The sequence below is a fragment of the Streptococcus mitis B6 genome, from assembly GCF_000027165.1.
In the GTDB taxonomy this organism is placed as follows: Bacteria; Bacillota; Bacilli; order Lactobacillales; family Streptococcaceae; genus Streptococcus; species Streptococcus mitis_AR.
In genome coordinates this window covers 1,380,133-1,841,505 of sequence record NC_013853.1, presented here as the reverse complement: position 1 = coordinate 1,841,505, position 461,373 = coordinate 1,380,133, and the positions used below count along the sequence as shown (strand labels likewise).

Sequence of the window (461,373 nt, the reverse complement as noted above, 5' to 3'; positions counted from 1 at the left end):
CGGTTACATGATTTCGAGCAAGAAGGTATTTTATCAAGAAAAGTTTTACCGACATCGCCTCCACAGGTTGAATATAAAATGACAAAAAAAGGTATTGCTCTAAGAAGTATCGTTGAAGAAATGAAAAAATGGGAGCAAACTTATAGAAATTAGATTGAATTTACATAATTTATTATTAATATTTTTCTATAAAATAGAAAATGTAATTCTGAAAGATTTGGTAATCTTGTTAATCAAAGCAACGTAAAAACCTAGTTCAAATGTGTGACTAGGGTTTTTTGGCTCTATAATTTTTGTCGTGGGTAAGACCATAGGTAAAAACAGGCAAAATAAAAAATCATCTAAATAGTAGTGTGAACTTTTCGGTACATTCTAGCTCATTTTTTTGATTTTTTGGGGTGAAATTCACACCATTCAACTGAAATTTATTCAAATTAGATGAAATTCTGTTTTCTGAAAAAGTTGGAAAACATTGATTTTAAGCATTTACTGAAGGTTATTCAAATCATAGTTTTTCCAACCAGGTCTTAAGAAAGCTCGTAAAGCATCACAATTTAGTAAACGTTAATCAATACGACTATATCAACGTTTCAAAGCACTCAAAAGTTTACCTTATGGGTGCTTTTTTCTATACTTTCTAAAAAAATTTGCCCTAAAATTACCCTACTTGTTTTTAAGATGTTGGTAGGCAACTTGTCCAGCAGATAATGGAACTATGTTTGAAGCATTAACATAAGTTTTAGTTGTAATTGTATCGCTATGAGTTAATGCTTCAGAAATGGCTTCTAAGCTCATTCATGCCTTTTTAGCAAGTGTCGCTCCTGTATGTCGTAATTTATGAGGTGTAGCATGTTTAAGTTCTGGATGACGACGTTTGACAGATTTCATTTTATTATTAAGATAGTCAGAGTGTAGAGGGCTATTAACATTACCCTTCATATCGATATAAGTAAAGACATATTGTTCATCGGATTGGATAATTCCAAACTTTGATAGTTCAGCATTTTGATGTTTTTTCCATATATTTTGTTAGGATTTGGGTAGAATCATTGATAACAGACTGTTACAAATCTAGTTAGCTGTATGATTTATGATTATCTACTTTTCTAGTAACCAATCTATGATATTTTTCTTCTCAATTCCATTGTAATTGGCTGTTGGCTGAATCGTATCCATTGTTAATAGATACTTGGGGAATTGATCTTTAATGGCTTCTAGTGGTCTAAGTTCTCTGTCTAGTGTTTCTGGAGCAAGTGTTGTTTCACTGACTTGATAATAAGCGTAGTGACCAAGATCAGTTACAACAACAAAATCAACCTCATACTTATCTAAATTACCAACATATACTTGTGAATATCTACGTCTCAATTCCAAATATACAATATTTTCCAAGATATGCCCAATGTCTTCTTTGTGGTCTGGTAATAAGAGATGTCGTAAACCTAAATCAACGGGATAATATTTTTCTAAGCGTTGCAATAATGCTCGACCTTTTACATCAAAACGTGGAACGGAATAAAAAAGTAAACTATCTGTCAAAGTTGTCAAATAATTTTCCAAAGTATTATGGGATATTGAAACATTTTGGCTGACTAGGGTATTGCGAATCTTATTTGTTGATATTAAGCTACCTGTACTACTGAGAAGGGTTCGGACAATGCGCTCAATAATCGTAGGATTTGGATTTCCCAATCTAGTGACAATATCATTTAACAGTATGGAGTTGTATATTCCTCTGAGATAGTCAATTTTTTCAGCGTAAGATGATGTTTGCAATAAGTAAGGGAAAGCACTAAAGAGATAATTGTTAAAAATTTCTGTTGTATTCAGATTCTCTGAGAGAGATTGACCTGATAGGTATTCTTCAAATGACAATGGAAGAACTTCTATCTCAACATACCGACCGGTCAAGTTTGTAGCTAATTGGCTACTCATAAAGTAGGCGTTTGATCCAGTCAAATAGAGGTCAACATTTGGTAGGATAAATAGACTATCTGCTACCAGTTCAAATTTTTCAACATGTTGAATTTCATCTAAAAAGATATAGTATGTTTTCTCCTCAACTAACCGCTCTTTTATATAAGCAAATAATGTTTGAAAATTTCTCAGTTCATAGTAACTCAAATCTTCGAAATTGATGGATATAATCTGATCCTCGTCTACCCCAGTTGCTAGTAACTCTTCTTTATAGAGTTGAAAGAGAACAGATTTACCAGCTCGTCTAACTCCACTCACAACTTTAATGATTTGGCGGTCACGATGTCTTCTTAAAAAATCTAAATAATGTGGTCTTTTAATATAGTTCATAATAGATACCTCAAAGATAGTATAATACAAATAGTAATTATTTTCAAATATTTAGAAATAATATTTAATTTATTTGATTATTTCTAAGTGTTTAGAAATAACATCTGGCACTGTTTAAATATCTTCAGGATAGAAAAAGAAATTGTCCAGGAACGAAGAAACTGTGTATTTGTTGCTAAACTGTACATTATCTTTATGATACAGTATTTCGTATTTTTCAATTACATAAGCTCCGAAAACTAAAAAAGTGATAACCCTTTGATAACCTCTCGATTTTTAAAAGGATTATATATGTAAAAATTGAGGATTTATCTCTTTAAATTACTTGATTTTAGTCATAATTCATCATAAATATCATAATGTAGAAAAAACCAGGTCTTAAGAAAGCTCGTAAAGCATCACAATTTAGTAAACGTTAATTCGAAAGAATTACTATATTTACACAGAGCACCTTTTGGGGTGTTCTTTTTTGTACTTTCTGATTTAATTAGATCCCTATCTGATATTTTCTAATTGAGGATAAAGTGGGAACTTATCTAAATAGATTTTTCAGAAAATTTTCTAAAACAAACATGATTTGTTTGACATTTGTTTGAAAATTCTGTAAAATGAATTATTATATCGCTAAAGGAGAATATATATGGAAAAACAGAAAACATTTTTTGGACATCCTATGGGCTTGTCCACCCTCTTCTTTACAGAGATGTGGGAACGCTTTTCTTACTATGGGATGCGAGCTATCCTACTTTACTACATGTACTATAGTGTGCAAGATGGTGGGTTGGGGATGGATAAGACACACAGCTGCAGCGGTTATGGCGATTTATGGCTCACTGGTATTTTTGTCCTCGGTTATCGGTGGTTTTGTCAGTGACCGCATTTTAGGAAGCCGTAAGACTGTCTTTTACGGTGGGATTCTGATTATGCTAGGGCATATTGCTTTGGCAACACCTTTTGGACAAGTGGCTCTCTATCTTTCTATTGCCTTGATTATCTTTGGTACTGGATTTTTAAAACCCAATATCTCAGATATGGTGGGGGGAATTTATGAGAAAGAGGATGATAGACGGGATGCAGGTTTTAGTATCTTTGTCTTTGGTATTAACTTAGGTGCCTTCGTTGCCCCTTATTTAGTGGGTTATCTAGGTCAGGAAGTTAATTTCCATCTAGGTTTCTCATTAGCTGCCGTTGGGATGTTCTTTGGTCTGGTAAAGTATGTTTTGGATGGGAAGAAATACCTGCCTGAATCAAGTCTTTACCCTACTGATCCACTTTCACAGAAGGACCAGCAGACCTTGATTAAACGCTTGCTGATTACACTTGTCATAGTTATTCTCGTGGTTATAGGCTTAGTCTTTACTCACCAGTTTAACGTGGATATGATTGTTAATATCTTTACAGTAATTGCGGTAATCATTCCAATCTACTATTTCTTCAAAATTTTATCTAGTCAGAAGATAACTGCTACTGAGAGATCCCGAGTATTTGCCTACATTCCTCTATTTATCGCTGGAGTACTCTTCTGGTCGATTGAGGAGCAGGGTTCTGTTGTTCTCGCTCTATTTGCGGATGATCAAACTCGACTTTACATTAATGTATTTGGAAATCAGATTCATTTCCCATCTAGCTTTTTCCAAAGTATCAATCCACTTTTCATTATGATTTATGTGCCGATTTTTGCGTGGTTGTGGGGGAAAATGGGTAAAAAGCAACCGTCCTCTTCTAAGAAATTTGCTTACGGTTTATTTGCAGCAGGTTTATCCTTCTTGTGGATGATGTTACCAGGGATGCTCTTTGGAATAGATGTTAAGGTCAGTCCTTTCTGGTTGATTATGAGTTGGGCTATTGTGATTGTGGGTGAAATGTTGATTTCGCCGATTGGTCTATCAGTCACTACTAAGTTAGCACCAAAATCCTTCCAAGCACAAATGATGTCTATCTGGTTCTTGAGTGATGCTGCTGCCCAAGCTATCAATGCTCAAATTGTAAAATTTTATACAAGCGAAACTGAAGTGGCTTACTATGGAATTGTTGGAGCAATTACGATTGTATTCAGTATCATCTTACTCTTCTACGTTCCACGTATTGAAAAACTAATGTCTGGTATCAAATAGAGAAAAAGTGTAATTTCTGTAGGATGCTAAAGTTAGGATAATTATTTATTCATGGGATTTAGTTCTGTATTGTGTAGGGCTAGGTCCTTTTAGTTTGATTAATACTCTTCGAAAATCTCTTCAAACCGCGTCAATGTCGCCTTGCCGTACTCAAGTACAGCCTGCGGCTAGTTTCCTAGTTTGCTCTTTGATTTTCATTGAGTATAAAACTCACGATGTTTCTGATTTTCCTAGTGGACATTTGTCTACTTTTTTTATATAATAAAACTAAACCAAATTGGTTGAGTTGTAAAAGTGACTCAACTAAAGATTAGTTTTTCTAAGGAAAATTATTTAAGACAAGGTTCTATACTAGGAGATGAAGTATGTATCAGCCAGAAAAACTCAAGGCTCGTAGGAAAGAGTTAAAATTAACACAGAAGGAAATTGCAGAGCAACTTGGGGTTAGCTTCCAGGCTTACTCGGCTTGGGAACGTGGAATCAAGGAACCGTCCAAGGAGAAGGTGTCCCAGCTAGAAAACATTTTAAAAGTCGCAAAAGGCTATTTCACTCAGATTGAGATTGTCCGTCTCTACCATAGCCTCTCCAAGCAAGGGAAGGAGAAGGTTGTTCTCTATGCTCGCGACCTGGCTCAAGAGGAACAAGTCCAGAAAGTGATAGCTATACCAGAGAGACTTTACGAGTACCGTGTCTACGAACGCATGTCTGCGGGAATCGGAGCTTCGGTCTACGATGATCAGAATTTTGATACGGTTTACTTTAATGAGGAACTAGCTCATGATTTTGCGTCATGGGTGTCTGGGGACTCCATGGAACCTAAATACCAAAATGGTTCAGTGGCTCTGATTCGAGAGACAGGATTTGACTATGATGGGGCGGTTTATGCAGTGGTTTGCAACAACCAGACCTATATCAAACGGGTCTATCGAGAGGAGAATGGTTTGCGTCTGGTCTCTATCAATCCTAAATACAAGGATATTTTCATCTCCTATGAGGAAGATCCTCGGATTGTGGGGATTATCGTTGGGAACTTTGTGCCGATGGAGGGATAGCCAATGGGCTACTTTGATTATTCCAGAGAGCCCAAAAGTGACATTGCCTTTGTCGATATGAAATCCTTTTATGCCAGTGTTGAGTGCGTGAAAAGGGGCTTACATCCGCTGAAAACCTCGCTTTGTGTCATGAGTCGCGCGGATAATTCCACTGGTCTTATTCTAGCCTCCTCTCCAATGTTTAAGAAGATTTTTGGCAAATCAAATGTTGGTCGGGCCTATGATCTGCCCTTTGATATCAAGACCCGCAAATTTTCCTACTATAATGCTAGAAAGCAGGGGCTACCGACTGACTCGGACTATGTTCGCTACATCGAAGATTGGGCCCAAGTGACCTTGATTGTGCCACCCAGGATGGACGAGTACATTGCAGTCAATATGGAAATCCAGCGAATCTTTCAAAACTATGGCAGTCCAGATGATATTTATCCCTACTCTATCGATGAGGGCTTTATTGATCTGACTAGTTCGCTCAACTATTTCATACCAGATAAGAGTCTCTCTCGCAAAAACAAGCTGGATATGCTTTCTGCTCGTATTCAGAGGGATATTTGGAGGCAGACAGGGATCTACTCTACAGTAGGCATGTCAAATGCCAATCCTTTACTGGCCAAGTTGGCTCTGGATAATGAGGCCAAGCACACTCCGACCATGAGGGCCAACTGGTCTTACCAGGATGTGGAAGAGAAGGTCTGGTCCATTCCCAAGATGACCGACTTTTGGGGAATTGGCAGGCGGATGGAGAAACGCTTGCATGCTCTGGGGATTTTTTCTATCAAGGAATTGGCAACCAGCAATCCAGACCAGTTAAAGAAAGCTCTGGGTCAGGCTGGTCTGCGTTTGTGGTTTCATGCTAACGGGATTGATGAGAGCAATGTTCATAAGCCCTATAAAGCCAAATCCAAGGGCTTGGGGAATTCTCAAATCTTGCCGAGAGACTACGTGAAGCTACGGGATATTGAAATTATTTTTCGAGAAATGGCGGAGCAGGTGGCTATTAGATTGAGAAGAGCGGGCAAGAAAACAACCCTTGTCTCCATCTATATCGGTTTCTCTAAAGAAGAGGTCAGACCGTCTATTCACACACAAATGAAGGTCGAACCGACCAATAATATAGCTGTCTTAACGAATTATGTTTTGAAGTTATTTCATAGCAAATACACTTCTGGAGCAGTCAGAAGTGTCGGTGTAAACTATTCAGGCTTTGTAGACGAGTCCTTTGGTTTGATATCTCTCTTTGATGATGTTGACAAGTTAGAAAAAGAAGAAAGGCTCCAGACGGCCATTGACTCCATTCGGGAACAATTTGGTTTCACTTCTCTCTTAAAGGCCAATGCACTGGAAGAGGCCTCTAGGAGTCTTGCTAGAAGCAAGCTGATTGGAGGACATTCTGCTGGAGGATTAGATGGATTACAATGATTGATCGTTCTTATTTACCTTTTCAATCTGCGCGAGATTATCAAGATCCAGGTATGCAGAAGTGGATGGGATTTTACCTCTCAGAACACACCAGTTCGCTTAGGGAAGAAAAAAATCGGGTTGATTTTTCTACGGATTTGGACCCAGTTGAGAAACTACATTTACTTTCTCAGCTTTATGTTAGCCAACTTAAGGGAAGTTTTGTGGTAAAGGAAAAGAAGCAGAAAATCACTATCGTCGGTGTGGTGAGAGAGTTATCACATCAGACTCTATCTATTAGGACAAACGAGGGATATAGGTTGATAGAGGTTGCAGATGTTCTCGAAATTCGGCTGTGGGAGGAGGGAGTTTATGACTAGAAAAGAGCTGTATGAAAACAAACTGCAGATGGATTATTTTTCAGATAACTATATTCGTTTTGAAGAGGATTTTCAAAAATACTCTGCCATGAACGTACCCTTGACTTTCTTGGTTGATGACATCCTACGAACCATGGCGATGAATCAGAAAAACTACTTTGTCTTAAACAAGGAAAATGCCAAGGATGGGCGGGAGCATCGTTTTTATTTTAGGGTGGTAACGGAAAAAGCGTGTCCCAGAAATAGGACCTATACATACTCAGGAGTCAAGAATAGCAGTCAGTAGTGCCTTGTCTGCTATGAATGTATCATTTTTACAACACTTCATGGTTCATATCATGGGGTGTTTTTCTATTTAAGTCAAAGCCCATCAAAAAATCTCACTATTCATCAGGCTAAAAGAAACCTAATCATAGTGAGATTGTGAATTATAGTAATTTTTGTATGGCCTCTTCAATTTGTTTTGGGTCTGTTTTTGAAGAGAAGCGTTCAAAGACCTGCCCATCACGACCGATGAGAAACTTAGCGAAATTCCATTCGATTCGTTTTCCTAGTGGGCCAGATTTCTGGTCTTTCAACCAAACATAGAGAGGATCTGCTTCCTTACCGTTGACCTTGATCTTGGCAAAACGTGGGAAGGTGGTTTGATAATGTAGGCTACAGAAGGTGTTGATTTCCTCTGCGCTGCCCAGTGCTTGTCCCATAAACTGATTGCAAGGGAAGTCTAAAATCTCAAAACCTTGATCTTGATAGCGATCATAGAGTTCTTGGAGCCCTTGGTACTGGGGCGTTAAACCACATCCAGTAGCAGTGTTGACAACCAAGAGAACTTTCCCACGATAGGCATTTAGTGGAGTTTCTTGATTGTCTTGGTTCAAGACTGAAAAATCGTATAGTGAAGTCATTGCTTACTTTTCTCCTTCTGTTTGGTATTTTTAGGAGTTTTTTCCTCCTGTAGGGATAGAAAGCCGTAGGTCAGGGTTCCAAAAATGCTACCGATAATCAGGCCATACATCAGCAAAGGAACACTTTTATCGAATTGCATGAGCAACTTCCCAAAATCTGAAAGGGACATCTGTTGAACGAAGACCTTATGAAAGATGAGTAAGGTAAAGAGACCAATCTGAATACCGATAAACACAATCCAACTCCTAAATTTGATTTGGGCTTTGCTGTAGGTTTTGAGGATGATTTCTGACTTGTCATCCTTTTCAAGATGAAGCTCTTGGACGGCTCTTTGAGCTTTTATACTCATGAACCAAATGAGTCCAAAATAGATGTAGGGCATAACATTTCGAACAATTTCTATAAAGCGTCCGAACAAAATATAGAATAGGAAGAGAATGAAGGAAGAGTAAAAGATTTGGACCATAGAACGGGCGCAAGCCTTGTAGATAACCTCTTGACGGCATTCATCAAAAGGCCCTTGGATGTGAAAGAAATTTCGAAGTAGGCGAGTGGTGAAGTCTTCTTTTTTCATGCTAGTAACCTCCTAAATGAGCGGTTTTTGATTGACTTCTTTAACGAGTTGATAGAAAGTATAGAAGTAAATCAAGCTAAAAATGATACAGGTTGTTAGAAATACTAGGTATCTCCAATCTGCAGGACTCCTTAAAAGTTGTGGGAAGGATACGAGGATAAAACAGAGAGATACGTTTAGAAGTCGTATTTTTTTGGATTGGATTTTCTGAAGTATTTGTCCCTTGTTCAGCAAAGGAAGAAATAAAAGGAAAATGATCAAGAAAGGACGCGTAATATGTCCAGAAACCAGGACGAAGGTAATAAATATGCTGACAAAAATGTGACTGAATAGTAAAGTTATTAGTGATTTCATAAGGTACCTCCTAATCCTCATCTTGATCCTTCTTAGCTTTAGCAATGCGACGGGAGATGATAATTTGTATAATCACTCCGAAGAAGAAAGAATGGAGAATACTTGAAAAAATATTTTTAAAAGCGAGAAGAGACTGAAGATAGTCCTGGCTCTCACCTAGCAGTATATGGAGAAGAGGTGTTATAAAAAATATCAATAGACCAACAAACAAACCCGCTTTCAGACCAGGGTAGTGTAGTTGCTTGCTTTCTTTCTCATTCAGCATATCTAGATCAATGGCTGTGATGCCTGTTTTCCTGGTTTGGGAGAGCACATAGAGAGCAGAAATCATCGAAATACCGAATATCACAAGGGGATAGCCGATAGCGACAATTTGCGGATATTTATAAGCAAGGAAAAAGGGAATAAGATTACCTAAAGTCATGAGGTAAAAGAGAATCACAAAGATTTTATTTCCGATACGGTCTGCCTCGCGTCGTTTGTGTTCATCAAGTGGTCCTGAAATGCCATAAATGCGTTTGATTAGTTTTTCAGTGAAGGTTTCTTTTTTCATGAGTTTGCTCCTTTTTAAAAATCATCCTCCCAAAAGAGACTATTGAGGTCAGTTTGGAGGCTACGGGCGAGATTGAGACAGAGTTCCAGGGTTGGATTGTATTTGTCGTTTTCAATCATATTGATGGTTTGTCTCGAGACACCGATATCCTTGGCGAGTTCGAGCTGGGAAATGCCTAGTTCCTTGCGAAATTCTTTCACACGATTCATCTGTTCTCCTTTCTGATTTATGTCGTATATATTTGACTACATTATATTCTTCTATGAAATAGATGTCAAGCATATTTGACATATTTCTTAAAGAAATCTTACTTTTTTTGACCTATTTGTCTGACTAGTGCAAGCTAGTCGGATTTGTGGTAAAATAGATAAGATATGACAAAAGAATTTCATCATGTAACGGTCTTGCTCCATGAAACTATTGATATGCTTGATGTGAAACCTGACGGTATTTACGTTGATGCGACCTTGGGTGGAGCAGGCCATAGCGAATATTTATTAAGTAAATTAAGTGAAAAAGGCCATCTCTATGCCTTTGACCAGGACCAGAATGCCATTGACAACGCACAAAAACGCTTGGCTCCTTACATTGAAAAGGGAATGGTGACTTTTATCAAGGATAACTTCCGTCATTTACAGGCACGTTTGCGCGAAGCTGGTGTTCAGGAAATTGATGGAATTTGTTATGACTTGGGAGTGTCTAGTCCTCAATTGGACCAGCGGGAGCGTGGTTTTTCTTATAAAAAGGATGCACCACTGGACATGCGCATGAATCAGGATGCTAGTCTGACGGCCTATGAAGTGGTGAACCACTATGACTATCATGACTTGGTTCGTATTTTCTTCAAGTATGGTGAGGACAAATTCTCTAAACAGATTGCGCGTAAGATTGAACAGGCACGTGAAGTCAAGCCAATCGAGACAACGACTGAATTGGCAGAGATTATCAAGTCAGCCAAACCTGCCAAGGAACTCAAGAATAAGGGGCATCCTGCCAAGCAGATTTTTCAGGCTATTCGAATCGAAGTCAATGATGAGCTGGGAGCGGCGGATGAATCTATCCAGCAGGCTATGGATATGTTGGCTTTGGATGGGAGAATCTCAGTGATTACCTTTCATTCCTTGGAAGACCGCTTGACTAAGCAGTTATTTAAGGAAGCTTCAACGGTTGAAGTTCCCAAAGGTTTGCCTTTCATTCCAGATGATCTCAAGCCCAAGATGGAATTGGTATCCCGTAAGCCAATTTTGCCAAGTGCAGAAGAATTAGAAGCCAACAACCGTTCGCACTCAGCCAAGTTGCGCGTGGCCAGAAAAATTCACAAGTAAGAGGAAAAAATGGTAGATAAGAAAGAAAAAACCAGTCAATTTTTGCAGAATCGTATAAAAAAATTCTCACGTGTGGAGAAGGCTTTTTATCTTTCCATCGCTTTTACGGCTCTCGTTTTAGCAGTGAGCATTATCTTTATGCAGACACGCCTCCTGCAAGTGCAAAGTGATTTGACAAAAATCAATGCGCAGATAGAGGAGAAGAAAACAGAGCTGGACGATGCCAAGCAGGAAGTCAATGAATTGATTCGTTCAGAGCGCTTGAAAGAGATTGCAGATAAAAAAGATTTGAAATTGAATAATGAAAACATCCGAACAGCGGAGTAAGATATGAAATGGACAGAAAAAATAACCCGATTTGCGATAAAAAATCGTAAATCTCCAGCAAAAAACCGTAGGATAGTTGGCAAGTACCTCAGCTTTGTAGCCGTTGCTCTTTTCGCCCTCTTTTTGGCCAATTTTGCGTATATTATCGCAAAAGGTAATATATTTGGTACCGACTTGGTAAAAGAGGCTAAAAAAGTTCACCAAACCACTCGAACAGTTCCTGCCAAACGCGGAACTATCTATGACCGAAATGGAGTGCCTATCGCTGAAGATGCGACCTCTTATAACGTCTATGCTGTTATTGATAAAAAATACAAGTCAGCAACGGGTAAAATTCTTTATGTAGAGGATTCGCAGTTTAATAAGGTAGCTGAAGTCTTCCATAAGTATTTAGACATGGATGAAGCTTATGTGAAAGAGCAATTAGCTCAACCAAATCTGACCCAAGTTTCCTTTGGTGCAAAAGGAAATGGGATTACCTATGCCAATATGATGGCGATTAAAAAAGACTTGAAAGATGCTAGTGTGGAAGGGATTGACTTTACAACCAGTCCTAATCGTAGTTACCCAAACGGACAATTTGCTTCTAGTTTTATTGGCTTGGCCCAACTCCATGAAAATGAGGATGGCAGTAAGAGTTTGTTAGGAACTTCTGGTCTGGAGAGTTCTTTAAATAGCATTCTTGCTGGGACAGACGGTATTATTACCTATGAAAAAGACCGTGTAGGAAATATCGTACCAGGTACAGAACTGGTATCGCAACAAACTGTGGATGGCAAGGATGTTTATACAACATTGTCTAGTCCGCTACAATCTTTCATGGAAACTCAGATGGATGCCTTTCTAGAAAAAGTAAAAGGTAAGTATATGACCGCGACCTTGGTCAGTGCAAAGACCGGTGAAATCCTCGCTACCACCCAACGACCTACCTTTAATGCAGATACTAAAGAAGGAATCACTGAGGACTTTGTTTGGCGTGATATTCTTTATCAAAGTAACTATGAACCAGGATCAGCCATGAAGGTTATGACGTTAGCTTCTTCTATTGATAATAATACCTTCCCAAGTGGAGAATACTTCAATAGCAGTGAATTTAAAATGGCGGATGTGACGACTCGAGATTGGGATGTTAATGGTGGTTTGACTACTGGTGGGATGATGACTTTCTTACAAGGTTTCGCTCACTCCAGTAATGTTGGAATGAGTCTACTTGAACAAAAAATGGGAGATGCTACTTGGTTGGATTATCTAAAACGCTTTAAATTTGGGGTTCCAACTCGCTTTGGCTTGACAGATGAATACGCTGGTCAACTTCCAGCTGATAATATTGTTAGTATTGCTCAAAGCTCATTTGGGCAAGGAATTTCAGTGACACAAACACAAATGCTTCGTGCCTTTACAGCTATTGCTAATGATGGAGTTATGCTGGAGCCAAAATTTATAAGTGCTATTTATGATACTAACAATCAGTCTGTACGAAAGTATCAAAAAGAGATTGTAGGAAAACCTGTATCTGAAGATACAGCAAGCTTGACTCGTACTAACATGATATTAGTTGGGACGGACCCTCTATATGGAACTATGTATAATCACCAAACAGGAAAGCCAATTATAACAGTTCCTGGACAAAATGTAGCAGTTAAATCCGGTACGGCTCAAATCGCTGATGAGAAAAATGGAGGCTACTTGGTTGGTTCTACCGATTATATTTTCTCAGTTGTGACTATGAATCCTGCTGAAAATCCTGATTTTATTCTTTACGTAACAGTTCAACAGCCAGAACACCTTTCTACACCTTGGTTTGGAGAATTTGCTAATCCTATTCTTGAACGAGCTTCTGCCATGAAAGATTCCCTTAACCTCCAATCTACCGCTAAAACGTTAGATCAGGTAACCAATCAAAGCGCTTATGCCATGCCTAGCATCAAGGATATTTCACCTGGTGATTTGGCGGAAGCCTTACGTCGAAATATTGTGCAACCAATCGTTGTTGGTACTGGAACAAAGATTAAAGAGACTTCTGTAGAAGAAGGAAAAAATCTTGCACCAAACCAACAAGTTCTCCTTTTATCGGATAAGGTAGAAGAAATTCCAGACATGTATGGCTGGAAAAAAGAGACTGCCGAGACCTTTGCTAAATGGTTGGATATTGAACTGGAATTTGAAGGTTCAGGTTCCGTTGTTCAGAAGCAAGATGTTCGGACTAATACAGCTATCAAAAACATTAAAAAAATTAAATTAACTTTAGGAGACTAATATGTTTATTTCTATTAGTGCTGGAATTGTGACATTTTTACTAACTTTAGTAGGAATTCCGGCCTTTATCCAATTTTATAGAAAGGCGCAAATTACAGGCCAGCAGATGCATGAGGATGTTAAACAGCACCAGGCAAAAGCTGGGACTCCTACAATGGGGGGGCTTGTTTTCCTCATTGCTGCAGTTGTGGTGAGTTTCCTCGTCGCTCTTTTTTCGAAACAATTGACCAATAATGTTGGTATGATTTTGTTTATTTTGGTCTTGTATGGCTTGGTTGGTTTTTTAGATGACTTTCTCAAGGTCTTCCGAAAGATCAATGAGGGGCTAAACCCCAAACAGAAATTGGCTCTTCAGCTTCTAGGTGGTGTTATTTTCTACCTTTTCTATGAACGTGGGGGCGATATGCTCTCTGTCTTTGGCTACCAAGTGCATTTAGGGATTTTCTATATTGTTTTTGCTCTTTTCTGGCTAGTTGGTTTTTCAAATGCAGTCAACTTGACAGATGGTATTGACGGTCTAGCTAGTATTTCAGTTGTGATTAGCTTGTCTGCTTATGGAGTTATTGCCTATGTGCAAGGTCAGATGGATATCCTTCTAGTGATTCTTGCCATGATTGGTGGTTTGCTTGGTTTCTTTGTCTTTAACCATAAGCCTGCTAAAGTCTTTATGGGGGATGTGGGAAGTTTGGCCTTAGGTGGAATGCTGGCAGCTATCTCTATGGCCCTCCACCAAGAATGGACTCTCTTGATTATCGGAATTGTTTATGTCTTTGAAACAACTTCGGTTATGATGCAAGTCAGTTATTTCAAACTGACAGGTGGTAAACGTATTTTCCGTATGACGCCTGTACATCACCATTTTGAGCTTGGAGGATTGTCTGGTAAAGGAAATCCTTGGAGCGAGTGGAAGGTTGATTTCTTCTTTTGGGGAGTGGGGCTTCTAGCAAGTCTCTTGACGCTAGCAATTTTATATTTGATGTAAGAATGGCACCCTGATGTTTCGGGGTGTTTTTGCTTTTTAAAAAATATTGGTCAATCAAAGTCAAAATCCTTGACCTTTTCTGACTAATGTAGTATATTATGAACGTAAGGTAAATGAAAGCCTTACTAGAACACTTATGCTCAATGAAAATCAAGAATAAACTAGGAAACTAACCGCAGGATGCTCAAAGCACAGCTTAGAGGTTGTGGATAAGACTGACGAAGTCAGCTCAAAACACGGTTTTGAGGTTGCAGATAGAGCTGACGTGGTTTGAAGAGGTTTTTGAAGAGTATAAAAAATATTGGTCAATTAAAGTCAAAATCCTTGACCTTTTCTGACTAATGTAGTATATTATGAACGTAAGGTAAATGAAAGCCTTACTCGAACACTTATTTAAAGTAAAATAGAAAGAGGTGGGGTCTATGTTTCATCTAGAAATCTTCAGAAGTAAAGATAGTCTACTCCTTCTTGAAAAAGAAAAACCAGAAATAGTACCTAGAGTAGCCATTTAGCTAGTCTAAATTTTTTAACACAAAGGTCAAAGATAGTCAATATCAGTAATCATAACTAAGTAAACAAAAAGAGGTAAAGAATATGAACAACAACTTTAATAATTTTAATAACATGGATGATTTATTTAACCAATTGATGGGGGGGATGCGAGGATATAGTTCTGAAAATCGTCGCTACTTGATTAATGGACGTGAAGTGACACCTGAGGAATTTGCTCATTATCGTGCAACTGGTCAATTGCCAGGAAATGCAGAAGCTGATGGACAAATGAAACAACCGGCATCAGGTATGAAACAAGACGGTGTCCTTGCTAAACTAGGTCGAAACTTGACAGCAGAAGCTCGCGAGGGCAAGTTGGATCCTGTTATCGGACGAAACGAGGAAATTCAAGAAACATCTGAAATCCTCTCACGTCGTACCAAGAATAATCCTGTTTTGGTCGGAGATGCAGGTGTTGGTAAGACAGCTGTTGTCGAAGGTCTAGCACAGGCGATTGTGAACGGTGATGTTCCAGCTGCCATTAAGAATAAAGAAATTATTTCCATCGATATCTCAGGTCTCGAGGCTGGTACTCAATACCGTGGTAGCTTTGAAGAAAACGTTCAAAATCTAGTCAATGAAGTGAAAGAAGCGGGAAATATCATTCTCTTCTTTGATGAAATTCATCAAATTCTCGGTGCTGGTAGCACTGGTGGAGATAGTGGATCTAAGGGACTTGCAGACATTCTTAAACCAGCTCTATCTCGTGGAGAATTGACAGTGATTGGGGCAACGACTCAAGACGAATACCGTAACACCATTTTGAAGAATGCAGCTCTTGCTCGTCGTTTCAATGAAGTCAAGGTCAATGCTCCTTCAGCAGAGGATACATATAAAATTCTTCAAGGAATTCGTGACCTCTATCAACAACACCACAATGTCATCTTGCCAGATGAAGTTTTGAAAGCGGCGGTGGATTATTCTGTTCAGTATATTCCTCAACGTAGCTTGCCAGATAAGGCTATCGACCTTGTCGATGTTACGGCAGCTCACTTGGCAGCACAACATCCAGTAACAGATGTTCATGCTGTTGAACGTGAAATTGAGGCAGAAAAAGACAAGCAAGAAAAAGCAGTTGAGGCAGAAGATTTTGAAGCAGCTCTAAACTATAAAACACGCATCGCAGAATTGGAAAAGAAAATCGAAAACCACACAGAAGATATGAAGGTGACTGCAAGTGTCAACGATGTGGCTGAGTCTGTAGAACGAATGACCGGTATTCCAGTGTCACAAATGGGAGCATCAGACATCGAACGTCTGAAAGATATGGCTCATCGTCTGCAAGATAAGGTAATCGGTCAAGATAAGGCAGTTGAAGCTGTAGCCCGTGCTATCCGTCGTAACCGTGCTGGTTTTGATGAAGGTAATCGCCCAATTGGTAGCTTCCTCTTTGTAGGTCCAACTGGAGTTGGTAAGACTGAACTTGCTAAACAATTGGCGCTAGATATGTTTGGAACTAAGGACGCAATCATCCGTTTGGATATGTCTGAATACAGTGATCGAACAGCCGTTTCTAAGCTAATTGGTACAACAGCAGGATATGTGGGTTATGATGACAATAGCAATACCTTAACAGAACGTGTTCGTCGCAATCCATACTCTATCATTCTCTTGGATGAAATTGAAAAGGCTGATCCTCAAGTCATTACCCTTCTCCTCCAAGTTCTAGATGATGGTCGTTTGACAGATGGTCAAGGAAATACAGTAAACTTCAAGAACACTGTCATTATCGCGACCTCAAATGCTGGATTTGGCTATGAAGCTAACTTGACAGAGGATGCGGATAAGCCAGAATTGATGGACCGTTTGAAGCCATTCTTCCGTCCAGAATTCCTCAACCGCTTTAATGCAGTTATCGAGTTCTCACACTTGACTAAGGAAGATCTTTCTAAGATTGTGGACTTGATGTTGGCTGAAGTTAACCATACCTTGGCTAAGAAAGACATTGATTTGGTAGTCAGTCAAGCAGCTAAGGACTATATCACAGAAGAAGGTTATGACGAAGTCATGGGTGTTCGTCCACTCCGTCGCGTGGTTGAACAAGAAATTCGTGATAAGGTGACAGACTTCCATTTGGATCACCTAGATGCCAAACACCTAGAAGCAGATATGGAAGATGGTGTTTTGGTTATTCGTGAAAAAGCCTAATACTCTTCGAAAATCAAATTCAAACCACGTCAACGTCGCCTTGCCGTACTCAAGTACAGCCTGCGGCTAGTTTCCTAGTTTGCTCTTTGATTTTCATTGAGTATAAGACAAAATTTTGAGAATAAAAAAGAAGGAGCCAGCTGAAAAACTGGTTCCTTTTTGGTACGACGGGCATGTCGTATATCTGAGGTGTAAGTCCTCCGTGGGCACCTGCTACCGGTGAACCCAATAGCGATTCCCAAGCCTGACTATCGTGAGGTAGCGGGGAGAGGAAGGGATAGCGAAATCGTGGCTCTACGAACAGGAACGTGATAGTAAGGCGTATATAGCGGATAAGGGGGCCTGAAACTCTAAAGTCCAAAAAGGTAGTCGTAACCTATATGCGTAAATCACGAGAGTAAACGAGGAAAGATGTACGACTTATCCCGTGAGGTCTCATGAGCGCTGAAAGCGTAGTAACAACGAATCATGAGAAGTCAGCCGAGCCCATAGTAGTGAGGAAGCTTCTGTAATGGAAGTGGAGCGAAGGGGTGAACAACTAATTGAAGTAATCCTACTTCACTTGTGTCTGTAAAACAAGCGGTCTGATAGAACTGGCCTCTGTCACGTATTGACTAGATGAAGGTTCACCAATATAAGATGTCCCTCAGGCACCAACACAAGAAAGGAATACGCACATGTCAAAATTGCTAGATAAGATATTATCACGCGAAAATATGCTTGAAGCCTATAATCAAGTAAAATCCAATAAAGGCTCAGCTGGGATTGATGGAATGACTATCGAAGAGATGGATGACTATCTCAGACAAAACTGGCGCCTGACTAAGGAGCTGATAAAACAGAGAAAATATAAGCCTCAACCAGTTCTTAGAGTTGAGATTCCTAAACCAAACGGAGGTATTCGTCAACTAGGAATTCCAACAGTTATGGATAGAATGATTCAACAGGCCATTGTCCAAGTCATGAGCCCCATTTGTGAACCCCATTTCTCGGATACGAGCTATGGATTTAGACCAAATAGGTCATGTGAAAAAGCCATCATAAAGCTCTTAGAGTACTTAAATGACGGCTGTGAGTGGATAGTGGATATAGACCTAGAGAAATTCTTCGATACAGTTCCTCAAGATAGATTGATGTCCTTAGTACATAACATTATCGAAGACGGAGATACGGAATCCTTGATTCGTAAGTATCTTCATTCGGGTGTTATCATTAACGGTCAGCGTCATAAAACGCTAGTTGGGACACCACAGGGAGGAAATTTATCTCCTCTCTTATCCAATATCATGCTTAATGAATTGGACAAGGAATTAGAAAAGAGGGGACTTCGATTTGTGCGCTACGCAGATGATTGTGTGATTACGGTCGGAAGCGAGGCCTCCGCTAAGCGTGTGATGTATTCAGTCAGTCGTTTTATTGAGAAACGGCTAGGTTTGAAAGTAAACATGACCAAGACTAAGATTACTAGACCAAGAGAGTTGAAATATCTAGGTTTTGGGTTCTGGAAATCATCAGACGGTTGGAAAAGTCGTCCACATCAAGATAGTGTTCGGAGATTCAAGCTTAAATTGAAGAAACTAACACAGAGGAAATGGAGTATAGACTTAACAAGACGTATTGAGCAACTGAATTTGTCCATTCGAGGATGGATAAACTATTTCTCATTGGGAAATATGAAAAGTATAGTCACCAGCATAGATGAGCGCTTGCGTACTCGCCTACGAGTGATTATCTGGAAGCAATGGAAGAAGAAATCTAGACGATTATGGGGATTGCTTAAGTTAGGGGTTCCTAAATGGATAGCAGATAAGGTATCTGGCTGGGGCGACCACTATCAATTAGTAGCTCAGAAGTCGGTACTTAAACGTGCTATATCAAAACCAGTCCTTAAAAAACGTGGACTGGTTTCGTGTTTGGATTATTACCTTGAACGACATGCGTTAAAAGTTAGTTGAACCGCCGTATGCCGAACGGCACGTACGGTGGTGTGAGAGGGGCTAGAAATTATCCCCTACTCGATTGTTTAGATGACATGGCGTTCAAAGGCATCATCTGAAATCCCTTGTTCTAGAATAAGTTTTGCCCATTCTTTAGCAGAAAAGAGGCTGTGATCCTTGTAGTTACCGCAAGATTCGATGGTTGTTCCAGGGACGTCTTCCCAAGTAGTAGTTTCAGCGATTTCTTTGAGCGAATCCTTGATAACTGCTGCAATCTCAGCGCTAGTATGACGTCCCCACATAATCATGTGGAAGCCTGTACGGCAACCAAATGGTGAACAGTCAATCATGCCGTCAATGCGAGTACGGATGAGTTTGGCCAAGAGGTGCTCAATAGTGTGAAGGCCGGCGGTAGGGATAGAGTCTTCATTGGGTTGCACTAAACGAATATCATAATTGGAGATGATGTCACCCTTTGGTCCTGTTTCTTCCCCAATCAAGCGAACATAGGGTGCTTTAACAATGGTGTGGTCAAGTTCAAAACTTTCGACAATAACTTCTTTTGACATGGTAAATCCTTTCAGTTTTCTCTTTTCATTATACCATAAAGGCTGCTCTTGAGACAGAGAGAAAACCTCTCCGAGGGTGGAGAGGTTGAACTCTTTACTTGCGATACAAGCGGTCGTATTGGTAGTAGGGGTCAAAAGTTACATTGATACCTAGTTTACGAAGGACATTCTTGTCTTCATCAGTCAAGATGATGGTTGAGTGGGCTTCGCTTCCTTTGAGATTGCCAAGTTCTTCCATAGCGCGGGCAGCGTCAGGATTTTCTGTAGCTGTGATAGCAAGTGCAATCAGGATTTCATTTGAATGCAGGCGTGGATTGCGGCTGCCGAGATGATCGATTTTAAGACCTTGGATTGGCTTAACAACTTCAGGCTCGATTAGTTTTACTTCTTTCGCAATGTTAGCTGATTTCTTGATGGCGTTGATAAGAGCAGCGGCTGTAGGGCCAAAGAGTTCTGAGTTCTTACCAGTGACAATTTCCCCGCTAGGCAATTCAAGGGCTAGGGCTGGTCCGCCAGTTTCTTCTGCTTTTTGACGCGCAACGACAGCAACCTTGCGGTCTGCAGGTGTGATACCGAGGTCGTTCATAAGCAATTCAATTTTCTTGACAGCAGATTCGCCCACTTTTTCGGCTTTGAAATCAAGAACAGTCTGATAGTAGCGACGGATGATTTCTTGTTTAGAGGCTTCGATAGCAGCCTCATTATCTGTAATAGCGAAACCAACCATGTTGACACCCATATCTGTCGGAGAAGCGTATGGAGACTCTCCTAGAATGCGTTCCAACATGCGCTTGAGCACTGGGAAGATTTCGATATCACGATTGTAGTTGACAGTGGTTTCTCCATAGGTTTGAAGATGGAAGGGGTCAATCATGTTGACATCATCAAGGTCAGCTGTGGCAGCCTCGTAGGCCAAATTGACTGGGTGATGAAGGGGAAGATTCCAAACTGGGAAAGTTTCAAATTTAGCGTAGCCAGACTTGATACCATTGATTTGATCGTGGTACATATTGGACATACAGGTTGCCAATTTTCCAGAACCAGGTCCAGGAGCGGTTACGACGATCAAGTTACGACTGGTTTTGATGTAATCGTTTTTCCCCATACCTTCTGGAGAAATGATGTGATCCATATCTGTTGGATATCCTTTGATTGGATAATGAAGATAAGAATCAATTCCGTTTTTATCGAGTTGATTGCGGAAAGCATCTGCAGCTGGTTGGCCAGCGTACTGTGTGATGACAACGGAGCCAACAAAAATTCCCAGTTCATTGAATTTATCAATCAAACGAAGAACTTCTTGGTCATAAGAAATGCCCAAGTCACCACGTGCTTTGGAATGTTCGATGTTGCTAGCATTAATGGCAATTACAACCTCGACTTGCTCTTTCAATTCTTGCAAGAGCTTGATTTTGTTGTCAGGCTCATAACCAGGAAGAACACGAGCAGCGTGGAAATCTTCTAACATTTTGCCACCAAACTCCAAGTAGAGCTTGCCGTCAAATTGGTTAATGCGCTCCAAAATGTGGTCGCGCTGTAGATTCAAATATTGTTCAGAACTAAAAGCTTGTTTTTTCATTTTTTTACCTCTGACCTCTATTATAATAAAAAATTGGAAGTTAGGAAACTATGGAGTTAAAAAAGGAATCAAAAAGATTAGGCAAACGCTTGCATAAAACTCTGAAAAGCGCTATCATAGACTATAGATTATTAAAATAATGAGGTAAGAAGATGCAAGAAAAGTGGTGGCACAATGCCGTAGTCTATCAAGTTTATCCTAAGAGCTTTATGGATAGCAACGGAGATGGAATTGGTGATTTGCCAGGTATTACCAGTAAGTTAGACTATCTAGCCAAGTTAGGTATTACAGCGATTTGGCTTTCTCCCGTTTATGACAGCCCCATGGATGATAATGGCTACGATATTGCTGATTATCAAGTGATTGCCGCTATTTTCGGGACCATGGAGGACATGGACCAACTGATCGCAGAAGCTAAAAAGCGTGATATTCGTATCATCATGGACTTGGTGGTCAATCATACCTCAGATGAACATGCTTGGTTTGTCGAGGCCTGTGAAAATCCTGATAGCCCTGAACGAGACTACTATATCTGGCGGGATGAACCCAACGATTTAGATTCTATCTTTAGTGGTTCTGCTTGGGAATATGATGAAAAGTCAGGTCAATACTATCTCCACTTTTTCAGCAAGAAACAGCCTGATCTCAACTGGGAAAATGAAAAACTTCGCCAGAAAATTTATGAGATGATGAACTTCTGGATTGATAAAGGGATTGGCGGTTTCCGCATGGATGTCATTGACATGATTGGGAAAATTCCTGACGAGAAGGTAGTCAATAATGGTCCTATGCTCCATCCCTATCTCAAGGAAATGAATCAGGCGACCTTTGGCGATAAGGATCTCTTGACAGTAGGGGAAACATGGGGAGCAACGCCAGAGATTGCCAAGCTCTACTCGGATCCCAAGGGGCAAGAATTGTCTATGGTCTTCCAGTTTGAACATATCTGTCTTCAGTATCAGGAAGGGCAACCTAAATGGCATTATCAAAAAGAGCTGAATATAGCTAAGTTAAAAGAGATTTTCAACAAATGGCAGACAGAGTTAGGAGTTGAGGACGGTTGGAATTCCCTCTTCTGGAACAATCATGACCTCCCTCGTATCGTCTCAATCTGGGGAAATGACCAAGAATACCGCGAAAAATCGGCCAAAGCCTTTGCCATCTTGCTTCATCTCATGAGAGGGACTCCTTATATCTACCAAGGTGAGGAAATAGGGATGACCAACTATCCGTTTGAAACACTGGATCAAGTAGAAGATATTGAATCCCTCAACTATGCGCGTGAAGCTCTTGAAAAAGGTGTTCCGATGGAAGAAATCATGGACAGTATCTGTGTCATTGGACGTGACAATGCCCGTACCCCTATGCAATGGGACGAGAGCAAAAATGCTGGTTTCTCAACAGGTCAACCTTGGTTGGCAGTGAATCCAAACTATCAAGCAATCAATGTTCAAGAAGCGCTGGCAAATCAAGATTCTATTTTTTATACTTATCAGAAGTTGGTTCAAATCCGTAAGGAGAATAGCTGGCTGATTCGAGCTGACTTTGAACTATGGGAAACAGCTGACAAGGTCTTTGCTTATATCCGTAAAGATGGGGACCGTCGATTCCTAGTCGTAGCTAACTTGTCCAATGAAGAACAAGACTTGACCGTAGAAGGAAGCGTCAAATCTGTCCTGATTGAAAACACCGCGGCTCAAGAAGTTTTTGAAAAACAAATCTTGGCTCCATGGGATGCTTTCTGTGTGGAATTACTATAAATATTTTTTGCAGAAAAATCTAAAATTGAAATCGTATAAAAACAAGGGAGGACTGTATTAAAGACAGAAATTCTTTGTTTTTTTATGGCTAAAATTTATAAACTTTCATTCTTAAAATTCAATTAACTTTACAAATTTTCACTATTTTGGTAAAATAAACATATGTTATAAAAACTAACATAAAGGAGAAAGAAGATGAATACCAAAAAGCGTGTCCTTGGTACAGGGTTGACTTTTGCGGCTGCTTTGCTTTTAGTTGCTTGCGGTCAATCAGGTTCAGATACAAAAACTTACTCATCAACCTTTAGTGGAAATCCAACTACTTTTAACTACCTATGAGACTATTACACTGATAATACAGTCATCATTACCAACCTAGTTGATGGCTTGCTTGAAAATGATAATCATGGGAACCTAGTTCCATCTTTTGCAGAAGACTGGTCTGTTTCAAGCGGCGGTCTGACTTATACCTATAAATTGAGAAAAGATGCCAAATGGTTTACGGCTGACGGTGAATAATACGACCCAGTTAAGGCACAGGATTTTGTGATAGGTATCAAGTACGCAGTGGACAATAAATCACAGGTCATTGACTTGATTCAAAACTCGATTAAGGGCTTGAATGACTATATTACAGGAGCGGATTCTGACTTTTCTAAGGTTGGGGTGAAGGTCATTGACGACCAGACTGTTGAGTATACTTTGGCACTTCCAGAGCCTTACTGGAATTCAAAAACAACGAATAGTATTCTTTTCCCAGTGAATGAAGAGTTTCTAAACTCAAAAGGGGAAGATTTTGGTACCCTATCTCCAGATAGCATTCTCTACAGCGGACCTTATTTGTTAAAAGATTTCACATCAAAATCATCAATCGAGTATGTGAAAAATCCGCATCACTATGATCATGACAAAGTATCAATTGAACACGTAAAATTGGCTTACTTTGATGGCTCAGACCAAGAATTGACCATCCGTAATTTTGAAAGTGGAGCTTATTCTATCGCTGGGGTTTATCCAAATAGTTCAAACTTTGCTAAGACCAAGGAGAAATACAAGGATAATATCGTCTATAGCTTGCAGGACAAGACTTCTTGGTATTTTAATTTCAACGTCAACCGTCAGGCTTACAATCACACTACTAAAACGACAGATGAGCAGAAGAAGTCAACTGAGACAGCTGTCTTGAACAAAAACTTCCGCCAAGCGGTGAACTTTGCCTTGGACCGCACAGCCTATTCTGCTCAGTCAAACGGTGAAGAAGCAGCTAGCAAGACCCTTCGTAACACTCTAGTACCTCCTACATTTGTCCAAGTTGGAGACAAGAACTTTGGAGAAGTAGTCGCTTCTAAATTGGTCAACTATGGCACAGAATGGTCAGGTATTAACTTGGCAGATGCGCAGGATGCCTATTTCAACAAAGAAAAAGCCCAAGAAAAATTTGCAGAAGCCAAAAAAGACTTGGCAAGTCAAGGTGTGACCTTCCCAATTCACTTGGATATAGCTGTTGATCAGACAAATAAAAATGCTGTAACTGGTATGAATTCTGTGAAACAGACCCTTGAGTCTGTTTTAGGTGCTGACAATCTTGTTATTGATGTTCAGCAACTCTCTACAGATGAGTACAATAATGTAGCCTTCTTGGCTCCTACTCCCAATGCAAGAGATTATGATTTAAGTTTTGATGGTTGGGTAGCGGATTATCAGGATCCATCTACTTACCTTAATCCTTTCAATGCAGAGGATGGATTCTATCTCAAGATTTTTGGTCTAGATGCCAAGGAAGATAAAGCTAAGATTGCTAGCTTGGGGCTTGATACCTACACTAAGATGCTCAAAGATGCAGATAGTGAAAATAAAGATGTAGCCAAACGCTATGAAAAATATGCTGAAGCACAGGCTTGGATGATTGACTATTCTCTGATTATGTCAGCCATGTCAAGCGGTGGCACAGCATCTGTAACCAAAGTAACGCCATTTACAAGAGGCTATTCATTGGTCGGTATCAAGGGTGATGGCAATAACTACAAGTACATGAAACTGCAAAAAGACACTGTGACAACCAAACAGTTTGAAGAAGCGAAGACCAAATGGAAGCAAGAAAGTAAAAAAACAATCGAAAAAGCTCAAAAAGAAGCAGAAAATCATGTTAAATAATGAGGAATAGCTTTTTAAGGAGAATCATAAAGACAAACATCAATTTTGGTGCTTGTCTTTTTAAATCACTCGTCTATTGAAAACTGAGAAATGATTTGTTTTGTGCTAAAATAAATTGAAACGAATACTGAATAAGAATCAAAGAGTAACTGGGAAGTTAGCTCAAAGTACAGCTTTGAGGTGGTAGATAGAACTGACGAAGTCAGCTCAAAATACTGTTTTGAGGTTGCAGATGGACGCTGATGTGGTTTGAAGAGATTTTCGAAGAGTATAATATCCTCTCTTTTGCTATAGTTAAGGAGATGTAAAGATAGATGATAAGGGAGAGACTATGTACGACTATCTAATCGTTGGTGCTGGGTTGTCTGGAGCAATTTTTGCTTATGAAGCAACCAATCGTGGAAAAAAAGTAAAAGTTATTGATAAACGTGACCACATTGGTGGGAATATCTATTGTGAGAATGTAGAAGGTGTTAATGTTCATAAATATGGTGCCCATATCTTCCATACTTCTAATAAGAAAGTCTGGGATTATGTTAATCAATTTGCTGAGTTTAACAACTATATCAACTCGCCTGTAGCTAATTACAAGGGCAGTCTTTATAATCTACCTTTCAATATGAATACTTTCTATGCTATGTGGGGGACAAAAACTCCTCAAGAGGTCAAAGATAAGATTGCTGAGCAAACGGCTCACATGAAAGACGTTGAACCTAAAAACTTGGAAGAACAAGCTATCAAGTTGATCGGTCCAGATATTTATGAAAAGTTGATTAAGGGATATACTGAAAAGCAATGGGGACGTTCTGCGACTGACCTTCCTCCGTTTATCATCAAACGTCTACCAGTTCGTTTGACTTTTGATAATAATTATTTTAACGACCGTTATCAAGGGATTCCAATTGGAGGGTACAACGTTATTATCGAAAATATGCTGAAGGATGTGGAAGTAGAACTTGGAGTTGACTTTTTTGCCAATCGTCAAGAATTAGAAGCTTCTGCTGAAAAAGTTGTCTTTACAGGGATGATTGACCAATATTTCGATTATAAACATGGTGAGTTAGAATACCGTAGTCTTCGTTTTGAGCATGAAGTTTTAGATGAAGAGAACTATCAAGGAAATGCAGTTGTTAACTACACAGAACGTGAAATTCCTTATACTCGCATTATTGAGCATAAACACTTTGAGTACGGAACACAAGATAAAACGGTTATTACTCGGGAATACCCAGCAGATTGGAAACGTGGTGATGAACCTTATTATCCAATCAATGATGAGAGAAACAATGCCCTGTTTGCTAACTATCAAGAAGAGGCGGCCCAGAATGATAAGGTCATTTTCTGCGGACGTTTGGCAGATTATAAATACTACGACATGCATGTGGTCATTGAACGGGCTTTGGAAGTGGTCGAGGAAGAGTTGGGACAATAATGCAAGGATTCTGTCATTTTAGAATCTTTGCTACTTAAGATTTTTAGAAGTAATACTCAATGAAAATCAAAGAGCCAACTAGGAAACTAGCCGCAGGCTGTACTTGAGTACGGCAAGGCGACGTTGACGTGGTTTGAATTTGATTTTCGAAGAGTATAAAGTCAACAAGATTCTTTTCTGCTTATCAGAAGAGAATCTATGTTGGCTTTTTTGGCATAAATGAACAATTTTATTTTTCAGAATATATCAAATATAACAAATAACTCTTAAAATTCAGAAAATTCTATTGACAGGACTTGAAAAAGAGTCTATAATGAATAAAAAACAAAGGAGAAGACTATGAAAACAAGAAAAGTATTGGCTCTTGCGGGAGTGACTTTATTAGCAGCGGGTGTTTTAGCTGCTTGTTCAGGGGGGGCAGGTGCTAAAGGTGAGCAGACCTTTGCCTTTACTTATGAGACTGAACCAGATAATCTCAACTATTTGACAACTGGTAAGGCAGCGACTGCCAATATTACTAGTAATGTGATTGATGGATTGCTTGAAAATGACCGCTATGGGAATTTGATTCCCTCTATGGCAGAGGACTGGTCTGTTTCTAAGGATGGTTTGACTTATACCTATAAAATTCGTAAAGACGCCAAGTGGTACACGTCTGAGGGAGAAGAGTATGCTCCTGTTAAGGCTCAGGACTTTGTGACAGGACTTCAATATGCGACAGATAAGAAATCTGAAGCTCTTTACTTGGTACAGGATTCAATCAAAGGTTTGGATGCATACGCTAAAGGGGAAAATAAAGATTTCTCTCAAGTTGGGATTAAAGCTCTGGATGACCAAACAGTCCAATACACTTTGAACAAACCTGAAAGTTTTTGGAATTCTAAAACAACCATGGGTGTGCTTGCGCCAGTCAATGAAGAGTTTTTAAACTCAAAAGGGGATGATTTTGCCAAGGCTGGGGATCCAAGCAGTATTCTCTACAATGGACCTTTCGTTTTGAAATCTCTAGTAGCGAAATCATCTGTAGAGTTTGCGAAAAATCCTAATTACTGGGATAAGGACAATGTGCATATTGACAAGGTCAAATTGTCATTCTGGGATGGGCAAGATACCAGCAAACCAGCAGAGAATTTTAAAAATGGTAGTCTTACAGTAGCTCGTCTCTCTCCTACAAATGCAAGTTTTGCAGAGCTTGAAAAAACGATGAAAGACAATATTGTCTATACCCAACAAGACTCGACTACGTATCTAGTGGGAACAAATATTGATCGTCAGTCTTATAAATATACTTCTAAGACTAGCGACGAACAAAAGACTTCTACTAAAAAGGCTCTCTTAAACAAGGATTTCCGTCAGGCTATTGCCTTTGGTTTTGACCGTACGGCCTATGCTTCACAAGTGAACGGTGCCAGTGGTGCAAGCAAAATCTTGCGTAATCTCTTTGTGCCACCAACATTTGTTCAAGCAGATGGGAAAAACTTTGGCGATATGGTCAAAGAAAAATTGGTAACTTATGGGGATGAATGGAAGGATGTCAACTTCGCAGATGCTCAAGATGGTCTCTACAATCCAAACAAGGCTAAGGCTGAATTTGCTAAGGCTAAGACTGCTCTTCAGGCAGAAGGCGTGACTTTCCCAATTCATTTGGATATGCCAGTTGATCAGACAGCAACTACAAAAGTTCAACGTGTCCAATCTTTCAAACAATCGGTTGAAGAAACCTTGGGTACAGATAATGTTGTCATTGATATTCAACAGCTACAAAAGGATGAAGTAAACAATATTACCTACTTTGCTGAAACAGCAGCTGGGGAAGATTGGGATATTTCAGATAATGTCGGTTGGGGTCCAGACTTTGCCGATCCATCAACCTACCTTGATATCATCAAACCATCAGTTGGTGAAAGCACTAAAACATATTTAGGATTTGACTCAGGGAAAGATAATGTAGCTGCTAAAAAAGTAGGTCTATATGACTACGAGAAATTGGTTACTGAAGCTGATGATGAGACTACAGATGTTGCTAAACGATATGATAAATACGCTGCTGCCCAAGCTTGGTTGACAGATAGTGCCTTGATTATCCCAACAACATCACTCACTGGTCGCCCAATCTTGTCTAAGATGGTACCATTTACGATGCCATTTGCCTTCTCTGGTAACAAGGGGACAAGCGATCCGCTCCTATACAAATACTTGGAACTTCAAGACAAGGCAGTCACTGTAGATGAATACCAAAAAGCTCAAGATAAATGGATGAAAGAAAAAGAAGAATCCAATAAAAAAGCGCAAGAAGAACTTGCAAAACATGTGAAATAAGATAAAAAGAAGTTAGTTATTCGCTAACTTCTTTTGGTTTATCGAAAATGAGTTGAAACCTCTCTTCACTTTCAAAGATTATGAAACTAATTTTTTTGTAGAAAAAATCCTGAGTTTTTATTCTCAGGATTTTCTTTCATCTCACTGTTGTGGTTGCTGTTGAACTTGTGGATTTTGTGGCGTTGGCTGTGTTGGCTGTGTTGGTTGTACTGGTTGTGTTGGATGCACAGTCTGACCAGCTTGTCCTTGATTAGGATCAGTTGCTGGAGCATTATTGGGTTGTTGACCAACCGTCGTAGTTGCCTGTGTAGTTGAACTTTCAGCTGTTGAGGATTGTTGAGTAGAGGGATCAGTCCATATTGGGCGAGCTCCATTTTTGAATACAAATTCCCCGTTTCTGAAAAGTCCGTCTGGCATCGTCCAGTCTTCTGGATGAGTATCTTCTGATAGATACGTTATCATTGAGCGATAAACTTTAGCTGCAACTAGGAAACGATCTCCAACGATAGGAGTTAAACGATTCGAATAACCTGTCCATACAGCCATAGAATACTTAGGAGTATATCCTACAAACGATTCATCTGGAGCTACGTAGCCAGTGTTTTTGATGTGTTTTTCAATCTCCTCATCCGTGTAGTTAGATGTACCCGTCTTACCTGCTTGTGGGAGCCAAGATATATAAGCGCCTCGACCTATACCAGAATATAATACTGTTTTCATCATTTCAGTCATCATGTAGGCGGTTGTTTCTTTCATGGCGCGTGTACCCTGATCAGAAAACTCTTTTGAACTACCATCACTAAAGATAACTTTATTGATATACATTGGTTTGTGGTAGATACCACCATTGGCAAAAGCAGCATAGGCAGCGGCCATTTTTTCACTGCTAGCACCATATTTTTTATTTGATTCAGTTGTATTACTTGAAATAGCGTTAGCATAGACCATAGTTGGGTAATCAATTCCTAGCCCATTTAAGAAAGTTTTAGCCTGGTCTAATCCGACCCTTTCAAGCGTTTCAACTGCTGTAACGTTACGGGATTGTTGGATGGCATATTGAAGGGTAATGTTTCCGAAATATGATTTATCCCAGTTGTGAAGAGGAATATTTGTACCTGGATAGTTGTAAGGAGCATCTTTAAGCATGTATGCTGTTGAGTCATAGATGCCATACTCAAGTGCGGGAGCATAGTCTGTGATTGGTTTCATGGATGAACCCCAGTCACGGTTGGTTTCCACCGCTTGGTTGGTACCAAATGAAACGTTACTTGCTTGGTGACGAGCTCCAAGTTGGGCGATGACTTTACCATTTGAAACATCTACGACCGTAGATGCGACTTGCAAATCATCGTCAGGGTAAGAGACGTATTGATCGGAGTTGTAGATATCCCACAGATGTTTTTGAGCTTCTTGGTCTACATTTGTGTAAACATCCATCCCAGTAGTTAGAAGGTTATAGCCAGTTTCTTGTTCTACTTGGTCGATAACTTCTTTGAGATAATTGTCCATATATGCTGGATAGCTATTGACTGATTTCAAACTTTGGAGTCCATCAGTAATAGGGGTATTGATAGCCTTCTCATACTGTTCGGCAGAGATGTAGCCTTGACCTTTCATCTCTGAAAGTACCAAGTTACGGCGGTCAAGGGCAGCTTCTGGATGAGAATAGGGATCGTATTGATTCGGAGCCTGTGGCATTCCTGCTAGTAGGGCAAGTTGAGGTAGTGATAGTTCTCGCAAATCTTTGCCGTAATAGTTTTGGGCAGCCGTCTGCATTCCATAGTTTCCGTTAGACATGTAAACTTTATTCACATAGTAGGTCAGAATTTCTTGTTTTGTTGCTTTTTGTTCTAATTGAACAGCCAACCAAGCTTCCTGGGCTTTACGTGAAATGGTCTGATCAGAAGTGGAAGTTGAGAAATAGGTCAACTTAATTAATTGTTGGGTAAGGGTTGATCCTCCCTGGAGGGAGTTGTTTTGTAAGTTACGTAAAAAAGCTCCTATAATTCGGATGGTATCGACACCGCGATGATCGAAAAAACGATGGTCTTCGATTGATACGATAGCCTTGACTAAATCAGTAGGAATTTCGTTGGCCTGAGCGTTTACTCGGCGTTCAGAGCCCAGATCGGCAATCAGTTCGTTTTTACTATCGAAAATCTTACTAGACGTGGTTGCGACTAATTTGCTCTCAGATAGGGCTGGGGCTTTGCTGACGTAATAGAGAAATATGCCTCCTCCCAGCATAACTGCTGTGATAAATAAAGTTAAGAAGCAGATACTCACATACTTAGCTATTCGCAGGATAGTTTGTTTGTTCATCTTGTTTTACCACCTAATAAATGTTCTTTGATAACATTGAGATAGGGAATTTGAGGGAAGGCGCCGGCCTTGATTTCATATCCATATTCTCGAATATATCCAAGTGGCATTGATTTTTGTCCCTTATCTTGATGATAGAAGCGAATCAAATCGAATGCCGGCAATAAGTAGGTTTCTTGCTGAGAAGAAAAGTGAAGAAGGACAAAGCAGATTCCTTGTTGGGCAAGGACTTGTTCCATATGCTGAATCTGATGTGGATGGAAATTTTTCATCGGAATCGCACGTTTTTGTTTTGTTTCCTTGGCTTCAAAGTCGATGTAATATCCCTTATAAACGCCAGAATAGTCCGTCGTTGAAGCTTGTCGAAAATAGGCTTCAACAATCTTGGCACGACTTCGTTGTGGATAGTCCACTCGTACGATTTGAATGGGAGTTGGTTTCTTGTGTATAACAGCCAAGCCCTGAGACAAATAGTAGTCGTTGGTAGCATTAATCATCTTTTCAAAAGACATTCCTCGATTTGCGAAATTTTTTGGTTGAGAAAGAGATGTTTGGCTTTTTTTTGATGAAATTTTATGAGGATAGTTGACCATATTTCTCCTTATTGGTACAATAACTTCACTCTATTATACCATAAAAATAGAAAGAAAGGTGTAAAAATGACTACAGCTTTAATTATGGGATATTCTAATTTTGACTTGGGTTTGTTTAATGAAAAAGATATCAGGTTAAAAATTATAAAGAAAGCCATTCGCCGTGATTTAGAAAGTCTAGCAGAAGAAGGGATTAAATGGCTGGTCTTTACAGGGAACTTGGGATTTGAATCTTGGGTGCTTGATGTCGCAAATGAAATGAAAGAAGAATATGATTTCAGCCTAGCGACCATTTTTGATTTTGAAACACACGGGGAAAATTGGAATGAAGCGAATCAGCTTAAACTTAGCCAATTTAAGCAGGTCGATTTTGTCAAATATGCCTATCCTAAATATGAACATATGGGGCAACTACGAGATTACCAACGATTTTTACTGGAAAACACGACTAGTTCCTATCTTTTTTATGATGAAGAAAATGAAACGAAACTAGCTTATTTTTACCAAAAGATGAAAAATCAAGAGGACTATTTTATAAAGAGATTAACATTTGATCGGCTAAATGAACTTGCTGAAAATTTTTCCGAAAATTGAAGCTTTGACCTTGATTTTTGTTTGGCTTTTTTTATATAATAATACTAGCAAGCGAGAATGGAGAGAGACATGTCAAGTATTATTTTTTCAGCGAAAGATATTTTTGAACAAGAGTTTGGGCGTGAAGTCCGAGGGTATAGTAAGGTAGAAGTTGACGAGTTTTTAGACGATGTCATCAAGGACTATGAAACCTATGCTGCCTTGGTCAAGTCACTTCGTCAGGAAATTGCAGATTTGAAGGAAGAATTAGCCCGTAAACCGCAAGTGAGTTCAGCCCCAAGTCCTAGTCACCCAGATCCAATTGATGTGGCAGCTTCATCTTCTATGACGAATTTTGATATTTTGAAACGCTTGAATCGTCTTGAAAAAGAAGTATTCGGCAAACAAATTTTAGACAATCCTGATTTGTAATTCAGGTCTTGTCACATGCAATTTTTGGATAATCGCGTGAGGAGAGTTGCTTCTCATGAGGAAAGTCCATGCTAGCACAGGCTGTGATGCCTGTAGTGTTTGTGCTAGGCGAAACCATAAGCCTAGGGACGAGTAATCGTTACGGCAGTTGAAATGGCTAAGTCCTCGGATAGGTCAGAGTAGGCTTGAAAGTGCCACAGTGACGGAGTCTTTCTGGAAACAGAGAGAGTGGAACGCGGTAAACCCCTCAAGCTAGCAACCCAAATTTTGGTCGGGGCATGGAGTACGCGGAAACGAACGTAGTATTCTGACTGCTATCAGCTAGAGCTATTAGTGGTAGACAGATGATTATCGAAGGAAGTGGTCCTAGTCACTTCTGGAACAAAACATGGCTTATAGAAAATTGCATATAGGTTGGGGCTGAGAAATTTTCTCAACCTCATTTTTTAAAGTGGACATATAGAAAGGTCTTGCAAGACTGTAACATGAAAAAAGAATTTAATTTAATCGCTACTGCAGCAGCAGGTCTTGAAGCTGTTGTGGGACGAGAAGTGCGAGAGTTGGGCTATGATTGTCAGGTTGAAAATGGACGTGTTCGTTTTCAAGGAGACGTGAGAGCTATTATCGAAACCAACCTCTGGCTTCGGGCAGCAGATCGTATCAAAATTATCGTAGGAACGTTCCCAGCTAAGACTTTTGAAGAGCTGTTTCAGGGAGTTTTTGCTTTAGATTGGGAAAATTATTTACCACTCGGAGCTCGGTTCCCGATTTCCAAGGCCAAATGTGTTAAATCTAAACTGCATAATGAACCCAGTGTTCAGGCTATTTCTAAGAAAGCTGTTGTCAAGAAATTGCAGAAACACTACGCCCGCCCAGAAGGTGTTCCTCTGATGGAGAATGGTCCAGAGTTTAAGATTGAGGTCTCTATTCTCAAAGATGTGGCAACTGTCATGATTGATACGACCGGGTCTAGCCTATTTAAACGTGGTTATCGTACCGAAAAAGGGGGAGCCCCTATCAAGGAAAACATGGCGGCAGCTATTTTACAACTTTCTAACTGGTATCCAGACAAGCCTTTGATTGATCCGACCTGTGGTTCGGGGACTTTCTGTATCGAGGCTGTCATGATTGCCAGAAAGATGGCGCCTGGTCTTCGTCGCTCCTTTGCTTTTGAGGAATGGAACTGGATTAGCGATCGCTTGATTCAAGAAGTGCGCACAGAGGCGGCTAAAAAAGTAGACCGTGAGCTGGAACTGGATATCATGGGCTGTGATATCGATGCACGCATGGTGGAAATTGCTAAGGCCAATGCCCAGGCAGCTGGTGTTGCAGGAGACATTACTTTTAAGCAGATGCGCGTGCAGGATTTGCGTTCCGATAAAATCAATGGTGTGATTATTTCCAATCCGCCTTACGGGGAGCGTTTATCAGATGATGCAGGGGTGACCAAGCTTTATGCTGAGATGGGTCAAGTATTTGCACCGCTGAAAACGTGGAGCAAATTTATCCTAACTAGTGATGAAGCCTTTGAGACCAAGTACGGCAGTCAGGCGGACAAGAAGCGCAAGTTGTACAATGGAACTTTAAAAGTTGATTTGTATCAATATTTCGGTCAGCGTGTTAAACGTCAGGAAGTAAAGTAGGAAGGAAAACTCATGAGTAAGAAAAGACATGATCGTCATATAACAGAACATCAAGAAGCGCAATTTGATTTTGATGATGCCAAAGAGCTAACGGTTGGAGAAGCCATGCTAAAAAATGAAGAGGTGGAAGCAGGTGTATTGCCTGGAGATTCTATCTTGGACAAGTATGTGAAACAACATAAAGATGAAATTGAGGCAGATAAGTTTGAAACGCGTCAGTTTAGCAAGGATGATTTAGTTGAAAAAGAAGGGATAGAAGAGATAGAGGAGACTCAGACTCTGGATAATTTACTTCAAGAGCTTCGTGAGGAAACAGGAGTAACTTCTCCAGCTTCAGAAGATGAATTGAGTCAGTTTGATGATTTAGAATTAACACGAGTTTCAGAAACTCCTCTTGTTGAAGCCTCTGAGACTGAAGATATTCCAACACTTTATCGAGTCACAGATAGTGAAGATGGAAAAAGTAAGAAGAAATGGGTGCTTTACGGTATTCTAGCAGCCTTAGTGGTTCTTATCCTTGGAACTGGTTATTATATTTATCGTCAGGTGGCTCGTTCGACCAAGGAAATCCAAACTTCTCAATCAACTACAAATACGCAGTCAGATGTGGAAGAATTCAATAATTTATATGATGCCTTCTATACAGATAGCAACAAAACGGCTTTGAAGAATAGCCAATTTGATAAACTGAGTCAACTGAAAACCTTGCTTGATAAGCTAGAAGGTAGTCGTGAATATACGCTAGCAAAATCTAAGTATGATAGTCTAGCGATTCAAATAAAGGCCATTCAAGATGTCAATGCTCAATTTGAGAAGCCAGCTATTGTAGATGGAGTTTTGGACACTAACGCTAAAGCTAAATCAGATGCTAAATTTACAGATATTAAAACTGGCAATACGGAGCTTGATAAAGTGCTAGATAAGGCTATCAGCCTTGGTAAGAGCCAGCAAACAAGTACTTCTAGTTCAAGTTCAAGTGAAACTAGTAGTTCAAGTTCAAGTCAAGCAAGCTCAAATACGACTAGTGAGACAAGCCCAAGTAGTTCAAATGCTGCCTCAAATGAAACTAGAAGTTCTCGTAGTGAAGTCAATATGGGTCTCTCGAGTGCAGGGGTTGCTGTTCAAAGAAGTGCCAGTCGTGTTGCCTATAATCAGTCTGCTATTGATGATAGTAACAACTCTGCTTGGGATTTTGCGGATGGTGTCTTGGAACAAATTTTAGCAACTTCACGCTCACGTGGTTATATTACTGGTAACCAATATATCCTTGAACGTGTTAATATCGTTAATGGCAATGGTTATTACAACCTCTATAAGCCAGATGGAACCTATCTCTTTACCCTTAACTGTAAGACAGGATATTTTGTCGGAAATGGTGCTGGACATGCGGATGACTTGGACTACTAAACAGTCGTTACAAAATTCTTTCTTTTCAAAAGTAAAAATGATAAAATAAAACAAATGAAACAAGAGGAGTGTCAAATGACAAAAGCTAACTTTGGTGTCGTAGGTATGGCCGTAATGGGTCGTAACCTTGCCCTTAATATTGAATCTCGTGGTTACACAGTTGCTATTTACAACCGTAGTAAAGAAAAAACGGAAGATGTAATTGCTTGCCATCCTGAAAAGAACTTTGTACCAAGCTATGACGTTGAAAGTTTTGTAAACTCAATCGAAAAACCACGTCGTATCATGCTTATGGTTCAAGCTGGACCTGGTACAGATGCTACTATCCAAGCCCTTCTTCCACACCTTGACAAGGGTGATATCTTGATTGACGGAGGAAACACTTTCTACAAAGATACCATCCGTCGTAATGAAGAATTGGCAAACTCAGGTATCAACTTTATCGGTACTGGGGTTTCTGGTGGTGAAAAAGGTGCCCTTGAAGGTCCTTCTATCATGCCTGGTGGACAAAAAGAAGCTTATGAATTGGTTGCGGATGTTCTTGAAGAAATCTCAGCTAAAGCACCAGAAGATGGCAAACCATGTGTGACTTACATCGGTCCTGATGGAGCTGGTCACTATGTGAAAATGGTTCACAACGGTATTGAGTATGGTGATATGCAATTGATTGCAGAAAGCTATGACTTGATGCAACACTTGCTAGGCCTTTCTGCAGAAGATATGGCTGAAATCTTTACTGAGTGGAACAAGGGTGAATTGGACAGCTACTTGATTGAAATCACAGCTGATATCTTGAGCCGTAAAGACGATGAAGGTCAAGATGGACCAATCGTAGACTACATCCTTGATGCCGCAGGTAACAAGGGAACTGGTAAATGGACTAGTCAATCATCACTTGACCTTGGTGTGCCATTGTCACTCATCACTGAGTCAGTATTTGCACGTTACATCTCTACTTACAAAGAAGAACGCGTGCATGCTAGCAAGGTTCTTCCAAAACCAGCTGCCTTCAAATTTGAAGGAGACAAGGCTGAATTGATTGAAAAAATCCGTCAAGCCCTTTACTTCTCAAAAATCATTTCATATGCACAAGGTTTTGCTCAATTGCGTGTAGCTTCTAAAGAAAACAACTGGAACTTGCCATTTGCGGACATCGCATCTATCTGGCGTGATGGCTGTATCATCCGTTCTCGTTTCTTGCAAAAGATTACAGATGCTTACAACCGTGATGCAGACCTTGCTAACCTTCTTTTGGATGAATACTTCTTGGATGTTACTGCTAAGTACCAACAAGCAGTGCGTGATATCGTAGCTCTTGCTGTTCAAGCTGGTGTGCCGGTGCCAACTTTCTCAGCAGCTATTACTTACTTTGATAGCTACCGCTCAGCTGACCTTCCAGCTAACTTGATTCAAGCGCAACGTGACTACTTTGGTGCCCACACTTACCAACGTAAAGACAAAGAAGGAACCTTCCACTACTCTTGGTATGACGAAAAATAAGTAGGTCTGCCATGGGGAAACGGATTTTATTACTTGAGAAAGAACGAAATCTAGCTCACTTTTTAAGTTTGGAACTCCAAAAAGAGCAATACCGAGTTGATCAGGTTGAGGAGGGGCAAAAAGCCCTCTCCATGGCTCTTCAGACAGACTATGACTTGATTTTATTGAATGCTCGTCTGGGGGATATGACAGCCCAGGATTTTGCAGACAAGCTGAGTCGGACTAAGCCAGCCTCAGTCATCATGGTTTTGGACCATCGTGAAGAATTGCAAGGTCAGATTGAGACAATCCAACGCTTTGCCGTTTCTTACATCTATAAGCCGGTTATTATTGAGAATCTGGTAGCTCGTATTTCAGCGATTTTCCGAGGTCGGGACTTTATCGACCAACACTGTAGTCAGATGAAGGTTCCAACGTCTTACCGCAATCTGCGTATGGATGTAGAACATCATACCGTTTATCGTGGCGAGGAGATGATTGCTCTGACGCGTCGTGAGTATGACCTTTTGGCCACTCTTATGGGAAGCAAGAAAGTTCTGACTCGTGAGCAGTTGTTGGAAAGTGTCTGGAAGTATGAAAGTGCGACCGAAACAAATATCGTGGATGTCTATATCCGTTATCTACGTAGCAAGCTTGATGTAAAAGGTCAAAAAAGCTACATTAAAACCGTGCGTGGTGTTGGTTACACCATGCAAGAATAGAAAAGCAGTTGCAGTTATGTAACTGCTTTTTTGAGAGTGTTCCATATGTTGACATATGGTTGGATCTTTGCTACAATCGGTTATGGAGGATAGGTCTAATGAAAATAATAAAAAAATTGATGCAAATTGCATTAGCAGTCTTTTTCTTTGGTTTGCTAGCAACAAGTGCAGTATTGGCGGATGATGCTGATTCAGAAGGCTGGCAATTTGTACAAGAAAATGGTAGAACCTACTACAAGAAGGGTGACATCAAAGAAAAGGCCTGGCGAGTGATTGATGGCAAGACCTATTATTTTGATCATGTATCAGGAGAAATGGTTGTCGGCTGGCAATATATCCCGTTTCCATCTAAAGGTAGTACAATTGGTCCTTACCCAAATGGTTTAAGATTAGAATCTATGCCAATGCCACAATGGTATTACTTTAATCAAGATGGTGTCCTACAAGAATTTGTTGGTAAGCAAGTTTTAGAGGCAAAAACTGCTACAAATACCAACAAACATCATGGGGAACAATATGATAGTCCAGCAGAGAAACGAGTCTATTATTTTGAAGATCAGCGTAGCTATCATACTTTAAAAACGGGTTGGATTTCTGATGAGGGACACTGGTATTATTTACAAAAGAGTGGTGGCTTCGATGCTCGTATCGACAGTTTAACGGTTGGGGAGCCAGTGCGTGGCTGGAACAATGATAACTCAACTTGGTACTATCTAGATCCAGAAACTGGTATCATGCAAACTGGTTGGAAGCAAATTGGCAATAAGTGGTACTACCTCCGTTCATCAGGAGCTATGACAACTGGCTGGTATCAGGAAGGCTCAACTTGGTACTATTTAGATGCTGAAAATGGCGATATGAAAACAGGCTGGCAATATCTCGGTAACAAGTGGTACTATCTCCGTTCATCAGGAGCGATGGTCACTGGTTGGTTCCAGGTCGGCAGTAAATGGTACTACGCCTATAGCTCAGGTGCTTTAGCAGTGAATACCACTGTAGATGGCTACTACGTCAATTATAATGGCGAATGGGTTCAATAATGAAAGAGGCGATTGTGAATGGAAACAATCGCTTTTTTTGTGAAAATATAATAAAATAGATAGGAGAGAAGCAATACTTGTATGATAAATAAGACGACTTTTTCGTCTAGCAAAAGGAAAACATGACAAAAAAAGTTGGTGTCGGTCAGGCACATAGTAAGATTATTTTAATAGGGGAGCATGCGGTCGTTTACGGTTATCCTGCCATTTCCCTGCCTCTTTTGGAGGTGGAGGTGACTTGTAAGGTAGTTCCTGCAGCGAGTCCTTGGCGTCTCTATGAGGAAGATACCTTGTCCATGGCAGTTTATGCTTCGCTGGAGTATTTGGATATCAAAGAATCCTGCATTCGCTGTGAGATTGACTCGGCTATCCCTGAGAAACGGGGAATGGGTTCGTCAGCTGCTATCAGCATAGCGGCCATTCGTGCGGTATTTGACTACTATCAAGCCTACCTGCCTCATGATGTATTGGAAATCTTGGTCAATCGGGCGGAGATGATTGCCCATATGAATCCAAGTGGTTTGGATGCTAAGACCTGTCTCAGTGACCAGCCTATTCGCTTTATTAAGAACGTAGGATTTACAGAGCTTGAGATGAATTTATCTGCCTATTTGGTCATTGCAGATACGGGCGTTTATGGTCATACTCGTGAAGCCATCCAAGCGGTTCAAAGTAAGGGCAAGGATGCTCTACCATTTTTGCATGCCTTGGGAGAATTGACCCAGCAGGCAGAGGATGCGATTTCACGAAAAGATGCTGAAAGACTGGGACAAATCCTCAGTCAAGCGCATTTACATTTGAAAGAAATTGGTGTTAGTAGCCCTGAGGCAGACTCTTTGGTTGAAACAGCTCTTAGTCATGGTGCTCTGGGGGCTAAGATGAGCGGTGGTGGGCTAGGAGGTTGTATCATAGCCTTGGCAGACAATTTGACACACGCACAAGAACTAGCAGAAAGATTAGAAGAGAAAGGAGCTGTTCAGACATGGATAGAGAGCCTGTAACAGTACGTTCCTACGCAAATATTGCCATTATCAAATACTGGGGAAAGAAAAAAGAAAAAGAGATGGTTCCTGCTACTAGCAGTATTTCTCTGACTTTGGAAAATATGTACACGGAGACGACCTTGTCATCTCTACCGACGGATGCGACAGCTGATGCATTTTATATCAATGGTCAGTTACAAAATGAGGCAGAGCATGTCAAGATGAGTAAGATTATTGACCGCTACCGTCCAGATGGTGATGGCTTTGTTCGTATCGATACTCAAAACAGTATGCCTACCGCAGCGGGCTTGTCATCAAGTTCTAGTGGTTTGTCTGCCTTGGTCAAGGCTTGTAATGCTTATTTCAAGCTTGGTTTGAATCGGAGTCAGTTGGCACAGGAGGCTAAGTTTGCCTCAGGCTCTTCCTCTCGGAGTTTTTATGGACCACTCGGTGCCTGGGATAAGGATAGCGGAGAGATTTACCCGGTAGAGACAGGCCTGAAACTAGCTATGATTATGTTGGTGCTAGAAGACAAGAAAAAACCAATCTCTAGCCGTGATGGGATGAAACTTTGTGTGGAAACTTCGACGACCTTTGACGACTGGGTGCGTCAGTCTGAGAAGGATTATCAGGATATGCTGGTTTACCTCAAGGCAAATGACTTTGCCAAGGTTGGGGAATTAACGGAGAAAAATGCCCTGGCTATGCACGCTACGACCAAAACAGCATCACCAGCCTTTTCTTATCTGACGGATGCTTCTTATGAAGCCATGGACTTTGTCCGCCAGCTCCGTGAGCAAGGGGAAGCCTGCTACTTTACTATGGATGCTGGTCCCAATGTCAAGGTCCTCTGTCAGGAGAAAGACTTGGAGCATTTATCAGAAATCTTCGGTCAACGTTATCGCTTGATTGTGTCAAAAACAAAGGATTTGAGCCAAGATGGTTGCTGTTAAAACTTGTGGAAAACTCTATTGGGCAGGTGAATATGCTATTTTAGAGCCAGGGCAGTTAGCCTTGATAAAGGCCATCCCCATCTATATGAAAGGCGAGATTGCTTTTTCTGATAGTTACCGTATCTATTCGGATCTGTTTGATTTTGCAGTGGATTTGACGCCAAATCCTGACTATAGCTTGATTCAAGAAACGGTTGCTTTAGTGGAAGATTTCCTGACTTATCGATGTCAAACTTTAATACCTTTTTCTCTAGAAATTCGAGGAAAAATGGAACGAGAAGGCAAAAAGTTTGGTCTAGGTTCTAGCGGTAGCGTCGTTGTCTTGGTTGTCAAGGCTTTACTGGCTCTGTATAATCTTTCAGTGGATCAGGAGCTCTTGTTCAAGCTGGCTAGCGCGGTCTTGCTCAAGCGCGGAGACAATGGTTCTATGGGGGACCTTGCCTGTATTGTGGCAGAGAAATTGGTTCTTTACCAGTCATTTGATCGCCAGAAGGTAGCAGCTTGGTTGAAAGAAGAAAATTTGTCGACAGTTTTAGAGCGTGATTGGGGCTTTTCAATTTCACAAGTGAAACCAACTTTAGAATGTGATTTCTTAGTGGGATGGACCAAGGAAGTGGCTGTATCTAGTGATATGGTTCAGCAAATCAAGCAAAATATCAATCAGAATTTTTTAAGTTCCTCAAAAGAAACGGTGGTTTCTTTGGTAGAATCCTTGGAGCAGGGGAAAGCAGAAAAAATTATCGAGCAAGTAGAAGTAGCCAGCAAGCTCTTGGAAGGCTTGAGCGCAGATATTTACACGCCTTCGCTTAGACAGTTGAAAGAAGCCAGTCAAGATTTGCAAGCTGTTGCTAAGAGTAGCGGCGCTGGTGGTGGTGATTGTGGTATTGCCTTGAGTTTTGATGAGCAATCAACTGAAACCCTAAAAAACCGTTGGGCCGATCTGGGGATTGAGCTCTTATACCAAGAAAGGATAGGACATGACGACAAATCGTAAGGATGAGCACATCCGCTATGCCCTTGAGCAGAAAAGTTCCTATAATAGCTTTGATGAGGTGGAGCTGATTCATTCTTCCTTGCCTCTTTACGATCTGGATGAAATCGATCTGTCGACAGAGTTTGCTGGTCAAAAGTGGGACTTTCTTTTTTATATCAATGCCATGACAGGTGGGAGCGATAAGGGTAAAGAAATTAATCAAAAGCTGGCTCAGGTGGCAGATGCCTGTGGGATTTTGTTTGTGACGGGTTCTTATAGCGCAGCCCTCAAGGATCCAACAGATGACTCTTTTTCTGTCAGGTCTAGTCATCCAAATCTCCTTCTTGGAACCAATATTGGATTGGACAAGCCTGTCGAGTTAGGCCTTCAGACTGTAGAAGAAATGAATCCTCTTCTCTTGCAAGTGCATGTTAATGTTATGCAGGAATTACTCATGCCTGAGGGGGAAAGAACGTTCAGAAACTGGCAATCGCATCTGGCAGATTATAGCAAGCAAATCCCTGTTCCTATTGTTCTCAAGGAAGTGGGCTTTGGAATGGATGCCAAGACCATCGAGAGAGCCTATGAACTGGGCGTTCGAACCTTTGACCTGTCTGGTCGTGGTGGTACCAGTTTTGCCTACATTGAAAACCGTCGTAGTGGTCAACGTGATTACCTCAATCAATGGGGCCAGTCTACCATGCAAGCCCTTCTCAATGCCCAAGACTGGAAAGACAGGGTTGAACTCTTGGTCAGTGGTGGCGTTCGCAATCCGCTGGATATGATTAAGTGTCTGGTCTTTGGTGCCAAGGCTGTAGGACTGTCTCGAACAGTTTTGGAATTGGTTGAAACCTACACAGTTGAAGAAGTGATTGGCATTGTCCAAGGCTGGAAAGACGATCTGCGTTTGATTATGTGTGCCCTTAATTGTGCCACCATAGCAGATTTGCAAAAAGTAGACTATCTTCTATATGGAAAATTAAAAGAAGCAAAGGATCAGATGAAAAAGGCGTAACCACCGCCTTTTTTCCATCTTCAGACCGAGGTGACTTTTTTGAATTGTGATAAAATAGAAGGGAGAGGATGAACCTATGAGAAAATTTAAAATCTTTTTATTTATCGAAGCCTGTCTTTTGACAGGAGCTCTGATTTTGATGGTATCAGAGCATTTTTCGCGTTTTCTGCTGATTCTATTCCTCTTTTTGCTTTTGATTCGCTATTACACTGGTAAAGAGGGCAATAATCTTCTTTTGGTGGTGGCAACCATTCTCTTCTTTTTCATCGTTATGCTCAATCCTTTTGTGATTCTAGCTATTTTTGTTGCGGTCATATACAGCCTTTTTCTTCTTTATCCGATGATGAACCAGGAAAAAGAGCAAACCAATTTGGTGTTTGAAGAGGTGGTAACGGTTAAGAAGGAGAAAAATCGTTGGTTTGGGAATCTCCATCATTTTTCAAGTTACCAGACTTGCCAATTTGATGATATCAATCTTTTTCGTCTCATGGGCAAGGACACTATTCATCTGGAGAGGGTCATCCTAACCAATCATGATAATGTCATTATCCTCAGAAAGATGGTAGGAACGACCAAAATCATTGTGCCTGTAGATGTGGAAGTCAGTCTCAGCGTTAACTGTCTCTATGGGGATTTGACTTTTTTCAATCAGCCCAAGCGAGCCCTCCGCAATGAACACTATCATCAAGAAACAAGAGACTATTTCAAGAGTAACAAGAGTGTCAAGATTTTCTTGACCACTATGATTGGGGATGTGGAGGTGGTCAGAGGATGAAAAAACAAGCCTATGTAATGATTGCTCTCACCTCCTTTCTGTTTGTCTTATTTTTCTCCCACAGCTTACTGGAAATCCTTGATTTTGACTGGTCTATCTTTTTGCACGATGTCGAAAAAACAGAAAAATTTATCTTTTTGTTGTTGGTTTTCAGCATGTTCATGACCTGTCTCTTAGCCCTATTTTGGCGAGGTATTGAGGAGCTTTCTCTAAGAAAAATGCAGGCCAATCTCAAGCGTTTGTTAGCAGGGAAAGAAGTGGTTCAGGTTTCCGATCCAGATTTGGACGCCAGTTTCAAGTCCTTGTCAGGTAAACTTAACCTCTTGACAGAAGCACTTCAAAAGGCTGAAAATCACAGTCTTGCTCAGGAAGAGGAAATCATTGAGAAGGAAAGAAAGCGGATTGCTCGGGATTTGCACGATACAGTCAGTCAGGAGTTGTTTGCGGTCCACATGATTTTGTCAGGTGTCAGTCAGCAGGCTTTGAAATTGGATAGAGAAAAGATGCAGACCCAGTTGCAGAGTGTCACAGCTATTTTAGAAACTGCCCAGAAGGATTTGCGGGTTCTACTTTTGCATTTGCGACCAGTTGAACTGGAGCAGAAGAGCTTAATAGAAGGGATTCAAATTCTCCTAAAAGAGCTTGAGGACAAGAGTGATCTCAAGGTTAGTCTCAAGCATAATGTAACGAAATTGCCTAAGAAAATCGAGGAACATATCTTCCGCATTTTGCAGGAGTTGATTAGTAATACCCTCCGCCATGCTCAGGCCTCTTGCCTAGATGTCTACCTCTATCAGACAGATGTTGAATTGCAGCTGAAGGTAGTGGACAATGGAATTGGTTTCCAGTTAGGGAGCTTCGATGAGCTGAGTTATGGACTCCGTAATATCAAGGAGCGGGTTGAAGATATGGCAGGGACGGTTCAGTTATTGACAGCTCCCAAGCAAGGATTAGCAGTTGATATCCGTATTCCCTTGCTAGATAAGGAATCATAAAGGAGTAAAGATGAAAATTTTACTGGTAGATGACCATGAAATGGTCCGATTGGGCTTGAAAAGCTACTTTGACCTCCAAGACGATGTAGAAGTTGTGGGTGAGGCGGCAAACGGATCTCAAGGAATTGACTTGGCATTGGAACTGCGTCCAGATGTCATTGTCATGGATATTGTCATGCCTGAGATGAATGGAATTGACGCGACCTTGGCCATCCTTAAAGAATGGCCTGAAGCCAAGATTTTGATTGTGACCTCGTACTTGGACAATGAAAAAATCATGCCGGTCTTGAATGCCGGTGCCAAAGGCTATATGCTCAAAACTTCAAGTGCAGACGAACTACTCCATGCCGTCCGTAAGGTGGCTGCTGGAAAGTTGGCCATTGAGCAAGAGGTCAGCAAGAAGGTTGAATACCACCGCAATCATATCGAGCTTCACGAGGACCTGACTGCGCGTGAGCGAGATGTACTTCAACTCATCGCCAAGGGTTATGAAAATCAGCGCATCGCAGATGAACTTTTTATCTCTCTCAAGACGGTCAAGACCCATGTGTCCAATATCCTAGCCAAACTTGAAGTCAGCGATCGTACCCAGGCAGCAGTCTATGCCTTTCAGCACCATTTGGTAGGGCATGAGGAGTTTTAGATAAGTATAACAGATTTACTTGTTGAGCTAGAAGCAACAAAAGATTCAAAAAAGGCAGGACCCATGGAAGCCTATATGCGCCATCAATTTTTCTTCCTAGGTATTGCGGCTCCTGAAAGCTATGCAGTCTTATCTAACGGAGAACGATTTACCTAAGCTTGAGCGGTTAGTCGTCACAAAATCCTGGTGGGATACCGTAGATATCCTAGATCGAGTAGTAGGGAGCTTGGTGTATGACCACCCTGAACTAGAAGAAATAATCTTAAAATGGAGCCTATCAGATAATATCTGGCTGAGACGGGTCGCTATTGACCACCAGTTGTTAAGAAAAGAGAAGACCAATGTTCAATTACTGGAAAAGATTCTGCTTCATAATTTGAACCAAACAGAATTCTTTATCAAGAAAGCCATTGGCTGGGCTCTGAGAGACTACTCCAAAATGAATCCAGTTTGGGTAGCAGGCTTCATTGAGAAAAACAAGGAAAGAATAGCTGACCTTAGTATCAAAGAAGCAAGCAAGTACCTCTACCATCATTGAAAAGCGCAGTCATTACTTGAAAAAAGTCGTCCATTTATGTTATAATAGACTGTATTTAAAAAATTTTAAGGAGAAATGACAGAATGTCTGTATCATTTGAAAACAAAGAAACAAACCGTGGTGTCTTGACTTTCACTATCTCTCAAGACCAAATCAAACCAGAATTGGACCGTGTCTTCAACTCAGTGAAGAAATCTCTTAATGTTCCAGGTTTCCGTAAAGGTCACCTTCCACGCCCTATCTTCGACAAAAAATTTGGTGAAGAGTCACTTTACCAAGATGTTATGAACGCTCTTTTGCCAAACGCTTATGAAGCTGCAGTAAAAGAAGCTGGTCTTGAAGTGGTTGCTCAACCAAAAATTGACGTAACTTCAATGGAAAAAGGTCAAGACTGGGTTATCACTGCTGAAGTCGTGACAAAACCTGAAGTTAAATTGGGTGACTACAAAAACCTTGAAGTATCAGTAGATGTAGAAAAAGAAGTAACTGACGCTGACGTTGAAGAGCGTATCGAACGCGAACGCAACAACTTGGCTGAATTGGTTATCAAAGAAGCTGCTGCTGAAAACGGCGACACTGTTGTCATCGACTTCGTCGGTTCTATCGACGGTGTTGAATTTGACGGCGGAAAAGGTGAAAACTTCTCACTTGGACTTGGTTCAGGTCAATTCATCCCTGGTTTCGAAGACCAATTGGTAGGTCACTCAGCTGGCGAAACTGTTGATGTTATCGTAACATTCCCAGAAGACTACCAAGCAGAAGACCTTGCAGGTAAAGAAGCTAAATTCGTAACAACTATCCACGAAGTAAAAGCGAAAGAAGTTCCAGCTCTTGACGATGAACTTGCAAAAGACATCGACGAAGAAGTTGAAACACTTGCTGAATTGAAAGAAAAATACCGTAACGAATTGGCTGCTGCTAAAGAAGAAGCTTACAAAGATGCAGTAGAAGGTGCAGCAATCGATAAAGCTGTAGAAAACGCTGAAATCGTAGAACTTCCAGAAGAAATGATCCACGAAGAAGTTCACCGTTCAGTAAATGAATTCCTTGGAAACTTGCAACGTCAAGGTATCAACCCTGATATGTACTTCCAAATCACTGGAACTACTCAAGAAGACCTTCACAAACAATACGAGGGAGAAGCTGAGTCACGTACTAAGACTAACCTTGTTATCGAAGCAGTTGCGAAAGCTGAAGGATTTGACGCTTCAGAAGAAGAAATCCAAAAAGAAATCGAGCAATTGGCTGCAGATTACAACATGGAAGTGGCACAAGTACAAAGCTTGCTTTCAGCTGATATGTTGAAACACGATATCACAATCAAAAAAGCTGTTGAATTGATTACAAGCACAGCAACAGTTAAATAATATTAATAAACAAAAATCCCACCTGCTTAGGTGGGTTTTCTTATGCGCTATTTTCCGAAAATCTCTTCAAACCACGTCAGCGTCGCCTTACCGTACTCAAGTACAGCTTGCGGCTAGCTTCCTAGTTTGCTCTTTGATTTTCATTGAGTATTAATAAACAAAAATCCCACCTGAATTGGTGGGTTTTCTTATGCACTATTTTCCAAAAATCTCTTTGAGGTCTGCATCTGTAATCCCAATCATGGCTGGGATGCTGTCCCAGTTTTCTTCTGTTAGGATGTAGGATGGTTCAGAGGTACTTGATGTGGCAGTTTCAGAGACCGCTGGTTGCTTTTCTTCCATATTTTCAATTAAATCACTGAAGCGTTCAACCAGATAGGTTTTTCGGGCAGTTCCGATATGTTGGGTAGCATAGTTGAAGGACTGTAATTCACCTAGTAAGATAAGCTTGCTTTTGGCGCGTGTAATTGCTGTATAGATGAGGTTTCGCTCCAGCATACGCCTACTAGCACTAGTGATAGGTAGGATGACAACAGGGAACTCACTTCCCTGTGATTTATGGATGCTCATGGCATAGGCCAGGCGAATCTTGTACCATTCGTTACGTGGGTAAGAGACCTCGTTGCCATCAAAATCAATGACAATCTCATCTTGCTTCGACTCGGTGTATTTACCAGGAATCAGGTCTGTGATGGCTCCTAAATCTCCATTAAAGACATTGATTTCAGCATCGTTGACCAAATGAATGACCTTGTCGCCCTTACGATAATGGCACTGGGGAGCTTCAAAACTGAGTTGATCTTTTTGTGGTGGGTTGAGCAGGTCTTGCATGAGCTGATTGATAGCGTCAATCCCTGCAGTTCCTCGATACATGGGAGCCAGAACTTGGATATCACGGGCAGGGATACCACTTCTTAGGGCAGCGCCTAAGATTTTTTCAATCGTAGCTGGAATATGGCCGCTAGCAATTTCAAAGTAGGAACGGTCTGCTTTTTTCTGGGTGAAATCAGCAGGCAAGATGCCCTGTCGAATCTGACTAGCTAGGGTAACGATAGTTGATTCTTCGCTTTGCCGGTAAATTTTTTCCAAGCGAGTCTGAGGAATCAAGGGAATATGAAGCAGATCCGCTAGAACCTGTCCAGGACTGACAGAAGGCAACTGGTCGCTGTCGCCCACGATGAGGATCTTACTGTTAGAAGAGATGTTGGAGAAGAGTTGATTGGCCAGCCAAGTATCCACCATGGAAAATTCATCTACGATGATAAAGTCAGCATCCAGATAATCTTCCAGATGACTAGTATCATCGTCGCCTGTCATTCCTAAATGACGGTGTATAGTCGCGCTTGGCAAGCCTGTCAGTTCATTCATACGACGCGCTGCACGACCAGTTGGAGCGGCGAGGAGAATGGGTAGGTTGCTTTTTTTCTTGAGGTCAAGTCCTTCTAAGAGGGCATATACAGCGATAATCCCATTGATAACAGTTGTTTTACCAGTACCAGGCCCACCTGTCAGGATAAAGACCTTGTTCTGAATAGCGTCGTAGATAGCTTGTTTTTGAATGCTATCATACTCAATCCCCAGTTCTTCCTCGACAGTAGCGATATGTTTTTTAATGGTTTCTAAATCATGACTCTTCTGTTTTCCTTTTTCAAGGATACGAACCAAGTGACTGCGGATGCCTTCCTCAGCGAAAAAGAGGCTATTATCAAAGATTTTGGTATCAATCTGCTGAACCTTGTCTTCTTCGATGAGGTAGGAGAGCTCTTGAGCTACTTGGCTGGGATCCAGTTCTACGGGGCGGGAAGATTCAAGGAGAGTAAGGGTTTGTTCTAGCAAATCCCGTGCTTCAACATAGGTGTCCCCTGTTTCCATACAGGCCTGAAAAAGACTATGAACTAGACCGGCGCGGAAGCGTTCAGGGGCCTGACTTTCGATGCCTAGTTCTTCCGCTAATTGGTCGGCAATGGTAAAGCCCAAACCCTTGATGTCCTCAACCAGCTGGTAGGGATAATTTTCAACCACATCAAGGGTTTCTTCCTTGTAAAAGTCTTGAATCTGAAAGGCTAATTTATTGGGAATGCCGTAGTTGGCTAGTTTGGCCAAAACCATCTCCGTTCCGTAGTTGAGACGGAGGGTGGAGACGAAAGACTCGCGATTTTTGGCAGAGAGTCCTGCGATGCCTTCTAACTTTTCGGGGTGTTGCAAAATTTCGTCAATGGTATTGTCGCCATAGGTGTCCACGATTTTCTGAGCTGTCTTGAGACCAATTCCCTTGAAATGGCTACTTGAAAAGTACTTGACCAAGCCCTTGCTAGTTGGTTTTGCGCGTTCATATCGGCTGATTTGCAGTTGTTCCCCATACTTGGAGTGCTGGACAATTTGTCCCCAAAAAGTATAGTCTTCTCCTTCAATCACATCAGCCATGGTGCCAGTGACAATAATTTCAAAATCATCAAAGTTTTCTGCGTCTGTATCGTCGATTTCTAGGAGAAGAATACGATAAAAATTGCTGGGATTTTCAAAAATAATCCGTTCAATGGTTCCTGAAAAATAAACTTCCATAAGATTCCTTTGCATAAATAGGTGAGAGTTAATACTCTTCGAAAATCTCTTCAAACCACGTCAGCTTCCATCTGCAACCTCAAAACACTGTTTTGAGCAACCTGCGGCTAGCTTCCTAGTTTGCTCTTTGATTTTCATTGAGTATAACTTTGTTTCTATCTTAATCAAACTGGAATAATCATATTCTCACGATAGAAGAAGAGGCTGAGATTGGTGATTCTCGGCCTCTTAGGTCTCTTAAAATGTTCCGATACGGGTGATTGGCCAGAAGCGGAATTTAGCTTCCCCTGTGATATCTTTTGCTTTGAAGGTACCTACGTGACGGCTGTCGCTAGAAACCAAGCGGTCGTCTCCGAGGAGAAGGTATTCTCCTTCTGGAACAGTAAAGCTAAAGTTGGTGTTATAGTTGACATCAACTGTGAAGGCTTGAGCTTTTTCCGCAATACTTCTAAAGAAGGTTCCTTTATTTCCTTCAAAGCCCTTGCCTGAGTAGGTGCTTTGGAGTTTGTCATCCTTGAAACGTTTGATATAGTCAGCTAGGTAAGGTTCGTCCGTCTCTTTATCATTGATGTAAAGTTTATCGTTTTCGTAACGGATAGTATCGCCAGGCATTCCAATCACGCGCTTGACGATGTCCTTATTGCCATCTTCCTCATGGGCCACCACGATATCAAAACGGTCAATAGGAAGGTGTTTGACAACGAAGAGAATTTCGCCATCCGCTAGGGTCGGATCCATGGAATGCCCTTCTACGCGGACATTACTCCAAAAAAAGATACGGCTCAAAGCTAGTAATGACAGAATCAGGAGGAACAATCCCCACTCTTTTAGGAAATTTTTAAATGAATTCATAACTTACCTTTCTAAGCGTTTTTTCGCTTTTTCAGTATTTTTAAAGTGCAGTTTGGCGCAGAAGTTGAGTCCCTGCATTCCATAGGCTTGCAAAATCTGGCTAGCCACCTTATCAGAAGCCGTCCCAGCTCCACTTGGAAGTTGGTAGCCTAATTCTCGACCAAGATTTTCAAGATTTTCTAGGAAAAGATCTCGCGCAATGATAGAAGAAACTGCGACAGCCAAGTATTTGCCCTCAGCCTTTTCTTCTAAGCTGATAGGATTGCTGAAACGATTGGCCTCTTGTGCCAAGTACTTGTCATAATTTTTAGCACTGGTAAAGGCATCAATCACAATTTTCTCAGGCTGAATGCCTTTTTGAAGGAGGAGATAGATAGCCTGATTATGGAGGGCAACCTTAACTGAAACAGCATTGTAGCGGTCTCCGATGACCTCGTTGTACTTGCTTGGTGAGAGAAGCAGTGCCTGGTGCTGGATTTTTTCCTTGAGGATAGGAGCAATCTGACGGATTTTTTGGTCGTTCAGAGTCTTAGAATCCCCCACACCGAGTTTTCGTAAGAAGTCATGCTGGTCAGGTGTGACAAAGGAAGCCACAACTGCAAGTCCACCAAAGTAGGAACCATTTCCCACCTCATCCGTCCCAATCAAAGGAAGATTTTGTCCGCTGGTTTCCTCTAGAACTTGATAGCCAAAGAAACGAGCATATTTCTCAGCTATTTCACCCTGAAGCAAGACCTTTCCAGAAGTATAGATAGAAACCGTTGCTTGAGGTAGTCTCAAAAAGTAGCGGATATAGGGATTCTTGCTGGGAGCCAGACTGGTTTGATAGTGTTCAAGAAAAGCCTGAATCTCCTTTTCGCTTGGTGTGAGTGTTATACTTGCCATAGTTTCTATTGTACCATAAAAGCAGGCAAATTTGTAAAAACTGACAAAATTAGTGAATTTTGGTATAATATCGTGAGGTGAATTTTATGGCAAATCTAAATCGATTCAAATTTACATTCGGGAAAAAAACGTTAACCTTGACAAGCGAGCATGATAATCTCTTTATGGAGGAAATTGCCAAGGTTGCGACAGAAAAATACCAAGCAATTAAAGAACAAATGCCAAGCGCAGATGATGAAACCATCGCTCTTTTGTTGGCAGTCAACTGTTTGTCAACTCAACTCAGCCGTGAGATTGAATTTGATGATAAGGAGCAAGAGTTAGAAGAACTCCGTCACAAGCTTGTGACTTGTAAGCAAGAACAGAGCAAGATTGAGGACTCCTTATGATTTCACTCCTTCTTCTATTGGTCTTGGCTTGGGGATTTTATATCGGCTATCGGAGAGGCCTGCTCTTACAGGTTTATTACCTGATTTCAGCCCTGGCATCGGCTTTTGTGGCTGGCCAGTTTTACAGGGGGCTTGGAGAACAATTCCATTTATTACTCCCTTATGCAAATCCGCAGGAAGGTCAGGGGACTTTCTTTTTCCCATCGGATCAACTCTTTCAGTTGGATAAGGTCTTTTACGCTGGTATCGGCTACTTGCTTGTATTTGGGATAGTCTATAGCTTTGGTCGTTTACTTGGTCTTCTTTTACACTTGATTCCTAGTAAAAAGCTTGGTGGCAAGTTGTTCCAAGTTTCAGCAGGTATCTTGTCCATGTTGGTGACCTTATTTGTCTTGCAAATGGCCTTGACCATCTTGGCGACCATCCCCATGGCAGCTATACAAAACCCTCTTGAAAAGAGTATCGTCGCAAAACACATCATCCAGAGCATACCAGTAACAACCAGTTGGCTCAAACAAATCTGGGTGACAAATTTAATCGGATAAAAAGGGCAGGAGTTTTCCTAGCCCTTTGTTTACAGATTGACTAGAATCTATCAGAATGTAAAAAGCTACCACACCTAGATATTCAAAGACAAGGAAATAAAGATGAATAAGAAAATATTAGAAACATTAGAGTTCAATAAGGTCAAGGCCTTGTTTGAACCTCATTTGTTGACCGAGCAGGGCTTGGAGCAATTGAGACAGCTGGCTCCGACTGCCAAAGCGGATAAAATCAAACAGGCCTTTGCTGAGATGAAGGAAATGCAGGATCTCTTTGTCGAGCAACCGCATTTTACCATTCTTGCAACCAAGGAAATCGCAGGAGTCTGCAAGCGGTTGGAGATGGGAGCGGACCTCAATATCGAGGAGTTCCTACTCTTGAAGCGCGTGCTTCTTTCTAGCAGAGAACTGCAAAGTTTTTATGCCAATCTGGAAAATGTCAGCTTGGAAGAATTAGCCCTTTGGTTTGAGAAATTACATGATTTTCCTCAATTACAAGGAAATCTACAAGCCTTCAATGATGCAGGTTTCATTGAAAATTTTGCCAGTGAAGAATTGGCTCGCATCCGTCGAAAAATCCATGATAGCGAGAGTCAGGTACGCGATGTCCTACAGGACCTGCTTAAGCAAAAAGCGCAGATGTTGACGGAAGGAATTGTTGCTAGCAGAAATGGCCGTCAGGTTTTACCAGTTAAAAACACCTACCGCAATAAGATTGCAGGTGTCGTTCATGATATTTCTGCCAGCGGAAACACCGTCTATATCGAACCCCGTGAGGTGGTCAAACTGAGCGAAGAAATTGCCAGTTTGCGAGCAGATGAGCGCTATGAAATGCTTCGCATTCTCCAAGAAATTTCTGAACGTGTCCGCCCTCATGCGGCTGAGATTGCTAATGACGCTTGGATTATCGGTCATCTGGACTTGATTCGTGCCAAGGTACGCTTTATCCAAGAAAGGCAAGCAGTCGTTCCTCAGCTGTCAGAAAATCAGGAAATTCAACTGCTCCATGTATGTCATCCTCTGGTCAAAAATGCCGTCGCAAATGATATCCATTTTGGTCAAGATTTAACAGCGATTGTCATTACAGGACCCAATACAGGTGGGAAGACCATCATGCTTAAAACTCTGGGCTTGACGCAGATTATGGCCCAGTCTGGTTTGCCGATTTTAGCAGATAAGGGAAGTCGTGTTGGTATTTTTGAAGAAATCTTTGCTGATATTGGCGATGAGCAGTCTATTGAGCAGAGCTTGTCTACCTTCTCTAGTCACATGACTAATATCGTGGATATTCTTGGCAAGGTTAACCAACATTCACTCTTACTTTTGGATGAGTTGGGGGCTGGTACAGACCCTCAAGAGGGAGCTGCCCTTGCCATGGCTATTCTGGAGGACCTTCGCCTGCGTCAAGTCAAGACCATGGCGACGACCCACTATCCCGAACTCAAGGTCTATGGTATCGAGACAGCCTTTGTGCAAAACGCCAGCATGGAGTTTGATACTGCAACTCTACGCCCGACCTATCGCTTTATGCAGGGAGTTCCTGGCCGAAGCAATGCCTTTGAAATTGCCAAACGTCTAGGCCTATCTGAAGTTATCGTAGGGGATGCCAGCCAGCAGGTCAATCAGGACAATGATGTCAATCGTATTATTGAGCAGCTGGAAGAGCAGACGCTGGAAAGCCGTAAACGCTTGGACAATATCCGTGAGGTGGAGCAAGAAAATCTCAAGATGAACCGTGCTCTCAAAAAACTCTACAACGAGCTCAATCGTGAAAAGGAAACCGAGCTTAACAAGGCGCGTGAACAGGCTGCTGAGATTGTAGACATGGCCCTAAGTGAGAGTGACCAGATTCTCAAAAACCTCCACAGTAAGTCCCAGCTCAAACCTCATGAAATCATTGAAGCCAAGGCCAAGCTGAAAAAATTGGCTCCTGAAAAAGTGGACTTGTCTAAAAACAAGGTTCTTCAAAAGGCTAAGAAAAAACGAGCTCCAAAGGTGGGAGATGATATCGTGGTTCTCAGTTATGGACAGCGTGGTACCTTGACTAGTCAACTCAAGGACGGCCGCTGGGAAGCCCAAGTTGGTTTGATCAAGATGTCCTTGGAAGAAAAAGAATTTGACCTTGTTCAAGCCCAGCAAGAAAAGCAAGTCAAGAAGAAACAAGTCAATGTTGTGAAACGAACTTCTGGTCGAGGACCTCAAGCCAGACTGGATCTTCGAGGTAAACGCTATGAAGAGGCTATGAATGAGCTAGATGCCTTTATCGACCAAGCCTTGCTTAACAATATGGCCCAAGTCGACATCATCCATGGTATCGGAACTGGTGTTATCCGTGAAGGTGTCACCAAATACCTACAAAGAAATAAACATGTCAAGAGTTTCGGTTATGCCCCACAAAATGCTGGAGGCAGTGGTGCGACTATTGTGACATTTAAAGGATAAGAAAAGCCTGAGGAAATATGTGGTTCCTCAAGCTTTTTTATTTTCTAGGTTAGACATCTAAAGGTTGTCCAGTGTGATTAAGTTGTGTGACAGTAACAAAGAAGTCCTCTCTCATTCGAGTCAGAAGTTGATTTGGATAGACCTTTTCAAAGTTATCAAGACTGGCAAAGATATGCTTAGCAAGCTCTAGACCTTTGATATCATCTTGTCTGAGAAAATTATTAGCCCGTTCCATAGAAAGACTAATCATCTCTGTCATCTTGGTACTCAGTAGAGGGAAGGCATTAATCACCTCCAGAGTCTTCACAGCTAGATTCTCAGCTTTATCATAGTAACCATTAACAGAGTAATGCTTGATAGCAGTTCTTAAGCAGGCAATATAGTAGTCAGCAGTACGGATTGAATGGTATTCAGTCTGTTTTTTTAGAGTATCTAATAAGTGGTAGAGTCTGTAGTCTAAAAATTCGATTGAAAAGTGAGGCAGGATAGATGAAAAGATATTGACCTCAATTTTATTCCAGTCGTCCAGTTCACTAAGATAGTTCTTGATATATTCTAGTTCTTGATAGTCTTTTGGAGTCAGAAAAGAATCGCCGATGATGTTTGCGATAGCAAATTTATTGACTACACGATTGGCGATCACATAGTGTTCAGCTATTCCAGGATTTTCCAAGGGTTGATTAATCAAGCTAAGGATCTTTTTAAATTCACGCTTATAGGCTAAATCAGCAATTTGAGCCTGTAATTTATGAAATTCAGTTGGGAACATCTGCGCTTTGAGACTATCAAAGGTCTCTTTATCAATTCCAATATTAGAAAGAATCTCTTCAAATTTTTGAATGGTTATTCGAGATTTCCCTTGCTCAAACTGACGTAAAAAATGTGGAGTCACTGTAGTACCAGCGGCTTCCTTCTGTGTAAACCCTCTTTCCTCACGGATGGCCTTATAGACTAATCCATAAATACTTTCATCTTGCATCCTAAATCTCCTCAAGTCCTTTTTTTCATTCTACCATAATTCTACCAGTTTTTAAGGGAATTTTTAGAAAAAAGTAATTATAGTTACGTTTTTTCGGGGGGGGGGGGGGGTAATTGTTCAATAAAGGTAAATATAAATACGCTTTTCGTAAATCGAGCGAAGGCTATGCTATACTGTAACCGTAAACAATAAAATTTTAAAGGAGATTGTTGATGATTAAATACAAAGAATTGGAAAGTTATATAGATGAATGGAGATATTATTCCGATGAGAATAATCCTAGATTGGATTTAGAATATTGCAAGACGAAAATTGTTGAAAAAGCAAAAGAGTTTGATCTTCCTTGTCAAATTGATGAAGAACAAATAAAACTCGGTGGTTTGTTTAATAAAGAGATTGAAGAATGTCTAGTTATTTCACACCCAAATCACCAGAAAGACTATGTAAAGTTTTGTTTTCGTTTAAAAAACCAAGGATCAGTACAGCTTCTGACTATAGATACTTTAGGTGAGAGTAAACAATTAAAAAAATACTATATATCAGAAGATAATAAAAGATTCAGGGAAGCAATTAGAGAATCGGACTTGTCATTGGGTCAGAAATTAGGAGCTCAACTTAGTAATTTAACAGTTAGCAGTCTTAGAACTTTGGGGAAAAATCAGAGCAAGATTGATGCAGAATTACAATACTGTGAGTTTTTAACAGAAATACTAACACAGTTTAAATCAAATAATGATTAGGAGTGAAATATGAGTAAAGCAATTGGAATTGATTTAGGAACGACTTATTCAGCAGTATCTGTATTATCAGAGACTGGACAACCACAAATTTTATTGAATCAAGATGGTGAAAATTTAACTCCATCTGTTGTATTCTTTCAGGATTTTGATGGGAAAGATGAACCACTTGTTGGTATTCAAGCTAAAAATTTGGCAGCAAGTAGTCCTGAAGCAGTTGTACAGTATGTCAAAAGACAAATGGGAAATCCAAACTGGAAGTTTGATTCTCCTAGTGATACTGTTTATACAGCAGAAGAAATTTCTGCAATCATTTTAAAAAGATTAAAAGAAGGAGCAGAAAATGCCCTTGGTGACAAGGTAGAGGATGTTGTAATAACTGTTCCAGCTTATTTTGATGATGCTCGTAGAACAGCAACGAAACATGCTGGAGAAATTGCTGGACTCAATGTTTTACGGGTTTTAAACGAACCGACAGCAGCTGCACTTGCATACGGTATATCAGCAGAAAAAAATGAGACAGTATTGGTATACGATTTAGGTGGTGGAACTTTTGACGTCACATTAATGAAAATAAAAGATGGCGAGTTTGATGTTATTGCCACCGATGGAGATCGTAATCTAGGAGGGTTTGATTTTGATAACGCCTTATCAATGATTATTGCTGAAAAGATGGAAGAACAGGGAGCAGAGGATATTTATACGGATGAACATTTTACTGCCTTACTTCGTGAAAAATCAGAGAATACAAAGAGAGGACTAACAACTGTAGAAAAAACAAATGTCTTTCTCGACTATAAAGGAAAAAGTTATAAAATTCCGATAACACGTGTAGAATTTGAAGAAGCAACAAAAAGTCTAATGAATCGTACAGAGGAGCTGTTAGATGATGTTGTTGAAGAATCTGGAATGTCATGGGATGAAATAGACCAAGTACTATTAATAGGTGGTTCAACTCGAATGCCAATGGTACAAAGAAAATTGGAAGAGAAAATTGGGAAGAAGATTGTATATTCTATTAATCCAGATGAAGCTGTAGCACAAGGGGCAGCTATTCAGGCAGCATTGGAAATCGCTAATAAATCAGAAAGTGCAGATGTTAGTGAAACAGTTCGTGGATTAGCAGAAAAGTTAGTTGTTTCGGATGTCACTTCTCAAGCTTTAGGAACTCTGGCTCTTTCGAATGGTGTGAAAAGAAATACAATTATTATTCCTAAAAATTCCAAGGTACCAAACAAGTACTCTGAGTATTTTTCAACAGTTGTAGATAATCAACAAAATGTGTTAGTAGAGGTTACTCAAGGGGATGACGAGGATCCACAATTTGTTACGGTTATAGGAGAGAGCACCATTAAATTACCAGGTGACTGGCCAGCAGGAACGGTTTTGAAGGTAACTTATCATTATGATGTCGATCAAACAGTATTTGTAGAGGTACATGATTCAGATAATCACTTGTTGGGGACTTTTGAGGTAGAGAGACAAGCAAATCTCGATAAAAGTGCTGTAGAAGTAGCTAGTCGTAAAATAAAAGATTTAACTATTGATTAGGGGAGGAACACAATGTCGGTCATAAACTATTATGAAGAGTTAGGGATTTCAGAAACAAGTTCATTAGATGATGTTAAAAAAAGTATCAAGTCAAATAGAAGACGCTATCGCCAGTTGACAGGTTCACCAAATATTGTTCAAAGATCAATGGCTGAGAGAAAGATGGAAGTCATTGCACAGGCAGAAAAAGTATTTGAAAGTGAAGAAACCAGACAAAAATATGATAGGGAATTAGAAGTTTCTAAACAAAGTTCTGAAGGAGTCCCTGATTCGACTCCAACTAATCATTCAAATTCAAGCTATCTTGATTCAGCTAGGCAGGCCTTCTATTCAGGAAAGAAATCATTAGCTTATTCCTACATCGAAGAAGCCTTAAAAATAAATCGAAATGATGCGGATGTTTGGTATTTCAAGGCTATGATTAGCCTTGAAGATAGAAAGTTATCGGATGCAGAATTAGCTATCAGTGAAGCTAATAGGTTGAGACCTAAAAATGCAGATATCTTATCCTTGTTAGGTGATGTTTATTGTGAAAAGAATCAGCAAAAGTTTGCAATTCAGTATTATCAGGAAGCTTTTGAACTATCTAATAATTCCTTTTATCTTTTGAAAAAGGGGAGATCACTATTTTTATTTGATCAGTATAAACAGGCAGTAAAAGATGTTCGATATCTGTATGATCATTATTTAGAAGAAAATAAAAATAATGAAGAATATATTTATTACCTTTTATCATGCTCTTATAGAGAAATTGGAGATAATGAGGAAGCCTATAATTTTGCAAGAAAATTAGTAGATGTTTCAGATTCACTAGAGCATAAACTACACTATGCAGGTATTCTATTTTTGAAATCTGAAGATGAGTGTGAGAATTATTTAGATACCTTAAACGAACGCTATGGTAACAATAAAGATTTCCAGCAAGTATATTTTAAGTTACTATTAGATATCACGATAGAGCGTATGAAAAAAGCACCTGATACAGACGTTGAGGCTTTCTTTAGAAAATATATTGATCGAACAAAATATGAGAATGAAGCAGTTCTAGATAATAAGGCGCGTGTTCGAATTGCAGAAGCTTACTTGGCCAAGGCACAAAGTTTAGGGATTGAAAATAAAATTATAGATAATGATTTTTACAATGAATTTATTGAAAATAAAAATTATATCAATTATGCCACAACACGCCATTCACAAGGTATGGGATGTCTCATGTTCATCTTAGTTTTTGCAGCCAATTGGTTTTTGAGTGGTTTCTTTGATAAGTTTGTAAATATCTTTTGGATTAGTAACGCATTAAGTTTGGCATTGTTATCAAATATTGTCTTGTATTACAATTACCCTAAAGGATGGCAAATAAATAGAAGAAAGAAAGGATAAAGTTTTTATGAGTGAAGAAGTATTGCATGAAAAAGTTTCGTATATCGTAGATAAAGTTGAAGATATCGAATCTTTAATTACACGCCGTTTATTGGAAGATAAAGCAAAAAATAGTCTGATTGAAGAACTGAAGCAGTATTTAATCTATAGACAGGATTTAGATAAGGGTGAGAAATTTGCTCCATTTATGAAACAGATTCTTCAAGTTATTGATCGTATTGAATCATCTGAAGAAAAATCAGATTTGCTTACTTCAATTGCTGAAGAACTGTTGCAAATTCTTTCATTGAATGGATTACAAGTTATTGATAATAGTGGAATGATTGACCCAAGTATGCATGAGGTTGTTAATACAGTAGCAGTTACTGATGAACAAAGTGAAAATAATATTGTTGAAGTATTGCAAAAAGGATATTTGTTAAATAACAGGGTTCTTAGACCAAGTAAAGTGACTATTGCTAAATAAGGTATTTTTTAGGAGGTGGAGAAATTGTTGCGCTTTTTTAAGCATCGCAGAAATATACTATATTTTATATTAGGATTTCTTTGGGGCAGAAGACAAAATGCTAAGATTTCTCCAGAACCACCTACTCTTTCCACACCCAAACACAGTGAACTTCCCAGTATTTCAAAGGCAACTCATAATGGTAAAATGACAGGATTTGAACCACAAAAGCTTAAGAATTATCAACTTTATCAGCATGAATTGATGTTTGGAGAACCTGGAAAAGGATTGAATAAATCAGGATTCGATGAATCTGCAGTTAATCTTGGTCAAGAGGGTGAAATTAATTTTGCGAAAGCATTACAAAAACAAGGACTTTTAGAAAAATTAGTTACCTTTTGGTCTGTTCATAATCTCAATTTAGAAGATGAAAGGGTAGATGCAGATATTGATTGTGTTATTGTTTCTGGATCTACAATTTGGTTAGTAGATTTAAAATTTTATGCTTCAGGAAATGTGATTTATAGAGAAGCGGATGGTTTATTGTACACTATAGATAGTGCTACAGGAGCTCAAATAGGTAGACCTAAAAAAATGTCCCCTAACATGTCTTATGCAGAAGAAAGCTTTTCCCATAAATTTGCAAATTTATTAAAATATTATTGCTTGGAAACACGTGTTGTCTTGATGCCTACCTATAAGGGTGCAGGTAGATTGGATAATGTCTTTTGGCCAGGTCAGATTAAGGCTGTTAGTCTAGAAGAGATGTTAGATGAGTTATCTAGGGAGGATAAGTTTAGGGATACAATTGGTGGACAGATGATTCGGCAGACATTTAATTTGCTTTTGAAACGCTAAATTATGTAAAAATAGTAAAGTATTTGATGTGATAGATTTTTTATATGAGTTATATTTCAAGAATAATATGAGCCGAATTGAATTTACTAGAACTTATACAATCCAGTAAAATATTTCTGAGGAAGTAGAAGTAAGTATTAGAAATTATTTTAATTAATATTTACCTACAAATTATTAAACAAATATAGGGGGGCTGCTTGAAGATTGTCATGGTTTTAAGAAATGATAAATTGAATGGATAGGAGAGCAGGAAGTTATATGAGAACAAACATTTTAAAATTAAGTCAATTCTTGAATATTTTCTATTTAAAAATTGCTTTACTAATATTCTCGTGCTTGTATTTTATCGCTCCATGGTTCATTGTATTAAAGGATTTTGAAACATATAAAGTTCAATATCCAGCTGTTATTGGAATAGCTGAGTTTATCGTTTTAACATCTTTCTTAATTTTTGTATATATTTTTTTACCTATCTTCTGTGTGATTTTTCTATATAAAATAATTGTGGGTAGTATTAATGTAAGACGCTGTTTGATACAGATAAAGAATTACAAATTCTATATGATTGTTTTGAATAGAATACCACTACATACATTTATGGTTTATTTTTCATCACTATTGTTATGGTTAATGTATCTTATAAAACCAGTGGATGTGAGTAATGCTTTACTTTTGCCAATTATCTTACCTCTTGAAAAGATAAATCCCTTCTATATGATTTTAGGATATTGGCTATTAAATAAGCGATGTGAATATCAGTTGCATCACTACCTTTATCCTGTAATGAGAGGGAGTTCTCATGACGGTAGAATTTATGCACTGCCAGAGGAACTTTTTATCTGGAATAGGAATAGAAGTCAAAAAATTGGTAAGTGGAAACGAGATAGAAGGTACAACACAACCACAAATCTAGTAGAAGCTCAAATTGGTTATAGTAAGTTTCCATTTTTTTTGCTGGCAACAAAATGGTCAGTAGATCCTTATGATCAAAACTGGACAATAGGAGAAAATGCATATTTGACGAGTAGGTGGAAATGATAAAATAGAAAATCTTTACTTTAATATGAGAAAGCCTAAGTCTAGCTTCCCTTTCATAAAAAGTTAGTCTGGAAATCAAATAAAGGTAAACATAAATACTCTTTTCGTCAATATGGTAAAATCCATACCATACTGTAACCGTAAACAATAAAAATATAAAGGAGATTTTTGATGAAAAAATACATTTTACTCGCTTCTGCTGTTTTAGCAGTGGGTCTTGCTACTACAACAAGTGATACAAATCCTTTCTTTGTATCAACAGTTAGAGCGGATGAACAAACGCTGACTACAGCTGCAAAATATTATATTCTTGTTCTGAAGGGTTCAGAAGTATTTAAAAATTGGAAGGGAACTGCTAATCGTCCCATTATTTGGGCCACAAAAACCACTCCAGAATTATCTTATTTCGAAGAATCTGCTCGTAATTATATAGCTCTTGAGAATAAGTCTGGTGCCAATTACATAGAGTGGAAGGGGACTGTAGAAGAGTTTAAAGAGGCTATTAAGAAGCTGACGGATAAAAAACCAACCCCAGATCCAACTCCAATTCCAAAATCTACAGTTCCATCTGGCTGGTCAGGTTCGTCCTACTACCAAAATGGTACTAAAGTTACCAGTAAGTGGATTTTCGATAAGAACTATAATTCCTACTTCTACCTAGATGCTTCAGGTAATTATGTTCAAAATGCATGGGAGGGTGATTACTATCTTAAGTCAGGTGGATACATGGCTAAGAGTGAGTGGATTTATGATAAGAGCTATGGAGCTTATTATTACTTAACCTCAGATGGCTACTATGCCCGCAACACTTGGGTAGGCAACTATTATCTCAAGTCAAACGGTAAGATGGCTAAAGGTGAGTGGATTTATGACAGTAACTACAGTTCTTACTATTACTTAACCTCAGAAGGTAGTTATGCTCATGGTACTTGGGTAGGTGATTATTATCTTAAGTCAAATGGTAAGATGGCAGTGAATGAGCGTACACCAGATGGTTATCAAGTTGATGGCTCAGGCAAGTGGATTAGTTCTGAGGGAACTCATACAGCAAGCAGTTCACAAGCAACATCATTAGGAATAAGCCTTTACCATGTTAATGATGCTATGACTTATATCGATATCGCTCTACCTAGCACTCCATCCTCATCTTATCAAGTAGCCTATGATTTTGCCTTAGTTGATGCAAATACAGGTTCAGTTTCTACACAAACTCAGTTTACTGTGACCTACAATCCAAGTTTACGTGCTTTTCAAACTCGTCACTTCTTTAGTGCAACTCCAGATGGAAGTTATCGCTTTGTTATCAAAGGAAAAGGACAAGATGGCAAGGTATACGATGGACAATCGGTTGTCTTTCGTGTAAAGAATCATCGTTTTGTCGGATAAATGAATGTTAGGTTTTAAACAAATAAATATTAAAAATAAAATAAAGGAAATGAATAACATGAACAAAAAGAAATTATTAGTATGTGCTTTGGCACTTTCAACAGTCGGAGTATTGTCAACTATTGACACAGCAGGAGTTCTACCTTTTTCAGCGCAAACAGTGCATGCAGAAATTACCAAAATTGAAAATCATAAGGTGGACTATAAAATTACACCAGGTGCAGAAAATAAAAGTATTTATGTGGATATGACTGTTGAAAATGTACCTGTAAAATATTCTGTATATATATATGCAGATATTGTAAATGCAAAGACAGGTCAAATCCCTAGAAAAGATACTTTCAATCAAGGATTTGATAAATCATCTGTTCCGATTACAAAGCAAGATTGGACTAATTTTGCAAATGTTCCAGATGGTGAATATTACTTACAATTTCATGGAGAAAGTAAAGAAGGAGATACCTTGCATAAGTTTAGTGGTAAATCAGTAATATTTACCGTTAAAGATGGAAAATATGTCAATCCTCTAGACTCTTCAACTCCTAAAGAAACGGAAAAACCAACAGCAACTGAAACTCCAAAACAATCTGCTAACTCTAACTCAGGTCAGACTGGCTGGTCAGGTTCTTCATACTACAAAGCTGGTGTGAAAGTGGTCAATCAATGGGTGTTTGATGTTCAGTACAATTCTTACTTCTACCTAAATGCTTCAGGAAATTATGTTCAAAATGCTTGGTCAGGCAACTACTATCTTAAATCAGGTGGTTATATGGCTAAGAGCGAGTGGATTTATGACAATAACTATCAATCATACTATTACTTGACAGCAGAGGGTAGCTATGCGCGTAATGCTTGGGCTGGAAGCTACTACCTCAAATCAGATGGTAAAATGGCTAAGAGTGAGTGGATCTATGATAGTAGCTATAGCTCTTACTATTACTTAACATCAGAAGGTAGTTATGCTCGTAACACATGGGTAGGCGATTACTATCTCAAGTCAAATGGTAAGATGGCGGTTAACGAACGTACCCCAGATGGCTACACAGTAGATGGCTCTGGTAAGTGGGTGAAATAGAACGATAGCTTGTTAGAGTTGCCTATAATAAATTGAAACGGAAAATAATTTGTTTATAGGCAACATTTTGATACAGTAAAAATAGCGAAAGGAATTGGCACATGCTGATTCCTTTCGCTTAGATAAGGGAGTAATATGAAAAAGTTATTATTAGCTACAACACTTTCACTGACACTAGTTCTAGGAGGGTGTCAGTATCTACCTTGGAACAAAACTATTGAACCAGTATCCGAGGAAGTAGCAAGTCCAGAGATAGATTACAGCCAATATAACAAGGTTCTCGATGACTATGAAAAAGTAGCAAAAGGCACCTTGACGACCGGTATGGAGGTCAATCCTCTGGCTAGTCAAGTGAAGTCTTCTCAAGGATTTTACACAGATGTAGTTTACCACAAGACAGATTTGAATAACGACGGAGTGGATGAACTCTTGATTGCTCTTGAAATGAAGAGTGGTGGGAAGAGTTTGCTGGATATCCGTACTTTGAAAGATGGAAAGGTGATCCGCCTGACCAATCAAGAAAATCGTTTAGACCAGATTGGTGAGAGAATGACAGTCGGTATCTTGCCAGACAATTCCCTACTCTATCGTGGGGCTGGTACAGCAACGAGTCACATCTATGCCCACTATCAATTTAGTGAAGATGGACAGTCTTTGGTAAAAGCTAAGGAAGCTCAAGAACTTGCAGATCTTGGGGTCGGTTCTCCCATTTCTCTGGAGACTCTAAGTTGGAAGTCTGTTTCAGATAAGATTCCTGGAGGGGCAAGTGCAGATAAGGGGAAACCAAGTGTAGATTATAGTCCTTATAATAGCATTTTGAAGGATTATGAATTTCTTCTAGACCATAAATCAGAAGTTAAGGATACTATCAATATAACCGCTAATATCTATGCAGGGATGGCAGAACGCAGTCAAGCCTTTACCTATGCAATGGTTGATATGGATAAAAATGGTATTGATGAATTGATTGTCTCTTCGAAAAATGGTAGTGAGATTTTAGATATTTTTACACTCAAAGATCAGAAAGTTATTCGTCTCACCAATGCTGAAAATAAAATGCAGATGCTTGGAACACGCTTTAAGGCCTATCTACTAGAAGATGGGAAGCTTTATACCCAGTGGAATCCGTTCGCAGGAGACCCACAGACCATTCATACCATTTGGAAGTTGAATAGTAGTGGGGACAAACTAGAGAAGGTTAAAGAAGCTAAGACAGAGGATGAAGTCAGTCCAGGTGCTCGAATGAATCTATCTAGTCTGACTTGGAAATCTGTAACAGAAAAATTTGTTGCAACAGCATCTTCAACTAGCAAAACTGCTTCTGGGAAAATGGATATAAATGCCATAAAAAATGGAGATTTTTCTAGTATTGAAGGAAGATGGAGTAATGGTCACGGAGGAGAAGACTTAGTCTTTAGTAAAGATGGCTTGATAGCGCCAGAGGGATTTAAAGTTGACCTTACAGAATCAGAATTGGTAAATGGTTTGTTGATAGCTCGCTATTCGGCCAAAGATTTTGGAGTCTTTATAAAGTTCGTACCAGCAGGTGTTAGAATACCTGATGGGACATCTATGGGTAAGGTGGTCACGGATGCTTCGGATATTAGTAAAGATCGAATCATCTTCCATGCTTCATTTCCGCTACATGGTGATCCAGAGCAATTCTTATATCGTGTAGACTAGGAGTGAAACAGATTCATTTAATTAACAGCACCTCACGCACATGGGAATGCTCAATCTTTTTCTACAGAGTCAAATAAGATTTTCCCAAAATCTATTGACAAAAGCCAACATTTTTTGTAAAATAAGAATCAATTAAATACCAACACCGAATGAAGTTTAATAGAAGTGGGAAATCGTTTGATTTTCCGTGACTGTAAATGGACGGAACTCTGGAGAGACCGTGAAGGCACCGAAGGGGCAAGGCAGGCAACTGCTCAAACTCTCAGGTAAAAGGACAGAGCTAGGATAGACCGCTTTTTAGCATTTATCTAAGCATTCCAGAGTACATGTATCTTGCATGTGCTCTTTCTTTTGGGGTTGAGAAGATAGGAGAAGGAAATGTTAGAATTGCTTAAATCAATTGATGCTTTTGCTTGGGGTCCACCCCTCTTGATTTTATTGGTCGGAACAGGGATTTACCTAACTGCCCGTTTAGGACTTTTGCAGGTTTTGCGTCTCTCTAAGGCCTTTCAGCTTATTTTTATCAAGGATAAGGGGCATGGGGATGTATCCAGTTTTGCGGCCTTGTGTACAGCCCTAGCAGCGACAGTTGGTACGGGAAATATTATCGGAGTGGCGACAGCTATCAAGGTCGGTGGACCAGGAGCTCTCTTTTGGATGTGGATGGCGGCTTTCTTTGGGATGGCAACCAAGTATGCGGAAGGTTTATTAGCTATTAAATACCGCACCAAGGACGACCATGGTGCAGTAGCGGGAGGCCCAATGCACTATATCCTTCTAGGGATGGGAGAAAAGTGGCGACCACTTGCTATCTTCTTTGCTATCGCAGGTGTCTTAGTAGCCCTATTGGGAATCGGAACCTTCACCCAATTGAACGCGATAACAGAATCTATCCAAAATACGACGACTATTTCGCCAGCTATTACGGCTCTCGTTTTATCTGTCTTAGTAGCGATTGCAGTCTTTGGTGGACTCAAGTCTATTTCTAAGATTTCGACAGCTGTTGTTCCTTTTATGGCTATCATTTATATTTTGGGGACTCTTACAGTTATTTTCTTTAATGTTGGTAAACTCCCTGCCACAATCGCTCTAATCTTGACATCAGCTTTTAGTCCTGTTGCTGCGGTAGGTGGATTTGCTGGTGCTAGCATTCGGATGGCTATTCAAAATGGTGTGGCGCGTGGTGTGTTCTCAAACGAATCTGGCCTGGGTTCTGCTCCCATTGCAGCTGCTGCAGCTAAGACAAACGAACCAGTAGAGCAAGGTTTGATTTCCATGACAGGAACCTTTATAGACACACTCATTATCTGTACGCTGACTGGTTTGACCATCTTGGTAACTGGGGTTTGGAGTGGTGACTTAAATGGGGTTGCCTTGACTCAGTCTGCTTTCTCAACAGTCTTTTCACACTTTGGACCTGCCCTCTTGACCATCTTCCTTGTGCTCTTTGCATTTACAACGATTCTAGGTTGGAACTATTACGGGGAACGTTGCTTTGAGTTTCTCTTTGGGGTTCGCTTTATCTGGCTCTACCGTGTGGTCTTTGTACTCATGGTTTTGTTGGGAGGATTTATCGAGTTGGATATGGTCTGGATTATCGCAGATATTGTCAATGCCTTGATGGCTCTGCCAAACTTGATTGCCCTCTTAGTCTTGTCGCCGGTCGTTATTGCTGAGACTAAAAAGTATTTTAATAAATAATGGAATCACACATCGCGTGTGATTTTTTACTTTCATAAGAAATTTCTATCGGTGCAATTTAAAATATATATTATACATGGTATAGAATCTGTGATAGACTAGGTTTCAACAACATGAAAAGAGGTTTTATAATGACAACATTTACAATCCATACAGTCGAATCAGCACCAGCAGAAGTGAAAGAAGTTCTTGAAACAGTGCAAAAAGATAACAATGGCTATATTCCCAACCTAATTGGTCTCTTGGCTAATGCACCAACTGCTTTAGAAGCCTACAGAACTGTCGGAGCCATCAATCGTCGTAACAGCTTGACGCCTGTTGAGCGTGAAGTGGTGCAAATCACGGCAGCTGTGACCAATGGTTGTGCCTTCTGCGTCGCAGGTCACACAGCCTTTTCAATCAAACAAATCCAGATGAACGATGATCTGCTTCAAGCCCTTCGCAATCGTACTCCAATTGAAACAGATCCTAAATTGGATACCCTAGCTAAGTTTACTTTGGCAGTTATCAATACCAAGGGTCGTGTAGGAGATGAAGCCTTGGGTGAGTTTTTAGAAGCTGGTTACACCCAACAAAATGCCTTGGATGTGGTTCTTGGTGTCAGCCTAGCAAGCCTCTGTAACTATGCCAACAACCTAGCCAATACCCCAATTAACCCAGAATTGCAACCTTATGCTTAATTCATATCTGATCACAAAATGAAGTCTGATACTCAATGAAAATCAAAGAGCAAACTAGGAAACTAGCCGCAGGCTGTACTTGAGTACGGCAAGGAGACGTTGACGTGGTTTGAAGAGATTTTCGAAGAGTATGAAATAATCGGACTTCGTTTTTTAATCCCTCATTTAAGCGCTTTTATGCTATACTGAAACTAACATGATTATTGGAGGTTGGTATGAAAAAACTCCCCTTAGTATTTTCTGGTTGTTTGCTAGGTTTGGCAGGAGCTGGAAATCTCGTTTTAGATACAGTGCCAGTTCTATCACATCTACTGAGTCTATCAGGTTTGATTTTGTGGCTATTCTTTCTGATTCTTCGTCTGCTCAATTGGAAAGAAAGTAAGCAAGAATTGACCAAGCCTCCTCTTTTGTCAGGAATGGCCACCTTTCCTATGGCTGGGATGATTTTATCTACCTATATCTTTCGCGTATTCCCTCATCTTCCTTTGGTAGCGCAAGGACTCTGGTGGTTTTCATTTCTCTTGGATTTGTCCTTGATTGCTGGTTTTACCATCAAGTTTGCCTGTCCGGGTCGTAGGGTTCCTGCGACCCCAAGCTGGACGGTTCTCTATGTAGGGATAGCAGTGGCAACCTTGACCTATCCTCTCGTAGGCATCATCGAAATTGCCTATGCAACCTTGAGTTTTGGTTTTCTTCTTACCTTCTATCTCTATCCCCTTATTTATAGCGATTTAAAGAAACAACCGCTCCCACTAGCCTTGCTTGGACAAGAAGGAATCTACTGTGCTCCCTTCTCTCTACTCTTGGCTTCTCTGGTTCGAGTAGGAGGATCCAACCTGCCGACTTGGCTCTTGATTGTCATGATTTTGGCTTCTCAATCCTTCTTTTTCTTTGTATTGAGTCGCTTGCCCAATATTTTAAAACAAGGTTTTCAACCAGCCTTCTCAGCCCTCACCTTCCCGACTATTATCACAGCTACTTCGCTCAAGATGGCTCAGGGACTCTTGAAACTTCCATTTCTGGATTATCTGGTATTGGCTGAAACTGTTATTTGCCTAATCATTTTGCTCTTTGTATTAGGCGCTTATCTGATTTGGTTACGAAAAAAGGTCTAGCTAGAAATAGCTAAACCTTATTTCGTAAGTGTCCGTACACTTACTGTGCTTGCTACAAAAGTCAAGCAAGCATTAAGCATTTTTCTAAAATTGTAAATATATTATACCATAAAATTCAAGAGAAATGAGAAAACGCAATTGACAAAATGTCAGTTGCGTGATATCCTTTAAATAGGAGGTATAAAATGAGAGATGTAAAAGAACCTGAAATACGACGTGCAGAGATTATGGATGCTGCAATGATACTCTTTATGGAGAAAGGATATACTAATACAACAACTCAGGATATAGTTGATAAAGTAAATATATCAAGAGGGTTGTTATATTATCACTTTAAGAATAAAGAGGATATCTTATATTGTCTTGTAGAACAATATTCAGATAGACTACTGAAAGATATTTATATTATTGCTTATGATGAAGATAAAACTGCCATAGAAAAAATCAGATCATTTATAGATGTTACAATTATATCTTCAGAAAATATTTCAGCAGAGGGTACAGTGCTACAAAAAACAATTGACCTTAAAGAAAATCAATATATGATAGATAAGTTATCCCATAAGCTTGTTGAAAAACTGACAATATATTTTGAAAAGATTTTAAATCAAGGAATAATGGAAAGAGTTTTTTCTGTAAAATATCCATTAGAAACAGCAGAGTTGCTTATGACAGCTTATGTTTTTGTTTCAAATAACATAAGTATAAGATATTTAAAGGAAGAACCTGTTGATAACTACTTAAATGCATTTAAGATAATGCTTGAACAAAGCTTAAATACGAAAAAGCTCTTTATTAATTAAAAAAGAATAGAATGTTTGCAAGGAGAATAATTTGCCGATAGCTACTGATACACAAGTTATCGGTTTTATTTCAAGGAATAACTGACAAATTGTCAATGGAGGTGGAAATTATGTTAGAGATAAAGAATTTTAGTAAATTCTATGGGAACAAAAAGGCTGTTGAAAACTTATCCATTTCAGTACAGTCTGGAGATATTTATGGATTCATTGGTGCAAATGGAGCCGGAAAAACTACAACGATAAAAGCGGTAGTTGGAATTCATGATTTTGAGAATGGAAGTATAACGATTGACGGGCATTCTATTAAAGAAGAGCCTGTTATTTGTAAGAAAATAATGGCATACATTCCGGATAATCCGGATTTATATGAACATCTGACAGGATTTCAGTACATCAATTTTATTGCTGATTTATTTGAAGTTTCTACTGAGATACGCAGAGAAAGAATTCAGAGATACGGCGATTTGTTTGAAATGACGAAACATCTTTCGGGAATGATATCTTCGTATTCACATGGCATGAAGCAAAGAACGGCGATTATTTCTGCACTGGTGCATTCTCCAAAGTTACTAATTTTAGATGAACCTTTTGTTGGACTTGATCCGAAAGCAACTTTTCTACTAAAGAAAATAATGCACGAATGCGTATCAGATGGAGGAGCTATTTTCTTTTCAACACATGTATTGGATGTTGCAGAAAAATTATGTAATAAAATTGCAATTATAAAAAATGGAAAGTTAATTGCGAGCGGAAATACAGAAGAAGTCAAAGGCAATAAATCTTTGGAAACTTTTTTCATGGAGGTGCAGGATAATGAGCAAAATTTGGATACTAATTAGAGCACAATTGATAAATTTCTTTCCGATCAACGAAATGAAAGAGCCGGGAAATAAAAAACAAAGTTCAATTGTTATTGCAAGTTTTGGAATAATAACTCTTGCTATATTTTTCTTTGTTTATAATATCATAACAGCCAAAACATTGGTACAACTGGGACAGCAGGAGTTGATACCGGCATATATGGTATCGGTATCAAGCTTTGCAATATTATTTTTGACAATATTTTATTCGAATGGGATTTTATTTGGCAGTCGTGATATGGAAAATCTTTTGTCATTGCCTGTAAAAAGTTCGGATATTATAAGCAGCAAGTTTATGTTTATGTATTTATTGAATTTTTTAATAGGATTGATGTTTATGCTTCCGGGAGGAATTGTTTGGGTGTTAAACGGAAGTTTAAATGTATTACAGATTATATTGTATTTTACTTCCATAATTTTTGTTCCGTTGATACCTATGTGTATAGCAGCATGTATGGGAATCGTTATTGTTGTTGCTTCATCTTTCTTTAAGAGAAAAAATGTTATTGCTTTAATTTTTTCATTTGCAATGATAGGGATAATTGGATATATTGCAGTGGCAGCTATGAAATCAGGTAATGAAAATGGTATTGGGATTATGCTTTCTAAGCAAATTACCGGATTGTACCCACTATCTAAGCTATTTATGGAATACTATAATTTTCCAATGTACATTGGAGTAGGATTATTTATTGTTCTTTCAATAGTATTTTTTTATATATTTGCCAAAATGGTTTCATTGAAGTATGGATTGCTTAATACTCTTGCTAAAACAACATCAAGATATTCTGATAACAAAAAATCTTATAATAGAAAATCAGTATTTTTTGCCCTATATAAAAAAGAAATGGGACTGTTTCTAAACTCATATATGGCAGTGTTGAATGCAGGTCTTGGTGTAATACTTTTATGTGTTTTTAGTATATTTCTTCTTTTTAATTCTTTACAACAAATAGGGGAATATTCGGGAATCGAAAATATTAATGAATATCTTTCGAATTTTGCTCCAATGTGTATTGCTTCAATGTTTTTGCTTAGTTGTCCGGCAGCATTTTCCATATCTTTAGAAGGTAAAAATGTTTGGATTTTGCAAAGTTCTCCTATTATGGTAAAAACGATTTTAAATTCTAAGATTGCAGTAAATCTTACGCTTCATTTAATTGGATATATTGTTTCTGTGTTTATATTTTTGCTAAAGCTTGATATGGACATTCTTCAAACCATCAGCTTAATAATTGTTCCTATTTGTTATTCCGTTTTTATAACAGTGATTGGAATTTCTTTGAATAAAAAATTTCCCAACTTTGAATGGGAAAGTGAGATGATGATAGTAAAACAGAGTATGCCTGTTATTGTATCTGCAATTATTGGAATGGCTGCATTAGTTATACCAATTCTTTTCCATTGGTTTTTGCATTTTTCTATAGTACCTACATTATTGGGAGTAGCACTTATTTTGCTCGTTATTGCGGGTGGCGTTTATATAAAAACTTGTAGATTAAATTTTTAGTTTAAGGAGGAGATGTTCTATGAAAAAAATTATTAAAAGATATAATGGTGTTTATTTCAATATTAAGTTTATTTGCAATATTTCAGGAATAAAAGATGATAGATTTAGTTAGAATATTTGATTCCCTATCAAATCCCATTAGAATGGATATTTTATTAATTATTTCTAATAAAAACACGAGTAGTTGCCTACTGTCGAGTTTCTACAGGCAGTGATGAACAACTTGTCAGCTTGCAAGCACAAAAGGCCCATTATGAGAGCTATATAAAGGCTAATCCAGAATGGGAATACGCAGGCTTATATTATGACGAGGGTATCAGCGGCACGAAAAAGGAAAACCGCTCTGACCTACTTAGAATGTTATCAGACTGTGAAACTGGGAGAATTGACTTAATTATTACAAAGTCAATTAGCCGATTTGCCAGAAATACTACAGATTGCTTGGAGATGGTTCGAAAACTGATCGACCTTGGGGTTCATATCTATTTTGAGAAGGAAAACATCAATACGAGTTCAATGGAGAGCGAATTGATGCTCTCCATTTTAAGTGGGCTTGCAGAAAGTGAGTCAATTTCCATTTCCGAAAATACGAAGTGGGCCATTCAAAGACGATTCCAAAACGGAACCTTTAAAATTTCCTACCCACCATATGGGTATCAAAACATTGACGGTCAGATGATAATAAACCCCAAGCAAGCTGAAATTGTGAAGTATATTTTTGCAGAGGTATTATCGGGCAAAGGCACACAGAAAGTTGCAAATGATCTTAATCAAAAGGGTATCCCTTCAAAAAGAGGTGGTCGTTGGACAGCTACTACGATTAGAGGGATTCTGACCAATGAAAAATATACTGGCGATGTTATTTTGCAAAAGACTTATACTGATAGCCATTTTAACAGGCACACCAATTATGGTGAAAAAAATATGTATCTAGTAGAAAACCACCATGAGGCAATTATCAGCCCTGAAGATTTTGAAGCTGTAGATGCCATTCTCAATCAGAGAGCCAAGGAAAAAGGAATCGAAAAACGCAACAGTAAATATCTAAACCGATATTCCTTTTCTAGCAAAATTATCTGCTCGGAATGTGGCAGTACCTTTAAAAGACGGATTCATTCATCTGGTACAAGAAAATACATTGCTTGGTGCTGCAGTAAGCATATCAGCAATATAACGGAATGTTCCATGCAGTTCATTCGAGATGAAGATATAAAGACTGCATTTGTTACGATGATGAATAAACTCATATTCGGTCAGAAGTTTATATTAAGACCACTTTTTCATGGGTTACGTAACCAAAACAATGCAGCGAGTTTTCGTAGAATTGAAGAGTTGGAAACTAAAATTGAAAACAACATGGAGCAGAGCCAAGTACTGACAGGTTTAATGGCCAAAGGGTATCTGGAACCTGCTCTGTTTAATAAAGAAAAGAATGCACTGGAGGCAGAAAGAGAAAGGCTTCTTGCCGAAAAGGATCAACTTACTCGTTCCGTCAATGGCAATTTTGCTAAAGTAGATGAAGTTGACCGTCTGCTTAAGTTTGCCACTAAGTCCAAAATGCTCACAGCTTATGAGGATGAGTTGTTTGAAGATTACGTAGAGAGGATTATTGTCTTTTCACGGGAGGAAGTAGGTTTTGAATTAAAATGTGGAATCACATTGAAGGAAAGGTTGGTGAATTAGATGGGTCACACACCCTATGGATATAGAATTGAAGATGGAAAAGCTGTTGTGGATGAAAAGACTTCTGAGCAGGTAAAAGAATTATTTTCCGGATACTTGGCAGGCCTTTCTTTGAAGGAAGCTGCTAAAAAAGCTGGGATAGATTGTTATCATGCCACAGCAGGTAAGATGTTGCAGAACAAGCACTACCTAGGCGATGAATTTTACCCTCCCATTATTGATGAGGAGACATTTGAAAAAGCCAGAGAAGAAAAACGAAAACGAGCAGAAAAGCTCGGGAGGATAAGGGAACCTAAAGATGAACCGAAAACGGATTACCCTGTAAAGTTCAAAGCAAAACCTCTGGTGCAAAAATATGAAGACCCATACAAGCAGGCGGAATATGCCTACAGTTTGATAGAAAGTGAGGTGTAACAAGTGGCAGTGAGTAGAAATGTCACAGTGATTCCGGCAATTAAACGAGTCGGAAATAATAAAACTAGTGAGAGCAAACCCAAAATACGAGTGGCTGCTTACTGTCGTGTTTCAACGGATAGTGAGGAGCAGGCTTCAAGTTATGAAATTCAGATTGAACATTATACAAACTATATTAAGAAAAACAAGGAATGGGAATTGGCAGGGATTTTTGCGGATGATGGTATCACAGGTACAAATACCAAAAAGCGTGAAGAGTTCAACCGCATGATTGAGGAATGTATGGCAGGAAAAATAGACATGATCATTACAAAATCCATCAGCCGATTTGCCAGAAACACGTTAGACTGCCTTAAATACATCCGTCAGTTAAAAGATAAAAACATCGCTGTATTCTTTGAAAAAGAAAATATCAACACCATGGATTCCAAGGGTGAAATTATGCTGACTATTATGGCTTCCCTTGCCCAACAGGAAAGCCAATCCTTAAGTCAGAACGTTAAGCTGGGCATTCAGTATCGATATCAACAAGGTGAAGTCCAGGTCAACCATAAGCGTTTCCTTGGATACACCAAGGATGAAAACAAGCAACTAGTCATCGACCCCGAGGGTGCAGAGGTTGTTAAACGGATTTATAGAGAGTACCTTGAAGGAGCTAGTCTTTTACAAATATCAAGAGGACTAGAAGCAGACGGTATTCTTACAGCGGCAGGCAAAGCCAAATGGAGACCAGAAACACTAAAAAAGATATTGCAGAATGAAAAGTACATCGGTGATGCCCTTCTACAAAAGACATATACGGTTGATTTCCTTTCTAAAAAGCGGGTCAAGAATAACGGCATCGTTCCCCAGTATTATGTAGAAAACAGCCATGAGCCGATTATTCCAAGGGAGCTTTTTATGCAAGTTCAAGAAGAGATGGTTCGAAGAGCAAATCTTCGTGGCCGCAAAGGCGGTAAAAAGCGAGTCTATAGCAGCAAGTATGCTTTATCGAGTATTGTTTACTGCGGACACTGCGGCGATATTTACCGACGGGTACATTGGAATAACAGAGGCTACAAGTCTATTGTTTGGAGATGTGTTAGCCGATTGGAGGAAAAAGGGTCTGAATGCACTGCTCCTACCATAAACGAGGAAACATTGCAGACAGCAGTGGTCAAGGCTATTAACGAGCTTTTGGCTAACAAAGAACCCTTCCTCTCAACCTTGAAGAAAAACATAGCTACTGTATTTAATGAAGAAAATGATAATGCCACCGATGATATTGAAGGCAAATTGGAAGAATTACAACAACAGCTTCTTATACAAGCAAAGTCCAAGAATGACTATGAAGATGTGGCTGATGAAATTTACCGCCTTCGAGAATTGAAGCAAAATGCACTTGCAGAGAATGCAGAGCGTGAAGGAAAAAGGCAACGAATCGCTGAAATGACTGATTTCTTAAATGAACAATCCTGCGAGTTGGAGGAATATGATGAGCAATTAGTAAGGCGGCTTATTGAAAAAGTTACGGTATTTGATGATAAGCTCACTGTTGAATTTAAATCAGGTGTTGAAATAGATATTGAGATATAGGATATCAGAAATGGCGACCAATTGAGAGGTGTTACTTCCTTGATTGGTGGCTTTTCTTATTTACGGATTGACTTTGACTGTGAATTTACGTATAATAATATCAACAATGTTGTTGATATTATTATTAATAAGGAGTGGACAACATGATTGATGTAAATGAGCTATTTTAGCAAAATGAATGGTAATTTAAAGGCTATTGAAAAGACTTCATCTAATCAGCAGAGGTATAAAAAGACAATTGATAAGTTTTAACTATCTTTTGTGAAATTAAAAAAATTATAAATATGTTGAGTAGAAGCAAAAGATTTGGCTTGGAATTTTTACAGCAGTGAATCGATAAAAGGAGCATGCTTGATGGTAGATAATATTATTAAATCAGTAGCAGAGAAATTATCCTCTCTGTCTTATATAGAAGGTATTGTTTTAGGTGGTTCACGTGCAAGGGGCACCCATACAGAGGATTCGGATATAGATATCGGCATCTATTACAATTCAGAATCATTTGACATAAATACTATTAATCAATTCGCTACAAAGCTGGATGATGAGCATAGAAATAACCTTGTTGTACCTCCCGGAGCATGGGGTGATTGGATTAATGGCGGCGGATGGTTAGTCATAAACGGGTATCATGTGGATTTAATTTTACGTGATATTAAACGTGTGGAACAAATAATGAAAGATACAGAGCACGGAATTGTTACTGCCAATTATCAGACTGGGCATCCCCATGGTTATATTAGTGCAATGTATCGAGGAGAATTAGCGATTAGCAAAATACTATATGCTAAGAATGAAAGCTTATGCGAATTAAAAAAACAGGCAGAAACTTATCCCAATGCTTTGCAGAAAAGTTTAGTTAACTTTTTTATGTTTGAAGCAGGGTTCTCTTTAATGTTTGTAAAAGCAAATTCGGGAACAGACGATAAATATTATATTGCGGGTCATGTTTTTCGTATAGTTTCATGTTTAAATCAAGTGTTATTTGCATGTAATAATGCTTATTGTATCAACGAAAAGAAAGCTATAAAACTGCTTGAAACTTTTGAACATAAACCTGAAAAATATACCGAGAAGGTAAATCATATTTTTGAAGTACTCGGTATCTCACTTTTTGAATGCTACGACATGACCGAGAAGCTTTATAATGAAGTGAATGAAATTGTATCGGAGATAAATAACTTTTTAAACGAGGAGAGTTCAGATGAAAGAAAACAAATATGATGATAATATATTTTTTCAAAAATACAGTCAAATGAGTCGCTCGCAGAAAGGACTGGCTGGTGCGGGAGAATGGGAGACTTTGAAAAAGATGCTACCTGATTTTAAGGGTAAGCGTGTGCTTGATTTAGGATGCGGCTATGGATGGCACTGTATATATGCGATGGAAAACGGTGCTTCCTCTGTAGTAGGTGTTGATATTTCTCATAAAATGCTCGAAGTAGCAAAAGGAAAAACCCATTTTCCACAGATTGAATATGAATGCTGTGCCATAGAAGATGTGGATTTCCCAGAGGAGAGCTTTGATGTAATACTAAGTTCGCTTGCGTTTCATTATGTAGCAGACTATGAGAATTTAATAAAAAAGATATATAGGATGCTGAAGGCTGGTGGCAATTTAGTTTTTACAGTTGAACATCCTGTTTTTACTGCTCATGGAACACAAGACTGGTATTATAACGAAAAAGGAGAAATACTGCATTTCCCGGTGGACAATTATTATTATGAGGGCAAACGGACAGCTATGTTTTTGGAAGAAAAGGTTACAAAATATCATAGAACACTGACCACATATCTAAATACACTGCTTTCAAATAGTTTTATAATAAATCAGATTGTGGAGCCACAGCCGCCAGAGAACATGATGGATATTCCGGGGATGGCGGATGAAATGCGACGCCCAATGATGCTGATTGTATCGGCAAAAAAGAAGATGTAATAATATAGAAAAAATAAACGAGGAGTATGTAAATGAGATCAGAAAAAGAAATGATGGATTTAGTACTTTCTTTAGCAGAACAGGATGAACGTATTCGAATTGTGACCCTTGAGGGGTCACGCGCAAATATTAATATACCTAAAGATGAATTTCAGGATTATGATATTACATATTTTGTAAGTGATATAGAACCGTTTATATCTAATGATGACTGGCTTAATCAATTTGGGAATATTATAATGATGCAAAAACCGGAGGATATGGAACTATTCCCGGCTGAAGAGAAAGGCTACTCCTATATAATACTTTTTGATGATTATAATAAAATAGACCTTACCTTATTGCCCCTGGAAGAGTTGGGAAACTACCTGAATGACGATAAATTGATAAAGATTATTCTGGATAAGGATGGAAGGATTCAGCAAGCTGTAGTTCCGACCGACATGGATTATCATATAAGAAAACCCAGTGCCCGGGAATACGATGACTGCTGCAATGAATTCTGGAACACCACTACCTATGTGGTTAAGGGACTGTGCCGTAAGGAAATTTTATTTGCTATTGATCATTTTAATCAGATTGTTCGCCATGAGCTGCTGAGAATGATATCATGGAAGGTCGGCATCGAAACAGGCTTTAAATTAAGTGTAGGCAAGAACTATAAGTTTATTGAAAGGTATATATCCGAGGATTTGTGGGAGAAACTTTTGTCCACCTACCGGATGGATTCCTATGAAAACATATGGGAAGCATTATTTCTATGCCATCAATTGTTCAGGGCGGTATCCGGTGAGGTGGCGGAAAGGCTTCATTATGCCTATCCGGAGTATGATAGGAATATAACAAAATATACCAGGGACATGTATAAAAAATACACTGGTAAAACCGGCTGCCTGGATAGCACATATGCCGCTGATATAGAAGAGAGGCGGGAACAGTGATTACAGAAATGAAAGCAGGGCACCTGAAAGATATCGATAAACCCAGCGAACCATTTGAGGTGATAGGTAAGATTATACCGAGGTATGAAAACGAGAATTGGACCTTTACAGAATTACTCTATGAAGCGCCATATTTAAAAAGCTACCAAGACGAAGAGGATGAAGAGGATGAGGAGGCAGATTGCCTTGAATATATTGACAATACTGATAAGATAATATATCTTTACTACCAAGACGATAAATGCGTCGGAAAAGTTAAACTGCGAAAAAATTGGAACCGGTACGCTTATATAGAAGATATCGCCGTATGTAAGGATTTCAGGGGGCAAGGCATAGGCAGCGCGCTTATCAATATATCTATAGAATGGGCAAAGCATAAAAACTTGCATGGACTAATGCTTGAAACCCAGGACAATAACCTTATAGCTTGTAAATTCTATCATAATTGTGGTTTCAAAATCGGCTCCGTCGATACTATGTTATACGCCAACTTTGAAAACAACTTTGAAAAAGCTGTTTTCTGGTATTTAAGGTTTTAGAATGCAAGGAACAGTGAATTGGAGTTCGTCTTGTTATAATTAGCTTCTTGGGGTATCTTTAAATACTGTAGAAAAGAGGAAGGAAATAATAAATGGCTAAAATGAGAATATCACCGGAATTGAAAAAACTGATCGAAAAATACCGCTGCGTAAAAGATACGGAAGGAATGTCTCCTGCTAAGGTATATAAGCTGGTGGGAGAAAATGAAAACCTATATTTAAAAATGACGGACAGCCGGTATAAAGGGACCACCTATGATGTGGAACGAGAAAAGGACATGATGCTATGGCTGGAAGGAAAGCTGCCTGTTCCAAAGGTCCTGCACTTTGAACGGCATGATGGCTGGAGCAATCTGCTCATGAGTGAGGCCGATGGCGTCCTTTGCTCGGAAGAGTATGAAGATGAACAAAGCCCTGAAAAGATTATCGAGCTGTATGCGGAGTGCATCAGGCTCTTTCACTCCATCGACATATCGGATTGTCCCTATACGAATAGCTTAGACAGCCGCTTAGCCGAATTGGATTACTTACTGAATAACGATCTGGCCGATGTGGATTGCGAAAACTGGGAAGAAGACACTCCATTTAAAGATCCGCGCGAGCTGTATGATTTTTTAAAGACGGAAAAGCCCGAAGAGGAACTTGTCTTTTCCCACGGCGACCTGGGAGACAGCAACATCTTTGTGAAAGATGGCAAAGTAAGTGGCTTTATTGATCTTGGGAGAAGCGGCAGGGCGGACAAGTGGTATGACATTGCCTTCTGCGTCCGCTCGATCAGGGAGGATATCGGGGAAGAACAGTATGTCGAGCTATTTTTTGACTTACTGGGGATCAAGCCTGATTGGGAGAAAATAAAATATTATATTTTACTGGATGAATTGTTTTAGTACCTAGATTTAGATGTCTAAAAAGCTTTAACTACAAGCTTTTTAGACATCTAATCTTTTCTGAAGTACATCCGCAACTGTCCATACTCTGATGTTTTATATCTTTTCTAAAAGTTCGCTAGATAGAGTTCTATATTAGAGATGTAAAGAGTTTTGGTGAAGAGGTTTGTGAGTATGGCTTTTATAACCAGGGTGCAATGAGAAGCACTAACAGCAGCTAGCTTAAGAACGCATAGGATATACTTTTTATGGAAGTCACAGAGGAGGAATAAAATTTGAACAGGATTAACAGAGTAACCTCTATTCTTATTCAGCTGCAATCAAAAAAAATAATTCCTGCCAAAGAAATTGCACAGCGATTTAATATAAGCTTAAGGACAGTTTACAGAGATATCCGGACACTTGAAGAAGCCGGAATACCAATTGGATCTGAGGCCGGAAAAGGATATTTTCTTGTAGAGGGCTTCCTACTTCCGCCGGTAATGTTTACAGCGGCGGAAGTGGGTGCATTGATTACAGCAGGGAAATTTTTAAATTGCCATGGAGATGAATCATTTATAAAGGATTTTGATTCAGCTATGTATAAAATCAAATCTATTTTGAAGCATGGTGAAAAAACTATGCACAGGAGTTGGAGAACAGTATTAACGTGTACAGCACATCTGGACAGAAAAATACATTGGCGGATAACGTTATTGCAGCAATTCAGACTGCAATCTGCAATAAAAGGGTAATATCAATTCAATATCCTGCATCAGGAGGGCAAGAACCGGAAAGCAGAATGATAGAGCCTATATCACTGGGGTTTTATGAACAGAACTGGTACTTAATCGGTTTTGCAGGCTAAGAAATGAATATAGGAATTTTCGTGTGGATCGGATTAAAAGCATTTGCATAGAAGAAGAGCTCTGTCAAAGCCATGATGGCTCTTTGGAACAAATATTAAAACAAATGCTTTCATATAAAAAACTATATAATGTAATTCTTAGAGCTGAAAAAGGGGAGACATACAATTCTATCAAGAACAGGTATTCTCTCGGCTTCCTTGAAGAAACCGATTTGGGAAGTAAAATGGAAATCGAATTCCAGACAGATTCCTTTGAGATATTGAGCAAGCAGCTGATTGAATATGGATCAGGCATTGAAATAGTCCAACCTGATGAATTAAAATGCATAACCCGTAAACACCTGGCACAAATTACGAATCACTGCCTAAACTTGATTTAGAGAAAGCGATTGGTCTGTTATGTATTTTTTGTAAGGTTTCATATCCCCTGCTGACATACAGCTGTCAGTGTATTATGATATTCTACTATCAAAAAGGAGGATTGAAAAATATGAAACCAAAGATAATTATGCACACACAAATTAGCCTTGATGGCCGCATTAAAGGCTTTGATAATCCGGAAGTTTACTACCAGGTTGCCGGGGGAATTCATTCGGATGCGGTGCTGTTTGGGTCCAATACTGTTTTTACTGCATTTGAAAAATATCCTGCTGAAACAGAGGCTGATTATGGAAGAAGTTTTAATTGATGATAATATGGTTTTTGATATTGATAATTTAAAAGGATTTCTTAATGATACCAGTTCATTTGGGTTTATAGCTAAAGAAAATAATAAAATTATAGGATTTGCATATTGCTATACACTTTTAAGACCTGATGGAAAAACAATGTTTTATTTACACTCAATAGGAATGTTACCTAACTATCAAGACAAAGGTTATGGTTCAAAATTATTATCTTTTATTAAGGAATATTCTAAAGAGATTGGTTGTTCTGAAATGTTTTTAATAACTGATAAAGGTAATCCTAGAGCTTGCCATGTATATGAAAAATTAGGTGGTAAAAATGATTATAAAGATGAAATAGTATATGTATATGATTATGAAAAAGGTGATAAATAAATGAATATAGTTGAAAATGAAATATGTATAAGAACTTTAATAGATGATGATTTTCCTTTGATGTTAAAATGGTTAACTGATGAAAGAGTATTAGAATTTTATGGTGGTAGAGATAAAAAATATACATTAGAATCATTAAAAAAACATTATACAGAGCCTTGGGAAGATGAAGTTTTTAGAGTAATTATTGAATATAACAATGTTCCTATTGGATATGGACAAATATATAAAATGTATGATGAGTTATATACTGATTATCATTATCCAAAAACTGATGAGATAGTCTATGGTATGGATCAATTTATAGGAGAGCCAAATTATTGGAGTAAAGGAATTGGTACAAGATATATTAAATTGATTTTTGAATTTTTGAAAAAAGAAAGAAATGCTAATGCAGTTATTTTAGACCCTCATAAAAATAATCCAAGAGCAATAAGGGCATACCAAAAATCTGGTTTTAGAATTATTGAAGATTTGCCAGAACATGAATTACACGAGGGCAAAAAAGAAGATTGTTATTTAATGGAATATAGATATGATGATAATGCCACAAATGTTAAGGCAATGAAATATTTAATTGAGCATTACTTTGATAATTTCAAAGTAGATAGTATTGAAATAATCGGTAGTGGTTATGATAGTGTGGCATATTTAGTTAATAATGAATACATTTTTAAAACAAAATTTAGTACTAATAAGAAAAAAGGTTATGCAAAAGAAAAAGCAATATATAATTTTTTAAATACAAATTTAGAAACTAATGTAAAAATTCCTAATATTGAATATTCGTATATTAGTGATGAATTATCTATACTAGGTTATAAAGAAATTAAAGGAACTTTTTTAACACCAGAAATTTATTCTACTATGTCAGAAGAAGAACAAAATTTGTTAAAACGAGATATTGCCAGTTTTTTAAGACAAATGCACGGTTTAGATTATACAGATATTAGTGAATGTACTATTGATAATAAACAAAATGTATTAGAAGAGTATATATTGTTGCGTGAAACTATTTATAATGATTTAACTGATATAGAAAAAGATTATATAGAAAGTTTTATGGAAAGACTAAATGCAACAACAGTTTTTGAGGGTAAAAAGTGTTTATGCCATAATGATTTTAGTTGTAATCATCTATTGTTAGATGGCAATAATAGATTAACTGGAATAATTGATTTTGGAGATTCTGGAATTATAGATGAATATTGTGATTTTATATACTTACTTGAAGATAGTGAAGAAGAAATAGGAACAAATTTTGGAGAAGATATATTAAGAATGTATGGAAATATAGATATTGAGAAAGCAAAAGAATATCAAGATATAGTTGAAGAATATTATCCTATTGAAACTATTGTTTATGGAATTAAAAATATTAAACAGGAATTTATCGAAAATGGTAGAAAAGAAATTTATAAAAGGACTTATAAAGATTGATTATATAATATATGAAAAGCTATTATAAAAGACATTAGTATTAAATAGTTTAAAAAAATGAAAAATAATAAAGGATTTTGAGAAAATCATAACAAGCCCGGAGGACCCCAGACCAATAGGAGTCATACCTGACAGCAGAGGTATCTTGAGAAGTCTTCATTGCTTAAGAAATCTTGGATATCTGAAGGAAATTGTCATTCTGGTATCAACTGCCACTCCGAAGGAATATTTGAATTATTTGGAGGAAAGGCATTACCCATATATTGTGTCAGGAAATGATCATGTGGACTATGAAAAAGCCTTTCAGATCCTGCATGAGCAATATGGGTGTAAATACATGCGGACAGACAGTGGCGGTGGATTAACCAACAAATTATTAGAAAACGGACTTATTGATGAAATCAGTCTTGTGATATCACCATGTTTTGTAGGTAATAAAGAAAAACAACTATTTGATAACCTTCTGTTATCTGAAAAAGTTAATTTGGAATTGCAGGGAACAGAGAATGCAGAACATGGCTGTCTGTCATTGCGCTATGCTGTGAAAAATAAGGATTAGTGCAGCATACTTTAAAAAGTGTCTGTTGGGACAGTGTCCTAAAGGAAGCATAAGCTCATGGCTAGCGGCGGTGTTAAAGTAACGGCACTCGGCCCCAATATATAGTTGATATGCCCCTAAGCCTTTGAGGGCAAGGCGGTCAACCGCGCCTTTTCCGGTCCGCATACAGTCGTTCAATGAGGGTATCAAGCTCGGCAATGCGGCGGTGCTTCTCGGTGGTTCGTTTCTTCGCCGCCGTTTTCGGCTAATTCTAATTGATCCGAACTGTAAGGATAAGCAATTATCCGGGGCTAGTTAAGTATCTTAGAGAGGAAGATAAAGATAAGTAAACCAATTTTAAAGTTGTACCGAATAAAGCCTTCAAGAGGACAACATGCTTTTGAAGGCTTTATTGCTTACAATTACTTGGATTGTAACGCAAAAGCAGGCACCAAATCAATGAAAAATAGCCTATCCAGGCGACTGTTTCAGAAATATGGGCTTCCGCCAAGGGGATACCAGTGGGGTGCGACATCTTTTTTGCCCACTCAAGGCATGTAGAGTCCATTGTTCTGTTGCGAAAAAGATAAAAAATCAAATCAGTTTTATAGAGATGTAAGTTGTTGATGATAACTTGCATCTTTTTCATATGTTAAGATTGGAGTGATAAGGATGATAAAAAATGATACATGTAGTGAAGATACCAGTTAAAAATAAAACGAAAGAAGTAGTAAGAATTACAGTATATTGTAGAGTAAGTAAAAATATAGAAGAACAACGTTCAGGTTTAAATAGTCAAATTGCATATTTTAAAGAACTTTCTAACAAAGTAATAGAAATCGATTTAGCTGAAGTGTATCACGATGTTGGAAGAAGTGGGTTAATAAAGAATGGAAGAACAAGCTATAAAAAAATGATTGTAGATGGATTATAAGGCAAATTTGATTACATTATTACAAAATCAGTTAGTAGGTTTATAATAAAGCATTGTAGTAAAATAAAAAAATATGATATATTTAGATTAGTGATAATAAAAAAAAGGAGCTAAAAATATGAGTTGTCATAGTATTGGGCATGGATTAAATTCAGTGTCTAAAAAGGTATTAGAGTTGTATGATGAAGGGAAAATTGAATTTAGTGTTGCGAAAGATTTATTATACACCACAAGAAATGCTGTACATTATTGTGATGGAAATACGTATGAAGCGATTGCATGTTTTGATGGATGTAGATGTGCTAGATGTTTAAAGAAAACAAATGAGTTATATGGTCTTTATGATGCATTAGATGAGTGTAGAGAGTATTATGATATTTTTAGCAATAAAGAAGATGGAGTATTATCTGGTGATCTTTGTAAGGATTGTTTTGATGAAATTTGTGAAAAACACCATTCGATTATCATAGAAGACGAAGTTGTATATTAAAAAAGTTTTACTCGATAATGGGTAAATCTTCAACTTTTAGCGGAATTATTAGCAGATAGTAATAATATACCTATGATATTTGTGAAGTTTAATCTTATATTTTCAATAAGGGATTACTATACACATTGCTTATCTCTTTTAATCTTTGATTCACGTTGAGAGTGTTGTCTTGATGTCAAGGGTTCAGAAGTAACATGTGAAAAAGGCTTGAAAATAGGTCATTTTAAAAATAGATTGTAATTTTTAAGTACATTGAAATCACGAAAATGCTTGTAAATCAGGGCATGGAAACATATCAATACGGACAGTGGAGTTGACAGAGTAGTAACCAAAATTGAAGGTGTGAACTGGTCTTTTAGCGATAAAATGTTTGTCTACTTTATAAATGATTTAGAGATGTATAGTAAGTGGGAATATTCAGGTGAAAGTGAGTTGCTTATGTTGGAATATAAAGAGGGCATACTATCTTTTGATAATATAATGCAATTCTATTTAGATAAAATGATGCGGGATAAGGTTATTGATTCAATTCCTTCATTTTTTCAGCAGTTACTTAGAATCTGTAAAAAGTTTAAAGCATTAAAAGACATTAGTAACGCATTTGGAAGGGATAAATTAATCCAAGTAACTAAAGAAAATATTTTAATAATATTCCATCAAGTCTGGCAAAGGTATTTATACAGGGAAAATATTTCTGTATTCAAAACTATGGAAAATGAGCTGTATACAATTTTCAAAGGAATGAAATGGAACAGTTTTATGAATAAAATAAAAGTATTCGTTCAGAAGCCGGAAGTAAAATATATCAATCTGTAACCTTTGCAATGGTGGAAGCATATTGGAATAAGGATAAAAGTATTATAGATAAGCAGGGTTGAGAGGAAGAGTCTGAGTATGGACCAGATTAATAGTTGAACTATCTAAACATAAATTGGCAGATTTCGGAATAGAATTTACTATTGTAAATCTTTAAAATATGCGTCAGTTTTATCTTGCTTTTCCAAAAACTACGTATTGTGTCGCGAATTGAGTTGGACACATTATCGCTTGCCTATGCGAGTGGAGAAACCCCGTGAATTTTAACGAATAAATTTACTCCACCATTATGTAATGAAAATACTTTTGTCATGGTGTATAAGGCCTTTATTTTACTGTATGTGGAGTCATAGCATTGCTATGTAGAGTTGAAAAGCCTGATAAACAAAGGCTTTCTTTTATTTATGTCTACTCAAAAATACTGCTTTCATTTGTATTTTAATAAAAAATTATGTTATGCTCGATATGGAATAAAAAACACATTTAAAATGGAATAGGAGAATGTCAAGATGAAGATTAATATAAGTACCATTATAGAGGCGATTGAAATGGCAGATGATAATTTTACATTTTTTTTATCTGATAAAAATAATATTTCTTTTAATTTTTTCATTTTACTGCACCACCTTTGTTTGAACTTTCAAATCAATCGCCTCTGTATAATGTTTCCACATTTCAGCATAACGTCCATTTTTCTGTATTAAATCATTATGTTTTCCACTTTCAATTAAGCGACCATTTTCCATAACAATAATTTTATTTGCATTACGAATTGTAGAAAGACGGTGTGCAATCATAATGACAGTTTTGTCTTGCATAAGTTTCTCAAAAGCCTTTTGTATCAAATATTCATTTTCAGGGTCGCTAAATGCAGTTGCTTCATCTAATACAATGATAGGGGCGTCTTTAATAATAGCTCTTGCGATAGCAATTCTCTGTCGTTCTCCACCTGAAAGATGTATACCTTGTGTTCCGACTACTGTATCATATCCGTTTGGTAATTTAGAAATAAAATCATGACACTGTGCCGCTTTAGAAGCTGATATGACTTGCTCTTTTGTTGCGTTTGGATTTCCCATGCGAATATTATCGAAAATACTTTGCTTAAAAAGAAATATATCTTGAAACACAAAGCTAATATGTTTCATTAAGTCATTAGTTCCAACTTCACGAACATCAACATTTCCTATTTTAATGCTTCCAGAGGTTACGTCCCAAAAACGAGAAATCAAATTAGCAATCGTACTTTTTCCACCACCAGATAAGCCGACGATCGCTGTTATTTCCCCTTGCTTTGCTTCAAAAGAAACATTTTTTATTGCCAGTTCATTCTCTTTTCCAGTATAAGAAAAACTAACATTATCGAATGTAACATTGTCATTATCAAAAGTCTTTGATATTTGTGTATCTTTTAAGACTGGAATATTAAATATTTCGTCCATTCTTGCAACATTTCCATTGATTTGCATAAACGATTCTGAAACATACATAATTTTGTTAAGTATACCCGCTACTGCTGGAACAAAGAGCAAATAGAAGATGAAAGTCATCAGAAATTCTTTCTGGTTTACTGCATTAGTACCAATTAAAATACCTACGGGTATAAGCACAAGATAAATATTGTTAATTATCGTTGTAAATGCAGGCATACAATTTTGCCAACCTAATGAAAATTTCAATACCCATTCTGTATATTGAGAGATTGCATGTTTTAACTGTTCAAATGAATTAGCTGTCTGATTAAAAGCCTTAACGACTGGCATACCTCGTACATATTCAACAGACGCATTATTCATATCTTCAAGAGCAATTTGATATTTCCCCATATTTTCTTTCATTGCCCCACTTCCATAACCCATAAACTGAACAATAAAAGCTAAAATAATACCAACAAGAGAAGCAATGCCGAATCTCCAATCAATAGCAAATAATAAAATAACCATAACAATCGGAGCAGTTACGGAAGCCACAAAATCAGGAAATTGATGTGCAATGAAACCCTCAACACTTTCTATATTTTCGTCCATGATTTTTCTTAACCGTCCACTTCCAATCGTCAAATGATAACCTAAAGGTATTTTGGTAATATGTTCTGCAAATTTAACCTTTAATTCATACAATGTTCCAAAAGCCGCAAGATGAGAACAAAATATCGCCAAAAAATACAACAAAATATTTGCGATAATTCCACCCAGAGCCAACCAGCCATACCCTATTACTTCATTGACATCTAAGCTATTCAAATTTGGATAAACTTGAAGAATAGAACGAATGATGAAGTAAACTGCAATATAAGGAATAAATGAAGCAATCGACGCTAAGGAAGAAAGAATAGCGGATATAAAAATCAGTCCTTTCTTATTTGAAGCCAGTTCCATACATCGTGCCAAGCCAGTTTTAGGCTTTACCTGTTTTGGCGTTTTCTTTGCCATAATAAATCCTCCTAACTAAAAAATGATGTAGTTAGCTCTTGCTAACATACATCATTTTACTTTTTATATTTATTTGCTTCTACTCCATAGCTATATATCTATCCAAAAAATAGCCCAAAAGTGTTAATTTTCTGCCTTTCGATAATCTTTAGGTAAAATACCATATACCGATTGAAATGCAATAGAAAATTTACTTGCATTACTATATCCAAGACTTAACGCAATATCATTTATTTTACGCTTTGAATTTCTTAATTCATTAGACGCTATATTCATCTTGTATTTTTTTATGTAAGAATAAGGAGTATCTCCATATACTTGTGCAAAGACTTTATACAGTAACGACAAGTTAATTCCTTTTTCATAAGCTAATTGTTCCAGAGATACTTTTTCTTCTAAATGTTCTGTCATATATTTGCAAACATCTTTTGTTATTTGTATATATTTTTTGTTGAAATATCGAAATTCAGTTTCTTCATTGCCCGACAGTTTGTTGATGAAATATAAAAATTCGATTGCTTTAACACGAAAATAGGTAATACTTTCCTTATCTTTAGCATTATAAAATTCTTCAAAAAGATGTCCTAACTCAAAGTCTGCATGACTTAAATATCCATTTTTATTTAACTTTAATCTTTCACTTATTTTGTCCATATCTAAGCAAAAATCATTTAGAATTTTTTGTGTATCTGCACTAAGGGCGTGTTTATCTATGACTAAGCTAAATGCGTAACATTTTTTTAGGGGAAAGGAAAAAGATATAGGCAAATGTTTAGTCCCCATAATACTGAAATATCCTTCTGACAAATAAAACATCTGATGATTAGAAAATTCACATTCATAACGCCCCGCTTGACAATGGACAATAGAAATTATATCAGGATTAAATTTTTGTGAGGGCATAATTTCATCTGTATAAAAATCAAGAAAACAAAGTGTGATACCGTCATAAAGATTATAACTTGTAATAATACCTTTTCCTTTACAGCCATAATCTATAATAACACAATCATTATCACTATCGACTAATTGTGCTTTATCTCCATACCAAGATTTATTAAATCTATTATCCATACCAATCATCTCTTTTTGTTAATCTATTCTAATTTTAATATTAACATATATCTGAAACGTGAGCAACGTTTTCTGCTTTTAGGGTAAAGGGGGCTATCTTTTTTTGATAACCCCTTAATACTTATCCTATAATCTTCCAGTTGCTATCCTTATGTAGCACAAGCTCATATTGCGATACCTGCGTTGCCTTTGTCTGATTATCAAGGAATTTCACAGCAACCTTGACTTTCACATTCTCCCCGTCCTTTGTAAAGATAGGGTTTATCAGTTCAGAATAAAGGTAATCTCTGCCGATAGGTTCAAGTACATTACCAGATACATAATAGGCAAGTTCTTTTTCTGTGGCTGTTGGGTACAGCTTAAAGAATGTTTCCAGAAATGCGGTAGCGTCGTTTACAGTATCAGCGTCTACACTTGCGTCTGCTTCTGGTGTCTTAGGCTCATAGTCTGATTTTTCGATTGCTGGTGCAAGGGTAGGGTTCTGAACGATTACCATATCCCCGTCAGCGTCTATATGGACTTTTACGGTATAGGTTGCTTTCACATTGCTTGTCTTTTCTCCCTCTTTTATCTGCTGATCTACTTCGTAGGTAGCAGAAAAAGTGTTCGTTCCCGATTGTTCGATACTCCATACAATCACATTTGTAGCTGTGGAGCTGGTCGGTATATCCGTTCTGATTGTATCAACATTCAAGTCCTGCAATTCCTTTGTCAGATAACCGCTGATTGCCTGCGTCCTTGCTTCGATAGCTTCTTTGCTGTTATTCCATGTGTAGTAGGACTTCGCAAAATTCTTCACGAAATTTTCTATCCCGTTGGTGTCCTGCAAGCAAAGTTCAATGATTTCTTTTTCATGGGTCGTGTGCTGGTCGATAGCAGTAAAATTCTTATACACTCCAAAGCTCACGCTTGCGATAAGCACCACCCACAACGCAATCACGGTTTTCTTATGTGTGCCTACCTTAACAGTACGCACCTTTTTTTCTTTTGGTTCTTTGATAGTTTCTGTCTGTTTCTTATTCTTCTTAAACATATTTTTCAAGTCCTTTCTATTGTTTTACTCGTCCTGCACCGATTAAGTGCTGTTGCCAGTAACTATTACTTAGGTCTGCATATCCTATCGGGTCGCCCGCATGGTACATCTGGTTATTTCCTACATAAATGCCGACGTGGGTTACATACGAACCAGCGTTATAGGTGGAATGGAAAAATACCAAGTCCCCAGCCTTTGCCTGCGAAAGCGGAAGATGTTGGGTAGCGTCATATTGTGCTTGTGCTGTTCTCGGTAAGGAGATACCAGCTTTTCCATAACACCATTGCATCAGTCCCGAGCAGTCAAAGGAAGTGTTGGGATTGCTACCGCCATACACATACTTCCAGCCTTGATATTTCAACGCTTCATTCATTACCTTTTGTGCCAGCTCTCCCGATACCTGCGGAACAGTTAAATACTGATTGACTAATTCCACATAGAACATATTTCCATAGCCATACCGCCAGCCCCCGTTCTTTGCAACGGCTATCGGGTTGGTGTAGGTTACTTTCTTTCCACCCGATTTCTCACGGGCGAAGCTCTCTGCAAGATTAAAGGTATATTTCTTTCCTTTTCCTGCCACATATCCCACATAACCACCGCCATAATTATAGGACTGTATCGCTACATTCAAGTCGTCGATACCTTGATTTTGGCAGGAAGAAAGCAGGGACGCAAAATATTTACACCCCTGCTTGATTGAACTTTCGGTATCTAAAGAGTTGGGTGGTAGTCCCAAACTTTCCGAACTCTGCATAACATCTTCTGCCGTACCGCCACTTTCTACTTGAATAATAGCAAGTAGCACATTGACATACTCGGAGATACCGTTTTCTCTGGCGTATTTTTCCACCATAGGCTGATGTTTCAAAACTTCTGCGGATAAATTCATAACCGTAATGCCAGAAGAAAAGTTGCTGTTTTCGTCGTCGCTGTCCGCACTAATGAGGACACCAAAGAACAGCACCAGAGAAAAGAGGATAGGAAACAGACTGCCAATAAGAGCGATATGTTTCAGTTTCATTTTTTCTTCTGTCCTTTCTTCATTACAAGGTTACGGTTCTTTTCGGTATGTTCCGTTGTACGCTTTGATTGTTCAAAGGTCTGTGCCTTTGTGGTACGCTCTGCTTTGTAATTCTGGTGTGTTTCCTGCGATACCACTTTTTCTACATTCTGCCTATGTTGCACCAGCGATTGAGTAATTCCCGTTACCGTCTGTAATGCTGGTATTACTGGAAGCCTTTTGAAGTTTCGCATTTCCGACATTCAGTTTCGTCCAGAATTGTCCCAATTCCTGCCCCTCGCCAGAGTAGATATAACCGCCACATTCATAGCGTCCTTTATTTTCTTTGACAAAGGCTCTAGCACCAGAGAAAACTTCGTCCTGCGTTGCCTTTGGAATTTCATCATAAGAAGCTCGCACGTTATCACATTGCCAGCCAAGATGTACGCTCAATCTCTGCCAGACTACAAGCTGTCTTAAAAGGTAAGCGTGATTTTTGCTTATTCCGCTGTGGCTGTCTGTGTACTGTTTCACATATTCGATAGATAAGGCAACGTCGCTTATCTGGTCGGCACTCATACGGGTGCTTGCGTCAGCTCTGGTCTTGTAGCCGTTCCTAAAATCTGTGTTAATGTCGATACAGTAAGCGTCCTCGCCCTCAACGGTTAAATGTCCCTCATTAAAGGTAGAACCAATCGAACCGTCATTCATTACTTTTTCAACGATACCGACACGCTCTTTTGACTCCGTCCAGTATTGCTTGCTTTCTGCATGAACGGGTGTCGTCGGTAAAGCAGTAACGACAGTTGCAAGAGCTAAGAAGCCCGTACACAATCGTTTTAACATCTTTTTCATAAATCTAATGCTCCTTTCATTTTGGGTAATAAAATAGCCGTCCAATAAGAACGGCTGGAAATAGAAAAGGAACGTCATGTTAGGCGTTCCATAGTCTATAGGTTATTCAATTTTTTCTTGTTTCAATACTGATGTGTTGTACCATATCTTTGCATATCTAGGAAAACTTGCGTATCAAGGCTCATTCGTTAGTAGTAAATAAGTAGTAAATTGATGTGTTTGTTTCCTTGAAAATGCTGATAGATACTGTATTTTAGCGGATAATCAGATTTTTATTGTGTTTTTAGATTAAAAATTTAACTGCTGGAGAAATAGCAAGTCATTTTAAATTAGAAAAAGCAACTATATCTTATCATCTATCTTTATTAAAAAAGAGTAAATTAATTACCGACAGTAGATATAAAAATTATATCTATTATTCAATTAATAGGGATACATTTGTAGAAGTTATAAGGTGGTTAGATAAATTTTAGGAAAATAGAAAGCTATTGACAAATAGAAAGGAGATTTGCCATGAAAAAAAGATTTTTGAAAGATGTATTAGTGCTGATAGGAATGATGTTTGTAATATTTATTATTTGCATATTTCTCCCAGAGAAAATTCCTATTCATTTCAATGCAAAAGGAATCCCCGATATGTTTGCTAATAAATATTAGACTTCCTGCGAAACTAAAATCCTAGTTCACGGTTGATAATTCCAGCAATCAAATTCATTCGTAATCCAAAGCGTTTACGTCGATTTCGATAGGTTGTTGAAAACATTTTAAACGTTTTTACTTTGGCAAAAATATTCTCAACCTTGATTCTCTCTTTAGATAGCACATGATTATAGGATTTATCTTCAAGAGTTAGTGGCTTAAGTTTACTTGATTTCCTCGGAGTTTGCGCTTGTGAATACATCTTCATGATCCCTTGATAACCACTGTCTGCCAAGATTTTACCAGCTTGTCCGATGTTTCTGCGACTCATTTTGAACAACTTCATATCGTGGCAATAGTTCACTGCAATATCCAAAGAAACAATTCTCCCTTGGCTTGTGACAATCGCCTGAGCTTTCATAGCATGACATTTCTTTTTACCAGAATAATTGGCTAGTTGATTTTTTTAGGACGATTGATTTTTACCTCTGTTGCATCCACAATCACCGTATCCTCAGCACTAAGATGAGTTTTTGAAATCGTAAAACCATTTTGAATAAGAGTTGCTTCAACCCATTGACTCCGACGGATTAAGTTGCTTTCGTGAATGCCAAAATCAGCCGCAATTTGTTCATAAGTGCGGTATTCTCGCATATATTGAAGAGTAGCCATGAGGAGGTTTTCTAGGCTTAACTTAGGGGTTCGTCCACCTTTTGCGTGTTTACGTTGATAAGCTGTTTTTAACACAGCTAACATCTCTTCAAAAGTAGTACGCTGAACACCAACAAGGCGCTTAAATCGTGCATCACTTAATACTTTACTTGATTCATAATTCATAGTTTTATTGTATCATATTTTTGTTTCGCAGGAAGTCTATTATCTTCTGTTTACTACGGTTATTCCGTATTCTGCTTATTGGAAATTCGTACGAGGAAGGAAAAATAAAAAGGTTAAGTGAATATGTATCCATATTTACAAATAACATCTGTGATAAGAGCAACTATTTTAAGAGGTAAGTATGTACCGGGGCAACAGATACCTCCCATAAGGACTTTAGCAGAGATGGAAGGATGTAATCCTGCAACAGTTCAAAAAGCTTTAAAAGTTCTTGAGAAACAGGGACTAATTGTTAGTCGTGGAAGTAAAGGATATTTTGTTATTGAAAGTGAGAAGAAAATAATTGAGTTAAGAAATGAGCATTTGAACAGGCTAACAAAAATATTGTTTGAAAAACTATATGTCTTAGGATTTTCTGATTCTGAGATTATCAAACTATTTGATAGAATAGAAACTAAAAAAAATGAATAAAAATCAATTATGTATAAAGAAGATAAAAATACTGACTATTTAGATTATTGATAAAATGGAGGAAACAAATATGAAAGAATCTAAACATCTAATGTTAGAAATACCAAAGAAACAAAACATTCCTCTTTTCAATAATCTCTATAGTAGATTATTGTTTCAGATGCAAGCTGAAACACGCAAGTGTAGCTAAAGAAGTATTCTTATTCTTACGTTTTAGAGGACGCAGGTGGACAGAAAAAGGCTCCACAATATCCATAAGGGATTTACCCACTACAAATATTATAGTGCCTATAATCTCTATTAACTCTTGCTTTTTCCCTTTCAGAATAAGGAACTTGACAAATTCATCGGACTCATTGAGGACAATCTAAAGCAGGTTCATCCTCTTTTTCAGACTGTCTTTAAAACCTTCCTCAAGGGCAAAGAGAAAATCGTCAACGCCCTTCAACTACCCTATTCCAACGCAAACTTGGAAGCAACGAATAATCTCATTAAACTTATCAAGCGCAATGCCTTTGGTTTTCGGAATTTTGAAAACTTCAAAAAACGGATTTTCATCGCTCTAAATATCAAAAAAGAAAGGACGAAATTTGTCCTTTCTAGATCTTAGCTGACTTCAACCCACTATAGTTGACAAAGAAGCATTTTTTATGGTTTGATAACTTCAGCGCCACCCATATATGGACGAAGTGCTTCTGGAATGGTTACAGAACCATCTGCATTTTGGTAGTTTTCAAGAATAGCAGCCACTGTACGTCCAACTGCAAGTCCAGAACCGTTCAAGGTGTGGAGCAATTTAACCTTGCCATCTGCTTCATCACGGTAACGGATTTGGGCACGACGGGCTTGGAAATCTTCTGTGTTTGAACAGCTTGAAATTTCACGGTAGGTATTTTGCGCTGGAATCCAAACTTCCAAGTCGTAAGTCTTCGCAGCTGAGAAGCCCATATCTCCTGTAGAGAGCGCAACGACACGGTATGGAAGGTTCAGTTTTTGAAGGATATTTTCAGCGTTGGCTGTCATTTTTTCCAATTCTTCGTAAGATTCTTCTGGCTTGGCAAATTTAACCATTTCAACCTTGTGGAATTGGTGCAGACGAATCAAGCCACGAGTATCACGACCAGCTGAACCAGCCTCAGAACGGAATGAAGGACTCATAGCAGTGAAGTAGATTGGTAGGTCTTTCCCATCAAGGATTTCATCGCGGTAGTAGTTTGTTAGAGGAACTTCAGCTGTAGGAATAAGGACGTAATTGCTGTCACTGAGTTCAAAAGTATCTTCCTTGAATTTTGGATATTGACCAGTACCAAACATAGAGTCATGGTTAACCATGTAAGGTGTGATGACTTCAGTATAGCCTTCTTTACCATGCTCATCCAACATAAAGTTGTAGATAGCACGTTCCAAACGAGCGCCGAGGCCTTTATAGAAGAGGAAGCGAGCGCCCGTCACCTTACCACCGCGTTCCCAGTCAAGGATACCAAGGTCTTCACCAAGATCCCAGTGAGCTTTTGGTTCGAAGTCAAATTCGCGTGGACTACCCCAACGGCGAACTTCCACATTGTCGTCTTCGTCAGCCCCAACAGGAACGCTGTCAGCAGGGATGTTTGGAAGAGTAGTGGTAAATTCTGTCAATTTAGCATCGATTTCTGCCAATTCAGCATCCAAGGCTTTGACCTCAGCAGATAGGGTTTGCATGGCAGCAATCTTGTCATCTGCATTTTCCTTGTTTCGTTTAGCTTGAGCAATCTCAGCAGAAACTGTGTTACGTTCTGCCTTGAGAGTTTCAACCTTGACCAAGATGTCACGACGTTTAGCATCGATTTCTTTCATCTCGTTTAAGATAGCAGCATCTACACCACGTGTAGCTAATTTTTCTGCGACAGCATCAAAATCTGTACGAATACGTTTGATATCTAACATAAGAACTCCTTTATGAAAAAAGCACACCCGACAAAGCGTTGGAGTGGCAGGGCCACGGTTCCATCCAACTTCACAGGTGTGCACTTGATTGTGTATGTAATTGTTACTAACGGTAGAATTTCACCTATCCCTCCTATCTGCTCGCAGCACCCGCAGACTTTCTGAAAGAAGAAGATAACCTACTTATCCGTTGCTATGATTATACTAAAGTTTCTACTTTTTTGCAAATAGATTTTTAAATTTTTGACTAATTGTCTGAATCAGGGTAGGAAGTTTGACAACCTTGTCATTGCCTAGTTTTTCGCGAGCAATTTTAAGAATGGCACCTGAATCTTTTGAAGCGAAGAGGAATTTTCCCTGATCAGTAAAGACTTCGAAGTGGCGACTGATTTTGCGACCAGTAACATTAGCTCCAATTTGGTTGATATGGCTCCAGGGAATCTGGATAAATTGTTCAACATTAACATCTGGGTAAAATTCCAGAGCCTGATCTCCGATAAGGAATTTCCCAACTTTCCCAGCTATAGAGAGGTAGGAGGTGCCTGTTGTATTGAGAAGCACTGTTTTGTTAAGAGATTGAGCCATGTCTAGTCTTCCTTGCTTTCACCGAAAAAGGCACTGTAGAGGGCTTTAATAGCTGCTTTTTCTTGGTCTTTATGAACAACAAACATGATAGAAACCTCACTAGAACCTTGAGACATCATCTGGATGTTAATTTTATTTTCAGACAGAGCGCGTGTTGCAGTAGCAGTTACTCCGATATGACTCTTCATCTTTTCACCAACAATCATAATGATTGAAAGGTCGTGTTCGATTTCTGCATGGTCTACTTCAGCCTTTTGAACCAACTGACGAAGGATTTCTTCTTCCTTGATAGGAGTTAGTTCGCGAGAACGGAGGATAATCGAAAGATCGTCGATACCAGTTGGCATATGTTCCCAACCGATGTTGAGGTCTTCAAGGATTTGCAGAACCTTGCGACCAAATCCAATCTCGCGGTTCATGAGGTATTTAGACATATTGATGCTGACAAAACCAGAGTCACCGGCAATTCCCACAACGGGGAACTTGTCACTACTATGTTTTAGAACGATACGAGTACCTGGATGATCAGGGTTGTTGGTATTCTTGATAACGAGAGGGATTTTTCCACGGTAGGCAGGAAGAAGCGCTTCGTCATGAAGGACTGAGAAGCCTGCATAGGCTAACTCACGCATTTCACGGTAGGTTAACTCAGGGATTGAGTGTGGTTGGTGAATAATACCAGGGTGGGCTGCAAAGATACCATCAACGTCTGTAAAGTTTTCATAGAGGTCTGCCTTAACACCGGCAGCAATGATAGAACCTGTAATGTCTGATCCTCCACGTGAGAAGGTACAGATTTGATTTTCCTTGGTAACTCCAAAGAAACCAGGAATGACAAGGACTTCATTTGCGTTTGTCAATTCTTCAATCTTGTCATAACTTGATGGAATGATGCGAGCGTGACCAGGTTCACTTGTGACTACAATACCAGCTTCTCGAGGGTGAACATAGCGTGCATCAATCCCATTTTGGTTAAAGTAGGCAGCAATCAATTTAGCATTGTTATTTTCACCGGCTGCTAGGAAAGTGTCGTAGAGAAATTCATTTTCATCAATAGGAAGAGTGGCTAAGGCGCGAATGCTTTTAGAGATTTTTTCTAAAACAGCAGGTTTTAGTCCTAGTTCACTAACCATAGCAGCATAGCGGTCGATAATCCAGTTTTGGCTCTTGCTAATATCGTTACCAGCAACATAGTCGCGGTAGTATTTAATCAAGGCATCCGTAACCTTAGTATCTTCAGCATTGCGTTTACCAGGCGCAGAAACGACCACAAAACGACGCTCTGAATCGCTTTTGACGATGTTTAAAACTTTTTCTAATTGACTAGCAGAGGCAAGAGAGCTACCTCCAAATTTAACAACTTTCATAAGAACTCCTAAAGTAAGTATTTTATACGATTATAGCAGAAAGAAGGCCTTTTTTCAATGAAGAAAATGAGATGCTTTCTAGGACAAGGCGAGACTTTCTAATCGGCTGAGACACTTTTAGTTGATTTTTTCTTGCTTTCTATTCCTAAAAAAGATAAACTTTGAAAATAAAATAATTTAATACTCAATGAAAATTAAAGAGCAAACTAGGAAGCTAGCCGTAGACAGTACTTGAGTACGGCAAGGCGAAGCTGACGTGGTTTGAATTTGATTTTCGAAGAGTATAAACTGCTTATAAAATAAAAAGGAGTCCCGATGGAACACATTATTTATCAGCTTGAAGAGGATTTGGCAATCCTTACCTTGAACCGTCCTGAGGTTGCAAATGGTTTTCATATTCCTATGTGTGAGGAGATTTTAGAAGCTCTGACTTTGGCAGAAGAGGATCTGGCTGTGCATTTTGTCTTAATCAATGCGAATGGCAAAGTTTTTTCAGTTGGGGGAGATTTAGTAGAGATGAAGCGGGCAGTGGATGAGGATGATATTCCATCATTGACAAAAATCGCAGAGTTGGTCAATGCTATTTCTTATAAAATCAAACAAATAGCCAAACCTGTTTTAATGGAAGTTGACGGTGCTGTTGCAGGTGCCGCAGCGAATATGGCTGTTGCGGCAGATTTCTGTCTTGCAACGGATAAGGCTAAGTTTATCCAAGCCTTTGTTGGCGTTGGCTTGGCTCCAGATGCAGGTGGGATTCATCTCTTGAGCCGCAGTATCGGTGTGACGCGTGCTGCTCAATTAGCTATGACAGGAGAGGCTTTGACCGCAGAAAAAGCTCTGGAGTGGGGGCTAGTTTACCGTGTTTCCGAAGCTGATAAACTTGAAAAGACGAGAGAACAGCTTCTTAAAAAATTAAGACGTGGTTCAAGTAATTCCTATGCTGCCATTAAGAAGTTGGTTTGGGAGAGCCAATTTAAAGACTGGCAGGATTACGCTACTTTAGAACTGAATCTACAGGAATCCTTAGCTCAAACAGAGGATTTCAAAGAGGGAGTTCGGGCTCATTCGGAGAGAAGACGGCCTAAATTTACAGGAAAATAAAAAAATACTTGCACTGTTCTTTGAAGTTTGATATAATTTTTTTGTCAAATGTTTTGATTGTGAAAGTTTTTTGAAAAGGAGGGAAAAGAGATTGGACTACCAACGAATTAATGAATATTTAACATCTATATTTAACAATGTCCTCGTTATTGAGGAAGTTAGCTTGAGGGGTAGTCGTTTCAAGGATATCTCCATCAAAGAAATGCATACGATTGATGTGATTGGGAAATTCCCAGACGTGACGCCAAGTCAAGTGTCAAAAGAGTTGATGGTGACTCTTGGGACAGTTACGACTAGTTTGAATAATCTCGAACGCAAGGGTTACATTGAACGCATTCGTTCAGAACATGATCGACGTGTAGTGCATCTGCATTTGACAAAGAAAGGTCGCTTGGTTCATAGGCTACATAAACGCTTCCATAAGGCCATGGTTGAAAAAATCATTGATGGTATGAGTAAGCAAGAAATGGAGGTTATGAGCAAAGGGTTGACCAATCTTTATCAATTTTTGGAGGATTTGAGATAATGGCTTTTGCAAAAATAAGCCAGGTTGCTCATTATGTGCCTGAGCAAGTGGTTACAAATCATGATTTGGCTCAGATTATGGATACCAATGATGAGTGGATTTCAAGTCGGACGGGAATACGACAAAGGCATATCTCAAGAACAGAATCTACTAGTGATTTGGCTACAGAGGTTGCTAAGAAACTGATGGCAAAAGCTGAAATCACAGGGGAGGAGTTGGATTTTATCATTCTAGCTACCATTACTCCTGATTCGATGATGCCCTCTACAGCTGCTCGTATCCAAGCTAATATTGGTGCTAATAAGGCCTTTGCTTTTGACCTAACAGCAGCTTGTAGTGGATTTGTATTTGCTCTTTCAACTGCTGAAAAGTTTATCGCTTCTGGTCGCTTTCAAAAAGGCTTGGTGATTGGTAGTGAAACCCTCTCTAAAGCAGTCGATTGGTCAGACCGATCAACAGCTGTTTTGTTTGGAGATGGTGCTGGTGGAGTCTTGCTAGAAGCTAGCGAGCAAGAGCATTTCTTGGCTGAGAGTCTCAATAGTGATGGAAGTCGCAGCGAGTGTCTGACCTATGGACATTCAGGTCTACATTCTCCATTTTCAAATCAAGAAAATGCAGATTCATTTTTGAAGATGGATGGACGCGCAGTCTTTGATTTTGCCATTCGAGATGTAGCTAAGTCTATCAAACAGACTATTGAAGAATCTCCTGTAGAGGCGACAGACTTGGATTATCTGCTACTTCATCAGGCTAATGACCGTATTTTAGATAAGATGGCTAGGAAAATCGGTGTCGACCGAGACAAACTTCCAGCCAATATGATGGAATATGGTAATACCAGTGCAGCCAGTATCCCGATTTTACTTTCAGAGTGTGTAGAACAAGGTCTCATCCGTTTAGATGGTAGTCAGACTGTTCTGCTATCAGGCTTCGGTGGAGGCTTGACCTGGGGCACGCTCATTCTTACAATTTAGGTAATCATGTGGTGAACACATTGTTATAAAAAACTATTTATTTTAAAGGAGTCCTATCATGGCAGTATTTGAAAAAGTACAAGAAATTATCGTTGAAGAACTTGGGAAAGACGCATCAGAAGTAACACTTGAATCAACTTTTGATGATTTGGATGCAGATTCATTGGACTTGTTCCAAGTAATCTCAGAAATCGAAGATGCTTTTGATATCCAAATCGAAGCAGAAGATGACTTGAAAACAGTTGGTGACTTGGTTGCCTACGTTGAAGAGCAAACAAAATAAACAGAATATAGATAGAAGGAGTAGGGAAACCCGCTCCCTCTTGTTTAGGCAATAGTTTGATTTTCAAATTATGACGATATCGAACTATTACGTAAGCAAGAAACGATGGAGGCACTATGAAAACGCGTATTACAGAATTATTGAACATTGATTATCCTATTTTCCAAGGAGGGATGGCCTGGGTTGCTGATGGTGATTTGGCAGGAGCTGTTTCTAAGGCTGGAGGACTAGGGATTATCGGTGGGGGAAATGCCCCTAAAGAAGTTGTCAAGGCAAATATTGATAAAATCAAATCATTGACTGATAAACCCTTCGGTGTCAACATCATGCTTTTGTCTCCCTTTGTGGAAGATATTGTAGACCTCGTTATCGAGGAAGGGGTTAAGGTAGTTACAACAGGCGCAGGAAATCCAAGCAAATACATGGAACGTTTTCATGCTGCTGGTATAACAGTCATTCCTGTTGTACCAAGTGTTGCCCTAGCTAAACGCATGGAAAAAATCGGTGCGGACGCTGTTATTGCAGAAGGAATGGAGGCTGGGGGGCATATCGGTAAATTAACAACCATGACCTTGGTGCGTCAAGTGGCGGCAGCTGTATCTATTCCTGTTATTGCTGCAGGAGGGATTGCGGATGGTGAAGGTGCTGCGGCTGGCTTTATGCTAGGGGCAGAGGCTGTTCAGGTTGGAACGCGTTTTGTCGTTGCAAAAGAGTCTAATGCCCATCCAAATTACAAGGAGAAAATTTTAAAAGCTAGAGATATTGATACCACGATTTCAGCCCAACACTTTGGCCATGCTGTTCGAGCTATTAAAAACCAATTGACTCGTGATTTTGAAAAAGCTGAGAAAGATGCCTTTAAACAAGAAAATCCAGATTTGGAAATTTTTGAACAAATGGGAGCAGGTGCTCTAGCCAAAGCGGTTGTTCACGGAGATGTGGATGGAGGCTCTGTCATGGCAGGTCAAATTGCAGGCCTTGTTTCCAAAGAAGAAACCGTTGAAGAAATTCTAAAAGATTTGTATTACGGAGCAGCTAAGAAAATTCAAGAAGAAGCCTCTCGTTGGGCAGGAGTTGTAAGAAATGACTAAAACAGCCTTTTTATTTGCTGGCCAAGGTGCCCAGTATCTAGGTATGGGACGGGATCTCTATGATCACTACCCTATTGTCAAAGAAACGATTGATCAAGCGAGTCAGGTACTCGGATATGATTTGCGTCATCTCATCGATAGGGAAGAAGCAAAACTTAACCAGACCCGCTATACGCAACCAGCTATTTTAGCGACTTCAGTTGCTATTTACCGCTTATTGCAAGAAAAGGGCTATCAGCCTGATATGGTTGCTGGTTTGTCTCTTGGAGAATACTCTGCCTTGGTGGCCAGCGGTGCCTTAGATTTTGAAGATGCGGTAGCCTTGGTTGCTAAGCGTGGCGCCTATATGGAAGAAGCGGCTCCTGCTGGCTCTGGTAAGATGGTGGCAGTTCTCAATACACCAGTAGAGGTTATTGAAGAAGTTTGTCGAAAAGCTTCTGAACTTGGAGTGGTTACCCCAGCCAACTATAATACACCTGCACAAATAGTGATTGGTGGTGAGGTGGTTGCGGTTGACCGCGCAGTAGAACTCTTGCAGGAAGCTGGTGCCAAACGCTTGATTCCTCTCAAGGTATCAGGTCCCTTTCATACTGCTCTCCTTGAGCCTGCTAGCCAAAAACTAGCTGAAACTCTAGCTCAAGTAAGTTTTTCAGATTTCACTTGTCCCCTAGTTGGTAATACAGAAGCTACGGTCATGAAAAAAGAAGACATTGCTCGACTTTTGACGCGTCAGGTCAAGGAACCAGTTCGTTTCTATGAAAGTATTGCGGTTATGCAAGAAGCAGGCGTAACCAACTTTATCGAGATTGGACCGGGGAAAGTCTTGTCAGGCTTTGTGAAAAAAATTGATAAGACAGCTAAACTAGCCAATGTTGAAGATCAGGCTAGTTTGGAAACTTTGCTAGAAAATAAGTAATCCCTTCTCCCATAAATACAAGAGGAAACAGGAGAAAAGAATGCAACTAGAAAATAAAAATATCTTTATTACAGGTTCGAGTCGTGGAATTGGTCTTGCCATTGCCCACAAGTTTGCTCAAGCAGGAGCCAATATTGTTTTAAACAGTCGTGGGGCAATCTCAGAAGAATTGCTTGCTGAGTTTTCAAACTATGGTGTTAAGGTGGTTCCTATATCAGGAGACGTGTCAGATTTTGCAGACGCTAAGCGTATGGTTGAGCAAGCTATTGCAGAGCTGGGTTCAATAGATGTTTTGGTCAACAATGCAGGGATTACCCAAGATACCCTTATGCTCAAGATGACAGAAGCGGATTTTGAAAAAGTGCTCAAGGTTAACTTGACTGGTGCCTTTAACATGACACAATCAGTCTTGAAACCGATGATAAAAGCCAGAGAAGGTGCTATCATTAATATGTCTAGTGTTGTTGGTTTGATGGGGAATATCGGCCAAGCTAACTATGCAGCTTCTAAGGCTGGTTTGATTGGTTTTACCAAGTCTGTGGCGCGTGAAGTGGCCAATCGCAATATCAGGGTTAATGCTATTGCACCTGGAATGATTGAGTCCGATATGACAGCTGTCCTATCAGACAAGGTAAAAGATGCCATGCTGGCCCAAATTCCCATGAAAGAATTTGGACAGGCAGAACAGGTTGCAGATTTAACCGTATTTTTAGCAGGCCAAGATTATCTAACTGGTCAAGTGGTTGCCATTGATGGTGGCTTAAGTATGTAGCAGAAGCTAGAGGTGAAAAAGATGAAACTAAATCGTGTAGTAGTAACAGGTTATGGAGTGACATCTCCAATCGGAAATACACCAGAAGAATTTTGGAATAGTTTGACAACTGGAAAAATCGGAATTGGTCCAATTACAAAATTTGATCATAGTGACTTTGATGTGCATAATGCAGCAGAAATCCAAGATTTTCCTTTTGATAAATACTTTGTTAAGAAAGATACCAATCGTTTCGATAACTACTCTTTGTATGCCTTGTACGCAGCCCAAGAAGCCGTTAATCATGCCAATTTAGATGTAGAGGCTCTTGATAAAGATCGTTTTGGTGTTATCGTGGCCTCTGGTATTGGTGGAATCAAAGAAATTGAAGATCAAGTGCTTCGACTCAACGAAAAAGGGCCAAAACGTGTGAAACCATTGACCCTTCCAAAAGCCTTGCCAAATATGGCTTCAGGAAATGTTGCTATGCGTTTTGGAGCAAACGGTGTTTGTAAATCCATCAATACTGCCTGCGCTTCATCAAATGACGCGATTGGGGATGCCTTCCGCTCAATTAAGTTTGGTTTCCAAGACGTTATGTTGGTAGGTGGTTCAGAAGCCTCTATCACACCTTTTGCTATTGCTGGTTTCCAAGCCCTAACTGCTCTCTCAACTACAGAGGATCCAACTCGTGCTTCTATCCCATTTGATAAGGACCGTAATGGGTTTGTTATGGGTGAAGGTTCAGGGATGTTGGTCCTTGAAAGTCTTGAACACGCCGAAAAACGTGGCGCTACTATCCTGGCTGAAGTGGTTGGTTACGGAAATACTTGTGATGCCTACCACATGACTTCACCACATCCAGAAGGTCAGGGAGCTATCAAGGCCATCAAACTAGCCTTGGAAGAAGCTGAGATTTCTCCAGAACAAGTAGCCTATGTCAATGCTCACGGAACATCAACTCCTGCTAATGAAAAAGGAGAAAGTGGTGCGATTGTGGCTGTTCTTGGTAAGGAAGTACCTGTATCATCAACCAAATCATTCACAGGACATTTGCTGGGGGCTGCAGGTGCAGTAGAAGCTATCGTCACAATCGAGGCTATGCGTCATAACTTTGTACCAATGACAGCTGGCACAAGCGAAGTATCAGACTATATCGAAGCCAATGTCGTTTATGGACAAGGCTTGGAGCAAGAAATTCCATACGCTATTTCAAATACCTTTGGTTTTGGTGGCCACAATGCAGTTCTTGCTTTCAAACGTTGGGAGAATAAATAAGTATGAATTTAAATGATATTAAAGACTTGATGGCTCAATTTGACCAGTCAAGTTTGAGAGAATTTTCTTATAAAAATGGGACGGATGAGTTGCAGTTTAGCAAGAATGAAGCGAGAATGGTGTCTGAAGTTGCAGCTCAAGTCGCTCCAGCGCCCGTTCTAGCAACACCAAGTCCAGTAGCTCCTTCATCTGCTTCAGCAGAAACTGTAGTGGAAGAAGTTCCTGCTTCAGCTGAAGCAAGTGTGGCTGCTGAGGGAGATGTTGTAGAAAGCCCACTTGTTGGGGTGGCTTACTTGGCTGCTGGTCCAGATAAACCTGCCTTCGTTTCAGTTGGTGATAATGTTAAAAAAGGTCAAACATTGGTGATTATCGAAGCCATGAAAGTCATGAATGAAATTCCAGCACCTAAGGATGGCGTGGTAACGGAAATTCTCGTTTCTAACGAAGAAATGGTTGAGTTTGGTAAAGGATTGGTACGAATCAAATGATCGATATTCAAGGAATCAAAGAAGCCCTTCCCCACCGTTATCCTATGCTCCTAGTGGACCGTGTGTTGGAAGTGAGCGAGGATACCATTGTTGCCATCAAAAATGTGACCATCAATGAGCCCTTCTTTAACGGCCATTTTCCTCAATACCCAGTTATGCCAGGTGTTCTGATCATGGAAGCCTTGGCGCAAACAGCTGGTGTGTTGGAGTTGTCAAAACCTGAAAATAAAGGAAAACTGGTCTTTTACGCTGGTATGGACAAGGTTAAGTTCAAGAAGCAAGTTGTGCCTGGAGACCAATTGCTTATGACAGCGACTTTTGTAAAACGTCGTGGCACCATTGCCGTGGTTGAAGCAAAGGCTGAAGTGGAAGGCAAGCTTGCAGCTAGTGGTACTCTTACCTTTGCAATTGGGAACTAAGGAGGTTCTCCATGTTTCGAAAAATTTTAATTGCCAATCGTGGTGAAATTGCGGTTCGTATTATCCGTGCGGCGCGTGAACTGGGGATTGCGACGGTGGCGGTTTATTCAACTGCTGATAAGGAAGCCCTTCATACTCTTTTAGCAGATGAAGCGGTTTGTATCGGCCCTGGCAAGGCAACAGAGTCTTATCTCAATATCAATGCGGTTCTATCAGCTGCAGTCTTGACTGAGGCTGAAGCCATTCACCCAGGTTTTGGATTTCTCAGTGAAAATTCCAAATTTGCAACCATGTGTGAAGAAGTTGGTATCAAGTTTATCGGTCCATCTGGTCATGTTATGGATATGATGGGGGATAAGATCAATGCGCGTGCTCAGATGATCAAAGCAGGCGTGCCTGTTATACCAGGTTCGGATGGAGAAGTGCATAACTCTGAGGAAGCTTTGATTGTTGCTGAAAAAATTGGCTATCCTGTTATGCTCAAGGCTTCAGCAGGTGGAGGTGGTAAAGGGATTCGTAAGGTTGAAAAACCAGAAGACCTCGTTTCCGCTTTTGAAACTGCCTCTAGTGAAGCCAAGGCCAATTATGGCAATGGTGCCATGTACATAGAACGGGTTATCTATCCAGCTCGCCATATTGAGGTTCAAATCCTAGGAGATGAGCATGGACATGTGATTCACTTGGGTGAACGAGATTGTTCTCTTCAACGGAATAATCAAAAGGTTTTGGAAGAAAGTCCTTCGATTGCAATCGGAAAAACGCTACGCCATGAAATTGGTGCTGCTGCTGTTCGAGCGGCAGAGTCTGTTGGCTATGAGAATGCAGGGACCATTGAGTTTCTGCTTGATGAATCCAGCGGTAAATTCTATTTTATGGAGATGAATACTCGTGTACAAGTAGAACATCCAGTAACAGAATTTGTTTCAGGTGTGGATATCGTTAAGGAACAAATTCGCATTGCGGCAGGTCAACCTCTGTCTGTTAAGCAAGAAGATATTGTTCTACGAGGTCATGCTATTGAATGTCGTATCAATGCAGAAAATCCAGCCTTCAACTTTGCTCCAAGCCCAGGCAAGATTACCAATCTCTATCTGCCAAGTGGTGGAGTTGGCTTGCGCGTGGATTCAGCAGTTTATCCAGGCTATACCATTCCGCCTTATTATGATAGTATGATTGCCAAAGTCATCGTTCACGGAGAAAATCGTTTTGATGCCTTGATGAAAATGCAACGTGCCCTCTATGAATTAGAGATTGAAGGGGTGCAGACCAATGCAGATTTCCAGCTTGACCTCATTTCAGATCGCAATGTCATTGCTGGAGATTACGATACTTCCTTCTTGATGGAGACCTTCTTACCCAAATATCAAGAAAAAGAATAAAATGACTTCAAGAGTTTAAACCGAAAAGGGGAATCAATGGCTCTATTTAGTAAAAAAGATAAGTATATTCGAATCAATCCCAATCGTTCGGTTAGGGAAAAACCTCAAGCTAAGCCAGAGGTTCCAGATGAATTATTCTCCCAGTGTCCGGGTTGTAAGCATACCATCTATCAGAAGGATCTGGGAAGTGAGCGTATCTGCCCACACTGTAGCTATACCTTTCGTATTTCTGCCCAAGAACGCTTGGCTTTGACGATTGATATGGGAACCTTCAAGGAATTGTTTACAGGGATTGAAAGCAAGGATCCCTTGCATTTCCCTGGTTATCAAAAGAAACTAGCAGCTATGCGTGAAAAAACAGGTTTGGATGAAGCTGTTGTGACAGGAACTGCTCTTATTAAAGGTCAGACTGTGGCTCTTGGGATTATGGATTCCAACTTTATCATGGCTTCTATGGGTACAGTTGTAGGAGAAAAAATCACTCGCTTGTTTGAGTATGCGACTGTCGAACAATTGCCAGTTGTTCTCTTCACCGCCTCTGGTGGAGCCCGTATGCAGGAAGGAATCATGAGTCTCATGCAAATGGCTAAGATTTCTGCAGCGGTTAAACGCCATTCAAATGCAGGTCTCTTTTACCTGACCATTTTGACAGATCCAACGACAGGTGGTGTGACAGCTTCTTTCGCTATGGAAGGCGATATCATTCTGGCTGAACCACAAAGTTTGGTTGGTTTTGCTGGGCGTCGTGTCATTGAAAATACAGTTCGTGAAAGCTTGCCTGAGGGGTTCCAAAAGGCAGAATTCCTACTGGAACATGGCTTTGTGGATGCTATTGTTAAAAGAAGAGACTTGCCAGATACGATTGCTAGCCTAGTCAGATTGCACGGAGGGAGTCCTAGATGAATATTGCAAAAATAGTCAGAGAAGCGCGTGAGCAGAGTCGCTTGACAACCTTGGACTTTGCGACAGGCATTTTTGATGACTTTATCCAATTACACGGTGACCGTTCTTTTCGTGACGATGGTGCAGTTGTTGGTGGTATTGGCTGGCTTGGGGAACAAGCTGTAACAGTGGTTGGTATCCAAAAAGGCAAGAGTTTACAAGATAACCTTAAACGGAATTTTGGCCAACCGCATCCAGAAGGTTACCGCAAGGCCCTACGGTTGATGAAACAGGCTGAAAAATTTGGCCGTCCAGTTGTGACCTTTATCAATACAGCAGGTGCCTATCCTGGTGTGGGAGCGGAAGAACGTGGTCAAGGGGAAGCTATCGCTCGCAATCTCATGGAAATGAGTGACCTGAAAGTTCCTATTATCGCCATTATTATCGGTGAAGGTGGTTCAGGAGGGGCTCTGGCTCTAGCAGTCGCGGACCGTGTCTGGATGCTGGAAAATTCTATCTATGCCATTCTCAGCCCAGAAGGTTTTGCCTCTATTCTATGGAAGGATGGCAGTCGTGCCATGGAAGCGGCAGAACTGATGAAAATCACTTCGCATGAACTGTTAGAAATGGCCGTGGTGGATAAGGTGATTTCTGAAGCAGGACTTTCTAGCAAAGAACTGATTAAGAGTGTCAAAAAAGAACTTCAAGCTGAGCTAGCTCTGCTTTCACTAAAACCTCTAGAAGAGTTGTTGGAAGAACGTTACCAACGATTTAGAAAATACTAAGAATGACTAAATGAGACTAGAAAGGTCTCATTTTTTATAGAAATATGCACTTCAGGTTAAAAAATTGACAGTTGAGGAGATGGACTATTAAATAGGCAAAAAAGATGTATACTGTAGATGTAAGCTTACAAAAATTTATTTTAAGGAGGTACTTGCAATGACAGGTACAGAAACATTTACAGTTCTTTCATCTGAGAACTTAGAGCAAACTTCAGGTGGTAGAATGATTTGGTTGGTTGATGATAGACATTGGGATTCGCCACATGCATATAGTTTAGCGACAGAATGGAGTACAATACTGACTCATGCGACTAGACGTGGTTCTGGTATTGGCTATTGATAAATTAAAGGGGTAAGTATGAAAAAACTAGGGCATTTAGGAGTATATATCTTACTGGTATTTCTATCAGTTTATCTACCAGAGTTAGGTGTTGTGCAAATCACTAAGTTTTTAGGATGGGGGATAGATGGCTATTCTGTCATTTCACTTGTTTGGGAACTAGTTCTTGTAGTCTTATTTGTCTGCTGGTTGAAAAAGAAAGAGATGCTCTATATTTTTGAGAAAAAGGGTTCAAAGAAGTCAAGATTCTTTTACCTTGTAGTTGGTCTAGTGGCTACTTATTTTGTTCGTCAATTGGTGGATGCTTTTCAGATACAGTATCACTATTTGGTTGATAACAAGTATATCTTTCAAGACCTTCTTTCGATTCTATACTCCAATAGGCAACCAACTTTTCTATCAACTGTTCTCAGTTTTAGTTTAACAGTAGTCGTCGCACCTATATCAGAGGAACTAATTGATAGAGGGTATTTTATGAATACCTTTTTCCACCAGTCCAAGTACTATCTGGATGTTATTCTATCTGCTCTTATCTTTGGACTTAGTCATTTGATCCTAACTCACCGAGATCCTATCAGTTTGATTATTTATATTCTTGTTGGTCTTTTCTTTGTTCTAGTATATCGATGGACAAAGAACTTAAAAATCACCATCCTGTGCCATAGTTTTTTTAACTTTCTCATTTATGCAAAACCCATCTGGATTTTTGTTTATAATTATGTCTATTACCACTTTTTAAGATAGTGGAAGCAAAGAAAACAGTGTTTGATATCTGTCAAACACTGTTTTCTATCTACTATTCTTCAGTCACAAATTGACTGAGCAGTCCGTTGATAAAGCGGGCTGATTTTTGATCTGAAAAATTCTTAGCGAGTTCAATGGCTTCATTGACTGCTACCAGCTGAGGTGTATCAAATGATGTGATTTCAAAGATTCCCAAGCGTAGTAAGTTTTTTTCGACCAAGGTCAAACGTTCAACTGTCCAGCCTGGCTTGAGGTGCTGGTTGATTTGTTTATCCAACTCATCTTTTTGAGTTTGAACACCAGAAACCAAGTTCAGAAGAAAGGCTGGGATTTGCACATCTGCATCTTCACGATCATGCGTGTAGGCAAAGTGACAAGCTGTTTCCACATCTGTGTCAAATTCAAGGCTCATAAGAGCTTGAAAAGCGCATTTACGAAGTTCACGTCTAGATTCTAATAATGGACTAGTCATTGAGGAAGTCCTCGTTAAATAGATCTTTCAACTCAGGTTTTGGTGTTTTATCTGGAACGATTCCTGCAACATGGATGTTGACAGCAGCAAGTTCCACATCAGCCATATCACGGACAGCATCTTTGACTGCTTTTTGAATAGCAAGAGCCACTTTTGGTACTTTCACACCGTACTCAAGATAGAGGTAGATGTCAGCAGTTAGTTCTTCGTTGCTTTCTTTTAAGTAGACGCCACGACCAAGAGAGAGTTTTGATAGGGTATCAGATACGGATTTATTTGAAAATGAGTGGACACCATCAACTTTAGCGGTTGCGATGGCAATGATTTTTTCAAGTACACGTGGAGCGATAACGATTTCGCCAAATTGTTCTTCAATTCCCATAGAATGACCTCTTTCTAGAGATTAGGCACGAGAAACGTAAGTTCCTTCTGCAGTGTTGATGATCAATTTTTGTCCAGCTTCGATGAAGTCAGGAACGTTGACAACAAGTCCAGTTTCCATAGTCGCTGGTTTACCAGAACCTGTAACAGTAGCACCTTTGATAGATGGTTGTGTTTCAGCAACTGTCAATTCAACAGTAGTTGGTACAGTTACACCGATCACTTCAGTTCCGTAGAATTGGATTTTCACATCAGAGTTTTCAAGGATGTAAAGCAATTCATTTTCAACGTTTACGACTGGGATTTCGTATTGGTCGTAAGTTTCAGTGTTCATGAAGTAGGCAGTTTCATCCATTTTGTACAAGTATTGAGCTGGAACAGTTTCGATAATAGCTTGTTCGAATTTTTCTTCTGGACGGTAGCTTGTGTCAAATGTAGAACCAGTACGGACATCACGCAATTTCATACGCATGATTGTGTTTCCTTTACCTGGTTTGTGGTGGCTAGCTTCCAAAACGCGGATCAATTTTCCGTCTGCAGTTTCAAATGTCATACCAGCTTTCAATTTGCTTGCTTCAATCATGTTTTTACCTCTTTAATAAATATTATTACTCTTCATTCTACCATAAAATCTTCTGGAAATAAAGCCAAAATAGTTAATGGGATTTGGTAGGGGCGAAAAAACCAACCTCAGGGCTGGTTTCTTTTACATATTAATCTTCTTTCAACTTCGCTAATTCTTGTGCAAGTAGTTTAAGGGCGACTTGTGGGTTGGCTTGACCTTTGGTTTAGCAAGTTCGTTAAAGAGTTCTTGATTGGCATTGAGTCTATTGAAAAGGTAAATCTCTTAATTTGAATGATTATTAAACTATATTATAACCTTTAAATATCATCTAAGATATACTTGTCGTTATTTACTAGCAGTTATCTTCTTTATGGAATGGTGTTCAATGAGCCACCCTACAATCCACCCCGTCGCTAGCAAGTAATTTTCGAAAGCACCGATAGCATTTATAGGAGAATGATACTCCATAAAATTGACTAAGTGATTTGTTCCTATTCCAATCCCACCGAAGATGAGAGCGAGAAGCACAATTCGTAGATAAAACCAATCGTACTTAATATTGACACCGAGAATAAGAATTAATACAGCTAGGTTCCATATTCCAATTTCTCGTTGCCAACCAGCAGAGATTCCGTACCCGGAGTGACTTCCCATGTATGATGGAAAGAAAATTTGTAGTATAGAAGCACCTAACATAGCGATGATGACTAAAATAAATAGCAATCGTAAAAATTTGTTCATTTTTTCTTCTTTCTAAAGTACTAAAGTAGAAAAAGGTATATAAAAAGTCTGTTATTCATCTTCTTTCAACTTCGCTAATTCTTGTGCAAGTAGTTTAAGGGCGACTTGTGGGTTGGCTTGGCCTTTGGTTGCTTTCATGAGGAAGCCTGTAAAGGCCTTATCTGCATTCCGTTTGCCTGACTTGAAGTCGGCAACTGCGGCTTCGTTATCGTCAAAGACTTGGTGGATAATTGGAATCAAGACAGCTGGATCTGAGATTTGGACCATACCTGCTTTTTCCACGTATTCACGCGCTCCACCGCCATTTTTGGCTAGATGGACAAAGACTTTCTTGGCAATCTTAGAAGAGATAGTGCCGTCTTCGATGATGGCAATCATTTCAACCAAGTTTTCTGGTGTCAATTCGATTTGTTCCAGTGTCTTGCCTTCAGCGTTCAAGAATTGAGCGACTTCGCCTTGGAGCCAGTTAGAGACTTGTTTTGCATCACCACCGAGGGCGACAGCTTTCTCAAAGAAGTCAGATGTGACTTTGTTAGCAGTCAACTGGCTAGCATCGTAGTCTGATAATCCAAGTTCAGATACATAACGTGCACGGCGTTTTTTTGGAAACTCTGGTAACTCTGTACGCATTTCCTCGATCCACTCATCTGAGATTTCAAAGAGGGGTAGGTCTGGTTCTGGGAAGTAGCGGTAGTCTGCAGCCCCTTCCTTGACACGCATGAGGATGGTTGCCTTGTTAGCTTCGTCATAACGGCGTGTCTCTTGGCGGATTTGACCACCTGAGCGAAGGATTTCAGCTTGACGTTGAACTTCGTATTCAAGACCTTTGCGAACGTTTGAGAAGGAGTTGAGGTTCTTCAACTCAGTTTTGGTGCCGAATTTTTCTTGACCATAAGGGCGAAGGGAGATATTGGCATCCACACGCATAGAACCTTCTTCCATCTTAACGTCAGAAATGCCAGCGTACTGGATAACTTCCTTGAGGGCTGTTAGATAAGCATAGGCTTCTTCAGGAGAACGCATGTCAGCTTCAGATACAATCTCAATCAATGGCACCCCTTGGCGGTTGAGGTCAACATAAGAGTAGCCATCTGTACCGTGGGTATTTTTACCAGCGTCTTCTTCTAGGTGGGCACGTTCGATACCGATTTTCTTAGTTGTACCGTCTTCTAGCTCGACTTCAATCCAACCGTTATAGCCGATTGGCTCATCAAACTGAGAAATTTGGTAGGCTTTGGGATTATCAGGGTAGAAGTAGTTCTTGCGGTCAAAGTGCATCTTTTTGTGGATGTCCATGTTGAGGGCAAGAGCAGCCTTGATACCGGCATCGACAACACCTTTATTGAGAACTGGCAGAACTCCTGGGAAAGACCAGTCAATCACATTTGTATTGGCATTTTGGTCATTTCCGAAGTGGGCAGAAGTGGGTGAGAAGATTTTTGAATTGGTGTTGAGCTCTACGTGGACTTCAAGTCCAATGACTGTTTCAAAGTTCATTAGTTATCACCTCCAAAAATCACGGGTTGTTGTTTGTGGTAGTCTGTTGTTGCTTCAAAAGCAGCGGCAGCTTGGTAAATGGTTTCTTCTGAGTACTTAGGACCAATCAATTGGAGTCCGACAGGTAGGCCTTGAGAGAATCCGGCTGGAATCGAAATTCCTGGGAGACCAGCTAAGTTGACTGGGATGGTCAATAGGTCAGCCAAGTACATGGCAACTGGGTCATGGTTGAGCGAATCCAAGTCATAGGCAACACTTGGAGCAGTTGGACCCAAAATCAAATCGTAATCCGCAAAGACTTTTTCGAAATCTTGGATGATGAGGGTACGGACCTGACCAGCTTTCTTGTAGTAAGCATCGTAGTAACCTGATGAAAGACTGAATGTACCTAGCATGATACGGCGTTTCACTTCTTCACCGAAACCTTGGCTACGGCTGTTTACATAGATTTCATCAAGGTTGGTTGCATCCTCTGCGCGGTAGCCATAACGGATACCGTCAAAGCGTTGCAAGTTTGATGAAGCTTCTGATGAAGCGATGATGTAGTATACGGCAACACCGTATTTTGAGTGAGGCAGGCTGACTTCTTCAACGATGGCACCCAGTTTTTCAAAGTGTTTGGCAGCATTCAGAATGGTTTCCTTAACTTCTGGGTCAATTCCTTCACCAAGGTATTCCTTAGGTAAAGCAATTTTCATACCCTTGATGTCTTGGCCGATTTTTGAAGTAAAGTCGGCGATGCGGACAGGAGCAGAAGTAGAGTCTTTAGCGTCTTCGCTGGCAATAGCATTGAGCAAGAGAGCATTTTCCTTAACAGTTGGTGCAAAAGGTCCAATCTGGTCTAATGAGCTACCAAAGGCAATGAGACCAAAACGAGAAACTGTTCCGTAGGTTGGTTTGAGACCAACGATCCCGTTGAAGGCAGCTGGTTGGCGGATAGAACCACCAGTATCAGAACCAAGTGACAAGCGGACTTGTCCTGAAGCTACAGCTGCAGCAGAACCACTTGATGAGCCACCAGGAACCTTGCTGTGGTCCCAAGCATTTTTAGTAGCGCCGTAGTGTGAAGTTTCACCTGATCCACCCATGGCAAATTCGTCCATGTTGGTTTTTCCAACGACAATCATACCCTTGGTTTTTGCATTGGCAACCGCAGTCGCATCAAAGATTGGCTCGTAGTTGTAGAGCATTTTTGAGGCAGCGGTTGTGAGAATACTGTTTGTAGAGATGTTATCCTTAACAGCCAATGGAATTCCTGAGAGGACATTATCAGCATCAATTCCAGCTTCATCAATAGCCTTAGCTTGCGCAAGGGCTTGCTCCTCAGCGATGGTGATAAAAGCGTTGATAGCTGTCTCGCGAGACTTGATATCTTCAAGCGTAGCTTGGGTTAATTCTGTTGCAGAAATTTCCTTAGAGACAAGGAGATTGTGCAAGTCTTCAATGGTTTTATTGTTGAAAGTCATTAGGCATCTCCTCCATCGTCTAGGATAGCTGGTACCTTGATATAGTAGTTGTCTTTTTCAGGTACGTTTTTAAACAAGCGATTACGGTCTGTTCCTTCTTCGGCCACATCAGGGCGGAGTACGGTCTTACGGTCAGCCATAGTCGTAGTAGGTGCGACACCAGTAGTGTCAACTTCGCCCAGCAATTCAACCATGTCAACAATCTTAGACAAGGTAGTCGCAAAGGCAGCAGTTTCTTCTTCAGAGAATCTTAATTTTGAAAGATTGGCAACGTGTGTTACCTCTTCTTGCGTAATTTTCATCTTGCATCCTTTCGTGAAATGATGATTTTTAGTCTGTTCTATTTTACCATATTTTCCTATAAATAAGGGAGGTAAAGCTGAAAAAAGACATCTGGCAAGTCAAGAAAGAGATTTTTAAAGAGACAAAAAAATAGCCGTCCTAACTTTGGCGAGTTAACGAGCTATTTTTTTAGTTATATAATTACAGCCACCGTCTTAAACGGCTCTGTGGGGTGTTGTTGACGCAACCCCTTTTTCTATGTTTATTGTAACATTTATTTGGGAAATTGCAAGTGGAGTAGGATGGTTAGTACCTAAGTGGGGCAATAGTTGAATAGTAGGCATTAAAATTGCTAGATAGTTTTTGTTTGTTGTTGATTAGCAAACTAAGATTCTTTGATTTTAATATGCACTCTTTTGGTATTCATTCCATAAAGCCTGAAGTTCAACTGCATTTTCTAAGACATATTGCCTTATCATTTTTAGGTCTTTTGCTTTTGCTTTACCATCTCTCAGTTCACCGTTCAGAAACATTGAACCCACTTCTTCTCCGTGGATATAAAAGTGGATATGCTCTTTTTGACCCTTATGGTTATGTTCGTTAGGACGAATTTCAATACCATGCTTTATACTCAATAAAAATCAAAGAGCAAACTAGAAAGCTAGGCGCAGGCTGCTCAAAGCACTGCTTTGAGGTGGTAGATAAGACTGACGAAGTCAGTTACATATATTTACGACAATCCGATGCTGACGTGGTTTGAATTTGATTTTTGAAGAGTATTAGGAAAGAATATTTAGGCATGTAGTAATCCCACGTAATCCTTCCATGTTTCAAGGTAGTTATCGCTATTCAACTCAATTTGTTTTTGAGCAAAACGAATGTCATAGTCTGCTAAGTCCAAATTTTCCAATACTTCTCCAGTTAGAATACTAAAGGTTCCAATTAATTCATCGTCATCATACATGCGTAAAATAGGGTTGCTTGGATTCTTGTAAATATCATCTTTTGTTACTTCTAAATTAGTTACACCAAATTCTTTGAACATGATTATATCTCCTTTTTGTTTTATTATATCATTTTTGCTAGAATTGTCACGATTTTCTATCTATTTGACTACAAGGAAAAGCTTTTATTCAATATAAAATAGAAATTGAAAAAAATGCTAAAATCCGATATAATGGAGTGTTGAAAGGAATGGTAAAATCCAATGTAAAAATCATTCTTAACTATTGAAACAAGAAAAATAGAGAATCAAAGAAAGAGAACTTATGAATATTCAAGAAGAAATTAAGAAACGTCGTACTTTTGCCATCATCTCCCACCCTGACGCGGGGAAAACAACCATCACTGAGCAACTGCTCTACTTTGGGGGCGAGATTCGTGAGGCTGGTACTGTAAAAGGGAAGAAAACAGGGACTTTTGCCAAGTCTGACTGGATGGATATCGAGAAGCAACGTGGGATTTCCGTTACTTCATCTGTGATGCAGTTTGACTACGATGATAAGCGCGTCAATATCCTCGACACCCCAGGGCACGAGGATTTCTCAGAAGATACCTATCGTACCTTGATGGCGGTGGATGCTGCAGTCATGGTTGTGGACTCTGCCAAGGGTATCGAGGCCCAAACTAAGAAATTATTTGAAGTTGTCAAACACCGTGGCATTCCCGTCTTTACCTTTATGAACAAGCTAGACCGTGACGGTCGAGAGCCACTGGACCTCTTGCAAGAATTGGAAGAAGTCTTGGGTATTGCGAGTTACCCGATGAACTGGCCAATCGGGATGGGGAAAGCCTTCGAGGGGCTCTATGACCTCTATAACCAACGCTTGGAGCTCTATAAAGGGGATGAGCGTTTTGCTAGTTTAGAAGATGGGGACAAGCTTTTTGGCAGCAATCCTTTCTACGAGCAAGTTAAGGATGATATTGAGCTTTTAAATGAAGCTGGGAATGAGTTTTCAGAGGAAGCTATCCTTGCTGGAGAATTGACGCCAGTCTTCTTCGGTTCAGCTTTGACCAACTTTGGTGTGCAGACCTTCCTTGAAACTTTCCTTAAATTTGCTCCAGAACCACATGGACACAAGAAAACAGACGGTGAAATTGTGGATCCTTATGACAAGGATTTCTCAGGATTTGTTTTTAAAATCCAAGCCAATATGGACCCTCGTCACCGTGACCGTATTGCTTTTGTCCGTATCGTATCGGGTGAATTTGAACGTGGTATGAGTGTCAACCTGCCTCGTACTGGTAAGGGTGCCAAACTGTCTAATGTTACCCAGTTTATGGCGGAAAGTCGTGAGAATGTGACCAACGCCGTGGCCGGTGATATTATCGGTGTTTACGATACAGGTACTTATCAGGTTGGGGATACACTGACAGTTGGAAAAAATAAGTTTGAGTTTGAACCGCTGCCAACCTTCACTCCTGAAATTTTCATGAAAGTTTCTGCTAAGAATGTCATGAAGCAAAAATCCTTCCACAAGGGGATCGAGCAATTGGTGCAAGAAGGTGCCATTCAGCTTTATAAGAATTACCAAACAGGTGAGTACATGCTGGGAGCGGTAGGTCAACTTCAGTTTGAAGTCTTTAAGCACCGCATGGAAGGCGAGTACAATGCTGAAGTCGTTATGAGCCCAATGGGTAAAAAGACCGTTCGTTGGATTAAGCCTGAGGACTTGGATGAACGGATGTCCTCAAGCCGCAATATCTTGGCTAAAGACCGTTTTGACCAACCAGTCTTCCTCTTTGAAAATGACTTTGCCCTCCGCTGGTTTGCGGACAAGTATCCAGATGTAGAGTTGGAAGAGAAGATGTGACTCAGTACCAACAATTGGAACTAAAGTTCCTAATTGTTGGACGCTAGTCGCTATTTGGCGAACTAGCTAACTGCCTCACTAACTGAGTTTTACAAATGAAATCGATTTGTAAAACTCAGTGTCGTAATCTAATAATCGGTAACTGCTCTGGCGGTTTACCTAAACGCTTCACTAGGAAAAATCCACGAATATTATCGATTCGTGGACTTTTCCGTCGTAATGGTAAGGAAGCGAACTAGCTAACTGCCTTACTAACTACGTTTGGCAAATGAAATCGATTTGCCAAACTCCGTGTCGTAGTTCAGTAAATGTATTTGATTGTGTAACAATCTAAGTAACTAACGCCAAGTTTCTATGGAACTTGGCTAGGCGCTCCACTAGTAAAGTTTTACGAATATTATCGATTCGTGTATTTTTCCGTCGTAACGGGTAGTGAGCGGTCTAGCTAACTGCCTCACTAACTGAATAAATTGAAAAATAGACTAGATAACTAGAAAAAACATCAATAGAATGCCTATGATTATAACCTAATCGTGGGCATTTTTGATAGGAGTTATAGAGGAGAATCGAGTTGATTCGAAGTAATTTCTTATGAAAATCTATTGTCACAAGACCTACTTAGATAATATTTTTGCATTACATTATGAATTATCAATGAAACAGGAATAGTCAAGTTTTTATATTTCAAAATATTTGAGTAGCAATGTGATATAAAAATGTATCAAATTCCTTGACTGTCGTTTGCACTTGGAGTATACTGTAAAAGTATAATTAAAATTGGGTGGATTGTCCACTTTAAGAATGTGACGAAAGGATAAATCATGTTTTTTAGACGTCAAAAAGGTGAGTATAGAGAAACCGATCGAGTGACACGGTATAAGTTAATAAAATCAGGAAAACATTGGTTGCGAGCTTCAACCTCTCTTTTTGGTTTGTTCAAGGTCTTGCGTGGTGGTGTAGATACATCTCAAGTTGCGACTGAAGTAGTAGAGGATAAAGTGAATCCGTCTATTACAGGTCTGGATATTATCAAGGGACTTGCCGCCACAGGGGCTGTTTTAGGGGGTGCTGTGGCTACTCAAACAAAAGTGTTTGCAAATGAAGCAGTAGCTGTGGAAAAAACACTAGAAAACCCCGATCTTTTGGTCACAAATGATACAGTAGTTTTGGGTACGACATCAGTAAGTAATTCAGAGAATTCTGCTAGCTTGTCTACTTCTTTGAGCGAAAGCACTTCGATGTCAGAATCTGTATCTAAGAGTTCGTCAGCCAGTGCTTCGATGAGTACTTCTGCAAGTGTCTCAGCAAGTACTTCTAATAGTGCTTCTACAAGTGCATCTGTCAGCAACTCTACTAGTATTAGTCAATCAACAGGTGAGCCGGGTAGTTTCTCGTTGGTGGCTAGTCTATCGGGTGAACAGAACACTTCTGCGACAGCAACTGACCGAGATGCTTCTGTATCAAAAGAATCAACTGGCCTTAAAATTGATTCTGCTCTACTAAAGGCAACTGAAATTGATGGGAAGGTTAGTGCGAGTGCTGCTCAATCAACTTCTACCACGACTAGTATTGTAGGAGTTACTGCTGGCGCTATCGCAACAGCGGAAGTTTCAGCTAAGCAACAGGACGAAAATCGTAAGAAGTTGACAAAACTTTCAGCTGAGATGGGTGAGTACCTAGCTAAAGCTGTTGGCTTACCAAATACTGACTCAGCTATCACTAAGGTCAACTCTGCGGTAACTGAAATTGAAAAAGCCTTGGCTGACCCGACTAGTGATTTAACAGCAGTGGTGCAAAAAGCAACCGTAGCTCGTAATTCCATTGCCAATGCTGTTTTGAGAGCCCATTCAGGTGCGCGTGATGCACGAAATGGGAAACCGATGTTGCGCGATGCTTCTCTTCGAGCAAGTTGGGCTCCTCAGCAGGGCGATGGCCGTATGAATGTAAGTAGTCCAACTGCTACTTTTGATAAGGCTACTGGTATCGCTACTTACACTATGAATGTCCATGCTGATAGTGCTTTGAGTCATGTCGGTGTAAAAATCGAAGTCGGTAAAGGTGGACATGTCCAAAGTGCGACCTTTAACGGTAGTTCAATGGAAAAAACATATGCACATGGTTCAGAGGCAGGTTTTAGTTATCGTCATGGCCAAAACAGGAACTTAGAGGGACAAGTTGTAGTAAGGGTTAAATACGATAATAATGTTCCGACTGCGACTGCCAATATGCAGGTTCAAGTAAGTTCTGCTCCTATTTATGAAAATACTCCAGGGAATGGTTCGGCAGTTCAATCGGCAAGTGTTCCAACTGGATATAGACAACAAACTACCAATACGAATACCAACTCAACATTCCGTTTTAATGTTACTGCCTATAAAGAAGTTTTTAATGGTGATGTCATTGGGGATAAGGTAGGTTTAGAAGGAGTAAATACTAATTCAGGCCGCGTTAAGTATATGAACATCGAGAATCGTGATGTAATTCCTGGGGTGAGTTATCTAGGTCCTAACAATAATGAAAAATTAAACAGACCAGCTGTAACTGCTCGATTGGAGGGAACGGTTGGTGGAAACAATGCTTCAGCTGAAGTTGGAAAAACATATGTTTATCGTTTTGTAGGAACTAATTATTCTGGTGCCCAAGCTTCTGCTAATGTAGGCTACTATATCAAAGGTTTCAACGAACGTCATGATATCCAAAGTGGTAATACTGTTCAGGTTTCTGATTTGGACCATTTGACACCAGATGAAGTTAAGGAAGTTTATAATAATTTTGTTGGAAAACAATCGAATTTAACTGATTTATCAAAAAATGGAGATCTTGCTCCAAATATTGCTGAAGCAAGTCAAACGACCAATCCAGATGGTAGCTTTACGCTGTCTTACCCTGGTACTAAATCTAAAATTGATGTTGCAACAGATGGTACCATCACGGTTACTTATCGTGACGGTTCTACAAGTGTCATCAATGCTTCTTTAGAGAAGGAAAAAATACCTCCAGTAATAACCGTTACTGCGACCCGTAATGGTAAACCTCTAGCTGCAGAAACAGGAGGTATAGCAGGAGATAAATATTACTATTATTATGCAGGTGATGATATCGGTTTTGAAATGAAAGCCGTAGATAATAAGGGAAAACTGAGTGAGTTTAAACTTGTAGCACAGGCTGATGGTAATAGACCAGCGTCAGAAATGGCTCAAAACATCTTTGGAGATAAAAATTATGGGACCGGGACAGCTACTTCTCTATCAGATCCAAATGGGAATCTCGTTGCGACTGAGTCTAATCCGGCAGTCATAACTGCAACTGGGCATATGAAAGATGATTTGACTTATGCTCCTAAAAATGAATGGCGCCGTAATGCAGTAGCAACAGATAAAGCAGGGAACGTTACGATTCCGGGAGATAACAGTACAGGAAACTTCTTTATTAAACAAGGCAAATTGGCGGATATTATGGATGGTGTAGGGCCTTCTGAAACTTTCCAAGTAGAAAATATCTCTCGATTGAACTCTCAAGAAAAAGATCGTATATTGGCTGCTGTTGAAAAACTAAACAATAAGAAGGAAAAGCGCATTGAATCCTTCACTGTTAGCGACAATGGTACAGTCACTATTACGTATAAAGATAGGACTACAGATACGGTAACTATAAAAGTGTCTGATAGTGATTATAAGAGTAGAAGTGCTTCTACTAGTCTAAGTAAAAGTTCTTCAATCAGTGCCTCAACGAGTGCGTCTAAGTCCGCATCGACCAGTGCGAGCAAGAGTACCTCAGTAAGTGCATCTAAATCTGCATCGACCAGCGCGAGCCAAAGTGCTTCAACAAGTGCGTCTAAGTCCGCATCGACAAGTGCGAGCCAAAGTGCTTCAACGAGCGCGTCTAAATCCGCATCAACAAGCGCAAGCCAAAGTGCTTCAACGAGCGCGTCTAAGTCTGCGTCAACAAGCGCAAGCCAAAGTGCTTCAACGAGCGCGTCTAAGTCCGCGTCAACAAGCGCAAGCCAAAGTGCTTCAACGAGCGCGTCTAAGTCCGCGTCAACAAGCGCAAGCCAAAGTGCTTCAACAAGCGCGTCTAAGTCCGCATCGACAAGCGCAAGCCAAAGTGCTTCAACAAGCGCGTCTAAGTCCGCATCGACAAGCGCAAGCCAAAGTGCCTCAACGAGTGCGTCTAAATCCGCATCGACAAGTGCGAGCCAAAGTGCTTCAACAAGTGCGTCTAAGTCCGCGTCTACTAAGGCAAGTCAATCCGCATCGACAAGTGCGAGTCAAAGTGCTTCAACAAGTGCATCTAAGTCCGCATCGACAAGCGCAAGCCAAAGTGCCTCAACGAGTGCGTCTAAATCCGCATCAACAAGTGCAAGTCAAAGTGCCTCAACGAGTGCGTCTAAGTCCGCATCGACAAGTGCGAGCCAAAGTGCTTCAACGAGCGCGTCTAAATCCGCATCAACAAGCGCAAGCCAAAGTGCTTCAACGAGCGCGTCTAAGTCTGCGTCAACAAGCGCAAGCCAAAGTGCTTCAACGAGCGCGTCTAAGTCCGCGTCAACAAGCGCAAGCCAAAGTGCCTCAACGAGTGCGTCTAAGTCCGCGTCAACAAGTGCAAGTCAAAGCGCCTCAACGAGCGCGTCTAAGTCCGCGTCAACAAGTGCAAGTCAAAGTGCCTCAACGAGTGCGTCTAAATCCGCATCAACAAGTGCTTCAGCCTCAGCAAGCACATCAGCTTCTGAGTCAGCCTCAACAAGTGCTTCAGCATCAGCAAGCACAAGCGCATCTGAGTCAGCCTCAACAAGTGCTTCAGCCTCAGCAAGCACAAGCGCATCAGAGTCAGCCTCAACAAGTGCTTCAGCCTCAGCAAGCACATCAGCATCTGAGTCCGCCTCAACAAGTGCGTCAGCCTCAGCAAGCACATCGGCATCTGAATCAGCGTCAACGTCTGCTTCAGCTTCAGCAAGCACAAGCGCATCAGAGTCCGCATCAACAAGTGCGTCAGCCTCAGCAAGTACATCGGCCTCTGAATCAGCGTCAACAAGTGCTTCAGCTTCAGCAAGCACAAGCGCATCTGAGTCAGCCTCAACAAGTGCTTCAGCATCAGCAAGCACATCGGCCTCTGAATCAGCCTCAACAAGTGCTTCAGCCTCAGCAAGCACAAGCGCATCTGAATCAGCCTCAACGTCTGCTTCAGCCTCAGCAAGCACATCGGCCTCTGAATCAGCGTCAACGTCTGCTTCAGCTTCAGCAAGCACATCAGCATCTGAATCAGCATCAACAAGCGCAAGCGAATCAGCAAGCACATCGGCCTCTGAATCAGCCTCAACAAGTGCTTCAGCCTCAGCAAGTACATCGGCATCTGAGTCAGCCTCAACAAGTGCTTCAGCCTCAGCAAGCACATCGGCCTCAGCAAGCACCAACTCTTCAAATTCAGTAAACCATTCGAACTCACAAGTTGGAAATAGATCTGAATCATCAGGTAAATCACAAAAAGAATTACCAAATACAGGTACTAAGTCATCAACTGGATCTGTGTTACTTGGAGCTCTAGCAGCTGTTACAGGTATTGGATTGGTTGCGAAACGTCGTAAGCGGGATGAAGAAGAGTAAGGATATCCAATAGATTTAGGTTAAACTAACTCGCGCACATAAATCATAGAAACCCCTTGGAAAAGTAGAATTTTCAAGGGGTTTTTACTATTATATAGCTGAAATTTTGACTAAAAAATTGTATAATAAATATAAGGAGAAAATCGCTAGTGAATGATAAAATAACGGTCATTGTACCGGTATACAATGTAGAAAACTATCTAAGAAAATGCCTAGATAGTATTATTGCTCAAACATATAAAAATATCGAGATAATTGTCGTAAATGATGGTTCTACTGATACTTCAGGTGAGATTTGTAAAGAATTTGTAGAAATAGATCACCGAATTATCTATATAGAACAAGAAAATGCTGGTCTTTCTGCTGCACGAAATACTGGTCTGGAAAATATGTCCGGAGATTATGTGACTTTTGTTGACTCGGATGATTGGATTGAGTTAGATTATGTAGAAACTCTATACAAAAAAATAGTAGAGTATCAGGCTGATATTGCAGTTGGTAATTACTATTCTTTCAACGAAAGCGAAGGAATGTTTTACTTTCATATATTAGGGGACTCCTATTATGAAAAAGTATATGACAATGTTTCTATCTTTGAGAACTTGTATGAATCCCAAGAAATGAAGAATTTTTCTTTGATATCTGCTTGGGGTAAACTTTATAAGGCAGGATTGTTCGAGCAGTTACGCTTCGACATGGGTAAATTAGGAGAGGACGGTTACCTCAATCAAAAGATTTATTTGTTGGCAGAAAAAATTGTTTATATCCATAAAGGAATCTATTCTTATCGCATCAGAAATAATAGTTTATCTAGGACTTGGACAGAAAAGTGGATGCATGCCTTGGTTGATGCCATGTCTGAACGTATCACTCTATTATCTAGTCTAGGATATCCTTTAGAAAAACATTTAGCTATTTATCGTCAGATGTTAGAAGGAAGTCTTTCTAATGGGAAGGTCAGTGGCTTAGAAGAAACTCCTACCTATAAAGAATTTGAGACAAAAAAATATCTACTAGACAAACTTGAAAAAACTAAGAATACACAAAAGAAAGCCATTGTCCTAGCGGCGAATTACGCCTATGTAGATCAAGTTTTGACTACTATCAAATCTATTTGTTACCACAATCGCTTCATGCGTTTTTATCTCATTAATAGCGATTTTCCTAATGAATGGATCAAACAATTAAATAAGCGTTTAGAAAAGTTTGATTCAGAAATTATTAATTGTCGGGTAACTTCTGAGCAGATTTCAAGGTATAAGACAGATATCAGTTATACAGTATTTTTACGCTATTTCGTAGCTGATTTCGTGCAAGAAGACAAGGCCCTCTACTTGGACTGTGATTTACTTGTAACGAAAAATCTGGACGACTTGTTTGCTACTGATTTACAAGATTATCCTTTGGCTGCTGTTAGAGATTTCGGGGGAAGAGCCTATTTCGGTCAGGAAATTTTTAATGCTGGGGTTCTCTTGATCAATAATATTTTGTGGAAACAAGAAAACATGTCCCAACGCTTGATAGATTTGACAAATGAGTGGCATGATAAGGTGGAACAGGCTGATCAGAGCATCTTGAATATGCTTTTTGAACATAAATGGCTGGAATTGGATTTTGATTATAATCATATTGTCATTCATAAGCAGTTCACTGATTATCAGTTGCCTGTAGGTCAGGATTATCCTGCTATTATTCATTATCTTTCTCATCGGAAACCGTGGAAAGATTTGGCAGCTCAAACCTATCGTGATGTCTGGTGGTATTATCATGGACTTGAATGGACAGAATTGGGACAAAATCATCATTTACATCCATTACAAAAATCTCACCTTTATCCTATAAAGGAACCGTTCACTTGTCTCATCTATACAGCTTCAGACCATATTGAACAAATTGAAACATTGGTTCAGTCTTTACCAGAGATTCAATTTAAAATCGCAGCTAGAGTCATGGTCAGCGACCGATTGTCTCAAATGACGGTTCATCCAAATGTGACTATTTTTAATGGCATCCATTATTTACTTGATGTAGATAATGAATTGGTAGAAACCAGTAAAGTACTTTTAGATATTAATCATGGTGAAAAGACAGAGGAAATTCTCAACCAATTTGCAAGACTTGGGAAACCTATTTTATCTTTTGAAAACACCAAATCCTACGAAGTAGGTCAGGAGGTATATGCTGTTGACCAAGTTCAAGCAATGATTGAAAAATTAAGAGAAATAAGCAAATGAAGAAAAATCATTTAGTAGGTGATGCACTAATCTTAACTGTTAGTGATCAAATTGAACAATTATATTATCTCCTTGAAAACTTGCCAAACATCTGTTTTCATATTGCAGCACCTGTCCAATTTTCCGAGAAAATTCGTAGCTTAGAAACGAACTATAATGTCCGTCTCCTAACGACTACAAATGAAGAACAGCTAAATTTCCTACTAGATACGTGTGACTTTCTATTAGATATCAATCACTTTCAAGAAGTAGATGCTATTGTATCAAGGTTTGTTCAGATTGGGAAACCTATCTTTGCTTTTGACAATACAGTCCATGGAAATCAAGGACAAGAAGTTTTTCTGTCAAGTACACCAGATAAATTGGTTTCTAGAGTGAGAGACTATCTGAATGAAGTCAGATTCGGCACCAATCATCAAGAAAAAATCATCCAAGATGGGACTTGGAATGTATTTCAAATCAATGATAAGGCAAACTTGGTTGTAGGAGCCAATGTCATCTGCAGAAATTTTGAAAATTTTCATGTTTCTTCTGGTAAGTTAATACTGCATGATGGTGTCTTTGTCAATAACTCCTGTAGTTTTAACTGTATGGAAAGAATTGAAATTGGTTCAGGTACCATGATGGGGGAGGGTGTTCGTTTTTATGATCATGACCATGTCTATACTGCTGAAAAAATTGAAAAGTGGCAGTGGACCACAGCTCCGATTAGAGTTGGAAGAGATTGCTGGATAGGAAGTAATGTCACGATTTTAAAAGGAGTGACAATTGGCGATAATACCATTATCGGAGCAGGTTGTCTCATACGCAATGATATTCCGGCAAACAGTGTGGTTTATAATGATGGGCATGTAAAAATAGAAAGTCGAAGATAAATTTTAATTTAGCAGTTGCAGGAAGTAGGATCCAAATAGTGTCATTAACTTAAGATGAAGGAACGACTTACTGGAATTAATTTTTATAGAAACAAGAAATATGAAATTACATTTAACGAATTTATACGGCATGGCTGGTGATAGTACGGTTATCTTAGCTCAGAATGCTGTTCAAAAGATTGCCAGCCAACTGGGATTTAGAGAAGTCGGTATCTATTTTTATAATATTGCTTCAGACAGTCCTTCTGAAATGAATAAGCGTCTGGATGGCATTATGGCCAGTATTTCAATTGGAGATATATTAGTTTTTCAGTCTCCAACTTGGAATGGCTTTGAGTTTGATCGAGTCTTGTTTGATAAGCTGAAGGATATGCAGGTGAAAATTATTTGCTTTATCCATGATGTCGTTCCTCTCATGTTTGATAGTAACTATTATCTCATGAAAGAGTATATGTACATGTATAACCTATCGGATGTTTTGATTGTTCCATCTGAGCAGATGAAAAAACGCCTGATGGAAGAAGGCTTGACAACCAAGAAGATTCTCATTCAAGGGATGTGGGATCATCCTCATGATTTATCCTTATACACTCCGACTTTTAAAAAAGAACTCTTTTTTGCTGGCAGTTTAGAGCGTTTCCCAGACTTGCAAAATTGGTGCCAAGATACGCTTTTGAGAGTATTTTCAAATAAAGGAGAAGCTAGTTCTAATGCTAGAAATCTGAGTATTGAGGGATGGAAAAAAGATGAGGAACTGTTACTAGAATTATCAAAAGGTGGCTTTGGTCTTGTCTGGGGAACTCATCAAAACGATGGAGAAAGTAATCAATACTATACTTTAAATATATCTCATAAGGTAAGTACCTATCTGACAGCTGGCATACCAGTCATTGTGCCAAGTAGCTTGTCAACTGCTAAATTTATAGTCGATCAAGGTTTAGGCTTTGTGGTGAATAGTCTGGAAGAAGCTCATGAGATAGTTGATAAAATGAATGTCGAAGAATATCAAGAAATAACGAATCGTATCAAGAGCTTTAGCTATCTGCTAAAAGAGGGTTATTTCACTAAAAAGCTACTGGTAGATGCAATCTATCACTTGGGAATTAATTAAGGAAATGAAATGAACAAAACAATTGTATTAGCTGGTGATCGTAATTACACCACGCAGTTAGAAACAACCATAAAATCTATCCTATATCACAATAGAGATGCTAAGATTTACATTTTAAATCAAGATATCATGCCAGATTGGTTCCGTAAGCCACGAAAAATAGCTCGCATGCTAGGGAGTGAGATTATTGATGTGAAGTTGCCAGAAAAGGCTATTTTTCAGGATTGGATCAAGCAAGCTCATATTAGCAGTATTGCCTATGCTAGGTACTTTATTCCAGACTATATACAAGAAGATACTGTGTTGTATTTGGATTGTGATTTACTTATTAATGATAAATTAGACAGTCTATTTGAGCAGGGTGTACAAGAACATTCTATCGCAGCGATTAGAAACGTAAATGGTCAAGGTTTTAATACTGGTGTTTTACTCATTAACAATAAAAAATGGCGCCAAGAGAAGCTAAAAGATCGTCTAATTGAACAGTCTATCCTAACAACAAAGGAAGTTGAAGAAGGTCGTTTTGAACATTTTAATGGTGATCAAACGATTTTCAATCAGGTCTTGCAAGATAATTGGTTAGAGCTAGATAGAGCTTACAATCTACAAGTAGGGCATGATGTGGTGGCTCTCTATAATAATTGGCAGGAACATCTAGCTTTTCATGACAAACCAGTAGTAATTCATTTTACGACCTACAGAAAGCCATGGACCACCTTGATAGCCAATCGTTATCGTGATTTATGGTGGGAATACCATGATTTGGAGTGGAGTCAGATTCTACAACACCATGTAGGAGAGTTTGAGCTAATATCGCCTCTAGATAAGGAATTTTCTTGCTTAACCTTAACGAATTCCCAAGATTTAGAAGGAATAGAGGAGTTAGTTACAGCTCTTCCAGATGTGGTATTTCATATCGCTGCTTGGACGGATATGGGAGATAAGCTAAAAAGATTAGCGATATATGATAATGTGAGATTGCATCCACAGATTGTTCCACCTGTATTAGATAAGTTGAAGAGCAGTGCAGATTTATATCTGGATATTAACTATAGTCATGTAGCAGGTACTATCTTAGAGGATATGAAACTCTTAGAAAAGCCAATTCTATCATTTGATACTATTGACCATGGGAATGCTGGTCAGCTAGTATTTAAAAAGAATGAAGTTTCAGTCATGGTTCGAGCAATTAAAGATTATCGTAGAGATGGAAAATTTCTAAGTTGTTATGAAGGTAGTGATTTCCATTGCTTAACTTTAACAAATTCTCAAGAATTGGAAAAAATAGATTATCTAGTAGAGAATTTTCCTATGGTAACCTTCCATATAGCGGCTTGGACGGTAATGGGACCACTCTTACATGAATTAGCGAAAAAATATAAAAATGTTAAGCTATATCCTGAAGTGAAAAGAGATCAATTTGAACAACTCAAATCTCAAATGGATGTTTATTTGGATATTAACCTCCACAATTCTACTAGTGAGGTTGTCAAGGAGATATCATTATTAAATAAACCAATGCTTGCATTTTATACTTCACAAAATGGGAATCATGGCCAGCATTTATATTCAAGTGAGCATCCAGAAAGGCTCCTTCAGGCACTTCAATCATTGATAAAAGGTGAGACTTTGGGAGAGCCAGAAAAGCCAATTAAAGTTATAGGAATTGATCAAACTCTGGATTATGTTATCAAAAATAAGTCTTCATTAGTTCGCTTTGGAGATGGAGAAGTCAATTTGATGTGGGGCTGGCCGATACCTTATCAAAATCATGATGTTGAATTGGCTAATCAATTAAAGCATATTGTAGGGTTGCAGAGTAATGAAAAACTAGTGGTTTGTTTACCTGACGCTTTTGAAGATCGTTTTGTCTTTACTTGGTGGGCTACACCATTCTGGAAAGAACATATGAATGTTTATATGGATTTTTATAAAGAGTTGTGTAAAGGTTCATGGTACGGCTCTACCTTTATCTCACGTCCATACATTGATTATGAAGATAAAAGCAAAGCAAAAGGTCAATTTGAAAAGTTAAAGAGCATATGGGAGAATCGAGACATTCTTATTGTAGAAGGAATTACATCTCGTTCAGGGGTAGGAAATGATTTATTCGATAAGGCCAAATCTGTGAAGCGGATTATTTGTCCATCTCATAATGCTTATTCTATTGTCGATAAGATTCAAGAGAAAATTATTAAACATGCTAATGGAAGACTCATTTTATGTATGTTGGGACCAACAGCCAAGGTTCTGAGTTATAATCTATGTCAGATGGGCTATCAAGTTTTGGATGTAGGCCATATTGACTCAGAGTATGAGTGGATGAAAATGGGAGCTAAAACTAAGGTTAAATTTTCTCATAAACATACAGCTGAACATAATTTCGACCAAGATATTGAATTTATTGAGGATGAAACCTATAACAATCAGATTGTTGCAAGGATTTTAGAATAACTTATAAGTATGATTAATAAGTTCTCAATTTTGATGGAACATTTTTAGAAAAATAAAGAAAATTAATGAGGGTATTTCTCTAAAAGAATAGATATTTTTTAATAAAAATGAGTCTATTATGAACAGGAATTTGATGGAAAATTTTCAAGATTTACATAGAGACTGCCCGACAACTATATTGCTAGATAAATAAAGATTTATTCTATAATTTTAAGATTGTAGGTGAAATGTATGGAATCTTTGATTAGTGTTATTATTCCAGTTTATAATACTGAAAGTTATATTGGAGTTTGCTTGGAAAGTCTTGTTAAACAGACTTATACAAATTTTGAAGTGCTTATGATTGATGATGGTTCTACAGATAATTCAGGAAGAATTTGTCAGGAATATACAGAAAGTGACTCCCGTTTTCATTACTACAGGAAAGAAAATGGCGGAGTTTCCTCTGCTCGTAATTTAGGGATTGAATACTCAAGAGGTGATTATTTAACGTTTGTTGATTCAGATGACTGGGTTGAGGAAGATTATTTAGAAGTTCTATATTCTGCTCTAGTATCCGAATCTGCGTCAGTTTCAATTTCAACATATAAAAGATTTTCTATGGAAGATAACACTTGGTATGTTCATTCTTTTCAAAGAGGCTATGAAAAACGAGTTTTTAATTACCTAGAGTTAATAAATGAATTAATTGATTTAGATTCATTCGATCATTCTTATCGTTTTGTAAGTGGAAAGTTAGTAAGACGAGATATTCTAGGAGATATTCGTTTTAATACTTTGACAATATTGGGTGAGGATATGGAGTTTTGGTTTAAAATCTATCTTATTTCACCCAAATCTGTCTATATCAATAGAGATAGTTATGTTTATCGAATAGCTGAAGGCCCGACGAGACATTTTAGTTTACTCAAGATCAGGTGTGATTTACAGCAGCGTAAAAATTTTATAGCTCTTCTTTTAGCTCGAAATATAGATGTTGGTCGATACGTAGATAGTTTTGTATCTCTGTTAAAATTTAGAAAAAAAGAACTTGAAGAAAAAAATCTATCAGAAACAGATACGATGAAATGGATTAAGGAAACATTATATTTACTTGATGAGTAAGTGAACAGCTTTAAAGTTGATCAAATAAAATCTATATGCTTTAATTTATGTAGGACAATAAATAGTGTTAGTTAGAATAAATGATAAGGATTTAAAATGGGAAATACCAAACGTGCAGTAGTATTTGCAGGTGATTACGCTTATATTCGCCAAATCGAAACAGCTTTGAAATCAATCTGTAGACACAATAGTCATTTGAAAATTTATGTGCTAAATCAGGACATTCCCCAGGAATGGTTTAGTCAAATAAGAATATATTTACAAGAAATGGGTGGGGACTTGATCGATTGCAAGTTGATTGGCTCGCAGTATACAATGAACTGGTCTAATAAATTACCTCATATCAATCATATGACCTTTGCACGCTATTTTATTCCAGATTTTGCAACAGAAGATAAAGTTCTCTATCTAGATAGTGATTTGATTGTGACTGGTGATTTGACCGATTTGTTTGAATTAGATTTAGGTGAAAATTATCTGGCAGCAGCACGTTCTTGCTTTGGAGCTGGAGTTGGCTTCAATGCTGGGGTTTTGTTGATTAACAACAAAAAATGGCGCTCTGAAACTATTCGACAAAAATTAATTGAATTAACAGAAAAAGAACATGAGAATGTTAAGGAGGGGGACCAATCAATTTTAAATATGTTGTTTAAAGAACAATATAACTTGCTTGAAGATAAATATAATTTTCAAATAGGTTTTGATTATGGAGCAGCTGCCTTTAAACATCAATTTATTTTTGATATTCCATTAAATCCATTACCGCTAATTTTACACTATATTTCTCAGGATAAACCATGGAATCAATTTTCTGTTGGACGTCTAAGAGAAATTTGGTGGAAATACTCTTTAATGGATTGGTCTGTGATTTTAAATGAATGGTCTTCAAAGGGTGTGAAGTATCCTAGTAAATCACAACAATTTAAGTTGCAATGTGTGAATTTAACGAATTCTTGGTGTGTCGAGAAAATAGATTACTTGGCGGAGCAATTGCCAGATGTTCATTTTCATATTGTTGCTTACACAAATATGGCAAATGAACTATTAGCTTTAACGCGTTTTCCTAATGTGACCGTATATCCAAATTCCTTACCAATGTTATTGGAACAAATATTAATAGCTTCAGATTTGTATTTGGATTTGAATCATGATAGAAAATTAGAAGATGCATATGAGTTTGTGCTTAAGCACAAAAAACCAATGATAGCTTTCGATAATACTTGCTCTGAAAATCTTTCTGAGATTTCATATGAAGGTATCTATCCAAGTTCCATTCCGGAAAAAATGGTAGACGCAATCAGATCTTACATGAGGTAGAGAATAGTATGAGAAAATCAATAGTATTGGTAGCTGATAATGCTTATCTTATTCCTTTAGAGACGACTATAAAGTCTGTATTGTATCACAATAGGGATGTTGATTTTTATATTCTAAATAGTGACATAGCTCCTGAATGGTTCAAATTATTGGGGAGAAAAATGGAAGTTGTGAATTCTACAATTCGCAGTGTATACATTGATAAAGAACTTTTTGAAGGTTATAAAACGGGACCTCATATTAATTATGCTACTTATTTTCGCTTTTTTGCGACAGCAGTGGTTGAATCTGAAAAGGTCTTATATCTGGATTCTGATATTATTGTAACTGGTGATCTATCTACTCTGTTTGAGATGGATCTTAAAGAATATTCTATTGGAGCTGTTGATGATGTTTATGCCTACGAGGGACGAAAATCTGGTTTTAATGCTGGTGTTTTGCTAATGGATGTTGCAAAATGGGAAGAAGATTCTATTGTTAATAGTTTATTGGAATTAGCGGCAGAGCAGAATCAAGCTGTTCATCTTGGGGATCAGAGTATTTTAAATATTTACTTTGAGGATAATTGGCTAGCATTAGATAAAACATATAATTATATGGTTGGTGCTGATACTTTTCGTCTGGATCAGGAATGTGAACGGCTAGATAATAATCCACCTGTCATTGTTCACTTTGCTAGTCATGATAAACCTTGGAATACGTATAGTATATCTAGACTGCGTGAATTATGGTGGACTTATAGAGATTTAGATTGGTCAGAGATCGCTTTTAAGCGTTCTAGTTTGAATTACTTTGAACGAAGTAATCAATCGCAAAAACAGGCTATGGTTGTAACTTGGAGTGCAGATGTAAAACATTTAGAGTATTTATTACAACAATTACCTGATTGGCATTTTCATGTTGCAGCCCCCGTTTATTGTAATAAAGATTTAACTAAATTGTCTGTCTATTCTAACGTGACTTTATATCAATCTATTCTTCACCAGAGAATCGATTGGTTACTAGATGATTCTAGTATATACTTGGATATTAATATGGGTGGGGAAGTCCTAGATGTAGTTACGAGAGCAAAAGAGAGAGGTAAGAAAATCTTGGCTTTTGATATAACACGTAAAAGTATGGAAGATGGAATCTATGAAGGCATTTTTTCTGTAGAGAGACCGGATGATTTAGTGAATAAAATGAAGAATATAGAGATAGAATAATGAGCGAATTAATTAGTGTTGTGGTACCAATATACAATACAGAGAAATATTTAGTGGAGTGTGTCGAGCATATTCTAAAGCAAACCTATCAAAATATAGAAATTATTTTAGTTGATGATGGTTCGACGGATAATTCTGGGGAAATTTGTGATGCTTTTATGATGCAAGATGAGCGTGTCAGAGTGTTTCATCAAGAAAATCAGGGAGCAGCACAAGCTAAAAATCTAGGTCTGCGTGAAGCTAGAGGCCAATATATTACGATTGTTGATTCGGATGATATTGTAAAAGAAAATATGATTGAAACTCTTTATCAACAAGTTCAAGAAAAGAATGCAGATATTGTTATAGGAAATTACTATAATTATGACGAAAGTGATGGGAATTTTTATTTTTATGTAACGGGGCAAGATTTTTGTGTCGAAGAACTATCTAGGCAAGAAATTATGAACCGTCAAGCAGGAGATTGGAAATTCAATAGTTCAGCCTTTATATTGCCGACATTTAAGTTGATTAAAAAAGAATTATTTAATGAAGTTCACTTTTCAAATGGTCGCCGCTTCGATGATGAAGCAACCATGCATCGCTTTTATCTTTTAGCGTCTAAAATCGTCTTTATAAACGATAATCTCTATCTGTATAGAAGACGTTCAGGAAGTATCATGAGAACGGAATTTGATCTTTCTTGGGCAAGAGATATTGTTGAAGTGTTTTCTAAGAAAATATCAGATTGTGTCTTGGCTGGTTTGGATGTATCCGTTTTGCGTATTCGATTTGTCAATCTTTTAAGGGATTACAAGCAAACTTTAGAATTCCATCAATTAACAGATACTGAGGAATATAAAGATATTTGTTTCAGATTGAAGCTCTTTTTTGAAGCAGAACAAAGAAATAGTAAAAGTTAAAATAAAAAGTTTGTTGTTTACCAGATCACAAACAATGAAGGTAAGGGGAGTATTTTGTGACTAAGATTTATTCGTCAATAGCGGTAAAAAAAGGACTGTATACCTTATTTCTACTGTTTATCTATGTATTGGGAAGTCGTATTACTCTCCCTTTTGTTGACTTAAATAGTAAAGATTTTTTAGGAGGTTCAACAGCCTATCTAGCCTTCTCAGCCGCCCTAACAGGTGGAAATCTAAGAAGTTTGTCAATTTTTTCTGTTGGATTATCCCCTTGGATGTCAGCTATGATCTTGTGGCAGATGTTTTCATATTCTAAAAAATTGGGGCTAAGTTCTACAGCGATTGAAATTCAAGATCGTCGAAAAATGTATCTGACCTTGCTAATTGCTGTTATTCAATCCTTGGCAGTTAGCTTGAGCTTGCCAGTGCAATCCTCCTACTCGGCAATTTTGGTTGTTCTAATGAATACCTTGTTGCTGATAGCAGGAACATTTTTTCTTGTTTGGTTATCAGATTTAAATGCTAGTATGGGGATTGGGGGTTCTATTGTCATCCTCCTATCCAGTATTGTTTTAAATATCCCTCAGGATGTTATTGAAACATTTCAGACGGTTCATATTCCAACAGGGATTATTGTGTTACTTGCTTTATTAACCCTTGTCTTTTCTTATTTACTTGCCATTATGTATCGAGCTCGCTATTTGGTTCCTGTTAATAAAATTGGCTTACACAATCGTTTTAAACGCTATTCTTATCTCGAAATCATGTTGAATCCTGCAGGTGGGATGCCTTATATGTATGTGATGAGCTTCCTGAGTGTACCAGCTTATCTGTTCATCTTGTTGGGATTTATTTTCCCTAATCATGCAGGGCTAGCGGCTTTATCAAAGGAATTTATGGTTGGGAAGCCTTTGTGGGTCTATGTTTATATTTCGGTCTTATTTTTATTTAGTATTATTTTTGCATTTGTTACTATGAATGGAGAAGAGATTGCAGACCGCATGAAAAAATCTGGAGAATACATTTATGGAATTTATCCAGGAGAGGACACTAGTAGATTTATTAATGGCTTGGTCCTTCGTTTCTCAGTCATAGGTGGTCTCTTTAATGTGATCATGGCAGGTGGTCCCATGCTTTTTGTTTTGTTTGATGAAAAGTTATTACGATTAGCAATGATTCCAGGATTATTTATGATGTTTGGGGGCATGATTTTTACGATTCGAGATGAGGTCAAGGCTTTACGGTTAAATGAAACCTATAAACCTTTGATTTAGGAGAATTTTATGTATTATTTTATTCCAGCTTGGTATGGTTCAGAAAGAACATGGCATACCAATATCACTCCATGGTATTTTTCTCATTTTCGTTTTGAATTTGATGATACTTTTCATCAGATTCGGATTTTTCAAGAGCAAGATATAGATTCTCGTCTATTAGTATTAGCTTACCAGCCTCATTTGCGTTATTTTTTACATAGGCATGGGGTTTTGGAAACAGAAACATATTCTATTTTTGATGTTATGCAAGATTTTCAGAATCCCCATACCCAAGTTTTAAGCATTCGAGATATTGAGTGGGATAATGACTGTGAATTTATTTATAGTCCCTTTACGATTATCGTTCAAAAAAATGGGAAGAAATTTGCTAAGGTTGAACATGGGGTTGAAGGCTTCATCAGTGATATACAGTATTTTGATCCGAACGGTCAAGTACATATGCACTATATCATGGATGACCGTGGATTTGTATCGAGTGTTATCTTTTTTGAAGATGGGCAAGCGGCCTATCAAGAATATCTGAATTCCAAGGGAGTGTGGCAGTTTAGAGAGCATTTAAAAGAAGGTGGACGAGTAGAAATCAACCCAATTTTTGGTTATCGTTTTAAAGCGTTTATCTATCAAAATATGGGAGACTTGGTGGCAGAATTTTTTGAGAATTATCTGCAAAATTATGTGAAGGATCAGGATATTTTTATGCTTCCTTCTCATCCTCATCATGATCAGCTGGTCTTAGACCGTTTACCTAGAGAAAATCCGAAACTGTTGAGTCTTTTTATTGGGCGTAATCCTCAAGATACCTTTAGGAATTTAGATTTAACTTTTGAAAAATCTGATTTGATTTTGGTGGATAGAGAGGATAGTTTACGATTGTTGCAGGAGTTGTATCCTGAACGAATGCATCAATTTTATCATTTATCATCTTTTGACACCCGATTACGATTGGGACGAAGCCAAACTAAGAAAGAATCCATCATATATTATCAACTGGATTTTGAACAGGGGATTGATAATCAAGCTCTACTTCAAGTCTTGTCCTTTGTCTCTGAAAATAAGGATACTGAGGTGATTTTTGGAGCCTTTGCTGCTAGTCAGGAGCAAATGAATGAGGTTGAAAGGATTGTTGAGTCTTTCATCCAAGAAAACATTCAATCCGAAAATCTGGGAAAGGCAATTGATTATGGTGATGCAGAAAATCCTCTGGAAGAAAATCAACACCAAGACTTACGCTTACAGTTTGTCAACTTGAATGATGAGTTGGATTTGATTAAGACATTAGAGTTTGTTCGTTTGATTGTGGATCTTAATAAACAACCTCATCTCTATACTCAAATAGCGGGTATTAGTGCGGGAATTCCTCAGATTAATCGGGTTGAAACTGTTTATGTAGAACATTTGAAAAATGGCTATTTACTTTCAGATGTGACAGAGTTTTCAACGGCTGCACATTATTATACAGATAGATTAAAAGAATGGAATGAAGCTTTAATTTATTCGATTGATAAGATTAAGGAGCACACTGGACAACAATTTCTTGGGAAATTAGAGAAATGGATAGAGGAGGTTAAAAATGTCAAAGGAACTTAATATTTTACAGATAGGACTTGCCAATTGGGGAAATCACTATGACATACCTGAAAATATGAGTTGGTATCATTTTTACCCAAACTCATCAAAAGCCCTTCGTGAAATAATTGACAAAGAGGATATTAGCCGTTTTCATGCAGTTTTAATAGAAGATGGTCAATATGCCAAAGACTTATTTTCCTTTGTAAAATATTTTGAACCTTATACTTTGTTCTATAACCAGAATCTACAAATAAATGATAGAGAGGTTGTGAATTTTCTAAAAAAACGATGTGCACAAGCAATTGATTTTTCAAGTCCCCAACAATTAATCAATGATTTATCAACCTCTCTCTTTGGTGGGGGATATGGGGATAAACTCTTTCCTTCGACGATACAAGTGAATCCAAATTTTACAGGAGCTATTTCTTATCAGGGATTGGATTATGTTAGTTTGGAAGGGGAATTTGGTGATACTTTTTCTCAATTAGCTTATTGGTCCTATAACATTATGGTTAGTAAAAATCTTCCTATTGAGCTGTGGCTTGAGTATGAAAAACAAGGTAATTGTGAGTTACGATTGGTCATTCGTAAAATATGGAGTGGTTCTGTTGATGATGTTTTTGAAGAGACAATAGTGACCGAAAATGACCTAGAGAATGCACTCATTATGGAAAATAAAGAGGGAGATTGCTATCTCGCAATATCTGTAGAAGCAAGAGGCCATGGAACTATCAAACTGGGTAATCTTCACCAACGTTGGAGTCGAAAACAATTTGGTAAGTTTGTACTTGGTGGAAATATCCTACATGATTCCAAGCGAGATGAAATAAACTATTTCTTCCATCCAGGTAATTTTAAACCACCTTTGGCTGTCTATTTTGCAGGTTATCGACCCGCAGAAGGATTCGAGGGTTATTTTATGATGAAAAACCTAGGATGTCCCTTTATTTTATTTTCTGATCCACGTTTAGAAGGGGGAGCTTTTTATCTAGGAACCGATGAGCTAGAGGGAAAGGTCAAAGAGACGATTGCTCACTATCTTGATTATTTAGGTTTTGATCGTAAGGATTTGATTTTATCAGGCCTTTCTATGGGAACGTTTCCGGCTCTTTATTATGGTGCTTCTTTTGAACCTCATGCTATCATAGTTGGGAAGCCCTTGGCAAACTTAGGAACCATAGCTAGCCGTGGACGTTTGGACGCACCAGGTGTCTCTAACTTAGCTTTTGATTGTTTAATTCACCATACAGGTGGGACAAGTTGGCAAGATATGACAGAGCTGGACCAGCGTTTTTGGAAAATCTTTAAACAAGCAAATTTTTCAAAGACAACCTTTGGTTTGTCCTATATGAAGGATGAAGAAATGGATCCTCAGGCTTATGAGAAACTAGTTACTTATTTGTGTAATACAGGTGCAAAGATTTTGTCTAAAGGAACTGCTGGACGACACAATGATGATACAGATACCAATGTTGCTTGGTTTATCCACTTTTATCGGATGGTACTAGCAAGTGGTTTTGGAAGGGAGAAAGAATGATTATCACACAGAGACAGTCCATTCATTGGGGAGAAGTTGGTGGGACTTATATGTACGGATCAACTGTATCTTATTACCCTGACAAAAGTGTCCGTCTGTATAATCCTCTATTGCCATCTGGTGAAATTCTTAAGACTTGGTTTTCTAGTGTCAATTATCAGGCTGCACGGACTCAGCCCCAGCTTCCCCTACTAAAAAGAAATCAGGAATATCAACTATCACTGGTTTTTGATTGTCAGCCTGAAAATGGGGTTTATACCAAGATAACTTTTTTTGACCGCTATGGTGATATTTTAGAAGAAAAGGTAGAAAAAGTGAAAGATTTCATATTTACTTATCCAGAAGATAGTTATACTTATCAAGTTTCTCTTTTAAGTGCTGGTTTTGAATCCTTAACTTTTTATCATTTTTCTATCAAGGAGATTAGAAGTGTTTAGACGTTTAGGTCAAGATTTCCAGCTTAGGAAAGTGAAAAAGATTTTAAAGAGGATCAATAGCTTAAAAGGCAAGATGTCCTCTCTTTCGGATCAAGAATTGGTCGCTAAAACAGTGGAGTTTCGTCAGCGTCTTTCCAAGGGAGAAAGTCTAGATGACCTTTTAGTAGAAGCTTTTGCAGTGGTGCGTGAAGCAGACAAGCGGATTTTAGGGATGTTCCCCTATGATGTTCAGGTCATGGGAGCTATTGTCATGCACTACGGAAATGTTGCTGAGATGAACACAGGGGAAGGGAAAACCCTAACAGCCACCATGCCGGTCTATTTGAACGCTCTTTCAGGTCAAGGTGTGATGGTTGTTACGCCTAATGAGTATTTATCAAAGCGGGATGCAGAGGAAATGGGCCAAGTTTATCGTTTCCTAGGCTTGACTATTGGGGTCCCATTTACAGGGGATCCAAAGAAGGAAATGAAAGCAGAAGAAAAGAAACTGATCTATGCTTCGGATATCATTTACACAACCAAAAGTAATTTAGGTTTTGATTACCTAAATGATAATTTGGCTTCGAATAAAGAAGGTAAGTTTTTGCGACCTTTTAACTATGTCATTATTGATGAAATTGATGATATCTTACTTGATAGTGCACAAACTCCTTTGATTATTGCGGGTTCTCCCCGTGTTCAGTCGAATTACTATGCAATTATTGATACACTGGTGACAACGCTGGTCGAGGGAGAAGATTATATTTTCAAAGAGGAGAAGGAGGAGGTCTGGCTTACTACTAAGGGGGCCAAGTCTGCTGAAAGTTTCCTAGGAATTGACAACTTATATGAGGAAGAACATGCGTCCTTTGCTCGTCACTTAGTCTATGCAATTCGAGCTCATAAGCTCTTTACTAAAGATAAGGACTATATCATTCGTGGAAATGAGATGGTATTGGTGGATAAAGGGACTGGTCGTTTAATGGAAATGACCAAACTGCAGGGAGGTCTCCATCAGGCCATTGAAGCCAAGGAACACGTGAAGTTGTCTCCTGAAACGAGGGCCATGGCCTCCATCACCTATCAGAGTCTCTTTAAGATGTTTAAAAAAGTATCTGGGATGACGGGGACAGGAAAGGTAGCAGAAAAAGAATTTCTTGAGACTTATAATATGGCTGTTATTCGGATTCCAACCAATCGTCCTAAGCAACGGATTGACTATCCCGATAATCTCTATGTGACTTTACCAGAGAAAGTGTATGCGTCTTTAGAATACATCAAAGAGTATCATGCTAAGGGAAATCCCTTACTCGTTTTTGTTGGATCAGTTGAAATGTCTCAACTTTATTCATCTCTATTGCTCCGTGAAGGGATTGCCCACAATGTTCTCAATGCTAATAATGCTGCGCGTGAGGCCCAAATTATCGCTGAATCAGGTCAGATGGGGGCCGTAACAGTTGCAACTTCTATGGCCGGACGTGGGACGGATATCAAACTTGGTAAGGGTGTTGCAGAGCTTGGTGGCTTGATTGTCATTGGTACGGAGCGGATGGAAAGTCAACGGATTGACCTTCAAATCCGTGGACGTTCTGGCCGTCAGGGTGATCCAGGCATGAGTAAGTTTTTTGTGTCTCTAGAAGATGATGTTATTAAGAAATTTGGTCCATCTTGGGTTCACAAGAAGTATAAAGATTATCAAGTTCAAGATATGACGCAACCAGAAATTCTCAAAGGTCGTAAGTATCGTAACCTGGTTGAAAGGGCTCAACATGCTAGTGACAGCGCAGGTCGCACTGCCCGTCGTCAGACCTTAGAGTATGCTGAGAGTATGAATATCCAACGCGATATGGTTTACAAGGAACGCAATCGTTTAATTGATGGTTCTCGTGACTTAGAGGATGTAGTTGTGGATATCATTGAGAGATATACAGAAAAGGTAGCGGCTGAACACTATGCCAGTCGTGAATTGTTGTTTCACTTTATTGTTACCAATATCAGTTTCCATGTAAAGGAAATTCCAGATAATCTAGACTTATCTAATCAGAAACAAGTCCGCTCCTTTATTCGACAAGTTGTGAATAGAGAACTCTCTGAAAAGAAGGAATTACTGGAACAACATGACTTGTATGAACAGTATTTACGACTCTCTCTACTTAAGGCTATCGATGATAACTGGGTGGAACAAGTAGACTACCTCCAACAGTTATCTATGGCTATCGGTGGTCAATCTGCTGCACAGAAAAACCCAATTGTAGAATATTATCAAGAAGCCTATGCAGGTTTTGAAACGATGAAAGAGCAAATTCGTGCGGATATGGTACGGAATCTCTTGATGGGGCTGGTTGAGGTCACTCAAAAAGGTGAAATCGTGACTCATTTTCCATAAGAGGAGACAATATGACAATTTACAATATAAATTTAGGAATTGGCTGGGCCAGTAGCGGTGTAGAATATGCTCAGGCCTATCGTGCCGGTATTTTTCGAAGTTTGAATTTACACTCTAAATTTATCTTTACAGATATGATTCTAGCTGATAATATTCAGCATCTGACAGCCAATATTGGTTTTGATGATGAGCAAGTGATTTGGCTTTATAATCATTTCACAGATATCAAGATTGCACCGACTAGTGTAACAGTGGCTGATGTCTTGGCTACTTTTGATGGTGTTGAAAGTTGTAGAGAAAAGAATGGCAAGGTTTTGCGTATCTTCTTTGCTGACCAAGATAAGTTTGTCACCTGTTATTTGGTTGATGAGGACAAGGACTTGGTTCAACATGTGGAGTATGTATTTAAGGGGAACTTGATTCGGAAGGATTACTTTTCTTATACGCGTTATTGTAGCGAATACTTTGCTCCCAAGGACAATGTTGCAGCGTTATACCAACGAACTTTTTACAATGAAGACGGGACTCCGGCCTATGATATCTTGATGAATCAAGGAAAGGAAGAAGTTTACCGTTTTAAGGATAAGATTTTCTATGGAAAGCCAGCCTTCATGCGTGCTTTTATGAAATCCTTGAATTTGAACAAGTCTGATTTAGTCATTCTGGATAGAGAGACAGGTATTGGACAGGTTGTGTTTGAGGAAGCACAGGCAGCGCATTTAGCGGTAGTCGTTCACGCGGAGCATTATAGTGAAAATGCTACAAATGGGGATTACATCCTCTGGAACAACTATTATGACTATCAGTTTACCAATGCGGATAAGGTTGACTTCTTTATCGTGTCAACTGACAGACAGAATGAAGTGTTACAAGAGCAATTTGCCAAATACACCCAGCATCAACCAAAGATTGTTACCATTCCTGTTGGTAGTATTGATTCCTTGACTGAGTCAAGTCAAGGGCGCAAGCCATTTTCATTGATTACGGCTTCGCGTCTTGCCAAAGAAAAACACATTGACTGGTTGGTCAAGGCGGTCATTGAAGCTCGCAAGGAAATCCCTAAATTAACCTTTGATATTTATGGTAGTGGTGGAGAGGATTCTCTGCTTAGAGATATTATTGCAACTCATCAGGCTGAGGATTATATCCAACTCAAGGGACATGCGGAACTTTCGCAGATTTATAGCCAGTATGAAGTCTACTTGACGGCTTCAACCAGCGAAGGCTTTGGTTTGACCTTGATGGAAGCTATTGGTTCAGGTCTCCCTCTCATCGGTTTTGATGTGCCTTATGGTAATCAGACTTTTATAGAGGATGGGCAAAATGGTTATCTGATTCCAAGTTCATCTGACCATGTAGAAGACCAAATCAAGCAAGCTTTTTCAACTAAGATTTGTCAATTGTATCAAGAAAATCGTTTGGAAGCTATGCGTACCCATTCTTATCAAATTGCAGAAGGCTTCTTAACCGAAGAAATTTTAGAAAAGTGGAAAAAAGCAGTAGAGGAGGTGCTCCATGATTGAACTTTATGATCGTTACAGTCAGGAAAGTCGAGATTTACATGAAAGCCTAGTAGCTACTGGTCTTTCTCAACTTGGAGTGGTCATCGATGCAGATGGTTTTCTGCCTGATGGTCTGGTATCTCCTTTTACTTATTATCTTGGATATGAAAAGGGAAAACCTCTTTATTTTAATCAAGTATCTGTTCCAGCTTTTTGGGAAATTTCAGGAAATAATCAGTCTGCTCGTATTGAGGATATGACACAGGAGAGGGCTGTCATTCATTATGCTGATGGAATGCAGGCGCGTTTGGTTAAACAGGTAGATTGGAAAGACTTGGAAGGCAGAGTACGCCAAGTTGATCATTACAATCGCTTTGGAGCTTGCTTTGCTACAACGACCTATAGCGCAGATAGTGAGCCGGTGATGACGGTTTACCAAGATGTCAATGGTCAGGAGGTGTTACTTGAAAACCATGTGACGGGTGATATCTTATTGACCTTACCTGGTCAGTCCATGCGTTACTTTACCAATCGAGTAGAATTTCTCACCTTCTTTTTACAAGATTTGGAGCTAGATAAGCATCAGATTGTCTTTAATACCTTAGCGACTGCTTTCTTGGTTTCCTTCCATCATCCAGATAAGTCTGGATCAGATGTTTTGGTTTGGCAGGAACCTCTCTATGATGCCATTCCAGGCAATATGCAGTTGATTTTGGAAAGCGATGATGTGCGTACTAAGAAAATCATTATTCCCAACAAGGCGACTTATGAGCGCGCTTTAGAGTTGACTGACGAGAAATACCATGATCAGTTTGTGCACTTGGGTTACCATTACCAGTTTAAACGCGATAATTTCCTAAGACGAGATGCCTTAATCTTGACTAATTCCGATCAGATTGAGCAAGTGGAAGCAATTGTAGATGCCTTGCCTGATGTCACTTTCCGCATTGCAGCGGTGACTGAGATGTCTTCTAGGCTCTTAGACATGCTTCGCTATCCTAATGTGGTCCTTTACCAGAATGCTAGTCCACAGAAGATTCAGGAGCTCTATCAATTGTCGGATATTTATTTGGATATAAACCATAGCAATGAGTTGTTGCAGGCAGTACGTCAGGCCTTTGAACACAATCTCTTGATTCTTGGATTTAATCAGACAGTGCACAATAGACTTTATATCGCTCCAGAACATTTGTTTGAAAGTAGTGAAGTTTCTGCTTTGGTTGAGACCATTAAACTGGCTCTTTCAGATGTTGAACAAATGAGTCTGGCGCTTGGGAAGCAAGGCCAACATGCAAATTATGTTGACTTGGTACGATATCAGGAAACCATGCAAACTGTTTTAGGAGGCTAACATGTCAGATGAAGATTTATTTTACAAAGATATTGAAGGTCGTATGGAAGAGTTGAAACAAAAACCGATCAAGAAAGAAAAAGAAACCCGAGGTGAAAAGATTAGTAAGACTTTTTCACTCATCTTGGGTTTAATGATTCTGATTGGTTTGCTCTTTACTTTGTTGGGAATTTTGAGGTAGGTCTATGATTGAAATACTGATTGTTTTAGCTATTGTCCTCTCTCTCGCTTTGATTGTATTGGTAACTATACAACCCCGTCAAAATCAACTATTTTCAATGGATGCGACCAGTAATATTGGTAAACCAAGCTACTGGCAGAGCAATACCTTGGTCAAGGTTCTTACTTTATTGGTGAGTTTGGCTTTATTCGTTTTACTATTAGCCTTTATGGTAATAACTTACAAATAAAAGAAAACTTCAGATATTCACCTTTTGTGATTGGTCTGAAGTTTTCTTTTTTATACTCAATGAAAATCAAAGAGCAAACTAGGAAGCTAGCCGCAGGCTGCTCAAAATACCGTTTTGAGGTTGTAGATAAGACTGACGAAGTCAGTAACCATACCTACGACAAGGTGAAGTTGTCGTAGTTTGAAGAGATTTTCGAAGAGTATTACTGTCCATATTTTTGGTAAAAATCAACTTTTACTTGGATGAAGGTTTTGGCTTCACGTAGGAGTTGGAGGAGCGTGGCGCGGGTTTCAAATTCTTCTCTTGTCTTGGGCAGACTGCGGTTGCGGAAGACTTCTAGATAGCGTTCAATTTCATCTAGTAAATCAGAAGCAGGATTGGTCTGGCTCAGTTGACCTGCAATTTTTGAAAAGAGTTGGGCCAAAATCAGGCTCTCACTGGCAGCTAGGTGACAGGTATTGATTTGCTGGGCCATATTTCGCAGAATGCGACTTTGTCGCTGTCTCATCTCAAAGTAGTGAATATGGTAATCAGTCTGGTGAAAGAGGTGGTCTGAGTGATCCAAATAGACCAGTCTGAGGGCTTCTTCCAAAAGGGTGTCCAATTCTTTAACCAACTGTGCTCGGTTGCGTCCGTCCCCTCTGGATAAATAATATTTGAAGCGCTGGAGAATATCTTTTAACTTTTCTTCTACCAATGTGTGGTAGCGATGAATTTTCTCTTCTCGTGAAGGCATGTAGAGATTGACCAGTAAAGCAAATCCTGTACCGATAGCAAAGAGAAGGCATTCGTTGACTAGGAGGTCTGGAGAGGTTGACTCTTGCACCAAGAGATGGCTAACCAAAACGCTACTTGGTGTGATACCAATTTCCCAGCCCATCTTGTAGGCTAGAGGCACATAAAGGGCTAGATAGAGGCCAAGGCTCCAGATATGAAATCCGCTCAAGTGAAAAGCCAGAACTCCGATAACCAAAGCTAGAAGCATGGAAAAGAGGCGATTGCGGGCCAGTTTTAAGGTACTTCTACGGGTATCGGATAGGCTCAAGAGGGCGATGATTCCAGCTGAAACAGCTGAGGAGAGATTGAGAAAATAAGCAAGAAAGCAGGCAAGACAGGTAGCTAAGATGAGCTTGGTCGTACGTTGGCTAATAGACATAAGAATTTCCTAGTAAGTTAGATAAAAGTTGAAAAGACAAGACCTGAGTAGGCTTGTCTTTATGTGTTATTTTTTACGGGCTGCTGCGTATTCTGCAACAGCAGTAAAGAGGACGTCAGTAGAAGAGTTGAGAGCTGTTTCACATGAATCTTGGATGACCCCAATCACAAATCCAACCCCAACAACTTGCATGGCAATATCGTTAGAAATACCAAAAAGACTACAAGCAACTGGGATAAGAAGGAGGGATCCTCCGGCAATACCAGAAGCACCACAGGCTGAGATTGCTGCTACCACACTAAGGACAAAGGCTGTCGCAAAGTCAACAGGGATTCCCAAAGTATTTACTGCAGCAAGGGTTAGAACATTAATGGTAATCGCTGCCCCGGCCATATTGATAGTAGAGCCAAGGGGGATAGAAACCGAATAGGTATCTGGATCTAGTCCAAGGTCGTGACAAAGTTTCATGTTGACAGGGATGTTCGCCGCAGAACTACGAGTGAAGAAGGCTGTCACACCGCTGACACGCAAACATTTCCAAACGAGTGGATAAGGATTTCTCTTCATAAAGAGAAAGGCAATCAATGGATTGACAACCAGAGCGACAAAGAACATGGTTGTCACCAAGAGGGCAAGCAAGATTCCATAGTTGGCTAGACTGCCGATTCCCTTATCAGAGATAGTTTTAAAGACAAGGCCTAGGATTCCAAATGGTGCTAGGTTGATGATCCATTCAACAATCTTGGAAGTCACATCAGCTATGGTGTTCAACAATTCTTTACTATTTTTGCTGGCTTCTCTCATAGCAATTCCGAAAACAACTGCCCAAGATAGGATTCCAATGTAGTTAGCAGTAACGAGGGCATTGACAGGGTTGTCTACGAGTTTAAGCAAGAGGTTACTGAGGACCTGGCCAATTCCATCTGGTGGTGTAATTTCTGTATTGGCACTATTCAAGGTAATCTCAACAGGGACAATGAAGCTCGCTAGGACAGCGATAAGGGCAGCGGCAAAGGTTCCCACCAAGTAAAGGAAGATAACCGTTTTCATGTTGCTATCTTGTCCTTTTTGATGTTGGGAAAGAGCGTTAGCAACGAGGGCAAAGACTAGAATAGGTGCGATGGCTTTGAGGCCACCAACAAAGAGATCTCCAAGTAAACCAATTCCTGAAATGTTAGGAAGTGTCAGTCCTAGGGTTCCTCCAATAAGCATACCAATCAAAATCCGTTTGATTAGGCTTGCCTTATTCCAAGTATGAATGAGTTTTTTCATAATAACCTCCTTAGTTGTGTAATGTTTATGATTATAGTATAAATATGAGCTAAAATCAAGAATTTTCTGTCTATTTTGGCTATTATTTTTGAATATTTATGGAGATTCATCACTTGTGAAAGTATGGTATAATAAATGAAAGGAGTTTTCTATGCAAGAATTTATTCAAACCTATCTCAATAAACTTGATATTACAGCGATTATCGAGAATATCTTAACCAAGCTACTTTCTCTTTTATTCTTATTTTTGATCTTTTATATAGCTAAGAAATTGCTCCATACCATGGTGCAGAGAATTGTTAAACCTTCTCTAAAAATGTCTCGTCATGATGTCGGGCGTCAGAAAACCATTTCACGTTTATTAGAGAATGTGTTTAATTATACCCTTTATTTCTTTTTGCTTTACTGCATTTTGTCGATATTGGGTTTGCCAGTTTCTAGTTTGCTTGCTGGAGCTGGGATTGCTGGGGTGGCTATTGGGATGGGAGCCCAAGGCTTTCTATCTGATGTCATCAATGGCTTTTTCATCCTCTTTGAACGTCAACTAGATGTGGGAGATGAAGTTGTTTTGACAAATGGTCCTATTACTGTATCGGGAAAGGTCGTCAGTGTCGGCATTCGAACAACGCAACTCAGAGGAGAAGATCAGGTTCTGCACTTCGTTCCCAATCGGAATATCACCGTCGTCAGCAATCTCTCACGCACAGACTAGACCTGTTATTTTAAGTAATTTGTGGTACAATAGAAAGAGTTTAATAAAGGAGAAAAGATGGTTTTAGAAAAGCAGTTGGGCAATGGTTGTACCTGGATAGACCTTGATGTGGATAAGATTAAAAATATGGAAGATCTTTCTGACATCTATGGATTGGACAAGGAAACCATTGAGTATGCTCTGGATAGAAATGAACGAGCTCATATGGATTATAACCGTGAAACGGAGACGGTAACCTTTATTTATAATGTTCTTGATTTAGAAAAAGACAAAGAATATTATGAAGCGATTCCCATGACCTTTATCGTCGAAAGACAACGAATGATTACCATCAGCAACCATAAGAATGCTTATGTCATTGATCAGATGTCAGCTTATCTGGATAGCCATGAGTCGCTTTCTATTTACAAGTTTCTCTTTGCTGGTTTAGAGATTATCAGTAACGCTTATTATCCTGTCATTGAAGAGATGGATAAAAGTAAGGACGAAATTAGTGCCTTGCTACGTCAAACTACAACAAAGAAAAATCTCTTCGCCCTCTCTGACTTGGAGACTGGTATGGTTTACTTGACAGCAGCAGCAAAACAAAATCGACTCCTCTTGGAACATATCCAGGGCCATGCTCTTTATCGGAGATTTAATGATGTCGAACGAGAGCAGTTTGATGATGCCATGATTGAAGCCCATCAGTTGGTGTCTATGACAGACTTGATTTCTCAAGTCTTGCAACAACTCTCAGCTTCTTACAACAACATCCTAAACAATAACTTGAATGATAGTTTGACAATTTTGACTATTGTCTCCGTCTTACTAGCAGTACTTGCGGTTATTACAGGTTTCTTCGGAATGAATGTTCCTCTACCATTTACAGAAGAGCCAAATGCTTGGATTTATATCTTAATGGCTAGCTTGATTTTATGGGCAGCCTTATCTCAATGGCTGAAGAAAATTACTAGAAAATAAAAGAGAAGGAGCCAGAATGGCGATTGAAAATTACATGCCAGATTTTGCTGTGGAAGCAGTCTATGATCTGACAGTCCCAAGCCTGCAGGCGCATGGAATCAAGGCTGTTTTGGTCGATTTGGACAATACCCTCATTGCTTGGAATAATCCTGACGGAACACCAGAGATGAAGCAATGGCTACATGACCTTCGAGACGCGGGCATTCGCATCATCGTGGTCTCAAATAACACCAAAAAACGCGTTCAACGAGCAGTTGAGAAATTTGGGATTGACTACGTTTATTGGGCTCTGAAGCCCTTTACATTTGGGATTGACCGTGCCATGAAGGAATTTCATTATGAGAAAAGTGAAGTGGTCATGGTTGGCGACCAGCTCATGACAGATATACGAGCAGCCCACCGTGCAGGCATTCGCTCGATTTTAGTCAAACCCTTGGTCCAACATGACTCGATCAAAACGCAGATTAACCGAGCTCGTGAGCGTCGTGTGATGCGAAAAATCACTGAAAAGTACGGACCGATTACATATAAAAAAGGAATTTAACTATGGAAGAAATTCTCTGTATTGGTTGTGGAGCAACCATTCAGACGACAGATAAGGCTGGTCTTGGTTTTACCCCCCAGTCGGCACTTGAAAAAGGTTTGGAAACTGGCGAAGTTTATTGCCAACGTTGTTTCCGTCTCCGCCACTACAATGAAATCACGGATGTCCAATTGACGGACGATGATTTCCTCAAGCTCTTGCACGAGGTGGGAGACAGTGATGCCTTGGTGGTCAATGTCATTGATATCTTTGATTTTAATGGCTCTGTCATCCCGGGCTTGCCACGTTTTGTATCAGGCAATGATGTCCTCTTGGTGGGAAATAAAAAGGATATTCTGCCTAAGTCAGTTAAACCAGGTAAGATTAGCCAGTGGCTCATGGAACGTGCCCACGAAGAAGGTCTTCGTCCTGTTGATGTCGTCCTAACTTCGGCACAAAACAAACATGCCATTAAGGAAGTCATTGACAAGATTGAACACTACCGTAAGGGCCGTGATGTCTATGTGGTCGGTGTAACCAACGTTGGAAAATCAACCCTTATCAATGCCATTATCCAAGAAATCACGGGTGATCAGAATGTCATTACGACTTCGCGCTTCCCAGGGACAACCTTGGACAAAATCGAGATTCCGCTTGACGACGGATCTTATATTTACGATACGCCGGGGATTATCCACCGTCACCAGATGGCCCACTACTTGACGGCTAAAAACCTCAAGTATGTCAGCCCTAAAAAGGAAATCAAGCCTAAAACCTATCAGCTTAATCCTGAACAAACCCTATTTTTAGGTGGTCTCGGACGTTTTGACTTTATATCAGGAGAAAAACAAGGTTTCACTGCCTTTTTTGACAACGAATTGAAACTCCATCGTACTAAGCTTGAAGGCGCTAGTGCATTTTATGATAAGCACCTAGGAACTCTTCTGACACCACCAAATAGCAAGGAAAAGGAAGATTTTCCAAAACTAGTTCAGCATGTATTTACCATCAAGGATAAGACAGACCTAGTTATCTCTGGACTCGGCTGGATTCGCGTAACAGGCACAGCCAAAGTCGCCGTCTGGGCACCAGAAGATGTCGCCGTCGTCACACGAAAAGCAATAATTTAAAATAAAATGGCTGAGCGAACAAAGTGAGCTCATAAAAAGATAGTTATTGCCGTGGTGTCTTGCCAATCGATAGATTGGCAAGGGGCACAATTGAGACCAAGGCTCAATTGTGAGGTCAGGAAATCCATTTTTCAAAGATGAGATCTTTGGGAAATTAGTTCCGACCGTCCCTCACCACCTAAAATAACTATCAAAAAACAAGGAAGAATATTATGTCATTAACATCAAAACAACGTGCCTTCCTCAACAGCCAGGCACACACTCTCAAACCCATCATCCAAATCGGAAAAAATGGACTCAACGACCAAATCAAAACCAGCGTCCGTCAAGCTCTTGATGCCCGTGAATTGATCAAGGTGACTCTTTTGCAAAACACCGATGAAAATATCCACGAAGTAGCTGAAATTTTGGAAGAAGAAATCGGTGTGGACACAGTCCAAAAAATCGGACGAATTTTGATTTTGTTTAAACAATCCAGCAAGAAAGAAAATCGCAAGATTTCTAAAAAAGTCAAAGAAATTTAACCCCCATACTCCAAACAACTGTTTTTACAGAGAAATAAAGGAGACTAGCCTATGGCAATCGAACTATTGACTCCCTTTACCAAGGTAGAGTTGGAGCCAGAAATCAAGGAGAAAAAACGCAAACAAGTCGGGATTTTAGGGGGGAATTTTAACCCTGTTCACAATGCCCATCTGGTTGTTGCGGACCAAGTACGCCAGCAGTTAGGACTGGATCAAGTCTTGCTCATGCCGGAATATCAACCCCCTCACGTAGATAAAAAGGAAACCATCCCTGAACATCACCGTCTCAAGATGCTTGAGTTGGCGATTGAGGGAATTGAAGGTCTATCCATTGAAACAATCGAGTTAGAGCGCAAGGGTATTTCCTATACCTACGACACCATGAAGATTTTAACAGAGAAGAATCCAGATACGGATTATTACTTTATCATCGGTGCCGATATGGTGGACTATCTGCCTAAGTGGTACCGAATTGATGAACTGGTAGATATGGTTCAGTTTGTGGGAGTTCAGCGCCCACGCTACAAGGCTGGAACTTCTTATCCAGTTATCTGGGTGGATGTGCCTCTCATGGATATCTCGTCTAGCATGGTGCGTGACTTCCTTGTCCAAGGTCGGAAACCCAACTTTCTCCTGCCTCAGCCTGTACTAGACTATATCGAGAAGGAGGGGCTTTACTGATGGCATACCAAGACTATATCAATTGCTCTCGCGAGGCTTTGTTGGAAAAAATGGCAGAGCTTCTACCTGAAAAACGTTTAACCCATTGCTTGGGTGTGGAGCGTGCAGCCATAGAATTGGCTCAGCGATTTGGAGTCGATACCGAGAAAGCAGGCCTAGCAGGCCTTCTTCATGACTATGCTAAAAAGCTGTCAAATCAGGAATTTCTAGACTTGATTGGCCGTTATCAGCTAGACCCTGACCTCAAAAACTGGGGCAATAATGTCTGGCATGGCATGGTTGGTATATACAAGATTCAAGAAGACCTGGATTTGCATGATTCAGAAATCTTGCGAGCTATTGAAATCCATACAGTTGGGGCGGATCAGATGACTGATCTTGATAAGGTTATCTACGTCGCAGACTATATAGAGCATAATCGTGCCTTTCCAGGGGTGGATGTGGCGCGTGAGATTGCAAGTCTATCGCTTAATAAGGCGGTGGCCTACGAAACAGCTCGCACTGTGGAGCATCTGGCTCATCAGGGATTCCCTATCTATCCCCAAACCCTTGAAACCTATAACGCCTTTGTGCACTATTTGAAAGAGGACTAAATGAAGACGGCTTTTATAATCATTGATGTTCAGAATATTTTAGTGGAAACTGGGTTCCAGACAAAAAGTCTATTGGAAAAAATTTCTTATTTACAAAATCAGGCTAGAAGCAAGAATATTGAAATTATCTATGTTCAACATATTGAGAACTCTGAAGCTCAAACATCAGAAGATTGGCAGTTATCTGCGCTTTTAAATCGAAAATCTGATGAAAAGGTCTTTCAGAAGAAGTATAATAGTATTTTCAAAGAAACTGGCTTAAAAGAATACTTGGATAAACAGGGGATTGAAAAATTAGTTTTATGTGGCATGCAGACAGAATATTGTGTGGATACCTCTGTCAAGGTTGCCTTTGAATATGGCTATCAGCTGATTATTCCAGAAGGTGCTGTCACAACCTTTGATGGGGATGACATTCCAGCAGAAACGATAAATGAATTTTATGAGGGCATTTGGGAGAATCGCTTTGCAGATGTCCTAGATTATAAAAATATTTTTTAAAAGAGGACTAAATGAACGAAAAAGAATTACTAGAACTAGTCGTGAAAGCGGCTGATGAGAAACGTGCGGAGGATATCCTCGCACTTGACGTACAAGATTTGACTAGCGTGACGGATTACTTTGTTATCACTAGCTCAATGAATAGCCGTCAGTTGGACGCTATCGCTGATAATATCCGTGAAAAAGTAGCTCAAGCAGGCTTTAAAGGCAGCCATATCGAAGGCGATGCAGCGGGAGGCTGGGTCTTGCTGGACCTCGGTGCTGTTGTCGTGCATATCTTCTCAGAAGAAATGCGTGCCCACTATAACCTATAAAAGCTATGGCATGAGGCGAATTCAGTAGATATTTCAGAAACTCTTGCTTAGAAGATGAACTCAGTTGCAGTCAACTGGGTTTCTTTGCTTATTTTAGAAAATTGATGGAAAGGTGAAGAGCGAGTGGTGTTTGCCATGGAGGCTCTTGGTATCATGATTATGGCGACTTATGAAACCTTTGCGGCTGTTTACGATGCTGTGATGGATGATAGTTTATACGACAAATGGACGGATTTTTCTCTGCGTCACTTGCCTAAGACCAAGGAGAGAAAGAAACTCTTGGAATTGGCTTGTGGGACAGGCATCCAGTCTGTCCGCTTTTCTCAATCTGGTTTTGATGTGACTGGACTTGACTTGAGTGGGGATATGTTGAAGATTGCTGAAAAGAGAGCTTCTTCAGCCAAACAAAAGATTGACTTTATTGAAGGCAATATGCTGGATTTGTCCAAGGCAGGTCAATATGATTTTGTCACTTGTTATTCGGACTCAATCTGCTACATGCAGGATGAGGTGGAAGTAGGGGATGTTTTTAAGGAAGTGTATAATGCACTTAATGAAGATGGAGTTTTCATCTTTGATGTGCATTCGATCTACCAGACAGATGAGGTCTTTACAGGCTATTCTTACCATGAAAATGCGGAAGATTTTGCAATGCTCTGGGATACCTACGAGGACGAAGCTCCTCACTCCATCGTGCATGAGTTGACTTTCTTTATCAAGGAAGAGGATGGGTCCTTTAGTCGCCACGATGAAGTGCATGAGGAGCGGACTTATGAGGTCTTGACCTATGATATTTTGCTGGAACAGGCCGGTTTTAAGTCCTTCAAACTCTATGCGGACTTTGAAGACAAGGAGCCAACAGAAACCAGCACCCGTTGGTTTTTTGTGGCGCAGAAGTAGGAGATTAGCATGACCATCACAGGTATTATCGCGGAGTTTAATCCCTTTCATAATGGGCATAAATACCTGCTAAATCAGGCTGAGGGGCTGAAAATCGTGGCTATGTCAGGGAATTTCATGCAGCGTGGAGAACCTGCTATCGTGGATAAGTGGACACGTGCTCAGATGGCACTGGAAAATGGCGCAGACTTGGTAGTAGAATTGCCCTTTTTAGTCAGTGTTCAGGCAGCAGATTTCTTCGGCCAAGGAGCTGTGGATATCTTGGCTAGGTTGGGTATTGATAGCCTCGCTTTTGGGACGGAGGAAATTCTAAATTACCAGAAAATCGCTGACTTATACACAGAGCAGGGGGCTGAGATGGAGAAATTTGTGGAAAACCTGCCTGATTCTCTTTCCTATCCACAGAAAACCCAAGCCATGTGGAAGGAATTTGCAGGTCTTGATTTTTCAGGCAATACGCCCAATCATGTTCTTGCTCTGGCCTATGTCAAGGCGGTTGCTGGACGAAACATCAAGCTGCATCCGATTCAACGTCAGGGCGCAGGTTACCATTCTGTGGATAAGGATGTGGACTTTGCCTCGGCGACAGCCCTCCGTCAGTACCAGTCAGACCAAGATTTCTTAGAACGCTTTATGCCTTCTGTTTCCCTCTTTGAGCAGGCCAGTAAGGTGAGATGGGATGACTATTTTTCTTTACTCCGCTATCAAATCTTGTCAAATCCCGACCTAACTACCATCTATCAGGTCAATCAAGAAATGGCTGTGCGCATTAATGAAGCTATTAAAACAGCCCAGTTTGTGGAAGAATTGGTCGAGTTAGTGACTACCAAACGTTACACCAAGGCGCGTGTCAGACGCCTTTTGACCTATATCTTAGTGCAGGCAAGAGAAAGTAATTTGCCAGAAGCCATTCATGTCCTTGGCTTTACCGAAAAAGGCAGACAACACCTCAAGTCTCTGAAAGGGCAGGTCAATCTAGTCAGCCGAATTGGCAAAGAACCCTGGGATGCCATGACTCAAAAGGTAGACCAGATTTACCAACTGGGAAATCCAAGTATAGCAGAGCAGAATTTTGGAAGAGTGCCGATTAGAATAGAAATAAACTAAGTCTACTGAAAGGTGGACTTTTTATTTTTTAAATTTTTGTGAGTAAGTTTAAGATAAAATTTTTTGGAAAATGACAGAATCCCTAATACAAAAGACAAAAACTCAGTAAAGAAATTTAGTATAGCAATTACAATTCTTGTCCCTTGAATCCGTTTTATGCTTATCATTTTGTGGTATAATCATGATAACATAGATTAAAAGGGAGATATATGAAAAATATAATGACGAGGATTCTTAATTTTTTTATGAATTTCAAATTATTGAAATATCTATTGAAAAGACCATCATGGAGTAGTAATGTTAGAATTGTAGAATGGTACAAAATATTTATAGCCAGTATATGGGTACTGTATCTCGCACTTGAGATTGAACAATTTAAACGCTTTGCTTTACCTATCTATAAATTTGTATCTAATTATAATTTTTTAAAAGATATTGTTTCGATTTTGTATATGAATCGTGTAATAATATTGTTAGCACTGACTATACCAACAATACTGTTCTGGTTTTTAGATATAATTTTTAAAAAAGTTAGTTATAAAAAACTGGATCCGGAGCTATTTCCGGAATATGATTTGGATGACTATCCTTATCAAACTCATCTAGTGGAGTTTTTAAATACTCCAGATTCTATTCATAATGTCTTTTGGCTGGATGGTTCTTGGGGGAGTGGGAAAACATTTTTTATAAAGACGTTTTTTGAAAATCAAATTTACAAAAAGAAAGAAATCTATTATATTTCCTGCTTTGGGATCAAAACAAGAGAGCAAGCCGAGAAAATATTGATCAATGAAATAGAAAAGCAATCAATACTCGGAAACTTAGACTTTATTCCACTTATTGGAGGAGTTTTTAAATGGTTCTTTAAAACAGTTGGAACGGATTTGATGAAGCAAGATTCTATCATTATTTTTGATGATTTTGAACGAGTTTCATATACAGGGAAATCTGCTAACTCTTCCGATAACCCTGCAGATTATAATGATTTATTAGGGTACATTGACTATCTTTCTGAAAATAAAAAGTTTAAAATTATTGTAATATTAAATAGTGAGGAAATTAAGTCAACAAAGGAGAATCTTATTGATAATAAATTTAAGCTAAATCAAAATCAAATGGTATCTACAGAAGAAGTCATAGATAACATTTTGGAAAAAAGTAAGTTGAAGAATGATTATCTTGGGCTTATTCTATCATTCGTTTTTAAAATTTATTATGTAGATATAGATGAGAGAGTTGTACAAGATAAAAATAATGATTCAGGAGTAAAAAAACCAAGTTTAAGAGAGTTCCAGAAGTCATTAGAAGAACTTTCAAATATAACTGATAATAAGAAGAAAGCAGACTACATTATCGGGTGGATGGATGGTTGGAAAGAAACTGATAGTATTCTAGTATTCTTTTTTGAATGTTATATGTATCTTAATGGGATAGATAAGTATGACAAGTTATTTGAGTCTGACGGATATTTTCATTTTGAAATGTTAGCAAAGATTGTAGATTTTAATATTGAGGATCTTATAGCAATTTCATATGGTTTTTCGAACGTAGATAGAAAATTATATAATAAGAAAAAGGCCTATCTTTCTCAACTTTTATCGTGTTTATGGAAGATAGGGCTAAGAAATTTATTTTTATCAAAAAAAACTAAGAAGGTATTTTATAGTAACTATAATCATTCTAGTTATGAAATAGAGGAGAGTCTAGTTGAAATATACTATGATGTTGTAGATAAGAATATAAAAGATGATTATCGAATTAATAACATAGAGAAATTAGAAGATCCAGAATATCAGAACTTTATAAAAAAATATCTACCTTTGGAATCAAGAAGACAAATTACAATTAATGATATTCCACTAGATAATTTAATACAATAGAGTTTAAAAGTAGATGGCTCTTTGTCTAACTTTTAATAGACACTCTTCATTTTAGGTTTGTGAAAATCACTTTTTTATGGTAGAATGTAAAGGAATGTATGTCATTCGGAATAACAATAAAATGAGGTAAAAACATGGAAATCATGTCGCTTGCGATTGCTGTTTTTGCCGTCATCATTGGTTTAGTCATTGGATATGTCAGCATCTCAGCTAAGATGAAATCATCTCAGGAAGCTGCGGAGTTGATGCTTTTAAATGCTGAACAAGAAGCAACTAATTTACGTGGACAAGCTGAGCGTGAAGCAGATTTACTTGTTAATGAAGCCAAGCGTGAAAGCAAGTCTCTTAAAAAAGAAGCACTATTGGAGGCCAAAGAAGAAGCCAGAAAATACCGTGAAGAAGTGGACGCTGAATTCAAATCAGAACGTCAAGAACTCAAACAAATCGAAAGTCGTTTGACAGAGAGAGCTACTAGCCTCGACCGCAAGGACGACAATTTGACGAGTAAAGAACAAACACTTGAACAAAAAGAACAAAGTATTTCTGATAGAGCGAAAAACCTTGATGCGCGTGAAGAGCAATTAGAGGAAGTCGAAAGACAAAAAGAAGCAGAGTTAGAGCGTATTGGTGCCCTGTCTCAGGCAGAAGCACGAGATATTATCTTGGCACAGACAGAGGAAAACTTGACCAAGGAGATTGCTAGCCGCATTCGCGAAGCTGAGCAAGAGGTCAAGGAACGTTCTGACAAAATGGCCAAGGACATCTTAGTTCAAGCTATGCAACGTATTGCTGGTGAATATGTGGCGGAGTCAACAAACTCAACGGTTCATCTGCCAGATGATACTATGAAGGGACGCATTATTGGTCGTGAAGGTCGTAACATTCGTACCTTTGAAAGTTTGACAGGGGTCGATGTGATTATCGACGATACACCAGAAGTGGTGACCTTGTCAGGATTTGATCCGATTCGTCGTGAGATTGCCCGTATGACTATGGAAATGTTGCTCAAAGATGGTCGTATTCATCCAGCTCGTATCGAAGAGTTGGTTGAGAAAAACCGTCAAGAGATTGACAATAAGATCCGTGAATACGGTGAGGCTGCTGCCTATGAAATTGGGGCGCCAAACCTTCATCCAGACTTGATGAAAATCATGGGTCGCTTGCAGTTCCGTACTTCATATGGACAAAATGTCTTGCGCCATTCGATTGAGGTTGCTAAGTTGGCTGGTATCATGGCGAGCGAACTTGGTGAAAATGCGGCTCTTGCTCGTCGTGCTGGATTCCTTCACGATATCGGGAAAGCTATTGACCGCGAGGTTGAAGGTAGCCACGTTGAAATCGGTATGGAATTGGCTCGTAAGTATAAGGAACACCCAGTTGTGGTCAATACGATTGCTAGTCACCACGGTGATGTTGAAGCTGAGAGCGTCATTGCAGTGATCGTCGCTGCGGCAGATGCCTTGAGTGCAGCCCGTCCAGGAGCTCGTAGTGAGTCTCTTGAAAGCTACATCAAGCGTCTCCATGATTTGGAAGAAATTGCTAACGGCTTTGAAGGGGTACAAAATAGCTTTGCCCTTCAAGCAGGACGTGAAATCCGTATCATGGTCAATCCAGGACAAATCAAGGACGACAAAGTCACAATCTTGGCTCATAAAGTTCGTGAAAAAATTGAAAACAATCTCGATTACCCAGGAAATATCAAGGTAACCGTGATTCGCGAGCTTCGTGCAGTAGATTATGCTAAATAATAAAAAACTGAGGTCAGAATAGAATCTGACTTCAGTTTTTTGAATAAATTATTTGAAATAATTCGTTATATTATCGAGGCGAAACCTCAATTGGAGATAGGTAGACTAAATCTTGAGTGGAGTTATAGTTTCCAATTTGTGCTTTTATATGTACATTTTGGCCTTTAGAAATATTTTCGCCATTAAAAGAGTTGAAAGCGGCGTTAGAAACTGTTGTTATATTTACAAATTTGAAGTTTGGCCCCGAAGGTGCTTGTTCTGCTCCTAAGTAATTTCCGACATAAATAAGCATATCGAATTTTGTTTTGTAATTTTTATAGTGTGCAATATCTGCTATGTGTCCATCAAATTCGATGACTTGACCTTTATATTTTTGAATAAAATTTGTTATGGTGCTTGAGTCATCAGTTTGCAATAGTGCTTTAAATTCCTCATTGTTTTCAGTCGTGATGACAGCTGATTGGGATGGACTTGTTGACGAGGTTTCGGTCGAGCTTGATGTGGTGTTAGTTGAACTAGAGGAAGCAGGCGTCGAACTTGATGATGTAGAGGATGATTCACTAGTTTTCTCGACAGATTTTTCAATAACGCTACTAGTTTCTGTAGATGAAGGGGGAGAAACAGTAGTTGATTTATCTGAGTTTCCTCCAAATAGAACTAAAAGAAGAATTATAAATGTTACAGCAACACCAGTTAAATATGGAATTAATTTTTTGAATTTTAATTCCATAGGGCTCAGTGGTGCGATTTCAACTTCAGCTTCTTTTTCAAAAAAACCAAATATTCCAGCATTTCCTTTTTCAATAATATTGATTTTCACCTCATTTTTTTGAGATTGAGTTCATATAAGCCATTTTCAATCGCTTCATCAACATTCTTTCCTTTATAAATTGGCATAAATCTCTCCTTTTTATACTAGTCGTTTCATTATCTCTTAAATAGAATAAAAAGGCAAGTATATTTTAAGGGGATACCTTGTATAGAACATAGATTATGCTAAATAAATAAGAAAGAGCAGTTGAAAAATTACTGCTTTTTTGTTACACTAGATAGAAAGACTGTAGAAGGATAGTTTGTGTAAAATGCTACTATCTGAAGGAAAATTTTATTTTATTTTTACAGACTGACTAAAAGGAGACACAATGGCAGACCGAGGCTTACTAATCGTTTTTTCTGGTCCTTCAGGGGTTGGAAAAGGAACGGTTAGAAGAGAGATTTTTGAGAGTTCTGAAAACCAATTTCAATACTCTGTATCGATGACGACACGCGCACAACGTCCTGGAGAAGTGGACGGTGTTGACTATTTCTTCCGTACTCGTGAAGAGTTTGAAGAGCTGATTCGTCAAGGACAGATGTTGGAATATGCAGAATATGTCGGCAACTACTATGGAACTCCTCTGACCTACGTCAATGAAACCTTGGACAAGGGAATCGATGTTTTCCTTGAAATTGAAGTTCAAGGCGCTCTTCAGGTCAAGAAAAAGGTTCCAGATGCTGTCTTTATCTTCCTGACACCACCAGATTTGGATGAATTGCAAGATCGTTTGGTGGGACGTGGAACAGACAGTGCAGAAGTGATTGCCCAACGAATCGAAAAAGCCAAGGAAGAAATTGCCCTCATGCGTGAGTATGATTATGCGATTGTCAACGATCAGGTGCCCCTAGCTGCTGAGCGTGTCAAACGTGTGATCGAAGCAGAGCACTTCCGTGTGGATCGTGTCATTGGTCACTATCAGGAGATGTTACCAAAATCTCCAACTACTCGATAAAATTTAGAAAATAGGTACAAGAAAATGATGTTAAAACCCTCTATTGATACCTTGCTCGACAAGGTTCCATCAAAATATTCACTCGTAATCTTGGAAGCAAAACGTGCCCACGAATTGGAAGCAGGTGCGCCAGCAACTCAAGGTTTCAAGTCTGAAAAATCAACTCTTCGCGCTTTAGAAGAAATCGAATCAGGAAACGTTACAATTCACCCAGATCCAGAAGGAAAACGTGAAGCTGTGCGTCGCCGTATCGAAGAAGAAAAACGCCGCAAAGAAGAAGAAGAAAAGAAAATCAAAGAGCAAATCGCTAAAGAAAAAGAAGATGGTGAAAAAATTTAAGGTTGGGGGGACTCAATCTTATTTTTTCTATTGCAAGAATGTACTGACAAGGAGGAGGTGAGAAGATGTCTATAGCTAAGATTATCGTTGATGTGCCCTTGATGCAGACGGACCAGCCCTATAGTTATAGGATTCCTGCGGAATTTGAGGGAATGTTGGAAGTTGGAATGCGGGTACATGTGCCTTTTGGTAAGGGCAATCGCCTGATTCAAGGGATTGTTCTTGGTTTGGAGTCCCAATTGGATGAAGAAGAGATGGAGCAAGATTTAAAAGATATTGCTGAGGTGCTGGATTTTTCTCCTGTTCTCACGCAAGAACAACTCTGGCTAGCTGAAGAGCTCCGCAAGTCCGTCTTTTCCTATAAAATCTCTATCCTCAAGGCTATGCTTCCAGGATTTCTGAACTCCAGCTATGATAAGATTCTCTATCCTCTGGCAGGTCTGAGTCAGGCAGACAAAAAGCGCTTGTTTGGTTCAGAAGATTCGCTTGCTTTTTCTTCTCTGGATTTAGCTAAGCAAGCTGAAATGATGCGTTTGACTAGAAAAGGCCTGCTTGGTCTGGAATATCAGGCAATTGATCAAAAGAAGATCAAGACCCAGTCTTGGTATGAGGTGAATCTTGCTCAATTAGAAAGTGTAGAGATTTCTGCGCGTGCCAAGAAAAAGTTGGAATTGAGAGACTATTTATTGTCTCATCCTGAGAGTGCTTCCTTGGCTAGTTTGTTAGAGTCCTACTCGCGGGAGCAAGTCAACTTCTTTGTGGAAAAAGGTGCTGTGACCATAGTCCAAAAGGAAGTTCAACGCTCGGCTTCTTATTTTGAAGGCATTGAGGCAAGTCAGCCTTTGGAGTTGAATCCAGAGCAAAGACAGGCGCGTGATGCGGTTGTCAATGCTATTGGCAGTCATCAGCCCCCCTTCCTCCTTCAAGGGATTACAGGAAGTGGGAAGACGGAGGTTTACTTGCAGATTATCCAAGGGGCCTTGGACAAGGGCAAGACAGCTATTTTGCTGGTGCCTGAGATTTCCTTGACTCCACAAATGACGGAGCGTTTTATTGCTCGATTTGGTGAGAAAGTAGCCATTCTTCACTCAGGTCTGTCCAATGGTGAAAAGTATGATGAATGGCGTAAGGTCGAGCGTGGAGACGCTCAAGTTGTTGTGGGTGCCAGATCTGCCATCTTTGCTCCGCTGAAAAATCTAGGTGTTATAATTATAGATGAGGAGCATGAAGCGACTTATAAGCAGGACAGTAATCCCCGTTATCATGCTAGAGAGGTAGCTATTTTACGGGCTCAGTATAATCAAGCAGCCCTGGTACTTGGTTCAGCAACTCCTAGTCTGGAAAGCCGTGCTAGGGCTGGAAAAGGTGTCTATCAACATTTACGTCTGACCCAACGCGCCAATCCTTTAGCTAGGATCCCTGAGGTTCAAGTAATTGACTTTCGAGACTATATCGGACAAAATGAGACATCAAACTTTACGCCTCCTTTGCTAGAATGTATCCAAGACCGTCTGGCTAAAAAAGAGCAGGTGGTTCTCATGCTGAATCGCCGTGGTTATTCTAGCTTTGTCATGTGTCGGGAATGTGGGACAGTAGATACTTGTCCCAACTGTGATATTTCCCTGACATTGCACATGGATACCAAGACCATGAATTGCCATTATTGTGGTTTTTCGAAGGATATTCCTCACGTTTGCCCCAACTGTAAGAGTCGCAGTATTCGTTACTACGGGACGGGAACTCAGAAGGCTTATGACGAGCTAGCAGAACTCTTTCCGCAGGCCCGCATTCTACGGATGGATGTGGATACGACTCGTAAGAAAGGTAGTCATCAAGCTCTCCTTGACCAGTTTGGTCGAGGGGAAGCAGATATTTTACTAGGTACTCAGATGATTGCCAAGGGATTGGATTTTCCAAATGTGACATTAGTCGGAGTGCTCAATGCGGATACGGCCTTGAATCTACCAGATTTCCGTTCTTCTGAGAGAACCTTCCAGCTCTTGACTCAGGTGGCAGGTCGGGCAGGACGTGCGGAAAAAGCTGGGCAGGTCTTGATTCAGTCTTACAATCCTCAGCACTACGCTATTCGATTTGCAAAAGACCAAGACTACGAAGGCTTTTACGCTTATGAAATGGGTATCAGACGACAACTTGGCTATCCACCTTACTATTTCACCATTGGCATTACCCTTTCTCACAAGAAAGAAGAAGAGGTGGTCAAACGTGCTTATGAAGTTATGAACATTTTGCGGTCAGGTTTATCAGAGACCAGTCACATTCTGGGGCCGACGCCAAAACCTATTGCTCGTACCCATAACCTCTATCATTACCAGATTTTAATTAAATACCGTTTAGAAGATGAGCTGGGGCCGACCCTCAACCAGGTCTTGGCCTTGACGCAAGAACGGGAAAATAGTGAGCTCCGTCTCAGCATTGACCATGAGCCACAGCAATTTTTATAAGAAGGAGAAGATATGACAAAATTAATCTTTATGGGGACCCCCGACTTTTCAGCAACAGTTTTAAAAGGGCTTTTGACAGACGACCGTTACGAAATTCTATCCGTTGTGACCCAGCCAGACCGTGCTGTCGGCCGTAAAAAAGTTATCCAGGAAACCCCAGTTAAACAAGCTGCCAAAGAGGCAGGACTTCCTATCTACCAACCTGAAAAACTATCTGGAAGTCCAGAGATGGAAGATCTTATGAAGCTAGGAGCAGATGGAATTGTGACTGCTGCTTTTGGGCAGTTTCTCCCAAGTAAACTCCTTGATAGCATGGACTTTGCGGTCAATGTTCACGCTTCTCTTCTTCCTAAACATCGTGGTGGAGCGCCAATCCATTATGCCTTGATTCAAGGAGATGAGGAAGCTGGTGTGACCATTATGGAAATGGTTAAGGAAATGGATGCAGGGGATATGATTTCTCGTCGTAGTATTCCGATTACGGATGAGGACAATGTCGGGACCTTGTTTGAGAAATTAGCTCTTGTTGGTCGCGATTTGCTTTTGGATACTTTGCCTGCCTACATTGCTGGTGACATCAAACCTGAACCGCAAGAACAAAGCCAAGTTACCTTTTCTCCAAATATCAAGCCAGAAGAAGAAAAATTGGACTGGACTAAAAGCAATCGTCAACTTTTCAACCAAATCCGTGGAATGAATCCGTGGCCTGTTGCCCATACTTTCCTTAAGGGTGACCGCTTTAAGATTTATGAAGCCCTAGCAGTAGAAGGTCAGGGCAATCCAGGTGAAATCCTTTCTATCGGCAAGAAAGAATTGATTGTCGCAACGGCAGAAGGGGCTCTATCCCTCAAACAAGTGCAGCCAGCTGGTAAACCTAAGATGGACATTGCTTCCTTCCTCAACGGAGTTGGACGTACATTGACTGTAGGAGAACGATTTGGTGACTAAAGTAGAAACGGCTAGAAGTTTAGCCCTAGCGGTATTAGAAGATGTCTTTATCAATCAAGCATACTCAAACATCGCCTTGAATAAGCATCTCAAGGGAAGTCAACTTTCGGTAGCAGACAAGGGCTTGGTGACCGAGCTGGTCTATGGAACGGTAGCCCGTAAACTGACTCTAGAATGGTATCTGTCCCACTTTATCGAAGACAGAGACCAGTTAGATAGTTGGCTTTATGTCCTTCTTCTCATGAGTGCCTACCAGCTCCGCTATTTGAACAAGATTCCAGATCATGCTGTGGTCAATGAAGCAGTGGAATTGGCCAAAGTTCGTAAAAAAGGCAGTGAAAAATTAGTCAACGCCGTCCTTCGTCGTATTCTGCGTGAAGGCTGGCCAGATATTGCTAGCATCAAACGAAAAAACAAGCGTGATTCCATTGCCTATTCTCTCCCAGTTTGGCTAGTTGCCAAGCTCAAGGAAGAATACGGAGAAGAGCGAGCGCAAGCTATCTTTGAAAGTCTTTTGGTGCGAAACAAGGCCAGCATTCGTGTAACAGACTTAGGACGAAAAGAGGAAATCCAAGCCTTGTTGGAGGCCAGTGAGTCATCCTTGTCTCCTTCTGGTTTGGTTAAGGAGCAGGGGCATTTTGCAGGCCATGATTTGTTTGCGGATGGAGCCATTACCATCCAAGACGAGTCCAGTCAGCTTGTTGCTCCGACGCTTGATTTACAAGGTGATGAGCAGGTTCTAGATGCCTGTGCAGCTCCAGGTGGAAAAACAGCCCATATAGCCTCTTATCTCACGACAGGTCAGGTTACTGCTCTGGACTTGTATGACCACAAGTTGGACTTAATCCAAGAAAATGCCCAACGTCTGGGTGTGGCGGATCGGGTTCAAACGCAAAAATTGGATGCCAGAAAGGTACATGAGTTTTTTGGTCAGGATTCTTTTGATAAGATTTTGGTGGATGCTCCCTGTTCAGGAATCGGTCTTCTGCGCCGAAAACCAGACATCAAATACAATAAAGAAACGGCAGATTTCGCTTCCTTGCAGGAAATTCAGCTAGAAATATTAGGTAGTGTTTGTCAAACACTACGCAAAGGTGGTATAATAACTTATAGTACCTGTACTATTGTCTCAGAGGAGAACTTTCAAGTCGTACAGGCATTTTTAGAAAGTCATCCTGAATTTGAGCAGGTAACACTAGAACATGAATGTAAGGATATCATGAAAGATGGCTGTATCCTCATCACACCTGAATTGTATGGAAGTGATGGATTCTTCATCAGTCAATTTCGCAAGATATCGGATTAGGAAGGAACTAACACATGGAAATTTCATTATTAACAGATGTTGGTCAGAAACGAACAAATAACCAAGACTATGTCAACCACTATGTCAATAGAGCTGGACGTACCATGATTATTTTAGCTGATGGGATGGGAGGTCATCGCGCAGGAAATATTGCTAGTGAAATGGCAGTAACAGACCTAGGTATAGCTTGGGTTGATACCCAAATCGATACAGTCAATGAAGTGCGTGAATGGTTCGCCAATTACCTAGAAATTGAAAATCAAAAGATTCATCAACTTGGACAAGATGATGCCTATAAAGGAATGGGAACAACTCTTGAGGCTGTTGCTATTATTGGCAATCAGGCTATCTATGCCCACATTGGTGATTCTCGTATCGGTTTGATTCGTGGAGAAGAATACCACCAGTTAACGAGCGATCATTCCTTGGTCAATGAATTGCTCAAGGCAGGTCAATTGACGCCAGAAGAAGCAGCTAGCCACCCACAGAAAAATATTATTACCCAGTCTATCGGTCAAAAAGATGAAGTTCAACCTGATTTTGGAATAATTACCCTTGAGCTAGGAGACTATCTCTTGCTCAATAGTGATGGTTTGACCAACATGATTTCAGGCAGTGAGATTTGTGATATTGTAACCAGTGATATTCCTTTGGCAGATAAAACAGCGACGCTCGTGCGTTTTGCTAACAATGCAGGAGGTTTAGACAACATTACGGTTGCCCTTGTTTCTATGAACGAGGAGGATGCAGAATGATCCAAATCGGCAAGATTTTTGCCGGACGCTATCGGATTGTGAAACAGATTGGCCGAGGAGGCATGGCAGATGTCTATTTGGCCAAGGATTTAATTCTAGACGGAGAAGAAGTGGCAGTGAAGGTCCTGAGGACCAACTACCAGACGGACCCGATAGCTGTAGCTCGTTTTCAGCGTGAAGCGAGAGCTATGGCAGATCTAGACCATCCTCATATCGTTCGGATAACAGATATTGGTGAGGAAGACGGTCAACAGTATCTTGCAATGGAGTATGTTGCTGGACTAGACCTCAAACGTTATATCAAGGAACACTATCCTCTTTCTAATGAAGAAGCCGTCCGTATCATGGGACAAATCCTCCTAGCCATGCGTTTGGCCCATACCAGAGGAATTGTTCACAGGGACTTAAAACCTCAAAATATCCTCTTGACACCGGATGGGACTGCCAAGGTTACAGACTTTGGGATTGCAGTAGCCTTTGCAGAGACGAGTCTGACTCAGACTAACTCTATGCTGGGCTCAGTTCATTACTTGTCACCTGAGCAGGCGCGTGGTTCGAAGGCGACTGTACAGAGTGATATCTATGCCATGGGGATTATTTTCTATGAGATGCTGACAGGTCATATTCCTTACGATGGAGATAGTGCGGTGACCATTGCCCTTCAGCATTTCCAGAAACCACTGCCCTCAGTTATTGATGAAAATCCATCTGTGCCTCAGGCTTTGGAAAATGTTGTTATCAAGGCAACTGCCAAGAAATTGACAGATCGCTACAAATCAGTAGCTGAAATGTATGTGGATTTGTCTAGTAGTTTGTCTTATAATCGTCGTAATGAACCAAAGCTGGTCTTTGACGATGCGACTAAGGCGGACACCAAGACACTACCAAAGGTATCCCAGAGTACCTTGACCTCGATTCCTAAGGTGCAAACACAAAGTCCGAAGCCACAGACTACGAAGCCGAGTCAGCAGGTTTCAGAAGACAATTACGTAACCAAGCCTGTTAAGAAACGAAAATTTAGAGTTCGTTATATGATTTTGTTGGCCAGCATTGTATTGGTGGCAGCTTCTCTTATTTGGATACTATCCAGAACTCCTGCAACCATTGCCATTCCAGATGTGGCAGGTCAGACAGTTGCGGAAGCCAAGGAAACGCTCAAGAAAGCCAATTTTGAGATTGGCGAGGAGAAATCAGAGGCTAGTGAAAAGGTGGAAGAAGGGCGGATTATCCGTACAGATCCTGAAGCTGGAAAGACTCGAAAAGAAGGAACGAAAATCAATTTGGTTGTCTCATCAGGCAAGCAATCTTTCCAATTGAGCAATTATATCGGCCGTAAATCAACAGATGTTATTGCAGAACTCAAGCAGAAGAAGGTTCCTGAAAATCTCATCAAGATTGAGGAAGAAGAATCAAGCGAGAGCGAAGCAGGAACCGTTCTCAGACAGAGTCCAGCTGCTGGAACAACCTATGATTTGAGCAAGGCATCAACGATTACCTTAACCGTTGCTAAGAAAGTAACCAGCGTTGCCATGCCAAGTTATACAGGATCTAGTCTTGAATTTACTAAAAACAATCTCGTTCAAATTGTCGGTATTAAAGAAGCCAATATTGAAGTTGTGGAAGTGTCGACAGCTCCTGATGGAACTGCTGAGGGTACAGTCGTTGAACAGAGTCCAAAAGCGGGTGAAAAGGTTGATTTGACTAAGACGCGTGTCAAGATTTCAATCTACAAACCAAAAACACCGCCGTTAACGTCATCATCAGCACCATCCCAACGTGGAAACCAAGGTTCTACTACAACACCAAGTCAGGGGAACCAACAAGGAAATCAACGAGGGAATGCACCTACTACTCAGTCAAGTAGTGAAGGCAACCACGAAAATTCACGTGATTAAACGAATCTTTGTCATGATTTCATGGCAAAGATTTTTTTTGACTCCAGATTTGTGATAGAATAGAGGGAGTTGATAAAAGGAGGCAAGCATGGAAGAATCAAGAGAATTAAATGCCGTAATCGATGTGATTATGTTAGCTGGAACCATTCTTCTCAAAAGTGGTTCAGAGATTCATCGCGTAGAAGATACCATGATTCGGATTGCGCATTCGCAGGGGATTGTGGATTGCAATGTTCTTGCCATGCCTGCCGCCATCTTTTTCTCCATTGAAAATACCAATATTTCGCGAATGAAGCGCGTAACCTCCTCTTCTTATAACATAGAAAAAGTCTGTGATGTGAACCAAATTTCTCGTCAGCTGGTTGGGGGGCAAATTGATTTAGAAACGGCCTTTAAGCAATTGACGGCCTTACAATCCCAACCCCTTCCTTATACTAAGTTGCAGGTAACTTTGGCTGCGACTTTTAGTGCTCCTTTCTTTTCAGTTATGTTTAGTGGAAATATCTACGACGCACTTGGGGCAGGAGTGGCGACCTTATTTGGTTTTGCCTTTTCCCTCTATGTGGAGAAGTTTATCCGAATTCCTTTTGTGACAGCCTTTGCTGGAGCCTTTGTCTTTGGGATGATAGCCCAGTTTTGGGCTCGCTACACAGGCTTTCCTTCAACAGCAGATTTGATTATAGCTGGTGCGGTCATGCCTTTTGTACCAGGAATTGCTTTGACCAATGCGGTTCGTGATATTATGACTAATCACATAAACTCTGGTATGAGCAAGATGTTTGAATCCCTGCTCATTACCCTTGCTTTAGGGGCAGGAACTTCTGTCGCCTTAGTATTGATGAACTAATATGACACTAACGACCTTTTTATTACAAGCAGTAGCAAGTCTTCTTGCCATTATTACATTTTTAATCGTACTCAATGTGCAACGCTCTATGCTTTTACCTGGAGGGATTTTGGGCATGGCTGTCTGGCTAATTTATCTTTTGCTCAAGGAACCGACCAATGTTATTGTGGCTACTTTTATTGCAGCCATTATCGGTTCTTGTGTCAGCCAGATTTTAAGTATTCTTTATAAGACACCTGCTGTGGTCTTTATCTTGGCCATCTTGGCACCTCTGGTTCCGGGTTATCTCTCCTATCGGACAACTGCCTTTTTTGTGACAGGAGATTACAGTCATGCCATTGCTAGTGCAACCTTGGTTGTTATGTTGGCTTTGGTGATTTCCATTGGAATGGCTAGTGGAACAGTGATTCTCAGACTCTATTCTCACTTACGAAAGCAGCAAAATAATTAGAATAATAAGGGACTTGATTTGGTGAATCAAGTCTTTTTTCTCTCTTTTACTGCCATTTGTGATAAAATAGTATAGAACGATTTTTTACATGAATGATAAAATAGAGGTAAATATGACAATCGGTATTGATAAGATTGGTTTTGCGACCAGTCAATATGTCTTGAAATTACAAGACTTAGCAGAAGCGAGGGGAATTGACCCTGAAAAATTAAGCAAAGGACTCTTACTCAAGGAATTGAGTATTGCGCCTCTAACTGAGGATATCGTGACCTTGGCAGCCAGTGCTAGTGACTCTATTTTAACTGAGCAAGAAAGGGCAGAAATTGATATGGTCATTGTGGCTACTGAGTCAGGAATCGACCAGAGTAAGGCTGCTGCCGTCTTTGTGCATGGATTGTTGGGGATCCAGCCCTTTGCTCGTAGTTTCGAGATTAAAGAAGCCTGCTATGGAGCGACAGCTGCCCTTCATTATGCCAAATTGCATGTGGAAAATTCTCCAGAGTCCAAGGTCTTGGTCATTGCCAGTGATATTGCCAAGTACGGTATTGAAACTCCAGGAGAACCAACTCAGGGTGCTGGCAGTGTGGCCATGTTGATTACACAGAATCCACGCATTATGGCCTTTAATAATGACAATGTGGCTCAGACTCGTGACATTATGGATTTTTGGCGTCCAAATTACTCAACAACCCCTTATGTAAATGGTGTCTATTCTACCCAACAATACTTGGATAGTTTGAAAACGACTTGGCTTGAATATCAAAAACGCTACCAGCTTACTTTGGATGATTTTGCAGCTGTTTGCTTCCACTTGCCTTATCCTAAATTGGCGCTAAAAGGCTTGAAAAAAATCATGGATAAGAGCCTGCCTCAGGAGAAAAAAGACCTCTTGCAAAACCATTTTGACCAGTCTATTCTCTACAGTCAAAAGGTGGGGAATATCTACACAGGTTCGCTTTTCCTTGGACTTTTGTCTCTCTTGGAAAATACAGATAGCTTGAAAGCTGGGGATAAAATCGCCCTTTATAGTTATGGAAGCGGGGCTGTGGCTGAGTTCTTCAGTGGTGAATTGGTTGAAGGATATGAAGTTTATTTGGATAAAGACCGTTTGAACAAGCTCAACCAACGAACTGCCCTGTCTGTTGCAGACTATGAAAAAGTCTTCTTTGAAGAAGTAGACTTAGATGAAACAAACTCTGCCCAGTTTTCTGGATATGAAAATCAAGATTTTGCTTTGGTTGAAATTGTTGACCACCAACGCCGTTATAGCAAGGTTGAGAAATAATGAAGATAAGTTGGAATGGATTTTTTAAAAAATCATACCAAGAGCGCCTCGAGCTGTTAAAAGCTCAGGCACTCCTTAGTCCTGAGAGACAAGGGAGTTTAGAGCAGGATGAACAGATGAGTGTGACTGTGGCAGACCAGCTGAGTGAGAATGTAGTGGGAACTTTTTCTCTGCCTTATTCGCTGGTCCCAGAGGTTCTCGTTAACGGTCAGGAATACACAGTTCCCTATGTGACAGAAGAACCGTCCGTGGTTGCTGCGGCTTGCTATGCCAGTAAAATCATCAAGCGTGCAGGTGGTTTTAATGCTCAAGTCCATGAGCGCCAGATGATTGGGCAGGTAGCCCTTTATCAAGTTGCTGATTCTGATCTAGCGCTAGAGAAGATTTCCGACAAGAAAGCAGAACTCTTAGAACTTGCCAATCAAGCCTATCCTTCTATCGTTAAACGAGGAGGTGGGGCGCGTGATTTGCATGTAGAGCAGATCAAAGGTGAAACAGACTTTCTCGTTGTTTATCTCCATGTCGATACCCAGGAAGCCATGGGTGCTAATATGCTCAACACCATGCTGGAAGCCTTGAAACCAGTCTTAGAAGAACTGAGTCAGGGACAGAGTCTCATGGGAATTCTGTCTAATTACGCGACCGATTCTCTGGTGACTGCAAGTTGTCGTATCGCTTTTCGCTACTTGAGTCGCCAAAAGGATCAAGGACGAGAAATTGCGGAGAAAATCGCTTTGGCTAGCCAATTTGCGCAGGCTGATCCGTATCGTGCTGCTACTCATAATAAAGGAATTTTTAATGGTATTGATGCCATTTTGATTGCCACTGGTAATGACTGGCGTGCCATCGAATCTGGGGCCCATGCTTTTGCCAGTCAAGACGGACGCTATCAAGGTCTTAGCCGATGGACGCTGGATCTTGAAAGAGAAGAATTGGTCGGTGAGATGACCTTGCCTATGCCTGTAGCGACCAAGGGCGGTTCTATCGGTCTCAACCCTCGTGTAGCTCTCAGTCATGAACTACTGGGAAATCCTTCTGCCAAAGAATTAGCCCAGATTATCGTGTCTATCGGTCTTACCCAAAATTTTGCAGCCCTCAAAGCCTTGGTGAGTACAGGGATTCAGCAAGGTCACATGAAATTGCAGGCCAAATCCTTGGCACTCCTAGCAGGTGCTAGTGAATCTGAAGTTGCTTGCCTAGTAGAGCGCCTTATTGCAGATAAAACCTTTAACTTAGAGACAGCCCAGCGTTATCTAGAAAACTTAAGATCATAAAAAAACTCAGACGGATTGGTCTGAGTTTTCTTGTGCTTAAATACTTTTTCCTGGCAATAATGTAACTGGTAAGAAGTAACCTGTTGTCGCGACTTCCTTGCCTTCGATCTTCTGCAAGAGGAGATCAACAGTGAGGCAGGCAATTTCTTCTAAGGGTTGCTTGATAGTAGCCAGTTGAGGGTAGTAATTCTCGATAAAGTAGGTCCCATCATAGCCGATGACTTTAAGCTCTTCCGGGACAGAAATTCCTAACTCTTGAGCGATTTTAATGACTAGAATAGCTGTCAAATCATCTGAAGCAAAGATGGCATCTGGTTTTTGACGGGTCAAGATATTTTTGATTTCCATTTCTTTTCTGACAGGAGAAAAGTCACTGGAAACATTGATAATAGGAGCTTTTGGGAGTACAGATGCAAAACCAGCGTGGCGCAGTCCCGTTGGCGAATTGGAATTGTCATTCCCTGTAATCATGATGATAGACTGGGCGCCTGTCTTAACCAAGGTTTGGGCTGCTAGGACCCCACCAGCATAGTTGTCAGAGGAGACGACAGGGATGTCTGGAGACAGGTTTCGGTCAAAGGAAATAATCGGCGCTGTTACACGATTGTAGTCTTCAATTCCCAAGTTGTGACTGCCAGAAATGATGCCGTCCACCTGATTAGCTTCCAACATTTCGATGTACTCGCGTTCCTTCTCAGAATCATGCTCACTGTTGCAAATGATGGTCTTGTAGCCATTTTTGAAGAGTTGGTGTTCCAGCTTATCAATCAATTCTGCGTAGAAAACGTTGGAAATATTTGGGAAAATCAGGCCGATTAACTTAGCTGATTTTCCTTGCAGACTACGAGCCAGGTTGTTGGGTTTATAGCCCAATTCTCGCATGGCTTCATTGACCTTTTGAATGGTTTTTTCAGATAGATAGCCTTTTTTATTGATAACCCGAGAAACGGTAGTAGGGCTGACGCCTGCGAGTTTGGCGACATCAGTTAGTTTTGCGACCATAATCTAATTCATAGTAAGTTCCAGTTGGGTTTCCAGACTTGATCAGGATACCATTTTGGTCCGCATGTGGGAAGACACGACCAGAAAATACTTTTTCTCCTTTATTGATGAAAATTTCAAAGACAGAGTTATCGATGAAGATTGTAGCAGTAGTAGCCTGATTATCGATTGGGCAAGAACGAGTTGTCCCAAATTCTTGAGCATACTGTTCACCAGCCTGGCTACGATCTACTGTCACTTGACCATTTACAAGGTCAAAGTTGATTGCAAGTCCCTTGCCTTCTTTGTCAGCAAGTAAGACAATCTCGCTCTGGTTATTAGCTTCCAAGTTGAGCTCGAGTTCGTAGGTGTTATTGGTTTGAGCACGGTTTGAGAAGACTTCTTCAGAAGCACGAAGGTCCTTGATAGCTGCGACTGGGTATTGGTAGAGTTTGCCGTCTTTGATAGTCAGTTCTTTGACCAATGAGAAGGTTCCTTGGTGGTCAAAACGGTCAGATGGGTAAGAAACATCTGGCAAACCAAGCCAGCTAACTGCTAGAGCACGTCCATCAGGAGCGTTGAAGGCTTGAGTTGCATAGGCTTCGAAACCATAATCCATGTTTTGAAGTTGAGATACATCTACCATTTTGGCGTTTTCAGGGTCAAAGGAAGCCCCAATTTTGTACATATTTGGATAGATATTGTCGTAGTCTAGAACTTTCTTATCCAATCCTTGTGGGCAGTAGAGAAGGACAGGTTGCTCTCCTACAAAGACTAGATTTGGGCATTCCATCATGTAGGCAGTGCGGTCGTTAGCAAAGTCAAGGTCGCCAACTGCTTGCCAGTTTGTGTAGTCGTTGTCCACAGCCTTGTAGAGACGGACGAAGCCTTTTTTCTCCAAGTCCTGTCCTCCGACGATAGCATAATATTGACCTTTAAAGTTAAAAATTTGCGGATCGCGGAAGTGGTCAGTAGAGTCTGCTGGCTGGTCAATCAAGATCTTGTCAATCTTCGTAATCTTGCCATCCTTATCCATCAAAGCACCGATCTGGTAAGGGTGACGGATCCAGTTTTCATCACGGACATTTCCTGTATAGAATAGGAATAAGTTATCGCCAAACTGCATGGCAGAACCAGAGTAGGCACCGTGGCTATCTAATGGAGTATCAGGCAAAACTTTGACTCCAGTTTCTGTGAAATGAACCAAGTTCTCACTTTCCAATTGAACCCAAGATTTCAAACCGTGGGCTGCACCAAAAGGAAAGTTCTGATAAAAAACAATCCACTTTCCATCAAAGTAAGAAAAGCCATTTGGGTCGTTAAGAAGTCCTGTTTTTGGCTCAACATGATAATGAGTATGCCATGGAGATTGTGCCATATTTTCTTTAATATTCTTAATTTCTTCTTGCGTCCAATCTTGATAAAGTCTGTAACGACGCTCAGTTGTCCATTCCATTCTTCTATTCCTCCAAAAATCTTATCACTTTTAATAGTAACCGTTTTCGGAAAAAAAAGCAAGACTTTTATGTTAAAAAAGAGAAAAAACTGTCAAACGTTTATCATAAAATAAATGCAGGAAATCAATCAAATTTTCACAAAAATATGAAAGAGAATGAAATAAAACCCTTTTAACCAAGATTTTAAACTTATTTTTTTAAGGAACACCTGATAAAACAGTCAAAATCAATCAATCTAAAGCGAGCAAACTAAGTGGATAGAATATTTTTTCTGCAAAACGCTTGACATATTTCTAAAACATGATAAAATAATAGTCGTAGGGCGAATAAAATCGCTTTCAAACAAGAACAAAATTTTATATAAGGAGATTTTTGCAAATGAACAATCAGGAAATTGCAAAAAAAGTCATCGATGCCTTGGGTGGACGTGAAAATGTCAACAGTGTAGCTCATTGTGCGACTCGTCTTCGTGTCATGGTCAAAGATGAAGGAAAAATCAATAAAGAAGTGATTGAGAACTTGGAAAAAGTTCAAGGTGCTTTCTTTAACTCAGGTCAATACCAAATCATCTTTGGTACTGGTACAGTAAACAAAATGTACGATGAAGTTGTTGCACTTGGTTTACCAACATCATCTAAAGATGACATGAAAGCAGAAGCTGCTAAACAAGGGAACTGGTTCCAACGTGCTATCCGTACTTTCGGTGACGTTTTCGTTCCAATCATCCCAGTTATCGTAGCGACAGGTCTCTTCATGGGTGTGCGTGGTCTTTTCATTGCTCTTGAAATGCCACTTCCAGGAGACTTTGCAACTTACACACAAATCTTGACAGATACAGCCTTCATCATCTTGCCAGGTTTGGTTGTTTGGTCAACCTTCCGTGTATTCGGTGGTAACCCTGCCGTTGGTATCGTTCTTGGTATGATGCTTGTTTCTGGCTCACTTCCAAACGCTTGGGCAGTTGCTCAAGGTGGTGAAGTAACAGCTATGAACTTCTTTGGTTTCATCCCTGTTGTTGGTTTGCAAGGTTCCGTTCTTCCAGCCTTCATCATCGGGGTTGTCGGAGCTAAATTTGAAAAAGCTGTCCGCAAGGTCGTTCCAGATGTCATTGACCTTTTGGTAACACCATTCGTGACACTTTTGGTTATGTCTATCCTTGGACTATTTGTCATCGGACCAGTCTTTCACGTTGTTGAAAACTACATCCTTATCGCGACAAAAGCGATCCTTAGTATGCCATTTGGTCTTGGTGGTTTCTTGATTGGTGGGGTTCACCAATTGATCGTCGTGTCAGGTGTGCACCATATCTTCAACTTGCTTGAAGTTCAATTGCTTGCTGCTGACCATGCTAACCCATTCAACGCTATCATCACTGCGGCTATGACAGCTCAAGGTGCTGCGACTGTTGCGGTTGGTGTTAAAACTAAAAATCCAAAACTGAAAACACTTGCTTTCCCAGCTGCTCTTTCTGCCTTCCTCGGTATTACAGAGCCTGCTATCTTCGGGGTGAACTTGCGCTTCCGTAAACCATTCTTCCTCTCATTGATTGCTGGTGCAATCGGTGGTGGATTGGCTTCTATCCTTGGACTTGCTGGTAATGGTAGTGGTATCACCATCATCCCTGGTACAATGCTTTATGTTGGTAACGGACAACTTGCCCAATACCTTCTTATGGTAGCTGTATCATTTGCACTTGGTTTTGCTCTTACTTACATGTTTGGTTATGAGGATGAAAAAGAAGTTGCTACTGAAGTAGCGACAGAACGTTTGGTCCAAGAAGAAACAACTGGTAACATTCCAGCAGCTCTTCAAAATGAAACACTTGTAACTCCTATCGTTGGTGACGTTGTAGCTCTTGCTGATGTCAATGACCCAGTCTTCTCAAGTGGAGCTATGGGACAAGGTATCGCTGTGAAACCTAGCCAAGGTGTGGTCTATGCACCAGCTGATGCTGAAGTTTCAATCGCCTTTGCAACAGGACACGCCTTTGGTTTGAAAACAACTAATGGTGCTGAAGTCTTGATTCACGTTGGTATCGACACTGTAACAATGAACGGTGAAGGTTTCGAACAAAAAGTTGCCCAAGGTGACAAGGTGAAAGCAGGCGATGTTCTTGGAACATTTGACTCAAACAAAATCGCTGCAGCTGGTCTTGATGATACAACAATGGTTATCGTTACAAACACAGCTGACTTCTCTTCAGTAGCTCCAGTCGCAACAGGTTCAGTTGCGAAGGGGGATGCTGTGATCGAAGTGAAAATCTAACCAATCCTCTCTAATGTGAAAACGAACAAATGACATGTTTGTTCGTTTTTGCTTGAATGGTAAGATTTACAGAGGAAAATCTAAAAAATAGAGACATTTAGACTTTCGAAGTATGCTATAATAAAGAAAATAAAAACAAGAGGTTTATCATGACAAAATTATATGGAAGCTTGGAAGCGGGCGGTACAAAGTTTGTCTGTGCTGTCGGTGATGAAAACTTTAACGTTGTAGAAAAAACACAATTTCCAACAACAACTCCAATCGAAACAATCGATAAAACCATTGAGTTCTTCTCAAAATTCGACAACCTTGCTGGTCTTGCAGTTGGTTCATTTGGTCCGATTGATATTGACAAAAACTCAAAAACTTATGGCTTTATCACAACGACTCCAAAACCAAACTGGGCAAATGTGGACTTGCTTGGTGCCCTTCGTCGCGCCCTAAACGTGCCAATGTACTTCACTACAGACGTAAACAGCTCTGCTTATGGTGAAGTGGTTGCCCGTAACAATGCTGGTGGCCGTATCGAAAACTTGGTTTACTACACAATCGGTACAGGTATCGGTGCAGGTGTTATCCAACGTGGTGAGTTTATCGGTGGTGTGGGTCACCCTGAGATGGGTCATTATTATGTTGCTAGACACCCAATGGATATTGAAAAAGAGTTTAAGGGTGTTTGTCCTTTCCATAAGGGATGTTTGGAAGGCTATGCAGCTGGTCCAAGTTTGGAAGCTCGTACAGGTGTTCGTGGGGAAAATATTGAACTCAACAACCCTGTTTGGGATGTCCAAGCCTACTATATCGCTCAAGCTGCGGTTAATGCGACAGTGACTTTCCGACCAGACGTGATTGTCTTTGGTGGAGGGGTCATGGCTCAACAACACATGCTGGACCGTGTCCGTGAGAAATTTACATCTCTTCTCAATGGTTACCTACCAGTACCAGATGTGCGTGACTACATCGTCACTCCAGCAGTCGCAGGAAATGGTTCTGCCACACTTGGAAACTTTGTTCTTGCAAAAGAAGTTTCAAAATAAAACAAAAATCCGCTTGGGAAACCAAACGGATTTTGTGGTTGAAAACAATATTTTTGAGCCTTTCCTTAAGCGATTACGGACGGTAGCGACTTTCTTCGAAATTCCATACCTAAACTTTGAGCCTAATGTCTCAAAGTTTCCGAACACCTGAAATCATTAGATTTCAGGTGTTTCTATCACGGCGGAAAGGCTAGGTAAGTCCTCGCCTCACTATCGAAAAATAGTTATGATTTTCATACCAAAGTATATTTAGTATCAAGCTATAGTCAATCTACGTTCTAAAAATCCGCTTGGGAAACCAAACGGATTTTTTACATGTCAAAGCATTTGCCAGAAAAAGTCTATAATATAGGTCAGACCGTAGGTATAAACAACGAGGGTAAAAGGCTTGGTCAGAATGATGATGGTCATATAGCGCTTGAAACTCATCTTGGTCAGGGCAGCCAGCATACAGAGAAAGTCAGCTGGACTAATGGGCCAAATCATCATAAAAATAAAGAAACGGTCAAAACGATTGCCCTTATCCAACCAGCCGATATACTTGTCATAGGTACGCTTGCTGACGACAGATTGGACAAAGGCGGCCCCATAGAGGCGTACTAGATAAAAGATAATGGCACAGCCAATGACAATGCCGATATAGTTGTAGATAGTCCCGATGATGTGCCCGTAGATAAAGACGCCAGCCACCGAGGTCAAGGCCCCAGGAATGATAGGGACGACCGTTTGTAAAATCTGTAAAAAAATAAAGAGAGGTGGACCCCAGATACCTGCCTGCTGGATAAAGGCAGAGAGGGTTTCCTTAGACTGTAAAATCCCAGCCTGATAAGCCCAAATACAGAAAATCAAACTCCCAACCCCACCGACAATCGATGAGATATTGATAACTTGCTGTAAAAGGGGAGAAACAGCTTTCATTTGTTTATCCTGTGACATGTAAACTCCTCATAGATAGTATAACTCTACTATACCATATTTTGGAGGAGAAAGGGGGAATGAGTCTTTTTGATGAGGAATGGATAGTGAATAGGCCTTCGAGACTTAGAATAACCGTATTTCCATAAATCTAAAAATATCCTGCTGCTGACAGCGGTGGTCAATGCTCAAGAGGAATATGACCAAGTGGAAAGTAAGGCGCGTACTCACAAGTCTGCCAAGGAAGTTGGCAAGACTAGACAACTCCGTACCGAACTTTCAACTAGCTACGACCTCTTTATGCGCTATACCGCAGCCAGTGCAGAAGCTTACCCTGAAAAGGAACACCTGACTCAACTACTCAAGGAACTCAATAGCATCCGAGATAGCAAGCGTCGTCTCATCACTAGCAACAAGAAAGATAAAAAGACCAAACCAACAGAACCAGCCCAAGCAGCAGGATAAAGACAACCCCTTAGAAGCGGATTTCTAAGGGGATTTTTGTGGCTTCGTGGTATAATTTTATTAGGAAAATTAAAAAGAGAAAATAGATTCGATGTAAGATAGAAAGGAAAAGAATGCAAATACAGTTAATAAATTATAATGGGCGTAATGAAAATAATTATAGTGTAACGAAGTGTAATTCATTTGGGGAGGCCCATTCATTAGATTCTTATGATTTAAATATTATCGATTTGACTAGTTCATCAATTTGGTTAAATCGTTGTTATAATAAGGATTTTGAAAAACTAGGTTGCGATAATGACTTTCAAACGCTATTAACTAGCGTTTGTCACTCATCTAAGACAAAATTCTTATACATTCTACCACCAAATATTAGCTTTAAAACGGAATATGCAACACCAATTAGAGGAAGAGGCAAAGATTTTTTGTCTAGGGAGCAACTTAAAGATATTATCAGGTATTTGGTTCATAATTTAGAAAAAGTTATACCAATAGATATTGATTTGTATTACGAAAAAACTCATACAAATTTGTTAGGTACCAAACTATCAGCTGATTTCTACTTTGACTCAAGAATGGGGGACAATTATTATGACGGTTATAATCTACCAGAGGATATGGCTTATTCAGATGGAAGCGAAAAATTAGTATTTGTATCACATGGCAAGTATTCATTAACCACTCTACAAGCTAAAAATAATGATGAATTATCAGTCTTAGTACAAAATGTTTTGATGGATGAAACCGAAGAAGAGGCGCCTGACTGGTTTCAAGAACTACATTTTTTTGATGATATTAAGCAAGATGAAGCTATACAAATAGAAAATAAAAAGATTGAAGAGTCTAAAGATAAAATAAACATTTCAAAAGAAATAATTCGTGAAAATAAACGTTTTGAATCAATTTTATTTAAATCAGGATCAGAATTAGAAGTAATTTTGAGTGAAATGTTAGAAATAATGTGTGATGTTCAAAGTGAATTTGAAGATAGAAAAAATGAAGATTATTCTTTCGAGAAAGATGGGCTTCATTACATTTTTGAATTTAAAGGTCTAACAAAAGATGTAAAAAAATCAAATGTTTCACAATTAGTGACTCACGGACATATTTATGAAGAAACAAAAGAAGTTGTTCCAGACGTAATTAAAAAGATAATCATAGTAAATCGATTTAAGGATATAAAACCTGAGGAACGGCTACCTGTTAGCAATAATGTTATTGAAGTAGCCAGTAATGCAGCTAATAATGTGTTGATAATAGATAGTCTTATTTTCTTAAAAATGTTTGAACAGTTTAAAGCAGGAAAATTAAGTTCAGAAGATATACTATCTCGTTTCCGAGAAGTCGGCTTGTGTGAACTAAATAGATAGAAGGAATATGGTTAAATCAAATGTTAAACAGCATGTTGTTCCTAAAAGTTATTTAAAACGATTCGGTAAGAAAAATCTTAATAATAAAGGCTATAATATAGCAGTTAAACAATTAAAATCTAATAAAATTTTTATAGATTCAGTTGATAATGTGGCGTTTAGGAAAAACTTTTATGACGTTAGTGGTAAAAAAGATTCTAAATATTGGGAGAAATTTTTCTCTAGCGAGATCGAACCGTTATATGGACCAGAGATGACCAATATAATTGCTTCGCTAACATTATCTCAAAAAAAGAATGATGTTTTAACAGTTTCTCAGATTCACTCGTTATCTAAAATGATCACTTTTCAAGTGTTAAGAGTACCAGGATTTTTAGAACGTAGGTTTGAGAATGGGAAAATTATGTTTGATGAGACAATCAACGAAACATCCGAACAGTTTGAATTACATCCTGAAATAATAAAAGGCATATTAGAAGATTTTGTAAATAATAAAAATGATTTTATAAGAGATATGACTATTCCATTAATTGCAGAAGTAGACAGACTGGAAAAATTTTCTAAGGTATTAGTTGATAAAATTTGGTTAATTTATTTCAATAATTCTAGTCTTCCTTTTATTACAAGTGACTCTCCAGTTGTGATGTATAATTTCATTAGAAATTCAGTTTCTTACGCTGACAACGGTGTAGGAAGAGATGATATATTTATCTATTATCCATTGTCCAGTAAAATTCTAATTAAGATAGTACCAAAGAAGTTTTTTGGTGGAAATATGAAAAATTTGAACAATACACTAGGATTTTTTTCAAATCATGATATTCCTTTTATAAACTCAGTTAATAATCTTCAAGCTAAACACGCTGAGAGACAGATATTTGTTCATCCAGATTCTATAGATTACTTAAAAACTATTTCTTATTTATAACCTAAATAACGCGTTATTTTCGTTTTATATAAAGATAACCCCCTCTCCCTCCCTGTGGCGAGTGGGTTTTCTTAAAATATGATAAAATAGAAAAGATAATACATTTAATAAGGAAAGTAAAAATGGCAAGTAAAGAAAATGCAGAACGCAAGGAACTGCATCGTAAGATTTGGGCGATTGCGGACGATGTTCGTGGTGCTGTAGATGGTTGGGATTTTAAGCAATATATCCTAGGTATCCTTTTCTATCGCTTTATTTCAGAGCATATGGCTGATTATTTTGACCGTGCTGAGCATGAGGCTGGGGATCTAGAATTCCGTTATGCTGAATTGAGTGACCAAGAAGCTGAGCAAGATTTCAAACCAGGAACAGTTGAGGATAAGGGATTTTTTATTCTTCCGAGTCAACTATTTGAAAATGTTGTCGAGAATGCCTCGCAAAATGAAAATTTAAACGAAGACTTGGCCAATATTTTCCAAGCTATTGAGAAATCAGCTATTGGCTTCAAATCAGAAGATGATATCAAAGGTCTGTTTGATAACTTGGATACACGAAGCAATATCCTTGGTGGAACTGTTCCAGAAAAGAATAAACGACTTTCTGACATTCTAAATGGTATCAATAGCATTAACTTTGGTAATTTTGAGGAAAATGACATTGATGCCTTTGGGGATGCTTATGAGTTCTTGATTTCCAACTATGCAAGTAATGCAGGAAAAAGCGGGGGTGAATTTTTCACACCTCAGACAGTCTCTAAACTACTAGCTCGCCTAGTGATGGTCGGCAAGGACAAAATTAACAAGGTCTATGACCCAACATGTGGTTCAGGCTCTCTCCTTCTTCAAATGAAAAAACAATATGAAGACCATATTCTAGAGGATGGATTCTTTGGTCAAGAAATTAATATGACCAACTATAACTTGGCTCGTATGAATATGTTCTTGCACAATATCAACTACAACAACTTTGATATTAAGCGAGGAGATACCCTTTTAAATCCTCAGCATCTGGAAGAAAAGCCGTTTGATGCTATCGTTTCTAACCCTCCGTACTCTGTCAAATGGGTGGGAGATGGAGATCCAACTCTGATAAATGATGACCGTTTTGCGCCAGCTGGTAAGCTAGCTCCTAAGTCAAAAGCTGACTTTGCCTTTATCATGCATAGTCTCAACCACTTGTCCAATAAAGGTCGAGCAGCTATTGTATGTTTCCCAGGTATTTTCTATCGTGGTGGAGCTGAAAAGACTATTCGTCAGTACCTAGTAGATAACAACTTTGTTGAAGCGGTTATTTCCCTTCCAGATAATCTCTTCTTTGGAACTTCTATCGCAACGACGATCTTGGTTTTGGCAAAAAATAAACTAGAGAACAAAACGCTCTTTATCGATGCGAGTAAGGAATTCAAAAAAGAAACTAACAACAATGTTTTGACGGATAGCAATATCGAACATATAGTTGAATTATTCTCTAATTATCAAAATGTTGACTATAAATCTGCTCTTGTTGGCAATGATGTGATTGGTTCAGAGCAGGATTATAACCTATCTGTTTCAACCTATGTCGAACAAGAAGATACACGTGAGAAGATTGATATAAATGTTCTCAATAAAGAAATTGCAGAAACTGTAGCCAAGATTGACCACTTGCGTGCAGAGATAGACAAGATTGTAGAGGAGCTGAGCCATGGCAAATGATGTGATTCTCTATAGGACAGATGACGGCGAGTCCGCTATTGAACTTCACTTGGATAATGGAACGGTCTGGCTGACCCAACAAGAGCTAGCTGAGCTCTTTCAAACTTCCAAGCAAAATATTAGTAAGCATATCAAGGCTATTTTTGAAGATGGAGAATTATCGGAAGAGGCAACTGTCAACTATAAGTTGACAGTTCAAAATGAGGGCAATAGAAGTGTTCAGCGAAATGTTGCCTACTATAATCTCGATATGATTTTGGCGATTGGTTATCGAGTTCGATCTCCTCGTGGCATTCAGTTCAGACTCTATGCTTCGACAATCTTGAAAGAGTATCTGATTAAGGGCTTCGCTATGGATGATGAGCGTCTGAAAAACTTGGGTGGAGGCTCTTACTTTAAAGAACTCCTTGAAAGAATCCGAGACATTCGCTCGAGTGAAAAAGTCTTTTATCGTCAGGTCTTGGATCTCTTTGCTACATCAAGCGACTACAATGCAAATTCACCAGAGGCAAAGAAATTCTTTGCGACGGTTCAAAACAAGATGCATTATGCTATTCACCACAATACTGCCAGCGAACTCATCTACAATCGTATTGATAGTGAAAAGGAGTTTCTGGGCTTAACTACCTTTAAGGGAGACCTCCCTACTCTATCTGAAGCAAAAGTTGCCAAGAATTATCTGACAGAAAAGGAACTCCGTGGGCTTAACCAGCTTGTATCAGGATATCTAGACTTTGCTGAAAGACAGGCAGAGCGAGAAGAAGTCATGACTATGGCTGACTGGGTAACACATGTGGATCGAATCCTTCTGGCTACTGGAGAAGACTTGCTGGACAATAGTGGCTCTATCTCTCGTGAACAGATGGAGCATAAGGTGGATAAGGAATATAAGAGCTACCAAGCCAAGACCCTTAGTCAAGTTGAAAAAGATTACCTCAAGGAAATCAAAAGTATTGAAAATCTAGCCAAGTAAGGAGGTAAGTGATGAACATCCTAGAAGAAATCCAAAACTGTCCTGTTGAGTGGAAAGAGTTGGGGGAAGTGGTTGATACTGTTACAAGTCCAGTAAAGCTAACTAAAAAGGAGTATCAAGTAACAGGTAGAATACCAGTTGTTGATCAGGGTGAACAATTCATAGCAGGTTACGCAGATAATGAAAAATATCTTGAAAAAGATGAATATATCATTTTCGGGGATCACTCAGAGCATGTAAAATATGTAGACTTTGCTTTTGTTCAAGGAGCAGATGGTTTAAAAATTTTGAAACCTAAAAGTGGCATAAAAGCAAAATATATATACTATTGCTTTTGTAATTTTTATAAGAAAGAAGGAAGCTATAAAAGACATTGGAGTAATGCGAAAATTACTCTGATACCTATTCCTCCCCTAGAAATTCAAGAAAAAATCGTGCAAATACTTGACAAATTCACCGATTATGTTACAGAATTGACCTCAGAATTGACCTCAGAATTGACCTTACGTAAAAAGCAATATTCTTATTTTAGAGATTATCTCTTGAACTTTGATGAAGATGGTTCGGGGGGGGGCGAACGATAAAGTATATCAGGTGGAGTGGAAGACTCTGGGGGAAGTTTGTGATGTGCGTGATGGAACACATGACTCGCCAAATAAAAAAGCTTTTGGTAAATATTTAATAACCTCCAAAAATGTCAAAAATGGTTCGATAAATTTTGATAGTGCTTATTTTATAAGTGAATCCGACTTTGATAATATTAACAAGAGAAGTAAAGTTGATATTGATGATTTGTTATTTACTATGATTGGAACTGTTGGAGAAATAGCTCATATTACTGAGGAGCCAGACTTTGCTATTAAAAACGTAGGATTGATTAAGACACAAAGTAGGATTTTAGCAAGATATTTATTACATTATTTACAGTCAACATATGCCAAAGATTATATTTCAAGTAATAGTAGTAAAGGTAGTCAAGTGTTTCTTGGACTTGGGAAATTAAGAAATTTTCCAATACCATATGTGGAACCTAAAATTCAATCTCGTATTGTTCAAGTTTTAGACAACTTTGATACGGTTTGTAATGACCTCAACATCGGACTACCCAAGGAGATTGAACTACGCCAAAAACAGTATGAATATTTTAGAGAAAAACTCTTGACATTCGTCGCCGAAGGCGAGTACACTGAGAGTAGAGTAGAGTAGAGGAGTGGGACAACTCCGCTATTATCAAACTTTTACAGTGGGTATTTGGACCAATTCGAGTGAAGTTGGGAGCAGTTGCAGAATATAGTCAAAAGAGGATTAGTGTGACAGATTTAACTCCTGAAACTTATGTTGGAGTTGATAATTTGTTGCAAGATAGAAAAGGGAAAGCAGTTGCTACATTTTTACCTGATCAAGGAAGTGTTACAACCTATAATCAGGGTGATATATTGATTGGTAATATCAGACCTTATCTCAAAAAAATTTGGTTTTCTAATCAAGTTGGTGGGACAAGTGGAGATGTCTTGACAATTCAAAATTCTATTACCCCTTGTATGGAAAATAAATATTTATATTATATTTTGTCAGATGATCGATTCTTTTATTATAATGTGCAATATTCAAAAGGTTCTAAGATGCCCCGAGGAGATAAGAAAGCTATTATGCAATATAAGTTTATATTGCCATCCATTACAGAACAAAAAAGAATCGTCTCCATTCTTGACAATTTTAACACCCTAACCAACTCTCTTTCTGAAGGTCTTCCAAAAGAAATCGAACTAAGACAGAAACAGTATGAATACTGGAGAGAACAATTATTAAACTTTACTAGATAAATTCTTGAATCATTTTGAGAAAGAATCTCAATTAATACAATAAAAGGAAGCATACTATGGTTGATTATTCAAAAGTACATGAAGTAATTGCGGAAACAAATGAAGGGATTCTCTTGGCTGAGTATCAACCAGAGTATCGTACAGATAGAGAATTTCAGTCTGAGGCAGATTTGGAAAGACAATTGCTTACGGATTTGGTCAATGGTCTCAATTATGAACGATTGGATATCCATACTCCTTCAGAGCTTTTAGCGAATGCAAAGGTTCAAATTGAAAAGCTTAATAAGGTTACGTTTACGGATGCTGAATGGCAACGTTTTGTAGTCGAGTATTTAGACTGTCCCAATGAAGGTTTGGTTGAAAAAACACGAAAAATCCAAGAAAATCATATCTATGACTTTGTCTTTGATGATGGACGGATTAAAAATATTTTCATCCTCGACAAGAAAAATATTCACAACAACAGCATGCAGGTTATCAACCAAGTGACGCAAGTGGGGAGTCATACCAACCGCTATGATGTGACCATTTTAGTCAATGGTATTCCACTAGTTCAGATTGAATTGAAGAAGCGTGGAGTTAGTCTACAAGAAGCTTTTAATCAGGTTCACCGCTATAGTAAGGAAAGCTTTAATAGTGAAAATTCTTTGTATAAGTATGTTCAGATTTTTGTGATTTCGAATGGAACTTATACACGCTACTTTGCAAATACGACAGCTCAAAATAAAAATCACTATGAGTTTACCTGTGAGTGGGCGGACCGTAAGAATAAGACTATTCACGAATTGGAAGATTTTACCGTTACTTTCTTAAGCAAGCGTGTCCTATTGGAAGTCTTGACTAAGTATTGTGTTTTTGATGTGGATAATACCTTGCTCATCATGCGCCCTTATCAGATAGCAGCTACCGAGAGTATTTTGAGAAAAATTCATTCCTCGAATGAGATGAAGAATTTTGGAACCATCAATGCTTGTGGCTATATCTGGCATACGACAGGGTCAGGGAAAACCTTGACCAGCTTTAAGACTGCTCGTTTGGCAACAGAGTTGGACTACATTGACAAAGTGATATTCGTTGTAGATAGAAAAGACTTAGACTATCAAACTATGAAGGAATATCAAAAATTCCAACCAAATTCAGTCAATGGTAGTAACAATACAAAAGAACTACAACGCAGTATCGAAGAAAATGATGATCGAATCGTTGTCACAACTATTCAAAAGTTAAATAAGTTTATCACTGCAAATCCTAATCATGAAGTCTATGCTAAGAAATGTGTCTTGATTTTTGACGAGTGTCATCGTTCTCAGTTTGGGAAGGCTCAAAAGCGCATTAAGAAGGCTTTTAAACAGTACGCCCTATTTGGATTTACAGGGACACCAATTTTCCCAGAAAATAGCTTGACGGGTGAAACAACGCAAGAAGTTTTTGGAGAACAGCTTCATAACTACGTTATCACGGATGCTATTCGGGATAAAAAAGTCTTGAAGTTTAAGGTTGATTACAACTATATCAAGCCTGAAATCAATAAGTATAGAGAAGCTGAAAAAGCAGTTGGCCGAGAGATTGATGAGAAGAAACTTAAAAAGATGGAGAAGGAGCTACTTCTACATCCAGAACGGATAGCAACCATCACAGAATACTTACTTCGCGTGTATAATACAAAAACACACCGAAATCAACACTATACTCATAAACAAAAACAATTGTCTGGATTTAATGCTATGCTAGCTGTACAAAGTATTGAAGCAGCAAAATTATACTATGAAGAACTCCAGCGACAACAAGCAGCTTTACTAGAAGCTAAACGCTTAAAAGTTGCAACCATCTTTAGCTTTGCACCTAACGAAGAACAGTCTGCTTATGGGGAAATTCAAGACGAAGAGCTAGAACCTCAAGATACAGCTATGCCTCTATCTTCTAAAGAGTTCCTTTCTAGAGCAATTGACGACTATAATCAAATGTTTAAGACGAACTTTTCGACAGATGGGAAAGAGTTTCAAAATTACTATCGTGACCTTTCCAAACGAGTTAAATCCAAGGAAGTGGATTTGCTGATTGTGGTCGGTATGTTCTTAACGGGATTTGATGCCCCGACTATGAATACACTCTTTGTCGATAAAAATCTACGTTATCATGGTTTGATTCAGGCCTTTTCGAGAACCAATCGGATTTTTAACAAGGTTAAACCTTTTGGGAATATTGTTTGTTTCCGTGATTTAGAAAAGGCTACGCAAGAAGCTATTAAGACTTTTGGAGACACTAATAAGCTTGAAATCATCTTAGAAAAAAGCTTTAGCGAATATATAGATGGTTTCGTGGATCAAGTAACGGGTATCGAGGTTAAAGGATATACTGCGGTTTGTCAGGAAATTCTGGAAAGATTCCCGAATCCGCAAGAAATTGAAACAGAGCATGATAAGAAGGAGTTTGTTAAGTTATTTGGTGAGTTGTTGAAGCTTGATAATGTTCTTCGAAATTATGACGAATTCCAAGAGATAGACAAACCTATTTCAGAAGGTTATCTTCAGGATTTAAGAAGTACTTATGTGGAAATTCGAGATGAATTTTTGAATCTTAAGAACTATGAAAAGTCCAAGAATTTGGATGTTGATCTTTCAGATGTTGAATTTGAGATTGAACTCCTAAAAACAGATGAGATTAATCTGGACTACATTCTTGCATTGATTGTTGAAAAATCGAAGAATTCTGAGTCCAAAGAAGCAATGAAAGCAGAAGTTAGTCGTGTGATTCGTTCTAGTATTGATATTCGTGCCAAAGAAGAGTTGGTTATCGGCTTTATCAATGACACTGATTTGCAAAAATTGAAAGACCATGATGGGATTATCAATGCTTTCTATGAATATGGCAAGGAGCGCAAGAAAATCGCAATCCATGACCTAGCTGAGTCTGAGAAACTTGTAGCTGATTACCAATTATTTATTGATAAATCAATTCAACGAGGTTATGCTGAAAATAGTGGGACTGATTTGGATTCGATTATTCCACCAACTTCTCGTAGACAGGGAGCACGTGAACGGAAAAAGCAAGAAGTTTTACGTAAGATTCAGTTGTTAGTAGAGACTTATTCAGGTATTTAAGGATTGTTGACTAATATTTATTAGAAAAATCAGGCTCTACAAAAAATACTATTTATTCGCTCATATTCCGCTCATTTTTTAGATACAACTTTGTTTCCATATTTCCGGGGAACTAGTAGAAAGTAAGGAGAAATATGGAAAATAACAACCAACATGCCCTTTGCCAGCAACTCTGGGCGAGAAACAAATACCTCGTTTTGAGTCATTCCAGCAATATTTACAATGGGATCCGCCAATACTTGAAGAATGAAGAGGTGGAGGTAAGTCATGTTCAAGAACTGATCGATCGTGCCTATCAGATTCCAGAACACAGGGGTCAGGTTTGCAACGCCTTCCAGCATATTTGGAGCTATTTTAAAAAGCAAGCCAGCCTTAACGAGCGCCAAGACTACATGCTCTTGTTGGATCGCTACCGCTTTGGTCAGGCTTCTAAGGAAGACTTGATCACTAAGACTAGAGACTTGCTTGATCGCTATCCAAATACCTATTTGCAACATTCGACTTTACTGAAAGGAGACGCCCATGAGACTTTGACATGAGGCTTTGATTTCACAACTTCCCCGCCCTCAACTTTTGGGGCAACATCGAGAGTGCTGCGCACTTCGTGGCAATGGCTGGGGCAGAAAGCATGCGACGGTTGACTATGTCTTTACCCACTCGCCCTATCGTCTCTATGCCTATCATGACTTGATCATGGAGGAGATGACTGACCGTGGCTACAAGGTCAGTCCAGAGTGGTTGGATAAGAATTATCGTGGCAAAACCTGCCCTCCTTATCAAGACTTAGCAGAGGAAAAGCTGAAAAGTCCTATCTATAGTGAGCATGACCATGCCTACTATGAGGAGTGTCTGGCTAATCTCCGAGAGAAGGGAATCAACCTATAGTCTTTTCTAATAACAAGCCATAGTCACTTATAAGAATTACTAATAACGCGTTTGGCCAGTCTAACTGAAATATAGTTAAAAAACAAGCTACACAAAGGATGAGGCTGGGCAAAAACTCGCTTCTAACTATTAAAAAAACGAGCATTTCCGTAGTTGGAGATGCTCGTTTTCTTATGTCATGGTTTATAATTAAAATAACAACAAAACAATTAGAAAGCCATGACAATGTATAAAGATTATAACACAAATCAGTTAAGTTTGGAAGTAAATCTTGCCTACGATATTCCATCAAATCACGAAGCAAGAATGATTAGCCTCTTTGTAGACAGTATCCCTAGTCAAGTTCTATTGGAAGAGACCTCTCACACTGGTCGCCCTGCCTTTCATCCAGCCATGCTCATGAAGATGACCCTGTTCGCTTACGCTCGTCAAGTGTTCTCTGGACGTAAAATCGTTCAAATGAACTCAGAAGTCATTCCCATGAAATGGTTGAGCCAAGATACCTATGTTAGCTATAAAACGATTAATAACTTCCGCTCCAGTAAACATGCCAACAACCTAATCAAAACTGCTTTTATTTACTTCACTTTACTCATGCGTGAGAATGGGATGATTGAGGATGATGCCTTGTTCATTGATGGAACAAAACTAGAAGCTGATGCCAACCTCTATTCTTTCACTTGGAAAAGAGCTATTGACAAATATGAAGCAGCCTTGAATGGGAAAATTTCCCAGCTCTATGACCAGCTGATTCAAGAAGGAGTAAATCTCGCCTTATCTAAAGAAGAACGGGAAACCAGTCAGGGTTTGGAGGAGCTACTAGAAAAAACGGAGGCTACCTTAGTTGAAATAGAACAAGCTATTGAAGAAGAGCCTAAAGTGATAAAGGGTGGGTCTGCCAATAGACAAAAACGCCGTCGGATAAAGAAAATCCGTAAGCAATTAAAGGATGATTTCCTTCCTCGTAAACAGCGATATGAAGAAGCTAGAAAAATTTTAGAAGACCGCAACTCTTTCTCAAAAACGGATCATGATGCCACCTTTATGCGAATGAAGGAAGACCATATGCAAAATGGGCAACTGAAACCTGGTTATAATGTCCAAGCGGCTACCAATGGTCAGTATGTCCTTGATTTTGATATCTTTCCAAATCCAACAGACACTCGCACTCTGAAACCTTTCCTCCAATCGATTCAAACCCTAGACTTATTCAACTATATCGTAGCAGATGCTGGTTATGGTAGCGAAGAAAATTATCGTTTTATCATTGATGAATTGGAAAAAATACCGCTTATTCCCTACACCATGTATCAGAAGGAATTGACTAAAAAGTACCAGACGAGCACAGATAATCCAATGAACTGGGAATATCTTGAGGACACGGACCAGTTTATAAAGCCCGACGGCGTAGTTTATTCTTTTAAGAACTACTCTAGTCGAACTGACAAGTATGGCTTTCAACGTGATTTCAAGATTTATGAGGCTGATAAAGTTCAAGACACTCCAGAGTTAGAACAGTTGGCTAAAACAGATAGTGGAAACCAGAAACAAATCCATTATAATCCAACTTGGAATTACTTTAAGGAACTCCTTAAGCAAACATTACATAGTGAAGAAGGCTCTCGAATCTATGCCAAACGGAAAATCGATGTTGAACCCGTTTTTGGTAGATTGAAGAGTGTTTTTGGCGTGCGCAGAGTGCATGTCAGAGGGAAACAAGCTGTCTCAACAGAAATAGGATTCATCTTTATGAGCATGAATCTCACCAAGTTGGCCAAGAATCTAGCCTCTAAAACATCCACTATTCAAAAACCACACAGTATTTCTTTCAGCTTGATTGGATTCAAGACTGGAATCACTGTGTGGTTTTATTTAGAAGCTAGTTTTTGCCCAGCCTCGTCTTTTCCTTTTGTTTAAAACAGAGATATAGTTTCAAACTATATCAAAGCCTAATTTTTTACAATTATACAGATGATTCCTTTTCTGTTAAGATAGTTTCAACAACAAATTTTGGAGGACACATCATGTCAACTACAATCATCGGTTTCCCTCGTTTGGGAGAATTCCGCGAATTAAAATTTACAACTGAAAAATACTTTAGAAAAGAAATCTCAGAAAAAGAACTCTTGGCGGCATCAAAAGACTTGCGTGCTAAACACTGGAACATTGTCAAAGAAAAAGGCATCACTGAAATTCCATCAAATGATTTTTCTCACTATGACAACTTCCTAGATGCAGCCTTCCTCTTCAACGTGGTACCTGCATCCGTTCAAAACTTGGACTTGTCTGACCTTGAGCGCTACTTCGCTTTGGGTCGTGGTTACCAAGGAGAAAAAGGGGACGTTCGCGCCCTTCCAATGAAGAAATGGTTCAACACTAACTACCACTACATCGTTCCTAAGTTTGAAAAAGACACTCAAGTAAAATTGGCTGGTCACAAGATTTTTGATGAGTTCCAAGAAGCAAAAGAACTTGGATTGAACACTCGCCCAGTTCTTGTAGGGCCATTTACTTTCCTTCAATTGTCAGACTTTGAAGAAGGTGTGAAAGCAGAAGACTTCGTAGACAGCTTAGTGGCTGCTTACCAAGAAGTTTTTGCAAAATTGGCAGAACTTGGTGCAACTCGCATCCAATTGGATGAAGCGGCTCTTGTCAAAGATTTGACTGCCGAAGAAAAAGCTCTCTTCTTGAACCTCTACAATAAACTTTTGGCTGACAAAAAAGGTCTTGAAGTCTTGCTTCAAACTTACTTCGGAGACGTTCGTGACGTTTACGCTGACCTTGTGAACTTGCCAGTAGATGCCATTGGTTTGGACTTCGTTGAAGGTAAGAAAACTCTTGAACTCGTTAAAGGTGGCTTCCCAGCTGACAAGACTCTTTATGCAGGTATTGTCAATGGTAAAAACATCTGGCGTAATAACTACGAAAAGAGCTTGGCTGTTCTTGAGCAAATCCCAGCTGAAAACATTGTCTTGACAAGCTCATGCTCACTTCTTCATGTGCCATTTACAACTGCTAATGAAGAATTTGAGCCAGCTATCTTGAACCACTTTGCCTTTGCAGTTGAAAAATTGGAAGAACTTCGTGACTTGGATGCTATCCGCAATGGTCAAGGTGAAGAAGCTCTTGAAGCCAACAAAGAACTCTTTGCAACTGAACGTGTGGGTGAAAATGCGGAACTTCGTGCTCGTATCGCTGGCTTGACAGACGCAGACTACACTCGTTTGCCAGCCTTTGCAGAACGTGAAGCTATCCAAGAAGAAGCTTTCAAACTTCCAGCTCTTCCAACAACAACTATCGGTTCATTCCCTCAAACTAAGGAAGTTCGTGCCAAACGTTTGGCTTACCGTAAAGGTGAATTGTCTCAAGAAGAGTACGACGCTTTCCTTGCTGAAACAATCGATGAATGGATCAAATGGCAAGAAGATATCGACTTTGATGTCCTTGTTCACGGTGAGTTCGAGCGTAATGACATGGTTGAGTACTTCGGTCAAAACTTGTCAGGTTACCTCTTCTCTAAAAATGGTTGGGTACAATCATACGGTATGCGTGGGGTGAAACCACCAATCATCTGGGGTGATGTAACTCGTCTTAACCCTATCACTGTTAAATGGTCTAGCTATGCACAAAGTCGTACAAACAAACCTGTTAAAGGTATGTTGACTGGACCTGTTACCATCCTCAACTGGTCATTCCCACGTGAAGACATCTCTATCAAGGATTCTACTCTTCAAATCGCTCTTGCTATTAAGGATGAAGTGCTGGACCTTGAAGCTGCTGGCGTGAAAATTATCCAAATCGACGAGGCTGCTCTTCGTGAAAAATTGCCACTCCGTCGTAGCGACTGGTACGAAGACTACCTTGACTGGGCAATTCCTGCCTTCCGCTTGGTACACTCAACAGTAGCGCCAGATACTCAAATCCACACTCACATGTGTTACTCAGAATTTACAGATATCATCCCAGCTATCGATAACTTGGATGCGGACGTTATCTCATTTGAGGCTAGCCGTTCAAACCTTGAAATCTTGGACGAACTCAAAGCGAAAAACTTCCAAACAGAAGTGGGACCTGGGGTTTACGATATCCACTCACCTCGTGTGCCAAATGAAGGCGAAATCGACAATACAATCGAAGCCATCCTTGCTAAAGTGCCAAGTAAGAAAGTTTGGATCAACCCTGACTGTGGTTTGAAAACACGTGGTATTCCAGAAACAAAAGAAAGCTTGATCCGCCTTGTGGAAGCAGCTAAAGCTGCACGTGAGAAATTGTAAGATTGGATTTTTCCCCATACAATGGTTGTTCAAAAAAATCAACTAGAAAAGGATAATGACTATGTCACGCCAAACACCGTCACTCTCATTTGAAGTGTTCCCTCCCAACCCAGCTGTGGGTAATGATAACATTATTTCTGCTCTTCAAGATATGCAGGAGTTGGCCCCTCACTTTATCAGTGTAACTGCCAGCAATAATAAATTTAATATCAAGGAAACGACGGTCCGTTTGGCTGACTTTATCCAAAATGACTTGGCGATTCCGACTATTGCTCACTTGCCAGCCATCTATCTGACCAAGGACAAGGTTGCTGAAACCATTGCTGACTTGGACAAGGTTGGGGTGCAGAAAATCTTGGCTCTTCGTGGGGATATTATTCCAGATGTGGAGCCGCAAAAGGATTTTCGTTACGCAACCGACTTGATTGAGTTCATCAAGGAACAAGCCCCTCACTTTGATATTGTTGGTGCTTGTTATCCGGAAGGACATCCAGATTCACCAAATCAGATTTCAGATATTCAAAATCTTAAGAAGAAAGTAGATGCAGGTTGTTCGAGTCTTGTAACTCAGCTTTTCTTTGACAATGAGCGCTTCTATGATTTCCAAGACAAGTGCATCTTGGCTGGGATTGATGTTCCCATTCATGCAGGGATTATGCCAATTCTGAATCGAAATCAGGCTCTCCGCCTCTTGAAGACTTGTGAGAATATCCATCTTCCACGCAAATTCAAAGCCATTTTAGACAAGTATGAGCATGACCCTGAGTCGCTCAGAGCAGCAGGACTTGCCTATGCGGTGGACCAAATCGTGGACTTGGTAACTCAGGATGTTGCCGGTGTGCATCTCTACACTATGAACAATGCAGAAACAGCAAAATACATCCACCAAGCAACACATGCTTTGTTTAATCACCAGTCTCTAGGATAATAAAAAGCAAACCATTCTTCTCAGGTGAGGGGGATGGTTCCTTTTTAATGGTAAAGACCGCACTTTTTAAGAAAAATATGATAAAATAATCTCTGTACGTACTTGATACAAAGATGAGGGTATTAAAAAAATAATGCATTTAAACTGAGAGTCTTAGATATTTTAGCATCAAATCTTTCTGATAACTAATGGTAGGAAAGAGCGACACGAGCGAGTCAAATCAATGTTATTTGACGAGAGAGTTAGTAAAGCATTTAGCTAGTCGCCTGATAGCGATTAGCGTGAAAGGATTAGATGCTTTAGCATCAAACCCTTCTAATGATTTGTATCTTGTGTAATTGAACCCGGCCGAAAAGCTGTGTAAAAAAGATAAATCTGCCTAGGAGCAGTCGCTCCGTCGTTCGATTTCCTATTTTCCTTTGAGTTGCTTAACGGCTTAGTATCTTGATGAATTGAATTTTGGCCTCATTTCTTAGGAAAAAAGATAAGCTTCCTAGCACTCATCGAGTGCGGCGTCACCTTCCTATTTTTCTACAGAAATGTTCGGTAAGTCGAACCGTCCAAAATATCTTGTGTAATTGAACCCGGCCGAAAAGCTGTGTAAAAAAGATAAACTGTCTTGTCTTCATCGAAGACTTCGTCAGTTTCCTATTTTTACTTTGCTTTTGACGTCCTTGGTATCTTGATCTTTGTAGGCAAGACGTATAATATTATCAATCCAAAGGGGATTAAAATGACAAAACAAGTGTTTCAAACGACTTTTGCGGGTCGTGAGTTGATCGTAGAGACTGGTCAGGTTGCTAAGCAAGCAAATGGCTCTGTTGTCGTGCGTTACGGTGAGTCAACTGTCTTGACTGCGGCCGTTATGTCTAAAAAAATGGCAACTGGGGATTTTTTCCCTCTCCAAGTCAACTACGAAGAAAAAATGTATGCGGCTGGGAAGTTTCCTGGTGGCTTTATGAAACGTGAAGGACGTCCTTCAACAGATGCGACCTTGACAGCGCGTTTGATTGATCGTCCAATCCGTCCTATGTTTGCGGAAGGTTTCCGTAATGAAGTCCAAGTCATCAACACCGTGCTTTCTTATGATGAAAATGCTTCTGCACCGATGGCAGCTATGTTTGGTTCATCCTTGGCACTTTCTATTTCAGATATCCCATTTGATGGCCCAATCGCTGGTGTCCAAGTGGGTTATGTGGATGGTCAAATCATCATCAACCCTACGCAAGAGCAAGCAGAGCAATCTCTCCTTGAATTGACAGTAGCAGGAACTAAACACGCCATCAACATGGTAGAGTCTGGTGCCAAAGAATTGTCAGAAGAAATCATGCTGGAAGCGCTCCTTAAAGGGCACGAAGCGGTCAAAGAATTGATTGCTTTCCAAGAAGAAATCGTTGCTGCTGTCGGTAAGGAAAAAGCAGAAGTAGAATTGCTTCATGTGGACGCTGACTTGCAGTCTGAAATCATCGCAGCCTACAACAGCGACCTTCAAAAAGCGGTTCAAGTAGAAGAAAAATTGGCTCGTGAAGCTGCAACTCAAGCAGTTAAAGACCAAGTGACTGCTGTTTACGAAGAAAAATATGCGGACCACGAAGAATTTGACCGCATTATGCGTGATGTGGCTGAAATCTTGGAACAAATGGAGCACGCTGAAGTGCGCCGTTTGATTACAGAAGATAAGGTTCGTCCTGATGGTCGTAAGGTTGATGAAATCCGTCCTTTGGATGCGGTTGTTGACTTCCTTCCTCGTGTGCACGGTTCAGGTCTCTTTACTCGTGGACAAACTCAGGCTCTTTCAGTTTTGACCTTGGCTCCGATGGGAGAAACTCAAATCATCGATGGTTTGGATCCAGAGTATAAGAAACGCTTTATGCACCACTATAACTTCCCTCAATATTCTGTAGGGGAAACTGGTCGTTACGGTGCGCCAGGTCGTCGTGAAATCGGTCACGGTGCTCTTGGTGAGCGTGCTCTTGCTCAAGTCTTGCCAAGTTTGGAAGAATTCCCATACGCTATCCGTCTGGTAGCAGAAGTCTTGGAATCAAATGGTTCTTCATCTCAAGCTTCTATCTGTGCGGGAACTCTTGCCCTTATGGCTGGTGGTGTGCCAATTAAGGCGCCAGTAGCTGGTATTGCCATGGGTCTCATCTCAGATGGAAATAACTACACAGTCTTGACAGATATCCAAGGTTTGGAAGATCACTTTGGAGATATGGACTTTAAGGTTGCTGGTACTCGTGACGGGATTACAGCCCTTCAAATGGATATCAAGATTCAAGGAATCACTGCAGAAATCTTGACAGAAGCCCTTGCCCAAGCCAAGAAAGCCCGTTTTGAAATTCTTGATGTGATTGAAGCAACCATTCCAGAAGTTCGTCCAGAATTGGCTCCAACTGCTCCAAAAATTGATACCATCAAGATTGATGTGGACAAGATTAAGATTGTCATCGGTAAAGGTGGAGAAACTATCGACAAGATTATCGCTGAAACAGGCGTTAAGATTGATATCGATGAAGAAGGAAATGTGTCTATCTACTCTAGCGACCAAGATGCTATTAACCGTGCTAAAGAAATTATTGCTGGTTTGGTCCGTGAAGCCAAAGTGGATGAAGTTTACCATGCTAAGGTTGTTCGTATCGAGAAATTTGGTGCCTTTGTCAACCTCTTTGACAAGACGGATGCCCTCGTTCATATCTCGGAGATGGCTTGGACGCGTACCAATAATGTCGAAGACTTGGTAGCCATCGGGGATGAAGTTGATGTTAAGGTTATCAAGATTGATGAAAAAGGACGTGTGGATGCTTCTATGAAAGCCCTTCTTCCTCGTCCTCCAAAACCTGAACGTGATGAAAAAGGCGAAAAGTCTGAGAGACCTCACCGCCCACGTCATCACAAGGACCACAAACCTAAGAAAGAAGTTACAGAAACACCAAAAGATTCAGAATAAGAAAAGGAGAAATGTATGGGATGGTGGCGCGAAACCATTGATATCGTAAAAGAAAATGATCCAGCGGCCCGCACCACTTTGGAGGTTTTGCTGACTTATCCAGGTGTCAAGGCCTTGGCGGCCCACCGTCTTTCGCATTTTCTCTGGAAGCATGGCTTCAAACTCTTGGCTCGTATGCACAGTCAGTTTTGGCGCTTTTGGACTCAGATTGAGATTCATCCAGGTGCCCAGATTGATTCAGGTGTCTTTATCGACCATGGTTCTGGTTTGGTGATTGGGGAAACAGCGATCGTTGAAAAAGGTGTTCTTCTTTATCACGGGGTGACTCTTGGTGGGACTGGTAAGGATGTTGGCAAACGCCATCCGACCGTTCGAAAGGGAGCTCTCATATCAGCCCATGCCCAAGTTATCGGACCTGTGGAAATTGGTGAAAATGCCAAGGTCGGTGCAGCAGCAGTTGTTGTAGCAGACGTACCTAGTGATGTGACAGTTGTCGGTATTCCTGCTAAGATTGTCCGTGTACATGGTAAGAAGGATGAGCCAGTCATTCACGAAGTCGAAGAAAAACGAGAGTACTACGTCAATAAACTCGAGCAGGCTAAAGATGTAAGTCACAGATCGTCTGGTTTGTAGAGGATACCTATATGATTCAAGCAAGAAACAAGTTAAGCCAAGAGGAGCTATCTGAGGCGAAAAAACTAATTAACTGTTGCCAAAACTATGACGGCACCTATCGTGATCCCTATCTCTCTAACATGCTTAATTTTGACCCAAACATGCCCGCCTTTTTCCTTTATTATGAAAAAGGCGAACTTGTTGGTTTATTAACTGTCTATGCAGATGATCAAGATGTAGAAGTGACGATACTGGTTCATCCAGCCCATCGCCGTCAGGGGATTGCACGTGCATTGTTTACTAGTTTTGAGAGAGAAACAGCTTCTTTTCCGATTCATTCAGTCACTTTTCAGACAGAGCGTGTTTTTCTAGACCGCTATCCTGATTTTGTCAGCAACTGGGGACTAATCGAGGATGAAGAGACAGAAACTTGGTTAGGTAAGGATAGAAAACCTTATCCGTTAGCAAAGGTTTCTAATCTTGAAGTTTTGTTAGCAGATAGTTCGTATCAGGAGCAAATTAGTCAGTTAAAATTTCAGGCATTTTCAGAGGAACATGAATCGAGAGAAGTTGTGGATAGATATGTCGCTGAGGCTCTGAAAGATCCAGAAAGTCGCCTATATATTTTATTAAAAAATAGTCAGGTTATTGGAACTTGCACGGTAGATTTATCGACTAATACGAATTACTTCTACGGTTTAGCAATATCTGAATCTGAACGTGGGAAAGGTTATGGAAGTTATTTAGCAAAATCCCTCGTCAACCAACTCATTGAGCAAAATGATAAGGAATTTCAGATTGCAGTGGAAGATAGCAATGTAGGTGCCAAACGTTTGTATGAAAAGATTGGCTTTGTCAAACAGACCCAGGTGGTTTATCTGAATGAGAAAGGAGCAAGGGATTCCGAAGTGTAGAGAGATTCGGACTGAAATTCAATTGAACTCTTAGTGATGAAATTAACTGTTCTTGGATTTTGGCTTTCCTGACTATTATTTTATGATTAAAATCTATGACACCATGTCTCGTGATTTGCGAGAATTTGTCCCAATCGAGGACGGCAAAGTCAAGATGTATGTTTGTGGGCCAACCGTGTACAACTATATCCACGTGGGGAATGCCCGTTCGACGGTAGCTTTTGATACGATTCGTCGTTATTTTGAGTATCGTGGGTATGAGGTTGCCTATATTTCCAATTTTACAGATGTAGATGATAAAATTATCAACCGTGCCAAGGAAGAAGGTATCACGCCCCAGGAGGTTGCGGACAAGTACATTGCTGCCTTTCGTGAGGATGTGACGGCCTTAGGCGTGAAGCCTGCGACCCGCCATCCGCGTGTAGTGGAGTTTATGGCGGATATCATCCGCTTTGTGGAAGAGTTGATTGAAAAAGGTTTTGCCTATGAGAGCCAAGGGGATGTTTACTTCCGTGTTGAAAAATCCCATAACTATGCTAAATTAGCAAATAAAACATTGGAAGATTTGGAGCTAGGTGCTTCAGGTCGAACCGATGAAGAAACGGCTCGTAAGGAAAATCCTGTAGACTTTGCCCTATGGAAAGCTGCCAAATTAGGCGAGATTTCTTGGGACAGTCCTTGGGGACCTGGTCGTCCGGGCTGGCACATCGAGTGTTCAGTCATGTCAACAGAGATTTTGGGCGACACCATTGATATTCACGGTGGTGGAGCTGACCTTGAGTTTCCTCACCACACCAATGAAATTGCCCAGTCTGAAGCTAAAACAGGTAAGACCTTTGCCAACTACTGGATGCACAATGGTTTTGTCAATATCGATAATGTCAAGATGTCCAAATCCTTGGGCAACTTTATTACAGTGCATGATGCCCTCAAAACCCTCGATGGGCAAGTGCTTCGTTTCTTCTTTGCGACTCAACATTATCGCAAGCCAATCAACTTTACAGAAAAGGCAGTGCGTGATGCAGAGACTAATCTCAAGTATCTAAAGAACACTTACGAACAACCATTTTCTGGGACTGTAGATGCTCAAGAGTTACAGGCTTTTAAAGACAAGTTTGTGGCTGCAATGGATGAAGATTTTAACGCTGCAAATGGAATCACAGTTGTCTTTGAAATGGCCAAGTGGATCAATTCCGGCAACTATGATGCAAGTGTCAAGCAAGCTCTTGCGGATATGTTGGAAGTCTTTGGAATTGTCTTTGTCGAGGAAGTTTTAGATGCAGACATTGAAGCCTTGATTCAAAAACGACAAGAGGCGCGTGCCAATCGTGACTTTGCGACAGCAGACCAAATCCGTGACCAATTGGCTGCTCAAGGGATTAAGCTCCTTGATACCAAAGATGGAGTGAGGTGGACACGTGATTGATGTCAATCTCATTAACGGGATTGCGCTAGCCTTTGAGGGGGACGCGGTGTATTCTATGTATATTCGTCGTCACCTCATCCTCAAAGGTATGACCAAGCCCAATAAACTCCATCAAGAAGCGACCAAGTATGTCTCAGCCAAGGCTCAGGCTCGCCTGATTTCTCTCATGTTGGAGGAGCAGGTCCTAACGGAAAAAGAAGAAGAAATCTACAAACGTGGTCGCAATACCAATAGTCACACAAAGGCTAAAAATGCTGATGTGGTGACTTACCGTATGTCCACAGGTTTTGAAGCTGTGATGGGCTATCTTCATATGACTGAAAATCTGGAACGTCTTGAGAGCTTGATTTCGTGGTGCATCCAAAAAGTGGAGGGTTAGGACATGATGTCAAAAGAACTACAAGACTGGTTTCCTGAAGCTCAGATTTCAGACCAACCAGTAGAGAAAGAGGGATATCTTACCCTCCCTTTAGCTTCTCAGCAGTGGATTTTGCTGGAGGAAACTGGGCTCAGTGAGCGTGAAAAGCAGTTGATTTCCCTTTTGACCCAGCAGGAGCAGGCTCGTTCGCTCAATCCTTGGTATTCTTTTCTGATTGAGGGCAAGGGACAAGCACCACAAACTTTTAAAAAGATTCAGTTGGCCTATTGTCATCTTTCCTATTTTCAGCAGGAAAATCTAGCTTCTTGGCTAGATATGATGCGGACCCTTTTTCCTAACTGTCAGACAGTGCTACAGGTGGGAGCGCAGGATTACATTTTTGTTCTCCAACAAGATAAGTACACCTCTGTACGAGCTATTTTAAGTGATACGATTGAAGCGGTTGAATATGACTTTGGACTGCGTCTCTCTATCATGTTAGGTCAGGTTTGGTCTCAGACAGGCCATCAAGCCCTATCAGACTTAATCAAAGCAGAGCGCGATTTGTTTAAGACCTGGTGGCGTCAGGGTCACCAAGGTGTTCATACTTTTTCTCAGCTCTATCTATGGAGTATGGGAGAAAGGCTCGTGGACTTGAAGCCAATCAAGGAATGTCTACACCAGATGATTTTGGATCAAGATCAGATTCAGGAAATCATCCTCTCTCTTTGGGAAAATAGTGCTGTTCTCACTAAAACAGCCCAGAAACTCTATCTGCACCGCAATTCTCTCCAATATAAGATTGATAAATGGGAAGAATTGACAGGGCTTCAGTTGAAGGAGTTGACAGATCTCACCTTGTGTTATCAATTGATTTTACCAGATATTCTCTAAAGTTTTGTGCAAGTTGCACAGAACTTTTTTATTTTTTTGGTCATCTTGCCATAGAAATGTAAAGCGTTTTCATCTATAATAAAACTATCAAAAGACAAAAGGAGTTCACCTCATGGTAGAATTGAATCTTAAAAATATTTACAAAAAATATCCAAACAGCGAACACTACTCAGTTGAAGACTTCAACTTGGACATCAAAGACAAAGAGTTCATCGTTTTCGTAGGTCCTTCAGGATGTGGTAAATCAACAACTCTTCGTATGATTGCTGGTCTTGAAGACATCACAGAAGGTACTGCATCTATCGATGGCGTGGTTGTCAACGACGTAGCTCCAAAAGACCGTGATATCGCCATGGTATTCCAAAACTACGCTCTTTACCCACACATGACTGTTTATGATAACATGGCTTTCGGTTTGAAATTGCGTAAATATAGCAAGGAAGACATCGACAAACGTGTGCAAGAAGCAGCTGAAATCCTTGGATTGAAAGAATTCTTGGAACGTAAACCAGCTGACCTTTCAGGTGGTCAACGTCAACGTGTTGCCATGGGTCGTGCGATTGTCCGTGACGCAAAAGTATTCTTGATGGACGAGCCTTTGTCAAACTTGGATGCTAAACTTCGTGTATCAATGCGTGCTGAAATCGCTAAAATCCACCGTCGTATCGGAGCTACAACTATCTACGTAACTCACGACCAAACAGAAGCGATGACACTTGCAGACCGTATCGTTATCATGTCAGCAACTAAGAACCCTGCTGGTACAGGTACTATCGGACGTGTAGAACAAATCGGTACTCCTCAAGAAGTTTACAAAAACCCAGTTAACAAATTCGTAGCAGGATTCATCGGAAGCCCAGCTATGAACTTCATCAACGTGAAATTGGTTGGTAGCGAAATTGTTTCTGACGGTTTCCGTTTGAAAGTTCCAGAAGGTGCTTTGAAAGTTCTTCGTGAAAAAGGCTACGAAGGTAAAGAATTGATCTTCGGTATCCGTCCAGAAGACGTGAATGCAGAACCTGCTTTCCTTGAAACATTCCCAGACTGTGTTGTAAAAGCGACTATCTCTGTATCAGAATTGCTTGGTTCAGAATCTCACCTTTACTGCCAAGTTGGTAAAGATGAATTTGTTGCTAAAGTTGATGCTCGTGACTACTTGCAAACAGGTGCAACAGTTGAACTTGGATTTGACTTGAACAAAGCACACTTCTTCGATGTAGAAACTGAAAGAACAATTTACTAAGCAAATGAAACTCAAAACACTGCTAGAGGAATCTGGCAGTGTTTTTTTGGCGATTGCGTAGAAAGACTCTCCAATGAACTGGAGAGTGGCTGTTTATACTCAATGAAAATCAAAGAGCAAACTAGGAAGCTAGCCACAGGTTGCTCAAAACACTGTTTTGAGGTTGCAGATGGAAGCTGACGTGGTTTGAATTTGATTTTCGAAGAGTATTATTCTGCAGCTTGTTGCCAACGTTTGGCTAGCATATGTGACAGGCTAGAAATTGCTAGGTTAAAGCTGAAGTAGATGAGGGCAATCAGGATATAAAGACTGAAGACCTGCTCTGGTTCGAAATAACGGCCCATGAGAATTTGGCTAGCTCCAAAGAGTTCTTGTAGGGCGATAACAGAGTAGAGGAGGCTGGTATCCTTAATCACGGTTACAAACTGAGAAATGATGGCTGGCAACATTTTGCGAATGGCTTGTGGGAGAATGATGTGGTAGAGGATTTGTGCAGAAGTAAATCCTTGTGACATTCCTGCTTCGTACTGTCCCTTGTCTACGGCATTGAGACCGCCTCGAATAATCTCAGCTAGAGCTGCTGAGGTAAAGAGAGTGAAGGCAGTGATTCCTGCTGGAGTGGATTTCATCTTGAAAACCAAAAAGATAGTGAAAATCCAGAGGAGGTTAGGAACGTTACGCACAAATTCGATGTAAATGCTGGAGATGATCCTTAAGACAGGATTTTTACCATTTCTCATGACGGCTAGCACCGTTCCGATAAGGGTAGAGAGGACGATGGCAATCAGAGAAATGTAGAGGGTCAAGCCAAATCCTTTAAAGATAAAGACTAGGTTATCTGGGGTCAAAACTTCTAAAATGGATTCCATAGTAACCTCCTAAAGTGAATAGGCTTTTTTGTTGGCTTGCTCCATCTTGCGACCAAACTGGGCAACAGGAAAGCAAAGAGAAAAGTATAGTAGAGCAGCGCCTAAAAATGCTGGAATGTAGTTTCCGTTGAGGGCTGACCAAGACTTGGTCACAAACATCAAATCTACTCCAGAGATGATAGCGACTGTTGAGGTGTTCTTGATGAGGTTGACGATTTGGTTGGTCAAAGGAGGGAGAATGATACGAAAGGCCTGAGGCAAGATAATCAAGCGCATGGCCACTGATATAGGTAAACCCTTGTGACAAGGCTGCCTCCATTTGACCGCTAGGAATAGACTGAATCCCTGAGCGAATAACCTCAGCGATATAGGCGCCGTGATAGAGTCCCACGCAGAGTACAGCTGTCCAATAAATTGGAATCATGATGATATGGTCACTGATAAGAGGTAGGCCATAAAAAACGATGACAAACTGCACTAAGAGGGGAGTGTTTTGGTAAAACTCCACAAAGATGCGAGCTAAAATGCGTAAAATTGGACGTTTACTGGTTGACATGGCTCCAAATAAGATGCCTAAGACCATGGCGAGGATAAAGGATCCGATCGCTAGGGCAAGGGTGAAGAGGAAACCGTTGAAAAATTGTCCAAAATCCTGAAAATAGGCTGTCCAAGATGATAAATCTGTCATAGGGTGTCCTCCTTAATCTGCGGTATGGCTAGATGGTTTGAGCTTGTAACGGTCATAAAGTTTCTGCAAACTACCATCTTTGCTCCATTTAGTAACCAAGTTATCGAGATAGTCGTTGAGCTCGGTATTTGATTTCTTGGTAACGATACCGTAGTCAGATGGCTTGAAACTATCATCTAGTAGTGCTGTCCGTTTACTAGTGTAGCCAGATAGAATCGAGCGGTCAACGGAAAAAGCATCAATACGGTGAGCGTGTAGGGACGTAATCAATTCTGGGTAGGAACCAAGTTCGACGAATTTAAACTTCAGGCCTTTCTTTTTACCCAGTTCAGTAATCAGGCGTTGGGTGATGGAACCTTGGGCAACTCCGATGGTTTTGCCGTTTAGGTCCTCAATCTTTTTGATTTTGGCAGATTTATTGACCAAAAAGCCAGAGGCATCTGTGTAGTAAGGGCTGGTGAAGTTGTAGAGTTTTTTGCGTTCATCTGTGATGGTGAAGGTTGCGATATCCATATCGACCTGTTCATTGTCTAGAAGGGGTCCACGGGTTTGCGCTGTAACCGGCACATAGCGAACCTTGACCTTGAGCTCATCTGCTACCATTTTGGCCAAGTCAGTTTCGATACCGGAATAGGTCCCAGTCTTAGGATTCTTATAACCGAAATTGGGAACGTCTTGTTTCACACCGACAACCAGCTCGCCTCTCTTTTGAATGTCTGCGACACTGGTGTCAGCCTGAACTGGTTTTGTAGCAGTAAGGCCGAAAAGGCTAATCAATAATGCGGATAAAAAGAATTTCTTTTTCATAGGCGCCTCCTTATTTGACTTTGTCACTTTCGTGGTTGATGATTTTGCTGAGGAATTGTTGGGCACGAGGTTCGCTTGGATTGTCGAAAAAGTCATCAACATCTGTCGTATCCACCAAAACTTCTCCATCAGCCATAAAGATGATGCGGTCCGCAACTTCACGGGCAAAGCCCATTTCATGAGTAACGATAATCATATTCATACCATCGTGGGCCAATTTTTGCATAACTGCCAGAACATCACCGATGGTTTCAGGGTCAAGGGCAGATGTTGGTTCATCAAAGAGGAGGAGTTCCGGATGCATAGCGAGTCCACGTGCAATGGCAACCCGTTGCTTTTGTCCACCAGACAGCATGGCTGGATATGAATCTTTCTTGTCCCACATATTTACAAATTCCAGATATTTTTGAGCTGTTTTTTCAGCTTCTTTTTTTTCAATTCCTAGAACTTTTATAGGTGCAAGTGTTACGTTTTCTAACACTGTTTTGTGCGGATAGAGGTTAAAATGTTGGAAAACCATGCCGACTTCCTTGCGAAGAGGTACCAAATCTTTCTGGCTGGCACCAGCAACTTGGTGGCCATTGACTAGAAGACTTCCCTTGTCGACAGCCTCCAAACCATTGATGGTACGGATAAGAGTGGATTTCCCAGAACCAGATGGTCCGAGTAGGACAACGACTTGTCCTTTTTCAAAACGGAGATTGATGTCGCGGAGCGCGTGGTAGTCCCCGTAATATTTTTCGACGTGTTCAAATTCTACTAAAGCCATAAGGAATCTCCTTTGTGTTAGATTTTATAACATGATTTTACACCAAAAAATTTGTCTTGTCAAATCATATCTTAAAAATTCACTAAAATTTTATAAAAAAGCAATCTGGATAGAGAAAAAGCCTAAATCATGTTATAATGAAGCAATAGAATTCTTAGAAAGAGTGGATGTCTTTTTGATAACACCTACTTATGAATGGCAGTTTGCCCCGCAGGTTGAAGATGCGGATTTTACAAAGATAGCCAAGAAGGCTGGACTGGGTTCTGAGGTGGCTCGGTTATTATTTGAGAGAGGGATTCAGGACCAAGAAAGTCTGAAGAAATTTTTAGAACCTTCTTTGGAGGACTTGCATGACCCTTATCTGCTCCATGATATGGACAAGGCAGTGGAACGGATTCGTCAGGCCATTGAAGAGGGGGAAAATATTCTCGTTTATGGAGACTACGATGCGGATGGCATGACTTCGGCGTCAATTGTTAAGGAAAGTTTGGAACAACTTGGTGCCGAGTGCCGTGTTTACTTGCCCAATCGTTTTACTGATGGCTATGGTCCAAATGCTAGTGTTTATAAATACTTTATCGAGCAAGAAGGAATTTCTTTGATTGTGACGGTGGACAATGGGGTTGCTGGTCATGAGGCTATTGAATTGGCCCAGTCTATGGGAGTGGATGTCATTGTGACAGACCACCATTCCATGCCTGAAACCCTCCCTGATGCCTATGCCATTGTCCATCCTGAACATCCGGATGCGAACTATCCTTTTAAATATTTGGCTGGTTGCGGAGTGGCTTTCAAGCTGGCTTGTGCCCTGTTAGAAGAAGTACAAGTGGAATTGCTTGATTTGGTTGCTATTGGTACCATTGCTGATATGGTTAGTTTGACAGATGAGAACCGTATCTTGGTTCAATATGGTCTGGAAATGTTAGGTCATACCCAGCGTATTGGCCTACAAGAAATGCTGGACATGGCTGGGATTGCCGCCAACGAAGTAACAGAAGAAACGGTTGGTTTCCAGATTGCCCCTCGTTTGAATGCCTTGGGACGTCTAGATGATCCTAATCCCGCTATTGATTTGTTGACTGGATTTGACGACGAGGAAGCTCACGAGATTGCCCTTATGATTCATCAGAAAAACGAAGAGCGCAAGGAAATCGTCCAGTCTATCTATGAAGAAGCTAAGACCATGGTGGACCCTGAGAAGAAGGTCCAAGTCTTGGCCAAGGAAGGCTGGAATCCTGGGGTTCTAGGAATCGTGGCTGGTCGTTTGTTGGAAGAATTGGGACAGACAGTCATTGTTCTTAATATAGAAGACGGTCGTGCTAAGGGCAGTGCTCGTAGTGTGGAAGCGGTCGATATTTTTGAGGCTCTAGATCCCCATCGAGACCTCTTTATCGCCTTTGGTGGCCATGCTGGTGCGGCTGGAATGACGCTGGAAGTGGAGAAACTCTCAGATTTATCTCAGGTCTTGGAAGATTATGTTCGTGAAAAAGGTGCAGATGCTGCTGGCAAGAACAAGTTAAATCTAGATGAAGAACTGAATTTGGAGACACTTAGCTTGGAAACGGTCAAAAGTTTTGAACGTTTAGCTCCCTTTGGAATGGACAATCAGAAACCTGTCTTTTATATAAAGGATTTTCAGGTCGAAAGTGCCCGTACTATGGGGGCAGGCAATGCTCATCTCAAGTTGAAAATTTCCAAAGGTGAGGCGAGTTTTGAAGTGGTAGCCTTTGGCCAAGGCAGATGGGCGACAGAGTTTGCTCAAACCAAGAATTTAGAGCTGGCAGTCAAATTGTCTGTCAACCAATGGAATGGCCAAACTGCCCTCCAGTTGATGATGGTGGATGCGCGTGTGGAGGGTGTTCAACTCTTTAACATCCGTGGGAAGAATGCAGTCTTGCCAGAAGGAGTTCCAGTCTTGGATTTTGCTGGAGAAGTGCCAAATATAGCGGCTAGTGAAGCTATTGTCGTGAAAACCATTCCTGAAGATATTACTCAGCTGAAGACCATTTTTCAGAAACAGAATTTTTCCGCTGTCTATTTCAAAAATGATATTGATAAGGCCTACTATCTGACAGGTTATGGGACTAGAGATCAGTTTGCAAAATTGTACAAGACTATCTACCAGTTTCCAGAGTTTGATATTCGCTATAAACTGAAGGATTTGGCCACTTATCTCAATATTCAACAAATCTTACTTGTCAAGATGATTCAAGTCTTTGAAGAACTAGGCTTTGTGACCATCAAAGATGGTGTTATGACAGTCAATAAGGAAGCGCCAAAGCGAGAGATAGGAGAAAGTCGGATTTACCAAAATCTCAAACAAACCGTTAAAGACCAAGAAATGATGGCGCTGGGTACCGTGCAAGAAATTTATGACTTTTTAATGGAAAAAGAATAGCAGATAGGAAAGAGTTGGGCAACCAGCTCTTTTTTGAAAACAAATCTTCATTTTGAAAATCATCAAAAAAATGGTATAATGGTAGGAAAAGATTCGGCTAATACTCAATGAAAATCAGAGAGCAAACTAGGAAGCTAGCCTCAGGTTGCTCAAAGCACTGCTTTGAGGTTGTAGATAAGACTGACGAAGTCAGCTCAAAACATGGTTTTGAGGTTGTAGATGAAACTGACGGAGTCAGTAACCATACATACGGCAAGGCGAAGCTGACGTGGTTTGAAGAGATTTTCGAAGAGTATAAAAGTAATAGTGCTTTTAGAATAAGAGGGTAAGTAACCCTATAATCAAGATAAACTAAGATTTTGGAGGAAAAATGAGTAATATTAGTTTAACAACACTTGGTGGTGTACGTGAAAATGGGAAAAATATGTACATTACTGAAATTGGAGAGTCCATTTTTGTTTTGAATGCAGGGTTAAAATATCCCGAAAATGAACAATTAGGGGTCGATGTGGTGATTCCAAAGATGGACTACCTTTTTGAAAATAAAGATCGAATTGCTGGGGTATTTTTAACTCACGGACATGCAGATGCTATTGGTGCTCTGCCTTATCTCTTGGCTGAAGCCAAGGTACCTGTATTTGGCTCTGAGTTGACCATTGAGTTGGCCAAACTCTTTGTCAAAGGAAATGACGCAGTCAAGAAATTTAATGATTTTCATGTTATTGATGAAGATACGGAGATTGATTTTGGTGGGACAGTGGTTTCCTTCTTCCCTACGACTTACTCCGTTCCAGAGAGCCTGGGAATTGTCTTGAAGACAGCTGAAGGTAGCATCGTTTATACAGGTGACTTCAAATTTGACCAGACAGCTAGTGAATCCTATGCGACAGACTTCGCTCGTTTGGCAGAAATCGGTCGTGACGGCGTCCTGGCTCTCCTCAGTGATTCGGCCAATGCGGACAGCGATATTCAGGTGGCTAGTGAAAGTGAAGTTAGAGATGAAATTACCCAAACCATTGCTGACTGGGAAGGTCGTATCATCGTTGCAGCTGTTTCCAGTAACCTTTCTCGTATCCAGCAGATTTTTGACGCTGCGGATAAAACAGGTCGACGTATCGTCTTGACAGGATTTGATATTGAAAATATCGTCCGCACAGCGATTCGTCTCAAGAAGTTGTCTTTAGCCAACGAAATTCTCTTGATTAAGCCGAAAGATATGTCTCGCTTTGAAGACCATGAGTTGATTATTCTTGAGACAGGTCGTATGGGTGAACCTATCAATGGACTTCGTAAGATGTCGATTGGTCGCCATCGTTATGTAGAAATCAAGGATGGGGACCTGGTCTATATTGCTACGGCTCCGTCTATTGCTAAAGAAGCCTTCGTTGCGCGTGTGGAAAATATGATTTATCAGGCAGGAGGGGTTGTCAAATTGATTACCCAAAGTTTACATGTGTCAGGGCACGGAAATGCGCGTGATTTGCAGTTAATGATCAACCTCTTGCAACCCAAGTATCTCTTCCCGATTCAAGGGGAATACCGTGAGTTAGATGCCCATGCTAAGGCTGCTATGGCGGTTGGGATGTTGCCAGAACGCATTTTCATCCCTAAAAAGGGAACTAGCATGGCTTATGAGAATGGAGACTTTGTCCCAGCTGGAGCGGTTTCAGCAGGGGATGTCTTGATTGACGGGAATGCCATCGGTGATGTTGGAAATGTAGTTCTTCGTGACCGTAAGGTCTTGTCAGAGGACGGAATTTTCATCGTCGCAATCACCGTTAACCGTCGTGAGAAGAAAATCGTGGCCAAGGCTCGTGTTCACACGCGTGGATTCGTTTATCTCAAGAAGAGTCGCGATATTCTCCGTGAAAGTTCAGAATTGATTAACCAAACGGTAGAAGACTATCTTCAAGGAGATGATTTTGACTGGGCGGATCTTAAAGGCAAGGTTCGGGATACTCTGACCAAGTATCTCTTTGATCAAACCAAGCGTCGTCCAGCTATTCTACCAGTAGTCATGGAAGCGAAATAATCGTTGAAATAAACAGGGAGAAAGTCGAATTTCGGCTTTTTCTTATCGGAAAATAGAAGGAGAAAATCATGGCAGTAATGAAAATTGAGTATTACTCACAAGTATTGGATATGGAGTGGGGAGTGAATGTCCTCTACCCTGATGCCAATCGAGTAGAAGAACCAGAGTGTAAAGATATTCCCGTCTTGTACCTCTTGCATGGGATGTCTGGCAATCATAATAGTTGGCTCAAGCGGACCAATGTAGAACGCTTGCTTCGGGGGACTAATCTCATCGTTGTTATGCCTAATACCAGCAATGGTTGGTACACCGATACCCAGTATGGTTTTGATTATTACACAGCTCTGGCAGAGGAATTGCCACAGGTTCTGAAACGCTTCTTCCCTAATATGACCAGTAAGCGTGAAAAGACCTTTATTGCTGGTCTCTCTATGGGAGGCTACGGCTGCTTTAAACTGGCTCTTGCTACAAATCGTTTTTCTCGTGCAGCTAGCTTTTCAGGCGCCCTTAGCTTTCAAGATTTTTCTCCTGAGAGTCAAAATCTGGGAACACCTGCTTATTGGAGAGGTGTGTTTGGGGAGATTAAAGATTGGACAGCTAGTTCTTATTCTCTTGAAAGTCTGGCTAAAAAATCGGATAAAAAGATCAAGCTTTGGGCTTGGTGTGGCGAGCAGGATTTCTTGTATAAAGCCAATAATCTAGCAGTGAATAATCTCAAAAAACTGGGCTTTGATGTGACCTATAGCCATAGCGCTGGAACTCACGAGTGGTATTATTGGGAAAAACAATTGGAACGGTTCTTAGCAACCCTACCGATTGATTTCAAATTAGAAGAGAGATTGACTTAGTTTGAACTTCAGCATAGGGGGAGTAGAACTAAAATAAAATATGTTTTTACTAGACTTTTCAAACGAAAGTAGTAGAATGGTAATAAGATACTGGAGGAAGGAGAGTAGGAAATGTACCGTTATCAAATTGGCATTCCCACATTAGAATATGATCAGTTTGTCAAAGAACATGAATTAGCCAATGTATTACAAAGCAGTGCTTGGGAGGAAGTTAAGTCTGACTGGGAACATGAGAAGTTTGGTGTTTACAGGGAAGAAAAATTACTGGCGACAGCTAGTATTTTGATTAGAGCTCTTCCGCTAGGCTATAAAATGTTTTACGTCCCAAGAGGACCTATATTGGATTATGGGGATACGGAACTCTTGAGTTTTGTCATTCAGTCCATTAAGTCTTATGCTCGTAGCAAGAGAGCTATTTTTGTGACTTTTGACCCAAGTATTTGCCTGTCTCAAAGTTTAATTAATCAGGAAAAGACAGAATTTCCTGAAAATCTGGCTATTATTGATAGTTTGCAACAAATGGGAGTAAGGTGGTCGGGAAAAACGGAGGAAATGGGAGACACCATTCAACCTCGTATTCAGGCGAAAATATACAAGGAAAATTTTGAAGAAGATAAACTTTCCAAGTCAACAAAACAGGCTATTCGAACAGCACGGAATAAGGGGGTAGAGATTCAATTTGGTGGAACTGAATTATTGGAGTCTTTTTCCTTTTTGATGAAAAAAACCGAGAAGCGGAAAGAGATTCATTTGAGGAATGAAGCCTATTATAAAAAATTATTGGATAACTTCAAAGAAGATTCCTATATCACGCTAACGAGTTTGGATGTTTCTAAGCGTTTAAGAGAATTAGAAGAACAGTTAGAAAAAAATAGAGTAGTTGCAGAAAAATTTAATGATGCAACCAAACCTTCAAAAATTCAGGAAAATATAAAAGAAAAAGAACGTTTAGAAGAGGAAATAGATTTCTTGCAGGGATATATGAATATGGGAAAATCAAACATTCCGTTAGCGGCTACTTTGAGTTTGGAATTTGGTACTACCTCTGTCAATCTATATGCTGGTATGGATGATGATTTTAAACGTTACAATGCACCAATTTTAACTTGGTATGAAACGGCTCGCTATGCCTTTGAGCGCGGTATGGTCTGGCAAAATTTAGGTGGTGTTGAAAACTCTCTCAATGGTGGACTTTATCATTTTAAGGAAAAATTTAATCCAACGATTGAAGAATATTTGGGTGAATTTACAATGCCCACTCATCCTCTCTATCCTCTGTTAAGACTTGCTCTTGATTTCCGTAAAACCTTAAGAAAAAAACATAGAAAGTAAGTATATGGCACTAACAACACTTACCAAAGAAGAGTTTCAGACTTATTCTGATCAGGTTTCTTCTCGTTCCTTTATGCAATCTATCCAGATGGGGGATTTGCTAGAAAAAAGAGGGGCTCGAATTGTTTATCTTGCTTTGAAACAAGAAGGAGAAATTCAAGTTGCAGCTCTGGTTTATAGCTTGCCCATGCTGGGGGGGCTGCATATGGAGCTCAATTCGGGTCCGATTTATACCCAACAAGATACTCTTCCAGTTTTTTATGCGGAGTTAAAAGAATATGCCAAGCAAAATGGTGTATTAGAGTTGCTTGTAAAACCTTATGAAACTTATCAAACTTTTGATAGCCAAGGTAATCCAATAGATGCTGAGAAAAAAAGTATTATTCAAGGTTTGACTGATTTAGGTTATCAATTTGGTGGTTTGACGACAGGGTATCCAGGTGGAGAACCAGATTGGTTATACTATAAAGATTTGACTGAATTAACTGAAAAGAATTTGCTTAAAATTTTTAGCAAAAAGGGGAAACCCTTGGTGAAAAAGGCTGAAACCTTTGGTATTCGGTTGAAAAAGTTAAAACGTGAAGAACTATCGATTTTTAAGAATATCACAAAAGAAACCTCTGAGCGTAGAGAATATAGTGATAAAAGTTTAGAATATTATGAGCACTTTTATGATGCTTTTGGAGAACAAGCGGAGTTTCTCATAGCAAGCTTAAATTTTTCGGACTATATGAGCAAATTGCAAGGTGAACAAAGTAAACTAGAAGAAATCTTGGACAAGTTGCGACTTGATTTGAGTAAAAATCCTCATTCTGAGAAAAAACAAAATCAACTGAGAGAATATTCTAGTCAATTTGAAACGTTTGAAGTTCGAAAAGCAGAAGCGCGAGACTTGATTGAAAAATATGGAGAAGAAGATATTGTTTTAGCCGGGAGTTTATTTGTCTATATGCCTCAGGAAACGACTTACCTCTTTAGTGGTTCCTACACTGAGTTTAATAAATTCTATGCCCCTGCGCTGCTTCAAAAATATGTTATGTTGGAAAGCATAAAACGTGGAATACCTAAATACAACTTCCTAGGTATTCAAGGAATTTTTGATGGAAGTGATGGTGTTTTACGTTTTAAACAGAATTTTAATGGCTATATTGTACGCAAAGCAGGTACTTTCCGTTATCATCCATCGCCTTTAAAATACAAAGCTATCCAGTTACTCAAAAAAATAGTAGGACGTTAAGATGAAAAAAGTCAGTATTTAGATTTCTTTCAGCTTCTTTTAGTAAAATAGTCTTTATTTGCTAGAAAGGTGGAGAGGCATGCGCTGGATTTTTCGTTTGATAGGGGCTTTCTTTTCTTTTGTGTGGCGTTTGTTTTGGCGCCTGGTTTGGACAGTTGTACTCTTATGCGTTCTTGCTTTCGGACTTCTCTGGTATCTAAACGGGGATTTTCAAGGAGCACTAAAGCAAGCAGAACGGTCAGTCAAGATTGGTCAACAAAGTATTGACCAATGGGAAAGAACAGGGCAACTGCCTAAGTTGAACCAGACAGATAGCCACCAGCATTCTGAAGGAAGATGGCCACAGGCCTCTGCTCGTATTTATCTAGATCCTCAGATGGATTCACGCTTTCAAGAGGCTTATGTAGAAGCAATCCAGAATTGGAATCAAACTGGTGCTTTTAACTTTGAAATTGTGACTGAGTCCAGCACGGCGGATATCTTGGCTACTGAGATGAACAACGGAAACACTCCTGTGGCAGGAGAGGCGGAAAGTCAGACCAATCTCTTGACGGGTCAATTCTTGTCTGTAACGGTGCGTCTGAATCATTATTATTTGTCCAATCCAAACTATGGCTATTCCTATGAGCGCCTTGTCCATACTGCAGAACATGAGTTGGGTCATGCGATTGGCTTGGACCATACAGATGAGAAGTCTGTGATGCAACCTGCAGGTTCCTTTTATGGTATCCAGGAAAAGGATGTTGCAAACCTCCGAAAAATATATGAGACTAGTGAGTAGGGACCAATCTTTCCTACTTTTTTGCTATAATGGAACTATGAACAACTTGATTAAATCAAAACTAGAGCTTTTGCCGACCAGCCCTGGTTGTTACATTCACAAGGATAAAAACGGCACCATTATCTATGTAGGAAAGGCAAAAAATCTGCGTAACCGCGTGAGATCTTATTTCCGCGGAAGTCATGATACTAAAACAGAGGCCTTGGTGTCAGAAATTGTGGATTTTGAATTTATCGTTACGGAGTCCAATATTGAGGCACTTCTCCTAGAAATTAATCTGATCAAGGAAAATAAGCCCAAGTACAATATCATGCTCAAGGATGACAAGTCCTATCCTTTCATCAAAATCACCAACGAGCGCTATCCTCGTTTGATTATCACCCGTCAGGTCAAAAAGGACGGTGGTCTTTACTTTGGTCCCTATCCAGATGTAGGAGCAGCCAATGAAATCAAGCGACTGCTGGATCGGATATTCCCTTTTCGCAAGTGTACAAACCCACCGTCTAAGGTCTGTTTTTACTACCATATCGGCCAATGCATGGCTCATACGGTTTGTCGCAAGGATGAAGCCTACTTCAAGTCTATGGCTCAGGAGGTTTCTGATTTTCTGAAAGGGCAGGATGACAAAATCATTGATGATCTTAAGGGGAAAATGGCAGTGGCAGCCCAGACTATGGAATTTGAACGTGCGGCGGAATACCGTGACCTAATTCAGGCCATCGGAACGCTTCGAACCAAGCAACGGGTCATGGCTAAGGATCTCCAAAATCGCGATGTCTTTGGCTACTATGTGGACAAGGGATGGATGTGTGTTCAGGTTTTCTTTGTCCGTCAGGGAAAACTCATTGAGCGCGATGTCAATCTTTTCCCCTATTATAATGATCCTGATGAGGATTTTTTAACCTATGTAGGACAATTTTATCAAGAAAAATCTCACCTGGTTCCCAATGAGGTATTGATTCCGCAGGAGATCGATGAAGAAGCCATCAAGGCTTTGGTGGATACCAAGATTGTCAAACCCCAGCGTGGAGAGAAAAAACAGCTGGTCAATCTAGCCATAAAAAATGCCAGAGTCAGCCTAGAGCAGAAATTCAACCTGCTGGAGAAATCTGTCGAGAAGACCCAAGGAGCTATTGAAAATCTAGGACGCTTGCTCCAAATCCCAACCCCAGTTCGTATCGAATCCTTCGATAACTCTAACATCATGGGGACCAGTCCTGTTTCGGCTATGGTGGTCTTTGTCAACGGCAAACCTAGTAAGAAGGATTACCGTAAGTATAAAATCAAGACTGTGGTTGGACCAGACGACTATGCCAGTATGAGAGAAGTCATTCGCAGGCGTTATGGTCGAGTTCAACATGACGGCTTGACTCCGCCAGATTTGATTGTCATTGATGGAGGACAAGGTCAAGTCAATATCGCCAAGCAAGTCATCCAAGAGGAGCTGGGCTTGGATATCCCCATTGCAGGTTTGCAAAAGAATGATAAGCACCAAACTCATGAATTGCTCTTTGGAGATCCGCTTGAGGTGGTGGAGTTGTCTCGCAATTCTCAGGAATTTTTCCTTTTGCAACGCATCCAAGATGAGGTCCACCGCTTTGCTATCACTTTCCATCGCCAACTGCGCTCCAAAAACTCCTTTTCATCACAATTGGATGGGATTGACGGTCTGGGACCTAAACGCAAGCAGAATCTCATGAAGCATTTCAAGTCTCTGACAAAAATCAAGGAAGCCAGTGTGGATGAGATTGTCGAAGTTGGTGTGCCAAGGGCAGTCGCAGAAGCAGTTCAGAGAAAGTTGAACCCGCAAGAGGCAGAAGCTTTGCCTCAAGTGGCAGAAGAAAGAGTAGATTACCAAACGGAAGGAAACCACAATGAACCATAAAATCGCAATTTTATCAGATATTCATGGCAATGCAACAGCTTTAGAAGCAGTGATTGCAGATGCTAAAACTCAAGGAGCCAGTGAATATTGGCTTCTGGAAGACATTTTCCTCCCTGGTCCAGGTGCAAATGACTTGGTAGCCCTGCTAAAGGACCTTCCTATCACAGCCAGTGTTCGAGGCAATTGGGATGATCGTGTCCTGGAGGCCTTGGATGGTGAATATGGTTTGGAACATCCAAAAGAAATCCAGTCAATGCGCATGACCCAGTTTTTGATGGAGCGAATGGATCCTGCAACGATTGTCTGGCTACGAAGCTTGCCTTTGCTGGAAAAGAAAGAAGTTGAGGGACTGCGCTTTTCTATCTCTCATAATTTGCCAAATAAGAACTATGGTGGTGACTTGCTAGTTGAGAATGATACAGAGAAATTTGACCAACTCCTAGATGATGAAGTTGACGTGGCAGTCTATGGCCATGTTCACAAGCAGTTGCTTCGTTATGGCAGTCAAGGGCAACAAATCATCAATCCAGGGTCGATTGGCATGCCCTATTTTAATTGGGAGGCGTTAAAAAATCACCGTGCCCAGTATGCCGTGATAGAAGTTGAAGATGGGGAATTGGTCAATATCCAATTTCGTAAAGTTGCTTATGATTACGAGGCTGAGTTAGAATTGGCCAAGTCCAAGGGGCTTCCCTTTATCGAAATGTATGAAGAACTACGAAGAGAAGACAACTATCAGGGGCACAATCTGGAACTCTTAGCAAGCTTAATAGAAAAGCATGGGTATGTAGAGGATGTGAAGAAATTTTTTGATTTTTTGTAAGAGTTTCCTAAAATAACCAATGCAAACTAAAAACGATTGGCCGGTCCAATCGTTTTTAGTCTATCTTATTGTAACTGAGATTGATCTGGGAGATAAGAGCCACCTAGATAGGTATTGCTGAGCTTTTCTAGTGTTCCATCTTGATAGAGTTCTTTGAGTGCTTTATCAAATTGCTCTTTAAACTCTTTTTGGTCGCTTGAGAAAACAATATAGTTGCTGGGACTATCAGCAGAAGGTAAATCAACTACTGAGAGGTCTAGGCCACGGTCCTTGATAATCTTTTGAACGGATACCTTGTCAAAAACTAGAAAATCAAATTCACCGTTAGCAAGATCTAGGATTCGTTTACCGATATCTTCACCAGAAAAATCAATTGTAGCGGGATTGTCAGTGTGTTTTTGATTCCAGTTATTGATGAATTGAGCGTTTGAAGTTCCAGTATCCTCTTGAGTTGTTTTGCCAGCGATTTGGTCAAGTGAAGTCAGAGGATTTTTCTTGTTGCTGACAAGGACGAGGGGATTGTTCGAAATTGGGAGTGAGTAAAGGTATTTTTCAGCACGCTCTTTTGTATAACTCAAGTTATTGGCTGCAGCCTGATAGTGACCAGAATCAAGTCCTGGGAAGATACTCTCCCAGGCAGTTCTTTTGAATTGAATCTCGTAGTCGCTGAGTTTTTCATCTACTGCCTTTAGAACTTCGATATCGAAGCCTGTTAGATTGCCCTTGTCTTCGTAGTCAAATGGCGGCACATCACCAGCTGTAGCAACGACGATTGTCTTTTGAGAATTAGTCTCTTTGGGTGTGGCTTGATTCCCACAGGCAACTAAAAAGGGGAGGATGGCTAGTAATAGGCTAAATTTTTTCATAATATCTCCATTCAAATGTAAAGTTATCTGTTAGTTTATCAGAAATGTTCCTGATGAACCAATATATATTTTTTATGGTTGTGATAAAAAAACTTAATCATGAAAAATCTCTGCAAGCTCTTTCAAATTATGGTAGAATGGAAGTAGTAGAATTAGAAAAGGAAATCGATTATGAAATTTCTTGAATTAAATAAAAAGCGTCATGCGACTAAGCATTTCACTGACAAGCCTGTTGATCCAAAAGATGTACGTACGGCTATCGAAATTGCAACCTTGGCACCAAGCTCCCACAACAGCCAGCCTTGGAAATTTGTGGTGGTTCGTGAGAAAAATGCTGAATTAGCAAAGTTGGCTTACGGTTCAAACTTTGAACAGGTATCATCAGCACCTGTAACCATTGCCCTCTTTACAGATACAGATCTGGCTAAACGTGCTCGTAAGATTGCCCGAGTTGGTGGTGCTAATAACTTTTCTGAAGAGCAACTTCAATATTTTATGAAGAATTTGCCTGCTGAATTTGCCCGTTACAATGAGCAACAAGTCAGCGACTACCTAGCCCTCAATGCAGGTTTGGTTGCTATGAACTTGGTTCTCGCTCTTACAGACCAAGGAATCGGATCAAATCTGATTCTTGGTTTTGACAAATCAAAAGTCAACGAAGTTTTGGAAATCGAAGACCGCTTCCGCCCTGAACTCTTGATTACAGTGGGATACACAGACGAAAAATTGGAACCAAGCTATCGCTTGCCAGTAGATGAAATCATCGAGAAAAGATAGAAAGAAGAAAAAAATGACAACAATTGATTTTACAGCAGAAGTAGAAAAACGCAAAGAAGACCTCTTGGCTGACTTGTTTAGCCTTTTAGAAATCAACTCTGAACGTGATGACAGCAAGGTTGACGCTGAACATCCATTTGGACCTGGTCCGGTAAAAGCCTTGGAGAAATTCCTTGAAATCGCAGACCGCGATGGCTACCCAACTAAAAATGTTGATAACTATGCAGGACATTTTGAGTTTGGTGATGGAGAAGAAGTTCTCGGAATCTTTGCCCACATGGACGTGGTGCCAGCTGGTAGCGGTTGGGACACAGACCCTTACACACCAACTATCAAAGATGGTCGTCTTTATGCGCGTGGAGCTTCTGATGATAAGGGACCTACAACAGCTTGTTACTATGGTTTGAAAATCATCAAAGAATTAGGCCTTCCAACTTCTAAGAAAGTTCGCTTCATCGTGGGAACGGATGAAGAATCAGGCTGGGCAGACATGGACTATTACTTCGAGCACGTAGGACTTGCAAAGCCAGACTTTGGTTTCTCTCCAGACGCTGAATTCCCTATCATCAATGGTGAAAAAGGAAATATCACGGAATACCTCCACTTTGCAGGTGAAAATGCAGGGGCTGCTCGTCTTCACAGCTTTACAGGTGGTTTGCGTGAAAATATGGTACCTGAATCAGCAACAGCAGTCGTTTCAGGTGATTTGGCTGACTTGCAAGCTAAACTAGATGCCTTTGTTGCGGAACACAAACTTAGAGGAGAACTCCAAGAAGAAGCTGACCAATACAAGGTGACGATTATTGGTAAATCAGCCCATGGTGCTATGCCTGCTTCAGGTGTCAATGGTGCGACTTACCTAGCCCTCTTCCTTAGCCAGTTTGACTTTGCTGGTCCAGCCAAAGACTACCTTGATATCGCTGGTAAGATTCTCTTGAACGACCATGAAGGTGAAAATCTCAAGATTGCCCATGTGGATGAAAAGATGGGTGCCCTTTCTATGAATGCCGGTGTCTTCCGCTTTGACGAAACAAGCGCTGATAATACCATTGCCCTTAATATCCGCTATCCAAAAGGAACAAGTCCAGAACAAATCAAGTCAATCCTTGAAAACTTGCCAGTTGCTTCTGTTAGCTTGTCAGAACATGGTCATACTCCTCACTATGTGCCAATGGAAGATCCACTTGTGCAAACCTTGTTGAGTGTTTATGAAAAACAAACCGGACTTAAAGGTCACGAGCAAGTTATCGGTGGTGGAACCTTTGGTCGTTTGCTCGAACGCGGAGTTGCCTATGGTGCCATGTTCCCAGACTCAATTGACACCATGCACCAAGCCAATGAATTTATCGCCTTGGATGATCTCTTCCGAGCAGCAGCAATCTATGCCGAAGCTATTTACGAATTGATCAAATAAAAAGATAGAAGTCTGAGATTGTATGCTTAGACTTCTTTTTGGAGGGAAAGTAGATGTCTCAAATTGAAAGAATTAAGCAGGCTATTATGGCAGATCCGCAGAATGCTACCTATACAAAGCGTGGCATCGAGCCTCTCTTTGCAGCGCCAAAGACTGCTCGCATCAATATCATTGGTCAGGCACCGGGACTTAAAACCCAAGAAGCAGGCCTTTACTGGAAAGATAAGAGTGGTGACCGCTTGCGCGACTGGCTAGGTGTGGATGAAGATACCTTTTACAATTCAGGTTATTTTGCTGTTCTGCCTATGGATTTCTACTTTCCAGGACATGGTAAGTCAGGAGACTTACCACCGCGAGCAGATTTTGCAGAAAAATGGCATCCACAGCTCTTGAAAGAATTACCCGATATTCAGTTGACCCTCTTGATTGGGCAATATGCCCAAGCCTACTATTTACAGGAGAAAGTCAGTGGCAAGGTAACAGAACGGGTAAAACACTATCAGAACTACTTGCCGACCTATTTTCCACTAGTTCACCCCTCACCGCGAAATCAAATCTGGATGGCCAAAAATCCTTGGTTTGAGTCAGAAGTGGTGCCAGATTTGAAAAAAAGAATTAAAACCATTTTATAGTCAATGAAAATCAAAGAGCAAACTAGGAAGCTAGCCGCAGGCTGCTCAAAGTACAGCTTTGAGGTTGCAGATAAAACTGACGAAGTCAGCTCAAAACACTGTTTTGAGGTTGTGGATAGAACTGACGAAGTCAGTAACCATATCTACGGTAAGGCGACGCTGACGTGGTTTGAAGAGATTTTCGAAGAGTATTAGGAGAAAAAGAATGAAAGAAATAACCTTTGACGCATTTTACCAGCTTTACCAAAATGACCAACTTTCTTTAGTAGACGTGAGAGAAGTGGATGAGTTTGAAGCTCTTCATTTAGAAGGTGCTCAGAATCTTCCTCTGAGTCAATTAGCTGATACTTATGATCAACTGGACAAGGATCAGTTACACTATGTTATTTGTAAAGCTGGAATGAGATCAGCGCGTGCTTGCCAATTTTTAGCTGAACAAGGCTATGAGGTTATCAATGTTCAAGGTGGCATGTTAGCCTTTGAAGAATTGTAAACATTAGAATTTCTCCTACTTGGTGTGGACTGGGTAGGAGAATTTTATTTTTAGATAATTCTCATTTTTGAGAATCTTGAAAACATTCAATATTTACTTCGTGAAGCTTTTTTCATACTCCTATTCATGATATACTAGGTCAGTATTTTATAAATATGAAGGAGATTTTCATGGCTAAAAAAGGTGCCTTAACAGGTTTACTCCTGTTTGGAATATTTTTTGGTGCGGGGAACTTGATTTTTCCGCCTTCTCTAGGTGCTCTATCTGGAGAACATTTTCTTCCTGCCATCGCAGGTTTTGTCTTTTCAGGTGTCGGTATCGCCGTCTTGACCCTTATTATTGGAACGTTAAATCCTAAAGGATATATCTACGAGATTTCAACGAAGATAGCGCCTTGGTTCGCGACTCTATACCTCTCAGTTCTTTACTTGTCAATCGGTCCATTCTTTGCTATCCCACGTACTGCTACAACAGCTTACGAAGTAGGGATTAGCCCCCTTTTGTCGGATGCAAATAAAGGACTTGGCTTGATTGTCTTTACGGTTCTGTATTTTGCGGCAGCCTATTTGATTTCGCTTAATCCATCAAAAATCTTAGACCGCATTGGACGTATCTTAACGCCAGTCTTTGCGATTTTGATTGTTATCTTGGTTGTTCTGGGAGCTTTCAAATACGGTGGAACAAGTCCTCAAGCTGCTTCAGCTGCTTATCAAGCTTCTGCCTTTGGTACAGGTTTCCTAGAAGGTTACAATACCTTGGACGCCCTTGCTTCAGTTGCCTTTAGCGTAATCGCAGTTCAAACCTTGAAACAACTTGGATTTTCAAGTAAGAAAGAATACATTTCAACTATTTGGGTGGTTGGTATCGTTGTAGCCCTTGCCTTCAGCGCTCTTTATATCGGTTTAGGTTTCCTTGGAAATCATTTCCCAGTACCAGCTGAAGCGATGAAGGGTGGAACACCAGGTGTTTACATCTTGTCACAAGCTACTCAAGAGATCTTTGGCTCAACAGCTCAACTCTTCCTCGCAGCTATGGTTACCGTAACCTGCTTCACAACGACTGTTGGTTTGATTGTGTCTACAGCTGAGTTCTTTAATGAGCGCTTTCCACAAATCAGCTACAAGGTTTATGCAACAGCCTTTACCTTGATTGGATTTGCCATTGCCAATTTGGGTCTTGATGCGATTATCAAGTACTCTATTCCAGTACTGGTTATCTTGTACCCAATCACCATTGCTATCGTTATGATTGTCATTGTCAACAAATTTGTGGCCCTTTCAAAACCAGGTATGCAGTTGACAATTGCTGTGGTTACAGCTATTGCCATTGCAAGTGTACTAGGAAGCTCATTTAAGGTTGAGTTTCTTGCAAATCTTGTCAATGCTCTTCCTTTTGCCAAGGCATCTCTCCCATGGTTGGTGCCAGCCATCGTTGGGATCTTGATCTCATTGGTTCTACCAAACAAGCAAGAAAGTGATGTTTTTGAAATGGAATAATCACTAATACTCTTCGAAAATCAAATTCAAACCGCGTCAACGTCGCCTTGTCGTACTCAAGTACAGCCTGCGGCTAGTTTCCTAGTTTGCTCTTTGATTTTCATTGAGTATAAAATCACTTTTGTAGCTAAGTCTACAGGAGTGATTTTCTTTTTTTATCCGATGATAAATGTGTTATAATAGGTAGCAAAAGAGGTAAATAAATGAATCAAACAGTAGAATATATCAAAGAACTAACAGCTATTGCATCGCCAACAGGCTTCACTCGGGAGATTTCGAACTATTTAGTCAATACTTTGGAAGATTTTGGTTACCAGCCGGTTCGCACAGCCAAGGGCGGTGTCAATGTGACCATTAAAGGTCAAAATGATGAAGAGCAACGCTATGTGACTGCCCATGTGGATACGCTGGGTGCTATTGTTCGTGCTGTCAAACCAGACGGTCGTCTCAAACTGGATCGTATCGGTGGCTTTCCTTGGAACATGATTGAAGGTGAAAACTGTACCGTTCATGTGGCTAGCACAGGTGAAAAAGTATCAGGAACCATCCTCATCCACCAAACTTCTTGCCATGTTTATAAGGATGCAGGAACTGCAGAACGCACTCAAGACAATATGGAAGTACGTTTGGACGCCAAAGTAACAAATGAAAAAGAAACTCGTGCCTTGGGGATTGAGGTCGGTGATTTTATCAGTTTTGACCCACGAACTGTCGTGACAGAGACAGGTTTTATCAAGTCTCGTCATTTGGACGATAAGGTCAGTGCAGCAATTTTGCTCAATCTCCTTCGTATTTATAAAGAAGAGAAGATTGAATTGCCAGTAACAACCCATTTTGCTTTTTCAGTCTTTGAAGAAGTGGGACACGGTGCTAACTCTAATATTCCTGCTCAGGTAGTAGAATATCTGGCTGTGGATATGGGAGCTATGGGAGATGACCAGCAAACAGACGAATATACAGTGTCTATCTGTGTCAAGGATGCTTCTGGACCTTATCACTATGACTTCCGGCAACACTTGGTGGCTTTGGCGAAAAAACAAGATATTCCATTTAAGCTGGATATCTATCCATTTTATGGTTCAGACGCTTCAGCGGCTATGTCTGCAGGTGCAGAAGTCAAACATGCCCTTCTCGGTGCTGGTATCGAGTCTAGCCATTCTTATGAGCGTACTCATATTGACTCGGTGGTCGCAACAGAGCGTATGGTTGATGCTTATCTTAAGAGCGAATTGGTAGACTAATATGTGTTTGATTTGCCAGAGAATTGAACTCATCAAGAAGGGAGAAAATCCCTATTTTGTCAAAGAGTTGGAAACAGGCTATCTTGTGATTGGAGACCACCAGTATTTTGCAGGCTATAGTCTCTTTCTAGCCAAGGGACACGTTACCGAATTGCATCATTTAGAGAAGGAAACGAAACTCCGTTTTCTAGAGGAAATGAGTGTGGTCCAAGAGGCGGTTGCTAAGGCCTTTGCTGCTGAGAAAATGAATATAGAACTGCTAGGAAATGGCGATGCCCATCTTCATTGGCATCTGTTCCCTAGACGAAGAGGTGATATGAATGGTCACGGTCTCAAGGGACGTGGTCCAGTCTGGTGGGTTCCCTTTGAAGAAATGACAGCAGAAACCTGCCAAGTAAAACCGGATGAGATTAAAAGATTAGTCGAATGTTTATCGTCAGAAGTAGATAAATTATTAGAAATAAAGGAGTAGAAATGAAAAAAAGATACCTTGTCTTGACAGCCTTGATAGCCTTGAGTCTAGTAGCTTGTTCACAAGAAAAAGCAAAAAATGAAGATGGCGCAGCTAAGACAGAGCAAACAGCTAAAGCTGATGGAACAGTCGGAAGTAAGTCTCAAGGAGCTGCCCAGAAAAAAGCAGAAGTGGTCAATAAAGGAGACTACTACAGTATTCAAGGGAAATACGATGAAATCATCGTAGCCAATAAACACTATCCATTGTCAAAAGACTACAATCCAGGGGAAAATCCAACAGCCAAGGCTGAGTTGCTCAAACTCATCAAAGCGATGCAAGAGGCAGGTTTCCCGATTAGTGATCATTACAGTGGTTTTAGAAGTTATGAAACTCAGACCAAGCTCTATCAAGATTATGTCAACCAAGATGGGAAGGCAGCAGCTGACCGTTACTCTGCCCGACCTGGCTATAGCGAACACCAGACAGGCTTGGCCTTTGATGTGATCAGTACAAATGGAGAATTGGTAACAGAAAAAAAAGCGGCTCAATGGCTTTTGGACCATGCAGCTGATTATGGCTTTGTTGTCCGTTATCTCAAAGGTAAGGAAAAAGAAACCGGCTATATGCCTGAAGAATGGCACCTTCGTTATGTCGGAAAAGAAGCAAAAGAAATTGCTGAGAGTGGTCTCAGTTTGGAAGAATACTATGGATTTGAAGGCGGAGATTACGTCGATTAATACTCTTCGAAAATCTCTTCAAACCACGTCGGCTTCCATCTGCAACCTCAAAACAGTGTTTTGAGCAGCCTGCGGCTAGCTTCCTAGTTTGCTCTTTTATTTTCATTGAGTATAAAAAATAAACTTTTCTCTTGCAATTCTAGATAAATAGTGTATAATAGATGGGTATGTGAAAAGCATACTTGTGGGAGGTAAAAATCTTTAATTACCGCCAAAACCACAAAGGAGGATTTAAAAATGGCTAAAAAAGTCGAAAAACTTGTAAAATTGCAAATCCCTGCTGGTAAAGCTACACCAGCTCCACCGGTTGGACCTGCTCTTGGTCAAGCTGGTATCAACATCATGGGATTCACAAAAGAGTTCAACGCTCGTACAGCTGACCAAGCTGGTATGATCATTCCAGTTGTTATCTCAGTTTACGAAGATAAATCATTTACTTTCATCACTAAAACACCACCAGCTGCTGTTCTTTTGAAAAAAGCTGCAGGTGTTGAAAAAGGATCAGGTACACCTAACAAAACTAAAGTTGCTACAGTTACTCGTGCACAAGTACAAGAAATTGCAGAAACTAAGATGCCAGATTTGAACGCAGCAAACGTAGAGTCTGCAATGCGTATGATCGAAGGTACTGCTCGTTCTATGGGATTCACTGTTGTTGACTAATCAATAACACAGTAGAAAATCTCACAGCAGTCTATTAGTTGCTTTTCATACTAGGCAAGTGACTGATGCTTGTACTTGGGTACAGCAAGGAAACTTAAGGCCGTAGGAAAAGAATCTAATAGACTGATAACCCGCAAGACTTCATCATTTCGAGGAGTGACGTGGGAGATGAAAATCGATTGAACCACTTACAAGGAGAATAGAAAATGGCTAAAAAAAGCAAACAACTTCGTGCTGCTCTTGAGAAAATCGACAGCACAAAAGCATACAGCGTAGAAGAAGCTGTAGCACTTGCAAAAGAAACTAACTTTGCAAAATTTGACGCAACTGTAGAAGTTGCTTACAACTTGAACATCGACGTTAAAAAAGCTGACCAACAAATCCGTGGAGCAATGGTATTGCCAAACGGTACTGGTAAAACTTCGCGAGTTCTTGTTTTCGCACGTGGTGCAAAAGCTGAAGAAGCAAAAGCTGCTGGTGCAGACTTTGTTGGTGAAGATGACCTTGTTGCTAAAATCAACGACGGTTGGTTGGACTTCGACGTAGTTATCGCTACACCTGACATGATGGCTCTTGTTGGACGTCTTGGACGTGTCCTTGGACCACGTAACTTGATGCCAAACCCTAAAACTGGTACTGTAACAATGGATGTTGCTAAAGCAGTTGAAGAGTCTAAAGGTGGTAAAATCACTTACCGTGCTGACCGTGCAGGTAACGTTCAAGCAATCATCGGTAAAGTATCATTTGAAGCTGAAAAATTGGTTGAAAACTTCAAAGCTTTCAACGAAACAATCCAAAAAGCAAAACCAGCTACAGCTAAAGGAACTTACGTAACAAACTTGACGATCACAACTACTCAAGGTGTTGGTATCAAAGTTGACGTAAACTCACTTTAATCAGTAGTTTATACAGAGAGAACGAGTACGAAAGTGCTCGTTTTTTTTTGCTTAGAACGGGCATGTTGTTTATCTGGATTTGTAATACTCTTCAAACCACGTTAGCTTTGCCTTGCCGTACTCAAGTACAGTATGCAGCTAGCTTCCTAGTTTGCTCTTTGATTTCCATTGAGTATTATTTGTGGGTACCATTTACTAGTGAAGCTTTTAGCGATTCCCAAGCCTGACTATCGTGAGGTAGCGGGCAGAGGAAGGGATAGCGAAATCGTGACTCTACGAACAGGAAAGTGGAGGTTCGTAGAGCGGATGAAGATGAGAGCAATTCCAAAGTACAAAAATAGTCGTAACCTGAATGTGTAAAAGATGGGAGGAGTTGAATTTGAACTAGAGAGGTAATAATAAATTTATGCTATAGTCATGGCAGACTATATGCTTTTGATTCTAGTTTATCAAATAATAGATTAGAATTGTCAGATAATATTATTTTATGTTATAATGAAGAAAAAAACAGAGGTGTTCAAATGTCAGAAGCAGGTCATAAGTTTTTAGCAAAACTGGGGAAAAAACGCTTACGCCCAGGTGGAAAACGTGCTACAGATTGGTTAATTGCGGAAGGAGGGTTTTCAAAAGAAAAGAGAATACTAGAGGTTGCGTGTAATAGGGGAACTACAGCAATTGAGTTGGCACAGCGTTTTGGTTGTAAGATAACTGCTGTTGATATGGATGCTCAAGCTTTAGAAGTGGCTAAAAAATCTGCTGAAACGGCAGGTGTTGCTCATTTAATCAGTTTTGAAAGAGCTAATGCAATGAAACTTCCTTATGAAGATGCTAGTTTTGATATTGTTATAAATGAAGCTATGCTGACTATGCAAGCCGATCAAGCTAAGAAAAAATGTGTAATGGAATATCTAAGGGTTTTAAAACCTGAAGGTCTTCTCCTGACACATGATGTGCTTCTTAAGGAAGCTAAAGAGTCTGTCAGACAGGAATTGTCGCAAGCAATTCATGTAAATGTAGGTCCTTTAACTCAAGATGGTTGGGAACAGGTGATGATAGAATCAGGTTATCGTGATGTGAAAGTATTGACTGGTGAAATGACATTAATGAAATTATCGGGTATGATTTATGACGAAGGTTGGCTAGGAACCTTGAGAATTTGTGTAAATGCTTGTAAAAAGGAGAATAGAAAGCAGTTTTTAACGATGTATAAAATGTTTAATAAGAATAAAAAGAACTTGGGCTTTATTGCTGTGGCTAGTCATAAACCGTCAAATCGTTAGATAATCATTGAAGTTAACTTTTCCTTTTTTCTTTCTTAAAAAATATGCTATAATAGAGAGTAAAAACTTTGAAAGAAAGAAAAAGATGAATTTAAAAGATTACATTGCAACAATTGAAAATTATCCAAAGGAAGGGATTACCTTCCGTGATATCAGTCCTTTGATGGCTGATGGAAATGCTTATAGCTATGCTGTTCGTGAAATCGTTCAGTATGCTACTGACAAGAAAATCGACATGATTGTAGGTCCTGAGGCTCGTGGTTTTATCGTAGGCTGTCCAGTTGCTTTTGAGTTGGGAATTGGTTTTGCCCCTGTTCGCAAGCCAGGAAAATTGCCACGCGAAGTCATTTCTGCTGACTATGAAAAAGAGTACGGTGTTGATACCTTGACTATGCATGCTGACGCTATTAAGCCAGGTCAACGTGTTCTTATCGTAGATGACCTCTTGGCAACAGGTGGAACTGTTAAGGCAACCATCGAGATGATTGAAAAACTTGGTGGTGTTGTAGCAGGTTGTGCCTTCCTTGTTGAATTGGATGAATTGAACGGTCGTGAAAAAATCGGTGACTACGATTACAAAGTTTTGATGCATTATTAATGAAAAACAGTCCCTAGGGCTGTTTTCTCTACATTAGGATATAAAAATAGACTATAGCTAGTTAGAGAAAAACTATAATTGAAAACTATATCTTCTTGCAGTATAATAAAAGGACTAAGTGTTTGAGATTTAGTTTCATACTCAATAAAAATCAAAGAGCAAACTAGGAAACTAGCCGTAAGCTGCTCAAAGTACAGCTTTGAGGTTGCAGATAAAACTGACGAAGTCAGCTCAAAACACTGTTTTGAGGTTGCAGATAGAACTGACGAAGTCAGCTCAAAACACTGTTTTGAGGTTGCAGATAGAACTGACGAAGTCAGTAACATATACGTACGGCAAGGCAACGTTGACGCGGTTTGAAGAGATTTTCGAAGAGTTTCAAACATATGCAATGATTCCTGAAAGAATACAGTTAGGAGAGGGTTATGCCGATTCGAATTGATAAAAAATTACCAGCTGTTGAGATTTTACGGACAGAGAACATCTTTGTCATGGATGATCAGCGTGCTGCCCACCAAGATATCCGTCCTTTGAAGATTTTAATCTTAAATCTTATGCCACAAAAAATGGTCACAGAGACACAGTTGTTGCGCCATTTGGCTAATACGCCCCTGCAACTAGATATTGATTTTCTCTATATGGAAAGCCACCGTTCTAAGACAACTCGTTCAGAGCACATGGAGACCTTTTATAAAACTTTTCCTGAAGTTAAGGACGAGTATTTTGATGGGATGATTATCACGGGTGCTCCAGTTGAACATTTACCATTTGAGGAAGTAGACTACTGGGAGGAATTTACTCAGGTGCTTGAGTGGTCTAAGACTCATGTCTATTCGACCCTTCATATCTGTTGGGGTGCTCAGGCTGGTCTTTATCTGCGCTATGGAGTGGAAAAATACCAGATGGACAGTAAGTTATCGGGTATCTATCCTCAGGACACCTTAAAGGAAGGGCACCTTCTCTTTAGAGGATTTGACGATAGCTATGTATCCCCTCATTCACGGCACACGGAGATTTCTAAGGAAGAGGTCTTAAACAAAACCAATCTCGAGATTTTATCAGAAGGGCCACAGGTTGGGGTTTCGATTTTGGCCAGTCGTGATTTGCGAGAAATTTATAGTTTTGGGCATTTGGAGTATGACCGTGATACCTTGGCAAAAGAGTATTTTAGAGATCGTGATGCAGGTTTAGACCCACATATTCCAGAAAATTACTTTAAGGATGATGATGTCAACCAGGCACCTTGTCTTTGTTGGTCTTCATCAGCAGCCCTCTTTTTCAGTAACTGGGTGAATTATGCGGTCTATCAGGAAACGCCTTTTGACTGGAGAAAAATAGAAGATGATGCATCTGCATTTGGGTATTTATAAGAGGAATTATGACATATTTAGACGCTTTTAAATCAGGGAACTTGGTTTTACCGAGTGCCCTGCTCTTGCATTTTAAGGAACTCTTTCCTTCTAGCGACGATTTTCTGGTCTGGCAATTTTTCTATTTGCAAAATACGACAGGTTTGGATGAAATGTCACCAAGCCAGATTGCTGAAAGGATTGGTAAGGAAATCTCGGATGTCAATCAGGCTATTTCCAATCTGACAGAGAGGGGACTGCTTCAATATCGTACTATCGAATTAAATGGTGAAATTGAATTGCTTTTTGATGCTAGTTTGGCATTGGAACGTTTGGATGACCTGCTTGAAGCAGTTCGTTCAAGTTCAGACCAGCTGACACCTCAAAACCAGCTTAAGGATTTGGTGGAAACTTTCCAACAGGAGTTGGGTCGCTTGTTGACGCCTTTTGAGATTGAGGATTTGACCAAGACTCTAAAGGAAGATGGAACCAGTGCTGACTTGATTAAGGAAGCTCTTCGTGAAGCTGTTTTGAATGGAAAACCAAACTGGAAGTACATTCAGGCGATTTTAAGAAACTGGCGCCATGAAGGTATCAAAAGTGTGACTCAAATAGAGGCCAGGCGGGCAGAGAGAGAAGCAAGCAATCCTCAGTTGACACAGGTATCGGCAGATTTTAGAAATGCCATGGATCTCTGGAAGGATTAATCGTTTGAAGCAGGCTTGAAATCCGAGTAAGATTTGCAAGCTGTGTCTAATTGTGATAAAATAAATAGAAAATAAATTGAAAAAAGAGGTATGTGAAATGTCACGTAAACCATTTATCGCTGGTAACTGGAAAATGAACAAAAATCCAGAAGAAGCTAAAGCATTCGTTGAAGCAGTTGCATCAAAACTTCCTTCATCAGATCTTGTTGAAGCAGGTATCGCAGCTCCAGCTCTTGATTTGACAACTGTTCTTGCTGCTGCTAAAGGTTCAAACCTTAAAGTTGCTGCTCAAAACTGCTACTTTGAAAATGCAGGTGCTTTCACTGGTGAAACTAGCCCACAAGTTTTGAAAGAAATCGGTACTGATTACGTTGTTATCGGTCACTCAGAACGTCGTGACTACTTCCATGAAACTAACGAAGATATCAATAAAAAAGCAAAAGCAATCTTTGCAAACGGTATGCTTCCAATCATCTGTTGTGGTGAGTCACTTGAAACTTACGAAGCTGGTAAAGCTGCTGAATTCGTAGGTGCTCAAGTATCTGCTGCATTGGCTGGATTGACTGCTGAACAAGTTGCTGCATCAGTTATCGCTTATGAGCCAATCTGGGCTATCGGTACTGGTAAATCAGCTTCACAAGACGACGCACAAAAAATGTGTAAAGTTGTTCGTGACGTTGTAGCTGCTGACTTCGGTCAAGAAGTTGCAGACAAAGTTCGTGTTCAATACGGTGGTTCTGTTAAACCTGAAAACGTTGCTTCATACATGGCTTGTCCAGACGTTGACGGTGCCCTTGTGGGTGGTGCGTCACTTGAAGCAGAAAGCTTCTTGGCTTTGCTTGACTTTGTAAAATAATCAGTAGCAAAAGCTAGGTGGAACAGCATTCAGATGTCTGTTCCATTTTTTATAGGAGAGGAAAGATTGAAAACAAAGATTGGAAAAATTGGATTAGCAAGTGCCTTTTTGCTTGGATTGATCGTTAATCAGGTGGCTGCAAATGAATCTGAAGTGAAAGCATCTTCGGAAGAAAGCAGTATTCAAGCTTCTGCTAGCAAGGTAGAAGAAAAGAAACCAGAAACGACTACAAGTCAAAAAGAAGAAGAGAAAAAGGCTGAGACTTCTTCTAGTCAGCGTCAAGAGAAAAAGGAAGAAGTCAAAGAGACACGAGCTAGTAGTCAGAAAGAAGAAAGTAAGCCGAATTCAACATCAGCACATTGGGACGGTGACTTCTATGTAAAAGCAGATGGTTCAAAAGCTAAGAGTGAGTGGATCTTCGATACTAGCTACAATAGTTGGTTCTATATAAAAGCAGATGGTCGTTATGCCCAAAAAGAATGGCATGGAAACTACTACCTCAAAGCAGGTGGTTACATGGCTAAAAATGAATGGGTTTACGATAACGATTATAAGAGCTGGTTTTACCTCAAAGCAGACGGTTCTTATGCAGAACAAGAATGGCAGAAAATCAATGGCAGATGGTACTATTTTAAGAAGTGGGGCTATATGGCTAAAAGTCAGTGGCAAGGAAATTATTTCTTGAATGGTCAAGGTGCCATGATGCAAAACGAATGGCTTTACGATAATCATTATAAGAGTTGGTTCTATCTTAAGGAAGATGGTTCTTACGCTAATGAACAGTGGCAAAAGATTGATGGCAAGTGGTACTACTTTAAGAAGTGGGGATACATGGCTAAAGATGAGTGGCATGGAAACTACTATCTTACTGAAAGTGGTGTCATGGCAACAGGTGAGTTGATTATGGACGATACTCGTTATACTTTTGCTGATTCAGGGGAACTGAAAGAAAAGAAAGCCTTGAATGTTGGTTGGGTTTATCGAAATGGACACCGTTATTTCTTTAACCATCGTGAAGAACAGGTCGGAACTGACCGTGCTAAGAAGGTTATTGATGTCAGTGAGCATAATGGCCGCATTAGTGATTGGAAAAAGGTTATCCAGGAAAATGGAGTGGATGGCGTTATTGTTCGCTTAGGATATAGTGGTGTAGAAGATAAGGAATTGGCACATAATATTCAAGAATTTAATCGACTAGGCATTCCTTATGGTGTTTATCTTTATACCTATGCAGAAAACGAAACAGATGCTGAGAATGATGCTAAGCAGACTATTGAGCTTTTGAAGAAATATAAAATGAACTTGTCTTATCCAATCTACTATGATGTTGAAAACTGGGAGTATGAAAATAAATCTAAGAAAGCTCCAGCAGATACAGACACTTGGGTTAAAATCATCAATAAGTATATGGAAACCATGAAAAAAGCAGGTTATCAAAATGTGAAAGTTTATAGCTATCGTCAACTTTTGCAAACTCGTTTGAATCATCCAAATATTTTACAACATGTAAACTGGGTTGCAGCCTATACGGATGCGCTTGATTGGAACAATCCTCATTATTCAGGAGAAAAAGGATGGCAATATACTTCATCTGACTCTCTTAAAGGGATTCGAGGACAGGTTGATGTCAGTGTCTGGTATTAAGATGTAAAACTAAGAAAAGAGCCTACAAATTGTATGCTCTTTTTCTTTATTTTATCGCTGTTAAGAGAGTTTGAAAGTGACAGGGTTTCATTCTAAAAAATCTTAAATTATCAGTCTATTGCAACTTTTCTCATATGAGACATTTGGCTTGCTATTGTTTTTTCTTAGTAGTATACTAATAGGGTAATCACTAAGAGGTGCTTACAAAAAAATAATGAACGAGGTAATTAAAATGGTAGAATTGAAAAAAGAAGCAGTAAAAGACGTAACATCATTGACAAAAGCAGCGCCAGTAGCATTGGCAAAAACAAAGGAAGTATTGAACCAAGCTGTTGCTGATTTGTATGTAGCTCACATTGCTTTGCACCAAGTACACTGGTACATGCGTGGTCGTGGTTTCCTTGTATGGCATCCAAAAATGGATGAGTACATGGATGCTCTTGATGGTCAATTGGATGAAATCAGTGAACGTTTGATTACACTTGGAGGTAGCCCATTCTCTACTTTGACAGAATTCCTTCAAAATAGTGAAATCGAAGAAGAAGCTGGTGAATACCGTAATGTTGAAGAAAGCTTGGAACGTGTCCTAGATGTTTATCGTTATCTCATCACTCTGTTCCAAAAAGCTTTGGATGTTACTGATGAAGAAGGTGATGATGTGACAAACGATATCTTTGTTGGTGCTAAAGCTGAACTTGAGAAAACGGTTTGGATGCTTGCCGCAGAACTTGGACAAGCACCTGGTTTGTAAGAAATAGAATAATCATATAAAAATCTGTAGGAAAATTCTTACAGATTTTTTTCTATTCTGTAAGCTATTCCAAACCAGTCTTTTTTTGAGTTTTTTGATAAAATAGTACTATCAGTGAAAAGGATGGAAGCATGACTAAGAAAATCGTAGCTATTTGGGCCCAGGATGAAGAGGGTGTGATTGGTAAGGACAATCGTCTGCCTTGGCATTTGCCAGCAGAATTGCAACACTTTAAAGAAACAACTCTGAATCATGCTATCTTGATGGGGCGCGTGACCTTTGATGGGATGGGGCGTCGCTTGCTTCCAAAACGGGAGACCTTGATTTTGACACGTAACCCGGAAGAAAAGATAGATGGGGTTACTACTTTTCAGGATGTCCAGTCTGTTCTCGACTGGTATCAGGGGCAAGACAAGAATCTCTATATTCTCGGTGGCAGACAAATTTTTCAGGCTTTTGAGCCCTACCTTGACGAAGTGATTGTGACTCACATTCATGCTCGTGTGGAGGGAGATACCTATTTTCCTGAGGAGTTTGACTTGTCTCTTTTTGAGACTGTTTCAAGCAAATCCTATACCAAAGATGAGAAGAATCCTTATGATTTTACCATCCAATACCGCAAGAGAAAGGAAGTCTAATGGAACGTAGTATATTTGGTTTTTTCACAGCCATGCTGTGTTTGGTCTGCTTGCTTGCAGGGGCACAGGCTTTTCGTAAAAAGCGTTATGGACTTTCTGTCCTGCTCTGGTTAAATGCCTTTACCAATTTGGTCAATAGTATCCATGCTTTTTACATGACCTTATTTTAGATAGAATGACAGTATAGAATAGAACGGAAGGAAATCATGCCTACAAATAGGAATAATGATATGATGGTTTATTGCTCATTTTGTGGCAAAAGCCAGGAAGAAGTACAAAAAATAATCGCAGGTAACAACGCCTTTATCTGTAATGAATGTGTGGAGTTAGCCCAGGAAATCATTCGTGAGGAGTTGGCGGAAGAAGTCTTGGCAGATTTGTCTGAGGTACCAAAACCAATCGAACTTCTCCATATCTTGAATCACTATGTAATCGGTCAAGATCGTGCCAAACGTGCTTTAGCAGTAGCGGTTTACAATCACTACAAACGTATCAATTTCCACGATACACGCGAAGAGTCAGAAGATGTGGATTTGCAGAAGTCAAACATCTTGATGATTGGCCCAACTGGTTCAGGGAAAACATTCCTTGCCCAGACCTTGGCTAAGAGTTTGAATGTGCCTTTTGCGATCGCAGATGCGACAGCTCTGACGGAGGCTGGTTATGTAGGTGAGGATGTGGAAAATATTCTCCTCAAACTCTTGCAGGCTGCTGACTTTAACATTGAACGTGCAGAGCGTGGGATTATCTACGTGGATGAAATTGACAAGATTGCCAAGAAGAGTGAGAACGTCTCTATCACACGTGATGTTTCTGGTGAAGGAGTGCAACAAGCTCTTCTCAAGATTATTGAGGGAACTGTTGCTAGCGTACCGCCTCAAGGTGGACGTAAGCATCCACAACAAGAGATGATTCAAGTGGATACCAAAAATATCCTCTTCATCGTGGGTGGTGCCTTTGATGGCATTGAAGAAATCGTCAAACAACGTCTGGGTGAAAAAGTCATCGGATTTGGTCAAAATAATAAAGCGATTGACGAAAACAGCTCTTACATGCAGGAAATCATCGCAGAAGATATTCAAAAATTTGGTATTATCCCTGAGTTGATTGGACGTTTGCCTGTCTTTGCTGCTCTTGAACAGTTGACAGTAGATGATTTGGTTCGTATCTTGAAAGAGCCAAGAAATGCTTTGGTCAAACAATACCAAACCTTGCTTTCTTATGATGATGTCGAGTTGGAATTTGACGACGAAGCTCTTCAAGAGATTGCCAATAAGGCTATTGAACGCAAAACTGGTGCGCGTGGTCTTCGCTCCATCATCGAAGAAACCATGCTAGACGTCATGTTTGAAGTACCGAGTCAGGAAAATGTGAAATTGGTTCGCATCACAAAAGAAGCTGTCGATGGAACGGATAAACCAATCCTAGAAACAGCTTAGAGGTGACTATGGAACTTAATACACATAATGCTGAAATCTTGCTCAGTGCGGCGAATAAATCCCACTATCCGCAGGATGACCTGCCAGAAATCGCTCTTGCAGGGCGTTCAAATGTTGGTAAATCTAGCTTTATCAATACCATGCTGAACCGTAAGAATCTGGCTCGTACATCGGGGAAACCTGGTAAAACCCAGCTTCTCAACTTCTTTAATATCGATGACAAGATGCGCTTTGTGGATGTGCCTGGTTATGGCTATGCCCGTGTTTCTAAAAAGGAACGTGAAAAGTGGGGGCGCATGATTGAGGAGTACCTAACGACTCGGGAAAATCTCCGTGCAGTGGTCAGTCTGGTGGATTTCCGTCACGATCCGTCAGCAGATGATGTGCAGATGTACGAATTTCTCAAGTATTATGAGATTCCGGTGATCATCGTTGCGACCAAGGCGGACAAGATTCCTCGTGGTAAATGGAACAAGCACGAATCAGCAATTAAAAAGAAATTAAACTTTGACCCAAGTGACGATTTCATCCTCTTTTCATCTGTCAGCAAGGCAGGGATGGATGAGGCTTGGGATGCAATATTAGAAAAATTGTGAGGAAAAGAAAATGGCAAAAACAATTCATACAGACAAAGCTCCAAAAGCTATCGGACCCTATGTTCAAGGAAAAATCGTTGGCAACCTTTTGTTTGCTAGTGGTCAAGTTCCTCTCTCTCCTGAAACTGGGGAAATCGTTGGAGAAACAATCCAAGAACAGACAGAACAAGTCTTGAAAAACATCGGTGCTATTTTGGCAGAGGCAGGAACTGACTTTGACCATGTTGTCAAAACAACTTGCTTTTTGAGCGATATGAACGACTTTGTTCCTTTTAACGAGGTTTACCAAACGGCCTTTAAAAAGGAATTTCCAGCTCGTTCAGCAGTAGAGGTAGCTCGTCTTCCTCGTGATGTAAAAGTCGAAATCGAAGTCATCGCAGAGATTGGATAAGCTAGTTGAAGTTTGGTGTTGCCAAACTTCTTTTGATATAAGGAGAAAAAGATGACAAAGAAACAACTTCACTTGGTGATTGTGACAGGAATGAGTGGTGCAGGGAAAACAGTTGCCATTCAGTCCTTCGAAGATTTGGGTTATTTTACTATTGATAATATGCCACCAGCTCTCTTGCCTAAGTTTTTGCAGTTGGTGGAAACAAAGGAAGACGACCATAAGTTGGCCTTGGTAGTAGATATGCGTAGCCGTTCTTTCTTCTCAGAGATTCAAGATGTTTTGGATGAGTTGGAAAACAAGGAAGAACTGGACTTTAAAATTCTCTTTTTGGATGCAGCTGATAAGGAATTGGTCGCTCGTTACAAGGAAACCAGACGGAGTCACCCACTAGCAGCAGACGGTCGTATTTTAGATGGAATCAAGTTGGAACGTGAACTCTTGGCACCACTGAAAAACATGAGCCAAAATGTGGTGGATACGACAGAACTTACTCCTCGTGAGCTGCGTAAAACCATTGCAGAGCAGTTTTCAGATCAAGAACAAGCCCAGTCTTTCCGTATCGAAGTCGTGTCTTTCGGCTTTAAATATGGAATCCCGATTGATGCAGATTTAGTCTTTGATGTGCGCTTTTTGCCAAATCCCTACTATCTACCAGAACTGCGAAACCAAACGGGTGTGGATGAACCTGTTTATGACTATGTCATGAACCATCCTGAGTCAGAAGACTTTTATCAACATTTGTTGGCCTTGATTGAGCCGATTTTGCCAAGTTACCAAAAGGAAGGGAAGTCCGTTTTGACCATTGCCATGGGTTGTACGGGTGGGCAACACCGTAGTGTGGCCTTTGCTAAACGCTTGGCGCAGGACTTATCCAAGACTTGGCCTGTTAATGAAGGGCATCGCGACAAAGACCGAAGAAAGGAAACGGTAAACCGTTCATGAGAAAACCAAAGATAACGGTGATTGGTGGAGGTACTGGGATCCCTGTCATTCTTAAGAGTCTGCGGGAAAAAGATGTGGAAATCGCTGCTATCGTAACGGTGGCGGATGATGGTGGTTCATCAGGTGAACTCCGAAAAAATATGCAACAATTGACACCGCCAGGTGATCTTCGCAATGTCCTTGTGGCCATGTCGGATATGCCTAAGTTTTATGAGAAGGTCTTTCAGTATCGTTTTTCTGAGGATGCCAGAGCCTTTGCTGGCCATCCATTGGGCAATCTCATTATTGCAGGTCTGTCAGAAATGCAGGGTTCAACCTATAATGCCATGCAGTTGCTGAGCAAGTTTTTCCATACAACTGGGAAGATTTATCCTTCCAGTGACCATCCTTTGACTCTTCATGCAGTCTTTCAGGATGGGACAGAAGTGGCTGGAGAGAGTCATATCGCAGACCATCCAGGTATGATTGACCATGTCTATGTGACCAATACCCTCAACGATGATACGCCTCTGGCTAGCCGTCGAGTAGTCCAGACCATTCTTGAAAGTGACATGATTGTCCTCGGACCTGGTTCCCTCTTTACCTCGATTTTGCCTAATATCGTGATTAAGGAAATCGGGCAGGCTCTTTTGGAAACTAAGGCAGAAATCGCCTATGTCTGTAATATCATGACCCAACGTGGGGAGACAGAACACTTTACAGATAGTGATCACGTAGAGGTCTTGCATCGTCACCTTGGTCGACCTTTTATCGATACTGTCTTGGTGAATATCGAAAAAGTGCCTCAGGAATACATGAATTCCAACCGTTTTGATGAATACTTGGTGCAGGTGGAACATGATTTTGCTGGTCTTTGTAAGCAAGTTCCGCGTGTGATTTCATCCAACTTCCTTCGTCTGGAAAATGGGGGTGCCTTCCACGATGGCGATTTGATTGTGGACGAGTTGATGCGGATTATACAGGTGAGAAAATGAGTTTCACAGTAGCAGTAAAAGAAGAAATTCTAGGTCAGCACCATCTAAGCCGGCATGAATTATCTGCCATTATCAAGATGTCTGGTAGCATCGGTCTCTCGACTTCGGGTTTGACCTTGTCTGTCGTGACAGAAAATGCCAAACTGGCTCGTCACCTCTATGAGTCCTTTCTCCATTTCTATGAAATCAAATCAGAAATCCGACATCACCAAAGAAGTAATCTTCGTAAGAATCGGGTCTATACCGTTTTTACAGATGAAAAGGTGCAGGACTTGCTGAGTGATTTGCACTTGGCAGACTCTTTCTTTGGCCTGGAAACAGGTATTGATGAGGAGATTTTATCAGATGAGGAAGCAGGTCGTGCTTATCTTTGTGGCGCTTTTTTGGCAAATGGCAGTATTCGTGACCCTGAGTCAGGCAAGTACCAGTTGGAAATCAGTTCTGTTTATCTGGACCACGCGCAAGGGATTGCCTCACTTCTCCAGCAGTTTTTGCTGGATGCCAAGGTGCTTGAGCGTAAGAAGGGGGCAGTGACCTACCTCCAGCGAGCTGAAGACATTATGGACTTCTTGATTGTCATCGGAGCCATGCAGGCGCGAGATGATTTTGAGCGAGTTAAGATTTTGCGAGAAACCCGTAACGACCTCAATCGGGCCAATAATGCCGAGACAGCTAATATCGCTCGAACAGTTTCTGCCAGTATGAAGACTATTAACAATATCAGCAAAATCAAAGATATCATGGGCTTAGAAAACCTGCCAGTGGATTTGCAGGAGGTAGCGCAATTGCGGATTCAGCACCCAGACTACTCTATCCAGCAGTTAGCAGATAGCCTCAGCACCCCTCTGACCAAAAGTGGTGTCAACCACAGACTCAGAAAGATAAATAAATTAGCCGAACAACTATAAAGATATAAAACAAGCCCTTGAATTATCAGTATGATTGGTTGATTCCATTTTTCTAACAGCCTGATGTCGCTAGTTTACAAAATATCAACCTCTTTCTTGACAATTGAACAGAGCATGTGAGATAATAAAGAGGAATTGAGAAGTGCTAGCATTTTAGTGCTATCAGAAATCCCCTCGGTACTGCAATACCAAGGGGATTTTTTCTGGGTTAGATAGCACTAACCAGGAAGGTTATACTCAATGAAAATCAAAGAGCAAACTAGGAAGCTAGCCGTAGGCTGTACTTGAGTACGGCAAGGCGAAGCTGACGTGGTTTGAATTTGATTTTCGAAGAGTATTACTTGTCGAAGTGCGTCTAACCAACGAGTCACCAGCCATGAGATAATACTCTCGATGACTGCGATAAGTATTATTTTGAGAAGTTCTAGCATCTGTAATACCTCCTTTTCCAAGGCGTATTGTTAGTGCCGTTCTTATTATATCCCATGTTTTATCAGTTTGATAGGCATTTTTATTTTTGCTAAAAAAGGGAAAGATATGAGCTAACAAGATTGTAGATGAATTATAAAACCACGAATCCTATGCGACTCGTGGTTCTTTTTTATAAACTGGTTGAATGTTTTGGTTGTACTTTTTGCTCTGGGTCGATATAGTTGATGGCATTGTTGATAGCGGTTGGAGCTTCTCCGAGGCCTGTCGCAATCAGATCAATTTTTCCGTCATAGTAGCAACAGTCACCGATAGCATAGATACCTGCTTGGCTAGATTCTTGTTTGCTGTTGACGATAATCTTGTGGCGGTTGAGGTCCAGACCCCAGTTTTTAAGGTTACCGACAGAAGATTTGAAACCATAGTTGACAAAGAGGTGGTCTAGGTCAATCGTTTCTGTTTCATCAGATTTGACTTTTGTGATTTCAAGTTTATCGAGCCTTTTTCCATCTCCAAGGAGTTGGCTAGGGACGAATGGTGTCTTGATGGTTACAGAAGATTCCTTTAAGGCTTGGACACTGTGTTCTAAGGCGCGGAAATTATCTCTGCGGTGGACAAGGGTAGTTGGCGCAATTTTTTCAAAAGCCAAAGCCCAATCCACAGCTGAGTCCCCACCACCAAGAATCGTCACTTTCTTACCAGCGTATTGCTGGATGTTGGAAACATGGTAGTGGATATTTTCATAGCCCTCAACGCCTTCTAGTTCCAGCGGACGTGGTTTAAAGGCACCGCCACCCATAGCGATGATAACAGTTTTAGACAGGTGACTTCCTTTAGAAGTTGTAATGACAAAGCCTTCTTCTTGTTTTTCAATCTCAAGGACCGTTTCATTGAGATGAATAGGGGTATCAAAGCCATGTAATTGCTCGATTAGACGGTTAGTCAACTCTTCTCCAGTCAGATTTGGGAAACCTGGGACGTCTAGGATTTCCTTTTCAGGATAGAGAATAGCAGGTTGTCCACCTAGTTGGGGAAGAGAGTCGATGATTTGGACCTTGGCTTGGCGTAGATGGGCATAGAAGGCTGCAAAAAGCCCGACAGGACCACCACCTACAATGGTAATATCATAGAGTTGAGACATGGTTTCTCCTTTGTTTTTTCTAGTCAGTTTATTTTATCATATTTTTCCTTAATTTAAAATGAAGTAGGATAGGGAAAAAAATGTCAGAAAAATGGTATAATAGAAAGGAACGTGTTTGGACAGAGAGGAGACAGCAGATGAACTTTCAACAATTATCCAACCTGCAATATTGGACTAGCTTGTTTTCTAGTCCTTGGAGTATTGCCATCAATCTGTTTGATATTTTGATTGTGGCCTATATTTTATATCGTTTTACAAAAGCGATAGCTGGCACCAAGATTATGATTTTGGTGCGTGGTGTCGTGATTTTTGTATTAGCCCAGGTTGTGGCCAATATCCTTGGTTTAACAACGATTTCTTGGTTGATTAATCAGATTATCACCTATGGGGTTATTGCTGCGGTTGTTATCTTCTCTCCAGAGATTCGGACTGGTTTGGAACGCTTGGGAAGGGCGACAGATTTCTTTTCTACTGCTCAAATTAGTGCAGAGGAGCAAATGATTCGTGCCTTTATCAAGTCGGTTGAATATATGAGTCCTCGTAAGATTGGTGCTCTGGTTGCCATCCAACGAGTTCGGACCTTGCAAGAATACATTGCGACAGGGATTCCTTTGGATGCCAATATTTCAGCTGAACTCCTTATTAATATCTTTATCCCCAACACTCCCCTACACGATGGTGCTGTGATTATCAGAGAAAATCGAATAGCAGTAACCTCTGCCTATTTGCCCCTGACAGAAAGTACAGGGATTTCCAAGGAATTTGGGACCAGACACCGGGCGGCTATCGGTTTATCAGAAGTGTCGGATGCCTTGACCTTCATCGTCTCAGAGGAAACAGGTGGCATTTCTATTACCTACAATGGGGTTTTCAAGCACGACTTGACGATTGAAGAATTTGAAGCAGAGCTACGAGCAATTCTTTTGCCAGTTGTTGAGGAAAAAGTCAGTTTTAAGGACCGTTTGCTAGGAGGCTGGAAATATGAGAAAAAATAGTCTATATATCATTTCATCTCTCTTTTTTGCTTGTGTCTTATTTATCTATGCAACGTCAACCAACTTTCAAAATAGCAATACCGCAAGGCAGGTCAAATCAGAAACCTACACCAATACGATAACGAACGTTCCTATCGATATTCACTATGATGATGACCAGTATTTCATTAGCGGATTTGCATCAGAAGTTTCAGTTGTACTGACAGGTGCCAATCGTGTGACCTTGGCTAGCGAAATGCAGGAGAGCACTCGTAAGTTTAAGGTAACTGCTGATTTGACGGATGCCAGTGTTGGAACGATTGAAGTTCCCTTGAATATTGAAAATCTTCCAAGCGGATTGACCGCTGTGGCAACGCCTCAAAAGATCACAGTGAAAGTTGGGAAGAAGGTTAAGCGAGATGGGATGATTGTTGTGCCACAAGTTGACCAAAGCCAGATTGATTCCAAGCTACAAATTGATAGTGTAACCGTGTCAAATGAACGGGTTTCTGTCACAACTGACCAAGAAACACTATCTAAAATTGATCGTATTATTGCGCTTTTACCAACCAGCGAACGCATAACAGGTAATTACAGTGGTTCAGTACCTTTGCAGGCAATTGATCGCAATGGTGTTGTCTTACCAGCAGTTATAACTCCGTTCGACACAACAATGAAGGTGACTACAAAACCAGTAGCACCAAGTTCAAGTACATCAAATTCAACAACAAGCAGTTCATCGGAGACATCTTCGTCAACGAAAGCAACTAGTTCAAAAACGAATTAATAATAGGAAAAGGATTTTATAAAAATGGGTAAATATTTTGGGACTGATGGAGTCCGTGGAGAAGCTAACGTAGAATTAACGCCAGAATTGGCCTTCAAACTAGGTCGTTTTGGAGGTTATGTTCTTAGCCAACATGAAACGGAAGCACCGAAAGTTTTTGTAGGACGTGATACACGTATTTCTGGGGAAATGCTGGAATCAGCCTTGGTAGCTGGTCTTCTTTCAGTTGGTATTCACGTATACAAACTAGGTGTTCTGGCAACACCAGCAGTAGCTTACTTGGTTAAAACTGAAGGGGCAAGTGCCGGTGTCATGATTTCTGCTAGCCACAACCCAGCCCTTGATAATGGAATTAAGTTCTTTGGCGGTGATGGCTTCAAACTAGATGATGAAAAAGAAGCAGAAATTGAAGACCTGCTAGACGCTGCAGAAGACACTCTTCCTCGTCCAAGTGCTGAAGGCTTGGGAACCTTGGTAGATTATCCAGAAGGCTTGCGTAAGTATGAAGGCTACCTTGTTTCAACTGGAACTCCTCTTGAAGGAATGAAAGTTGCCTTGGATACAGCCAATGGTGCAGCTTCTACAAGTGCCCGTCAAATCTTTGCAGACCTTGGTGCTCAATTAACTGTTATCGGGGAAACACCAGATGGTCTTAACATCAACCTTAATGTTGGTTCAACCCACCCAGAAACCCTTCAAGAAGTGGTCAAAGAAAGCGGGTCAGCTATTGGTTTGGCCTTTGACGGAGACAGTGACCGCTTGATTGCTATTGATGAAAATGGTGAGATCGTTGATGGTGATAAAATCATGTACATTATCGGGAAATACCTTTCTGAAAAAGGACAATTGGCTCAAAATACAATCGTGACAACGGTTATGTCTAATCTTGGTTTTCACAAGGCCTTGGACCGTGAAGGCATTAACAAGGTAGTCACTGCAGTTGGCGACCGCTACGTTGTTGAAGAAATGAGAAAATCAGGCTACAACCTTGGTGGTGAACAGTCTGGCCACGTCATCTTGATGGACTACAATACAACAGGTGATGGTCAATTATCAGCTGTTCAATTGACCAAAATCATGAAGGAGACTGGTAAGAGCTTGTCAGAGTTGGCAGCAGAAGTAACCATCTATCCACAAAAATTAGTCAATATCCGAGTGGAAAATGCCATGAAGGAAAAGGCTATGGAAGTGCCAGTTATCAAGGATATCATCGAGAAGATGGAAGAAGAAATGGCAGGCAATGGCCGTATCCTAGTACGCCCAAGTGGAACAGAACCCCTCTTGCGTGTTATGGCAGAAGCGCCTACAACAGAAGAAGTGGACTACTATGTTGATACCATCGCAGACGTAGTTCGAGCTGAAATCGGGATTGACTAAATCCTAGAAAACTAGATGAAAATAAAAAATTATGGTACAATAACTTATAATATTGTAGCCAAGGGAGAAAGACATGAATCTTAAACGTGAACAAGAATTTGTTAGTCAGTATCATTTTGATGCGCGTAATTTTGAATGGGAAAATGAAAATGGAGCTCCTGAAACTAAGGTGGATGTGAACTTCCAATTGATTCAACATGACCAAGAAAATCAAGTGACTTCCTTGATTGTTGTCTTGAGTTTCATGATTGTATTTGATAAATTGTCATCAGTGGAACCATTTCACAGGTGAACCATATCGATGGTCGTATCGTTAACGAACCCAGTGATTTGACCAAGAAGAGTGGAAACCTTGCTCGTCCATGTTTGAACATGCTCAACCGTTTGACTTACGAAGTAACTGAAATTGCATTAGACTTACCAGGAATTAATTTGGAGTTCTAATATGAAATTAGCTGTTATCACAGATTCCTCTGCCTATCTCAGTATAGATACCTTGCGAAGAGAAGATTTGTATGTCTTGGATATTCCTGTCAATATTGATGGTAAGGAGTATGTCGAAGGCATCAATCTGACTGCTGAGGAATTTTACAAAAAAATGGCTCAGGCTTCTGAATTGCCTAAGACTAGTCAACCAAGTATTGCCAAGTTAGATGAAATCTTAACTTCGCTCAAAGAACAAGGTTATACCCATGCCTTGGGGCTTTTCCTATCTTCTGGAATTTCAGGTTTTTACCAAAATATTCAGTATATGATAGATGAATATGAGGGTTTAACTATTGCTTTCCCAGACACTTTGATTACAAGTGCTCCGTTGGGTATCATGGTTGAAAGCGTCTTTAACTGGCGTGACCAGGGCTATGATTTTGCCAGCATTCAGGATAAGCTAGCCATTCAAATCAGCCGTACGTCAGCTTTTATTATGGTAGATGACCTGGATCATTTGGTAAAAGGTGGACGTCTTTCAAATGGTGCTGCTATTTTGGGCAATTTGCTTAGCATTAAGCCAATCCTTTATTTCAACGACCAAGGTGTGATTGAAGTTTACGAAAAAGTTCGTACTGAAAAGAAAGCCACAAAGCGCTTAATTGAAATCATCAAGGAAGCCACAGCTTCAGGCCAATACCGTATCATTGTTATTCACGGAAATGCTCCTGAAAAGGCTGAAGAATTGCGTCAGCACTTGCTTGATTCTGAGGTAGGTACGGATATTTCACTTGCGACATTTGGTAGTGTCATTGGGACCCACTTAGGAGCAGGAAGTATTGCTCTAGGTTATATTCCAGTGATTTAGTTGGCGTTTCTAGGCTAGTTAAGAAATCTTGTATCATAGAAATTGAACACGGACTACCTGCTTCTTGAAAAAAGATGCCTGTCTTGCCTTTCGTGGAAAGTCAGAGTCATTCCCTATTTTTCATGGGCAGCTAAGGTCCTTTGTATCTTGATAATTGAACACGCCTGGAACCCTGTGTGAAAAAGATAGTTCTTCCAAGAAGTAGACACTTCTTGATCAAAACTCCTATTTTCACTTTGTGTTCCTATAGGCTTTGTATCTTAGCAATTGAACACGGACTACCTGCCTCTTGAAAAAAGATGCCTGTCTTGCCTTTCATGGAAAGTCAGCGTCATTCCCTATTTTTCAAGGGCAGCTATCGTCCTTTGTATCTTAGACAGGAGTAGAGATGAGTATTCGAGTAATTATTGCTGGTTTTAAGGGAAAAATGGGGCAAGCTGCTTGTCAGATGGTCTTGGCTGATCCAGACTTGGACTTGGTAGCAGTTTTGGATCCTTTTGAGTCTGAGTCAGAATGGCAAGGTATTCCTGTTTTCAAGGATAAGGCTGATTTGGCAGGCTTTAAAGCAGATGTCTGGGTAGACTTTACTACACCAGCTGTTGCCTACGAAAATACACGCTTTGCCCTTGAGAATGGCTTTGCTCCAGTAGTTGGAACAACTGGTTTCACAAGTGAAGAAATTGCAGAGCTAAAAGCATTTTCTCGTGAACAAAATTTGGGTGGATTAATTGCCCCTAACTTTGCCCTGGGTGCTGTCTTGCTCATGCAATTTGCGACGCAGGCTGCTAAATATTTCCCAAATGTGGAGATTATCGAGCTCCATCATGACAAGAAAAAGGATGCTCCGAGCGGAACAGCTATTAAAACAGCTGAGTTAATGGCAGAAGTTCGAGAGTCTACCCAGCAAGGTGCGCCTGATGAGGAAGAATTGATTGCAGGTGCCCGTGGTGCTGATTTTGATGGCATGCGGATCCACTCAGTACGTTTGCCAGGCTTGGTAGCCCATCAGGAAGTCATCTTTGGCAATCAAGGAGAAGGATTGACACTCCGTCATGACTCCTATGATCGCAGCTCCTTCATGACAGGGGTGAATTTGGGAATTAAAGAAGTTGTCAAGCGTCATGAGCTTGTCTATGGATTAGAACACTTATTATGAGATTAACGCAAATGCCTTCTGAATTTCAGAAGGCTTTACCAGTATTAGAAAAAATTAAAGAAGCAGGTTTTGAGGCCTATTTTGTTGGGGGTTCTGTTCGAGATGCCCTCCTCAATCGCCCTATCCATGATGTGGATATTGCGACGTCTTCTTATCCAGAAGAAACCAAGCAGATTTTCCCGCGAACAGCCGATATCGGAATCGAGCATGGGACTGTCTTGGTTTTAGATGGGGACGAGGAGTATGAGGTGACTACTTTTCGGACAGAAGATGTCTATGTGGACTATCGTAGACCTAGTGCGGTTTCTTTTGTTCGCTCGCTAGAAGAAGACCTCAAGCGACGTGATTTTACAGTCAATGCCTTTGCTTTGGACGAGACAGGAGAAATCATTGACTTGTTCCATGGTTTAGAAGATTTGGAAAAGCAAGTCTTACGAGCAGTTGGAGTGGCAAGTGAGCGTTTCAACGAAGATGCTTTGCGGATTATGCGTGGCTTCCGTTTTCAGGCTAGTCTTGGCTTTGAACTTGAGTCAGAAACCTTTAAAGCTATGAAAACCTTGACGCCACTTTTGGAGAAAATTTCTGTGGAGCGTACCTTCGTTGAGTTTGATAAACTCTTGCTGGCTCCCTTTTGGAGAAGGGGCTTGGTTTCCATGATTGAGAGTCAAGCTTATGATTATCTCCCTGATATGGCAGCTAACCAGGACAAGCTCAACAGACTGTTTAATTTAGAGACTGATTTTACCTTTGAATCCTCTGAACAAGCCTGGGCGGCTTTACTGTGGGCTTTGGAGATTGAAAATGCGCAGCCATTTTTGAAGGCTTGGAAGACCTCACGTCAGTTTGCAAAGCAAGTTCAGGATTTGCTGACTATTTTGGCCTTGCGTGAAAAGGGAGAATTGAGTAAGCGTGATTGTTACCGCTTTGACTTGAATTTGCTTTTACAGGCTGAAAATCTTCGTCAGGCTCAAGGAAAAGAAGTTAACCCGCAAGTCATCACAGAAACTTACCAGAGTTTGACCATTCATGATAAGAAAGAAATCCAGATTAATGGTGGCATTTTGATTAAGGAATATGGTTATCAGCCTGGACCAGACTTGGGAGAGATTTTAACAGAGATTGAGTATGCTATTGTCGATGGAGAATTGGAAAATGACCGACAAGCCATCCATGCTTATCTGAGGGAGAAAAAATGAGTGACTTTATCGTTGAAAAACTAAGTAAATCCGTCGGTGACAAGACCGTTTTTAAGGATATTTCCTTTATCATCCATGATTTGGACAGAATTGGTCTAATCGGTGTTAATGGGACTGGCAAGACCACCCTTTTAGATGTCCTTTCTGGTGTTTCTGGCTTTGATGGGGATGTCAGTCCCTTTTCAGCTAAGAATGATTACCAGATTGGTTACTTGACCCAGGACCCTGATTTTGATGATAGCAAGACGGTCTTGGATACGGTCCTATCCAGCGACCTCAAGGAAATCCAGCTCATTCGTGAGTATGAGTTGATCATGCTCAACTATAGTGAGGACAAGCAGGCGCGTTTGGAACGGGTCATGGCAGAGATGGATTCTCTTCAAGCTTGGGAAATTGAGAGTCAGGTTAAGACCGTTCTTAGCAAGTTGGGGATTCAGGACTTATCTACTCCAGTTGGGGAATTGTCAGGTGGTCTAAGAAGACGGGTCCAGTTGGCGCAAGTTCTTCTTGGCAACCACGACCTCTTGCTTCTGGATGAGCCGACCAACCATCTGGACATTGCGACTATTGAGTGGCTGACCCTCTTTTTGAAAAATTCTAAGAAGACCGTCCTTTTTATTACCCACGATCGTTATTTCTTGGATGCTTTGTCAACTCGGATTTTCGAATTGGATCGCGCAGGCTTGACCGAATATCAGGGGAATTATCAGGACTATGTTCGCCTAAAGGCGGAACAGGATGAGCGCGACGCGGCTCTTCTTCACAAAAAAGAACAACTCTACAAACAAGAATTGGCCTGGATGCGCAGACAACCGCAGGCGCGTGCGACCAAGCAGCAAGCTCGTATCAATCGTTTCCATGATCTGAAAAAGGATGTTTCAGGTGGCGTTGCTGAGACAGACTTGACCATGAACTTTGAAACCAGTCGGATTGGGAAGAAAGTCATCGAGTTTCAGGATGTTTCCTTTGCCTATGAAAATAAGCCCATTTTGCAAGATTTTAATCTCTTGGTGCAGGCTAAAGATCGTATTGGAATTGTTGGGGATAACGGTGTTGGGAAATCAACCCTACTTAACTTGATTGCAGGCATTCTTGAGCCGACAGCAGGACAAGTTGTGATTGGGGAAACTGTTCGCATCGCCTATTTCTCTCAGCAAATTGAGGGCTTGGATGAAAGTAAGCGAGTGATCAATTACTTGCAGGAAGTGGCAGAAGAGGTCAAGACCAGCGGTGGTTCTAGTACTTCGATTGCAGAGTTGCTGGAGCAGTTTCTTTTCCCACGTTCGACGCATGGAACCTTGATTGAGAAATTGTCTGGTGGAGAGAAAAAACGTCTTTATCTTCTCAAACTGCTCTTGGAAAAACCAAATGTTCTCCTTTTAGACGAACCGACAAATGACCTAGATATTGCGACCTTGACAGTTTTGGAGAATTTCTTGCAAGGCTTTGCTGGTCCAGTTTTGACTGTTAGTCACGACCGCTATTTCTTGGATAAGGTAGCGACTAAGATTCTGGCTTTTGAGGATGGCAAGATTCGTCCATTCTTTGGTCATTATACCGACTACCTTGATGAAAAAGTCTTTGAAACAGAGGTGGCCAATCAAGTGCAAAAGGCCGAAAAGGAAAAAGTCGTCAAGGTTCGAGAAGACAAGAAACGCATGACCTACCAAGAAAAGCAGGAGTGGGCAAGTATTGAAGGCGATATTGAAGCCTTGGAAGATTGTATCGCTGCTATTGAAGAGGAGATGCAGGCCAACGGATCCGACTTTGGTAAACTAGCGACTCTTCAGAAAGAGCTAGATGAGAAAAACGAAGCACTCCTTGAAAAATACGAACGCTATGAGTATCTCAGTGACTTTGATAGCTAGAAGAATAGAAAAATCCCGTCTCATGACAGGATTTCTCTATTCTTTTTTTGTTTCTTGGTGAAAGATATTTTGCCAAGTTTCATGGCGACGCCAGATACTGGTATGGACGATACCATCTAACTCATAGCAGATGAGTTTTGTTTTCTGACTGATAGAAGTGATTTGGATGTCCTTGATAGTAGAATTCAACTCTTTTTCGGCTTTATAGGTCTCTTTATCCATCTGTTCTCCATCTTGACGAATATAGACAAAATCGTCAGCCAAGAATTCTTCCAGTTGATTTCCCTGATCAATCAATTGTTCGCGTATAAGCAATTTTTTGTAGACATTATCTAAAATTTCATCCTCAGGGATAGGTGCTGGCTCAATATGAACATCGGTATCAAAGACGCCAAAACGTTCCTCCAGCATAGATTCGACTTGATCCGCAATCTCGTGACTCTCAAAAACAGACAAGTCAGGATTCATTTCTAGCGTGATATCCAGGTAAATATTGCTACCGTAAGTGCGACCTCTTTGCGACTTGACCTTGCTAATTTTTGGAATTTCCATAATGGCCTTTTGATAGTCCTCAAGCAGACGGTCGTCAAAGCCATCTGAAAGACTAAAGGAAGACTCGATGAAGATATCATAGGCAGTCTTCAAGATAAAGAAAGTGATGATAATAGCAACCAGTTTATCCACAATGGGATAATTGAAACTGCTAGCCAGTATGGCAATGGTAGTACCAAGTGAGGTAACAGCGTCAGAAAGATTGTCCTTTGCTGCGGCCTTGAGTGCCTTGGAGTTGGATTTCTTACTGAGGCGAGTATTGTAGAGATAAACTACAAACATAATCGCTGCAGAAATGATTCCTAGGGTTGCACCAAGAGGGTCAATAACCGTTTCTTCATGACTGAGAATTTTTTGAATGGTATCCTGAAGTACATCGAAACCGACATAAAACATAATGATGGAAGTGATTAAGCTTGCCAAATCCTCAATCTTCCAGTGGCCAAAACGGTGGTCACGGTCAGCAGGCTGGCGCGCCATTCGAATCCCGATCAGAAGAGCAACATTTCCGATAATATCTGATACGTTGTTGAAACCATCGGCTACCAAACTGGATGAATGGAGAAGGTGCCCAGTTGCTAATTTGGCTGCAGACAAGATCAAATAGGTCGAAATACTGATAATGGCCCCACGCTCAGCTAACTTGAGATTTGAGATAGATTGCTTCATTCAACTTCCTTTCTAGTCATATAGCATTCTACCATTATACTGGTTTTCAAGGGAAAATTCAAATAAGGCAGTTTTTACTCTTTGAAAACTTTTCAAAATTTGGTATAATAGTACTACTCAAGGGGAGTAGCTGGCAGAAACCTGTGATAGTGTCGTCATTCCGAATTTTATACTGAAAAGTATGCTTTCCGGCCCTATCTTAAACAGCGAGACTTGTTAGGATTAACAGGTCTCTTTTTGTTTGTCGTGAAAAGATACGATGGGGAAAAGAGAGTCTGTTTTGCACACAATGTCAAGGAGGAGACACATGTCAAAAGAACAAAAACGCCAAGCGTTTTACACTCAGAGTCCTGAAGAGGTCTTGAAGGCTGTGGATGCGACCGTGCAAGGTTTGTCATCAAGTGAGGCGGAAAAGCGCCTTGCCGAATTTGGCCACAATGAACTCGAAGAAGGCGAGAAACGATCAATCCTGGTCAAATTCATTGAGCAGTTTAAGGATTTGATGATTATTATCCTAGTTGCGGCAGCAATCTTGTCAGTCGTGACTTCTGGTGGGGAAGATATCGCAGATGCCATTATCATCCTAGCCGTGGTTATCATCAACGCTGCCTTTGGTGTTTACCAAGAAGGAAAAGCCGAAGAAGCTATCGAAGCCCTCAAATCCATGTCTAGTCCAGCTGCCCGCGTTCTGCGTGATGGGCATATGTCGGAGATTGACTCTAAAGAATTGGTACCTGGAGATATCGTTTCTCTTGAAGCAGGTGACGTGGTACCAGCGGACCTACGTTTGCTAGAAGCCAACTCTCTTAAAATTGAAGAAGCTGCTTTGACAGGTGAGTCTGTGCCAGTCGAAAAAGACTTGACAGTCGAGCTTGCTGCAGACGCTGGTATTGGTGACCGTGTCAACATGGCCTTCCAAAACTCAAATGTGACTTATGGTCGTGGTCTTGGTGCTGTTGTCAATACAGGTATGTACACTGAAGTTGGTCATATCGCTGGTATGCTCCAAGATGCGGATGAGACGGATATTTTCCTCAAACAAAACTTGAACAACCTTTCTAAGGTCTTGACCTATGCAATCTTGGTCATTGCCCTTGTTACTTTTGTTGTAGGTGTCTTCATTCAAGGAAAAGATCCACTTGGTGAGTTGTTGACTTCTGTTGCCCTTGCCGTTGCAGCCATTCCAGAAGGGCTCCCAGCTATCGTAACTATCGTTCTTGCCCTTGGTACTCAAGTTTTGGCAAAGCGAAACTCTATCGTTCGTAAGTTACCAGCAGTAGAAACACTTGGTTCAACTGAAATCATCGCTTCTGATAAGACTGGTACGCTGACTATGAACAAGATGACAGTCGAAAAAGTCTTCTACGATGCGGTCCTACATGACTCAGCTGATGATATTGAACTAGGTCTTGAAATGCCACTACTTCGTTCAGTTGTCTTGGCAAATGATACTAAAATTGATGTGGAAGGCAACCTGATTGGTGACCCTACTGAAACAGCCTTCATCCAGTATGCCTTGGATAAGGGTTACGATGTTAAAGGTTTCATAGAGAAATATCCTCGTGTAGCTGAATTGCCATTTGATTCTGAACGTAAGCTCATGTCAACAGTTCATCCACTTGCAGATGGACGCTTCCTCGTAGCTGTTAAAGGTGCGCCAGACCAACTTTTGAAACGTTGTGTTCTTCGTGATAAGGCTGGGGACATTGCTCCGATTGACGAAAAGGTTACAAACCTCATTCATACAAACAACTCTGAAATGGCTCATCAAGCCTTGCGTGTCCTTGCAGGTGCTTATAAGATTATCGATAGCATTCCAGAAAACCTGACTTCTGAAGAATTAGAAAATGATTTAATCTTTACTGGTTTGATTGGGATGATTGACCCTGAACGTCCGGAAGCTGCTGAGGCTGTTCGTGTGGCTAAGGAAGCGGGAATTCGTCCAATTATGATTACAGGTGACCACCAAGATACTGCAGAAGCTATTGCCAAACGTTTGGGAATCATCGATGCAAATGATACAGAAGGACACGTTTTAACTGGTGCTGAGCTCAACGAACTATCTGATGAAGACTTTGAAAAAGTCGTTGGTCAATACTCTGTTTATGCCCGTGTGTCTCCAGAACACAAGGTTCGTATCGTCAAGGCCTGGCAAAAACAAGGTAAGGTCGTTGCCATGACAGGTGATGGTGTCAATGATGCGCCAGCTCTGAAAACAGCCGATATCGGTATCGGTATGGGAATCACTGGTACAGAGGTTTCTAAGGGGGCTTCTGACATGATTCTTGCAGATGATAACTTTGCGACTATTATCGTCGCAGTGGAAGAAGGACGTAAGGTCTTCTCAAACATTCAAAAGACTATTCAGTACCTACTTTCTGCCAATACTGCTGAAGTATTAACCATCTTCCTATCAACCTTGTTTGGTTGGGACGTCTTGCAACCAGTTCATCTTTTGTGGATCAACTTGGTAACCGATACTTTTCCAGCTATCGCTCTAGGTGTTGAACCTGCGGAGCCTGGTGTCATGAACCATAAACCACGTGGACGCAAGGCAAGCTTCTTCTCAGGTGGTGTTTTGAGTTCTATTATCTATCAAGGTGTACTCCAAGCAGCTATTGTTATGAGTGTTTATGGTCTTGCGATTGCTTACCCAGTTCATGTGGGTGACAATCATGCCATTCATGCAGATGCCCTTACTATGGCCTTTGCAACCCTTGGTTTGATTCAGCTCTTCCATGCCTACAATGTCAAGTCTGTTTACCAATCCATCTTGACAGTTGGACCATTCAAGTCTAAGACCTTTAACTGGTCCATCTTGGTATCCTTCATCCTTCTTATGGCAACAATTGTCGTAGAACCGCTTGAAGGAATCTTCCACGTAACCAAACTAGACTTGTCACAATGGGGAATCGTTATGGGCGGAAGCTTCTCAATGATTATTATCGTCGAAATTGTTAAGTTTATTCAACGCAAACTCGGTTTTGACAAGAATGCAATTTAAAAAGAAAGTCATCTTCGGATGGCTTTTTACTACAGTTGAGGGAAAGGGCTTGCAGTTATCGGCTTTTGTGCTATAATTGCTATAATATAGTAAACATCAAGAGGAGGGTGAGGAAGTGGAAAAGAAAATTGTGAAGGATCTTTTGTTTTTATCTCAGGTGTCTCAGCCGGCAAGTCAGGAAGATCTGTATCTTGCCAGAGATTTACAAGATACGCTCTTAGCAAATCGTGAGACCTGTGTTGGTCTGGCTGCCAATATGATTGGGGTGCAGAAGCGCGTGATTATCTTTAATCTTGGCTTGGTTCCTGTGGTCATGTTTAACCCAGTGCTCCTGTCTTTTGACGGACTTTATGAGACAGAAGAAGGCTGTTTATCCTTGACAGGTGTGAGACCTACTAAGCGTTATGAAACCATAAGGGTTGCCTATCGTGACAGCAAGTGGCAGGAACAGACCATTACCTTGACAGGTTTCCCAGCTCAGATTTGCCAGCATGAACTGGATCACTTGGAAGGACGAATCATTTAGGAGGAAAGCAAATGAAACGGATAATCTTTGAACTGCTTTTTATCGCAACGACCTGGTATATCTTTTTACCGCCTCTTAACCTGACCAGCTGGGAATTTCTCTTTTTCCTTTGTGGGCATTTGCTGCTTGTAGCAATCTTATTTGGCTTTGGCAAGGGGATAAACTTTGTCAAAACAGTTCATGTGCGCCACGGCAAGGCGGAAGCTGCTTTAAATTTTGAGGATTTCAAAATCAATCGGTTAGGGAAAATTCTTTTTGCTTCTATTGGAGGAATTCTTCTCTTGGCTGGTTTAGTTTCCTTGGTGACTTCCAGCATTTTTCAGGCTAAAAATTATGCCAATGTAGTCACGGTGACGGAAAAAGACTTTACTGAATTTCCTAAGACTGACACCAGTAAGGTTCCTATCTTAGATAGAAGTACCGCTGAAAAAATTGGTGACCGCTACTTGGGTTCCCTAACAGATAAGGTGTCGCAGTACGTAGCGGCAGACACCTATACCCAATTGACGATTGATGGGAAACCTTATCGGGTTACACCGTTAGAATATGCAGACCCTATCAAGTGGTTTAATAATCAAGCTAAGGGAATCGGCGAGTATATCAAGGTGGACATGGTCACAGGAAATGCCAATTTGGTGGACTTGAAGACACCAATCAAGTACTCGGACTCGGAGTATTTTAACCGCGATGTCAAGCGTCACCTGCGCTTGAAGTACCCAACTAAAATCTTCAAAACTCCATCTTTCGAGGTGGACGATGAGGGTAATCCTTTCTATGTGGCTACAGTTTACCAAAAGCAGTTTGGCTTAGCGGTTCCTCGTCCTGTTTCAGTCATTATATTGGACGCCACAAATGGAGAGACCAAGGAATACAGCTTGGCAGATGTTCCAGAATGGGTGGACAGGGTCTATCCAGCTGAGGAAACTATTGAGCAAATCAACTACAACGGCAAGTACAAGGACGGTTTCTGGAATGCTATGATTTCCAAGAAAAACGTGACCCAGACTACCAAGGGCTATAATTACTTGTCTATCGGCAATGACATCTATCTCTACACAGGTGTGACGTCGGCCAATGCAGATGAAAGTAATCTTGGTTTTATCCTTGAAAATATGCGGACAGGGGAAATCACGAAGTATAGCTTGGCTTCTGCGACCGAAGAATCAGCCCGTGAATCAGCCGAAGGTGCTGTTCAGGAGAAATCCTACAAGGCAACCTTCCCAATCCTCATCAACCTCAATGACAAGCCTTTGTACATCATGGGCTTGAAGGACAATGCTGGTTTGGTCAAAGAGTATGCTTTGGTAGACGCAGTCGAGTACCAAAATGTTATCGTAGCTACGACAGTGGAAGAGCTACTCAGCAAGTACGCCAATAAAAACGACCTTGAAATTGATAATGAAACAACAGAAAGCATCAAGGGTGTGGTAGCAGACCTCAAATCAGCTGTTATCAAGGGCGACACTGTCTATTTCTTTAAAGTTGATGGCAAGATTTACAAGGTCAAGGCCTCAGTATCAGATGACCTCCCTTATCTTGAAAATGGTAAAACCTTCGAAGGTCAAGTAGGAAAAGACAATTATCTCAAGACCTTTAAAGTACAGTAAAAAAGGCTTATTTAAGAAATATATGTTATAATAAGGTAAAATAAGCCTAATGGAGGACAAAGAAATGGGGTTTTATTTGATGGTTGCTTCAATGCTACTTGGATTGCTCGCTTTGAAGATAGGTTTTTCTCAGTTCAAGGAGAAAAAAGATAAATTCTTATCTATCTTAACAAGTTTAGCTGGTATAGCCCTTGTTCTCGTGGCTGTCTGGTTAGGATGGCCCAAATAAATAGAGGAACCTCGGTCAAACCGAGGTTTTTCAGATGAATTTCTTGGTTGTGGCTAAAAAATATGCTACACTATCAATATGAAAATTTTAATCCCAACAGCAAAAGAAATGAACACAGACTTGCCGAGTATCGAAGCAACTCCTTTAAGATCAGAAAGTCAGGCCGTGCTGGATGCCTTGGCTCTCTATTCTGCTAGTCAATTGGAGAGTTTTTACAAGGTATCAGTTGAAAAGGCGGCGGAAGAATTTCAACATATCCAAGCTTTGAAAAGGCAAACTGCTCAACACTACCCAGCTCTGAAACTTTTTGATGGGCTCATGTACCGCCATATCAAGAGAGATAAGTTGACCGAAGTAGAACAAGCCTATCTTGAAAATCATGTCTTCATTACCTCGGCCTTGTACGGTGTTGTTCCAGCCTTGTCACCTATGGCACCTCACCGTTTGGACTTTTTGATGAAGTTAAAAGTCGCTGGTAAGACTTTGAAGAGCCATTGGAAGGCAGTCTATGATGAAGCTGTGACGCAGGAAGAAGTGATTTTCTCCCTCTTGTCATCCGAGTTTGAGACTGTATTTTCTAAGGAAATCAGAGAAAAAATGGTGACCTTCAAATTTATGGAGGACAAGGGTAATCAGTTGAAAATTCACTCAACTATTTCTAAGAAAGCGCGTGGTGCCTTTTTAACCGCTATGATAGAAAATCAAGTGCAGACGGTGGAGGAAGCTCGGCGTTTAAGCTTTGCAGGATTTGAGTACCGAGAAGCCTTGTCCCAGCCACAGGAATTGATTTTTGTTAAGGAGGTATGAAAAGAGAAAAATTCAAATTGAGGCTCAACTTCTTCGTTTTTGAAACGCATGAGGTTGGATAAAAAGTCTTTAAAATCAGAAAAATCCATATTATCAGATATTGAAAAAATTTGATGATATGTATTTTATTTTTCTAGAGTATTTTGGAGATGTTATACTTTAATTTTATTAGGATTGAAAGAAAAAATTAGTCATTTCCTATCTTTTCTATTGCTTTATCGGCTATCATTTGTTATATTAAAAGTGTAATTATTTTTTATTTAATGATGTAAGTGTTGCACTTTTTAGACAGAAAGGAGTATTTTTTTAAATAGCAGATGTAAACGCTTACGTATATAGTGAAAGGATTTAGGACTTAATGAATAAAGGATTATTTGAAAAACGTTGCAAATATAGTATTCGGAAATTTTCACTAGGGGTTGCTTCTGTTATGATTGGTGCAGCTTTCTTTGGAACTAGCACTGTTCTCGCAGATTCTGCACAAACAGGTTCAACAGCGAATATGCCAGCAGATTTGGCAGCAGCTCTTGCCAATGCTAAAGAGGACGGTGGGCGCGACTTTGAAGCACCAAAACCTGGTGAAGACCAAGGTTCTCCTGAAGTAACTGAAGGACCAAAGACTGAAGAAGAATTGCTGGCAAAAGAAAAAGAAACTGCAACAAGCTCAGCAGTTTCAGATACTCTTCCTGAAGAACTACGTGGAAAACTTAATAAGGCTGAAGAAAATGGCCGCACTGCCTCAAAAGAAGAACTAGAAAAAGAAGATAAAAGTCTAGTCCCGGAAGATGTTGCTAAAACAAAAAATGGGGTATTAAACTACGGTGCGACTGTCGAAATTAAAAGTTCAGCAGGGCTTGGTAGTGGTATCGTTATCGGGGAAAATCTCGTTTTGTCAGTTTCTCATAACTTTATCAAAGATGTTCCAGATGGTAATAATCGTAAGGTAGCTGATAATGTTGAGAGTGATGGAGATGTCTATACAGTTTCTTACAAAGGGGCACCAGATGTCAAATTCAGTAAGAATGATGTGAAACACTGGGATCGTGAAGGATTCCTCAAAGGATATAAAAATGACCTGGCAATCGTTAAACTTCGTACACCTCTTGCCAATGCACCTGTTGAGGTGATTGACAAGCCTTCAACAATTAAGGTAGGAGATAAGGTCCATGTATTTGGATATCCAAAAGGAGAGCTCGATCCAATTCTAAATACAACCGTTGAGGACATTAATAATCACGGAGAAGGCGTTCGTGGAATTAGCTATCAAGGAAGTGAACCAGGTGCCAGTGGTGGCGGAATTTTCGATGAAAATGGGAAATTGATTGGTATTCACCAAAATGGTGTCTCTGGTAAACGTAGTGGAGGTATTCTCTTCTCACCTGCTCAGCTAGAGTGGATTCAAAACTACATCAAGGGTATTGAAACAACGAAACCAGCTGGTCTAGATGCTCTCGATAAACAAGTTGAGGACAAGGAAGAAAAACCAAAAGAGGATAAACCTCAAGAAGAAAAACCAGCAGACAATAAGCCGGCAGAAAACAAACCAGCAGACAATAAGCCGGCAGAAAACAAACCAGCAGACAATAAGCCGGCAGAAAACAAACCAGCAGAAAACAAACCAGCAGGCAATAAACCGACTGAATCAAAAGAAGTCACTCCAGAATGGAAAACGGTTGAAAATAAAGACCAACAGGGAACAGTAACGATTCGTGAAGAAAATGGAGTTCGTTACAACCAACTAGCTTCAACTGCTCAAAATGACAATGGTAAGAAACCAGCCTTATTTGCAAAAGATGGTTTGACAGTCGATGCTAATGGAAATGCCACAGTTGATTTGACCTTTAAAGAAGAATCTGAAACAGGAAAATCTCGCTTTGGTGTCTTCATGAAATTCAAAGACACTGATAACAACGTTTTTGTAGGATATGATCAAGGCGGATGGTTCTGGGAATACAAGTCAAATGGAAGTGGACTTTGGTACCAAGGTAATCGTGTTGCAGCTCCTGTTAATGGTTCAACTAACCACTTGACCATCAGTCTCAAATCAGATGGACAATTGAATGCAACTAACAATGATGTCAAACTCTTTGATACAGTGACCTTGCCATCTGCAGTAAATGACAAACTAAAAGATGAGAAGAAAATCGTTCTTAAAGCTGGAACTTATAATGGTAGCGAACGAACAATTGTCAATGTTAAAACTGACAACCAAGAAGGGGTTAAAACAGATCAAGAAACTGCTGAAAAAGAAAAGGGAAATACAGTGGATGATAGCAATGTCAAGTACGACATTATCGAATCTACAGTCTTAAAAGCAGTCATCGATCAAGCCTTCCCACGTATTAAAGAGTACGTCTTAAACGGCAACAAGCTTCCAGGTCAAGTGCAACCGATTAATCAAGTTGTGATTAACAAGCACGCTGTGACTCCTGAAGTGACCTATAAGAAAGTCAATGCAACGACTGCAGAGTATGACATGAAACTCCGTGATGAGAAAAATCTCATCAATGCAGATATGACTGTTCGTTTGCAAGTGGTGGACAACCAACTTCATTTTGATGTGACTAAGATTGTCAACCATAACCAAGTAACACCAGGACAAAAGATTGATGACGAACGTAAACTACTTTCTTCCATCAGCTTCCTAGGAAATGCCTTGGTATCTGTATCGAGCGATCAAGCAGGAGCTAAGTTTGATGGGGCAACCATGTCAAACAATACTCACGTCAGTGGTGATGACCATATTGAAGTAACCAATCCAATGAAAGATTTGGCAAAAGGCTACATGTATGGATTTGTTTCAACAGACAAGCTTGCAGCAGGTGTATGGAGTAACTCACAAAATAGCTATGGTGGTGGTGCTTACGATTGGACACGTTTGACAGCTTACAAGAATACGATTGGCAATGCCAACTATGTGGAAATTCATAGCTCTGAATGGCAATGGGAAAAAGCCCACAATGGAGTTGTCTTCCCAGCATACACTCAAGAACTTCCAAGTGCAAAAGTTGTCATCACTGAAGATGCCAATGCTGACCATAAGGTTGACTGGCAAGATGGTGCCATTGCTTACCGTAGTATCATGAACAACCCTCAAGGATGGGAAAAAGTTAAAGACATTACAGCTTACCGTATTGCTATGAACTTTGGTTCTCAAGCGCAAAACCCATTCCTTATGACCTTGGATGGTATCAAAAAGATCAACCTCAACACCGATGGTCTTGGTCAAGGTGTACTCCTTAAGGGATACGGAAGTGAAGGACATGATTCTGGTCACTTGAACTATGCGGACATCGGTAAACGTATCGGTGGTGTTGAAGACTTTAAGACTCTAATTGAGAAAGCTAAGAAATATGGTGCCCACCTTGGTATCCACGTCAACGCTTCAGAAACCTATCCAGAGTCTAAATACTTTAATGAAGATATTCTTCGTAAAAATGCAGATGGTAGCTATAGCTACGGTTGGAACTGGCTTGACCAAGGTATCAACATTGATGCTGGTTATGACCTTGCTCATGGGCGTCTAGCTCGTTGGGAAGAATTGAAGAAAGAGTTGGGTGAAGGTCTAGACTTCATCTATGTCGACGTATGGGGTAACGGTCAATCAGGTGACAATGGTGCCTGGGCAACTCACGTTCTTGCTAAAGAAATTAACAAACAAGGCTGGCGCTTTGCTATTGAGTGGGGACACGGTGGCGAATATGATTCTACCTTCCAACACTGGGCAGCTGACTTGACATACGGTGGCTATACAAATAAAGGTATTAACAGTGCCATCACTCGCTTTATCCGTAACCACCAAAAAGATTCTTGGGTTGGTGACTACAGAAGTTATGGTGGTGCAGCTGACTACCCACTTCTAGGCGGTTATAGCATGAAGGACTTTGAAGGATGGCAAGGACGTAGTGATTATAACGGTTATGTAACAAACTTGTTTGCTCATGATGTTATGACTAAGTACTTCCAACACTTTACAGTCAACAAATGGGAAGATGGCAAACCAGTAACCATGACTGACAATGGTAGTAGCTACAAATGGACTCCAGAAATGAAAGTTGAATTGGTCGATGCTGCAAATAACAAGGTTGTGGTAACTCGTAAATCAAACGATGTCAACAGTCCACAATATCGTGAACGTACAGTTACGCTCAATGGTCGTGTTATCCAAGATGGTTCAGCCTACTTGACACCTTGGAACTGGGATGCAAATGGTAATAAGCTTGAAAGTGACAAGGAAAAAATGTACTACTTCAATACTGAAGCAGGTGCAACAACTTGGACACTTCCTAGCGACTGGGCAAATGGTAAGGTTTACCTTTATAAACTAACTGACCAAGGTAAAACTGAGGAAAAAGAAGTTGCCGTGAAAGATGGTAAGATTACCCTTGATCTCACTGCAAATCAGCCATATGTGCTCTATCGTTCTAAACAAACCAATCCTGAAATGTCATGGAGTGAAGGTATGCATATCTATGACCAAGGATTTAACAGTGAATCTTTGGATCATTGGAAGATTTCGGGAGATGCTTCTAAGGCTGAAATCGTGAAGTCTCAAGGTGCAAACCAAATGCTCCGCATCCAAGGCAATAAAGAAAAAGTTAGTCTCACTCAAAAATTGACTGGCTTGAAGCCAAATACTAAATACGCAGTCTATGTCGGTGTAGACAACCGTAGTAATGCTAAAGCAAGTATTACTGTTAATACTGGTGAAAAAGAAGTAACCAACTACACCAACAAGTCACTCGCCCTCAACTATGTAAAAGCATACGCTCACAATACTCGTCGTGACAATGCAACTGTTAATGATACAAGTTACTTCCAAAACATGTATGCCTTCTTCACAACAGGTTCAGATGTATCAAATGTAACTTTGACCTTGAGTCGTGAAGCAGGAGATGAAGCAACTTACTTCGATGAAATTCGTACCTTCGAAAATGACTCTGCTATGTATGGTGATGGTCACGATACTGCAACAGGTGTCTTCAAACAAGATTTTGAAAATGTCGGCCAAGGTATCTTCCCATTTGTCATCGGTGGTATCGAAGGTGTTGAAGACAACCGTACTCACTTGTCTGAAAAACATGAACCATACACACAACGTGATTGGAACGGCAAGAAAATTGATGACGTTATCGATGGAAATTGGTCACTCAAGACAAATGGTCTTGTAAGTCGTCGTAATTTGGTTTACCAAACAATTCCACAAAACTTCCGCTTTGAAGCAGGCAAGACCTACCGTATTACATTTGACTACGAAGCTGGATCAGATAATACTTACGCTTTTGTAGTCGGTAAGGGAGAATTCCAATCTGGCCGTCGTGGTAGCCAAGCAAGCGATCTCGAAATGCATGAATTACCAAACTCATGGACAGATTCTAAAAAAGCGAAACGTGCAACCTTCCTTGTGACAGGTGCTGAAACTGGCGATACTTGGGTTGGTATCTACTCTACAGGCAATGCAAGTAATACTCGTGGAGATTCTGGTGGTAATGCCAACTTCCGGGGTTACAATGACTTCATCATGGATAGACTTCAAATCGAAGAAATTGTCTTGACTGGTAAGATGATGACAGAAAATGCTGTTAAGAACTATCTTCCAACTGTTGCTATGACCAACTACACCAAAGAAACAATGGATGCTTTGAAAGAAGCAGTCTTCAACCTCAGCCAAGCAGATGATGACATCAGTGTAGAAGAGGCTAAAGCAGAAATCACTAAGGTTAATGATCTTAAAAACGCTTTAGTGATGAAGAAAACAGCGCTTGTAGCAGATGACTTTACAAGTCTTACAGCTCCTGCTCAGGATGGAGAAGGTCTTGCAAATGCCTTTGATGGGAACTTGTCTAGCCTATGGCATACATCATGGAGTGGAGGAGATGTTGGTAAACCGGCTACAATGGTCTTGAAAGAACCAACTGAAATTACTAGCTTCCGTTATGTTCCGCGTGGTTCAGGTTCAAATGGTAACTTGCGAGATGTAACTCTTGTAGTAACGGATGAAACAGGTAAGGAACATACCTTCAATGCAACCAATTGGGCTGACAACAATAAGCCAAAAGATATCGACTTTGGTAAGACGATCAAAGCTAAGAAGATTGTCCTAACAGGAACAAGAACTTACGGAGATGGTGGAGATAGATATCAATCAGCTGCAGAATTGATCTTTGCTCGTCCTCAAGTTGCTGAAACTGGTCTTGATACTACAGCCTATGAAGCGGCCTTAGCTAAAGCTCAAAAATTAACTGATAAGAGCAATCAAGAGGAAGTAGCAAGTGTCGTTGCTAGCATGAAATTTGCAACAGATAATCATCTCTTGACAAATAGAATGCTTGCATACTTTGCAGATTATCTTGATCAATTGAAAGATCAAACACCTACCCCAACTCCAGATCCTAAACCAGCAACTCCAACATCAAGCAAGGGTGACGAAGCAGCGCCAGTTGTTGACCTTCCAGAATTCACAGGTGGTGTAAATGGTGACGAAGCCACTGTTCATGAAGTTCCAGAGTACAATGAAATTGAGGGAACAGCAGGAAATGAAGTGGCAATCCACGAAGTTCCAGAATTTACTGGAGGTGTAAATGCAGCTGAAGCCGCTGTCCATGAAGTACCAGAGTATACAGGTGCAATCGGAACAGCAGGTGACCAAGCCGCACCTACAGTAGACAAGCCAACAGAAGACGTTCGTATCTTATCAGATAAGACTACAGGAGTTGTAGTTGCAGGGCTTGCGAGAGATTTGGTTGCAGAACTCAACCTTAAAGTTCAAAAAGTAACAGACCAAAATCTAAAAGGTGTGAAATTTGATGCTTACGCTCTTCATCTAGTTGATAAAGATAAGCATGAAGTTCAACCGAAAGGTGTAGTACTTGTTCGCTTACCAGTATCTGGTGAAGTAGCTGGAGTATACTACACTGCATCAGGTGAGGCAGTAAGCTTTACAAATGGTCAAGGTACAGTTGAGTTTACAACTAGTCAGCTAGGACATTTTGCAGTAGTTTATAAACAAGTTACTAAACCACAAACACCATCAGTAGGAGAGCCTGGTCATAAACCACAAACTCCATTAACTGATGAACCTGGAGGTCAAGTACAGACTCCATTAACAGAGAAACTTGATCATAAACCACAGAATGCAGCAGAACAAAAACTTGATCAGAAGTCAGTTGATACTTCTAAACCAGAAATGAAGGAAAAAGTAGCTAAAGAAGAAGTGAAGGATAAACTTCCAGAAACTGGTACTAGCAAGTCAGAGCATCTCTTCTTCCTTGCCAGCCTCAGTCTAGCAATGTCTGCTCTATTTCTTGCAAAAAGAAAAGAAGATTAAAATTTAAAAAAAGTTTTCATTAAAAGAGAGCTTAGACTCCACATTCATTGTAGTGGAGAAAAAGGAAACCCAGAGAGGCCCCTCTAGGTCCTCTCTTTTTCTAAAGGAGAATGAGAACGCTTACTCTTATGAGCGTGTGAAAGGAAATAGGAAAAAATGGGAAAACATTTTTTTGAGAGACGGTGTCATTACAGTATACGTAAATTTACAATCGGCGCAGCTTCTGTTATGATTGGTGCCAGTATCTTTGGAGCTGGTATGGTTCAAGCAGCTGAAACAGAAGGAACTGCAGAAACAGAAGGAACAGTAACACAGGCTCAACCTCTGGATAAGCTGCCAGCAGATATAGCAGCAGCTATTGAAAAAGCAGAAGCAAGTGCTGGAACTGTAGATGGTCAACCTGCAGCGTCAGAAACTGAAGCAACTGCAACTGAAGGAACTACTCCAAAACCAACAGAAACTCCTGCTCCTAAGGAAGAAGCAACTCCAAAACCAGCAGAAACTCCCAAAGAAGAAGTAGCTCCAGCAGCTAAACCTGCTGAAAAGCCAGTGGCCAAAGATTTGGTCGAAACTCCAGATGTCAATCATTTAGAAAAAGCTACTGCGACAGCATCAAACCATGAAGCCAACACACAATACACAGCAGAAAAGGCAATTGACGGAAAACCTGACACTCGCTGGGCTACTGACCAAAACGTTGAGAAACCAACAATCGAATTTACACTTGAAAAGACAACAGTGATTAAGCATGTTGAGATTGATTGGGACCGCCGCGTTCGTGGTGAACAAAATGATCCAAATATCAAGTCATGGAATCTCTACTATGCTGGTCAAGATGATGTGAATGGTTCAGGAGCTAAAGAATGGAAGTTGGCCTATCAAAGAACAGGAAATCCTATTCTTGATGAAAAAATTGACTTGAAAGAAGCTATCCAAGCCAAATACCTTAAACTTGAAATTACAGATTATCAAGCAGGTACAATGAACTGGAAAAATGTTGGAATTCAAGAAATTCGTGCTTACTCAAACATTCCAGACGCTAGCAAACCAACAGATATTCGCCAAGTGACAGAATTAGCTGTTGCTGAAGACGGGAAATCACTTGTATTACCTAAATTACCAGGTCAAGTAAGCTTGATTGGTAGCAACAAACAGGGTGTTGTTGATCTTAATAACAAAATCTATAAACCCTTAACAGATCAAACTGTTAAGGTCATGGTCCAACAAGTCAAGGATACTCATACCTTCACAAAAGAATTTGAAGTCCTCATTAAAGGTTTGCATGCAGACGAAGGAGTTGGCACTAAACCGGCAGTTGCACCAGCAGTTCAACAATGGTATGGAACTGAAGGTAAAACTTCTATTACAGCTGATACCGTTATTTCAGTCGGAGATTCTGGATTTGGTCAAGAAGCTAAATTCTATCAGACTGACCTTGAAAGTCGTGGGTTAGAAATCGCTACAGGTGATCAAACAGCTCAAAAACGGATTGAATTTAAGAAGGTTGAAGACAAGGGTTATGGCAAGGAAGGCTATGGTATCACTGTAAAAGATGGTGTTATCACTGTAGAAGCTGCAACCAATGCAGGAGCCTTTTACGCAACTCGTACTCTTCTACAAATGGGCGAAAATGATTTGCAAAACGGAGAAATTCGTGACTTCCCAAGCTTTAGCCATCGTGGATTTATGCTAGACACAGGTCGTAAGTTTATCCCTTATGATACGCTTGTAGATATTATGCTCAATATGGCCTACTACAAGATGAACGACTTGCAGTTGCACTTGAATGATAACTATATCTTCTTAAAAGATCATTTAGCAGGGAAAAATCTTACTCCTCAAGAGGAACTGGATTATGTTCTTAAAAATGCCAAGACAGGTTTCCGTGTAGAGACTGATGTTGTCGGTGAAAATGGTGAAAAATTAACATCTGACGAGCATTACACTAAGGAAGAAATGCAAGAAATCATCAAGTTGGCAAAAGCTTTGCATATCAACCTTGTTCCTGAAATTGACACACCAGGTCACGCTCTTTCATTCGTTAAAGTTCGTCCAGACTTGATGTATAAAGGTCAGCTTAGTGCGAGAAAACATAATGTAGAGCGCGTGGCTATGCTAGACTTGGATAACAAGTACGAAGAAACTCTTGCTTTTGTTAAATCAGTCTATGATAAATTGCTCGATGGTGAAGACGCACCACTTCATGGCGTCTCTACTGTTCATATCGGTACAGATGAGTATTATGGAAATCCAGAAAGCTATCGTCGCTATGTCAACGATATGATCCAGTACATCAAAGGAAAAGGTTTAACACCACGTATTTGGGGTTCACTCTCTGCCAAACAAGGTACCACACCTGTTGATTGGAAAGATGTAGAAGTCGATATTTGGAGCATTGGATGGCAACGTCCAGCTGCCGCAATTGCTCAAGGTGCTAAGATTATCAATATCACAGATATTCCAACCTATAGTGTTCCAAGTGGTAGCAATAGTCAAGGTGCTTATGGAGATTATGCTAATTATGAAATTCAATACAACCGTTGGACACCAAATGACTTCTCAACAGGTGGCGGACCACGTCTAGAAGCTTCTAATCCAAATATCCTTGGTGGTGGTCATGCAGTTTGGAATGATAACATTGACCTCCATGAAACTGGACTCACTTCTTACGATATCTTTAAACGCTTCTTCAAGAGTATGCAATCAACTGCAGAGCGTACTTGGGGTTCAGACCGTGCAGCCAAGACCTATGCAGACCGTATTCAACCAGCAAGTATTTATGCACCTCAATCTAATCCAGATAAGACCGTAGCTGAAGAAGACTTGTTCAAGATCAATCCTGAGACTGTCAAAGATTATCTTGCTAAGAAAGTACAGAAGACTGAAGCAGGTTTGAACTTCGAAAAAGATAGCACTATCGAAGGCCTGGTTGGTGATGTTGGACCAAGTCATGTCTTGAAATTGGATGTGACTGTAACTGGTGATGGCCAACAAACCTTCTCAACAAGTGGAAATAACCAACTTTACCTTGCAGATAAGGATGGTTATCTTGCCTATACTTTTGAACAATTCCATATCCAATTCAACAAGAAACTTGAAAAGAACAAACGTTATCAAATTTCTGTTGTAACTAAACCACAAGTAACAGAAGTTTATGTGGACGGTGAAAAGGTTGAACGGATTGCAAATCCAGCTCATCCTCGCTTGGCCTACAATAGTTTGGTGCTTCCACTTGAAACAATCGGAGGCTTCAAAGGCATCTTACATAGTGCCGAGTTGTCAAATGAACCATTCGTAAATCCACGTTTGATTCCAAATGATCATTTTACAGTTTCTGCAACTAGTCAAGAGTTACCAGGTACCAATGCTGAAGGTCCAGTAGAAAAAGCCTTTGACAATGATCCAAATACCTTCTGGCATTCAAAATGGACTGGACATCAAGCACCATTTACAGTTGCAATGAACTTGAAAGCAAGTGAAACAGTCAATGGTTTGACCTATCTTCCACGTCCAGGTGGAGGCAACGGTGTTGTGACATCTTATGAAATCTATGCTCAAAAAGATGGTCAAATGGTTAAAGTTGCTTCAGGAACTTGGGAAAACAATGCCAAAGAGAAAACAGTTAACTTTGATGCCATTGAAACCGATAAGGTAGAATTTAAAGTTTTAGCAGGTGCTGCAGGATTTGGTAGTGCTGCAGAAATTCAACTTCTGAAACCAGTTTCTACTAACAAAGCAGAAGAACCAGTTAGTCCAGAAAAACCTGTAACTCCAGAGAAGCCTGTAACTCCAGAAAAACCTAAAGTTGAGGAAATGGGCGATGGGACAACTGAACTTGCTGATAGCTTTGTAGCTACGAAACCTACAAGCGACGAGGCAGTTGCCGCAGCAGCCCAAAGTCAAGATTATCTCAAGAAAGAGTACAAGGTCTTCCCAACACCACAAAAAGTAACTTATGATGAAGGTGTTACGAAACTCCATAAACAAGTCAATCTTGTCATGGGAGATCAATTAGATATCTATACTCGTAACCGCTTGAAGAGTGTCCTACAAGATCATCAAATCTCTTACACAAGCAGTCAAACAGCAGTGGCAGGTGCTACCAACATCTACCTTGGTGTTCATGGTCAAAATTCACAGGCTGAAAAAGAAGTGTCTGGCATTTCTCAAGGACTCTTTGATAAGATTGATGCTTACGCTTTGTCAATTAAGAACAATACAATCTCTATCGTCGGTAAGGATACAGATGCTGTCTTCTACGGTTTGACAACTCTCAAACACATGCTTAATGAAAGTGAAGCTCCAGTCTTGCGTAATGTAACAGTTGAAGACTTTGCTGAAATTAAGAACCGTGGCTTTATCGAAGGATACTATGGTAACCCTTGGAGCAATGCTGATCGTGCTGAATTGATGCGCTATGGTGGTGACTTGAAGTTGACGCAATACTTCTTTGCACCAAAAGACGATCCATACCACAACAAGAAATGGCGTGAACTTTATCCAGAAGAAAAATTAGCTGAAATTCGTGAATTGGCGCGTGTCGGAAACCAAAACAAGACTCGTTATGTTTGGACCATCCACCCATTCATGAACAACCGTATCCGTTTTGGCAACGATGCTGATTACCAAAAAGACCTTGAAACCATTAAGGCTAAATTCACTCAATTGATGGATGTCGGTGTTCGTGAGTTCGGTATTTTGGCCGATGATGCTCCAAGTCCAGTCGGTGGCTACAATAGCTACAACCGCTTGATGAAGGACATGACAGATTGGTTGACTGAAAAACAAGCAACTTATGTTGGCCTTCGTAAGGAAATGATCTTCGTTCCTGGTCAGTATTGGGGTAATGGTCGTGAAGATGAATTGAAATCTCTAAATGAAAATCTTCCAACTTCAACTTCTATGACCCTTACTGGTGGTAAGATTTGGGGTGAAGTATCAGAAAACTTCCTTTCAAATCTTAAGAACAATCTGACTGCAGGTGGCAAGACTTATCGTCCAGTGTCTCTATGGGTCAATTGGCCTGTTACAGATAACTCTAAACAACACTTGATCTTAGGTGGTGGTGAGAAGTTCCTTCATCCGAATGTAGATCCAAGTCTCCTTTCAGGTATCATGTTGAACCCAATGCAACAATCTGAACCTTCTAAGATTGCCCTCTTCTCTGCAGCTCAGTATGCATGGAAACAATGGAAGTCAGAAGAAGAAGCTAAGAAAGTCAACGATATCGCCTTTAACTTTGTTGAAAACGGTAAGTTTACAGACAGTGAAACATCTGTCGCCTTCCGTGAGCTTGGTAAACACATGATCAACCAAAATATGGATGGTCGTGTTGTGAAATTGGAAGAGTCTGTGGAACTTGCACCTAAATTAGCAGCCTTCATGTCTAAGTTGAAAGCTGGTCAAGATGTCAGTGCAGAACGTCAAGAATTGCGTGCAGAATTTGCTAAACTAAAAGCTGCAGCACAACTTTATAAAGCATCTGGTGATGAAAAGATGCGTGCTCAAATCCACTACTGGTTGGATAATACCATTGACCAAATGGACGCCTTGAGTGCACTTCTTGATGGTACAGAAGCTATTGCTACGAATGACTCTGCAAAACTTTGGGATAGCTATTACAAGGGCTTGAAACTTTACGAACAATCACAAACTCATACCTTCCATTATGTAGACCATGATGAGAGAGCTGAGTTGGGTGTTCAACATATCCGTCCATTCTTGCTTGGACTCCGTGAAATCCTTGCAACAGAAGTTCAAAAAGCCTTGCACCCTGACCAAGTCATTAGCACCTTTATCACTAACCGTACAGGTGTGGAAGGTGGACTTGCTGAAGTGACTGACGGAGATCTAGGAACACATGCCCTTATCAAATCACCAAACAGTATCCAAACTGGTGACTACATTGGCTTGAAATTTAACAAAGCTGTTCCAGTTCAAAACTTGACATTTGCAATGGGAACTCAAGCAAATCCTCGTGATACCTTTAACAATGCTAAGGTTGAGTATCTCAATGAAAATGATGAGTGGGTAACCCTTTCAGAACCAAGCTACACTGGTAATGAGCCTCTGCTTAAATTTGAAAATCTCAATATCAATGCAAAAGCAGTTCGCATGATTGCAACTTCAGATCGTGATAATACTTGGTTTGCAGTAAGAGAAATTGCTGTTAACCGCCCTGTTGAAGTTACTCGTGCTAAACAGGCAGCTACTGTGACGATCAGTCCAAATCTTATGTACAAGTACAACACAACAGTTGGTCAAATTACAGACGGACATGATAATACTGAAGCCATGCTTGCAAATGCTGATAGAACAGACACAACTCCAGTCAATGGTTGGGTACAACTTGACTTGGGTGAAGTCAAACCTGTGACCAAGGTTCGTCTGATTCAAGGATCAGGAGATAAATTGGCGGAAGGTGTTCTTGAATATTCTGCAGATGGTAGCTCATGGCAAGAGTTGGATCGCTTGACTGGTGAACAAACAAAAGAAATCGAAACTCCGATTTCAGCTCGCTACGTCCGTGTTCGCAATACTAAGAACATCAACCTATGGTGGCGTATCGCTGACTTCTCAGTTGAAACACGTGCAGGCAATAGCGAATTGACTGATACAAACGTTGAAAGCTTGAAGTCAACTCCAGTTTATGACAGCCTAGGCCGTTATGACCTTCAAATTCCAAGCGGAACTAAGCTTCCAGCTCATAGCTACTTGGGTATGAAACTTGATCGTCTGCACCAAGCTGAAAGCATTCAAGCAGTTGGTACAGAAAATCCATCCCTCAATTTGGAATACTCTCCAAATGCCCAAGAATGGTATCCAGCTAATCAAGTGACAGATAAGTCCTTGGTACGTTATGTTCGTCTGGTTAATAAGACTGATCAAGAACAAGCAGTGACAGCGACATCACTACTCGTTCAGACAAAAGAAGTTCAACCAACAACACTTGATTCTACATCAATGGGAATCCACCCAACATACGGTCGAAATGACGTTCGTAAGATCAAGAACTTGGATCAATTGTTTGATGGTGTTTACAATAACTTTGTAGAGTTTTCAGACTATGCTCGTAAAGACGGTCATATCACCTTGAAACTTGGTAGCGAACGTGATATTAAGAAGATTAGAGCTTACATCCAAGACGGCACTCAAAACTATCTCCGTGATGGTAAGATTCAAGTCAGTCAAGATGGCAAGACTTGGACAGATGTTGTGACAGTTGGTGACGGCCTTGCTAATGAAACACGTGATGATTCCTTGACAGATGGCTGGACACATGATTCTAAGATGCCAGGAAACCGCTACATCGAGGGTGAACTTGCAAGTCCAGTTAAAGCCAACTATCTCCGTGTTCTATTTACAGCAGACTATGATGCTCGTTTTGTAGGCTTCACTGAGTTGGTGATCAATGATGGCGAATTCGTAAAACCAATCAATGACCCAACTGTTCAAGGAAACAGCGGTGAAAGCCAAGGCAACCTTTACACGAACCTCGTAGATGGTAAAGTCTTGACAAGCTACAAGGCTGAGAAAGAACAAGGTGAGCTTGTTTACCACTTGTCAGAACCAACAGACGCTAACCATATTCGACTTGTCTCAAGTATTCCTCAAGGAGTGACTGCGCGTGTGCTTGCTCGTACTCTTAAAGAAGATAAAAAAGATACTTGGACAGATCTAGGGGCAATTACCTCAAGCTTCCAAACATTTGCAGTGAGAGAAAAAGCGCCATTGTTGGATGTCAAACTCGTTTGGGAAGGTGGCAAACCAGAGTTCTACGAAATGACAACCTTCCACCAAGAGCTTCCGGAAGAACCAGAGAAACCAGCTTTAACTACAAGTAAGGGGGATGAACCAGCACCAGTAGTAGAAGTTCCAGAATTTACTGATGGCGTAAATGGTGTCGAAGCAGCTGTTCATGAAGTTGCAGAGTACACTGAAGCTATTGGCACAGCAGGTGATGAAGCAGCACCAGTAGTAGAAGCACTAGAATTTAAAGGTGGTGTTAATGCAGTTGAGGCAGCTACCCATGAAGTTCCCGAGTATACTGAAGCTATTGAAAAAGCAGACAGGCTTCCAGCACCAGTAGTAGAAGTCCCAGACTTCAAGGGTGGCGTAAATGGCACTGAAGCAGCTGTCCATGAAGTATCAGAATATGAAGGAACAGCAAGTCATCAAGCCACTCCAACAGAGGAAAACTTGAAAGATTCTGTTGATAAAGTCGATGGAGATAAGATGAGCAGTGGCAATAGTGATGTTGAAACTACTGTTGAAAAGTCCGATGAATTTGCAAATGCATCAGTGAAAACAGATCAAGCACAAAAACAAGAACAACCACAAACATCAATTTCTAAAGTTAAAGATCAACTTCCAGCAACAGGTGGAGAAGAATCAGCTACTTTAGCCTTATTAGGTGGTCTTGGACTAGTTCTCTCTGCCGTGTTTGTCAAAAAAGGGAAAAAGGATTAATACTCTTCGAAAATCTTTTCAAACCGCGTCAATGTCGCCTTACCGTAGATATGTATTTCTGACTTTGTCAGTCTTATCTACAACCTCAAAACAGTGTTTTGAGCAACCTGCGGCTGGTTTCCTAGTTTGCTCTTTGATTTTTATTGAGTATAAGAATTCGAAAAAGAGTTATTCAATGATCCCGGATAAACATTAATGTCACAATAAAACCACACAGTGATTTCAGTATTGAGGATCATCAAGCTGAAAGCAACACTGTGTGGTTTTTGAGGCTCTTTTCTACCATTTGTCAAGTCAATCAATGCTTTAATTAAAAAAAGAGATAAGACAGTAGCTATTCTGAGGTTACTGTCTTATTTTTAACACTTTTTGATCTATAAAAGGGCATGCTAAAAAACACCTCATCTGGTATTTTTTAAAACAAGGTGTTACAATAATACAGCATAGACAGCCTTATCGATTTTGGGTCAAAGAATAATCGTAAAGTTTGTTATGCATAATGAGATAATACATTGTTCGAATGAGACGATGTATAGAGGCAATCGTATGTGGCTTAGTTGAAGCTATTGTCGATTGTCTTTTTCGTTTCTCATAAAAGTCAGCGATATGGCAGGGATTGGTATGACTAGCTGAAGCGATGTTGTGAATGCACTTGAACAAAATTTTTCTGGCATAGGGATTACCTCGCTTAGTGATGTGTTCCTTAGCGAGAAAGTTCCCAGATTCATAGTGTCTCAGATCAATGCCAATAAAAGCGTTGATTTGATTGGCAGAGTGAAATCGACGAATATCTCCCAATTCGCCAATGAGAGATGTCGCTGTGGTTTCTGCGATGCCAGGAATTGACCGTAAGATGTCATACTCTGGTAAAGGCTGAGCTAGAGCTACCATGTCGTTTAAGACAACTTGTCTGCGTTCAGAAAGGCGAAGCAATTCTTGAGCATAGTAACGAACCTCTTCAAGCATTGGAGAGGTTTTCTTGACCGCACAAAAAGATTGTTTAGCGAGTTTTATAAGTTTATCAGTCAGGTAAGCAATACGCTTTTCAGAGATGCGTTTGGAGGTAGATTGACGGATAATCTCATACAAGTCACTTTGAGATAGGCTTAATACGAACTCTTTACATGGAAAAGCCATCACTAAGTTCCAATATTGCTCTCCAGTTGGTGTGGATAAGAGATTTTCCAATTCAGGAAAGGTGACTTGTAGAACCTTGTGTAGACGGTTTTTAGTTCTAACAAGATCTTCAGTCATATTTTGATAGAAACGGCTTAAATCACGTAGGTGTTGATAAACTTCTTCCTGCACGTAAGTTGGTTTACGATTGTGCACAAGCTGAGATTTAGCCAACTTTTCAGCGTCAATTTTATCTGTTTTACGAACTCGCAGACTGTCCAATTGCTTCTTAGCTTCCAGTGGATTTAGCCGTGTATAAGCGTAACCACATTCCTCAAGAAAGGCCTGAAGACGTCGAGAATAGACGCCTGTGGCCTCAAATATAATCTCAGGGTTATGAACAGTTTTCAAGTCCCCTAACAGGCGATTGAATCCAATGGCATCATTGAGTATGGTGTAGCCGTGAACCTTCTCACCGTTGACTAAAATTGCCACCTCAGAACTTGTTTTACTTACATCAATTCCAAATACTGCACGCATGACATTACCTCTTTTGTCTTGAATAATTCCATGTTTTAGTGATTTTATTTTCAATACGCGACGTTTAGCGTCCCACATACTTTGATCAAACTCCACCTAAAACAAGGTGTCTTGCCAGTTTGTCAAGCGACGTCTAGCGCCATAGAGCCCTACGACTTTACAAGACACCACTACTTTAACATAAAGAAAAAGTAGTGAGTACTCTCTCCCGTCGGAGATTTCTTCACTACTAATCTTAGTATGTTTGTCAACTGTAGTGGGTTGAAGTCAGCTAAGATTGAGAAAGGACAAAATTTATCCTTCCTTTTTTGATGTTCAGAGCGATAAAAATCCGTTTTTTGAAGTTTTCAAAGTTCCGAAATCCAAAGGCCTTTCGTTTGATAAGTTTGATGAGATTATTAGTCGCTTCCAATTTGGCGTTGGAATAGGGTAGTTGAAGGGCGTTGACAATTTTCTCTTTGTCCTTTAGAAAGGTTTTAAAAACAGTCTGAAAAAGAGGATGAACTAGCTTCAGATTGTTCTCAATGAGTCCAAAGAATTTCTCAGACTCCTTGTTCTGAAAGTGAAAAAGCAAAAGTTGATAGAGATGGTAGTGGTGTTTCAAGTCTTCTGAATAGCTCAAAAGCTTGTCTAGAATTTCTTTATTCGTCAAGTGCATGCGAAAAGTAGGGCGATAAAAACGTCTATAGCTGAGTTTCTGACTATCTTGTTGGATGAGTTTCCAGTAGCGTTTGATAGCCTTATATTCATGGGATTTTCGATGAAACTGATTCATGATTTGGACACGCACACGACTCATAGCACGGCTAAGATGTTGGATAATATGGAAACGATCTAGAACGATTTTAGCACACGGAAAAAGCTGTTTAGCCAAGTCATAATAAGGACTAAACATATCCATAGTAATGATTTTCACCTGACAACGAACGGCTCTATCGTAGCGAAGGAAGTGATTCCGGATGATAGCTTGTGTTCTGCCCTCAAGAACAGTGATGATATTGAGCTTTTCAAAATCTTGTGCAATGAAACTCATCTTTCCCTTTGTAAAGGAGTACTCATCCCAAGATATAATCTCTGGAAGATGAGAAAAATCATACTTAAAACGGAAGTCATTGAGCTTGCGAATGACAGTTGAAGTTGAAATGCCAAGCTGATGAGCAATATCGGTCATAGAAGTTTTTTCAATCAGCTTCTGAGCAATTTTTAGGTTGATGATACGAGGGATTTGATGATTTTTCTTTACTAGAGGAGTCTCAGCAACCATCATTTTTGAGCACTGATAGCACTTAAAACGGCGTTTTTTAAGGAGAATTCTAGTAGGCATACCAGTTGTTTCGAGGTAAGGGATCTTAGACGGTTTTTGAAAGTCATATTTCTTCATTTGGCTTCCGCAATCAGGACAAGGTGGGGCCTCACAATCTAGTTTAGCAATGATTTCTTTGTGGGTATCCATATTAACAACATCCATAATTTGGATATTAGGGTCTTTAATGTCTAGTAGTTTTGTGATAAAATGTAATTGTTCCATATGAATCTTTCTAATGAGTTGTTTGGTCACTTTTCATTATAGATCTTATGGGACTTTTTTTCTACAACAAAATAGGCTCCATAATATCTATAGGGGATTTACCCACTACAAATATTATAGAGCCATAGTTTCGGACTAGATTCTTTACCAATTGTTAAGGTTCTCGTTATAGGATACTTACTCCCTCTTTTTTGTTATATTAAAATCACAAAAAAGATTGCAATTTTTTGTTCATTTTGATATATTCAATATATACAAAAAAAACAAACTTGATGCTTAGTTGTGTATTCTGAAGGAGGTTATTTTTTCTAAAAAGTAAACGCTTACTTAGCGTCAAGAAAAAGAAATGAGGATTTTAATGAACAAAAGACTTTTCGACAAACGTTGTCATTATAGCATTCGTAAATTTGCTATAGGTGTGGCATCTGTGATGATTGGGGCTAGTATATTTGGTATTTCAGCTGTACAAGCTGAGGAGGCGGCTTCATCCAATACTCAAACAGAAGAAACAACGGTTCATCAAGCCCAACCTTTAGATAAGCTTCCTGATGATGTGGCAGCTGCTATCGCAAAGGCTGATGAGAATGGTGGACGTGAGTTTGTAAAGCCAAAATCTGAATTGGCAGAAGATAAAGTGACTAAGGATACAGAAACTACTAGACCTGCTAACGATGGTAGTCATGAATTGGCTAGTCCTAAAGTGGAAACTCCAAATAAAGTAGAAGAAGGAAACAAAGCTGAGGACAAACAGAAATCTGAAGAGGCAAATCCAAAGCCTGTTGAATCTGCAGTAACAGCTGGAACAGAAGTAAGAGATGATGCTAAAAAAACTTCAGAAAAGGATCAGGTAAAACAGACTACAGATATCAAATCTTCTTCTGAAAAAACGCAAGCGCTTTCTAAAGAGTCAAGTAAAGCGGATGTTGAAAAAGAGAAGCAGCTATTATCAGATCGAAAACAAGACTTCAATAAAGATTGGTACTTTAAACTAAACGCCCAAGGAGATTTTTCAAAAAAAGATGTGGATGTTCATGATTGGTCTAAATTGAATCTTCCACACGATTGGAGTATTTATTTTGACTTCGATCACAAGTCTCCTGCTCGTAACGAAGGTGGACAGTTAAATGGTGGAACAGCTTGGTATCGTAAGATTTTTACACTGAATGAAGCAGACAAAAACAAAGATGTTCGTATCAATTTTGATGGTGTTTACATGGATTCTAAGGTTTATGTAAATGGTAAATTTGTAGGACATTATCCAAGTGGTTACAATCATTTTTCTTATGATATTACAGAATTTTTGAACAAGGATGGCAGTGAAAATTCCATTACTGTTCAAGTGACCAATAAGCAACCAAGTAGTCGTTGGTATTCTGGTAGTGGGATTTATCGTGATGTAACCCTTAGTTATCGTGATAAAGTCCATGTTGCGGAAAATGGGAACCACATTACAACACCAAAATTAGCTGAACAAAAAAATAGCAACGTTGAAACACAAGTTCAAAGTAAGATTAAAAATACAGATAAAACAGCTGCTAATGTCTTTGTGGAGCAACAGATTTTCACTAAGGAGGGTAAAGCTGTTTCAGAACTAGTTCGTTCTGCAACTAAGAGTTTGGCAGAAAATGAAACAGCACAATTTAATCAGAATATCTTTGTTAATCAGCCAACTCTTTGGACAACGAAAAGTTACCATCCTCAACTTTATGTTCTAAAAACAAAAGTCTATAAAGAAGGCCAGTTAGTTGATGTAACAGAAGATACATTTGGTTACCGTTATTTCAACTGGACAGCTAAGGAAGGATTTTCTCTCAATGGTGAGAGAATGAAATTCCATGGGGTAAGTATTCACCATGACAATGGAGCCTTGGGTGCAGAAGAGAACTATAAGGCTACTTATCGTAAATTAAAACTTCTGAAAGATATGGGAGTGAACTCCATTCGTACCACTCACAACCCGGCGAGCCCTCAGTTGCTAGATGCTGCGGCGAGTCTAGGACTTTTGGTTCAAGAGGAGGCTTTTGACACTTGGTATGGTGGCAAGAAGACTTATGACTATGGACGGTTCTTTGATCAAGATGCAACTCATCCTGAAGCTAAGAAGGGTGAGAAGTGGTCTGATTTTGATCTTAGAACAATGGTAGAACGTGATAAGAACAATCCGTCTATTGTGATGTGGTCTCTTGGAAATGAGGTAGAGGAGGCAAATGGTAGTCCTCATTCTATTGAAACTGCTAAACGTTTGAAGGCTGTTATCAAAGCGATTGATACTGAGCGTTACGTAACCATGGGTGAAAATAAATTTAGTCGTGCATCTACAGGTGATTTCTTGAAAGTTGCAGAAATTATGGATGCTGTGGGTATGAACTATGGAGAACGCAATTATGATGCTGTTCGTAGAGCTCATCCAGATTGGCTCATTTATGGTTCTGAAACGTCTTCAGCGACAAGAACGCGTGATTCTTATTACAATCCTGCTCGAATTCTTGGACATGATAACAGTCCAAATCGTCATTATGAACAATCTGATTATGGTAATGACCGTGTTGGATGGGGAAGAACAGCTACTGAGTCATGGACTTTTGACCGTGATCATGCTGGCTATGCTGGACAATTTATCTGGACAGGAATTGACTATATCGGTGAACCAACTCCATGGCATAACCAAGATAATACACCCGTAAAAAGTTCTTACTTTGGTATCATCGATACGGCTGGTTTACCCAAGAATGATTTTTACCTTTACCGTAGTGAATGGTATAGTGCTAAAGAAAAACCAACTGTCCGAATTTTACCACATTGGAACTGGACTGATGAGACACTTAGGGATCGTAAGATGCTGGTTGATGGAAAGGTTCCGGTTCGTACCTTCTCAAATGCAGCAAATGTCGAATTGTTCTTAAATGGAGAGTCACTTGGTAAAAAGGAATTTACTAAGAAGAGAACCGAAGATGGACGTCCTTATCATGAGGGAGCTAAACCAAGTGAATTGTATCTTGAGTGGCTCGTTAAATACCAACCAGGCACACTGACTGCGATTGCTCGAGATGAAAATGGCAACGAAATTGCGCGTGATAGTGTGACAACTGCTGGGGAGCCAGCAAGAGTTCGTCTGACTAAAGAAGAGCATGTTATCACAGCAGATGGTAAAGATTTATCTTACATCCATTACGAAATTGTTGATGGCGAAGGGAATGTTGTTCCGACAGCGAATAATCTTGTTCATTTCAATCTCCATGGTCAGGGACAAATCGTTGGTGTAGATAATGGGGAACAAGCTAGTCGTGAGCGCTACAAAGCTCAAGCAGATGGAACATGGCAGAGACGTGCCTTCAATGGTAAAGGGGTTGTCATTGTAAAATCAACAGAAAAAGAAGGTAAATTTACTCTTTATGCAGATTCTGCTGGTTTAACATCTGATAGTGCAACAGTTGCAACCGTGTCTGGTAAGAAAGAAAACCGTCACTTTATAGCCTATGCTCCTGTGAAGGCCACAACTGATGTGAGTACCACTCCTGAATTACCACGAACAGTAACAGCTATTTATAGTGATGGTAGTGTTGAAGAAAAAGATGTGACTTGGAAAGTGCCATCTGACTTGCTTACAAGTGCAGGTGAGAAAAAAGTATTTGGTAATGTAGAAGGTCTCGAAGCTAAGGCTGAAGCCCTTGTCAAGGTAGTTGCACTTGATAAGTGGTTGCCTAAGGTAGCGACAGTTCCAGTTGGTACAACGGCAGCTGATTTGGATAAAACGGTTACTGCTGTTTTGTCAGATGGTAGCTTGATTGATACAGATGTTGTGTCTTGGACCTTGAAAGATCCTGCTGCTTTGAACAAGGAAGGTGGACGTACGGAGGCTACTGGTAAATTGGTAGATGACGACCGTGAAGTGACTGCAACCTTTATTGCAAGCAGTAAGGAAACAACAAGTAGCATTACAGGACTTACTGTAGGGGATAAAACTCTTGAGAACTTCGAGTCTGGTAAGACTTATTACCGTGTATCCCTTCCTTACACTGCAACCATTCCAAGTGTTGGAGCTCAGACTACCGGATATCAAGTAACTGTTCAGCAAGCTTCTGCTGATAATGGCTATCAGGCTTCTGTCTTCTTGAGTGACCAAAAGGGTGACTTGGTTCAAACTTACTTGATTCAATTCGTGAAGGAAGCACCTGCTTTGACTCGTTTGGAAGTAAGCGTTGAAGGAAAAGAGAAAGCAACAGAAGATCAAGTTCTCCCTTATCATGTGATTGGGCATTATGAGGATGGTTCACAGACGGAATTTGCAGCGTCAGATGTCCACTTGGAAGCCAAGTCAGCTGATGGTGGTCATCTTGAAGTAAATGGACAGAACTTGTTGCTCTATACTAAGGGTCGTGTTACTCTAACTCCTCGTATTGACAATCAAACAGAAAAAACGAAATCTGTCGCAACTGAATTGGTGATTAAAGAAAATAAAGTAGAGAAGAAAATTGTAAAACTTCATCCAGTTTCTATCTCTACCGATATCAATCAGCAACCTAATTTACCTAGTCAAGTTGGAGCAGAATTTGATAAAGGCTTGCCTCGTAAGGTAGCTGTAACTTGGGACAAAGTAGCTGAAAAAGAATTGGGGCACTATCATAGCTTTACCCTTAAAGGACATGTAGAAGGTACAGATATTGAGGCTCAAGCAACTGTGACGGTTGAAGGCTTGCAAGTTGCAGAGGAAATCAGCCTTACTCTTCCTAAGGGTGAGACAGTTCAATTGCCAGCTAGTGTACGTGCTTACCATTCTAATGGAACCACTATCTACAAAGATGTGGTTTGGGATCAGGTACCAGCTAACTTTAGTCAAACTGAAGGGGTGTATGAAATCAATGGTCATTTAGTTGGTAGCAATCTGACCACCAAGGCTCATGTCCGTGTTTCTAGTCAAGTGGTTGCTGGAAATAATATCTCTAAACAATGGACAGGTTCACAATTGCCAGCAGCTATTGTATCCAATACAGGAGGGGATGATTCAGCTAATGCTTTGAACGACCTGACTGTGTCAAGAACGCCTACAGATGCTAAAAATAGATGGACTACTTGGAGAACAAATACTGATAATGACTGGGCATCAATCTTGTTTGGAAACTCTGGTGATTTGACCAAGCGCTTTGTTGATAATCTTTCAGTTGATTTCTATACTGATGGAGCGATTGGTCTTCCAAAAGAATATGTTATTGAATACTATGTCGGTCAAGAAGTTCCAGATCTTCCGAATGATGTCAATAATGCTCAACGTGATAGCAACCATCCATTTAATAATGCAGCTAACTGGAAAGAGGTGGAACACCTCAAAGCTCCTGGACAATTATCTGCAGGTAAAACCAACCACTTTACATTTGATAAGGTAGAAACCTATGCTGTTCGTATGCGCATGAAGAAAGCAGATGGAACTGCTGGTATTGGTTTGACAGAGCTAACTGTCCTTGGAAATAAGGTAGTGAGCTCTACAAGTTCAGAGATTTCTATCAAGGTAGATGGAAAGGATCTTGAACACTTCAATCCATCGAAGACAGATTATTATATTCCTCAATCTAGCAAAGAAATCACTGCAACAGCAAGCAACAATGGCTTGGTGACAGTTGTTCCTGCAACAAGTGAAAAAGGTGCGACACGTCTTATCTTGAAAGCTGAGGATGGAACTGTTCTGAAAGAATATCGTATCTTCCGTGATGACGAAAAAGAGTCAACACAACCAGCAGCTGCAGAAAATAGTGCCAAGACACTGAATGTTGGTGATCAACTTCAATTGCCTGCTGAAGTGACAGTCTATTATCCTTCACAAGCTGGCTGGGTTAAGGCTAACCTTGCAGTTCAATGGGATGCCATTCCTGAACATGCGACAGAACAGGAGGGAAGTTTTGAAGTAACTGGTCATGTCATTGGTACAAATCTAACAACTAAAATACAGGTGACAGTTGTAGCTAAAGGTAACCAAGTTCTGTCAGAAAATCCAAGCAACAATGAAATGGATTCTAAAGCCTTTGCCTCGGCAACGAACGATACACAAGCAGCTTCACATGATAGAATTTTCTATATCAATGATGGAAAATACAATGAAGACGGACGTTGGACAAACTGGTCTCGTACTCCGAAAAATCAAGAAACTTCTGTCGGACTAGTCTTTAAGAAGGATGGAAAAATTGCCTCTCAATCCATTGGAAAAGTGGCTATTCAGTTCTTTAAAGATAGTGGAACAGATGCTCCAGAGAAAATGGTTCTAGAAAGATATATTGGTCCTGCCTTTACAGAACCAAGTACGATTTCTCGTTATGAAGAAAATGCTGACCATCCATTCAACAAGGCAGAAAATTGGGCATCAATCCCTTATAAAGCTTCTGGAGAATTAGTAGCTGGTAAACCAATAGAGTTTAACTTTGAACCGGTTCAAACGACAGCTATTCGTGCCCGCATGACTCGTAAGGCTACTACTAATGGTTTGGCAGTTGTAGAATTTACAGCCTACTCTGCAGGCAAGGGAGCAGAAGTGGAAACACCATCAGCGACGATTTCGATCGATGGAAAAGCATTGGAAAATTTTGATCCAAATGTGACAGATTATACACTAACAGCAATAAGTTCCCAACCAAAAGTCACTGCGACAACTAGTGGACATGGAGTAGTCACAGTTGTGAATCCTGGAAATACTAATCTTCCAACACTCGTTCGTCTTGTTTCCAAAGATGGAAATCTTGTGAAAGAGTATCGTTTACACTTTAAGACAGCCTTCCAAACAACTCCGACAGAAGGAGTTAAGAACTTAATAGCAGAAACTCCAAGCTTAGAAATTGAAAAGACTCCGCTTCCATTTAAAGAAGTTATTCGTGAAAATCCTGAACTTGCTCAAGGTCAACGTCGTGTAGTTTCTGAAGGACAAGCTGGAGAAAAAGTTGACTATATTCAAGTATCAGGAGCTACTAGAACTCTTGTTCATACTGAACAAAGAAAGGCTCAAGATCGCATTATTGAGGTAGGAGTAAAACCATCTATTTCAAATAGCAAGGGCGAGGAGCCTGCGCCAGTCAACGAAGTTCCAGAGTTCAAAGGAGGGGTCAACTTTGTAGAAGCATCGGTTAATGAAGTCCCTGAATTTAAGGGAGGAGCTAACTTTGTTGAAGGAGCAGTTAACGACATTTCAGAATACAAAGGGCAACAATCAACTGTAGGTAATCAGGTAGCACCAGTCGATGAGAAGCCTGACTTTAAAGACGGGGTAAATCCAGGAGTGCCTCAAGATAGTAAACTTCCAGAGGATAAAGCTGCTCCAGAAACAGTGGGAAATCAGGAAGTACCAGTTCGGGCGAAAACAGAGCATCCAGTACAGAACATAGCTAATAACCAGACTGCAGAAAGAAAGGCTTCAGCAGTCAAGGGAGATCAAAATAGCTTACCAGAAACTGGTGAGAGAGAATCTGATACAGCCATCTTCTTAGCAGGTGTTAGCTTGGCCTTGTCAGCAGCACTATTGGCGACAAAACGTAAAGAAGATTAGACTTTATCTCTAAAGCATTCTGATTTTTATAAATTGATCGAGGATTAAAAATTGAATCGGTGAATGAGCAGAGCTACTATGATATAGAACCTCAATTTGAGGAGAAATATAGTAGATCCTTGCATGATAAAACGCATCGTATTAGAGTTTTGATGAACATCTAATATGATGCGTTTTTTCTGAGGTTTAAGACTTTCCCCAGTCTCTTTTCAGATGAATTCCTTGGTAGTGGCAAAAAAATATGCTACACTATTAATATGAAAATTTTAATCCCAACAGCAAAAGAAATGAACACAGACTTGCCAAGTATTGAAGCCGCTCCTTTAAGACCAGAAAGTCAGGCTGTGCTGGATGCCTTGGCCCTCTATTCTGCTAGTCAATTGGAGAGTTTTTACAAGGTATCAGCTGAGAAGGCAGCGGAAGAATTTCAACATATCCAAGCTTTAAAAAAACAAACTGCTCAACACTACCCAGCCTTGAAACTTTTTGATGGGCTCATGTACCGCCATATCAAGCGAGACAAATTGACCGAGGCAGAACAAGCCTATCTTGAAAATCATGTCTTCATTACCTCGGCTTTGTACGGAGTTGTTCCAGCCTTGTCACCTATGGCCCCTCACCGTTTGGACTTTTTGATGAAGTTAAAAGTCGCTGGTAAGACTTTGAAGAGCCGTTGGAAGGCAGCTTATGATGAAGCTCTGAAGAAGGAAGAAGTGATTTTTTCTCTCTTGTCGTCAGAGTTTGAGACTGTGTTTTCTAAGGAAATCAGAGAAAAAATGGTGACCTTTAAATTCATGGAGGATAGAGGTGGGCAGCTGAAGATTCATTCAACTATCTCCAAGAAAGCGCGTGGGGCCTTTCTGACAGCCTTGATAGAAAATCAAGTACAAACGGTTGAGGAAGCTCGTCGCTTAAGCTTTGCAGGATTTAACTACCGAGAAGACCTGTCCCAGCCACAGGAATTGGTTTTTGTAAAGGAAGTATAGAAAATAGATAAAAGAAAAAGTCAGCACGATTACGCTGACTTTTTTGATAGATTATAAAGTATTGGATATATGAATCTCATTTGATAAGGTGTTAAGATGATTAACCAAATCCATGATTGACAGATGGTTGCGGCAAATAAACTTCTTGGTAATCCCTGGAATATAGAAATTAGACACGATGATATCGTAATCTGTCTGATTTAATATCTCAGGACTTGTTTTCAATTCATCCCAAATATCGAAGATAAAGCGATTATTACAGTAATAGGAAAGCATATCAACAAAGGTAAGGGATAGAGCATGGTCAAAGTTACTGATAATCAAAACCTTGATAGGTGGTCGATTTTCTAACAACAAAGTAGAGAGGTTTTCAGCATGGGTTAAGATGGTGTACATCAAGTGTTCCAACTGTTCAGGATGGTCATGCTTTCCAATTGCTTGACGGTATTGAGCAAGTTCTTGACGCGCACTTGCCATAAAGTCTGGGAAGTAAACTTCAAATTTTTTAATCGTCAATGTTTTTTGTTCAAATAAGATTGGGGTAGAAAAGATTTCTTGACTTTCAAAGAAAGCAGTGTTGTGTAAATGCCAAATCAGCTCATCGTGGTTAGTAAAAGTAATCTGATATTGTTTTGATAGGCGTTCTAATATTTGACTAAGTAATTGGTAAGAGTATCTTGCTTCACTGTTCTCTTCTAAAGAGTTGAGAAATTCTTGAGGATCTAAAAAAAGATTGTTTTGAATAAAGGAAATAAAAATTTGTGCGATGATATCTGGAGTGATTTCCAGTCCTAATTTTTCAGAGAAATAGACAAGCGTCTCCTCAAAGTTTGGAATTCCCATCAAAAGAGGGTAGTATTCATCGTAGAAATGATTTGGTAAGTCGATGAAATGGCCATTTTTGATACGGTAAATACTGATAGCTAACATCAATTTATACATTCTATAAATTGAAAAGTGCATTGGATAATTGGTGATTTTATAGAAGAAATCAGCAAACTCTGTTAGGTCCTCTTCAGGGATATAGGGAAAAGGCCAGTCTAGGAAATAATAGCGCTCAGAAAAATATTGAGCATAAAAATAGCGAATATCGATTTCATTCCCACGTATTTCGGATGGAGTAAATGATAGTTCAATTTGGAATTGAGTTGACAGAGTTTTTGTAATATTTCTGCCCAATCGATAGAGGTTGGCACGACTAGAGTGAAGATTTTCTAGGGTTCGATAAATAGGTAGGCCCTCATTAAAAAACAGATACTCTAGTAATTGAAAAGATTGAGAATGGGCAAGAAAATGTTGATATACATCTTCCACACTAGTCTGCATGTTTAAATCTATCATAATTCCATTAATAGAAGATTGGATATCGATAGTTGGAAAGGCAGTACGTAATTCATTTAAATCACTTTTTAGAATTCGTTCTGTACATCCTAATTTGTCGGCAAGTTCATGCAGTCTCAACCAATTACGATTTTGAATTAAGGTTTCCATTAAACGTAATTGTCGCTGATCTTTCGTTGATAAAAGGTTACGCATTTAGGCAATTCCTCCTAAATTGTATTATATCATAATTATGATTCTGTTACACAAAAAAGAAAGAATTAAAAATATGTTCATTAAGTTCAAAAAAAAAAAATATGACTCCAAGGTACAAAAATAAGATACATTAATTTCGTAGATAATATTGATTAATGCCTCAGATAGTTGTAGATTGTAAACTATAAAATATTACTTAGGAGTTCAAAATGAAACATTCACATAAGAAATCATTTGACTGGTATAGCATGCAACAACGATACTCTATTCGTAAGTATCACTTTGGTGCTGCTAGTGTCTTGCTCGGGACAGCCTTAGTCTTGGGAACTGCTGCCAATGCGCAATCAGTACAAGCAGAGGAACAACATCCTGAGGCAACTAATAGTGTCTCTGTTGATAAGGTAGATGAAGCCACTAAACCAGCAGAAGTTTCTACACCTAAAAAAGAAACAACTTATGCAGCTCCAACTGTTGCTAACCCAGTAGAAACGACTCCAGCTAAATCTGATGAAGCTAAAGCGCCAGCAGAAAAAGTTGAAGAAGCAAAAGATAAAAAAGAAGAAGCAAGTCATCAAGATGCGGTTGATAAGTCAAAATTGTTAACAGCTCTTTCACGTGCTAAAAAATTAGAAAGCAAGTTATATACAGAAGAAAGTGCTGCTAACTTGCAAGCAAGTATCCAAGCTGGTCAAGGTTTGCTTGGAAAAGCAGATGCATCTGAAGCTGAAATATCAGCAGCAGAGTCATCTATTCAATCGGCTATTATTGGTCTAGAACTTCGTTCTAACTCTGATAAAGGAACAGTATCAGAAACGCCTGTAGTGAAGAAGGTTGACACAGTAGAAGCCAAAGAAGAAGCTAAACCAGCTGCAACAACAACTGATCGCTCAGCTGTTGATAGTAGCGTTTTAGCAACTAATGCACCTGCCAAAGTAGAAACAACTTCAGCTCCAAAATCTACTAATGAAATCTTAAAACCAGGTTTGAGTCTTTCTGATGCTCGCCAAAATCCAGCAATTCGTAAGGAAGACTTGGATAAAGGACAAAGTGGTTTTAGAGCTTCTAGCAATCCAGCAAACCCAATTGTTTCAGGTTCTGGAAATACAGTTGCATTTACAGATATTAGTCAAGGTGGTCGTAGTTATAGTTTCCGTGGCTACGGGAACTCACGTGGTGGTAATTCCATTCATTATGATGTAACAACAGTACGTCAAGGTAATCGATTGAATTTCACAATTGAATATTCTGGCCCGGGTGAATTTGTTAATAATAACTTTATCTTGGATAAAGGGGATGGATTTGGAAATCCTTCAAATGCGACTATCACCACTCCAAGATTAAGAGAACAATCAAAACCTGTTAGTCAGGGTGCCAACTTCGTATCTCACTCAGGATACAGTATGACCTCTGCTACTTCAACGAGTGAGAGACAAACAATCAGATTTAGTTTGCCTATCAATAATCCAAATGGTGACTTGTCTGTTCGTTTGAAACCAGTTACTTTTAACGTGGACCAAGGTGGTGGTGGTGCCGCTACTAGCAATGACCCATACAGTAACTCAAACTATTATTATAGAGCAAACCCACTATACTTGGATGCCAATCCTTATGGCGGATCTAATAACAAGGTTGTTTCAGAAGACATTGATTTCCAAACTGTCTATCTTCCAACTAGTAAGTTACCAGAAGGTCAAACTAGATTAGTTCGAGAAGGTGAAAAAGGGCAACGTCAAATTACCTATAAAGTCCATCGATTTGGTAACGAAACACTTTTAGGATTGCCAATTAGTAATTCTGTTACTAAAGAAGCTAAGCCACGTATTATGCAAATTGGTGTGGCTAAAGAGCTAATCGATACAGTAAAACCACGTGTCGATCAAAATAAAGTCGGTGATACAAATAACCTCACTTTCTATCTTGATAACGATGGAAACGGTGTTTATACTGAAGGTGTAGACGAACTTGTTCAAAAAATTGCTATTAAAGATGGAGCAAAAGGTGAAAAAGGAGACCAAGGCGAACGCGGTTTAACTGGAGCGCAAGGTGCCAAAGGTGAAAAAGGAGACCGAGGCGAACGCGGTTTAACTGGAGCTCAAGGAGCTAAAGGTGAAAAAGGAGACCGAGGCGAACGCGGTTTAACTGGAGCGCAAGGTGCCAAAGGTGAAAAAGGTGACCAAGGCGAACGCGGTCTCACTGGAGCCAAAGGTGAAAAAGGTGACCAAGGTGAACGTGGTCTGACTGGAGCGCAAGGTGCTAAAGGTGAAAAAGGAGACCGAGGCGAACGCGGTTTAACTGGAGCGCAAGGTGCCAAAGGTGAAAAAGGGGACCAAGGTGAACGTGGTCTGACTGGAGCGCAAGGTGCCAAAGGTGAAAAAGGAGACCGAGGCGAACGTGGTCTGACTGGAGCTCAAGGTGCTAAAGGTGAAAAAGGTGACCAAGGTGAACGTGGTCTAACTGGAGCCCAAGGTGCTAAAGGTGAAAAAGGGGATCAAGGTGAACGCGGTCTGACTGGAGCGCAAGGTGCTAAAGGTGAAAAAGGAGACCAAGGTCAGGCAGGTCGTGACGGTGTAACTCCAACCGTAACCGTTAGAGATAATAAAGAAGATGGTACTCACACTATCACTATTAACGACGGTAGAGGTAATGTTACAAATACTGTTGTAAGAGATGGTCTCGATGGAGCAAGTCCATTAGTTGCGACTCAACGAAATGAAGCTGATAAAACAACAACGGTTATCTTCTATTACGATAAAAATGGAAACAACGAATTAGATGCTTCTGATAAGAAGCTAAAAGAAGTTGTCATTGCAGATGGTGCCAAAGGTGAAAAAGGAGACCAAGGTGAACGCGGTCTAACTGGAGCCCAAGGTGCTAAAGGTGATCGAGGCGAACGCGGTCTCACTGGAGCCAAAGGTGAAAAAGGGGACCAAGGTGAACGTGGTCTGACTGGAGCGCAAGGTGCTAAAGGTGAAAAAGGAGACCGAGGCGAACGCGGTTTAACTGGAGCGCAAGGTGCCAAAGGTGAAAAAGGGGACCAAGGTGAACGTGGTCTGACTGGAGCGCAAGGTGCCAAAGGTGAAAAAGGAGACCGAGGCGAACGTGGTCTGACTGGAGCGCAAGGTGCCAAAGGTGAAAAAGGGGACCAAGGTCAGGCAGGTCGTGACGGTGTAACTCCAACCGTAACCGTTAGAGATAATAAAGAAGATGGTACTCACACTATCACTATTAACGACGGTAGAGGTAATGTTACAAATACTGTTGTAAGAGATGGTCTCGATGGAGCAAGTCCATTAGTTGCGACTCAACGAAATGAAGCTGATAAAACAACAACTGTTATCTTCTATTACGATAGAAATGGAAACAACGAATTAGATGCTTCTGATAAGAAGCTAAAAGAAGTTGTCATTGCAGATGGTGCCAAAGGTGAAAAAGGAGACCAAGGTGAACGCGGTCTCACTGGAGCACAAGGTGCTAAAGGTGATCGAGGCGAACGTGGTGAAACAGGGGCAGCAGGACGTGATGGTAAAACACCAGTAATTACTACAGCTCGTGGAAAAGATGGTCATAGTACTGACATTACATTTACAATTCCAGGTGAAGAGCCTGTTGTAGCTAATATTAAAGATGGTAGAGATGGTCGCACACCAACTATTGACTTAAATGCCTTAGCAGAAGCTGCAGTAAGAATTAATAATCGAAGAAGTGGAAGAGTAAGAAGAGCATTAGCAGACGACCCAGCTACAGCACCAGCATCACAACCAGTAGATGGTACTCGTATCACAGCCTACTATGATAATAATGGTAACGGTAAATACGATCCAGGTGTGGATGAATTAATTGGTACAAGTGATATCTTGAATGGTACGAATGGACGTAATGGTACAGATGGAGCTTCTGGTACAGATGGTCGTAATGGTGCTGAATTATTAAGTGGGACTAAAGCACCAACAGCAAATGATGGTAAAGATGGCGACACTTATATCGATGCCAATACAGGTGATGTTTATAAGAAAGAAAACGGAACTTGGGATAAGATTGGTAACATTCGTGGACCACAAGGACTAAAAGGTGAAGATGGAGTTGCAGGACCGCAAGGACCACAAGGACCTAAAGGTGACAAAGGTGATAAAGGTGAACAAGGTCTTCAAGGTCGTGATGGTCAAGACGGAGCACAAGGTTTACCAGGACGTGATGGACGTGATGGCGCAGCAGGTCGTGACGGACGTGATGGACGCGACGGTAAAGACGTATTGGACGGCAAAGTTAACCCAGAAGCAAATCAAGGTAAAGACGGCGATAAATACGTTAATACAGAAACAGGTGATGTCTTCGTTAAGAATAACGGCAACTGGGATAAAGAAGGCAACATCAAGGGACCTAAAGGGGACAAAGGTGACCAAGGTCTTCAAGGTCGTGATGGTCAAGACGGAGCACAAGGTTTACCAGGTCGTGATGGACGTGATGGTGCAGCAGGTCGCGACGGACGTGATGGACGCGACGGTAAAGACGTATTGAACGGCAAAGTTAACCCAGAAGCAAACCAAGGTAAAGACGGCGATAAATACGTTAATACAGAAACAGGCGACGTCTTCGTTAAGAATAACGGTAACTGGGATAAAGAAGGCAACATCAAGGGACCTAAAGGGGACAAAGGTGCAGAAGGTGCACAAGGACCTAAAGGTGCGGATGGAGCACAAGGTTTACCAGGACGCGATGGACGTGATGGTGCAGCAGGTCGCGACGGACGTGATGGACGCGACGGTAAAGACGTATTGAACGGCAAAGTTAACCCAGAAGCAAACCAAGGTAAAGACGGCGATAAATACGTTAATACAGAAACAGGCGACGTCTTCGTTAAGAATAACGGTAACTGGGATAAAGAAGGCAACATCAAAGGACCTAAGGGTGACAAAGGTGACCAAGGTCTTCAAGGTCGTGATGGTCAAGACGGAGCACAAGGTTTACCAGGACGTGATGGACGTGATGGCGCAGCAGGTCGTGACGGACGTGATGGACGCGACGGTAAAGACGTATTGAACGGCAAAGTTAACCCAGAAGCAAATCAAGGTAAAGACGGCGATAAATACGTCAATACAGAAACAGGCGACGTCTTCGTTAAGAATAACGGCAACTGGGATAAAGAAGGCAACATCAAAGGACCTAAAGGGGACAAAGGTGACCAAGGTCTTCAAGGTCGTGATGGTCAAGACGGAGCTCAAGGTTTACCAGGTCGTGATGGACGTGATGGCGCAGAAGGTCGTGACGGACGTGATGGACGCGACGGTAAAGACGTATTGAACGGCAAAGTTAACCCAGAAGCAAACCAAGGTAAAGACGGCGATAAATACGTTAATACAGAAACAGGCGACGTCTTCGTTAAGAATAACGGTAACTGGGATAAAGAAGGCAACATCAAAGGACCTAAGGGTGACAAAGGTGACCAAGGTCTTCAAGGTCGTGATGGTCAAGACGGAGCACAAGGTTTACCAGGACGTGATGGACGTGATGGCGCAGCAGGTCGTGACGGACGTGATGGACGCGACGGTAAAGACGTATTGAACGGCAAAGTTAACCCAGAAGCAAATCAAGGTAAAGACGGCGATAAATACGTCAATACAGAAACAGGCGACGTCTTCGTTAAGAATAACGGCAACTGGGATAAAGAAGGCAACATCAAAGGACCTAAAGGGGACAAAGGTGACCAAGGTCTTCAAGGTCGTGATGGTCAAGACGGAGCTCAAGGTTTACCAGGTCGTGATGGACGTGATGGCGCAGAAGGTCGTGACGGACGTGATGGACGCGACGGTAAAGACGTATTGAACGGCAAAGTTAACCCAGAAGCAAACCAAGGTAAAGACGGCGATAAATACGTCAATACAGAAACAGGCGACGTCTTCGTTAAGAATAACGGCAACTGGGATAAAGAAGGCAACATCAAGGGACCTAAGGGTGACAAAGGTGAACGTGGAGAGGATGGTAAGACTCCAGAAGTAACTGTAACTCCAGGTAAAGATGGCCGTAGTACTGACATTACATTCACTGTTCCAGGTAAAGATCCAGTTACAGTAAATGTTAAGGATGGAGAAAATGGTCTAAACGGTAAAACTCCAAAAGTTGATTTACTTCGTGTCGAAGGACAAAACGGCAATCCATCTCATACAATTGTGACATTCTATACTGATGAAAACAATGATGGTAAGTACACATCAGGAACTGATGAACTTCTAGGTTCAGAAATGATTAAAGATGGTGCTAAAGGTGCGGACGGACGTGATGGTAAATCATTACTTACTGTCAAAGATGGTAAAGAAACTAAAGTTTACCAAGAAGATCCAGCACATCCAGGTCAACCATTGAACCCAGAAAAACCTCTAGCAGTTATTAAAGACGGAGTGGACGGTGTCTCTCCAACAGTAACAGCTGTTCGTAAGGATGAAGAAGGTCATAAGGGTGTAGAAATCACGGTGGATAACCATGATGGTTCACAACCAACCACAGTCTTTGTTCATGATGGTGAAAAAGGAGAAACTGGTGCAACAGGTCAAGATGGACAAACTCCTACAGTCACAACCCAACGTGGTCAAGATGGTCAAAGCACTCTTGTCACTATCACAACACCAGGAAAAGATCCAGTAACATTTACTGTGAAAGATGGTAAAAATGGTAGAGATGGACGTACACCACATATTGACTTAAATGCATTAGTGGATGCAGTAAGAAGAGGTGCAGGATTAGCTAGTAATCCACAACCTTCTACATCAACAAGAAGTGCAAGAAATAGAAGAGCATTACCAGATGAAGATAGAAGTGCAACTGAGTCATCAGAAACAGTACAACCAACAACTACAGATGCAACAGGTTCACAACCAGCAACTACAGGTTCACAACCAGCAACTACAGATTCACAACCAGTAGATGGTACTCGTATTACAGCATACTATGATAATAATGGTAACGGTAAATACGATCCAGGTGTGGATGAATTAATTGGTACAAGTGATATCTTGAATGGTACAAATGGACGTAATGGTACAGATGGAGCTTCTGGTACAAATGGACGTAACGGTGCTGAATTACTAAGTGGAGCAACTGCACCAACTGCTAATGATGGTAAAGACGGTGATACTTATATCGACGCCAATACAGGTGATGTTTACAAGAAAGAAAATGGTTCTTGGAACAAGATTGGTAATATCCGTGGACCTCAAGGAGTAGCCGGTGAAAAGGGCGAAAAAGGTGATAAAGGTGAAAACGGAGCTAATGGAGCTAATGGAGCAGATGGTAAATCACCAGTTGTAAATGTAACGGACAATGGAGATGGAACACACTCTATTACTGTTAGAAATCCTGATGGTTCTGAATCAACAACTAAAGTTAAAGATGGTAAAGACGGTAAAACTGCCAATATCACTACAACAGAAAATCCAGATGGAAGTCACACAATTACTGTAACAAATCCAGATGGAACAACTAAAGAAACTGTTGTTAAGAATGGTAAAGACGGTAAGACTCCAAAAGTTGAAGTAACGGATAACGGAGATGGAACTCATACTGTTAAAGTTACGGATGGAGACGGCAATGTTACCAACGCAATCATCAAAGATGGTAAAGATGGTAAAGCTGCAACAGCAACAACTACTGAAAATCCAGATGGAAGTCATACAGTAACAATCACTAACCCAGACGGAACTAAGAATGAATTTGTTGTGAAAAATGGACGTGACGGTGTTGACGGACGTACTCCAACTGCATCTGTTCGTGATAATGGGGACGGAAGTCATACAATCGTTATTACAAATCCAGAAGGTGTGACAACTGAAACGACAGTTCGTGATGGTAAATCACCAAAAGTTACAATAACTGACGAACAAAATGGAACTCATAAGATTTCAGTTCTAAATGGTGATGGAACAACTACTGAAACAATCATTAAAGATGGTAAATCACCAGTAGCAACTGTTACTGACAACCATGATGGTACTTACACAATTCGTGTAGAAAATGGTAACGGTACTGTTTCTGAAACCACAGTTCGTGACGGTAAATCACCAACTGCTAAGGTTGTGGATAACGGTGATGGAACTCACACTATCACAGTTGTGAACTCAGACGGTACAACTACAACAACGACAGTTCGTGATGGTAAAGAACCAAAACTTGAAGTGATTGATAACAACAACGGTTCACACACTATTAAAGTGACAGGTGCTGATGGTAAAGAAACTACTACTACAATCTTTGATGGTAAATCACCAAAAGCGAACATCGTTGATAACGGAGATGGAACTCACACCTTAACAATCGTTGATTCTGATGGCCGTGAATACAAATCTATTATCAAGGATGGTAAAGATGGCGTTTCACCAACTGTAACTGTTAAAAATAATAACGATGGAACTCACGTTGTTACAATTACTAATCCGGATGGAAGTAAGACAGAAATGGTGATTAAAGACGGTAAAGATGGTAAATCACCAAAAGTTTCTGTTGAAGATAATGGTGATGGTAGTCATACAATCACAATCATCAATTCTGACGGAACTGTGACAAAAACAGTTGTTAAAGACGGTAAAGACGGACGTGATGGACGTGACGGTAAAGACGGCAAAGATGGTAAATGTGGATGCCAAGACAAACCAGTAACACCATCAAATGACAAACCAGTTCCTCCAACACCTAATATGCCAGAAGGACCTAAATTTGCAATGCCAGAACCACCAGTTCATGAATTGCCAGAATTCAACGGTGGTGTGCCAGGAATGCCAGAAGTTCACGAATTACCAGAATTCAATAGTGGAGTACCAGGAATGCCTGAAGTGCCAGAGGTACCAAGATTAGATATTCCAACAGTACCAGCGCAACCAACACCAAATGTGCCGATACCAGAAGTACCGGTTAAACCTGTGCCAGCGCAACCAACACCAAATGTACCGACACCAGAAGTGCCAGTACAACCAACTCCAGTTGTTCCAACACCAGAAGTACCGGTTAAACCAGTACCAGCGGTTCCAGAACAACCAGTAGTACCAACACCGGCTCAACCAGCAACTCCAGTAAATGCTAACCCAGTAGTATCAACTACAGTTAAAGAAAACCATGGGGACAAATTACCAGAAACTGGAAGCCAATCTGATTATATCTCTGTTCTTTTAGGTAGCGGTATTCTATTGAGCCTATATGTAGGTCGAAGAAAAGAAGATTAATCAGCAAAAAGCAGTCATTAATTTCTCGAAAGAAGATGATAAGTGATAGATCTGGAATGAAAGAATATTCTTAGAACGATTTTCCATGATGGAAAGACTGCTAAAAACCTTGAGTGGTAACGCTCAAGGTTTTTTGGTTGACTGATGTTTGTCTGAAGATCTTGATTGAGTCTAAAAAAGCCACCCTGTTAGGTGACGATCATTGATTTAGACTTTTTAAACTATCTATTTTTTACTGAACTGCGGCTACCAAATCTTGAGCTTGTTTTTCAAGTGAGTTTAGGGCTGTTTTTTCGAGAACCAATTTTCCGTCTGTCCAGGCAGAGTCATTGACACGTGCAGCAGTGAAGTCACCAACGACTTGTGTACGGATAAATGGCAAGAGGTCTTTATAGATAGCGAAGAGTTGATTGTGACCGGCATTAGCTACAGATGATACGGTGACAAACTTGTCTTGAAGGGCAGAAGCGCCACGTGTATCAGACAAGTCAAGGGCACGAGATAGCCAGTCAAGCAAGTTTTTCACTGTTCCAGGGATAGAGAAGTTGTAGACTGGAGAGAAGATCCAGATAGCATCCGCAGCGAGAACTGCTTCACGAGCAGCAGCTACAGCTGGATGTGTTGGAACTTCCAAATCTTGGCTGAAGAGAGGGATAGCTGAATAATCAAGGTAGCTAACTTCCGCTTTACCAGCAAGTGCTTTCTCAGCTTCGAGAGCCATTTGGTGGTTGAAAGAACCTTGACGTAGTGATCCGACGATAAATAATACTTTTTTAGACATGATGTGTCTCCTTTTTCTTAATTTCCGAGAAGTCTCTCGTTGTTATAAAATATATTACAACAAAACAAAAGGACTTGCAAGAAATTTGCTCAGAGTTTATTTGAAAATTATAAAATTGCTGAAACTCTAGTCATTTGTGACTGAAATGCATTTGATTTTTGAAGGGTATTCCTATATTCTCTTGTAATATGATGACATAAGTGCTAAAATAAACAAGAAAACTCGCAATAGAAACCGTGGAACGGCTATTTTTTTCGGTATCATTTCATAAACAATTAAACGAAAATAATGGCATTGAAGAATGCTTCTAAAAGGAGTGGAGATCATGTAAGGCACAGATTAACAAGTGACGGACAAAAGAAATAATAATACACTTGTTAAAGGAGAAAAGATGTTAATAAGAAATTATCGGAAAAATATTGGCCTGATGGCCGGAGTTGAGTTTTTTGCATTTTTAGGGATTACCAGTTTTTGGATTCTCTTTCTCAGTCAAAACGGAATGTCTCTTTGGCAGATTGGACTTCTGGAGAGTATTTTTCATACGACCAGCCTTCTCTGTGAAATTCCATCTGGTATGTTAGCTGATCGCTATTCCTATAAGACCAATCTTTATTTAAGTCGGATAGCAGGAATTGTGTCTTCTATTCTCATGTTGGCTGGGCAGGGAAATTTTTGGATTTATGCACTAGCTATGGCGGTAAGTGCCTTGTCTTATAATTTTGATTCAGGAACAAGCGCAGCAATGGTCTATGACTCAGCTGTAGAGGCTGGACTAAAGGAGCGTTATCTATCCATTTCAAGCTTCCTATCAGGAGTGTCAGAAGGAACCCAGTCTTTGGGGACAGTTTTGGCAGGATTTTTCGTTCATGGTCAATTGCACCTGACCTACTATATCATGATTGCGACTTCTATCATAGTTCTTTTCCTGATTTGGATGCTGAAAGAACCCAGTGTCAAGGTAGAAAAAGCTGATAGTGTGACCATGAAACAGATTATGTGGACTGTTAAGGATGAGTTGAAGAGAAATCCCATGCTCTTCAACTGGATGATTTTGTCTCAGATTGTCGGAGTACTCATGTGCATGTTTTATTTTTACTATCAAAATCAGTTACCAGATTTAAGTGGTTGGCAAATTTCAGCAGTTATGCTACTTGGTAGTCTCTTAAATATCGTCGCAGTTTATCTAGCGAGTAAGATTGGAAAGAACTATGCTGCCTTGAGGCTTTTCCCTATCCTCGTCCTGCTGACTGGAGTCACCTATATGCTGTCCTACTTTGGAACACCTCTAATCTATATTCTGATTTATTTGATTAGTAATGCTCTGCATGCTCTTTTTCAGCCGATTTTTGACAATGATTTGCAAGGGCGCCTTCCAAGTGAAGTAAGGGCAACCATGCTGAGTGTCTATTCTATGATGTTTAGCCTCAGTATGATTGTCTTCTTCCCACTGACAGGCTGGTTGATTGACAATTTAGGCTTTGTAGTAGCATTTCTTTATCTAGGCTTCTTTTTAGTCATGATTAGCCTTCTACTGCCTATCTTTTTAGGAAAAATGGCTAAAAGAATGGATGATAAAATGATTCCATAGATTAAAAGAATTTTTGAAAACTTGAGTTCCAAGCTCAGGTTTTTTAATAGGTTGATTTTGGAGCTGTCTTTACTTTTCTTGCTCCGTTTTAAACAAGAAAAATCGGTTTGCTTTGAAGGAAGAAATAAAATGTGATTGTTCCTATATTCACTTGTAATAAAGCCCAATAGATGGTAAAATAGACGAGTGAAAAAAAGACAAAAAAAAGCAAAAAATAATCTACTGTGGCAGTATGGTCTAGGGATGACGATTTTGTTTGTGGTTATCAGTGCTTCCTTTCTGTATCTGGTTTCTCTTGGCATGAAACCCTATCAAACAGCTAAAAGTGAAGGAGAAAAATTAGCTCAGCAGTATGCAGGATTAGAGCAGGCTGATCAGGTTGACTTATACAATGGCTTGGAATCTTACTACAGTGTTCTTGGTCATAATAAACAGCAAGAAGCGCTTGCTGTCCTGATTGGAAAAGATGACCATAAGATTTACGTTTATCAGCTAAATCAGGGTGTTTCACAAGAAAAAGCAGAAGCGGTTTCTAAGGAAAAAGGAGCTGGCGAGATTGACAAGATTACCTTTGGCCGTTATCAAGACAAGCCAATCTGGGAAGTCAAGTCAGGCTCTGACTTTTATCTAGTAGATTTTGAAACAGGAGCATTGGTCGATAAGGAGGGCCTATGAAACTATCCAACCGTGTTTTAGAAATGGAAGAAAGTGTGACCTTGGCTGCTGGAGCCCGTGCCAAAGCACTGAAGGCTGAGGGCAGAGATATCCTGTCTCTAACCTTAGGTGAGCCAGATTTCACTACTCCAAAAAATATCCAAGATGCCGCCATTGCATCGATTCAAGATGGGCGTGCTTCTTTTTATACAGTAACCTCAGGCCTGCCAGAACTCAAGGCAGCGGTCAATACCTACTTTGAACGCTTTTATGGCTATTCTGTAGCGCCAAATCAAGTGACAGTCGCTGCGGGAGCCAAATATTCTCTCTATACCTTCTTTATGGCTGTGGTCAATCCAGGTGATGAAGTGATCATCCCAACCCCTTACTGGGTCAGCTATGGAGATCAGGTCAAGATGGCAGAGGGTGTGCCAGTCTTTGTTCCTGCTAAAGAGGACAATCACTTTAAGGTGACCGTAGAGCAGTTGGAAGCAGCTCGCACAGACAAGACCAAGGTTTTGGTTCTGAATTCACCATCTAATCCGACAGGTATGATTTACACTCGTGAGGAACTCTTGGCAATCGGAAACTGGGCTGTAGAAAAGGACATTCTTATCCTAGCAGACGATATCTATGGGCGCTTGGTCTATAATGGTCATGAATTCACACCCATTTCTAGCTTATCTGAAGCGATTCGCAAGCAAACGGTGGTCATCAATGGTGTGTCTAAAACCTATGCTATGACTGGTTGGAGGATTGGCTATGCCGTCGGAGAAGCAGACATTATTGCTGCTATGTCCAAGATTGCAGGTCAAACAACTTCGAACCCGTCAGCAGTAGCCCAGTATGCAGCAGTTGAGGCTCTATCAGGCGAGCAAGATACGGTAGAAAGCATGCGTAAGGCTTTTGAGGAACGTCTTAATACCATCTATCCCCTTCTTGCAGAGGTGCCAGGATTTGAAGTGGTCAAACCGCAAGGAGCCTTCTACCTCTTTCCGAATGTCAAAAAGGCCATGGAGATGAAAGGCTACACGGATGTGACAGACTTTACAACTGCTATCTTAGAAGAAGCTGAAGTAGCCTTGGTCACAGGAGCAGGCTTTGGAGCGCCAGAAAATGTGCGCCTCAGCTATGCGACAGACCTAGACACGCTTAAAGAAGCAGTTAACCGCTTGAAAACATTTATGGGGAGTGAGAATGATTGATCATTTTGAAATTAAGGTAAAGGATTTACAAATTTCAGAAGGATTTTATAGGAGTTTTCTCGCTCCTTTGGGCTATAAATTGGCTTTTAAAACTACTTCTCTAATCAGTTTTCTTGCCCCGAACAGCCCCCATCCTGGTGGTGATTTTTGGCTGGTTCAGGGGACACAAGATCCTATTCACTTTGCTTTTTTAGCAGAAAATAAGGAAGAAGTTCAGGCTTGTTATGAGGCTGGTTTGGAGGCAGGTGGGAGAGACAATGGAGCTCCTGATTATCGCAGTGAGCATTCGATTTACTACGCTGCTTTTATGATTGACCCAGATGGGAACAATATAGAGGTGGTTTGCCATAAAGAATAAAAAAGAAAAGGAAAAATAATGACAAAACGTGTAACGATTATTGATGTAAAAGACTATGTTGGTCAGGAAGTGACGATTGGCGCTTGGGTTGCCAACAAATCAGGAAAAGGGAAAATTGCCTTCTTGCAATTGCGTGATGGAACAGCCTTCTTCCAAGGTGTGGCCTTTAAACCAAACTTTGTAGAAAAATTTGGTGAAGAAGTGGGACTTGAGAAGTTTGATGTCATCAAACGCTTGAGCCAAGAAACTTCTGTTTATGTGACAGGGATTGTCAAAGAAGACGAACGTTCTAAGTTTGGTTATGAGCTTGATATCACAGACATCGAAGTGATTGGTGAATCTCAAGACTACCCAATTACACCAAAAGAACATGGAACAGACTTCTTGATGGACAACCGTCACTTGTGGCTCCGCTCTCGTAAGCAAGTAGCGGTGATGCAAATCCGTAACGCGATTATCTATGCGACTTATGAGTTCTTCGACAAGAACGGTTTCATGAAGTTTGACAGCCCAATTCTTTCAGGAAATGCAGCTGAAGACTCAACTGAACTATTTGAAACGGACTATTTCGGAACGCCAGCCTACTTGAGCCAATCAGGTCAGCTTTATCTAGAAGCAGGCGCTATGGCTCTTGGTCGTGTCTTTGACTTTGGTCCCGTATTCCGTGCTGAAAAATCAAAAACGCGCCGTCACTTGACTGAGTTCTGGATGATGGACGCAGAGTACTCCTACTTGACACATGATGAGTCACTTGACTTGCAAGAAGCTTATGTGAAAGCTCTTCTACAAGGTGTTCTTGACCGCGCGCCTCAAGCCTTGGAAACCTTGGAACGTGATACAGAACTCTTGAAACGCTACATTGCAGAGCCATTCAAACGCATCACATATGATCAAGCCATTGACCTCTTGCAAGAACATGAAAATGATGAAGATGCTGACTATGAGCATCTTGAGCATGGAGATGACTTTGGTTCACCACACGAAACTTGGATTTCAAACCACTTTGGTGTGCCAACATTTGTCATGAACTATCCAGCAGCCATCAAGGCTTTCTACATGAAACCAGTTCCTGGAAATCCAGAGCGCGTGCTTTGTGCAGACTTACTTGCTCCAGAAGGTTACGGAGAAATCATCGGTGGTTCTATGCGTGAGGAAGACTATGATGCCCTTGTCGCAAAAATGGATGAACTTGGCATGGATCGTACAGAGTATGAATTTTACCTTGACCTTCGTAAATACGGTACTGTACCACACGGTGGATTTGGTATCGGTATCGAACGTATGGTAACCTTTGCAGCAGGAACAAAACACATCCGTGAAGCTATTCCATTCCCACGTATGTTGCACCGTATTAAACCGTAAATCATGAGATGAAAGTAAAAGGTCAAATTGACCTTTTATTTTTTAGGATGAATCACCTGAAATGCAGATTAATATATATATATATTAAAAAATCCTCATATTTTGAATAGGTTCTTTTTTTATTGGTAACTTCTAAAACTAACTTCCAGTTTCCCACAACCTAGCTTTTAGTATGAGAAAAACGCGTGAAATCAGTGGAAATCCGTCTTAGACTAACTTCCACTGGTTTTCTTTTTCTTGATATATAAGGGTTCAAAAGCGAAAAGACTCAGAAAAAAGTGCACGACAAATAGCCCTAAAACAGAGTCGTCTTAGAGTAAATTCCAGTTGCTAGCGTTTAGTGTGAGACTTTTCGATGGTGATAAGATGTGTAGTTAGAGGGGAAAATTCCCTTTATTTCAATAAATCAGGTGATAGGTGTGTGTCTTCTGGTTTGACAAATTGGCAACCCAGAAGAGCAGCGATGTCCTCGCCAAAGGTGAAGGTGAAGATGTCGTAAGCAGATTTTCCTTGAAACTCTTCTCGTTTCAAGGAATTGACATGGGAAATGACTAGATTGACGTCTTTCTGAGTCAGCTGGTCAAAGGAAGTGCCCTTGGGAAGAATGGCTCGCAAAACCGTATGGTTCTTCTCAATCCGCCCCTTCTGGTCAGGACGGCTAGGGTCGCAGAAGTAGAGGTGAGACTTCCCATCAATGTCTCGCTCAAGCTCCTCCACATAGGCGAACTCAGATCCGTTGTCTGTGAGAATGACAGGGAACAGCTGATGGAACGCACACCCTCCGTCCATGACTCTTTCTTTCAAAGCTGCGAATTTAGTGGCGACCTCCAGAGCGGTCTTGTTGTTCAAAAGCAGGGCGAAGAGGAAGTTGCAGAAGGAAACGTTGAAGGTGAGCAGTAGCTTTCCACCAGGTCTGCCGATGACCGTGTCCATTTCCAACCATTTGAAGAAATCATCTGTTTCTCGTAACTCTTGGAAATCTTGATAGGTCCGCCCAATTTTCAGCTCTTTAGGAATAGCTACTTTTCTGGATTTTCTGCGTTCCTTGAACGTGACCATCCGAGGGAAATCAATGGGCTTGGCTGTCAGATAGCCCAGCTTGGCATGCCGATACACCGTAGCTTTCGACACAGGTAGGTTATGTGTCTGAATGATATGGTAGATGCTTTGTTTCTTCTGGATGCCTTGGGTTAAGACCTTGTCCATCTGATAAAAACTTTCCTTGTTTAGGGGAATTCCCTGTCTGGATTCCCTCAACATAGTCTCGTACTGCTCCTGTGCCTTTTTCGCGTAGTAAAGATAGCGGTTAAACCCACAATCCGTCCTCTTTTTTGGACAGTTGTTACAGACATAAGGAGCTTTTTTGAGAAGAGGGCAATCCGTGCAATCAGATTTGACGGATGTTGGATGCATGATGCGATTGCGCTTGATTTCCTTTGAAATCGTTGACGGGTCTTTCCCCATCTTCTCAGCGATGGAACGGAAAGTCTCCTGTTGGCTGATTCCAGTTTGGATGTCAATACGGTCTTCTAGAGTGAGATGTTTTTGTTTTTTCGTCATGAGGTGCCTCCTCACGAAAAGTCTCAGACTTAATTCTAGCATAATTCATCGTCTGAGACTAACTTCCAGTTTTGGGAGAGAGATGGAAGTTACTTTGAGAAGTTACGTTCTTTTTTTATTTAGGTGTTTTTACTTGCGTAAAAAAATTTTTTCTAGTATAATAGTTTATTGTGAGCGAACCTCACTTACCCCTTGCAAAGTCTTGGGGTCATTAGACCAAAAGGAGGAACATATCAATGGCTAAATACGAAATTCTTTATATCATTCGTCCAAACATTGAAGAAGAAGCTAAAAACGCTTTGGTAGCACGTTTTGACTCTATTTTGACTGACAACGGTGCAACTGTTGTTGAATCAAAATCTTGGGAAAAACGTCGTCTTGCATACGAAATCAAAGATTTCCGTGAAGGACTTTACCACATCGTTAACGTTGAAGCAAACGACGACGTAGCTCTTAAAGAGTTTGACCGTCTTTCAAAAATCAACGCTGACATTCTTCGTCACATGATCGTCAAAATTGACGCGTAAGAAGGTAAACTATGATTAACAATGTTGTACTTGTAGGGCGTATGACACGTGATGCTGAGTTGCGTTATACCCCATCAAATGTAGCAGTTGCGACTTTTACTCTTGCAGTAAACCGTACATTTAAGAGTCAAAATGGCGAACGTGAGGCTGATTTTATCAATGTCGTTATGTGGCGCCAACAGGCTGAAAACCTAGCTAATTGGGCTAAAAAAGGCTCACTTATCGGGGTGACAGGTCGTATCCAGACTCGTAGTTACGATAACCAGCAAGGACAACGTGTCTACGTGACAGAGGTCGTGGCTGAGAATTTCCAAATGTTGGAAAGCCGTAGTGTGCGTGAGGGTCATACAGGTGGAGCTTACTCTGCACCAACTGCAAACTATTCAGCGCCTACAAATTCAGTACCAGACTTTTCACGTGATGAAAATCCATTTGGAGCAACAAATCCATTGGATATTTCAGATGATGATTTACCATTCTAATGGACAACTAAAATTATAAAGGAGAAAAAACATGGCTCAACAACGTCGTGGCGGATTCAAACGCCGTAAAAAAGTTGATTACATCGCAGCAAACAAAATTGAATATGTTGATTACAAAGATACTGAGCTTCTTAGCCGTTTCGTTTCAGAACGTGGGAAAATCCTTCCTCGTCGTGTAACAGGAACTTCAGCTAAAAACCAACGTAAAGTAACAACAGCTATCAAACGCGCTCGCGTAATGGCTTTGATGCCTTTCGTAAACGAAGATTAAAGAAAAGACCCTGACGGGTCTTTTTTTCAGGTCCGGGCGGACCTCTTTTTCATGAGCTAGGAAATAAGGAAGCGAATTAAGACTCCGATAGATCGATTTTTCATAAACATTTTTTCTTTTCTCATCCAAGGACTTACAATAAAACTGGAAACTTTTTGAAAATAGGGGATTTCTCTACTTTATGGTATAATGGAAAGAGTTAGATTGAAAGAGGTAGTGAGATGGATGCCAAATTAAGATACAGGGCAAAGAAAATCAAGATTGTCTTTTTTGACATTGATGATACATTGCGGAATTCAAAGACAGGTTTTATTCCAGCTTCAATCCTAACTGTTTTTAAGCAATTACGTGAGAAAGGAATTTTGACAGGTATTGCTTCTGGACGAGGGATTTTTGGTGTCGTTCCGGAGATTCGTGAGCTCAAACCTGACTTTTTTGTAACTTTGAATGGGGCTTATATTGAAGATAAAAAAGGTCAGGTTATTTATCAACATCAGATTAAGAAGTCAGATGTTGAGGAGTATATCTCTTGGGCCAAGCAAGAGGGAATTGAGTATGGTTTGGTTGGGAGTCATGATGCCAAGTTGTCGACTCGCACCGATATGATTAGTGAAGCGATTAATCCAATTTATCCCGATTTGGATGTAGATCCAGATTTCCATGAAAAAGAAGATATCTATCAAATGTGGACTTTTGAAGATAAGGGAGATGACTTGCACTTGCCTGACAGTCTCTCTGATAAACTTCGCATGGTTCGTTGGCATGAGCATTCGTCTGATATTGTACCGATTTCAGGCTCCAAAGCGACGGGTGTGGAAAAGGTTGTGGAACACCTTGGCTTGAAACCAGAGAACGTCATGGTTTTTGGAGATGGCCTGAATGACTTGGAACTCTTTGATTATGCTGGAATCAGCGTTGCCATGGGAATTTCTCATGATAAGATCAAAGAGAAAGCAGATTATATTACAAAAACATTAGAAGAAGATGGCATTTTTGATGCCTTAGAAGGATTTGGTATGGTAGAAAAAGAATTGCATTTCCCACAAGTAGACATTGAAACAGTAGAAGGTCCTATCGCGACTATTAAGACCAATCACGGAGACTTGCGTATCAAGCTTTTCCCTGAACATGCTCCTAAAACAGTGGCTAACTTTGTAGCTCTTTCAAAAGATGGTTACTATGATGGTGTCATTTTCCACCGTACTATCAAGGATTTTATGATTCAAGGTGGAGACCCAACTGGAACTGGTATGGGTGGCGAGTCAATCTACGGCGAATCATTTGAGGATGAATTCTCAGAAGAACTTTACAATATCCGTGGAGCCCTTTCCATGGCTAATGCTGGTCCAAATACCAACGGTAGCCAGTTCTTTATCGTGCAAAATCAACATTTGCCTTATTCTAAGAAAGAAATTGCTCGTGGTGGTTGGCCAGAACCGATCGCAGAAATCTATGCCAACCAAGGTGGAACCCCTCACCTAGACCGTCGACATACTGTTTTTGGTCAGCTAGCTGATGAAGCTTCTTATACTGTCTTGGATGCCATTGCTGCTGTTGAGACAGGAGCTATGGATAAGCCAGTTGAAGATGTTGTGATTGAAACAATTGAAATCGAGGACTAAGATGAAAATCGGTGATAAGCTAAAGGGCCGTATTACAGGTATTCAGCCCTACGGTGCCTTTGTTGAGCTAGAGACGGGTGATACGGGGCTGATTCACATTTCAGAGATTCGGACAGGCTTTATTGAAAATATCCAAGAAGCCTTGAAAGTCGATGAAGAGGTTCAAGTTCAAGTAGTGGATTTAGATGAATTTACAGGGAAAGCTAGTCTTTCTATCCGCACTTTGGAGGAAGAAAAGCACCAGTTTCCGAGACGGAGACGCTTTTCAAGCGACCGTTTTAACTACGGCTTTGCGCCTCTTAAACGAATGATGCCAATTTGGACCAAGGAAGCCCTTCAACATTTGAAGAATCAGAAGCACTAGTTAGAAATTTCTATCTTTTGTAATGTTAATATAAATTTGCTATAATAGGAACATGGAAGAAGAACAATTATTAAAATCAGGGGAGCGCATTAACCAGCTCTTTTCGACAGATATTAAAATTATTCAAAATAGAGAGGTTTTTAGCTATTCGGTGGATAGTGTTCTCTTGTCACGTTTTCCACGTTTTCCTAAGAAGGGCTTGATAGTGGATTTTTGCGCTGGAAATGGAGCAGTGGGGCTATTTGCCAGCACTCGGACTCAGGCACAGATTTTGGCTGTTGAGATTCAGGAGCGTTTGGCAGATATGGCTGAACGCTCTGTCCGTTTGAATGATTTGGAAGAGCAGATGGAGGTCATCTGTGATGATTTGAAAAATATGCCTTCTCGTATACAGGGAAGTAAGGTGGATATGATTTTGTGTAATCCACCCTATTTCAAGGTGGATCCGCATTCAAACCTGAACGAGAGTGAACATTATCTCTTGGCGCGACATGAAATCACGACCAATTTGCAGGAAATCTGTCGTAGTGCTCAGAGTATTCTCAAATCCAATGGACGCTTGGCCATGGTTCATCGTCCTGATCGACTTTTGGATATCTTGGACATGTTACAACGGCATAATCTGGCTCCTAAGCGCCTGCAGTTTGTTTATCCAAAAAGGGAAAAGGAAGCCAATATGCTTTTGATTGAGGCTATCAAGGATGGTTCAACAAGCGGCTTTAAGGTCTTACCACCTCTCATTGTCCACAATGATGATGGCTCTTATACGCCGGAACTCGAAGAGATTTATTATGGATCATAAGGCCTATATGTATGTGCTGGAGTGTCGTGACGGATCCTACTATACAGGCTATACGACTGATATGAAGAGACGCCTCGCTGTCCACAATAGTGGGAAGGGAGCCAAATACACACGAGCACGCTTGCCAGTCAAACTTATCTATGCTCAAGGTTTTGCCAGTAAGGAAGAAGCCATGTCGGCAGAAGCCCTTCTCAAGCGTAAGAAGAGGCCACAGAAGGAAAGATTTTTATCTGAAAATCAAGATAGAAATTTACTCATACTCAATGAAAATCAAAGATCAAACTAGGAAGCTAGCCGTAGGTTGCTTAAAGCATTGCTTTGAGGTTGTGGATAGAACTGACGAAGTTAGTACCCATACCTACGGCAAGGCGAAGATGACGTGGTTTGAAGAGATTTTCGAAGAGTATAAGTTATTTTGAAGAATCGTGAGGAGCCCTTTGACTCCTCTTACTTTTGTCAAAAAGCGAAAAAAATGCTACAATAAAGAGAATAAACAAAATGAGGTATTATCATGTCTAAGATTCTAGTATTTGGTCACCAAAATCCAGACTCAGATGCCATCGGGTCATCTGTAGCCTTTGCCTACCTTGCAAAAGAAGCATACGGTTTGGATACGGAAGCTGTTGCCCTTGGAACTCCAAATGAAGAAACAGCCTTTGTCTTGAACTATTTTGGTGTTGAAGCACCACGTGTTATCACTTCTGCTAAAGCAGAAGGCGCAGAGCAAGTTATCTTGACTGACCACAATGAATTCCAACAATCTGTATCAGATATCGCTGAAGTAGAAGTTTATGGTGTTGTAGACCACCACCGTGTGGCTAACTTTGAAACTGCAAGCCCACTTTACATGCGTTTGGAACCAGTTGGATCAGCTTCTTCAATCGTTTACCGTATGTTCAAAGAACATGGTGTGGCTGTTCCTAAAGAGATTGCTGGTTTGATGCTTTCAGGTTTGATTTCAGATACCCTTCTTTTGAAATCACCAACAACACACCCAACAGATAAAGCTATTGCTCCTGAATTGGCTGAATTGGCTGGTGTCAACTTGGAAGAATACGGTCTTGCAATGCTTAAGGCTGGTACAAACTTGGCTAGCAAATCTGCTGACGAATTGATTGACATCGATGCTAAGACTTTTGAATTGAACGGAAATAATGTCCGTGTTGCTCAAGTAAACACAGTTGACATCGCTGAAGTATTGGAACGCCAAGCAGAAATTGAAGCTGCAATGCAAGCTGCCAACGAAGCAAACGGCTACTCTGACTTTGTCTTGATGATTACAGATATCGTCAACTCAAACTCAGAAATCTTGGCTCTTGGTGCCAATATGGACAAGGTTGAGGCAGCCTTCAACTTCAAACTTGAAGACAACCATGCTTTCCTTGCTGGTGCAGTTTCACGTAAGAAACAAGTGGTACCTCAATTGACTGAAAGCTTTAATGCTTAAGATTTTGAGTGTTCATTCAAATTATGAAAGGCTAGTTTGCCTTATATCGAAAGGAGTTTCGGCTCCTTTTTTCTAGGAGTGAAGCATGTTAGAAAATGGCGATTTGATACTTAATGAAAATCAAAGAGCAAACTAGGAAGCTAGCCGCAAGCTGTACTTGAGTACGGTAAGGCGACGCTGACGTGGTTTGAATTTGATTTTCGAAGAGTATGATTTTTGTGAGAGATGAGTCAGATATAGGACAGGCCATCCAGACTTCCACAGGCAACTATAACCATGTAGCCATTTATTTGGATGGGATGATTTACCACGCTAGTGGACAGGCTGGTGTTGTCTGTCAAGAACCTGCAGACTTCTTTGAGCCCAATCACTTGTACGACCTCTATGTCTACCCAGAAATGGATATCCAGTCTGTGAAGGAAAAAGCTTGCAAACATCTTGGAGCTCCTTATAATGCTTCTTTCTATCCAGATGGAGCTGGTTTTTACTGTTCCCAGTACATGGCAGAAATCCTACCGATTTTTGAGACCATACCCATAAAATTTGGAGATGGGGAGCAGGAGATTAGTGATTTTTGGAGAGAGTATTACAGAGAACTAGGTCTGCCTGTTCCTTTGAACCAGCCGGGGACCAATCCCAGTCAGTTGGCAGTATCGCCTCTGTTAGAAAGTAAAGAAAGGAATCTTCATGATTCAGATTTTTAATCCATCTCGTTTGACGAGACAGCCATTTTTTGGAGAATTGATCCGCTATCTGGACCAGCATGAGGATGTGATTTTAAGGGAAATCAAGGCTCAATTTCCAGATGTTGCAGTTGATAAACTCATGGAAGAGTATATAAAGGCTGGCTTTATTCTACGTAAAAATAAGCGTTATTACCTTAATCTTCCTATGCTTGAATCACTTGATAGTCTCGAACTGGATCAAGAGATTTTTGTCAGCGAAGCTAGTCCAATCTATCAAGCCTTGTTGGAGCAGGGGTTTGAGACAGAATTACGAAATCAAACCAATGCTGCTATTTTGGTTGAAAAGACGGACTTTGCGCGGACTAAAATGACCCTGTCCAATTATTTCTACAAGGTCAAACATCAGTATCCTTTGACAGAAAAACAGCAGGAACTCTATGACATTTTGGGAGATGTTAATCCTGAGTATGCTCTCAAATATATGACGACTTTTTTGTTGAAATTTCTCAAAAAAGATCAGCTTATGCAGAAACGCCGTGATATCTTTGTGGACAGTTTAGTTGTCCTAGATTATATTGTCCAAAAGGAAGATGGAAAGTATGAGTTGGCTATCGATTTGGATAAGGAAAGATTAACTTTCTACTTGGTCTGATTTCTTGTTTCTGAGCACATTGTTTGACTTTCCTTAGTATTCGGTATAAACTATATGTAACCGGTAACACTTATCGGAATAAAATTAAAGGAGACAATCATATGTCACTTGAAAACAAATTGGAACAAGCAACAGGCGCTATCAAAGAAGGATTTGGTAAAGTTACTGGAGATGGCAAGACTGAAGCAGAAGGCGCTGTAGAAAAGACAGTTGCTAAGGCAAAAGAAGTAGTTGAAGATGCTAAAGGTGCTGTAGAAGGTGCCGTTGAAGGTTTGAAAAACGCTTTTAAATAAAGATAAAAAAATCAAGGGTTTCATTTCCCTTGATTTTTTACTATCTTATAAATAATTTTCTGCGACGGCTGCATCTCCTGGATAGGCTTCTTTCTTTCCTTGGACGATTTGGTAGCAATCGGCTCCCTTACCGGCGATAATGACAGCATCTAATTCGTGATTTGTGATAGCCATAGCTGCCTTGATGGCTTCTTGGCGATCCGCAATTTTTTCAACAGGATGATTGATGTAGCTACTGATTTCATCTGCAATGGTCATTGGGTCCTCATAGTTGGGGTCATCAGCAGTCAGAAAGACTTGAATCTCAGGATGTTGATTGAGGAGGAGGCCAAAGTCCTTACGACGGCTTTCACCTTTATTTCCTGTCGAACCGAGAACCAAAGCAATCTTTCCAGTTTGATGAGTCTCTACAACATTGATTAGTTTTTTCAGACTGTCACCATTGTGGGCATAGTCGATGAAGACCTTAGCTCCATTTTTCTGAGTGAGGACTTCCATACGACCAGGAACACGGGTTGCAGCGATTCCTTTTTTGATGTCCTCAAGACTTGCTCCGAGACGGAGACAAGCAAGTCCAGCAGCAACGGCATTTTCTTGGTTAAAGTGGCCAATGAGTTGAATATCATAATCACCAGCAAGTTTACCCGTAGCTGAAAAACTAAAGGCTTTAGAATTCTCGATTTGGTTGCTCGACTGACTACCGTAGAAATCATGGTCTTGATTTTCGACTTGTTCTTTCAAGACAGAAAAGTGGTCCATGTCACTGTTAATGATGACTGCTCGGCTATTTTCCATCAAGAGACGCTTGTGGTAGAAGTAATCCTCAAAACTAGGATGCTCAATCGGGCCGATATGATCTGGAGTGATGTTAAGAAAGACTCCTACATCAAAGGTCAGGCCATAGACTCGATGGACTAGATAGGCTTGACTAGAGACTTCCATTACGAGATGGGTTCTTCCATTCTTAACAGCTTGAGCCATCATGTCAAAGAGGTCGATATTTTCAGGCGTCGAGAAGGAAGATTTAAAGAAGGTCTTTCCATCCAGAGTTGTGTTCATAGTTGACAAGAGAGCTGTTGGGTAGCGTTGAGATAGGATGTTGTAAGCAAAGTAAGCTGCTGTTGTTTTACCCTTAGTTCCTGTGAAGGCGAGAATTTTTAGTTTCTCTTGTGGATTACCATAGAACTCCATGGCAATCAAACTCATGGCTTTCTTTATATCGTTCACAATGATGACAGGGATGCCGACTTCGTAGTCCTTTTCAGCCACATACCAACCGAGGCCTTGAGAGATGGCAGAAATCAAAAATTCCTTCTTAAAGGCAGCACCTTTTGCAAAAAAAAGAGTGTCTTCTTTTACTTTTCGGCTGTCGTAACTAATGCTATCAAAAACAACTTTGCTGTAGTTATAGTGGTAATGACCTTGGTCAATAATTTCACGAAAAAGGCCATCTTTCTTTAATATATCTAATACGGTTTCAATCTTAATCATACTTTCTATTATAAACTTCAAGCCCGAATTTTACAAGTGACAAGGAAAAGTTTATAATGGAAGATGAGGAATTTTTCCTAGTGATTAAAATAAAATGAGGAATCTATGTCTAACGAAAACAATCACCAGCAGGCCCAGATGTTACGGGGGACTGCTTGGCTAACGGCTAGTAACTTTATCAGTCGTCTACTCGGTGCCATTTATATCATCCCTTGGTATATCTGGATGGGGTCTTATGCGGCTACAGCAAATGGTCTCTTTACCATGGGCTACAATATCTATGCCTGGTTCTTGCTGGTTTCAACAGCGGGTATTCCAGTTGCGGTGGCCAAGCAAGTGGCCAAGTATAATACCATGCGAGAAGAAGAGCATAGCTTTGCCCTGATTCGGAGCTTTTTAGGCTTTATGACGGGACTAGGTCTGGTCTTTGCCCTAGTCTTGTATCTCTTTGCTCCTTGGCTAGCAGACTTGTCGGGTGTGGGTAAAGACTTGATCCCAATCATGCAGAGCTTGGCTTGGGCGGTCTTGATTTTCCCATCTATGAGTGTGATTCGAGGCTTCTTCCAAGGGATGAATAACCTGAAACCTTATGCCATGAGCCAAATCGCTGAGCAGGTCATTCGTGTTATCTGGATGCTCTTAGCAACCTTTATGATTATGAAAATGGGCTCAGGAGATTATCTAGCAGCCGTTACCCAATCAACCTTTGCTGCCTTTGTCGGCATGGTAGCCAGTTTTGCAGTTTTGATCTATTTCCTTGCCAAAGAAGGATTACTTAAAAGAGTCCTTGAAACAGGAGATAAGATAAACAGCAAGCGTCTTTTGGTCGACACCATTAAGGAAGCCATTCCTTTTATCCTGACAGGGTCTGCTATCCAGCTTTTCCAGATTTTGGACCAGATGACCTTTATCAATAGTATGAGTTGGTTTACCAACTATAGTAATGAAGACTTGGTTGTCATGTTTTCTTATTTCTCTGCCAATCCTAATAAAATCACTATGATTTTGATTTCTGTTGGGGTTTCGATTGGGAGTGTAGGGTTGCCACTTTTGACTGAAAACTATGTCAAGGGAGACTTGAAGGCGGCTTCTCGTCTCGTTCAGGATAGCATTACCATGCTTTTCCTATTCTTGCTACCAGCAACGGTTGGAGTGGTTATGGTAGGAGAACCTCTTTATACGGTCTTCTATGGCAAGCCAGATAGTTTGGCTATGGGCTTGTTTGTCTTTGCAGTTTTGCAGTCTACTATTTTAGGCTTGTACATGGTCTTGTCTCCAATGCTTCAGGCAATGTTCCGTAACCGCAAGGCAGTTCTCTATTTTATCTATGGTTCCATTGCCAAGCTGGTCTTGCAACTGCCAACCATCGCTCTCTTTCACAGTTACGGGCCTTTGATTTCTACAACAATTGGTCTTATTATTCCTAATGTTTTGATGTATCGGGATATTTGTAAGGTAACTGGTGTTAAGCGCAAGGTGATTTTGAAGCGAACCATTTTAATCAGTTTGTTAACCCTTGTTATGTTCATCGGTGTCGGTGCCATCCAGTGGATTTTAGGATTCGTTTTCCAACCAAGTGGACGTTTGTGGAGCTTCCTTTATGTAGCCCTTGTCGGTGCCATGGGTGGAGGTGTTTATGGAGTTATGAGTCTCCGTACCCGTTTGTTGGATAAGGTGATTGGAAAAGCTCAAGCAGATCGCTTACGAATCAAATTAAAGTTAACTTAAAAAATATTTATAAATAAAAGGGATAATTTGAACATTTCTATCATAAAATGCTTGGATTATTCTCTTTTTTATTAATTTGTAGAATAATTTCTATAGTTTGTAGATGTAATGATTAATTTTTTTAAAAAATCTATTGACTAAATAAAACTCGAGTTGTATAATAAGACAAATATTTAAATCAGGAGGTTTTGGAGATGAAAAAGTCTAAATCCAAGTATCTGACACTTGCAGGTGTCGTTTTAAGTGCAGGTTTTCTACTAAGTGCCTGCAGTAATTCTTCTAGTGCAGCTAAAACGTATAGTTATATTTACGCTTCTGATCCAACTAGCTTAAACTATCTTAAAGAAAATCGTGCGACTGTACTTGACGTTGTTACAAACTTTGTAGATGGTCTCATGGAAAATGATCAGTATGGGAACTATGTGCCATCCTTGGCAGAAGATTGGACTGTTTCTCAGGATGGTTTGACCTATACCTACAAACTGCGGAAAGATGCTAAATGGTATACTGCAGATGGAGATGAATATGCTCCTGTTACTGCCCAAGATTTTGTCACTGGTTTGAAATATGCGGCTGATAAAAAATCAGAAGCCTTGTACTTAGTGCAAGAATCCGTCGCAGGTTTGGATGATTACATTAACGGTAAAACAAGCGACTTTTCAACTGTCGGTGTTAAGGCTCTTGATGACCAAACCGTTCAATATACCTTGAACCAACCAGAACCTTACTGGAATTCAAAAACAACTTCAAGTATTCTCTTCCCAGTTAACGAGGAATTTTTGAATTCAAAAGGAGATGATTTTGGTAAAATTGATCCTGCAGATATCTTGTACAACGGACCATTCTTATTCAAGGCTTTCACTTCAAAATCTGTTATGGAATATAAAAAGAATCCAAACTACTGGGATGCAAAAAATGTCTTTGTAGATGATGTGAAGTTGACTTATTTTGATGGTAGTGATCAAGATTCCCTTGCTCGCAACTTTACTGAGGGAGGGTATAGTTATGCTAGGCTCTTCCCAAATAATTCAAGTTTTGAAGCTATTAAAGAAAAATACAAAGATAATATCATCTACAGTATGCAAGATGCGACTTCTTACTATTACAATTTTAACCTAGACAGAAAATCTTATAAATACACTTCAAAAATAAGCGATGCTGAGAAAAAATCAACTCAGGAAGCTGTTCTAAATAAGAGCTTCCGTCAAGCTATTAATTTTGCCTATGATCGTACAGCCTATGGAGCTCAATCTCAGGGTGAAGATGGGGCAACGAAGATTCTCAGAAACCTTTTGGTTCCACCAACCTTTGTCTCAGCTGATGGTAAGAACTTTGGTGAAATGGTAGCTTCAAAAGTTGTCAATTATGGTAAAGAATGGCAAGATATGAAATTTGATGATGCTCAGGATCCGTATTACAATGTTGACAAAGCCAAAGAAGCCTTTGGAAAAGCTAAAAAAGAATTGGAAGCTAAAGGGGTTCAATTCCCAATCCACTTGGATATGCCAGTTGACCAAACTGTTAAAAGAGGTGTCCAAGAAGCTAGTTCATTCAAACAGTCTATCGAATCTGTCTTGGGGGCTGATAATGTAGTTATTGACATCCAAATGTTAGGCCCTGATGAAATGGAAAGCATTGGTTATAGAGCTGAGACAGCTGCGCAAAAAGACTATGACCTCTATAATGGTGGTTGGAGTGCAGACTATCTAGATCCTTCTAGCTATCTTGATACACTTAGCTTATCAAGCGGTGGTTCTCTCCAAAATCTAGGAATTGAACCTGGTCAACCAAATGATAAGACGAAAGCAGCTGGTATTGATACTTATACTAAGATGGTTGAAGAAGCTGGTAAAGAACAAGATTTGTCTAAACGTTACGATAAGTATGCTGATGCTCAAGCGTGGTTGGTGGATAGTTCTCTAGCGATTCCAAATCTTTCACTGGGTGGAACACCAACATTGAGAAAAACTGTTCCTTTCTCATCACCTTATTCATTGGCTGGTAATAAAGGGGTCGAATCATATAAATACCTCAAATTACAAGATAAGGCAGTCACAAAAGACGAATATGAAAAAGCCAAAGAAAAATGGATGAAAGAAAAAGAAGAATCTAATAAAAAAGCCCAAGAAGAGTTGGCAAAACATGTCAAATAAGGATTTTTCAAGAAAAACGATGGTTTCAAAAGAAACTGTCGTTTTTTAATAGAATGATAGCGAAGTTGGAAGAAAAGTGTTTACATTTTTTAAATTGTTTGTTAGATTTATGATATAATGAATATGATAAAAGTTGTGAGAAGCTATTTTTTTAATCCTCTTCCAATGTTAACGGAAGTATGCACATGCTAGGATGATGTTATAGGAGGGATGCTGTCTACTGAAAAAGTAAGATAAAATGCAACTAATGATAAGTTCTTCTTCTATGTGAAGAGTCCTTATCTGCCTATTTACTAATCGTTATGGAGGTAACATCATGGGCGCTATTATGGAATTTGCGACAGAAAAACAGATTGCATCATTTCTTTCAACTTGTCACATTGAAGGGCAAAAAAATTTTCTGATGGCTTTTAAGAAAAAGACATGGTTGAAATCCTTTATTGATTTTTTCATTATAGGTGGTTCCTACTATGTTCAGTCGAGTGTGAAGCCTAAGATTCTGGCATTTACACCCAAGGGGATCTACTTGATGGATATCAGTGATGTGACTGAAAATCGTTCTAATCACGTCGTAGAGATGCCTTGGAATCAAGTTCAAGATTTTACTTATAAGACAGTCTTGAATACAGTTAGGCTGAACTGGCACTATCAAAATGAAAACTACATTTTTTCCGTGGATGTCGGTCAGGTTAGTCAGCATGTGGGTCAGTATCAATTTAACAAAGACCATTATGACTATTTGGTTCAACAGGATTTCTTTAGGTCAAAGTAAGCACTAGCAATCATCTACACAAAAGAATCTGGAAGCTTTTCTGGATTCTTTTTAGCTTTACTAGCTAATACTCAATGAAAATCAAAGAGCAAACTAGGAAGCTAGCCGCAAGCTGTACTTGAGTACGGTAAGGCGACGCTGACGTGGTTTGAATTTGATTTTCGAAGAGTATAAGTCTATAGTTTGAAACTATAACTAGCTCTTGAAAAGAAGAAAATGAGTTGATGAAAATAAGTGGTACAATAGTTACTATAGATTTGGAGGAATTGTATGAGCAAGGAATTACACATTAACACAATTTTGGCCCAGGCGGGTATTAAGTCAGATGAAGCTACAGGAGCCTTGGTGACTCCGCTTCATTTTTCAACGACCTATCAGCATCCAGAGTTTGGTCGATCTACTGGGTTTGACTATACACGCACCAAAAACCCAACTCGCACTAAGGCTGAAGAAGTCTTGGCGGCTATTGAGTCAGCAGACTATGCTCTAGCTACTAGCTCAGGGATGTCAGCTATTGTACTAGCCTTTAGCGTCTTTCCAGTAGGAAGTAAGGTTTTGGCTGTCCGTGACCTTTATGGAGGTTCTTTCCGCTGGTTTAATCAAGTGGAGCAGGAAGGCCGTTTCCATTTTACCTATGCCAATACAGAAGAAGAATTGATTGCCGAGTTAGAAAAGGATGTTGACGTTCTCTATATCGAAACGCCAACCAATCCTTTGATGTTGGAATTTGATATCGAAAAACTGGCAAAATTGGCTCATGCTAAGGGTGCCAAAGTGGTGGTGGACAACACCTTCTACAGCCCAATCTATCAACGTCCGATTGAAGATGGAGCAGATATGGTTCTTCATTCAGCAACCAAGTATCTAGCAGGCCACAATGATGTCTTGGCTGGTGTGGTTGTAACCAATAGTTTAGAACTATACGAGAAGCTTTTCTACAATCTCAATACGACAGGAGCAGTCTTGTCTCCATTTGACAGTTATCAATTGATTCGTGGTCTCAAGACCTTGTCTCTTCGTATGGAGCGCTCAACAGCTAACGCCCAAGAAGTGGTTGCCTTTTTGAAGGATTCTCCAGCAGTTAAGGAAGTTCTCTACACTGGTCGTGGGGGCATGATTTCCTTTAAAGTAGCCGATGAAACACGCATTCCTCACATTTTAAACAGTCTCAAGGTCTTCTCTTTTGCGGAAAGTTTGGGTGGGGTAGAAAGTCTCATTACTTATCCAACGACGCAAACTCACGCTGATATTCCAGCAGAAGTGCGCCATTCTTATGGTTTGACAGATGATCTCTTGCGCTTGTCGATTGGGATTGAGGATGCTAGAGATTTGATTACAGATTTGCGCCAAGCCTTGGAAGGATAAGACAGAGATGGGAAAATATGATTTTACAAGCCTGCCCAATCGTTTAGGGCACCATACCTATAAATGGAAAGAAGCAGAAACGGATAGTGAAGTCTTACCAGCTTGGATAGCGGATATGGACTTTGTAGTCTTGCCTGAAATCCGTCAAGCTGTGCAAACTTACGCAGATCAACTGGTTTATGGCTATACCTATGCCAGTGAAGAGTTAATTAAGGAAGTTCAAAAGTGGGAAGCCACACAACATGGTTACCACTTTGACAAAGAGGCTCTTGTCTTTATCGAGGGTGTGGTACCAGCCATCTCAACAGCTATTCAAGCTTTCACAAAAGAAGGCGAAGCGGTTCTGATTAACACGCCTGTCTACCCACCCTTTGCCCGCAGTGTCAAGTTGAACAACCGCAGATTGATTACCAATTCTTTGGTGGAAAAGGATGGTCTGTTTGAGATTGACTTTGACCAACTTGAAAAAGATTTGGTAGAAGAGGATGTCAAACTCTATATTCTTTGCAACCCTCACAATCCTGGTGGACGTGTTTGGGAAAAGGAAGTGTTGGAGAAGATTGGCCAACTCTGCCAAAAACATGGTGTTTTCTTGGTTTCAGATGAGATTCACCAAGATTTGGCCCTCTTTGGTCACAAGCATCATTCCTTTAATACCATCAATCCTGACTTTAAAGAATTTGCGATTGTCTTGAGTAGTGCCACTAAAACCTTTAACATTGCTGGGACAAAAAATTCCTATGCAGTCATTGAAAATCCTAAGTTGAGACTGGCATACCAGAAACGTCAGTTGGCCAATAATCAGCATGAAATTTCAGGCTTGGGTTATTTGGCGACAGAAGCTGCCTATCGCTATGGGAAGGATTGGCTAGAGGAACTCAAGCAAGTCTTTGAAGACCATATTAATTATGTGGTAGATTTATTTGGAAAAGAGACTAAAATCAAGGTCATGAAACCACAAGGAACCTACTTGATTTGGCTTGATTTTTCAGCCTATGACCTGACTGATGAAACATTGCAAGAGCTGTTGAGAAATGAAGCCAAGGTTATCCTTAACCGTGGTTTGGATTTTGGGGAGGAAGGAAGTCTCCATGCCCGTCTCAATGTAGCTATGCCTAAGTCTCTGCTACAAGAAGTTTGTCAGCGGATTGTAACGACTTTTGCCAAACTTTAAAAATCGTTTTTATTATTTTTTAAATATCTTTAAAAAATATTTTCACTTATAAAACACAATAGATAGAGACCTTAGAGGTCTCTATCTATATCTTGTGTTCTTGCGTCTAAAAATAGCACCATATATGGAATTTTTTGGTTAAAAAAGATTGGAGCTACTACATTTGGTGGTATGGAAAGGGGGTTTACAAAAAATTGGAATTAGGATATAATAATTGTACAAGAACTCCCAAGGCTCCCTTTGATTAATCAATCAAATAGTTTTGTGAGGCTTTTTTTTAGGGTGAATGATGAATACAACTGATGAAAATATTAAGGTAAAAAATATTTCTGTCAAATATTATGCACTAGCCCCTGATAAAAACTCTTCAATGAAAGAATTTCTTGAATTTGATAAGTTGAAGAAGAAGCTTGCTAGACCAGTAAAGAAAACAGGTGCTAAAGTAATAATTAATGAGTCTGATGAGGCTTTCGCTAAACAGTTCCTTTTTCAGACAAATTATTATGATTTTTCAATATACAGAAAGTGTTTACCGAAACGAGAAGATACTACTTTTTCTTTTCAAGATTGTATTGAACTTTATGAATTCAATTCATTTTTGAGAGAAAATTTGATGAAATTTACTGGTAAAATAGAATTGTTAATCAAATCTTCTATTATCCATACTTTATGTAGCAATTATGAAGGGAATTTACAAAAAGGCGAGTGCTATTTAGATAAATCAATTTATAAAAATGAAAATGATTATCAGGAATTTATTGAAAGAATTGGAATGAGATTATTTGAATTAAAAGCTAAATCTCTTCCAATAAGTCACCATGTGAGTAATAAAGATTGCAAGTTTCCTTTTTGGGTTGTTGTACCTGAGCTGACTTTTGGAGAAACAACTAAAATAATTGAGCAGTTGAATGATAAATTTTATAGTTTATAGGTTGAAGAGTTGTTTCTTAGTAATGATTATTATAAAAATGATGCTAACATGCAGGACCATATTATATCTGCAAGTAAAAGTTGGATTTCTGCCACATGGTTTATTAGGAATGTTTGTGCACATTATGGCAGATTATATGCACGTAACTTTAATGTGGGTGTTCCAAGATTCTATACACCAGTTTTGCGGAAGATGAAAATGTATGGGAAGAAACAAGGAGATAATAAAGACTTATTTGCCTATATGCTGGCAATAAAACAAATTCTTATTTGTCATAATTCAAGCATTCATGATGAGTGGGATACCTTTATTAACGAAATTGAAAGAAAATTTATGACTAGCAGTATCATAGAAAAAACTAAAATTGGTTTTCCGGAATGCTGGAAGGATTGTTTAATAATTAAAAATGTGAATTTAAGCCAAATTGATGAAAGTAAAATTCATAATGGCGTTTTTAATAAATTGTTATTGGTTTTGAAAAAATTTTATATAAAGTTCTGAAAGTACTTAATAAAAATATGAATGAATTATATAGTAATTTCCACAAAAATACCATAATTGGTAAATTCAGCTAAAATCAGATATTTTTAAATAGTAAAATTGTTGATTTCATGCTATTTTAATTGATATAAAAACATTGAGTTAGAACTCAAAATCCAGTGTCCGCGAGGACGTGCCGGTTCGACCCCGGCCGCCGGTATAGTATAGAGGGTAACTTCTAAAACTAACTTCCAGTTTCCCACAACCTAGCTTTTAGTATGAGAAAAATGCGTGAAATCAGTGGAAATCCGTCTTAGACTAACTTCCACTTTTGGGAGAGAGATGGAAGTTACTTTGAGAAGTTACGACTTTAAAAATCAAGCCTTCTAGGAGAAAAGTCTTCCTGGGAGGCTATTTTCACGGGCGAAAATATGGTATAATAAAAAGATAAGGTAAAGGTAAAAATATGGCTAAATTGATTCCCGGGAAAGTCCGTATCGAAGGCGTTGCCCTTTATGAAACTGGTAAGGTTGACATTATAAAGGAAAAAAACAATCGGCTCTACGCTCGCGTTGCAGAAGAAGAACTGCGCTATAGTTTAGAGGATGATTTGGTTTTTTGTGCTTGCGATTTTTTCCAAAAGAGGGGCTACTGTGTGCATTTGGCAGCGTTGGAGCATTTTCTAAAAAATGATGAGCGTGGTCAGGAAATCTTGCAAAGTCTGGAAGAAGGTCATGAGGAAAAAGAGGCTGTTGAAACCAAGGTGACCTTGGGTGGAAAATTTTTGGAACGAATCTTATCTCCAAAATCAGACCGAGCCTATGAGTTGTCGGCTGTGGGTCAGGTCGAAGCAGGAACCAATCATATCTTGTGGACTATGAGAATCGGGCAAATCAATAGCCAAAAATACTACGTCATTCGGGATATTCCGCTTTTTTTAAGAGTCGTCGAGAAGAGAAAACCTTATATGATTGGTAAAACTTATGAGGAGTCTCTATCTTGGGAAGCCTTTGATGAAGCCAGCCAAGAACTTCTGACTTTCTTGCGGGGACTAATGGAGGAAGGATTGGCACCAGACCTCTTTTTCCAAAACCAAGGTCGGCATCTCTTTTTCCCTCTGACCTTTTTTGAGCAGGGTGTGAATTTACTGATGACCTTGCCCCATTTTCAATTTGACCATCAAGTGGATAGCTACCAGACTCTGCTTTTTCAGGATATGCATGCTGATGCCAATCTATTTGCCTTTACAGTAACAGCATACTCGGATTATTTTGAAATGGAAATCAGTGAGAGTCCAAGAGTCAATGACTTTTATCAGGGAGCTGTGCTTTTCCATAAAGGTCAGGTTTATTTTCTAACAGACCAGCAGATGCGCCTTCTCAAGGAAATCAAAGCGCTGCCTTTAGATCGACATGGAAAGAAATACCTGCAATTTGATAGTAGTGACCGAGATAAATTGGCTTCTTGTTTAACTCTTTTTAGTCAGATGGGGACAGTTTCAGCTCCAGAACGTTTACAAATCAAAACCTTTACGCCTTCTTTTTACTTTGACAGGGAAGAGGATAATCGGATTCGTTTAGAAATTCAGTTTGATTATGGAGCTAAGCAGGTATCTAGCCGACAAGAGCTAGAAGAATTACCATTTTCAAGTGATGCTGATTTAGAAGAAAGAATTTTCCAAGTCTGTTTGGCAGCTGGATTTGAAGCAGACTTTCAATCTTTGCGTCAGGCCTTAAAAGCCGAGTCTGTTTATCATTTCTTCCATGAAATCATTCCAGGCTTTGAAAAACTCGGGAATGTTGACCTATCAGACAAGTTAGAAGAACTCTATAACCTAGTGAGTCCCCAAGTGCAGATTGCTTCCAAGGGAGGTCTCTTGGAAATCCAATTTGATTTTCAAGATATTGCCCAAGAGAAAATTGACCAAGCCATGCAGGCCTTGGTTGATAATCGAGATTTTTATATTGATTCGTCTAATCAAGTCTACTTTTTCGATGAAGAAACCAAGAAAATTCGCCAAAACCTACAGGAACTGGGGCAATTTGAATTAAAAGATGGCTCCTTGCAGACTCGGAAATCCTTGGCCTACAGTTTAGCTCATCTCTTTGAAGGACGAGATCGTGTTTCTTTTTCACAAGAATTCCAGAATCTGGCTCATGATTTGACGCATCCAGAGGACTTCCCTCGACAGGCAACTCAGGTTAAGGCTGATTTACGAGATTATCAGGAGAAGGGAATCGGTTGGCTGCAAATGCTCCATCATTATGGTTTTGGTGGGATTTTGGCTGATGATATGGGACTTGGTAAAACCCTGCAGACCATTGCTTTTTTGACCAGTCAAGTGACAAAAGAAAGTCGGATTTTGATTTTAGCACCGTCAGGTTTGATTTACAACTGGGCAGATGAGTTTCAGAAATTTGCCCCACAGTTGGATGTAGCTGTTGTTCATGGCTTGAAAGCTAGTCGTGAAGAGATTCTTGCTGAGAGCCATCAAATCTATGTGACGAGCTATGCTACCTTCCGTCAGGACAGTGATCTTTATCAGGGGATGACCTTTGACTTCCTTTTCTTAGATGAGGCTCAGGTCATGAAAAATGCCCAGACTAAGATCGCTCAGACCTTGAGACAATTTGTGGTGCCGTCGGTCTTTGCCTTGTCAGGGACTCCTATTGAAAACCATCTAGGTGAGCTGTGGTCTATTTTCCAAATCGTCATGCCAGGACTTTTGCCAAGCAAGAAAGAATTTATGAAATTACCAGCTGAGCGCGTGGCTCAGTTTATTAAGCCTTTTGTTATGAGGCGAAAGAAAGAAGAAGTTCTGACTGAATTGCCAGACTTGATTGAAGTGGTTTATAAGAATGAACTGGAAGACCAGCAAAAGGCTATTTACCTAGCCCAGTTGCAACAGATGCGAGACCGTCTGGCTCAAGTGTCAGATCAGGAATTTCAGCGAAGTCGTGTGGAAATTTTATCTGGTTTGATGCGCTTGCGTCAAATCTGTGACACTCCTGGCCTCTTTATGGAAGATTATCAGGGAGCCAGTGGCAAACTGGATAGTCTCCGAGACCTGCTGGTCCAGGTGGCAGACGGTGGACACCGTGTCTTGATTTTCTCGCAGTTCAAGGGAATGTTGGAAAAAATTGAACAAGAACTGCCAGACTTGGGCTTGACTTCCTTTAAAATTACCGGTTCGACCCCAGCCAAGGAAAGACAAGACATGACCAAGGCCTTTAACCAAGGGGAAAGAGATGCCTTTCTGATTTCCCTCAAGGCTGGTGGTGTCGGTCTGAATCTGACAGGTGCTGATACGGTTATTTTAGTTGACCTTTGGTGGAATCCTGCGGTGGAAGCGCAAGCTATTGGCCGTGCCCATCGGATGGGTCAGGAAGAAACGGTTGAGGTTTATCGCTTAGTGACCAGGGGAACCATTGAAGAAAAAATTCAGGAACTCCAAGAACAAAAGAAACATCTGGTGTCACAAGTATTGGATGGAACAGAGTCACGTGGCAGTCTCAGCCTAGCAGAAATTAGAGAAATTTTGGGAATTTCTGAAGCCAGCACTTGAAAAATCAAGACAATACGCTATAATGAAGTGTTGAAAGGAAATAGAAAATGAGAGAAGAACGATTTCCATTGGTGTCAGATGATGAGATCATGTTGACTGAGATGCCGGTTATGGACCTCTATGATGAATCTGACTTTATCAGTAATATCAAGGGAGAATACCGTGATAAGAATTATCTGGAGTGGGCCCCTATTACTGAAGAAAAACCAGCAAAACCGATTGAAAAGCCAGTAGAGAAACCTAAGAAGGCTGGTTTAGGAGTTAAAAAAGAAGGAAAGAGCTATGCGGAGGTGGCGCGTGAAGAAGCGCGTGCGGATTTGAAAAAGAAACGCTCAGCAAGTTATCTGACTAAGGATATTACTCCTACAAGACGCCCTTCTCAGCAACGTTTGGATAGACAGGGGAATCAACCTACCGCGCCTTTCCAAAAGGAAAATCCTGGTGAATTTGTTAAATATAGTCAAAAATTGACCCAGTCTCATTACATCTTGGCGGAAGAAGTGAGCAATATTTCGACTCAAGCTGAGCCAAAAGAAACTTCAGGCCCAAAGAAAAACAACTATGATTTTCTGAAGAAGAGCCAAATCTACAATAAAAAGAATCAACAAAAAGAACAAGAACGTCAGGTGGCCCAAGAGTTGAATCTGACAAGAATTACGGAATAGGGGAGAAAACATGTCAAAGACATATCATTTTATCGGAATTAAGGGATCAGGTATGAGTGCCTTGGCCTTGATGTTGCACCAAATGGGGCATAAGGTACAGGGATCAGATGTTGAAAAGTACTACTTTACTCAACGTGGTCTTGAGCAGGCAGGGATTACTATTCTTCCTTTTGATGAAAAGAATCTAGACGGTGATATGGAAATTATCGCTGGAAATGCCTTTCGTCCAGATAACAACGTCGAAATTGCTTATGCGGACCAAAATGGCATTAGCTACAAACGCTACCATGAGTTCCTAGGTAGCTTTATGCGCGACTTTGTTAGCATGGGAGTTGCTGGAGCGCATGGAAAAACTTCAACGACAGGTATGTTATCTCATGTCTTGTCTCACATTACAGATACTAGCTTCTTAATCGGAGATGGGACCGGTCGTGGTTCAGCCAATGCCAAATATTTTGTCTTTGAATCTGACGAATATGAGCGTCACTTCATGCCTTATCACCCAGAATATTCTATTATTACCAACATTGACTTTGACCATCCAGACTATTTCACAAGTCTAGAGGATGTTTTCAATGCCTTTAACGATTATGCTAAACAAATTACTAAGGGTCTCTTTGTCTATGGTGAAGATGCTGAATTGCGTAAGATTACATCTGATGCACCAATTTATTATTATGGTTTTGAAGCAGAAGGTAATGACTTTGTAGCTAGCGAACTTCTTCGTTCAACAACTGGTTCAACCTTCACAGTTCATTTCCGTGGTCAAGAATTGGGACAATTCCATATCCCAACCTTTGGTCGTCACAATATTATGAATGCGACAGCCGTTATTGGTCTTCTTTACACAGCAGGATTTGATTTGAACTTGGTGCGTGAACACTTGAAAACATTTGCCGGTGTTAAGCGTCGTTTCACTGAGAAAATTGTCAATGACACGGTGATTATCGATGATTTTGCCCACCATCCAACAGAAATCATTGCAACCTTGGATGCGGCTCGTCAGAAATACCCAAGCAAAGAGATCGTAGCAATCTTCCAACCGCATACTTTTACAAGAACTATTGCCCTGTTGGACGAATTTGCCCATGCTTTGAACCAAGCGGATGCAGTTTACCTAGCGCAAATTTATGGATCTGCTCGTGAAGTAGACCATGGTGATGTTAAGGTAGAAGACCTAGCCAATAAAATCAATAAGAAACACCAAGTTATCACTGTTGAAAATGTTTCTCCACTCCTAGACCATGACAATGCTGTCTATGTCTTTATGGGAGCAGGAGACATCCAAACCTATGAATATTCATTCGAGCGTCTCTTGTCTAACTTGACAAGTAATGTTCAATAGGATGCTCCCATGGAAATTCCAATTAAAATCCTTCAGGCAAGCAAGTCTGATTTGGCTGAGGTAGTGGCACTTCAGGCCTCGTCTTTTCCAGCTGAAAAGCAGCAATCTTCCCATATCTTAGAAGAAAGTATCCGTAAGTGTGCGGATACCTTTCTTCTAGCTAGGGATGAAAATAAACTTTTAGGCTATATTCTATCAAGTCCCCAGTCAGACAATCCGCAATGTCTAAAAATACATTCTTTAGTTATCGAGGCTGACCATCAGAGACAGGGCTTGGGAACACTTCTTCTTGCAGCCTTGAAAGAGGTGGCAGTTGAACTGGATTACAAAGGGTTTCGTTTGGAGAGTCCTTCTGAGCTACTTTCCTATTTTGAAATGAACGGTTTTATTGATGAAGAAACTTCTCTTTATGTAACTAGCCAGGGTTTTAGTATGATTTGGTTTAATCCCTTTTATCTGGAGGCACAATGAAAATTAGGAAAGCAAGATTAGAAGATTTAGATCGTATCGTTGAGATTGAACTAGAGAATTTCTCTGCTGAAGAGGCTATTCCTCGCTCTATTTTTGAGGCGCATTTGCGAGAAATTCAGACCTCGTTTCTGGTTGCAGAAAAAGAAGGCAGAATCATGGGGTATATAGAAGGACCAGTTGGACCACACCGCCATCTGCAAGATCAGTCCTTTACAGAGGAGATAGAAGACCATAGTCATGAGCCTGGTGGCTATATCTCTGTAACCTGTCTTTCAATTGCCAAAGAAGCACAGGGCCTTGGACTTGGTCAAAAATTACTAACAGCCTTGAAAGAGTTGGCGCTTGAACACGAAAGAGAAGGCATTAATCTAACCTGTCATGACTATCTCATCGCCTACTACGAAAGGCATGGATTTGTCAATGAAGGCCAGTCTCAGTCAACCTTTGCAGGGGAAACTTGGTATGATATGGTCTGGGAAGCTAATACTCTTCGAAAATCAAATTCAAACCACGTCAGCGTCGCCTTACCGTACTCAAGTACAGCTTGCGGCTAGCTTCCTAGTTTGCTCTTTGATTTTCATTGAGTATAAAAAATAAGCCAGAAAAGCATGCTAGGTTGCTTTTCTTTCGTTTTTAAGATATAATATTATGGATTGTCAACGAGGAGGATAAACTTTTGAGTGAAAAGCCAAGAGAAGACGAAAAATTAAGCTTTAAAGAGCAAATTTTACGTGATTTAGAAAAAGTAAAACAATATGAAGGGATTCGTCAAGAGGCCGCTGAACTTGATGAAAAAAAATCAGCTTTGTCTGTCCCTGACACAAAAATTGCTGATGAAGAAGTGATGAATGCATCCCTATCAGCTGTTGAAAAAATTATGGAGAATGCACCACGTGTTCCACAGCATCCTAGTGAAGATGTGCCTGCATCACCGGCGGAGGAACTAAGAGAGGAAGCTCCAATCGTTCCTAGTCACCCTAGTCAAGATGTTCCAGCTACACCAGCTGAAGCAAGTCCATCAAGACCGGTTCCAGGACCAGATGTCAATCGTCCACAAAAGGTCGAAAGAGATTTGAACACAACTCCAACAAGAGTAGCTGTTTCTTATAAAACTGAAGAACCAAAAGAGACACAAGCAGAAGCGCCAAGACATGAACCGGTCGTCGAAGCGGAAGCTGTTGACGTGATTTCTGAAACTCCACGTCGTAGTCGTCGTGAGACAGTTAAACCTGTTAAGAAGAAAAAATCACATTTGAAAGCTTTCTTCATTTCTCTATTGATTTTCCTTGCCTTGATTTCAGCAGGTGGTTACTTTGGTTACCAGTATGTTCAATCATCTTTATTACCAGTTGATGCAAATTCTAAGGAATATGTAACGGTTCAAATCCCAGAAGGATCCAATGTCCAAGAGATTGGATCAGCACTTGAACATTCTGGTGTGATTAAACACGGAGTGATTTTTGCTTTTTATGCTAAATATAAGAATCATTCAGATTTGAAGTCTGGATATTACAATTTGCAAAAGAGCATGAGTACAGAGGATATCATCAAAGAACTCCAAAAAGGTGGTACTCCTGAACCTCAAGAACCATCACTTGCAGATTTAACCATTCCAGAAGGATATACCATTGATCAAATCGCCCAAGCTGTAGGCCAATTACAAGGTGAATTTAAAGAACCTTTGACAGCGGAAGCCTTCTTGGCTAAGGTGCAAGATGACAACTTTATCAGTCAAGAAGTTGCTAAATATCCAAACCTACTTGAAAGCTTGCCAACGAAAGAAAGTGGAGCTCGTTACCGTTTGGAAGGTTATCTTTTCCCAGCGACCTACTCTATCAAGGAAAGCACAACTATTGAAAGTTTGATTGATGAGATGCTGGCAGCTATGGATAAGACCTTGACTCCGCACTATAGTGCAATCAAGTCTAAAAACTTAACAGTTAATGAATTGCTAACAATTGCCTCACTTGTTGAAAAAGAAGGAGCTAAGACTGAAGATCGTAAGTTGATTGCAGGTGTCTTCTACAATCGTTTGAATCTTGGTATGCCACTTCAAAGCAATATTGCAATCTTGTATGCCCAAGGGAAACTTGGCCAAAATATTAGCCTAGCAGACGATGCTGGAATTGATACATCAATTAATTCACCATACAATGTTTATACAAAACCTGGTTTGATGCCTGGTCCAGTAGATAGTCCAAGTCAGGATGCGATTGAAGCAAGTATCAACCAAACAAAGAGTGAGAACCTCTACTTTGTAGCCAATGTTACAGATGGTAAAGTCTATTACGCAGTTACTCAGGAAGAACATGATCGGAATGTAGCTGAGCACGTCAATAGCAAGCTTACTCAAAATAGTAGTTCAAACTAAGACTACAAACATGAGAATCTCAGATAGAGATTCAATACTATCGAAAGAAAGTTGAGAAAAATGGCAGAAAAAACATATCCTATGACCCTAGCGGAAAAGGAAAAACTTGAAAAAGAATTAGAAGAATTGAAATTGGTCCGCCGACCAGAAGTGGTAGAACGCATTAAGATTGCTCGTTCCTACGGTGACCTTTCTGAAAACAGTGAGTACGAAGCAGCTAAGGATGAACAAGCCTTTGTTGAAGGACAAATTTCTAGCTTGGAAACAAAAATCCGCTATGCTGAAATCGTTAATAGCGACTCAGTTGCCCAAGACGAGGTAGCGATTGGTAAAACAGTCACTATTCAAGAAATTGGTGAGGACGAGGAAGAAGTATATATTATTGTAGGTTCAGCTGGTGCAGATGCCTTTGCAGGAAAGGTTTCAAATGAAAGCCCAATTGGACAAGCCTTATTGGCAAGAAAACAGGTGACACAGCAACCATTGAAACACCTGTTGGTAGCTATGATGTAAAAATCTTGAAGGTTGAAAAAACAGCCTAAAAACAGAAAAAGGAGTGGGGAGGCTGTGCGCTTCACTCACTCCTTTTTCCATATTAAATTGAATTGGAGACGTTATGAGTTCAAAGAAGAAAAAAAATAAGATGCAGCGTGGTCTGACTAATCGTCACGTGCAGGTTATGGCCATTGCAGGAACAATCGGAACAGGCCTCTTTTTAGGAGCAGGTCGCTCTATTAGCCTAACAGGTCCTTCCATTGTACTGATTTATATGATTACGGGAGCTTTCATGTTCCTCATGATGCGTGCGGTTGGGGAAATGCTCTACCAAGACCCTGAGCAACATACCTTTATCAACTTTATTACGCGCCATTTGGGTAAGGGCTGGGGTTATTTCTCGGTTTGGTCTTACTGGCTATCTGTTGTCTTTATCGGTATGGCGGAAATCACTGCTATCTCTCACTATGTTCAGTTCTGGTTCCCTAGCTGGCCAAGTTGGATGATTGAGATTGGATTTTTAACCATTCTAGCCTTGGTCAATCTGATTGCGGTGAAGCTCTTTGGGGAAGTTGAGTTTTGGTTTGCGATGGTCAAGATTGTGGCTATTTTAGCTATGATTGCCACAGGAGTCTTTATGGTCTTGACAGGCTTTAAGACACCCCATGGAGTAGCAAGTTTGGCTAATATCGCCGACAATTTCTCCCTCTTCCCAAATGGTGGAGTGAACTTTGTCATGGCCTTCCAGATGGTTTTCTTTGCCTACCTCATGATTGAGTTTATCGGGGTCACAACTTCTGAAACTAAAAATCCACGTCAGGTCTTGCCAAAAGCTGTTAAGGAAATTCCTTTGCGTATCGCCTTTTTCTACGGTGGTGCCCTCTTAGCCATCATGGCTATCATTCCTTGGCGTGAACTTGCTTCTGCTGATTCTCCCTTTGTTACGGTGTTTGAATTGGCCGGTATCAAGTGGGCGGCAGCCTTGATTAATTTCGTCGTTTTGACGTCAGCAGCATCTGCTCTTAACTCAACCCTTTATTCAACAGGGCGTCATTTGTACCAGATTGCCCATGATTCGCCAAATCCATTCTTAAAGGCTATTAAGGCAGATACTCTTTCTCGTCATAACGTGCCACAAAATGCTATCATCGCTTCAGCAATCTTGATTGCCTTAGCAGCCTTTATCAATATCTTGCCAGGTGTTTCCGATGCCTTTGCCTTGATTACAGCATCATCATCAGGTGTCTATATCGCCATTTATATCTTAATCATGGTGGCTCACCTTAAATACCGCAAGTCACCAGACTTTATGGCGGATGGCTATCTCATGCCCCATTATCGTTTCCTAAATCCGTTAACCATGCTCTTCTTTGCCTTTGTCTTTGTAACCCTCTTTTTACAAGAGTCTACATTTGTCGGAGCAATCGGATCAGCTATCTGGATTATAGGTTTTGGGATTTATAGCCAGTGGAAATTTAGAAAATAGATTAGGGACTCATCAACTCAGGTTGGTGAGTTTTTGCTAGTTTGACAGTCTATTGAAATAAGACTATAATCAATCTGTAACAGGGTTTGAGGAGGTTTAGATGTACTTTAGATTGGAAAATAAGGAATCCCATAAATCACAAGAAATAGGGAATCTGATTCGTGTTTATAACCGTTCAAAAAGAGAAGAGGCTGAAAGTGAGCCACTTAATCTTTATGTCGAAGATGAAAAGGGCAATCTCCTGGCAGGTTTGATAGCAGAGACTTTTGGAAATTGGCTAGAAATCGAGTATTTATTTGTAACAGAGGAACTGAGAGGGCAAGGAACCGGTTCAAAACTATTGCAACAAGCAGAAAGTGAAGCTAAGAATCGAAACTGTCGTTTTGCTTTTGTCAATACTTACCAGTTTCAAGCTCCAGATTTTTATAAAAGGCATGGCTACAAGGAAGTCTTTACCTTACAAGACTATCCCTACATAGGACAAAGATTTTATTACCAAAAGAATCTGTAAGGTGAATATGAAGGTATAGTACAAAGAGAGACTCACACATAAGTATGGAGGGGATTTTCGATAAATACCAGTTAAATCCTACAAATTGTGTCTGTCTAGACGATATTGAGGACAATACAATCGTAGCTGAGACATTAGATGTGAAATCCTACGATGCTGTAGATGTTTTGAAAAAAATTGAATAAGCAGAAAACTCTCTATCATTTAGGTGGTAGAGAGTTTTTGTTAATAAAATTTTACAAAATGACATTTATATATTGCATTAAGTTAGATATATGATATAATGATGTTGAAAAGAGGCGCAACTTTTTAAAATTATAAGGAGGATGCAGGTGGCTAAAAATTTAAAATTAAAATTAGCTCGTGTGGAGCTTGATTTAACTCAAGGTCAACTGGCAGAGGCTGTTGGTGTGACGCGCCAGACTATTGGTTTGATAGAGGCGGGGAAATACAATCCCAGTCTCTCGCTCTGCCAGTCCATTTGCAGATGTTTAGGGAAAACCCTAGACCAACTATTTTGGGAGGAAGAAGATGGTAAATAAATTTATTCATTATCAATTACTAGACGAAAGAGAAGAACAACTAATCAATAAAGCTGGGGCGGAATCCTTTACCCTCTTCATTGGGCTTGTGCTTCTAAGCTATTTGGTGGCTGTATTAGCTCCCTCTCTTTTTAATCCGAATTTTCTAGTCTATACTCTGATAGTAGGGATTTTGTTCTTTTTCAATCGTGCTCGTTATCTGGGAGTAACCTACTATAGTCGTTTTCATTTTACGATTTTAGGTTGTTTTTTCCTAACCTTGGCGATTACAACTCTATTGATGTTACAGAATTATCAATTCAACATAGAAATTTATCAGCACAATCCTTTGAACCTTAAATACCTATCTGCTTGGGCAATTACTTATGTCATTTACCTTCCCTGGGTCTTTATTGGCAATCTTGGTCTGAAAAGCTATGGAGAATGGGCTCAGAAAAAGTTTGAACAAGATATGGATGAACTGGAGAGTGGAGAATAGCTTGTTACTCTTTTCTCAATCCAGCTAAAATGTGTTATAATAGTACTAATTTATTGGAACACATGAAAGTTTTTGAAAATTTTCATTAGTTTCTAGTTAAGGAAGTAGGAAAAGTATGTATCCAGATGATAGTTTGACATTGCACACGGACTTGTACCAGATTAATATGATGCAGGTTTACTTTGACCAAGGGATTCACAATAAGAAGGCAGTTTTTGAGGTTTATTTCCGCCAACAGCCTTTTAAGAACGGCTATGCGGTTTTTGCAGGTTTGGAAAGAATTGTGAATTATCTTGAAGGCTTGCGTTTTTCAGATAGTGATATTGCCTATTTGGAGTCGCTTGGTTATCATGGGGCATTCTTGGACTACCTTCGCAATTTCCAGTTGGAGTTGACCGTTCGTTCTGCCCAAGAAGGGGATTTGGTCTTTGCTAATGAGCCTATTGTGCAGGTGGAAGGCCCTCTAGCTCAATGTCAGTTGGTTGAAACAGCCCTTTTGAACATCGTCAACTACCAGACCTTGGTGGCGACTAAGGCAGCTCGTATTCGTTCGGTCATCGAAGATGAGCCTTTGATGGAGTTTGGAACACGTCGGGCGCAAGAGATGGATGCGGCTATCTGGGGAACACGCGCAGCGGTGATTGGTGGCGCCAATGGAACTAGCAACGTGCGTGCTGGTAAACTCTTTAATATTCCTGTTTTGGGGACCCATGCACATTCCTTGGTGCAGGTTTATGGCAATGATTATGAGGCTTTCAAGGCTTATGCTGCGACCCATAAAAATTGCGTCTTTCTTGTGGATACCTATGACACTCTTCGTATCGGTGTACCAGCGGCCATTCAGGTGGCGCGTGAGCTGGGTGACCAGATTAACTTTATGGGTGTGCGGATTGACTCTGGGGATATTGCCTACATTTCTAAGAAAGTCCGTCAGCAACTGGACGAGGCTGGATTTACAGAGGCTAAGATTTATGCTTCTAATAATCTAGATGAAAATACTATCCTCAACCTCAAGATGCAAAAGGCCAAGATTGATGTCTGGGGTGTGGGAACTAAGCTGATTACAGCCTATGACCAGCCAGCTCTTGGTGCGGTTTACAAGATTGTTGCCATCGAAGATGAAAATGGGAATATGCGCAATACCATTAAGCTGTCTAATAATGCTGAAAAAGTATCTACGCCAGGTAAGAAGCAGGTGTGGCGCATTACCAGTCGTGAAAAAGGCAAGTCAGAAGGTGATTACATCACTTATGACGGAGTAGATGTTGCCAGCATGACAGAAATCAAGATGTTCCATCCGACCTATACCTACATCAAGAAGACGGTTCGTAATTTTGATGCCGTGCCTCTCTTGGTGGATATCTTCAAAGACGGGAAATTGATTTACAACCTGCCTAGCTTGACTGAGATTCAGGACTATGCTCGTAAGGAATTTGACAAGTTGTGGGATGAGTACAAGCGCGTGCTCAATCCGCAGCATTATCCTGTGGATTTGGCGCGTGATGTATGGCAAGACAAGATGGACTTGATTGATAAGATGCGAAAGGAAGCCCTTGGTGAAGGAGAAGAAGAATGAGTTTGCAAGAAACGATTATCCAAGAATTGGGTGTCAAACCAGTGATTGATGCCCAGGAAGAAATCCGTCGTTCCATTGATTTTTTAAAAAGATATCTGAAAAAACATCCCTTCCTAAAAACTTTTGTACTAGGGATTTCTGGGGGACAAGACTCGACCTTGGCAGGTCGATTGGCCCAACTAGCCATGGAAGAACTGCGAGCAGAAACGGGTGATGACAGCTACAAATTTATCGCTGTCCGACTGCCTTATGGAGTGCAAGCCGATGAAGCAGATGCTCAAAAAGCCCTAGCCTTCATCCAGCCAGATGTCAGTTTAGTCGTCAATATTAAGGAATCAGCTGACGCTATGACAGTTGCTGTTGAAGCGACAGGAAGCCCTGTTTCAGACTTCAACAAGGGAAATATCAAGGCTCGTTGTCGTATGATTGCTCAGTATGCCCTTGCAGGTGCCCATAGTGGAGCGGTCATTGGTACAGATCATGCTGCGGAAAATATCACAGGTTTCTTTACCAAGTTTGGTGACGGTGGTGCGGATATTCTCCCTCTTTATCGCCTCAATAAGCGTCAAGGAAAACAACTCTTGAAGGAACTTGGTGCAGACCCAGCCCTTTATGAAAAAATCCCAACGGCAGACCTAGAAGAAGACAAACCAGGCCTAGCTGACGAAGTAGCCCTCGGAGTCACTTATGAAGAGATTGACGACTACCTAGAAGGCAAAACAATCAGCCCAGAAGCTCAAGCGACTATTGAAAACTGGTGGCACAAAGGCCAACACAAACGCCACCTACCAATCACCGTATTTGATGACTTTTGGGAGTGAGACAGAAATCGGTAACTCGAAGAGTTCGATTTCGTAGTCTCACCCCCGCAACGATGACTAGGTTTGAAAAAGCTTGCTAGAGCGCATTTCGAACCAGACAGCGACTGCGTCAAGGAACTAGATGAAAAACTTGTTTTCTAGCTGTTGCTGAGTTTAGTCCTTTTACCCCGAGCATGGAAACAAGTGAGAGAGGTAGGTTCGGTAACTCACAGAGTTCGATTTCGTCGTCTCACTCCCGCAACGATGACTAGGTTTGAAAAAGCTTGCTAGAGCGCATTTCGAACCAGACAGCGACTGCGTCAAGGAACTAGATGAAAAACTTGTTTTCTAGCTGTTGCTGAGTTTAGTCCTTTTACCCCGAGCATGGAAACAAGTGAGCGAGGAAGGTCCAGTGGACCTTTTTAGCGTATTACCTTGAAATTCAAAAGTAAAATAAGTTTCAATGGAGATTGGGCAGAGAATCATCTATCAGAAAGTGAGGTGGTATCATGAAAGCAATCGGTACACAAACATTACAGACAGACCGTTTAATTTTGAGAAGATTTGTGGAAAGTGATGCAGAAGCCATGTTTCAAAATTGGGCTTCGTCTGCTGAGAATCTAACCTACGTTACTTGGGATCCCCATTCTGATGTCGATGTGACTCGAAATTCGATTCGTAACTGGGTTGCTTCCTATACTAATCCCAACTATTACAAATGGGCCATTTGTCTCAAAGAAAAGCCAGAGCAGGTGATAGGAGATATCAGCATCGTTGCAATAGATGAGAACGATTCTTCTTGTGAAATTGGCTATGTGCTAGGCAAGAAATACTGGGGTCATGGTATCATGACGGAGGCCTTGAAAGATGTCTTGGACTTCTGTTTTACTCAAGTAGGTTTTCAAAAAGTTAGAGCTCGATATGCCAGTCTCAATCCAGCTTCAGGTCGTGTCATGGAGAAGGCTGGAATGTCCTATCTAAAGACTATTAGCAATGGTGTAGAGAGAAAAGGCTATCTTGCGGATCTTATTTATTATCAGATAAACAGGGAGAACAGATAAGCTCAAAATTTTACTGATAATTTAGCGTTTATCCTCTATCCTAGTTTCTTATTTTCTATTTCATTTATCCATTTTTTTCCGAATAAATAGATAGTAGCAGTGAATCTAGTAAACCTAGATTTAAAACTGTGATATAATAAAAGGAGGAAAAGGATGATTCTCAGACATCCGGGTATCAGCCCAACCAATGACTTGGTGGCTAAAAAAATCTTTAGCAATCCGGAAATCACTTGTCAATTTATCCGCGATATGCTGGATTTACCAGCAAAAAATGTGACGATTTTGGAGGGAAGCAATATTCATGTCTTGCCTTCCCTGCCGTACTCGGCGCAGGATTTCTATACCAGTATAGACGTTTTGGCGGAGTTGGATAATGGAACTCAAGTAATCATTGAGATTCAGGTGCATCATCAGAATTTTTTCATTAATCGCCTGTGGGCTTATTTGTGCAGTCAGGTCAATCAAAATCTCGAAAAAATTCGCCAACAAGAAGGCGACACACATCAAAGTTACAAACACATCGCACCAGTTTATGCTATTGCTATCGTGGATAGCAATTACTTCTCAGATGATTTGGCTTTTCATAGCTTTAGTATGCGCGAAGATACGACAGGTGAGGTCTTAACCATCACAAACAATGGACAAGAAAATCATCTAGTCAAGATGGCGTTCTTGGAACTAAAAAAATACAAAGAAACCAGCAAGGATAGCGTTCGCAAACCGTGGTTGGAGTTTTTCGGGAACAAACCCTTTACCCAGCAACCCGAGCGAGCTATCAGCCAAGCAGACCAACTGCTGGACTACAAGAGCTGGTCCGAGGAGGACAGGAAAATGTTTAGTCAACTACGTATGCGTGAAGAACAAGCCTTGTTAGCACAGGACTATGCCTTGGAAACTGCTAGGGAAGAAGGTATTGAACAAGGTTTAGAGCGTGGAAAACTCTTTGCCTTCTTAGATATGGTTCGCCAAGGTCTTCTGACTTCAGAGGTTGCGAGTGAGCAGCTGGGAATGACCGTCGCTGAGTTTGAGGCGCTGTTATAAGACCATCACCAATACTAGTCAAAATAGCATTCTTGGAACTAAAAAAATACAGAGAAACCAGCAAAGATGAGGTTCGCAAGCTGTGGTTGAATTTTTTTCTAAATCAGTAAGTCAATGACAGATTTTTCCGTGATAGATGGAAGAATCTGTTTTTAGTTATGCTAGATGTGAGCTATGAAACAGTAATACTCTTCGAAAATCTCTTCAAACCACGTCAGCTTCACCTTGCCTTATTGTATGGTTACTGACTTCGTCAGTTTCATTTACAACCTCAAAACCATGTTTTGAGCTGACTTCGTCAGTTTCATTTACAACCTCAAAACCATGTTTTGAGCTGACTTCGTCAGTTTCATTTACAACCTCAAAACCATGTTTTGAGCTGACTTCGTCAGTCTTATCAGCAATCTCAAAGCTCTACTTTGAGCAACCTGCAACTAGCTTCCTAGTTTGCTCTTTGATTTTCATTGGGGATAAGATAGCTCACCTTTTGTCTCCCTTCTTCTTTTTATTTTTTGAAGTATAATCTGATTAAATTCCTATTTTTCCCTATCATTGTCCCTGTTTTTTCTTGATTTTTGGAGCTATAATAGTCCTATCAAATCAAAGAATGGAGGAAGGCAATGGATACGATTATCTTTTTTATCAGTGCTTTTCTTGCTGGAATTCTTTCCTTCTTTTCTCCTTGTATCTTACCCTTGTTGCCAGTCTATGCAGGGGTCTTGTTGGATGACAAAGATGGTTCTCAGGCTTCTAGTGGCAAATTTTCAATCTCAGTTGTTAGTTTATTGCGAACTCTGGCCTTTATAGCGGGTATTTCTTTTATCTTTATCTTGCTGGGTTATGGAGCTGGTTTTTTAGGCAATTTGCTGTACGCCCCTTGGTTTCAGTATGTGACAGGTGCGGTTATCATTCTCTTGGGCTTGCACCAGATGGAAGTCTTACATTTGCAGGGGCTCTACAAGGAAAGAAGGCTACAATTAAAGAGAAAGGGGCAAAAGGGTAACGGTTGTAGTCAGGCATTTTTACTGGGATTGACCTTTAGTTTTGCTTGGACGCCATGTGTAGGGCCGGTTCTGGGCTCTGTTTTGGCCTTAGCGGCTTCAGGTGGCTCAGGTGCTTGGCAGGGAGCTGGTATCATGTTAATCTATACGCTGGGTCTAGCACTACCATTTTTGGTTCTAGCTCTTGCCTCCAGCTATGTTTTGAAACATTTCCGAAAGCTCCATCCTTATCTAGGAACCCTCAAAAAAGTGGGTGGTTTCCTCATTATCGTGATGGGAATCTTGGTGCTTTTGGGAAATGCTTCCATTTTGACTACATTATTTGAATAGAGAGGAAAAAGAAATGAAAAAATGGCAAACATGTCTCCTTGGAGTAGGCTCTATCTGTTGCTTGGCAGCCTGTTCGGCTAAAAATATGTCAGACGAATCTACTATGAAGGAGCAATCCAAAACAGAACAAGTCAGTTCACAAACTGCTACTAATGGTCAGGTGGTTGCTGATTTCGAACTGATGGGAGTAGATGGTAAGACCTACCGCTTGTCTGATTACAAGGGTAAGAAAGTCTATCTCAAATTCTGGGCTTCTTGGTGTTCCATCTGTCTAGCCAGTCTTCCAGATACGGATGAAATTGCTAAGGATGCTGGTGATGACTATGTGGTCTTGACGGTAGTGTCACCGGAACATAAGGGGGAACAAGCAGAAGCTGACTTCAAGAACTGGTACAAGGGCTTGGATTATAAAAATTTCCCAGTTCTAATTGACCCGTCGGGCAAACTATTGGAAAGTTATGGTGTCCGTTCTTACCCAACTCAAGCCTTTATAGACAAGGAAGGAAAGCTGGTCAAAACGCAACCTGGTTTTATGGATAAGGATATGATTTTAAAAACATTGAAAGAAATGGGGTAGAGAAAGGTCATGAATGATAAAGTAAAATTGTTTGTCTTGACAGGAATTTTTTTCCTAGCCATAAGCGGTTTCTATTTTCTATTGATGCGAAATACAGGGCAGGCAGATAGCTCGCAAATTGAGAAAGCGGCAGTTAGCCAAGGAGGAAAAACAGTGAAAAAAACAGAAGTGAGTAAAGATGCAGACTTGCACGAAATTTATCTGGCTGGAGGTTGTTTCTGGGGAGTGGAGGAATATTTCTCACGCGTTCCCGGAGTGACAGATGCCGTTTCAGGCTATGCAAATGGTAGAGGGGAAACAACTAAGTACGAATTGATCAACCAAACAGGTCATGCGGAGACCGTCCATGTTACTTATGATGCCAATCAAATTTCCCTCAAGGAAATCCTGCTTCATTATTTCCGCATTATCAATCCAACTAGCAAAAATAAACAAGGAAATGATGTGGGAACCCAGTATCGTACCGGCGTTTATTACACAGATGACAAGGATTTAGAGGTAATCAACCAAGTCTTTGATGAGGTAGCTAAGAAATACGACCAACCTCTAGCAGTTGAAAAGGAGGCTTTGCAGAATTTCGTAGTGGCAGAGGATTACCACCAAGACTATCTCAAGAAAAATCCAAATGGCTACTGCCATATCAATGTTAATCAGGCGGCCTATCCCGTCATAGATGCCAGCAAATATCCAAAACCAAGTGATGAAGAATTGAAAAAGACCCTGTCACCTGAGGAGTATGCAGTTACTCAGAAAAATCAAACAGAACGAGCTTTTTCAAACCGCTACTGGGATAAATTTGAACCCGGTATCTATGTGGATGTAGCAACTGGCGAACCCCTCTTTTCATCAAAGGATAAGTTCGAGTCTGGTTGTGGTTGGCCTAGTTTCACCCAACCCATTAGTCCAGATGTTGCCACTTACAAGGAAGATAAGTCTTACAATATGACACGCATGGAAGTGCGGAGCCGAGTTGGAGATTCTCACCTTGGCCATGTTTTTACGGACGGCCCACAGGACAAGGGGGGCTTGCGCTACTGTATTAATAGTCTCTCTATCCGCTTTATCCCCAAAGACCAAATGGAAGAAAAAGGCTACGCTTATTTACTAGATTATGTTGATTAAGAGGGCTTTCCTAAGCAGTTAGAGGAGAATTTTGCTATACTGATACTAGTAAGTGACAAAGGAGAGAAGCATGACCTACACTATCTTAATCGTAGAAGATGAATATCTGGTAAGACAAGGCTTGACCAAGCTGGTCAATGTAGCAGCCTACGATATGGAAATCATCGGTCAAGCTGAAAATGGAAGACAGGCTTGGGACTTGATACAAAAGCAGGTGCCAGATATCATTCTAACCGATATCAACATGCCTCAGCTAAATGGCATCCAGTTGGCCAGTCTGGTTCGAGAAACCTATCCTCAGGTCCATCTAGTTTTTTTGACAGGCTACGATGATTTTGATTATGCCTTGTCTGCTGTCAAACTAGGTGTAGATGACTACCTGCTCAAACCCTTTTCTCGTCAGGATATTGAGGAGATGTTGGGGAAAATCAAGCAAAAGTTGGATAAGGAAGAGAAAGAAGAGCAGTTACAAGATTTATTGACCGATAAGTTTGAAGGAAACATAGCCCAGAAAATCCAGTCCCATCTGGCTGATAGCCAATTTAGTTTAAAGGCTTTGGCCAGTGACTTGGGCTTTAGTCCGACTTATCTGAGTTCTTTGATTAAGAAAGAGTTGGGCCTGCCTTTTCAGGATTATCTGGTGCGAGAACGTGTCAAACAAGCCAAGCTCTTGCTTTTAACTACAGATCTGAAGATTTATGAGATCGCAGAGAAGGTTGGTTTTGAAGATATGAACTACTTTACCCAACGTTTTAAACAGATTGCGGGTGTGACGCCTCGTCAGTTTAAGAAGGGGGAAGGTCGATGAAGCGTTCTTCTCTCCTAGTCAGAATGGTTATTTCCATCTTTCTGGTCTTTCTCATTCTCCTAGCTCTGGTTGGGACTTTCTACTATCAATCTAGTTCATCAGCCATTGAGGCTAGCATTGAGGGCAATAGCCAAACGACCATCAGCCAGACTAGCCACTTTATTCAGTCTTATATCAAAAAATTAGAAACAACCTCGACCAGTTTGACGCGACAGACGGATGTTATGGCCTATGCTGAGAATCCCAGTCAAGATAAGGTCAAGGGAATCCGAGATTTGTTTTTGACCATCTTAAAGGCAGATAAGGACTTGAAAGCAGTGGTTTTGGTAACCAAATCAGGCCAAGTTATTTCTACAGATGATAGTGTGCAGATGAAAACTTCCTCTGATATGATGGCTGAGGATTGGTACCAAAAGGCCATTTATCAGGGGGCTAAGCCAGTTTTGACACCAGCTCGTAAATCAGATAGTCAATGGGTTATTTCTGTTACTCAAGAACTTGTCGATGCCAAGGGGGCTAATCTTGGTGTGCTTCGTTTGGATATTTCCTACGAAACTCTGGAAGCCTATCTCAATCAACTTCAGTTAGGTCAGCAAGGTTTTGCCTTTATCATCAATGAAAACCATGAATTTGTTTACCATCCTCAACACACAGTTTATAGTTCGTCTAGCGAAATGGAGGCTATGAAACCCTACATCGAGACAGGGAAAGGTTATACTCCAGATCACAAATCCTATGTCAGTCAAGAAAAGATTGCTGGAACTGATTGGACGGTGCTTGGTGTATCTTCGCTGGAGAAGTTAGACCAGGTTCGGAATCAACTCATGTGGACCTTGCTTTGGGCTAGTGTCACCTCTCTTCTTGCCTGTCTCTGTTTGGTATGGTTCAGTCTCAAGCGCTGGATTGCTCCTTTGAAGGATTTGAGAGAAGCCATGCTGGAGATTGCTTCTGGTAATCAGAATCTTCGTGCCAAGGAAACTGGTGCTTATGAATTGAGAGAGGTGACTCGTCAGTTCAATGCCATGTTGGATCAGATTGATCAGTTGATGACAGCTATTCGCAAGCAGGAAGAAACAACCCGTCAGTATGAACTTCAAGCACTTTCCAGCCAGATTAATCCGCATTTCCTCTATAACACCTTGGACACTATCATCTGGATGGCTGAATTTCAGGATAGTCAGCGAGTGGTTCAGGTGACTAAGTCCTTGGCAACTTATTTCCGCTTAGCGCTCAATCAAGGCAAGGATTTGATTTGCCTGTCTGACGAAATCAATCATGTCCGCCAGTACCTCTTTATCCAAAAACAACGTTATGGGGATAAGCTGGAATACGAGATTGATGAAGATTCTACTTTTGATAATCTAGTCTTACCCAAGTTGGTGCTACAACCCTTGGTAGAAAATGCTCTTTACCATGGTATTAAGGAAAAGGAAGGTCAGGGTCATATTAGAGTCTCTGTCCAGAAACAGGATTCAGAATTGGTCATCCGTATTGAGGATGATGGCGTTGGTTTCCAAGATGTTGGTGATAGTAGTCAAAGTCAGCTCAAACGTGGGGGAGTTGGTCTTCAAAATGTTGATCAACGGCTCAAACTTCATTTTGGAGAACATTACCAAATGAAGATTGATTCTATTCCCTCAAAAGGTACGACGGTTGAAATATACATAAATAGAATAGAAACTAGTTAACTCCCAGTCAATTCTGGGAGTTTTATGCGTAATTGGGCAAGCTTTCTAGGTTGTCTATCTTGCTAAAAACAAGAAAAAACGATATGATAGATAATGACAAAAGAGGTATCAAGTATGAAGGAAAAAGACATTCAAAGAGAAACAAGCCAGATTGTAAAAGATGTATTAGAAAAGGCTAATTTGAAGCAAGGATCTATCTTTGTTTTGGGCCTTTCTTCTAGTGAGGTGATAGGTGGTCAGATTGGTAAGGAATCCAGCCAAGAAATTGGGGAAATCATTGTGAAGACCATCCTAGATATCCTAGAGGAAAAAGGAATTCATCTAGCTGTTCAAGGTTGTGAACATGTCAATCGGGCCCTTGTCGTGGAACGTCAGGTGGCAGAGCAGTTTGGTCTGGAAATGGTCAGTGTCCTTCCTACTCTCCATGCAGGAGGTTCAGGTCAGTTGGCAGCCTTCAAGTTTATGCAAGATCCAGTTGAGGTTGAATTTATCAAGGCTCATGCTGGATTGGATATCGGAGATACTGCAATTGGCATGCATGTCAAGCATGTTCAGGTTCCGATTCGCCCTCTTTTGAGAGAAATTGGGCATGCCCATGTAACGGCTCTCGCTAGCCGTCCAAAATTAATTGGAGGTGCGCGTGCGCATTATCCACAAGATTCTATCAGAAAGTCGTAAGAATGAAAAAAACAAAACAACAACTAGAAAAAATCACCAAATATTCCATTCGTAAGCTAACTGTTGGGGTAGGTCCTGTAGCCATTGGGGCCTTCCTTTTTGGTGCCAGTACCCTTTCAGTAGATAAAGTGCATGCCAATGAAGTTGGTGGTGCTCATAGTGTTCATTACCGTTATTTGGCGGAGCAGGAATTGACCGAGTCTGAAAAAGCTCTGATTCATCATGAGGTTCCAACAGAATTTCAAGATGATGATATTCTCTATGTAGTTTATCGTAAGAAGGCAACTAACAGTCAACAACTTCCATACACGGGAAGTAAGGAGCTAGCCCTAGCAGGCCTTGGCTTGGCAACGGCTTCTCTAGCAGTCTTTTTGGTGTCCAAAAAAGGTCGTAGAGAAGTCCTAGGTGTTCTCTTAATTGGTTCTTTAGGAGCCAGCACTTTTGTACCTTATGGGACATTTGCATTTGAAAATAAAGAATTGCTTTCTTATAACCAAACTATTTCAGTCTCTACACATGAAGGCTTGGCTGAAGGGATTATCCATATTGATGGTTATGAGTACATCGGATACTTCAAGGAAGCAGAACTCCATCCATCAAGACCAGATTCAGCAGAACAGCCTCAGTTGCCAGTAGAGAAGCAAAGTGCAAATGAAATTGAGAAAACTGCAGTCGTTCAAGAAAGACCTGCTGTTGCTCCAGAAACTATCGTTGAGAATCCTGTAGTAGAGACTCCGGTTGCTCCTGCGGTTGAAGAAAACCCAGTTTCTGAGAAGCCTCAGACAAGACAGGAAGAGAGCTTGGTGGAGATTCCCTTTGAAACAGTCACGAGCCCAGATGCGAATCTAGCAGAAGGACAGACTCGTATCGTAACAGCTGGAGTAAAGGGTCAGCGTCGCCTTGTAACCAAAGTATCGATGGTCAACGGTCAAGAAGTTAGAGAAGTCGTCGAAGACCAAGTGGTTCAAAATCCTGTGTCACAAGTCATTGCAGTCGGAACGAAGAAAGAGGTGCAACCTGCCCCAACTCCAACCCCACAAGCTGAACCAACGCATCAAGTAGCAAAAGGAACTCAAGAGGAAGGTAAAACTGGCCAAGCCATAACACAACCAACCTTACCAGAGGCCCCAGTTGAAACGAAGGGCACTCAAGAAGAAGGTAAAGCAGGCCAAGCCATAACACAACCAACTTTACCAGATGCTCCAGTTGAAGTAAAAGGCACTCAAGAAGAAGGTAAAGCAGGCCAAGCTCTAACACAGCCAGAATTGCCAGAAGCTCCAATCGAAGTAAAAGGTACACAAGAGGAAGGTAAAGCAGGTCAAGCCCTTGTACAAGAACAGTTACCTGAGTACAAAGTAACTGAGGGAACCCTTGTTGAAACATCGACTACAGACCTAGACTACAAAACTGAAACGACTGAGGATCCAACCAAGTATACGGACGAAGAAACTGTCGTAAGAAATGGTGAAAAAGGTAGTCAAGTTACTAAAACAACTTATAAAACAGTAGAAGGTGTTAAAACTGACCAAGTTCTTTCAACTAGCACAGAAGTTACCAAGGAGCCTGTAAACCAACAGGTAAGTCGTGGGACAAAACCAATTGAAGGAACTCTTGTAGAAGAAAGTCTTGAAAAGATTCCATTTAAGGAAGTTGTTAAAGAAGATGACCAACTGAAAAAAGGCTTAGAAGTTGTAGCTCAAGAAGGAAAAGAAGGCCAGAAAAAAATCACCAAGACTTTTAATACCATTAAGGGAGTTAAAACAGAGGACGCTCCAAAAGTTACAGAGGAAATCCTTGAGGCACCTCAAGACAAAATTTTGAAACGTGGTACCAAGAACTTTGAAAAACCAGTATTGACCATCACAGCAGTTGAGCCTAAGGATTTGAAACGGACTTCAGATGTTAAGTATAGTCTAGAAAATCCAAGTAAGGCAGCTATTAAATCTATCACCCTAACTCTGAAAAAAGGTGATGAGATTGTCAAAACTTTGAATGTTTCACCAGATGATTTGACAACTACCCTAACAGATTTACAGTACTACAAAGATTATAAACTTGAAACGAAGATGGTTTATGACCGTGGTGAGGGTGATGAGGAAGAAGTTCTGAAAGAAGAACCTCTAAGAATTGACCTCAAAAAAGTTGAAATCAAAAATATCAAAGAAACAAGCTTGATGAGTGTGGACGCTGATGGTAACGAAACAGACACTAGTTTACTAACAGAAAAACCAGCTGATGTTGCTCCGCTTTATTTACGAGTGACCACTCATGATAACAAAACAACCAGACTGGCTGTTGATAAGATTGAAGAAGTCACAGTTGATGGCAAGACCTTGTATAAGGTTACAGCCAAAGCACCTGATTTGATTCAACGGAATGCTGACAACACACTTAGCGAAGAGTATGTTCATTACTTTGAAAAACAAAAAGCAAAAGAAGGTAATGTTTACTACAACTTCAACGAGCTTGTCAAAGATATGAAAGCTAATCCTACAGGTGAGTTTAAACTGGGTGCAGATTTAAATGCAGCCAATGTACCAACTCCAAATAAAGAGTACGTTACTGGTACATTTAAAGGTAAGTTGTCAAGTGTTGACGGACAACGTTATTCAATCCATAATATGACACGTCAATTATTCGGTGGTATTGAAGGTGGCTCAGTTAAAGATGTTAACTTGGCTAATGTTGATATTAACATGCCTTGGGTTGATAATATTTCTGCACTTGCTAGAACTGTTAAAAATGCTACGGTTGAAAATATTAAAGTAACGGGTAGCATCATTGGTAGAGATGGAATTGCCGGACTTGTTAATAAATTAGATAATGGCGGACAACTTACTAATGTTGCTTATATCGGTAAACTTACAGGTGTAGGTGATAGAGGTTGGGATTTCGGTGGCATGGTTGGCGAAATCTGGAAAGGTAATGTTGACAAAGGTTATGTAGAAGCTGATATAGTTGCTAATAAAGCTCGTATCGGTGGATTTGTTGCTAGATCGGATAATGGTTCTGATCCTAACGGAATTGGTAAATACGGTTCTGTTCGAAATGCTGTCACTAAAGGTACTATTAAGGTGAACACCCCTGTTGAAGTTGGTGGTTTTCTTAGCAAGAACTGGGCATGGGGTAAAGTTGCTGACTCTGTGTCTATGATGAAGGTTGAAAATGGTGAAGTATTCTATGGATCTAAAGATATTGACGAAGATGGTGGATACTTCTCAAATGACGCATTAGAACGTAACTTCATTGTAAAAAATGTGAGTACAGGTAATCGTTCATTTAGATTCTCTGTTTCTAACCGAATTAAAGAAGTCTCACAAGAAGAAGCTGACAAGAAAATTGCAACATTAGGATTAACTGCTAACGATTATGTTATCAACCCTCTTGTTGAAGATTCACTTAACAATGTCAAACCAAAAGCCGATACTTACAAAGATACTCAGGATTACGATGCATCTCGTGAGCTTGCTTACCGTAATGTTGAAAAACTTCAACCGTTCTACAATAAAGAATGGATTGTTAACCAAGGGAACAAGCTTGCAGAAGGTTCAAACTTGTTAACTAAAGAAGTCTTGTCTGTTACTGCGATGAAAGGCAATGACTTTGTCACAGACCTTACAGATGCTGACCATATTTTGGTTCACTACGCAGATAAGACCAAAGATATCTTTACAATTTCACCGAAAGAATCTAAAGTGAAACAAGTTAAAGAATACAGTGTTGCTGAACTTGGTGAAGTCGTTTATACACCAAACATGGTTGTTAAAGATCGTGCTGACTTAATCAGCGCTATCGAAAGCAAGTTAAGTCCAGTAGAATTACAATCTGATCCGATTTACCAACACTTGGGTAGAACTGGTGGCAATAAAGTCAATGCAGTTAAGGATTTGTACTTAGAAGAAAGCTTCAAGTATGTTAAAGATAATCTTAATAAATTCGTTACGAAGTTAGTAGAAAATGAAGATCACCAACTGAACACTGATGAAGCTGCAAAACGTGCCTTGATTAAGAAAATCGATGACAACAAAGCAGCAGTTCTTCTTGGTTTGTCTTACCTCAACCGATACTACGGTGTTAAATTCGATGACTTTAATATTAAAAAATTAATGCTATTCAAACCGGACTTCTACGGTAAAAATGTTAGCGTCTTAGACTTCTTGATTAAGGTTGGTTCTAAGGAAAATAACATTAAAGGTGATAGAACTTTAGAAGCTTATCGCGAAACGATCGGTGGAGTTATCGGTATAGGCGAGTTAAACAGTTTCTTAGACTATAATATGCGTCTATTTACAAGTGACACAGATTTAAACGATTGGTTCATAAAAGCAACTAAAGATAATGTATATATTGTTGAACCTAAAACAACAACACCTGAGTTTGCTGATAAGAAACATAGAGCCTACGAAGGATTAAACAACGACGTGCATGGTAAGATGATTCTACCACTTCTTAACTTAAAAGATGCGCACATGATTCTAATCTCTACATATAATACACTAGCGTACAGTTCATTCGAGAAATACGGTAAGAAGACTGAAGCAGAACGCGAGGCATTCAAACCTGAAATCGATAAAGTAGCAAAAGCTCAACAAAATTACCTAGACTTCTGGTCTCGTCTATCATTAGATAAAGTTCGTAATCAACTGCTTAAGAGCAACAACATGGTACCAACACCAGTACTAGATAACCAAAACTATCCAGAAGGTACTGACAAATACGGTCACACTAACAGCGGTAAAGACATTGCTCCAGTTCGTGAGCTATATGGACCAACAGGTCGTTATCACGCAACAGACTGGCGTATGGGAGCTGTCGCTCGTGTTTACGGTAACCCTTATAAAGATGATTCAGTATTCTTCATGGTTACTAGTATGATTAGTGACTTTGGTATCTCAGCCTTCACTCACGAAACAACTCACGTAAATGACCGTATGGTTTACTTAGGTGGTTCAAGACACCGTGAAGGTACTGACCTAGAGGCGTTCGCACAAGGTATGTTACAATCACCTGCTGAAACAAGTCCAAACGGTGACTTTAAAGCACTAGGATTGAACATGGCCTACGAACGTCCAAATGATGGAAATCAATGGTATAACACTAATCCAAATGATCTTGCATCTCGAGAAGAAATCGATCATTACATGAAAGGTTTCAACGATACTCTCATGCTTCTTGACTACCTTGAAGGAGAAGCCGTTATTGATAAACAGGATAAAGCCTTAAATAGTGCTTGGTTCAAGAAAGTGGATAAAAAACTACGTGGAGCTAATACGAAGAACCAATACGACAACGTTAGGGATTTAAATGCAGAAGAAAAAGAATATAATTTAACATCTGTTAACGACTTAGTAGAGAAAAACTTCATGACCAAACACGGTCCTGGTAATGGTCAGTATGACCCAACTGGATTCGGTTCTGCTTATGTAACTGTACCAATTACCGCTGGTATCTATGGTGGTAACACAAGTGAAGGTGCTCCAGGAGCAATGTCATTCAAACATAACACCTTCCGTATGTGGGGTTACTTTGGATATGAAAAAGGTTTCCTAAATTATGCTTCTAACATGCTGAAAAATGAGTCTAAACAAGCAGGTCATGCTACTCTAGGAGATGACTTCATCATTAAGAAAGTTTCTGATGGTAAATTTAATACTCTAGAAGATTGGAAGAAAGAATACTTCAAAGAAGTTGTTGATAAAGCGAAAGCAGGATTTAACCCAGTTACAATTGACGGCACTACATATAGTAGTTACGATGACTTGAAGAATGCATTTGCTGCAGCTGTTGATAAAGATAAAGCTACTCTTAAAAACGGATCAGTTAAATTTGATAATACTGTATCACTTAAAGAGAAATTATTCAAAAAACTTCTTCAACAAACAAACAGCTTTAAAACTTCAATCTTTAAATAATTGAAATCTCTCATCTGCTTTGCGGATGAGGGTTTTCTTATTTTGTGCTATACTTAAGGTATGCATAGAAAAACAGTGATTGATTTTAGGGCTTTGGGGGAGAGATACATCTTTACCCAGCCTATTAAAGAGTTGAAAACGAGAGATATAGCAGAAGTGGTTGATTTGCTGGCTCAAGTAGAAAGCTACCAAGAGCAGGGCTATTATGTGGTGGGCTATGTCAGCTACGAGGCTGCACCTGCTTTTGAGGAGAAATTAGCAGTTCATAAAGCTCCTTTACTGGACGAGTATTTGCTTTACTTTACTGTTCACGATAAGGTGGAGACCTCCCCTATTCCTCTGATTTATGACGAGGTTGATTTACCTTCAAACTGGCAGGAAGTAACGTCTGCAGCAGACTATGAAAAGGCTATTGCTCAGATTCACCATCATTTGAGGCAGGGAGACACCTATCAGGTCAACTACACCGTCCAACTTAAGCAAGATTTAAGTGCCAATCCTTTTGCTATCTACAATCGTATGGTGGTAGAGCAGGAGGCGGGTTACAATGCTTATGTTGAACATGATGAGATGGCAGTGATTTCCATGAGTCCAGAGCTCTTTTTTGAGCAAAATGGCCGAGAATTAACGACTCGTCCAATGAAGGGAACGACTCAGCGTGGGGTAACTGACCAAGAAGATCTTGAACAGGCTGGCTGGTTGGAGCAGGATCCTAAAAATCGGTCTGAAAATATGATGATCGTGGACCTCTTACGCAATGATATGAACCGTATTTCTGAAGTGGGGAGCGAGCACGTGGAGCATCTTTGCCAAGTAGAACAGTATTCAACGGTTTGGCAGATGACTTCGACCATCAAGAGTCAGTTGCGAGAGGATGTGGACCTTGTTGAAATCTTCCGTTCTCTCTTTCCTTGCGGTTCCATAACGGGAGCTCCGAAAATTGCGACTATGGAGATTATAAAGGACTTGGAACCACAACCGCGTGGAGTCTACTGTGGAACGATTGGTCTCTTGCTTCCAAATGGACGACGGATTTTTAATGTTGCTATCCGAACTATTCAACTGTATCAAGGGAAAGCAATCTATGGAGTTGGCGGAGGCATTACATGGGATAGCACTTGGGAATCTGAATACCGCGAGGTTCATCAAAAGGCAGCTGTTCTCTATCGTAAACAAGCTCGTTTCAAACTGATTACTACAGGGAAAATCAGCCAAAAACAACTGCTGTTTGAAGAACAACATCTTGAAAGATTGAGAAAAGCTAGTCGATATTTTGCCTTTCCTTTTGATGCAGAATACTTGAAACAAAAGATAGAGGAAGAGTGTCAAGCTTGTGAAGCTAATCAAGACTACCGCTTGCGAATTAGCCTTAGCAAATCTGGAGAGATAGAACTTAGTCGACAAATCTTAACACCTCTTAGTCCACATTTCTGTCAGGCCAAACTTTGTCTGCAGGAGGCCAATTTGCAACAAGCTTTTATCTACTTCAAAACGACTCACCGACCGCATTTGAGCCTAGGGGAGCAAGAGAAGATTTACCATAATGAAAAGGGAGAACTTCTTGAAACCACTATCGGAAATTTGGTTCTGAAGATTGATGGGAAACTTTACACGCCACCTATCCGGCTGGGGATCTTACCAGGAATTTACCGTCAGCATTTGCTGGAAACAGGACAGGTAGAAGAGAAAGTCTTGACCATAAAAGATTTGAAGGGAGCAGAAGCTATCTATGGCTGTAATGCAGTCAGGGGCTTGTATGAGTTGTCAGTAAAGGAGAGCTAAATGAAACTAATATTTTTACATGGCCTAGGTCAGTCAGCAGATAGTTGGAAAGAAGTGCAAGAGTTGCTTGTAGATTATCCCTCTGAAGCCCTAGAGTTATTTCCTTCCGGAGTTGCTAGCTATCAAGAAGCCAAGGAGCGCATTTATCAGCACTTGTCAGAGGAGACAGAACCTTTTGTCCTAATCGGTTTGTCCTTAGGAGCTGCCCTTGCATTGGAGCTTTCAAGTTATGAGATACCAAATCTTCAATCCTTGGTTTTGTCAGGTTGTCCATTGAAACTAGCGGGTAACATTCCTTTTTATATTCAGTTGCTGATTTTTAAACTACTTCCCAAAAAGGTATTTGAAAAACAGGGAGCAGACAAAGCTTTTATGGTCGGAGTTTCTGAGGAATTGAAGACACTTGATTTAACTGATATATCAAGAACTTGTCCTTATCCAACCTTACTAATTTGTGGTAGCAAAGATAAACCCAATCTTAGTTCTATGAGAAGTCTTCATAAACTAATATCAGAATCCCAATTTCAGATTATACCAGACGGCCCTCATGTCTTGAATAAGGAAAAACCAAAGGAGTTTGTAGAAAAGACCAGAAGTTTTCTTGAATTGCTGAAATAAGTTTGATAAAATAATAGTGAAATCGATAACATCGTTATAGGAGAAAGAAATGAACAAACGTTTATTTTTAAAAATGAGTCTGGCTACCTTGCCAGTTTTAGCCTTGTTTTCACAACCTGTGTTAGCAGAAGAAAACATTCATTTTTCTAGTTGTAAAGAAGCTTGGGCGAATGGATATGCAGATATTCACGAGGGAGAACCTGGTTATTCTGCCAAGTTAGACCGCGATCATGATGGTGTGGCTTGCGAATTGAAAAATGCTCCTAAGGGTGCTTTTAAAGCAAAACAAGCGGCTACAACTCAAACTGATACAACTTCATCCACAGCAAGTGGTTGGGTTAAGCAGGACGGTGCTTGGTACTACTTCGATGAAATTGGAAATCCAGTGAAAAATGCATGGCAGGGAAGCTATTACCTGAAAGCTGATGGTAAAATGGCACAGAGTGAATGGATTTATGACTCTTCTTACCAAGCTTGGTATTACTTGAAATCAGATGGTTCATATGCTCGCAATGCATGGCAAGGAAACTACTATTTGAAATCAGATGGTAAAATGGCTAAAAATGAGCGAGTTGATGGAGGCCGCTACTACGTAGATGCTTCAGGTCTCTGGAAACCGTAAATCAGATAAAATTTAGAAAGTTAATGCAAACCTTTGCATAAATGAGTGAAATTTGTTATACTAGTGCTGTAAGCATTTTCAATTAATTTATAATGAAAAAGGAGAATATGATGAGTCAAAAGATTATTGGGATTGACCTTGGTGGAACTTCTATCAAATTTGCAATCTTGACAACAGCAGGAGAAATCCAAGAAAAATGGTCTATCAAGACCAACATTTTGGATGAGGGAAGTCATATCGTTGATGATATGATTGAGTCTATTCAACATCGCTTGGACTTGCTTGGAGTAGCAGCAGCGGACTTCCAAGGTATTGGAATGGGGTCACCAGGTGTGGTTGACCGTGAAAAAGGAACTGTTATCGGTGCCTACAACCTCAACTGGAAAACCCTTCAACCAATCAAAGAAAAGATTGAAAAAGCCTTGGGCATTCCATTCTTCATCGATAATGATGCCAACGTGGCCGCTCTCGGTGAGCGCTGGATGGGTGCTGGTGATAACCAACCAGATGTTGTCTTTATGACACTCGGTACTGGTGTTGGTGGCGGTATCGTCGCTGAAGGCAAATTGCTTCATGGTGTTGCTGGTGCAGCAGGTGAGCTTGGCCACATCACTGTTGACTTTGACCAACCAATCGCATGTACTTGCGGTAAGAAAGGCTGCCTTGAGACAGTTGCTTCAGCAACAGGGATTGTTAACTTGACTCGTCGCTATGCCGATGAATACGAAGGCGATGCAGTCTTGAAACGTTTGATTGATAATGGAGAAGAAGTAACTGCTAAGACTGTCTTTGATTTGGCAAAAGAAGGAGACGACCTTGCTTTGATCGTTTACCGTAACTTCTCACGTTATTTGGGAATCGCTTGTGCTAATATTGGCTCAATCCTAAACCCATCAACAATCGTCATCGGTGGTGGTGTGTCAGCTGCAGGAGAATTCCTTCTACAAGGTGTTCAAAAAGTCTACGACGAAAATAGCTTCCCACAAGTACGCACATCAACAAAATTGGCTCTTGCAACTCTAGGAAATGATGCTGGAGTTATCGGAGCAGCATCACTTGTATTGCAATAAAATAATAAAAGAGGGAAAATGCTAACCTAGAGTTAGTAATGTTCCTCTTTTATTTTTTATGCTATACTAGTTAGGACAATGAATGAGGTGAAACGAAATGACAAAAGCAGATACGATTTTTAAAGAGAATATTGAACGAATCCTCAAAGACGGTGTCTTTTCTGAGCAGGCTCGTCCTAAGTATAAGGATGGGACAGTTGCTAACTCCAAGTACGTAACAGGTGCCTTTGCTGAGTATGATTTGGCTAAGGGCGAATTCCCCATCACAACCTTGCGTCCCATTGCCATCAAATCAGCTATCAAAGAAGTACTCTGGATTTACCAAGATCAGTCCAATAGCCTAGACGTGCTTAATGACAAGTACAATGTTCATTACTGGAATGACTGGGAAGTGGGAGATACAGGAACCATTGGTGAGCGCTATGGTGCCGTGGTTAAGAAACACGATATCATCAATAAGCTTCTCAAGCAGTTGGAAGCCAACCCTTGGAACCGCCGCAATATTATTTCTCTCTGGGATTACCAAGCTTTCGAAGAAACAGATGGGCTACTCCCATGTGCCTTTCAGACCATGTTTGATGTCCGCCGTGTAGATGGAGAAATCTATCTGGATGCGACCTTGACCCAGCGTTCGAATGACATGCTGGTGGCCCACCATATCAACGCTATGCAGTACGTGGCTCTTCAAATGATGATTGCTAAGCACTTTGGTTGGAAGGTCGGTAAGTTCTTTTACTTCATCAACAACCTCCATATCTATGACAATCAATTTGAACAAGCTCAAGAATTGCTTCGCCGTGAACCTTCAAATTGTCAACCACGTTTGGTCTTGAACGTACCAGACAAGACTAATTTCTTTGATATTAGAGCAGATGATTTTGAGTTGGTTGACTATAATCCCGTGAAGCCTCAGTTGAAATTTGACTTGGCTATTTAGCAACTAAAAAAGAAGTTGAGACAATGAATCCCAACTTCTTTTGTTGATTAACGCGATACGCGACGGCGCGCTGCTTTTTTACGGTTTTCTTCGATGAAAGCTGCTTTTTGTTCTTCTGGTTCGATCACTTTCTTTTTGAATGCGTAAACTGCACCTGCAACTGCAGCAACAGTTCCTGCGACACCTGTTACAAGACCTTTAGCGAATCCTTTAGCCATGAGTCTTCCTCCTTTATCTTCTTAATCAGCCAGCCTCCTCAAGAGGTCACATTTTTCTGACTGACCTTTTTATGTTATAATAATAGTAACGAAAAAATGGGAATTTTTCAAGGAAAAAAGATGAAAACAAAAATAATTGTGATTGTTGGACCGACTGCTGTTGGAAAAACAGCCCTTGCTATTGAAGTTGCAAAGCGTTTTAATGGCGAAGTGGTTAGTGGTGATAGCCAGCAAGTCTATCGAGGACTTGATATTGGGACGGCTAAGGCTAGTCCAGAAGAGCAGGCAACTGTTTCCCATCATTTAATCGATGTTAGAGAGGTAACCGAGTCTTACTCGGCTTTTGATTTTGTTTCAGAAGCTAAGATGGCTATTGTGGATATTCACAGCCGTGGCAAGCTAGCCATTATCGCCGGTGGGACTGGACTTTATATCCAGAGCTTGCTAGAAGGTTACCACCTAGGTGGGGAGACTCCTCATGAGGAGATTTTAGCTTATCGAGCTAGTTTGGAGCCATATTCAGATGAGGAGTTAGCCCAACTCGTAGAGCAAGCAGGTCTTGAAATCCCCCAGTTTAACCGTCGTCGTGCCATGCGTGCCTTGGAAATTGCTCATTTTTCTCAGGATTTGGAAAATCAAGAGACCTTGTATGAACCATTGATTATCTGCTTGGATGATGAACGTAGTCAATTATATGAACGTATCAACCACCGAGTGGATTTGATGTTTGAGGCTGGGCTTTTGGATGAAGCCAAGTGGCTTTTTGACCATTATCCAGATGTGCAGGCGACTAAAGGGATTGGCTACAAGGAACTCTTTCCTTATTTTCGTGGGGAGCAGAGTTTGGAGGAAGCTAGTGAGAGTCTCAAACAGGCGACTCGTCGTTTTGCCAAGCGTCAGTTGACCTGGTTCCGTAATCGCATGCAGGTTACCTTTTATCAGATTGGAGAATCTGGTGTGCAAGACCGCATTTTAAGCCAGATAGAGGAGTTTTTAGATGATTGATACGGAGAAAAAAGAGGAGCGAGTTCTGCTCATAGGTGTGGAATTGCAGGGCATGGACAATTTTGACCTCTCTATGGAAGAATTGGCCAGTCTAGCTAAGACAGCTGGGGCAGTCGTTGTAGATAGCTACAGACAAAAACGGGAAAAGTATGACTCCAAGACCTTCGTCGGATCTGGTAAGTTAGAAGAAATTGCGCTTATGGTGGAGGCAGAAGAAATTACGACTGTCATTGTCAACAACCGCTTGACTCCACGGCAAAATGTCAATCTAGAAGAAGTTCTGGGTGTCAAGGTCATTGACCGTATGCAGTTGATTTTTGATATCTTTGCCATGCGAGCTAGAAGCCATGAAGGGAAGCTCCAAGTCCACCTAGCCCAGCTCAAATATCTCTTGCCTCGCTTGGTTGGTCAGGGGATTATGCTCAGCCGTCAGGCAGGGGGAATTGGTTCCCGTGGGCCTGGTGAAAGCCAGTTGGAGCTGAACCGTCGTAGCGTTCGCAACCAAATCACAGACATCGAGCGCCAGCTCAAGGTGGTTGAGAAAAATCGGGCGACTGTCAGAGAAAAACGTTTGGAGTCGAGTACCTTTAAGATTGGGTTGATTGGTTATACCAATGCTGGGAAGTCAACTATCATGAACACCTTGACCAGTAAGATCCAGTATGAGGCAGATGAGCTATTTGCAACTCTGGATGCGACAACTAAGAGTATTCATCTTGGGGGCAATCTTCAGGTGACCTTGACTGATACCGTGGGCTTTATCCAAGATTTGCCGACAGAGTTGGTGTCCAGTTTCAAGTCGACCTTGGAAGAAAGCAAGCATGTGGACCTTCTGGTTCATGTTATCGATGCCAGCAATCCTTACCATGAGGAACATGAAAAAACAGTTCTTTCCATCATGAAAGACTTAGACATGGAGGATATTCCTCGTTTGACCCTTTATAATAAAGCAGACTTGGTGCAGGACTTTACGCCTACCCAAACTCCATATGCCCTCATTTCTGCCAAGTCTGAGGATAGTCGTGAGAATTTGCAGGCTTTATTTTTAGAGAAAATCAAGGATATTTTTGAAGTCTTTACCCTGCGCGTGCCTTTTTCAAAGTCCTACAAGATTCATGATTTAGAAAGTGTTGCGATTTTGGAAGAACGTGATTATCAAGATGATGGGGAAGTCATTAGAGGCTATATTTCTGAGAAAAACAAATGGAGGTTAGAAGAATTTTATGACTGATATCAAAAATTTGGCCCTAAAATATGGGGGCTATACAAGTCTGGACAAGATCTATCTGGATCAGCTTCTAGCTGGTAAAACAGAGCAGGAGCAGTTGGCACTGATCACACCTCCTCCAAGTGTAGTCAATGCTTACTTTGCAGAACTCTACCAGAAAAAGAGTCCTGAGGCTGCGACGGATTATTTTGCGGAACTCAGTCAGGAACTGAATCTTTACAATGCTGAACCTAGTTTCACCCTAGAAAACAAGCCTTTTATTCGGCTTAATCTGTCTGGCAAATCCTTTGGTTTTTGTTATGAGAGTGAGGGTCTGGGTCGGATTTTCTCTGAGAATGAAGAGAAGATTTCTGATGACTTGCTTTTTGAAATTGCACAAATTTTCCCCCATCAATTAGTTTTTGAGGAGTCTGGAAAAATTTACATGAAGCCTGTCGGAGATGAGGAAGTTGTTAGCGTGGAAAATCTCACAGCCTTGACTGATTTAGAAATCTTAGCAGATGGTCGCAAGCGTCTTAAAGGTTACAGCCAAGAGGAGTTATTACAAGAAGCTACAGCTTTTTCTGGCAAGCGCTATTTCCGATTGGAAAACCGCACAGCCATGTTATATATTGATTAATTAGAAAGTATCGAATGGATATTCAATTTTTAGGAACGGGGGCTGGCCAGCCCTCTAAAGCCCGCAACGTCTCCAGTCTCGCCCTGAAACTCTTGGACGAGATTAACGAAGTCTGGCTCTTTGACTGTGGAGAAGGTACGCAAAATCGCATTCTGGAAACCACAATTCGACCACGTAAGGTCAGCAAAATCTTTATTACCCACCTACATGGAGACCACATCTTTGGCCTGCCAGGATTCCTTTCTAGTCGTGCCTTTCAGGCCAATGAAGAGCAGACAGATTTGGAAATCTATGGACCTCAAGGAATCAAGTCATTTGTCTTAACCAGCCTTCGTGTGTCAGGTTCGCGCCTGCCTTACCGCATTCATTTTCATGAGTTTGACCAAGATTCTTTAGGAAAAATCCTTGAGACTGATAAATTTACGGTGTATGCAGAGGAGCTGGATCACACTATTTTTTGTGTTGGTTATCGTGTTATCCAAAAGGATCTAGAAGGAACGCTGGATGCTGAAAAGCTCAAGGCTGCTGGCGTCCCATTTGGCCCACTTTTTGGGAAAATCAAAAACGGTCAGGATGTTGTCCTAGAAGACGGAACTGAAATCAAGGCTGCTGACTATATCTCAGCGCCACGTCCAGGTAAAATTATCACTATTTTAGGAGACACTCGAAAAACGGATTCCAGTGTGCGTCTGGCTGTCAATGCCGATGTCCTGGTCCATGAATCGACTTATGGCAAGGGTGATGAAAAAATTGCTCGTAATCATGGCCACTCAACCAACATGCAGGCAGCGGAGGTCGCAGTAGAAGCAGGTGCAAAACGCCTCTTGCTCAACCATATCAGTGCCCGTTTTCTCTCAAAAGATATTAGCAAACTCAAGAAAGACGCTGCTAGTGTCTTTGAAAACGTCCATGTGGTCAAAGACTTGGAAGAAGTGGAAATCTAAAAGCTTGAGAAAGGAACAGTATGCCTACTATTCTCATTACAGGAGCTAGCGGTGGTCTAGCCCAAGAAATGGTCAAACTCCTGCCCAATGACCAACTCATCTTGCTTGGTAGAAATAAGGAAAAATTAGCCCAACTCTACGGAAAGCACCCCCATGCAGAATGGATTGAAATCGATATTACCGATGACTCAGCCCTAGAAACTCTGGTAGCAGACCTCTATCTCCGCTATGGCAAGATTGATGTCTTGATTAACAACGCTGGTTACGGGATTTTTGAGGAATTTGACCAGATTTCTGACCAAGATATTCATCAGATGTTCGAGGTCAATACCTTTGCCCTGATGAATCTGTCTCGTTGCCTTGCGGCTCGAATGAAGGAAAGTCGAAAAGGCCATATCATCAATATTGTCAGCATGGCTGGTTTGATTGCTACTGGCAAGTCTAGTCTTTACTCAGCGACCAAGTTTGCGGCTATTGGTTTTTCAAATGCTCTGCGTCTCGAACTCATGCCTCATGGTGTTTACGTAACGACAGTCAATCCAGGGCCAATCCGAACAGGATTTTTCGACCAAGCCGACCCAGATGGCACCTATCTCAAGTCGGTTGACCGCTTCCTGCTAGAGCCAGATGCAGTTGCTAAAAAGATTGTCAAGATTATGGGAAAAAACAAACGAGAACTCAATCTTCCGATGTTGTTGAACCTAGCCCATAAGTTTTATACTCTCTTTCCCAAGCTAGCTGATAAGCTGGCTGGGGAGACTTTTAATTATAAGTAAAAAAGTTGTTCCTAAAATGGAGCAACTTTTTTTACGATTAGAACAAATCAATACCAGTCTTATTTAATGCGTGGCAATGATAGGTGAAGGCGTTGATAAAATTAGAGTAGTATTGCTGATCAATAAATTTTGCGCTTTGAAGATAATTAAATAGATTTTTGGCTAGGGGAATAGCCTCAGGTTTATTCCATCTAAATTGATTGTAAATATGTTCAACTTCTAGGAACATGAGGGGAATAGCCAGATATCCTCGTTCGAAGGTCTGAAGTGATTTAATTTTTTTAATAATATCATCAGCCTTTTGATAGTACCCTAGTTCAGAGAAGTATTTTACGGAGAAAGTGAGAGCATTTAAAATACGGATGTAGGTGTCAGTATTGGCACTTTCTTTGTACATAAGTAATAATTGTTTGGTCATATGGTCAATAAGTTCCATAGGAGAATGATTGACGATGACGCGATAAATTTCAAGTTCGATACTATTAAAGACATCCGATTTCATTAAATGATTGATAATGTTTTGAATCCTAGCAACAGTTTCTGGACTCTTTGCTATGGTTGGATAATGTCTTAATTTAATAGATTTGAAAATCATCTCTGCTTGAAGTGGATTGTCTTTTAGATAGACATCAAATAATTTTTCGTATTCTTCAATGTAAGTGAGGATATCTTCTTCATGAACCACATGCTTGCCAAATTCAATAGCAGGTAATTCTAAGCAGTCTCCGCCTTTATTTGCATAGGCGAGAACAAAATCATTCCATTCAACTCCGATAACAATTAACAGTTTGGCAAAGTTTTCAAGTGAAATTCCTTTTTCTCCTTTTTCAAATTGACTTAGGAACTGTGGTGATACGATATCTGAGGCGGCTTCCTTTAGGCTGAGTCCTCGTGCTTCGCGCAGGTACTTAAATGTAGCTCCAAATGGATATAGGTTTTCCATAAATAGTCTCCTTATATACTTCTAAGACTATTATACAAAAATTTAGAGAAAAAAATGGAGAAAGAAAACTATAGTTACAAAATATTAGAATTCTATGCTATTTTTTGTTTTTATGAACAAGATTGAAACTATAGTTTAAATGACGAAAAAATAGATAGGTAATGTACAATCAGTTCTGTAAACACAAAAAGGAATAAATTCCTTATAGTAGAGTTAATATCTCGTACTAGAAAGAGATTTGTTCCTTTTTGTGGTCATGAATAGTTTTTGAGAATATTTGATGAACCAAACTCAAATGACTTATTAATGCACTGAGTAACGGTGGGCAATATCTACGATATTATCAGCTATAAGGTCTGCGGTTAAATGAGAACCTCCATTATCTAACTCTTCAAACCAGTTTTCCAATACGACATTTGTAACAGGAGAAACAGTATCAGGAGCAATATGATAATTATTCCTTAAAAACTGTTCTACTTCAGCTCTGAGAGTTTGTTTTTCATTTGACAAAATCATATCGTTTCCTCCTTAACTAGGGTTAGTTTATCTGCAATTTTTTGACTACATATACACAATTGCGTATCATCCTGATATTTTCCCAAAAGAATTTTAGCAGTTTGTTCTAAGGTATTCAACCCTTGGAAATAATTATCTAAAGTTTCTTTCAATCGTGTAACTTGACCATCAAGAACTGGACCAAATACTGCTGAAAAATGATGAATATTATTTCCAGACTTAGCATCTAACTCCAACCTATTTTTATAAACAAACTGAAAGTATTCTTTGTCAATTTCAAAAATTTTAGTTTCAGAATTATCAAGTTCTTGAAATTGATAACTTAGAACAACCGATTTTACATTCGGATTAAAAGGAATTTCATCTTTTGTTTTCCGCTGAGCCCATTTAATTGCTTGGCTGAGCTTAGATGTCACATAAAATCCTATACCAAAATCACAGTTACGTTTACTATGATAGACATCTATTCCATCTTTCAAAGAAGCAACTTGAGTAGATGTCGTTCCGTGATACCAAATTTTTGTACTGCTAAACTCCTTATTAAAGTTTAACTCTTCCATAAAATAATTATAGCATTTTTCTAGGATTTACGCACCTACTACCTGTTTCAATTCTAGTTTAGATAAGTCAACTACTTTAAAATCCTTCTAAAACTATTATACAAAATTTTAAAGAAAATACTTGAAAAAGTAAACTATAGTTACAAAATATTAGAATTCTATGCTAATTTTTTATTTTAAAAATTATATTGAAACTATAGTTTAAATGCCAAAAAATTTAAATATCTATTATGGTATGATAAGGGAGAGAATAGTTAATAAAGCTAGCTTGTTATACTAGTATAACAAGGATTGACTTATCACTCAATCCTATTCTATTAGCCATCGAAGGAGAAAATGCTATGGGAAAAACTTAAACACTTGACACTAGAAAAAAATTATATTTACTTTTAAGGTTATAAGACAATTATCAAAAATTTTTAGAAAAATAGAAATATATAAGGAGTTTTGTTATGAAAAACAGAAAAATGTTGGCCTCTTCTTTACTAGCTGGTGCTTTATTGTCAGTAGGTTATGTAGCTTCTAAACCGACAGAAGTTCACGCTTTAACAGATATGAGTGTCAAGGATACTCAAAATCCCTTGAAAATCACCTTGATACAGACAGATGGAAGTTATACAGTAGATACACTTTTGGTTGACCTGCAAAGAAGTTCTACAACTAATGATAATACACATCTTGATTTTGATCTAGTTAATGAAGAAACCGGGGCACTTGCTTCTTCATACTCTTTTGGACGTTTTGGAGGAAGTAATAGAATAAAAGAGGGAATTAATATAACCTTAGTAAAAGATGGGAACTATCATCTGGATATTTACAGTTCAGATGATTTTGGAAAACGTTACTTTGGACGTTCAGAAGTTTTTAAAATTTCTGGACATAAATACTATCCGATTAAGAAGGTTGAGACACCAAAAGCGACTGAAACTCCAAAACAATCTGCTAGCTCTGCCTCAGGTCAGACTGGCTGGTCAGGTTCTTCTTACTACAAAGCTGGTGTGAAAGTAGTGAATCAATGGATTTTTGATGTTCAGTACAATTCCTACTTCTACCTAAATGCTTCAGGTAATTTTGTTCAAAATGCTTGGTCAGGCAACTACTATCTTAAATCAGGTGGTTACATGGCTAAGAGCGAATGGATTTATGACAATAACTATCAATCATACTATTACTTGACAGCAGAGGGTAGCTATGCCCGTAATACTTGGGCTGGAAGTTACTACCTCAAATCAGATGGTAAAATGGCTAAGAGTGAGTGGATCTATGATAGTAGCTACCAATCTTACTATTATCTAACATCAGAAGGAAGTTACGCCCGTAATACATGGGTAGGTGACTACTATCTCAAGTCAAATGGTAAGATGGCGGTTAACGAACGTACCCCAGATGGCTACCAAGTAGATGGCTCAGGTAAGTGGGTGAAATAAGGAAATAATCTATACTGTAGATAAAACTTATTTTAAACAGGGAGAAAAGAGAAAATAATGGAAAAACATGAAAACCAAACGAACGAAGAAGTGACAGTAGAAAAAGTCGAAGAGACTACGGAAAGAATGGAAGAATCAATTCATGAAGTAGTGATAGAGAAGCCTGATAGAGTAGAAGCAATCAAAAAAGAGGCAGCAAGTTTTGTAGATAAAGCTGGAAAACAAATCGAAAATCTAGATATGGATGGTTCGATTGAAAAAATTAAAAAATTATTTGAAACAAAACCTCTACAATCTATCGGAATAAGCCTAGCTATCTTTCTTGTTCTGTTCTTTGGAGTTCGCAAATTAACCAGTGATCCATTAGATGGAACTTATGAAATTTTAACAAGACGTGATCATTTAGTCATGGTGATTAAAGGAAATTCTGGGACCGTCATCTCTGAAGATTCAGACGGAGACAAAGAAAAAAGACTAGTGAAAATTGATAAAAAAAAGAAAGAATTGACAATCACAGACGATAAAGGAAGAGATTTAGGAAAAACAAAATATATGTTAAAAGATAAGGAACTTTATCTTCAAGAGCCAGATCAAACCTTTAACCGAGTAAAATAGACTACACATTCAAAGCTTACCTCAGTACCCTAAAAGTTACTGGGGTAGGAAATTGTATACAGGGAGAATATCAAATGAAATTTAAAAAATTAATAACTCTAGCCAGCTTGGTTGGCCTAATTACTTTCTTATTGCCTGTTGTTTCATCAGGTAATCAATCACTAGCTCCGGTAAGTGAACATGTTTCAGAATATTTACATGTACCATTATGGTATCTATTTTTGATTTGGTATGGAGCGTTTGTGATTACTTTCTTATTGTCTTTAGTTATTGGAAAAGGAAGAGTGCTTCAAATTATTACATCGATCATAGTTATTCTATTAAGCCTATTTGGAATTTTTGTTCATTTTTCACTAACACAAGAATTGGTTGGAAGATCGACTTTAGGTTTTGGAGCGATTCTATATTATGTCTGTGTGTTGATAAATATTTTTGCGGCAATAATGATTATGAAAGGTGATAAAGCTACTAATGAAAAAATGAATTAAATAATTTCATTTCAGTAGTAGTTGGGATGGATGTACTAGTAGAAATTCTGCATTATATAGTGATAAGAAAGGTTTTAGGTTAAAATGAAAAAATTTTATTTCGCTTTCCATTTTGGTATTATTTAAATCCAATTAATTTTTTAGGTGTAGGTGTATTAGGTTCTATCACCTATTACAATACTGTAAAATTCTTTTCAGAAATTGCTGAGTATGAAAAATTCCACGTTACTCATTCGCAAAGTCAATTTTCTGTAATGTTGAATATTGTGTTAACTATAATTTTGGCAATTATCAATATTCTATTGTATCCGTATGTATTTTCTTACATTTTTAAGGTAGTCTCAAATATTATCCCAAAAGGATTTTTCTTCAGTTTAATGTTTAAACAAATAGGTGCGGCCTATAGAGAAGAAATGGATAAAGGGGATATTTATTTACATCATAGAATCTATTATGATTCACGTGGATATCCTACATCACTTGTACCAGTATATGATAGAGCAATTGATCGTGCCCTTGACGCACTTGGTAATATGTTTGCTATCCAGTTTGGAATTAGGGTTATATGTATTAGTCTTGGGATAGTAGCTTTATTTGCATCATGGTATTTTACCATCTTTTATGGTTGGATTTTTGCTATTAAATATAATCGTCAACATCCTCCAAAAAAAAAGAGTCAAAATGAATCAGTAAAAATGCCTTCAATGCAAAAAGTAAATTCAGTTCCTGAAGTACAGGGGAGTGAATTGGACTTTGAAAGTCCAATATCTAGTGTTCATAGAAGTCAAGAAATGCCTTCGCAAAAAAGAAAAGTGTCTGATTTATTAACTCAGGAAAGGGTAGAAAAGGCTGGGAATATTTTGGAAAAAATGCTATCAATCTTACTTAGAATTAGTATTGGATTTTTCAAAGTTTTAGGAAAAGTTGTATTGTTTACTTTTAAAGTTACGGGGGGAATTGCTAGAGGTATTGAGCATTCTGTGGAAGATTCAATCAGAAGAATGTTTTAGTCAGTTAAATTAAAACTTAAATATTACATAAAACTGATAGATAGATTAATAAATGATAAAATCTAAATGAAATGATATCTATAAGTCATTTTATTTAGATTTTTCATGGTTTAGAAAGATATTAAAAAAATGACAACATATAAAGTAGGAACAAGTTTTAGTTCATGGTCTTTTGGAGATGCTTATTCGAAGGCTAAAGATGGGGATATTCTTGCATTTGAAGAAGGTTTTATGCTTGAACTACCAGCAGGAAGACATTATAAGATAGAAAAAAGTATCAAAATAGTTGGACAAATTTCTGGGACCGAAGGTGGAGGAACGCTTTATCACAATACTATAGCAGCGACTCTGAGAATTATGAACGGCGTTACAGTTCAGTTTGAAAATATTTGGTTTCAAGTAGATGACCACCGTTGTGCTTTAGTAATAAAGGGTAATTCAACTGTCGTTCTAAATACTGTATACTTTAATGAACAATTAGAAAATAAACAATTTTTCATATTAGTTGAAGGTAAGTCAAAATTGTCAATCGAAAATGCAGGAAATCAATTATATAATGGTTCTTACAGTACAACATCAATTAAAGTTAGTAATTCTACTCTAGAACTAAAACGTGCTGAGTTAAATATAAAATTGAATGCAGATAAGGGTTCTTCTATTCAAATGGAAGATACAGTGATTGAGAGATGGGGTTCAAATATATTAAATATAAAAGATTCATCAGTAACTTCCATAAATACCGTCTTAAAAGGGGGGGACGCTGAACAAGCATACCCTGCTGTTTTTTTAAGTCGTTCTACTGCAAAATTTAAAAATACAGAAGTCATTCAACCGTTGTATCAAGCAGCTGTTTGTTTAAAAAATAGTTCTAGTCTTGAATCAACTGGAGATTCTTTGACATCAATAAGGGCAATTAGTAGTCGAATCTGTATAGAGCAAACGGTCATTAGGGAATCTCTTATGTTAGAATCAAATTCATTTTGTAGAATTAGTGACTATGTTGATATCAAAGGGGAGAACGAGGAGAAAGTTGATATTTATTGTTGGGCTTCTGTCTTAATAGCAAATACAATAAAATTAAATCGTAATGTTACCCCCAATATTCGCCTTTCAGAGAATTCATACCTAATTGCAGATACTATTCTTAAAGAATTTGAAGATACGAATGGTATAATATGGGATATTTCAGATGATAGCTGTAAAATTTTGAATGAAGAGAGTACAAATTCTGAACCACAAGAGGAAATCAGTGAGACTATCGAACGCGATTATGAGGAAGAATTGTACAGCTTGATTGGTTTAAATAATGTAAAAAAAGAGGTCCAAAAATTACTCAGAACAGTCGAATTCAATCAAAAAAGATTATCAGAAGGTCTTCCAATTCAAGAACAATCTCTACATTCTGTTTTTACAGGAAATCCTGGTACAGGGAAGACAACTGTAGCAAGATTGTTAGGTAGAGTTCTATTTGACAGAGGTGTTCTCCCTGGAGATGAATTTAAATTTATTGAGGTTTCAGAGTCGGATCTTATTGCAACACATATTGGTGAGACGGCAGTACAAACGCAAGCAATATTGGAGAAGGCTAAAGGTGGAATCCTCTTTATTGATGAAGCATATACTTTAAATAAAGGAAAATCTTCTCAACATAATTTTGGATTAGAGGCTATAAACACGATTCTAAAGTATATGGAAGATTACCGCAATGAAATTATGATTATATTTGCGGGGTACACTAAAGAAATGGAACAGTTTTTTGAAACAAATCCTGGATTAAAGTCACGTGTACCAAATACATTCTTCTTTGAGGACTATTCTGGTGATGAAATTGTCGAAATGGGATTGAAAAATCTTCAGAAATCTTCGTATCAACTTGAAGACGAAGATTACTATGCTATGAGAGTCAAGCAGGCCTATAGTCGCTCGTTAGATCATAGTAATGGACGATGGATTCGTAATTTTAATGAACACTTGATGAGAGCTTTAGCCAATCGTGTTGTTGAGACGCAGGTTGATGACTATGTGACAATTATCAATGAAGATATAGATGATGTCCTTCTTCAAGGCACCCAACAACCAGAAGAAAATCAAAAAGATGCTTTGGAACAACTACAAAACTTGATAGGAATAGAGAAAGTTAAAAAACAGGTTGAACAATTTATTTCATTAGCAGAGTTGAATAAGAAGAGAGAAGAGCAAGGTGCTGCTGTGAGTGAGTTCTCACTACATTCGTTATTCTTGGGAAATCCAGGGACTGGTAAAACCACCGTAGCTCGTATCGTAGGAAAAATTCTGTATCAAAAGGGAATTATTCCTCAAAATAAATTCATAGAGGTATCCCGTAGTGATTTAGTAGCTGGGTATGTAGGGCAAACGGCTATCAAGACGCAGGAAGTATTGAAATCTGCTTTAGGAGGAGTTTTGTTCATTGATGAAGCATACACGCTATCAAATTCTAATGAAGATCGATTTGGTAAAGAAGCAATTGATGAGATTCTTAAATTCATGGAAGATCATAGAAGAGATATTGTCATTATCTTTGCTGGATATACAAAGGAAATGGAAGAATTTCTCTCAGTAAATTCAGGACTACCAAGCCGAATTCCAAACACTTTTGATTTTGAAGATTATACAGCGGATGAAATTATTCAAATTGGTTTATTAGGATTAAAAAATCAAGGATACTTTATTGATGTGGACTATTATACTCAAACTATTGAATCTTTGTATAACAAAATCAATGATTGTAGTAATGGTCGCTGGATTAGAAATATCAATGAAAAAATCATTAAGAATTTATCAATTAGAGTATCACGTGATAACGTGACTGATTTATCGACAATAGATAAAGTCGATATTGAGAGAATGATGCTAGAATATGAGAGATTATAAAAATATGGAGAATCGTTTGAAATTACTAAATAAACTAATGGTGGTGCTTTCTTTTATAATAGGCTTATTTTCACTTGTGAATTCAGCCCAAGCTGACAATACTGCCTACAACCAACTATTGCCACAAATTACTGAGAAGTGGGAGAGCAAACATCTATTTGAAAATAATGCTAATAGACTTGGTTACGCTTTGATGGATATTGATAAAAATGGGACGGATGAGTTATTAATCGGTCTAATCAATCTAATCAATGGTGAAAAATGGGAACTGTTTGAAGTATATTATATGAATGGTAATACTCCCACTCCATTATTTGATAGATTTTGGGATACAAGTCTTAGAATGGGGACAGTTATTAATACCTACACAGATGGAAGTATTATTGTTTTTGAAAGTGTTCCAGGGATTATGTCATATAGATTGTTTCAACTTTCTAAAGAAAATAAAGAGCCAACTTTAATTAAACAAAGTCAATTTAGAGCAGGAGAAGGTGATCTAGACGAGTTAAATCTTGATTCTAAAACAAAAATAGACACCTCAACTATTGAATATACTTCTCTAAATCTCCCGATTATTGGAGATAATATGGATCCGAATCCTCCTATGCCTAAGTCCCTTGTCGATGCTAAAATTGGTGATGAAATTCCTCTCCCATCCGAATTAGTAGGTACTTGGATTAATAAAGAGCCAAATAATGGTACTAAGCCTGGTAGAGCTTCATCACTTATTTTAGGAGAGGATGGAAGCTACACTGGAACCTTTAAGGATGCAGATATTAGAGGGAAATTATCTCGCCTTAAAAAAGTGAGTGGGAACGGGTTTATTGTCTTAAAAGATGATCAGGAGGAGCAAGGGTTTGCTTTTAGTGTCGGTTTAGGTGGAGGTTTGCCTCCTGGTGAGCGAATTGATTTAGGAATGGTATTGGAGGGACGGACTTTATATTCTGTGTCATGGCAAGTCAAAGAAGGAGCAGAAGACTACTCCAAACCGACTAAACAAGTAGCCTTTGTAAATCCAAATTATGGTCCTAAGAAAATAGATAAAAAAGCAGAACAAGAAGTGGCGAAACAAGGTGATACAGTGGCAGAATCAACTCAAGACAGTAGTGAGGAGATAAAGCCAGAACAAAAACTATTTGGGAATATCCCAGTATTTGGACTGGTTGTGGGAGCTGGACTCGTCCTTGTTTTAATCCTTGCTATATTTTTGTTTAAAAAATAAGATTTTATAAAATCCTCTTGATTTATTATTAGAGAAAAAACCTCAAGAACTAGGATTGAAAACTGATTCTTGAGGTTTTTAGGTTATTCGATTTAGAGTGATTTTCATACTCAATGAAAATCAAAGAGCAAACTAGGAAGCTAGCCGCAGGCTGTACTTGAGTACGGTAAGGCGACGCTGACGTGGTTTGAATTTGATTTTCGAAGAGTATCAACTATCAAACTGGACTTCTTCTAGTAAATAGTCGATAAAGCGTTCGCCCATCTTGGATAAGCTGGTTTTTTCATGCTGGATATAGACTAGCTCAATGGAGTCGTCAATATCCAATGGGATAGAAACGATATTGTCTCCGTTGAGGTTGCTGTTCAAAATCCCTGTCGCAATGGTATATCCGTCCAGACCAATCAAGAGATTAAAGAGGGTAGCACGGTCGCTGACTACGATAGATTTCTTGTGGTGTTCTTGGGACAGAATCTCTTCTGAAAAGTAGAAGGAGTTGTGCGTCCCTTGGTCATAGCTGAGGTAAGGGAAGTTTTCTAAATCAGATAGTTTGACCTTATCTTTCTTTGCCAGAGGATTGGTCTTGCTGACAAAGATATGAGGCTGGGCGGTAAAAAGATGGTGAGCCAGCAGGTGGTTGTCATCCAGCATTTTGGTTAAAACATCACGGTTGTAGCTGTTCAAAAATAGGACACCGACCTCACTGCGGAAGTTCTTGACGTCGTCGATAATCTCCCAAGTACGAGTTTCACGAAGGAAGAGCTCGTATTTCTCCATATCGCTTTTCTTGAGCAGAGAGACAAAAGCGTTGACCACAAAGGCATAGTGCTGGGATGAAACGCTAAAAAGTTCGCGGTGGGCGACAGGATTTTTATAACGTTCCTCCAGAAGTTGGGTCTGCTCGACAACCTGACGGGCATAAGAGAGGAACTCCATCCCATCACGGGTCAAGGTGATACCCTTAGGATTACGAATAAAGATTTCAATGCCCATTTCATTTTCCAAATCTCTTACTGCATTGGAAAGACTCGGCTGAGTGATAAAGAGTTGCTTGGCTGCCTCATTCATGGAGCCAGTTTCGACGATTTTGATAATATAGTGTAATTGCTGAATTCTCATGTTTTTATTGTACCACACTTGCCTTAGAATCGCCAAAGATGATAGGAAAATCAGGGGGAGTGTGTGTGTCTCTGTAAAGTAACTAAGAAGAAAATTCTAAATAATTTAAGAAATAGTGTAAACAAGTAGCTGAGCAAGAGATTGTTCAGCTGTTTTTTAATTGAGAACTATAAAAATTTTACTCGAAAATAAGAAACTTGCACGATTTACTCATTACTTATCCAATACTAGAGTTTATACTGGTTATTGTAAAGATGATCATCCAAAAGAAGGAAGGAGGCAACCTTATGGCTAAAAATACAAATCGTTTAGAAATTGATTCTCTAAGTTTTGAGGTTGAAAACCAAGAACTTTTCGGGAAATCAGAAGCTTGTGGGATACAGCTTTTAAAATGACAGTAGCAGGTCTCTGTGGATTGTATTTCACCTATTCCTATGAGTGTACGAGAAATAATGTTCGCTGTTAGATAAAACAAAAGGAAAATTCTAGTGTTTTATTTCAAAACATTGACAACATTTTGATTTGGTGTTATATTTACGGGAGAAATACAAATAAAACAATATAACTTTGAGATTGATTCTTTGGATTATGCAATTAATAGCCAAGAGTTGAATGGTAAATCTGCTGCTGGGTATGGTACGGCTGTTAGATTAACAGCAAAGGGGCACTGTGGTTGGTGATTTACATATTCTTATGAATGTATTTCGCCAAACGTGCGTTGTGGATAAAACTCTCTTTTTTTGACAGGAGGATAAAATGGAAGGAATTATTGGAACACTAGACTTCTATGCACCTGTACTGGTCTTAGGAGTTGTTGTCATAGGGATTGTTTACTTTATGAAAAAAAGAAACGATCGCAAATAATCAACATTGACCGATACCTGAAAAAGGCATCGGTTTTTTATAACTTGAATATATTGCACAAAATACTCATGCCAAACCTTGAAAGGAACCGTATAATGAGAGAGTAATAAATAAACGGAGGAATGAAATGATGAAACAGCTTATTGTAACAGGATTAACGAAAACATTTGGTCAAGGGGATAATATCGTTCATGCTTTATCAGATGTGAACTTGTCCGTTGAAAAAGGCGAATTTCTGGCAATTATGGGGGCTAGTGGTAGTGGAAAAACAACACTTCTCAACTGTATGTCAACGATTGATAAACCAACATCAGGTGAGATTCGATTTGAAGATTTTGATATCATCCATGCCAAGGAAAATGAACTAGCTGACTATCGTGCTAAAAACATTTCCTATATTTTCCAAGCCTACAACTTGGTGGAAACCTTGACAGTTTATGAAAATATCGTCCTACCTCTCCAGATTCAGGGGAAAAATATCAAAAAACATCAGGATAAGATTGAGGAAATTTTGGATAAGTTGGCCATTCAAAACTTAAAAGATAAGTTTCCTAATCAGTTATCAGGTGGTCAGCGACAACGTGTGGCAACTGCTAGAGCCTTGATTGATGATTCTAAACTGATTATCGCAGATGAGCCGACAGGAGCCTTGGACTCTGCCAATTCTGAAAAACTGATGGCACTTTTGCAGGAAATCAATAAAAGTTTTGGTATTACCATTTTACTGGTTACGCATGACCCTGCTGCAGCAAAGTATTCCTCACGGATGGTGCTACTTAGCGATGGAAAGATTATGGATGATTTGGAACGTAACAGCTTATCTAATGAACAGTATTTGCAAGAGATTTACAGCCGTACCAGATAGGAGGGGGAGAGTATGTATCCAAAATTGATTTTACGAAATGTATTTCGAAATTTACAGACCTATACCATCTATTTTTTCAGTCTGACCTTGATTTATAGCTTGCTCTACGCTTTTAATGCTTTACCAAGCCATCCAGTGATGCAAAGTTTATCAGGAGCAAAGGAAACGTTGACGACGGTGATGAGTCAGTACATGGGCTTGCTTTCCTATCTGATTCTATCAGCGATTGCCTTTCTCATCGTTTACTCCACAAATTTTGTGCTGGGACGGCGCAAGAAAGAGTTGGGACTTTATGCAACGCTGGGAATGAAGAAGAAGCAGATTATCCGTACCCTGTTCTTTGAAACCATGCTGGTCAATATCTTTTCCTTGATTCTAGGTTTCTTGCTTGGAGTGATCTTACTGGTCATTCTAGCTAAGATTGCATCTGAGTTTTTTATGGCTAATTACTTTGGTAATCTGCTTTTCTTTGATAGCAAGTCTGTCATCTTACTAGTTTATTCCTATTTGGTCACCAGTTTTATTGTTGGTGTCATGGACATTCTTACCTTTAGAAAGCAAAATATCATTGCACTCATTCAAGAAAATGGGGTCAAGAAATCTGTCTTGGCAAAAGGCAAGCCAGTTCTTCAAGCACTTCTCTTTATTCTTTCGACAGCTGTTATCGGTTTTGGTGCTCTCTATTTTTCAGACTATCACCATCTATCATTCTTGAAAAGCTGGGGTATCTTGCTGGTATCTGTCTTCGTGATTTTTGTGATTTTATTTTACAATACCTTGAGCCATTTTATCTTGGTCTCCCTTAGAAAACTGCCTCAAACCTACTATAACAAACTAAACACTTTTAAAATCCGTCAATTTTCAAAACAAGCTGATAGTAATTCGGTCACGTTGGCTGTCTTATCCTTGACCTTGACACTGGCTCTCAGCTTACTCGTTTTTAGTGGTAGTGCCTATACGACTATGAACCGAGAGCTGAACAAATACTCACCTTATGATGTAACTGTCAATCTTTATCGTGGTCAAGAGTTCCAATTTGCTCAGGATTCTGTAAAAGATAGGCTGAAAGCAGATGGATTTGACTTTAACCTCATCAAAGAGGAGTACAGCTATCCTATCTATTCTAGTGATTTAACCTATAAAGATTTGATTGATACTAGCAATCTCTGGGAGCATGATAAGAAACTTCCTGAATCAAAAGTACCGATTTTAGGAATTTCTGCCTACAATCACCTCCGCAAACTGCAAGGGAAAAAAGCGGTTGACTTGGCAGAAGACCAATTTCTAGTCAATGCCAATTATAAAGGAACTGCCAAGCAGATCCAGGACTTTCTATCAACGACAAAAACCCTCATGATTAACGGTCATTCTCTCAACCTTGCCTCTTCAAAGCCACTTGAAACAGTTTATTTTTTATCTTCAGTAACTACAAATGACTCAGGAACCTTAATTGTACCAGATAAGGTAGTAGTTGGATTGACGGAAGACCACACGACCTATGTTGCCAATTTCAAAGAAAATATCGACAAACGGAAAGTAGAAACATTCTTAAGTCAGTGGATAGAAAAATACTACTTCACTCGTGATGGAGCAGAGTTGAATTCGTTCACCTATCAAACGAAAGGAAGTATTTTTGAGGTTTACCTTGGATTTATGGGCGTCATTGTCTTTGTCATGATTTTTGTCAGTGTTATTTTTATCATTATTTCCCTCAGTATCTTGTCCCTTCAAACTTCTACAAGTGCTTTAGATAGTGTGAATGATTATCAAATCTTATACCTTCTTGGGAACAAGAGAAAGCAAAATCGCTTTATTCTTTTGCAACAGATTCTAAGTTATTTCTTGGTTCCGCTGGTCATCGCAGGTCCTCTAGCACTTGCCTTGAGTACCGCTCTTTTGGGCTATTTTGAGAATTTCGCTAATACCAGCATTTCTATTGATATCACCTATCTGGGAGTAGCGGTTTTACTCTTTGTTCTTTACTTGCTAGTGACTTACAGAGTAAGTTGGCAAATTATTGAAAATTAAGTCAAATACCAGAGTTGCCTATCCGACAATTCTGGCATTGTGTTATAATAATATTAAAGTAGTTCAGGAAGTAGATACATATGAAACAGTTTGTCAAATCGCTCTCGAAAAACTCACTTTTATTGTGGTGGTTGACGATTTTTAATCATCTAGCTTTAATGATTTATATTTATTATAGGATTCCCCTGGACTTTTCGACAGATTTTTCCTTGCAGATGGTTTTATTGCTGATTATTGCTTTAATTGCATTTAGTTATATTTGTAATATTGTGACCTTTCGGTACAGTGAGTTGAAACTTTGGTTGCTTCTGATGATGTTTCTTATTAGCTGGCAATCCATATTTAATCAAGGAGTTACGAGCACTCTGTTGCACTTTTTTGATATTCTTCATCCGCTCAACTCTTTTTTATTGGTATATAGTTCTCTGTCTATTATCTTTCTGGGAGAGAAAATAGGAGAAGAACTGTTGAGTGTGTCCTTTGTGTTGACACTAATCACCGTTAGTTCGTATCTGTTAAGTCCTTCAATTTTTCTATTTCTGTCCTTGTTTGCGTCTTTCTTTTTAAACCTTGTTCCCTTGATTTTACTGATTTTATATCATAAAGAGTTGAAAAGTAAACTCAAGTATCAGAGACGAAATTTGTGGATATTAGCTTTGATATTGCCTCTTTCTTATTTCTTTTTGTATATCAATACGAGGGGCTCAGGAGTGATGAACCTAGTCTGGTATCTAGAAATTCTTGGTATCTTAGCTTTTTTACACTTCAAAACGATTGTCAGCTCTCTTCAAAAAAAGGTATCAGAGTTGAAATTGTCCTATATAAAAGCTTTTTCACGCTTGTTTTTACTGGTTATGTTTTTGTTAGTAGGTATTTTCATCATCTTTCATTTAGACTTAAACACGAGCTTTTTGGTCTTGAATATCATGTTACTATTGTTCGGGATTTGTTCGGAAGAATTGATTCGCCTCTTTCGTTCTGCTGAAATGCTAGATGCTAGGGATTATGTAAAAGTTCTCTTTTTAAAGCGTAACCGTATGGTAAAAAGTCTGCTGGCAAATGAAGACACAGAACAACAGTTTTCGGAATTTCTTCACAATGAAATCCTGCAAAATGTGATGGCAATAAAAAATTTCAATAAATATAGTAGTAATCAAGCTTTTGGTGAACAGATCAATCTGGTGACAGAGGAGTTGGTTCAGCGGATTCGTGAGCGGATGGATTATTATCAGCCAATGGTAGAAACAGACGAGCAGTTAGACATCCAGTATCAAGGGCTGATTAATCGGATTGTCAAGCGCTATCACGTAGAAAATGAAGTCGTCACACAGTTTCCTGCCCACTTTAGGCTTTTATCTCCTTACGATAAAATTGCCTATCGTCTGGTTGAGGAGTTGGCGACCAATGCCGTTAAGTACGCTAGTGGTGGAAGGATTTCTTTGAAGATTGATGTGCATGATGACGCTATTTTTATCATTTCTGAAAATAACTGCCTTCAAACAGAAAAATCCTTAGGTTATGGCTTGAAAAATATGTCTAATAAAATTAGTGTTTTAGGTGGTCAAATGCAGATTTTTGAAAATAATAAGAGATTTCGTGTAGAAATTACTCTCCCGATTGATAAGGAGTTGTGTTATGAAAATTTTGTTAATTGATGATCATAAATTATTTAGCCAAAGTATCAAGATGATTTTAGAGTTATCGGAAAACATTAAAAAGGTCCAGTTAGTAGATAATTTTTCGACTATTTCGGAGATTGCTTTTAATGACTACGACATTATTTTGATTGATATCAACCTGACGAGTCTGTATCAAACTGATGGGCTGACCTTGGCACAAGAGATTATCGACAATGGTTGTTCTAGTAAGGTTGTAATTTTGACAGGTTACAGTAAAAAAATGTATGAACACCGAGCTAAAGTTATGGGGGTTTATGGCTTTCTGGATAAAAGTATGGACCCAGATGAGTTGGTGAAAAAACTGGAAAAGATTTATCTAGGTGGTAAGGTCTTTTCAGATGAAGTGATGGTAGAGATGCTAACACCACGAGAAATCGAGATACTAGAACTGGTTAGAAATGGCTTGACCATTGATGATGTCTGTGACAAGGTCTATGTGAGTAAACGTACAGTTTCTAATCACTTGGCCAATATCTTTTCAAAATTAGGAGTGGCTAACAGGCAGGAGGCGATTCATATCGCTGAGCAGTTGGGCTATTTTCCACCAGATTAAAAAGTTGCAGAAGATGCAGCTTTTTTAATTTCTGTGATACTTCTTGTGTGAGTCTCTTCTTGAAAAAAACACAAAATTTTGCTAGAATGAGTCTTATGAAAACATTCTATGATGTGCAGCAGTTCCTCAAACAATTTGGTATTATTGTTTACATGGGAAAACGCTTATATGATATTGAACTGATGAAGTTGGAACTCTCTCGGATTTACGATGCAGGGTTGATGGACAAACTGGATTATCTAGAGGCAGAAGCAGTTCTTCGCAGAGAGCACAAGGTAGAATTGGATTATATTGAGAAAAATGGAGAAAAGAACTAATGGTTACTTGGATTTTGTGGGCACTTATACTGGCAATGTTGGCATGGATGGGCTTTAACTATCTTCGTATTCGCCGTGCGGCTAAAATCGTAGACAATGAGGAGTTTGAAGCCTTGATTCGTACAGGTCAATTGATTGATTTGCGCGACCCAGCAGAATTCCACAGAAAACATATTCTTGGAGCTCGCAATATTCCTTCAAGTCAGTTGAAAACTAGTCTTGCAGCCCTTCGTAAGGATAAACCTGTTCTTCTTTACGAAAACCAACGTGCGCAACGTGTCACAAATGCGGCCCTTTACTTGAAAAAACAAGGCTTTTCTGAGATTTATATCCTTTCTTATGGTTTGGATTCTTGGAAAGGGAAAGTCAAAGTTGAGAAATAAGAAAACGAGCTTGGATGTTCCGAGCTCATTTTTTAACCACTTTTTCTGAGAAATTCACGAACGCTTGTTAACTCTTCTGAGTTTAGGGGTCGATAGTCTCCTGCTTGAAGATTGTCATCCAAGCTCCAAGGTCCAAAATGGGTACGTTTAAGGGAGGTCACCTTGACACCAACAGAGAGAAACATTTTCTTAACCTGATGAAATTTTCCTTCTGAAATGGTGATAGAGGCTTGACTGAGGGAAGGACTTGCAGATAGAATCTCTAGTCTTGCAGCTTTACAAACAGTGCCATCTAAAAAGACAATTCCCTTTTGAAAGGTTTGGATATGGTCAGGTGTCAGAAGTCCATTAACCTCAACTTGATAAGTCTTATCGACATGGTACTGAGGATGAAGGAGTTGAAAGCCCAAAGGGCCGTTATCGGTCACGAGGAGGAGACCAGTCGTATCTCGGTCCAGTCGACCGACGGCATAGAGCTTATCAGACTGGATGTCAGGAGGAAGGAAGTCCATGACGGTTGGAAGTTTCTTGTCTTTGTTGGCTGTAACGACACCAGCAGGCTTATGAAGCATAAGGTAGGTGTGCTCATAACCTTGAATGATTCGGCCCTGAAAAAGGAGTTCTTGTAGTCCTGTATCGATATTTTGGGCTAGGGAGCGGGCTGGGCAACTATCGACGAGAATGTCCCCTTTGAGTAAGGCTTGTTTCATGGCCTTTCGGCTGATTTTTTCTTGGGCTAATAAATTATCTAAACGCATACTGTGCCTATCTTATCATAAGTCGCTCGCTTTGAAAAGGCTTGACGTGAAAAGAAAAGCAGAGTGAAAACATTTACACTTGCTTGAATTATGTTATTTACTTGAAATTATGGTATAATCGTTCAGTTAGAAAATAAATTTTGAATATTAGAGGAAATCATGACAAAATTAAGAGAAGATATCCGTAACATTGCGATTATCGCCCACGTTGACCACGGGAAAACAACCCTTGTTGACGAATTATTGAAACAATCAGAAACGCTTGATGCACGTACTGAATTGGCTGAGCGTGCTATGGACTCAAACGATATCGAAAAAGAGCGTGGAATTACCATCCTTGCTAAAAATACAGCCGTTGCCTACAAGGGAACTCGTATCAACATCATGGACACCCCAGGACACGCGGACTTCGGTGGAGAAGTTGAGCGTATCATGAAAATGGTTGACGGTGTTGTCTTGGTCGTAGATGCCTACGAAGGAACCATGCCACAGACTCGTTTCGTATTGAAAAAAGCATTGGAACAAGACCTTGTCCCAATTGTGGTTGTTAACAAAATCGATAAACCATCAGCTCGTCCAGCAGAAGTAGTGGACGAAGTCTTGGAACTTTTCATCGAGCTTGGTGCAGATGATGACCAGCTTGATTTCCCAGTAGTGTATGCTTCAGCAATCAACGGAACTTCTTCATTGTCAGATGATCCAGCTGACCAAGAAGCGACTATGGCGCCAATCTTTGACACGATTATTGACCACATCCCAGCTCCAGTAGATAACTCAGATGAGCCTTTGCAGTTCCAAGTGTCACTTTTGGACTACAACGACTTCGTTGGACGTATCGGTATCGGTCGTGTCTTCCGTGGTACTGTTAAGGTTGGGGACCAAGTTACCCTTTCTAAACTAGATGGTACAACGAAGAACTTCCGTGTTACAAAACTCTTCGGTTTCTTTGGTTTGGAACGTCGTGAAATCCAGGAAGCTAAAGCGGGTGACTTGATTGCCGTTTCAGGTATGGAAGATATCTTTGTCGGTGAAACTATTACTCCGACAGATGCAATTGAAGCTCTTCCAATCCTACACATCGATGAGCCAACTCTTCAAATGACATTCTTGGTCAACAACTCACCATTTGCTGGTAAAGAAGGTAAATGGGTGACTTCTCGTAAGGTGGAAGAACGCTTGCAGGCAGAATTGCAAACAGACGTTTCCCTTCGTGTTGACCCAACTGATTCACCAGATAAATGGACTGTTTCAGGACGTGGAGAATTGCACTTGTCAATCCTTATCGAAACAATGCGTCGTGAGGGTTATGAACTTCAAGTATCTCGTCCAGAGGTTATCGTAAAAGAAATCGATGGTGTTAAATGTGAGCCATTTGAACGTGTTCAAATCGACACTCCAGAAGAATACCAAGGATCTGTTATCCAAAGCCTTTCTGAACGTAAGGGTGAAATGTTAGATATGATTTCAACTGGTAATGGTCAAACTCGTTTGGTCTTCCTTGTTCCAGCGCGTGGTTTGATTGGATACTCAACTGAGTTCTTGTCAATGACTCGTGGTTACGGTATCATGAACCATACCTTCGACCAATACTTGCCATTGATTCCAGGGGAAATTGGTGGACGTCACCGTGGTGCCCTTGTTTCTATCGATGCTGGGAAGGCTACAACTTACTCAATCATGTCTATCGAAGAACGTGGAACAATCTTTGTCAACCCAGGTACTGAGGTTTACGAAGGAATGATCATCGGTGAAAACTCTCGTGAAAACGACTTGACAGTTAACATCACTAAGGCAAAACAAATGACTAACGTCCGTTCAGCTACTAAGGACCAAACAGCTGTTATTAAGACTCCTCGTATCTTGACACTTGAAGAGTCTCTTGAGTTCTTGAACGACGATGAGTACATGGAAGTAACGCCTGAGTCTATCCGTTTGCGTAAACAAATCCTTAACAAGGCAGAGCGTGAGAAAGCTAACAAGAAGAAAAAATCAGCTGAATAAGAGCTAGAAAGAGATAAAGATGGTTTATTTAATCATAGGAATCCTCTTATTGCTACTCTATGTATTTGCGACACCAGAAAGCATTAAAGGGACAGTCAATATCGTCCTTGTCGTCTTTGCTTTTGTAGCACTTTTGATTTTGCTGATGTTGTCAGTTCTGCAAATCTTTCAGCTACCGACAGAATTCTTTATCGCAATCGCCATGCTCTTCCTAGCATACTTTAGCTTGCGAGATATTACCCTCATGTCGGTCCATAAAAGTAAAAGAAGATAAAAGAGAGTTTTGGCTCTCTTTTTTTGGGCTCTTTGTCAACTGTAGTGGGTTGAAGTCAGCTAAGCTCGAGAAAGGATAAAATTCGTCCTTTCTTTTTTGATGTTCAGAGCGATAAAAATCCGTTTTTTGAAGTTTTCAAAGTTCCGAAATCCAAAGGCCTTTCGTTTGATAAGTTTGATGAGATTATTAGTCGCTTCCAATTTGGCGTTAGAATAGGGTAGTTGAAGGGCGTTGACAATTTTCTCTTTGTCCTTTAGAAAGGTTTTAAAAACAGTCTGAAAAAGAGGATGAACTAGCTGCAGATTGTTCTCAATGAGTCCAAAGAATTTCTCAGACTCCTTGTTCTGAAAGTGAAAAAGCAAAAGTTGATAGAGATGGTAGTGGTGTTTCAAGTCTTCTGAATAGCTCAAAAGCTTGTCTAGAATTTCTTTATTCGTCAAGTGCATGCGAAAAGTAGGGCGATAAAAACGTTTATAGCTGAGTTTCTGACTATCTTGTTGGATGAGTTTCCAGTAGCGTTTGATAGCCTTATATTCATGGGATTTTCGATGAAACTGATTCATGATTTGGACACGCACACGACTCATAGCACGGCTAAGATGTTGGATAATATGGAAACGATCTAGAACGATTTTAGCACACGGAAAAAGCTGTTTAGCCAAGTCATAATAAGGACTAAACATATCCATAGTAATGATTTTCACCTGACAACGAACGGCTCTATCGTAGCGAAGGAAGTGATTCCGGATGATAGCTTGTGTTCTGCCCTCAAGAACAGTGATGATATTGAGCTTTTCAAAATCTTGTGCAATGAAACTCATCTTTCCCTTTGTAAAGGAGTACTCATCCCAAGATATAATCTCTGGAAGATGAGAAAAATCATACTTAAAACGGAAGTCATTGAGCTTTCGAATGACAGTTGAAGTTGAAATAGACAACTGATGAGCAATATCGGTCATGGAAGTTTTTTCAATCAGCTTCTGAGCAATTTTTTGGTTGATGATACGAGGGATTTGATGATTTTTCTTTACTAGAGGAGTCTCAGCAACCATCATTTTTGAGCACTGATAGCACTTAAAACGGCGTTTTTTAAGGAGAATTCTAGTAGGCATACCAGTTGTTTCGAGGTAAGGGATCTTAGACGGTTTTTGAAAGTCATATTTCTTCATTAGACTTCCGCAATCAGGACAAGATGGGGCCTCACAATCTAGTTTAGCGATGATTTCTTTGTGGGTATCCCTATTAACAACATCCATAATTTGGATATTAGGGTCTTTAATGTCTAGTAGTTTTGTGATAAAATGTAATTGTTCCATATGAATCTTTCTAATGAGTTGTTTGGTCACTTTTCATTATAGATCTTATGGGACTTTTTTTCTACAACAAAATAGGCTCCATAATACCTATAGGGGATTTACCCACTACAAATATTATAGAGCCTTTTTTTGTAGAAATTTTACAATAGTTTGAAATGCCTTTTACTATAACATCATTTCTTTTGCTTGTAAAGTATGAAGGTGAAAACTGGAATAAAATTCGCTAATGTCATCTATTTTTAGGAAATTGTAAAACTTCATTACTAATGATATCTTAGTAAAATATGTTGATAGATTAGATAGAAAGTGATATACTTAAGTTATAAGAAACCGATTTCAAAATAAGAAAGAATTAAATTTGTTGTCTTGGTGCTCAGGGTGTAATGGATTAAACTAAGCAAATAATTCTAAGAATTTATAAAAGATAAAATCTTTTTCTATAGAGTTATTCTCTTATACAAGGAGTCTACTATGAAGAAACTATTCATATTATTATCAACTTTTTTTCTCAGCTTCTTCCTTGCTTGGATTATTGTCTTACGTGCTCCACAATATTTATATGCAAGCTATGATTCCGTCTCTTTACTTCGTGTCAAAAAAGATACTCAGGAACCGACGCGTGAGGTATTTGAACAGGAATTGGAGAAGTTTGCAAACTCAGAACAGAGTTTAATAGCTAGAAGAATCGTAGAGCCGAGTAAGGATGGAACGACTCACTTTGCTTATGCAACTTATGGTCAGGGAACTTTACCAAAAGAATTCCAAGAAGCTAGTCAAGAAAGTCGTGAACGTAGTGATCCGCTAAATAGTTATCTCCTTTTATCAGGCTCCTTGACGAAAGAAAAGCTAGCCGATAAGTTAGGAGATTTGGGTTATAAAGCAATTGCTGACCGAAAGACGCCGCCCTATTCTCTTGCTTTTAGAATGTTACTAATTCCCCTTATTTTAATTAGTTTAGCAATATTTGGCTTATCTTTCTTTGCTCTGGTGATTATTACTCGGATTAAGGAAATGAGAGCAGCAGGTATAAAACTCTTTTCTGGTCAGACTCTCTTATCCATCATGGGGCATTCTTTATCTACTGATATCAAATGGCTCCTTCTATCAGCCCTCCTTTCCTTCCTAGGTGGGGGAGTCGTTCTTTTTAGTCAAGGTTTGTTTTATCCTATCTTGTTAGCCACCTATGGTTTTGGGATTAGTTTCTATCTGTTGTTTTTATTGGCGATTTCAATTTTACTAATGCTCCTTTATCTAATGAGTTTGAGTTACAAAGCATTAGTTCCCGTTATTAAGGGAAGATTACCCCTTAAACGCTTGATGGCTTTAACCCTATTGTGTCAGTTGGTTGCTGTTTTTACAGTAGGCTACGCTGTTAAGACAGGTTTGACGTCTTACCAACGATTGAAAGAACTTGAAATTTCAAAACAAGCATGGCAGGACAGAGCAGACTATTATCAAATTTCTTTTGGCTTAGGTGATAGAGGAAAAGATACAGAAAATCAGAATAAGTGGTATGAATTTTCCAAAGAAGCAGTTGAAAAAGAACAGGCTCTATTTGTAAAAGATAATCTCATTCATTTTGCAAATCCTCAAGGAAAAAATGAACAGGGAGAGACACTGGATACCTATAGTCCAGATGCTAATACGCTCTATGTTAGTCCCAGTTATTTGGATAAGGAAAATGTGGCTGTAAATGATGAGACTAGACAGAAACTAGCTCATCTTCAAAAAGGGGAATTTGGACTCTTATTACCAGAATCTCTTCGTTCACAGGAAGCAGAACTTAAGAAAGTTTTTGAAGAAAAATTGAGTTATTATGGAAAATCTGGTGAGGAGGCAAGTGCTCCTTTAGAGTATGAAATGAGAGCGATTGTTAGCTATCTTCCAACTGGAGAAAAGCGATTTATTTATAATAACGGTGAAAGTCCAGTATCCATCCAGTACTTAACCGATCCGATTTTAGTTGTATTTACTCCAACATCTACAGGTGATAGTATCATTTCAAAATCTATTTGGTCTATCAATGCTGGAAAACAACTCTTTATAAAAGGATATGAGAGTGGGCTAGCTCTCTTGAAGAAAGCTGGAATTTATGAGCAAGTATCCTATCTTAAAGAAGGAAGAAGTGTTTATCTAACTCGTTATAATGAAGTTCAAACTGAAACAGCAACTTTAATCCTAGGAGCTATTGTTGGGATAGCTAGTTCCTTGTTACTCTTTTATTCTGTCAATCTGCTATATTTCGAGCAATTCCGCCGAGATATCTTGATTAAACGAATTTCAGGTTTACGATTTTTTGAAACACATGCTCAGTATATGGTTAGCCAATTTGCCAGTTTTGTATTTGGTGCTAGTCTCTTTATTTTAAGCAGTCGAGACTTGGTGATTGGCTTGCTCACTTTATTAGTCTTTCTAGCTAGTGCAGTTTTGACGCTTTACCGTCAAGCGCAGAAAGAATCTCGTGTTTCTATGACAATTATGAAAGGAAAATAGGATGATTGAACTAAAGAATATATCTAAAAAGTTTGGAAGCCGTCAGCTATTTTCAGATACGAATCTTCATTTTGAAGGTGGGAAAATTTATGCCTTAATCGGTACAAGTGGCTGTGGTAAGACAACACTTTTGAATATGATTGGACGATTAGAGCCATATGACAAAGGGCAAATCATCTATGATGGCACCTCTCTTAAGGACATCAAGCCTTCTGTTTTCTTTAGAGATTACTTAGGTTACCTATTTCAAGATTTTGGCTTGATTGAAAGTCAAACCGTCAAAGAGAATCTCAATCTGGGTTTAGTTGGTAAAAAGTTGAAAGAAAAAGAGAAAATCTCTTTGATGAAACAAGCTCTAAACCGTGTTAACCTCTCTTATTTAGATTTAAAGCAACCTATCTTTGAATTATCAGGAGGAGAAGCACAACGTGTTGCATTAGCGAAGATAATTTTAAAGGATCCACCTTTGATCCTCGCAGATGAACCAACCGCTTCCTTAGACCCCAAAAACTCTGAGGAATTACTTTCTATCCTAGAATCTTTAAAAAATCCGAATCGAACTATTATTATTGCGACCCACAATCCTCTGATTTGGGAGCAAGTGGACCAAGTTATTCGAGTTACCGATTTATCACATAGATGATATGGCGAGATTCATACTCAATGAAAATCAAAAAGCAAACTAGGAAGCTAGCCGCAGGCTGCTCAAAGCACTGCTTTGAGGTTGTAGATGAAACTGACGAAGTCAGTAACCATATATACGGCAAGGCGAAGCTGACGTGGTTTGAAGAGATTTTCGAAGAGTATCAGTTAGAAGAAAGAGTCACAAACACACTTTGTGGCTTTTTTATTTCCATAAAAATGGTAAAATAGTAAGAGTAGAAATGGAGTTCGAGACATGAAAGTAATAGATCAATTTAAAAATAAGAAAGTCCTTGTTTTAGGTTTGGCCAAGTCTGGTGAATCTGCAGCTCGTTTGTTAGACAAGCTAGGTGCCATTGTGACAGTAAATGACGGAAAACCTTTCGAGGACAATCCAGCTGCCCAAAGTTTGCTGGAGGAAGGAATCAAGGTTATCACAGGTGGCCATCCTTTGGAACTTTTGGATGAAGAGTTTGCCCTCATGGTAAAAAATCCAGGTATCCCTTACAGCAATCCTATGATTGAAAAGGCTTTGGCCAAGGGAATTCCAGTCTTGACTGAGGTGGAATTGGCTTACTTGATTTCAGAAGCACCGATTGTTGGTATTACTGGTTCCAATGGTAAAACAACTACAACGACTATGATTGGAGAAGTCTTGACTGCTGCTGGTCAACATGGTCTCTTATCAGGGAATATCGGCTATCCAGCTAGTCAAGTGGCCCAAACTGCGACAGACAAGGATACGCTTGTCATGGAACTTTCTTCTTTCCAATTGATGGGCGTTCAAGAATTCCATCCTGAGATTGCGGTTATTACTAACCTCATGCCAACTCATATCGACTACCATGGCTCGTTTGAAGAGTATGTAGCAGCCAAGTGGAATATCCAGAACAAGATGACAGCGGCTGATTTCCTTGTCTTGAACTTTAACCAAGACTTGGCAAAAGAATTGGCAAGAAAAACACAAGCTACAGTTGTACCATTTTCAACACAGGAAAAGGTTGATGGAGCTTATTTAGAAGATGGTCAGCTCTACTTCCGTGGGGAAGTGGTCATGGCAGCGAATGAAATCGGAGTTCCAGGTAGCCACAATGTAGAAAATGCCCTTGCGACGATTGTGGTAGCCAAGCTTCGTGGTGTAGACAACCAAACCATCAAAGAAACTCTTTCAGCCTTTGGTGGTGTCAAACACCGTCTCCAATTTGTGGATGAAATCAAGGGTGTCAAATTCTATAATGATAGCAAGTCAACCAATATCTTGGCAACTCAAAAAGCCTTGTCAGGATTTGACAACAGCAAGGTCATTTTGATTGCAGGTGGTTTGGACCGTGGCAATGAGTTTGACGAATTGGTTCCAGACATTACTGGACTCAAGAAGATGGTCATCCTGGGTCAGTCTGCAGAACGTGTTAAACGGGCAGCAGACAAGGCTGGTGTGGCATATGTGGATGCGACTGATATTGCAGATGCGACCCGCAAAGCCTATGAACTTGCGACTCAAGGAGACGTGGTTCTTCTCAGTCCTGCCAATGCCAGCTGGGATATGTATGCTAACTTTGAAGTACGTGGCGACCTCTTTATCGACACAGTAGCGGAGTTAAAGGAATAATATGAAAAAAATTGTCTTTACAGGTGGGGGGACGGTTGGACACGTGACCCTCAACCTTTTGTTAATGCCCAAGTTCATCGAAGATGGCTGGGAAGTCCACTATATCGGAGACAAGCGTGGCATTGAACACCAAGAAATCCTCAAGTCGGGTCTAGATGTTACCTTCCATTCCATTGCGACTGGAAAATTGCGTCGTTATTTCTCTTGGCAAAATATGCTGGATGTCTTCAAAGTTGGCTGGGGAATTGTCCAATCTCTCTTTATCATGTTGCGACTTCGTCCACAGGCCCTTTTTTCAAAGGGAGGCTTTGTCTCAGTACCGCCTGTTATCGCTGCGCGTGTGTCAGGAGTGCCTGTCTTTCTTCACGAATCTGACCTATCTATGGGCTTGGCCAATAAAATCGCCTATAAATTTGCGACGAAGATGTATTCAACCTTTGAGCAAGCTTCAAGTTTGTCTAAGGTTGAGCATGTGGGAGCGGTGACAAAGGTTTCAGATCAAAAAACTCTAGAACCCGATGAATTGGTGGATATTCAAACCCACTTTAATCCCCAATTACCAACTGTATTGTTTGTCGGTGGTTCTGCAGGCGCTCGTGTCTTTAACCAATTGGTGACAGACCATAAGAAAGAACTAACCGAGCGCTACAATATTATCAATCTAACTGGAGATTCTAGTCTGAACGAGTTGAGTCAAAATCTCCTTCGTGTTGACTATGTGACCAATCTCTATCAACCCTTGATGGAATTGGCTGATATTGTTGTGACACGTGGTGGCGCCAATACGATTTTTGAGCTCTTGGCCATGGCAAAATTACATGTCATTGTGCCGCTTGGTCGTGAAGCTAGTCGTGGAGACCAGATTGAAAATGCAGCTTACTTTGTAAAAAAAGGCTATGCAGAAGAGCTTCAAGAAAGCGATTTGACCTTGGACAGTTTGGAAGAGAAGCTTTCTCACTTACTAAGTCACAAGGAAGACTATCAGGCTAATATGAAGGCTTCTAAGGAATTGAAATCTCTAGCAGATTTTTATCAACTATTGAAAAACGATTTATCATAAGGAAAGTAAATGTCAAAAGATAAGAAAAATGAGGGCAAAGAAATCCTCGAAGAATTTAAAGAGTTATCAGAATGGCAGAAACGAAACCAAGAATACCTAAAAAAGAAGGCTGAAGAAGAGGCAGCCCTAGCTGAGGAGAAGGAAAAGGAAAGACAGGCTCGAATGGCTTCAAAATCTGAAGAGTCAGATGAAACTGGGGACCGAGAGAGTGAATCTAATCCAGAGGACCCAGAATCAGCTAAGGGAGAGTCTGAAGAAAAAGTAGAATCTTCAGAGGGTGACAAAGAGGAAGAAGAGATAGAAGAATCAGGGTCTAAAGAGAAGGAGGAACAGGATAAAAATCTTGCTAAAAAGGAAAAAGCAACCAAAGCAAAGATTCCTGGCCTCCATATCTTGCGAGCCTTCACGATTTTATTTCCAAGTCTGCTTTTATTGATTGTCTCTGCCTACTTACTCAGTCCTTATGCGACCATGAAGGATATCCGTGTTGAGGGAACGGTTCAAACTACGGCTGATGATATTCGACAGGCTTCGGGCATTCAGGATTCGGATTATACGATTAACCTTCTGCTAGATAAGGCAAAATATGAAGAGCAGATCAAGTCTAACTATTGGGTGGAATCAGCTCAGCTTGTTTATCAATTTCCAACTAAGTTCACCATCAAGGTCAAGGAATATGATATTGTGGCCTACTATGTTTCTGGTGAAAATCATTATCCTATTCTTTCCAGCGGTCAGCTTGAGACCAGTGCTGTGAGTTTGGTCAGTCTACCAGAAACTTATTTATCTGTTCTCTTTAATGATAGTGAACAAATCAAGGCTTTTGTCTCAGAACTTGCTCAAATTAGCCCAGAACTTAAGGCTGCTATCCAAAAGGTGGACCTAGCCCCAAGCAAGGTGACTTCAGATTTAATTCGATTGACTATGAATGATTCGGACGAAGTCTTGGTTCCTCTATCTGAAATGAGTAAGAAATTGCCATATTACAGTAAGATTAAGCCTCAATTGTCAGAACCGAGTGTGGTCGACATGGAAGCTGGAATTTACAGTTACACTGTGGCGGATAAATTAATTATGGAGGCTGAGGAGAAAGCTAAACAAGAGGCTAAGGAAGCCGAGAAAAAGCAGGAAGAAGAACGTAAACGTTTAGAAGAAGAAAAGAAAAAACAAGAGGAAGAGAGCAATCGAAACCAAACAAGTCAGCGTTCATCGCGTCGCTAGGTTTACCTTTTCTCCTATAGCTCTTTAGTGACTATGTTTTTACTTGACAAGTGCTAGTAGAAATAATAGAATAATAGAAAACCTTTAAAGCAGTCCAGAGAGGCAGCTAAGGTTAGACGGTGAAAGGGTGGAGACTACCCATTTTTCGTGGAACCTTGCTGTTGGCAGGTTCCTTTTTTCGTGGCTTCTTGTGACCAGACTCTCTCACTAGCAAAGGTAAAAGGAGAAACCTATGCGAGAACATCGTCCAGTCATTGCTCTTGATTTTCCTAGTTTTGAGGCGGTCAAGGAATTTTTAGCTCTTTTTCCAGAGGAAGAAAGCCTTTATCTAAAGGTAGGGATGGAGCTTTATTACGCAACGGGTCCTGAGATTGTATCTTACTTGAAAGGTCTGGGTCACAGTGTCTTTTTGGATCTCAAACTTCATGACATTCCCAATACAGTCAAATCAGCCATGAAGGTCCTGTCTCAGCTTGGTGTGGATATGACCAATGTTCATGCGGCTGGTGGTGTAGAGATGATGAAGGCTGCGCGTGAAGGTCTTGGAAGTCAAGCCAAATTGATTGCTGTTACTCAGCTTACATCAACATCAGAGGCCCAGATGCAGGACTTTCAAAATATCCAAACCAGCCTGCAAGAGTCTGTGATTCATTATGCCAAGAAGACAGCTGAAGCGGGATTAGATGGTGTCGTTTGCTCGGCTCAGGAAGTACAAGTCATCAAGCAGGCTACCAATCCAGATTTTATCTGTCTGACACCGGGGATTCGTCCAGCAGGTGCTGCAGTTGGAGACCAAAAACGCGTCATGACACCTGCTGATGCCTATCAAATCGGCAGTGACTATATCGTAGTGGGACGTCCCATTACCCAAGCTGAGGATCCTGTTGCAGCTTATCATGCCATCAAGGATGAATGGAACCAAGACTAGAATTAAAGAATAGATTAGAAAAACAAAAGGAGAAGACCATGACACTTGCTAAAGATATCGCTAGCCACCTCTTGAAAATCCAAGCCGTTTACCTCAAACCAGAGGAGCCTTTCACTTGGGCATCTGGTATCAAGTCACCGATTTATACTGATAATCGTGTGACACTAGCCTATCCAGAAACTCGTACCCTAATTGAAAATGGCTTTGTGGAAGCTATCAAAGAAGCCTTTCCTGAGGTTGAGGTGATTGCAGGAACTGCGACAGCAGGGATTCCTCACGGAGCCATCATTGCTGACAAGATGAATCTGCCATTTGCCTATATCCGTAGCAAACCAAAAGACCACGGAGCAGGCAACCAAATTGAAGGTCGGGTAGCTCAGGGGCAAAAGATGGTAGTGGTTGAAGACCTTATTTCAACAGGTGGCTCTGTTCTCGAGGCCGTAGCAGCCGCTAAACGAGAAGGAGCAGAGGTTCTCGGAGTTGTAGCGATTTTCAGTTACCAATTGCCAAAAGCAGATAAGAACTTCTCAGATGCAGGTGTCAAACTTGTGACGCTTTCTAACTACAGTGAACTCATTCACCTAGCCCAAGAAGAAGGCTATATCACGCCAGAAGGCTTGGATCTCCTAAAACGATTTAAAGAAGACCAAGAAAATTGGCAAGAAGGTTAGGTCAGTAAGATAAAGAGAGACGAGTCTGGGACAAAAATCTAACCTTAAATATAAAAAACGAACAAAACGAGTTATCTAACAATCAGAATTCTGTTTTGTTCGCTTTTTTTTATAATCTATCGATTTTTAAAATTTATAATAAAGAATTTCTAAAATTAAAATCTTTTTGTCCCAGACTCTTTTAACCATTTTGTTTAAAATATGACAATATTTTAAACAAAATAATTGACAACGCTTTCTTTTATTGATATAATGAAAATATAATATGTATCAAATTGATCAATCAACTATCTTGTTTATCACTTCTTAGGAGGACGATGTCATGAAAAGAAGAAAAATATATTCCCTTTTTTGCGTAGTTACAATTGCAGCTAGTTTGTTTCTCCCTACAGTCTTAGCTAGACAGATTGGAGGTTATGATTTAACGTTGCCGCGTTTTGGTTCGGATACAACTAGTGCGCTTGAGAAAGAAAACGCCTCTGCTGGAATTAATAATAATGACAGCACTGGTGGCGGTAAAACGTTAAATACCTCTATTCGTAGCGCCTATAGTGGGGCAGATATCACTCCAATGTATCAATTGAGTTCTGGCTCTAGGATTGTCATGTACTATAATGGAGGTGGTGATAATTATATTGGTTCTGATACTAGATTAGCTATGGCGCCACAGTTTGGAAATCATGTAAGAATTCATACTTCAGGTTCTTGGAGTCCAGATTCTTATTAACTTACTTGTCAGAGTAAGCCTTAAAGATGGTTGATTGTGGGTGTAGCATGAAAAAAGAATGCTACACCCTATTCTTATTATAAGGAGGAGTTGGGATGGAATTTTTTATTTGTAATCTTGTACGAGTCGTTAAATCACCTCGGTTTTATATGTCTTTATTTTTGACCCTTCTTTGCATGAGTTTAGGAAATTTCCTTGCTTTCAATGGTATTTATAAAATTGAAGGTTTATCGATTTTTTTTGCCGCTTCTTCTATTAGAGGATTTTCACCGATTAGCCTAGTAGCTGCACTTATCTGTACACTGCCCTATTCTGGTCAGATAATAGAGGATGCTGAGAGTCATTTTCTAACAGCACAATTGTGTCGAATTTCTAAAAAGAAGTATCTGGCTATTGTTGGTAGTACTGTAATTATTTCTTCTTTTCTAGTCTTTTTTCTCCCCTATTTATTATTATTAGGAATTAATCTTTTAGTGACTCCTTATCAGGAAATTTATATTGGAGACTATAGTGGTGCCTTAAAAGAATTATTTGATTCTAATCAGTTTCTCTATAGTCTTGTAACGACTCTCTGGTATGGAGTTTGGGGCGCTGTGTTCTCTATTTTTGGACTAGCTAGTGCTTTGCTAGTGAAGAAAAAATTAGGAGCTATTTTCATCCCAGTTGCCTATATGATGGTTGGGGGTATTTTTTGGGGTATTTTAGAGCTATCTTACTTAGAACCTGTGACAACATTAGCTTTGGGATATCAGAAAGATATCAGTCTTTCCTTAGTTAGTGGGCATCTTGCTTTTATTTTATTTGTTAGTTGTTTGGTTGTTTATGGTACATTTTTTCTACATTCAGAGGACTACGTATAATGAAACAATTTGTTCAATTTTACAAAAAAGATTTTTTAGCAGTATTGGTTTATTTTATATTACTGCTATCCTGTATTTTATCTAGTACAGTATATTTACTGCGATGTCGCCAATATTCAATCCATCCAAATGTATTAGAATGGCTCTTAGTCTTACTTCAAGATATTACGACTGGAGTATATTGCTTTCCGTTCACATATATATTATTCTTTTTTCATTTGATGAATAACTATTTTAATAGGTTGGAGTGCCGCATTCGTCTGAAATCAATTAAGCACTTTACCAGTTTTAGTTTCAAATTAGCAGCTCTTAGTACGGGGATTTGGACGGCGACTTTATTTTTATTGATTTTTCTAATTGCATTTAGTAATGGTTTTAGCTTCTCTTTGGAGATAAAGGAGGTTGATTTTTTAAGAGAATTTTATGGTATAAGTATTGCAAACAATGCTAGTTTCTTTATAGGATTTTTTTTCTCTTATATAGCATACTATTTCTTTTTATCCTTACTTACTATTAGCAGTTTTTCTTGGTTTAAAAAATCAAACATGAGCTTAGTATTTCTGTTTACTTTTTTATTTGTAGAATCCTTATTCTGGATTTATCAGTTGAACAATGGGATAATTGGATTATTGCCAATTTTTCAGTATATGGTAAATTCCAATCCGTATGCATTGATTTATTGGCTTACATTACTATCTATCATAATTCCATTGACTGTATTTTCTGTTCATAGAAACTGGAGGAGAGTGTAAAAGTTGGAAATGGGAAAGTTAAGTAGTCACATGTGGAGGTTGAATCAGATAATCTATACCAAGTACTTTTGGGGTTATGTTCTTTTTTGGATATTGATTTGTTTAGGATTATGGTATTGGTTAGAAGGAAATGATAGACTTGTTATAGAAATTTTAAAAGGGCCTAATCTGAGTCAAAACTCTTTTTTAGTCTTATCTATATGGTTGCTTCATTGGTTTATTATTCATGCATTTTTTCTAGCAGTTGTATATCGTAGAAGAGCATCCGATTTCTTTATGGAAGTGATTCGATTTTCTTCTATTAAGCTCTGGATGAGGTATCAGATTTGGACCTGTTTTCTTTATGGACTCGTTTTAATCATGGTAAAAGTTCTAGTGATTCAATTTATGTTACAGTTACCAAACTGGGATATAGGAGTTTTGTTTATAGTTGATTTTTTGAATGTTTGTGTGCTATCCTTGCTTTGCTTTACGTTATACATACTAGGAGCGAATGAGCAAATGAACTTTTCTTGTGTTAGCTTCTTTTTACTCATGATTGTGTTTGGCAGTTTATTTGTGGGGAATCGAACCAATTATCTATTTTATATTCTGAATAGAGGAAATGGAGATATAGGACGAGATCTATTTCTTCAGTTGCTATTTTTAGTCTTTCTTTTTAAAAGCATTTTCTATTTCACTCGTCAAAAGAGGAGGTTTATAGAATGAATGAAATAATTACATTAAAAAATATTCAGTTGGAATTAAAAAAAACATGTGTTTTTCAAAACCTTAATTTTAGTTGTAAACAGGGGGAAATTATAGGAATTACTGGTGCGAATGGCTCAGGGAAAAGTGTATTGTTTAAATTAATAGCTGGTTTATATAGTCCGTCTTATGGAGAAGTGTTAATCAATGGGGAAAATATTGTTCCTGAGAGAAAAATTCCAGCTAATTTGGGAGCTTTGATTGAAGAACCTGGTTTTATAAATTATTATAGTGGCTTTAAGAATTTACAATATTTGGCAAGCATACGAGGAGTAGTTGGTAATCAGGAAATCAATGATACACTGAAAATAGTTGGTCTATATGAGCAAAAAGACCAGAAAGTTAAAACTTATTCGCTAGGTATGAGGAAAAAGCTAGGGATTGCTCAAGCAATTATGGAGAATCCCTCTATTCTTTTACTAGATGAACCTATGAATGCCTTGGATAAATCAAGTGTAGAAAATATGAGAACATTGTTTAGAAAGCTCTCTAGTGAAAAAGGAACAACAATTTTGATTGCTAGTCATAGTGAAGAGGATATTCGTATCTTATGTGATAAAGTATATTCAATAGAAGATAAAGTATGTACACTGTGTTCAGATTGAACATCTTAGATAGACTCAGAATGTTATAGGTAAAATCTTAAAAAGGGATTGGAGCTTAAACTCCAGTCCCTTTTAAGAGTTAATGACTAATCAACTTTTCCACCTTCAACAACTAGGTCATCTGCTTTAGCAGCGTCACCGTAGGTTGGGTGGAGTGTTTTTTCATAGGCCTTGTGGAAGAAGTTTTCCTTACCTAATTTTTCAATATCTTTATTGATGAAGTCTAGCAATTCTTGGTTGCCTTTTTGAACGGCTGCCGCAATGGTATCTGGATTACCGAGGGAAGTAATGCCTACTTCAAATCCTTTGTTTTCAAGCGCCCAAGCTAGGACTTCCGTATTGTCAGTAGAGAAGGCATCTCCACGTCCGTCAAGAAGAGCTTGGTAAGAGTCACTGTATTGGTCGTATTTTTGGAGTTTGATTTCTGGATGATTCTTTTCAAAATAAGTCTCAGCAGTCGTTCCTTTTGTAACAATCAAAGTTTTACCTTCCAATTGTTTGACATCTGTAATGAGACCAGTCTTTGGTGATACGACACCCAGAGAAACTTTCATGTAAGGAAGGGCAAAATCAACTTGTTTCTTGCGTTCGTCAGTTACTGTAAAGTTGGCAAGGGTAATATCCACCTTGTTTGAAATCAAGTATTCCGCACGGTTGGCAGCGTCGACTGAAACGTATTTAACCTTCACCCCAAGGTCTTGTGCTAATTGGTTCCCAAGTTCAATATCATAACCTTGGTAAGAACCGTCATTGTCAACGTAACCAAACGGTTTTTTATCTCCAAATACGGCGATTCGTAGTTCACCGCTTTTTTTGATGTCATCGATTGTGCGAGCCTTGGCAGTGGTTTTACCAGACGATGAAGCCGCATTTCCACCTGAGCTACAAGCTGTGACAAAGATAAGGGCGAAGGCAAGTGCCAAAACAGTTAAGAGTGGTTTGAATAGTTTCATAAGAATCTCCTTTATAAATATGAGCCAAATTGGCTAAAGTCAAAGACGTTTAAAAATTCCTGAGCTCGTTTGGTTTGAGGATTGGTAAAGAAGGCTTGAGCTGTTCCTTCTTCAGCGATTTTTCCTTGGTCAAGGAAGATAATCCGATCGGCAATAGCTTGGGCAAACTGCATTTCATGGGTTACTAAAATCATGGTACGGCCTTCTTGGGCCAAATCATTGATAAGTTCTAGAACCTCACGCACCATTTCTGGATCCAGCGAAGCAGTCACTTCGTCAAAAAGGATGATTTCTGGATGCATGAGGAGGGCACGAACAATTGCAACCCGTTGCTTCTGTCCACCAGATAATTGACGCGCAAAGCTATGTTGTTTATCTAGTAAACCGACACGCTCCAGTAATTGCAAAGCTTCCTCTGTCACTTCTTTCTTGTCCCTTCCCTGAGCCTTGATAGGGCCTAGGATGAGGTTTTGTAGGACATCCAGATGGGGAAAGAGTTCATAGCTTTGAAAGACCATGCCAATCTTTTGGCGAACCAGGTGAAAGTCTTTTTTATTTTCAACGATAGACTGACCATACAGTAGGATATCTCCACCTTGAATACTTTCTAAGCCATTGAGGCAACGAAGGAGGGTACTTTTTCCACAACCAGATGGCCCCAGAATAACCACAACTTCCCCTTTTTTGATATCTAGAGAAAGTCCTTGGAGGATGGGATTGTCTCCGAAGGATTTTTTTAGTTCCTTGATTTCTAAAATAGTTTCAGACATTTAGTTCCTCCAATGTTTTTCTAGGTGAGTGGATAGTTTGGAAATAGGGAAACAGACTGCGAAATACAAGACTAGAATGGTTCCATAAATCCAGAAGGAAGCAGTTGGGATGGTCAGGCGATTGCTATCAATGATTTGTTGTCCAACCTTGGTCACTTCAACAACCCCAATCAAGACAACCAAGGAAGTGGTTTTGATCATCCGAGTGACAAGGTTAATGGCCTGCGGTAGCAGTCTTCTCAAAACCTGTGGGATGATAATGTGGTAGTAAAGTTGAACATTGATCAAGCCGAGCGCCTGTCCACTTTCAAACTGATGTTTAGGAAGGGAAGTGATAGCTCCACGGACCAAGTCCCCCATTTCAGCTGTTCCCCAGAGGGTAAAGACGATAATAGCTGAAGTCTTACCTGAGATATTGATATTAAAGTTTCGAGCTAAGCCAAAGTAAACGATGAAGAGCAACACCAGTTGGGGCATGATACGGATAAATTCCAGATACAATCGTGTTAAAAATCGTACGATTTTAGAATGGGAGGTCATGATGATTCCCATGACTGTTCCGAACATCATGGATAAGAGGACAGACAGGATAGATATGCCAATCGTAACACCCAATCCCTGTAAGATTCTCAGGAGATTATTTCCCTGAAAGAGTACTTGGATTCCCGAATCCTGCATGGCGTAGCCTCCTTTCTATCCAGCTAAAGACCAGTGAGATAGGTAGCAGCATGATTAGATAAGCAACTACCAACATAGCAAGCGCGATGTCTGTTTCATAGTAGAGTCCAATCAAGTCTTTGGCGACGTACATGAGGTCGGCCAAAGCTACTGCTGAGAAAACAGAGGTTTCCTTGATGAGGAAAATGACATTGGCACTAAAAGACGGTAGGGCCACCGCTGTTGCTTGCGGAAGAACCACATAGCGAAAGACCTGTACAGGTGTCAGACCGATGGCTAGGCCAATCTCCTGCTGGGTTTGACTGACGGCTTCCAGCCCACTTCGGAAAGATTCTGCCATATAGGAGCCTCCTAAAAAGACCAGTCCTAAAGTGGCACAGACTTCTGAAGATAGGACAATCCCGATTCGGGGAAGTCCGAAGTAGAGAAAGAAGAGTTGAATCAAAAGGGGCGTATTGCGTGACAATTCAATATAGGCTGTCGCTACTTGCGCCAAAACAGGGATGCGGTAATGCCGGATGATACTAACGATTAAGCCGAGCAGAAAGGATCCCAGAATACCCCAAACTGCAATATGCAAGGTCAGAAGAAATGCCTTTTGATATAGTGGTAGATATTGTTCAACAATGGACCAATCCAAAAATAGAACCTCCTATCTAGAAATAATACAGTTATTGTAGCACTTAAAAGTTCCTTTGGATAATATCTATTTTTTATTGCCGTTATAAGGATTTTTTATCATAGACATAAAATTTCTGAAATTTCCAAACAAAATATTTGAAAAGTTTTGAAAAAAGAGTTAAGATATTTTTGTAATATACAAAGCAAACGCTTACTTATTAAGGAGGGCATTTTATGTCATACAAAACAAGCAATGCAGAAGGGCATGTAGATTTCATCAATACCTATGATTTGGAGCCAATGGCGCAACAAGTTATTCCTAAAGCAGCATTTGGCTATGTCGCTAGTGGAGCGGAAGATACTTTCACTTTACGTGAGAATATCCGTGCCTTTAACCACAAACTCATCGTTCCGCATACGCTTTGTGATGTTGAAAATCCAAGTACAGAGATTGAATTTGCAGGTGAAAAATTGTCTTCACCAATCATTATGGCGCCTGTTGCGGCGCATAAATTGGCAAATGAACAAGGTGAAGTGGCGACTGCGCGTGGTGTGCATGAGTTTGGTTCTCTTTATACAACCAGCTCTTACTCTACTGTCGATCTTCCTGAAATTACGGAAGCCCTTCAAGGGACACCTCATTGGTTCCAATTTTACTTTAGTAAAGATGATGGTATTAACCGCCACATCATGGACCGTGTGAAGGCTGAAGGTTATAAAGCGATTGTCTTGACAGCAGATGCTACTGTAGGGGGTAATCGTGAGGTTGATAAGCGTAATGGGTTTGTCTTCCCAGTTGGCATGCCGATTGTTGAAGAATACCTACCAGAAGGTGCTGGTAAATCAATGGACTTTGTTTACAAATCAGCTAAACAACGCTTATCTCCACGTGATGTAGAATTTATCGCTGAATACTCAGGACTTCCTGTTTATGTTAAGGGACCACAATGCCGTGAGGATGTTGAACGTTCGCTTGCTGCGGGAGCTTCTGGTATCTGGGTAACCAACCACGGTGGTCGTCAAATCGACGGTGGACCAGCTGCCTTCGACTCACTTCAAGAAGTAGCAGAAGCAGTTGACAAACGTGTGCCGATTGTCTTTGACTCTGGTGTTCGCCGTGGTCACACGTCTTTAAAGCCTTGGCTTCAGGAGCAGACTTAGTAGCTATTGGTCGCCCGGTTATCTATGGCTTGGCTCTCGGTGGTAGTATCGGTGTGCGCCAAGTCTTTGAACACTTGAATGCGGAATTGAAGACAGTCATGCAATTGTCTGGAACTCAGACTATTGAAGATGTCAAACACTTTAAACTTCGTCACAATCCATACAACCCAACCTTCCCAGTTGACCCACGTGACTTAAAATTGTATTGATAAAAGAGATTGCCTCCACTGAATGTGGAGGTTTTTGCTTGTGTTTTAAACACTTTTGAAATGAAGATTTTAAAAAAAGAGAAAAATTTGAATTTCATAGTTGACAAATGTAGATTTTCGGAGTATACTAATAACTGTAATTGACAAATGTAGATTTAGGAGGTGTGATGATGCAGATTTCAGATGCAGAATGGCAGGTCATGAAGATTATTTGGATGCAAGGAGAGCAGACCAGTACGGATTTGATCAGGGTTCTGGCGGAGCGGTTCGACTGGTCCAAGTCAACCATTCAAACTCTTTTGGCTCGTTTGGTTGAGAAAGAGTGTCTGACAAGGAAAAAAGAAGGCAAGTTCTTTGTCTATTCAGCCCTTTTAACTTTGGACCAAAGTCGGGATTTACTTGTCCAAGATATCAAGGACAAGGTTTGTTCTCGTAGGATTAAGAACTTGTTGGCTGATTTGATTGCTGAATGTGATTTTACTCAGGCTGACTTGGAAGATTTGGAAGCTGTGATTTCTGAGAAGAAATCAAGCGCTGTAACAAAAGTAAAATGTAATTGTATGTAAAGGAGACGTCATGTTAAATAGTATTGTAACCATTATTTGTATTGCTCTTATCGCCTTTATCTTGTTTTGGTTTTTCAAAAAGCCTGAAAAATCTGGACAAAAGGCCCAGCAAAAAAACGGCTACCAAGAGATTCGAGTGGAAGTCATGGGAGGCTATACGCCTGAGTTGATTATCCTCAAGAAATCAGTGCCAGCCCGCATTGTCTTTGACCGTAAGGACCCTTCACCCTGTCTAGACCAAATTGTTTTTCCAGATTTTGGTGTACATGCGGACCTGCCTATGGGGGAAGAGTATGTAGTGGAAATCACACCTGAGCAGGCTGGAGAGTATGGTTTCTCTTGTGGCATGAATATGATGCACGGTAAGATGATTGTAGAATAGGAGAATGATATGACTGAAATTATAAAAGCAAGTCTTGAAAATGGTGTTCAAAAAATCCGTATCACGGCAGACAAAGGCTACCATCCAGCCCACATTCAACTGCAAAAAGGAGTTCCTGCTGAGATCACCTTTCACCGTGTGACACCTTCAAACTGTTATAAGGAAATTCTGTTTGAAGAAGAAGGCATCTTGGAACCAATCGGCGTAGATGAGGAGAAAGTCATTCGTTTTACACCTCAAGAATTAGGTCAACATGAATTTTCTTGTGGCATGAAGATGCAAAAGGGAAGTTATACCGTAGTTGAGAAGACTCGAAAATCTCTATCACTTTTACAGCGTTTTTGGATTACTAGTATCTTTACTGTGCCTCTTGTGATTCTCATGATTGGAATGTCGACAGGTAGCATTAGTCACCAAGTCATGCGTTGGGGAACCTTTTTAGCCACAACACCGATTATGCTAGTAGCAGGTGGTCCTTATATCCAAAGTGCTTGGGCTAGTTTTAAAAAGCACAATGCTAACATGGATACCTTGGTTGCTCTGGGAACCCTAGTGGCCTATTTCTATAGCTTAGTTGCCCTCTTCGCTGGTCTCCCCGTTTACTTTGAAAGTGCTGCATTTATCTTCTTCTTCGTTCTTATGGGAGCCGTTTTTGAGGAGAAAATGCGGAAAAATACTTCCCAAGCTGTGGAGAAATTACTTGACTTGCAGGCTAAAACTGCAGAAGTCATGCGTGAGGATAACTATGTTCAAGTCCCTTTGGAGCAAGTCAAGGTAGGTGACCTGATTCGAGTGCGTCCCGGTGAAAAGATTGCGGTTGATGGTGTCGTAGTAGAAGGTATCTCTAGTATTGATGAGTCTATGGTGACAGGTGAGAGTCTGCCTGTGGACAAGACAGTTGGAGATACCGTCATTGGTTCAACCATCAATAATAGTGGAACACTTGTTTTTAGAGCAGAAAAAGTTGGTTCAGAGACTGTTTTGGCTCAGATTGTGGATTTTGTGAAGAAAGCTCAGACCAGTCGTGCACCGATTCAGGACTTGACAGATAAAATTTCAGGGATTTTTGTTCCAGCAGTTGTCATTTTAGGGATTGTGACCTTTTGGATTTGGTTCGTCTTGCTCAGGGATAGTGTAGTCGTGCTTGGAGCGAGTTTTGTATCTTCTCTTCTCTATGCGGTGGCGGTTTTGATTATCGCCTGTCCTTGTGCCTTGGGTCTTGCAACACCGACAGCCCTTATGGTGGGGACAGGACGCAGTGCCAAGATGGGAGTTCTCCTCAAAAATGGAATGGTTCTACAGGAAATCCAGAAAGTCCAAACTCTTGTCTTTGATAAGACTGGAACTTTGACGGAAGGGAAGCCTGTGGTAACAGATATCATCGGCGACGAGGTAGAAGTGCTTGGATTGGCAGCCTCCTTGGAAGAAGCTTCTCAACACCCACTGGCTGAAGCCGTTGTGAAACGAGCGAGTGAAGCTGGACTTGAGTTTCAAACTGTTGAAAATTTCCAAACCTTGCACGGAAAAGGTGTCTCAGGGCAAATCAATGGAAAACAAGTTCTGCTTGGAAATGCTAAAATGCTAGATGGCATGAACATTTCTAGCACTTATCAAGATAAACTAGAAGAATTAGAAAAAGAAGCTAAGACAGTTGTGTTCTTGGCTGTGGACAATGAAATCAAAGGCTTGCTTGCTTTGCAAGATATCCCTAAGGAAAATGCTAAGCTAGCCATTAGTCAGTTGAAAAAACGAGGCCTTAAAACAGTCATGCTGACAGGAGACAATGCTGGTGTGGCGCGTGCTATTGCGGATCAGATTGGAATCGAAGAGGTCATTGCAGGTGTCTTGCCAGAAGAAAAAGCCAACGAAATCCATAAACTACAATCAGCTGGGAAAGTAGCCTTTGTTGGGGACGGTATCAATGATGCTCCTGCTCTCAGTGTAGCAGATGTGGGGATTGCTATGGGTGCTGGAACAGATATTGCCATCGAGTCAGCAGATTTAGTGTTGACAACCAATAACCTCCTAGGCGTGGTGCGTGCCTTCGACATGAGTAAGAAAACCTTTAATCGTATTCTGCTCAATCTTTTCTGGGCCTTTATCTACAATGTCGTCGGAATTCCGATTGCAGCAGGAGTCTTTTCTGGTGTTGGACTGGCTCTCAATCCAGAACTGGCAGGTCTAGCCATGGCCTTTAGTTCTGTATCTGTTCTGACTAGTTCACTCTTACTAAACTTTAGTAAAATAGACTAAAAGCGGGCTTGCTCGCTTTTATTATAAAACAGTTCTGTAAAACGCTTTCGGACTGTACTGTAATAGAGAATAGAAACTTCTGAGCAGATTCTTAGAAAAGTCGAACGAAATGTGATAAATTAGTAGAGTAAAAATTTGCTGAAACGTTTTCAAAAACTATATGAAACTTTTTTAGTAGATTTAAAAATATTTGAAGGAGAGTTATCATTATGACTCAAGGGAAAATTACTGCATCTGCAGCAATGCTTAATGTATTGAAAACATGGGGCGTAGACACAATCTACGGTATCCCATCAGGAACACTCAGCTCATTGATGGACGCTTTGGCTGAAGACAAAGATATCCGTTTCTTGCAAGTTCGCCACGAAGAAACAGGTGCTCTTGCAGCGGTTATGCAAGCTAAATTCGGCGGCTCAATCGGGGTTGCAGTTGGTTCAGGTGGTCCAGGTGCGACTCACTTGATTAACGGTGTTTACGATGCAGCTATGGATAACACTCCATTCCTAGCAATCCTTGGATCACGTCCAGTTAACGAATTGAACATGGATGCTTTCCAAGAATTGAACCAAAACCCAATGTACAACGGTATCGCTGTATACAACAAACGTGTAGCTTACGCTGAGCAATTGCCAAAAGTTATTGACGAAGCTTGCCGTGCTGCCGTTTCTAAAAAAGGTCCAGCTGTTGTTGAAATCCCAGTAAACTTCGGTTTCCAAGAAATCGACGAAAACTCATACTACGGTTCAGGTTCATACGAACGTTCATTTATCGCTCCTGCTTTGAACGAAGTTGAAATCAACAAAGCTGTTGAAATCTTGAACAATGCTGAACGTCCAGTTATCTATGCTGGTTACGGTGGTGTGAAAGCTGGTGAAGTGATTACTGAATTGTCACGTAAAATCAAAGCACCAATCATCACAACTGGTAAAAACTTTGAAGCTTTCGAATGGAACTATGAAGGTTTGACAGGTTCTGCTTACCGTGTTGGTTGGAAACCAGCTAACGAAGTGGTCTTTGAAGCAGACACAGTTCTTTTCCTTGGTTCAAACTTCCCATTTGCTGAAGTTTACGAAGCATTCAAGAACACTGAAAAATTCATCCAAGTTGATATCGATCCTTACAAACTTGGTAAACGTCATGCCCTTGACGCTTCAATCCTTGGTGACGCAGGTCAAGCAGCTAAAGCTATCCTTGACAAAGTAAACCCAGTTGAATCAACTCCATGGTGGCGTGCAAACGTTAAGAACAACCAAAACTGGCGTGATTACATGAACAAAATCGAAGGTAAAACTGAGGGTGAATTGCAATTGTATCAAGTTTACAATGCAATCAACAAACATGCTGATCAAGACGCTATCTACTCAATCGACGTAGGTGACACTACTCAAACATCTACTCGTCACCTTCACATGACACCTAAGAACATGTGGCGTACATCTCCACTCTTTGCGACAATGGGTATTGCCCTTCCTGGTGGTATCGCTGCTAAGAAAGACAATCCAGATCGCCAAGTATGGAATATCATGGGTGACGGTGCATTCAACATGTGCTACCCAGATGTTATCACAAACGTTCAATACGACCTTCCAGTTATCAACGTTGTCTTCTCAAATGATAAATATGCCTTCATCAAGGACAAATACGAAGACACAAACAAACACTTGTTTGGTTGTGACTTCACAAACGCTGACTACGCTAAAATTGCTGAAGCTCAAGGAGCTGTTGGATTTACAGTAAACCGTATCGAAGATATCGATGCAGTTGTTGCAGAAGCTGTTAAATTGAATAAAGAAGGTAAAACTGTTGTGATCGATGCTCGCATCACTCCACACCGTCCACTTCCAGTAGAAGTACTTGAATTGGATCCAAAACTTCACTCAGAAGAAGCAATCAAAGCCTTCAAGGAAAAATACGAAGCAGAAGAACTCGTACCATTCCGTCTCTTCTTGGAAGAAGAAGGGTTGCAATCACGCGCAATTAAATAATCCCTTCGTGGAACTTAAAAAGATCGGAGCAATCCGGTCTTTTTATGGAGGATAGTAAATGAATTTAAATCAATTAGATATTATCGTTTCAGATGTTCCCCAAGTCTGTGCCGACTTGGAGCGTATTTTGGATAAAAAGTCCGATTATGTTGATGACAGTTTTGCTCAGTTTACGATTGGCAGTCACTGTCTGATGTTGTCCCAAAATCATTTGATTCCTTTGGAAGAGTTTCAGTCAGGAATCATTCTTCATATCGAGGTTGAGGATCTAAATCAGAATTACCAACGTTTAAAAGAGATTGGTGTCGAGATTTTACACGGTCCTTGTGAAACGGATTGGGGAACAGAGTCCTTATTAGTTAAAGGTCCTGCTGGTTTAGTGCTTGATTTTTATCGTATGAAATAGGTAGCTTAATCATTTGAAGTTAACCTTAACTATTTTTAAAACAGAAATTGAGAATATAAATTATAAAAAGATCGGAGCAATCCGGTCTTTTTAATATAAAGCAATTGCATATAAACAATTGACAGCGTTTTTCTAATATATTATAATAAAAATATAACAGTATAAAACAAGATACATATGAAAGGATGGTTTTTATCTGTTAGAGAAGATTGTAAAACATGTCCCTTTGTTTTGATTTGTAAATCAAGCTTTTGTCCAATGGCCAAGCATATTACGGAATTAAGTTCTTCTGTGATTTGTAAGAATATGCAAGAGAAAATTCGTAAAAATCTAGCACTTTATGCTATTTCTGGATGCTATGAAGATATTTTAGATGTGGACTAGAGAGGGGTAAGCAAAAATGTCTATCAAGAAAAACAAAAAGGTTGTAAAAAAACTGAAGCTGTAAGCAATAATTGTAATGTTTGTAAAATTTATATAATAAAAATGGAGAGGAGTGCTAGCATCTCTCTTTTTCTAGGAGGGCATTATGAATAAAATATTTCACTATCTGGATAAGAAAACGAAGTTTTATACTATCATCGGTGCACTGGCAAATGGAGGTTTGGCTCTTGCTCAACCCTTAGTCGTATCACAAGCCTTGTCCTTAAATCAAGGAGAGCTGACTTATGCTAAAATCATACAGTTTACTGTTTTTGGCTTTACAGTATACTTCGTCTTGTATAGCTTAATGCTCTTTTGTAATCATACACATAATGTTTTTAGACGTGAAATTCAAATGAATATGAGGGCAGATTTATTTGACAAGCTGATGATAAATAAAGATTTTAATGAAGATGAAAAAATCACCATGCTCACACAAGATATGGAGTATTTGGGGGATAATTACTTAGAAAAATACGTTAATATCATTTGCTGGAGCTTTGTAGCATTACTAACAGCGATTTATATTATTTCGCAAAATTTGTTACTAGGTAGTATTTTTGTCTTTTTCACTATTTTACGTCCTATTCCTCAGTTCTTGATGAATAAAAGTCTCAAACACACTGGTGATGACATGGCGCAAGGCAGAGTAGAAGTTCATAATCAAGTATCTGATAGTATCCGAGGGGCACATACTCTACTCATGAACCAAGCAATTTCTGAAAATCAGAACAGATTTTGGAAGATTAATAGACATTATCAACTAGCCATTCAAAAATTTTGCTTTACCCATAATATAATTTTCTTTTGCAACGGTTTCATGGTCTTTTTAAGCCAAGTTTTACCACTTGTTTTAGGTTTTTACTTTGCTATGGCTGGGCAGAAAGTGTCAGTGGCAAGTCTTGTTGCCATGTACATCGCAGCAGGTCAGCTAGTGAGTCCTATTCAGACTATTATGTATGATGCTGTAGATATACAAGGGGCAAAAACAACAGCAGATAAGATTTTTGGAGTATTAGAAATTGGAGATGTAAAACAGATAGATAAAAAAGATGCGCAAGAATTGAATGCTCTGCACATTAAAAATTTAAGTAAATCCTATGGTGACAGACAACTTTTTACTCATCTAAATTTGGATGTTCAAGCAGGTCAGAAAGTGTTAATCAAAGGACCGAGTGGTTGTGGGAAGTCAACCTTGTTTCGACTCATTACTGGAGAAGAAATTGCAGATGAGGGAGAAATTATCGGTGTGACAACTGTTAATGAATGTACATCAAGTTTTGTATCCAGTATAGGAATTATTAGCCAACACCCATTTCTCTTTAACGATACAGTACGTTACAATTTGACCTTAGGGCAAGAATTTTCTGAGGAAGAGTTGCTTGCCGTTTTGAAACAAGTCAAACTAGATTTTGAATTGACGGGTGGGATGGATTTTATTATCAAAAATAACGGGGAGAATATTTCTGGAGGACAAAGAGTAAGGATTGAATTGGCACGTTTTCTTCTTCGTAAAAAAAATCTGTTATTGGCTGATGAAGTGACCGCAGCCCTAGACAAAGAAAACGCCTTCATGGTACATGAACTACTATTTTCTCTTCCTGTTATGATGTTAGAAATTGCCCATCATATTGATGATGAAAGTAGGTATCAACAAGTTGTAGATTTAGGAAAATATTGACTCTGGCTTAAAAGTCAGTTTTATCAGAAAATAAAGTAAATATTTCAGCAATAAAACACCTAGTATAAAGATTTTTCAATACATAATAATATGCGTTTTTCTGATTATATATACTTTTCCTAACTTCACTCTTCTTTCTTATCACAAGATTGTGATAGTTTACATTTTTATAACAAAACTCTCAAACTCTTGCTTGTTTTTACATCATATTATAAAATAAAAAGCATAAAAGAATAAAAGAGGTTTTGAAAATGTCCGAAAAACAAATGAAAGTTTTGGGTTGGGTAGCGACCTTCATGTCTGTTATGATGTATGTGTCTTACTTCCCACAAATTATGAACAATCTGGCTGGTCAAAAAGGAAATTTCATCCAGCCCTTGGTTGCTGCTATCAACTGTAGTCTCTGGGTTTACTACGGTCTTTTCAAGAAAGAAAGAGATATTCCCCTTGCTGCTGCCAATGCTCCAGGTATCGTTTTTGGCCTTGTAACGGCTATTACAGCTTTGATTTAAAAAGAAGACTGGTTTCAGTTTTGTTCGTTTATGAAAATAGATGCTTCATTAAAGTAATTTTTGAATGAGAGTTGAGGGAAAAAGTCCAGTGACAGCTAGCTTTACGAGAGTCTTTTATGTTCGTCTCTATCAAAGAAAAAAGTATATCGTTACTATTTTTATAAAATCTTCTCCCTACTTTATAAGATGTGAAAAAGAGTTCAACTGGAACTCTTTTTTTGCTATAATGAGGGGAGAAAAATCAGATAGGAGTTCAAGATGTCAGAACCATTATTTTTACAATCAGTTATGCAAGAAAAAATTTGGGGTGGTACCAAGCTACGTGATGAGTTTGGATACGACATCCCAAGTGAAAAAATCGGAGAATATTGGGCCATCTCAGCCCATCCAAATGGTGTTTCTAAAGTTGCCAATGGTCGCTACGAGGGAACAGATCTTGCTACTTTGTATGCAGAGCACCGTGAATTGTTTGGTAATCGTCCAGAACCTGTATTTCCACTGTTGACCAAAATTCTGGATGCTAACGACTGGCTCAGTGTCCAAGTTCACCCAGATGATGCTTATGGATTAGAGCATGAAGGTGAACTCGGAAAAACAGAGTGCTGGTACATTATCGCTGCAGATGAAGGTTCAGAGATTATCTATGGTCATAATGCCAAGTCAAAAGAAGAACTCCGTCAGCAAATCGAGGACAAGAATTGGGATGACTTGTTGACAAAAGTGCCAGTGAAGGCTGGAGATTTCTTCTATGTGCCGAGTGGCACCATGCATGCTATCGGTGCAGGCATCTTGATTCTTGAAACCCAACAGTCTAGCGATACCACGTACCGTGTCTATGACTTTGACCGTAAGGATGATAATGGCAACTTGCGTGAACTTCACCTTGAAAAATCTATTGATGTTTTGAACATTGGCGAGCCTGCTAATAGCCGTCCTGTAACTGTTAAAGCTGATGATTTGCGTTCAACTTTACTTGTCTCTAATGATTTCTTTGCAGTTTACAAGTGGGAAATTTCTGGAAAAGTTGACTTCGAAAAGACAGCTGACTACAGCTTATTGAGTGTCTTGGCTGGTCAAGGTCAACTGACTGTCGATGGGAAAAACTATCCAATCCAAAAAGGCAGCCACTTTATCTTACCAAGTGATGTTGAAGCTTGGACCTTGGAAGGACAAGATTTGGAATTGATTGTTAGCCATCCATAAAAAAGAAAGGGCCTGAGTTCACTACTCAAGTCCTTTTTGATTACATAAATTGGGCGATGAAGACCACGATGATGATGATTGGAATGATAAAACGAAGAAGGAAGAGCCAGACTTGGAATAGTCCCTGTTTCCATGCTGTTTCATCGAGATGGAGTTCCTCCATAGCAAGAGCCTTTTTAAAGATATAGCCTGTAAAAAGTGAAAGGCAGAGAGCTCCAAATGGCATAAGGAGATTGGAAACTAAGAAGTCCATAGCGTCAAAGAAGGTCTTCCCAAAGATGTGAACATCCGCCATGACACCGTAAGATAGGGCTGAAGGAATTCCAAAGACAAAGGTCAAGATTCCTAAAATAGCACTCCATTTAGCACGCTTGCTGTTGTCCTGGTTGGTGATATTGCCCACATTGATTTCCAGCATAACAACGGAAGAAGTGACCGTCGCAAAGAGGAAGAGCAAGAGGAAGAGGATGTAGAAAATAGTTCCAAAAGGCATCTTGTCAAATAGTTGAGGCAAGACGATAAAGAGCAAGCTTGGTCCCCCTTCAGACTGGATATTGAAGGCTGACATGGCTGGGAAAATGGCTAGACCTGCCATGATGGATACCGAGATATTCATGGCTACAATGGAAATCCCTGATTGGACCAGATTGGTTTTCTTGTCCAAGTAAGAAGCATAGGTCAGCATGGCTGTAACTCCTAGTGAGAGGGCAAAGAAAGATTGTCCCAGAGCATAGAGGAGACCAGCACTGGTCAGTTTTGAAAAGTCTGGTTTGAGGAAGTAGAGAACGCCTTCCATGGCATTTGGTAAACTGAGAGAGCGCCCGATAATGACAACAAAGATAATAAAGAGCAGGGGCATCATAACCTTAGATGCTCTTTCAATCCCTTTCTGAACACCACGTGATACAATAAAGATATTCAACAGGATAAAGGCTGCTTGAGCTCCTAGGGCAATGGCTGGATTTGAAATGATTGAAGTAAATAACTGAGCGTAATCACTAGTTACACCAAGTTGGAACAATTTTCCAAACTCAATACCCAGATAAACTAGAATCCATCCTCCAATAACACTGTAGAAAGATAAGAGGATAAAGAGGGCAAAGGCACCAATCCAACCGATGAAGTTGTACTTGCCATTCTTGCCCAGTTTTCCAAAGGTTTTAATCCCAGAGACCCCAGCACTTCGGCCGAGGGCAAATTCAGCTAGCAAAAGAGGGAAACCGATTAAAATAGTGGAGATAAGAAAGACCAGTAAAAAGCCTCCTCCACCATTAGCAGCAGTCATGTAGGGGAATTTCCAAACGGCACCAAGTCCGATGGCTGATCCAGCAGATGCTAGGATAAAGCCAAGTTTAGAACCCCATTGCGATTTTTCAGACATAGTTAAACTCCTAAAATTAGTGATACAAAAGAAAAAGCTACTGCCCTTGGCAACTAGCCTCATAAGTACTCAAAACGAGCCTTTCTTTTGATTGATAGACTTGACTATCCTATCATGTTTTCTAAGGTCTGTCAAGAAAACTATTTTCATGTTATGATAAAGTAAAAAAATTTCGCAAAAACGCTTGACTTTGACCTAAGGGGAGGGGTTATACTATCATTGTAAGGAGGAAATCATGTACCATATAAAAGAAGCCGCCCAGCTTTCGGGTGTCTCTGTCAAGACCCTACACCACTACGACAAGATAGGACTCTTAGTTCCTTTAAAGTCGGGAAACGGCTATCGAATCTACAGTAAAGAGGATTTGGAACGCCTTCAGGTTATTCTTTATTACAAATATCTAGGCTTTTCTTTAGAAAAAATAGCAGAGCTATTAAAGGAAGAAAGGGCAGATTTATTGCCTCATTTGACCAGGCAGTTGGACTATTTGACTCGAGAAAGGGAACATCTGGATACCTTGATTTCCACCTTGCAAAAAACCATTCAAGAACAAAAAGGAGAAAGAGAAATGAGCATTCAAGAGAAATTTGCTGGATTTAACTACCAAGACCATCAAAAATATCACCAAGAGGCGGTAGAGAAGTATGGACAAGAAGTCATGGACCAAGCGCTGGAGCGCCAGAAAGGTCACGAAGACGAGGCTACGGCTGCCTTCAACCAAGTTTTTCAAGCCTTAGCACAAAATCTTCAAGCTGGTCTACCTGTAACAGCAACCGAAAATCAAGAAGAAGCCGCTAAACTCTTGCAAGCCATTCGGACTTATGGATTTGACTGCTCCGTTGAAGTCTTCGGTCATATCGGTAAAGGCTACGTCTACAACCCAGAATTTAAGGAAAACATTGACAAATTTGGACCTGGAACAGCCCAGTACACATCAGATGTGATTGCCCACTATGTCCAAACTCAGACAAAATAAAATCGGAGGAGTATTCTTCCGATTTTTACTAAATTCAAGTACTACTTGCTTAATAATTTTTCTACCACATTTAGTTTTCGCATGGTCAAATCTACATTGAAAAGTTTTTCAAGATAGTTAGTATTGAGCTTTTTTTGTTTTGCAGTTCTAGGGAGATAGAGGTAGAGACAATGGTTACCGACACAAATTTCTTCTTCACCGTAATCAATTTTTAATTTTTCTAAAGGAAGACTTTGAATAGGTTCTTGATAAAAAATCACGTGTACACGGTCATAAAGATAGTGTTCTCCAAACGGATTTTCTTGGACAATGTTTTTAAAAATATCCTTATTCTTAATGATTATTTTGAGATCGGCTCCAATCTTTTCCTTTATTAGAGTATGAACCTGTTCTCGTATTTCTTCGAGAGATAAGTTACTTTCAAGAATAATATTTCCACTTTGAATATAAGTTCGAACTTGTTGAAAACCAGCTTCTGTCAAGATATCTACTAGATAAGACATTTTAGGGATAGCATTTTTTCCATTAGGAGTCACTCCCCTTAACAAGATAATATGTTCCAAAGGACTTCCTTTCTTTTGGGGTTGATTTAGCCATTGAATAATTTAGATTTAGATTGGGTTTGATCCTGCCACCCAGCCGGTACAGAGGGCAGAAGTGATGTTAAAGCCCCCCGTATGGGCGTTGATATCCAGTACTTCGCCAGCAAAGTGGAGTCCAGGGACTAGTTTACTTTCCAAAGTTTTAGGATTGATTTCCTTGAGACTGACGCCCCCTTTGGTAACAAAGGATTTGGCTAGGGACGTTTTGCCAGTCACAGGGATTTTGAGGTCCTTGATAGACTGGATAAGTTGTTCTCGTTCCTTTTCAGTCAGTTGTTTGACTTTTTCAGGATAGACTTGCACAAAAAATTCAGCCAAGCGCTCAGGTAATAAAGATTTTAAAGCATTTTTCAAAGATTTTTCCCGATTTTCTTCTAGAAATGCAGCCAAGTCTTTCTCAGAAAGTTGAGGCAAAACATCCAGTGAGAGAATCTCCCCACCCTTGACAAAGCTGGATATACGCAGGGCAGCAGGGCCAGACAAACCAAAGTGGGTAAAGAGCAAATCGTGAGTGATGACATGCTTGCCATAACTTAGAGTCACATCATCCAGCGAAATCCCCTGTAAGGCTTTATGTGGAAAATCTGTCAATAAAGGACTTTCAGCGGCCTCAAGCTCGGTAATGGTATGCTTGAAATGACGGGCAATCTCGTGACCAAAACCAGTTGAACCAGTAGAAGGATAGGATTTCCCACCAGTTGTGACAATAAGTTTCTCACAAGTGAAGCTTTGGTCTGCGGACTTAAGGACAAACTGGTCATCTATCTTTTTAACCGAAACAATTTCGGTTTGAGTAGCAACTTGACCACCTAGCTCAGTGATTTTCTTTTCCAAAGCCTCGATTATGGTTCGCGATTTGTCGCTGGCCGGAAAGACGCGGCCGTGATCCTCGACCTTAAGTTTGACTCCATTTTCCGTAAAAAAGTTAATGATATCATGGTTATCAAACTGGGAGAAGACACTGTAAAGAAAGCGCCCATTTCCAGGGATACCAGCTAGCAGGTCGTCTAAGCTACCATTGTTGGTCACATTGCAACGTCCCCCACCAGTCCCAGCTAATTTTTTTCCAAGTTTCCGATTTTTTTCGATGAGGAGGGTTTTCTGTCCATAAAAGCTACTGGAAATTGTAGCCATCATTCCAGCAGGTCCTCCACCGATGACAATAGTATCAAAATGTTTCATAGCTCTATTGTAGCACAAAAAAAACAAGAGATGAAGTCACCTCTTGTCAAGAATGCAATTAATCAATTTCATATCCCATTAGCAAACCACCATCTTCTGCATAGAAACTGCAGAGACCAGATGTTGGGAGAATTTTAATATCCGCCTGTGGGAAATTTTCACGGATTCGGTCTGAAAGCTGTTGGCAACATTTCTCGTTATTGCGTTGAGCCATGACAATACGACCACCAGCATATCCTGCTTTTACTAACTCCTCATAGGCTGCCTGAACTGCTTTCTTTGGTCCTCGTGCTTTTTGTAGCAATTCAAGGGTTCCAGTTTCACTAGCTTCTCCGACCATACGAATGTTGAGAAGGCCAACGACTGTACCGATAAGCTTGCTCAAACGGCCGTTCTTCACCAAGTTATCGACTTTGGCTAGGACAAAGAGCAACTTGGTTTTTTCTTGATAGGCAGTGATAGCTTCAACCACTTCTTCAAAAGATAAGCCCTGGTCAATCAAGTCATTCAATTTTTCTAGGAGCAAGTCAACTTCCCCACCAGCAGACAAACTATCAATTACATGAATCTTAGTGTCAGGATGGTCTTCCAGATAAATATTCTTGGCCAGTTGAGCACTATTGTGGCTGCCAGAAAGAGTACCAGTGATGGTTACTAGAAAAATGTTTTTGGCTCCTTCAAATGCTCGCAAATAATCATCTGGGCTTGGACAAGCTGATTTTGAAGCTTCTGCAGTTGCATACATGGTTTCCATCATTTGATCAATGTCAAGACTGGAATCATCAACAAAGATCTGATCAGCTACTTGAATGGTTAAGGGGACACTTACAAAGGTTGTGTCAATAGCTGGTTTTGCCAGTTGACGATAATCACAACCAGAGTCAGCAATAATCTTCCAAGTCATAGAAATTCTCCATCTTTGTCAGTTATACATTGACAAAGGTTCTGTCTTTTTTTACAATTATATCATGAAAGCCCTTGAAACAAAAGCCTCATCCGTCTGTTGTGACAAGTAGAAAGAAAATGTTATGTCTGAACGTAGAATCTCTGAAAAGTCTCTTGAAAATCTCAGAAAATCAAACCAAGAATCTAATTTATTGACTAGAGAAGCTATTGAAACTGCCCTCTTGCAACTCTTGGAAAAAAAGGACCTGACCAAGATTAGTATTTCTGAATTGGTCAAACGTGCAGGAGTTTCTCGTGCAGCCTTTTACCGTAATTATGATTCCAAAGAGGAGATTTTAGAAAGCGTCTTTAAACGAACTGTTCACAATATTATGGAACAGTTGCATCATTATGATTTAAAGACAGACCTTTATCTGGTCTGGGTTCACCTTTTCCGAGAAGCAAGAAAGGAAGCCAGAGTGATTCAACTGGCCTTGGATTACCATCTGGAAAAAATCTTTGTCCAAGCCATGCAGGAATTTCTAGAAAAATACCATGGAAAATCAAAAGGTGTCAGCTCTTATCTTCATTCTTTCTGGAGCTCGGCCATCGTCTCTGTCCTTCTAAAATGGATCAAGGATGGCATGAAGATACCTGCTGAAAAGATTGCGGATTTACGGTTACCATTTTTTAAAAAATAGAGAAAAAGGAGAAAAGAGATGACTGAAAAAAGACTAGCATGGGATGAGTATTTTGCAGCCCAAGCCTTACTAATTGCCAATCGTTCCACTTGTAAACGTGCCAAAGTGGGTGCGATTCTGGTAAAGGACAATAAGGTTATTTCTACTGGTTACAATGGTTCGGTGTCAGGGACCGAGCATTGTATTGATCACGAATGTTTGGTCATTGAAGGCCATTGTGTTCGCACCCTTCACGCTGAGGTCAATGCTATCCTTCAAGGTGCAGAACGTGGTGTTCCTAAAGGATTTACAGCCTATGTGACCCATTTTCCTTGTCTGAACTGTACAAAACAATTGCTGCAGGTCGGTTGCAAGCGCGTGGTTTATATCAACCAGTACCGAATGGACGACTATGCCCAATACCTTTATCAAGAAAAGGGAACAGAATTGACTCATTTACCACTTGAGACAGTACAGGCTGCTCTTAAAGAGGCTGATCTAATGTAAAAATGGTAACTTCTAAAACTAACTTCCAGTTTCCCACAACCTAGCTTTTAGTATGAGAAAAACGCGTGAAATCAGTGGAAATCCGTCTTAGACTAACTTCCACTGGTTTTCTTTTTCTTGATATATAAGGGTTCAAAAGCGAAAAGACTCAGAAAAAAGTGCACGACAAATAGCCCTAAAACAGAGTCGTCTTAGAGTAAATTCCAGTTGCTAGCGTTTAGTGTGAGACTTTTCGATGGTGATAAGATGTGTAGTTAGAGGGGAAAATTCCCTTTATTTCAATAAATCAGGTGATAGGTGTGTGTCTTCTGGTTTGACAAATTGGCAACCCAGAAGAGCAGCGATGTCCTCGCCAAAGGTGAAGGTGAAGATGTCGTAAGCAGATTTTCCTTGAAACTCTTCTCGTTTCAAGGAATTGACATGGGAAATGACTAGATTGACGTCTTTCTGAGTCAGCTGGTCAAAGGAAGTGCCCTTGGGAAGAATGGCTCGCAAAACCGTATGGTTCTTCTCAATCCGCCCCTTCTGGTCAGGACGGCTAGGGTCGCAGAAGTAGAGGTGAGACTTCCCATCAATGTCTCGCTCAAGCTCCTCCACATAGGCGAACTCAGATCCGTTGTCTGTGAGAATGACAGGGAACAGCTGATGGAACGCACACCCTCCGTCCATGACTCTTTCTTTCAAAGCTGCGAATTTAGTGGCGACCTCCAGAGCGGTCTTGTTGTTCAAAAGCAGGGCGAAGAGGAAGTTGCAGAAGGAAACGTTGAAGGTGAGCAGTAGCTTTCCACCAGGTCTGCCGATGACCGTGTCCATTTCCAACCATTTGAAGAAATCATCTGTTTCTCGTAACTCTTGGAAATCTTGATAGGTCCGCCCAATTTTCAGCTCTTTAGGAATAGCTACTTTTCTGGATTTTCTGCGTTCCTTGAACGTGACCATCCGAGGGAAATCAATGGGCTTGGCTGTCAGATAGCCCAGCTTGGCATGCCGATACACCGTAGCTTTCGACACAGGTAGGTTATGTGTCTGAATGATATGGTAGATGCTTTGTTTCTTCTGGATGCCTTGGGTTAAGACCTTGTCCATCTGATAAAAACTTTCCTTGTTTAGGGGAATGCCCTGTCTGGATTCCCTCAACATAGTCTCGTACTGCTCCTGTGCCTTTTTCGCGTAGTAAAGATAGCGGTTAAACCCACAATCCGTCCTCTTTTTTGGACAGTTGTTACAGACATAAGGAGCTTTTTTGAGAAGAGGGCAATCCGTGCAATCAGATTTGACGGATGTTGGATGCATGATGCGATTGCGCTTGATTTCCTTTGAAATCGTTGACGGGTCTTTCCCCATCTTCTCAGCGATGGAACGGAAAGTCTCCTGTTGGCTGATTCCAGTTTGGATGTCAATACGGTCTTCTAGAGTGAGATGTTTTTGTTTTTTCGTCATGAGGTGCCTCCTCACGAAAAGTCTCAGACTTAATTCTAGCATAATTCATCGTCTGAGACTAACTTCCAGTTTTGGGAGAGAGATGGAAGTTACTTTGAGAAGTTACGCTAATGTAAAAATTATCAAAAATAAATGGTTTAGAAAGATTTTTAAACCGTTTTTTGGTATAATAAGAAGAATAAATTGAAAGAAGGAATTCCAAAAATGGGAAAAATTGAAGTTATTAATCACCCGCTGATTCAACACAAATTGTCAATCTTGCGTCGTACAGATACTTCTACAAAAGCTTTTCGTGAGCTAGTAGATGAGATTGCAATGTTGATGGGGTATGAAGTACTTCGTGATCTTCCACTAGAAGATGTGGAAATCGAAACACCAATTACAAAAACAGTTCAAAAACAATTGGCAGGTAAGAAATTGGCCATCGTTCCAATCTTGCGTGCAGGTATCGGGATGGTTGATGGGCTCTTGAGCTTAGTTCCAGCTGCTAAAGTTGGCCACATCGGTATGTACCGTGATGAAGAAACACTTCAACCAGTTGAATACTTGGTGAAATTGCCTGAAGATATTGACCAACGTCAAATTTTTGTAGTAGACCCAATGTTGGCAACAGGTGGTTCAGCAATCTTGGCTGTTGACTCACTTAAAAAACGTGGAGCATCAAATATCAAATTTGTCTGCCTTGTATCTGCTCCAGAAGGTGTAAAAGCCCTTCAAGAAGCTCATCCGGATGTAGAAATCTTTACAGCAGCCTTGGATGAACGCTTGAACGAACACGGTTATATCGTTCCAGGTCTTGGAGATGCTGGTGACCGCTTGTTCGGTACGAAATAAAATCTAAAAGAAGATTGACTTGGAAAAGGATTTCCAGTCGTGAAAGGAGGTTGAATTTTTGTTTCTGTCTAATGAAAACAGAGCAAAAATTTGACCTTTTTTGACCAATGTATTATAATAGTTTTATCTTTAGTCATTTGACCAACAAAAATAAAACTCAAAAGGAGAAATGAATGATTCCTGTAGTTATTGAACAAACAAGCCGTGGAGAACGTTCTTACGATATATACTCACGTCTTCTCAAAGACCGCATCATTATGCTGACAGGTCCCGTTGAAGACAATATGGCTAACTCTGTTATTGCCCAGTTGCTTTTCTTGGATGCCCAAGATAGTACAAAAGATATTTACCTTTATGTCAATACACCTGGTGGTTCCGTTTCAGCTGGTTTGGCAATCGTTGATACCATGAACTTTATCAAGGCAGATGTCCAAACCATCGTTATGGGAATGGCTGCATCTATGGGTACAGTCATTGCATCAAGTGGAGCAAAAGGCAAACGTTTCATGCTTCCAAATGCAGAGTATATGATCCACCAACCAATGGGTGGTACAGGTGGTGGTACTCAACAAACCGATATGGCGATTGCTGCAGAACATTTGCTTAAAACTCGTAAAACCTTGGAAAAAATCTTGGCTGAAAATTCAGGTCAGTCAATCGAAAAAGTCCACGCAGATGCAGAACGCGATAACTGGATGAGCGCCCAAGAAACACTCGAATATGGCTTTATTGATGAAATCATGGCTAACAATTCATTGAACTAATGATCAAAAAAGGCAAACTCGACTGGGTTTGCTTTTTTTGGTATAATAGGGAGAGATTTCTTAGAAAGAGGATTCATCATGTTTGAAAAAGTCAATCGATCTGGCTTGATTATCTATCTTTACTATAATCGTGATGCCAAAAAACTGCAGGATTATGGAGATATTACCTATCATTCCAAGAAACATCGTTACTTACAACTCTATGTTCCAACTCAAGAAGTAGAGCAATTGATTGGGCGCTTGAGCAAGGAAAAATTTATTAAAAAAGTTAGAGTTTGTCATATCCAAGAGTTGGAAACACCCTTTGTGGGCAATCTTTATCGAGAGGAAAACGTTATCATCGGAAAAATTTAAGAAAAGTGTTGACAATTTTCTGATAATTCGGTATATTCTTAACAGACTATTTAAGAAATAAGGAGACAAAAAAGATGAAGAAAAAATTTGCCCTATCGTTTGTGGCGCTTGCAAGTGTAGCACTTCTTGCAGCCTGTGGAGAAGTGAAGTCTGGAGCAGTCAACACTGCTGGTAACTCAGTAGAGGAAAAGACAATTAAAATCGGGTTTAACTTTGAAGAATCAGGTTCTTTAGCTGCATACGGAACAGCTGAACAAAAAGGTGCCCAATTGGCTGTTGATGAAATCAATGCCGCAGGTGGTATCGATGGAAAACAAATCGAAGTAGTCGATAAAGATAATAAGTCTGAAACAGCTGAGGCTGCTTCAGTTACAACTAACCTTGTAACCCAATCTAAAGTATCAGCAGTCGTAGGACCTGCGACATCTGGTGCGACTGCAGCTGCGGTAGCGAACGCTACAAAAGCAGGTGTTCCATTGATCTCACCAAGTGCGACTCAAGATGGATTGACTAAAGGTCAAGATTACCTCTTTATTGGAACTTTCCAAGATAGCTTCCAAGGAAAAATTATCTCAAACTATGTTTCTGAAAAATTAAACGCTAAGAAAGTTGTTCTTTACACTGACAATGCCAGTGACTATGCTAAAGGGATTGCCAAATCTTTCCGCGAGTCATACAAGGGTGAAATCGTTGCAGATGAAACTTTCGTAGCAGGTGACACAGACTTCCAAGCAGCCCTTACAAAAATGAAAGAGAAAGACTTTGATGCTATTATTGTCCCTGGTTACTACACTGAAGCTGGTAAAATTGTAAACCAAGCACGCGGTATGGGAATTGACAAACCAATCGTTGGTGGTGATGGATTCAACGGTGAAGAGTTTGTACAACAAGCAACTCCTGAAAAAGCATCAAACATCTACTTTATCTCAGGCTTCTCAACTACTGTAGAAGTTTCAGCTAAAGCAAAAGCCTTTCTTGATGCATACCGTGCTAAGTACAATGAAGAGCCTTCAACATTTGCAGCCTTGGCTTATGACTCAGTTCACCTTGTAGCAAATGCAGCAAAAGGTGCTAAAAATTCTGGTGAAATCAAGGATAATCTTGCTAAAACAAAAGCTTTTGAAGGTGTAACTGGTCAAACAAGCTTCGATGCAGACCACAACACAGTTAAAACTGCCTATATGATGACCATGAACAATGGTAAGGTTGAAGCAGCAGAAGTTGTAAAACCATAGTAGAAAACAGAAAAATGTTGAAATGGGGAATGGGCTTTTGCCTCATTCCCCTGTTTCGATGTTTAAGAACCAATAAAAAGTCGTAAAAAACCTCAAAAATAGAATTAGAAAGAGTGAATCTTATGCTCCAACAACTAGTAAATGGTTTGATTCTAGGTAGTGTTTATGCGCTGTTAGCCCTAGGATATACCATGGTTTACGGAATTATCAAGCTCATCAACTTCGCCCACGGTGATATTTATATGATGGGAGCCTTTATCGGTTATTTCTTGATTAATTCTTTCCAAATGAATTTCTTTGTAGCGCTTATTGTAGCGATGCTAGCGACAGCTATTCTTGGTGTCGTGATTGAGTTCCTTGCTTACCGACCTTTGCGTCACTCTACTCGTATTGCTGTTTTGATTACAGCTATTGGGGTTTCTTTCCTATTGGAGTATGGCATGGTCTATCTGGTTGGGGCCAATACTCGTGCCTTCCCTCAAGCGATTCAAACAGTTCGCTATGATTTGGGACCAGTTAGCCTAACAAACGTGCAGTTAATGATCTTGGCCATTTCCTTGATTTTGATGATTTTGTTACAAGTCATTGTCCAAAAGACCAAGATGGGGAAAGCCATGCGTGCAGTATCCGTAGATAGTGATGCAGCGCAATTGATGGGGATTAATGTGAACCGTACTATCAGCTTTACCTTTGCTTTAGGTTCAGCTCTTGCTGGTGCAGCTGGTGTTCTGATTGCCCTCTATTATAACTCTCTTGAGCCTTTGATGGGGGTTACTCCAGGTCTTAAGTCTTTCGTTGCCGCGGTACTTGGTGGTATCGGAATCATTCCTGGTGCAGCTCTTGGTGGCTTTGTGATTGGTCTATTGGAAACCTTTGCAACAGCCTTTGGGATGTCAGACTTCCGTGATGCAATTGTTTATGGAATCTTGTTGTTGATCTTGATTGTCCGCCCAGCTGGTATCCTTGGTAAAAATGTGAAAGAGAAGGTGTAAACAATGAAGGAAAATTTAAAAGTTAATATTCTATGGTTACTCCTTTTGTTAGCTGGCTATGGCTTGATTAGTGTATTGGTTTCAGTCGGAGTACTCAATCTATTCTATGTACAGGTTTTACAACAAATTGGAATTAATATTATTCTAGCTGTGGGTCTTAACCTAATCGTCGGTTTTTCAGGACAATTTTCACTTGGGCATGCTGGTTTCATGGCGATTGGTGCTTATGCCGCTGCTATTATTGGTTCTAAATCACCAACCTACGGTGCCTTCTTTGGAGCCATGCTTATAGGTGTTTTGCTTTCAGGAGCAGTTGCCTTACTTGTCGGAATTCCAACCCTGCGCTTGAAGGGGGACTATCTTGCGGTAGCAACTCTCGGTGTTTCTGAAATTATCCGTATCTTTATCATCAATGGTGGAAGCCTTACAAATGGTGCGGCAGGTATCTTGGGAATTCCTAACTTTACAACTTGGCAAATGGTATACTTCTTTGTCGTGATTACAACCATTGCAACCTTGAACTTCTTGCGTAGTCCAATTGGTCGTTCAACCCTCTCTGTTCGTGAAGATGAAATCGCTGCTGAGTCAGTTGGGGTTAATACGACAAAAATTAAAATCATCGCCTTTGTCTTTGGTGCTATTACTGCAAGTATTGCAGGGTCTCTTCAGGCAGGATTTATCGGTTCAGTTGTACCGAAAGATTACACCTTTATCAACTCAATCAACGTTTTGATCATTGTTGTCTTTGGTGGCCTTGGTTCCATTACAGGTGCCATTGTTTCAGCTATTGTTCTTGGAATTTTGAATATGCTTCTCCAAGATGTTGCTAGCGTGCGTATGATTATCTACGCTTTGGCCTTGGTATTGGTAATGATTTTCAGACCAGGTGGACTCCTTGGTACATGGGAATTGAGCCTATCACGTTTCTTTAAAAAATCTAAGAAGGAGGAACAAAACTAATGGCATTACTTGAAGTAAAACAGTTAACCAAACATTTTGGCGGTCTAACAGCTGTTGGAGATGTGACTCTTGAATTGAACGAAGGAGAACTGGTTGGACTAATCGGTCCAAATGGAGCTGGGAAAACGACCCTTTTCAACCTCTTGACGGGTGTTTATGAGCCAAGTGAGGGAACAGTAACCTTAGATGGTCACCTTTTGAATGGAAAGTCACCTTATAAGATTGCTTCTTTGGGACTTGGACGTACATTCCAAAATATCCGTCTCTTTAAAGATTTAACGGTTTTGGATAATGTTTTGATTGCTTTTGGCAACCATCACAAACAACATGTTTTTGCTAGTTTCTTACGCTTACCAGCTTTTTACAAGAGTGAAAAAGAATTAAAGGCTAAAGCCTTGGAATTGCTTAAAATCTTTGATTTAGATGGTGATGCAGAAACGCTTGCTAAAAACCTCGCCTATGGACAACAACGTCGTTTGGAAATTGTTCGTGCCCTTGCTACGGAACCTAAGATTCTCTTTTTAGATGAACCAGCAGCAGGTATGAACCCACAGGAAACAGCGGAATTGACTGAGTTAATTCGTCGTATCAAAGATGAATTTAAGATTACGATCATGCTGATTGAACACGATATGAATCTGGTCATGGATGTTACAGAACGTATCTACGTACTTGAATATGGTCGTTTGATTGCTCAAGGAACTCCGGACGAAATTAAGACCAATAAACGTGTTATCGAAGCTTATCTAGGAGGTGAAGCCTAATGTCGATGTTAAAAGTTGAAAATCTTTCTGTGCATTACGGTATGATCCAAGCAGTCCGTGATGTAAGCTTTGAAGTGAATGAAGGAGAGGTAGTTTCCCTTATCGGTGCTAATGGTGCTGGTAAGACAACCATTCTCCGTACCTTGTCTGGTTTGGTTAAACCGAGTTCAGGAAAGATTGAATTTTTAGGTCAAGAAATCCAAAAAATGCCGGCTCAGAAAATCGTAGCAGGTGGTCTTTCACAAGTTCCAGAAGGACGCCACGTCTTTCCTGGCTTGACTGTTATGGAAAATCTTGAAATGGGAGCTTTCTTAAAGAAAAATCGTGAAGAAAATCAAGCTAACTTGAAGAAGGTTTTCTCACGCTTTCCTCGTCTTGAAGAACGGAAGAACCAGGACGCAGCTACTCTTTCAGGAGGAGAACAACAAATGCTTGCCATGGGACGCGCTCTTATGTCAACACCAAAACTTCTTCTTTTAGATGAACCATCAATGGGACTTGCCCCAATCTTTATTCAAGAGATTTTTGATATCATTCAAGATATCCAGAAGCAAGGGACAACTGTCCTCTTGATTGAACAAAATGCCAATAAGGCACTCGCAATCTCTGACCGAGGATATGTATTGGAAACAGGAAAAATCGTTCTATCAGGAACAGGAAAAGAACTCGCATCATCAGAAGAAGTCAGAAAAGCATACCTAGGTGGCTAAACTAGTCTGGGAGACTAGTTTAGGTTGCGGATGGAGATTGCGAAGCAATCATCAGAATACAGTGGATTGTTTAAGTCAGCATATTTAGATTGCAAACAAATCTACATCTACACTGAAAGATGAATTTCTAATAATTGAAAAAATCGAATGAAACGTTTCTTACCGTCATTCACAGAGCTCGATTTTAGAGCTCTTTTTACTAGCTTATTCATACTTTTCTGAATTTTGAAAAAGAAATGTAAGCGTTTGATAGTTTTACAAAAAGATTGTATAATAGGGATAAGAATAGAAAAGGAGAAGTCTCATGGCAGTTAAAGATTTTATGACCCGCAAGGTAGTGTATATTAGTCCAGATACAACAGTATCTCACGCAGCAGATTTGATGAGAGAGCAAGGGTTACACCGCTTGCCTGTTATCGAAAATGATCAATTGGTTGGTTTGGTAACTGAAGGAACCATTGCCCAAGCTAGTCCATCAAAAGCAACCAGTCTTTCTATCTATGAGATGAATTATCTTCTAAATAAGACAAAAGTAAAAGATGTGATGATTCGCGATGTTGTTACTGTTTCAGGCTATGCGAGTCTAGAGGATGCAACTTATCTGATGTTAAAAAATAAGATTGGTATTCTTCCTGTAGTAGATAACCATCAAGTTTATGGGGTTATTACGGACCGTGACGTTTTCCAAGCCTTTCTTGAAATTGCTGGTTATGGAGAAGAGGGAATTCGTGTACGCTTTGTTACGGAAAATGAAGTCGGTGTTCTTGGTAAGATTGTTTCTCTAATCGTTGAAGAAAATTTGAATATTTCCCATACAGTTAATATTCCGCGTAAAGATGGTAAGGTGATTATCGAAGTTCAAATCGAAGGATCAATTGATTTACCAGCCTTGAAAGAAAAATTTGAGTCAGAGAATATTCAAGTAGAAGAGATTACTCGTACTTCAGCAAAAGTTTTGTAAGAAGGGAGGCCGAAAGGCTTCTTTTTGTGTTTGGTAACTTCTAAAACTAACTTCCAGTTTCCCACAACCTAGCTTTTAGTATGAGAAAAATGCGTGAAATCAGTGGAAATCCGTCTTAGACTAACTTCCACTGGTTTTCTTTTTCTTGATATATAAGGGTTCAAAAGCGAAAAGACTCAGAAAAAAGTGCACGACAAATAGCCCTAAAACAGAGTCGTCTTAGAGTAAATTCCAGTTGCTAGCGTTTAGTGTGAGACTTTTCGATGGTGATAAGATGTGTAGTTAGAGGGGAAAATTCCCTTTATTTCAATAAATCAGGTGATAAGTGTGTGTCTTCTGGTTTGACAAATTGGCAACCCAGAAGAGCAGCGATGTCCTCGCCAAAGGTGAAGGTGAAGACGTCGTAAGCAGATTTTCCTTGAAACTCTTCTCGTTTCAAGGAATTGACATGGGAAATGACTAGATTGACGTCTTTCTGAGTCAGCTGGTCAAAGGAAGTGCCCTTGGGAAGAATGGCTCGCAAAACCGTATGGTTCTTCTCAATCCGCCCCTTCTGGTCAGGACGGCTAGGGTCGCAGAAGTAGAGGTGAGACTTCCCATCAATGTCTCGCTCAAGCTCCTCCACATAGGCGAACTCAGATCCGTTGTCTGTGAGAATGACAGGGAACAGCTGATGGAACGCACACCCTCCGTCCATGACTCTTTCTTTCAAAGCTGCGAATTTAGTGGCGACCTCCAGAGCGGTCTTGTTGTTCAAAAGCAGGGCGAAGAGGAAGTTGCAGAAGGAAACGTTGAAGGTGAGCAGTAGCTTTCCACCAGGTCTGCCGATGACCGTGTCCATTTCCAACCATTTGAAGAAATCATCTGTTTCTCGTAACTCTTGGAAATCTTGATAGGTCCGCCCAATTTTCAGCTCTTTAGGAATAGCTACTTTTCTGGATTTTCTGCGTTCCTTGAACGTGACCATCCGAGGGAAATCAATGGGCTTGGCTGTCAGATAGCCCAGCTTGGCATGCCGATACACCGTAGCTTTCGACACAGGTAGGTTATGTGTCTGAATGATATGGTAGATGCTTTGTTTCTTCTGGATGCCTTGGGTTAAGACCTTGTCCATCTGATAAAAACTTTCCTTGTTTAGGGGAATTCCCTGTCTGGATTCCCTCAACATAGTCTCGTACTGCTCCTGTGCCTTTTTCGCGTAGTAAAGATAGCGGTTAAACCCACAATCCGTCCTCTTTTTTGGACAGTTGTTACAGACATAAGGAGCTTTTTTGAGAAGAGGGCAATCCGTGCAATCAGATTTGACGGATGTTGGATGCATGATGCGATTGCGCTTGATTTCCTTTGAAATCGTTGACGGGTCTTTCCCCATCTTCTCAGCGATGGAACGGAAAGTCTCCTGTTGGCTGATTCCAGTTTGGATGTCAATACGGTCTTCTAGAGTGAGATGTTTTTGTTTTTTCGTCATGAGGTACCTCCTCACGAAAAGTCTCAGACTTAATTCTAGCATAATTCATCGTCTGAGACTAACTTCCAGTTTTGGGAGAGAGATGGAAGTTACTTTGAGAAGTTACGTCTTTTTGTGTTTAATAAGGGATTAGAGCAAAAGATGGAAAGAAATGATAGATTATGGTATAATGAAACGATATAAAAAAGGAGTATTTATGGACATTTCAGAAATTCGTCAAAAAATTGACGCAAATCGTGAAAAATTAGCTTCTTTCAGGGGGTCTCTTTGACCTCGAAGGTTTAGAGGAAGAGATTGCCATCTTGGAAAACAAGATGACAGAACCTGATTTTTGGAACGATAATATCGCGGCCCAAAAAACGTCGCAAGAATTAAATGAATTAAAAAACACCTATAACACCTTCCACAAAATGGAAGAGTTGCAGGATGAAGTTGAAATTTTATTGGACTTTTTAGCTGAAGATGAGTCGGTACATGAAGAATTGGTAACGCAGTTATCCGAACTTGATAAGATGATGACCAGTTACGAGATGACCTTGCTCTTGTCAGAACCTTATGACCATAATAATGCGATTTTGGAAATCCATCCAGGATCCGGTGGTACTGAGGCTCAGGACTGGGGTGATATGTTGCTTCGTATGTACACTCGCTATGGAAATGCTAAAGGCTTTAAAGTGGAAGTATTGGATTACCAAGCAGGAGATGAAGCTGGTATCAAGTCAGTAACCTTATCATTTGAAGGACCTAATGCCTATGGTCTCCTCAAGTCAGAAATGGGTGTGCACCGTTTGGTGCGAATCTCGCCATTTGACTCTGCTAAACGTCGCCATACCTCTTTCACATCTGTAGAAGTAATGCCAGAATTGGATGATACCATTGAAGTGGAAATCCGTGAAGATGATATCAAGATGGACACCTTCCGTTCAGGTGGTGCTGGTGGACAAAACGTCAATAAAGTTTCAACAGGAGTGCGTTTGACACACATTCCTACTGGGACTGTTGTCCAGTCAACGGTCGATCGTACCCAGTATGGAAATAGAGATCGAGCTATGAAGATGTTACAGGCTAAGCTCTATCAAATGGAGCAAGAAAAGAAAGCTGCGGAAGTAGATTCCCTCAAAGGTGAGAAAAAGGAAATCACATGGGGAAGCCAAATCCGTTCTTATGTCTTCACACCTTATACTATGGTAAAAGATCATCGAACTAGCTTTGAAGTTGCGCAGGTAGATAAGGTTATGGATGGGGACCTAGATGGTTTTATCGATGCCTACCTCAAGTGGCGAATCAGCTAAGATAGAAAGGAACTCACATGTCAATCATTGAAATGAGAGATGTCGTCAAAAAATACGACAACGGAACGACTGCCCTACGCGGTGTTTCGGTCAGCGTTCAACCGGGAGAATTTGCTTACATTGTAGGACCTTCAGGAGCAGGGAAGTCAACCTTCATTCGTTCTCTATATCGTGAAGTAAAAATCGATAAAGGAAGCCTATCAGTTGCTGGTTTTAATCTGGTTAAGATCAAAAAGAAAGACGTCCCGCTTCTACGTCGTAGTGTTGGGGTTGTCTTCCAGGATTATAAATTGTTGCCAAAGAAAACGGTCTATGAAAATATTGCTTACGCTATGGAAGTAATCGGGGAAAATCGCCGTAATATCAAAAAACGTGTGATGGAAGTTTTAGACTTGGTTGGGTTGAAGCACAAGGTTCGTTCTTTCCCAAATGAGCTCTCAGGTGGAGAGCAACAGCGGATTGCGATTGCACGTGCCATTGTAAATAATCCCAAAGTATTGATAGCCGATGAACCAACAGGAAACCTGGACCCGGATAATTCATGGGAAATTATGAATCTCTTGGAACGGATTAACCTACAAGGGACAACTATTTTAATGGCGACTCATAATAGCCAGATTGTAAATACCTTGCGCCACCGTGTCATTGCCATTGAAAATGGCCGTGTCGTTCGTGACGAATCAAAAGGAGAGTATGGATACGATGATTAGTAGATTTTTTCGCCATTTATTTGAATCACTAAAAAGTTTGAAACGAAATGGTTGGATGACAGTGGCTGCTGTCAGCTCAGTCATGATTACTTTGACCTTGGTTGCCATATTTGCTTCTGTTATTTTCAATACAGCGAAGCTAGCTACAGATATTGAAAATAATGTTCGAGTGATGGTTTATATTCGTAAGGATGTAGCTGATAATAGCGAGACCATTGAAAAAGAAGGTCAAACTGTTACAAATAATGACTACCACAAGGTATACAATGCTTTGAAGGGAATGTCTACTGTTAAGAGTGTTACTTTTTCAAGTAAAGAAGAACAATACGAAAAATTAACCGAGACAATGGGGGACAACTGGAAAATCTTTGAAGGCGACGCCAATCCTCTCTATGATGCATATATTGTTGATACCAATACACCAAGTGATGTAAAGACAGTAGCAGAAGAGGCTAAAAAAATCGAAGGTGTATCAGAAGTTCAAGATGGTGGAGCTAATACGGAACGCTTGTTTAAGTTAGCCTCATTTATTCGTGTCTGGGGACTAGTTATCGCTGGATTATTGATTTTCATTGCAGTGTTCTTGATTTCTAATACTATACGTATCACCATCATTTCACGAAGCCGTGAAATTCAAATCATGCGTTTAGTAGGTGCTAAGAACGGCTATATCCGCGGACCTTTCTTGCTTGAAGGTGCCTTCATCGGTTTGCTTGGAGCAACACTTCCATCAGTTCTGGTACTTATTGTTTATAAAATGGTTTACCAATCGGTTAATAAGTCATTGGTTGGTCAGAACCTTTCAATGATATCACCAGAAGTATTCAGTCCACTGATGATTGTCTTATTATTTGTGATTGGAATTTTTATCGGTTCAATTGGATCTGGAATTTCTATGCGCCGATTCCTGAAAATCTAAAATAGAATAGAAGTATATTTAAGGAGATTTTAATATCTCCTTTTTTACTACAAAATTTTAGAAAAAAGGTAACTTCTAAAACTAACTTCCAGTTTCCCACAACCTAGCTTTTAGTATGAGAAAAACGCGTGAAATCAGTGGAAATCCGTCTTAGACTAACTTCCACTGGTTTTCTTTTTCTTGATATATAAGGGTTCAAAAGCGAAAAGACTCAGAAAAAAGTGCACGACAAATAGCCCTAAAACAGAGTCGTCTTAGAGTAAATTCCAGTTGCTAGCGTTTAGTGTGAGACTTTTCGATGGTGATAAGATGTGTAGTTAGAGGGGAAAATTCCCTTTATTTCAATAAATCAGGTGATAGGTGTGTGTCTTCTGGTTTGACAAATTGGCAACCCAGAAGAGCAGCGATGTCCTCGCCAAAGGTGAAGGTGAAGATGTCGTAAGCAGATTTTCCTTGAAACTCTTCTCGTTTCAAGGAATTGACATGGGAAATGACTAGATTGACGTCTTTCTGAGTCAGCTGGTCAAAGGAAGTGCCCTTGGGAAGAATGGCTCGCAAAACCGTATGGTTCTTCTCAATCCGCCCCTTCTGGTCAGGACGGCTAGGGTCGCAGAAGTAGAGGTGAGACTTCCCATCAATGTCTCGCTCAAGCTCCTCCACATAGGCGAACTCAGATCCGTTGTCTGTGAGAATGACAGGGAACAGCTGATGGAACGCACACCCTCCGTCCATGACTCTTTCTTTCAAAGCTGCGAATTTAGTGGCGACCTCCAGAGCGGTCTTGTTGTTCAAAAGCAGGGCGAAGAGGAAGTTGCAGAAGGAAACGTTGAAGGTGAGCAGTAGCTTTCCACCAGGTCTGCCGATGACCGTGTCCATTTCCAACCATTTGAAGAAATCATCTGTTTCTCGTAACTCTTGGAAATCTTGATAGGTCCGCCCAATTTTCAGCTCTTTGGGAATAGCTACTTTTCTGGATTTTCTGCGTTCCTTGAACGTGACCATCCGAGGGAAATCAATGGGCTTGGCTGTCAGATAGCCCAGCTTGGCATGCCGATACACCGTAGCTTTCGACACAGGTAGGTTATGTGTCTGAATGATATGGTAGATGCTTTGTTTCTTCTGGATGCCTTGGGTTAAGACCTTGTCCATCTGATAAAAACTTTCCTTGTTTAGGGGAATTCCCTGTCTGGATTCCCTCAACATAGTCTCGTACTGCTCCTGTGCCTTTTTCGCGTAGTAAAGATAGCGGTTAAACCCACAATCCGTCCTCTTTTTTGGACAGTTGTTACAGACATAAGGAGCTTTTTTGAGAAGAGGGCAATCCGTGCAATCAGATTTGACGGATGTTGGATGCATGATGCGATTGCGCTTGATTTCCTTTGAAATCGTTGACGGGTCTTTCCCCATCTTCTCAGCGATGGAACGGAAAGTCTCCTGTTGGCTGATTCCAGTTTGGATGTCAATACGGTCTTCTAGAGTGAGATGTTTTTGTTTTTTCGTCATGAGGTACCTCCTCACGAAAAGTCTCAGACTTAATTCTAGCATAATTCATCGTCTGAGACTAACTTCCAGTTTTGGGAGAGAGATGGAAGTTACTTTGAGAAGTTACGATTTTAGAAAAAACTCTATTTTTTTTATAAAAGCCTTTACAAAAAAAATTAAAGTGGTATAATGAATACATAGTTAAGTGCAAACGTTTTCGTAAAACGTTTGCCTAAATAAAAATAAAGGAGATTTGAATGATGAAAGATACATTCAAAAATGTCTTGTCTTTCGAGTTTTGGCAAAAATTCGGTAAGGCTTTGATGGTGGTTATCGCTGTTATGCCGGCTGCTGGTTTGATGATTTCAATCGGTAAGTCTATCGTGATGATTAACCCAACCTTTGCACCACTTGTTATTACTGGTGGTGTACTAGAACAAATCGGTTGGGGGGTTATCGTTAACCTTCATATCTTGTTCGCCCTAGCCATTGGAGGTAGCTGGGCTAAAGAACGTGCTGGTGGTGCTTTCGCCGCTGGTCTTGCCTTCATCTTGATTAACCGTATCACTGGTACAATCTTTGGCGTATCAGGCGATATGTTGAAAAATCCAGATGCTATGGTAACAACTCTCTTTGGTGGATCAATCAAAGTTGCTGATTACTTCATTAGTGTTATGGAAGCCCCAGCACTTAACATGGGTGTGTTCGTAGGGATTATTTCAGGTTTTATTGGAGCAACTGCTTACAACAAATACTACAACTTCCGTAAGCTTCCTGATGCACTTTCATTCTTTAACGGAAAACGTTTTGTACCGTTTGTAGTTATTCTTCGTTCAATAATTGCTGCAATTGTACTTGCTGCTTTCTGGCCAGTAGTTCAAACAGGTATCAATAGCTTTGGTATCTGGATTGCTAACTCACAAGAAACTGCTCCAATCCTTGCACCATTCTTGTATGGTACATTGGAACGTTTGCTCTTACCATTTGGTCTTCACCACATGTTGACTATCCCAATGAACTACACAGCTCTTGGTGGTACTTATGAGGTCTTAACTGGTGCAGCAAAAGGTAGCCAAGTATTTGGTCAAGATCCACTTTGGCTTGCATGGGTAACAGACCTTGTAAACCTTAAAGGTACTGATGCTACTCAATACCAACACTTGTTAGATACTGTTCACCCAGCTCGTTTCAAAGTTGGACAAATGATCGGTTCATTCGGTATCTTGATGGGTGTGATTGTGGCTATCTACCGTAATGTTGATGCTGACAAGAAACATAAATACAAAGGTATGATGATTGCGACAGCTCTTGCAACATTCTTGACAGGGGTTACTGAACCAATCGAATACATGTTCATGTTTGTAGCAACACCTATGTATCTTGTTTACTCACTTGTTCAAGGTGCTGCCTTCGCTATGGCTGACGTAGTAAACCTACGTATGCACTCATTCGGTTCAATCGAGTTCTTGACTCGTACACCTATTGCGATTAGCGCTGGTATCGGTATGGATATTGTTAACTTTATCTGGGTAACTGTTCTCTTTGCCGTAATCATGTACTTTATCGCAAACTTCATGATTCAAAAATTCAACTACGCAACTCCAGGACGTAACGGAAACTACGAAACTGCTGAAGGTTCAGAAGAAGCTGGCAGCGAAGTGAAAGTTGCAGCAGGTTCTCAAGCTGTAAACATTATCAACCTTCTTGGTGGACGTGCAAACATCGTTGATGTGGATGCATGTATGACTCGTCTTCGTGTAACTGTAAAAGATGCTGACAAAGTCGGTGATGCAGAACAATGGAAAGCAGAAGGAGCTATGGGTCTTGTCATGAAAGGACAAGGAGTTCAAGCTATCTACGGTCCAAAAGCAGATGTATTGAAATCTGATATCCAAGATATCCTTGATTCAGGTGAAATCATTCCTGAAACTCTTCCAAGTCAAATGACTGAAGCGCAACAAAATACTGTTCAATTCAAAGGTCTTACTGAGGAAGTTTACTCAGTAGCAGACGGTCAAGTTATTGCTTTGGAACAAGTAAAAGATCCAGTATTTGCTCAAAAAATGATGGGTGATGGATTTGCGGTAGAACCTGCAAATGGGAACATTGTATCTCCAGTTTCAGGTACTGTATCAAGCATCTTCCCTACAAAACATGCTCTTGGTCTTGTGACTGAAGCAGGTCTTGAAGTATTGGTTCACATTGGTTTGGACACAGTAAGTCTCGAAGGAAAACCATTTACAGTTCATGTTGCTGAAGGACAAAAAGTTGCAGCAGGTGATCTTCTTGTCACAGCTGACTTGGATGCTATCCGTGCAGCAGGTCGTGAAACTTCAACAGTGGTTGTCTTCACAAATGGTGATGCAATTAAATCAGTTAAATTAGAACAAACAGGTTCTCTTGCAGCTAAAACAGCAGTTGCTAAAGTAGAATTGTAATATACTTGAGGTTGGAAGCTGTATTCCAACCTCTTATTTTGGGAGAAAAGAATGAAATTTTTAACACTCAATACTCACAGTTGGATGGAAAAAGAAGCTGAGGAAAAATTCCAATTTTTGCTTGAGGATATTCTTGAAAAGGACTATGATTTGATTTGTTTCCAAGAAATCAATCAGGAGATCACCTCTCCAGAGGTGGAGGTTAATGACTTTTATCAAGCTTTACCAGCAGCTGAGCCTATTCACCAAGACCATTATGTAAGACTTTTAGTTGAAAAGTTGTCAGAGCAAGGAAAAAATTACTACTGGACTTGGGCCTATAACCATATCGGTTATGACCGCTACCATGAAGGTGTGGCTATCTTGTCTAAAACACCTATTGAAGCAAGAGAAATTTTGGTTTCAGATGTGGATGATCCAACAGACTATCATACTCGTCGTGTTGCCCTGGCTGAAACTGTAGTTGATGGTAAGGAACTTGCCGTTGCCAGTGTCCACCTTTCTTGGTGGGATAAAGGTTTTCAAGAAGAATGGGCACGATTTGAGGCTGTCTTGAAAGAATTGAACAAGCCGCTTTTGCTTGCTGGAGATTTCAACAACCCAGCTGGTCAGGAAGGTTACCAAGCTATTTTAGCTAGTCCATTAGGCTTACAAGACGCATTTGAAGTTGCTCAAGAGAAAAGTGGTAGCTATACTGTTCCACCAGAAATTGATGGCTGGAAGGGGAACACAGAACCCCTTCGAATCGACTATGTTTTTACTACCAAAGAGTTAGCGGTGGAAAAATTACATGTCGTATTTGATGGCAACAAGAGTCCACAAGTTAGTGATCACTATGGCTTGAGTGCTATTTTAAGCTGGAAATAATAACTGATACTCTTCGAAAATCAAATTCAAACCACGTCAACGTTGCCTTGCCGTATAGATGTTACTGACTTCGTCAGTTCTATCTGCAACCTCAAAACAGTGTTGTGAGCAACCTGCGGCTAGTTTCCTAGTTTGCTCTTTGATTTTCATTGAGTATGAAAAGAGGTTGGGATTATAAAATTCCAGCCTTTTTCTGACTAGAAAAGCTACTGGAAATAGCCTAAATAAGTGAGGCTACTGAAATGGAATAAAATATGGTATAATTGATAGGATAGATAGAATCGAGGATATTATGTCATTTACGAAATTTCAATTTAAAAACTATATTAGAGAAGCCTTGGAGGAGTTAAAATTTAAAGCTCCTACAGAGGTTCAAGATAAGTTGATTCCGATTGTTTTGGCAGGTCGTGACCTTGTTGGTGAATCAAAAACAGGTTCGGGTAAGACTCATACTTTCCTATTGCCGATTTTCCAGCAATTAGATGAAACTAGTGATAGTGTACAGGCAGTTATTACTGCACCGAGCCGTGAATTAGCTACTCAAATTTACCAAGCAGCTCGTCAGATTGCAGCCCACTCAGAAGTGGAAGTTCGTGTGGTTAATTATGTGGGGGGGACAGATAAGGCTCGCCAGATTGACAAATTGGCAAGTAACCAGCCTCATATTGTTATCGGAACACCTGGCCGTATTTATGACTTAGTTAAGTCTGGTGACCTAGCTATTCACAAGGCTAAGACCTTTGTTGTCGATGAGGCAGACATGACCTTGGATATGGGATTCTTAGAAACTGTTGATAAGATTGCTGGAAGCCTTCCAAAAGATCTGCAATTCATGGTCTTCTCAGCGACTATTCCACAAAAGTTGCAACCATTCTTGAAAAAATACTTATCAAATCCTGTTATGGAGAAAATCAAAACCAAAACGGTCATTTCTGATACCATTGATAATTGGTTGATTTCTACTAAGGGACGTGACAAGAATGCTCAAATTTACCAGTTGACTCAGTTGATGCAACCGTATTTGGCAATGATTTTTGTGAACACTAAAACGCGTGCTGATGAATTGCATTCTTACCTGACTGCTCAAGGTTTGAAGGTGGCAAAGATTCATGGGGATATTGCCCCTCGTGAGCGCAAACGTATCATGAATCAGGTGAAAAATCTGGATTTTGAGTATATTGTCGCAACAGATTTGGCAGCGCGTGGAATTGATATTGAAGGTGTCAGCCATGTCATCAATGATGCTATTCCGCAAGACTTATCTTTCTTTGTGCACCGTGTTGGTCGAACTGGACGAAACGGCCTACCAGGTATAGCTATTACCCTTTATCAGCCAAGCGATGACTCGGATATCCGTGAGTTGGAGAAATTAGGAATTAAGTTTACTCCTAAGATGGTCAAAGACGGAGAATTTCAAGATACTTATGACCGTGATCGTCGTGCTAACCGTGAAAAGAAGCAGGACAAGCTTGATATTGAAATGATTGGCTTGGTCAAAAAGAAAAAGAAAAAAGTCAAACCAGGTTATAAGAAGAAAATTCAATGGGCGGTTGATGAAAAACGTCGCAAAACCAAGCGTGCGGAAAATCGCGCTCGAGGTCGTGCAGAGCGTAAAGCAAAACGCCAAACATTTTAATAGCAATTGTTGGAGTACTGAGCTCCAACTTTTTTATTTATGAGAATGAACTATCTAAACAGAAACACTACATTAAAGACTGCAAATTGCGCTAAAAAATGGTATAATGATAAAGTTATATAGTCCCGATAAGATGGTAGGCATTTATCACTAAGAGTTTTCCTATCAGTACTTTGTAATTCGCAAAGAATGACGGCTCCAAAGTAGTCGCTCGTCATTCTACGGTTACCGCTATAGGGCGGACATCCTATGCGCCTTACTAGCTTTAGAAATAAAAAAGTATCGTTTTTATTTCTTACGCGTCGTAACTCGCAAAGACTGACGGCTCCAAAGTCGCTCGTCATTCTACGGTTACCGCTATAGGGTGGACATCCTATGCGCCTTACTAGCTTTAGAAATAAAAAAGTATCGTTTTTATTTCTTACGCGTCATAATTCTTAGAAAATGAAAATATCTATCAGTACTTTGTAACTCTATAACACTATTTTTAAGGGGGGACATTTTTATGTCAGAACGTAAATTATTCACGTCTGAATCTGTATCTGAGGGGCATCCAGATAAGATTGCAGACCAAATTTCAGATGCGATTTTGGATGCTATTTTAGCTAAGGATCCAGATGCGCACGTTGCTGCTGAGACAGCTGTATATACTGGTTCCGTCCATGTTTTTGGTGAAATATCTACAAATGCCTATGTGGATATTAACCGTGTGGTTCGTGATACCATTGCGGAAATTGGCTACACCAATACAGAGTATGGTTTTTCTGCTGAGACGGTGGGAGTCCATCCGTCACTTGTTGAGCAGTCACCAGACATTGCCCAAGGGGTTAATGAAGCCTTGGAGGTCCGTGGGGATGCAGAGCAAGATTCACTGGACTTGATTGGAGCTGGAGACCAAGGGCTCATGTTTGGATTTGCAGTGGATGAAACAGAAGAGCTCATGCCGTTGCCAATTTCACTAAGCCACAAGTTGGTTCGCCGTTTAGCAGAACTTCGCAAGTCTGGTGAAATCAGCTATCTTCGTCCAGATGCTAAATCACAAGTTACAGTTGAGTATGGTGAAAATGACCGTCCAGTACGTGTGGACACAGTCGTTATTTCAACTCAGCACGATCCAGAAGTCAGCAATGAACAAATTCACAATGATGTCATTAACAAGGTTATCAAAGAGGTTATTCCAGCCTCTTACTTGGATGCGCAAACAAAATTCTTCATCAATCCAACTGGACGTTTTGTAATCGGTGGGCCTCAAGGGGACTCAGGCTTGACTGGTCGTAAAATCATCGTAGATACTTATGGTGGCTACTCTCGTCACGGTGGTGGTGCCTTCTCTGGTAAGGATGCGACTAAGGTGGACCGTTCTGCGTCATATGCAGCTCGTTATATTGCCAAGAATATTGTTGCAGCGGGTCTTGCTAAGAAGGCGGAAGTACAATTGGCTTACGCTATCGGTGTTGCCCAGCCTGTTTCTGTCCGTATCGATACCTTTGGTACAGGAACAGTAGCTGAAAGTAAGCTTGAAAAAGCAGCTCGTCAAATTTTTGACCTTCGCCCTGCAGGAATTATCCAAATGCTGGATCTTAAGCGTCCAATTTACCGTCAAACAGCAGCTTATGGACACATGGGACGTACAGATATTGACCTTCCATGGGAACGTTTGGACAAGGTAGACGCTTTGAAAGAAGCAGTCAAATAAAATCTTGAGAGGGGAATTTCCTCTCTTTTTAATATACTGTTTCCTCTAAAATCATTGAAATTATAGCCTGAATTTGATATGATGGTTCTATGGATAAAAGTAGAGCAAATCGTGTTGAGCACGATAAAAAGAGAATCGGTTTAATAGCCCTAGTAGCTATCTTTTCAGTTAGCATTTGTGTCCTTGGATCGATGATTGGTTACAAAGTCTATACAAAGCAAAGTTTTGAGCAAAAGATTGAATCGCTCAAAAAAGAGAAAGATGATCAATTGAGTGAGGGGAATCAGAAGGATCATTTTCGTAAAGGACAAGCCGAAGTGATTACCTATTATCCTCTCCAAGGGGAGCAAGTAATTTCGTCTATAAAGGGAATCATGACACAGGATATTAAAGACAATCTAGAGGATAAGGAAAATCTGGTTTTTTATTATACGGAGAAACAGGATTCGACTTTAAAAGGGATTGTCAACCGAACTGTGATGAAACAAGTCTATGATTTAACTTCGTCAAAAGTTGAAGAGACTGAAAAAACTAGTCTGGCGAAAGTACATTTGACAGAAGATGGTAAACCTTTTACACTTGATCAATTATTTTCAGATCCGAGTAAGGCCAAAGAGCAGCTGTTAAAAGAAATTACCTTTTTCTTACAGGATAAGAAATTGGAGCAAGAAAAGGTCGATCAAGTTGTTAAAGGCTTCTCTGACCAAGACTTGTCTGCATGGAATTTTGATTATAAGGATAGTCAAATTATCCTTTATCCAAGTCAGGCAGTTGAAAATTTGGATGAGATTGCCTTGCCAGTATCTAGTTTCTTTGATCTTATTCAGTCCTCATATTTGCTAGATAAGGATGCGGAACTTTATAAGGCTTATTATGAAAAGAAAAATCGTAAAGTAGTAGCCTTGACTTTTGATGATGGACCAAATCCTACAACGACAATTCAAGCATTAGATACTCTCTCTAAATATGGAGTTAAGGCTACTTTCTTTGTTTTAGGTAAGAATGTTTCTGGCAATGAAGAGATTTTGAAACGCATGAAAGCAGATGGCCATGTCATTGGAAACCATAGTTGGAGCCATCCAGTGCTTTCAAAACTTTCGCTTGATGAAGCTAAAAAACAGATTACTGATACTGAAGATGCGCTAACTAAAGTGTTGGGGTCTAGCTCCAAACTTATGCGCCCCCCTTATGGAGCCATTACAGACGACATTCGCAATAGCCTCGATTTGAGCTTTATTATGTGGGATGTCGATAGTCTGGACTGGAAGAGTAAAAATGAAGCATCTATTTTGACAGAGATTCAACGTCAAGTTCGTAATGGTTCGATTATCTTAATGCATGATATCCATGCTGAAACAGTGAATGCTTTACCAAAGATTATAGATTATCTAAAAGAGCAAGGATATCACTTTGTCACAGTTCCTGAAATGCTTAATTCACGATTAAAAGCACATGAACTATTCTATGACCGTGATCAGTAAGATTTTTGCTGAATAACTAATTAAATCGTAAGTAATTTTTCAATAAATAAATTTAGTCTTGTATTAATCGAGGCTAAATTTTTTTATGTTTAAATCTCATGATAGGATTGGTTAATATTACAATTTTGTTACAAAATAAGTTTTTGATAGAATTTTCAGATAATTTAGTATATAATACTTTTAATTTAAATAAAAAGGAGTGATTTTATGGGAGATTGCAAAGATTTTTGTCATAAAAAGTACCAAGTAGCAACGATTTTTCTGCTAACGGTCTTTGCATTCGGATTTGCTTTCGCACAGGTTAGTGCCGATGAGGGAAAATTTGAAGCATCCAATCAAGTTACACATGCTGTAATGACTAATAAATTAGATGATTCAAATAAGCTCGCACCGCCAGTCACGGCTGACAAGAATGCTCTAAATTCTTCTTCGAAGGAAAAAACAGAAGTGACAGAGTCATTAAAACAAGATGATTCTATAGAGTATAGAGATAATAAGTCAGACAAAGCCGTAACCACACAGAAAGAAACGACTGCTATAAAAAGTGAAGAGAAGAAGGAAGAATCAGCAGTGAAAAGTAATTCTTCTTCAGAAAGCTTACAATCACAGTCGTTATCTCAAGGTGGACATAAAGAAAAGCCAAACAGTATCTCCAGTAATGAAATTATTACTGTCCCTAAAACCTGGGAAGCAGGACATAAAGGACAAGGAACTGTAGTCGCTGTTATAGATTCAGGGCTTGATTTGAATCATGAGGTTTTGCGTATTTCTGATCCGTCAAAGGCGAAATTTAAAAATCAGGATGATATCGAAAAAGCTAAAAAGGCTGCTGGTATTGACTATGGGAAATGGTACAGTGATAAAGTAGTATATGCTTATGATTACTTTGATGGAACTGATAATATAAAAGAAGCTGAAAAAGAGTCTCATGGAATGCATGTTACTGGGATTGTAGCTGGAAATCCTGTTAATAAAGCCCCGAATTCTGAGAAGGTTTATGGGGTGGCGCCAGAAGCTCAAATTATGTTTATGAGAGTTTTTTCAGACAGAGATAAAACTACAGCATCTGCCCTCTATGTAAAAGCTATTGATGATGCAGTTGCACTAGGTGCAGATGTGATCAATATGAGTTTGGGTGCAGGTGCGGGTTCAACGGTAGATGCAGGTTCAGATATCATTGATGCAGTAAAAAGAGCACGCGCTAAAGGAGTATCTGTTGTTATTGCTGCAGGTAATAGTAATACTTTCGGTAGAGGTTTTTCACAACCATTGGCAGCAAATCCTGATTATGGTCTCGTAGGAAATCCTTCTACAGTAGAAGATTCAATTTCTGTTGCTTCGATTAATAATAAAATTCTAACTACTGAAGTCTTTGAAGTAAAAGGTTTAGAAAATGACGCTACCCTTGATTATGGTAAGTTTGATTTTAATAGACCTGAAACAGAAAAAGATTTTGAAAAAGGGAAAGAATACGAATATGTAGCAGCAGGTATTGGTCGTGAAGAAGATTTTGCTAATATTGATGTAAGAGGCAAGTTAGCACTGATTCAACGTGGTAAAATTAATTTTTCTGATAAGATTAAAAATGCTCTTCAACACGGTGCAGCTGGAGTTTTAATTTATAACAACGTTGAAGGTGCAAATGTTAGTATGTCTGTTACAGGTGATGCTAAGAAAATCCCATCTGTCTTTATTTCAAAACATTATGGTGAAATTCTTAAGTCTGGTCAGTATAAAATTGTCTTTAATCACAAGATGGATAATCGTAAATCAGACGTTGCAGACCAATTATCAGATTTTTCAAGTTGGGGAGTTACAACTGATGGACAATTGAAACCAGATGTTACTGCACCTGGTGGAAATATCTATTCATCATTTAACGACAATAGCTATGGAAGTATCAGTGGAACAAGTATGGCGGCTCCTCATGTAGCTGGTGTCGCAGCATTAGTCAAAGAATATTTAGCGAAAAAACATCCTGAATTATCAGCTAGTCAAATTTCAGAGATTGTAAAAGCTTTAATTATGTCTACTGCAAAACCACATTTTAATAAACAAACTGGAGCCTATACTTCTCCACGTCAGCAAGGTGCTGGCGTAGTTGACACGATGGCGGCAACAAGCACAGATTTATTTGTAACAGGTGCAAATAAATATCCAAGTGTTACTCTTGGCAATGTTGGTGATAAATTTACCTTTGAAGTTACAATTCATAATATTTCAGATAAAGACCAAACATTGAAGATGATTGTAAATACAAATACGGACGAAGTTGAAGAAGGGAAATTCACTCTCCGTCCACGAAAATTAACTGAAACAGTCTGGCCTGAAGTAACTGTGAAAGCTCATAGTACGAAGACGGTAACAGTTAGTGTAGATACAAGTAAGTTTACTGAAGAACTTAGCAAAATAATGCCAAATGGATATTTTCTAGAAGGATTTGTTAGATTTGTCAATCCTGCAGATGATGGTTCTGTTATTGGTTTACCATTTATGGGATTTAAGGGAGAATTCCAAAATCTACCTGCAATTGAAAAACCAATTTATCAATTGATTAAGGAAGGAAACAGTGGATTTTACTCTGAAATTGATAAAGATAATCCAGGAATTTCACCTTCAGACGATGCAACTTATTTAACAAGTTCTGAAAATGATGTAAATGTTTTAAAAGCAGAGCGTCAAGGAAATCGAGTGACTGTACTCGGAGTGAAACAAGATGCTGAAGGAAAATACCATCTTCAATTAGATGAAAAAGGGAACATCCGCCTTGCTATCTCGCCAAATGAGGATGGTAATAAAGATTCTGTTCAATTTAAAACTCTTGTCTATAGAAACTTGGTAAATCTTCGTGCGACTGTTTATGATTCTTCGGATACAACACACAGTCATCCTATTTGGCAAAGTCGTCCAACAGACCTTGTAAAAAATTATTTTGATGGTGATACTAGAAATCCAAGAAGTTACATTGTAGATAAAACAGCTTGGGGAGGACAGGATTCTAATGGAAATCGAGTCTCTGATGGAATTTATGACTATGTTATTAGTTATAAGCCAGATGTCCCTGGAGCTGAGGAACAATATACAACATTTAAAATTCAAATCGATACACAAAAACCTCTGATTACTTCGGGATATATTCGTTCTCAAGAAGATCAAGAACAATTTATAGCTCGCAAACCTCAGGATGTAGGAAATGGTGGAATTCTTCTAGAAAAAGTCTTTTATATTCGTCCTTCTGAAAATAGAGAGGCGACAGATTCAGAAATCGAACAGTATCAAATTATCAAACAAAATGAAGATGGTAGTTATACACTTCCTAAGAACGTTGATAAATCGAAAATCTTCTATTATGTAGAAGACTTTGCGGGAAATGTAGATTTTATATCTCTCAAAGATCTTGTAGGTGAAGAAAATAGTGGTCGTGTAAAAATTGCTATACTAAACAATAAAACCAAGGATGAGATTGATACAACTTATGTTTATCGCATTAAAAATAGCGAAGGTCAATATGTAACCGTTGATAAGTCAAAAGATATTAATTTCTTGAAATTTGGGCATTATGTTGCAGAAATTTTTAGCTATGACCGTACAGAGTTGAAATTTGTGAGTGCTCTATCTAAGGAATTTGATTTAACGAAAGAAAATAGTTTTCAAACTATTACCTTCTTGGCTAACAAAATGAAATATGCCTCAATAACGGTTGGCTTTAATCAAGCTGTTCCTGGAACTACAACGATTACTTTAGTAGGTGAAGACGGTCAGAGTCAAGTCTTGCCAGCTGAAACATATGGTAAACATTCTTATGGTAAGAAAGTGGTTACTGGTGAATATAAAGTTCTTGTAAATCTATCCAACGGTTATGAATTACTCGATAATCTTCAACCATTTAAAGTTTTGTTTGGTAAAAATAATGTTTTGTCACTTTCAGTTGTTTCTAAGTTAGCTTTGATTGCAGCTTTAAATAAACAAATGGAAGTAGTTAAAACTCCGAGATATTATAATACAAAACAGAAGTTGAAAGAGATTTTTGATCAAAGTGTCAAAGATGCGCAACTAGCATTGGGAAGTAAACTTAACCAAGATAAAATTGACCAAATTGTTAAGGCTTTAGAGTCTGCTATGCAAACATTGGATGGTAAGGAATCTGATATCACATCATTGAAGAATGCTATTAAAGCATATGCTGAGACAGTTAAAAAAGGTAAATATATAAATTCTGATCAAGAACGCAAAGGTCAATATGATCGTGAATTTAAACTCTTGGCATTATTAATTACAAAAGATTTGATAACTCAAGATGAAATCGACCGTCTATTGACCGCTTTCTTGAAAGCACAAGACCAGCTGAATGGGAAAGAAACAGATTTCATGAGCCTAAAAAATGTTATCGTGGATGAAGTGAAGTTCCAAGACAAAGATCCAAGATTTTTGACAGCTAGCAAAGAGGAGAAAGATGCATATAATCTTATTTTCAACAAAGCTAAGCTACTTTTGGAAAATGCAGAAGCTAGTCAAGAAGAAATTAATGCAGTAATCAATGCTCTAAAAGAGACGGCTGTAAAACTTAAGGCTAATAAAGTAGAGATTCCAACCAAACCAGTTGCACCAGTTAAGCCGGTTGATCCAACTAAAGCAGTTGCACCAGTTAAGCCAGTTATTCCAGCTAAACCAGTTGTAACGATTAAACCAGTTACTCCAACTAAACCAGTTGTAACGATTAAGCCAGTTACTCCAACTAAACCAGTTGCATCGATCAAGCCAGTTACTCCAGCTAAACCAGTTGTAACGGTTAAGCCAGTTACTCCAGCTAAACCAGTTGTAACGATTAAGCCAGTTACTCCAACTAAACCAGTTGTAACGGTTAAGCCAGTTACTCCAGCTAAACCAGTTGTAGTGATCAAGCCAGTTACTCCAACTAAACCAGTTGTAACGATCAAGCCAGTTATTCCAGCTAAACCAGTTGTAACGCTTAATCCAGTTATTCCAACCAAACCAGTTTCTCAAGTGCAACCTGTTAAATTAGTAAGTCACAATAGACAAGTCTCAACTATTAAGTCTTCAATTAGCAATGATAAAATTGAGAAAGCTACATCAATTGTAATACATCATTCCAATATAGAAGCTAAGCATGAGAATAAAACACTAGCTGGAAGTGGTCAACAAGTGCTTTTAGCTACAGTCAACAAAGAAGGAAAACAATTACCAGCTACTGGTGAGAATAACATGATTTCTATTATTCTAAGTATTTCAGGAATTTCTCTCTTGTTGTCAGTTATTGGACTTGCAACATTTTCAAAAAGTGAGTAGAGAATCCTATACATCTTTCTATAGTTTTTGATTTACAGTATGTTACAATTCTGATATAATAGTCAGCAGGAAAGAAAGTCTTATGGCGTTCTTCAAGCGAGCTTGGGATAGTGGGAGCCAAGTAGGGCAAAATAAAGAACTGGCGCTTTCTGTAGTATTTTCAAAAGTAATGAAGTAATAAATTAGGGTGGAACCGCGTTTCTGACGCCCCTAGGTCAAATCAACCTAGGATTGTCGGATGCGGTTCTTTTGAATTTTATACTATATAGAATTTATCAAGGAGGTAATTGTATTGAAAGAAATTTCTCAAATATCATTTGACACAAAATATAAATTTCAAGTTTCTTTGGGTACGTTGTTTATTATTTTACCATTTGTTTTCATTATCCATATTTTTAGTATTGATAAAGATAAGATACTACTTACTAGTGAACAGTATAATAATTTTACAAAGGAATCACAATCTATAGTTGATAAGCTACAGCATAATTATGAATTTACTTTTTATTTTTCATTATTTTTGCTGGTGTCCTGTGTATTAATAGGAATTTATCTAATTTATGATGGGTTAAGTGTTTGGACAAAATTTGAAAATTTAGATTATGAAGAAAAGGCTTTAAAAATCTCTGAAATTTATAAAAAAATGACTAAGGCGACTTCCCAAAATATTGAAGAAAGTATAAAAAGTGATTTGACATTAGAACAATTTACCGACAGAACCTGCGAAACAAGAATAAAATCTTATCAATCTATTGAAGACAGTGTAGTTAGAAGAATCTATGAGACCTCGCCAGCGAACTACAAAATAGTTTCGGATAGTATTCTAAATAGATTTTTGTACGACGTAATAGCGATGGGGCAAGATAAGTTTGATAAAGATATTATCTTTGAAATTAAATATTTCCAAAATAATATTTCGAAACAATTGTTAGATAGGTCTATTATGAAATTATATGAATTGTAGAATAACTATTCGATAGAAACCAATAGGATTCCATATAAAAAATTAATACTTGTAACGACAGATAAAAATTTTCGTGATGTTAAGAAATTAGCAAATATACAAGAAAAGAGAAATAATTTCTCAATAAAAGTCCTAAAAGAAAATGAAATAAAAAATACAAATTTTTTTAACTAAAGGAGAAAACAATGTCTAAAAAATTGACTTTCCAGGAAATCATCCTTACCTTGCAACAATTTTGGAATGACCAAGGTTGTATGCTTATGCAGGCTTATGACAATGAAAAAGGTGCGGGAACCATGAGTCCTTACACTTTTCTTCGTGCTATCGGACCTGAGCCATGGAATGCAGCGTATGTAGAGCCATCACGTCGTCCAGCTGACGGTCGTTACGGAGAAAATCCTAACCGTCTCTACCAACACCACCAATTCCAGGTTGTCATGAAGCCATCTCCATCAAACATCCAAGAACTTTACCTTAAGTCTTTGGAAAAATTGGGTATCAATCCTTTGGAACATGATATTCGTTTTGTTGAGGACAACTGGGAAAATCCATCAACTGGTTCAGCTGGTCTTGGTTGGGAAGTTTGGCTTGACGGTATGGAAATCACTCAGTTCACTTATTTCCAACAAGTTGGTGGATTGGCAACTGGCCCTGTGACTGCGGAAGTTACCTATGGTTTGGAGCGTTTGGCTTCTTACATCCAAGAAGTAGACTCTGTTTACGATATTGAGTGGGCTGATGGTGTAAAATACGGAGAAATCTTTATTCAGCCTGAGTACGAGCATTCAAAATATTCATTTGAAATTTCAGACCAAGAGATGTTGCTTGAAAACTTTGATAAGTTTGAAAAAGAAGCTGGTCGTGCCTTGGAAGAAGGCTTGGTACACCCTGCCTATGACTATGTTCTCAAATGTTCACACACCTTTAACCTGCTTGATGCGCGTGGTGCCGTATCTGTAACAGAGCGTGCAGGCTATATCGCTCGTATTCGTAACCTAGCCCGTGTCGTAGCCAAAACCTTTGTCGCAGAGCGCAAACGCCTAGGCTACCCACTTTTGGATGAAGAAACCCGAGCTAAACTCTTAGCAGAAGACGCGGAATAAAGAAAGTGACAAATTACGAAAATGGGCGAACAGTGTGAGCCCTGAACCAGTTGCCTCAGTGATGAAGGTATCCTTAGTGAGGCTAAGGATGCTAGGCAAAATTGGAGACTTTTGGCTCCAATTTTAGCAATGAAACAACGAAGTTGGTTGCTTGCGTGCCAATCACATAAGGCAAACTGGAAAATAAAAAGATACTTTTCGGAGAAAAAACATGACAAAAAACTTATTAGTAGAACTCGGTCTTGAAGAATTACCAGCCTATGTTGTTACGCCAAGTGAAAAACAACTAGGCGAAAAAATGGCCGCCTTCCTCAAGGAAAACCGCCTGTCTTTTGAAGCCATTCAAACCTTCTCAACACCACGTCGTTTGGCTGTTCGTGTAACTGGTCTTGCAGACAAACAGTCTGATTTGACAGAAGATTTCAAGGGGCCAGCAAAGAAAATTGCATTGGATAGTGATGGAAACTTCACCAAAGCTGCTCAAGGATTTGTCCGTGGCAAAGGTTTGACGGTTGAAGATATCGAATTCCGTGAAATCAAGGGTGAAGAATATGTCTATGTCACTAAGGAAGAAATTGGTCAAGCAGTTGAAGCCATTGTTCCAGGTGTTGTGGATGTCTTGAAGTCACTGACTTTCCCTGTCAGCATGCACTGGGCTGGAAATAGCTTTGAATACATTCGTCCTGTTCACACTTTAACTGTTCTTTTAGATGAAGAAGAGTTTGATTTGGATTTCCTTGATATCAAGGGAGGTCGTGTGAGCCGTGGTCATCGTTTCTTGGGGAAAGAAACCAAAATTCAGTCAGCCTTGAGCTATGAAGAAGACCTTCGTTCACAGTTTGTAATCGCAGATCCACGTGAACGTGAGCAAATGATTGTTGACCAAATCAAGGAAATTGAGGCAAAACATGGTGTACGTATTGAAATTGATGCGGATTTGCTTAATGAAGTCTTGAACTTGGTTGAATACCCAACTGCCTTTATGGGAAGTTTTGATGCCAAATACCTTGAAGTACCGGAAGAAGTTTTGGTGACTTCAATGAAGGAACACCAACGTTACTTTGTTGTTCGTGATCAAGACGGTAAACTCTTGCCAAACTTCATTTCTGTTCGTAACGGAAACGCAGAGTATTTGGAAAATGTTATCAAAGGAAATGAAAAAGTCTTGGTAGCCCGTTTGGAAGACGGAGAATTCTTCTGGCGTGAAGACCAAAAATTGGTTATTTCTGACCTTGTTGAAAAATTAAACAATGTCACCTTCCATGAGAAGATTGGTTCCCTTCGTGAACACATGATTCGTACGGGTCAGATTGCTATTCTCCTGGCAGAAAAAGCTGGTTTGTCAGCTGATGAAACGATTGACCTAGCCCGTGCAGCTGCTATTTACAAGTTTGACTTGTTGACAGGTATGGTTGGTGAGTTTGATGAACTACAAGGAATTATGGGTGAAAAATATGCCCTTCTTGCTGGGGAAACTCCAGCAGTTGCAGCTGCTATTCGTGAACACTACATGCCTACATCAGCCGAAGGCGAACTTCCAGAGAGCAAGGTTGGCGCAGTTCTAGCTATTGCAGACAAATTGGATACGATTTTGAGTTTCTTCTCAGTAGGTTTGATTCCATCAGGTTCTAATGACCCTTATGCCCTTCGTCGTGCAACCCAAGGTGTAGTTCGTATCTTGGATGCCTTTGGTTGGCACATTGCTATGGATGAGCTGATTGATAGCCTTTATGCTTTGACATTTGACAGCTTGACTTATGAAAATAAGACAGAGGTTATGGACTTTATCAAGGCTCGTGTTGATAAGATGATGGGCTCAACTCCAAAAGATATCAAGGAAGCGGTACTTGCAGGTTCAAACTTTGTTGTGGCGGAAATGTTGGAAGCAGCAAGTGCTCTCGTAGAAGCAAGCAAGGAAGAAGACTTCAAACCATCTGTTGAATCACTTTCTCGTGCCTTTAACTTGGCTGAGAAGGCAGAAGGAGTTGCTACAGTTGATTCGTCACTATTTGAAAATGACCAAGAGAAAGCTTTGGCAGAAGTTGTAGAGTCACTTGTTTTATCAGGTACTGCAAATCAACAATTGAACCACCTCTTTGCTCTTAGCCCAGTCATTGATGCCTTCTTTGAGAATACTATGGTTATGGCTGAAGACGAGGCAGTCCGTCAAAATCGTTTGGCAATCTTGTCTCATTTAACTCAAAAAGCAGCTAAGCTTGCTCGTTTTAACCAAATTAATACTAAATAAAATTTGATAAACGGACTTTATCTTATCACAAAGGAGAAGAAATGGATCCGAAAAAAATTGCTCGTATCAATGAGCTAGCTAAAAAGAAAAAAGCAGAAGGCTTGACACCGGAAGAGAAAGTGGAACAAGCCAAACTACGTGAGGAGTACATCGAAGGTTATCGTCGCGCTGTTCGTCACCACATTGAAGGAATCAAAATTGTTGACGAAGAAGGAAACGATGTTACACCAGAAAAATTACGCCAAGTACAACGTGAAAAAGGGTTACATGGCCGTAGTCTCGATGATCCAAATTCATAATAAGTATTCTTTCTTTTAACAAAGATAGATGAAATCATAATCAAAAGACTAGCAGACACAAACTGCTAGTCTTTTGTCACTAAAAAAGGAACCAAAATGGTTCCTAAAACTGTTATTAGTTGCTTGCTCCAGATGTAGCGTCTGCACCACCACCGTGGCCTCCAGCCTCACCTGCATCAGAAGCTCCAGATGTAGCATCTGCATCACCGTGACCATGTCCGCCAGCAGGAGCTGCAGCATTTCCACCAACTAGACGTTGACCAGTTGTATTGAGGTACCAATCAAGCCATGGTTGGAAGTTGAAGACTATTTCATTGATACCAGCGTATGATCCATCAGGATAGTACATAGCTTGATAGTTGTGAGTATTGATAACCCCTGCAGGAGATCCAGGAACGATTGTACGAACATATTCTTGATCACCATTACGCAGTACACCGACAACCCATTCAACATTTTTCATACGTCCACCGGGAAGTGAGTTATGGACAGTTGAGAGACGGTTACCAGATTGAGATGGTACACGTTTAGCAAACATGGTGTTTGGATCTTGGTGAACATTATTGTAGTATAAGAATTGGTTGTTATCATCTGCAAATGTCAACTCAAATGGCATTGCTTTCAAGAACATATCGATTTGGTTAACAGTTAAGATACCATGATCTAGTTTGACATAGGTATCACCTGAAACCGCACCAGTAATTTCAGCAACTTTTTCAACCCATTCTGGATCATCGGGATCAACTTCTGTGATTGTGGTAGCAATTGGTCTGCCACAATCCAAATCTTCTGGTTCAATTGGTTTTGGTTTTTTCAATTTTGAAACAACTCCTACATATTTTACAAAATTATCCAAGCAAGTTTCGAGGAATTTAACTGTTCCGTCATTTGTAATATTCCCATCAACATCAAAGGCTTCCTTAGCTTTACCAAGAAGGAATTCGTTTCCAGGAAGTGTATAGGCATTGACACCTGGAGCGTCAAGAATCTTACGAAGGTGAACTTGGGCACGAGAAGTACCTTGATCATAGTAAGAAGCTCCCACAATCATAACTGGTTTGTTTTCAAATGGATGAACCTCGTATGAAAGCCATTCAAGAACTGATTTAAGAGAAGCTGAGATTGTGTGGTTGTGCTCAGGAGTAGCAATAATGACACCATCAGCACGCGTAATTCTGTTATACAAGAGACGCAATTGGAAGCTTTCGTCCCATTTTTCGTCCTGGTTAAACATTGGAACTTCGTCAATTTCAAGGACTTCTAATTCAAATTTGAGTTTGAAGTGACGACGGATGAATTCCAAGAGTTTACGGTTATATGATTGATCGTAGTTTGATCCTACAAGTCCAACAAATTTCATTCTTTTTGGTCTCCTATCTTACAAATTTTCCCAGTCAAAGTCTTCAGCATCTTTGCGAAGTAGTGCTTGTGCGTTACGCAATTTTTCTGTGATTTTTACAAAGATACGGAAGTCGTCAAAAGTAGCATCCAGTTTTTTGATAACATCAAGATCTACTAGATCACCACTTGGGTTGAAGGCTTGAAGTGAATGTGAAAGCAAGAATTCATCAGGAAGGACACTTGCTTTGATTTCTGGAGCATTCAAGATTTGGCGAAGTTGTAATTGGGCACGTGATGAACCAAGCGTACCGTAAGAAGCACCTGTAATCATGATTGGTTTGTTCAAGAGTGGGTAAATACCGTAAGACAACCAAGCAAGAGCGCTCATCAAAACAGCTGGAATAGAGTGGTCATACTCAGGAGTACCGATAATAACGCCATCAGCCTCTTCAATTTTGGCAGCAATTTCTAGAATTTCAGCAGGTACTTGCTTATCAGCTGGTTTATTGAAGACAGGAATGTCCTTAATTTCAACAAGTTCAATTTCAGCTTTTTCAGCAAAGTGTTTTTGCATGTATTGAAGCAATTGGCGGTTTGTAGAACGTTTTGAATTTGTTCCAACAATAGCAATAAGTTTTGACATGAGATTTCCTTTCTCTTTTTACATAATACGATTTTAAAACTCCATTGAAACAGTTGTCTCTATAGAGTAGGAATTCCTGAAGAACAACTGAGGTGACCTTCTTTATCAATCAGAATTGCTTCGATGCCCTCCAAACTTTCGACTTGCCAGAGGATAGAAGCAGGTCTTTCTCCAAATAAACGAGTTGTCCAGATTTCACCATCAACTGACTTATCAGAGATGATTGTAAGACTAGCGAGTTCCGTTTCAACAGGATATCCTGTTTGGCTGTCAAAAATATGATGGTAATCTTTTCCATCGACAGTCAGGTGACGTTCATAAATGCCTGAAGTTACGACAGATTGATTGACAACGGGGATTGTCATTAAGTGATTTCCCCTCGGATTGGCTGGGTCTTGAATCCCGATTTGCCAATCTTGATCCCCTCTTGCCTGATTTTTTCCAATGGTCAGGATATTCCCTCCCAGATTGATCAAGGCAGATGTCACCCCCTCTTCTCTAAGAAATTGGGCAACCTTATCCGCACTATAACCCTTGGCTAAACAACCAAGATCGATCTTCATTCCTTTCTGTTTCAAGAACACAGTGGAAGCAGAAGAGTCTAACTCGATATCATGAGGATTGATTAAAGGGAGCACCGATTCAATTTCTTGAGGTTGGGCCACTTTGGCGTCTGAAAAACCGATGCGCCAGGTCTGAATCAAGGGACCAATGCTGATGTTGAGATGACTAGAGGGCGCTAGGCTATGCTCTAATCCAAGTGAAATCAATTCAAACAAATCAGGATGAACTTTGACTGGAGCTATTCCAGCTTGATAATTGATTTCCATCAACTCTGATTCTTGACTATTGGCATTGAAGCGGTATTCAAGCTCTTTAAGCAAATCAAAGGATTTTTGGAGCAAGATATCAGCTCGCTCATCCACTAATGAAATAGTGATAGTGGTTCCCATTAGGCGTTCAGAATGTGAACTAAGAGGCAAGCTACCAACTCCTTTCTCTTATGAAAAGAAGGTTGAAATATAGTAAATTTATGAAAAATGAACCCCTTACATTTTCTTTCCATGATACTAGCATACCATAAAGTCAGCGTTTTCACAAATAAAATTTGTAAAGATGTCAAGAAGTATGCTCAAGAAATGAAGAAAAATTGCAAGAATCCGTGTTAAGATACAGATTATTTACAATTTTTTACAAAAAAATAGGAAAAATCAGCCAAACTCTTGTAAACGCTAACAGTAAATGTTATACTAGAAGAGTAAATTTAAAAATGAAGGTAGGAATTTTTCTATGAGTAAAATCGTTGTAGTTGGTGCTAACCACGCTGGTACAGCATGTATTAATACTATGTTGGATAATTTTGGCAATGAGAACGAAATCGTTGTATTTGACCAAAACTCTAACATCTCTTTCCTAGGATGTGGAATGGCCCTTTGGATTGGTGAACAAATCGACGGTGCTGAAGGCTTGTTCTATTCTGATAAAGAAAAATTGGAAGCTAAAGGTGCTAAGGTTTACATGAACTCACCAGTTCTTTCAATCGACTATGATAACAAAGTAGTTACAGCAGAAGTTGAAGGGAAAGAGCACAAAGAATCATACGAGAAATTGATTTTCGCTACAGGTTCTACACCAATCTTGCCACCAATCGAAGGTGTTGAAATTGTTAAAGGAAACCGCGAATTTAAAGCAACTCTTGAAAATGTACAATTCGTTAAATTGTACCAAAACGCTGAAGAAGTTATCAATAAACTTGCTGACAAGAGCCAGCACCTTGACCGTATCGCCGTTGTTGGTGGTGGTTACATCGGTGTTGAACTTGCTGAAGCCTTTGAACGTCTTGGAAAAGAAGTTGTCCTTGTTGATATTGTTGATACTGTCTTGAACGGTTACTATGACAAAGACTTCACACAAATGATGGCGAAGAACTTGGAAGACCACAACATCCGCTTGGCGCTTGGTCAAACTGTTAAAGCAATTGAGGGTGACGGTAAAGTAGAACGTTTGATTACTGATAAAGAAACTTTCGATGTGGATATGGTTATCCTTGCAGTTGGTTTCCGTCCAAACACAGCTCTTGCTGACGGCAAGATTGAACTCTTCCGCAACGGTGCCTTCCTTGTAGACAAGAAACAAGAAACTTCACTTCCTGGTGTATTTGCTGTTGGTGATTGTGCGACTGTTTATGACAACGCTCGTAAAGACACTAGCTACATCGCGCTTGCTTCAAACGCTGTTCGTACTGGTATCGTTGGTGCCTACAATGCTTGTGGACATGAATTGGAAGGTATCGGTGTTCAAGGTTCAAACGGTATCTCTATCTACGGTCTTCACATGGTTTCAACTGGTTTGACTCTTGAAAAAGCGAAAGCTGCTGGTTACAATGCAACTGAAACAGGCTTTAACGATCTTCAAAAACCAGAATTCATGAAGCATGACAACCATGAAGTTGCCATCAAGATTGTCTTTGACAAAGATAGCCGTGAAATTCTTGGTGCACAAATGGTTTCACACGATTCTGCAATCAGCATGGGAATCCACATGTTCTCACTTGCTATCCAAGAGCATGTACAATTGATAAATGGCCTTACAGACCTATTCTTCTTGCCACACTTCAACAAACCATACAACTACATCACAATGGCTGCCCTTACAGCTGAAAAATAAAAATGATGAACTATCTGGCCTTAAGTTAAGGTCAGATAGTTTTTTTAGTCAATGTGTACCCATACAATTATGATTTTTTTATCTTGTGATTCATTCTGTTCTAACTTAAAATGAAAAGGTAGCTACCAATACAAATAATGAGGATAAAGAAATGACTGAAAATCGTTATGAATTAAATAAAAACTTGGCACAGATGCTCAAGGGCGGTGTTATCATGGACGTTCAGAACCCTGAACAAGCCCGTATTGCAGAGGCTGCTGGTGCGGCAGCTGTGATGGCCTTGGAACGAATTCCGGCTGATATTCGTGCGGCTGGTGGAGTTTCCCGCATGAGTGATCCAAAGATGATTAAGGAAATCCAAGAAGCGGTTAGTATTCCAGTAATGGCTAAGGTCAGAATCGGGCATTTTGTGGAAGCTCAGATTTTAGAGGCTATTGAAATTGACTATATCGACGAGAGTGAAGTTCTATCGCCAGCTGACGACCGTTTCCATGTGGACAAGAAAGAATTCCAAGTTCCTTTTGTCTGTGGGGCTAAGGACTTGGGTGAAGCCTTGCGTCGTATCGCTGAAGGTGCTTCCATGATTCGTACCAAAGGAGAACCGGGTACAGGGGATATCGTCCAAGCCGTTCGCCATATGCGCATGATGAATCAGGAAATTCGCCGCATTCAAAATCTACGCGAGGACGAACTTTATGTTGCTGCCAAGGACTTGCAAGTCCCTGTAGAATTGGTTCAATATGTCCATGAACATGGAAAATTGCCAGTTGTAAACTTTGCGGCTGGAGGTGTTGCAACGCCAGCAGATGCTGCGCTGATGATGCAATTAGGGGCAGAAGGTGTATTTGTCGGTTCAGGTATTTTCAAATCAGAAGATCCTGTTAAACGAGCGAGTGCCATTGTTAAGGCTGTGACTAACTTCCGTAATCCTAAAATCCTAGCTCAAATCTCTGAAGATTTAGGAGAAGCCATGGTTGGTATCAATGAAAATGAAATCCAAATCCTCATGGCTGAGCGAGGAAAATAGATGAAAATTGGAATATTGGCCTTGCAAGGTGCCTTTGCAGAGCATGCAAAAGTACTAGAGCAATTAGGTGTTGAGAGTGTTGAAATCAGAAATCTAGATGATTTTCAGAAACATCAGAGTGACTTGTCGGGTTTGATTTTGCCTGGTGGGGAATCTACAACCATGGGCAAGCTCTTACGTGAGCAGGACATGATGATTCCCATTCGAGAAGCCATTCTATCTGGTTTACCAGCCTTTGGAACCTGCGCGGGCTTAATTCTCTTAGCTAAAGAAATTTCTTCTCAGAAAGAAAGTCATCTTGGAACTATGGATATGGTGGTCGAGCGCAATGCCTATGGGCGCCAATTAGGAAGTTTCTACACGGAAGCAGAATGTAAGGGAGTCGGTCAGATTCCAATGACTTTTATTCGCGGTCCGATTATCAGCAGTGTTGGGCAGGGTGTAGAAATTTTAGCAAGAGTTGATAATCAAATCGTTGCAGCCCAAGAAAAAAATATGCTGGTAACCTCTTTTCATCCGGAATTGACTGATGATGTGCGTTTGCACCAGTACTTTATCAATATGTGTAAAGAAAAAAGTTGAGACTGAGTTTCTCAACTTTTTTACATGTAATAAACAATGGCGATGTATTGGAGGGCAGATGCGGCTAGGATAAAAAGATGCCAAATCATGTGGAAATAAGGTTTCTTCTTGGCGTAAAATCCAGCTCCAACTGTATAACAAAGTCCGCCAGTTACCATGAGACTCCAGAAAATTGGCGTTGTTTGACTGATAATGGCAGGAATGATAGCTAAAACCAACCAGCCCATAATCAGGTAAAGAGCAAGGCTAAATTTCTCATTGACTTTTTTAGCAAAGATTTTATAGAGAATACCAAAGATGGTCGTTCCCCACTGGATGGCAATAATTAGATAGCCAAACCAGTTATTCATCAAGGTTAAGACGACGGGCGTGTATGAGCCTGCAATAGCAACATAAATCATAGAATGGTCGATGATCCGCAAGACATATTTATGGGTCGAACCATAAGCCATAGAGTGATAAATGGTGGATGATAGAAACATGAGAAAGAGACTAATAACGAAAATGGAAACGCCGATAGATGATAAAAATCCGTGTGTCTCATAACTATAGGTGGATGAAATAGGCAGCAAGATAAGCATGATGACGGCACCCACAGCATGGGTCACGCTATTAGCAATTTCCTCTCCAAAACTGAGTTGTTTGCTGAGTTTAAGACTAGTGTTCATCGGATTACCTCCTCTTGAGTATGATGGATTAAGTCTAGAGCTTGATGAAAGAGTTTAACGGTTTGGCAGCTGGTTTGGATAATGGGGTTAGCTGGGTCAATTCCTTGGTTCATGTAGTCCACAAAAGCATCATAGAGTTGGTCTGAACTTGCTTGACTTTGCAGAGTATTCAGTGTCTGAGCTATTTCTTGAATAGAGAATACCGACTTGAGGGTTGTGATAGCAATCAAACGGGCAATCTGTTGGCGTTGGTATTTTTTCTTGTCAGGCTTTGTCAGGTAACCATGTTTAACATAATTGTTAACCATAGATGCTGTTAGGCCCTTGTCCTTATCTGGAGAGACAGGGGCGCAGACCTGATTGACATATAGTAAAACCTGGTCCAGATAGAGGTCAATGTTTGGAATTTCTGCCCATTTTGGGTAGGAAAAGGTAGCTTTCATTTTCAACTCCTTTTTATCTAGTTTTAATAACTAGATTATAAAATAATAAAAACAGAAAGTCAAGTTTTAACTGCTTGTAGAAAGACTTAAATTATGCTATGATGGGAGAAACTAGTCAGAAATGAGGAGAAAAGATGGAGATTCGTTTAGCTTTTCCAAATGAAGTAGATGCTATTATGCAGGTGATGGAGGATGCTAAGAAATGTTTAGCAGAAGCTGGTAGTGACCAGTGGCAAAATGGTTATCCAAATGCTGATATTATTATTGAGGATATAATCTCAGGACAAGCATACGTAGCCTTGGAAGAGGGAGAACTACTAGCCTATGCTGCTGTGACCAAGAGTCCAGAGGAGGCCTATGAAGCCATTTATGAGGGCAACTGGCAAGCTGGAGAGTCAGAGTACCTAGTCTTTCATCGTATCGCTGTGGCAGCAGATGTCCAGGGACAAGGAGTGGCTCAAACCTTTTTAGAGGGCTTGATTGAAGGTTTTGATTATCTAGATTTTCGCTCAGATACGCATGTTGCAAACAAGGCCATGCAACATATTTTTGAAAAACTTGGTTTTAAACAGGTCGGTAAGGTACCAGTAGATGGTGAACGCTTGGCCTATCAAAAATTAAAGAAATAATGCAAAAGAAGTATGCCAAAATGCTCTATTCTTCGCCAATTGGCTTCCTTTCTCTCGTAGCTGATGACCAATATCTGTATGGAATTTGGGTACAGGACCAGAAGCATTTTGAGAGGGGGCTAGGAGATGAAACGATAGAAGAAGTTGCTAGCCATCCTATTTTAGACTCCGTTATTGCTTGCTTAGATGATTACTTTAAAGGCAGGTATCAGGATTTATCCAACTTACCTTTGGCTCCAATCGGTACGGATTTTGAAAAGCGAGTTTGGTCCTATTTACAGGGAATTCCTTATGGTCAGACAGTGACCTATGGACAAATAGCTCAAGACCTGCAAGTGGCTTCTGCTCAAGCAATTGGTGGAGCTGTAGGACGAAATCCTTGGTCCATCCTAGTACCTTGTCATCGGGTGCTAGGAGCTGGCAAGCGTCTGACAGGTTATGCTGCAGGAGTGGAAAAGAAAGCCTGGCTCTTGGAGCATGAAGGCGTAGGTTTTAAAGATATAAATAATAGAAAGTGAAAGACATGTTAGAATTTATCGAATACCCAAAATGTTCAACTTGTAAAAAAGCAAAACAAGAATTAAATCAACTCGGTGTGGACTATAAAGTCGTCCATATCGTAGAAGAAACACCTAGTCAAGAAGTCATTTTAAACTGGCTAGAAACCTCAGGGTTCGAGCTAAAGCAATTTTTCAACACCAGTGGAATCAAATACCGTGAATTGGGGCTGAAAGATAAGGTAGGAAGTCTGTCAAACCAAGAAGCAGCTGAGTTGCTAGCAAGTGACGGTATGTTGTTAAAACGACCGATTTTAGTAGAAAATGGAACTGTTAAGCAAATCGGTTATCGAAAAGCTTACGAAGAATTGGGATTGAGATAGTTTTTACTTATCTCTTTGATAGATAAAATATATAGCCTCCCTGTTTCAAAGTATGATAAACTAGTAGGTAGACAAAGTCTGTATCTGACCGTAGCAAATAATTTCATTGACGGCAGAAGTATGGTAGAATGAATCATTATCAGGAGAGGATGTTTTTATGAATGTTACAACGATTTTAGCATCAGATTGGTACCAAAACTTGATGCAATTGATTCCAGATGGCAAGCTGTTTAGCCTGCGTTCGGTCTTTGATGGAATCCCTAGAATTGTCCAACAACTGCCAACAACGATTATGTTGACAATTGGTGGTGCCCTTTTTGGCTTGGTTTTGGCGCTTCTTTTTGCCATTGTGAAAATCAATCGTGTCAAGATTTTATATCCCTTGCAGGCCTTCTTTGTTAGCTTCTTAAAAGGGACACCGATTTTGGTGCAACTTATGTTGACCTACTACGGAATTCCTTTGGCTCTAAAAGCTCTCAATCAGCAATGGGGGACTGGTCTCAATATCAATGCTATTCCAGCTGCAGCTTTTGCGATTGTTGCCTTTGCTTTTAATGAGGCGGCTTATGCCAGTGAAACCATTCGTGCAGCCATTCTCTCAGTCAATCCTGGTGAGATTGAGGCGGCACGTAGTTTGGGTATGACTCGAGCGCAAGTTTATCGTCGAGTGATTATTCCAAATGCAGCCGTTGTGGCGACTCCAACCTTAATCAATTCCCTAATCGGTTTGACCAAGGGAACTTCCCTAGCCTTCAGTGCGGGTGTTGTGGAAGTCTTTGCCCAAGCTCAGATTCTAGGTGGAGCTGATTATCGTTACTTTGAGAGATTCATCTCTGTAGCCCTTGTTTATTGGGTAGTCAATATCGGAATTGAAAGTCTTGGTCGTTTCATTGAGAGAAAAATGGCTATTTCTGCACCCGATACAGTGCAAACAGATGTGAAAGGAGACCTTCGTTAATGATTAAGATTTCGAATTTAAGCAAATCCTTTTCAGGACAGACTGTCTTGGATCATCTGAACTTGGATATTCAAAAAGGGGAAGTTGTAGCCTTGATTGGTTCTTCAGGAGCTGGAAAATCAACTTTCCTTCGTAGTCTCAATTATCTTGAAACACCTGACAGTGGCTCTATTCAAATTGATGATTTTTCAGTTGATTTTTCTAAAATCACTCAAGAAGAAATCCTCGCCCTTCGTCGTAAGTTGTCTATGGTTTTTCAGCAGTTTAATTTGTTTGAACGCCGCACAGCACTTGATAATGTGAAAGAAGGCTTGGTTGTCGTCAAGAAATTATCTGACCAAGAAGCGACTAAGATTGCCAAGGAAGAGTTGGCTAAGGTTGGGCTTTCTGACCGTGAAAACCATTACCCTCGCCATTTATCAGGTGGACAAAAGCAACGAGTTGCTCTAGCGCGTGCCCTTGCTATGAAACCAGATGTCTTGCTTTTAGATGAACCAACTTCAGCCCTTGACCCAGAATTGGTTGGTGAAGTAGAGAAGTCTATTGCAGATGCTGCTAAGTCAGGTCAAACCATGATTTTGGTTAGTCATGACATGTCCTTTGTAGCCCAAGTTGCTGATAAGATTCTCTTCTTAGATAAGGGGAAAATCATTGAGTCTGGAACACCGGATGAGATTATCCACCATCCTAAAGAAGAACGAACAAAAGAATTCTTCGCTAGTTACAAACGGACTTATATTTGATATAATAGATAAAGGAAAACTCAGTTAGCTGGACTAGCTGAGTTTACTCTTTAAAAAAGATAGAAATGAGAGAAATCATGCTACTGCAACTATTTTCTTTATATTTCGAGAGTTTGATCTTGACCACCATCCTCGTCCTGATTTTTTTAGGGATTTGGATTGGACTGAGAGCCATGTCGGGAGTGGATAAGACAGCCAAGGCTCGCCAAGCCCATCTCTATGATATGATTATGATTGGAGTCTTGGTTGTTCCAGTATTATCCTTTGCGGTTATGAGTTTAATTCTTGTCTTCAAGGCATAATCCTTGCTTGATTGACAAGAAAGAGTTAGAATAAAGATAGTTACAACAAGAAAGAAGGAATCTATATGTACGATACTATTATTATCGGTGCTGGACCTGCAGGTATGACTGCAGCCTTGTATGCTGCTCGAAGCAATCTGAAAGTAGCCTTGATTGAAGGTGGTCTGCCAGGTGGTCAGATGAATAATACATCTGATATTGAAAATTATCCTGGATACGCTAATATTAGTGGGCCAGAATTGGCAGAAAAAATGTTTGAACCGCTTGAAAATCTTGGTGTTGAGCACATTTATGGTTATGTTGAAAATGTAGAAGACCATGGTCATTTTAAGAAAGTGATGACTGATGACCAAACATATGAAACACGTACCGTTATCGTAGCGACTGGTTCTAAACACCGTCCTTTGGGAGTACCTGGAGAAGAAGAACTGAACAGTCGTGGTGTTTCTTACTGTGCCGTGTGTGATGGTGCTTTCTTCCGTGACCAAGATTTGTTGGTAGTTGGTGGTGGAGATTCAGCTGTTGAAGAAGCCCTCTTCTTGACTCGTTTTGCTAAGACTGTTACCATTGTTCACCGTCGTGACCAACTTCGTGCTCAAAAGGTTTTACAAGACCGCGCCTTTGCGAATGAGAAAATCAGCTTTATCTGGGATTCTGTAGTCAAGGAAATCAAGGGTGAAAACCGAGTAGAATCTGTCGTTTTTGAAAACGTAAAAACAGGTCAAGTGACAGAGCAAGCCTTCGGTGGCGTCTTTATCTATGTTGGCTTGGACCCTCTTAGCGATTTTGTTAAAGAATTGAATATCCAAGATCAGGCTGGCTGGATTGTGACAGACAACCACATGAAAACTGCAGTTGATGGTATCTTTGCAGTTGGAGATGTTCGCCAAAAAGACCTTCGCCAAGTAGCAACAGCAGTTGGAGATGGCGCTATCGCTGGTCAAGAAGCCTACAAATTTATTACAGAACATTGTTAATCATAAAAAAGTTTCCAATCAGATGACTGGAAACTTTTTTTATAGTCTATTTCGAAAAACTTCGTACATGAGAATGGCTGCAGCCACACTGGCATTAAGGCTTTGAACATGTCCATTCATAGGAATGGTAATCATTTCATCGACCTGTTTTTTGATGTTGCTAGAGATGCCTTTTCCTTCATTTCCGATGATGAGGGCAATTTTCCCTTTTGTATTCCACTTGTGGCAAGGAGTCCCATTCATATCCGTTCCAAAGGTCCAGAATCCTTCATCCTTGAGTTTGTCCAGAGTTTGGCTTAGATTGGTCACTCGGGCGATGGGAACGTGCTCGATAGCACCTGTGGCCGTTTTGGCAACAACAGGAGTAACTCCGACAGCACGGTGCTTGGGAATGATGACTCCTGAAACATTGGTCGCATCAGCGGTTCTTAAGATGGAGCCTAAGTTGTGAGGATCAGTTAACCCGTCCAGAATCAATAGCAAAGGATTTTCTTCTTGGTGTGTTTTTTCAAGAATGTGATCTAGCTCGCTATAGGCAAATTCAGATACTCGTAGAACAAAACCTTGGTGGACAGCACCTTCAGTCATCTCAGAAAGGGATTTTTTTGAGGTCCAAGAAATGGACACCTTCTTTTCTGTAGCCAGTTCCTTGACTTTCTCAACATTCTTACCTCGGAGATCTTCTTGGAGGTAGAGTTTATTGCCAGTATTTGCAAGGAGGGCTTCGGTAACGGCGTGAACGCCATAGACAATATCATTTGTTTTCATGCCTCTATTATAACACAAAACCCCGTCTTGCAACGGGATT

399 protein-coding genes, 1 other RNA gene, 16 pseudogenes and 1 riboswitch (1 of these 417 only partly in view) are annotated in these 461,373 nt (G+C 40.0%); of the genes and pseudogenes, 339 read left to right on the top strand and 77 right to left on the bottom strand.

The annotated features are described in order from the left end of the window. Window positions 1-153 carry the 3' end of a winged helix-turn-helix transcriptional regulator gene (locus SMI_RS09040; protein WP_000447029.1) on the top strand. 177 nt of this gene lie to the left of the window's left edge, so 153 of the gene's 330 nt are visible here — the last part of the coding sequence; its start codon lies beyond the left edge, outside the window; its stop codon occupies window positions 151-153. Between the two features lie 510 nt (window positions 154-663). Here SMI_RS09040 and SMI_RS10880 read toward each other — a convergent pair. Then, window positions 664-1,020: pseudogene (locus tag SMI_RS10880) on the bottom strand (tyrosine-type recombinase/integrase); the annotation flags it as partial. Between the two features lie 78 nt (window positions 1,021-1,098). After that, complete coding sequence (locus tag SMI_RS09030; protein ID WP_001106642.1) at window positions 1,099-2,307, bottom strand: ATP-binding protein; 1,209 nt, start codon at window positions 2,305-2,307, stop codon at window positions 1,099-1,101. 640 nt (window positions 2,308-2,947) lie between these two features. Between SMI_RS09030 and SMI_RS11060 the strand changes: the two genes are divergently transcribed. From SMI_RS11060 to SMI_RS09005, 6 genes and pseudogenes are all read left to right on the top strand, one after another. Then, window positions 2,948-3,181, top strand: coding sequence for a hypothetical protein (locus SMI_RS11060; RefSeq protein WP_419991997.1), 234 nt, complete (start codon window positions 2,948-2,950; stop codon window positions 3,179-3,181). Further along, window positions 3,144-4,421: pseudogene (locus SMI_RS09025) on the top strand (peptide MFS transporter); the annotation flags it as partial. The gene SMI_RS11060 and the pseudogene SMI_RS09025, both read left to right, overlap by 38 nt. A 365-nt stretch (window positions 4,422-4,786) precedes the next feature. Next, window positions 4,787-5,473 carry an XRE family transcriptional regulator gene (locus SMI_RS09020; RefSeq protein ID WP_000284674.1) on the top strand — a complete coding sequence of 229 codons (687 nt, stop codon included), beginning with the start codon at window positions 4,787-4,789 and terminating at the stop codon, window positions 5,471-5,473. 3 nt (window positions 5,474-5,476) lie between these two features. Further along, the gene (locus SMI_RS09015; protein ID WP_000540278.1) at window positions 5,477-6,892 is read left to right on the top strand and encodes a Y-family DNA polymerase; all 1,416 of its coding nucleotides are present in this window, start codon (window positions 5,477-5,479) and stop codon (window positions 6,890-6,892) included. Then, window positions 6,889-7,251 (top strand): hypothetical protein, encoded by a 363-nt coding sequence (locus SMI_RS09010; protein ID WP_000567215.1) that lies wholly within the window; start codon window positions 6,889-6,891, stop codon window positions 7,249-7,251. Before SMI_RS09015 ends, SMI_RS09010 begins: the two co-directional genes overlap by 4 nt. Beyond that, a complete protein-coding gene (locus SMI_RS09005) occupies window positions 7,244-7,537 on the top strand; it encodes a DUF5960 family protein (protein ID WP_000196993.1) in 294 nt (97 codons plus the stop codon). The genes SMI_RS09010 and SMI_RS09005 overlap by 8 nt, the downstream gene beginning before the upstream one ends. A gap of 142 nt (window positions 7,538-7,679) precedes the next feature. Here SMI_RS09005 and SMI_RS09000 read toward each other — a convergent pair whose 3' ends face one another. Genes SMI_RS09000 through SMI_RS08985 form a run of 5 tightly spaced genes read right to left on the bottom strand, consistent with a single transcriptional unit; the run spans window position 7,680 to window position 9,847 of the window. Continuing rightward, a complete protein-coding gene (locus SMI_RS09000; protein ID WP_000203048.1) occupies window positions 7,680-8,156 on the bottom strand; it encodes a glutathione peroxidase in 477 nt (158 codons plus the stop codon). Next, the gene (locus SMI_RS08995) at window positions 8,153-8,731 is read right to left on the bottom strand and encodes a DUF3278 domain-containing protein (protein ID WP_000711223.1); all 579 of its coding nucleotides are present in this window, start codon (window positions 8,729-8,731) and stop codon (window positions 8,153-8,155) included. The genes SMI_RS09000 and SMI_RS08995 overlap by 4 nt, the downstream gene beginning before the upstream one ends. Window positions 8,732-8,743: 12 nt before the next feature. Next, window positions 8,744-9,085, bottom strand: a complete 342-nt coding sequence (locus SMI_RS10875) for a hypothetical protein (RefSeq protein WP_000838538.1) — start codon at window positions 9,083-9,085, stop codon at window positions 8,744-8,746. A 10-nt stretch (window positions 9,086-9,095) separates the two neighbouring features. After that, window positions 9,096-9,638 (bottom strand): DUF3278 domain-containing protein, encoded by a 543-nt coding sequence (locus tag SMI_RS08990; protein ID WP_000712328.1) that lies wholly within the window; start codon window positions 9,636-9,638, stop codon window positions 9,096-9,098. A 14-nt stretch (window positions 9,639-9,652) separates the two neighbouring features. Continuing rightward, the gene (locus SMI_RS08985) at window positions 9,653-9,847 is read right to left on the bottom strand and encodes a helix-turn-helix transcriptional regulator (protein WP_001082470.1); all 195 of its coding nucleotides are present in this window, start codon (window positions 9,845-9,847) and stop codon (window positions 9,653-9,655) included. A 165-nt stretch (window positions 9,848-10,012) separates the two neighbouring features. Between SMI_RS08985 and rsmH the strand changes: the two genes are divergently transcribed. From rsmH to ltrA, 6 genes are all read left to right on the top strand, one after another. Beyond that, a complete protein-coding gene (rsmH, locus tag SMI_RS08980; RefSeq protein WP_000159403.1) occupies window positions 10,013-10,963 on the top strand; it encodes a 16S rRNA (cytosine(1402)-N(4))-methyltransferase RsmH in 951 nt (316 codons plus the stop codon). A gap of 9 nt (window positions 10,964-10,972) precedes the next feature. Continuing rightward, complete coding sequence (gene ftsL / locus SMI_RS08975) at window positions 10,973-11,290, top strand: cell division protein FtsL (RefSeq protein WP_000227821.1); 318 nt, start codon at window positions 10,973-10,975, stop codon at window positions 11,288-11,290. Between the two features lie 3 nt (window positions 11,291-11,293). Further along, the gene (pbp2X, locus tag SMI_RS08970) at window positions 11,294-13,546 is read left to right on the top strand and encodes a penicillin-binding protein PBP2X (protein ID WP_000872178.1); all 2,253 of its coding nucleotides are present in this window, start codon (window positions 11,294-11,296) and stop codon (window positions 13,544-13,546) included. Window position 13,547: 1 nt separating this feature from the next. Further along, window positions 13,548-14,528: a phospho-N-acetylmuramoyl-pentapeptide-transferase gene (gene mraY, locus SMI_RS08965; protein ID WP_000470809.1), complete on the top strand. Its 981-nt coding sequence runs from the start codon at window positions 13,548-13,550 to the stop codon at window positions 14,526-14,528. A 594-nt stretch (window positions 14,529-15,122) separates the two neighbouring features. Then, complete coding sequence (locus SMI_RS08960; protein ID WP_001063353.1) at window positions 15,123-17,228, top strand: ATP-dependent Clp protease ATP-binding subunit; 2,106 nt, start codon at window positions 15,123-15,125, stop codon at window positions 17,226-17,228. 677 nt (window positions 17,229-17,905) lie between these two features. After that, window positions 17,906-19,183, top strand: a complete 1,278-nt coding sequence (gene ltrA / locus SMI_RS08955; protein WP_000040325.1) for a group II intron reverse transcriptase/maturase — start codon at window positions 17,906-17,908, stop codon at window positions 19,181-19,183. Window positions 19,184-19,251: 68 nt separating this feature from the next. Here ltrA and SMI_RS08950 read toward each other — a convergent pair whose 3' ends face one another. Both SMI_RS08950 and SMI_RS08945 read right to left on the bottom strand, forming a co-directional pair. Next, window positions 19,252-19,734, bottom strand: coding sequence for an S-ribosylhomocysteine lyase (locus SMI_RS08950; RefSeq protein WP_000032547.1), 483 nt, complete (start codon window positions 19,732-19,734; stop codon window positions 19,252-19,254). A 94-nt stretch (window positions 19,735-19,828) separates the two neighbouring features. Continuing rightward, window positions 19,829-21,313, bottom strand: a complete 1,485-nt coding sequence (locus SMI_RS08945) for a DUF1846 domain-containing protein (protein WP_000743581.1) — start codon at window positions 21,311-21,313, stop codon at window positions 19,829-19,831. A 152-nt stretch (window positions 21,314-21,465) separates the two neighbouring features. Between SMI_RS08945 and SMI_RS08940 the strand changes: the two genes are divergently transcribed. The 6 genes from SMI_RS08940 (at window position 21,466) to SMI_RS08925 (ending at window position 28,978) form a co-directional block, all read left to right on the top strand. Beyond that, window positions 21,466-23,073, top strand: coding sequence for a glycoside hydrolase family 13 protein (locus tag SMI_RS08940; RefSeq protein ID WP_001156813.1), 1,608 nt, complete (start codon window positions 21,466-21,468; stop codon window positions 23,071-23,073). Window positions 23,074-23,268: 195 nt separating this feature from the next. Beyond that, window positions 23,269-23,412, top strand: coding sequence for a hypothetical protein (locus SMI_RS10870; protein WP_001093125.1), 144 nt, complete (start codon window positions 23,269-23,271; stop codon window positions 23,410-23,412). A 48-nt stretch (window positions 23,413-23,460) separates the two neighbouring features. Further along, complete coding sequence (locus tag SMI_RS10955; protein WP_269446519.1) at window positions 23,461-23,592, top strand: ABC transporter substrate-binding protein; 132 nt, start codon at window positions 23,461-23,463, stop codon at window positions 23,590-23,592. A gap of 27 nt (window positions 23,593-23,619) precedes the next feature. Next, window positions 23,620-25,227, top strand: coding sequence for an ABC transporter substrate-binding protein (locus SMI_RS08935; protein WP_231840208.1), 1,608 nt, complete (start codon window positions 23,620-23,622; stop codon window positions 25,225-25,227). 331 nt (window positions 25,228-25,558) lie between these two features. Continuing rightward, the gene (glf, locus tag SMI_RS08930) at window positions 25,559-26,659 is read left to right on the top strand and encodes a UDP-galactopyranose mutase (protein ID WP_000272526.1); all 1,101 of its coding nucleotides are present in this window, start codon (window positions 25,559-25,561) and stop codon (window positions 26,657-26,659) included. Window positions 26,660-26,998: 339 nt separating this feature from the next. After that, window positions 26,999-28,978, top strand: a complete 1,980-nt coding sequence (locus SMI_RS08925; RefSeq protein WP_000857578.1) for a peptide ABC transporter substrate-binding protein — start codon at window positions 26,999-27,001, stop codon at window positions 28,976-28,978. 141 nt (window positions 28,979-29,119) lie between these two features. Here SMI_RS08925 and pbp1a read toward each other — a convergent pair whose 3' ends face one another. Both pbp1a and recU read right to left on the bottom strand, forming a co-directional pair. Beyond that, window positions 29,120-31,300, bottom strand: coding sequence for a penicillin-binding protein PBP1A (gene pbp1a, locus SMI_RS08920; protein WP_001041854.1), 2,181 nt, complete (start codon window positions 31,298-31,300; stop codon window positions 29,120-29,122). After that, on the bottom strand, window positions 31,297-31,893 hold the full coding sequence (gene recU / locus SMI_RS08915; RefSeq protein ID WP_000248753.1) for a Holliday junction resolvase RecU: 597 nt from the start codon (window positions 31,891-31,893) through the stop codon (window positions 31,297-31,299). The genes pbp1a and recU overlap by 4 nt, the downstream gene beginning before the upstream one ends. A 66-nt stretch (window positions 31,894-31,959) precedes the next feature. Between recU and SMI_RS08910 the strand changes: the two genes are divergently transcribed. The 17 genes and pseudogenes from SMI_RS08910 (at window position 31,960) to tig (ending at window position 47,431) form a co-directional block, all read left to right on the top strand. Continuing rightward, entirely contained in the window at window positions 31,960-32,487 is a 528-nt protein-coding gene (locus tag SMI_RS08910; RefSeq protein ID WP_000205317.1) for a DUF1273 domain-containing protein, read from the top strand. Between the two features lie 69 nt (window positions 32,488-32,556). Continuing rightward, the gene (gene gpsB, locus SMI_RS08905; RefSeq protein ID WP_000094897.1) at window positions 32,557-32,898 is read left to right on the top strand and encodes a cell division regulator GpsB; all 342 of its coding nucleotides are present in this window, start codon (window positions 32,557-32,559) and stop codon (window positions 32,896-32,898) included. A 20-nt stretch (window positions 32,899-32,918) separates the two neighbouring features. Beyond that, window positions 32,919-33,299: RNase P RNA component class B (gene rnpB, locus SMI_RS08900), an RNA gene on the top strand. Between the two features lie 84 nt (window positions 33,300-33,383). Then, window positions 33,384-34,541 (top strand): THUMP domain-containing class I SAM-dependent RNA methyltransferase, encoded by a 1,158-nt coding sequence (locus tag SMI_RS08895; protein ID WP_000711367.1) that lies wholly within the window; start codon window positions 33,384-33,386, stop codon window positions 34,539-34,541. A 12-nt stretch (window positions 34,542-34,553) separates the two neighbouring features. Beyond that, a complete protein-coding gene (gene mapZ / locus SMI_RS08890) occupies window positions 34,554-35,948 on the top strand; it encodes a cell division site-positioning protein MapZ (RefSeq protein ID WP_000039110.1) in 1,395 nt (464 codons plus the stop codon). 75 nt (window positions 35,949-36,023) lie between these two features. Further along, on the top strand, window positions 36,024-37,448 hold the full coding sequence (gndA, locus tag SMI_RS08885) for an NADP-dependent phosphogluconate dehydrogenase (RefSeq protein WP_000158778.1): 1,425 nt from the start codon (window positions 36,024-36,026) through the stop codon (window positions 37,446-37,448). An 11-nt stretch (window positions 37,449-37,459) separates the two neighbouring features. Then, a complete protein-coding gene (locus SMI_RS08880; RefSeq protein ID WP_000518031.1) occupies window positions 37,460-38,149 on the top strand; it encodes a response regulator transcription factor in 690 nt (229 codons plus the stop codon). A 98-nt stretch (window positions 38,150-38,247) separates the two neighbouring features. After that, on the top strand, window positions 38,248-39,189 hold the full coding sequence (locus SMI_RS08875) for an N-acetylmuramoyl-L-alanine amidase family protein (RefSeq protein WP_000691497.1): 942 nt from the start codon (window positions 38,248-38,250) through the stop codon (window positions 39,187-39,189). Window positions 39,190-39,311: 122 nt separating this feature from the next. Further along, a complete protein-coding gene (gene mvk, locus SMI_RS08870) occupies window positions 39,312-40,190 on the top strand; it encodes a mevalonate kinase (RefSeq protein ID WP_000163300.1) in 879 nt (292 codons plus the stop codon). Beyond that, the gene (mvaD, locus tag SMI_RS08865) at window positions 40,172-41,125 is read left to right on the top strand and encodes a diphosphomevalonate decarboxylase (protein WP_000373473.1); all 954 of its coding nucleotides are present in this window, start codon (window positions 40,172-40,174) and stop codon (window positions 41,123-41,125) included. Before mvk ends, mvaD begins: the two co-directional genes overlap by 19 nt. Beyond that, on the top strand, window positions 41,112-42,119 hold the full coding sequence (locus tag SMI_RS08860) for a phosphomevalonate kinase (protein ID WP_000226748.1): 1,008 nt from the start codon (window positions 41,112-41,114) through the stop codon (window positions 42,117-42,119). The genes mvaD and SMI_RS08860 overlap by 14 nt, the downstream gene beginning before the upstream one ends. Then, window positions 42,103-43,113, top strand: coding sequence for a type 2 isopentenyl-diphosphate Delta-isomerase (gene fni, locus SMI_RS08855; protein ID WP_000210637.1), 1,011 nt, complete (start codon window positions 42,103-42,105; stop codon window positions 43,111-43,113). Before SMI_RS08860 ends, fni begins: the two co-directional genes overlap by 17 nt. Window positions 43,114-43,189: 76 nt before the next feature. Continuing rightward, window positions 43,190-43,888, top strand: a complete 699-nt coding sequence (gene liaF, locus SMI_RS08850; RefSeq protein WP_001224650.1) for a cell wall-active antibiotics response protein LiaF — start codon at window positions 43,190-43,192, stop codon at window positions 43,886-43,888. After that, window positions 43,885-44,883 (top strand): sensor histidine kinase, encoded by a 999-nt coding sequence (locus SMI_RS08845; RefSeq protein ID WP_000743693.1) that lies wholly within the window; start codon window positions 43,885-43,887, stop codon window positions 44,881-44,883. The genes liaF and SMI_RS08845 overlap by 4 nt, the downstream gene beginning before the upstream one ends. 10 nt (window positions 44,884-44,893) lie before the next feature. Next, window positions 44,894-45,526, top strand: coding sequence for a response regulator transcription factor (locus SMI_RS08840; RefSeq protein ID WP_000698413.1), 633 nt, complete (start codon window positions 44,894-44,896; stop codon window positions 45,524-45,526). Window positions 45,527-45,589: 63 nt separating this feature from the next. Further along, window positions 45,590-45,992: pseudogene (locus SMI_RS08830) on the top strand (DNA alkylation repair protein); the annotation flags it as partial. Window positions 45,993-46,147: 155 nt separating this feature from the next. Continuing rightward, window positions 46,148-47,431 carry a trigger factor gene (tig, locus tag SMI_RS08825; RefSeq protein ID WP_000116489.1) on the top strand — a complete coding sequence of 428 codons (1,284 nt, stop codon included), beginning with the start codon at window positions 46,148-46,150 and terminating at the stop codon, window positions 47,429-47,431. Window positions 47,432-47,626: 195 nt separating this feature from the next. Here tig and SMI_RS08820 read toward each other — a convergent pair whose 3' ends face one another. The 3 genes from SMI_RS08820 to rnhC form a co-directional block, all read right to left on the bottom strand. Beyond that, a complete protein-coding gene (locus tag SMI_RS08820; protein ID WP_000454519.1) occupies window positions 47,627-49,993 on the bottom strand; it encodes an ATP-dependent RecD-like DNA helicase in 2,367 nt (788 codons plus the stop codon). A gap of 237 nt (window positions 49,994-50,230) precedes the next feature. Further along, on the bottom strand, window positions 50,231-50,845 hold the full coding sequence (lepB, locus tag SMI_RS08815; RefSeq protein ID WP_004245100.1) for a signal peptidase I: 615 nt from the start codon (window positions 50,843-50,845) through the stop codon (window positions 50,231-50,233). A 3-nt stretch (window positions 50,846-50,848) separates the two neighbouring features. Next, complete coding sequence (rnhC, locus tag SMI_RS08810) at window positions 50,849-51,730, bottom strand: ribonuclease HIII (RefSeq protein WP_000146887.1); 882 nt, start codon at window positions 51,728-51,730, stop codon at window positions 50,849-50,851. Window positions 51,731-51,816: 86 nt separating this feature from the next. Between rnhC and zapA the strand changes: the two genes are divergently transcribed. The 3 genes from zapA to SMI_RS08795 all read left to right on the top strand — a co-directional run bounded on the left by zapA (window position 51,817) and on the right by SMI_RS08795 (window position 55,103). After that, the gene (gene zapA / locus SMI_RS08805) at window positions 51,817-52,119 is read left to right on the top strand and encodes a cell division protein ZapA (protein ID WP_000002023.1); all 303 of its coding nucleotides are present in this window, start codon (window positions 51,817-51,819) and stop codon (window positions 52,117-52,119) included. Beyond that, a complete protein-coding gene (locus SMI_RS08800; protein ID WP_000624506.1) occupies window positions 52,116-52,664 on the top strand; it encodes a CvpA family protein in 549 nt (182 codons plus the stop codon). The genes zapA and SMI_RS08800 overlap by 4 nt, the downstream gene beginning before the upstream one ends. 102 nt (window positions 52,665-52,766) lie before the next feature. Then, window positions 52,767-55,103 (top strand): endonuclease MutS2, encoded by a 2,337-nt coding sequence (locus SMI_RS08795; RefSeq protein WP_001035051.1) that lies wholly within the window; start codon window positions 52,767-52,769, stop codon window positions 55,101-55,103. A gap of 49 nt (window positions 55,104-55,152) precedes the next feature. Here SMI_RS08795 and SMI_RS08790 read toward each other — a convergent pair whose 3' ends face one another. Further along, complete coding sequence (locus SMI_RS08790) at window positions 55,153-56,082, bottom strand: helix-turn-helix domain-containing protein (protein WP_001150386.1); 930 nt, start codon at window positions 56,080-56,082, stop codon at window positions 55,153-55,155. A 212-nt stretch (window positions 56,083-56,294) separates the two neighbouring features. Between SMI_RS08790 and SMI_RS08785 the strand changes: the two genes are divergently transcribed. From SMI_RS08785 to SMI_RS08620, 32 genes and pseudogenes are all read left to right on the top strand, one after another. Continuing rightward, window positions 56,295-56,822, top strand: a complete 528-nt coding sequence (locus SMI_RS08785; RefSeq protein ID WP_000598973.1) for a hypothetical protein — start codon at window positions 56,295-56,297, stop codon at window positions 56,820-56,822. A 9-nt stretch (window positions 56,823-56,831) separates the two neighbouring features. Continuing rightward, window positions 56,832-58,370, top strand: coding sequence for an Hsp70 family protein (locus SMI_RS08780; RefSeq protein ID WP_000030106.1), 1,539 nt, complete (start codon window positions 56,832-56,834; stop codon window positions 58,368-58,370). Window positions 58,371-58,382: 12 nt separating this feature from the next. Next, a complete protein-coding gene (locus SMI_RS08775; RefSeq protein WP_000111449.1) occupies window positions 58,383-59,750 on the top strand; it encodes a tetratricopeptide repeat protein in 1,368 nt (455 codons plus the stop codon). 7 nt (window positions 59,751-59,757) lie between these two features. Next, window positions 59,758-60,216 carry a nucleotide exchange factor GrpE gene (locus tag SMI_RS08770; RefSeq protein ID WP_001288306.1) on the top strand — a complete coding sequence of 153 codons (459 nt, stop codon included), beginning with the start codon at window positions 59,758-59,760 and terminating at the stop codon, window positions 60,214-60,216. Between the two features lie 15 nt (window positions 60,217-60,231). Continuing rightward, the gene (locus tag SMI_RS08765) at window positions 60,232-61,053 is read left to right on the top strand and encodes a nuclease-related domain-containing protein (RefSeq protein WP_012972591.1); all 822 of its coding nucleotides are present in this window, start codon (window positions 60,232-60,234) and stop codon (window positions 61,051-61,053) included. 258 nt (window positions 61,054-61,311) lie between these two features. After that, on the top strand, window positions 61,312-62,091 hold the full coding sequence (locus SMI_RS08760; protein WP_001260020.1) for a hypothetical protein: 780 nt from the start codon (window positions 61,312-61,314) through the stop codon (window positions 62,089-62,091). A gap of 171 nt (window positions 62,092-62,262) precedes the next feature. Next, complete coding sequence (locus SMI_RS08755; protein WP_000759972.1) at window positions 62,263-63,477, top strand: endo-beta-N-acetylglucosaminidase; 1,215 nt, start codon at window positions 62,263-62,265, stop codon at window positions 63,475-63,477. Between the two features lie 58 nt (window positions 63,478-63,535). Further along, window positions 63,536-64,552 (top strand): hypothetical protein, encoded by a 1,017-nt coding sequence (locus SMI_RS08750; protein ID WP_001035287.1) that lies wholly within the window; start codon window positions 63,536-63,538, stop codon window positions 64,550-64,552. Window positions 64,553-64,687: 135 nt separating this feature from the next. Beyond that, on the top strand, window positions 64,688-66,235 hold the full coding sequence (locus SMI_RS08745; protein WP_000734930.1) for a DUF6287 domain-containing protein: 1,548 nt from the start codon (window positions 64,688-64,690) through the stop codon (window positions 66,233-66,235). Between the two features lie 199 nt (window positions 66,236-66,434). Then, window positions 66,435-66,523, top strand: a riboswitch (glycine riboswitch). Between the two features lie 90 nt (window positions 66,524-66,613). Beyond that, window positions 66,614-67,936, top strand: a complete 1,323-nt coding sequence (locus SMI_RS08740; protein WP_000891467.1) for an alanine/glycine:cation symporter family protein — start codon at window positions 66,614-66,616, stop codon at window positions 67,934-67,936. 131 nt (window positions 67,937-68,067) lie between these two features. Further along, a complete protein-coding gene (locus SMI_RS08735) occupies window positions 68,068-68,616 on the top strand; it encodes a carboxymuconolactone decarboxylase family protein (RefSeq protein ID WP_000206776.1) in 549 nt (182 codons plus the stop codon). A 215-nt stretch (window positions 68,617-68,831) separates the two neighbouring features. Beyond that, entirely contained in the window at window positions 68,832-69,731 is a 900-nt protein-coding gene (locus SMI_RS08730; RefSeq protein WP_000735986.1) for a TDT family transporter, read from the top strand. Window positions 69,732-69,916: 185 nt separating this feature from the next. Further along, on the top strand, window positions 69,917-70,534 hold the full coding sequence (locus SMI_RS08725) for a TetR/AcrR family transcriptional regulator (protein WP_001205793.1): 618 nt from the start codon (window positions 69,917-69,919) through the stop codon (window positions 70,532-70,534). Window positions 70,535-70,644: 110 nt separating this feature from the next. Further along, on the top strand, window positions 70,645-71,373 hold the full coding sequence (locus SMI_RS08720) for an ABC transporter ATP-binding protein (RefSeq protein ID WP_000889773.1): 729 nt from the start codon (window positions 70,645-70,647) through the stop codon (window positions 71,371-71,373). Continuing rightward, window positions 71,348-72,904 carry a hypothetical protein gene (locus SMI_RS08715; RefSeq protein WP_000036818.1) on the top strand — a complete coding sequence of 519 codons (1,557 nt, stop codon included), beginning with the start codon at window positions 71,348-71,350 and terminating at the stop codon, window positions 72,902-72,904. Before SMI_RS08720 ends, SMI_RS08715 begins: the two co-directional genes overlap by 26 nt. A 168-nt stretch (window positions 72,905-73,072) precedes the next feature. Then, on the top strand, window positions 73,073-74,587 hold the full coding sequence (locus tag SMI_RS08710) for a recombinase family protein (RefSeq protein ID WP_050152857.1): 1,515 nt from the start codon (window positions 73,073-73,075) through the stop codon (window positions 74,585-74,587). Beyond that, window positions 74,588-75,001, top strand: coding sequence for a recombinase family protein (locus tag SMI_RS08705; protein WP_000510187.1), 414 nt, complete (start codon window positions 74,588-74,590; stop codon window positions 74,999-75,001). It begins immediately after the preceding gene. A gap of 3 nt (window positions 75,002-75,004) precedes the next feature. Next, complete coding sequence (locus tag SMI_RS08700; protein ID WP_000301254.1) at window positions 75,005-76,576, top strand: recombinase family protein; 1,572 nt, start codon at window positions 75,005-75,007, stop codon at window positions 76,574-76,576. A gap of 354 nt (window positions 76,577-76,930) precedes the next feature. Beyond that, complete coding sequence (locus SMI_RS08695) at window positions 76,931-77,800, top strand: nucleotidyltransferase domain-containing protein (RefSeq protein WP_000228166.1); 870 nt, start codon at window positions 76,931-76,933, stop codon at window positions 77,798-77,800. Next, window positions 77,781-78,515 (top strand): class I SAM-dependent methyltransferase, encoded by a 735-nt coding sequence (locus SMI_RS08690; protein WP_000662263.1) that lies wholly within the window; start codon window positions 77,781-77,783, stop codon window positions 78,513-78,515. The genes SMI_RS08695 and SMI_RS08690 overlap by 20 nt, the downstream gene beginning before the upstream one ends. Window positions 78,516-78,547: 32 nt before the next feature. Continuing rightward, entirely contained in the window at window positions 78,548-79,456 is a 909-nt protein-coding gene (locus SMI_RS08685) for an aminoglycoside nucleotidyltransferase ANT(6)-Ia (RefSeq protein WP_001255864.1), read from the top strand. Next, window positions 79,453-79,995, top strand: coding sequence for a streptothricin N-acetyltransferase Sat4 (gene sat4, locus SMI_RS08680; RefSeq protein WP_000627290.1), 543 nt, complete (start codon window positions 79,453-79,455; stop codon window positions 79,993-79,995). Before SMI_RS08685 ends, sat4 begins: the two co-directional genes overlap by 4 nt. Window positions 79,996-80,087: 92 nt before the next feature. Next, window positions 80,088-80,882: an aminoglycoside O-phosphotransferase APH(3')-IIIa gene (gene aph(3')-IIIa, locus SMI_RS08675; protein WP_001096887.1), complete on the top strand. Its 795-nt coding sequence runs from the start codon at window positions 80,088-80,090 to the stop codon at window positions 80,880-80,882. A gap of 275 nt (window positions 80,883-81,157) precedes the next feature. Next, window positions 81,158-81,616 (top strand): helix-turn-helix transcriptional regulator, encoded by a 459-nt coding sequence (locus tag SMI_RS08665; RefSeq protein WP_012815938.1) that lies wholly within the window; start codon window positions 81,158-81,160, stop codon window positions 81,614-81,616. Beyond that, a pseudogene (locus SMI_RS11055) lies at window positions 81,532-82,109 on the top strand (helix-turn-helix transcriptional regulator). The gene SMI_RS08665 and the pseudogene SMI_RS11055 overlap by 85 nt, the downstream one beginning before the upstream one ends. 110 nt (window positions 82,110-82,219) lie before the next feature. Next, a pseudogene (locus SMI_RS08655) lies at window positions 82,220-82,399 on the top strand (riboflavin biosynthesis protein RibD); the annotation flags it as partial. Continuing rightward, a complete protein-coding gene (locus SMI_RS08650) occupies window positions 82,398-82,790 on the top strand; it encodes a GNAT family N-acetyltransferase (RefSeq protein ID WP_000393259.1) in 393 nt (130 codons plus the stop codon). The pseudogene SMI_RS08655 and the gene SMI_RS08650, both read left to right, overlap by 2 nt. Continuing rightward, on the top strand, window positions 82,791-84,230 hold the full coding sequence (gene aph(2'')-Ia / locus SMI_RS08645) for an aminoglycoside O-phosphotransferase APH(2'')-Ia (RefSeq protein WP_001028144.1): 1,440 nt from the start codon (window positions 82,791-82,793) through the stop codon (window positions 84,228-84,230). It abuts the gene before it with no gap. A 73-nt stretch (window positions 84,231-84,303) separates the two neighbouring features. Further along, window positions 84,304-84,789 (top strand): annotated as a pseudogene (locus SMI_RS08640) (dihydrofolate reductase family protein); the annotation flags it as partial. A 661-nt stretch (window positions 84,790-85,450) separates the two neighbouring features. Further along, a complete protein-coding gene (locus SMI_RS08630; protein ID WP_000582200.1) occupies window positions 85,451-85,702 on the top strand; it encodes a recombinase family protein in 252 nt (83 codons plus the stop codon). Between the two features lie 118 nt (window positions 85,703-85,820). Next, on the top strand, window positions 85,821-86,192 hold the full coding sequence (locus SMI_RS08625) for a hypothetical protein (protein WP_001277639.1): 372 nt from the start codon (window positions 85,821-85,823) through the stop codon (window positions 86,190-86,192). Window positions 86,193-86,534: 342 nt separating this feature from the next. Then, window positions 86,535-87,008 (top strand): hypothetical protein, encoded by a 474-nt coding sequence (locus tag SMI_RS08620; RefSeq protein ID WP_022615401.1) that lies wholly within the window; start codon window positions 86,535-86,537, stop codon window positions 87,006-87,008. 614 nt (window positions 87,009-87,622) lie between these two features. Here the strand turns inward: SMI_RS08620 and SMI_RS08615 are convergent. The 6 genes and pseudogenes from SMI_RS08615 to SMI_RS08595 form a co-directional block, all read right to left on the bottom strand. Next, a complete protein-coding gene (locus SMI_RS08615) occupies window positions 87,623-89,440 on the bottom strand; it encodes an ABC transporter ATP-binding protein (RefSeq protein WP_001085751.1) in 1,818 nt (605 codons plus the stop codon). A gap of 123 nt (window positions 89,441-89,563) precedes the next feature. Continuing rightward, window positions 89,564-90,514 (bottom strand): helix-turn-helix domain-containing protein, encoded by a 951-nt coding sequence (locus SMI_RS08610; protein ID WP_000370299.1) that lies wholly within the window; start codon window positions 90,512-90,514, stop codon window positions 89,564-89,566. A gap of 121 nt (window positions 90,515-90,635) precedes the next feature. Next, window positions 90,636-91,547 (bottom strand): conjugal transfer protein, encoded by a 912-nt coding sequence (locus SMI_RS08605; RefSeq protein ID WP_000473997.1) that lies wholly within the window; start codon window positions 91,545-91,547, stop codon window positions 90,636-90,638. A gap of 16 nt (window positions 91,548-91,563) precedes the next feature. Beyond that, window positions 91,564-92,571 (bottom strand): lysozyme family protein, encoded by a 1,008-nt coding sequence (locus tag SMI_RS08600; RefSeq protein ID WP_000768246.1) that lies wholly within the window; start codon window positions 92,569-92,571, stop codon window positions 91,564-91,566. Further along, a pseudogene (locus SMI_RS10865) lies at window positions 92,568-92,750 on the bottom strand (hypothetical protein); the annotation flags it as partial. The pseudogene SMI_RS10865 and the gene SMI_RS08600, both read right to left, overlap by 4 nt. Beyond that, window positions 92,728-93,405: pseudogene (locus SMI_RS08595) on the bottom strand (Cys-Gln thioester bond-forming surface protein); the annotation flags it as partial. The pseudogenes SMI_RS10865 and SMI_RS08595, both read right to left, overlap by 23 nt. 287 nt (window positions 93,406-93,692) lie before the next feature. Between SMI_RS08595 and SMI_RS08590 the strand changes: the two are divergent. Then, window positions 93,693-93,878 carry an ArsR family transcriptional regulator gene (locus tag SMI_RS08590; RefSeq protein ID WP_197525129.1) on the top strand — a complete coding sequence of 62 codons (186 nt, stop codon included), beginning with the start codon at window positions 93,693-93,695 and terminating at the stop codon, window positions 93,876-93,878. 40 nt (window positions 93,879-93,918) lie between these two features. After that, window positions 93,919-94,062 (top strand): DUF1648 domain-containing protein, encoded by a 144-nt coding sequence (locus tag SMI_RS08585; RefSeq protein ID WP_231840207.1) that lies wholly within the window; start codon window positions 93,919-93,921, stop codon window positions 94,060-94,062. A gap of 13 nt (window positions 94,063-94,075) precedes the next feature. Here SMI_RS08585 and SMI_RS08580 read toward each other — a convergent pair. Further along, a protein-coding gene (locus tag SMI_RS08580) for an IS5 family transposase (RefSeq protein WP_164925521.1) occupies window positions 94,076-94,881 on the bottom strand; the annotation gives its coding sequence in 2 pieces (ribosomal slippage) (window positions 94,076-94,504 and window positions 94,507-94,881; 804 coding nt in all). Window positions 94,882-95,004: 123 nt separating this feature from the next. On the opposite strand from SMI_RS08580, the gene SMI_RS08570 reads away from it, so the two are divergent. After that, window positions 95,005-95,352, top strand: coding sequence for a GntR family transcriptional regulator (locus SMI_RS08570; protein ID WP_000283695.1), 348 nt, complete (start codon window positions 95,005-95,007; stop codon window positions 95,350-95,352). Between the two features lie 304 nt (window positions 95,353-95,656). Further along, window positions 95,657-95,962, top strand: a pseudogene (locus SMI_RS08565) (transposase); the annotation flags it as partial. 38 nt (window positions 95,963-96,000) lie between these two features. On the opposite strand, the gene serS reads toward SMI_RS08565, so the two are convergent. The 3 genes from serS to SMI_RS08550 form a co-directional block, all read right to left on the bottom strand. After that, a complete protein-coding gene (gene serS / locus SMI_RS08560; protein WP_000884218.1) occupies window positions 96,001-97,275 on the bottom strand; it encodes a serine--tRNA ligase in 1,275 nt (424 codons plus the stop codon). Between the two features lie 213 nt (window positions 97,276-97,488). Further along, the gene (locus SMI_RS08555; RefSeq protein WP_000079344.1) at window positions 97,489-97,860 is read right to left on the bottom strand and encodes a DUF956 family protein; all 372 of its coding nucleotides are present in this window, start codon (window positions 97,858-97,860) and stop codon (window positions 97,489-97,491) included. Between the two features lie 2 nt (window positions 97,861-97,862). After that, window positions 97,863-99,227, bottom strand: a complete 1,365-nt coding sequence (locus SMI_RS08550; RefSeq protein ID WP_000869662.1) for an aspartate kinase — start codon at window positions 99,225-99,227, stop codon at window positions 97,863-97,865. A gap of 315 nt (window positions 99,228-99,542) precedes the next feature. Between SMI_RS08550 and SMI_RS08545 the strand changes: the two genes are divergently transcribed. From SMI_RS08545 to SMI_RS08475, 15 genes are all read left to right on the top strand, one after another. Next, window positions 99,543-100,328: an enoyl-CoA hydratase gene (locus tag SMI_RS08545; protein ID WP_000400069.1), complete on the top strand. Its 786-nt coding sequence runs from the start codon at window positions 99,543-99,545 to the stop codon at window positions 100,326-100,328. 91 nt (window positions 100,329-100,419) lie between these two features. Next, window positions 100,420-100,854 (top strand): MarR family winged helix-turn-helix transcriptional regulator, encoded by a 435-nt coding sequence (locus SMI_RS08540; RefSeq protein ID WP_000386352.1) that lies wholly within the window; start codon window positions 100,420-100,422, stop codon window positions 100,852-100,854. Further along, entirely contained in the window at window positions 100,854-101,828 is a 975-nt protein-coding gene (locus SMI_RS08535; RefSeq protein WP_000852942.1) for a beta-ketoacyl-ACP synthase III, read from the top strand. The genes SMI_RS08540 and SMI_RS08535 overlap by 1 nt, the downstream gene beginning before the upstream one ends. A 58-nt stretch (window positions 101,829-101,886) precedes the next feature. Next, a complete protein-coding gene (locus SMI_RS08530) occupies window positions 101,887-102,111 on the top strand; it encodes an acyl carrier protein (RefSeq protein ID WP_000257838.1) in 225 nt (74 codons plus the stop codon). Between the two features lie 116 nt (window positions 102,112-102,227). Beyond that, entirely contained in the window at window positions 102,228-103,202 is a 975-nt protein-coding gene (gene fabK / locus SMI_RS08525; protein WP_000857443.1) for an enoyl-[acyl-carrier-protein] reductase FabK, read from the top strand. Continuing rightward, window positions 103,195-104,118, top strand: coding sequence for an ACP S-malonyltransferase (gene fabD, locus SMI_RS08520; RefSeq protein ID WP_000167634.1), 924 nt, complete (start codon window positions 103,195-103,197; stop codon window positions 104,116-104,118). Before fabK ends, fabD begins: the two co-directional genes overlap by 8 nt. Before the next feature lie 40 nt (window positions 104,119-104,158). Further along, a complete protein-coding gene (gene fabG, locus SMI_RS08515; protein ID WP_001175654.1) occupies window positions 104,159-104,890 on the top strand; it encodes a 3-oxoacyl-[acyl-carrier-protein] reductase in 732 nt (243 codons plus the stop codon). A gap of 21 nt (window positions 104,891-104,911) precedes the next feature. After that, on the top strand, window positions 104,912-106,147 hold the full coding sequence (gene fabF / locus SMI_RS08510) for a beta-ketoacyl-ACP synthase II (protein ID WP_000774070.1): 1,236 nt from the start codon (window positions 104,912-104,914) through the stop codon (window positions 106,145-106,147). Window positions 106,148-106,149: 2 nt separating this feature from the next. Further along, entirely contained in the window at window positions 106,150-106,635 is a 486-nt protein-coding gene (gene accB / locus SMI_RS08505; protein ID WP_001052235.1) for an acetyl-CoA carboxylase biotin carboxyl carrier protein, read from the top strand. Then, window positions 106,632-107,054 carry a 3-hydroxyacyl-ACP dehydratase FabZ gene (gene fabZ, locus SMI_RS08500; protein WP_000565510.1) on the top strand — a complete coding sequence of 141 codons (423 nt, stop codon included), beginning with the start codon at window positions 106,632-106,634 and terminating at the stop codon, window positions 107,052-107,054. The genes accB and fabZ overlap by 4 nt, the downstream gene beginning before the upstream one ends. An 11-nt stretch (window positions 107,055-107,065) precedes the next feature. Continuing rightward, entirely contained in the window at window positions 107,066-108,433 is a 1,368-nt protein-coding gene (gene accC / locus SMI_RS08495; protein ID WP_000488679.1) for an acetyl-CoA carboxylase biotin carboxylase subunit, read from the top strand. Window positions 108,434-108,469: 36 nt separating this feature from the next. Then, window positions 108,470-109,336 carry an acetyl-CoA carboxylase, carboxyltransferase subunit beta gene (accD, locus tag SMI_RS08490; RefSeq protein WP_001173351.1) on the top strand — a complete coding sequence of 289 codons (867 nt, stop codon included), beginning with the start codon at window positions 108,470-108,472 and terminating at the stop codon, window positions 109,334-109,336. Beyond that, window positions 109,333-110,100, top strand: a complete 768-nt coding sequence (locus SMI_RS08485) for an acetyl-CoA carboxylase carboxyl transferase subunit alpha (protein WP_001017392.1) — start codon at window positions 109,333-109,335, stop codon at window positions 110,098-110,100. The genes accD and SMI_RS08485 overlap by 4 nt, the downstream gene beginning before the upstream one ends. Window positions 110,101-110,257: 157 nt before the next feature. After that, window positions 110,258-110,440 (top strand): hypothetical protein, encoded by a 183-nt coding sequence (locus SMI_RS08480; protein WP_000148141.1) that lies wholly within the window; start codon window positions 110,258-110,260, stop codon window positions 110,438-110,440. Between the two features lie 18 nt (window positions 110,441-110,458). Further along, complete coding sequence (locus tag SMI_RS08475; RefSeq protein WP_000732994.1) at window positions 110,459-111,184, top strand: CPBP family intramembrane glutamic endopeptidase; 726 nt, start codon at window positions 110,459-110,461, stop codon at window positions 111,182-111,184. Between the two features lie 52 nt (window positions 111,185-111,236). Here the strand turns inward: SMI_RS08475 and nusB are convergent, their stop codons facing one another. The 9 genes from nusB to SMI_RS08430 form a co-directional block, all read right to left on the bottom strand. Then, entirely contained in the window at window positions 111,237-111,656 is a 420-nt protein-coding gene (nusB, locus tag SMI_RS08470; RefSeq protein WP_000203630.1) for a transcription antitermination factor NusB, read from the bottom strand. Next, on the bottom strand, window positions 111,649-112,038 hold the full coding sequence (locus SMI_RS08465; RefSeq protein WP_000510575.1) for an Asp23/Gls24 family envelope stress response protein: 390 nt from the start codon (window positions 112,036-112,038) through the stop codon (window positions 111,649-111,651). The genes nusB and SMI_RS08465 overlap by 8 nt, the downstream gene beginning before the upstream one ends. 21 nt (window positions 112,039-112,059) lie before the next feature. Next, the gene (gene efp / locus SMI_RS08460; protein WP_000568643.1) at window positions 112,060-112,620 is read right to left on the bottom strand and encodes an elongation factor P; all 561 of its coding nucleotides are present in this window, start codon (window positions 112,618-112,620) and stop codon (window positions 112,060-112,062) included. 327 nt (window positions 112,621-112,947) lie between these two features. After that, entirely contained in the window at window positions 112,948-113,343 is a 396-nt protein-coding gene (locus tag SMI_RS08455; RefSeq protein WP_001031996.1) for a hypothetical protein, read from the bottom strand. A 51-nt stretch (window positions 113,344-113,394) separates the two neighbouring features. Further along, window positions 113,395-114,840: an Asp-tRNA(Asn)/Glu-tRNA(Gln) amidotransferase subunit GatB gene (gene gatB, locus SMI_RS08450; protein ID WP_001008665.1), complete on the bottom strand. Its 1,446-nt coding sequence runs from the start codon at window positions 114,838-114,840 to the stop codon at window positions 113,395-113,397. Beyond that, the gene (gene gatA, locus SMI_RS08445; protein WP_000143702.1) at window positions 114,840-116,306 is read right to left on the bottom strand and encodes an Asp-tRNA(Asn)/Glu-tRNA(Gln) amidotransferase subunit GatA; all 1,467 of its coding nucleotides are present in this window, start codon (window positions 116,304-116,306) and stop codon (window positions 114,840-114,842) included. Before gatA ends, gatB begins: the two co-directional genes overlap by 1 nt. After that, on the bottom strand, window positions 116,306-116,608 hold the full coding sequence (gene gatC, locus SMI_RS08440; protein WP_000705423.1) for an Asp-tRNA(Asn)/Glu-tRNA(Gln) amidotransferase subunit GatC: 303 nt from the start codon (window positions 116,606-116,608) through the stop codon (window positions 116,306-116,308). Before gatC ends, gatA begins: the two co-directional genes overlap by 1 nt. 381 nt (window positions 116,609-116,989) lie before the next feature. Then, complete coding sequence (locus tag SMI_RS08435) at window positions 116,990-117,223, bottom strand: DUF4160 domain-containing protein (RefSeq protein ID WP_164925529.1); 234 nt, start codon at window positions 117,221-117,223, stop codon at window positions 116,990-116,992. A gap of 158 nt (window positions 117,224-117,381) precedes the next feature. Further along, window positions 117,382-117,633 (bottom strand): hypothetical protein, encoded by a 252-nt coding sequence (locus SMI_RS08430; RefSeq protein WP_000471834.1) that lies wholly within the window; start codon window positions 117,631-117,633, stop codon window positions 117,382-117,384. Between the two features lie 223 nt (window positions 117,634-117,856). Here SMI_RS08430 and SMI_RS08425 point away from each other — a divergent pair, with 223 nt between their 5' ends. The 19 genes from SMI_RS08425 (at window position 117,857) to asp5 (ending at window position 146,648) form a co-directional block, all read left to right on the top strand. Continuing rightward, window positions 117,857-119,401 (top strand): peptide chain release factor 3, encoded by a 1,545-nt coding sequence (locus SMI_RS08425; RefSeq protein WP_001025411.1) that lies wholly within the window; start codon window positions 117,857-117,859, stop codon window positions 119,399-119,401. Window positions 119,402-120,222: 821 nt separating this feature from the next. Continuing rightward, entirely contained in the window at window positions 120,223-124,998 is a 4,776-nt protein-coding gene (locus SMI_RS11050) for an accessory Sec-dependent serine-rich glycoprotein adhesin (protein WP_012972584.1), read from the top strand. 149 nt (window positions 124,999-125,147) lie between these two features. Then, window positions 125,148-127,232 carry a glycosyltransferase gene (locus tag SMI_RS08415; protein ID WP_000998260.1) on the top strand — a complete coding sequence of 695 codons (2,085 nt, stop codon included), beginning with the start codon at window positions 125,148-125,150 and terminating at the stop codon, window positions 127,230-127,232. Then, on the top strand, window positions 127,229-128,107 hold the full coding sequence (locus tag SMI_RS08410) for an acyltransferase (protein ID WP_000739295.1): 879 nt from the start codon (window positions 127,229-127,231) through the stop codon (window positions 128,105-128,107). Before SMI_RS08415 ends, SMI_RS08410 begins: the two co-directional genes overlap by 4 nt. Window positions 128,108-128,207: 100 nt before the next feature. Continuing rightward, window positions 128,208-129,218 (top strand): sugar transferase, encoded by a 1,011-nt coding sequence (locus SMI_RS08405; protein ID WP_012972583.1) that lies wholly within the window; start codon window positions 128,208-128,210, stop codon window positions 129,216-129,218. A 9-nt stretch (window positions 129,219-129,227) separates the two neighbouring features. Continuing rightward, on the top strand, window positions 129,228-131,672 hold the full coding sequence (locus SMI_RS08400) for an SP_1767 family glycosyltransferase (protein WP_001044147.1): 2,445 nt from the start codon (window positions 129,228-129,230) through the stop codon (window positions 131,670-131,672). A gap of 231 nt (window positions 131,673-131,903) precedes the next feature. Next, window positions 131,904-132,776: a glycosyltransferase family 2 protein gene (locus SMI_RS08395; protein ID WP_000444659.1), complete on the top strand. Its 873-nt coding sequence runs from the start codon at window positions 131,904-131,906 to the stop codon at window positions 132,774-132,776. A 96-nt stretch (window positions 132,777-132,872) separates the two neighbouring features. Further along, the gene (locus SMI_RS08390) at window positions 132,873-134,093 is read left to right on the top strand and encodes a glycosyltransferase (RefSeq protein ID WP_000528551.1); all 1,221 of its coding nucleotides are present in this window, start codon (window positions 132,873-132,875) and stop codon (window positions 134,091-134,093) included. 8 nt (window positions 134,094-134,101) lie between these two features. Next, window positions 134,102-135,298 (top strand): glycosyltransferase family 8 protein, encoded by a 1,197-nt coding sequence (locus SMI_RS08385; protein WP_001232160.1) that lies wholly within the window; start codon window positions 134,102-134,104, stop codon window positions 135,296-135,298. Then, a complete protein-coding gene (locus tag SMI_RS08380; RefSeq protein ID WP_001292317.1) occupies window positions 135,298-136,200 on the top strand; it encodes a glycosyltransferase family 2 protein in 903 nt (300 codons plus the stop codon). Before SMI_RS08385 ends, SMI_RS08380 begins: the two co-directional genes overlap by 1 nt. A gap of 56 nt (window positions 136,201-136,256) precedes the next feature. Further along, window positions 136,257-137,474 carry an accessory Sec system protein translocase subunit SecY2 gene (gene secY2 / locus SMI_RS08375; RefSeq protein WP_000161877.1) on the top strand — a complete coding sequence of 406 codons (1,218 nt, stop codon included), beginning with the start codon at window positions 136,257-136,259 and terminating at the stop codon, window positions 137,472-137,474. Between the two features lie 9 nt (window positions 137,475-137,483). Continuing rightward, window positions 137,484-139,064 (top strand): accessory Sec system protein Asp1, encoded by a 1,581-nt coding sequence (gene asp1 / locus SMI_RS08370; RefSeq protein WP_000291166.1) that lies wholly within the window; start codon window positions 137,484-137,486, stop codon window positions 139,062-139,064. Next, window positions 139,048-140,583 carry an accessory Sec system protein Asp2 gene (asp2, locus tag SMI_RS08365; RefSeq protein WP_000032127.1) on the top strand — a complete coding sequence of 512 codons (1,536 nt, stop codon included), beginning with the start codon at window positions 139,048-139,050 and terminating at the stop codon, window positions 140,581-140,583. The genes asp1 and asp2 overlap by 17 nt, the downstream gene beginning before the upstream one ends. Beyond that, window positions 140,580-141,020, top strand: coding sequence for an accessory Sec system protein Asp3 (gene asp3 / locus SMI_RS08360; protein WP_000587537.1), 441 nt, complete (start codon window positions 140,580-140,582; stop codon window positions 141,018-141,020). The genes asp2 and asp3 overlap by 4 nt, the downstream gene beginning before the upstream one ends. Continuing rightward, window positions 141,013-143,385 carry an accessory Sec system translocase SecA2 gene (secA2, locus tag SMI_RS08355; protein WP_000489793.1) on the top strand — a complete coding sequence of 791 codons (2,373 nt, stop codon included), beginning with the start codon at window positions 141,013-141,015 and terminating at the stop codon, window positions 143,383-143,385. The genes asp3 and secA2 overlap by 8 nt, the downstream gene beginning before the upstream one ends. Before the next feature lie 11 nt (window positions 143,386-143,396). Continuing rightward, window positions 143,397-144,908 carry an accessory Sec system glycosyltransferase GtfA gene (gene gtfA / locus SMI_RS08350; protein ID WP_000158445.1) on the top strand — a complete coding sequence of 504 codons (1,512 nt, stop codon included), beginning with the start codon at window positions 143,397-143,399 and terminating at the stop codon, window positions 144,906-144,908. Then, window positions 144,901-146,238, top strand: coding sequence for an accessory Sec system glycosylation chaperone GtfB (gtfB, locus tag SMI_RS08345; RefSeq protein ID WP_000571763.1), 1,338 nt, complete (start codon window positions 144,901-144,903; stop codon window positions 146,236-146,238). The genes gtfA and gtfB overlap by 8 nt, the downstream gene beginning before the upstream one ends. A gap of 1 nt (window position 146,239) precedes the next feature. Further along, window positions 146,240-146,419: an accessory Sec system protein Asp4 gene (gene asp4, locus SMI_RS08340; protein WP_001278706.1), complete on the top strand. Its 180-nt coding sequence runs from the start codon at window positions 146,240-146,242 to the stop codon at window positions 146,417-146,419. A 4-nt stretch (window positions 146,420-146,423) separates the two neighbouring features. Continuing rightward, entirely contained in the window at window positions 146,424-146,648 is a 225-nt protein-coding gene (asp5, locus tag SMI_RS08335; protein ID WP_000569973.1) for an accessory Sec system protein Asp5, read from the top strand. Window positions 146,649-146,850: 202 nt separating this feature from the next. On the opposite strand, the gene SMI_RS08330 is transcribed toward asp5, so the two are convergent. Together SMI_RS08330 and sstT are read right to left on the bottom strand one after the other, a co-directional pair. Next, window positions 146,851-147,804 (bottom strand): aromatic acid exporter family protein, encoded by a 954-nt coding sequence (locus SMI_RS08330; RefSeq protein ID WP_000028163.1) that lies wholly within the window; start codon window positions 147,802-147,804, stop codon window positions 146,851-146,853. A 66-nt stretch (window positions 147,805-147,870) separates the two neighbouring features. Next, entirely contained in the window at window positions 147,871-149,076 is a 1,206-nt protein-coding gene (sstT, locus tag SMI_RS08325; protein WP_000733360.1) for a serine/threonine transporter SstT, read from the bottom strand. 151 nt (window positions 149,077-149,227) lie between these two features. On the opposite strand from sstT, the gene SMI_RS08320 reads away from it, so the two are divergent. The 13 genes from SMI_RS08320 to SMI_RS08260 all read left to right on the top strand — a co-directional run bounded on the left by SMI_RS08320 (window position 149,228) and on the right by SMI_RS08260 (window position 160,652). After that, on the top strand, window positions 149,228-149,788 hold the full coding sequence (locus SMI_RS08320; RefSeq protein ID WP_001154850.1) for a mechanosensitive ion channel family protein: 561 nt from the start codon (window positions 149,228-149,230) through the stop codon (window positions 149,786-149,788). Window positions 149,789-149,845: 57 nt separating this feature from the next. After that, entirely contained in the window at window positions 149,846-150,751 is a 906-nt protein-coding gene (locus tag SMI_RS08315; RefSeq protein WP_000242268.1) for a magnesium transporter CorA family protein, read from the top strand. Between the two features lie 16 nt (window positions 150,752-150,767). Continuing rightward, entirely contained in the window at window positions 150,768-151,295 is a 528-nt protein-coding gene (locus tag SMI_RS08310; RefSeq protein WP_000963733.1) for a YqeG family HAD IIIA-type phosphatase, read from the top strand. 2 nt (window positions 151,296-151,297) lie between these two features. Then, window positions 151,298-152,404 carry a ribosome biogenesis GTPase YqeH gene (gene yqeH / locus SMI_RS08305; protein ID WP_000391188.1) on the top strand — a complete coding sequence of 369 codons (1,107 nt, stop codon included), beginning with the start codon at window positions 151,298-151,300 and terminating at the stop codon, window positions 152,402-152,404. Window positions 152,405-152,616: 212 nt separating this feature from the next. Continuing rightward, window positions 152,617-152,928 (top strand): ribosome assembly RNA-binding protein YhbY, encoded by a 312-nt coding sequence (gene yhbY / locus SMI_RS08300; protein WP_000060169.1) that lies wholly within the window; start codon window positions 152,617-152,619, stop codon window positions 152,926-152,928. Between the two features lie 51 nt (window positions 152,929-152,979). Beyond that, on the top strand, window positions 152,980-153,609 hold the full coding sequence (locus SMI_RS08295; RefSeq protein ID WP_000963718.1) for a nicotinate-nucleotide adenylyltransferase: 630 nt from the start codon (window positions 152,980-152,982) through the stop codon (window positions 153,607-153,609). Continuing rightward, window positions 153,609-154,202 carry a bis(5'-nucleosyl)-tetraphosphatase (symmetrical) YqeK gene (yqeK, locus tag SMI_RS08290; protein WP_000331228.1) on the top strand — a complete coding sequence of 198 codons (594 nt, stop codon included), beginning with the start codon at window positions 153,609-153,611 and terminating at the stop codon, window positions 154,200-154,202. Before SMI_RS08295 ends, yqeK begins: the two co-directional genes overlap by 1 nt. After that, complete coding sequence (locus SMI_RS08285; protein WP_000844694.1) at window positions 154,203-154,703, top strand: cysteine hydrolase family protein; 501 nt, start codon at window positions 154,203-154,205, stop codon at window positions 154,701-154,703. A gap of 11 nt (window positions 154,704-154,714) precedes the next feature. Next, window positions 154,715-155,017, top strand: a complete 303-nt coding sequence (gene rsfS, locus SMI_RS08280) for a ribosome silencing factor (protein WP_001003015.1) — start codon at window positions 154,715-154,717, stop codon at window positions 155,015-155,017. Window positions 155,018-155,176: 159 nt separating this feature from the next. After that, on the top strand, window positions 155,177-155,917 hold the full coding sequence (locus SMI_RS08275) for a class I SAM-dependent methyltransferase (RefSeq protein ID WP_343287572.1): 741 nt from the start codon (window positions 155,177-155,179) through the stop codon (window positions 155,915-155,917). Between the two features lie 9 nt (window positions 155,918-155,926). Next, window positions 155,927-157,024 (top strand): nucleotidyltransferase, encoded by a 1,098-nt coding sequence (locus SMI_RS08270; protein ID WP_000156390.1) that lies wholly within the window; start codon window positions 155,927-155,929, stop codon window positions 157,022-157,024. Between the two features lie 272 nt (window positions 157,025-157,296). Next, window positions 157,297-158,904, top strand: coding sequence for a P-loop NTPase fold protein (locus tag SMI_RS08265; protein WP_231840206.1), 1,608 nt, complete (start codon window positions 157,297-157,299; stop codon window positions 158,902-158,904). A 134-nt stretch (window positions 158,905-159,038) separates the two neighbouring features. Then, window positions 159,039-160,652, top strand: a complete 1,614-nt coding sequence (locus SMI_RS08260) for a ribonuclease Y (protein ID WP_000404934.1) — start codon at window positions 159,039-159,041, stop codon at window positions 160,650-160,652. A gap of 70 nt (window positions 160,653-160,722) precedes the next feature. On the opposite strand, the gene SMI_RS08255 is transcribed toward SMI_RS08260, so the two are convergent. Next, window positions 160,723-161,472: a DUF4839 domain-containing protein gene (locus SMI_RS08255; RefSeq protein ID WP_012972579.1), complete on the bottom strand. Its 750-nt coding sequence runs from the start codon at window positions 161,470-161,472 to the stop codon at window positions 160,723-160,725. Between the two features lie 322 nt (window positions 161,473-161,794). On the opposite strand from SMI_RS08255, the gene gmk reads away from it, so the two are divergent. From gmk to SMI_RS08200, 11 genes are all read left to right on the top strand, one after another. Continuing rightward, window positions 161,795-162,421: a guanylate kinase gene (gmk, locus tag SMI_RS08250; RefSeq protein ID WP_000775041.1), complete on the top strand. Its 627-nt coding sequence runs from the start codon at window positions 161,795-161,797 to the stop codon at window positions 162,419-162,421. A gap of 24 nt (window positions 162,422-162,445) precedes the next feature. Continuing rightward, complete coding sequence (gene rpoZ / locus SMI_RS08245; RefSeq protein ID WP_000979235.1) at window positions 162,446-162,760, top strand: DNA-directed RNA polymerase subunit omega; 315 nt, start codon at window positions 162,446-162,448, stop codon at window positions 162,758-162,760. Window positions 162,761-162,825: 65 nt separating this feature from the next. Continuing rightward, window positions 162,826-165,222: a primosomal protein N' gene (locus SMI_RS08240; RefSeq protein WP_000020377.1), complete on the top strand. Its 2,397-nt coding sequence runs from the start codon at window positions 162,826-162,828 to the stop codon at window positions 165,220-165,222. 12 nt (window positions 165,223-165,234) lie between these two features. Then, window positions 165,235-166,170 (top strand): methionyl-tRNA formyltransferase, encoded by a 936-nt coding sequence (fmt, locus tag SMI_RS08235; protein ID WP_000163711.1) that lies wholly within the window; start codon window positions 165,235-165,237, stop codon window positions 166,168-166,170. Then, window positions 166,163-167,476 (top strand): 16S rRNA (cytosine(967)-C(5))-methyltransferase RsmB, encoded by a 1,314-nt coding sequence (gene rsmB / locus SMI_RS08230; RefSeq protein WP_164925528.1) that lies wholly within the window; start codon window positions 166,163-166,165, stop codon window positions 167,474-167,476. Before fmt ends, rsmB begins: the two co-directional genes overlap by 8 nt. 14 nt (window positions 167,477-167,490) lie before the next feature. Next, a complete protein-coding gene (locus SMI_RS08225; protein ID WP_000406241.1) occupies window positions 167,491-168,231 on the top strand; it encodes a Stp1/IreP family PP2C-type Ser/Thr phosphatase in 741 nt (246 codons plus the stop codon). Further along, a complete protein-coding gene (pknB, locus tag SMI_RS08220) occupies window positions 168,228-170,126 on the top strand; it encodes a Stk1 family PASTA domain-containing Ser/Thr kinase (protein ID WP_000614548.1) in 1,899 nt (632 codons plus the stop codon). The genes SMI_RS08225 and pknB overlap by 4 nt, the downstream gene beginning before the upstream one ends. A gap of 88 nt (window positions 170,127-170,214) precedes the next feature. Then, window positions 170,215-170,973, top strand: a complete 759-nt coding sequence (locus tag SMI_RS08215; RefSeq protein WP_000392949.1) for a threonine/serine exporter family protein — start codon at window positions 170,215-170,217, stop codon at window positions 170,971-170,973. Window position 170,974: 1 nt separating this feature from the next. Beyond that, a complete protein-coding gene (locus tag SMI_RS08210; protein WP_012972578.1) occupies window positions 170,975-171,424 on the top strand; it encodes a threonine/serine exporter family protein in 450 nt (149 codons plus the stop codon). A gap of 112 nt (window positions 171,425-171,536) precedes the next feature. Beyond that, window positions 171,537-172,709, top strand: coding sequence for a hydroxymethylglutaryl-CoA synthase (locus SMI_RS08205; RefSeq protein WP_000151949.1), 1,173 nt, complete (start codon window positions 171,537-171,539; stop codon window positions 172,707-172,709). After that, entirely contained in the window at window positions 172,709-173,983 is a 1,275-nt protein-coding gene (locus SMI_RS08200; RefSeq protein WP_000704354.1) for a hydroxymethylglutaryl-CoA reductase, degradative, read from the top strand. The genes SMI_RS08205 and SMI_RS08200 overlap by 1 nt, the downstream gene beginning before the upstream one ends. A gap of 36 nt (window positions 173,984-174,019) precedes the next feature. Here SMI_RS08200 and SMI_RS08195 read toward each other — a convergent pair whose 3' ends face one another. Together SMI_RS08195 and SMI_RS08190 are read right to left on the bottom strand one after the other, a co-directional pair. Further along, complete coding sequence (locus SMI_RS08195) at window positions 174,020-174,985, bottom strand: LacI family DNA-binding transcriptional regulator (protein WP_000226009.1); 966 nt, start codon at window positions 174,983-174,985, stop codon at window positions 174,020-174,022. After that, the gene (locus SMI_RS08190; protein WP_000455282.1) at window positions 174,966-176,420 is read right to left on the bottom strand and encodes a sucrose-6-phosphate hydrolase; all 1,455 of its coding nucleotides are present in this window, start codon (window positions 176,418-176,420) and stop codon (window positions 174,966-174,968) included. Before SMI_RS08190 ends, SMI_RS08195 begins: the two co-directional genes overlap by 20 nt. Before the next feature lie 379 nt (window positions 176,421-176,799). Between SMI_RS08190 and SMI_RS08185 the strand changes: the two genes are divergently transcribed. Together SMI_RS08185 and scrK are read left to right on the top strand one after the other, a co-directional pair. Next, on the top strand, window positions 176,800-178,686 hold the full coding sequence (locus tag SMI_RS08185; RefSeq protein ID WP_001064570.1) for a sucrose-specific PTS transporter subunit IIBC: 1,887 nt from the start codon (window positions 176,800-176,802) through the stop codon (window positions 178,684-178,686). A gap of 149 nt (window positions 178,687-178,835) precedes the next feature. After that, entirely contained in the window at window positions 178,836-179,723 is an 888-nt protein-coding gene (scrK, locus tag SMI_RS08180; RefSeq protein WP_000164310.1) for a fructokinase ScrK, read from the top strand. A 318-nt stretch (window positions 179,724-180,041) separates the two neighbouring features. Here scrK and SMI_RS08175 read toward each other — a convergent pair whose 3' ends face one another. Next, a complete protein-coding gene (locus tag SMI_RS08175; protein WP_000076168.1) occupies window positions 180,042-180,659 on the bottom strand; it encodes a TVP38/TMEM64 family protein in 618 nt (205 codons plus the stop codon). Window positions 180,660-180,803: 144 nt separating this feature from the next. On the opposite strand from SMI_RS08175, the pseudogene SMI_RS08170 reads away from it, so the two are divergent. The 21 genes and pseudogenes from SMI_RS08170 to SMI_RS08070 form a co-directional block, all read left to right on the top strand. Continuing rightward, window positions 180,804-181,103: pseudogene (locus SMI_RS08170) on the top strand (DUF6261 family protein); the annotation flags it as partial. Window positions 181,104-181,216: 113 nt separating this feature from the next. Beyond that, on the top strand, window positions 181,217-182,473 hold the full coding sequence (locus SMI_RS08165; protein WP_001166913.1) for a hypothetical protein: 1,257 nt from the start codon (window positions 181,217-181,219) through the stop codon (window positions 182,471-182,473). A gap of 7 nt (window positions 182,474-182,480) precedes the next feature. Further along, window positions 182,481-183,401, top strand: coding sequence for a DUF4238 domain-containing protein (locus SMI_RS08160; protein ID WP_000241006.1), 921 nt, complete (start codon window positions 182,481-182,483; stop codon window positions 183,399-183,401). Between the two features lie 122 nt (window positions 183,402-183,523). Beyond that, the gene (locus SMI_RS08155; RefSeq protein WP_000146974.1) at window positions 183,524-185,095 is read left to right on the top strand and encodes a type I restriction-modification system subunit M; all 1,572 of its coding nucleotides are present in this window, start codon (window positions 183,524-183,526) and stop codon (window positions 185,093-185,095) included. After that, window positions 185,085-186,068, top strand: coding sequence for a virulence RhuM family protein (locus tag SMI_RS08150; protein ID WP_001262593.1), 984 nt, complete (start codon window positions 185,085-185,087; stop codon window positions 186,066-186,068). Before SMI_RS08155 ends, SMI_RS08150 begins: the two co-directional genes overlap by 11 nt. Window positions 186,069-186,079: 11 nt before the next feature. Next, window positions 186,080-186,687: pseudogene (locus tag SMI_RS10860) on the top strand (restriction endonuclease subunit S); the annotation flags it as partial. Further along, a complete protein-coding gene (locus SMI_RS10855; RefSeq protein ID WP_231840205.1) occupies window positions 186,663-187,274 on the top strand; it encodes a restriction endonuclease subunit S in 612 nt (203 codons plus the stop codon). The pseudogene SMI_RS10860 and the gene SMI_RS10855, both read left to right, overlap by 25 nt. 104 nt (window positions 187,275-187,378) lie before the next feature. Then, window positions 187,379-187,891, top strand: a complete 513-nt coding sequence (locus SMI_RS08135) for a restriction endonuclease subunit S (RefSeq protein WP_231840204.1) — start codon at window positions 187,379-187,381, stop codon at window positions 187,889-187,891. Between the two features lie 56 nt (window positions 187,892-187,947). Beyond that, window positions 187,948-190,992 carry a type I restriction endonuclease subunit R gene (locus tag SMI_RS08130; protein WP_000228826.1) on the top strand — a complete coding sequence of 1,015 codons (3,045 nt, stop codon included), beginning with the start codon at window positions 187,948-187,950 and terminating at the stop codon, window positions 190,990-190,992. Between the two features lie 134 nt (window positions 190,993-191,126). Next, a complete protein-coding gene (locus tag SMI_RS08125; protein WP_000429941.1) occupies window positions 191,127-191,531 on the top strand; it encodes a YbgA family protein in 405 nt (134 codons plus the stop codon). 4 nt (window positions 191,532-191,535) lie between these two features. Continuing rightward, window positions 191,536-191,877, top strand: coding sequence for a TIGR02328 family protein (locus SMI_RS08120; protein ID WP_000625408.1), 342 nt, complete (start codon window positions 191,536-191,538; stop codon window positions 191,875-191,877). Between the two features lie 225 nt (window positions 191,878-192,102). After that, window positions 192,103-193,794, top strand: coding sequence for an IS1182-like element ISSmi2 family transposase (locus SMI_RS08115; RefSeq protein ID WP_000276230.1), 1,692 nt, complete (start codon window positions 192,103-192,105; stop codon window positions 193,792-193,794). Between the two features lie 107 nt (window positions 193,795-193,901). Beyond that, window positions 193,902-196,151: a 5-methyltetrahydropteroyltriglutamate--homocysteine S-methyltransferase gene (gene metE / locus SMI_RS08110; protein ID WP_000108255.1), complete on the top strand. Its 2,250-nt coding sequence runs from the start codon at window positions 193,902-193,904 to the stop codon at window positions 196,149-196,151. A gap of 61 nt (window positions 196,152-196,212) precedes the next feature. Beyond that, the gene (metF, locus tag SMI_RS08105) at window positions 196,213-197,079 is read left to right on the top strand and encodes a methylenetetrahydrofolate reductase [NAD(P)H] (RefSeq protein ID WP_000089967.1); all 867 of its coding nucleotides are present in this window, start codon (window positions 196,213-196,215) and stop codon (window positions 197,077-197,079) included. Between the two features lie 733 nt (window positions 197,080-197,812). Beyond that, window positions 197,813-200,026 (top strand): polyribonucleotide nucleotidyltransferase, encoded by a 2,214-nt coding sequence (gene pnp, locus SMI_RS08100; RefSeq protein ID WP_012972572.1) that lies wholly within the window; start codon window positions 197,813-197,815, stop codon window positions 200,024-200,026. Between the two features lie 15 nt (window positions 200,027-200,041). Next, entirely contained in the window at window positions 200,042-200,659 is a 618-nt protein-coding gene (gene cysE, locus SMI_RS08095; protein ID WP_000539978.1) for a serine O-acetyltransferase, read from the top strand. A gap of 11 nt (window positions 200,660-200,670) precedes the next feature. Next, the gene (locus tag SMI_RS08090) at window positions 200,671-201,555 is read left to right on the top strand and encodes a GNAT family N-acetyltransferase (protein ID WP_000613646.1); all 885 of its coding nucleotides are present in this window, start codon (window positions 200,671-200,673) and stop codon (window positions 201,553-201,555) included. A gap of 82 nt (window positions 201,556-201,637) precedes the next feature. Beyond that, window positions 201,638-202,981 (top strand): cysteine--tRNA ligase, encoded by a 1,344-nt coding sequence (gene cysS, locus SMI_RS08085; RefSeq protein WP_012972571.1) that lies wholly within the window; start codon window positions 201,638-201,640, stop codon window positions 202,979-202,981. Beyond that, the gene (locus tag SMI_RS08080) at window positions 202,974-203,360 is read left to right on the top strand and encodes a Mini-ribonuclease 3 (RefSeq protein WP_000567927.1); all 387 of its coding nucleotides are present in this window, start codon (window positions 202,974-202,976) and stop codon (window positions 203,358-203,360) included. The genes cysS and SMI_RS08080 overlap by 8 nt, the downstream gene beginning before the upstream one ends. 3 nt (window positions 203,361-203,363) lie before the next feature. Beyond that, window positions 203,364-204,233: a helix-turn-helix domain-containing protein gene (locus tag SMI_RS08075; RefSeq protein WP_000987098.1), complete on the top strand. Its 870-nt coding sequence runs from the start codon at window positions 203,364-203,366 to the stop codon at window positions 204,231-204,233. A gap of 112 nt (window positions 204,234-204,345) precedes the next feature. Then, entirely contained in the window at window positions 204,346-205,476 is a 1,131-nt protein-coding gene (locus tag SMI_RS08070; protein WP_000229951.1) for an ABC transporter ATP-binding protein, read from the top strand. A 209-nt stretch (window positions 205,477-205,685) separates the two neighbouring features. On the opposite strand, the gene SMI_RS08065 is transcribed toward SMI_RS08070, so the two are convergent. The 4 genes and pseudogenes from SMI_RS08065 to SMI_RS08050 form a co-directional block, all read right to left on the bottom strand. Beyond that, window positions 205,686-206,345, bottom strand: coding sequence for an amino acid ABC transporter permease (locus SMI_RS08065; protein WP_000443889.1), 660 nt, complete (start codon window positions 206,343-206,345; stop codon window positions 205,686-205,688). A gap of 9 nt (window positions 206,346-206,354) precedes the next feature. Further along, window positions 206,355-207,033, bottom strand: a pseudogene (locus tag SMI_RS08060) (amino acid ABC transporter permease). A 12-nt stretch (window positions 207,034-207,045) separates the two neighbouring features. Then, the gene (locus tag SMI_RS08055; RefSeq protein WP_000726181.1) at window positions 207,046-207,840 is read right to left on the bottom strand and encodes a transporter substrate-binding domain-containing protein; all 795 of its coding nucleotides are present in this window, start codon (window positions 207,838-207,840) and stop codon (window positions 207,046-207,048) included. Window positions 207,841-207,850: 10 nt separating this feature from the next. Then, a complete protein-coding gene (locus tag SMI_RS08050) occupies window positions 207,851-208,609 on the bottom strand; it encodes an amino acid ABC transporter ATP-binding protein (RefSeq protein ID WP_001229573.1) in 759 nt (252 codons plus the stop codon). 175 nt (window positions 208,610-208,784) lie between these two features. Here SMI_RS08050 and recJ point away from each other — a divergent pair, with 175 nt between their 5' ends. From recJ to SMI_RS08005, 9 genes are all read left to right on the top strand, one after another. Continuing rightward, complete coding sequence (recJ, locus tag SMI_RS08045) at window positions 208,785-211,007, top strand: single-stranded-DNA-specific exonuclease RecJ (protein WP_164925525.1); 2,223 nt, start codon at window positions 208,785-208,787, stop codon at window positions 211,005-211,007. 107 nt (window positions 211,008-211,114) lie between these two features. After that, window positions 211,115-211,336 carry a hypothetical protein gene (locus SMI_RS10850; protein WP_000701920.1) on the top strand — a complete coding sequence of 74 codons (222 nt, stop codon included), beginning with the start codon at window positions 211,115-211,117 and terminating at the stop codon, window positions 211,334-211,336. Window positions 211,337-211,377: 41 nt separating this feature from the next. Then, a complete protein-coding gene (locus tag SMI_RS08035; RefSeq protein ID WP_000065643.1) occupies window positions 211,378-213,039 on the top strand; it encodes a ribonuclease J in 1,662 nt (553 codons plus the stop codon). Between the two features lie 68 nt (window positions 213,040-213,107). Then, window positions 213,108-213,887 carry an alpha/beta hydrolase gene (locus tag SMI_RS08030; RefSeq protein WP_000290036.1) on the top strand — a complete coding sequence of 260 codons (780 nt, stop codon included), beginning with the start codon at window positions 213,108-213,110 and terminating at the stop codon, window positions 213,885-213,887. Window positions 213,888-213,998: 111 nt separating this feature from the next. Then, the gene (locus SMI_RS08025; RefSeq protein ID WP_000286553.1) at window positions 213,999-215,219 is read left to right on the top strand and encodes an aminoacyltransferase; all 1,221 of its coding nucleotides are present in this window, start codon (window positions 213,999-214,001) and stop codon (window positions 215,217-215,219) included. Between the two features lie 4 nt (window positions 215,220-215,223). Further along, entirely contained in the window at window positions 215,224-216,456 is a 1,233-nt protein-coding gene (murN, locus tag SMI_RS08020) for a peptidoglycan bridge formation alanyltransferase MurN (protein ID WP_001229494.1), read from the top strand. 79 nt (window positions 216,457-216,535) lie between these two features. Beyond that, a complete protein-coding gene (locus SMI_RS08015) occupies window positions 216,536-217,237 on the top strand; it encodes a M57 family metalloprotease (protein WP_001267194.1) in 702 nt (233 codons plus the stop codon). 37 nt (window positions 217,238-217,274) lie between these two features. Then, window positions 217,275-219,122 (top strand): excinuclease ABC subunit UvrC, encoded by a 1,848-nt coding sequence (uvrC, locus tag SMI_RS08010; RefSeq protein ID WP_012972569.1) that lies wholly within the window; start codon window positions 217,275-217,277, stop codon window positions 219,120-219,122. Then, the gene (locus SMI_RS08005; RefSeq protein ID WP_001015753.1) at window positions 219,112-219,945 is read left to right on the top strand and encodes a metallophosphoesterase family protein; all 834 of its coding nucleotides are present in this window, start codon (window positions 219,112-219,114) and stop codon (window positions 219,943-219,945) included. The genes uvrC and SMI_RS08005 overlap by 11 nt, the downstream gene beginning before the upstream one ends. Before the next feature lie 65 nt (window positions 219,946-220,010). Here SMI_RS08005 and SMI_RS08000 read toward each other — a convergent pair whose 3' ends face one another. Continuing rightward, window positions 220,011-220,811: an amino acid ABC transporter substrate-binding protein gene (locus SMI_RS08000; RefSeq protein ID WP_000714621.1), complete on the bottom strand. Its 801-nt coding sequence runs from the start codon at window positions 220,809-220,811 to the stop codon at window positions 220,011-220,013. 171 nt (window positions 220,812-220,982) lie between these two features. On the opposite strand from SMI_RS08000, the gene SMI_RS07995 reads away from it, so the two are divergent. From SMI_RS07995 to whiA, 26 genes are all read left to right on the top strand, one after another. After that, window positions 220,983-221,588: a nitroreductase family protein gene (locus SMI_RS07995; RefSeq protein ID WP_000670178.1), complete on the top strand. Its 606-nt coding sequence runs from the start codon at window positions 220,983-220,985 to the stop codon at window positions 221,586-221,588. Window positions 221,589-221,601: 13 nt separating this feature from the next. Next, window positions 221,602-223,002, top strand: coding sequence for a dipeptidase PepV (gene pepV / locus SMI_RS07990; RefSeq protein ID WP_000207301.1), 1,401 nt, complete (start codon window positions 221,602-221,604; stop codon window positions 223,000-223,002). Window positions 223,003-223,055: 53 nt separating this feature from the next. Further along, complete coding sequence (locus SMI_RS07985; protein ID WP_000078128.1) at window positions 223,056-223,634, top strand: uracil-DNA glycosylase family protein; 579 nt, start codon at window positions 223,056-223,058, stop codon at window positions 223,632-223,634. Window positions 223,635-223,637: 3 nt separating this feature from the next. Beyond that, window positions 223,638-223,829 carry a hypothetical protein gene (locus tag SMI_RS10845; RefSeq protein ID WP_000693342.1) on the top strand — a complete coding sequence of 64 codons (192 nt, stop codon included), beginning with the start codon at window positions 223,638-223,640 and terminating at the stop codon, window positions 223,827-223,829. 10 nt (window positions 223,830-223,839) lie between these two features. After that, window positions 223,840-224,127, top strand: coding sequence for a rhodanese-like domain-containing protein (locus SMI_RS07975; RefSeq protein ID WP_000659158.1), 288 nt, complete (start codon window positions 223,840-223,842; stop codon window positions 224,125-224,127). 170 nt (window positions 224,128-224,297) lie between these two features. Beyond that, window positions 224,298-225,623, top strand: coding sequence for a branched-chain amino acid transport system II carrier protein (gene brnQ / locus SMI_RS07970; RefSeq protein ID WP_001074580.1), 1,326 nt, complete (start codon window positions 224,298-224,300; stop codon window positions 225,621-225,623). Window positions 225,624-225,826: 203 nt separating this feature from the next. After that, window positions 225,827-226,864: a M42 family metallopeptidase gene (locus SMI_RS07965; protein ID WP_001077252.1), complete on the top strand. Its 1,038-nt coding sequence runs from the start codon at window positions 225,827-225,829 to the stop codon at window positions 226,862-226,864. A 1-nt stretch (window position 226,865) separates the two neighbouring features. Continuing rightward, complete coding sequence (locus SMI_RS07960; RefSeq protein ID WP_000335623.1) at window positions 226,866-227,336, top strand: HIT family protein; 471 nt, start codon at window positions 226,866-226,868, stop codon at window positions 227,334-227,336. Window positions 227,337-227,338: 2 nt separating this feature from the next. Continuing rightward, entirely contained in the window at window positions 227,339-228,055 is a 717-nt protein-coding gene (gene ldcB, locus SMI_RS07955) for an LD-carboxypeptidase LdcB/DacB (protein WP_000747758.1), read from the top strand. Between the two features lie 237 nt (window positions 228,056-228,292). Continuing rightward, window positions 228,293-228,718, top strand: coding sequence for a 50S ribosomal protein L11 (gene rplK, locus SMI_RS07950; RefSeq protein ID WP_001085807.1), 426 nt, complete (start codon window positions 228,293-228,295; stop codon window positions 228,716-228,718). A 206-nt stretch (window positions 228,719-228,924) separates the two neighbouring features. After that, a complete protein-coding gene (gene rplA / locus SMI_RS07945) occupies window positions 228,925-229,614 on the top strand; it encodes a 50S ribosomal protein L1 (RefSeq protein ID WP_001085675.1) in 690 nt (229 codons plus the stop codon). Window positions 229,615-230,135: 521 nt separating this feature from the next. After that, window positions 230,136-230,894, top strand: a complete 759-nt coding sequence (locus SMI_RS07940) for a class I SAM-dependent methyltransferase (RefSeq protein WP_001287228.1) — start codon at window positions 230,136-230,138, stop codon at window positions 230,892-230,894. Window positions 230,895-230,979: 85 nt separating this feature from the next. Next, window positions 230,980-231,492 (top strand): adenine phosphoribosyltransferase, encoded by a 513-nt coding sequence (locus tag SMI_RS07935; RefSeq protein ID WP_001049318.1) that lies wholly within the window; start codon window positions 230,980-230,982, stop codon window positions 231,490-231,492. A 425-nt stretch (window positions 231,493-231,917) separates the two neighbouring features. Beyond that, complete coding sequence (gene metA / locus SMI_RS07930) at window positions 231,918-232,862, top strand: homoserine O-acetyltransferase MetA (RefSeq protein ID WP_001122725.1); 945 nt, start codon at window positions 231,918-231,920, stop codon at window positions 232,860-232,862. A gap of 8 nt (window positions 232,863-232,870) precedes the next feature. Next, on the top strand, window positions 232,871-233,548 hold the full coding sequence (locus SMI_RS07925; RefSeq protein WP_000221586.1) for a DnaD domain-containing protein: 678 nt from the start codon (window positions 232,871-232,873) through the stop codon (window positions 233,546-233,548). A 97-nt stretch (window positions 233,549-233,645) separates the two neighbouring features. After that, on the top strand, window positions 233,646-234,404 hold the full coding sequence (tpiA, locus tag SMI_RS07920) for a triose-phosphate isomerase (protein WP_000087894.1): 759 nt from the start codon (window positions 233,646-233,648) through the stop codon (window positions 234,402-234,404). 33 nt (window positions 234,405-234,437) lie between these two features. Continuing rightward, complete coding sequence (gene lytC, locus SMI_RS07915) at window positions 234,438-236,048, top strand: choline binding-anchored murein hydrolase LytC (RefSeq protein WP_012972567.1); 1,611 nt, start codon at window positions 234,438-234,440, stop codon at window positions 236,046-236,048. 232 nt (window positions 236,049-236,280) lie between these two features. Continuing rightward, complete coding sequence (locus SMI_RS07910; RefSeq protein WP_033689158.1) at window positions 236,281-236,799, top strand: Dps family protein; 519 nt, start codon at window positions 236,281-236,283, stop codon at window positions 236,797-236,799. A gap of 131 nt (window positions 236,800-236,930) precedes the next feature. After that, a complete protein-coding gene (locus tag SMI_RS07905; protein ID WP_000162455.1) occupies window positions 236,931-237,437 on the top strand; it encodes a dihydrofolate reductase in 507 nt (168 codons plus the stop codon). After that, window positions 237,437-237,607, top strand: a complete 171-nt coding sequence (locus SMI_RS10585; RefSeq protein WP_000442260.1) for a hypothetical protein — start codon at window positions 237,437-237,439, stop codon at window positions 237,605-237,607. The genes SMI_RS07905 and SMI_RS10585 overlap by 1 nt, the downstream gene beginning before the upstream one ends. A gap of 36 nt (window positions 237,608-237,643) precedes the next feature. Beyond that, window positions 237,644-238,876, top strand: a complete 1,233-nt coding sequence (clpX, locus tag SMI_RS07900) for an ATP-dependent Clp protease ATP-binding subunit ClpX (protein ID WP_012972566.1) — start codon at window positions 237,644-237,646, stop codon at window positions 238,874-238,876. An 8-nt stretch (window positions 238,877-238,884) separates the two neighbouring features. Further along, window positions 238,885-239,472 carry a ribosome biogenesis GTP-binding protein YihA/YsxC gene (gene yihA, locus SMI_RS07895; RefSeq protein WP_000422594.1) on the top strand — a complete coding sequence of 196 codons (588 nt, stop codon included), beginning with the start codon at window positions 238,885-238,887 and terminating at the stop codon, window positions 239,470-239,472. A 10-nt stretch (window positions 239,473-239,482) separates the two neighbouring features. Next, a complete protein-coding gene (locus tag SMI_RS07890; RefSeq protein ID WP_001140422.1) occupies window positions 239,483-239,863 on the top strand; it encodes a RidA family protein in 381 nt (126 codons plus the stop codon). A gap of 51 nt (window positions 239,864-239,914) precedes the next feature. Next, window positions 239,915-240,805 (top strand): RNase adapter RapZ, encoded by an 891-nt coding sequence (rapZ, locus tag SMI_RS07885; RefSeq protein ID WP_000163060.1) that lies wholly within the window; start codon window positions 239,915-239,917, stop codon window positions 240,803-240,805. Further along, the gene (locus SMI_RS07880; protein ID WP_001231096.1) at window positions 240,802-241,779 is read left to right on the top strand and encodes a YvcK family protein; all 978 of its coding nucleotides are present in this window, start codon (window positions 240,802-240,804) and stop codon (window positions 241,777-241,779) included. The genes rapZ and SMI_RS07880 overlap by 4 nt, the downstream gene beginning before the upstream one ends. Then, window positions 241,776-242,687, top strand: a complete 912-nt coding sequence (gene whiA / locus SMI_RS07875; protein WP_000011281.1) for a DNA-binding protein WhiA — start codon at window positions 241,776-241,778, stop codon at window positions 242,685-242,687. The genes SMI_RS07880 and whiA overlap by 4 nt, the downstream gene beginning before the upstream one ends. A gap of 601 nt (window positions 242,688-243,288) precedes the next feature. Here whiA and SMI_RS07870 read toward each other — a convergent pair. After that, on the bottom strand, window positions 243,289-244,257 hold the full coding sequence (locus SMI_RS07870) for an NAD(P)/FAD-dependent oxidoreductase (RefSeq protein WP_000080994.1): 969 nt from the start codon (window positions 244,255-244,257) through the stop codon (window positions 243,289-243,291). A 137-nt stretch (window positions 244,258-244,394) separates the two neighbouring features. On the opposite strand from SMI_RS07870, the gene cdaA reads away from it, so the two are divergent. The 8 genes and pseudogenes from cdaA to SMI_RS07830 all read left to right on the top strand — a co-directional run bounded on the left by cdaA (window position 244,395) and on the right by SMI_RS07830 (window position 252,909). Continuing rightward, the gene (cdaA, locus tag SMI_RS07865; RefSeq protein ID WP_001011070.1) at window positions 244,395-245,252 is read left to right on the top strand and encodes a diadenylate cyclase CdaA; all 858 of its coding nucleotides are present in this window, start codon (window positions 244,395-244,397) and stop codon (window positions 245,250-245,252) included. After that, complete coding sequence (locus SMI_RS07860; protein ID WP_001230939.1) at window positions 245,239-246,018, top strand: YbbR-like domain-containing protein; 780 nt, start codon at window positions 245,239-245,241, stop codon at window positions 246,016-246,018. Before cdaA ends, SMI_RS07860 begins: the two co-directional genes overlap by 14 nt. A 24-nt stretch (window positions 246,019-246,042) precedes the next feature. Next, a complete protein-coding gene (glmM, locus tag SMI_RS07855; RefSeq protein ID WP_000521461.1) occupies window positions 246,043-247,395 on the top strand; it encodes a phosphoglucosamine mutase in 1,353 nt (450 codons plus the stop codon). A gap of 73 nt (window positions 247,396-247,468) precedes the next feature. Beyond that, a pseudogene (locus SMI_RS07850) lies at window positions 247,469-247,839 on the top strand (DUF1149 family protein). Between the two features lies 1 nt (window position 247,840). After that, the gene (locus SMI_RS07845; protein WP_000762183.1) at window positions 247,841-248,689 is read left to right on the top strand and encodes a DegV family protein; all 849 of its coding nucleotides are present in this window, start codon (window positions 247,841-247,843) and stop codon (window positions 248,687-248,689) included. Window positions 248,690-249,077: 388 nt separating this feature from the next. Then, complete coding sequence (dapB, locus tag SMI_RS07840; RefSeq protein ID WP_000027870.1) at window positions 249,078-249,845, top strand: 4-hydroxy-tetrahydrodipicolinate reductase; 768 nt, start codon at window positions 249,078-249,080, stop codon at window positions 249,843-249,845. After that, complete coding sequence (locus SMI_RS07835; RefSeq protein ID WP_012972563.1) at window positions 249,842-251,041, top strand: CCA tRNA nucleotidyltransferase; 1,200 nt, start codon at window positions 249,842-249,844, stop codon at window positions 251,039-251,041. Before dapB ends, SMI_RS07835 begins: the two co-directional genes overlap by 4 nt. Beyond that, a complete protein-coding gene (locus SMI_RS07830) occupies window positions 251,038-252,909 on the top strand; it encodes an ABC-F family ATP-binding cassette domain-containing protein (protein WP_001279110.1) in 1,872 nt (623 codons plus the stop codon). Before SMI_RS07835 ends, SMI_RS07830 begins: the two co-directional genes overlap by 4 nt. Window positions 252,910-252,945: 36 nt before the next feature. Here the strand turns inward: SMI_RS07830 and mntE are convergent, their stop codons facing one another. After that, complete coding sequence (gene mntE / locus SMI_RS07825; RefSeq protein WP_000813926.1) at window positions 252,946-254,130, bottom strand: CDF family manganese efflux transporter MntE; 1,185 nt, start codon at window positions 254,128-254,130, stop codon at window positions 252,946-252,948. 307 nt (window positions 254,131-254,437) lie between these two features. Between mntE and SMI_RS07820 the strand changes: the two genes are divergently transcribed. The 7 genes from SMI_RS07820 to SMI_RS07790 all read left to right on the top strand — a co-directional run bounded on the left by SMI_RS07820 (window position 254,438) and on the right by SMI_RS07790 (window position 276,099). After that, window positions 254,438-257,134, top strand: a complete 2,697-nt coding sequence (locus SMI_RS07820) for a cation-translocating P-type ATPase (RefSeq protein ID WP_000032423.1) — start codon at window positions 254,438-254,440, stop codon at window positions 257,132-257,134. Window positions 257,135-257,249: 115 nt separating this feature from the next. Next, window positions 257,250-257,660: a peptide deformylase gene (locus tag SMI_RS07815; RefSeq protein ID WP_000412237.1), complete on the top strand. Its 411-nt coding sequence runs from the start codon at window positions 257,250-257,252 to the stop codon at window positions 257,658-257,660. Window positions 257,661-257,671: 11 nt separating this feature from the next. Then, window positions 257,672-259,267, top strand: a complete 1,596-nt coding sequence (locus SMI_RS07810) for a hypothetical protein (RefSeq protein WP_000821217.1) — start codon at window positions 257,672-257,674, stop codon at window positions 259,265-259,267. 64 nt (window positions 259,268-259,331) lie between these two features. Then, window positions 259,332-259,496: a YczI family protein gene (locus tag SMI_RS07805; protein ID WP_000508267.1), complete on the top strand. Its 165-nt coding sequence runs from the start codon at window positions 259,332-259,334 to the stop codon at window positions 259,494-259,496. A 78-nt stretch (window positions 259,497-259,574) separates the two neighbouring features. Continuing rightward, window positions 259,575-260,303: a peroxide stress protein YaaA gene (gene yaaA / locus SMI_RS07800; RefSeq protein WP_000697791.1), complete on the top strand. Its 729-nt coding sequence runs from the start codon at window positions 259,575-259,577 to the stop codon at window positions 260,301-260,303. A gap of 358 nt (window positions 260,304-260,661) precedes the next feature. Further along, entirely contained in the window at window positions 260,662-267,630 is a 6,969-nt protein-coding gene (locus SMI_RS07795; RefSeq protein ID WP_001032521.1) for a SpGH101 family endo-alpha-N-acetylgalactosaminidase, read from the top strand. Between the two features lie 156 nt (window positions 267,631-267,786). Beyond that, window positions 267,787-276,099 (top strand): SIALI-17 repeat-containing surface protein, encoded by an 8,313-nt coding sequence (locus SMI_RS07790; RefSeq protein ID WP_000515824.1) that lies wholly within the window; start codon window positions 267,787-267,789, stop codon window positions 276,097-276,099. Between the two features lie 453 nt (window positions 276,100-276,552). Here the strand turns inward: SMI_RS07790 and SMI_RS07785 are convergent, their stop codons facing one another. Together SMI_RS07785 and SMI_RS07780 are read right to left on the bottom strand one after the other, a co-directional pair. After that, entirely contained in the window at window positions 276,553-277,755 is a 1,203-nt protein-coding gene (locus tag SMI_RS07785) for an IS110 family transposase (protein WP_012972561.1), read from the bottom strand. Window positions 277,756-278,026: 271 nt separating this feature from the next. Continuing rightward, complete coding sequence (locus SMI_RS07780) at window positions 278,027-279,283, bottom strand: ISL3 family transposase (protein ID WP_000436570.1); 1,257 nt, start codon at window positions 279,281-279,283, stop codon at window positions 278,027-278,029. A 358-nt stretch (window positions 279,284-279,641) separates the two neighbouring features. Here SMI_RS07780 and SMI_RS07775 point away from each other — a divergent pair, with 358 nt between their 5' ends. Together SMI_RS07775 and yaaA (SMI_RS07770) are read left to right on the top strand one after the other, a co-directional pair. Further along, window positions 279,642-286,805 carry an SIALI-17 repeat-containing surface protein gene (locus SMI_RS07775; protein ID WP_001042484.1) on the top strand — a complete coding sequence of 2,388 codons (7,164 nt, stop codon included), beginning with the start codon at window positions 279,642-279,644 and terminating at the stop codon, window positions 286,803-286,805. A 257-nt stretch (window positions 286,806-287,062) separates the two neighbouring features. Beyond that, the gene (gene yaaA, locus SMI_RS07770; protein ID WP_000697767.1) at window positions 287,063-287,791 is read left to right on the top strand and encodes a peroxide stress protein YaaA; all 729 of its coding nucleotides are present in this window, start codon (window positions 287,063-287,065) and stop codon (window positions 287,789-287,791) included. Window positions 287,792-287,842: 51 nt separating this feature from the next. Here the strand turns inward: yaaA (SMI_RS07770) and SMI_RS07765 are convergent, their stop codons facing one another. Further along, window positions 287,843-289,327, bottom strand: a complete 1,485-nt coding sequence (locus SMI_RS07765; protein ID WP_001245188.1) for a M protein trans-acting positive regulator PRD domain-containing protein — start codon at window positions 289,325-289,327, stop codon at window positions 287,843-287,845. 248 nt (window positions 289,328-289,575) lie between these two features. Between SMI_RS07765 and SMI_RS07760 the strand changes: the two genes are divergently transcribed. Beyond that, window positions 289,576-298,530 (top strand): G5 domain-containing protein, encoded by an 8,955-nt coding sequence (locus SMI_RS07760; protein ID WP_419992000.1) that lies wholly within the window; start codon window positions 289,576-289,578, stop codon window positions 298,528-298,530. Between the two features lie 232 nt (window positions 298,531-298,762). Here the strand turns inward: SMI_RS07760 and SMI_RS07755 are convergent, their stop codons facing one another. Continuing rightward, window positions 298,763-299,311: an NAD(P)H-dependent oxidoreductase gene (locus SMI_RS07755; RefSeq protein ID WP_000039607.1), complete on the bottom strand. Its 549-nt coding sequence runs from the start codon at window positions 299,309-299,311 to the stop codon at window positions 298,763-298,765. Window positions 299,312-299,702: 391 nt separating this feature from the next. Here SMI_RS07755 and SMI_RS07750 point away from each other — a divergent pair, with 391 nt between their 5' ends. From SMI_RS07750 to asnS, 5 genes are all read left to right on the top strand, one after another. Then, window positions 299,703-300,899: an MFS transporter gene (locus SMI_RS07750; protein ID WP_000908499.1), complete on the top strand. Its 1,197-nt coding sequence runs from the start codon at window positions 299,703-299,705 to the stop codon at window positions 300,897-300,899. A 186-nt stretch (window positions 300,900-301,085) separates the two neighbouring features. Continuing rightward, the gene (locus SMI_RS07745) at window positions 301,086-301,574 is read left to right on the top strand and encodes a DUF5590 domain-containing protein (RefSeq protein ID WP_000747180.1); all 489 of its coding nucleotides are present in this window, start codon (window positions 301,086-301,088) and stop codon (window positions 301,572-301,574) included. Then, on the top strand, window positions 301,571-302,758 hold the full coding sequence (locus SMI_RS07740; protein WP_000777771.1) for a pyridoxal phosphate-dependent aminotransferase: 1,188 nt from the start codon (window positions 301,571-301,573) through the stop codon (window positions 302,756-302,758). The genes SMI_RS07745 and SMI_RS07740 overlap by 4 nt, the downstream gene beginning before the upstream one ends. Beyond that, a complete protein-coding gene (locus SMI_RS07735) occupies window positions 302,751-303,116 on the top strand; it encodes a VOC family protein (RefSeq protein ID WP_000565232.1) in 366 nt (121 codons plus the stop codon). Before SMI_RS07740 ends, SMI_RS07735 begins: the two co-directional genes overlap by 8 nt. Window positions 303,117-303,134: 18 nt before the next feature. Further along, on the top strand, window positions 303,135-304,478 hold the full coding sequence (asnS, locus tag SMI_RS07730; RefSeq protein WP_000167160.1) for an asparagine--tRNA ligase: 1,344 nt from the start codon (window positions 303,135-303,137) through the stop codon (window positions 304,476-304,478). Window positions 304,479-304,871: 393 nt separating this feature from the next. Here asnS and SMI_RS07725 read toward each other — a convergent pair whose 3' ends face one another. After that, entirely contained in the window at window positions 304,872-306,038 is a 1,167-nt protein-coding gene (locus SMI_RS07725; protein WP_000163009.1) for an IS30-like element ISSmi1 family transposase, read from the bottom strand. A gap of 236 nt (window positions 306,039-306,274) precedes the next feature. On the opposite strand from SMI_RS07725, the gene rpsF reads away from it, so the two are divergent. The 11 genes from rpsF (at window position 306,275) to SMI_RS07670 (ending at window position 313,184) form a co-directional block, all read left to right on the top strand. Continuing rightward, the gene (rpsF, locus tag SMI_RS07720) at window positions 306,275-306,565 is read left to right on the top strand and encodes a 30S ribosomal protein S6 (RefSeq protein WP_001151779.1); all 291 of its coding nucleotides are present in this window, start codon (window positions 306,275-306,277) and stop codon (window positions 306,563-306,565) included. Window positions 306,566-306,576: 11 nt separating this feature from the next. After that, window positions 306,577-307,047 (top strand): single-stranded DNA-binding protein SsbA, encoded by a 471-nt coding sequence (ssbA, locus tag SMI_RS07715; protein WP_000609606.1) that lies wholly within the window; start codon window positions 306,577-306,579, stop codon window positions 307,045-307,047. A gap of 31 nt (window positions 307,048-307,078) precedes the next feature. Continuing rightward, window positions 307,079-307,318, top strand: coding sequence for a 30S ribosomal protein S18 (gene rpsR, locus SMI_RS07710; protein ID WP_000068664.1), 240 nt, complete (start codon window positions 307,079-307,081; stop codon window positions 307,316-307,318). Between the two features lie 221 nt (window positions 307,319-307,539). Beyond that, window positions 307,540-308,940 carry a bifunctional Cof-type HAD-IIB family hydrolase/peptidylprolyl isomerase gene (locus tag SMI_RS07705; protein ID WP_000339039.1) on the top strand — a complete coding sequence of 467 codons (1,401 nt, stop codon included), beginning with the start codon at window positions 307,540-307,542 and terminating at the stop codon, window positions 308,938-308,940. 1 nt (window position 308,941) lies between these two features. Further along, window positions 308,942-309,304, top strand: a complete 363-nt coding sequence (locus tag SMI_RS07700) for a S1 RNA-binding domain-containing protein (protein WP_000689605.1) — start codon at window positions 308,942-308,944, stop codon at window positions 309,302-309,304. A gap of 52 nt (window positions 309,305-309,356) precedes the next feature. After that, the gene (locus SMI_RS07695) at window positions 309,357-310,106 is read left to right on the top strand and encodes a tRNA1(Val) (adenine(37)-N6)-methyltransferase (RefSeq protein ID WP_000390767.1); all 750 of its coding nucleotides are present in this window, start codon (window positions 309,357-309,359) and stop codon (window positions 310,104-310,106) included. Further along, a complete protein-coding gene (locus tag SMI_RS07690) occupies window positions 310,096-310,392 on the top strand; it encodes a GIY-YIG nuclease family protein (RefSeq protein WP_000349604.1) in 297 nt (98 codons plus the stop codon). Before SMI_RS07695 ends, SMI_RS07690 begins: the two co-directional genes overlap by 11 nt. Before the next feature lie 225 nt (window positions 310,393-310,617). Continuing rightward, window positions 310,618-311,553, top strand: a complete 936-nt coding sequence (locus SMI_RS07685) for a manganese-dependent inorganic pyrophosphatase (RefSeq protein WP_000036041.1) — start codon at window positions 310,618-310,620, stop codon at window positions 311,551-311,553. Between the two features lie 209 nt (window positions 311,554-311,762). Continuing rightward, window positions 311,763-312,257: a YiiX/YebB-like N1pC/P60 family cysteine hydrolase gene (locus SMI_RS07680; protein WP_000578394.1), complete on the top strand. Its 495-nt coding sequence runs from the start codon at window positions 311,763-311,765 to the stop codon at window positions 312,255-312,257. Continuing rightward, window positions 312,241-312,891: a DUF1803 domain-containing protein gene (locus tag SMI_RS07675; protein WP_000614471.1), complete on the top strand. Its 651-nt coding sequence runs from the start codon at window positions 312,241-312,243 to the stop codon at window positions 312,889-312,891. Before SMI_RS07680 ends, SMI_RS07675 begins: the two co-directional genes overlap by 17 nt. Before the next feature lie 101 nt (window positions 312,892-312,992). Beyond that, complete coding sequence (locus tag SMI_RS07670) at window positions 312,993-313,184, top strand: CsbD family protein (protein ID WP_000051182.1); 192 nt, start codon at window positions 312,993-312,995, stop codon at window positions 313,182-313,184. Window positions 313,185-313,229: 45 nt separating this feature from the next. Here SMI_RS07670 and SMI_RS07665 read toward each other — a convergent pair whose 3' ends face one another. Continuing rightward, window positions 313,230-314,675: a UDP-N-acetylmuramoyl-L-alanyl-D-glutamate--L-lysine ligase gene (locus SMI_RS07665; RefSeq protein ID WP_000590307.1), complete on the bottom strand. Its 1,446-nt coding sequence runs from the start codon at window positions 314,673-314,675 to the stop codon at window positions 313,230-313,232. A gap of 105 nt (window positions 314,676-314,780) precedes the next feature. Here SMI_RS07665 and SMI_RS07660 point away from each other — a divergent pair, with 105 nt between their 5' ends. The 35 genes and pseudogenes from SMI_RS07660 to SMI_RS07495 all read left to right on the top strand — a co-directional run bounded on the left by SMI_RS07660 (window position 314,781) and on the right by SMI_RS07495 (window position 356,830). Continuing rightward, window positions 314,781-316,403 carry a putative polysaccharide biosynthesis protein gene (locus SMI_RS07660; RefSeq protein WP_000064185.1) on the top strand — a complete coding sequence of 541 codons (1,623 nt, stop codon included), beginning with the start codon at window positions 314,781-314,783 and terminating at the stop codon, window positions 316,401-316,403. Window positions 316,404-316,597: 194 nt separating this feature from the next. Then, complete coding sequence (locus SMI_RS07655; RefSeq protein WP_000748895.1) at window positions 316,598-318,556, top strand: peptide ABC transporter substrate-binding protein; 1,959 nt, start codon at window positions 316,598-316,600, stop codon at window positions 318,554-318,556. 316 nt (window positions 318,557-318,872) lie between these two features. After that, the gene (locus tag SMI_RS07650; RefSeq protein WP_000500941.1) at window positions 318,873-319,328 is read left to right on the top strand and encodes a hypothetical protein; all 456 of its coding nucleotides are present in this window, start codon (window positions 318,873-318,875) and stop codon (window positions 319,326-319,328) included. Window positions 319,329-319,598: 270 nt separating this feature from the next. Next, window positions 319,599-320,693 (top strand): cystathionine gamma-synthase, encoded by a 1,095-nt coding sequence (locus tag SMI_RS07645; protein WP_000031976.1) that lies wholly within the window; start codon window positions 319,599-319,601, stop codon window positions 320,691-320,693. Window positions 320,694-320,700: 7 nt separating this feature from the next. Beyond that, the gene (locus SMI_RS07640; RefSeq protein ID WP_000521356.1) at window positions 320,701-321,867 is read left to right on the top strand and encodes a MalY/PatB family protein; all 1,167 of its coding nucleotides are present in this window, start codon (window positions 320,701-320,703) and stop codon (window positions 321,865-321,867) included. Window positions 321,868-322,156: 289 nt separating this feature from the next. Then, window positions 322,157-322,798 carry an Abi family protein gene (locus tag SMI_RS07635; RefSeq protein WP_001098291.1) on the top strand — a complete coding sequence of 214 codons (642 nt, stop codon included), beginning with the start codon at window positions 322,157-322,159 and terminating at the stop codon, window positions 322,796-322,798. 48 nt (window positions 322,799-322,846) lie between these two features. Then, window positions 322,847-323,299 carry a hypothetical protein gene (locus SMI_RS07630; RefSeq protein WP_012972557.1) on the top strand — a complete coding sequence of 151 codons (453 nt, stop codon included), beginning with the start codon at window positions 322,847-322,849 and terminating at the stop codon, window positions 323,297-323,299. Window positions 323,300-323,744: 445 nt separating this feature from the next. Beyond that, complete coding sequence (locus SMI_RS07625) at window positions 323,745-326,843, top strand: DEAD/DEAH box helicase (protein ID WP_001096278.1); 3,099 nt, start codon at window positions 323,745-323,747, stop codon at window positions 326,841-326,843. A gap of 47 nt (window positions 326,844-326,890) precedes the next feature. After that, complete coding sequence (locus SMI_RS07620) at window positions 326,891-327,508, top strand: hypothetical protein (protein WP_001206453.1); 618 nt, start codon at window positions 326,891-326,893, stop codon at window positions 327,506-327,508. 10 nt (window positions 327,509-327,518) lie between these two features. Beyond that, the gene (gene murC, locus SMI_RS07615) at window positions 327,519-328,853 is read left to right on the top strand and encodes a UDP-N-acetylmuramate--L-alanine ligase (protein WP_000048094.1); all 1,335 of its coding nucleotides are present in this window, start codon (window positions 327,519-327,521) and stop codon (window positions 328,851-328,853) included. Between the two features lie 9 nt (window positions 328,854-328,862). Further along, complete coding sequence (locus SMI_RS07610; protein ID WP_000405300.1) at window positions 328,863-329,324, top strand: GNAT family N-acetyltransferase; 462 nt, start codon at window positions 328,863-328,865, stop codon at window positions 329,322-329,324. Then, window positions 329,321-329,878 (top strand): GNAT family N-acetyltransferase, encoded by a 558-nt coding sequence (locus SMI_RS07605; protein WP_000702238.1) that lies wholly within the window; start codon window positions 329,321-329,323, stop codon window positions 329,876-329,878. Before SMI_RS07610 ends, SMI_RS07605 begins: the two co-directional genes overlap by 4 nt. 122 nt (window positions 329,879-330,000) lie before the next feature. Continuing rightward, the gene (mltG, locus tag SMI_RS07600) at window positions 330,001-331,695 is read left to right on the top strand and encodes an endolytic transglycosylase MltG (RefSeq protein ID WP_001291437.1); all 1,695 of its coding nucleotides are present in this window, start codon (window positions 330,001-330,003) and stop codon (window positions 331,693-331,695) included. Between the two features lie 60 nt (window positions 331,696-331,755). Then, a pseudogene (gene greA, locus SMI_RS07595) lies at window positions 331,756-332,165 on the top strand (transcription elongation factor GreA); the annotation flags it as partial. A gap of 146 nt (window positions 332,166-332,311) precedes the next feature. Then, window positions 332,312-333,676 (top strand): amino acid permease, encoded by a 1,365-nt coding sequence (locus tag SMI_RS07590; RefSeq protein WP_000095650.1) that lies wholly within the window; start codon window positions 332,312-332,314, stop codon window positions 333,674-333,676. A gap of 100 nt (window positions 333,677-333,776) precedes the next feature. Further along, a complete protein-coding gene (locus SMI_RS07585; protein ID WP_000273897.1) occupies window positions 333,777-334,187 on the top strand; it encodes a GNAT family N-acetyltransferase in 411 nt (136 codons plus the stop codon). Window positions 334,188-334,231: 44 nt separating this feature from the next. After that, the gene (locus SMI_RS10580; RefSeq protein WP_012972554.1) at window positions 334,232-334,372 is read left to right on the top strand and encodes a hypothetical protein; all 141 of its coding nucleotides are present in this window, start codon (window positions 334,232-334,234) and stop codon (window positions 334,370-334,372) included. 147 nt (window positions 334,373-334,519) lie between these two features. Beyond that, a complete protein-coding gene (locus tag SMI_RS07580; protein ID WP_001107500.1) occupies window positions 334,520-334,729 on the top strand; it encodes a helix-turn-helix transcriptional regulator in 210 nt (69 codons plus the stop codon). Next, on the top strand, window positions 334,719-335,207 hold the full coding sequence (locus SMI_RS07575; RefSeq protein ID WP_000247412.1) for a DUF6773 family protein: 489 nt from the start codon (window positions 334,719-334,721) through the stop codon (window positions 335,205-335,207). Before SMI_RS07580 ends, SMI_RS07575 begins: the two co-directional genes overlap by 11 nt. A 115-nt stretch (window positions 335,208-335,322) precedes the next feature. Continuing rightward, complete coding sequence (locus tag SMI_RS07570; protein ID WP_000283131.1) at window positions 335,323-336,783, top strand: nicotinate phosphoribosyltransferase; 1,461 nt, start codon at window positions 335,323-335,325, stop codon at window positions 336,781-336,783. After that, entirely contained in the window at window positions 336,780-337,604 is an 825-nt protein-coding gene (gene nadE / locus SMI_RS07565; RefSeq protein ID WP_000058036.1) for an ammonia-dependent NAD(+) synthetase, read from the top strand. Before SMI_RS07570 ends, nadE begins: the two co-directional genes overlap by 4 nt. 488 nt (window positions 337,605-338,092) lie before the next feature. Next, on the top strand, window positions 338,093-338,644 hold the full coding sequence (locus tag SMI_RS07560; RefSeq protein ID WP_000643829.1) for a GNAT family N-acetyltransferase: 552 nt from the start codon (window positions 338,093-338,095) through the stop codon (window positions 338,642-338,644). A gap of 153 nt (window positions 338,645-338,797) precedes the next feature. Further along, window positions 338,798-339,685 (top strand): Rpn family recombination-promoting nuclease/putative transposase, encoded by an 888-nt coding sequence (locus SMI_RS07555; RefSeq protein ID WP_000603333.1) that lies wholly within the window; start codon window positions 338,798-338,800, stop codon window positions 339,683-339,685. A gap of 620 nt (window positions 339,686-340,305) precedes the next feature. Then, window positions 340,306-341,016 carry a thiol-disulfide oxidoreductase-associated membrane protein CcdA2 gene (ccdA2, locus tag SMI_RS07550; RefSeq protein ID WP_000379688.1) on the top strand — a complete coding sequence of 237 codons (711 nt, stop codon included), beginning with the start codon at window positions 340,306-340,308 and terminating at the stop codon, window positions 341,014-341,016. Between the two features lie 13 nt (window positions 341,017-341,029). After that, complete coding sequence (locus SMI_RS07545) at window positions 341,030-341,593, top strand: redoxin family protein (RefSeq protein ID WP_000759257.1); 564 nt, start codon at window positions 341,030-341,032, stop codon at window positions 341,591-341,593. 9 nt (window positions 341,594-341,602) lie between these two features. After that, window positions 341,603-342,715, top strand: coding sequence for a peptide-methionine (R)-S-oxide reductase MsrB (msrB, locus tag SMI_RS07540; protein ID WP_000998594.1), 1,113 nt, complete (start codon window positions 341,603-341,605; stop codon window positions 342,713-342,715). Between the two features lie 70 nt (window positions 342,716-342,785). Beyond that, entirely contained in the window at window positions 342,786-343,523 is a 738-nt protein-coding gene (locus SMI_RS07535; RefSeq protein ID WP_000222603.1) for a response regulator transcription factor, read from the top strand. Continuing rightward, the gene (locus SMI_RS07530) at window positions 343,520-345,211 is read left to right on the top strand and encodes a cache domain-containing sensor histidine kinase (RefSeq protein ID WP_000831067.1); all 1,692 of its coding nucleotides are present in this window, start codon (window positions 343,520-343,522) and stop codon (window positions 345,209-345,211) included. Before SMI_RS07535 ends, SMI_RS07530 begins: the two co-directional genes overlap by 4 nt. Before the next feature lie 114 nt (window positions 345,212-345,325). Then, the gene (locus SMI_RS07525; RefSeq protein WP_000659519.1) at window positions 345,326-345,889 is read left to right on the top strand and encodes a TIGR01440 family protein; all 564 of its coding nucleotides are present in this window, start codon (window positions 345,326-345,328) and stop codon (window positions 345,887-345,889) included. A 2-nt stretch (window positions 345,890-345,891) separates the two neighbouring features. Then, the gene (locus tag SMI_RS07520) at window positions 345,892-351,801 is read left to right on the top strand and encodes a ZmpA/ZmpB/ZmpC family metallo-endopeptidase (protein WP_000751576.1); all 5,910 of its coding nucleotides are present in this window, start codon (window positions 345,892-345,894) and stop codon (window positions 351,799-351,801) included. A gap of 60 nt (window positions 351,802-351,861) precedes the next feature. Further along, window positions 351,862-353,583, top strand: coding sequence for an aminodeoxychorismate synthase component I (gene pabB / locus SMI_RS07515; protein ID WP_000554830.1), 1,722 nt, complete (start codon window positions 351,862-351,864; stop codon window positions 353,581-353,583). Then, complete coding sequence (locus SMI_RS07510; protein WP_000766564.1) at window positions 353,584-354,201, top strand: alpha/beta fold hydrolase; 618 nt, start codon at window positions 353,584-353,586, stop codon at window positions 354,199-354,201. A gap of 49 nt (window positions 354,202-354,250) precedes the next feature. Then, window positions 354,251-354,817: pseudogene (locus SMI_RS10950) on the top strand (excalibur calcium-binding domain-containing protein); the annotation flags it as partial. A 116-nt stretch (window positions 354,818-354,933) separates the two neighbouring features. Continuing rightward, window positions 354,934-355,893 (top strand): ROK family glucokinase, encoded by a 960-nt coding sequence (locus tag SMI_RS07500; protein WP_000078565.1) that lies wholly within the window; start codon window positions 354,934-354,936, stop codon window positions 355,891-355,893. A gap of 97 nt (window positions 355,894-355,990) precedes the next feature. Then, window positions 355,991-356,830, top strand: coding sequence for a thymidylate synthase (locus tag SMI_RS07495; protein WP_000158612.1), 840 nt, complete (start codon window positions 355,991-355,993; stop codon window positions 356,828-356,830). A gap of 47 nt (window positions 356,831-356,877) precedes the next feature. On the opposite strand, the gene SMI_RS07490 is transcribed toward SMI_RS07495, so the two are convergent. Next, window positions 356,878-357,048 carry a DUF3042 family protein gene (locus tag SMI_RS07490; RefSeq protein ID WP_001051780.1) on the bottom strand — a complete coding sequence of 57 codons (171 nt, stop codon included), beginning with the start codon at window positions 357,046-357,048 and terminating at the stop codon, window positions 356,878-356,880. Between the two features lie 120 nt (window positions 357,049-357,168). On the opposite strand from SMI_RS07490, the gene miaA reads away from it, so the two are divergent. From miaA to SMI_RS07465, 5 genes are read left to right on the top strand one after another with little or no spacing between them, the layout of a single operon-like run. Then, complete coding sequence (gene miaA / locus SMI_RS07485; protein ID WP_000850208.1) at window positions 357,169-358,053, top strand: tRNA (adenosine(37)-N6)-dimethylallyltransferase MiaA; 885 nt, start codon at window positions 357,169-357,171, stop codon at window positions 358,051-358,053. Then, window positions 358,046-359,284 carry a GTPase HflX gene (gene hflX, locus SMI_RS07480; protein ID WP_000567353.1) on the top strand — a complete coding sequence of 413 codons (1,239 nt, stop codon included), beginning with the start codon at window positions 358,046-358,048 and terminating at the stop codon, window positions 359,282-359,284. The genes miaA and hflX overlap by 8 nt, the downstream gene beginning before the upstream one ends. Then, window positions 359,277-359,900 carry a hypothetical protein gene (locus tag SMI_RS07475; RefSeq protein ID WP_000129677.1) on the top strand — a complete coding sequence of 208 codons (624 nt, stop codon included), beginning with the start codon at window positions 359,277-359,279 and terminating at the stop codon, window positions 359,898-359,900. The genes hflX and SMI_RS07475 overlap by 8 nt, the downstream gene beginning before the upstream one ends. Before the next feature lie 14 nt (window positions 359,901-359,914). Continuing rightward, entirely contained in the window at window positions 359,915-360,844 is a 930-nt protein-coding gene (rnz, locus tag SMI_RS07470; RefSeq protein WP_000354332.1) for a ribonuclease Z, read from the top strand. A 20-nt stretch (window positions 360,845-360,864) separates the two neighbouring features. Continuing rightward, on the top strand, window positions 360,865-361,620 hold the full coding sequence (locus SMI_RS07465; RefSeq protein WP_001142136.1) for an SDR family NAD(P)-dependent oxidoreductase: 756 nt from the start codon (window positions 360,865-360,867) through the stop codon (window positions 361,618-361,620). A gap of 37 nt (window positions 361,621-361,657) precedes the next feature. On the opposite strand, the gene SMI_RS07460 is transcribed toward SMI_RS07465, so the two are convergent. From SMI_RS07460 to SMI_RS07450, 3 genes are all read right to left on the bottom strand, one after another. Next, complete coding sequence (locus SMI_RS07460) at window positions 361,658-362,563, bottom strand: helix-turn-helix domain-containing protein (protein ID WP_000429574.1); 906 nt, start codon at window positions 362,561-362,563, stop codon at window positions 361,658-361,660. Window positions 362,564-362,866: 303 nt separating this feature from the next. Then, window positions 362,867-363,079: a hypothetical protein gene (locus tag SMI_RS07455; RefSeq protein ID WP_000603807.1), complete on the bottom strand. Its 213-nt coding sequence runs from the start codon at window positions 363,077-363,079 to the stop codon at window positions 362,867-362,869. Then, a complete protein-coding gene (locus SMI_RS07450) occupies window positions 363,076-363,639 on the bottom strand; it encodes a DUF3990 domain-containing protein (protein WP_000391900.1) in 564 nt (187 codons plus the stop codon). Before SMI_RS07450 ends, SMI_RS07455 begins: the two co-directional genes overlap by 4 nt. 452 nt (window positions 363,640-364,091) lie before the next feature. Here SMI_RS07450 and SMI_RS07445 point away from each other — a divergent pair, with 452 nt between their 5' ends. The 6 genes from SMI_RS07445 to SMI_RS07420 all read left to right on the top strand — a co-directional run bounded on the left by SMI_RS07445 (window position 364,092) and on the right by SMI_RS07420 (window position 371,293). Then, entirely contained in the window at window positions 364,092-365,066 is a 975-nt protein-coding gene (locus tag SMI_RS07445; RefSeq protein WP_000797312.1) for a choline-binding protein C, read from the top strand. Between the two features lie 57 nt (window positions 365,067-365,123). Continuing rightward, complete coding sequence (locus SMI_RS07440; protein ID WP_000410824.1) at window positions 365,124-365,681, top strand: hypothetical protein; 558 nt, start codon at window positions 365,124-365,126, stop codon at window positions 365,679-365,681. Between the two features lie 74 nt (window positions 365,682-365,755). Next, window positions 365,756-366,169, top strand: a complete 414-nt coding sequence (locus tag SMI_RS07435; protein WP_000669445.1) for a hypothetical protein — start codon at window positions 365,756-365,758, stop codon at window positions 366,167-366,169. 377 nt (window positions 366,170-366,546) lie between these two features. After that, window positions 366,547-367,179, top strand: coding sequence for a hypothetical protein (locus SMI_RS07430; protein ID WP_000476185.1), 633 nt, complete (start codon window positions 366,547-366,549; stop codon window positions 367,177-367,179). Between the two features lie 129 nt (window positions 367,180-367,308). Then, complete coding sequence (locus SMI_RS07425) at window positions 367,309-370,071, top strand: AAA family ATPase (protein ID WP_000214765.1); 2,763 nt, start codon at window positions 367,309-367,311, stop codon at window positions 370,069-370,071. Next, complete coding sequence (locus tag SMI_RS07420; RefSeq protein WP_001205854.1) at window positions 370,058-371,293, top strand: hypothetical protein; 1,236 nt, start codon at window positions 370,058-370,060, stop codon at window positions 371,291-371,293. The genes SMI_RS07425 and SMI_RS07420 overlap by 14 nt, the downstream gene beginning before the upstream one ends. Before the next feature lie 210 nt (window positions 371,294-371,503). Here SMI_RS07420 and SMI_RS07415 read toward each other — a convergent pair whose 3' ends face one another. After that, window positions 371,504-372,412, bottom strand: coding sequence for a LysR family transcriptional regulator (locus SMI_RS07415; protein WP_001222593.1), 909 nt, complete (start codon window positions 372,410-372,412; stop codon window positions 371,504-371,506). Between the two features lie 581 nt (window positions 372,413-372,993). Here SMI_RS07415 and SMI_RS07405 point away from each other — a divergent pair. The 8 genes from SMI_RS07405 (at window position 372,994) to SMI_RS07370 (ending at window position 379,101) form a co-directional block, all read left to right on the top strand. Continuing rightward, a complete protein-coding gene (locus tag SMI_RS07405; protein WP_419991996.1) occupies window positions 372,994-373,092 on the top strand; it encodes a hypothetical protein in 99 nt (32 codons plus the stop codon). 76 nt (window positions 373,093-373,168) lie between these two features. Beyond that, complete coding sequence (locus SMI_RS07400) at window positions 373,169-373,276, top strand: QVPTGV class sortase B protein-sorting domain-containing protein (RefSeq protein ID WP_020901952.1); 108 nt, start codon at window positions 373,169-373,171, stop codon at window positions 373,274-373,276. Window positions 373,277-373,406: 130 nt separating this feature from the next. Further along, complete coding sequence (locus tag SMI_RS07395) at window positions 373,407-374,141, top strand: ABC transporter ATP-binding protein (RefSeq protein WP_012972550.1); 735 nt, start codon at window positions 373,407-373,409, stop codon at window positions 374,139-374,141. Between the two features lie 12 nt (window positions 374,142-374,153). Next, window positions 374,154-376,169 carry an FtsX-like permease family protein gene (locus SMI_RS07390; protein ID WP_000283300.1) on the top strand — a complete coding sequence of 672 codons (2,016 nt, stop codon included), beginning with the start codon at window positions 374,154-374,156 and terminating at the stop codon, window positions 376,167-376,169. A 926-nt stretch (window positions 376,170-377,095) separates the two neighbouring features. Next, window positions 377,096-377,824 carry a sensor histidine kinase gene (locus SMI_RS10830; protein WP_231840203.1) on the top strand — a complete coding sequence of 243 codons (729 nt, stop codon included), beginning with the start codon at window positions 377,096-377,098 and terminating at the stop codon, window positions 377,822-377,824. Beyond that, complete coding sequence (locus tag SMI_RS07380; protein WP_000698199.1) at window positions 377,805-378,401, top strand: response regulator transcription factor; 597 nt, start codon at window positions 377,805-377,807, stop codon at window positions 378,399-378,401. The genes SMI_RS10830 and SMI_RS07380 overlap by 20 nt, the downstream gene beginning before the upstream one ends. Window positions 378,402-378,448: 47 nt before the next feature. Then, entirely contained in the window at window positions 378,449-378,718 is a 270-nt protein-coding gene (locus SMI_RS07375; protein ID WP_000051786.1) for a YqgQ family protein, read from the top strand. Next, window positions 378,718-379,101, top strand: coding sequence for a rhodanese-like domain-containing protein (locus SMI_RS07370; RefSeq protein WP_000259257.1), 384 nt, complete (start codon window positions 378,718-378,720; stop codon window positions 379,099-379,101). Before SMI_RS07375 ends, SMI_RS07370 begins: the two co-directional genes overlap by 1 nt. A gap of 32 nt (window positions 379,102-379,133) precedes the next feature. Here SMI_RS07370 and SMI_RS07365 read toward each other — a convergent pair whose 3' ends face one another. After that, window positions 379,134-379,859, bottom strand: a complete 726-nt coding sequence (locus SMI_RS07365) for a 16S rRNA pseudouridine(516) synthase (protein ID WP_001235007.1) — start codon at window positions 379,857-379,859, stop codon at window positions 379,134-379,136. 159 nt (window positions 379,860-380,018) lie between these two features. On the opposite strand from SMI_RS07365, the gene typA reads away from it, so the two are divergent. Both typA and SMI_RS07355 read left to right on the top strand, forming a co-directional pair. Beyond that, window positions 380,019-381,860: a translational GTPase TypA gene (gene typA / locus SMI_RS07360; RefSeq protein ID WP_000164101.1), complete on the top strand. Its 1,842-nt coding sequence runs from the start codon at window positions 380,019-380,021 to the stop codon at window positions 381,858-381,860. A 19-nt stretch (window positions 381,861-381,879) separates the two neighbouring features. After that, a complete protein-coding gene (locus SMI_RS07355; protein ID WP_000262657.1) occupies window positions 381,880-382,134 on the top strand; it encodes a DUF3165 family protein in 255 nt (84 codons plus the stop codon). 59 nt (window positions 382,135-382,193) lie between these two features. Here SMI_RS07355 and SMI_RS07350 read toward each other — a convergent pair whose 3' ends face one another. Further along, window positions 382,194-383,450: an ISL3 family transposase gene (locus tag SMI_RS07350; protein WP_000436571.1), complete on the bottom strand. Its 1,257-nt coding sequence runs from the start codon at window positions 383,448-383,450 to the stop codon at window positions 382,194-382,196. A 471-nt stretch (window positions 383,451-383,921) separates the two neighbouring features. Between SMI_RS07350 and SMI_RS07345 the strand changes: the two genes are divergently transcribed. From SMI_RS07345 to SMI_RS07285, 13 genes are all read left to right on the top strand, one after another. Continuing rightward, window positions 383,922-385,943, top strand: a complete 2,022-nt coding sequence (locus SMI_RS07345) for a bacteriocin-associated integral membrane family protein (RefSeq protein ID WP_000732404.1) — start codon at window positions 383,922-383,924, stop codon at window positions 385,941-385,943. Window position 385,944: 1 nt separating this feature from the next. Then, window positions 385,945-386,586 (top strand): ABC transporter ATP-binding protein, encoded by a 642-nt coding sequence (locus tag SMI_RS07340; RefSeq protein ID WP_000571283.1) that lies wholly within the window; start codon window positions 385,945-385,947, stop codon window positions 386,584-386,586. A gap of 20 nt (window positions 386,587-386,606) precedes the next feature. Then, window positions 386,607-386,816 carry a hypothetical protein gene (locus tag SMI_RS10825; protein WP_049524124.1) on the top strand — a complete coding sequence of 70 codons (210 nt, stop codon included), beginning with the start codon at window positions 386,607-386,609 and terminating at the stop codon, window positions 386,814-386,816. A gap of 25 nt (window positions 386,817-386,841) precedes the next feature. Then, window positions 386,842-388,194, top strand: coding sequence for a UDP-N-acetylmuramoyl-L-alanine--D-glutamate ligase (gene murD, locus SMI_RS07330; RefSeq protein WP_000863054.1), 1,353 nt, complete (start codon window positions 386,842-386,844; stop codon window positions 388,192-388,194). A 1-nt stretch (window position 388,195) separates the two neighbouring features. Next, window positions 388,196-389,254 carry a UDP-N-acetylglucosamine--N-acetylmuramyl-(pentapeptide) pyrophosphoryl-undecaprenol N-acetylglucosamine transferase gene (locus SMI_RS07325; protein ID WP_000724825.1) on the top strand — a complete coding sequence of 353 codons (1,059 nt, stop codon included), beginning with the start codon at window positions 388,196-388,198 and terminating at the stop codon, window positions 389,252-389,254. Window positions 389,255-389,263: 9 nt separating this feature from the next. Beyond that, on the top strand, window positions 389,264-390,475 hold the full coding sequence (locus SMI_RS07320; RefSeq protein ID WP_000031168.1) for a cell division protein FtsQ/DivIB: 1,212 nt from the start codon (window positions 389,264-389,266) through the stop codon (window positions 390,473-390,475). A gap of 232 nt (window positions 390,476-390,707) precedes the next feature. Beyond that, window positions 390,708-391,403, top strand: a complete 696-nt coding sequence (gene pyrF / locus SMI_RS07315) for an orotidine-5'-phosphate decarboxylase (protein WP_001206741.1) — start codon at window positions 390,708-390,710, stop codon at window positions 391,401-391,403. Window positions 391,404-391,441: 38 nt separating this feature from the next. Further along, window positions 391,442-392,074 (top strand): orotate phosphoribosyltransferase, encoded by a 633-nt coding sequence (gene pyrE / locus SMI_RS07310; RefSeq protein WP_000170919.1) that lies wholly within the window; start codon window positions 391,442-391,444, stop codon window positions 392,072-392,074. 322 nt (window positions 392,075-392,396) lie between these two features. Beyond that, window positions 392,397-392,801 carry a hypothetical protein gene (locus SMI_RS10630; protein WP_000829084.1) on the top strand — a complete coding sequence of 135 codons (405 nt, stop codon included), beginning with the start codon at window positions 392,397-392,399 and terminating at the stop codon, window positions 392,799-392,801. Between the two features lie 95 nt (window positions 392,802-392,896). Next, window positions 392,897-393,661: a hypothetical protein gene (locus tag SMI_RS07300; protein WP_000394063.1), complete on the top strand. Its 765-nt coding sequence runs from the start codon at window positions 392,897-392,899 to the stop codon at window positions 393,659-393,661. Next, window positions 393,661-394,413: a hypothetical protein gene (locus tag SMI_RS07295; protein WP_000808907.1), complete on the top strand. Its 753-nt coding sequence runs from the start codon at window positions 393,661-393,663 to the stop codon at window positions 394,411-394,413. The genes SMI_RS07300 and SMI_RS07295 overlap by 1 nt, the downstream gene beginning before the upstream one ends. A gap of 9 nt (window positions 394,414-394,422) precedes the next feature. Further along, window positions 394,423-395,121, top strand: coding sequence for a hypothetical protein (locus SMI_RS07290; protein ID WP_000517354.1), 699 nt, complete (start codon window positions 394,423-394,425; stop codon window positions 395,119-395,121). Beyond that, window positions 395,118-395,765, top strand: a complete 648-nt coding sequence (locus tag SMI_RS07285) for an ABC transporter ATP-binding protein (RefSeq protein ID WP_001002574.1) — start codon at window positions 395,118-395,120, stop codon at window positions 395,763-395,765. The genes SMI_RS07290 and SMI_RS07285 overlap by 4 nt, the downstream gene beginning before the upstream one ends. 86 nt (window positions 395,766-395,851) lie before the next feature. On the opposite strand, the gene SMI_RS07280 is transcribed toward SMI_RS07285, so the two are convergent. From SMI_RS07280 to SMI_RS07265, 4 genes are read right to left on the bottom strand one after another with little or no spacing between them, the layout of a single operon-like run. Then, window positions 395,852-396,718, bottom strand: coding sequence for a cysteine ABC transporter substrate-binding protein (locus tag SMI_RS07280; RefSeq protein WP_000765262.1), 867 nt, complete (start codon window positions 396,716-396,718; stop codon window positions 395,852-395,854). 11 nt (window positions 396,719-396,729) lie between these two features. Next, window positions 396,730-397,488 carry an amino acid ABC transporter ATP-binding protein gene (locus SMI_RS07275; protein WP_000005000.1) on the bottom strand — a complete coding sequence of 253 codons (759 nt, stop codon included), beginning with the start codon at window positions 397,486-397,488 and terminating at the stop codon, window positions 396,730-396,732. Next, the gene (locus SMI_RS07270) at window positions 397,489-398,166 is read right to left on the bottom strand and encodes an amino acid ABC transporter permease (protein ID WP_001154137.1); all 678 of its coding nucleotides are present in this window, start codon (window positions 398,164-398,166) and stop codon (window positions 397,489-397,491) included. Next, on the bottom strand, window positions 398,126-398,806 hold the full coding sequence (locus tag SMI_RS07265) for an amino acid ABC transporter permease (RefSeq protein WP_000384107.1): 681 nt from the start codon (window positions 398,804-398,806) through the stop codon (window positions 398,126-398,128). Before SMI_RS07265 ends, SMI_RS07270 begins: the two co-directional genes overlap by 41 nt. Window positions 398,807-399,021: 215 nt before the next feature. Between SMI_RS07265 and lctO the strand changes: the two are divergent. The 10 genes and pseudogenes from lctO (at window position 399,022) to manA (ending at window position 409,568) form a co-directional block, all read left to right on the top strand. After that, window positions 399,022-400,157: pseudogene (gene lctO / locus SMI_RS07260) on the top strand (L-lactate oxidase). 170 nt (window positions 400,158-400,327) lie between these two features. Beyond that, the gene (locus SMI_RS07255) at window positions 400,328-400,723 is read left to right on the top strand and encodes a CopY/TcrY family copper transport repressor (protein WP_001167198.1); all 396 of its coding nucleotides are present in this window, start codon (window positions 400,328-400,330) and stop codon (window positions 400,721-400,723) included. Between the two features lie 10 nt (window positions 400,724-400,733). After that, a complete protein-coding gene (locus SMI_RS07250) occupies window positions 400,734-401,105 on the top strand; it encodes a cupredoxin domain-containing protein (RefSeq protein WP_000935061.1) in 372 nt (123 codons plus the stop codon). Window positions 401,106-401,114: 9 nt separating this feature from the next. Further along, window positions 401,115-403,358, top strand: a complete 2,244-nt coding sequence (locus SMI_RS07245; RefSeq protein WP_000134998.1) for a heavy metal translocating P-type ATPase — start codon at window positions 401,115-401,117, stop codon at window positions 403,356-403,358. Window positions 403,359-403,567: 209 nt separating this feature from the next. Next, window positions 403,568-405,343 (top strand): pyruvate oxidase, encoded by a 1,776-nt coding sequence (spxB, locus tag SMI_RS07240; RefSeq protein ID WP_000191821.1) that lies wholly within the window; start codon window positions 403,568-403,570, stop codon window positions 405,341-405,343. A gap of 58 nt (window positions 405,344-405,401) precedes the next feature. Further along, the gene (locus SMI_RS07235) at window positions 405,402-405,749 is read left to right on the top strand and encodes a VOC family protein (RefSeq protein WP_001052645.1); all 348 of its coding nucleotides are present in this window, start codon (window positions 405,402-405,404) and stop codon (window positions 405,747-405,749) included. A 177-nt stretch (window positions 405,750-405,926) separates the two neighbouring features. Next, the gene (locus tag SMI_RS07230) at window positions 405,927-406,133 is read left to right on the top strand and encodes a hypothetical protein (RefSeq protein ID WP_164925497.1); all 207 of its coding nucleotides are present in this window, start codon (window positions 405,927-405,929) and stop codon (window positions 406,131-406,133) included. 145 nt (window positions 406,134-406,278) lie between these two features. Next, on the top strand, window positions 406,279-407,853 hold the full coding sequence (locus SMI_RS07225) for an ATP-binding cassette domain-containing protein (protein WP_001033165.1): 1,575 nt from the start codon (window positions 406,279-406,281) through the stop codon (window positions 407,851-407,853). A gap of 251 nt (window positions 407,854-408,104) precedes the next feature. After that, window positions 408,105-408,365, top strand: a complete 261-nt coding sequence (locus tag SMI_RS07220; RefSeq protein WP_001291476.1) for a SemiSWEET family transporter — start codon at window positions 408,105-408,107, stop codon at window positions 408,363-408,365. 258 nt (window positions 408,366-408,623) lie between these two features. Continuing rightward, entirely contained in the window at window positions 408,624-409,568 is a 945-nt protein-coding gene (gene manA / locus SMI_RS07215) for a mannose-6-phosphate isomerase, class I (protein ID WP_001294309.1), read from the top strand. 40 nt (window positions 409,569-409,608) lie between these two features. On the opposite strand, the gene SMI_RS07210 is transcribed toward manA, so the two are convergent. Then, window positions 409,609-410,949 (bottom strand): sodium-dependent transporter, encoded by a 1,341-nt coding sequence (locus SMI_RS07210; RefSeq protein ID WP_012972545.1) that lies wholly within the window; start codon window positions 410,947-410,949, stop codon window positions 409,609-409,611. Window positions 410,950-411,184: 235 nt separating this feature from the next. On the opposite strand from SMI_RS07210, the gene SMI_RS07205 reads away from it, so the two are divergent. Next, the gene (locus SMI_RS07205; protein ID WP_000274796.1) at window positions 411,185-411,925 is read left to right on the top strand and encodes a MerR family transcriptional regulator; all 741 of its coding nucleotides are present in this window, start codon (window positions 411,185-411,187) and stop codon (window positions 411,923-411,925) included. A gap of 41 nt (window positions 411,926-411,966) precedes the next feature. Here the strand turns inward: SMI_RS07205 and SMI_RS07200 are convergent, their stop codons facing one another. From SMI_RS07200 to SMI_RS07190, 3 genes are read right to left on the bottom strand one after another with little or no spacing between them, the layout of a single operon-like run. Next, window positions 411,967-412,488, bottom strand: a complete 522-nt coding sequence (locus tag SMI_RS07200; RefSeq protein ID WP_000400054.1) for a DUF1697 domain-containing protein — start codon at window positions 412,486-412,488, stop codon at window positions 411,967-411,969. 48 nt (window positions 412,489-412,536) lie between these two features. Further along, complete coding sequence (locus SMI_RS07195; RefSeq protein ID WP_012972544.1) at window positions 412,537-413,709, bottom strand: NAD(P)/FAD-dependent oxidoreductase; 1,173 nt, start codon at window positions 413,707-413,709, stop codon at window positions 412,537-412,539. Between the two features lie 58 nt (window positions 413,710-413,767). Further along, window positions 413,768-414,613, bottom strand: a complete 846-nt coding sequence (locus SMI_RS07190; RefSeq protein WP_000219921.1) for a DegV family protein — start codon at window positions 414,611-414,613, stop codon at window positions 413,768-413,770. A gap of 124 nt (window positions 414,614-414,737) precedes the next feature. Here SMI_RS07190 and SMI_RS07185 point away from each other — a divergent pair, with 124 nt between their 5' ends. Beyond that, a complete protein-coding gene (locus SMI_RS07185; RefSeq protein ID WP_000004134.1) occupies window positions 414,738-415,295 on the top strand; it encodes a TetR/AcrR family transcriptional regulator in 558 nt (185 codons plus the stop codon). 18 nt (window positions 415,296-415,313) lie between these two features. Next, window positions 415,314-415,781, top strand: a complete 468-nt coding sequence (locus SMI_RS07180; protein ID WP_000136973.1) for a deoxycytidylate deaminase — start codon at window positions 415,314-415,316, stop codon at window positions 415,779-415,781. A 273-nt stretch (window positions 415,782-416,054) separates the two neighbouring features. Here the strand turns inward: SMI_RS07180 and SMI_RS07175 are convergent, their stop codons facing one another. Then, window positions 416,055-417,221 carry an IS30-like element ISSmi1 family transposase gene (locus tag SMI_RS07175; RefSeq protein ID WP_000163009.1) on the bottom strand — a complete coding sequence of 389 codons (1,167 nt, stop codon included), beginning with the start codon at window positions 417,219-417,221 and terminating at the stop codon, window positions 416,055-416,057. 204 nt (window positions 417,222-417,425) lie between these two features. On the opposite strand from SMI_RS07175, the gene upp reads away from it, so the two are divergent. From upp to SMI_RS07130, 9 genes are all read left to right on the top strand, one after another. Beyond that, entirely contained in the window at window positions 417,426-418,055 is a 630-nt protein-coding gene (upp, locus tag SMI_RS07170; protein ID WP_000515974.1) for a uracil phosphoribosyltransferase, read from the top strand. A gap of 173 nt (window positions 418,056-418,228) precedes the next feature. Next, on the top strand, window positions 418,229-418,819 hold the full coding sequence (clpP, locus tag SMI_RS07165; protein ID WP_000613465.1) for an ATP-dependent Clp protease proteolytic subunit ClpP: 591 nt from the start codon (window positions 418,229-418,231) through the stop codon (window positions 418,817-418,819). A 78-nt stretch (window positions 418,820-418,897) separates the two neighbouring features. Continuing rightward, window positions 418,898-419,173 (top strand): YlbG family protein, encoded by a 276-nt coding sequence (locus SMI_RS07160; protein WP_000462119.1) that lies wholly within the window; start codon window positions 418,898-418,900, stop codon window positions 419,171-419,173. Window positions 419,174-419,247: 74 nt separating this feature from the next. Then, a complete protein-coding gene (locus SMI_RS07155; RefSeq protein ID WP_000726144.1) occupies window positions 419,248-420,408 on the top strand; it encodes an ABC transporter substrate-binding protein in 1,161 nt (386 codons plus the stop codon). A 122-nt stretch (window positions 420,409-420,530) separates the two neighbouring features. Beyond that, window positions 420,531-421,400, top strand: coding sequence for a branched-chain amino acid ABC transporter permease (locus SMI_RS07150; RefSeq protein WP_000941427.1), 870 nt, complete (start codon window positions 420,531-420,533; stop codon window positions 421,398-421,400). 3 nt (window positions 421,401-421,403) lie between these two features. Further along, the gene (locus SMI_RS07145) at window positions 421,404-422,360 is read left to right on the top strand and encodes a branched-chain amino acid ABC transporter permease (RefSeq protein WP_000662291.1); all 957 of its coding nucleotides are present in this window, start codon (window positions 421,404-421,406) and stop codon (window positions 422,358-422,360) included. Next, a complete protein-coding gene (locus SMI_RS07140; protein WP_001185996.1) occupies window positions 422,360-423,124 on the top strand; it encodes an ABC transporter ATP-binding protein in 765 nt (254 codons plus the stop codon). The genes SMI_RS07145 and SMI_RS07140 overlap by 1 nt, the downstream gene beginning before the upstream one ends. Next, a complete protein-coding gene (locus SMI_RS07135; RefSeq protein WP_000062202.1) occupies window positions 423,124-423,834 on the top strand; it encodes an ABC transporter ATP-binding protein in 711 nt (236 codons plus the stop codon). The genes SMI_RS07140 and SMI_RS07135 overlap by 1 nt, the downstream gene beginning before the upstream one ends. A gap of 304 nt (window positions 423,835-424,138) precedes the next feature. After that, the gene (locus tag SMI_RS07130; protein ID WP_000268673.1) at window positions 424,139-424,795 is read left to right on the top strand and encodes a CBS domain-containing protein; all 657 of its coding nucleotides are present in this window, start codon (window positions 424,139-424,141) and stop codon (window positions 424,793-424,795) included. A gap of 301 nt (window positions 424,796-425,096) precedes the next feature. Here the strand turns inward: SMI_RS07130 and SMI_RS07125 are convergent, their stop codons facing one another. After that, a complete protein-coding gene (locus SMI_RS07125; RefSeq protein ID WP_000163010.1) occupies window positions 425,097-426,263 on the bottom strand; it encodes an IS30-like element ISSmi1 family transposase in 1,167 nt (388 codons plus the stop codon). 196 nt (window positions 426,264-426,459) lie between these two features. Between SMI_RS07125 and prfB the strand changes: the two genes are divergently transcribed. The 3 genes from prfB to ftsX all read left to right on the top strand — a co-directional run bounded on the left by prfB (window position 426,460) and on the right by ftsX (window position 429,184). Further along, a protein-coding gene (gene prfB / locus SMI_RS07120) for a peptide chain release factor 2 (RefSeq protein WP_142359004.1) occupies window positions 426,460-427,555 on the top strand; the annotation gives its coding sequence in 2 pieces (ribosomal slippage) (window positions 426,460-426,531 and window positions 426,533-427,555; 1,095 coding nt in all). A gap of 17 nt (window positions 427,556-427,572) precedes the next feature. Continuing rightward, window positions 427,573-428,265: a cell division ATP-binding protein FtsE gene (ftsE, locus tag SMI_RS07115; RefSeq protein WP_000022265.1), complete on the top strand. Its 693-nt coding sequence runs from the start codon at window positions 427,573-427,575 to the stop codon at window positions 428,263-428,265. After that, window positions 428,258-429,184, top strand: a complete 927-nt coding sequence (ftsX, locus tag SMI_RS07110; RefSeq protein ID WP_000625552.1) for a permease-like cell division protein FtsX — start codon at window positions 428,258-428,260, stop codon at window positions 429,182-429,184. The genes ftsE and ftsX overlap by 8 nt, the downstream gene beginning before the upstream one ends. Before the next feature lie 336 nt (window positions 429,185-429,520). Here ftsX and SMI_RS07105 read toward each other — a convergent pair whose 3' ends face one another. After that, a complete protein-coding gene (locus tag SMI_RS07105) occupies window positions 429,521-430,687 on the bottom strand; it encodes an IS30-like element ISSmi1 family transposase (RefSeq protein ID WP_000163009.1) in 1,167 nt (388 codons plus the stop codon). A 236-nt stretch (window positions 430,688-430,923) separates the two neighbouring features. Here SMI_RS07105 and SMI_RS07100 point away from each other — a divergent pair, with 236 nt between their 5' ends. The 10 genes from SMI_RS07100 to SMI_RS07055 all read left to right on the top strand — a co-directional run bounded on the left by SMI_RS07100 (window position 430,924) and on the right by SMI_RS07055 (window position 448,705). Further along, window positions 430,924-433,104 (top strand): PTS transporter subunit IIBC, encoded by a 2,181-nt coding sequence (locus SMI_RS07100; protein ID WP_000974074.1) that lies wholly within the window; start codon window positions 430,924-430,926, stop codon window positions 433,102-433,104. A 51-nt stretch (window positions 433,105-433,155) separates the two neighbouring features. After that, window positions 433,156-433,971: an endonuclease/exonuclease/phosphatase family protein gene (locus SMI_RS07095; protein ID WP_000670818.1), complete on the top strand. Its 816-nt coding sequence runs from the start codon at window positions 433,156-433,158 to the stop codon at window positions 433,969-433,971. Between the two features lie 292 nt (window positions 433,972-434,263). Then, window positions 434,264-435,607, top strand: coding sequence for a DEAD/DEAH box helicase (locus SMI_RS07090; RefSeq protein ID WP_000010998.1), 1,344 nt, complete (start codon window positions 434,264-434,266; stop codon window positions 435,605-435,607). 505 nt (window positions 435,608-436,112) lie between these two features. Beyond that, on the top strand, window positions 436,113-437,303 hold the full coding sequence (metK, locus tag SMI_RS07085; RefSeq protein ID WP_000003914.1) for a methionine adenosyltransferase: 1,191 nt from the start codon (window positions 436,113-436,115) through the stop codon (window positions 437,301-437,303). A gap of 89 nt (window positions 437,304-437,392) precedes the next feature. Then, window positions 437,393-438,784: a peptidoglycan-N-acetylglucosamine deacetylase PgdA gene (gene pgdA / locus SMI_RS07080; RefSeq protein WP_000361602.1), complete on the top strand. Its 1,392-nt coding sequence runs from the start codon at window positions 437,393-437,395 to the stop codon at window positions 438,782-438,784. A 207-nt stretch (window positions 438,785-438,991) separates the two neighbouring features. Then, window positions 438,992-444,091 carry a S8 family serine peptidase gene (locus SMI_RS07075; protein WP_000502035.1) on the top strand — a complete coding sequence of 1,700 codons (5,100 nt, stop codon included), beginning with the start codon at window positions 438,992-438,994 and terminating at the stop codon, window positions 444,089-444,091. Window positions 444,092-444,383: 292 nt separating this feature from the next. Continuing rightward, entirely contained in the window at window positions 444,384-445,055 is a 672-nt protein-coding gene (locus tag SMI_RS07070; protein WP_000659146.1) for a hypothetical protein, read from the top strand. A 185-nt stretch (window positions 445,056-445,240) separates the two neighbouring features. Then, complete coding sequence (gene glyQ / locus SMI_RS07065; RefSeq protein WP_000038753.1) at window positions 445,241-446,158, top strand: glycine--tRNA ligase subunit alpha; 918 nt, start codon at window positions 445,241-445,243, stop codon at window positions 446,156-446,158. 211 nt (window positions 446,159-446,369) lie between these two features. Further along, on the top strand, window positions 446,370-448,406 hold the full coding sequence (gene glyS, locus SMI_RS07060; protein WP_000164740.1) for a glycine--tRNA ligase subunit beta: 2,037 nt from the start codon (window positions 446,370-446,372) through the stop codon (window positions 448,404-448,406). Window positions 448,407-448,447: 41 nt separating this feature from the next. After that, the gene (locus SMI_RS07055) at window positions 448,448-448,705 is read left to right on the top strand and encodes a DUF896 family protein (protein ID WP_000371280.1); all 258 of its coding nucleotides are present in this window, start codon (window positions 448,448-448,450) and stop codon (window positions 448,703-448,705) included. A 115-nt stretch (window positions 448,706-448,820) separates the two neighbouring features. Here the strand turns inward: SMI_RS07055 and SMI_RS07050 are convergent, their stop codons facing one another. Genes SMI_RS07050 through SMI_RS07040 form a run of 3 tightly spaced genes read right to left on the bottom strand, consistent with a single transcriptional unit; the run spans window position 448,821 to window position 451,672 of the window. Further along, window positions 448,821-450,065 (bottom strand): NAD(P)H-dependent oxidoreductase, encoded by a 1,245-nt coding sequence (locus tag SMI_RS07050; protein ID WP_000673653.1) that lies wholly within the window; start codon window positions 450,063-450,065, stop codon window positions 448,821-448,823. Between the two features lie 18 nt (window positions 450,066-450,083). Next, on the bottom strand, window positions 450,084-450,689 hold the full coding sequence (locus SMI_RS07045; protein ID WP_000040035.1) for an NADPH-dependent FMN reductase: 606 nt from the start codon (window positions 450,687-450,689) through the stop codon (window positions 450,084-450,086). 59 nt (window positions 450,690-450,748) lie between these two features. After that, window positions 450,749-451,672, bottom strand: coding sequence for an FAD:protein FMN transferase (locus SMI_RS07040; RefSeq protein WP_001131397.1), 924 nt, complete (start codon window positions 451,670-451,672; stop codon window positions 450,749-450,751). A 307-nt stretch (window positions 451,673-451,979) separates the two neighbouring features. Here SMI_RS07040 and nox point away from each other — a divergent pair, with 307 nt between their 5' ends. The 3 genes from nox to pdxT all read left to right on the top strand — a co-directional run bounded on the left by nox (window position 451,980) and on the right by pdxT (window position 454,965). Further along, complete coding sequence (gene nox / locus SMI_RS07035; RefSeq protein ID WP_000036782.1) at window positions 451,980-453,356, top strand: H2O-forming NADH oxidase; 1,377 nt, start codon at window positions 451,980-451,982, stop codon at window positions 453,354-453,356. A 151-nt stretch (window positions 453,357-453,507) separates the two neighbouring features. After that, window positions 453,508-454,383: a pyridoxal 5'-phosphate synthase lyase subunit PdxS gene (gene pdxS, locus SMI_RS07030; RefSeq protein ID WP_000138516.1), complete on the top strand. Its 876-nt coding sequence runs from the start codon at window positions 453,508-453,510 to the stop codon at window positions 454,381-454,383. Beyond that, entirely contained in the window at window positions 454,384-454,965 is a 582-nt protein-coding gene (gene pdxT / locus SMI_RS07025) for a pyridoxal 5'-phosphate synthase glutaminase subunit PdxT (protein WP_000689963.1), read from the top strand. A gap of 20 nt (window positions 454,966-454,985) precedes the next feature. Here the strand turns inward: pdxT and trhA are convergent, their stop codons facing one another. Both trhA and SMI_RS07015 read right to left on the bottom strand, forming a co-directional pair. Beyond that, complete coding sequence (gene trhA / locus SMI_RS07020; RefSeq protein WP_001098000.1) at window positions 454,986-455,633, bottom strand: PAQR family membrane homeostasis protein TrhA; 648 nt, start codon at window positions 455,631-455,633, stop codon at window positions 454,986-454,988. Further along, entirely contained in the window at window positions 455,630-456,076 is a 447-nt protein-coding gene (locus SMI_RS07015; RefSeq protein ID WP_000648279.1) for a DUF1836 domain-containing protein, read from the bottom strand. The genes trhA and SMI_RS07015 overlap by 4 nt, the downstream gene beginning before the upstream one ends. 134 nt (window positions 456,077-456,210) lie before the next feature. Between SMI_RS07015 and SMI_RS07010 the strand changes: the two genes are divergently transcribed. From SMI_RS07010 to trxB, 7 genes are all read left to right on the top strand, one after another. Beyond that, window positions 456,211-456,705 (top strand): GNAT family N-acetyltransferase, encoded by a 495-nt coding sequence (locus SMI_RS07010; protein ID WP_000405836.1) that lies wholly within the window; start codon window positions 456,211-456,213, stop codon window positions 456,703-456,705. Further along, entirely contained in the window at window positions 456,705-457,223 is a 519-nt protein-coding gene (locus SMI_RS07005; RefSeq protein WP_001170334.1) for a methylated-DNA--[protein]-cysteine S-methyltransferase, read from the top strand. The genes SMI_RS07010 and SMI_RS07005 overlap by 1 nt, the downstream gene beginning before the upstream one ends. A 5-nt stretch (window positions 457,224-457,228) precedes the next feature. After that, window positions 457,229-457,585 (top strand): arsenate reductase family protein, encoded by a 357-nt coding sequence (locus SMI_RS07000; RefSeq protein ID WP_000889097.1) that lies wholly within the window; start codon window positions 457,229-457,231, stop codon window positions 457,583-457,585. 157 nt (window positions 457,586-457,742) lie between these two features. Beyond that, window positions 457,743-458,543, top strand: coding sequence for an amino acid ABC transporter permease (locus SMI_RS06995; protein ID WP_001103449.1), 801 nt, complete (start codon window positions 457,743-457,745; stop codon window positions 458,541-458,543). Then, window positions 458,543-459,286, top strand: coding sequence for an amino acid ABC transporter ATP-binding protein (locus SMI_RS06990; RefSeq protein WP_000590982.1), 744 nt, complete (start codon window positions 458,543-458,545; stop codon window positions 459,284-459,286). Before SMI_RS06995 ends, SMI_RS06990 begins: the two co-directional genes overlap by 1 nt. Window positions 459,287-459,363: 77 nt before the next feature. Continuing rightward, complete coding sequence (locus SMI_RS06985; RefSeq protein ID WP_000926599.1) at window positions 459,364-459,588, top strand: DUF4059 family protein; 225 nt, start codon at window positions 459,364-459,366, stop codon at window positions 459,586-459,588. A 65-nt stretch (window positions 459,589-459,653) separates the two neighbouring features. Continuing rightward, window positions 459,654-460,565, top strand: a complete 912-nt coding sequence (gene trxB, locus SMI_RS06980; RefSeq protein ID WP_000272320.1) for a thioredoxin-disulfide reductase — start codon at window positions 459,654-459,656, stop codon at window positions 460,563-460,565. 39 nt (window positions 460,566-460,604) lie between these two features. Here the strand turns inward: trxB and rlmB are convergent, their stop codons facing one another. Next, window positions 460,605-461,333 carry a 23S rRNA (guanosine(2251)-2'-O)-methyltransferase RlmB gene (rlmB, locus tag SMI_RS06975; RefSeq protein WP_000855745.1) on the bottom strand — a complete coding sequence of 243 codons (729 nt, stop codon included), beginning with the start codon at window positions 461,331-461,333 and terminating at the stop codon, window positions 460,605-460,607. Between the last annotated feature and the right edge of the window lie 40 nt (window positions 461,334-461,373).

Excerpts from the sequence above, each read along its gene's own strand:
- SMI_RS08770 (WP_001288306.1), top strand. The coding sequence starts at position 59,758 with ATGAGTGAAGAAGTATTGCATGAAAAAGTTTCGTATATCGTAGATAAA.
- miaA (WP_000850208.1), top strand. The coding sequence starts at position 357,169 with ATGAAAACAAAAATAATTGTGATTGTTGGACCGACTGCTGTTGGAAAA.
- SMI_RS07795 (WP_001032521.1), top strand. The coding sequence starts at position 260,662 with ATGAATAAAGGATTATTTGAAAAACGTTGCAAATATAGTATTCGGAAA.
- mraY (WP_000470809.1), top strand. The coding sequence starts at position 13,548 with ATGTTTATTTCTATTAGTGCTGGAATTGTGACATTTTTACTAACTTTA.
- serS (WP_000884218.1), bottom strand. The coding sequence starts at position 97,275 with ATGTTAGATATCAAACGTATTCGTACAGATTTTGATGCTGTCGCAGAA.
- SMI_RS07545 (WP_000759257.1), top strand. The coding sequence starts at position 341,030 with ATGAAAAAATGGCAAACATGTCTCCTTGGAGTAGGCTCTATCTGTTGC.
- SMI_RS08720 (WP_000889773.1), top strand. The coding sequence starts at position 70,645 with ATGTTAGAGATAAAGAATTTTAGTAAATTCTATGGGAACAAAAAGGCT.
- asnS (WP_000167160.1), top strand. The coding sequence starts at position 303,135 with ATGACAAAACGTGTAACGATTATTGATGTAAAAGACTATGTTGGTCAG.
- pyrF (WP_001206741.1), top strand. The coding sequence starts at position 390,708 with ATGCGAGAACATCGTCCAGTCATTGCTCTTGATTTTCCTAGTTTTGAG.
- SMI_RS07630 (WP_012972557.1), top strand. The coding sequence starts at position 322,847 with ATGCAGGACCATATTATATCTGCAAGTAAAAGTTGGATTTCTGCCACA.
- pnp (WP_012972572.1), top strand. The coding sequence starts at position 197,813 with ATGACAAAACAAGTGTTTCAAACGACTTTTGCGGGTCGTGAGTTGATC.
- SMI_RS08845 (WP_000743693.1), top strand. The coding sequence starts at position 43,885 with ATGAAAAAACAAGCCTATGTAATGATTGCTCTCACCTCCTTTCTGTTT.
- SMI_RS09000 (WP_000203048.1), bottom strand. The coding sequence starts at position 8,156 with ATGACTTCACTATACGATTTTTCAGTCTTGAACCAAGACAATCAAGAA.
- SMI_RS08485 (WP_001017392.1), top strand. The coding sequence starts at position 109,333 with ATGAATATTGCAAAAATAGTCAGAGAAGCGCGTGAGCAGAGTCGCTTG.
- SMI_RS08380 (WP_001292317.1), top strand. The coding sequence starts at position 135,298 with ATGAGCGAATTAATTAGTGTTGTGGTACCAATATACAATACAGAGAAA.
- SMI_RS09010 (WP_000567215.1), top strand. The coding sequence starts at position 6,889 with ATGATTGATCGTTCTTATTTACCTTTTCAATCTGCGCGAGATTATCAA.
- SMI_RS07340 (WP_000571283.1), top strand. The coding sequence starts at position 385,945 with ATGATTGAACTAAAGAATATATCTAAAAAGTTTGGAAGCCGTCAGCTA.
- asp3 (WP_000587537.1), top strand. The coding sequence starts at position 140,580 with ATGATTATCACACAGAGACAGTCCATTCATTGGGGAGAAGTTGGTGGG.
- upp (WP_000515974.1), top strand. The coding sequence starts at position 417,426 with ATGGGAAAAATTGAAGTTATTAATCACCCGCTGATTCAACACAAATTG.
- yaaA (WP_000697791.1), top strand. The coding sequence starts at position 259,575 with ATGAAAATTTTAATCCCAACAGCAAAAGAAATGAACACAGACTTGCCG.
- SMI_RS07635 (WP_001098291.1), top strand. The coding sequence starts at position 322,157 with ATGAATACAACTGATGAAAATATTAAGGTAAAAAATATTTCTGTCAAA.
- SMI_RS08275 (WP_343287572.1), top strand. The coding sequence starts at position 155,177 with ATGGCGACTTATGAAACCTTTGCGGCTGTTTACGATGCTGTGATGGAT.
- SMI_RS07735 (WP_000565232.1), top strand. The coding sequence starts at position 302,751 with ATGATTGATCATTTTGAAATTAAGGTAAAGGATTTACAAATTTCAGAA.
- SMI_RS07105 (WP_000163009.1), bottom strand. The coding sequence starts at position 430,687 with ATGACGAAAAAACAAAAACATCTCACTCTAGAAGACCGTATTGACATC.
- SMI_RS07225 (WP_001033165.1), top strand. The coding sequence starts at position 406,279 with ATGAATAAAATATTTCACTATCTGGATAAGAAAACGAAGTTTTATACT.
- SMI_RS07015 (WP_000648279.1), bottom strand. The coding sequence starts at position 456,076 with ATGAAAGCTACCTTTTCCTACCCAAAATGGGCAGAAATTCCAAACATT.
- SMI_RS07395 (WP_012972550.1), top strand. The coding sequence starts at position 373,407 with ATGAAACAGCTTATTGTAACAGGATTAACGAAAACATTTGGTCAAGGG.
- SMI_RS07655 (WP_000748895.1), top strand. The coding sequence starts at position 316,598 with ATGAAAAAGTCTAAATCCAAGTATCTGACACTTGCAGGTGTCGTTTTA.
- SMI_RS10630 (WP_000829084.1), top strand. The coding sequence starts at position 392,397 with ATGAAAAGAAGAAAAATATATTCCCTTTTTTGCGTAGTTACAATTGCA.
- SMI_RS07125 (WP_000163010.1), bottom strand. The coding sequence starts at position 426,263 with ATGACGAAAAAACAAAAACATCTCACTCTAGAAGACCGTATTGACATC.
- asp4 (WP_001278706.1), top strand. The coding sequence starts at position 146,240 with ATGTCAGATGAAGATTTATTTTACAAAGATATTGAAGGTCGTATGGAA.
- SMI_RS09015 (WP_000540278.1), top strand. The coding sequence starts at position 5,477 with ATGGGCTACTTTGATTATTCCAGAGAGCCCAAAAGTGACATTGCCTTT.
- SMI_RS08455 (WP_001031996.1), bottom strand. The coding sequence starts at position 113,343 with ATGAACAAATTTTTACGATTGCTATTTATTTTAGTCATCATCGCTATG.
- gatB (WP_001008665.1), bottom strand. The coding sequence starts at position 114,840 with ATGAACTTTGAAACAGTCATTGGACTTGAAGTCCACGTAGAGCTCAAC.
- sstT (WP_000733360.1), bottom strand. The coding sequence starts at position 149,076 with ATGAAAAAACTCATTCATACTTGGAATAAGGCAAGCCTAATCAAACGG.
- tpiA (WP_000087894.1), top strand. The coding sequence starts at position 233,646 with ATGTCACGTAAACCATTTATCGCTGGTAACTGGAAAATGAACAAAAAT.
- SMI_RS07050 (WP_000673653.1), bottom strand. The coding sequence starts at position 450,065 with ATGAAATTTGTTGGACTTGTAGGATCAAACTACGATCAATCATATAAC.
- SMI_RS06990 (WP_000590982.1), top strand. The coding sequence starts at position 458,543 with ATGATTAAGATTTCGAATTTAAGCAAATCCTTTTCAGGACAGACTGTC.
- SMI_RS08410 (WP_000739295.1), top strand. The coding sequence starts at position 127,229 with ATGAAGAAAAATCATTTAGTAGGTGATGCACTAATCTTAACTGTTAGT.
- SMI_RS08785 (WP_000598973.1), top strand. The coding sequence starts at position 56,295 with ATGATTAAATACAAAGAATTGGAAAGTTATATAGATGAATGGAGATAT.
- SMI_RS07205 (WP_000274796.1), top strand. The coding sequence starts at position 411,185 with ATGTACCATATAAAAGAAGCCGCCCAGCTTTCGGGTGTCTCTGTCAAG.
- murD (WP_000863054.1), top strand. The coding sequence starts at position 386,842 with ATGAAAGTAATAGATCAATTTAAAAATAAGAAAGTCCTTGTTTTAGGT.
- SMI_RS07975 (WP_000659158.1), top strand. The coding sequence starts at position 223,840 with ATGAAAGAAATAACCTTTGACGCATTTTACCAGCTTTACCAAAATGAC.
- SMI_RS08585 (WP_231840207.1), top strand. The coding sequence starts at position 93,919 with ATGAAAAAAAGATTTTTGAAAGATGTATTAGTGCTGATAGGAATGATG.
- hflX (WP_000567353.1), top strand. The coding sequence starts at position 358,046 with ATGATTGATACGGAGAAAAAAGAGGAGCGAGTTCTGCTCATAGGTGTG.
- yihA (WP_000422594.1), top strand. The coding sequence starts at position 238,885 with ATGGAACTTAATACACATAATGCTGAAATCTTGCTCAGTGCGGCGAAT.
- SMI_RS08760 (WP_001260020.1), top strand. The coding sequence starts at position 61,312 with ATGAGAACAAACATTTTAAAATTAAGTCAATTCTTGAATATTTTCTAT.
- SMI_RS07130 (WP_000268673.1), top strand. The coding sequence starts at position 424,139 with ATGGCAGTTAAAGATTTTATGACCCGCAAGGTAGTGTATATTAGTCCA.
- SMI_RS07765 (WP_001245188.1), bottom strand. The coding sequence starts at position 289,327 with ATGCGTAACCTTTTATCAACGAAAGATCAGCGACAATTACGTTTAATG.
- SMI_RS10825 (WP_049524124.1), top strand. The coding sequence starts at position 386,607 with ATGAAAATCAAAAAGCAAACTAGGAAGCTAGCCGCAGGCTGCTCAAAG.
- SMI_RS08570 (WP_000283695.1), top strand. The coding sequence starts at position 95,005 with ATGTATCCATATTTACAAATAACATCTGTGATAAGAGCAACTATTTTA.
- mvk (WP_000163300.1), top strand. The coding sequence starts at position 39,312 with ATGACAAAAAAAGTTGGTGTCGGTCAGGCACATAGTAAGATTATTTTA.
- SMI_RS07685 (WP_000036041.1), top strand. The coding sequence starts at position 310,618 with ATGTCTAAGATTCTAGTATTTGGTCACCAAAATCCAGACTCAGATGCC.
- tig (WP_000116489.1), top strand. The coding sequence starts at position 46,148 with ATGTCTGTATCATTTGAAAACAAAGAAACAAACCGTGGTGTCTTGACT.
- SMI_RS08945 (WP_000743581.1), bottom strand. The coding sequence starts at position 21,313 with ATGAAAAAACAAGCTTTTAGTTCTGAACAATATTTGAATCTACAGCGC.
- SMI_RS07445 (WP_000797312.1), top strand. The coding sequence starts at position 364,092 with ATGAAAAACAGAAAAATGTTGGCCTCTTCTTTACTAGCTGGTGCTTTA.
- glmM (WP_000521461.1), top strand. The coding sequence starts at position 246,043 with ATGGGTAAATATTTTGGGACTGATGGAGTCCGTGGAGAAGCTAACGTA.
- SMI_RS07220 (WP_001291476.1), top strand. The coding sequence starts at position 408,105 with ATGTCCGAAAAACAAATGAAAGTTTTGGGTTGGGTAGCGACCTTCATG.
- SMI_RS07350 (WP_000436571.1), bottom strand. The coding sequence starts at position 383,450 with ATGGAACAATTACATTTTATCACAAAACTACTAGACATTAAAGACCCT.
- SMI_RS08400 (WP_001044147.1), top strand. The coding sequence starts at position 129,228 with ATGAACAAAACAATTGTATTAGCTGGTGATCGTAATTACACCACGCAG.
- SMI_RS08210 (WP_012972578.1), top strand. The coding sequence starts at position 170,975 with ATGACACTAACGACCTTTTTATTACAAGCAGTAGCAAGTCTTCTTGCC.
- efp (WP_000568643.1), bottom strand. The coding sequence starts at position 112,620 with ATGATTGAAGCAAGCAAATTGAAAGCTGGTATGACATTTGAAACTGCA.
- SMI_RS07145 (WP_000662291.1), top strand. The coding sequence starts at position 421,404 with ATGAAGGAAAATTTAAAAGTTAATATTCTATGGTTACTCCTTTTGTTA.
- SMI_RS07155 (WP_000726144.1), top strand. The coding sequence starts at position 419,248 with ATGAAGAAAAAATTTGCCCTATCGTTTGTGGCGCTTGCAAGTGTAGCA.
- scrK (WP_000164310.1), top strand. The coding sequence starts at position 178,836 with ATGACAAAATTATATGGAAGCTTGGAAGCGGGCGGTACAAAGTTTGTC.
- asp5 (WP_000569973.1), top strand. The coding sequence starts at position 146,424 with ATGATTGAAATACTGATTGTTTTAGCTATTGTCCTCTCTCTCGCTTTG.
- fabF (WP_000774070.1), top strand. The coding sequence starts at position 104,912 with ATGAAACTAAATCGTGTAGTAGTAACAGGTTATGGAGTGACATCTCCA.
- SMI_RS07005 (WP_001170334.1), top strand. The coding sequence starts at position 456,705 with ATGCAAAAGAAGTATGCCAAAATGCTCTATTCTTCGCCAATTGGCTTC.
- pepV (WP_000207301.1), top strand. The coding sequence starts at position 221,602 with ATGACAACAATTGATTTTACAGCAGAAGTAGAAAAACGCAAAGAAGAC.
- SMI_RS07935 (WP_001049318.1), top strand. The coding sequence starts at position 230,980 with ATGAATTTAAAAGATTACATTGCAACAATTGAAAATTATCCAAAGGAA.
- fabZ (WP_000565510.1), top strand. The coding sequence starts at position 106,632 with ATGATCGATATTCAAGGAATCAAAGAAGCCCTTCCCCACCGTTATCCT.
- gatA (WP_000143702.1), bottom strand. The coding sequence starts at position 116,306 with ATGACTTTCAACAATAAAACCATTGAAGACTTGCACAATCTCCTTGTC.
- SMI_RS07810 (WP_000821217.1), top strand. The coding sequence starts at position 257,672 with ATGAAACGGATAATCTTTGAACTGCTTTTTATCGCAACGACCTGGTAT.
- rpsR (WP_000068664.1), top strand. The coding sequence starts at position 307,079 with ATGGCTCAACAACGTCGTGGCGGATTCAAACGCCGTAAAAAAGTTGAT.
- glyQ (WP_000038753.1), top strand. The coding sequence starts at position 445,241 with ATGTCTAAAAAATTGACTTTCCAGGAAATCATCCTTACCTTGCAACAA.
- SMI_RS07675 (WP_000614471.1), top strand. The coding sequence starts at position 312,241 with ATGATTCAGATTTTTAATCCATCTCGTTTGACGAGACAGCCATTTTTT.
- SMI_RS11050 (WP_012972584.1), top strand. The coding sequence starts at position 120,223 with ATGTTTTTTAGACGTCAAAAAGGTGAGTATAGAGAAACCGATCGAGTG.
- SMI_RS07275 (WP_000005000.1), bottom strand. The coding sequence starts at position 397,488 with ATGTCTGAAACTATTTTAGAAATCAAGGAACTAAAAAAATCCTTCGGA.
- ccdA2 (WP_000379688.1), top strand. The coding sequence starts at position 340,306 with ATGGATACGATTATCTTTTTTATCAGTGCTTTTCTTGCTGGAATTCTT.
- SMI_RS08075 (WP_000987098.1), top strand. The coding sequence starts at position 203,364 with ATGATGTCAAAAGAACTACAAGACTGGTTTCCTGAAGCTCAGATTTCA.
- SMI_RS08610 (WP_000370299.1), bottom strand. The coding sequence starts at position 90,514 with ATGGATAATAGATTTAATAAATCTTGGTATGGAGATAAAGCACAATTA.
- ftsE (WP_000022265.1), top strand. The coding sequence starts at position 427,573 with ATGTCAATCATTGAAATGAGAGATGTCGTCAAAAAATACGACAACGGA.
- SMI_RS08820 (WP_000454519.1), bottom strand. The coding sequence starts at position 49,993 with ATGGAAGTTTATTTTTCAGGAACCATTGAACGGATTATTTTTGAAAAT.
- fni (WP_000210637.1), top strand. The coding sequence starts at position 42,103 with ATGACGACAAATCGTAAGGATGAGCACATCCGCTATGCCCTTGAGCAG.
- SMI_RS11060 (WP_419991997.1), top strand. The coding sequence starts at position 2,948 with ATGGAAAAACAGAAAACATTTTTTGGACATCCTATGGGCTTGTCCACC.
- SMI_RS07430 (WP_000476185.1), top strand. The coding sequence starts at position 366,547 with ATGTTTAAACAAATAGGTGCGGCCTATAGAGAAGAAATGGATAAAGGG.
- SMI_RS08615 (WP_001085751.1), bottom strand. The coding sequence starts at position 89,440 with ATGGCAAAGAAAACGCCAAAACAGGTAAAGCCTAAAACTGGCTTGGCA.
- SMI_RS08555 (WP_000079344.1), bottom strand. The coding sequence starts at position 97,860 with ATGGCTCAATCTCTTAACAAAACAGTGCTTCTCAATACAACAGGCACC.
- rpsF (WP_001151779.1), top strand. The coding sequence starts at position 306,275 with ATGGCTAAATACGAAATTCTTTATATCATTCGTCCAAACATTGAAGAA.
- SMI_RS08745 (WP_000734930.1), top strand. The coding sequence starts at position 64,688 with ATGAAAAAGTTATTATTAGCTACAACACTTTCACTGACACTAGTTCTA.
- murN (WP_001229494.1), top strand. The coding sequence starts at position 215,224 with ATGGCACTAACAACACTTACCAAAGAAGAGTTTCAGACTTATTCTGAT.
- SMI_RS08320 (WP_001154850.1), top strand. The coding sequence starts at position 149,228 with ATGCAAGAATTTATTCAAACCTATCTCAATAAACTTGATATTACAGCG.
- SMI_RS07090 (WP_000010998.1), top strand. The coding sequence starts at position 434,264 with ATGTCATTTACGAAATTTCAATTTAAAAACTATATTAGAGAAGCCTTG.
- SMI_RS08055 (WP_000726181.1), bottom strand. The coding sequence starts at position 207,840 with ATGAAAAAGAAATTCTTTTTATCCGCATTATTGATTAGCCTTTTCGGC.
- SMI_RS07520 (WP_000751576.1), top strand. The coding sequence starts at position 345,892 with ATGAAAAAAACAAAACAACAACTAGAAAAAATCACCAAATATTCCATT.
- trhA (WP_001098000.1), bottom strand. The coding sequence starts at position 455,633 with ATGAACACTAGTCTTAAACTCAGCAAACAACTCAGTTTTGGAGAGGAA.
- SMI_RS08385 (WP_001232160.1), top strand. The coding sequence starts at position 134,102 with ATGAGAAAATCAATAGTATTGGTAGCTGATAATGCTTATCTTATTCCT.
- SMI_RS08430 (WP_000471834.1), bottom strand. The coding sequence starts at position 117,633 with ATGTTCAAAGAATTTGGTGTAACTAATTTAGAAGTAACAAAAGATGAT.
- SMI_RS08705 (WP_000510187.1), top strand. The coding sequence starts at position 74,588 with ATGGGTCACACACCCTATGGATATAGAATTGAAGATGGAAAAGCTGTT.
- SMI_RS09030 (WP_001106642.1), bottom strand. The coding sequence starts at position 2,307 with ATGAACTATATTAAAAGACCACATTATTTAGATTTTTTAAGAAGACAT.
- metA (WP_001122725.1), top strand. The coding sequence starts at position 231,918 with ATGCCGATTCGAATTGATAAAAAATTACCAGCTGTTGAGATTTTACGG.
- SMI_RS07750 (WP_000908499.1), top strand. The coding sequence starts at position 299,703 with ATGTTAATAAGAAATTATCGGAAAAATATTGGCCTGATGGCCGGAGTT.
- SMI_RS08315 (WP_000242268.1), top strand. The coding sequence starts at position 149,846 with ATGGTTTTAGAAAAGCAGTTGGGCAATGGTTGTACCTGGATAGACCTT.
- SMI_RS08940 (WP_001156813.1), top strand. The coding sequence starts at position 21,466 with ATGCAAGAAAAGTGGTGGCACAATGCCGTAGTCTATCAAGTTTATCCT.
- SMI_RS07475 (WP_000129677.1), top strand. The coding sequence starts at position 359,277 with ATGACTGATATCAAAAATTTGGCCCTAAAATATGGGGGCTATACAAGT.
- SMI_RS08130 (WP_000228826.1), top strand. The coding sequence starts at position 187,948 with ATGGTTGATTATTCAAAAGTACATGAAGTAATTGCGGAAACAAATGAA.
- SMI_RS08895 (WP_000711367.1), top strand. The coding sequence starts at position 33,384 with ATGAAAAAAGAATTTAATTTAATCGCTACTGCAGCAGCAGGTCTTGAA.
- SMI_RS07235 (WP_001052645.1), top strand. The coding sequence starts at position 405,402 with ATGAATTTAAATCAATTAGATATTATCGTTTCAGATGTTCCCCAAGTC.
- SMI_RS08725 (WP_001205793.1), top strand. The coding sequence starts at position 69,917 with ATGAGAGATGTAAAAGAACCTGAAATACGACGTGCAGAGATTATGGAT.
- SMI_RS07185 (WP_000004134.1), top strand. The coding sequence starts at position 414,738 with ATGTCTGAACGTAGAATCTCTGAAAAGTCTCTTGAAAATCTCAGAAAA.
- SMI_RS08840 (WP_000698413.1), top strand. The coding sequence starts at position 44,894 with ATGAAAATTTTACTGGTAGATGACCATGAAATGGTCCGATTGGGCTTG.
- SMI_RS07345 (WP_000732404.1), top strand. The coding sequence starts at position 383,922 with ATGAAGAAACTATTCATATTATTATCAACTTTTTTTCTCAGCTTCTTC.
- SMI_RS08625 (WP_001277639.1), top strand. The coding sequence starts at position 85,821 with ATGAGTTGTCATAGTATTGGGCATGGATTAAATTCAGTGTCTAAAAAG.
- SMI_RS08000 (WP_000714621.1), bottom strand. The coding sequence starts at position 220,811 with ATGAAAAAATTTAGCCTATTACTAGCCATCCTCCCCTTTTTAGTTGCC.
- nusB (WP_000203630.1), bottom strand. The coding sequence starts at position 111,656 with ATGACTAGTCCATTATTAGAATCTAGACGTGAACTTCGTAAATGCGCT.
- SMI_RS08880 (WP_000518031.1), top strand. The coding sequence starts at position 37,460 with ATGGGGAAACGGATTTTATTACTTGAGAAAGAACGAAATCTAGCTCAC.
- SMI_RS07530 (WP_000831067.1), top strand. The coding sequence starts at position 343,520 with ATGAAGCGTTCTTCTCTCCTAGTCAGAATGGTTATTTCCATCTTTCTG.
- cysE (WP_000539978.1), top strand. The coding sequence starts at position 200,042 with ATGGGATGGTGGCGCGAAACCATTGATATCGTAAAAGAAAATGATCCA.
- pknB (WP_000614548.1), top strand. The coding sequence starts at position 168,228 with ATGATCCAAATCGGCAAGATTTTTGCCGGACGCTATCGGATTGTGAAA.
- manA (WP_001294309.1), top strand. The coding sequence starts at position 408,624 with ATGTCAGAACCATTATTTTTACAATCAGTTATGCAAGAAAAAATTTGG.
- SMI_RS06985 (WP_000926599.1), top strand. The coding sequence starts at position 459,364 with ATGCTACTGCAACTATTTTCTTTATATTTCGAGAGTTTGATCTTGACC.
- SMI_RS08800 (WP_000624506.1), top strand. The coding sequence starts at position 52,116 with ATGATTTCACTCCTTCTTCTATTGGTCTTGGCTTGGGGATTTTATATC.
- SMI_RS07910 (WP_033689158.1), top strand. The coding sequence starts at position 236,281 with ATGGTAGAATTGAAAAAAGAAGCAGTAAAAGACGTAACATCATTGACA.
- SMI_RS07845 (WP_000762183.1), top strand. The coding sequence starts at position 247,841 with ATGAAATTAGCTGTTATCACAGATTCCTCTGCCTATCTCAGTATAGAT.
- SMI_RS07160 (WP_000462119.1), top strand. The coding sequence starts at position 418,898 with ATGTTTGAAAAAGTCAATCGATCTGGCTTGATTATCTATCTTTACTAT.
- yqeK (WP_000331228.1), top strand. The coding sequence starts at position 153,609 with ATGGCATACCAAGACTATATCAATTGCTCTCGCGAGGCTTTGTTGGAA.
- SMI_RS10580 (WP_012972554.1), top strand. The coding sequence starts at position 334,232 with ATGGAGGGGATTTTCGATAAATACCAGTTAAATCCTACAAATTGTGTC.
- SMI_RS10845 (WP_000693342.1), top strand. The coding sequence starts at position 223,638 with ATGAAAATCAAAGAGCAAACTAGGAAGCTAGCCGCAGGCTGCTCAAAG.
- SMI_RS07245 (WP_000134998.1), top strand. The coding sequence starts at position 401,115 with ATGACTGAAATTATAAAAGCAAGTCTTGAAAATGGTGTTCAAAAAATC.
- SMI_RS08730 (WP_000735986.1), top strand. The coding sequence starts at position 68,832 with ATGAAAAAACTCCCCTTAGTATTTTCTGGTTGTTTGCTAGGTTTGGCA.
- SMI_RS10830 (WP_231840203.1), top strand. The coding sequence starts at position 377,096 with ATGTTACTATTGTTCGGGATTTGTTCGGAAGAATTGATTCGCCTCTTT.
- SMI_RS08925 (WP_000857578.1), top strand. The coding sequence starts at position 26,999 with ATGAAAACAAGAAAAGTATTGGCTCTTGCGGGAGTGACTTTATTAGCA.
- SMI_RS08990 (WP_000712328.1), bottom strand. The coding sequence starts at position 9,638 with ATGAAAAAAGAAACCTTCACTGAAAAACTAATCAAACGCATTTATGGC.
- SMI_RS07725 (WP_000163009.1), bottom strand. The coding sequence starts at position 306,038 with ATGACGAAAAAACAAAAACATCTCACTCTAGAAGACCGTATTGACATC.
- pbp1a (WP_001041854.1), bottom strand. The coding sequence starts at position 31,300 with ATGAACAAACAAACTATCCTGCGAATAGCTAAGTATGTGAGTATCTGC.
- glf (WP_000272526.1), top strand. The coding sequence starts at position 25,559 with ATGTACGACTATCTAATCGTTGGTGCTGGGTTGTCTGGAGCAATTTTT.
- fabD (WP_000167634.1), top strand. The coding sequence starts at position 103,195 with ATGACTAAAACAGCCTTTTTATTTGCTGGCCAAGGTGCCCAGTATCTA.
- SMI_RS08185 (WP_001064570.1), top strand. The coding sequence starts at position 176,800 with ATGAACAATCAGGAAATTGCAAAAAAAGTCATCGATGCCTTGGGTGGA.
- SMI_RS07045 (WP_000040035.1), bottom strand. The coding sequence starts at position 450,689 with ATGTCAAAACTTATTGCTATTGTTGGAACAAATTCAAAACGTTCTACA.
- SMI_RS07255 (WP_001167198.1), top strand. The coding sequence starts at position 400,328 with ATGCAGATTTCAGATGCAGAATGGCAGGTCATGAAGATTATTTGGATG.
- whiA (WP_000011281.1), top strand. The coding sequence starts at position 241,776 with ATGAGTTTCACAGTAGCAGTAAAAGAAGAAATTCTAGGTCAGCACCAT.
- SMI_RS07455 (WP_000603807.1), bottom strand. The coding sequence starts at position 363,079 with ATGATTTTGTCAAATGAAAAACAAACTCTCAGAGCTGAAGTAGAACAG.
- SMI_RS07415 (WP_001222593.1), bottom strand. The coding sequence starts at position 372,412 with ATGAGAATTCAGCAATTACACTATATTATCAAAATCGTCGAAACTGGC.
- SMI_RS08405 (WP_012972583.1), top strand. The coding sequence starts at position 128,208 with ATGAAATTACATTTAACGAATTTATACGGCATGGCTGGTGATAGTACG.
- SMI_RS07495 (WP_000158612.1), top strand. The coding sequence starts at position 355,991 with ATGACAAAAGCAGATACGATTTTTAAAGAGAATATTGAACGAATCCTC.
- SMI_RS08035 (WP_000065643.1), top strand. The coding sequence starts at position 211,378 with ATGAGTAATATTAGTTTAACAACACTTGGTGGTGTACGTGAAAATGGG.
- SMI_RS08330 (WP_000028163.1), bottom strand. The coding sequence starts at position 147,804 with ATGTCTATTAGCCAACGTACGACCAAGCTCATCTTAGCTACCTGTCTT.
- SMI_RS08860 (WP_000226748.1), top strand. The coding sequence starts at position 41,112 with ATGGTTGCTGTTAAAACTTGTGGAAAACTCTATTGGGCAGGTGAATAT.
- SMI_RS07760 (WP_419992000.1), top strand. The coding sequence starts at position 289,576 with ATGCAACAACGATACTCTATTCGTAAGTATCACTTTGGTGCTGCTAGT.
- trxB (WP_000272320.1), top strand. The coding sequence starts at position 459,654 with ATGTACGATACTATTATTATCGGTGCTGGACCTGCAGGTATGACTGCA.
- SMI_RS08690 (WP_000662263.1), top strand. The coding sequence starts at position 77,781 with ATGAAAGAAAACAAATATGATGATAATATATTTTTTCAAAAATACAGT.
- SMI_RS08780 (WP_000030106.1), top strand. The coding sequence starts at position 56,832 with ATGAGTAAAGCAATTGGAATTGATTTAGGAACGACTTATTCAGCAGTA.
- SMI_RS07460 (WP_000429574.1), bottom strand. The coding sequence starts at position 362,563 with ATGGAAAACCTATATCCATTTGGAGCTACATTTAAGTACCTGCGCGAA.
- SMI_RS10875 (WP_000838538.1), bottom strand. The coding sequence starts at position 9,085 with ATGAAATCACTAATAACTTTACTATTCAGTCACATTTTTGTCAGCATA.
- SMI_RS07295 (WP_000808907.1), top strand. The coding sequence starts at position 393,661 with ATGAAACAATTTGTTCAATTTTACAAAAAAGATTTTTTAGCAGTATTG.
- SMI_RS07425 (WP_000214765.1), top strand. The coding sequence starts at position 367,309 with ATGACAACATATAAAGTAGGAACAAGTTTTAGTTCATGGTCTTTTGGA.
- SMI_RS08475 (WP_000732994.1), top strand. The coding sequence starts at position 110,459 with ATGAAAAAACTAGGGCATTTAGGAGTATATATCTTACTGGTATTTCTA.
- metK (WP_000003914.1), top strand. The coding sequence starts at position 436,113 with ATGTCAGAACGTAAATTATTCACGTCTGAATCTGTATCTGAGGGGCAT.
- SMI_RS07095 (WP_000670818.1), top strand. The coding sequence starts at position 433,156 with ATGAAATTTTTAACACTCAATACTCACAGTTGGATGGAAAAAGAAGCT.
- SMI_RS08465 (WP_000510575.1), bottom strand. The coding sequence starts at position 112,038 with ATGGGAATTGAAGAACAATTTGGCGAAATCGTTATCGCTCCACGTGTA.
- pabB (WP_000554830.1), top strand. The coding sequence starts at position 351,862 with ATGCATAGAAAAACAGTGATTGATTTTAGGGCTTTGGGGGAGAGATAC.
- SMI_RS07820 (WP_000032423.1), top strand. The coding sequence starts at position 254,438 with ATGTCAAAAGAACAAAAACGCCAAGCGTTTTACACTCAGAGTCCTGAA.
- SMI_RS07230 (WP_164925497.1), top strand. The coding sequence starts at position 405,927 with ATGAAAGGATGGTTTTTATCTGTTAGAGAAGATTGTAAAACATGTCCC.
- SMI_RS07370 (WP_000259257.1), top strand. The coding sequence starts at position 378,718 with ATGGTTACTTGGATTTTGTGGGCACTTATACTGGCAATGTTGGCATGG.
- lepB (WP_004245100.1), bottom strand. The coding sequence starts at position 50,845 with ATGAATTCATTTAAAAATTTCCTAAAAGAGTGGGGATTGTTCCTCCTG.
- SMI_RS08150 (WP_001262593.1), top strand. The coding sequence starts at position 185,085 with ATGGCAAATGATGTGATTCTCTATAGGACAGATGACGGCGAGTCCGCT.
- SMI_RS07995 (WP_000670178.1), top strand. The coding sequence starts at position 220,983 with ATGAAATTTCTTGAATTAAATAAAAAGCGTCATGCGACTAAGCATTTC.
- pdxT (WP_000689963.1), top strand. The coding sequence starts at position 454,384 with ATGAAAATTGGAATATTGGCCTTGCAAGGTGCCTTTGCAGAGCATGCA.
- SMI_RS07585 (WP_000273897.1), top strand. The coding sequence starts at position 333,777 with ATGTACTTTAGATTGGAAAATAAGGAATCCCATAAATCACAAGAAATA.
- SMI_RS08530 (WP_000257838.1), top strand. The coding sequence starts at position 101,887 with ATGGCAGTATTTGAAAAAGTACAAGAAATTATCGTTGAAGAACTTGGG.
- SMI_RS08795 (WP_001035051.1), top strand. The coding sequence starts at position 52,767 with ATGAATAAGAAAATATTAGAAACATTAGAGTTCAATAAGGTCAAGGCC.
- cysS (WP_012972571.1), top strand. The coding sequence starts at position 201,638 with ATGATTAAAATCTATGACACCATGTCTCGTGATTTGCGAGAATTTGTC.
- SMI_RS07150 (WP_000941427.1), top strand. The coding sequence starts at position 420,531 with ATGCTCCAACAACTAGTAAATGGTTTGATTCTAGGTAGTGTTTATGCG.
- SMI_RS07740 (WP_000777771.1), top strand. The coding sequence starts at position 301,571 with ATGAAACTATCCAACCGTGTTTTAGAAATGGAAGAAAGTGTGACCTTG.
- SMI_RS07440 (WP_000410824.1), top strand. The coding sequence starts at position 365,124 with ATGGAAAAACATGAAAACCAAACGAACGAAGAAGTGACAGTAGAAAAA.
- SMI_RS07100 (WP_000974074.1), top strand. The coding sequence starts at position 430,924 with ATGATGAAAGATACATTCAAAAATGTCTTGTCTTTCGAGTTTTGGCAA.
- SMI_RS08755 (WP_000759972.1), top strand. The coding sequence starts at position 62,263 with ATGAAAAAATACATTTTACTCGCTTCTGCTGTTTTAGCAGTGGGTCTT.
- SMI_RS07905 (WP_000162455.1), top strand. The coding sequence starts at position 236,931 with ATGACTAAGAAAATCGTAGCTATTTGGGCCCAGGATGAAGAGGGTGTG.
- rpoZ (WP_000979235.1), top strand. The coding sequence starts at position 162,446 with ATGATGTTAAAACCCTCTATTGATACCTTGCTCGACAAGGTTCCATCA.
- SMI_RS07775 (WP_001042484.1), top strand. The coding sequence starts at position 279,642 with ATGAACAAAAGACTTTTCGACAAACGTTGTCATTATAGCATTCGTAAA.
- SMI_RS07605 (WP_000702238.1), top strand. The coding sequence starts at position 329,321 with ATGAAAATTAGGAAAGCAAGATTAGAAGATTTAGATCGTATCGTTGAG.
- mntE (WP_000813926.1), bottom strand. The coding sequence starts at position 254,130 with ATGAAGCAATCTATCTCAAATCTCAAGTTAGCTGAGCGTGGGGCCATT.
- SMI_RS07390 (WP_000283300.1), top strand. The coding sequence starts at position 374,154 with ATGTATCCAAAATTGATTTTACGAAATGTATTTCGAAATTTACAGACC.
- SMI_RS10870 (WP_001093125.1), top strand. The coding sequence starts at position 23,269 with ATGAATACCAAAAAGCGTGTCCTTGGTACAGGGTTGACTTTTGCGGCT.
- SMI_RS08065 (WP_000443889.1), bottom strand. The coding sequence starts at position 206,345 with ATGGAATCCATTTTAGAAGTTTTGACCCCAGATAACCTAGTCTTTATC.
- SMI_RS08090 (WP_000613646.1), top strand. The coding sequence starts at position 200,671 with ATGATTCAAGCAAGAAACAAGTTAAGCCAAGAGGAGCTATCTGAGGCG.
- SMI_RS07640 (WP_000521356.1), top strand. The coding sequence starts at position 320,701 with ATGGGAAAATATGATTTTACAAGCCTGCCCAATCGTTTAGGGCACCAT.
- SMI_RS07365 (WP_001235007.1), bottom strand. The coding sequence starts at position 379,859 with ATGCGTTTAGATAATTTATTAGCCCAAGAAAAAATCAGCCGAAAGGCC.
- gpsB (WP_000094897.1), top strand. The coding sequence starts at position 32,557 with ATGTCAAGTATTATTTTTTCAGCGAAAGATATTTTTGAACAAGAGTTT.
- SMI_RS07790 (WP_000515824.1), top strand. The coding sequence starts at position 267,787 with ATGGGAAAACATTTTTTTGAGAGACGGTGTCATTACAGTATACGTAAA.
- SMI_RS08310 (WP_000963733.1), top strand. The coding sequence starts at position 150,768 with ATGGCGATTGAAAATTACATGCCAGATTTTGCTGTGGAAGCAGTCTAT.
- SMI_RS08985 (WP_001082470.1), bottom strand. The coding sequence starts at position 9,847 with ATGAATCGTGTGAAAGAATTTCGCAAGGAACTAGGCATTTCCCAGCTC.
- SMI_RS10585 (WP_000442260.1), top strand. The coding sequence starts at position 237,437 with ATGGAACGTAGTATATTTGGTTTTTTCACAGCCATGCTGTGTTTGGTC.
- SMI_RS07700 (WP_000689605.1), top strand. The coding sequence starts at position 308,942 with ATGAAAATCGGTGATAAGCTAAAGGGCCGTATTACAGGTATTCAGCCC.
- SMI_RS08005 (WP_001015753.1), top strand. The coding sequence starts at position 219,112 with ATGAACCATAAAATCGCAATTTTATCAGATATTCATGGCAATGCAACA.
- msrB (WP_000998594.1), top strand. The coding sequence starts at position 341,603 with ATGAATGATAAAGTAAAATTGTTTGTCTTGACAGGAATTTTTTTCCTA.
- SMI_RS07435 (WP_000669445.1), top strand. The coding sequence starts at position 365,756 with ATGAAATTTAAAAAATTAATAACTCTAGCCAGCTTGGTTGGCCTAATT.
- pyrE (WP_000170919.1), top strand. The coding sequence starts at position 391,442 with ATGACACTTGCTAAAGATATCGCTAGCCACCTCTTGAAAATCCAAGCC.
- SMI_RS08115 (WP_000276230.1), top strand. The coding sequence starts at position 192,103 with ATGTATAAAGATTATAACACAAATCAGTTAAGTTTGGAAGTAAATCTT.
- accC (WP_000488679.1), top strand. The coding sequence starts at position 107,066 with ATGTTTCGAAAAATTTTAATTGCCAATCGTGGTGAAATTGCGGTTCGT.
- yaaA (WP_000697767.1), top strand. The coding sequence starts at position 287,063 with ATGAAAATTTTAATCCCAACAGCAAAAGAAATGAACACAGACTTGCCA.
- SMI_RS08630 (WP_000582200.1), top strand. The coding sequence starts at position 85,451 with ATGATACATGTAGTGAAGATACCAGTTAAAAATAAAACGAAAGAAGTA.
- yhbY (WP_000060169.1), top strand. The coding sequence starts at position 152,617 with ATGTCATTAACATCAAAACAACGTGCCTTCCTCAACAGCCAGGCACAC.
- SMI_RS07860 (WP_001230939.1), top strand. The coding sequence starts at position 245,239 with ATGAGAAAAAATAGTCTATATATCATTTCATCTCTCTTTTTTGCTTGT.
- SMI_RS07805 (WP_000508267.1), top strand. The coding sequence starts at position 259,332 with ATGGGGTTTTATTTGATGGTTGCTTCAATGCTACTTGGATTGCTCGCT.
- mapZ (WP_000039110.1), top strand. The coding sequence starts at position 34,554 with ATGAGTAAGAAAAGACATGATCGTCATATAACAGAACATCAAGAAGCG.
- SMI_RS08195 (WP_000226009.1), bottom strand. The coding sequence starts at position 174,985 with ATGGTCGCAAAACTAACTGATGTCGCCAAACTCGCAGGCGTCAGCCCT.
- SMI_RS07075 (WP_000502035.1), top strand. The coding sequence starts at position 438,992 with ATGGGAGATTGCAAAGATTTTTGTCATAAAAAGTACCAAGTAGCAACG.
- SMI_RS08270 (WP_000156390.1), top strand. The coding sequence starts at position 155,927 with ATGACCATCACAGGTATTATCGCGGAGTTTAATCCCTTTCATAATGGG.
- recU (WP_000248753.1), bottom strand. The coding sequence starts at position 31,893 with ATGGTCAACTATCCTCATAAAATTTCATCAAAAAAAAGCCAAACATCT.
- SMI_RS08425 (WP_001025411.1), top strand. The coding sequence starts at position 117,857 with ATGAATATTCAAGAAGAAATTAAGAAACGTCGTACTTTTGCCATCATC.
- fabG (WP_001175654.1), top strand. The coding sequence starts at position 104,159 with ATGCAACTAGAAAATAAAAATATCTTTATTACAGGTTCGAGTCGTGGA.
- brnQ (WP_001074580.1), top strand. The coding sequence starts at position 224,298 with ATGGCTAAAAAAGGTGCCTTAACAGGTTTACTCCTGTTTGGAATATTT.
- SMI_RS07400 (WP_020901952.1), top strand. The coding sequence starts at position 373,169 with ATGGAAGGAATTATTGGAACACTAGACTTCTATGCACCTGTACTGGTC.
- SMI_RS08600 (WP_000768246.1), bottom strand. The coding sequence starts at position 92,571 with ATGAAACTGAAACATATCGCTCTTATTGGCAGTCTGTTTCCTATCCTC.
- cdaA (WP_001011070.1), top strand. The coding sequence starts at position 244,395 with ATGAACTTTCAACAATTATCCAACCTGCAATATTGGACTAGCTTGTTT.
- SMI_RS07355 (WP_000262657.1), top strand. The coding sequence starts at position 381,880 with ATGGTTTATTTAATCATAGGAATCCTCTTATTGCTACTCTATGTATTT.
- SMI_RS07010 (WP_000405836.1), top strand. The coding sequence starts at position 456,211 with ATGGAGATTCGTTTAGCTTTTCCAAATGAAGTAGATGCTATTATGCAG.
- SMI_RS08535 (WP_000852942.1), top strand. The coding sequence starts at position 100,854 with ATGGCTTTTGCAAAAATAAGCCAGGTTGCTCATTATGTGCCTGAGCAA.
- SMI_RS07325 (WP_000724825.1), top strand. The coding sequence starts at position 388,196 with ATGAAAAAAATTGTCTTTACAGGTGGGGGGACGGTTGGACACGTGACC.
- fabK (WP_000857443.1), top strand. The coding sequence starts at position 102,228 with ATGAAAACGCGTATTACAGAATTATTGAACATTGATTATCCTATTTTC.
- ldcB (WP_000747758.1), top strand. The coding sequence starts at position 227,339 with ATGAAAAAAAGATACCTTGTCTTGACAGCCTTGATAGCCTTGAGTCTA.
- SMI_RS08200 (WP_000704354.1), top strand. The coding sequence starts at position 172,709 with ATGAAGATAAGTTGGAATGGATTTTTTAAAAAATCATACCAAGAGCGC.
- SMI_RS07270 (WP_001154137.1), bottom strand. The coding sequence starts at position 398,166 with ATGCAGGATTCGGGAATCCAAGTACTCTTTCAGGGAAATAATCTCCTG.
- SMI_RS08025 (WP_000286553.1), top strand. The coding sequence starts at position 213,999 with ATGTACCGTTATCAAATTGGCATTCCCACATTAGAATATGATCAGTTT.
- uvrC (WP_012972569.1), top strand. The coding sequence starts at position 217,275 with ATGAACAACTTGATTAAATCAAAACTAGAGCTTTTGCCGACCAGCCCT.
- SMI_RS08715 (WP_000036818.1), top strand. The coding sequence starts at position 71,348 with ATGAGCAAAATTTGGATACTAATTAGAGCACAATTGATAAATTTCTTT.
- SMI_RS07590 (WP_000095650.1), top strand. The coding sequence starts at position 332,312 with ATGAGTTCAAAGAAGAAAAAAAATAAGATGCAGCGTGGTCTGACTAAT.
- SMI_RS08695 (WP_000228166.1), top strand. The coding sequence starts at position 76,931 with ATGGTAGATAATATTATTAAATCAGTAGCAGAGAAATTATCCTCTCTG.
- rnz (WP_000354332.1), top strand. The coding sequence starts at position 359,915 with ATGGATATTCAATTTTTAGGAACGGGGGCTGGCCAGCCCTCTAAAGCC.
- gtfB (WP_000571763.1), top strand. The coding sequence starts at position 144,901 with ATGATTGAACTTTATGATCGTTACAGTCAGGAAAGTCGAGATTTACAT.
- SMI_RS07610 (WP_000405300.1), top strand. The coding sequence starts at position 328,863 with ATGGAAATTCCAATTAAAATCCTTCAGGCAAGCAAGTCTGATTTGGCT.
- SMI_RS07525 (WP_000659519.1), top strand. The coding sequence starts at position 345,326 with ATGAAGGAAAAAGACATTCAAAGAGAAACAAGCCAGATTGTAAAAGAT.
- SMI_RS07690 (WP_000349604.1), top strand. The coding sequence starts at position 310,096 with ATGGATCATAAGGCCTATATGTATGTGCTGGAGTGTCGTGACGGATCC.
- SMI_RS09005 (WP_000196993.1), top strand. The coding sequence starts at position 7,244 with ATGACTAGAAAAGAGCTGTATGAAAACAAACTGCAGATGGATTATTTT.
- SMI_RS07285 (WP_001002574.1), top strand. The coding sequence starts at position 395,118 with ATGAATGAAATAATTACATTAAAAAATATTCAGTTGGAATTAAAAAAA.
- SMI_RS10850 (WP_000701920.1), top strand. The coding sequence starts at position 211,115 with ATGAAAATCAGAGAGCAAACTAGGAAGCTAGCCTCAGGTTGCTCAAAG.
- murC (WP_000048094.1), top strand. The coding sequence starts at position 327,519 with ATGTCAAAGACATATCATTTTATCGGAATTAAGGGATCAGGTATGAGT.
- asp2 (WP_000032127.1), top strand. The coding sequence starts at position 139,048 with ATGTCAAAGGAACTTAATATTTTACAGATAGGACTTGCCAATTGGGGA.
- accD (WP_001173351.1), top strand. The coding sequence starts at position 108,470 with ATGGCTCTATTTAGTAAAAAAGATAAGTATATTCGAATCAATCCCAAT.
- SMI_RS06995 (WP_001103449.1), top strand. The coding sequence starts at position 457,743 with ATGAATGTTACAACGATTTTAGCATCAGATTGGTACCAAAACTTGATG.
- pgdA (WP_000361602.1), top strand. The coding sequence starts at position 437,393 with ATGGATAAAAGTAGAGCAAATCGTGTTGAGCACGATAAAAAGAGAATC.
- SMI_RS08545 (WP_000400069.1), top strand. The coding sequence starts at position 99,543 with ATGGAACACATTATTTATCAGCTTGAAGAGGATTTGGCAATCCTTACC.
- ftsL (WP_000227821.1), top strand. The coding sequence starts at position 10,973 with ATGGTAGATAAGAAAGAAAAAACCAGTCAATTTTTGCAGAATCGTATA.
- asp1 (WP_000291166.1), top strand. The coding sequence starts at position 137,484 with ATGTATTATTTTATTCCAGCTTGGTATGGTTCAGAAAGAACATGGCAT.
- SMI_RS07880 (WP_001231096.1), top strand. The coding sequence starts at position 240,802 with ATGAGAAAACCAAAGATAACGGTGATTGGTGGAGGTACTGGGATCCCT.
- ftsX (WP_000625552.1), top strand. The coding sequence starts at position 428,258 with ATGATTAGTAGATTTTTTCGCCATTTATTTGAATCACTAAAAAGTTTG.
- SMI_RS07890 (WP_001140422.1), top strand. The coding sequence starts at position 239,483 with ATGGCAAAAACAATTCATACAGACAAAGCTCCAAAAGCTATCGGACCC.
- SMI_RS07665 (WP_000590307.1), bottom strand. The coding sequence starts at position 314,675 with ATGATTAAGATTGAAACCGTATTAGATATATTAAAGAAAGATGGCCTT.
- SMI_RS08215 (WP_000392949.1), top strand. The coding sequence starts at position 170,215 with ATGGAAGAATCAAGAGAATTAAATGCCGTAATCGATGTGATTATGTTA.
- SMI_RS08790 (WP_001150386.1), bottom strand. The coding sequence starts at position 56,082 with ATGCAAGATGAAAGTATTTATGGATTAGTCTATAAGGCCATCCGTGAG.
- SMI_RS07380 (WP_000698199.1), top strand. The coding sequence starts at position 377,805 with ATGAAAATTTTGTTAATTGATGATCATAAATTATTTAGCCAAAGTATC.
- rplA (WP_001085675.1), top strand. The coding sequence starts at position 228,925 with ATGGCTAAAAAAAGCAAACAACTTCGTGCTGCTCTTGAGAAAATCGAC.
- SMI_RS07195 (WP_012972544.1), bottom strand. The coding sequence starts at position 413,709 with ATGAAACATTTTGATACTATTGTCATCGGTGGAGGACCTGCTGGAATG.
- SMI_RS08950 (WP_000032547.1), bottom strand. The coding sequence starts at position 19,734 with ATGTCAAAAGAAGTTATTGTCGAAAGTTTTGAACTTGACCACACCATT.
- rsfS (WP_001003015.1), top strand. The coding sequence starts at position 154,715 with ATGAACGAAAAAGAATTACTAGAACTAGTCGTGAAAGCGGCTGATGAG.
- SMI_RS07680 (WP_000578394.1), top strand. The coding sequence starts at position 311,763 with ATGATTTTTGTGAGAGATGAGTCAGATATAGGACAGGCCATCCAGACT.
- SMI_RS07490 (WP_001051780.1), bottom strand. The coding sequence starts at position 357,048 with ATGGCTAAAGGATTCGCTAAAGGTCTTGTAACAGGTGTCGCAGGAACT.
- SMI_RS07190 (WP_000219921.1), bottom strand. The coding sequence starts at position 414,613 with ATGACTTGGAAGATTATTGCTGACTCTGGTTGTGATTATCGTCAACTG.
- SMI_RS08995 (WP_000711223.1), bottom strand. The coding sequence starts at position 8,731 with ATGAAAAAAGAAGACTTCACCACTCGCCTACTTCGAAATTTCTTTCAC.
- gndA (WP_000158778.1), top strand. The coding sequence starts at position 36,024 with ATGACAAAAGCTAACTTTGGTGTCGTAGGTATGGCCGTAATGGGTCGT.
- SMI_RS07780 (WP_000436570.1), bottom strand. The coding sequence starts at position 279,283 with ATGGAACAATTACATTTTATCACAAAACTACTAGACATTAAAGACCCT.
- SMI_RS08960 (WP_001063353.1), top strand. The coding sequence starts at position 15,123 with ATGAACAACAACTTTAATAATTTTAATAACATGGATGATTTATTTAAC.
- SMI_RS08030 (WP_000290036.1), top strand. The coding sequence starts at position 213,108 with ATGGCAGTAATGAAAATTGAGTATTACTCACAAGTATTGGATATGGAG.
- fmt (WP_000163711.1), top strand. The coding sequence starts at position 165,235 with ATGACAAAATTAATCTTTATGGGGACCCCCGACTTTTCAGCAACAGTT.
- SMI_RS07510 (WP_000766564.1), top strand. The coding sequence starts at position 353,584 with ATGAAACTAATATTTTTACATGGCCTAGGTCAGTCAGCAGATAGTTGG.
- SMI_RS08550 (WP_000869662.1), bottom strand. The coding sequence starts at position 99,227 with ATGAAAGTTGTTAAATTTGGAGGTAGCTCTCTTGCCTCTGCTAGTCAA.
- SMI_RS07785 (WP_012972561.1), bottom strand. The coding sequence starts at position 277,755 with ATGCGTGCAGTATTTGGAATTGATGTAAGTAAAACAAGTTCTGAGGTG.
- gtfA (WP_000158445.1), top strand. The coding sequence starts at position 143,397 with ATGACAATTTACAATATAAATTTAGGAATTGGCTGGGCCAGTAGCGGT.
- SMI_RS08260 (WP_000404934.1), top strand. The coding sequence starts at position 159,039 with ATGGAAATCATGTCGCTTGCGATTGCTGTTTTTGCCGTCATCATTGGT.
- SMI_RS08070 (WP_000229951.1), top strand. The coding sequence starts at position 204,346 with ATGGTAGAATTGAATCTTAAAAATATTTACAAAAAATATCCAAACAGC.
- SMI_RS07660 (WP_000064185.1), top strand. The coding sequence starts at position 314,781 with ATGTCTAACGAAAACAATCACCAGCAGGCCCAGATGTTACGGGGGACT.
- SMI_RS07500 (WP_000078565.1), top strand. The coding sequence starts at position 354,934 with ATGAGTCAAAAGATTATTGGGATTGACCTTGGTGGAACTTCTATCAAA.
- gmk (WP_000775041.1), top strand. The coding sequence starts at position 161,795 with ATGGCAGACCGAGGCTTACTAATCGTTTTTTCTGGTCCTTCAGGGGTT.
- SMI_RS07835 (WP_012972563.1), top strand. The coding sequence starts at position 249,842 with ATGAGATTAACGCAAATGCCTTCTGAATTTCAGAAGGCTTTACCAGTA.
- ssbA (WP_000609606.1), top strand. The coding sequence starts at position 306,577 with ATGATTAACAATGTTGTACTTGTAGGGCGTATGACACGTGATGCTGAG.
- glyS (WP_000164740.1), top strand. The coding sequence starts at position 446,370 with ATGACAAAAAACTTATTAGTAGAACTCGGTCTTGAAGAATTACCAGCC.
- SMI_RS07000 (WP_000889097.1), top strand. The coding sequence starts at position 457,229 with ATGTTAGAATTTATCGAATACCCAAAATGTTCAACTTGTAAAAAAGCA.
- metF (WP_000089967.1), top strand. The coding sequence starts at position 196,213 with ATGTCACGCCAAACACCGTCACTCTCATTTGAAGTGTTCCCTCCCAAC.
- SMI_RS07705 (WP_000339039.1), top strand. The coding sequence starts at position 307,540 with ATGGATGCCAAATTAAGATACAGGGCAAAGAAAATCAAGATTGTCTTT.
- accB (WP_001052235.1), top strand. The coding sequence starts at position 106,150 with ATGAATTTAAATGATATTAAAGACTTGATGGCTCAATTTGACCAGTCA.
- SMI_RS07290 (WP_000517354.1), top strand. The coding sequence starts at position 394,423 with ATGGGAAAGTTAAGTAGTCACATGTGGAGGTTGAATCAGATAATCTAT.
- SMI_RS08875 (WP_000691497.1), top strand. The coding sequence starts at position 38,248 with ATGAAAATAATAAAAAAATTGATGCAAATTGCATTAGCAGTCTTTTTC.
- SMI_RS08480 (WP_000148141.1), top strand. The coding sequence starts at position 110,258 with ATGACAGGTACAGAAACATTTACAGTTCTTTCATCTGAGAACTTAGAG.
- SMI_RS07695 (WP_000390767.1), top strand. The coding sequence starts at position 309,357 with ATGGAAGAAGAACAATTATTAAAATCAGGGGAGCGCATTAACCAGCTC.
- zapA (WP_000002023.1), top strand. The coding sequence starts at position 51,817 with ATGGCAAATCTAAATCGATTCAAATTTACATTCGGGAAAAAAACGTTA.
- SMI_RS07650 (WP_000500941.1), top strand. The coding sequence starts at position 318,873 with ATGGGCGCTATTATGGAATTTGCGACAGAAAAACAGATTGCATCATTT.
- clpP (WP_000613465.1), top strand. The coding sequence starts at position 418,229 with ATGATTCCTGTAGTTATTGAACAAACAAGCCGTGGAGAACGTTCTTAC.
- ltrA (WP_000040325.1), top strand. The coding sequence starts at position 17,906 with ATGTCAAAATTGCTAGATAAGATATTATCACGCGAAAATATGCTTGAA.
- rplK (WP_001085807.1), top strand. The coding sequence starts at position 228,293 with ATGGCTAAAAAAGTCGAAAAACTTGTAAAATTGCAAATCCCTGCTGGT.
- dapB (WP_000027870.1), top strand. The coding sequence starts at position 249,078 with ATGAGTATTCGAGTAATTATTGCTGGTTTTAAGGGAAAAATGGGGCAA.
- liaF (WP_001224650.1), top strand. The coding sequence starts at position 43,190 with ATGAGAAAATTTAAAATCTTTTTATTTATCGAAGCCTGTCTTTTGACA.
- SMI_RS07620 (WP_001206453.1), top strand. The coding sequence starts at position 326,891 with ATGAGAGAAGAACGATTTCCATTGGTGTCAGATGATGAGATCATGTTG.
- SMI_RS07180 (WP_000136973.1), top strand. The coding sequence starts at position 415,314 with ATGACTGAAAAAAGACTAGCATGGGATGAGTATTTTGCAGCCCAAGCC.
- SMI_RS08735 (WP_000206776.1), top strand. The coding sequence starts at position 68,068 with ATGACAACATTTACAATCCATACAGTCGAATCAGCACCAGCAGAAGTG.
- SMI_RS07535 (WP_000222603.1), top strand. The coding sequence starts at position 342,786 with ATGACCTACACTATCTTAATCGTAGAAGATGAATATCTGGTAAGACAA.
- SMI_RS08160 (WP_000241006.1), top strand. The coding sequence starts at position 182,481 with ATGGTTAAATCAAATGTTAAACAGCATGTTGTTCCTAAAAGTTATTTA.
- nadE (WP_000058036.1), top strand. The coding sequence starts at position 336,780 with ATGAGTTTGCAAGAAACGATTATCCAAGAATTGGGTGTCAAACCAGTG.
- mvaD (WP_000373473.1), top strand. The coding sequence starts at position 40,172 with ATGGATAGAGAGCCTGTAACAGTACGTTCCTACGCAAATATTGCCATT.
- SMI_RS07450 (WP_000391900.1), bottom strand. The coding sequence starts at position 363,639 with ATGGAAGAGTTAAACTTTAATAAGGAGTTTAGCAGTACAAAAATTTGG.
- pbp2X (WP_000872178.1), top strand. The coding sequence starts at position 11,294 with ATGAAATGGACAGAAAAAATAACCCGATTTGCGATAAAAAATCGTAAA.
- SMI_RS07465 (WP_001142136.1), top strand. The coding sequence starts at position 360,865 with ATGCCTACTATTCTCATTACAGGAGCTAGCGGTGGTCTAGCCCAAGAA.
- lytC (WP_012972567.1), top strand. The coding sequence starts at position 234,438 with ATGTCTGTTCCATTTTTTATAGGAGAGGAAAGATTGAAAACAAAGATT.
- SMI_RS08775 (WP_000111449.1), top strand. The coding sequence starts at position 58,383 with ATGTCGGTCATAAACTATTATGAAGAGTTAGGGATTTCAGAAACAAGT.
- SMI_RS07830 (WP_001279110.1), top strand. The coding sequence starts at position 251,038 with ATGAGTGACTTTATCGTTGAAAAACTAAGTAAATCCGTCGGTGACAAG.
- SMI_RS07320 (WP_000031168.1), top strand. The coding sequence starts at position 389,264 with ATGTCAAAAGATAAGAAAAATGAGGGCAAAGAAATCCTCGAAGAATTT.
- SMI_RS07555 (WP_000603333.1), top strand. The coding sequence starts at position 338,798 with ATGATTCTCAGACATCCGGGTATCAGCCCAACCAATGACTTGGTGGCT.
- SMI_RS08605 (WP_000473997.1), bottom strand. The coding sequence starts at position 91,547 with ATGTTTAAGAAGAATAAGAAACAGACAGAAACTATCAAAGAACCAAAA.
- metE (WP_000108255.1), top strand. The coding sequence starts at position 193,902 with ATGTCAACTACAATCATCGGTTTCCCTCGTTTGGGAGAATTCCGCGAA.
- rsmH (WP_000159403.1), top strand. The coding sequence starts at position 10,013 with ATGACAAAAGAATTTCATCATGTAACGGTCTTGCTCCATGAAACTATT.
- SMI_RS08240 (WP_000020377.1), top strand. The coding sequence starts at position 162,826 with ATGTCTATAGCTAAGATTATCGTTGATGTGCCCTTGATGCAGACGGAC.
- rlmB (WP_000855745.1), bottom strand. The coding sequence starts at position 461,333 with ATGAAAACAAATGATATTGTCTATGGCGTTCACGCCGTTACCGAAGCC.
- SMI_RS08650 (WP_000393259.1), top strand. The coding sequence starts at position 82,398 with ATGGAAGAAGTTTTAATTGATGATAATATGGTTTTTGATATTGATAAT.
- SMI_RS08285 (WP_000844694.1), top strand. The coding sequence starts at position 154,203 with ATGAAGACGGCTTTTATAATCATTGATGTTCAGAATATTTTAGTGGAA.
- SMI_RS07420 (WP_001205854.1), top strand. The coding sequence starts at position 370,058 with ATGAGAGATTATAAAAATATGGAGAATCGTTTGAAATTACTAAATAAA.
- gatC (WP_000705423.1), bottom strand. The coding sequence starts at position 116,608 with ATGAAAATTACGCAAGAAGAGGTAACACACGTTGCCAATCTTTCAAAA.
- SMI_RS07140 (WP_001185996.1), top strand. The coding sequence starts at position 422,360 with ATGGCATTACTTGAAGTAAAACAGTTAACCAAACATTTTGGCGGTCTA.
- SMI_RS07870 (WP_000080994.1), bottom strand. The coding sequence starts at position 244,257 with ATGTCTCAACTCTATGATATTACCATTGTAGGTGGTGGTCCTGTCGGG.
- SMI_RS07250 (WP_000935061.1), top strand. The coding sequence starts at position 400,734 with ATGTTAAATAGTATTGTAACCATTATTTGTATTGCTCTTATCGCCTTT.
- rnhC (WP_000146887.1), bottom strand. The coding sequence starts at position 51,730 with ATGGCAAGTATAACACTCACACCAAGCGAAAAGGAGATTCAGGCTTTT.
- SMI_RS07280 (WP_000765262.1), bottom strand. The coding sequence starts at position 396,718 with ATGAAACTATTCAAACCACTCTTAACTGTTTTGGCACTTGCCTTCGCC.
- SMI_RS07670 (WP_000051182.1), top strand. The coding sequence starts at position 312,993 with ATGTCACTTGAAAACAAATTGGAACAAGCAACAGGCGCTATCAAAGAA.
- SMI_RS08015 (WP_001267194.1), top strand. The coding sequence starts at position 216,536 with ATGCGCTGGATTTTTCGTTTGATAGGGGCTTTCTTTTCTTTTGTGTGG.
- nox (WP_000036782.1), top strand. The coding sequence starts at position 451,980 with ATGAGTAAAATCGTTGTAGTTGGTGCTAACCACGCTGGTACAGCATGT.
- SMI_RS08740 (WP_000891467.1), top strand. The coding sequence starts at position 66,614 with ATGTTAGAATTGCTTAAATCAATTGATGCTTTTGCTTGGGGTCCACCC.
- SMI_RS08050 (WP_001229573.1), bottom strand. The coding sequence starts at position 208,609 with ATGGCTTTAGTAGAATTTGAACACGTCGAAAAATATTACGGGGACTAC.
- pdxS (WP_000138516.1), top strand. The coding sequence starts at position 453,508 with ATGACTGAAAATCGTTATGAATTAAATAAAAACTTGGCACAGATGCTC.
- SMI_RS08750 (WP_001035287.1), top strand. The coding sequence starts at position 63,536 with ATGAACAAAAAGAAATTATTAGTATGTGCTTTGGCACTTTCAACAGTC.
- SMI_RS07055 (WP_000371280.1), top strand. The coding sequence starts at position 448,448 with ATGGATCCGAAAAAAATTGCTCGTATCAATGAGCTAGCTAAAAAGAAA.
- SMI_RS07575 (WP_000247412.1), top strand. The coding sequence starts at position 334,719 with ATGGTAAATAAATTTATTCATTATCAATTACTAGACGAAAGAGAAGAA.
- SMI_RS08295 (WP_000963718.1), top strand. The coding sequence starts at position 152,980 with ATGGCAATCGAACTATTGACTCCCTTTACCAAGGTAGAGTTGGAGCCA.
- SMI_RS07210 (WP_012972545.1), bottom strand. The coding sequence starts at position 410,949 with ATGTCTGAAAAATCGCAATGGGGTTCTAAACTTGGCTTTATCCTAGCA.
- SMI_RS07300 (WP_000394063.1), top strand. The coding sequence starts at position 392,897 with ATGGAATTTTTTATTTGTAATCTTGTACGAGTCGTTAAATCACCTCGG.
- SMI_RS07645 (WP_000031976.1), top strand. The coding sequence starts at position 319,599 with ATGAGCAAGGAATTACACATTAACACAATTTTGGCCCAGGCGGGTATT.
- SMI_RS07960 (WP_000335623.1), top strand. The coding sequence starts at position 226,866 with ATGTGTTTGATTTGCCAGAGAATTGAACTCATCAAGAAGGGAGAAAAT.
- SMI_RS07175 (WP_000163009.1), bottom strand. The coding sequence starts at position 417,221 with ATGACGAAAAAACAAAAACATCTCACTCTAGAAGACCGTATTGACATC.
- typA (WP_000164101.1), top strand. The coding sequence starts at position 380,019 with ATGACAAAATTAAGAGAAGATATCCGTAACATTGCGATTATCGCCCAC.
- SMI_RS07135 (WP_000062202.1), top strand. The coding sequence starts at position 423,124 with ATGTCGATGTTAAAAGTTGAAAATCTTTCTGTGCATTACGGTATGATC.
- SMI_RS07560 (WP_000643829.1), top strand. The coding sequence starts at position 338,093 with ATGAAAGCAATCGGTACACAAACATTACAGACAGACCGTTTAATTTTG.
- SMI_RS08125 (WP_000429941.1), top strand. The coding sequence starts at position 191,127 with ATGGAAAATAACAACCAACATGCCCTTTGCCAGCAACTCTGGGCGAGA.
- rapZ (WP_000163060.1), top strand. The coding sequence starts at position 239,915 with ATGACAAAGAAACAACTTCACTTGGTGATTGTGACAGGAATGAGTGGT.
- clpX (WP_012972566.1), top strand. The coding sequence starts at position 237,644 with ATGCCTACAAATAGGAATAATGATATGATGGTTTATTGCTCATTTTGT.
- SMI_RS08395 (WP_000444659.1), top strand. The coding sequence starts at position 131,904 with ATGGAATCTTTGATTAGTGTTATTATTCCAGTTTATAATACTGAAAGT.
- SMI_RS07965 (WP_001077252.1), top strand. The coding sequence starts at position 225,827 with ATGAATCAAACAGTAGAATATATCAAAGAACTAACAGCTATTGCATCG.
- SMI_RS08165 (WP_001166913.1), top strand. The coding sequence starts at position 181,217 with ATGCAAATACAGTTAATAAATTATAATGGGCGTAATGAAAATAATTAT.
- SMI_RS08205 (WP_000151949.1), top strand. The coding sequence starts at position 171,537 with ATGACAATCGGTATTGATAAGATTGGTTTTGCGACCAGTCAATATGTC.
- SMI_RS08225 (WP_000406241.1), top strand. The coding sequence starts at position 167,491 with ATGGAAATTTCATTATTAACAGATGTTGGTCAGAAACGAACAAATAAC.
- SMI_RS08910 (WP_000205317.1), top strand. The coding sequence starts at position 31,960 with ATGACTACAGCTTTAATTATGGGATATTCTAATTTTGACTTGGGTTTG.
- yqeH (WP_000391188.1), top strand. The coding sequence starts at position 151,298 with ATGGAAGAAATTCTCTGTATTGGTTGTGGAGCAACCATTCAGACGACA.
- SMI_RS08175 (WP_000076168.1), bottom strand. The coding sequence starts at position 180,659 with ATGTCACAGGATAAACAAATGAAAGCTGTTTCTCCCCTTTTACAGCAA.
- SMI_RS07940 (WP_001287228.1), top strand. The coding sequence starts at position 230,136 with ATGTCAGAAGCAGGTCATAAGTTTTTAGCAAAACTGGGGAAAAAACGC.
- SMI_RS08390 (WP_000528551.1), top strand. The coding sequence starts at position 132,873 with ATGGGAAATACCAAACGTGCAGTAGTATTTGCAGGTGATTACGCTTAT.
- SMI_RS07925 (WP_000221586.1), top strand. The coding sequence starts at position 232,871 with ATGACATATTTAGACGCTTTTAAATCAGGGAACTTGGTTTTACCGAGT.
- SMI_RS07985 (WP_000078128.1), top strand. The coding sequence starts at position 223,056 with ATGTCTCAAATTGAAAGAATTAAGCAGGCTATTATGGCAGATCCGCAG.
- SMI_RS08155 (WP_000146974.1), top strand. The coding sequence starts at position 183,524 with ATGGCAAGTAAAGAAAATGCAGAACGCAAGGAACTGCATCGTAAGATT.
- SMI_RS09020 (WP_000284674.1), top strand. The coding sequence starts at position 4,787 with ATGTATCAGCCAGAAAAACTCAAGGCTCGTAGGAAAGAGTTAAAATTA.
- spxB (WP_000191821.1), top strand. The coding sequence starts at position 403,568 with ATGACTCAAGGGAAAATTACTGCATCTGCAGCAATGCTTAATGTATTG.
- SMI_RS07625 (WP_001096278.1), top strand. The coding sequence starts at position 323,745 with ATGGCTAAATTGATTCCCGGGAAAGTCCGTATCGAAGGCGTTGCCCTT.
- SMI_RS08190 (WP_000455282.1), bottom strand. The coding sequence starts at position 176,420 with ATGGAATGGACAACTGAGCGTCGTTACAGACTTTATCAAGATTGGACG.
- SMI_RS07570 (WP_000283131.1), top strand. The coding sequence starts at position 335,323 with ATGTATCCAGATGATAGTTTGACATTGCACACGGACTTGTACCAGATT.
- SMI_RS07755 (WP_000039607.1), bottom strand. The coding sequence starts at position 299,311 with ATGTCTAAAAAAGTATTATTTATCGTCGGATCACTACGTCAAGGTTCT.
- SMI_RS08685 (WP_001255864.1), top strand. The coding sequence starts at position 78,548 with ATGAGATCAGAAAAAGAAATGATGGATTTAGTACTTTCTTTAGCAGAA.